At 72.2% G+C, this 461,373-nt stretch carries 343 protein-coding genes, 3 tRNA genes and 6 pseudogenes (2 of these 352 cut by a window edge); 171 read left to right on the top strand and 181 right to left on the bottom strand.

Features of this window, described 5'->3' with window-relative positions; all coding sequences use genetic code 11:
• Together WME89_RS28430 and WME89_RS28425 are read right to left on the bottom strand one after the other, a co-directional pair.
• On the bottom strand, nt 1-211 hold the start of the coding sequence (locus tag WME89_RS28430) for a hypothetical protein (RefSeq protein WP_438002830.1). The gene continues 887 nt to the left of window position 1, outside the view; only the first 211 of its 1,098 coding nucleotides appear in the window; it begins with the start codon at nt 209-211; the stop codon falls past the left edge of the window.
• Between the two features lie 199 nt (nt 212-410).
• Complete coding sequence (locus WME89_RS28425; RefSeq protein WP_438002829.1) at nt 411-1,535, bottom strand: type I restriction endonuclease; 1,125 nt, start codon at nt 1,533-1,535, stop codon at nt 411-413.
• Nucleotides 1,536-2,144: 609 nt separating this feature from the next.
• Here WME89_RS28425 and WME89_RS28420 point away from each other — a divergent pair.
• Nucleotides 2,145-3,050 carry a hypothetical protein gene (locus WME89_RS28420; RefSeq protein ID WP_438002828.1) on the top strand — a complete coding sequence of 302 codons (906 nt, stop codon included), beginning with the start codon at nt 2,145-2,147 and terminating at the stop codon, nt 3,048-3,050.
• Between the two features lie 82 nt (nt 3,051-3,132).
• On the opposite strand, the gene WME89_RS28415 is transcribed toward WME89_RS28420, so the two are convergent.
• Nucleotides 3,133-3,414: a helix-turn-helix domain-containing protein gene (locus WME89_RS28415; protein ID WP_438002827.1), complete on the bottom strand. Its 282-nt coding sequence runs from the start codon at nt 3,412-3,414 to the stop codon at nt 3,133-3,135.
• A gap of 165 nt (nt 3,415-3,579) precedes the next feature.
• On the opposite strand from WME89_RS28415, the gene WME89_RS28410 reads away from it, so the two are divergent.
• Nucleotides 3,580-4,230: an RNA polymerase sigma factor gene (locus WME89_RS28410; RefSeq protein ID WP_438002826.1), complete on the top strand. Its 651-nt coding sequence runs from the start codon at nt 3,580-3,582 to the stop codon at nt 4,228-4,230.
• Complete coding sequence (locus WME89_RS28405; RefSeq protein ID WP_438002825.1) at nt 4,227-4,853, top strand: JAB domain-containing protein; 627 nt, start codon at nt 4,227-4,229, stop codon at nt 4,851-4,853. The genes WME89_RS28410 and WME89_RS28405 overlap by 4 nt, the downstream gene beginning before the upstream one ends.
• A 57-nt stretch (nt 4,854-4,910) precedes the next feature.
• Here the strand turns inward: WME89_RS28405 and WME89_RS28400 are convergent, their stop codons facing one another.
• Nucleotides 4,911-5,114: a hypothetical protein gene (locus WME89_RS28400; RefSeq protein ID WP_438002824.1), complete on the bottom strand. Its 204-nt coding sequence runs from the start codon at nt 5,112-5,114 to the stop codon at nt 4,911-4,913.
• Nucleotides 5,115-5,308: 194 nt separating this feature from the next.
• Here WME89_RS28400 and WME89_RS28395 point away from each other — a divergent pair, with 194 nt between their 5' ends.
• Complete coding sequence (locus WME89_RS28395) at nt 5,309-5,896, top strand: Uma2 family endonuclease (protein WP_438002823.1); 588 nt, start codon at nt 5,309-5,311, stop codon at nt 5,894-5,896.
• Nucleotides 5,897-6,088: 192 nt separating this feature from the next.
• Here the strand turns inward: WME89_RS28395 and WME89_RS28390 are convergent, their stop codons facing one another.
• A complete protein-coding gene (locus WME89_RS28390) occupies nt 6,089-7,657 on the bottom strand; it encodes an aldehyde dehydrogenase family protein (protein ID WP_438002822.1) in 1,569 nt (522 codons plus the stop codon).
• Between the two features lie 350 nt (nt 7,658-8,007).
• On the opposite strand from WME89_RS28390, the gene glgB reads away from it, so the two are divergent.
• Both glgB and WME89_RS28380 read left to right on the top strand, forming a co-directional pair.
• A complete protein-coding gene (gene glgB, locus WME89_RS28385) occupies nt 8,008-10,248 on the top strand; it encodes a 1,4-alpha-glucan branching protein GlgB (protein WP_438002821.1) in 2,241 nt (746 codons plus the stop codon).
• Between the two features lie 723 nt (nt 10,249-10,971).
• Complete coding sequence (locus WME89_RS28380) at nt 10,972-11,586, top strand: response regulator (RefSeq protein ID WP_438002820.1); 615 nt, start codon at nt 10,972-10,974, stop codon at nt 11,584-11,586.
• Between the two features lie 301 nt (nt 11,587-11,887).
• On the opposite strand, the gene WME89_RS28375 is transcribed toward WME89_RS28380, so the two are convergent.
• From WME89_RS28375 to WME89_RS28350, 6 genes are all read right to left on the bottom strand, one after another.
• A complete protein-coding gene (locus tag WME89_RS28375; protein WP_438002819.1) occupies nt 11,888-12,511 on the bottom strand; it encodes a hypothetical protein in 624 nt (207 codons plus the stop codon).
• Nucleotides 12,508-13,071, bottom strand: coding sequence for an FMN-binding protein (locus WME89_RS28370; RefSeq protein WP_438002818.1), 564 nt, complete (start codon nt 13,069-13,071; stop codon nt 12,508-12,510). The genes WME89_RS28375 and WME89_RS28370 overlap by 4 nt, the downstream gene beginning before the upstream one ends.
• 103 nt (nt 13,072-13,174) lie before the next feature.
• Nucleotides 13,175-14,548 (bottom strand): protoporphyrinogen/coproporphyrinogen oxidase, encoded by a 1,374-nt coding sequence (locus tag WME89_RS28365; RefSeq protein WP_438002817.1) that lies wholly within the window; start codon nt 14,546-14,548, stop codon nt 13,175-13,177.
• Nucleotides 14,549-14,570: 22 nt separating this feature from the next.
• The gene (locus WME89_RS28360) at nt 14,571-16,142 is read right to left on the bottom strand and encodes a hypothetical protein (protein WP_438002816.1); all 1,572 of its coding nucleotides are present in this window, start codon (nt 16,140-16,142) and stop codon (nt 14,571-14,573) included.
• Between the two features lie 142 nt (nt 16,143-16,284).
• Nucleotides 16,285-17,895, bottom strand: a complete 1,611-nt coding sequence (locus tag WME89_RS28355; protein ID WP_438002815.1) for a hypothetical protein — start codon at nt 17,893-17,895, stop codon at nt 16,285-16,287.
• Nucleotides 17,892-18,152 carry a hypothetical protein gene (locus WME89_RS28350; RefSeq protein ID WP_437617739.1) on the bottom strand — a complete coding sequence of 87 codons (261 nt, stop codon included), beginning with the start codon at nt 18,150-18,152 and terminating at the stop codon, nt 17,892-17,894. The genes WME89_RS28355 and WME89_RS28350 overlap by 4 nt, the downstream gene beginning before the upstream one ends.
• A 126-nt stretch (nt 18,153-18,278) precedes the next feature.
• On the opposite strand from WME89_RS28350, the gene WME89_RS28345 reads away from it, so the two are divergent.
• Together WME89_RS28345 and WME89_RS28340 are read left to right on the top strand one after the other, a co-directional pair.
• On the top strand, nt 18,279-18,965 hold the full coding sequence (locus tag WME89_RS28345) for an SMI1/KNR4 family protein (protein WP_438002814.1): 687 nt from the start codon (nt 18,279-18,281) through the stop codon (nt 18,963-18,965).
• Between the two features lie 183 nt (nt 18,966-19,148).
• Entirely contained in the window at nt 19,149-20,771 is a 1,623-nt protein-coding gene (locus tag WME89_RS28340; RefSeq protein WP_438002813.1) for a serine/threonine protein kinase, read from the top strand.
• A gap of 103 nt (nt 20,772-20,874) precedes the next feature.
• On the opposite strand, the gene infC is transcribed toward WME89_RS28340, so the two are convergent.
• The 3 genes from infC to WME89_RS28325 all read right to left on the bottom strand — a co-directional run bounded on the left by infC (nt 20,875) and on the right by WME89_RS28325 (nt 24,016).
• The gene (gene infC / locus WME89_RS28335) at nt 20,875-21,603 is read right to left on the bottom strand and encodes a translation initiation factor IF-3 (protein ID WP_437617735.1); all 729 of its coding nucleotides are present in this window, start codon (nt 21,601-21,603) and stop codon (nt 20,875-20,877) included.
• 241 nt (nt 21,604-21,844) lie between these two features.
• Nucleotides 21,845-23,911 (bottom strand): threonine--tRNA ligase, encoded by a 2,067-nt coding sequence (gene thrS / locus WME89_RS28330; RefSeq protein WP_437662808.1) that lies wholly within the window; start codon nt 23,909-23,911, stop codon nt 21,845-21,847.
• A 33-nt stretch (nt 23,912-23,944) separates the two neighbouring features.
• Nucleotides 23,945-24,016 (bottom strand) — tRNA-Val (locus WME89_RS28325).
• 421 nt (nt 24,017-24,437) lie between these two features.
• On the opposite strand from WME89_RS28325, the gene WME89_RS28320 reads away from it, so the two are divergent.
• The 9 genes from WME89_RS28320 to WME89_RS28280 all read left to right on the top strand — a co-directional run bounded on the left by WME89_RS28320 (nt 24,438) and on the right by WME89_RS28280 (nt 35,351).
• On the top strand, nt 24,438-25,580 hold the full coding sequence (locus tag WME89_RS28320; RefSeq protein WP_438002812.1) for a transketolase: 1,143 nt from the start codon (nt 24,438-24,440) through the stop codon (nt 25,578-25,580).
• 218 nt (nt 25,581-25,798) lie between these two features.
• Complete coding sequence (gene yajC / locus WME89_RS28315; RefSeq protein WP_437617732.1) at nt 25,799-26,221, top strand: preprotein translocase subunit YajC; 423 nt, start codon at nt 25,799-25,801, stop codon at nt 26,219-26,221.
• Nucleotides 26,222-26,276: 55 nt separating this feature from the next.
• Nucleotides 26,277-28,430: a protein translocase subunit SecD gene (gene secD / locus WME89_RS28310; protein WP_438002811.1), complete on the top strand. Its 2,154-nt coding sequence runs from the start codon at nt 26,277-26,279 to the stop codon at nt 28,428-28,430.
• 108 nt (nt 28,431-28,538) lie between these two features.
• Complete coding sequence (secF, locus tag WME89_RS28305; protein ID WP_438002810.1) at nt 28,539-29,780, top strand: protein translocase subunit SecF; 1,242 nt, start codon at nt 28,539-28,541, stop codon at nt 29,778-29,780.
• Nucleotides 29,781-29,890: 110 nt separating this feature from the next.
• Nucleotides 29,891-31,672, top strand: a complete 1,782-nt coding sequence (recJ, locus tag WME89_RS28300; protein ID WP_438002809.1) for a single-stranded-DNA-specific exonuclease RecJ — start codon at nt 29,891-29,893, stop codon at nt 31,670-31,672.
• A gap of 40 nt (nt 31,673-31,712) precedes the next feature.
• A complete protein-coding gene (locus tag WME89_RS28295; protein ID WP_437662820.1) occupies nt 31,713-32,492 on the top strand; it encodes an ABC transporter ATP-binding protein in 780 nt (259 codons plus the stop codon).
• Nucleotides 32,493-32,527: 35 nt separating this feature from the next.
• A complete protein-coding gene (locus WME89_RS28290) occupies nt 32,528-33,643 on the top strand; it encodes an MlaD family protein (protein WP_437617727.1) in 1,116 nt (371 codons plus the stop codon).
• Between the two features lie 213 nt (nt 33,644-33,856).
• On the top strand, nt 33,857-34,999 hold the full coding sequence (locus tag WME89_RS28285) for a pyridoxal phosphate-dependent aminotransferase (protein ID WP_438002808.1): 1,143 nt from the start codon (nt 33,857-33,859) through the stop codon (nt 34,997-34,999).
• Between the two features lie 280 nt (nt 35,000-35,279).
• Nucleotides 35,280-35,351: transfer RNA gene (locus tag WME89_RS28280), tRNA-Val, on the top strand.
• Nucleotides 35,352-35,601: 250 nt separating this feature from the next.
• Here the strand turns inward: WME89_RS28280 and WME89_RS28275 are convergent.
• Together WME89_RS28275 and WME89_RS28270 are read right to left on the bottom strand one after the other, a co-directional pair.
• The gene (locus WME89_RS28275) at nt 35,602-36,549 is read right to left on the bottom strand and encodes a hypothetical protein (RefSeq protein ID WP_438002807.1); all 948 of its coding nucleotides are present in this window, start codon (nt 36,547-36,549) and stop codon (nt 35,602-35,604) included.
• Nucleotides 36,550-36,588: 39 nt separating this feature from the next.
• Nucleotides 36,589-38,181 carry a TIGR02266 family protein gene (locus WME89_RS28270; protein ID WP_438002806.1) on the bottom strand — a complete coding sequence of 531 codons (1,593 nt, stop codon included), beginning with the start codon at nt 38,179-38,181 and terminating at the stop codon, nt 36,589-36,591.
• Between the two features lie 119 nt (nt 38,182-38,300).
• Here WME89_RS28270 and WME89_RS28265 point away from each other — a divergent pair, with 119 nt between their 5' ends.
• On the top strand, nt 38,301-38,825 hold the full coding sequence (locus tag WME89_RS28265; protein WP_438011982.1) for a PilZ domain-containing protein: 525 nt from the start codon (nt 38,301-38,303) through the stop codon (nt 38,823-38,825).
• Nucleotides 38,826-39,083: 258 nt separating this feature from the next.
• On the opposite strand, the gene WME89_RS28260 is transcribed toward WME89_RS28265, so the two are convergent.
• The 6 genes from WME89_RS28260 to pilB form a co-directional block, all read right to left on the bottom strand.
• Entirely contained in the window at nt 39,084-40,727 is a 1,644-nt protein-coding gene (locus WME89_RS28260) for a tetratricopeptide repeat protein (protein WP_438002805.1), read from the bottom strand.
• 244 nt (nt 40,728-40,971) lie between these two features.
• Nucleotides 40,972-42,033, bottom strand: coding sequence for an OmpA family protein (locus WME89_RS28255; RefSeq protein WP_438002804.1), 1,062 nt, complete (start codon nt 42,031-42,033; stop codon nt 40,972-40,974).
• 98 nt (nt 42,034-42,131) lie between these two features.
• Nucleotides 42,132-42,410: a DUF4398 domain-containing protein gene (locus WME89_RS28250; RefSeq protein WP_020737372.1), complete on the bottom strand. Its 279-nt coding sequence runs from the start codon at nt 42,408-42,410 to the stop codon at nt 42,132-42,134.
• 155 nt (nt 42,411-42,565) lie between these two features.
• Complete coding sequence (lexA, locus tag WME89_RS28245) at nt 42,566-43,255, bottom strand: transcriptional repressor LexA (RefSeq protein WP_437922821.1); 690 nt, start codon at nt 43,253-43,255, stop codon at nt 42,566-42,568.
• A gap of 182 nt (nt 43,256-43,437) precedes the next feature.
• Entirely contained in the window at nt 43,438-44,577 is a 1,140-nt protein-coding gene (locus WME89_RS28240; protein WP_438002803.1) for a type IV pilus twitching motility protein PilT, read from the bottom strand.
• Nucleotides 44,578-44,581: 4 nt separating this feature from the next.
• Nucleotides 44,582-46,282 carry a type IV-A pilus assembly ATPase PilB gene (gene pilB, locus WME89_RS28235; protein WP_438002802.1) on the bottom strand — a complete coding sequence of 567 codons (1,701 nt, stop codon included), beginning with the start codon at nt 46,280-46,282 and terminating at the stop codon, nt 44,582-44,584.
• Between the two features lie 102 nt (nt 46,283-46,384).
• Between pilB and WME89_RS28230 the strand changes: the two genes are divergently transcribed.
• Together WME89_RS28230 and WME89_RS28225 are read left to right on the top strand one after the other, a co-directional pair.
• Nucleotides 46,385-47,611: an FHA domain-containing protein gene (locus WME89_RS28230; RefSeq protein ID WP_438002801.1), complete on the top strand. Its 1,227-nt coding sequence runs from the start codon at nt 46,385-46,387 to the stop codon at nt 47,609-47,611.
• On the top strand, nt 47,608-48,939 hold the full coding sequence (locus WME89_RS28225) for a serine/threonine-protein kinase (RefSeq protein ID WP_438002800.1): 1,332 nt from the start codon (nt 47,608-47,610) through the stop codon (nt 48,937-48,939). Before WME89_RS28230 ends, WME89_RS28225 begins: the two co-directional genes overlap by 4 nt.
• A 13-nt stretch (nt 48,940-48,952) precedes the next feature.
• Here the strand turns inward: WME89_RS28225 and WME89_RS28220 are convergent, their stop codons facing one another.
• Nucleotides 48,953-49,249 carry a hypothetical protein gene (locus WME89_RS28220; RefSeq protein WP_438002799.1) on the bottom strand — a complete coding sequence of 99 codons (297 nt, stop codon included), beginning with the start codon at nt 49,247-49,249 and terminating at the stop codon, nt 48,953-48,955.
• Between the two features lie 146 nt (nt 49,250-49,395).
• Here WME89_RS28220 and WME89_RS28215 point away from each other — a divergent pair, with 146 nt between their 5' ends.
• Complete coding sequence (locus WME89_RS28215) at nt 49,396-52,194, top strand: tetratricopeptide repeat protein (RefSeq protein ID WP_438002798.1); 2,799 nt, start codon at nt 49,396-49,398, stop codon at nt 52,192-52,194.
• A gap of 54 nt (nt 52,195-52,248) precedes the next feature.
• Here WME89_RS28215 and WME89_RS28210 read toward each other — a convergent pair whose 3' ends face one another.
• Nucleotides 52,249-54,384: a M3 family metallopeptidase gene (locus WME89_RS28210; protein ID WP_438002797.1), complete on the bottom strand. Its 2,136-nt coding sequence runs from the start codon at nt 54,382-54,384 to the stop codon at nt 52,249-52,251.
• A 210-nt stretch (nt 54,385-54,594) separates the two neighbouring features.
• On the opposite strand from WME89_RS28210, the gene WME89_RS28205 reads away from it, so the two are divergent.
• Nucleotides 54,595-54,873, top strand: a complete 279-nt coding sequence (locus WME89_RS28205; RefSeq protein WP_438002796.1) for a hypothetical protein — start codon at nt 54,595-54,597, stop codon at nt 54,871-54,873.
• 39 nt (nt 54,874-54,912) lie between these two features.
• Here the strand turns inward: WME89_RS28205 and pruA are convergent, their stop codons facing one another.
• On the bottom strand, nt 54,913-56,553 hold the full coding sequence (gene pruA, locus WME89_RS28200) for an L-glutamate gamma-semialdehyde dehydrogenase (RefSeq protein ID WP_438002795.1): 1,641 nt from the start codon (nt 56,551-56,553) through the stop codon (nt 54,913-54,915).
• 181 nt (nt 56,554-56,734) lie between these two features.
• On the opposite strand from pruA, the gene WME89_RS28195 reads away from it, so the two are divergent.
• A complete protein-coding gene (locus tag WME89_RS28195; protein WP_437662851.1) occupies nt 56,735-57,739 on the top strand; it encodes a DUF2804 domain-containing protein in 1,005 nt (334 codons plus the stop codon).
• A 28-nt stretch (nt 57,740-57,767) separates the two neighbouring features.
• Here WME89_RS28195 and ligA read toward each other — a convergent pair whose 3' ends face one another.
• Together ligA and WME89_RS28185 are read right to left on the bottom strand one after the other, a co-directional pair.
• A complete protein-coding gene (ligA, locus tag WME89_RS28190; RefSeq protein ID WP_438002794.1) occupies nt 57,768-59,789 on the bottom strand; it encodes an NAD-dependent DNA ligase LigA in 2,022 nt (673 codons plus the stop codon).
• Nucleotides 59,790-59,802: 13 nt separating this feature from the next.
• Complete coding sequence (locus tag WME89_RS28185; RefSeq protein ID WP_438002793.1) at nt 59,803-60,288, bottom strand: NUDIX hydrolase; 486 nt, start codon at nt 60,286-60,288, stop codon at nt 59,803-59,805.
• Nucleotides 60,289-60,440: 152 nt separating this feature from the next.
• On the opposite strand from WME89_RS28185, the gene WME89_RS28180 reads away from it, so the two are divergent.
• Nucleotides 60,441-61,184, top strand: coding sequence for a hypothetical protein (locus WME89_RS28180; RefSeq protein ID WP_438002792.1), 744 nt, complete (start codon nt 60,441-60,443; stop codon nt 61,182-61,184).
• A gap of 59 nt (nt 61,185-61,243) precedes the next feature.
• The gene (locus WME89_RS28175) at nt 61,244-62,062 is read left to right on the top strand and encodes a carbon-nitrogen hydrolase family protein (protein ID WP_438002791.1); all 819 of its coding nucleotides are present in this window, start codon (nt 61,244-61,246) and stop codon (nt 62,060-62,062) included.
• 90 nt (nt 62,063-62,152) lie between these two features.
• Here the strand turns inward: WME89_RS28175 and WME89_RS28170 are convergent, their stop codons facing one another.
• The 3 genes from WME89_RS28170 to WME89_RS28160 all read right to left on the bottom strand — a co-directional run bounded on the left by WME89_RS28170 (nt 62,153) and on the right by WME89_RS28160 (nt 67,481).
• Nucleotides 62,153-62,695, bottom strand: a complete 543-nt coding sequence (locus tag WME89_RS28170; protein WP_438002790.1) for a helix-turn-helix domain-containing protein — start codon at nt 62,693-62,695, stop codon at nt 62,153-62,155.
• Nucleotides 62,696-63,142: 447 nt separating this feature from the next.
• Complete coding sequence (locus WME89_RS28165) at nt 63,143-65,080, bottom strand: DNA gyrase/topoisomerase IV subunit B (RefSeq protein WP_438002789.1); 1,938 nt, start codon at nt 65,078-65,080, stop codon at nt 63,143-63,145.
• 1 nt (nt 65,081) lies between these two features.
• Complete coding sequence (locus WME89_RS28160; RefSeq protein WP_438002788.1) at nt 65,082-67,481, bottom strand: DNA gyrase/topoisomerase IV subunit A; 2,400 nt, start codon at nt 67,479-67,481, stop codon at nt 65,082-65,084.
• A gap of 544 nt (nt 67,482-68,025) precedes the next feature.
• Here WME89_RS28160 and bamA point away from each other — a divergent pair.
• Both bamA and WME89_RS28150 read left to right on the top strand, forming a co-directional pair.
• A complete protein-coding gene (gene bamA, locus WME89_RS28155) occupies nt 68,026-70,440 on the top strand; it encodes an outer membrane protein assembly factor BamA (protein WP_438002787.1) in 2,415 nt (804 codons plus the stop codon).
• Between the two features lie 221 nt (nt 70,441-70,661).
• Nucleotides 70,662-71,444 carry a rhomboid family intramembrane serine protease gene (locus tag WME89_RS28150; RefSeq protein ID WP_438002786.1) on the top strand — a complete coding sequence of 261 codons (783 nt, stop codon included), beginning with the start codon at nt 70,662-70,664 and terminating at the stop codon, nt 71,442-71,444.
• A gap of 48 nt (nt 71,445-71,492) precedes the next feature.
• Here WME89_RS28150 and WME89_RS28145 read toward each other — a convergent pair whose 3' ends face one another.
• The 9 genes from WME89_RS28145 to WME89_RS28105 form a co-directional block, all read right to left on the bottom strand.
• Nucleotides 71,493-71,810: a hypothetical protein gene (locus tag WME89_RS28145; protein WP_438002785.1), complete on the bottom strand. Its 318-nt coding sequence runs from the start codon at nt 71,808-71,810 to the stop codon at nt 71,493-71,495.
• A gap of 117 nt (nt 71,811-71,927) precedes the next feature.
• Entirely contained in the window at nt 71,928-73,847 is a 1,920-nt protein-coding gene (gene rpoD / locus WME89_RS28140; protein ID WP_438002784.1) for an RNA polymerase sigma factor RpoD, read from the bottom strand.
• Between the two features lie 118 nt (nt 73,848-73,965).
• Nucleotides 73,966-75,915 (bottom strand): DNA primase, encoded by a 1,950-nt coding sequence (gene dnaG / locus WME89_RS28135; RefSeq protein ID WP_438002783.1) that lies wholly within the window; start codon nt 75,913-75,915, stop codon nt 73,966-73,968.
• A 199-nt stretch (nt 75,916-76,114) separates the two neighbouring features.
• Nucleotides 76,115-76,672 (bottom strand): ATP synthase F1 subunit epsilon, encoded by a 558-nt coding sequence (gene atpC, locus WME89_RS28130; protein WP_437617691.1) that lies wholly within the window; start codon nt 76,670-76,672, stop codon nt 76,115-76,117.
• A 7-nt stretch (nt 76,673-76,679) separates the two neighbouring features.
• Complete coding sequence (atpD, locus tag WME89_RS28125; protein ID WP_437617689.1) at nt 76,680-78,104, bottom strand: F0F1 ATP synthase subunit beta; 1,425 nt, start codon at nt 78,102-78,104, stop codon at nt 76,680-76,682.
• A gap of 123 nt (nt 78,105-78,227) precedes the next feature.
• Nucleotides 78,228-79,058 (bottom strand): 16S rRNA (adenine(1518)-N(6)/adenine(1519)-N(6))-dimethyltransferase RsmA, encoded by an 831-nt coding sequence (gene rsmA, locus WME89_RS28120; RefSeq protein ID WP_437662872.1) that lies wholly within the window; start codon nt 79,056-79,058, stop codon nt 78,228-78,230.
• Between the two features lie 9 nt (nt 79,059-79,067).
• Entirely contained in the window at nt 79,068-80,747 is a 1,680-nt protein-coding gene (locus WME89_RS28115) for a DUF58 domain-containing protein (protein ID WP_437662874.1), read from the bottom strand.
• Nucleotides 80,748-80,754: 7 nt separating this feature from the next.
• The gene (locus tag WME89_RS28110; protein ID WP_437617685.1) at nt 80,755-81,732 is read right to left on the bottom strand and encodes an AAA family ATPase; all 978 of its coding nucleotides are present in this window, start codon (nt 81,730-81,732) and stop codon (nt 80,755-80,757) included.
• Complete coding sequence (locus WME89_RS28105) at nt 81,729-83,135, bottom strand: DUF4350 domain-containing protein (protein WP_438002782.1); 1,407 nt, start codon at nt 83,133-83,135, stop codon at nt 81,729-81,731. Before WME89_RS28105 ends, WME89_RS28110 begins: the two co-directional genes overlap by 4 nt.
• Before the next feature lie 249 nt (nt 83,136-83,384).
• Here WME89_RS28105 and WME89_RS28100 point away from each other — a divergent pair, with 249 nt between their 5' ends.
• The 10 genes from WME89_RS28100 to WME89_RS28055 all read left to right on the top strand — a co-directional run bounded on the left by WME89_RS28100 (nt 83,385) and on the right by WME89_RS28055 (nt 90,760).
• A complete protein-coding gene (locus WME89_RS28100; RefSeq protein WP_080682315.1) occupies nt 83,385-83,567 on the top strand; it encodes a hypothetical protein in 183 nt (60 codons plus the stop codon).
• Between the two features lie 432 nt (nt 83,568-83,999).
• Nucleotides 84,000-84,266, top strand: coding sequence for a 30S ribosomal protein S16 (gene rpsP, locus WME89_RS28095; RefSeq protein WP_012237071.1), 267 nt, complete (start codon nt 84,000-84,002; stop codon nt 84,264-84,266).
• A gap of 1 nt (nt 84,267) precedes the next feature.
• Nucleotides 84,268-84,519 carry a KH domain-containing protein gene (locus WME89_RS28090; protein ID WP_438002781.1) on the top strand — a complete coding sequence of 84 codons (252 nt, stop codon included), beginning with the start codon at nt 84,268-84,270 and terminating at the stop codon, nt 84,517-84,519.
• Between the two features lie 12 nt (nt 84,520-84,531).
• Nucleotides 84,532-85,044, top strand: coding sequence for a ribosome maturation factor RimM (rimM, locus tag WME89_RS28085; protein WP_438002780.1), 513 nt, complete (start codon nt 84,532-84,534; stop codon nt 85,042-85,044).
• 40 nt (nt 85,045-85,084) lie between these two features.
• Nucleotides 85,085-86,014 (top strand): tRNA (guanosine(37)-N1)-methyltransferase TrmD, encoded by a 930-nt coding sequence (gene trmD / locus WME89_RS28080; protein ID WP_438002779.1) that lies wholly within the window; start codon nt 85,085-85,087, stop codon nt 86,012-86,014.
• The gene (locus WME89_RS28075) at nt 86,011-86,586 is read left to right on the top strand and encodes an RNA methyltransferase (protein WP_437617679.1); all 576 of its coding nucleotides are present in this window, start codon (nt 86,011-86,013) and stop codon (nt 86,584-86,586) included. Before trmD ends, WME89_RS28075 begins: the two co-directional genes overlap by 4 nt.
• A gap of 111 nt (nt 86,587-86,697) precedes the next feature.
• Complete coding sequence (queG, locus tag WME89_RS28070; protein WP_438002778.1) at nt 86,698-87,879, top strand: tRNA epoxyqueuosine(34) reductase QueG; 1,182 nt, start codon at nt 86,698-86,700, stop codon at nt 87,877-87,879.
• Between the two features lie 72 nt (nt 87,880-87,951).
• Entirely contained in the window at nt 87,952-88,899 is a 948-nt protein-coding gene (locus WME89_RS28065; RefSeq protein WP_438002777.1) for a lysophospholipid acyltransferase family protein, read from the top strand.
• 89 nt (nt 88,900-88,988) lie between these two features.
• Nucleotides 88,989-89,714, top strand: coding sequence for a DUF72 domain-containing protein (locus tag WME89_RS28060; RefSeq protein WP_438002776.1), 726 nt, complete (start codon nt 88,989-88,991; stop codon nt 89,712-89,714).
• Entirely contained in the window at nt 89,711-90,760 is a 1,050-nt protein-coding gene (locus WME89_RS28055) for a hypothetical protein (protein WP_438002775.1), read from the top strand. The genes WME89_RS28060 and WME89_RS28055 overlap by 4 nt, the downstream gene beginning before the upstream one ends.
• A 425-nt stretch (nt 90,761-91,185) precedes the next feature.
• On the opposite strand, the gene rpmB is transcribed toward WME89_RS28055, so the two are convergent.
• From rpmB to WME89_RS28040, 3 genes are all read right to left on the bottom strand, one after another.
• Nucleotides 91,186-91,410 carry a 50S ribosomal protein L28 gene (gene rpmB / locus WME89_RS28050; RefSeq protein WP_061608570.1) on the bottom strand — a complete coding sequence of 75 codons (225 nt, stop codon included), beginning with the start codon at nt 91,408-91,410 and terminating at the stop codon, nt 91,186-91,188.
• 363 nt (nt 91,411-91,773) lie between these two features.
• Nucleotides 91,774-92,667, bottom strand: coding sequence for a hypothetical protein (locus WME89_RS28045; RefSeq protein WP_438002774.1), 894 nt, complete (start codon nt 92,665-92,667; stop codon nt 91,774-91,776).
• Between the two features lie 202 nt (nt 92,668-92,869).
• Nucleotides 92,870-93,937: an N-formylglutamate amidohydrolase gene (locus tag WME89_RS28040; protein ID WP_438002773.1), complete on the bottom strand. Its 1,068-nt coding sequence runs from the start codon at nt 93,935-93,937 to the stop codon at nt 92,870-92,872.
• Here WME89_RS28040 and xerD point away from each other — a divergent pair.
• Nucleotides 93,899-94,789 (top strand): site-specific tyrosine recombinase XerD, encoded by an 891-nt coding sequence (gene xerD / locus WME89_RS28035; RefSeq protein WP_438002772.1) that lies wholly within the window; start codon nt 93,899-93,901, stop codon nt 94,787-94,789. The two genes, WME89_RS28040 and xerD, sit on opposite strands and share 39 nt — an antisense overlap.
• 24 nt (nt 94,790-94,813) lie before the next feature.
• On the opposite strand, the gene WME89_RS28030 is transcribed toward xerD, so the two are convergent.
• The 8 genes from WME89_RS28030 to WME89_RS27995 all read right to left on the bottom strand — a co-directional run bounded on the left by WME89_RS28030 (nt 94,814) and on the right by WME89_RS27995 (nt 103,994).
• The gene (locus WME89_RS28030) at nt 94,814-96,577 is read right to left on the bottom strand and encodes a serine/threonine protein kinase (protein WP_438002771.1); all 1,764 of its coding nucleotides are present in this window, start codon (nt 96,575-96,577) and stop codon (nt 94,814-94,816) included.
• A 4-nt stretch (nt 96,578-96,581) separates the two neighbouring features.
• Nucleotides 96,582-97,226, bottom strand: a complete 645-nt coding sequence (locus WME89_RS28025) for a hypothetical protein (RefSeq protein WP_438002770.1) — start codon at nt 97,224-97,226, stop codon at nt 96,582-96,584.
• 145 nt (nt 97,227-97,371) lie between these two features.
• A complete protein-coding gene (locus tag WME89_RS28020) occupies nt 97,372-98,418 on the bottom strand; it encodes a DUF4340 domain-containing protein (protein ID WP_438002769.1) in 1,047 nt (348 codons plus the stop codon).
• A complete protein-coding gene (locus WME89_RS28015; RefSeq protein WP_438002768.1) occupies nt 98,415-100,418 on the bottom strand; it encodes a Gldg family protein in 2,004 nt (667 codons plus the stop codon). Before WME89_RS28015 ends, WME89_RS28020 begins: the two co-directional genes overlap by 4 nt.
• The gene (locus tag WME89_RS28010; RefSeq protein WP_437617657.1) at nt 100,409-101,134 is read right to left on the bottom strand and encodes an ABC transporter permease; all 726 of its coding nucleotides are present in this window, start codon (nt 101,132-101,134) and stop codon (nt 100,409-100,411) included. Before WME89_RS28010 ends, WME89_RS28015 begins: the two co-directional genes overlap by 10 nt.
• Nucleotides 101,131-102,213, bottom strand: a complete 1,083-nt coding sequence (locus WME89_RS28005; protein WP_438002767.1) for an ABC transporter ATP-binding protein — start codon at nt 102,211-102,213, stop codon at nt 101,131-101,133. Before WME89_RS28005 ends, WME89_RS28010 begins: the two co-directional genes overlap by 4 nt.
• 289 nt (nt 102,214-102,502) lie before the next feature.
• Nucleotides 102,503-103,393 (bottom strand): hypothetical protein, encoded by an 891-nt coding sequence (locus WME89_RS28000; protein ID WP_437662905.1) that lies wholly within the window; start codon nt 103,391-103,393, stop codon nt 102,503-102,505.
• A 259-nt stretch (nt 103,394-103,652) separates the two neighbouring features.
• Complete coding sequence (locus WME89_RS27995; protein ID WP_438002766.1) at nt 103,653-103,994, bottom strand: cupin domain-containing protein; 342 nt, start codon at nt 103,992-103,994, stop codon at nt 103,653-103,655.
• Nucleotides 103,995-104,143: 149 nt separating this feature from the next.
• Here WME89_RS27995 and WME89_RS27990 point away from each other — a divergent pair, with 149 nt between their 5' ends.
• Nucleotides 104,144-105,331: a BMP family ABC transporter substrate-binding protein gene (locus WME89_RS27990; protein ID WP_438002765.1), complete on the top strand. Its 1,188-nt coding sequence runs from the start codon at nt 104,144-104,146 to the stop codon at nt 105,329-105,331.
• Between the two features lie 143 nt (nt 105,332-105,474).
• Here the strand turns inward: WME89_RS27990 and WME89_RS27985 are convergent, their stop codons facing one another.
• From WME89_RS27985 to WME89_RS27965, 5 genes are all read right to left on the bottom strand, one after another.
• On the bottom strand, nt 105,475-106,149 hold the full coding sequence (locus tag WME89_RS27985) for a cysteine hydrolase family protein (RefSeq protein WP_438002764.1): 675 nt from the start codon (nt 106,147-106,149) through the stop codon (nt 105,475-105,477).
• Nucleotides 106,146-107,750, bottom strand: a complete 1,605-nt coding sequence (locus WME89_RS27980) for an ABC transporter ATP-binding protein (RefSeq protein WP_438011981.1) — start codon at nt 107,748-107,750, stop codon at nt 106,146-106,148. Before WME89_RS27980 ends, WME89_RS27985 begins: the two co-directional genes overlap by 4 nt.
• Nucleotides 107,750-108,448, bottom strand: coding sequence for a biuret amidohydrolase (biuH, locus tag WME89_RS27975; RefSeq protein WP_438002763.1), 699 nt, complete (start codon nt 108,446-108,448; stop codon nt 107,750-107,752). The genes WME89_RS27980 and biuH overlap by 1 nt, the downstream gene beginning before the upstream one ends.
• Before the next feature lie 63 nt (nt 108,449-108,511).
• The gene (locus WME89_RS27970) at nt 108,512-109,441 is read right to left on the bottom strand and encodes an ABC transporter permease (protein WP_438002762.1); all 930 of its coding nucleotides are present in this window, start codon (nt 109,439-109,441) and stop codon (nt 108,512-108,514) included.
• Nucleotides 109,441-110,541 carry an ABC transporter permease gene (locus WME89_RS27965; RefSeq protein ID WP_438002761.1) on the bottom strand — a complete coding sequence of 367 codons (1,101 nt, stop codon included), beginning with the start codon at nt 110,539-110,541 and terminating at the stop codon, nt 109,441-109,443. The genes WME89_RS27970 and WME89_RS27965 overlap by 1 nt, the downstream gene beginning before the upstream one ends.
• Before the next feature lie 211 nt (nt 110,542-110,752).
• On the opposite strand from WME89_RS27965, the gene WME89_RS27960 reads away from it, so the two are divergent.
• The 3 genes from WME89_RS27960 (at nt 110,753) to pbpC (ending at nt 120,252) form a co-directional block, all read left to right on the top strand.
• A complete protein-coding gene (locus WME89_RS27960) occupies nt 110,753-111,742 on the top strand; it encodes a hypothetical protein (protein ID WP_438002760.1) in 990 nt (329 codons plus the stop codon).
• A gap of 146 nt (nt 111,743-111,888) precedes the next feature.
• Nucleotides 111,889-117,663, top strand: coding sequence for an MG2 domain-containing protein (locus WME89_RS27955; RefSeq protein ID WP_438002759.1), 5,775 nt, complete (start codon nt 111,889-111,891; stop codon nt 117,661-117,663).
• Nucleotides 117,664-117,666: 3 nt separating this feature from the next.
• Nucleotides 117,667-120,252, top strand: coding sequence for a penicillin-binding protein 1C (pbpC, locus tag WME89_RS27950; protein WP_438002758.1), 2,586 nt, complete (start codon nt 117,667-117,669; stop codon nt 120,250-120,252).
• Between the two features lie 125 nt (nt 120,253-120,377).
• On the opposite strand, the gene WME89_RS27945 is transcribed toward pbpC, so the two are convergent.
• Nucleotides 120,378-121,649, bottom strand: coding sequence for a DUF1501 domain-containing protein (locus WME89_RS27945; protein WP_438002757.1), 1,272 nt, complete (start codon nt 121,647-121,649; stop codon nt 120,378-120,380).
• 8 nt (nt 121,650-121,657) lie between these two features.
• Nucleotides 121,658-124,003: a DUF1588 domain-containing protein gene (locus WME89_RS27940; protein WP_438002756.1), complete on the bottom strand. Its 2,346-nt coding sequence runs from the start codon at nt 124,001-124,003 to the stop codon at nt 121,658-121,660.
• Nucleotides 124,004-124,391: 388 nt separating this feature from the next.
• On the opposite strand from WME89_RS27940, the gene WME89_RS27935 reads away from it, so the two are divergent.
• The gene (locus tag WME89_RS27935) at nt 124,392-125,693 is read left to right on the top strand and encodes a sigma 54-interacting transcriptional regulator (RefSeq protein ID WP_438002755.1); all 1,302 of its coding nucleotides are present in this window, start codon (nt 124,392-124,394) and stop codon (nt 125,691-125,693) included.
• A gap of 189 nt (nt 125,694-125,882) precedes the next feature.
• Here WME89_RS27935 and WME89_RS27930 read toward each other — a convergent pair whose 3' ends face one another.
• From WME89_RS27930 to WME89_RS27920, 3 genes are all read right to left on the bottom strand, one after another.
• Nucleotides 125,883-126,578, bottom strand: coding sequence for a hypothetical protein (locus WME89_RS27930; protein WP_438002754.1), 696 nt, complete (start codon nt 126,576-126,578; stop codon nt 125,883-125,885).
• Nucleotides 126,579-126,665: 87 nt separating this feature from the next.
• Nucleotides 126,666-127,826 (bottom strand): GNAT family N-acetyltransferase, encoded by a 1,161-nt coding sequence (locus WME89_RS27925; RefSeq protein ID WP_438002753.1) that lies wholly within the window; start codon nt 127,824-127,826, stop codon nt 126,666-126,668.
• Nucleotides 127,816-128,952, bottom strand: a complete 1,137-nt coding sequence (locus WME89_RS27920) for a quinone-dependent dihydroorotate dehydrogenase (protein ID WP_437496846.1) — start codon at nt 128,950-128,952, stop codon at nt 127,816-127,818. The genes WME89_RS27925 and WME89_RS27920 overlap by 11 nt, the downstream gene beginning before the upstream one ends.
• 226 nt (nt 128,953-129,178) lie before the next feature.
• Here WME89_RS27920 and WME89_RS27915 point away from each other — a divergent pair, with 226 nt between their 5' ends.
• Nucleotides 129,179-130,474, top strand: coding sequence for a M18 family aminopeptidase (locus WME89_RS27915; protein WP_438011980.1), 1,296 nt, complete (start codon nt 129,179-129,181; stop codon nt 130,472-130,474).
• On the opposite strand, the gene WME89_RS27910 is transcribed toward WME89_RS27915, so the two are convergent.
• Nucleotides 130,471-131,517 (bottom strand): agmatinase family protein, encoded by a 1,047-nt coding sequence (locus WME89_RS27910; protein ID WP_438002752.1) that lies wholly within the window; start codon nt 131,515-131,517, stop codon nt 130,471-130,473. The genes WME89_RS27915 and WME89_RS27910 overlap by 4 nt on opposite strands.
• 551 nt (nt 131,518-132,068) lie before the next feature.
• Here WME89_RS27910 and WME89_RS27905 point away from each other — a divergent pair.
• On the top strand, nt 132,069-133,013 hold the full coding sequence (locus WME89_RS27905) for a fatty acid desaturase family protein (protein WP_438002751.1): 945 nt from the start codon (nt 132,069-132,071) through the stop codon (nt 133,011-133,013).
• 105 nt (nt 133,014-133,118) lie between these two features.
• Here the strand turns inward: WME89_RS27905 and WME89_RS27900 are convergent, their stop codons facing one another.
• Together WME89_RS27900 and serC are read right to left on the bottom strand one after the other, a co-directional pair.
• Nucleotides 133,119-133,556: a KGG domain-containing protein gene (locus WME89_RS27900; RefSeq protein WP_437301973.1), complete on the bottom strand. Its 438-nt coding sequence runs from the start codon at nt 133,554-133,556 to the stop codon at nt 133,119-133,121.
• Between the two features lie 392 nt (nt 133,557-133,948).
• Nucleotides 133,949-135,034 carry a 3-phosphoserine/phosphohydroxythreonine transaminase gene (gene serC / locus WME89_RS27895; RefSeq protein ID WP_438002750.1) on the bottom strand — a complete coding sequence of 362 codons (1,086 nt, stop codon included), beginning with the start codon at nt 135,032-135,034 and terminating at the stop codon, nt 133,949-133,951.
• Between the two features lie 195 nt (nt 135,035-135,229).
• On the opposite strand from serC, the gene WME89_RS27890 reads away from it, so the two are divergent.
• Both WME89_RS27890 and WME89_RS27885 read left to right on the top strand, forming a co-directional pair.
• The gene (locus WME89_RS27890) at nt 135,230-136,195 is read left to right on the top strand and encodes a ferritin-like domain-containing protein (RefSeq protein ID WP_438002749.1); all 966 of its coding nucleotides are present in this window, start codon (nt 135,230-135,232) and stop codon (nt 136,193-136,195) included.
• Entirely contained in the window at nt 136,188-137,342 is a 1,155-nt protein-coding gene (locus tag WME89_RS27885) for a 1-aminocyclopropane-1-carboxylate deaminase/D-cysteine desulfhydrase (protein ID WP_438002748.1), read from the top strand. Before WME89_RS27890 ends, WME89_RS27885 begins: the two co-directional genes overlap by 8 nt.
• Before the next feature lie 21 nt (nt 137,343-137,363).
• Here the strand turns inward: WME89_RS27885 and WME89_RS27880 are convergent, their stop codons facing one another.
• Entirely contained in the window at nt 137,364-138,002 is a 639-nt protein-coding gene (locus WME89_RS27880) for a hypothetical protein (RefSeq protein ID WP_438002747.1), read from the bottom strand.
• Between the two features lie 153 nt (nt 138,003-138,155).
• Between WME89_RS27880 and WME89_RS27875 the strand changes: the two genes are divergently transcribed.
• Nucleotides 138,156-139,367, top strand: a complete 1,212-nt coding sequence (locus tag WME89_RS27875) for a hypothetical protein (RefSeq protein ID WP_438002746.1) — start codon at nt 138,156-138,158, stop codon at nt 139,365-139,367.
• 10 nt (nt 139,368-139,377) lie between these two features.
• On the opposite strand, the gene WME89_RS27870 is transcribed toward WME89_RS27875, so the two are convergent.
• A complete protein-coding gene (locus tag WME89_RS27870; RefSeq protein ID WP_438002745.1) occupies nt 139,378-140,421 on the bottom strand; it encodes a rhomboid family intramembrane serine protease in 1,044 nt (347 codons plus the stop codon).
• Between the two features lie 180 nt (nt 140,422-140,601).
• Here WME89_RS27870 and apaG point away from each other — a divergent pair, with 180 nt between their 5' ends.
• Nucleotides 140,602-140,985 (top strand): Co2+/Mg2+ efflux protein ApaG, encoded by a 384-nt coding sequence (gene apaG / locus WME89_RS27865; protein WP_044965505.1) that lies wholly within the window; start codon nt 140,602-140,604, stop codon nt 140,983-140,985.
• Nucleotides 140,986-141,255: 270 nt separating this feature from the next.
• Here the strand turns inward: apaG and clpA are convergent, their stop codons facing one another.
• From clpA to WME89_RS27850, 3 genes are all read right to left on the bottom strand, one after another.
• Nucleotides 141,256-143,583 carry an ATP-dependent Clp protease ATP-binding subunit ClpA gene (gene clpA / locus WME89_RS27860; protein WP_438002744.1) on the bottom strand — a complete coding sequence of 776 codons (2,328 nt, stop codon included), beginning with the start codon at nt 143,581-143,583 and terminating at the stop codon, nt 141,256-141,258.
• Entirely contained in the window at nt 143,580-143,903 is a 324-nt protein-coding gene (gene clpS, locus WME89_RS27855) for an ATP-dependent Clp protease adapter ClpS (RefSeq protein WP_436619475.1), read from the bottom strand. Before clpS ends, clpA begins: the two co-directional genes overlap by 4 nt.
• A 287-nt stretch (nt 143,904-144,190) precedes the next feature.
• Nucleotides 144,191-146,764 (bottom strand): glycogen/starch/alpha-glucan phosphorylase, encoded by a 2,574-nt coding sequence (locus tag WME89_RS27850; RefSeq protein WP_438002743.1) that lies wholly within the window; start codon nt 146,762-146,764, stop codon nt 144,191-144,193.
• Nucleotides 146,765-147,006: 242 nt separating this feature from the next.
• On the opposite strand from WME89_RS27850, the gene WME89_RS27845 reads away from it, so the two are divergent.
• Nucleotides 147,007-147,618, top strand: a complete 612-nt coding sequence (locus WME89_RS27845; RefSeq protein ID WP_438002742.1) for a hypothetical protein — start codon at nt 147,007-147,009, stop codon at nt 147,616-147,618.
• A gap of 45 nt (nt 147,619-147,663) precedes the next feature.
• On the opposite strand, the gene WME89_RS27840 is transcribed toward WME89_RS27845, so the two are convergent.
• Nucleotides 147,664-148,482 (bottom strand): hypothetical protein, encoded by an 819-nt coding sequence (locus WME89_RS27840; protein WP_438002741.1) that lies wholly within the window; start codon nt 148,480-148,482, stop codon nt 147,664-147,666.
• A gap of 534 nt (nt 148,483-149,016) precedes the next feature.
• Between WME89_RS27840 and WME89_RS27835 the strand changes: the two genes are divergently transcribed.
• From WME89_RS27835 to WME89_RS27805, 7 genes are all read left to right on the top strand, one after another.
• Entirely contained in the window at nt 149,017-149,571 is a 555-nt protein-coding gene (locus tag WME89_RS27835) for a SpvB/TcaC N-terminal domain-containing protein (protein ID WP_438011979.1), read from the top strand.
• Nucleotides 149,568-149,897 carry a hypothetical protein gene (locus WME89_RS27830; RefSeq protein WP_438002740.1) on the top strand — a complete coding sequence of 110 codons (330 nt, stop codon included), beginning with the start codon at nt 149,568-149,570 and terminating at the stop codon, nt 149,895-149,897. The genes WME89_RS27835 and WME89_RS27830 overlap by 4 nt, the downstream gene beginning before the upstream one ends.
• Nucleotides 149,897-155,326 carry an RHS repeat domain-containing protein gene (locus WME89_RS27825; protein WP_438002739.1) on the top strand — a complete coding sequence of 1,810 codons (5,430 nt, stop codon included), beginning with the start codon at nt 149,897-149,899 and terminating at the stop codon, nt 155,324-155,326. The genes WME89_RS27830 and WME89_RS27825 overlap by 1 nt, the downstream gene beginning before the upstream one ends.
• A gap of 5 nt (nt 155,327-155,331) precedes the next feature.
• Nucleotides 155,332-155,772, top strand: coding sequence for a hypothetical protein (locus WME89_RS27820; protein ID WP_438002738.1), 441 nt, complete (start codon nt 155,332-155,334; stop codon nt 155,770-155,772).
• A 614-nt stretch (nt 155,773-156,386) separates the two neighbouring features.
• The gene (locus tag WME89_RS27815; protein WP_438002737.1) at nt 156,387-156,710 is read left to right on the top strand and encodes a hypothetical protein; all 324 of its coding nucleotides are present in this window, start codon (nt 156,387-156,389) and stop codon (nt 156,708-156,710) included.
• Nucleotides 156,711-157,094: 384 nt separating this feature from the next.
• Nucleotides 157,095-158,591, top strand: a complete 1,497-nt coding sequence (locus tag WME89_RS27810; RefSeq protein ID WP_438002736.1) for a tetratricopeptide repeat protein — start codon at nt 157,095-157,097, stop codon at nt 158,589-158,591.
• Nucleotides 158,592-159,153: 562 nt separating this feature from the next.
• Nucleotides 159,154-160,203 (top strand): hypothetical protein, encoded by a 1,050-nt coding sequence (locus WME89_RS27805; RefSeq protein WP_438002735.1) that lies wholly within the window; start codon nt 159,154-159,156, stop codon nt 160,201-160,203.
• A gap of 121 nt (nt 160,204-160,324) precedes the next feature.
• Here the strand turns inward: WME89_RS27805 and WME89_RS27800 are convergent, their stop codons facing one another.
• Nucleotides 160,325-160,663: a hypothetical protein gene (locus WME89_RS27800; RefSeq protein ID WP_438002734.1), complete on the bottom strand. Its 339-nt coding sequence runs from the start codon at nt 160,661-160,663 to the stop codon at nt 160,325-160,327.
• A gap of 392 nt (nt 160,664-161,055) precedes the next feature.
• Between WME89_RS27800 and WME89_RS27795 the strand changes: the two genes are divergently transcribed.
• The 3 genes from WME89_RS27795 to WME89_RS27785 all read left to right on the top strand — a co-directional run bounded on the left by WME89_RS27795 (nt 161,056) and on the right by WME89_RS27785 (nt 165,441).
• The gene (locus WME89_RS27795; RefSeq protein WP_438002733.1) at nt 161,056-162,999 is read left to right on the top strand and encodes a hypothetical protein; all 1,944 of its coding nucleotides are present in this window, start codon (nt 161,056-161,058) and stop codon (nt 162,997-162,999) included.
• Between the two features lie 164 nt (nt 163,000-163,163).
• Nucleotides 163,164-163,826, top strand: coding sequence for a TetR/AcrR family transcriptional regulator (locus tag WME89_RS27790; RefSeq protein ID WP_437662973.1), 663 nt, complete (start codon nt 163,164-163,166; stop codon nt 163,824-163,826).
• 79 nt (nt 163,827-163,905) lie between these two features.
• On the top strand, nt 163,906-165,441 hold the full coding sequence (locus tag WME89_RS27785; RefSeq protein WP_438002732.1) for an FAD-dependent monooxygenase: 1,536 nt from the start codon (nt 163,906-163,908) through the stop codon (nt 165,439-165,441).
• Here the strand turns inward: WME89_RS27785 and WME89_RS27780 are convergent.
• The 3 genes from WME89_RS27780 to WME89_RS27770 form a co-directional block, all read right to left on the bottom strand.
• The gene (locus tag WME89_RS27780; protein WP_438002731.1) at nt 165,407-166,798 is read right to left on the bottom strand and encodes a WD40/YVTN/BNR-like repeat-containing protein; all 1,392 of its coding nucleotides are present in this window, start codon (nt 166,796-166,798) and stop codon (nt 165,407-165,409) included. The genes WME89_RS27785 and WME89_RS27780 overlap by 35 nt on opposite strands.
• A 176-nt stretch (nt 166,799-166,974) precedes the next feature.
• A complete protein-coding gene (locus WME89_RS27775; RefSeq protein WP_438002730.1) occupies nt 166,975-168,744 on the bottom strand; it encodes an RICIN domain-containing protein in 1,770 nt (589 codons plus the stop codon).
• 680 nt (nt 168,745-169,424) lie between these two features.
• A complete protein-coding gene (locus tag WME89_RS27770) occupies nt 169,425-170,324 on the bottom strand; it encodes an MOSC domain-containing protein (RefSeq protein WP_438002729.1) in 900 nt (299 codons plus the stop codon).
• A 194-nt stretch (nt 170,325-170,518) separates the two neighbouring features.
• On the opposite strand from WME89_RS27770, the gene WME89_RS27765 reads away from it, so the two are divergent.
• The 4 genes from WME89_RS27765 (at nt 170,519) to WME89_RS27750 (ending at nt 174,139) form a co-directional block, all read left to right on the top strand.
• Entirely contained in the window at nt 170,519-171,616 is a 1,098-nt protein-coding gene (locus tag WME89_RS27765) for a Nif3-like dinuclear metal center hexameric protein (RefSeq protein ID WP_438002728.1), read from the top strand.
• 64 nt (nt 171,617-171,680) lie between these two features.
• The gene (locus WME89_RS27760; RefSeq protein WP_438002727.1) at nt 171,681-172,052 is read left to right on the top strand and encodes a hypothetical protein; all 372 of its coding nucleotides are present in this window, start codon (nt 171,681-171,683) and stop codon (nt 172,050-172,052) included.
• Nucleotides 172,052-172,522, top strand: a complete 471-nt coding sequence (locus tag WME89_RS27755) for a hypothetical protein (protein ID WP_438002726.1) — start codon at nt 172,052-172,054, stop codon at nt 172,520-172,522. Before WME89_RS27760 ends, WME89_RS27755 begins: the two co-directional genes overlap by 1 nt.
• Before the next feature lie 147 nt (nt 172,523-172,669).
• Nucleotides 172,670-174,139 (top strand): MATE family efflux transporter, encoded by a 1,470-nt coding sequence (locus WME89_RS27750; RefSeq protein WP_438002725.1) that lies wholly within the window; start codon nt 172,670-172,672, stop codon nt 174,137-174,139.
• Between the two features lie 29 nt (nt 174,140-174,168).
• Here the strand turns inward: WME89_RS27750 and nudC are convergent, their stop codons facing one another.
• From nudC to WME89_RS27730, 4 genes are all read right to left on the bottom strand, one after another.
• Nucleotides 174,169-175,002 carry an NAD(+) diphosphatase gene (gene nudC, locus WME89_RS27745; RefSeq protein WP_438002724.1) on the bottom strand — a complete coding sequence of 278 codons (834 nt, stop codon included), beginning with the start codon at nt 175,000-175,002 and terminating at the stop codon, nt 174,169-174,171.
• Between the two features lie 231 nt (nt 175,003-175,233).
• Entirely contained in the window at nt 175,234-176,073 is an 840-nt protein-coding gene (locus tag WME89_RS27740) for a LytR/AlgR family response regulator transcription factor (protein ID WP_438002723.1), read from the bottom strand.
• Nucleotides 176,066-177,277, bottom strand: coding sequence for a sensor histidine kinase (locus WME89_RS27735; RefSeq protein ID WP_438002722.1), 1,212 nt, complete (start codon nt 177,275-177,277; stop codon nt 176,066-176,068). The genes WME89_RS27740 and WME89_RS27735 overlap by 8 nt, the downstream gene beginning before the upstream one ends.
• A gap of 282 nt (nt 177,278-177,559) precedes the next feature.
• Complete coding sequence (locus WME89_RS27730; protein WP_438002721.1) at nt 177,560-180,163, bottom strand: helicase HerA-like domain-containing protein; 2,604 nt, start codon at nt 180,161-180,163, stop codon at nt 177,560-177,562.
• A gap of 202 nt (nt 180,164-180,365) precedes the next feature.
• Between WME89_RS27730 and WME89_RS27725 the strand changes: the two genes are divergently transcribed.
• From WME89_RS27725 to WME89_RS27705, 5 genes are all read left to right on the top strand, one after another.
• Complete coding sequence (locus WME89_RS27725; protein ID WP_438002720.1) at nt 180,366-180,584, top strand: hypothetical protein; 219 nt, start codon at nt 180,366-180,368, stop codon at nt 180,582-180,584.
• Nucleotides 180,584-181,435, top strand: a complete 852-nt coding sequence (locus tag WME89_RS27720) for a DUF6036 family nucleotidyltransferase (protein ID WP_438002719.1) — start codon at nt 180,584-180,586, stop codon at nt 181,433-181,435. The genes WME89_RS27725 and WME89_RS27720 overlap by 1 nt, the downstream gene beginning before the upstream one ends.
• Nucleotides 181,436-181,673: 238 nt before the next feature.
• Nucleotides 181,674-182,174, top strand: a complete 501-nt coding sequence (locus WME89_RS27715; RefSeq protein ID WP_438002718.1) for a hypothetical protein — start codon at nt 181,674-181,676, stop codon at nt 182,172-182,174.
• Nucleotides 182,175-182,412: 238 nt separating this feature from the next.
• Nucleotides 182,413-184,404 (top strand): serine/threonine-protein kinase, encoded by a 1,992-nt coding sequence (locus tag WME89_RS27710; RefSeq protein WP_438002717.1) that lies wholly within the window; start codon nt 182,413-182,415, stop codon nt 184,402-184,404.
• A gap of 12 nt (nt 184,405-184,416) precedes the next feature.
• Nucleotides 184,417-184,740, top strand: coding sequence for a hypothetical protein (locus WME89_RS27705; protein WP_437301938.1), 324 nt, complete (start codon nt 184,417-184,419; stop codon nt 184,738-184,740).
• A gap of 19 nt (nt 184,741-184,759) precedes the next feature.
• Here WME89_RS27705 and WME89_RS27700 read toward each other — a convergent pair whose 3' ends face one another.
• The 3 genes from WME89_RS27700 to WME89_RS27690 form a co-directional block, all read right to left on the bottom strand.
• Nucleotides 184,760-185,086 carry a rhodanese-like domain-containing protein gene (locus WME89_RS27700; protein WP_436619448.1) on the bottom strand — a complete coding sequence of 109 codons (327 nt, stop codon included), beginning with the start codon at nt 185,084-185,086 and terminating at the stop codon, nt 184,760-184,762.
• A gap of 91 nt (nt 185,087-185,177) precedes the next feature.
• Nucleotides 185,178-187,625 (bottom strand): PAS domain S-box protein, encoded by a 2,448-nt coding sequence (locus WME89_RS27695; protein WP_438002716.1) that lies wholly within the window; start codon nt 187,623-187,625, stop codon nt 185,178-185,180.
• 197 nt (nt 187,626-187,822) lie between these two features.
• Complete coding sequence (locus tag WME89_RS27690; protein WP_438002715.1) at nt 187,823-190,675, bottom strand: PAS domain S-box protein; 2,853 nt, start codon at nt 190,673-190,675, stop codon at nt 187,823-187,825.
• Nucleotides 190,676-191,010: 335 nt separating this feature from the next.
• Here WME89_RS27690 and WME89_RS27685 point away from each other — a divergent pair, with 335 nt between their 5' ends.
• The 4 genes from WME89_RS27685 to WME89_RS27670 all read left to right on the top strand — a co-directional run bounded on the left by WME89_RS27685 (nt 191,011) and on the right by WME89_RS27670 (nt 198,553).
• Nucleotides 191,011-193,560 (top strand): DEAD/DEAH box helicase, encoded by a 2,550-nt coding sequence (locus tag WME89_RS27685; protein ID WP_438002714.1) that lies wholly within the window; start codon nt 191,011-191,013, stop codon nt 193,558-193,560.
• A 261-nt stretch (nt 193,561-193,821) separates the two neighbouring features.
• A complete protein-coding gene (locus tag WME89_RS27680; RefSeq protein ID WP_438002713.1) occupies nt 193,822-195,408 on the top strand; it encodes an SNF2-related protein in 1,587 nt (528 codons plus the stop codon).
• 75 nt (nt 195,409-195,483) lie between these two features.
• Entirely contained in the window at nt 195,484-197,829 is a 2,346-nt protein-coding gene (locus tag WME89_RS27675; protein ID WP_438002712.1) for an alpha/beta fold hydrolase, read from the top strand.
• Between the two features lie 175 nt (nt 197,830-198,004).
• Nucleotides 198,005-198,553, top strand: coding sequence for a ferritin-like domain-containing protein (locus WME89_RS27670; protein WP_438002711.1), 549 nt, complete (start codon nt 198,005-198,007; stop codon nt 198,551-198,553).
• A gap of 330 nt (nt 198,554-198,883) precedes the next feature.
• On the opposite strand, the pseudogene WME89_RS27665 reads toward WME89_RS27670, so the two are convergent.
• Nucleotides 198,884-199,534 (bottom strand): annotated as a pseudogene (locus WME89_RS27665) (DNA alkylation repair protein); the annotation flags it as partial.
• 351 nt (nt 199,535-199,885) lie between these two features.
• Here WME89_RS27665 and WME89_RS27660 point away from each other — a divergent pair.
• Nucleotides 199,886-200,728: a Uma2 family endonuclease gene (locus WME89_RS27660; protein ID WP_438002710.1), complete on the top strand. Its 843-nt coding sequence runs from the start codon at nt 199,886-199,888 to the stop codon at nt 200,726-200,728.
• Nucleotides 200,729-200,765: 37 nt separating this feature from the next.
• On the opposite strand, the gene WME89_RS27655 is transcribed toward WME89_RS27660, so the two are convergent.
• From WME89_RS27655 to WME89_RS27640, 4 genes are all read right to left on the bottom strand, one after another.
• The gene (locus WME89_RS27655) at nt 200,766-201,752 is read right to left on the bottom strand and encodes a chemotaxis protein CheB (RefSeq protein WP_438002709.1); all 987 of its coding nucleotides are present in this window, start codon (nt 201,750-201,752) and stop codon (nt 200,766-200,768) included.
• A 68-nt stretch (nt 201,753-201,820) separates the two neighbouring features.
• On the bottom strand, nt 201,821-202,195 hold the full coding sequence (locus WME89_RS27650; RefSeq protein WP_438002708.1) for a response regulator: 375 nt from the start codon (nt 202,193-202,195) through the stop codon (nt 201,821-201,823).
• A 50-nt stretch (nt 202,196-202,245) separates the two neighbouring features.
• Complete coding sequence (locus WME89_RS27645) at nt 202,246-205,665, bottom strand: CheR family methyltransferase (RefSeq protein WP_438002707.1); 3,420 nt, start codon at nt 205,663-205,665, stop codon at nt 202,246-202,248.
• A 645-nt stretch (nt 205,666-206,310) separates the two neighbouring features.
• On the bottom strand, nt 206,311-206,742 hold the full coding sequence (locus WME89_RS27640; RefSeq protein WP_438002706.1) for a hypothetical protein: 432 nt from the start codon (nt 206,740-206,742) through the stop codon (nt 206,311-206,313).
• A gap of 803 nt (nt 206,743-207,545) precedes the next feature.
• Here WME89_RS27640 and WME89_RS27635 point away from each other — a divergent pair.
• Genes WME89_RS27635 through WME89_RS27625 form a run of 3 tightly spaced genes read left to right on the top strand, consistent with a single transcriptional unit; the run spans nt 207,546 to nt 209,928 of the window.
• The gene (locus WME89_RS27635) at nt 207,546-208,112 is read left to right on the top strand and encodes a hypothetical protein (RefSeq protein WP_438002705.1); all 567 of its coding nucleotides are present in this window, start codon (nt 207,546-207,548) and stop codon (nt 208,110-208,112) included.
• On the top strand, nt 208,109-208,828 hold the full coding sequence (locus WME89_RS27630; RefSeq protein ID WP_438002704.1) for a hypothetical protein: 720 nt from the start codon (nt 208,109-208,111) through the stop codon (nt 208,826-208,828). The genes WME89_RS27635 and WME89_RS27630 overlap by 4 nt, the downstream gene beginning before the upstream one ends.
• Entirely contained in the window at nt 208,825-209,928 is a 1,104-nt protein-coding gene (locus WME89_RS27625) for a hypothetical protein (protein ID WP_438002703.1), read from the top strand. The genes WME89_RS27630 and WME89_RS27625 overlap by 4 nt, the downstream gene beginning before the upstream one ends.
• A gap of 43 nt (nt 209,929-209,971) precedes the next feature.
• On the opposite strand, the gene WME89_RS27620 is transcribed toward WME89_RS27625, so the two are convergent.
• The 4 genes from WME89_RS27620 to WME89_RS27605 all read right to left on the bottom strand — a co-directional run bounded on the left by WME89_RS27620 (nt 209,972) and on the right by WME89_RS27605 (nt 215,370).
• Nucleotides 209,972-211,498, bottom strand: a complete 1,527-nt coding sequence (locus WME89_RS27620) for a hypothetical protein (RefSeq protein WP_438002702.1) — start codon at nt 211,496-211,498, stop codon at nt 209,972-209,974.
• A 37-nt stretch (nt 211,499-211,535) separates the two neighbouring features.
• The gene (locus tag WME89_RS27615) at nt 211,536-213,170 is read right to left on the bottom strand and encodes a DUF1565 domain-containing protein (protein WP_438002701.1); all 1,635 of its coding nucleotides are present in this window, start codon (nt 213,168-213,170) and stop codon (nt 211,536-211,538) included.
• Nucleotides 213,171-213,563: 393 nt separating this feature from the next.
• Nucleotides 213,564-214,244: an acetoacetate decarboxylase family protein gene (locus tag WME89_RS27610; protein ID WP_438002700.1), complete on the bottom strand. Its 681-nt coding sequence runs from the start codon at nt 214,242-214,244 to the stop codon at nt 213,564-213,566.
• 292 nt (nt 214,245-214,536) lie between these two features.
• On the bottom strand, nt 214,537-215,370 hold the full coding sequence (locus WME89_RS27605) for a lysophospholipid acyltransferase family protein (RefSeq protein ID WP_438002699.1): 834 nt from the start codon (nt 215,368-215,370) through the stop codon (nt 214,537-214,539).
• Nucleotides 215,371-215,458: 88 nt separating this feature from the next.
• Between WME89_RS27605 and WME89_RS27600 the strand changes: the two genes are divergently transcribed.
• Nucleotides 215,459-216,136, top strand: coding sequence for a 2-hydroxychromene-2-carboxylate isomerase (locus WME89_RS27600; RefSeq protein WP_438002698.1), 678 nt, complete (start codon nt 215,459-215,461; stop codon nt 216,134-216,136).
• Between the two features lie 29 nt (nt 216,137-216,165).
• Here WME89_RS27600 and WME89_RS27595 read toward each other — a convergent pair whose 3' ends face one another.
• The 3 genes from WME89_RS27595 to WME89_RS27585 all read right to left on the bottom strand — a co-directional run bounded on the left by WME89_RS27595 (nt 216,166) and on the right by WME89_RS27585 (nt 222,339).
• The gene (locus tag WME89_RS27595) at nt 216,166-219,942 is read right to left on the bottom strand and encodes a serine/threonine-protein kinase (RefSeq protein WP_438002697.1); all 3,777 of its coding nucleotides are present in this window, start codon (nt 219,940-219,942) and stop codon (nt 216,166-216,168) included.
• Between the two features lie 518 nt (nt 219,943-220,460).
• Nucleotides 220,461-221,759: a hypothetical protein gene (locus tag WME89_RS27590; protein WP_438002696.1), complete on the bottom strand. Its 1,299-nt coding sequence runs from the start codon at nt 221,757-221,759 to the stop codon at nt 220,461-220,463.
• Between the two features lie 247 nt (nt 221,760-222,006).
• Complete coding sequence (locus WME89_RS27585; RefSeq protein ID WP_437663042.1) at nt 222,007-222,339, bottom strand: DUF433 domain-containing protein; 333 nt, start codon at nt 222,337-222,339, stop codon at nt 222,007-222,009.
• 237 nt (nt 222,340-222,576) lie between these two features.
• On the opposite strand from WME89_RS27585, the gene zwf reads away from it, so the two are divergent.
• From zwf to WME89_RS27560, 5 genes are all read left to right on the top strand, one after another.
• Nucleotides 222,577-224,154 (top strand): glucose-6-phosphate dehydrogenase, encoded by a 1,578-nt coding sequence (gene zwf, locus WME89_RS27580; RefSeq protein ID WP_438002695.1) that lies wholly within the window; start codon nt 222,577-222,579, stop codon nt 224,152-224,154.
• A complete protein-coding gene (locus WME89_RS27575; protein ID WP_438002694.1) occupies nt 224,151-225,233 on the top strand; it encodes a glucose-6-phosphate dehydrogenase assembly protein OpcA in 1,083 nt (360 codons plus the stop codon). Before zwf ends, WME89_RS27575 begins: the two co-directional genes overlap by 4 nt.
• 23 nt (nt 225,234-225,256) lie before the next feature.
• Complete coding sequence (pgl, locus tag WME89_RS27570; protein WP_438002693.1) at nt 225,257-225,982, top strand: 6-phosphogluconolactonase; 726 nt, start codon at nt 225,257-225,259, stop codon at nt 225,980-225,982.
• Nucleotides 225,983-226,220: 238 nt separating this feature from the next.
• On the top strand, nt 226,221-226,880 hold the full coding sequence (locus tag WME89_RS27565) for a cobalamin B12-binding domain-containing protein (protein WP_438002692.1): 660 nt from the start codon (nt 226,221-226,223) through the stop codon (nt 226,878-226,880).
• A complete protein-coding gene (locus WME89_RS27560; RefSeq protein ID WP_438002691.1) occupies nt 226,871-228,034 on the top strand; it encodes a sensor histidine kinase in 1,164 nt (387 codons plus the stop codon). The genes WME89_RS27565 and WME89_RS27560 overlap by 10 nt, the downstream gene beginning before the upstream one ends.
• Before the next feature lie 34 nt (nt 228,035-228,068).
• On the opposite strand, the gene WME89_RS27555 is transcribed toward WME89_RS27560, so the two are convergent.
• On the bottom strand, nt 228,069-229,163 hold the full coding sequence (locus WME89_RS27555; RefSeq protein ID WP_438002690.1) for a glucokinase: 1,095 nt from the start codon (nt 229,161-229,163) through the stop codon (nt 228,069-228,071).
• Nucleotides 229,164-229,318: 155 nt separating this feature from the next.
• Here WME89_RS27555 and WME89_RS27550 point away from each other — a divergent pair, with 155 nt between their 5' ends.
• Genes WME89_RS27550 through WME89_RS27540 form a run of 3 tightly spaced genes read left to right on the top strand, consistent with a single transcriptional unit; the run spans nt 229,319 to nt 234,149 of the window.
• A complete protein-coding gene (locus WME89_RS27550) occupies nt 229,319-231,409 on the top strand; it encodes a mechanosensitive ion channel family protein (RefSeq protein ID WP_438002689.1) in 2,091 nt (696 codons plus the stop codon).
• Complete coding sequence (locus tag WME89_RS27545; protein WP_438002688.1) at nt 231,406-232,716, top strand: cation:proton antiporter; 1,311 nt, start codon at nt 231,406-231,408, stop codon at nt 232,714-232,716. The genes WME89_RS27550 and WME89_RS27545 overlap by 4 nt, the downstream gene beginning before the upstream one ends.
• Nucleotides 232,713-234,149: a cation:proton antiporter gene (locus tag WME89_RS27540; RefSeq protein ID WP_438002687.1), complete on the top strand. Its 1,437-nt coding sequence runs from the start codon at nt 232,713-232,715 to the stop codon at nt 234,147-234,149. Before WME89_RS27545 ends, WME89_RS27540 begins: the two co-directional genes overlap by 4 nt.
• 205 nt (nt 234,150-234,354) lie before the next feature.
• Here the strand turns inward: WME89_RS27540 and WME89_RS27535 are convergent, their stop codons facing one another.
• Together WME89_RS27535 and WME89_RS27530 are read right to left on the bottom strand one after the other, a co-directional pair.
• Nucleotides 234,355-235,032: a Uma2 family endonuclease gene (locus WME89_RS27535; RefSeq protein ID WP_438002686.1), complete on the bottom strand. Its 678-nt coding sequence runs from the start codon at nt 235,030-235,032 to the stop codon at nt 234,355-234,357.
• 240 nt (nt 235,033-235,272) lie between these two features.
• Nucleotides 235,273-235,917, bottom strand: coding sequence for a hypothetical protein (locus WME89_RS27530; protein WP_438002685.1), 645 nt, complete (start codon nt 235,915-235,917; stop codon nt 235,273-235,275).
• Between the two features lie 583 nt (nt 235,918-236,500).
• Here WME89_RS27530 and WME89_RS27525 point away from each other — a divergent pair.
• Genes WME89_RS27525 through WME89_RS27515 form a run of 3 tightly spaced genes read left to right on the top strand, consistent with a single transcriptional unit; the run spans nt 236,501 to nt 237,983 of the window.
• Complete coding sequence (locus tag WME89_RS27525) at nt 236,501-236,680, top strand: hypothetical protein (protein ID WP_438002684.1); 180 nt, start codon at nt 236,501-236,503, stop codon at nt 236,678-236,680.
• Nucleotides 236,677-237,228, top strand: a complete 552-nt coding sequence (locus WME89_RS27520) for an RNA polymerase sigma factor (protein ID WP_438002683.1) — start codon at nt 236,677-236,679, stop codon at nt 237,226-237,228. Before WME89_RS27525 ends, WME89_RS27520 begins: the two co-directional genes overlap by 4 nt.
• On the top strand, nt 237,225-237,983 hold the full coding sequence (locus WME89_RS27515) for a hypothetical protein (protein ID WP_438002682.1): 759 nt from the start codon (nt 237,225-237,227) through the stop codon (nt 237,981-237,983). The genes WME89_RS27520 and WME89_RS27515 overlap by 4 nt, the downstream gene beginning before the upstream one ends.
• 664 nt (nt 237,984-238,647) lie before the next feature.
• Here WME89_RS27515 and WME89_RS27510 read toward each other — a convergent pair.
• Nucleotides 238,648-239,799, bottom strand: coding sequence for an OB-fold protein (locus WME89_RS27510; RefSeq protein ID WP_438002681.1), 1,152 nt, complete (start codon nt 239,797-239,799; stop codon nt 238,648-238,650).
• Nucleotides 239,800-239,853: 54 nt separating this feature from the next.
• Between WME89_RS27510 and WME89_RS27505 the strand changes: the two genes are divergently transcribed.
• Both WME89_RS27505 and WME89_RS27500 read left to right on the top strand, forming a co-directional pair.
• Nucleotides 239,854-240,099 (top strand): helix-turn-helix domain-containing protein, encoded by a 246-nt coding sequence (locus WME89_RS27505; protein ID WP_438002680.1) that lies wholly within the window; start codon nt 239,854-239,856, stop codon nt 240,097-240,099.
• Nucleotides 240,100-240,403: 304 nt separating this feature from the next.
• Nucleotides 240,404-241,573, top strand: coding sequence for an IS1 family transposase (locus tag WME89_RS27500; RefSeq protein ID WP_438002679.1), 1,170 nt, complete (start codon nt 240,404-240,406; stop codon nt 241,571-241,573).
• A gap of 31 nt (nt 241,574-241,604) precedes the next feature.
• Here the strand turns inward: WME89_RS27500 and WME89_RS27495 are convergent, their stop codons facing one another.
• The 8 genes from WME89_RS27495 to WME89_RS27460 form a co-directional block, all read right to left on the bottom strand.
• Nucleotides 241,605-241,994 (bottom strand): hypothetical protein, encoded by a 390-nt coding sequence (locus WME89_RS27495; protein WP_438002678.1) that lies wholly within the window; start codon nt 241,992-241,994, stop codon nt 241,605-241,607.
• A 535-nt stretch (nt 241,995-242,529) separates the two neighbouring features.
• Nucleotides 242,530-242,661 carry a hypothetical protein gene (locus WME89_RS27490; protein ID WP_438002677.1) on the bottom strand — a complete coding sequence of 44 codons (132 nt, stop codon included), beginning with the start codon at nt 242,659-242,661 and terminating at the stop codon, nt 242,530-242,532.
• 72 nt (nt 242,662-242,733) lie between these two features.
• Entirely contained in the window at nt 242,734-244,005 is a 1,272-nt protein-coding gene (gene mltG, locus WME89_RS27485; RefSeq protein WP_438002676.1) for an endolytic transglycosylase MltG, read from the bottom strand.
• 134 nt (nt 244,006-244,139) lie between these two features.
• A complete protein-coding gene (locus WME89_RS27480; protein WP_438002675.1) occupies nt 244,140-245,702 on the bottom strand; it encodes a vWA domain-containing protein in 1,563 nt (520 codons plus the stop codon).
• A 58-nt stretch (nt 245,703-245,760) separates the two neighbouring features.
• Nucleotides 245,761-248,214 (bottom strand): NAD(P)-binding domain-containing protein, encoded by a 2,454-nt coding sequence (locus tag WME89_RS27475; protein WP_438002674.1) that lies wholly within the window; start codon nt 248,212-248,214, stop codon nt 245,761-245,763.
• Nucleotides 248,198-249,916: a DUF4215 domain-containing protein gene (locus WME89_RS27470; RefSeq protein ID WP_438002673.1), complete on the bottom strand. Its 1,719-nt coding sequence runs from the start codon at nt 249,914-249,916 to the stop codon at nt 248,198-248,200. The genes WME89_RS27475 and WME89_RS27470 overlap by 17 nt, the downstream gene beginning before the upstream one ends.
• On the bottom strand, nt 249,913-252,858 hold the full coding sequence (locus WME89_RS27465; protein ID WP_438002672.1) for a vWA domain-containing protein: 2,946 nt from the start codon (nt 252,856-252,858) through the stop codon (nt 249,913-249,915). Before WME89_RS27465 ends, WME89_RS27470 begins: the two co-directional genes overlap by 4 nt.
• A 277-nt stretch (nt 252,859-253,135) precedes the next feature.
• Nucleotides 253,136-255,514: a cyclic nucleotide-binding domain-containing protein gene (locus WME89_RS27460; protein WP_438002671.1), complete on the bottom strand. Its 2,379-nt coding sequence runs from the start codon at nt 255,512-255,514 to the stop codon at nt 253,136-253,138.
• Between the two features lie 409 nt (nt 255,515-255,923).
• Here WME89_RS27460 and WME89_RS27455 point away from each other — a divergent pair, with 409 nt between their 5' ends.
• Complete coding sequence (locus WME89_RS27455; RefSeq protein ID WP_438002670.1) at nt 255,924-256,736, top strand: hypothetical protein; 813 nt, start codon at nt 255,924-255,926, stop codon at nt 256,734-256,736.
• A gap of 162 nt (nt 256,737-256,898) precedes the next feature.
• Here the strand turns inward: WME89_RS27455 and WME89_RS27450 are convergent, their stop codons facing one another.
• The gene (locus WME89_RS27450; RefSeq protein WP_438002669.1) at nt 256,899-260,183 is read right to left on the bottom strand and encodes a hypothetical protein; all 3,285 of its coding nucleotides are present in this window, start codon (nt 260,181-260,183) and stop codon (nt 256,899-256,901) included.
• A complete protein-coding gene (locus WME89_RS27445; RefSeq protein ID WP_438002668.1) occupies nt 260,180-261,421 on the bottom strand; it encodes a serine/threonine protein kinase in 1,242 nt (413 codons plus the stop codon). The genes WME89_RS27450 and WME89_RS27445 overlap by 4 nt, the downstream gene beginning before the upstream one ends.
• Nucleotides 261,422-261,737: 316 nt before the next feature.
• Between WME89_RS27445 and WME89_RS27440 the strand changes: the two genes are divergently transcribed.
• From WME89_RS27440 to WME89_RS27420, 5 genes are all read left to right on the top strand, one after another.
• Nucleotides 261,738-262,346, top strand: a complete 609-nt coding sequence (locus tag WME89_RS27440) for a hypothetical protein (RefSeq protein WP_438002667.1) — start codon at nt 261,738-261,740, stop codon at nt 262,344-262,346.
• A 133-nt stretch (nt 262,347-262,479) separates the two neighbouring features.
• The gene (locus tag WME89_RS27435; protein WP_437496631.1) at nt 262,480-262,713 is read left to right on the top strand and encodes a hypothetical protein; all 234 of its coding nucleotides are present in this window, start codon (nt 262,480-262,482) and stop codon (nt 262,711-262,713) included.
• A 453-nt stretch (nt 262,714-263,166) separates the two neighbouring features.
• A complete protein-coding gene (locus WME89_RS27430; RefSeq protein ID WP_437617570.1) occupies nt 263,167-263,361 on the top strand; it encodes a hypothetical protein in 195 nt (64 codons plus the stop codon).
• Nucleotides 263,362-263,550: 189 nt separating this feature from the next.
• The gene (locus tag WME89_RS27425) at nt 263,551-264,258 is read left to right on the top strand and encodes a DUF2914 domain-containing protein (protein ID WP_438002666.1); all 708 of its coding nucleotides are present in this window, start codon (nt 263,551-263,553) and stop codon (nt 264,256-264,258) included.
• Nucleotides 264,259-264,277: 19 nt separating this feature from the next.
• Nucleotides 264,278-265,057, top strand: a complete 780-nt coding sequence (locus WME89_RS27420) for a hypothetical protein (RefSeq protein ID WP_438011978.1) — start codon at nt 264,278-264,280, stop codon at nt 265,055-265,057.
• Between the two features lie 45 nt (nt 265,058-265,102).
• Here the strand turns inward: WME89_RS27420 and WME89_RS27415 are convergent, their stop codons facing one another.
• The 6 genes from WME89_RS27415 to WME89_RS27390 all read right to left on the bottom strand — a co-directional run bounded on the left by WME89_RS27415 (nt 265,103) and on the right by WME89_RS27390 (nt 272,728).
• Nucleotides 265,103-266,107, bottom strand: coding sequence for a hypothetical protein (locus WME89_RS27415; protein ID WP_438002665.1), 1,005 nt, complete (start codon nt 266,105-266,107; stop codon nt 265,103-265,105).
• Between the two features lie 23 nt (nt 266,108-266,130).
• A complete protein-coding gene (locus WME89_RS27410) occupies nt 266,131-267,165 on the bottom strand; it encodes a hypothetical protein (RefSeq protein ID WP_438002664.1) in 1,035 nt (344 codons plus the stop codon).
• On the bottom strand, nt 267,162-268,589 hold the full coding sequence (locus tag WME89_RS27405) for a serine/threonine-protein kinase (RefSeq protein WP_438002663.1): 1,428 nt from the start codon (nt 268,587-268,589) through the stop codon (nt 267,162-267,164). The genes WME89_RS27410 and WME89_RS27405 overlap by 4 nt, the downstream gene beginning before the upstream one ends.
• Before the next feature lie 216 nt (nt 268,590-268,805).
• Entirely contained in the window at nt 268,806-269,723 is a 918-nt protein-coding gene (locus WME89_RS27400; RefSeq protein WP_438002662.1) for a 1-acyl-sn-glycerol-3-phosphate acyltransferase, read from the bottom strand.
• Nucleotides 269,724-269,894: 171 nt separating this feature from the next.
• Nucleotides 269,895-270,776, bottom strand: coding sequence for a formylglycine-generating enzyme family protein (locus WME89_RS27395; protein ID WP_438002661.1), 882 nt, complete (start codon nt 270,774-270,776; stop codon nt 269,895-269,897).
• A gap of 380 nt (nt 270,777-271,156) precedes the next feature.
• Nucleotides 271,157-272,728: a hypothetical protein gene (locus tag WME89_RS27390; RefSeq protein WP_438002660.1), complete on the bottom strand. Its 1,572-nt coding sequence runs from the start codon at nt 272,726-272,728 to the stop codon at nt 271,157-271,159.
• 127 nt (nt 272,729-272,855) lie between these two features.
• On the opposite strand from WME89_RS27390, the gene WME89_RS27385 reads away from it, so the two are divergent.
• Nucleotides 272,856-273,728 (top strand): MBL fold metallo-hydrolase, encoded by an 873-nt coding sequence (locus WME89_RS27385; RefSeq protein ID WP_438002659.1) that lies wholly within the window; start codon nt 272,856-272,858, stop codon nt 273,726-273,728.
• A 66-nt stretch (nt 273,729-273,794) separates the two neighbouring features.
• Here the strand turns inward: WME89_RS27385 and WME89_RS27380 are convergent, their stop codons facing one another.
• Nucleotides 273,795-274,472 (bottom strand): DUF192 domain-containing protein, encoded by a 678-nt coding sequence (locus WME89_RS27380; protein ID WP_438002658.1) that lies wholly within the window; start codon nt 274,470-274,472, stop codon nt 273,795-273,797.
• Between the two features lie 66 nt (nt 274,473-274,538).
• Here WME89_RS27380 and WME89_RS27375 point away from each other — a divergent pair, with 66 nt between their 5' ends.
• A complete protein-coding gene (locus WME89_RS27375; protein WP_438002657.1) occupies nt 274,539-275,348 on the top strand; it encodes a peptidylprolyl isomerase in 810 nt (269 codons plus the stop codon).
• 106 nt (nt 275,349-275,454) lie between these two features.
• On the opposite strand, the gene WME89_RS27370 is transcribed toward WME89_RS27375, so the two are convergent.
• The gene (locus tag WME89_RS27370; protein ID WP_438002656.1) at nt 275,455-276,369 is read right to left on the bottom strand and encodes a lamin tail domain-containing protein; all 915 of its coding nucleotides are present in this window, start codon (nt 276,367-276,369) and stop codon (nt 275,455-275,457) included.
• 301 nt (nt 276,370-276,670) lie between these two features.
• On the opposite strand from WME89_RS27370, the gene WME89_RS27365 reads away from it, so the two are divergent.
• A complete protein-coding gene (locus WME89_RS27365) occupies nt 276,671-277,123 on the top strand; it encodes a hypothetical protein (RefSeq protein ID WP_438002655.1) in 453 nt (150 codons plus the stop codon).
• A gap of 11 nt (nt 277,124-277,134) precedes the next feature.
• Nucleotides 277,135-278,799: a MopE-related protein gene (locus WME89_RS27360; RefSeq protein ID WP_438002654.1), complete on the top strand. Its 1,665-nt coding sequence runs from the start codon at nt 277,135-277,137 to the stop codon at nt 278,797-278,799.
• A 29-nt stretch (nt 278,800-278,828) separates the two neighbouring features.
• Here the strand turns inward: WME89_RS27360 and WME89_RS27355 are convergent, their stop codons facing one another.
• The 4 genes from WME89_RS27355 to WME89_RS27340 form a co-directional block, all read right to left on the bottom strand.
• The gene (locus tag WME89_RS27355; RefSeq protein WP_438002653.1) at nt 278,829-279,812 is read right to left on the bottom strand and encodes a hydroxymethylglutaryl-CoA lyase; all 984 of its coding nucleotides are present in this window, start codon (nt 279,810-279,812) and stop codon (nt 278,829-278,831) included.
• Between the two features lie 32 nt (nt 279,813-279,844).
• The gene (gene purF / locus WME89_RS27350) at nt 279,845-281,284 is read right to left on the bottom strand and encodes an amidophosphoribosyltransferase (protein ID WP_438002652.1); all 1,440 of its coding nucleotides are present in this window, start codon (nt 281,282-281,284) and stop codon (nt 279,845-279,847) included.
• Nucleotides 281,285-281,546: 262 nt separating this feature from the next.
• Entirely contained in the window at nt 281,547-282,248 is a 702-nt protein-coding gene (locus WME89_RS27345) for a hypothetical protein (RefSeq protein WP_438002651.1), read from the bottom strand.
• A 120-nt stretch (nt 282,249-282,368) separates the two neighbouring features.
• Entirely contained in the window at nt 282,369-282,842 is a 474-nt protein-coding gene (locus WME89_RS27340; RefSeq protein ID WP_437617550.1) for a cyclic nucleotide-binding domain-containing protein, read from the bottom strand.
• On the opposite strand from WME89_RS27340, the pseudogene WME89_RS27335 reads away from it, so the two are divergent.
• Nucleotides 282,735-282,953, top strand: a pseudogene (locus tag WME89_RS27335) (hypothetical protein); the annotation flags it as partial. The gene WME89_RS27340 and the pseudogene WME89_RS27335 overlap by 108 nt on opposite strands.
• Here the strand turns inward: WME89_RS27335 and WME89_RS27330 are convergent.
• From WME89_RS27330 to truD, 4 genes are read right to left on the bottom strand one after another with little or no spacing between them, the layout of a single operon-like run.
• Nucleotides 282,911-283,927 carry an energy transducer TonB gene (locus WME89_RS27330; RefSeq protein WP_438002650.1) on the bottom strand — a complete coding sequence of 339 codons (1,017 nt, stop codon included), beginning with the start codon at nt 283,925-283,927 and terminating at the stop codon, nt 282,911-282,913. The pseudogene WME89_RS27335 and the gene WME89_RS27330 sit on opposite strands and share 43 nt — an antisense overlap.
• 19 nt (nt 283,928-283,946) lie before the next feature.
• A complete protein-coding gene (locus tag WME89_RS27325; RefSeq protein WP_437617548.1) occupies nt 283,947-284,450 on the bottom strand; it encodes an ExbD/TolR family protein in 504 nt (167 codons plus the stop codon).
• Entirely contained in the window at nt 284,450-285,214 is a 765-nt protein-coding gene (locus WME89_RS27320) for a MotA/TolQ/ExbB proton channel family protein (protein ID WP_437617547.1), read from the bottom strand. Before WME89_RS27320 ends, WME89_RS27325 begins: the two co-directional genes overlap by 1 nt.
• 59 nt (nt 285,215-285,273) lie before the next feature.
• Nucleotides 285,274-286,509 carry a tRNA pseudouridine(13) synthase TruD gene (truD, locus tag WME89_RS27315; RefSeq protein ID WP_438002649.1) on the bottom strand — a complete coding sequence of 412 codons (1,236 nt, stop codon included), beginning with the start codon at nt 286,507-286,509 and terminating at the stop codon, nt 285,274-285,276.
• A gap of 191 nt (nt 286,510-286,700) precedes the next feature.
• On the opposite strand from truD, the gene WME89_RS27310 reads away from it, so the two are divergent.
• Entirely contained in the window at nt 286,701-287,429 is a 729-nt protein-coding gene (locus tag WME89_RS27310; protein ID WP_437663117.1) for an SUMF1/EgtB/PvdO family nonheme iron enzyme, read from the top strand.
• Nucleotides 287,430-287,483: 54 nt separating this feature from the next.
• Here WME89_RS27310 and WME89_RS27305 read toward each other — a convergent pair whose 3' ends face one another.
• Nucleotides 287,484-287,822 carry a hypothetical protein gene (locus WME89_RS27305; RefSeq protein WP_438002648.1) on the bottom strand — a complete coding sequence of 113 codons (339 nt, stop codon included), beginning with the start codon at nt 287,820-287,822 and terminating at the stop codon, nt 287,484-287,486.
• Between the two features lie 54 nt (nt 287,823-287,876).
• Nucleotides 287,877-289,436: an HAD-IG family 5'-nucleotidase gene (locus tag WME89_RS27300; RefSeq protein ID WP_437617542.1), complete on the bottom strand. Its 1,560-nt coding sequence runs from the start codon at nt 289,434-289,436 to the stop codon at nt 287,877-287,879.
• A gap of 464 nt (nt 289,437-289,900) precedes the next feature.
• Between WME89_RS27300 and WME89_RS27295 the strand changes: the two genes are divergently transcribed.
• Nucleotides 289,901-292,084 carry a response regulator gene (locus tag WME89_RS27295; RefSeq protein ID WP_438002647.1) on the top strand — a complete coding sequence of 728 codons (2,184 nt, stop codon included), beginning with the start codon at nt 289,901-289,903 and terminating at the stop codon, nt 292,082-292,084.
• A 118-nt stretch (nt 292,085-292,202) separates the two neighbouring features.
• Here WME89_RS27295 and WME89_RS27290 read toward each other — a convergent pair whose 3' ends face one another.
• Nucleotides 292,203-293,024 (bottom strand): SDR family NAD(P)-dependent oxidoreductase, encoded by an 822-nt coding sequence (locus WME89_RS27290; protein ID WP_438002646.1) that lies wholly within the window; start codon nt 293,022-293,024, stop codon nt 292,203-292,205.
• 362 nt (nt 293,025-293,386) lie between these two features.
• On the bottom strand, nt 293,387-293,701 hold the full coding sequence (locus tag WME89_RS27285) for an Mpo1-like protein (protein WP_438002645.1): 315 nt from the start codon (nt 293,699-293,701) through the stop codon (nt 293,387-293,389).
• A 230-nt stretch (nt 293,702-293,931) separates the two neighbouring features.
• On the opposite strand from WME89_RS27285, the gene WME89_RS27280 reads away from it, so the two are divergent.
• Nucleotides 293,932-295,890: a sigma 54-interacting transcriptional regulator gene (locus tag WME89_RS27280; RefSeq protein ID WP_438002644.1), complete on the top strand. Its 1,959-nt coding sequence runs from the start codon at nt 293,932-293,934 to the stop codon at nt 295,888-295,890.
• 30 nt (nt 295,891-295,920) lie between these two features.
• Here the strand turns inward: WME89_RS27280 and WME89_RS27275 are convergent, their stop codons facing one another.
• Both WME89_RS27275 and WME89_RS27270 read right to left on the bottom strand, forming a co-directional pair.
• Nucleotides 295,921-297,462 carry a Glu/Leu/Phe/Val family dehydrogenase gene (locus WME89_RS27275; protein ID WP_438002643.1) on the bottom strand — a complete coding sequence of 514 codons (1,542 nt, stop codon included), beginning with the start codon at nt 297,460-297,462 and terminating at the stop codon, nt 295,921-295,923.
• 353 nt (nt 297,463-297,815) lie between these two features.
• Complete coding sequence (locus tag WME89_RS27270) at nt 297,816-298,583, bottom strand: hypothetical protein (protein WP_438002642.1); 768 nt, start codon at nt 298,581-298,583, stop codon at nt 297,816-297,818.
• Between the two features lie 954 nt (nt 298,584-299,537).
• Between WME89_RS27270 and WME89_RS27265 the strand changes: the two genes are divergently transcribed.
• The 7 genes from WME89_RS27265 (at nt 299,538) to WME89_RS27235 (ending at nt 309,712) form a co-directional block, all read left to right on the top strand.
• A complete protein-coding gene (locus WME89_RS27265) occupies nt 299,538-301,868 on the top strand; it encodes a right-handed parallel beta-helix repeat-containing protein (RefSeq protein WP_438002641.1) in 2,331 nt (776 codons plus the stop codon).
• 713 nt (nt 301,869-302,581) lie between these two features.
• Nucleotides 302,582-304,303 (top strand): ABC transporter substrate-binding protein, encoded by a 1,722-nt coding sequence (locus WME89_RS27260; protein WP_438002640.1) that lies wholly within the window; start codon nt 302,582-302,584, stop codon nt 304,301-304,303.
• Nucleotides 304,304-304,351: 48 nt separating this feature from the next.
• Nucleotides 304,352-305,329, top strand: a complete 978-nt coding sequence (locus tag WME89_RS27255) for an ABC transporter permease (RefSeq protein WP_437617532.1) — start codon at nt 304,352-304,354, stop codon at nt 305,327-305,329.
• Between the two features lie 21 nt (nt 305,330-305,350).
• Nucleotides 305,351-306,307, top strand: coding sequence for an ABC transporter permease (locus WME89_RS27250; RefSeq protein ID WP_438002639.1), 957 nt, complete (start codon nt 305,351-305,353; stop codon nt 306,305-306,307).
• Nucleotides 306,308-306,344: 37 nt separating this feature from the next.
• Nucleotides 306,345-307,256 carry an ABC transporter ATP-binding protein gene (locus WME89_RS27245; RefSeq protein ID WP_437663141.1) on the top strand — a complete coding sequence of 304 codons (912 nt, stop codon included), beginning with the start codon at nt 306,345-306,347 and terminating at the stop codon, nt 307,254-307,256.
• A gap of 2 nt (nt 307,257-307,258) precedes the next feature.
• Entirely contained in the window at nt 307,259-308,302 is a 1,044-nt protein-coding gene (locus tag WME89_RS27240) for an ABC transporter ATP-binding protein (protein WP_438002638.1), read from the top strand.
• An 18-nt stretch (nt 308,303-308,320) separates the two neighbouring features.
• Nucleotides 308,321-309,712 (top strand): GH1 family beta-glucosidase, encoded by a 1,392-nt coding sequence (locus tag WME89_RS27235; RefSeq protein WP_438002637.1) that lies wholly within the window; start codon nt 308,321-308,323, stop codon nt 309,710-309,712.
• A 40-nt stretch (nt 309,713-309,752) separates the two neighbouring features.
• Here WME89_RS27235 and WME89_RS27230 read toward each other — a convergent pair whose 3' ends face one another.
• Entirely contained in the window at nt 309,753-310,937 is a 1,185-nt protein-coding gene (locus WME89_RS27230; protein ID WP_438002636.1) for a GspE/PulE family protein, read from the bottom strand.
• A complete protein-coding gene (locus tag WME89_RS27225) occupies nt 310,934-312,004 on the bottom strand; it encodes a CAP domain-containing protein (RefSeq protein ID WP_438002635.1) in 1,071 nt (356 codons plus the stop codon). The genes WME89_RS27230 and WME89_RS27225 overlap by 4 nt, the downstream gene beginning before the upstream one ends.
• A gap of 147 nt (nt 312,005-312,151) precedes the next feature.
• On the opposite strand from WME89_RS27225, the gene WME89_RS27220 reads away from it, so the two are divergent.
• From WME89_RS27220 to WME89_RS27200, 5 genes are all read left to right on the top strand, one after another.
• Nucleotides 312,152-313,135, top strand: a complete 984-nt coding sequence (locus tag WME89_RS27220; protein WP_438002634.1) for a DMT family transporter — start codon at nt 312,152-312,154, stop codon at nt 313,133-313,135.
• Nucleotides 313,136-313,185: 50 nt separating this feature from the next.
• Nucleotides 313,186-314,196, top strand: a complete 1,011-nt coding sequence (locus WME89_RS27215; protein WP_438002633.1) for a zinc-dependent alcohol dehydrogenase family protein — start codon at nt 313,186-313,188, stop codon at nt 314,194-314,196.
• A 142-nt stretch (nt 314,197-314,338) separates the two neighbouring features.
• A complete protein-coding gene (gene nagZ, locus WME89_RS27210; RefSeq protein ID WP_438002632.1) occupies nt 314,339-315,454 on the top strand; it encodes a beta-N-acetylhexosaminidase in 1,116 nt (371 codons plus the stop codon).
• Nucleotides 315,451-316,725, top strand: coding sequence for an imidazolonepropionase (gene hutI / locus WME89_RS27205; protein ID WP_438002631.1), 1,275 nt, complete (start codon nt 315,451-315,453; stop codon nt 316,723-316,725). Before nagZ ends, hutI begins: the two co-directional genes overlap by 4 nt.
• Before the next feature lie 55 nt (nt 316,726-316,780).
• Nucleotides 316,781-319,168 (top strand): Tex family protein, encoded by a 2,388-nt coding sequence (locus WME89_RS27200; protein WP_438002630.1) that lies wholly within the window; start codon nt 316,781-316,783, stop codon nt 319,166-319,168.
• Between the two features lie 121 nt (nt 319,169-319,289).
• Here WME89_RS27200 and WME89_RS27195 read toward each other — a convergent pair whose 3' ends face one another.
• The gene (locus tag WME89_RS27195) at nt 319,290-320,165 is read right to left on the bottom strand and encodes an alpha/beta fold hydrolase (RefSeq protein ID WP_438002629.1); all 876 of its coding nucleotides are present in this window, start codon (nt 320,163-320,165) and stop codon (nt 319,290-319,292) included.
• A gap of 834 nt (nt 320,166-320,999) precedes the next feature.
• Between WME89_RS27195 and WME89_RS27190 the strand changes: the two genes are divergently transcribed.
• Nucleotides 321,000-322,016 carry a formin gene (locus WME89_RS27190; protein ID WP_438002628.1) on the top strand — a complete coding sequence of 339 codons (1,017 nt, stop codon included), beginning with the start codon at nt 321,000-321,002 and terminating at the stop codon, nt 322,014-322,016.
• Between the two features lie 316 nt (nt 322,017-322,332).
• Here WME89_RS27190 and WME89_RS27185 read toward each other — a convergent pair whose 3' ends face one another.
• The 7 genes from WME89_RS27185 to gatC all read right to left on the bottom strand — a co-directional run bounded on the left by WME89_RS27185 (nt 322,333) and on the right by gatC (nt 330,000).
• Nucleotides 322,333-323,787, bottom strand: a complete 1,455-nt coding sequence (locus WME89_RS27185) for a hemolysin family protein (RefSeq protein ID WP_438002627.1) — start codon at nt 323,785-323,787, stop codon at nt 322,333-322,335.
• A gap of 53 nt (nt 323,788-323,840) precedes the next feature.
• A complete protein-coding gene (locus WME89_RS27180) occupies nt 323,841-324,959 on the bottom strand; it encodes a tRNA pseudouridine synthase B (protein WP_438002626.1) in 1,119 nt (372 codons plus the stop codon).
• Between the two features lie 29 nt (nt 324,960-324,988).
• Nucleotides 324,989-326,239, bottom strand: a complete 1,251-nt coding sequence (locus WME89_RS27175; protein WP_438002625.1) for a 1-acyl-sn-glycerol-3-phosphate acyltransferase — start codon at nt 326,237-326,239, stop codon at nt 324,989-324,991.
• Between the two features lie 23 nt (nt 326,240-326,262).
• A complete protein-coding gene (locus WME89_RS27170; protein ID WP_438002624.1) occupies nt 326,263-327,435 on the bottom strand; it encodes an NAD-dependent epimerase/dehydratase family protein in 1,173 nt (390 codons plus the stop codon).
• Nucleotides 327,436-327,497: 62 nt separating this feature from the next.
• A complete protein-coding gene (locus WME89_RS27165) occupies nt 327,498-328,094 on the bottom strand; it encodes a GNAT family N-acetyltransferase (protein WP_438002623.1) in 597 nt (198 codons plus the stop codon).
• Between the two features lie 32 nt (nt 328,095-328,126).
• Nucleotides 328,127-329,683, bottom strand: coding sequence for an Asp-tRNA(Asn)/Glu-tRNA(Gln) amidotransferase subunit GatA (gene gatA, locus WME89_RS27160; protein WP_438002622.1), 1,557 nt, complete (start codon nt 329,681-329,683; stop codon nt 328,127-328,129).
• Between the two features lie 5 nt (nt 329,684-329,688).
• Nucleotides 329,689-330,000 (bottom strand): Asp-tRNA(Asn)/Glu-tRNA(Gln) amidotransferase subunit GatC, encoded by a 312-nt coding sequence (gatC, locus tag WME89_RS27155; protein ID WP_437617510.1) that lies wholly within the window; start codon nt 329,998-330,000, stop codon nt 329,689-329,691.
• 176 nt (nt 330,001-330,176) lie between these two features.
• On the opposite strand from gatC, the gene WME89_RS27150 reads away from it, so the two are divergent.
• Both WME89_RS27150 and WME89_RS27145 read left to right on the top strand, forming a co-directional pair.
• A complete protein-coding gene (locus WME89_RS27150; protein ID WP_438002621.1) occupies nt 330,177-332,978 on the top strand; it encodes a hypothetical protein in 2,802 nt (933 codons plus the stop codon).
• A 515-nt stretch (nt 332,979-333,493) separates the two neighbouring features.
• Entirely contained in the window at nt 333,494-335,563 is a 2,070-nt protein-coding gene (locus WME89_RS27145) for a PEGA domain-containing protein (RefSeq protein WP_438002620.1), read from the top strand.
• Between the two features lie 285 nt (nt 335,564-335,848).
• Here the strand turns inward: WME89_RS27145 and WME89_RS27140 are convergent, their stop codons facing one another.
• The 9 genes from WME89_RS27140 to WME89_RS27100 form a co-directional block, all read right to left on the bottom strand.
• Nucleotides 335,849-336,838: a hypothetical protein gene (locus WME89_RS27140; RefSeq protein WP_438002619.1), complete on the bottom strand. Its 990-nt coding sequence runs from the start codon at nt 336,836-336,838 to the stop codon at nt 335,849-335,851.
• Nucleotides 336,835-337,332, bottom strand: a complete 498-nt coding sequence (locus WME89_RS27135) for a hypothetical protein (protein WP_437496470.1) — start codon at nt 337,330-337,332, stop codon at nt 336,835-336,837. The genes WME89_RS27140 and WME89_RS27135 overlap by 4 nt, the downstream gene beginning before the upstream one ends.
• A 60-nt stretch (nt 337,333-337,392) precedes the next feature.
• The gene (locus tag WME89_RS27130) at nt 337,393-338,007 is read right to left on the bottom strand and encodes a type IV pilin protein (protein WP_438002618.1); all 615 of its coding nucleotides are present in this window, start codon (nt 338,005-338,007) and stop codon (nt 337,393-337,395) included.
• A gap of 137 nt (nt 338,008-338,144) precedes the next feature.
• Complete coding sequence (locus WME89_RS27125) at nt 338,145-338,759, bottom strand: type IV pilin protein (protein ID WP_438002617.1); 615 nt, start codon at nt 338,757-338,759, stop codon at nt 338,145-338,147.
• Between the two features lie 154 nt (nt 338,760-338,913).
• A complete protein-coding gene (locus WME89_RS27120; RefSeq protein ID WP_438002616.1) occupies nt 338,914-339,495 on the bottom strand; it encodes a type IV pilin protein in 582 nt (193 codons plus the stop codon).
• Nucleotides 339,496-339,690: 195 nt separating this feature from the next.
• Nucleotides 339,691-341,136: a sigma-54-dependent transcriptional regulator gene (locus tag WME89_RS27115; RefSeq protein ID WP_438011977.1), complete on the bottom strand. Its 1,446-nt coding sequence runs from the start codon at nt 341,134-341,136 to the stop codon at nt 339,691-339,693.
• Between the two features lie 138 nt (nt 341,137-341,274).
• The gene (locus WME89_RS27110; protein ID WP_438002615.1) at nt 341,275-341,670 is read right to left on the bottom strand and encodes a hypothetical protein; all 396 of its coding nucleotides are present in this window, start codon (nt 341,668-341,670) and stop codon (nt 341,275-341,277) included.
• A gap of 109 nt (nt 341,671-341,779) precedes the next feature.
• Nucleotides 341,780-343,249 (bottom strand): 30S ribosomal protein S12 methylthiotransferase RimO, encoded by a 1,470-nt coding sequence (rimO, locus tag WME89_RS27105; RefSeq protein ID WP_438002614.1) that lies wholly within the window; start codon nt 343,247-343,249, stop codon nt 341,780-341,782.
• Nucleotides 343,246-344,583: a dihydroorotase gene (locus tag WME89_RS27100; RefSeq protein WP_438002613.1), complete on the bottom strand. Its 1,338-nt coding sequence runs from the start codon at nt 344,581-344,583 to the stop codon at nt 343,246-343,248. The genes rimO and WME89_RS27100 overlap by 4 nt, the downstream gene beginning before the upstream one ends.
• Before the next feature lie 378 nt (nt 344,584-344,961).
• On the opposite strand from WME89_RS27100, the gene WME89_RS27095 reads away from it, so the two are divergent.
• The 9 genes from WME89_RS27095 (at nt 344,962) to WME89_RS27055 (ending at nt 358,442) form a co-directional block, all read left to right on the top strand.
• Nucleotides 344,962-345,048, top strand: a tRNA-Leu gene (locus WME89_RS27095).
• Between the two features lie 32 nt (nt 345,049-345,080).
• The gene (locus tag WME89_RS27090; protein WP_438002612.1) at nt 345,081-346,406 is read left to right on the top strand and encodes a hypothetical protein; all 1,326 of its coding nucleotides are present in this window, start codon (nt 345,081-345,083) and stop codon (nt 346,404-346,406) included.
• Between the two features lie 67 nt (nt 346,407-346,473).
• Nucleotides 346,474-347,541, top strand: a complete 1,068-nt coding sequence (locus WME89_RS27085) for a DUF4190 domain-containing protein (RefSeq protein WP_438002611.1) — start codon at nt 346,474-346,476, stop codon at nt 347,539-347,541.
• Nucleotides 347,542-347,597: 56 nt separating this feature from the next.
• On the top strand, nt 347,598-347,906 hold the full coding sequence (locus WME89_RS27080) for a hypothetical protein (protein ID WP_438002610.1): 309 nt from the start codon (nt 347,598-347,600) through the stop codon (nt 347,904-347,906).
• A gap of 90 nt (nt 347,907-347,996) precedes the next feature.
• Complete coding sequence (locus WME89_RS27075; RefSeq protein WP_438002609.1) at nt 347,997-349,061, top strand: tetratricopeptide repeat protein; 1,065 nt, start codon at nt 347,997-347,999, stop codon at nt 349,059-349,061.
• Complete coding sequence (locus WME89_RS27070; RefSeq protein ID WP_438002608.1) at nt 349,061-350,083, top strand: hypothetical protein; 1,023 nt, start codon at nt 349,061-349,063, stop codon at nt 350,081-350,083. The genes WME89_RS27075 and WME89_RS27070 overlap by 1 nt, the downstream gene beginning before the upstream one ends.
• A gap of 162 nt (nt 350,084-350,245) precedes the next feature.
• Nucleotides 350,246-351,763, top strand: a complete 1,518-nt coding sequence (locus WME89_RS27065) for a serine/threonine-protein kinase (RefSeq protein WP_438002607.1) — start codon at nt 350,246-350,248, stop codon at nt 351,761-351,763.
• A 199-nt stretch (nt 351,764-351,962) separates the two neighbouring features.
• Nucleotides 351,963-357,380, top strand: coding sequence for a hypothetical protein (locus WME89_RS27060; protein ID WP_438002606.1), 5,418 nt, complete (start codon nt 351,963-351,965; stop codon nt 357,378-357,380).
• 84 nt (nt 357,381-357,464) lie between these two features.
• Nucleotides 357,465-358,442, top strand: a complete 978-nt coding sequence (locus WME89_RS27055; protein WP_438002605.1) for a S66 peptidase family protein — start codon at nt 357,465-357,467, stop codon at nt 358,440-358,442.
• 67 nt (nt 358,443-358,509) lie between these two features.
• Here the strand turns inward: WME89_RS27055 and WME89_RS27050 are convergent, their stop codons facing one another.
• Complete coding sequence (locus WME89_RS27050) at nt 358,510-359,436, bottom strand: lysophospholipid acyltransferase family protein (RefSeq protein WP_438002604.1); 927 nt, start codon at nt 359,434-359,436, stop codon at nt 358,510-358,512.
• A gap of 118 nt (nt 359,437-359,554) precedes the next feature.
• On the opposite strand from WME89_RS27050, the gene WME89_RS27045 reads away from it, so the two are divergent.
• The 3 genes from WME89_RS27045 to WME89_RS27035 all read left to right on the top strand — a co-directional run bounded on the left by WME89_RS27045 (nt 359,555) and on the right by WME89_RS27035 (nt 362,563).
• On the top strand, nt 359,555-360,520 hold the full coding sequence (locus tag WME89_RS27045; RefSeq protein ID WP_438002603.1) for an NAD-dependent epimerase/dehydratase family protein: 966 nt from the start codon (nt 359,555-359,557) through the stop codon (nt 360,518-360,520).
• An 8-nt stretch (nt 360,521-360,528) separates the two neighbouring features.
• Nucleotides 360,529-361,194, top strand: coding sequence for a class I SAM-dependent DNA methyltransferase (locus WME89_RS27040; protein ID WP_437617488.1), 666 nt, complete (start codon nt 360,529-360,531; stop codon nt 361,192-361,194).
• Nucleotides 361,195-361,261: 67 nt separating this feature from the next.
• Nucleotides 361,262-362,563: a hypothetical protein gene (locus WME89_RS27035; RefSeq protein ID WP_438002602.1), complete on the top strand. Its 1,302-nt coding sequence runs from the start codon at nt 361,262-361,264 to the stop codon at nt 362,561-362,563.
• Between the two features lie 274 nt (nt 362,564-362,837).
• Here WME89_RS27035 and WME89_RS27030 read toward each other — a convergent pair whose 3' ends face one another.
• Together WME89_RS27030 and WME89_RS27025 are read right to left on the bottom strand one after the other, a co-directional pair.
• Complete coding sequence (locus WME89_RS27030; protein ID WP_438002601.1) at nt 362,838-363,920, bottom strand: hypothetical protein; 1,083 nt, start codon at nt 363,918-363,920, stop codon at nt 362,838-362,840.
• A gap of 30 nt (nt 363,921-363,950) precedes the next feature.
• Complete coding sequence (locus WME89_RS27025) at nt 363,951-367,193, bottom strand: TonB-dependent receptor (RefSeq protein ID WP_438002600.1); 3,243 nt, start codon at nt 367,191-367,193, stop codon at nt 363,951-363,953.
• 268 nt (nt 367,194-367,461) lie between these two features.
• Here WME89_RS27025 and WME89_RS27020 point away from each other — a divergent pair, with 268 nt between their 5' ends.
• The 8 genes from WME89_RS27020 (at nt 367,462) to bioB (ending at nt 375,094) form a co-directional block, all read left to right on the top strand.
• A complete protein-coding gene (locus WME89_RS27020) occupies nt 367,462-368,241 on the top strand; it encodes an energy transducer TonB (protein ID WP_438002599.1) in 780 nt (259 codons plus the stop codon).
• Nucleotides 368,242-368,409: 168 nt separating this feature from the next.
• The gene (locus tag WME89_RS27015) at nt 368,410-369,126 is read left to right on the top strand and encodes a MotA/TolQ/ExbB proton channel family protein (RefSeq protein WP_438002598.1); all 717 of its coding nucleotides are present in this window, start codon (nt 368,410-368,412) and stop codon (nt 369,124-369,126) included.
• 133 nt (nt 369,127-369,259) lie between these two features.
• Nucleotides 369,260-369,676 (top strand): ExbD/TolR family protein, encoded by a 417-nt coding sequence (locus tag WME89_RS27010; protein ID WP_437617479.1) that lies wholly within the window; start codon nt 369,260-369,262, stop codon nt 369,674-369,676.
• A gap of 5 nt (nt 369,677-369,681) precedes the next feature.
• Nucleotides 369,682-370,134: an ExbD/TolR family protein gene (locus WME89_RS27005; RefSeq protein WP_438002597.1), complete on the top strand. Its 453-nt coding sequence runs from the start codon at nt 369,682-369,684 to the stop codon at nt 370,132-370,134.
• 156 nt (nt 370,135-370,290) lie between these two features.
• On the top strand, nt 370,291-371,679 hold the full coding sequence (gene thiC, locus WME89_RS27000; RefSeq protein WP_438002596.1) for a phosphomethylpyrimidine synthase ThiC: 1,389 nt from the start codon (nt 370,291-370,293) through the stop codon (nt 371,677-371,679).
• Nucleotides 371,680-371,692: 13 nt separating this feature from the next.
• Complete coding sequence (locus WME89_RS26995) at nt 371,693-372,400, top strand: thiamine biosynthesis protein (protein WP_438002595.1); 708 nt, start codon at nt 371,693-371,695, stop codon at nt 372,398-372,400.
• Between the two features lie 112 nt (nt 372,401-372,512).
• Nucleotides 372,513-373,565, top strand: coding sequence for a type IV pilus twitching motility protein PilT (locus WME89_RS26990; RefSeq protein WP_438002594.1), 1,053 nt, complete (start codon nt 372,513-372,515; stop codon nt 373,563-373,565).
• 479 nt (nt 373,566-374,044) lie between these two features.
• Nucleotides 374,045-375,094: a biotin synthase BioB gene (bioB, locus tag WME89_RS26985; protein WP_438002593.1), complete on the top strand. Its 1,050-nt coding sequence runs from the start codon at nt 374,045-374,047 to the stop codon at nt 375,092-375,094.
• On the opposite strand, the gene WME89_RS26980 is transcribed toward bioB, so the two are convergent.
• From WME89_RS26980 to WME89_RS26965, 4 genes are all read right to left on the bottom strand, one after another.
• Complete coding sequence (locus WME89_RS26980; RefSeq protein WP_438002592.1) at nt 375,036-376,796, bottom strand: mechanosensitive ion channel family protein; 1,761 nt, start codon at nt 376,794-376,796, stop codon at nt 375,036-375,038. The two genes, bioB and WME89_RS26980, sit on opposite strands and share 59 nt — an antisense overlap.
• Nucleotides 376,797-376,900: 104 nt before the next feature.
• Nucleotides 376,901-378,112, bottom strand: coding sequence for an HRDC domain-containing protein (locus WME89_RS26975; RefSeq protein ID WP_438011976.1), 1,212 nt, complete (start codon nt 378,110-378,112; stop codon nt 376,901-376,903).
• Nucleotides 378,109-379,086: a matrixin family metalloprotease gene (locus WME89_RS26970; protein WP_438002591.1), complete on the bottom strand. Its 978-nt coding sequence runs from the start codon at nt 379,084-379,086 to the stop codon at nt 378,109-378,111. The genes WME89_RS26975 and WME89_RS26970 overlap by 4 nt, the downstream gene beginning before the upstream one ends.
• Nucleotides 379,073-379,741 (bottom strand): hypothetical protein, encoded by a 669-nt coding sequence (locus tag WME89_RS26965; protein ID WP_438002590.1) that lies wholly within the window; start codon nt 379,739-379,741, stop codon nt 379,073-379,075. Before WME89_RS26965 ends, WME89_RS26970 begins: the two co-directional genes overlap by 14 nt.
• A 123-nt stretch (nt 379,742-379,864) precedes the next feature.
• Here WME89_RS26965 and WME89_RS26960 point away from each other — a divergent pair, with 123 nt between their 5' ends.
• From WME89_RS26960 to WME89_RS26940, 5 genes are all read left to right on the top strand, one after another.
• Complete coding sequence (locus WME89_RS26960; RefSeq protein ID WP_437663230.1) at nt 379,865-380,647, top strand: thiazole synthase; 783 nt, start codon at nt 379,865-379,867, stop codon at nt 380,645-380,647.
• Nucleotides 380,648-380,955: 308 nt separating this feature from the next.
• The gene (locus WME89_RS26955; protein WP_438002589.1) at nt 380,956-382,248 is read left to right on the top strand and encodes a glycosyltransferase; all 1,293 of its coding nucleotides are present in this window, start codon (nt 380,956-380,958) and stop codon (nt 382,246-382,248) included.
• A gap of 124 nt (nt 382,249-382,372) precedes the next feature.
• Nucleotides 382,373-383,647, top strand: coding sequence for a glycosyltransferase family 4 protein (locus WME89_RS26950; RefSeq protein ID WP_438002588.1), 1,275 nt, complete (start codon nt 382,373-382,375; stop codon nt 383,645-383,647).
• 100 nt (nt 383,648-383,747) lie between these two features.
• Nucleotides 383,748-384,041 (top strand): tetratricopeptide repeat protein, encoded by a 294-nt coding sequence (locus WME89_RS26945; protein ID WP_438002587.1) that lies wholly within the window; start codon nt 383,748-383,750, stop codon nt 384,039-384,041.
• A gap of 99 nt (nt 384,042-384,140) precedes the next feature.
• Nucleotides 384,141-384,758: a thiamine phosphate synthase gene (locus WME89_RS26940; RefSeq protein ID WP_438002586.1), complete on the top strand. Its 618-nt coding sequence runs from the start codon at nt 384,141-384,143 to the stop codon at nt 384,756-384,758.
• A 59-nt stretch (nt 384,759-384,817) separates the two neighbouring features.
• On the opposite strand, the gene WME89_RS26935 is transcribed toward WME89_RS26940, so the two are convergent.
• The gene (locus tag WME89_RS26935) at nt 384,818-385,408 is read right to left on the bottom strand and encodes a Uma2 family endonuclease (protein ID WP_438002585.1); all 591 of its coding nucleotides are present in this window, start codon (nt 385,406-385,408) and stop codon (nt 384,818-384,820) included.
• Between the two features lie 85 nt (nt 385,409-385,493).
• Between WME89_RS26935 and ileS the strand changes: the two genes are divergently transcribed.
• The 4 genes from ileS (at nt 385,494) to WME89_RS26915 (ending at nt 393,050) form a co-directional block, all read left to right on the top strand.
• Nucleotides 385,494-389,369: an isoleucine--tRNA ligase gene (gene ileS, locus WME89_RS26930; protein ID WP_438002584.1), complete on the top strand. Its 3,876-nt coding sequence runs from the start codon at nt 385,494-385,496 to the stop codon at nt 389,367-389,369.
• 28 nt (nt 389,370-389,397) lie between these two features.
• Nucleotides 389,398-390,663 carry an AAA family ATPase gene (locus WME89_RS26925; RefSeq protein WP_438002583.1) on the top strand — a complete coding sequence of 422 codons (1,266 nt, stop codon included), beginning with the start codon at nt 389,398-389,400 and terminating at the stop codon, nt 390,661-390,663.
• Complete coding sequence (locus WME89_RS26920; protein WP_438002582.1) at nt 390,656-391,282, top strand: DUF4276 family protein; 627 nt, start codon at nt 390,656-390,658, stop codon at nt 391,280-391,282. Before WME89_RS26925 ends, WME89_RS26920 begins: the two co-directional genes overlap by 8 nt.
• Nucleotides 391,283-391,832: 550 nt before the next feature.
• Nucleotides 391,833-393,050: an AAA family ATPase gene (locus WME89_RS26915; protein ID WP_438002581.1), complete on the top strand. Its 1,218-nt coding sequence runs from the start codon at nt 391,833-391,835 to the stop codon at nt 393,048-393,050.
• A 52-nt stretch (nt 393,051-393,102) separates the two neighbouring features.
• Here the strand turns inward: WME89_RS26915 and WME89_RS26910 are convergent, their stop codons facing one another.
• Nucleotides 393,103-393,795 (bottom strand): HAD family hydrolase, encoded by a 693-nt coding sequence (locus WME89_RS26910; protein WP_438002580.1) that lies wholly within the window; start codon nt 393,793-393,795, stop codon nt 393,103-393,105.
• A 158-nt stretch (nt 393,796-393,953) separates the two neighbouring features.
• Between WME89_RS26910 and WME89_RS26905 the strand changes: the two genes are divergently transcribed.
• Both WME89_RS26905 and WME89_RS26900 read left to right on the top strand, forming a co-directional pair.
• The gene (locus WME89_RS26905; RefSeq protein ID WP_438002579.1) at nt 393,954-395,963 is read left to right on the top strand and encodes a hypothetical protein; all 2,010 of its coding nucleotides are present in this window, start codon (nt 393,954-393,956) and stop codon (nt 395,961-395,963) included.
• A 33-nt stretch (nt 395,964-395,996) separates the two neighbouring features.
• Complete coding sequence (locus WME89_RS26900; RefSeq protein WP_438002578.1) at nt 395,997-398,459, top strand: hypothetical protein; 2,463 nt, start codon at nt 395,997-395,999, stop codon at nt 398,457-398,459.
• 39 nt (nt 398,460-398,498) lie between these two features.
• On the opposite strand, the gene WME89_RS26895 is transcribed toward WME89_RS26900, so the two are convergent.
• A complete protein-coding gene (locus WME89_RS26895; protein WP_438002577.1) occupies nt 398,499-399,053 on the bottom strand; it encodes an exonuclease domain-containing protein in 555 nt (184 codons plus the stop codon).
• Nucleotides 399,054-399,310: 257 nt separating this feature from the next.
• Here WME89_RS26895 and WME89_RS26890 point away from each other — a divergent pair, with 257 nt between their 5' ends.
• Together WME89_RS26890 and WME89_RS26885 are read left to right on the top strand one after the other, a co-directional pair.
• Nucleotides 399,311-400,426, top strand: coding sequence for a serine/threonine-protein kinase (locus tag WME89_RS26890; protein WP_438002576.1), 1,116 nt, complete (start codon nt 399,311-399,313; stop codon nt 400,424-400,426).
• 236 nt (nt 400,427-400,662) lie between these two features.
• The gene (locus WME89_RS26885) at nt 400,663-401,229 is read left to right on the top strand and encodes a hemerythrin domain-containing protein (RefSeq protein ID WP_438002575.1); all 567 of its coding nucleotides are present in this window, start codon (nt 400,663-400,665) and stop codon (nt 401,227-401,229) included.
• A 238-nt stretch (nt 401,230-401,467) separates the two neighbouring features.
• Here WME89_RS26885 and WME89_RS26880 read toward each other — a convergent pair.
• From WME89_RS26880 to WME89_RS26865, 4 genes and pseudogenes are all read right to left on the bottom strand, one after another.
• A pseudogene (locus WME89_RS26880) lies at nt 401,468-401,584 on the bottom strand (hypothetical protein); the annotation flags it as partial.
• Complete coding sequence (locus tag WME89_RS26875) at nt 401,585-402,034, bottom strand: DUF2752 domain-containing protein (protein WP_438002574.1); 450 nt, start codon at nt 402,032-402,034, stop codon at nt 401,585-401,587.
• 22 nt (nt 402,035-402,056) lie between these two features.
• The gene (locus WME89_RS26870) at nt 402,057-403,427 is read right to left on the bottom strand and encodes a hypothetical protein (protein WP_438012087.1); all 1,371 of its coding nucleotides are present in this window, start codon (nt 403,425-403,427) and stop codon (nt 402,057-402,059) included.
• Nucleotides 403,428-403,466: 39 nt separating this feature from the next.
• Nucleotides 403,467-403,532, bottom strand: a pseudogene (locus WME89_RS26865) (zinc-ribbon domain-containing protein); the annotation flags it as partial.
• Between the two features lie 712 nt (nt 403,533-404,244).
• Here WME89_RS26865 and nuoE point away from each other — a divergent pair.
• The 8 genes from nuoE (at nt 404,245) to WME89_RS26825 (ending at nt 414,412) form a co-directional block, all read left to right on the top strand.
• Nucleotides 404,245-404,727 (top strand): NADH-quinone oxidoreductase subunit NuoE, encoded by a 483-nt coding sequence (gene nuoE, locus WME89_RS26860; protein WP_436619306.1) that lies wholly within the window; start codon nt 404,245-404,247, stop codon nt 404,725-404,727.
• A 4-nt stretch (nt 404,728-404,731) separates the two neighbouring features.
• Nucleotides 404,732-406,084 carry an NADH-quinone oxidoreductase subunit NuoF gene (nuoF, locus tag WME89_RS26855; protein ID WP_438002573.1) on the top strand — a complete coding sequence of 451 codons (1,353 nt, stop codon included), beginning with the start codon at nt 404,732-404,734 and terminating at the stop codon, nt 406,082-406,084.
• Nucleotides 406,081-406,743: an NADH-quinone oxidoreductase subunit J family protein gene (locus tag WME89_RS26850; RefSeq protein WP_437617446.1), complete on the top strand. Its 663-nt coding sequence runs from the start codon at nt 406,081-406,083 to the stop codon at nt 406,741-406,743. The genes nuoF and WME89_RS26850 overlap by 4 nt, the downstream gene beginning before the upstream one ends.
• Nucleotides 406,740-407,051 carry an NADH-quinone oxidoreductase subunit NuoK gene (nuoK, locus tag WME89_RS26845; protein WP_129576749.1) on the top strand — a complete coding sequence of 104 codons (312 nt, stop codon included), beginning with the start codon at nt 406,740-406,742 and terminating at the stop codon, nt 407,049-407,051. Before WME89_RS26850 ends, nuoK begins: the two co-directional genes overlap by 4 nt.
• Before the next feature lies 1 nt (nt 407,052).
• On the top strand, nt 407,053-409,617 hold the full coding sequence (gene nuoL / locus WME89_RS26840; protein WP_438002572.1) for an NADH-quinone oxidoreductase subunit L: 2,565 nt from the start codon (nt 407,053-407,055) through the stop codon (nt 409,615-409,617).
• The gene (locus WME89_RS26835) at nt 409,614-411,653 is read left to right on the top strand and encodes a complex I subunit 4 family protein (protein ID WP_438002571.1); all 2,040 of its coding nucleotides are present in this window, start codon (nt 409,614-409,616) and stop codon (nt 411,651-411,653) included. Before nuoL ends, WME89_RS26835 begins: the two co-directional genes overlap by 4 nt.
• On the top strand, nt 411,650-413,179 hold the full coding sequence (locus WME89_RS26830) for an NADH-quinone oxidoreductase subunit N (protein ID WP_438002570.1): 1,530 nt from the start codon (nt 411,650-411,652) through the stop codon (nt 413,177-413,179). The genes WME89_RS26835 and WME89_RS26830 overlap by 4 nt, the downstream gene beginning before the upstream one ends.
• Before the next feature lie 291 nt (nt 413,180-413,470).
• Nucleotides 413,471-414,412 (top strand): hypothetical protein, encoded by a 942-nt coding sequence (locus WME89_RS26825; protein WP_438002569.1) that lies wholly within the window; start codon nt 413,471-413,473, stop codon nt 414,410-414,412.
• A 21-nt stretch (nt 414,413-414,433) separates the two neighbouring features.
• On the opposite strand, the gene WME89_RS26820 is transcribed toward WME89_RS26825, so the two are convergent.
• The 8 genes from WME89_RS26820 to WME89_RS26785 all read right to left on the bottom strand — a co-directional run bounded on the left by WME89_RS26820 (nt 414,434) and on the right by WME89_RS26785 (nt 423,467).
• The gene (locus tag WME89_RS26820) at nt 414,434-415,621 is read right to left on the bottom strand and encodes a tetratricopeptide repeat protein (RefSeq protein ID WP_438002568.1); all 1,188 of its coding nucleotides are present in this window, start codon (nt 415,619-415,621) and stop codon (nt 414,434-414,436) included.
• 23 nt (nt 415,622-415,644) lie between these two features.
• A complete protein-coding gene (gene hisC, locus WME89_RS26815) occupies nt 415,645-416,736 on the bottom strand; it encodes a histidinol-phosphate transaminase (RefSeq protein ID WP_438002567.1) in 1,092 nt (363 codons plus the stop codon).
• A 383-nt stretch (nt 416,737-417,119) separates the two neighbouring features.
• The gene (locus WME89_RS26810) at nt 417,120-417,587 is read right to left on the bottom strand and encodes a four helix bundle protein (RefSeq protein WP_438002566.1); all 468 of its coding nucleotides are present in this window, start codon (nt 417,585-417,587) and stop codon (nt 417,120-417,122) included.
• A gap of 268 nt (nt 417,588-417,855) precedes the next feature.
• Nucleotides 417,856-418,776, bottom strand: a complete 921-nt coding sequence (locus WME89_RS26805; RefSeq protein WP_438011975.1) for a hypothetical protein — start codon at nt 418,774-418,776, stop codon at nt 417,856-417,858.
• A gap of 509 nt (nt 418,777-419,285) precedes the next feature.
• Entirely contained in the window at nt 419,286-420,314 is a 1,029-nt protein-coding gene (locus tag WME89_RS26800) for a hypothetical protein (protein ID WP_438002565.1), read from the bottom strand.
• Nucleotides 420,311-421,330, bottom strand: a complete 1,020-nt coding sequence (gene mvaD, locus WME89_RS26795) for a diphosphomevalonate decarboxylase (protein WP_438002564.1) — start codon at nt 421,328-421,330, stop codon at nt 420,311-420,313. Before mvaD ends, WME89_RS26800 begins: the two co-directional genes overlap by 4 nt.
• Nucleotides 421,327-422,358 carry a mevalonate kinase gene (gene mvk, locus WME89_RS26790; protein WP_438002563.1) on the bottom strand — a complete coding sequence of 344 codons (1,032 nt, stop codon included), beginning with the start codon at nt 422,356-422,358 and terminating at the stop codon, nt 421,327-421,329. Before mvk ends, mvaD begins: the two co-directional genes overlap by 4 nt.
• Nucleotides 422,355-423,467, bottom strand: a complete 1,113-nt coding sequence (locus WME89_RS26785; RefSeq protein ID WP_438002562.1) for a polyprenyl synthetase family protein — start codon at nt 423,465-423,467, stop codon at nt 422,355-422,357. Before WME89_RS26785 ends, mvk begins: the two co-directional genes overlap by 4 nt.
• An 867-nt stretch (nt 423,468-424,334) precedes the next feature.
• Here WME89_RS26785 and WME89_RS26780 point away from each other — a divergent pair.
• Nucleotides 424,335-426,272, top strand: coding sequence for a DUF6345 domain-containing protein (locus WME89_RS26780; protein ID WP_438002561.1), 1,938 nt, complete (start codon nt 424,335-424,337; stop codon nt 426,270-426,272).
• Between the two features lie 184 nt (nt 426,273-426,456).
• Here WME89_RS26780 and WME89_RS26775 read toward each other — a convergent pair whose 3' ends face one another.
• A complete protein-coding gene (locus WME89_RS26775) occupies nt 426,457-429,165 on the bottom strand; it encodes a protein kinase domain-containing protein (protein ID WP_438002560.1) in 2,709 nt (902 codons plus the stop codon).
• A 618-nt stretch (nt 429,166-429,783) separates the two neighbouring features.
• A complete protein-coding gene (locus WME89_RS26770) occupies nt 429,784-431,544 on the bottom strand; it encodes a nitroreductase (RefSeq protein WP_438002559.1) in 1,761 nt (586 codons plus the stop codon).
• Nucleotides 431,545-431,696: 152 nt separating this feature from the next.
• On the opposite strand from WME89_RS26770, the gene WME89_RS26765 reads away from it, so the two are divergent.
• From WME89_RS26765 to WME89_RS26745, 5 genes are all read left to right on the top strand, one after another.
• Nucleotides 431,697-433,331 carry an aspartate:alanine exchanger family transporter gene (locus WME89_RS26765; protein ID WP_438002558.1) on the top strand — a complete coding sequence of 545 codons (1,635 nt, stop codon included), beginning with the start codon at nt 431,697-431,699 and terminating at the stop codon, nt 433,329-433,331.
• A 462-nt stretch (nt 433,332-433,793) separates the two neighbouring features.
• Entirely contained in the window at nt 433,794-435,440 is a 1,647-nt protein-coding gene (locus WME89_RS26760; RefSeq protein WP_438002557.1) for a SulP family inorganic anion transporter, read from the top strand.
• 86 nt (nt 435,441-435,526) lie between these two features.
• Entirely contained in the window at nt 435,527-438,631 is a 3,105-nt protein-coding gene (locus WME89_RS26755) for a YbcC family protein (RefSeq protein WP_438002556.1), read from the top strand.
• On the top strand, nt 438,621-440,027 hold the full coding sequence (locus tag WME89_RS26750; protein WP_438002555.1) for a proton-conducting transporter transmembrane domain-containing protein: 1,407 nt from the start codon (nt 438,621-438,623) through the stop codon (nt 440,025-440,027). Before WME89_RS26755 ends, WME89_RS26750 begins: the two co-directional genes overlap by 11 nt.
• Nucleotides 440,024-441,547, top strand: coding sequence for a complex I subunit 4 family protein (locus WME89_RS26745; protein WP_438002554.1), 1,524 nt, complete (start codon nt 440,024-440,026; stop codon nt 441,545-441,547). The genes WME89_RS26750 and WME89_RS26745 overlap by 4 nt, the downstream gene beginning before the upstream one ends.
• Here the strand turns inward: WME89_RS26745 and WME89_RS26740 are convergent.
• The 5 genes from WME89_RS26740 to WME89_RS26720 form a co-directional block, all read right to left on the bottom strand.
• Nucleotides 441,490-443,469, bottom strand: a complete 1,980-nt coding sequence (locus WME89_RS26740) for a protein kinase domain-containing protein (protein ID WP_438002553.1) — start codon at nt 443,467-443,469, stop codon at nt 441,490-441,492. The genes WME89_RS26745 and WME89_RS26740 overlap by 58 nt on opposite strands.
• A 142-nt stretch (nt 443,470-443,611) precedes the next feature.
• Nucleotides 443,612-448,969, bottom strand: coding sequence for a trifunctional serine/threonine-protein kinase/ATP-binding protein/sensor histidine kinase (locus tag WME89_RS26735; protein WP_438002552.1), 5,358 nt, complete (start codon nt 448,967-448,969; stop codon nt 443,612-443,614).
• Nucleotides 448,970-449,015: 46 nt separating this feature from the next.
• Complete coding sequence (locus WME89_RS26730) at nt 449,016-449,348, bottom strand: hypothetical protein (RefSeq protein ID WP_437663286.1); 333 nt, start codon at nt 449,346-449,348, stop codon at nt 449,016-449,018.
• Between the two features lie 15 nt (nt 449,349-449,363).
• Nucleotides 449,364-450,470: a tetratricopeptide repeat protein gene (locus tag WME89_RS26725; protein ID WP_438002551.1), complete on the bottom strand. Its 1,107-nt coding sequence runs from the start codon at nt 450,468-450,470 to the stop codon at nt 449,364-449,366.
• Between the two features lie 12 nt (nt 450,471-450,482).
• A complete protein-coding gene (locus tag WME89_RS26720; protein ID WP_438002550.1) occupies nt 450,483-451,304 on the bottom strand; it encodes an SAM-dependent methyltransferase in 822 nt (273 codons plus the stop codon).
• Nucleotides 451,305-451,829: 525 nt separating this feature from the next.
• Between WME89_RS26720 and WME89_RS26715 the strand changes: the two genes are divergently transcribed.
• The gene (locus WME89_RS26715) at nt 451,830-453,773 is read left to right on the top strand and encodes a phosphoenolpyruvate carboxykinase (GTP) (protein ID WP_438002549.1); all 1,944 of its coding nucleotides are present in this window, start codon (nt 451,830-451,832) and stop codon (nt 453,771-453,773) included.
• 228 nt (nt 453,774-454,001) lie between these two features.
• Here the strand turns inward: WME89_RS26715 and WME89_RS26710 are convergent, their stop codons facing one another.
• Nucleotides 454,002-454,403, bottom strand: a complete 402-nt coding sequence (locus WME89_RS26710) for a response regulator (protein WP_438002548.1) — start codon at nt 454,401-454,403, stop codon at nt 454,002-454,004.
• A 32-nt stretch (nt 454,404-454,435) separates the two neighbouring features.
• The gene (locus WME89_RS26705) at nt 454,436-456,076 is read right to left on the bottom strand and encodes an MEDS domain-containing protein (protein WP_438002547.1); all 1,641 of its coding nucleotides are present in this window, start codon (nt 456,074-456,076) and stop codon (nt 454,436-454,438) included.
• Nucleotides 456,077-456,120: 44 nt separating this feature from the next.
• Here WME89_RS26705 and WME89_RS26700 point away from each other — a divergent pair.
• Both WME89_RS26700 and WME89_RS26695 read left to right on the top strand, forming a co-directional pair.
• A pseudogene (locus WME89_RS26700) lies at nt 456,121-456,576 on the top strand (hypothetical protein); the annotation flags it as partial.
• A 110-nt stretch (nt 456,577-456,686) separates the two neighbouring features.
• Nucleotides 456,687-456,839 (top strand): annotated as a pseudogene (locus tag WME89_RS26695) (ATP-binding protein); the annotation flags it as partial.
• A 27-nt stretch (nt 456,840-456,866) separates the two neighbouring features.
• Here WME89_RS26695 and WME89_RS26690 read toward each other — a convergent pair.
• From WME89_RS26690 to WME89_RS26680, 3 genes are all read right to left on the bottom strand, one after another.
• Nucleotides 456,867-457,865 carry a cation diffusion facilitator family transporter gene (locus WME89_RS26690; protein WP_438002546.1) on the bottom strand — a complete coding sequence of 333 codons (999 nt, stop codon included), beginning with the start codon at nt 457,863-457,865 and terminating at the stop codon, nt 456,867-456,869.
• Between the two features lie 58 nt (nt 457,866-457,923).
• Nucleotides 457,924-458,532 carry a GNAT family N-acetyltransferase gene (locus WME89_RS26685; protein ID WP_437922568.1) on the bottom strand — a complete coding sequence of 203 codons (609 nt, stop codon included), beginning with the start codon at nt 458,530-458,532 and terminating at the stop codon, nt 457,924-457,926.
• Between the two features lie 161 nt (nt 458,533-458,693).
• Nucleotides 458,694-459,944 carry a zinc-dependent alcohol dehydrogenase gene (locus WME89_RS26680; RefSeq protein ID WP_438002545.1) on the bottom strand — a complete coding sequence of 417 codons (1,251 nt, stop codon included), beginning with the start codon at nt 459,942-459,944 and terminating at the stop codon, nt 458,694-458,696.
• Between the two features lie 338 nt (nt 459,945-460,282).
• Between WME89_RS26680 and WME89_RS26675 the strand changes: the two genes are divergently transcribed.
• Nucleotides 460,283-461,373, top strand: the 5' portion of a protein-coding gene (locus tag WME89_RS26675) for a cytochrome P450 (RefSeq protein ID WP_438002544.1). Its footprint extends 229 nt past the window's final position; only the first 1,091 of its 1,320 coding nucleotides appear in the window; it begins with the start codon at nt 460,283-460,285; the stop codon falls past the right edge of the window.

Genomic DNA, 461,373 nt, shown 5'->3' with positions numbered 1-461,373 from the left:
CGCGCACGATCGCGGCGGCGGGCTCGTCCGGGGCGGTGTCGCGCAGCGCGACCGGCCCGCCGAGCAGCGCCGACAGCTCCCTCCACGCGAGGTCCAGCGTCGCGCACCAGACCAGATCCCTGCCAGGCTCGTGCGCGACCTCGAGCGTCGGGACGATGGGCGTGCGCTCGGCGGCGAAGGGCACGGCGGGTGCTTCCTCTCGGGTCTCCATCCCAGGCAATTCTAGACCCTCGCCGGCAGCATGTAGTGGATCTCCGGCTTGCAAGGCCCAGCGATGTTGAACCAGCGCGCCACGCCGCGACTGTAGCAGCACGGCCGGGCGCAGCGCTCGCGCCTCACAGCAGCGAACGGCCGGGAGGGCGCGGCCTGAAGCTGGTGGAGGCCGAGGCCGAAGGAGCGCGAGCGTGGGTCTAGACGGCTGTCCCGCCGCCGTCGCCGGGCTCGGCAGCCTTGCCTCTCAGCGCACCTCTCACGTGCTCGTGAGAGGTGCGCAGCAGCTCGCCCAGCTTGTCGATGTCTTCGATCGACTCCATCGTCACGCACGACCAGCCGAGCTGGGGGATGGTGACCGGAAGCGACGCAGCAAGGGGGACCACCCTTTCGCTCGGCAGAGGTACCCAGATGCACGGCTTCTTGCGGCCGGCCAGCAGCCTGCAGAACACCGCCGTCCGCCTCTCCTGAAGATGTATCTTCAGATAGGATACGGTGTCTTCGTAAGCGATCGGCCGTTCGGGCCCGAGCAGGCGCTGAGCCTTCGCGAAGGCATTGAGCTCTTCCTGCGTCGTTTCCACCTTGGGGGCCTGCGGCTCCTCGGGAGGAGCGCTGATGCGAGCCTGGGCCTCCAGAACCGATGCCAGCGCGCGCTGCTTGGCCCATTCACTGATGGCATTGGCCACGATCGGCTTCCAGCTCTCGACCACCGCAGCGGTCAGGTTCCTCGTCTCGATCCTTGCGATGGCGAGCTTCGTGAACTCCGGCGCCGGCTCGAGGAGCCTGGCCAGCTCCTGAACAAGAAGGTTCTGCTGGCGGGTCCGCTGGGCGAACGCCCGGAGGAGGCCAGCGTTGTACTCGGACTTCTGGAGCACTGTGAGGAAGTCGATCGGCGGCTGGTCGTCGGCCAGAACGTCCCACTGCACGAACGGCTCTCTGTCCATCACATTTTCGTTCACGATATCGGTGAAGAAGCGCCACTGGATGCCGTTCGTCAGGATTCCGAGCTTCGCCTCAGGGGCTTTCGCGAAATAATCCGCCAGCTGCTCGTCGAAGCCGGCGAGCTTCCGTCCCGCTTCTTTGGCTTCTACGAAGAAGATGGGGCGTCCGTTCTGCAGGAATGCCCAGTCAATCGGCTTGACCGAGCGGTCCTTACCGAAGTCGACGCGATACTCGGGAAGGCACTGGCGAGGGTCGGTCAGATCGTAACCAAGAAGAGTGAATAACGGCCCGATCAAGCTCTGCTTCGTGGCCTGTTCATTGCCCTTGACGTGCTCTGCCAACTCACGGACGCGATGGACATGTGATGCGAGCGCCTCCCTCATGGACTGCCCCTTTCGTACTGAAGAGGCTACAGGACCTCCGCGCTGTGTGTCGAGCGCGCGGCACCTGGTTTCGAGGAGCACGCGGCGCCTCGGTGCCCCGACCAGCGCTCACCGTCGGAGCGCGTCGACGAGGGCCAGCTCAGGCTGCTGAGGCCGTGATGGCGCCGCCTTCGCACCCCCTCCGGCTCCGAACAGGGCCTCCGGCCGGCGCACCCGCCCCTCGCCGCAGGTCGTGGACGCTCGCCAGCACGTCCGGAGCCGTTGTCAGCACCCGCCGGTGCAGCTCCCCCGCGCTGCTGGCCGCGCTCCCCGCGCTGCTGGTACCGCTCCTCCAACCTGCTGGTGTAGCTGCCCCGCCGTGCTGGTATGGCTCCTTCGCGCTGCTGGCGCAGCTGCCCCGCCGCGCTGGCCGCGCTCCCCGACCCGCTGATCCCGCTCCCCAGCTCCGCCGGGCCGCGTCCCCGAAGCGCTGGCCCAGCTCCCCGGCGACGCAACCATGCTTTCCAGGGATCCAGGGCCCGCTGGGCCGCGCCGAGCTCTGCTGTCGTGCTACGACCGCCCGCTGGCCACCACGTCCACACTGGCCACCACCCCACCAGGAGGTAGGTTATGGGAATCGAACTCTCACAAGAGCAGCACGCAGTCCTGAAGGAGACCCGCGCGGTCGGCACCCCCGCGGAGTTTCAGGCGCTCCTCGAGCAGGCGCGCCCCGAGCTGGACCGCATCGTCCGCGAGGTCATGGAGCCGAGCCAGCCCATCTCGACCACCCTCACGGAGCTGCGGGATCTCTACCTGTCGGTCGTCCAGTACGAGGCGTCGCTCGCGAGCAAGGCGTACGGCCCCGAGCGCCGCGCGCTGCTCCGCGGCGCCATCCAGCTCCTCGACACCGCGAACCTCTGGTTCGGCGAGGGCAAGCGCACCGGCGCCTACCAGGTGCGGTCGATCGAGCAGGTGCTCAAGGCGAGCCGGCCCTGGCGCGCGCGGCTCAAGGCGTTCGCCGATCAGGCGTTCGTCTTCGAACCGGACGTCGCGGAGCAGTTCGCCGACGTGAACACGAGCGGCACCCTCGACGAGGAGGTCAGCGACCTCGGCATGCTCCTCCGGCTCGCCAAACAGCACCAGGCCCGCCTGGCTCCGGTCGGCCTTACCGACGACTTCCTGCGCGAAGGCAGCGTCCTGCTCGACGAGGTGAGCGGCCGCGACCTGCTCGGCATCCTCGGCCTGCGGAACCGCGAAGAGGCGATGGCGCTCCGCAACTCCATCGTCACCTACGCGACGCTGCTCGGGTACGAGGCGCGCGCCGCCGGCGTCAACGCCTGCTGGGATATGCCGGAGGCGAAGCGCCGCTTCAGTGCCGCCTCGTTCCGCAACGCCCTGCGGAGGCTCCGCCCGAAGCGCCGCGGCAGCGCCGCCGCGCCGGAGGAGACGGCGCCGGTCGAGCCCAAACCGACCGAGCCCGCGCCCATCGAGACCAAGCCGGCCGAGCCCAAAGCGATCGAGCCCGCGCCGGTCTAAAGCGACTCGTCTCAGTGCACGCGGGGCGCTGGATACCGGCGCTGCGTGGGGCGGCTTTGAGGCGCTTGCCCCAGGTGCGGGATCACGGCTCGCGGGGTCGCGCCTTGCGTGGCCGGCCCCGCTTCACCGGCGGTAGCTCCCGCTGGCGGAACAACGCCCCAGGCCGGACGCCGAGCACGTCGGCCAGCCTCACAAGGACGCCCACCCCGACGTTGGATTTGGCGCGCTCGACCTTCTGCAGAAAGCCGAGGGCGATTCCGGCTGCGCTGGCGAGCTCTTGCTGCGTCATGCCGCGCTTCAGACGGATCCGGCGGATGTTGGCCCCGATGAAGCCGAGCACCTCCTCCAGCCGAGCATCAGGCATGGCGAAGGCGTCGACTCTCGCGCGAACTGGAATAGTATCTCATATGTCTCATTTGGGTTGCCGCACCCGCGCTCCGGCACCTAAGCTCCCCACAAGCAAGTGCTGCCCGCGACGGCGCCAACCGTCCGGGCAGCGTGGCCGAACCCCGCACGAACGAGGTCCGACATGGAAACGGTACGTCCACGCCCCGAACAGGGCCAAGAGATCGATCCGCCCTCACGCCGCCGCCTGCGTCCCTCTGCTCGCAGCCGGCTCGCCCGCCCGCCCGAGCCCGATCACCAGCCAGCTCACCCCGCCGTCTACCTCGAAGCCGCCGCGCTCCTCGAACAGCGCCCGCTCATCCGCAGCACGTTGCGCGCCCGCGGCGTTCGCGCCGCGGATCTCGACGACGTCACGCAGGAGACCGTGCTCGGCGCCTGGTGCAGCATGCGCGCCGGCCGCTTCCGGCCGTCCCCCGATCAGCCGCCGGGCGACGCCTTGCGCGCGTGGCTGGTCGCGGTCGCCTTGCGGCAGGCTTCGCACCACCGCGACAAGGCGCACCGCCGGCGTGAGGTGGCCGCGGTCGAGCCTCACCGTCTCGCGGCGTTCGCTGCGCACTCTCCGGAGCCGCGCCTCATGGCGCGCGGGCTGCTCCGTGCCTTCCACCGTCTCCGCCCGGAGCTCCGCGAGGTCCTGGCGCTCACCGCCACCGGCCTGACGATGCGCGAGATCGCCGCAGCGCTCGCGATCCCGAGGCCGACGGTGGCCACGCGGCTCCGCCTCGCGCGGCGTCTCTTCGCCCGGGCCCTCACGCGCAGGCGGAGGTGGCCCCGATGAGCAGCGCCCCCGTCGACGCCCCCGCCGAGACGGCGGCCGAGATCCCGACCGCGACCGAGGCCGGCCTGATCGAGATGGTGCTCGGCATCCCGGCTGTCGGGCCGCGCATCCTCGGCACGGCCGCCCTCCCGTCCCTCGGTCGCCTCTCTCCCGCGGCGCTCGCCGAGCGAACCCAGATCGCGCTCCTCGACGCGACCCGGCTCGCCGCGGCCTTCGAGCTCGGCCGCCGCGCCCACGCCGCGCGCGCTCGCCGGGGCGCGCTCCTCACCGACGCCGCTCGCGTGGCGCGTTACTTCGGCCCGAGGCTCGCTCCCCTCGTCCACGAGGAGCTCTGGATCGCGGCGCTCGACAGCCACGGCCGCGTGCGCGAGATGCGCATGCTCGCCCGAGGCGTCGACGACGCCCTCTACGCAGGCCGCTCAACCATCCTGCGCGCGGCGCTGGACATGGCAGCCATCCGCTTCGTCCTGGCCCACAACCACCCGAGCGGCGATCCGACGCCGACCGGGGAGGACCATGAGATGACCCAGGAGCTGCGCCACCTCTCCCATGAGCTGCACGTCCCGCTCCAGGCCCACGTCATCGTCACGCCCAGCGGGCGGTACCACGCCGTCCTCGAGTAGGCCGCGGCAGGCTGTAGAACGTCACCGGGGCGGGGAAGTTCCAGACGACGCGGAAGCTCATCCGTCCTGCTCGCGGGCCAGCTCCTCCAGGGCCTGCGGCAGATCCTCGTGAGCGACGAGGCGCGCTCGGCCCGCCGCGATGTCGGCGAGGTCGTGCTCGAGCTCGGCGCGCTGCTCCGGCGTGAGCCTCTGCACACGCGGCGCGCGGTCGATGGCCGCGAGGATGGGGTTGCTCGGCGAGGCATCGGGGCGGGTAGCCACGGATGCAGCGTGGATCGGAAGGGGCGAGGGGAGCAAGGGGCGCGTCTGGCACGAGCTCAAGGGCTGCCGTCGCCACCCCTCGACGCCGCCGACCGAGGGCGAATGAACCTGGGCTGGTTTCACGACGCGCGGCGGTGTCGGTGGTCCAGAGGGTCCCTTGGTACCCTCTGGACCACTCGGCTACGCTGTTGGCCATGGGGCAGCCCGCTGAGAAGCGCCGCCGCGCGACCTACGCCGACCTCGAAGCGGTCCCGCCGACCAAGGTCGCGGAGCTCATCGGCGGCGAGCTGTACGTCTTCCCGCGCCCTGCGCCGAGGCACGCGAACGCGAGCTCGGTTCTGGGGATCGAGATCGGCGGCCCCTTCCAGCGAGGCCGCGGCGGCCCCGGTGGCCGGTGGATCCTCGACGAGCCCGAGCTCCACTTTCCGGACCCGGCGTCACCTGGCGACGACGACATCGTGGTGCCGGACCTCGCGGGCTGGCGGCGGGAGCGCATGCCCGAGCTGCCGGACACCTCCTACTTCCCGCTCGCGCCGGACTGGGTCTGCGAGGTCCTGAGCCCGTCGACCGAGGAGCACGACCGCACGGTGAAGATCCCCGTCTACGGGCGCGAGGGCGTGCGGCACGTGTGGCTCGTCGATCCCATCAAGCGGACGCTCGAGGTCTACGCGCTCTCCCGGCGTGCCTGCGTCCCGGTGGGGACACACCGGGAGGCCGCCCGGGTGCGCATCGAGCCGTTCGAGGCCATCGAGCTGGACCGCTCCGCGCTCTGGGCGACGTAGCAAGCGGCCCACCACGCGAAGGCCACGTTCCAGAGCGGTGCCCGGCCGCGTCTGGTACATGCGACACAGAGCGGCGGTCACCCGCACAGGAGACGGGCCCAGATCGGCGTTTTCGGCGCGCAAGCGCACTCCTGTGCGCTGAGCACCGAAAACGTCGAGATGGGCCCGTATCCGAAGCGGGTGCCCGCCGCTCTAGAACAGCTCGCCGATGCGCCGGAGGAAGCTCCCGCTCGAGTAGAGCGCGCGCATGCCCTTCTTGAACCAGCCGTACGACGCCTCGGTGTAGGGGAACCACGTCGGGTCCTTCGACCCGAGCGCGACGCGGTCCGCGTTGATGTGCTTCACGTCGCACATCTGCCGGATCCCGTCCTCGCCCATCACCCGGCCGAAGCCGCTCTGCTTGATGCCGCCGAACGGCGCGTCGGGGAGGGCGCCGTTCAGGAGCACGTCGTTGACCAGCACGCTGCCGACCTGCAGGCGCTCGGCCAGCCGCCGGGCGTGATCCGTGTCCTCCGAGAAGACGTACGCGTTCAGCCCGAGGTGCGACTCGTTCGCGAGGCGGATCGCCTCCTCCTCGGTGGCGACCTGCATGAACGGCACGACCGGCCCGAAGATCTCCTCGTTCATCACCGTCATCGCGTGATCGCAGCCGGCGAGGATCGTCGGCTCGAAGAACTGGCCCGGCCCGGGCACGCGCTTGCCGCCCGCCTTCACGCTCGCGCCCTTCTCGACCGCGTCCTTGATGTGCCGCTCGGCCACGTCGATCTGCGGCGGGAAGATGATCGCCCCGACGTCGACGAACTCCTTGCCCGGATCGCCCTGGTTCAGCCCCTTCGTGATCTCGATCGTGCGCTCGAGCAGGCGGTCGTGGATCTCGCGGTGCGCGTAGACCCGCTCCACCGCGACGCAGACCTGCCCCGCGTTCGCGAAGCCGCCGAACACGATCGCCTGCGCCGTGCGCTCGATGTCCGCGTCCGCGCACGCGATGAGCGGCGCCTTGCCGCCGAGCTCCATCACGCACGGGATGAGGCGCTCCCCGCACGCGGCGGCGACCCGCTTGCCCGTGCTGACGCTGCCCGTGAACAGGAGCATCTGGATGCCGCTGTCGATGAGCGCCGCGCCGGTCGGCCCGTAGCCGGTGACGACCTGGAAGAGATCCTCCGGCATGCCCGCGCCGTCCCAGACCTCCTTCTGCTTGAGGGCGATGAGCGGCGTCACCTCGCTCGGCTTGAGCACGGCGGCGTTGCCGGCGATGATCGCCGCGAGCACGTCGCGCAGCGCCAGCTGGAACGGGAAGTTCCACGGCGAGATCACGCCGACGACGCCGCGCGGGGCGTAGTGGATCCAGCTGCGCCGGTGCTTGAAGAGGTGGAGCTTGATCTCGCGCGGATCGAGCGCCTTCGGCGCGATGTCCGCGAAGTACGTCGCCATGTCGGCCGCCACCAGGACCTCGTGGAGGAGCGCCTCGTGCCGCGGCTTGCCGCACTCGCGCGACAGCAGATCGACGATCTCGTCGGCCCGATCGACGATGGCGTCACGGAAGCGGAGGAGCCGCTGGCTGCGCTCCTCGACGGGCAGCGCGCCCCAGGCCTCCTGCGCGCGCCGCGCCCGGGCGACCGCGGCCCGCACCTCCTCGGCGCTCGTGTTCGGGACCTCCCCGAGCAGCTCCCCGGTCGCAGGCGCGTAGCTCCGGATCGTGTCGCCCCCGTGCCCGTTCACGCCAGGACCGCTGCCGTTGCCCCCGATCGAGCGTTCGCTCACCACCTGACCCATGTTCGATCCCTCCGCTGCCGAGCCCCGCGTCGTGGCCGGACGGCCCCGCGGTTCGCTGCTCGGCGCCGGGACCCTACCCCTCCCGCGCAGGTACAGCAAATGAGCATTTGCCCTGTTTCCCGGCAAATGCGCGCGGAATCGGCCCCAGACGTCCGCTGTTGCGCTGCGGACAAATGGTGAGCACATCGCGGCAGCGCCAGGGGGGCCTGCGCTCGCGGCGGCGCCAGGGCGATCCGCGGCGAGGGCTGCGCCGGTAGGTCGGGGTGAGCCTGGTCGGCGTCTCGGGCGGACTCTCGACATGACGTCCGCCAGAGGAGCCGGTATAGGCAGACCCCGACATGTTGGAACAACGAGAAGTCGATCTCATCACGGCCGTCGAGCATCCGGATCCGCACCATGTGCTCGGCCCCCACGAAGAGGAAGACGACCTGGTGGTCCGCGTCTTTCGTCCGGACGCCACCGAGATCACGGTGCTCCCGGGTGACCGGTCGCTTCCGAAGCTGCCGATGGAGCGCGTGGACCCCGCGGGCCTCTTCGAGGCGCGCTTCCCCGGCGTGTCCTACCCGAAGGAAGGCCGCTTCAAGTACCAGCTCGACGTGCGCTTTCCGGACGGGAACGCCTCGGTCGAGCTGGATCCGTACAGCATGCCGCCCACGCTCGGCGACATCGACCTTCACCTCCTCGCCGAGGGGAGGCACTGGGAGCTCTACCGCGTCCTCGGCGCGCACGTGCGCGAGGTGGACGGCGTCGCCGGCACGGCGTTCGCGGTCTGGGCCCCGAACGCGCGGCGCGTGAGCGTCGTCGGCGACTTCAACCACTGGGACGGCCGCCGCCACGCCATGCGCCGGATGGGCGAGGGCTTCTGGGAGCTCTTCCTCCCCGGCGTCGGCGAGGGCGCGCTCTACAAGTACGAGATCAAGACCCCGGCGGGTCACATCACGGTGAAGAGCGATCCGCTCGGCAAGGCGATGGAGCTCAGGCCGGCCACCGCGTCGCGGGTCACCACGAGCCGCTACACGTTCCAGGACGGCGCGTGGATGCGGGAGCGCGGCCAGGTCGACTCCCGCAAGAAGCCGATGGCGATCTACGAGGTCCACCCCGGCTCCTGGCGCCGCGTGCAGGGCGAGGGCCCGCCGTACGAGCACGGGACGCGCTGGATGACCTACCGCGAGCTCGCCGATCACCTCGTCGAGTACGTGGCCGAGCTCGGCTTCACGCACATCGAGCTGATGCCGGTCATGGAGCACCCGTTCGACGGCTCGTGGGGCTACCAGGTGGCGGGCTACTACGCCCCGACCAGCCGCTACGGCGATCCCGACGACTTCCGCTACTTCGTCGACCGGTGTCACCAGAAGGGGATCGGCGTGCTCCTCGACTGGACCCCGGCGCACTTCCCGAAGGACGCGTGGGCGCTCGGTCGGTTCGACGGCACGGCGCTCTACGAGCACCTCGATCCGCGGCTCGGCGAGCACCGCGAGTGGAACACCTACATCTTCAACTACGGCCGGCACGAGGTGCGAAACTTCCTCGTCGCCAACGCCCTCTACTGGCTCGACGAGTTCCACATCGACGGCCTGCGCGTCGACGCTGTCGCCTCGATGCTCTACCTCGACTACGCCGCGCAGGGCGGCGACTGGGTGCCGAACCGGTACGGCGGCCGCGAGAACATCGAGGCCATCGAGTTCATCCGCGAGCTGTCGAACCGGGTGCACGAGCGCTTCCCGGGCGCGATGCTGTGCGCGGAGGAGTCGACCGCGTGGCCGTCGGTGACCCACGCGACGTACGTCGGCGGGCTCGGCTTCGACTTCAAGTGGAACATGGGGTGGATGCACGACACGCTCGACTTCTTCAAGCACGAGCCCATCCACCGCGCCTTCCACTACCACCAGCTCACGTTCGGGCTCATCTACGCCTTCTCCGAGAAGTTCCTGCTGCCGCTGAGCCACGACGAGGTCGTCCACCTCAAGCGAGCGCTGCTCTCGAAGATGCCCGGCGACTACTGGCAGATGCTGGCGAACCTGCGCGTGCTCTACGGCTTCATGTGGGCGCACCCGGGCAAGAAGCTGCTCTTCATGGGCGGCGAGATCGGCCAGTTCGCCGAGTGGAGCGAGAAGACGGAGCTCGACTGGGGCCTGCTCTCGGTCCCTGCCCACGCCGGGCTGAAGCGGCTGCTCACGGACATCAACGCGCTCTACAAGAAGTACCCGGCGATGTACGAGCTCGACGACGAGCACCACGGCTTCCGGTGGATCGACTGCACCGACACGATGCAGACCGTGATCTCGTTCATCCGCTACGGGGACGGCGCCGGAGACCAGATGGCGCCCTCGGGCGTGCACGTCGTGTTCGTCGGCAACTTCACGCCGGTCCCGCGCCACCAGTACCGCATCGGCGTCCCGCCGGCCGGCGCCTACCTGGAGGTGCTCAACACCGACGCGGCCGAGTACGGCGGCAGCGGCGTGGGCAACATGGGCCGTGTCCAGGTCGAGGACGTCCCCTGCCACGGCTTCCCGCAATCCATCGTGCTGACGCTCCCGCCGCTCGCGGTGCTCTGGCTCGTCCCCGAGCGCCACGCGTAGCCCGGAGGCCCCCCTGCGACGCGGCGAGGCGCGGCCCGAGCACCTCGCCGCGCCGCGCCCCCCGCCGGCGGCCCGCGCCTGGGCGCGCCGGCTCATCTCACCCTCTCTGACGTGCTCGCCCCTGGCGCGATGAGGTGCGTTCTCTCCGTTCGGGTCGGAACGCTCCTGTCACGATCCCTGTAGGTGGCGCGTGGCGCGGCGTGACCGAGGGCCGAGCCTCGCCGGGTCGTTCAACAGGGCATCACGGCAGGCCACTGTGGTAAGCGAGCGGCCCTGTGTCGTGTTCGAAACGGACTTGCTTCAAAATAAAAACTTCTTTACTAACGAAATTCCGCACAGCGGCAGCGACGCCATTGCTTGTCGGAGCGACTGCGTGGAGGTGGGGGTGAGGCTTGTCAGGCGGCGCCGTTTCTCTGTCCGTGGCTGGGGCACGCGCGATCCGGTCGAGCGGATCGCGGCGGGCGGCCTCTGCCCGGCCGCGCGGGCCGTCGTTGCGCGGGCGCGCGAGGCCTCGTGTCCATGGGGCAGTCGTAGGGAGTCAACGACGACGAGGGCGAAGAGCACGAGCGCGACGCTGCTCCCATCCGGCGAGCGCGCTGCCGCGCCGTGACATGCGGCTGTTCTGGAAGAGCTCCGCCGTCTCGCCGGGATCCATGCTCTTCTTCACGGTCAGACGTTCGCTTGGATTGACATGCTTGCATCGAGCAAAGGCGGGGTTCTCGAATGGTGAACAGCAACGACAAGCTCCTCGGTCAGACGAAGGCGACGGCCACCCAGGGGGGGCCGTCGCGCTTCCTGTCGCAGCCGCCCGCCGCCTCGTGGACGGTACCTGAAGGCGCGCGAGGGGGTGAGGTCCGCAGGGTCCTCGTCATCGACGACAACCCCGGCATCCACCGCGACTTCCAGAAGCTCCTCTGTCCGGACTCCGGGGCAGCGTCGGACCTCGACGCGCTCGACGCGGCGATCTTCGGGGCGCCCGCGGCGACCGCGAGGACCACGTTCCAGGTGGACGGCGCCTGCCAGGGCCAGGAGGGCTTCGACAAGGTCCGGCGGATGCAGCGGAGCGGCCGCCCCTATGCCCTGATGTTCGTGGACATGCGGATGCCGTCGGGCTGGGACGGCATCGAGACGATCGAGCGGATCTGGTGCGAGTGTCCGGACATCGAGGCCGTGATCTGCAGCGCCTACTCGGACTACTCGTGGCACGACGTGATCCGGCGGCTGAAGCGGCCCGAGCTGCGGCTCCTGAGCAAGCCGTTCGAGAGCAAGGACGTGCTCGAGCTCGCCTGGTCGCTCACGTCCCGCTGGCTCAGGCGGAGCGCGAACGCGAAGCGGTGACGAGGCCGCGCCGCGCGGGCGTTGACACGCGAAGCGCGGTGTTTACTCCTTCCAGTGGGTTTCGGCAGGGGCCCTGAGCCACGCGCCCCGACCTCCACCGGTCCGCTGGTACAGAGGTGGTGAGCTCCCCGTTCTAGCGCGGAGCTCCTCTGTCCGCCGGTAACTCCCGATCTGGCGTCCTCTGGCTCAGGGCCCCTCCGAACCCGCTCATGAGGAGCACAAGGAGGAAACCTCGTGAGACGCACGAAGGAGGTAACCCTGCTGGCGCCGCGCCGGCGTCCTGCCGCCGTGTGGCGGCGTCCTAGTCCGTCTCCGCGGGCGGCGCCGCCTCGCCCCGCCGCGACCGCCTCGGCAGCCACATGTCCACGGTCGAGACGACCGCCATCGCGCCGAGCGACAGCAGCATGGCCACGCCGGAGATCGGCATCAGCGCCGCGGCGCCGGGCGCGCCCCGGATGAGCCACGGCGCCGCGATGTGCAGCCCGCTCGCGGCGACCGCCGCCACGACGCCCGCGGTGTGCAGCCACGACGGCAGCCGCGCCAGCAGCCAGAGGTGCGCGAGGATCAGCACGTAGACCGGCACCGAGAAGAGGTGGAAGTGCGTCACCTCGAGCAGCTTCCGCTCGGAGATCTGCTCGACGAGGACCCGCGGCGCCTCCTGCGTCGCGGGGAGCTCGAGCTCCGGGCCGAGGTCGAGCGCCGGCCCGCCGGCCGCCGCGGGCGCCTCCGTCGGGGCAGGCGGCGGCGCGATCGCCGGCGCGCCCGCGTAATACCCGGCGGCCCCCGCGTCCTGGACCATCGCCCCGTAGAGGCGCCACGACACGAGCAGCCCGATGAGCGACGCGACGGTGAACGCCGAGTACAGCAGCTTCGCGCCCAGCGAGAGCGACCGCAGCCGCCCCGCCGCCGCGGAGAAGTCCCTCACAGCCCGCCGCGCTTCAGCGCCAGCTGGAGGACGAGCGCGTCGCGCTTCACGCCGAGCGCCACGGAGCGGGACGAGATGGACGCGCCCGACACGATGTCGATGTCCTTGCCCGCGGTGATCGGGTCGCTCGCCGTCTTGCCCTGGAACTGGGCGCGGAAGCGATCGCCGCGGACCTCGTCGCCGTACGCCTCGCGGTACTCCAGGATCTCGATCCGCTCCACCGCGCCGGCCGTCGAGAACTTCACGGCGAAGTCGATCGGCTCGTGCATCCCCTTCTCTTCATCCTTGATCGCGTAGCCGTCGGCCTTGCCGTCGGACTCCGCGACGTACACCACCCACTCGCGCTTGACCGGCGCGCCGATGCGCTTGCCGATGTCCTGCGCCTCCGCGTCGCTCAGGACGACCTTGCGGTACCCGACCTTCTTCGAGCTCGCGAAGAAGCTCTTCAGGACGGCCGGGACCGTCCAGTACGTCGCGCCGTGGGCAGGGAGCGCCGCGAGCAGGAGCGCGAGCGCCCCGGCGGCGGTGAAGTGGACAGTGCGGAAACAGGAAGAACGCATCGAAGCTCCGACGAAACTGTCACTCATGAAAGTCAAAGTCAACGCGGTTCGGGCCGCGGATCCGCGGCGTCAGTGTCCGTGGCGCGTCCGTGGCGCGCGCGCCTCAGTCGCGCACCTGCACGTCGAGGTAGCGCTCGGCGTCCAGCACCCACGCCTCCGGGCTGCGGCCGGCCTCGACGTGCGCCACCGCGTCGGCCGCGATCGCGGCGCAGTGGTCCAGGTTGCAGTGCAGGAAGAGCGCCTGGCGCCCGAAGGGGAGCACGCCGAGCGCGGCGGCGCGGCGCATGGCCGCGCGCCAGTCGCGCAGCCAGCCGCGCCGGTAGAGCGGGTACACGCCTGGCACGAAGCGCTGCCGGGCCTCGATCGGCGCGACGCCGGGCGGGGCGATGCCCGCGCGCACGAGCTGATCGAGCAGCGCCTCCAGCGGCTGGCCCACGGCGAAGTCGCGCCCGCGGCCCCAGGCGCCCTCGGGGATCTCGACGCAGAGCACCGTCTCGCCCGGGCGGCGGAGATCGGGCGCGTAGTTCTGCAGCTCGGAGACGCGGCCGAACCAGAAGCGCGGGTCGGGACAGTAGTACGTCTCCGGCGCGCCGAGCCGCGCGCGCGGGTAGGCGAGGTAGACGAGGTAGAGACCGCGGTGCTCGAGCCGCGCGTCGGGCACGAGGTCGACGAGATCGCCCGCGAACAGGGCGGGCGCCGCGCCGGCGCGCGCGCCCGCCGCGGCGAGGTCGAAGGCGGCCCCGCACTCGGCCCTGACGCCGGACTCGGCGAGCCGCGCCTCGAGGTACGCGATGATCGACGAGATGCCGCCCGGCGGGTAGACGAACCGCGCGAGATCCGCGGCCGCGCCGCCGCGCGCGCGGGCGAGCCCCCTGAAGAGCGCGAGCGGCCTTGTCGTGCTGATCCGCTTCTTCGCCACGGTCTGGGACAGCTCGGACGGCGGGATGCCCCAGACCTTCTCGGCGTACGGCCTGTAGAACGCCGCGTACGCCGCCGCCCCGACGCGATCGCGCACGAACCGCTCGAAGCCGACGTCCTCGCCCGCGATCGCGCGGTCGTGCTCCCAGCGGGCGAAGGCCGCGCGGCGGCCGCGCTGCGCCGCGAAGCCGAGGCTCATCGCGGCGCCGGCGCGGAGGCCGAGCGCGCGCAGCAGCGAGGGCGCGCTCGGAGGGTAGGGGACGTGGCGCCCGCCGAGCACGAGCACCCCGCGCCGCGGGCGCGTGAGGAACGGGGAGCGCGCGTGCACCTCGCGGAAGAGCGGCTGCTCGAGGGCGGCCGGGTGGAGCCGGTGCGACCCGAGATCGCACGGCAGCCCGCGGAACACCTCGGCGCCCGCGAGCCCGCCGGGGCGCGCCGCGCGCTCCAGGAGGCGCACGCGCCGGCCGGCCCGCGCGAGCAGCAGGGCGGCGTACAGGCCGGAGATGCCGGCGCCGACGACGAGGCGCTCGGGCCCCGCGGCGTCTGGGCGGAGTGACATGGTGAGCCCTCGATCGGCGCGCTCAGTACATGAACCCGAGCCCGAGGTTGAGCTGCGTCTGGTCGAAGCCGAGCGCGCGATCGCGCAGCTGGTAGTCGGCCTTCACCACGACGCCCTGGGTCGGGCGGTACGAGGCCCCGAGCGTGAGCTCGCGGACGTCGTACGAGGCGTTCGCCGCGTAGCCCTCGGGCACCGCGGACTGCGTGTCGTACGCCTCGAGGCGCGCGAAAGGCAGGAGCTCGTGGCCGAGGCCGAGCGGGCGGAGCACGTCGTAGGCGGCCTCGACGTAGCCGCCGCGGATCCGGGCGGCGACGGGGCTCGTGGGGTCGATGAAGTTGGGCGCGCCGCTCTCGTTGAACGAGACCATGAGGGCGCGCGCCTCGGGGAGGTGCCACTCGGCAAAGAGCGCCCGCGCCTCGAGGCCGCTCCGGCGCCAGCGCGCGTCGAGCGACCAGCCGATCACCGGGATCGTGAGGTGCACCGGGGTGCCGTCGCGGAGGAAGAACTCGCCGTCGCCGTTCGGGCCTGCGTCGCTCGCGTACACCGAGGCGCCGGCGATGACGCCGAGCAGCGGCTCCGCCTCGACGCGCGCGACGAGAGCCCACGCGTTGGCGCGGGCGAGCCCGCCGTTCTGGCGCCCGCCGGCGAGGCCGCCCGCGCGGAAGCCGAGCGGATCGAGGCCGGTCATCGCGTAGGCCTCGAAGCGCAGCCAGTCGAGCGGCTGGCCGAAGGCGCCGATCGCGATCTCGCGCCACGTGGAGGGGATGACGACGGTGTCCACCTTGGGCCGGACGACGCCCTGGAACACCGGCGGCTCGTGCCACTGGTTGATGATCCCCATGGGGACGAGCACGAGGCCCGCGCGCAGGCCGAGCGAGCGGCCCGAGACGTTCCACTCGAGGTAGGCCTGCTCGAGCTCCGCGGCGCCGGGGCAGCTCGCGCAGGAGAGCGAGTGCTCCACCTCGAGCTCGACGTAGGAGCGGATGTCGCTCGTGAACTCGTGCGCCACGAAGAGCACGAGCCGGGGGATGTCGGCGACCCACGCGCGCTCGCCCTCGCGGCCCGTGGTGGTGCCGCGGACCTGCACCTCGCCGTAGCCGCCGATGGAGGTGTTGCTGGCGCTCGCCCCGGCGCTCCGGAACCGCTGCTCGGTCAGGCCGCGCGCGAGCTCGTGCTCCGGGGCCTCGCCGGCGCCCAGGCTGACGGCGGGCTCCTGCGCCTCGCGCGGCGGCTCGGCGTGCTCGGGGGGGAGATCGAGGACCGGGCCGTCGGCGGCGGGCGGAGGGGCCGGCGTGGGCTGCGCGGCCGGCGCTGGCGGGGGCGGCGTCGCGGGCTGAGGGGCCGCCGCTGGCGGGGGCGGCGTCGCGGGCTGAGGGGCCGCCGCTGGCGGGGGCGGCACCGCAGGCTGAGGAGCCGGCGCTGGCGGAGGCGGCGGCGCGGGCTGAGGGGCGGCCGCGGGCTGCGGCGCCGCCGCTGGCGGAGGCGGCACCGCGGGCTGCGCGGCCGCTGGGGTGGCGGCGGCGAGGGACAGCAGCAGCGACGCGCTGAGGGCGGCGCCCGCAGGGCGAGGCCACGGGGACGAGATCGCTTTCATCGAGGGGGACCGAGCGCCCGGCGAGGCGCTCGGCAGGGCGGGAGTCTTCGCGCCCTTGAAAAGGGAGGTCAACATCGTTTTCAGCGGGAGGGCGCGCCGCCCGGCGAGCGGGCGCGCCGCTTCAGCGAGCGGGCGCGCCGCTTCAGCGAGCGGGCGCGCCGCCCGGCGAGCGCGACGGCGCAGGGCCGGCCGGCGGCGCAGCGGGCACCGCTTCGAGCAGGGCGAGGTCGCTCCAGAGCGCGTCGACGTAGCGGGAGCGAGGGCGCGCGAAGCGGATCGAGATCGCGTAGCCGCGGCCGACGAGCGCGTCGCGCGCCTCCCGCGAGAGCGCCTCGCTGGTGAGGAGCGCGCCGCCGGGGCCGGCCTGCTCGACGGCGCGGACGAGGCCTTCGTCGCTGCGGACGCGCACCGGCCGGCGGCCCGGCGCGCCCTCCTGGATCATCCGGTCGAGGTCGCGCGTGAGCACCGGGCGCTGCTCGGCGCCGTCGTCCCGGAGGAAGCCCACGATCGCGGCCGCCGGCGAGGGCGCCCGGTGCTGGCGCGCGAGGGAGAGCGCGTCCGCCAGCCACTCCGCCGCGAGCGCCGCGACGAGGACGGCGGGCGCCGCGGCCCGGAGCGCGCGCAGGCGCGGCGCGCGCGCCGCCGCCGGGACCGCAGGCGAGAGCGACGCGGCGCCGGCGGCGAGGGCGACGACGAGGAGCGGGACGAGCGGGAGCCAGTGCCGCGGCTTGTAGGCGATGTTCTGCCCGAGGAGCGCCCAGAGGAAATAGGCGAGCGCGGAGGCCCAGAGCTCGGGCTGCTCGCGCGCGGCGCGCGCCGCGCGCTGGAGGGGCACGGCGAGGAGCGCCGCGGCGCCGAGGAGCGCAAGCAAGGGCGGCGCGCCGAGCCACCGCACCGCCGGCGCGTCCGGCCAGGCCCCCCCGAGGCCGTTGGCCCAGAGGCCCCAGACGACGCCGTGGAGGCGATCGAGCGGCGACGAGACGGTGATCGCCGTCCCTCCCCAGCGGGTGAAGTGCCCGAGCCCCTGGACCCACGTCGTCGCGACGAGATCGCGCGGCGTCGCGATCAGCACGAGCGGCACGAGCCACGCGAGCACGCCGGTCGCGAGGTCGCGGCCGCGCGCGAGCCACGCGAGGCGGCCGCCCTCGCCGCGGGCGATGACCGCGAGGCAGGCGAGCGCGAACGGGAAGTACGAGAGCCGGACGCCGAGCCCGACGCCGAGCAGCACGAGCGCGCACGTGCGCATGCGCGCGACGCGCGACGCCGCTCCGGGTGGCGCCGGGGAGCCGGCTCGCGCTGCGGGGTGGAGGCGCCGAGCGCGCGCGCAGAGCCAGAGCGCCGCGGTGGTCACGGCGGCGCCGGCCATGTCGCTGAGGAGCTTCTCGGACGACAGCCACAGGAACGGCGACGCGAGCGCGAGGGCCCCGGCGAACACAGCGGCGCGTCGCCCGGCGACGGCGTGCGCGAGCAGGGCGGTGAAGGCGACGGTGGCCGCGCCCGACGCGGCGCTGACGAGGGCGAGCGCCTCGCGCGGCGCCGCGCCGAGCTGCGCGAGCGCCTTCGCCGCGGCGATGAACACGGGGTAGTAGGGCGCGTGCGGGCGGAGCTCGCCCACGTCGAAGCGCTCGACGCCGAGCGCGAACCGGAGCGCGTCGATGTCCTCGTCGTGGTCGACGCGGAAGAGCAGGCGGGAGGCGAGCGCGGCGGCGGCCAGCGCGGCGAGCGCGACGACGTCGCGCCGCTCCCCCCTCACGACCCCGAGCCGGATCCCGATCCGGGCGCGTGCGTCGGCGCGCCGCAGTCCGGCTGCTCCGCGCCGGTGCCTGCGTCGACGACCGCGCCCGAGCCGGATCCAGAGCCGGGCAGCGGCGCCGCGGGCGTGTCGCACTGATCGAACAGCTCCTCGCCCGCGTAGTCGAGGCACGCGGTCGCGAGCGACACGAACACGAACGTGATGCCCGTCACCACGAAGGTGGTGCGGAGCGATGCCCAGGAGCGCAAGCCGGCCACGCAAGCACCGTGCCGCTGACGCAAATGACTGTCAAGCGCGCGTGTCGCGCGCGCCGCGCCGGCGTCGCGGCGCGCGCGACACGCGTTTTTTGCTTTTCCTGGCGCGCCGCGCGTAGGGTCGCGCGCATGGAGTGGCTCGAGTCGATGCACCGCATCCGCGCGCTCAAGCTGGAGCTCGCGCGGATGGATCCGCGGCGGGGGATGCCGATCGCGCCCCCGGCGGGAGCGTCCGAGGCAGCGATCGCCGGCGTCGAGCGTCGCCTCGGGATGCCGCTGCCGCCGAGCTACCGGGAGCTGCTCTCGCGGCACGACGGCTGGCCGCAGCTGTTCGAGGGCGCGAGCCTGCTCGGGGTGCGCGCGCTCGCGCGCGGCTCGTACATGGACGTCGGGCGGATGGTGCTCGAGCACTGCGAGGGCGAGGGGACGCGCGGCGCTGGCGAGCGCGACCTCGCGCCGGCGACGGTGCGCCGCCGCCACGGCGCGCGGAGCGCGCTCGTGCCGTTCGGCATCGACGCGGCGGCCGAGACCGTCTTCGCCTGGGATCCGGAGGCGAGGGGGCCTGACGGCGAGCTCGAGGTCATCCTCTGGACGAACGACATCGGGCTGCGCCTCTCGGGCTTGCCCGAGCTGCTCGACATGGTGAAGGACATGCTCGCCGCGGAGCTCGACGACCGCCGCCAGCGGGCCGCCGCGCAGCTCGATCTGACGCCGCGCCTGCGCGCCGCGGTCGCGCCGAGGAGCCGCCCGCGCGCGGTGGCGGTGCCGCTCACGCCTGCGCCTCGCGCGTTCGCGAGGAGCGCGCTCACGGGATGATCAGGCGCCGTCTCCCGGGCGTGGCCGCGGCGCTGCCCGCGCGATCCCGCGCCCGGGCGAGCGTCCGGCGGGCTTGAACGCGCTCGTGACAAAGCAAACGGCCGCGCGCGGCGCGCGCGAGGCCCCCGGGGACGAGCCGGTTGTTTCCGCGCATGGCGTGGGACGTGATGTACTAGGCGGAGCATGACGGAAGCCCACCAGCAGCAGCGCTACCGGGTCGTCGAGCGGCTCGCTTCGGGCGGCATGGCCGAGGTCTTCCTCGCGGAGAGCGCGGGGATCGAGGGGTTCAAGAAGCAGGTCGCGATCAAGCGCGTGCTCCCGCACCTCAGCGAGAAGAAGCGCTTCATCGCCATGTTCCTCGACGAGGCGCGGCTGTCTGCGCACCTCTCCCACTCCAACGTCGCGCAGGTGTTCGACATCGGCGTCGGCGACAACGCGTACTTCATCGTGATGGAGTACGTGGACGGCGCCGACCTGAAGGCCGTCCTCGAGTCGATGCGCAAGGCGGGCCGGACCCTCCCTGTCGAGTCCGCCGTGTTCATCACGGCGAAGCTCTGCGAGGGGCTCACGTACGCCCACGAGCTCAAGGCGAGCGACGGGCACCCGCTCAAGATCGTGCACCGGGACATGTCGCCTCCGAACGTGCTCATCACCAAGTACGGTGAGGTGAAGATCGTCGACTTCGGCCTCGCCAAGGCGACGAGCCAGCTCGAGAAGAGCGAGGCGGGAATCATCAAGGGCAAGTTCAGCTACCTCTCGCCCGAGGCCGCCCAGGGCCTGGAGGTCGATCACCGCACCGACATCTTCGCTGTCGGCGCCATCCTCTGGGAGATGCTCGCCGGGAAGCGGCTCTTCCTCGGCGACACCGACTACCAGACCGTCAAGCTCGTGCAGCAGGCGCAGATCCCGCCGCTCTCCGAGAGCAACAAGGCGGTCCCCCCCGAGCTCGATCGCCTCATCGCCCGCTCGCTGGCCCGCGAGCCTGGCGATCGCTACAGCTCCGCGCGCGAGTTCGGCCGCGATCTCACGACCTTTCTGTACAGGTTCGGCCGGCCGGTCAGCGCCTACGACATCGCCGAGCACGTCCGGAGCGCCATGGCGCTCCGCAGGCGCGCCCCCGCGTCGGAGAAGGCGTCGTTCATCGACAGGCTCATCGAGGAGACCCTGCTCGAGTTCACGTCGCTCCCGGACGACAAGGCGGCGCCGAGCACCGCTCGGCTGAACGAGCCGCTCAAGATCTCCGCCTTCGAGGACATCGGCAAGTGGGCCGACGAGATCAAGGTCTCGGCGCCTGGGGAGGACCTCATGCGGCGGTCCCTCGCCGCGGTGTCGGTCGAGGCGGGCAACCTGGCGGCGCTCGAGGAGCCGGAGCTGATCGCTCCCCCCGCGACGTTGCCGGCCGTTCCGCCGCGCGCGCCGTCCACGGCTGCAGAGCCGCCGCGCGCGCCGGTCGCGCCCGCCGTGCCGCCGCGCGCGCCGTTCCAGCCCGCGGAGCCGCCGCGCGCGCCGTTCCAGCCTGCGGAGCCGCCGCGCGCGCCGTTCCAGCCTGCGGAGCCGCCGCTCGGGCCGGTCGAGAGGAGGGCCGAGCCGACCCTGGCTTCCCCGCAGCTCGCGCCCGCGCCGCAGCGCCCTGCGCCGCCCCCGCCCGTGGCGGCACCGCTCGCCGTGGCCCCGCCGCGCGACCTGGACCTGGAGCCGGTGCCTGCGTTCAGGTCAGGCGGCGGCGCCGTGAAGGCGGTGCTGCTCGTCGTCGCGCTGGCGGTCCTCGCCGCGGGCGCGTGGCTCGGCGGCCTGATCCCGCACTGATCCCGACGGACCCGGCAACAGCCGGGCGGCCTCCGAGGCGCCCGCTCGACGGCCGCGCTGCACGCATTGCAGGCGCGGCCGGCGTCGTCGTGCGCCCGGCGCCCTAGGCGTTCCCCTCCGCCTCGTCGTCGTCGTCGTCGTCGTCCTGCTCCTCGAGCTGCCGCTCGAGCTTCTCGATCTCCTCGTCCTCCTCGTCGGCCGTGGAAGGAGCGGCGCGCCCTTCCTGGAGCGCCTTCTGGCGGGCCTTCTCGGCGGCGGCGCGAGCCTGGGCGACCTTCTGCAGGATGGCGGGCTTGGGCGCCATCATCAGCGTCATCGTGCGCTGCTCCATCATCGGGCGCACCTCGACGTTCGCGATCTCCTCGCAGTGCTGGACGATCCAGTCGAGCTGCTCCTGCGCCTTCTCGGGGTGCGTGATCTCGCGGCCGCGGAAGCGCACGGTGAACTTCACCTTGTGACCTGCGCCGAGGAACCGGTGCGCAGCCCTGGTCTTGAACTCGAGATCATGGTCATCCGTCTTCGGACGGAGCTTGATCTCCTTGATCTCCACCACACTCTGCTTGCGCTTCGCCTCGCGGGCCTTCTTCTTCTCGTCGTACTTGTACTTGCCGAAGTCGAGGATCTTGCAGACCGGAGGATCCGCCTTCGGGTTGACCTCGACGAGGTCGAGCCCCTTCTCCTGTGCCCGGCGCAGCGCCTCGTGGGTCTGCATGATGCCGAGCATCTCGCCATCATCGCCGATGACGCGGATCTCCGGGACGCGGATGCGCTGGTTGATGCGGATCTGCGGCCCCCGCTGGGCCTGCCGAGGGTCGAAGCGTCTCATCGCCATGTGATATTTCGCTGCCTCCTTGTGTTCTGTGATTCTGAAAGCGACGGACCGCCGCTGCGCGACCGATCCCGGTCGCGGCGACCATCACGGTGCCAATGTCGCCCGACTCCGCGCCGCAGGCAACGGCAGCAAGCACGACAGCCGCTGCGTCGAACGGGTGCGCCGGAGCCCGGGACCACCGGGCTCGACAGGGGAGCGGGGAAGGGGCCTGCCGGCGAGAGGATCCGGCCGGAACGGCAGATCACGAAGTCGATTCGCGCACAGCGAGGCGGGGGGGCCTCGACTCCGCGGCGAGCCGGTCTGCGAACTCCTCGAGCGGCATCGCCCCGAGGTCCTTGTTCAGGTCGCGCGACCGGGGGGCGACCTTGCGGCCCTCGGCCTCCTTGTCGCCGACCACCACCACGTACGGGACGCGCGTCAGCCGCGCCGCCCGGATCTTGGCGCCGAGCTTGTCGGAGCTGAGGTCGGCCCTCGCCCGGAGCCCGCGGCTCCGGAGGTGGGCGACGACCTCCTGCGCGTAGACGGCCTGCTTCTCGCTGACCGTGACGACGACCGCCTGCTCCGGGGCGAGCCAGGACGGGAAGGCGCCCCCGATGTGCTCGAGGTACACCGAGAAGAACCGCTCGAGCGAGCCGAGGATCGCCCGGTGCAGCATCACGGGGCGGTGGGCGCCGCCGTCGGCGCCGGTGTACTCGAGCTCGAAGCGATCGGGCAGCGCGTAGTCCACCTGGATGGTGCCGAGCTGCCAGCTCCGGCGCAGCGCGTCCTCGACGTGGAACTCGAGCTTCGGGCCGTAGAACGCGCCCTCCTCGGGCGCGATCTCGAAGGGGAGGCCGGCCTGCTTCAGCGCGTCCGCGAGCGCCCCCTCCGCGGCGTCCCACTGCGCGTCGGTGCCGATGCGCTTCTTGGGCCGGGTCGCGAGCTTGATGTCGATCTTGGCGAAACGGAACGCCGCGTACACCTCCAGCAGGAGTCGCAGGAACGCCTGGATCTCGCCCTGCATCTGCTCCGGGGCGCAGAAGATGTGGGCGTCGTCCTGGCAGAAGCTCCGCACCCGGGCGAGCCCGTGGACGACGCCGCCGCGCTCGTACCGGTGGAGCCGCCCGAAATCGGCGAGCCGCCACGGCAGCTCGCGGTAGCTGCGCCGCCGCTGCCCGAAGATGAGGCAATGGCTCGGGCAGTTCATCGGCTTCTGCGCGAGCCGCTCGAGCTCCGCGAGCTGCTCCAGGACCGCGGCGTCGCGCTTCTTGTCCGCTTCCTTGTAGACCGCCGCGTCCGCCTCGCCGGGGGAGACGCCGAGCCGGAGCGCGAGCCGCGCCGCGTCGAGGTGCTCCGCCGTGACGGGCAGGTACATGTTCTCGCGGTAGTTCGGCAGGTGACCGCTCGTGTCGAACAGCCGCTTGTCGAAGATCTGCGGGGTGATGACCTCCTCGTAGCCGTAGTCGACGTAGAGGTCGCGCATGTACTGGACGAGCGCGTTGTAGACCTGAGCGCCGCGCGGCAAGAGGAACGGCATCGCCGGCGCGTACTCGTGGAACATGAAGAGCTCGAGCTCTTTCCCGAGCTTCCGGTGGTCGCGCTCCTTGGCCTCAGCGAGGAGCTTCAGGTGCTCGTCGAGCGCCGCCTGGCTCGGGAACGCCGTGCCGTAGATGCGCTGGAGCATCGGGTTGCGCTCGTCGCCGCGCCAGTAGGCGCCCGCCACGCTGACCAGCTTGACGGCCTGGAGCACCGAGGCGTCCGGCACGTGCGGGCCCTCGCAGAGGTCGACCCACTCGCGCTCGCCGTCGCTGTGGCGGTATAGCGAGACGTCCTCGCCCGGCGGGATCGCGTCGATGAGCTCGCGCTTGTACGTCTCGCCCATCTGCGCGAAGAGCTCGTGCGCCGCCTCGCGGTTCACCACGTCGCGCCGGAAAGGGCGGCCCGCGGCGATGATCTCGCGCATCTTCGCCTCGATCTTGGCGAGATCCTCGTCCGTGAAGGGGCCGGTCGGCTTGTCGAAGTCGTAATAGAACCCCGCGTCGATGGCGGGGCCGATCGTGACCTTCGTGCCCGGGAAGAGCCGCTGCACGGCGTCGGCCATGATGTGCGCCGTCGAGTGCCGGATGATGCGAAGACCGTCCGGATCGCTCGTCCGCACCGGCTCGATGCGGGTCGAGCCGTCGCGCTCGAAGGGCGTGTGAAGATCGAGGAGGCGCCCGTTGACGCGAGCGCCGATGAGAGTGCGGTCCTTGGCGATGTCGTCGGCGAGAGCCTCGCGCACCGTGGTGCGGGCCGCCGAGGCGGCCTGGGCTGTCTGATCGAGGGCCATGAAACCTCGCAGGCTAGGTCTCCTGCTGATTTGTAGGCGCGGCCGGTTTCGAACCGGCGACCCCTACCGTGTCAAGGTAGTGCTCTACCACTGAGCTACGCGCCTATGTCCCGCCCGCTCGGCGCGGGGGCCGACGAAACGGAGAGCGCCTCCTAGCAAGGGGGTAAGAGTCCGTCAAGCAATTCATTTTTCGCGGTCGCTCTTCTCCGTGAGTTTCCGCGAGATCAGGCGCCGGTGGCCGGATCTCGCGATCTCGCCGGTGGGGCCGGAGGCGACGCCAGGCGGCGCGCGCGGCGCAGGGGCGCTCCCCGACCCACGTCGCGCGCCGCGTATTGCACACCACGCCAGGCGAACGCGCGCCCCGCCGGGCGAACGCGCTGCGCCGCGCCGCCGCGGCGGTCCACTTCTCGGACTTACGTCCAGAGACGGGCGTCGCGATCGCTGCGTCACTTCAGGCCGGTCGCTGCGCGGGATCCGATCGCGCTCGCGCTTGACCTCGCGTGCGGCTCGGGCGACGAACGGCTGGATGGCAGGGCCTGACGGTCTAGGCTCGCCGCCGGATCCGGCGGCGGTGATCGCGTATGTCGAGGTGGCCGCGGGGAGCGCGCTCTTCGCGGCCCACGCGGCGGTGCCGGGCGATCTGCCGATCGAGCGCGCCGCGAGCGCCGTCGACGCCATCCGCGGGGCCGCGGCGCGCACGCGCGCCGGGCGACGGGCGAGCGTCGTGCTGGGCGCCCACGAGCTCGTCGGGGCCCTCGCCGCGCTGGGCGAGGCGGCCGCGGTGCGGACGCCGGTCACCGTGCACATCATCGAGCGGCGCGGCGGGCTCGCCGTGGGGCGCGACGAGCTCGCGCCGGCCCTCGACGTCGGCGCGGGGGTGCTCGTCACCTGGAGCAACCAGGAGGCGGCCGACATGGCGCTCGTGGCGCGGCGCGCCGCCGAGGACAGCGAGACGCCGTTCCTGCACCTCGTCGACGCGCTGCCGTCGGACGTGACCGCCCTCGGCGGGGCGCGCGATCTCGCCGCGCGCTTCCTCGGCCCGGAGCGGACCCCGCCGACCTTCATCGACGTGTCGCCCGGCGAGAGCGACGGCGACGGGGGCCCGCGCCCGCAGGGCCGCGGCGTGGTCCGCAAGCGGGCCGAGCGGAGCTTCTGCGCGCGCGTGCCGTTCGCGCTCACCAGCGCGATGCGGGAGCTCTGCGAGCTGACCGGGCGGTCGCTCGGCGCGATCGAGCGCGTCGACACCGCCGACGCGGAGGAGATCATGGTCGTCATGGGCTGCGCCTTCCCTGCGGCCCGCGAGGTCGTGCGCAGCCTGCGCGCGCAGGGCCGGCGCATCGGCCTCGTGGGCGTGCGCGCGCTCCGCCCCTTCTTCGGCGCGGAGGTGGTGAAGACGCTCGGGCGGGCCAAGGCCGTCGTGGTGCTCGAGCCCCTCGACGTTCCCCTCGCCCCGTACGGGCCCCTCGCCGCCGGGGTGAAGGCCGCGTTTGCGGACGCGCTCACGTGGGCCCCCGGCTTCCCTGGGGTCGGGCGCATCCCGCCGATCATCTCGGCGACGTTCGCGACCATCGACGGCACCATCACCGAGCGCGACGTGCGCCTGTCGCTCGCGGAGATCGCGAGCGGCGAGCGGGCCCGCCGGCACATGGTGTTCGGCAGCGACGGCTGACGCCGCGCCGGGCGGGCGCCGCGCAGGCGCCGCGCGGCAGGGCGGGGCAGGAGCGGAAAAGCCAGCAAGGCTGGAGTTCGGAGGGGGCCAGGGTGAGGCTGCCCGCCTAGCTCCTTGCGCGACCCTTGGATCCTGGGTATGGAGGCGGGCCCCGGGGGGTTGGGAGAGGCCCGCAATTTGCGGGCGAGCCCCGTCGGGGCCCGGAGACACGCGTCACCTTGGCAAGCTCAAACTGGTACCAGCCGAACGCCGCCCCCGGGCGCGCGGGCACCGCGCCCGCGGCGCCTGTCGAAGGTCAATCATCGCCGCCGCCTTCGGGGCAGGAGGCGCAGCCCGCGCCGTTCGGCGGGATGGGCTTCTCGTTCCTCATCCTGGCGCTGCCGTTGCTGCTCATCTTCGTGATGACGCGGAGCCAGAGCAAGAAGCAGAAGCAGCTCGAGTCGAACCTCAAGGTGGGCGACCGGGTCTTCACCCAGGCCGGGATCCTCGGCAGGATCATCGACATCAACCCGAACTCACCCAGGGTCAAGCTGGAGATCGCCCCTGGCGTGAACGTGCAGATCCTGAAGAGCGCGATCCAGGGCCCCGATCCGGGCGAGGTCGCAGCGGCAGACGACAAGGCGAAGGACAAGAAGTCGTAGGCCGGCGCTCGGCCCCACAGGAAGCTTTTTACCGCCCCCCGCGGCGCCACACCCCATGCTCCTAAACATCTTTCAGTACGGGTTCGCCGGCGTCGCCGGCCTGTGCCTCCTCGGCGCGTGGCTCAGCCGCTCGCGGCGCAGCGTCTTCGCCTGGGCCGCGCTCTCGGCGGGCGCCGCCGCGATCGCGGCCCACTACCACGTGTTCTGGGCCCTCGCGACGTTCGGGCTGATGGTGCCGTGGGCGCTGCTCTGCGCCGGGCCGTGGATCGACTTCGCGTGGCGGGCGAAGACGGGCTTCGTGCTGTTCCTGGCGCTCGGCTCGGCGCTCTGCATCTACCCGACGTACCACGACGAGCGGTACGGCCGCTCCGACCAGTCGGGCCTGTCGTCCGAGGAGCTGTCGGAGCAGGAGACCCAGGCGCGGCGGGGCGAGCTCGGGCTCAGCCGCTTTCTCACCTCGAACATCCAGTTCCGCCTGGTGCGCGGGCTCGACCTCAAGGGCGGCCTCCGCCTGGTCTACACGGTCGACGTCGACGAGGCGATCAGCGACAAGCGCGACCGGTACTACGACGACCTGCGCGCGGCGCTCGCGACGTCGTTCGGGTTCCACGAGGGCGACAAGCCGCCGACGATCGACGAGATGCAGAAGCTCCAGACGAAGCTCCGCATCGAGAAGTCGCGCGAGCAGACCGACACGATCGTGGTCACCTTCAACGACCCGGCGGACTCCGAGAAGATCAACGACCAGTTCCTCGCGAAGTTCCTGCAGGAGCTGCAGCTCCAGCGCTCGGCGGACCGCAGCGTCGCGCGGTTCCGGATCCGCGACGAGGTCTCGAGCGGCATCCGCGAGCGGGCGGTGTCGCAGGCCAAGGAGACGGTGCTCCGCCGCGTCGACGGCCTCGGCCTCAAGGAGGCGAGCGTCTCGACGCGCGACGAGGACGTCATCATCGAGGTCCCTGGCGACGACGACCGCGCCTTCAACACGATCCGCGAGATCATCAGCCAGACGGCGCGGCTCGAGTTCAAGATGGTCGACGACGACCACGACTTCTTCGAGCCGATCGCCAAGAGCGCCAAGGAGGCGGACCTCCCGAAGGGGCTGACGTTCTCGATCGAGAACGCGCCGGTCGGCCCCGGGAAGACCAAGCCGGTCCACTTCGCCCGGATGGTGCGCGCGGAGCACGAGGAGACGCGCGACACCCTGAAGCGGCTGCGCGAGTGGGTCGGGACGCTCCAGGTCCCGCCCGACAACGAGGTCGGCTACGGCAAGCTGTACGAGTACAACGAGGAGAAGGACGCCATCGAGGAGATCGGCTGGCGGACGTACTTCCTCTTCAGCAAGGCCGAGATCACGGGCGACATGGTGCGCGACGCGCAGGCGCTCCCCGATCAGAGCGAGGGCGGCCTCGGCGGCTGGTACGTGTCGATGGAGTTCACCCCGACCGGCGCCGACCGGTTCGAGGACATCACCGGCAGGAACATCAAGCGGCGGTTCGCGATCATCCTCGACGAGAAGGTCGAGAGCGCGCCGGTCATCCAGACGAAGATCGGCGGCGGCCGCGCGCAGATCACGATGGGCTCGCAGAACCCTGACCAGCAGCTCCAGGACGCGCGCAAGCTCGAGCTGGTGCTCCGCTCGGGCGCCCTGCCGGCCCCGATCTCCCCGTCGAACGAGCAGCGCATCGGCCCGTCGCTGGGCAAGGACGCCATCCAGCAGAGCATGAAGGGCGCGATCGCGAGCGGGGTGCTCGTGGTCGTGTTCATGGTGGTGATCTACAGCCGCGCCGGGCTCATCGCGGACGTCGCCGTCATCTTCAACCTCATCCTGCAGATCGCCGTGCTCGCGATGTTCGGCGCGTCGATGACGCTGCCCGGAATCGCCGGCCTCGTGCTCACCATGGGCATCGCGGTCGACGCCAACGTGCTGATCAACGAGCGCATCCGGGAGGAGCTCCGGAACGGCAAGAGCCCGCGCGCAGCTGTCGACGTGGGCTACGACAAGGCGTTCAGCGCCATCCTCGACGGCCACGTGACGACGCTGATCTCGGGGCTCATCCTCGCGCAGTACGGCACGGGCCCCATCAAGGGCTTCGCGATCACGCTGATCGTCGGGATCGCCATCAGCCTGTTCACAGGGGTCGTGTGTACCCGCCTGATGTTCGACTGGGCGGTCCGCGGCCGGAAGATCAAGACGCTCTCGCTCGGCTGAGGTAGACGCGGACGCGGGGCTCCGCGTTCTGAGGGAGGCCGCGAGCGCGGATCTCCGGCTTTCTGAAGGAGACCGCGGGCGCGGAGCTCCGAGAGTTGGGACACGACGATGGAACTCATCAAACCTGGCCGCCAGTTCGACTTCATGAGCAAGCGCTGGCTCTTCATCGGGCTCAGCGGGGTGCTGCTCATCCTGTCGATCATCTCGTTCATCGTGCCGGGGCCGAAGCTCGGGACGGATTTCAAAGGAGGCACCGAGATCGAGGTGGCCTTCAAGAGCGCGGTCTCGAGCGCCGAGGTCCGCGAGGCCGTCACCAAGGCGGGCTTCGACTCCCCGGACGTCGTGTCCGTCGCGGACCAGACCAACCCGAACCGCTACCTCATCCGGGTGCACGAGGTCTCTGCGCTGTCGGAGCAGCAGAAGGCGACGGTGCGCGATCATCTGTGCCTGCCGCCCGAGAACGTCCCCGTCCCCGAGGATCGCTGCCCGCCGGCGGTGCGCGCGACCGAGGTCAAGTTCAGCCCCGGCGGCGACAAGATCTCCACCCGCTACGACGCCCCGCCTGACCTGGAGGGGATCAAGAAGCAGCTCGATGGCATCGAGGGCGTCGACCTCCGGCCCGGCGCGAACAACCCGGTGGTCGTCAGCGAGCGCGACCACAAGGTCGAGCTCCACCTGAAGTCCAAGGGCGACCAGCTGATGGACGGCCTCCGGCAGCACCTCGGCGCGGACAGGGTGCCGGAGCAGGCGCTGCGGGTCGAGTGGATCGGGCCCAAGGCCGGCGCGCAGCTGCGCGACGCCGCCATCAAGAGCATCCTCATCACGATCTTCTTCATCATGGCGTACATCGCGTTCCGGTTCGACATCCGGTTCGCGCCGGGCGGCATCGTCGCGCTCGTCCACGACGTCGGCATCGCGCTCGGCGCCATGGTGATCACGCAGCGCGAGATCACCCTCTCCACCGTCGCCGCGCTGCTCACGATCGTCGGCTACTCGATCACGGACACGGTCGTCGTCTACGACCGCATCCGCGAGAACCTGTCGAAGCACCGCGACATGAGCTTCGCCGCGGTCATCAACTTCTCGCTCTCCGAGATGCTCGGACGAACGATCCTCGTGTCCGCGACGACGCTGCTGTCGCTCATCATGTTCCTCTTCTACGGGACGGGCGTCCTCCGGGACTTCGCGTTCACGCTCGTCGTCGGCATCGTCGTCGGCACGTACTCCTCCATCTACGTCGCGGCGCCGCTCACCGAGTGGATCGACCGCCGGTTCTTCGGCGCGAACTCCGGCAAGCGCAAGAAGGTCAGCCGCGTCCGCGCGCAGAAGCGCGCCGACGCGGTCGTCTGATCGACACGCCGCGGCCGCGGTCGCTCGAGTGATCGACGCGCCGAGGCCGCTCGTGCGGCCCGAGCCCATCCCGTAGACACCCCCGCCGCGCCGGTGTACCCGCTCCTGTGATGACGAGCACGGCCACCGAGGCCTGGAAGGAGCTCGCCGAGCGCGAGGCGCCGCCCGCCGCCTCGCACCCGGGGCGAGGCGGCGCGGGCGCGCCCTGCGCCGAGCGCATCGCGGATCCAGGCGAGGCGTCGCCCGACGCGCTCGCGATGGCCCGCGAGCTGGGGCTGTCGATCACGGTAGCGGACATCCTGCACCGGGCCGGCCGGGCTCCGGACGAGGCGACCCGGCGCTTCCTCGACCCGCGGCTCTCGCACCTCACGTCGCCCGACGACATGGCCGACCGCGAGGCGAGCGCCGAGCGGATCGCGCGCGCCGTGCGCGCCGGCGAGCGGATCGCCGTCTTCGGCGACTACGACTGCGACGGGATCACCGCGACCGCGATCATGACCGGCGCGCTGCGCGCCCTCTCCGGCCAGGTGGTGCCGCTCCTCGCGACGCGCGCCGAGGGCAGCTACGGCCTCTCGGCGCCCGCGCTCGAGCGCGTGCTGCGCGCCTGCCCGACGCTGCTCATCACGTGCGACTGCGGCTCCAGCGACCACGAGCGGCTCGCCGCCGCGCGCGCGGCCGGCATCGACTGCGTCGTCATCGACCACCACCTCGTGCCGGCGGATCCGCTCCCGGCCATCGCGTTCCTGAACCCGCACCGCGCCGACTGCGGCTTCCCGTACAAGGGGCTCGCTTCCTGCGGGCTCGCCCTCTCGCTCCTGGCCGCCGTGCGCAAGAAGCTCGGCTCGTCGCTCGACCTGCGCCCCTACCTCGACCTCGTGGCCATCGGCACCGTCGCCGACGTCGCGCCGCTCACCGGCGACAACCGCGCGCTCGTCCGCGCCGGCCTCGGCGTGCTCCAGACCGGGCCCCGGCCAGGGCTGCGCGCGCTCGCGGCGCTGGCGAACCTCGACCTCGGGCGCGGCGCGTCCGCCGAGGACGTGGCCTTCCGGATCGCGCCGCGCCTCAACGCGCCGGGCCGGCTCGGGGATCCAGACGTCTCGCTGGAGCTCCTGCTCGCGCAGGACGGCGTGACCGCCTCCGCGCTCGCCGCGACGGTCGAGCAGGCGCAGATGAAGCGGCGCGCCATCCAGGACGAGATGCTCGCTTCCGCGCTCGCCGAGATCGAGCGCGCCGGCTTCGACCGGGATCCGGCGATCGTCATCGCGCGGCAGGGCTTTCACCCCGGCGTGGTCGGCATCGTCGCGGGCCGGATCACGTCGCGCTACGGCAAGCCGACGATCGTCATCGCCCTCGAGGGCGCCAAGGGGCGCGGCTCGGTGCGCGGCCCGGCTGGCGCGCGGCTCCACGACGCGCTCTCCCTCTGCCGCGCCGAGCTCGTCGGCTTCGGCGGCCACCAGGCGGCCGCCGGCGTCGAGGTGCGCGCCGACCGCGTCGAGGCGCTCCGGGCGGCGTGGTGCGACGTCTTCCGCGAGCAGGACCTCCCGGCCGCCGCGGGGCTCGCGGTCGCGCACGTCCGGCTCGACGATCGCGACGACCCGGCGGCCGTGGCGCGCGACCTCGAGCGCCTCGAGCCGTGCGGCGAGGGAAACCGCGCGGCCCACGTCCTCTTGCCGGGCGCGGCCGTTCGCTCGGCGAGGAACCTGAAGGGCCACCTCAAGCTGGAGCTCACCCTGGCCCGGCGGGAGATCTCGTGCTTCGGGTTCGAGCTGGGCGAGCTCGCGCCCCGGTTCGCGGGCGGGCGCGTCGACGTGGTGGGCCGCCTCCGGCGCGACGCGTGGCGCGGCGGGGACGCGGTCGAGATCCGGATCGAGCACATCGCGGCGACCGACTGAGCGTTCGCGGCGGGCCCGCGCGGCGTGCTAGCGTTCGCGCGTGGCTGAGCCGCTGATCCGGTTCTCGCATGTGCGCAAGGCCTTCGGGCCGAAGGTCATCTACCGCGACCTGAACCTCGACGTGTACCCGGGCGAGACGCTCACGGTCATGGGCGGCTCGGGCGTCGGCAAGAGCGTCATGCTCAAGCTGCTCATCCGCCTGCTCGACGCTGACAGTGGAACTATCCAGTTTCACGGCGAGGAGATCACGCACCTGAGCGAGGCGCGCATCGCCGGGGTGCGCCAGCGCATCGCCATGCTCTTCCAGGGCGGCGCCCTGTTCGACTCGACCTCGGTCGGCGAGAACGTCGCCTACGGCCTGCACGAGCACTACCGCAAGGAGATGACCGAGGCGCAGATCGCCGAGCGGGTGAACTGGGCGCTTTCGCTCGTCGGCCTGCCCGGGATCGAGCTGATGCGCCCGGGAGACCTCTCCGGCGGCATGAAGAAGCGCGTCGGCCTCGCGCGTGCCATCGCGGTGCAGCCCGAGGTAATTCTCTATGACGAGCCGACGACCGGCCTGGATCCGATCAACACCGAGCGGATCAACCACCTCATCAAGGGGCTCAAGCAGGCCCTCAACGTGACGAGCATCGTGGTGACGCACGACATGAAGAGCGCGTTCTCGATCTCGGATCGGATGGCGATGATCTACCGCGGCGAGGTCATCGCCTGGGGCACGCCGGACGAGTTCCGGGCCTCGCGAGATCCTCGTGTCGCCGATTTCATTACCGGGACCGCCCCGGTGAACGAAGACGTCCAGACGCTTCTCGGCGCGTGACGATCCCCCCGAGATAGCGCAAGATGCCCTTCCGCATGGGCAGAGCGCGCGATCTGAAGGTCGGACTCTTTGTGCTGGCGGGGCTTGTACTTTCCGCCGTAGTCATTTTCCTGATAGGAGACGAGCGGCGACTCTTTGACTCCTCCGTCGAGTTCGCGACGAACTTCGCCGACGTGCAGGGGCTCAAGCCGGGCGCGCCCATCCGCATGGGGGGCATCGACATCGGTCATGTCGCCGAGGTCGGCTACGGCCCTGACCCGAAGGACACGAAGATCTACGTGAAGCTCGAGGTCGTCGAGAGCGAGGCGAGCCGGATCCGGACCGACAGCAAGGCCCAGATCGCGAACAAGGGCCTGCTGGGCGACAAGATGCTGGAGATCACGAAGGGGGAGAGCGCGGAGTCGGTCCCGCCGGGGGGGCACATCCCGGGCGAGGTGCCGACCGACGTGATGGGGAAGGTCACCGGCATGGCCGAGAAGGCCGAGGCGACGCTCGACAACATCCAGAAGGTCACGGAGAGCATCGCCGACGAGAAGCTGCACAAGGATCTCCGCGAGACGGTCGCCTCGACGAACACGCTGATGAAGCAGGTGACGGAGGGGGAGGGCTATCCGCACCGCTTCCTGACGGACCCGGAGGAGGCCGAGCGCATCTCGCGCACCCTGGCGAGCCTCGACCGCGTGAGCACGGAGCTCGCGGGCACGCTGCGCGAGGTGAGGGGGGTCGTCTCGCGCGTCAAGGAGGGGCCGGGGTTCGCGCACGACGTCATCTACGGCGACGGCCCGCAGAAGCAGATCCAGCAGTTCGGGAACGCCGCGGATGAGGTCGCCATGACGCTGCGCGGGATCCGCGAGAGCGACAGCCTCGCGCACGACGCGCTCTACGGCGGCGACGGCGACGGCGCCGAGGCGCTCGCCAACGTGACGGCGATGACCGGCGACCTGCGGGCCATCGTGCACGACATGAGGGCGGGCAAGGGGACGCTCGGCGGGCTCCTCGTCGATCCGTCGATCTACGAGGACATGAAGAGCGTCCTCGGCAACGTGCAGCGCAACGACGTGCTCCGCGCGCTCGTGCGCTACTCGATCAAGCAGGACGAGCAGAAGCCCGCGGTCCAGGTCGGCGGCACCACGCCGTCCACGTCTCCCTAGAGCACAGCGGGCCGCGCCGGCCCGGAGCCGCCCGACGACGGAAGCGCAGCGGCAGCGAGCCTGGCGCGGCACAACGCACATCCGCGCCGTGCGCGCAACTGCGGCGCGAGAGCGCCTTGCGTTATCCCGGGCCCCCCTTTATTCCTCATTGTCTCGATGCCGAGGAAGCTCGCTGACCGTCTGTCGGCCGTCGCGCCCAGTGCAACGCTCGCCATGGCGGCGAGGGCTGCGCGTCTGCGCGCCGAGGGGCACAGGGTCTACTCCTTCAGCGTGGGCGAGCCCGACTTCGACACGCCCGAGCATATCCGCAGCGCGGCGAAGGCGGCGCTCGACGCCGGCGCCACCCATTACACGGCCGTGTCCGGGACTCCCGAGCTGAAGTCGGCGATCTGCGCCGCCACGGAGCAGCACCGCGGCTGGCGGCCGCTTCCGAGCCAGGTGACCGTGAGCTGCGGCGCGAAGCACGCGCTGTTCAACCTCGCCGCCGCGCTCTTCGAGCCGGGGGACGAGGTCCTCATTCCGGCGCCCTACTGGGTGAGCTACCCGGAGCAGGTGCGCCTGGTCGGCGCCACGCCCGTCATCGTCGGGACCACCGAGGAGGCGGGGTTCCGCCTCACGGCGGAGGCGCTCCAGGCCGCGCTGTCGCCCCGGGTGAAGGCGATCATCCTGTGCACGCCCTCGAACCCGACCGGCTCGGCGTACGCGGAGGAGCACCTGCTCGCGCTGGTCGGCGCGCTGCGGCGCCACGACTGCTGGATCATCGTGGATGAGATCTATGCCGATCTCACCTACGACGGGTTCCGGCACGCGTCGCTCCCCGCGCTCGCGGAGGACCTCGCGCCGCGCGTCATCGTGGTCGACGGGGTCAGCAAGACGTTCGCGATGACGGGCTGGCGCGTCGGCTGGAGCATCGCGCCCACCGAGGTCGCGCGGGCGCTCGACGTGATCCAGGGCCAGAGCACGACGAACGCGGCGGCCGTCTCCCAGGCCGCCGCCGTCGCCGCCCTGAACGGGCCGCGCGATGCGGTCTTCGCGATGCGCGCCGCCTTCGCCCGGCGGCGCTCGCTGATGGTCGAGGGCCTCAACGCGATCCCGGGGGTGCGTTGCCGGATGCCGGAGGGCGCCTTCTACGCCTTCGCCGACGTGCGCGGGCTCTGCGGGCGCTCGTTCCAGGGCAAGGAGCTCGCCGGCGACGAGGACGTGGCGACGTGGATGCTGGAGCAGGCGCACGTGGCCTCGGTGGCCGGCACCCCCTTCGGAGCGCCGGGTTACCTCCGGTTCTCGTATGCCTGCGACGAGGACCACATCGAGGCAGGCCTCGCCGCGCTCCGGCGCGCCGTCGCGACGCTGGACTGACGGAGCGCCGCCAGCGCCCGCCCTGCTCGGCCGCGTGCTCGCGAGTCGCCAGGAAGGGGCTGCTTGCCCCGGGCCATGGCCCTCGGGGCTGGCGCAGAGGATCCGGGGCGCGCCGCGGCCGGCGCCGCGCCGGACCCGTCTCCGGGAGCGCGAAGGCCTGGATTGCCCGGGCATTTCGAAGAAGTTCGGCTCGGCAGCGAGTTGTTCTTGTCGAACGCCGATGTCTGGGTTAAAAGCGCCACGTCTTTCCGAAACGGCCGGGTGACAACCGGCTCGAATCGGGCGCATAACTCAGCGGTAGAGTGCGTCCTTCACACGGACGAAGTCGCAGGTTCAAGTCCTGCTGCGCCCACCCCGATTCGCCCCCCTGACGAGCTGATCCGATGCGTCGAGTCGCCTGCGCGACCGTGCCGGTGCCGCCAGGTGACTGCGAGTCGAGCCGCTGCATCGAGTCGCCCGTGCGACCGTGCCGGTGCCGCTGGGGAGCTGGCCCGGCGTGGCGCGTCTGGCCGGGCAGTTCGTCTGGCCCGGCAGCTCGGCCTCCGCGCCACGCGAGGCGCGTCAGCGGTGATGTGTTGGGGCTCGCGCCGCGGCGAGGCGCGTCAGGGCGCGGCGCTCGACGCAGGCGGGGCTGCTGCCGGCTTCTCGTTCTTGCGCTTCTCGATCACGCTGGCCGCCGCGCGCAGCTCCTTGGTGACGGGACCGCACTTGAGGCAGCGACGGAACCGCCCGCAGCGCTGCGGGGTGAGCAGGGACTTGATGTAGTGCAGCGAGCGGACATCTCCCTCGTCGCGCGCCCTGGCGATCAGCGCCTTCGTGGGGCACTCCGTGGTCCGGCGCAGGTCGTCGGCGATCAGCAGCGCGGGCGTCGCGAGCTGCCGCACGCTGCTCTCGAGCAGCAGCCTGCTCGCGTTGTCCCTGATCCAGTCGCCGAACTTCGGCGCGGTCACCACCTCGTAGAGCAGATCGGGACCGCGGCTTCCCATGTGCTTGGCCATCAGATCGAGCGCCGTGAGGGCGACGTCCGGGACGCCGTTGGCGGTCCTCAGAAGGAACTGCCTGAGCTCGTCGTTCCCGGCCTCCTCGGGAGCGAGCTCGAACAGCCGCTTCGTCGTGAGCAGCGCGGCCGCCACCGCCTTCTCGCGCCCCTGCGCGAGCGCGAGCGCCTTGAGGACCGCGGGGTCCTCCGGATACCGCTGCGCGAGCGCGCCGAGCGCAGCGCTGCCCGCGGCCTGGGCGCTCTCGACCTCCGCGGGCTGAGCCCGGGCCGGCTCCGCCTTGGCAGGGACCTCGGGCTCCGCGGGCGCGGTCGTGGGCTCGGGGTCCGGCGCCCTGGCGCGATCGCCGCTGCTCATCGCCGCCGCGGGCGCTGCGGGCCTCCGCGTCACGCCGGCGCCCCGCTCGAGCGCGGTCACCGCGGCGGGGTTGCGGAGCGCGACGGCGCCGCAGACGAGGCCCGTCGCGGCCAGCAGGCCCAGGACGGCCAGGGACGCAGCCGCCTTCGGGCGGTTCAGCCCTGACTCATCGACCTGACTTCCCGAGCCGCTCATGGCAGCTGCCTCTCCCGCGGGGGACCCACGGCCTGGTCATCAACCGTAGGGATCGTCCGACTTGGGCGGCTTGGGGGCCGCCGGCCTCGGCCTCGGCTTGGGCGCCGCCGGTGCCGCCGTGGTCTTCGGCGCTGCCGGCTCCGCCGTGGCCGTGGGCGCTGCCGGCTCCGCCGTGGCCGTGGGCGCTGCCGGCTCCGCCGTGGCCGTGGGCGCTGCCGGCTCCACCGTGGTCGTGGGCGCCGCGACGGGCGCGGTGGCGCTGGCCGTGGGCGCCGCGGGGGCCCCCGTCGCCGTGGGCGCCGCCGTCGCGGGCGGCGTGGTCGTATCCGTCGCCGCGGGCGCCGTCGGCGTCGGCTCAGGCTTCTCCTGCGGAACCGCAGGCGCCGCCGCGGGCTGCTCCGGCGTGGTCGGCGCGACCGGCGCGGGCGCGGGCGGCTTGGGGTCGCTCTGCCCGAAGACGAGCCAGAGCGCGCCGCAAAGCGCCGCCGCGACCAGCAGGATGGTGAGCAGCCGTCCAGTGCCGCTGCTCTCCTCTTCCTGTGCGAGCGGCGCCTTGCCGGCGGTCGCAGCCTTGGCGGCGACCGCCTTCTCTTCCTTCGGCTTGGCGGCTGCAGCCGGCTTCGCCTTGGGCTGCTCCTCGACCGCCTTCGCTTCCTGGCGCGCAGGCCTGGCGGGCACCTCCTCGGCCGGCGTCCTGTCCGTTGCCTCCGCCGGCCGCCTGGCCGCGGCGACCCTGGCCGGCCTCGCCTCGGCGGCGGGCGCATCGTCCCGCGCTTCCCGCTCGTTCGCGAGCTGCGCGACCGCCACGACCGGCATGGCCGCCGGCTCGGCCAACGGCTTCACCCGCTCCTCCACCGGCACCGGCGTGGGCTCGGGCTCGGCCCGCTTCGGCGGGGTGGCGATGAGCGGCTCCTTGGACGCGCCGATCTCCTCCAGCGACCCGCCGGCCTCCGCGAGCGCCTGCTTCAGCAGCTCGGCCGCCTGCTTCATCATCGTCCGCTCGTCGGGCGGCGGCATCTCCTTTTCGGGGTTCGTCTGCGGGAAGAAGCTGCCTGCCTCCACGAGGTCGGCCTTCTTCATCCCCTCGCTCTTGCCCGCGTCGCCCTTCGCCCCGATCGCGCCGAGCCCGAGCATCGTCGACGCCCGTTTCACCTGCGCGGCCTTGGAGCCCGCGGGCTCGGCCTGCGGCGCGTTCGCGGCCGCGGGGGCGGGGGCGAGCGCGGCTTCGTGAACTTCGTCGCCCAGATCGCTGCGGTCGGTGATGCCGGCCTCGAACGCCGACCCGGCGCCCTGCTGCGCGTCGACCAGCCGGGTGATCACGGCCTTGGACTTCTCATCGATCTTGATGAACTTCACGCCCATGCCGGACGGATGCGCGTCGCTCGCCTGCGCGGGCTCGCGCTTCCACACGACGCGGCCGACGCCGGCGATGACGGCCTGCTCGTCCTGCAGCCGGATCTCGAACTTGAGCAGCGTGCCAGCGGGGAAGGGCGACGGCGTCTTGATGAAGATGCCGCCACGGCTCACGTCATGCGAGTGGTGCTCGATGAACTCGTCGACCGTGGCGCTCTTGTAGCGCACGGTCATTTGCAGCACTCTCGCTCGCGGATCTTTGCGTGTGTCCTGGGCCATCAGGGTAGAACTCCGGTCTACTTCGCGACTCGCTCCTGCGGATGTGGTCCGCATGTTACCCAAGGTTCGCCGCGAAGCCCAAAGGCTAACACGTGACGGTCGCTTTACCGAACGCAGCCATGGGCTTCACCGGGCGAGCACGCTGCTCGTGTTCGTGCGTCCGCGCGTCGCGCGGCGCGCGTGCTCGCGCCCGCGCCCCTGCGCAGCGGGGCTCGGTGATACGAGCTTCCGCGCGCGCCTCTCGTGATATGTTCGCGCCGACTGGAGAATGCGCCGGGATGGCTGTCCGGGACCACTTTCGCGTTCACGCGAGGCGACGCGTCGATCTTGGGGCGACGCTGCGCGATCGGCAGTCGACCGAGGAGCACGGGGTGCGTATCCGCGACTTGGGCCTCGGCGGCGCCGGCATCGAGCTGTCCGAGGCTCAGCTCGCGTCGGAGCTGCTGGATCCCGAGGCGCCCGTGACGCTCGAGGTCGCCACCCCGAACCTGTGGGATCCGCTGAGCCTCCGCGGCCGGATCGCCTGGATCCGCCGCGGGGCGGCGGGGAGGCCGGCGCGCGCGGGCGTCCGGTTCGAGCATCACGACGCTGGCGCGCTCTACGCCCTCTACCAGCTGCTCACCACCGAACGCTTCGAGCTCTAGCGCGAGAAGCGCCCGCTTCGGATACGGGCCCATCTCGACGTTTTCGGTGCTCGGCGTACTGGAGTACGCCTGCGCGCCGAAAACGCCGAGCTGGGCCCGTCTCCTGTGCGGGCGCGCCTCGCGCTGCGGCCGGAGCGGGCAAGAGGGGGTGGAATGCGCCTGCGCGCCGAAAACGCCGAGCTGGGCCCGTCTCCTGTGCGGGCGCGCCTCGCGCTGCGGCCGTAGCGGGGCTGGCGGGAGCGTGCGGGCAGGGGAACGCTAGAGAGCGAACACCGGGCCGATGGTGGGGGCGAAGACGAGGCCGAGCGTCGGCCACATCAGCATCACCTTCAACTCGGCAGATACACCCAGGTTCGGGGTGATGCCGTAGACCACACCCGCGCCAAACCCCGAGAAGTTCCGCCCGGTGATCTGGAAAGCGTCGAGGTTCTCGACGAAGCGCGAGTTCGATGGGCACCGGTTGCTGCCGATGCCGTTCTGCAGCGACCCGTCCTCCTGGCGACGATCGCACACGTCCACCGGCACCGAGGCGTTCACCTGGGCGAGGCCGATGGGCGACAGGAACGCGTACGGGCGGAAGCCGCCCTTCTCGACAATCCGATCTCCGAGGAAGAAGTACGTGGCGCGGATCTCCCCGTGGAACGGCAGAAAGCTGAGCGCCTGGAGGTGAGGGTTCTGCTTCTCGTCACCCGTCCACGCCGGTGGGGTGTCCTCGGACGTAGGCGAGCCGCCGAAGGCGAACCCGAGCCGCGCTCCCAGGAGCAACGGTAGATCCGAGAAGATCTGGCGGTCGTACGACAGCATCACGCGACCGCCCGCGGGGCTCAGTCCGCCCTTGACCCCGTTCGTTCCCGGGAGATCCGCCGGCTCACCGTAGAACTGATGGCCCTCGCCGCCCGAATAGAAGCAGGCGTAGGCAGCGTCGCTGCCCGAGCAGACGTAATCCGTGCCGCGCACGAGGAGCAGGTCGAGCTCCCCCCAGAGGCCGATCACATTGCGGTTGCCCTTACGCCCCGCAGCCCCGCCACCCCCGCCCTCGTCGGCCCCCTGCTCGCAGGTCCCGTTCAGGCAGACGAGCCCCGACTGGCACTCCACGGTCTCCTCGCAGGTCGAGCCCCAGGCCTTGTCCCCGCGCTTGCCTTCGGCGTCGGGGCAGCCCGGCAGGCCAGGCGGGCAGTCCTCCTTCGCGGCGCACCGCTTCGGCGGCTCCTGGCCGGGCAGCGAGGGCTCCTGCTCGATCTCGTTCTTGATGGGCACCCGGTGCGGCGCCTGCATCGAGCCAGCGGTCCCCACCGGGTCGCCCGCCTCGTCCCTCACGATCACGAAATACCGGATGTCGCCGGTCGTCGTGACATCCTCGCACGGGATCTCGGCGCCGAAGCCGTCCCCCATGCGCGTCATCTCCAGCGACTTCCACTTCGGCGAGCCGAACGGCTTGTAACGCAGGGTCGCCTTGGCCGCGTCGATCTCCTCCGGGATCTCGATATAGACGGGCACCGGCGTGTTCACCGCCTGCTCGGCCACCGGCGTGTGCGGGACGTCGCCCGCGGCCGCCTTCTTGCCGCCAGCCTCGCCCGACGTCTCGTCGGCGCCAGGCTTGCCGGCGGCCTGCGCTTCCTTCTGGGCCTCCTTGAACGCCTGGGCCAGCTCCGGCGTCGTCAGCGCGTCGATGAGCGCCGCCTTGGGGTCGGCCTGGAGCGCCAGCACGAACTCCGCCCGGGCCTGATCGAGCTTGTTGCCGCCGCCGTAGACCGTGCCGAGCGCGATGTGCAGCTTGCCGACGACCGGCTTCGTGCACGCGTTCTTCTCGCACCGCTTCAGGGCGTCTCGGAGCTTCTTCTCGGCCTTGTCGAACTCGACAGAGAGATAGTCGTCGTCCATCGCCTGGTTGTGCAGCTTCATCGCCTCCGCGTCCTTTTCACCGGCGGCGCCGGCCGCCGCCGGCGCGCCGAGGACGAACAGCGAAGTCAGAGCGAAGGCGAGACGAACGCGGCGTGAACGGCGAAAAAACACGGGTTCAAACCTCCAGGAAGTGCTGGGGACGGGCGCTTGCTTTCAGGAGAGGAGCCGCATCCGGCTCCGGGGTTGCGCGGCCGACGTCGCGCGTAGCCAGGACACGCGGGGCGGAGCCCTCGCGACGGCCTGACTACTGCTGCGGCGCCGCGGCCTCGGTGCGGACGAACTGCACGCGCCGGTTCAGGGCGCGGTTCTGATCGGACGTGTTCGGCACGATCGGTTGCTCCATCCCGTACCCCTTCGACGTCAGGCGGGTCTCGTCGATCCCCTTGGACACCAGGTACTTCTTCACGGAGGCAGCGCGCCGGTCCGACAGCTTCTTGTTGTACGCCGCGGCGCCCTTGTTGTCCGTATGGCCCTGGATCTCGATCTTGATCTTCGGGTTCTGCTGGAGGACCTCCACCACGGCGTCGAGGATCGGGAAGCTCTCGGGCCGGATCTTGTCCTTGTCGAACTCGAAGTGGATCTGCTGGGTTATCTTGATCTCCTTCTCGGTGACGATGACAAGGCTCGGCTTCTTCGGGCAGCCCGGCTTGTCCCCGCCGACCACGCCCGGCTCGTTCGGGCACTGGTCCTCGAGATCGACCACCGTGTCCTGATCGTTGTCCGGCTCGGGGCAGCCGTCGGCGTCCTCGTAGCCGTCCGGATCCTCCGGGTCGTTCGCGCAGTTCTTCCCGGCGCTGTCCTTGTCGTTCGTGTCGAGGACCGTGTCGAGATCGTTGTCGAGCTCGGGGCAGCCGTCCTCGTCGAGGTAGCCGTCCTTGTCCTCGGGCAGGAGCACGCAGCTGTCCTTGCCGTCGGTGAGCCCGTCGCCGTCCGTGTCCGGATCGTCCGGGCAGCCGTCGTCGTCCTGGAAGCCGTTCCAGGTCTCGGCGTCGCAGGGGCACTTCTTGTCCTGCGGGTCGAGCAGCCCGTCGCCGTCGCAGTCGCCGGGCTTGGGCGGCGGCGCCTCCTCGATGAACCCGCGCTCGGCGCACTTCTGCGGCGGCGAGAGATCGTAGGCGGCGTGCGTGTTCGCCTTCGCGATGTCGAGGTGCTCCTTCGCGCGGGCGAAGAAGCCCTGATCGAGCTCGACCGTGGCGAACGAGAGGTGCGACTTCGCCATCGCGAGCTCGCGCGGCGCGCAGCGGAGCGCGCCGTTGCGCTCCGCCTGCTTCGCGATCGTGCTCAGCGCCTCGATGTCGCCACGCATCACCGGCACCTGCGCGCACGACAGGGCGGACCCTGCGAACGCCACGACAGCGACCATGCCTGCGCGGCGTCGCGAGGGGCGGCGCGTTCTTCGAATGCTCATCGACCAGCGCCCTCGTGCGCCTGCTTCGCCAGGGTGATCGCCTTCTCCGCGTACTCCTCCGCGACGTCGGCGAAGTCGATCGCGTCGCCGTAGTCGGCGGCCGCGGCCTCTTCCCGAGCCTTCCAGAGGTGCTCTCTCGCGGTGTAGTACTCGTACGGCGCGTACTTCGCCGCGCCGAGCGCCTCGGCTGTCTCGAGCTTGCTCGAGGCCGAGTTCGCGGTGAACGCGTAGATGGCACCGCCGCAGCCGCTGGTGAGAGCGGCCGCGAGCACCATGCCCGCGCCTGAAATCCAAGTCCCGAATCGCCGCCCGTGCGTCGTCACGATCGCGTTCTTTCTGGAGCGGGCCCCTTGGACCGTCCGTCCGGTCGTCGCGACGCTATCAAGGGCGCTCGGCGCGCGTCAACCGGCTCGGGGAAGGGAGAGGAAGGTTAGAGCTTCCGGTAGACGCCCACGACCACGCCGAGGAGCATCGCGGGCTTGAAGTCGCTCGCCCGGACCAGGATGGGCGCCATCGCGGCGTTCGCCGGCTGGAAGCGGACGTAGTCCTTCTCCGGGAAGAAGTACTTCACGGTGGCCTCGTCGCCGATCAGCGCCACCACGATGTCGCCGCGCTGCGCGGTGAGCTGCCGGCGCACGAAGATGTAGTCGCCGCTGAAGATGCCGGCCTCGATCATCGAGTCGCCCGTGACGCGCAGGCCGAACACCTCGCGCCCGCCGCGCACGAGCGTCCGCTCGATCCGGACCGTATCGAGCACGTGCTCCTCGGCGAGGATGGGCAGGCCCGCGGCGATCCGGCCGACGACAGCGATCTCGACGAGGTCGTCCTCCTGGTCGTTCGCAGGGGCGTCGTTGGCGCCGCCCACGAGCGCGCCGCGCAGCTCGGCGCCGCCGCTCGCGCCGCCGTCGAGGTCCCGCGGGCGGAGGGCGCGCGACTTCATGTCCTCGCGCGTGAGGTACCCCTTGCGCTCGAGCGCCCGGAGGTGATCGTTCACCCCGTTCGTCGACCGGATCCCCATGTGCGCGCCGATCTCGCGCAGCGTCGGCGGGTACCCGCGCTCGCTGATCGACTGCCGGATATAATGAAGCACCTGCTGTTGTCGCTCGGTGAGCCCCTGCATCGGGCGGAACCTACTGAACGGTTGGGTAGATGTCAAAAAAGTGTGGAGCGCTCTCTCCACAGGGCGGAATTTGCGGCGATTTTCGCGCCCTCGACGGATGAGCGCCGGCGCCCCGCCGGCGGCGCGGTGAGCTGACGGGCGCGTCGAGCGTGCAGGGTGAACCGAAGGGCAGGGGAGCCCGATCAGGGCTGCTTCGCGTGGTTGCTCCGCGAGCTCATGGCCTGGCGGGGCTCGAGCATCGCCCGGATCTCGTCGGGGTCGGCGGCGGCGGCGAACGCCTCCTCCAGCGTGATCATCCGGCGCTGGTAGAGCGAGACGAGCGACTGGGCCATCGTCTGCATCCCGCTGCCGGCCTGGCCCATCTGCATCTGCGAGTAGATCTGGTGCAGCTTGTCCTCGCGGATGAGGTTCCGGATCGCCGCGTTGGGGATCATCACCTCCATCGACATCACGCGCCCCGGCCCGTTCGCGCGCGGCAGGAGCAGCTGCGTCATCACGGCGACGAGCGTGAACGAGAGCTGCTGGCGCACCTGCGACTGCTGGTGCGGCGGGAAGACGTCGATGATGCGGTTGATCGTCGAGATCGCCGAGTTCGTGTGGAGCGTGGCGAAGACGAGGTGGCCCGTCTCGGCGATCGTCAGCGCCGACTCGACGGTCTCCAGGTCGCGCATCTCGCCGACGAGGACCACGTCCGGATCCTGGCGCAGGGCGTAACGCAGGGCGTCCTTGAACGACGCGGTGTCGGAGCCGATCTCGCGCTGGTTCACGAGCGAGAGCTTGTGCGGGTGCAGGTACTCGATCGGGTCCTCGATGGTGAGGATGTGCAGCCGCTGCTCGGCGTTGATCTTGTCGATGATGCTCGCGAGCGTGGTCGTCTTGCCCGAGCCGGTCGGGCCGGTCACGAGCACGAGGCCGCGGGGCTTGGCGGTGATGTCGAGCACGACCGGCGGCAGGCCGAGCTCGTCGAAGTTCATGATCCGGAAGGGGATCTGCCGGAAGGCCGCCGCGACGGCGCCGCGCTGCATGTAGATGTTCGCGCGGAAGCGGGCGAGCCCCTTCATGCCGAACGACAGATCGAGCTCGTTGCGCTGCTCGAACGTCGCCACCTGCTCCTCGCTCAGCACCGAGTAGCAGAGCTGCTTCGTGTCGCTCGGCATGAGCGGCGGGAGCTTGAGCGGCACCACCGTGCCGTCGATGCGCAGGAGCGGCGGCGTGCCGCTCGTGATGTGCATGTCGCTCGCGCCCTTCTCCACCATCGCGCGGAGGAGCTGCTGGAGCGTGTACCGGAGGCCCTCCTGCTGTCCGACGATCTCGGTGGTCATGCGCTCAGTCCCCCATCGTCACGCGGCCGACCTCCTCGGTCGTGGTGACGCCCGCGAGCACCTTCTCGATCCCGCTCATCCGGAGGGTCAGCATCCCGCCCTTGATGGCCGCGGCCTTGAGCTCGGCCGTGGACGCGCCCTGGAGGACCATCTCCTTCAGCGAGTCGGTGAAGCGCATGACCTCGTAGAGCGCGACGCGGCCCTTGTAGCCCGAGCCGTTGCACGTCTTGCAGCCCGCGCCCTTCACGAGCTCCGCGCGCGCCGCCTGCTGCTCGGTGAAGCCGAAGTCGAGGAGCACCCGCGGCTCGACGCGCATCGGGACGCGGCAGTCGGAGCAGACCTTGCGCGCGAGGCGCTGGGCGAGCACGAGGTTCACGCTGGCGGTGATGAGGAACGGCTCGACGCCCATGTTGAGGAGGCGCGAGATCGTCGCCGGCGCGTCGTTCGTGTGCAGCGTCGAGAGCACGAGGTGGCCGGTGAGCGCCGCCTTCACGGCGATCTCGGCCGTCTCGAAGTCGCGGACCTCGCCGACCATGATGATGTCCGGGTCCTGCCTGAGGAAGGAGCGCAGCGACATCGCGAAGTTCAGCCCGATCTCGTCGTGCATCTGCACCTGGTTGATGCCGTGCAGGTTGTACTCGACCGGATCCTCGGCGGTGCTGATGTTCGCGCCGATCTGGTTGAGATCCGAGAGCGCCGAGTAGAGCGTCGTCGTCTTGCCGGAGCCGGTCGGGCCGGTGACGAGGACCATGCCCCACGGCTGGCCGATCGCCCACTTGAAGTCGGCGAGCGGCTTCGGGTCGAAGCCGAGCTTCGCCATGTCGAGCTGGAGGTTCGACTTGTCGAGCAGGCGGAGGACGATCTTCTCGCCCCAGATCGTCGGGAGCACCGAGACGCGGAAGTCCATCTCCCGGCCCCTGCCCATCTTCAGCTTGATGCGGCCGTCCTGCGGGAGCCGGCGCTCGGCGATGTCGAGCGAGCTCATGATCTTGAGGCGGCTCGCGATCGCGTTCTTCAGCTTGATCGGCGGCTGCATCTCCTCCATCAGCACGCCGTCGACGCGGTAGCGCACGCGGAGCTTCTTCTCGTACGGCTCGACGTGGATGTCGCTCGCGCCCTTCTTGATGGCGTTCAGGAGGATCGCGTTGACGAGCCGGACCACGGGCGCGCCCTCGGCGGCCTTCTCCAGCTCGAGGACGTTCACGTCGTCGGCCTCGACCTGGAAGCCGACCTCCTCCTCGCCGAACTCGCTCAGCACCTCGTCGTAGGAGGGGCCGACGTTGTAGGCGCGCTCGATCGCCTCCGTGATGCCCGTCTCGGACGCGACCACGGGCTCGACGTTGAAGCCCGTCAGGAACTTGATGTCGTCGATCGCGTGGAGGTTCGTCGGGTCGGCCATCGCGACGACCAGCGCCGTCCCCGAGCGGGAGATCGGGATGATCTTGTGCTTCTCGCAGACCTCCCGCGACACGAGCCGCGAGACCTCCGCGTCGATCTCGTACTCGTCGAGGGCGACGGCCGGGACGCGGTACTGCGTGGAGAGGAAGCTCGTGATCTCCCCGTCGGAGATGTACCCGAGCTTGGCGAGCGCGTAGCCGAGGTTCTGGCCTGTCTTGCGCTGCTCCTCCTGGGCTTGCCTGAGCTGCTGGAGGCTGATGAGCTTTTCGCGGACGAGCAGTTCGCCGAGGCGGTTGGTGGTCGACATCGAGGCCGCAAATCCTGCGGGCGGCGAGGAAGGGAGTCAACGCTGGCGGTTGGGGCGGGCGCGCATCAAGGGTAGGATGTCGGATGGTGAGGATGGCGCTGCGTGAGTCTCTTTGAGTGGTTCGGGCTCAAGCGGGGGGACAGCCGACGCAGGGCGGCAGAGGCCAGGGAGCTCGCCGGCGATCTCGCGGGGGCGGTCGAGCTCTATATCGAGGCCGGGATGCCGGACGACGCGGCCCGGGTCCTCCTGCTCCGCGCGGACGCCGAGCGGAGCGTCGAGAAGCGGATCGCCTTCTGCGCCACGGCGTCCCGCACGGCCGAGAGCCCCGAGCTCAAGCGGGCGGCGCTCGGGCGCAAGGCGCTGCTCGCGTTCGATCTGGTCCGAGCGCGGGGCGCGAGCGCGATGCGGAGCGAGGTGCTGGCGGTCGCGCGCGACCTCGAGGCGGCGGGCGAGCTCGAGCGTGCGGCGGACGCCTTTGCCCTGGTCGGCGACACCGAGGCGGAGACGCGCGTCCTCGCCGCGGCGGGCGCGATCGACCGGCTCGAGGAGCGCCTCCGCGCCTCGATGACCGCCGAGCGGGACCAGCGTGAGCTCGCCGCGGCGCTGCGGAAGATCGCGGACCTGGACCGGGTGGCCGAGCGGCGCGAGGCGATCGCGGTGGCCGAGGCGTGGCTCGGGGGGAGCCGCGACGGCGAGCGCGTGGCGGACGCGCTGCGCGCGATCCGCGCGCGGCTCCTCACGGGGCCGCTCCTCACGCTGGATCTCGGCGGCGCCGTCCTGCGCTGCGCGCTCGGCGACGAGGTCACGATCGGCCGCGGCGAGGCGACCCTCGTCGTCGCGAACCGCGCCGTGAGCAGGACGCACGTGCGGATCCGGCGCGGCCCGTCCGGCATCGAGGTGGAGGATCTCGGGACGCGCAACGGCACGACCCTGGCCGGCGCGCGGCTCACGGCGCCGCTGCCGGTGGGCCGCGGCGTGCAGCTGCTGCTCGGCGGGGAGGTGCCGTGCGCGATCGCGCCCGGGACCGGGCAGGGCTGCGTGGTGGAGCTCGCGGGCGAGCGCTTCGTGGCGCCGCTCGGCGACCTGCCGGTCGGGCCGTGGCGGATCCGCCTCGAGCGGGCGGGCGCGGCGGCGTTCGTCGTGCTGAAGACGCCGCCGGGGGCGCCGCCACCGTTCCTGGGCGACTACCAGCTCGCGCCGTCTGTCGAGCTCTGCGCCGGCGACGCGATCGCCGCGGCGCGCGGGGGGACGGCGGTCTTCCGGCTGTCCGCCGCTGGCCAGGCGCCTCCGGCGCGGCACGACGGCGGCGGGGAGGGCGGGCCGGCGTGAGCCTGTGGCAGCGGCTCAAGGAGCGGCTCGGCGGCGCGGCGCCCGGCGCGCCGGCAGGCGCGGGCGGCGGCGCTGCGCCGGACGCGGACCCGAGCGCGCACGCGGCGCGCTCGCCCGCGGATCCGAACGCGCGCGGCCGCCCGACGCGCGAGGAAGGCGGCGACGACATCGCGCGCCTGCGGAGCGCCGGCACCCGGCAAGGGCCGTCGACGGAAGAGGTGATCGCGGTCCTCCGGCGCGCGCGCGGCACGCTGCAGGAGGCCGAGGCCGTGGCGCACCTCGTGGCGGCGATGGAGGAGCGGGTGCTCCCGGATCCGGTCCGCGTGGCGTGCGCGGATCTCCTCGCGGCGCGGGGCGACGAGCAGGGCGCGCTCTCGGTGCTCGAGGGCGCCGCGGCGTCGCGTGAGCGCGGAAGCGCGGCGCGCGCGCAGCCGGTGTCCTCGACCGAGGGGCTCGTCCTCGCGGCCGACCTCTACGCCTCGCTGGGGCAGCTCCCGCGCGCGGTCGGCGCGATCGAGCGGGTGCTCGTCCGGGAGATCGGCGCGCCCGGCGCGCGCGAGCGCCACCAGCGCTGGCGCGCCGCGCTCGGGGCGGAGCGGCCGGCCGCGGCCCGCGTGGAGGACGTCACGTTCCTCGCGCCCTCGGCGGGCAAGACCCCGTTCCGCCTGCTCCGCGAGGTGGCGCGCGGCGGCGCCGGCGCTGTCTACGAGGCCGAGGACGAGGTGCTCGGCCGGCGCGTCGGGTTCAAGGTCTACCACGGGCGCGGCGGCGACCGGGCGCACGTCACCCGCGAGGTGCGGCTCGCCGCGGCGCTCGCCGGCCCCGGCGTCGTGCGGGTGTTCGACGCGGACCCCGACGAGGGGTGGATCGCGCTCGAGTGGATCGCGCGCGGCTCGGTCCGGGACGTGCTCCGCGCCGGCGACGCGGCGGCGCTCGCGCCGGTCGCGCGGTGGGCGCGCCCGCTCGCGCGCGCGCTCGCCCGCATCCACGAGCGCGGCTATGTCCACGCCGACGTCAAGCCGGCCAACGTGCTGCTGCGCAACCTCGGCGAGCCCGTGCTCAGCGACTTCGGGCTGGCCAGGCCGCGCGGCGCGCCGTCGGCCGGCGGCAGCCCGGGGTACGTCTCCCCGGAGCGGCTCGCCGGCCGCCCGAGCGACCCGCGCGACGATGTCTACGGCTACGGCCGCGTGCTCGAGGACGTCATCGTGCGCCTCGAGCCGCTCGGGTGCGAGGGGCTGGCTGCCTGGAAGGAGCTGTCGCTGCTGTGCCTCGGCCCGGACGACGAGCGGCCGCCGGACGGCGCGGCGCTCGTCCGGGCCGTCTGCTGATCTCCGCGCCGGCTCAGCACGCGTCGAGGCAGCTCATGTACCGCTCGAACGCGGCCGCGTCCGTCCCGTCGAACGCGCCGCAGGGCGCCCCCGCGGCGCACTCCGAGGCGCAGCGGACGTCGCCCTCGCACGACGCCTCCTCGGCGGCGTCGCTGCCCTCGTAACCGCACTCTTCCGTGTGCTCCGCTGCCTCGTCGCACACGCTGCCGCAGCCGGGCGCGAGGGCGACCGCGAGCGCGAGCGCCGCGGCGCGAGCTCTTCCGGAGCTGCCGGGCGCTTCCGTCCACCAACGACTCCTGCCTTTGCTCATGGGTATCCTCTCCCGGAGTGATGTCTCGTCCCAGGGACCTTACTGCGGCGGAGTTGCGCGCAGGATGCAACTCGCTTCGCTTCGGGCGCAGCCCTGGGTAGATTGCTCGCCTAGATGCGGGCACGCACCGAGGAGAGGGCGATCTGATGCGCCTGGCGATCGTCGCCACGCCGAGCTTGCACCGCGATCAGCGGCCGGCCCCCGGCTCGCTCGACGGTGATCTCATCCGGGCCCGCCTCTCGCTGGACGACGCCGGCTTCCGGGTGGTCGACGTCGATCCTGCCCGGGATCTCGCCGAGCAGCTGGACACGATGTTCGACGAGCTCGTGGCGACGAGGAAGACGCTGGTCGACGCGGACGAAGCTGCGCGCGACGAGGCCTCCACCCTGCTCCTCTTCTACGCGTCCACCGCGGTCGCGCTGTCGCCGGACGGGGAGCTCTTCCTCTGCCTCGACCCCGAGAACCCCGGCATGGGCGACGCGCTGAGCGACATCGCCGCGGTGTTCCGCGATCGCGCGCGCGGGGAGGTGCTCTTCGTCCTGGAGTGCCACCACGCCCCCGGGGCGGCCTCCCGCGACGTCGTCGCCGCCGCGGAGCAGGCGGTCGCGTCCACGGCGACGGGGATCGAGCTGCTCGTCGCGGCCCACCCGATCGGGTCGCTCGACGCCGATCTGCCGTCCGTGCTCACCCGCGCCTTCGTCGAGCACCTCGACGAGGCGGAGCCGGAGCGCGGGCTCACCGCGGGGGCGATCGCCCGCCGCGTGCAGGAGAGCCACGACCTCGTCGGCGCCATCCCGTGCTTCGTGCGCGCGCGCGGGCGGGGCTCCTTCTATGTGCTCGTCCCGCGCGACGGCGTCCCGGGAGGGGGCTCGGCGGAGGAGCCCGCGGGCCCGCGGCTCGATGCCGTGGGGGGAGGCGACATCGCCACCACGCCCGCGCCGGCGCCGGACGACCCGGCCGCGCAGTACCTCGCGGCCGGCGACACGCTCGCCGCCGCGTGGGACCTGGAGGGGGCGCTCACCGCGTACAAGAAGGCGCTCGTGCTCGTCGGGGCCGCGCGCGACGCGCGGGCGGAGGTGTACCTGCGCATCGCGCACGCCAGGTGGCGCCAGGAGAAGCACCGCGAGGCGATCCAGGGCTTCGAGAAGGCGCTCGCGCTCGCGCCCGAGCACCGCCCCGCGCTCGAGGCGCTGGCCGAGCTCCACCTCGCCGAGCGCGATTTCGACGCGCTGCGCACCGCGGAGGAGCGGCTCCTCTCGCGCGTCGAGGGCGACGCCGACCGCTTCGGGCTCCTCGTCCAGTTCGCCGAGCGCTGGGAGATCATCGCCGGGGACCCGGACCGGGCGCGGGAGCTCCTGGAGCGGGCGCGGGAGCTCCGCGCCGACGACGCCGCTGTCCTGCGCAGCCTGGGCCGGCTCTACGAGGAGGCTGGCGACCTCGAGGCCTCGCTCGACGCGCGCCGCCGCCTGATCGAGCTCGTGGAGGACCCGCGGCAGCGCGCGGCCTCGCTCCTGGAGCTCGCGCGCACGGCGATCCAGGGCGAGGCCCGCGCGACCTTGACGGAGGTGACGCGCGAGCAGGCCGGCATCGAGCTGCTCGAGCGCGCGCTGGACGCCGACCCCACGCTGCTCGATCCGCTCGCGCTCCTCGCGGTCCTCCTGTCGGCGCGCCAGGAGTGGGGCGAGCTGGAGCTCGCGTACAGGCGCATGCTCGACCGGGCGCAGCGCATCGTCGATCCGCGCGTCCGGAGCGACGTCACCTGGGAGCTGTGCCGCCGCCTCGGCCTGCTCTTCCGCGACCATCTCGAGGATCCCGGCTCGGCGCTGGATGCGTTCGAGGGGGCGGTGGCCGAGCGGCCCGATGACGTCGCGGGGCGGCTCAGCGCGGCGTCGCTCGCGCGCAGCGCGGGCCGGTTCGAGCGCGCGGCCGCGCACCTCCAGGCCGCGGCGGTGCTCGAGCCTGGCAACGTCCAGGTGTTCCACGACCTGTTCGACACGTTCCAGAAGCTGCGGCGCACCGACCAGGCCTGGTCCGCCGCGAGCGTGGCCGTGTACCTCGGCGCCGCCGAGGCGCGGGAGCGCTTCCTCTTCGAGGAGCACCGGCCGGCGGGCCTCGTCCAGCCGGAGCGCGGTCTGAGCCTCTCGGCGTGGGAGCTCCTGCGCGCGGCCGATCGCGATCGCGCGCTCGAGGAGGTGCTCGCGTCGGTCGCCGACGCGGCGATCCGCGCGCGGCTCGCGCAGCGAACGCGGGAGAAGAAGCTCCCCAGGCTCGATCCGGCCGCGCGCGCGGACGCCGAGCGGAACGCGGCGGGCGTGGTGCGCCTGTTCGCGTGGGCGAGCCGGTGCCTCGGGCTCACCACGCCGGCGGTCTACCTCCGGAAGGACGCGCCGATCGCGGTCGCCGCGGTGCCGGTCGAGGAGCCGAGCGTCCTCGTCGGCGGCGAGGCGCTCCGCGGGCGGACGGCCGCCGAGCTCGCGTTCCTGGTGGGCAGCCACGTCGCGTACCACGTCGGCCCGCACCGGCTGCTCCTCCATTTCCCCTCGCTCGAGGAGCTCGGCATCTGCCTGGCCGCGGCGGTCAGGCTGGCGCGCCCCTCGGAGCCTGTCCCAGCCGAGCTCGAGGGCGCGGTGCTGGGGCTGATGCCCCTGCTCGACGAGCAGCTGTCGGAGGCCGAGCGCGACGCGCTGGAGGCCGCGGTGTTCGAGCTGTACGAGATCCGCGCGCCGCTCGATCTCGCCCACTGGGCGGGCTCGGTCGAGCGCTGCGCTGCCCGGGTCGGCTATCTCCTCACCGGCGAGCTCGCGATCGCGGCGTCGTCGCTGTCGCGCGCGGACGCGCCGGGCGTGCTGACGGCCGAGGAGAAGATCGGCGATCTCCTCTCGTTCAGCGTCTCGGACGCCTACCACGCCCTGCGCGACGAGCTCGGCGTGGCGATCCAGCCCTAGAGCGCTGGTGGCGCGCCGCGATCAGCGCCGGCGCGCCGGCTCGTCCTCGCGCGCTCAGTCCTTGCCCTGGAGGTAGGCGAGGTACGCGTCGTGGCTCGGCGGGCGGCCGAGGAAGCGGGCGACGAGCTCTCCTGCGTCGACCCCACCGCCCTTCGCGAGCACCTCGTCGCGGAAGGCGCGCGCGACAGCGGGGTTCATCAGGCCTTCCCGCTTGAAGCGGGTGAGCACGTCGCGCGAGAGCGACAGGGCCCACTGGTAGCCGTAGTAGCCCGCGTCGTAGGTGATGAGGTGCCCGAAGCTCGACTGGAGGTGCGTCCCCTTCACGAAGGCGAACGACTCGTTCGCGCGCTGCGCCTGCTCCACGACCAGGGTCGTGTCGAGGCCCGGGTCGCGGGTGTGGAGCTCCAGATCGATCGACGCGAGGGTGAGCTGCCGCTGCGTCGCGAGCGCCCGCCCGAAGCCGCGCGCGCGGGTCATCGCCTGGAAGAGATCTTCCGGGATCCTCTCGCCGGTCGCGTGGTGCTTCGCGAACCGATCGAGCACCTCGCGCGACCACGCCCACTCCTCGAACATCTGGCTCGGCGCCTCGACGAAGTCGCGCACCGTCGCGGTCCCCGAGTAGGAGGCGAGCTCCGAGCGCGTCAGGAGGTGGTGGAGCACGTGCCCGAACTCGTGGAAGAACGTCACCACGTCCTCGTGGGACATGAGCGCCGGCTGCGCTCCCGGCTTCGGGAAGTTGCACTCGAGCGCCGCGATCGGGGTCTGCCACGACCCGTCGTCGAGCAGCTTCGCCGTGCGCACGGCGAACATCGCCGCGTGCTTGTACTTGTCGGGCCTGCTGTAGAGGTCGAGGTAGAACTTTCCGACCACCTTGCCCTCGGAGCGCACCTCGTACGCGGTCACGTCCGGGTGCCAGGCCTTCGCGGGGACCTCCTTGTACTCGACGCCGTACATCTGCGCGGTGATGTCCATGAGCCCCTGCTTCACCGCGCCGATCTCGAGGTAGTCCGAGAGCGCCTGCGAGCTGAACTGGTACCTGGACGCGCGGACCCGGTCTTCGAGGAAGTAGCGCTCCGAGGGCGGGAGCTTGTCGGTCGGCTTGCCTCCGAGCCGCACGTGCTCCTTCATCAGCTCGGCGAACTCGGCCTTGGCGGGCGCCTTCAGCGCGGTCCGGACCTGGTCGAGGAAGGCGCGCACCGCGCCGCTCGTCTTGGCCATCCGCGGCTCGATGGCGTACTCGGCCCAGCTCTTGTAGCCGAGCATCTTCGCCTTCTCCGAGCGGAGCGCGAGGAGCCGCTCGAGCAGCTTCACGTTCCTGTCGCCGCCGCGGTTGGTGAAGAGCACGTAGAGATCGAGCGCGGCCTTGCGGTCCTTCGCGTAGGTGACGAACGGGAAGAAGTCGGGGTAGTCGGTGCTGATCTCGACCTTGCCGTTCGCCTTGGGCGGGTGCTTCGCCACGTACTCCTTGGGCAACCCATCGAGGGAGGCCGGCGCGATCTCGATCGATCCGATCGACGCGGACAGGTTCGACATGAACTCCTGGCCGATGCGGGTGATCTGCTCGTTCACGTCGCGGAGGCGCTGCTGCCGGTCTGGCGGCAGCGACAGCCCGTTGCGGCGGAGGTCGCGGAGGACGTCGGCGAGGAGCCGCGCTCGCTCTCCTTTCGGTGGCTCGCCCTTCTCGGCGTACGCCTTGATGACGGCGGCGAGATCGGCGTCCAGCCACATCGCGGTCGTGAACCTGTCGACCTTCGGCTCGCACAGCCTGGCGGCCTCTCGCACCGCCGCGTCCGGGTGCGCGACCCCCATGAGGTACGGGAAGTCGCCCGCGCTGTTGACCTCGAGCACCGCGTCGTCGAACCGCCCGAGGGTCGCGGCGTAGGTGAGCTTCTCCGGCGGCGCCTCCTTGAGCGCCCTGATCGCGTCGAGGTGCACCTCCGCAGCGCGCAGGTGGTCGTCGCAGAGCTGCTTCACCCCGTCCGCGGTGATCCCCTGCGCCACGGGGTCGAAGTCGGCGCGCGCGGGGGCCTCGGGCGGCGTAGCCGTCGCCGTGGGTGAGGTCGTCCCCGAGGCGGCGCTGGCGAGCCCCGGCGGCGACGCGAGCGCGCCGCGCTGGGGGCCAGCGCTGCAGGCGACGAGCAGGAGGAGCGAGAGGAGCCCACCCCGTGCGGGCGAGTTGCGGACCTTCATGGAGGTTCGGCTATATCACGGGCCGTCCGGAGGGCCCCGGCGGGGAGCTGCCGGCGGGGAGCCCGGGGAACCGCCCGCGGGGAGCCGCCGGCGGAAGAGAACGAGCCGCGGCGTGCGGTCGTCGCCCTTCTCGCCTTCCGTGGTCGTCGCCCTGCTCGCCTCTCGCCGCCGGCCCCGCCGCGTGTTCCGATGGTCGCTGGAGCCTCCGCCATGCCCCGTCCCGCGCTCACCTTCGCCCTCCTCCTCGCTCTCGCGTCGTTCGCGCTCGGTTGTTCGGGCAGCGAACCCTGCGAGGTCGTCTGCGCCAAGAACGCCGAGTGCCAGCCCGACGGATCCGGAAAGGGCACCTGCGTCACCCTGTGCCTCGACCTGTCCGATCGCGCTTCCTATGCCGACGCGATCGAACACCAGGCCGAATGCTACGAGGAGGAGGACTGGTCCTGCGACCAGCTCGCGAGCGGCGCGTGCGACTACTCGCCGGAGGATTGAACGAGGGGGCCCTCCGCCTCGTCGACGTGCGCAGCGCGACTATTCCGCCGCCATGAACGGGTAGGGGACCGCGCGCGGCGGGGCGAACGTCTCCTTCACGACCCGCGGTGAGACCCACCGCAGCAGGTTGAACAGGCTGCCCGCCTTGTCGTTCGTGCCGGACGCGCGCGCGCCGCCGAACGGCTGCTGCCCGACGACGGCGCCCGTCGGCTTGTCGTTGATGTAGAAGTTGCCCGCGGCGAAGCGGAGCGCGTCGCTCGCCGTCTCGATGAATGCCCGGTCCCGCGCGAACACCGCGCCCGTGAGGCCGTAGGGCGACGTCTCGTCGCAGAGCGCGAGCGCCCTCGCCTCCTCGCCGTCGGGATAGACCCAGACCGTGAGCGCCGGCCCGAACAGCTCCTCCGTCATCAAGCGGTGGCGCGGGTCCGTTGTCTCGATGAGCGTCGGCTCGACGAACCAGCCCTCGCTCCCGTCGTGCGCGCGCCCGCCGCCGCCGCACACGAGCGAGCACGCCGGATCCTTCTTCGCCGCGGCGATCCGCTCCGTGAGTCGGGCGTGCGCCCGCCCGTCGATCACCGCGCCCATGAAGTTGCGGAAGTCGGCGACGTCCCCCATGCGGATCGCCTGGATGTGGCCGACGAGCCGGTCCTTGAGGGCCGGCCACAGCGAGCGGGGGATGTACGCGCGCGACGCGGCCGAGCACTTCTGTCCCTGGTACTCGTACGCTCCGCGGACGAGCGCCACCGCGAGCGCGTCGACGTCGGCGCTCGCGTGCGCGAAGACGAAGTCCTTGCCGCCGGTCTCGCCCACGATGCGCGGGTAGCTGCGGTAGCGCCCGATGTTCTCCCCGATGCGTCGCCAGATCGACTGGAAGACCGCGGTCGACCCGGTGAAGTGGATGCCGGCGAAGTCCTGGTGATCGAGGCAGGCGTTCGACACGAGCTCGGGCGGGCCCATCACGAGGTTGATGACGCCGGGCGGGAGGCCCGCCTCGATCAGGAGCTCCATCACGAAGTGCGCGGAGTACAGCGCGTTCGCCGACGGCTTCCAGACCACCGTGTTGCCCATCAGCGCCGGGGCCGCGGACAGGTTGCCCGCGATGGCGGTGAAGTTGAACGGCGTCGCCGCGAAGACGAAGCCCTCCAGCGGGCGAGGCTCGGCGAAGTTCCAGATGCCGGGCGCGCTCGCCGGCTGCTCCGCCGCGATCCGGTGGGCGAAGTGGACGTTGTAGCGAAAGAAATCGATGAGCTCGCATGCGGAGTCGATCTCCGCCTGGAACGCCGTCTTGCTCTGCCCGAGCATCGTCGCCGCGTTGAGCACGGGGCGGTACCGGGTCGCGAGCAGCTCGGCCGCCTTGAGGAACACGGCGGCGCGTGCCGTCCACGGCGTCCTCGACCAGGCGGGGTGCGCCCGCCGGGCGGCCTCGATCGCGCGCGCCACGTGCTCGGCGCCGCCCTGGTGAGCGCGGGCGAGCAGGAGGTCGCGCCGGTGCGGCGCGCGGACCTCGTCGATCTCGCCGGTCCGGACCGCCTCGCCGTCGATGACCATCGGGATGTCGATCGTCTCCCGCGCCCGGCGCTCGAGCTCCGCCTTGAGTGCCGCGCGCTCCGGGCTGCCAGGGGCGTACGCGAGGACGGGCTCGTTCTGGGGGCTCGGTGGCGTGGCGATGGCGTCGATCATGAAGCGAGTCTAGCGGCGGATCCGAGGGCGCGCAGCGCTCCGGCGCCGCCGCGCGTCGCCTCTTGCGGTGGCGGCGTGAGCCAGACGGCCGCGCCGGGCAGCGCGCGTCGCATTTCATGGATGCCAGGTTTCAGGAGTCGCCCACCTTGGGCGTCGCCCGCGCCGCCGCTACGCTCGCTGGATGCGCGAGCTCACCACGCCGCCCGATGCGATCTTCGATCCGATCACGGGAGCGGCGCGCGTCGGCTCCTACCGCGGCGAGCTCCCTCGGGTGGATCTCGCGCAGCTCGCGCCGCGGATGCTCGACCGGGTGCTCAGGCACAAGCGGTGGACCTACGTGGCGATCGCGTCGGACGAGGTCTTCATCGCCGCCGCGGTCGTACACCTCGGCTACGTCGCGAACACGTTCGGCGTCGTCTTCGACAAGGCGGGCCGGCGGCTGCTCGTGGACCGCTCGACGTTCGGACCTCCCTTCGCGGCGAGCGTGGGCGACGTGGGCGGCGAGGGCAGCTCCGCGCGCGCCTGGCTACCCCGCGGGCGCGTGCGGATCGAGCGCCCGCGCGGGCAGGCGAGCGTCACGGTCGCCGCAGCGTTCCGCGGCCTCGACCTCCGCGCGCGGCTGGACAGCCGCGTCGCCCCGCCGGCGATCTCGGTGATCTCGGAGGCGCCAGGCGGCGTCCTGATCGCGACCGAGAAGCGGCAGCTCCTCGGCGTCGAGGGGGAGGCATTGGTGCTCGGCCGCCGGATCACGCTCGACGGAGCGCTCGCCAGCTACGACTACACGAGCGGCCTCATGCCGCGGCGCACGACCTGGCGCTGGGCCATCGCGATGGGGCGCGCGCAGAGCGGCGAGCGCGTCGGCCTGAACGTGGGCGAAGGGTTCGTCGGCGACGCCGAGTGTGCGCTCTGGGTCGACGGCGATCTCTTCCCGCTCGCCGAGGGCCGGTTCACCTTCGATGCCGCGCGGCCGCTCGACCCATGGCACGTGCGGACCGCGGACGGCTCCGTCGATCTCCGGTTCATCCCCGGCGCGGCGCACTCGAACCACACGAACCTCGGCGTGCTCGCGTCCGAGTTCCTGCAGCCGATCGGCCTCAGCTCGGGCACGGTCCGCGTCCCCGACGGGCGGGTCCTCGAGCTCCGGGACGTCCTCGGCGTGGCGGAGGACCAGGTCATCACCTGGTAGCGCTGGACGATCGCGCCAGTCGCGCCGTTCAGCCGCCGCGGCGCTCGGCGACGAGCTTGTCGAGGTCGTCCTCGGTGATGAGCTTCGTGCCGTACTTGCGCGCCTTCACCGCCTTGCTCGACGCGGACGCCACGTCGGCGAGGACGAGGTAGTTGAGCTCCTTCGTGACGCTGTTCAGCACCCGGCCGCCGTTCGACTCGACGAGCTGGGTGAGCTCGCCGCGCGGGCGGCCCGCCGCGCCGGTGAAGCAGAACGTGAGGCCTGCGAGCGGCCCCTCCGCCTCGGGCGCGACCGGCACGATGCCGCCGGCGAGCAGCCGCGCGATCTCCTCGCTGCGGGCGCGCAGCCCGCGGACGATGCTCGCGGCCTTGATCGCGCCGAGCCCCGGGATGCCGGCGAGCTCGTCTTCGCCGGCGGCGAGCAGCTTCTCGATCGTCGTGTACCCGGCCGACACGAGCAGCCGCGCGGTCTGGATCGCGAACCCCTCGATGCCGAGCGCCGCGAGGAAGACCGGCAGCGTGAGCGGGAGCCGGCTCTTCAGCTGCTCGAGGCACTTCGTGGCGCTCTTCTCGCCGCGCCGATCGAGCTCGGCGATGTCCTTCACCGTGAGCTTGTAGAGATCGAGCGGCTCTCGCGCGAGGCCCGCGGCCACCACCTGCTCGATCAGCTTGTCGCCCCACTCGAGCGCGCCGATGGCGTCGATCCAGTTGTGGATGCGCCCCTCGATGAGGGCGCGGCACGCGGCGTTCCGGCAGAGGAGGTACTCCCCCTCGACGACGAGCGGCGCGCTGCAGACCGGGCAGAGCGATGGCGGGACCGCCACGGGGCCGCGCTTCTCGACGACCTCCTCGACGTACGGGATCACGTCGTTGCGCCGCGAGACGAGCACCTCGTCGCCCACGCCGATGCCGAGGCTCCGCACGTTCGCCGCGTTGTGCAGCGAGGCGCGCCGCACGTTGGCGCCGGCGAGCTCCACCGGCTCGACGATCGCCACCGGGGTGACGCGGCCGCTCGGCCCCGTGTCCCACTGGATGGCCACGACCGTCGTCACCTTGGCGGGCGACGCGAACTTGAAGGCGACCGCGCCGCGCGGCCGGCGGTTGACGTCGCCGAGCAGGCCCTGCACGTGGAGCGAGTCCACGTACACGACGAGCCCGTCGATCTCGTAATCCAGGCCCGCGCGGAGCTCGCTCGAGTAGCGGCGGTAGAGCTTCACGACGTCCTCGACGCTGCCGTGGGCGGTCTGCGGCGTCGCGAAGCCGAGCTCGCGCAGCCAGGCGAAGCGCGCGCGGCACGTCGGGATGTCGAGGTGCTCGGCGACGTCGTAGAAGAGCACGGTGCAGTGCTCCGCCCCTTGCCCGTCGAACCGCTTGGACGCGCCCGCGGCCATGTTGCGCGGGCTCGTGACGCCGGGGAAGTAGCGCTTCATGTCCGAGAGGCGGAGGATGATCTCGCCGCGCACGGACAGCCGGCCCCGCTCCCGGATCCTCGCGGGGACCCCCTTCATCCTCGCGACGTTCGCGGTGATCCGCTCGCCCCACTCGCCGTCGCCTCGGGTGATGGCGTCGACGAGCTTGCCGCCCTTGTAGATGACCTCGATGGAGATGCCGTCGAGCTTCTCCGCCACGAAGAGATCCTCCGCGACGCTCGCGCCGGCGGGGTCCGACGGCTGCGCGTCGCCCTCGCCGGCCGCGTCCTTCGCGAGGATCTCGTCGCAGCGCGCGACCCAGGCCCGGAGCTCGTCCTCGGAGACGACCTTGTTGAGCGAGCCCATCGGGATCTCGTGCCGCGCCTTCTCCCACTCCGTGATCAGGGAGGCCGAGCCGACCCGCGCGAGCACCGGGTGCGCGGGATCGAGGGCGCGGAGCTCGTCCTCGAGCGCGTCGAACGCCGCGTCCGAGATCTCGGGGTGCCCTGCGTAGTAGCTCGCCCTGTACTTCTCGATGCGATCGGCGAGCTCATCGATCCTCGCCTTGTGCTTCGGATCCGTCGCCAGCCCGCCCTGCAGCGCGCTGCGCGCCCCGGCCTCGTCGTGGTGTCCCTGCGTCATTGCTTGCCTCGGCTCACTCCAGCTCCGTGTCGCCGTCGCGCCGGGCGGCGGCGAGGAGGTCCCCCATGCCCATCGCGAGCTCGGCCGGGAGCTCGTCCTCCCGGAAGAGCCTCGCCTCCCGGATCTCGAGCGGGTTCTGGGGAGGGCGCGTCGGCGCGCCGATCCGGGCTGCGACGACGACGGTCACGGCGTGGAAGCGGATGTCGCGATCGGGGCGCGAGTACACGCCCACGACCCGCCCTACCTCGACCTCGGTGACGCCCGCCTCCTCGGCGAGCTCCCGGACCACTGTGTCGCGGAGCGTCTCGCCCCACTCCAGGGTCCCTCCCGGGAGCGCCCACGTCCCTGTGTCGCTGCGTCGGATCAGCAGCCACCGGCCGTCTGCCGTCTGCGCGGCGGCGGCGATCCCGACGACGGGCCGCCGGAGCAACGCGCGCGCGACCTCCTTGGCCAGGGCGAGCACGGAGCGCGGCAACATCGAGAGGGGAGCGATTTCCATGAGAATTTTCGTGATCTGTCTGTAAAGCATAGAAGCGATCGGGGACCGCCGGGAGAGGGTTCCGCGTGAGCTTGGCCGTTCCTGCCGGCGGCGGGGAGCTTCGCGGCTCGGCGCTCGGCCCCGGGTGATGGGCAGGCTACGCTCGTCCCATCATGTCATTCGTCTGGCGGGCGATGCGCGCGGCTGTCGGTTCGTACGGCCGCGCCGCCTTCTGCGGCGCGGCGGTGTGGGGCGCGGCGCTCGCGGTCGCGTCGCTCCCGAGCTGCACCGAGGAGCGGCTCCCGCCGCCGCGCCCTCAGGCTGGCACGTCGACTGGCGCGGGCGGTTCGGCGGGCGCGCCGTCGGACGGGGGCATCGACGACGCGCCTGGACCGGCGAACCTCTGCGAGTGCGTCGCGGCGTACGGCGGCGAGGCCGGGCGATGCGGCGATTGCTTCAACGAGCACGCGTCCCGCGGTGGGCGCTGCGAGGCGCAGCTCTCGGCGTGCGACGGGGAGCCCGGGTGCAGGCAGATCAGCCTGTGCCTGAAGGACTGCGGCCGCCACAAGGGTTGCCAGACGGCGTGCGTGTTCCCCGAGGATGCGGGCGCCGCGCAGCGGGCCTTCCTGCAGGTGCTCGCCTGCGCGTGCGACGCGTGCGGCGCGCGGTGCGCCTACCACGGCGGGCCGCTCGAGTGCGCCGAGCCCGCCGTCGGGGGGGATGGCGGTGAGGGGACCGCGGGGGGCGGCGGTGCTGCGGGCGGCGGTGCCGCGGGCGCAGGCGGCGGCGCGGGCGCAGGCGGTGCCGCGGGCGCAGGCGGTGCCGCGGGAGCAGGCGGCGGCGCGGGAGCAGGCGGCGCCGCGGGAGCTGGCGGCGCTGCGAGCGCGTCCGGAGCCGGAGGTCGAGGAATCCGGTGAGCTCCGCGCGTTACTCGGCGCGCGGCCCACTCCGGTGCGGCGTGCGGTAGGCTTGCCGCATGCAGAAACCGGTCATCTGGGCGGCCCTCCAGCTTTCCAGCCAGGAGGACGTGAGCGCGAACCTGGCACGGGTGGAGGCGCGCATCGCGGAGGCGGCGAGCCGCGGGGCAACCACGGTCGTGCTGCCCGAGAACTTCGCCTATATGGGCAGCGAGGAGGGGAAGCGCAACGTCGCCGAGGATCTCGATGCCGGCGGCGGTCCGATCGCGCACCGCCTCGCCGACGCGGCGCGCTCTTCCCGCGTGACGATCGTGGCCGGCGGCTTCCCCGAGCGCGCGCACGACCCGGCGCGGCCGTACAACACCTGCGCGGTCTTCGGCCCCGACGGCCGGCTCACCGACCGCTACCGGAAGATCCACCTGTTCGACGTCGAGATCGCCGACGGAACGAAGTACCGCGAGTCCGCGTCGACGACCGCCGGCGAGCGCCCCGTGGTCACCGAGATCGACGGCGTGAAGCTCGGGTTGTCCATCTGCTACGACGTCCGGTTCCCGGAGCTCTACCGCGCGCTCTCCTCGGCAGGCGCGGAGGCCATCGTCGTCCCCGCGGCATTCACGCTGCTCACCGGCAAGGACCACTGGCTGGTCCTGCTCCGCGCGCGCGCCATCGAGGCCCAGGCGTACGTGGTGGCCGCCGCGCAGTGGGGCAAGCACCCCGGCGGGCGAGCGACGTTCGGGAAATCGTGTGTAATCGACCCGTGGGGCGAGGTGATCGCCCAGGCCTCGGAGGGGGAGGGGATCGCGATGGCGACGCTCGACCCTGCCTATCTGGATCGGGTCAGGGCGAATCTACCCTCGCTCAAACACAGGCGACTCTGATCTCGATGTCATGGTGGTAGGGAATTTGTCCCACATCCTGTGGGGTGCTTGCGGCGTCGGCCACTGGCGTGACCGGGCTCTGCCGTCAGCTCACTCGGCCGAGGCGTCGCTCACCTCGGCCTCGCCATCCGGGGGCAGCGCGCCCCCGCGCTTGGACAGGAGCGCCCGTAGCTCCGCGGGCCTGCGGAAGCCGATACGGCGGGCGACCTCCCCCTCGCTCAGCCCTTCACGCAGGAGCGCGCGGGCACGCTCCGCGCGCACCTCATCGTAGTAGACGTGCGGCGATAAGCCGAAGGCGGCACGGAAGAGCCGAGCGAAGTGAAACTCGGACAGATCGAGGTCCAGCGCGACCTCGTACGAGCGGATCCTCTGGCCTGCTTCCGCGGCGCTGCGGATGCGGTCGCGGCCGAGCAGGAGCCGCTCCGAGGTGCTGCGCGGCAGCGGAACTGCCGGACGCGGCGGGAGCGTGGAGCGCGAGACAGCCGTCGTGGTGGGGCGCTCGCGCGGCAGCTGCGCGCCGTAGCTCGGCGCTGCGGCGCGAGGCGCCGCGAGCGACGTGGCTCGCGCGGCCGCAGCGCCGCTCGGGGCTGCGGTCGGAGTAGCCGGGACCGACAGGGAGCGCGCGGCCGGCATGCTGTGAGACGAGGAGGGTGCGATCGGAGTCGAGATGGGAAGCGCAGTCGTCACGAGTACCTCTCCAGGTGAAAGGGCGGTGTGCCGCGGTCATCGCGGCCACCGGTGTGGCGTATTGCAACCGGTAGGCCGCAAGCGGACGCAGCGCTCGTGGCTCAGCCGAGTCGGCGTCCCGCAGCGCAAAACGCAGGGATTTCTCGTCAACCTGCTCGCGATGTCATGGGGGGTGTGGCCTGCCGTTCACGTGACACAGGCGCCCGGGATCACTTGTGCCTGGCACAGCGTGCCTTCGCGGCGCGCACGCCGTCATGAAGGCGTGGCACGCGACATCATCGCGCGGCCGTTTTTGTGGCTGTCAGGTGATGAATATTCGCGGGCGTCTCGGCATCGAACGAACACCGCGCGCGGCGCGGAGTCGCCGCGATCTCGAGATCGCGGCGTCGAGGATCAGACGTCGATCTCGGCGTTCGGCGCGCGCTCCATGATGAAGCGGAATCGCGCCTGGGCGTCCTTGCCCATCAGCTCGTTGAGGATGCGATCGGTCTCGATCTCTCCCTCGATCACGATGCGCAGCGCGCGCCGTCGGCGGATGTCGAGCGTCGTCGCCTTGAGGTCCTCCGCGGGCATCTCGCCGAGCCCCTTGAACCGCGAGATGTCCGCCTTCGCCGTCTTGGGGAGCTTCGCGAGGATCCGGTCGCGCTCTGCATCGTCGAGCGCCCAGTACGTCTCCTTGGCGACGTCGATCCGGTAGAGCGGCGGCTGCGCCAGGAACACGTGCCCGCCGCGGAGCAGGCCGGGCAAATGCCGGTAGAAGAAGGTCAGCAGCAGCGTCGCGATGTGCTGACCGTCGCTGTCGGCGTCCATCAGCAGAAAAATCCTGCCGTAGCGCAACTTGGAGGCGTCGAAGTCCTTTCCGAAGCCGCAGCCGAGCGCGCTCACGATGTCCTGGAGCTCCTTGTTGCCGAGCACCTTCGAGGTCGAGGCCTGCTCCGCGTTGAGCACCTTGCCGCGCAGCGGGAGGATCGCCTGGGTACGGCGGTCCCGACCCTGCTTGGCGGAGCCTCCGGCGCTGTCTCCCTCGACGATGAAGAGCTCGCTCTCGCTCGGATCGGTCGAGGCGCAGTCCGCGAGCTTGCCCGGCAGGTTGAGCCGGTGGGAAATGGGCGTCTTGCGCAGGACCTGCTGCGTCGCCTCGCGCCGCGCCTCCCGGGCGCGCGCCGCCAGGATGGCGCGCGCCACGATCGACTCGCCGGCCGTGCCGTTGTGCAGCAGCCACTGCTCGAGCGCCGGCCGGACCATGCCCTCGACCGCCGGTCCTGCCTCTGGATTGTTGAGCCGATCCTTCGTCTGCCCCTGGAACTGGGGTTCCTGGATGTAGATGGACAGCAGACCCACGATCCCCTCGCGGATGTCGTCGGCCGTCAGCGTCACCCCCTTCGGCTGGATCTTCTTCGCTTCCATGAAGGCCCGGACCGCCTTCACGATCGCGCCGCCGAAGCCGGACTCGTGCGCGCCGCCCGCGTGCGTGGGGATGCCGTTGACGTACGACTTCACGTACTCGTCGGTCGACTCCGTCCACTGGAGCGCGGTCTCCAGCCGGATCTCGCCCTCGCGCGCGACGTAGAAGATGGTCGGGTGGGTCACCGCCTTGCCGCGCTGGGCGACCAGCTTCGGCAGGAAGTCCGCGATGCCGTTCGGGTGGAGGAGCTCGATCGACTCCCCGGACGAGAGATCGCGGAACGCGATCTCCAGCCCTCCGTGAAGGTAGGCCTTGGCCTCCAGGCGCTCGCGGATGGTCTCGGCGTCGAAGCGCCGGCCCTGCCCGAAGATCTCCGGGTCCGGCCGGAAATGGATGCTCGTGCCGTGCTTGCGGGTGGGCGCGCCCTTCCTGAGCTTGCTGGTCGGCGCGCCGCGCGAGAACGTCTGCTGGTGCTCGAACCCGTCGCGCAGCACCCGGACGTCGACGAGCTCGGAGAGCGCGTTGACGACGCTCGAGCCGACGCCGTGGAGCCCGCCTGAGACCTTGTAGTTGTCGCTCCCGAACTTCCCGCCCGCGTGCAGCGTGCAGAGGATGAGCTCGAGCGCGGGGCGCTTGTACCGGGGGTGGATGTCCACGGGGAAGCCGCGCCCGTCGTCGGTCACGGTCACGCCCTGGAGATCGGCGTCGAGCGTCACCTCGATCCGCTTCGCGTGCCCGTTGATCGCCTCGTCGACGGCGTTGTCGACGATCTCCCAGAGCAGGTGGTGGTAGCCCCTCGCGTCGGTGCCGCCGATGTACATGGCGGGGCGCTTGCGGACGGGCTCCAGCCCCTCGAGCACCTCGATGTCAGCAGCCGTGTAACGTGCGCCGGACGCGGCGCGGACCGGGGGATTCGTGGCGGCCATGTCAGCTCACCTCCAGCGTCGGTACGACGACGGCCGGCGGCACCACGCGGGCGAAGCGGTCGCGTCGTGCGACCGGCTCGCCCTGCGTGCCGCGCGGACCGGCGATCTTGCTCGCGGCGATCTCGAGCGTCTTGCCCTTCTCCGTCTCGACCGTGATCGCGTCGCTCGGGCGGAGGGCGAGCGCGGCGCCGACGAGGCGCTCGCCCTCGGCGACCCGCATCACGACCGAGCCCTTGCCCGGGCCGGAGAGCAGCGCGAGCTCCTCCACGGCCACGCTCAGCGCCCAGGCGTCGCTCGAGGCGCAGAGCACCCGGTCGGCGCCGTCCACGGCATGGACGAAGAGCACCTCGTCGCCCTCGTTCAGCTTGGCGAAGCGGCGCCCGGAGCGCGTCGAGGGGTCGCGGTGCGGGCGCAGCGAGAACCGGAAGCCCAGCCCCCCGCGCGTGATCGCGAGCGCGAAGGGGGGCTCCGGCTCGGCGGCGTCCGGGGTCGGCGCCGGCACGTCGAGCGCCCGCGGGTCGAACGAGAGCATCGCGATCAGCCGCTCGCCGTCGGCCAGCTTGAACAGCTTCTGCACGGGATCGCCGTAGCCGGTCGACTGCGGCACCTCGTGGATGCGGGACACGTAGCACCCGCCGAGGTTCGAGAAGAACGCGACCGTCGACCGCGTCGAGCCCGCGACGACCGCGAGCACGCTGTCGCCCTCGCGGACGCGCGTCGAGGAGAGATCCCTGACCTCGCGCACGCGCTTCACCCAGCCCTGCGCCGAGAGGATCACGTTCGCGTCCTCGGCCACGATGAAGTCCTCGGCCTGGTACTCGGGCTCGTCGATCGAGCCGAGCACCTTGGTGCGGCGCTTGTCGCCGTAGGAGCCCTTGATCTCGACGAGCTCGTCGCGGACGATCCCCCAGCGCTTCGCGTCGCTCTTGAGCAGCCCCTCGATCCGCTTCGCCTCGGCGCGCTTCTCGCCGAGGTCCTTCTGCACGAGCAGGATCTCGAGCCGCGCCAGGCGGTAGAGCTTGAGCTCCAGGATCGCGTCCGTCTGCTCCTCGTTCAGGGCGAAGCGCTTTATCAGCTTCTCGGCCGCGTCCGCCTTGCCCTCGCTCTTGCGGATGATCCGGATCACCTCGTCGAGCGCGTCGAAGATCTTCTCGAAGCCCTCGAGGATCGTGATCCGCCGCCTCAGCTCGCCGAGCGCGAACTCGAGCCGCCGCGTCACCGTCGCGTAGCGGAAGTCGAGGAACTTCGTCAGGATCTCGTGCAGGCCGAGCCGCCGCGGCGCGGCGACGTCCACGTTGTCGGTCGGCACGAGGCAGGTGAGGTTCACCTGCACGTTGGTCGCGAGCGGCGTCTGTTTGTAGAGGTACGCCATCACGAGCTGCGCGTCGGCGCCGCGCTTGAGCTCCATCACGATGCGCACCTCGGCGGTCGACTCGTCGCGCACGTCGATGAGCGTCGGCAGCTTCTTCGAGAGGATCACCTCGGCGATCTTCTCGACGATCGCCTTCCGCTCGATCCCGTACGGGATGGAGGTGATCACGATCTGGGGCGCGACGCGCTTGCCGTCGCCCTCCTCCAGCCGCCACTCGCCGCGGAGCTTCAGCGAGCCCTGGCCGGACGTGTAGATGGCCTCGAGCTCCTTCTTCGTCGCGTGCAGCTGGCCGCCGGTCGGGAAGTCGGGCCCCTTCACGTACGACAAGAGCCGCTGCGTGGTGATCTCGCGGTTCTCGATCAGCGCGACGCACGCGTCGATCACCTCGCCGAGGTTGTGCGGGGGGATGCTCGTCGCCATCCCGACCGCGATCCCCTGCGAGCCGTTCACGAGCAGGTTGGGGAAGCGCGCGGGGAGGACGATCGGCTCGAAGCGCGTCCCGTCGTAGTTGGGACGAAAATCCACGGTGCGCTGGCCGAGCTCGCTCAGCAGCTCCAGCGCGAGGGGGCGGAGCTTCGCCTCCGTGTAGCGCATCGCCGCCGGCGCATCGCCGTCCACGGAGCCGAAGTTCCCGTGGCCGGCGATGAGCGGCGCCCGCATCACGAAGTCCTGCGCGAGCCGGACCATCGCGTCGTAGATCGCGACGTCGCCGTGCGGGTGGTACTTGCCCATCACGTCACCGACGACCGCGGCGCTCTTCCGGTACTTCGCGTCCGGCCCGAGGTGCAGGTCGTGCAGCATCGCGTAGAGGATGCGGCGCTGCACCGGCTTCAGCCCGTCGCGCACGTCGGGGAGCGCGCGCGACGTGATGACGCTGAGCGCGTAGTTCAGGTACCGGCGCTGCGCCTCGTCGGCGAGCGAGGTGTCGGGCGCCGGGGGCGGCGGCGGCTCGCTGTCACCGGGCCGGCCACCACGGCGGCCCCTGCGAGGCGCCTCACCGTCGGGCGGAAGGGAGGGGGTTCGAGACACGCGTTACTCCAGGCAGTGCGCGGGGCACCGGTCGAACAGGTGCTCCGATGTTCAGGTGAGCGCTGGCGAGCCTCGGCAATTACCCAGGGCCTCGCGCTCGGTCAAGGCTACCGCGCGGGAATTTCTGGCGGCGGGGGCTCGCCGGCGCTCGTTCGGGCCCTGGCATAGCGTCAGTTGGCTCCGGGATCGACCCGAACGCCGGGATCGCAGCGCGACCTGTCGGTGACGCCCCGTTTTCGGCGTCCGCCCTTGAGACTCACGGCGCGCTGGGCTACGGGGTGGCGCCTTGTACGCGACAGGCACCCGTTCAATGCTTCGCCTCCCCGGCCGCTGGCTGCGGCTCGTCTGGCTCGGCCTCTTCCTGGTGTTCGTTGCGGCAGTGGCTCGGCCCCGGCTCGCTGCAGCGCAGGTGCCCGGAGGTGCTCCGGACACCCAGCAGCCCGGGGGTGGCGCCACGCCGCCTCCCGCTCCGGCCGGTGCCGCTGCGCCAGCCCCCCCTGCCGCTGCGGCCCGGGGAGCGCAGCCCGGCGCCGGCGGTACACCTGTGCAGGGCGCCGCCGACGCGGCCGAGCCGACGCTCGACCTTGCGCCCACGGAGGCCGAGCTCGCCCGCGGCCAGCCGGTCGCCCAGGTCGTCGTCGCCGGCAACCGGCGGGTCTCGACCGAGGACGTGCTCGTCTACCTGGGGCAGACGCGGGTCGGTCGGCCGTTCACCCCCGAGGGGCTCGCGCGCGACGTGCGGGAGCTCTGGGAGTCCGGCCTGTTCGACGACGTCGAGGTCGACCTCACGCGCCGCGACGACGGCGTGAGCCTGCGGGTGCTCGTCCGCGAGCGCCCGAGCATCAAGGGCATCGAGTTCTCCGGCAACAACGAGATCAACAGCGAGGACCTCACCGAGGCGCTCTCGGTCGAGATCAAGACCGGCACGATCCTGAGCTACGCGGCGATCCGGCGCGGCGTGCAGAAGCTCCGCGACAAGTACGCCGAGGAGGGCTACTTCCTCGCCGAGGTCAGCTACGAGATCGTCCCGGAGCGGGAGAACCAGGTCACCCTCAAGTTCACGATCAAGGAGCACGCGCCGGTCACCGTCCGGCGCATCACCTTCATCGGCAACCACAACATCCCGGACGAGGAGCTCCGGGAGGTGATGATCACGGGGCAGGGGGGCTTCTTCGCCTTCGGCACGGGCGGCCCCTTCCGTCAGGACGCGTTCGAGCGCGACGTGCTCGTGATCAACGCGCTCTACTACGACCGAGGCTTCCTCGCGGTGCAGGTCGCGACCCCGAGGGTGATGCTCACGCCCGATCGCACGGGCATCGAGGTCACGCTGACGATCAACGAGGGGCCGCGGTTCCGGATCCGCTCGCTCCGCGTCTACGAGCGGGACGCTGACGGCCGCGAGGTCGAGCCGATCGGCGGGCGCCGGGCGCTGCGCGAGATGGTCCGGGCCAAGCCGGGCGACTGGTTCAACCGCGCCGAGCTGGCGAAGGATCTCAGCGCCATCCAGACGCTGTACCGGGACGCCGGCTACGCCAACGTCGAGGCCTCGCCCGACACCCAGCTCGACCCGGACCGGCGCGAGGTCGACATCACCGTCGGCATCCGCAGAAACCAGCTCGTCTACTTCGGGCGCATCGAGATCCGCGGCAACACGAAGACGCGGGACAAGGTGATCCGCCGCGAGATGGAGGTCGAGGAGCGGAAGCTCTTCAGCGAGACGAAGCTGGAGCGGTCGAAGCAGCGGATCACCGCGCTCGGCTATTTCGAGCGCGTCGACATCTCCACCGAGCAGGGCGAGGACGCCCAGCACATCAACGTCAACGTCGACATCGGCGAGAAGCCGACGGGCACCTTCCAGATCGGCGCCGGCTTCTCGAGCGTCGAGAGCTTCATCGCGACGGCGCAGGTCCAGCAGGCGAACCTGCTCGGAAGCGGCCAGTCTCTCTCGCTCCAGGCGCAGATCTCGGGGCTGCGCCGCCTCATCGACCTGCGGTTCTTCGAGCCCTACCTGTTCGACAGCCCGTTCTCCGCGGCGGTGAGCGTCTACAACCAGCTGCGGGCTTACAAGGAGTTCTCGCAGACCTCCACGGGCGGCTCGCTCACGATCGGCTACCCGCTCATCGAGCCGGAGCTCCGGGCCCAGCTGACCTACACGCTCGAGAACGACGAGATCTCGTCCTCGACGACGACCGGCCTCGGCACGGCGGAGGGCCGATCCACGTTCCAGCGGCTCCCGCTCTACAACCTCTTCAACGACGGCATCACGTCCAGCATCCGCCCTGCGCTCACCTTCGACACGCGCAACAACCAGCTCTTCCCGACGTCCGGCATCTACCTGCAAGGCTCGGTGGAGCTCGCCCACAGCGCGTTCGGCAGCCAGAACGAGTTCCTGCGGTATCGCGCCACGGGGCGGTTCTACTACCCGATCACGGACAGCCTGGTCCTCAAGCTGAACACCGAGGCCGGCATGGTGACGAGCCCCAACCCGGAAGGGGTGCCGATCTTCGCCCGCTTCTTCCTGGGCGGCATCCTCGACGTGCGCGGCTTCGAGATCCGGGACATCGGCCCGCGCCTGCCGCTCCGCGACTCGCTCGACCCGAACTCACCGCCCATCGCGAACGGCGCGAACATCGGCGGCAACCTGATGTACTACCAGAACCTCGAGCTGGAGTTCCCGCTCATCGAGGCGGTGCAGATCAAGGGCGTCGTGTTCACCGATCTGGGCAACGCCTGGAACCTCGAGAAGCTCTACTGCAACGCCGCCCCCGCCTCGCCGCACGACGTCACGAACCCGTGCTTTTCGCTCGAGCGTCTCCTCGACGTCCGCACCTCATGGGGGTTCGGGCTCCGGTGGTTCTCCCCGCTCGGTCCGCTGCGCTTCGAGTGGGGCTTCCCCTTCAAGCGACTGCCCTACGAAGAGACGTACAAGTTCGAGTTCAACATCGGAAACTTCTTCTGAGCCGCCGGCTCGGGCGACGGCGGGGACGAGGGAGCTCCCCGGGCGCGCGGCCCAGCGGCTCGCGCGCCGCCGGGCGAACCCTGCCGAGGAGCGTCCTGGCTGACATAGCTGACGTAGGGCGCGCGTAGCGCGGAGCGCGCTGGTGCTGGCTGGGCGCCGAATCGCAGTGAACTGCGGGGGCGGCGGTTGCCGGGTGAGGGCGCGGCTGTTAGGTGGAAAGCATGCGCCCGGAGCACGGCTCAATGGGGTTCCCCAGGCCAGGCAAGGCCCTGCTGGGGATGATGATCGCGATCGGCTGTATCTGGGTGATGTTCACCCTGGGGCTGAACTGGGGAGGCGCCGGTGAGGGCGTGCTCCAGCCGTTCCTCGGCAGCAGCGAGCGGGTGCTCCATGGCCAGCTGTGGCGGCTGCTCACCGCGCCGCTCATCCACAGCCCGAGCGACCCGTGGCACTTCGTCACGACGCTGCTCGGGCTGTACTTCCTCGGCACCTCCCTCGAGGAGCGCTGGGGCGCCGGCCGCATGGTGGCGTTCCTCTTCGGCTCTGCGGCCTTCGCTTTCGCGCTCCAGGTGGCGGTCGGCGCGCTCTTCCCGAAGGTGGCGCAGCCCGTGTTCTACGGCGGCCTCGGCATGATCGAGGCGGTCGCCGTGGCGTGGGCGCTCGCGCACCGCCACGCCACGGTCCGCCTGTTCTTCGTCGTCCCCGTGACGGGCACCATGCTGCTCGTCTTCATCTTCGGCCTGTCGGTGCTCAACGTCATCGCCATGCGCGCGCCCCCCGAGGGGCTGATCACGCCGTTCGGCGGCATGCTCGCCGGCTATCTCTTCGGCGACTTCTCCCCGCTCCGCCGCTTCTACCTGCGGGTGCGCTTCCGCCAGCTGCAGGCGCAGTCCGCCGCGCTCCGCCGCGTCCCCGCGGCGCGCGGCCGCTCCGGCGGCGCCCCGCTCCGGGTCATCCCCGGCGGCCAGAAAGACCCGCCGAAGGACAAGCGCTACCTGAACTGAGGTCGCCAGAGAGCGCCTCTCGCGTGCCTCAGGAGCGCTCGCGGGCGCTCACGGCGCGGCGCAGCGGCGGAGCTCTTCGAGCGTCTTCGCGCGGGTCAGGCACTCGATCTCGCCCGGGCTCATCTCCCGCCCAGCGAGCTCCCGCTTGCAGTCGGACGTCCACTCGGACGAGAGCCGCTCGCCCTCGCTCTCGAGGACCACCGAGGCCTTCCCCGAGCCCCGTGGAGCCGCCGGCCCGATCCGCTTCACCTCTGCCGCCCACGCGGCGCGCATGGCCTCGCCGACCCGGCGACAGTCCTCCTCGGACATCGTCTTCTTGCCGCACCCGGCGACGAGCAGCGCGCCCGCGACCGCGAGGAGGGTCACGGCGCGCTGCTCGGCGAGCGCGCTCCATCCGCGAGCGCGGGGCTCGCCGGGGAGGAGCTGGCAGCCCGGCCTGCGCGCGGGGGCTGCCTTCGGTTCCCGACCAGGCCAGCGCACGGGCTAGCTGTCGATGAAGCTCTTGAGCTGCTTCGACCGGCTGGGGTGCCGGAGCTTGCGGAGCGCCTTCGCCTCGATCTGGCGGATGCGCTCGCGGGTGACCTCGAAGTCCTGTCCGACCTCTTCGAGGGTGTGGTCGCTCTTCTCGCCGATGCCGAAGCGCATCCGGAGCACCTTCTCCTCGCGCGGCGTCAGCGTCTTCAGGACCTTCCGGGTCTGCTCGGCGAGGTTCATGTTGATCACGGCCTCTGCGGGCGAGATCACGCTCTTGTCCTCGATGAAGTCGCCGAGGTGCGAGTCTTCCTCCTCGCCGATGGGGGTCTCGAGCGAGATCGGCTCCTTCGCGATCTTCAGGACCTTCCGCACCTTGTCGAGCGGGAGCTCCATCTTCTCGGCGATCTCCTCGGGGGTCGGCTCGCGGCCGTACTCCTGCACGAGGTAGCGCGAGGTGCGGATCAGCTTGTTGATCGTCTCGATCATGTGGACCGGGATGCGGATCGTCCGCGCCTGGTCCGCGATCGCGCGGGTGATCGCCTGCCGGATCCACCACGTCGCGTACGTCGAGAACTTGTAGCCGCGCTTGTACTCGAACTTGTCGACGGCCTTCATGAGGCCGATGTTCCCCTCCTGGATGAGGTCGAGGAACTGGAGTCCGCGGTTCGTGTATTTCTTCGCGATCGAGACGACGAGGCGGAGGTTCGCCTCGACCAGCTCGGCCTTGGCGCGCTCCGCCATCCGCTCGCCTTCACGGATGTTCTCGTAGGTCTCGCGGATCGCCAAGACGTCGATGTTGAGCTCTTCCTCGACCTTCTTCAGGCCCTTCTGGGCGTTCTTGATGGTCGACTCGAAGTCGTTGAGCTCCTCGCGTTGGACGTTGAGCTTCTTGGCGAGCCGCCCCTCGAGGGCGCGGTTGCCCTTGACCTTGATGAGCTCGCGCTTGAGCTCGCCCTTCGAGAGCCCTGTGCGCCGCTCCAGCTCCGTCGCGCCGGCTTCGGCCTTCTCGACCTTCGAGATGAGGCTCTTCAGCTTCTGGACGATCTTGTCGATCGTCCGCTTGTTCAGGCGCATCTCCTCGAGCGTCGTCACGAGCTCGGCCGTCGCCTGCGTCACCTCGACGTCGATCTGCTTGCGGCGGACCTCGGTCTTCACGTCCTTGCGCTCTTCGAGGAGCTCCGCCTTCTTCTTGTCGACGCGCTTCACCTTGTCGATGAGGCGGATGATGCGCCGGTCGGCCTCCTCCTCATCGAACTCCTGGTCGTCGTTCTCGGCGTCCTTGATGAGCTCCTTCACCCGGATCTTGTGCTTCCGGAGCTTCTCGCCGAGATCGATGATCTCGCGGACCGCGATGGGGGAGTCGAGGATGGCGGCGTTGACCTTTTGCTCGCCGACCTCGATCCGCTTCGCGATCTCGACCTCTCCCTCGCGGGTGAGCAGCGAGACGCTGCCCATCTTGCGGAGGTACATGCGGACGGGATCGTTCGACTTGGAGTAGTAGTCGACGTCCTCTTCCTCGCGGTCGGGCGTGACGACGAGCTTCTTCTCGCCCGCCTCCTCGTCCGCGATGCGCTTCGGCGCGATCTTCACCTGGGTCGCGCCGTCGACGATCTCGATGTCCTCGTCGCCGAGGGCGCCCACCACGTCGTCGAGCTGATCGGGCGCGACGTCCGCGGGGAGCGCGTCGTTCACCTCGTCATAGGTGAGAAAGCCCTTGCTCTTGCCGGTCTCGACGAGTTTTTCCAGCGTCTTCCGGTCCTTCTCGGACCGCTCGGCTCGGATGCCCGCGTCTCCTTTGTTGCTTGGGCGTGCCCCTGCCTCGGCGTGCCCGCGTGTCGAAGCGTGCCGCGCGCCGTTCAGCGCGCCGCCCCCCGCCGCCCTCGCGACCCCGCCTGCCCGACCGGAAGATTGCTTGGCCTTGCTCGCCATTACCTCATGCTCCACTTACGGCGATCAGCTCGCCGCGACCGACAAGACACCAAATGATTCCGACAAACTTTAGGGATCACGCACGTCGGGGCGCCACGTCGGGGCGACCCGGAACGCATCAAGGAAGACCGAGCCCCCCCGCTCTTCGCTGGAATAGCTCACGCAGCAAAGCGTTCTCAGCATCGGCGTCGACCGCGCTCTTCTGAAGCTGGCTCATCACGGCGGCCTTCTGTCGCGCCAGGGCTTGCCTGCTCAACTTTTTTGAATTCTCCAAGAGCGTCGCCTTGGCCGTTGAGGCCGCTTCGAAGACAGGCGAGACCAGCCGTCCAGCCGCGAATGAATGGATCGGAGCCGGGACTTGCGCAAGAAATTCGCCGGCGGCAAGACCCATTTCAAAACTGAAATTTTGACGCGCTGCGACAATTGCAAGAGCGACGTCACCTTCGAGGCATTCCAGCGCCCCCTGCACCTCGTCGTCGGCCAGGAGCTCCGGGAAATCGAGGAGAGAGCCCAGGATCTCCAGGCTGATCTCGTGAACTTGCGCGCGCGAGCGGGCGTGCTCCCAGGTGTCGGTGCTCTGACCGGAGGGGGTCACCTCGCGGGTGGTCTGGCCTCGTGGTCTGGAGAGGGACTCCTCGACGACGCGCTCGAGCTGCCGCAGGTCATCGGGCGAGCGGCCGCCGATCACGAGCTTCGAGGAGACGCGATCGGCATAGAGCTTCGCCATCATCCGGAGGTTGGGGTCGTCCTCGTCGGCGAGCAGCGCGGCCACGGCGCGCACGCGGGCGAGCTGCTCGGGCAGCGACGAGCCGCCGAAGCTGTCGCCGTCGAGCGCCTCGTCGATGAGGTGCTCGAGCAGGCCGCGCGCGCCCTTGACGATGCGGGCTACCGCGTCCGGGCCCTGCTTGCGCGCGAGATCGTCGGGATCGAGGCCGGCGGGCAGCACGGCGACACGCGCGCTGAGCCCCGCCTCGCGGCACGGGGCGCGCGCCGCCCGCGTGGCCTTCTTGCCGGCCGCGTCGCCGTCGAAGAGCAGGACGACCGCGGGCGCGAAGCGCTTGATGAGCTTCGCTTGCCCCGGCGTGAACGCGGTCCCGAGCGGGGCGATCGCGTGTCCGATGCCGCGCGCGTGCAGGGCGACGACGTCGAAGTTGCCCTCCACGAGGACCGCCTCGCCGCGCTGCCGGACCGCCTGGCGCGCCTGGTACAGCCCGAAGAGGTGCTCGCCCTTCGTGTAGATCGGCGACTCGGGGCTGTTGATGTACTTCGCCGGCGCGCTGTCGGCCTGCGGCGCAGGGCCGGTGAGGCCGAGCGACGAGAGCTCTGCAGGGCTCGGATCGGGTAGCGCGCGCCCGCTGAACGCGATCACGCGGCCCATCACGTCGGTCACGGCGAACATGAGCCGGTGCCGGAAGCGGTCGTAGTGGCCGCTCCCCGACGAGCGCGGGACGAGGAGCCCGACGCGCTCCCCGAGCACCGGGGAGATCCCTTGTTGACGCAGGTACGTGGCGAGCCCGTCCCAGCCGAACGGGGCGTAGCCAATCCGGAACGCCTGCAGGGCGTCGGCGATGGGGTCTACGGCTCCATCGCCGTCGCGGAGGGGCAGGCCGCGGCGCTCGAGCTCCTCGTGCGCGTAGCGCGCGAGCGGGTGGGGGCTGCTGCCCGGGCCCCCGCGGAGGCTGTGCTCGAAGAACGTCGCGGCGAGGTGGTTGACGGCGTAGAGGTCGTCCTTCGACCGGCGCGCGGCCTGCGCTTCGCGCCGCTCGACGTCGGTCAGCGCCTCCGCCACCTCGATGCCGGCGCGCTCGGCGAGCTCGCGCACCGCCTCGGCGAACGTCCGGCCTTCGAGCTTCATCACGAAGTCGATCGCGCTGCCGGTCTCCTTGCAACCGAAGCAGTGATAGAACCCGCGGTTCGGGTTCACGTGGAAGCTCGGCGTCTTTTCCTTGTGAAAGGGGCAGAGCCCGGTGAAGGAATGCCCGCGGCGTGTGAGGCGCACGCTTTCGCCGATGAGCGCTACGAGATCCGTGCGCTCTTTCACGAGCGCGATCGTCTCCGGAGAGATCATGGGCTGCCTTGAGGGCCCCGTGCGCGTGGGGCCCGCAGATCGTCACGGGTGAACCCGAACGGCGTGGCGGCGTTCGCGCCAGCGCCCGGGCGGTGCGGGCAGCTCGCGAAGCGGGAGATCCCCCAGCCCCTCGCGGCCTGTGTGGAGAACAGTGTCCTGTGCGGCGGCCGCACGCGCAAGGCGGTAGCCGCCTGGTACGTCACTTCGGATCGGGGAACGGAGACCCGGGCCTCTTGTGATCTGTGAGGCTCTCGTCGGGCTGGGAGGCCTCGACCATCTCTTCGACCGACGGCGCCTCGGCGTGCTCGGCGAGGAACCGCGTGTCCTCGCGGACCATCGGCGGAGGCGGATCGCCAATGAGCTCGAGCTCGGTGGCGAGCCACTGCTCCTCTTCGATGAGCTCGCGGCGGCGCGGATCAGTCAGGTCGCCCTGCCAGTGGTCGAGCTCAGCATCGACCTCCTTGAGCCGGAGGCGCACCCTCACGACGTCGACGTCATCCTTCTTCGCGAAGCGCTCGGTGAGCAGCAACGCGGTGTCGTTGGCGACCTCGACGAAGCCGTGGTGAACGGCCAGGCGGTGCTCCTGGCCGTTCTGGTGGTAGGTCACGAGGCCGGTCCGGAGCGCGGCGAGCAGGGGGAGGTGCCCCGGAAGCACGCCGAACTCGCCGGCGACGCTCGGCGCGGTCACGTCCGTGACCTGCTCGCGCAGCGCGACGCCGGTCGGCGTCACGATCTCGAGGAGGATTGTGTCGGCCATGGCTGCGTCAGGCCGCCTTCTGCGAAGCTCGAGCCTTCACCTCGTCGATGCCGCCCACCATGTAGAAGTCCTGCTCTGCGATGTGGTCGAGCTTGCCGTCGAGGATCTCCTCGAAGCCCGCGATCGTGTCCTTGAGCGCCACGAGCTTGCCCTCGAGCCCGGTGAACTGGGCCGCGACGAAGAACGGCTGCGACAGGAACTTCTGCATCTTGCGGGCGCGCGACACGACGAGCTTGTCGTCCTCGCTGAGCTCGTCCATGCCGAGGATGGCGATGATGTCCTGGAGGTCCTTGTAGCGCTGCAGCGTCTGCTGCACGCGCCGCGCGACGTTGTAGTGCTTCTCGCCGACGATCTGGGGATCGAGCATCGTCGAGTTCGAGTCGAGCGGATCGACGGCCGGGTAGATGCCGAGCTCCGAGATCGCGCGCGACAGCACGGTCGTGGCGTCGAGGTGCGCGAAGGCCGTGGCCGGGGCGGGATCGGTCAGGTCGTCGGCAGGGACGTAGATCGCCTGGACGCTGGTGACGGAGCCCTTCGTGGTCGAGGTGATGCGCTCCTGGAAGGCGCCCATCTCCGTCGAGAGCGTCGGCTGGTAACCGACGGCGCTCGGGATGCGCCCGAGGAGCGCGCTCACCTCGGAGCCCGCCTGGGTGAACCGGAAGATGTTGTCGACGAACAGGAGCACGTCCTGGCCCTCCTCGTCGCGGAAGTGCTCAGCCACGGCGAGGGCCGAGAGCGCGACGCGGGCGCGGGCCCCCGGGGGCTCGTTCATCTGGCCGTAGATCAGCGCGGCCTTCGAGATGACGGGGCTGCCGTCCGCGAGCTTCGACTCGCTCATCTCGAGGAAGAGATCGTTGCCCTCGCGCGTCCGCTCGCCGACGCCGGCGAAGACAGACACGCCGCCGTGCGCCTTCGCGACGTTGTTGATGAGCTCCAGGATGAGCACCGTCTTGCCGACGCCAGCGCCGCCGAAGAGGCCGATCTTGCCGCCCTTGCGGTAGGGGGCGATCAGGTCGATGACCTTGATGCCCGTCTCGAAGACCTCGACCTTGGTCGACTGCTCGATGAACGGGGGCGGCTCCCTGTGGATCGGCGCCAGCTTCTTGGCGTTCACGGGGCCGGCTTCGTCGATCGGCACGCCGACGACGTTCAGGATGCGGCCGAGGCACTCGTTGCCGACCGGCACCATGATGGGCTTGCCGGTGTCGCGGACTTCCATCCCGCGCACGAGGCCGTCGGTGGAGTCCATCGCGATGGTGCGCACCGTCGACTCGCCCAGGTGCTGGGCGACCTCGAGCACGAGGTTGTCAGGCTCGGCCGAGATGCTCGGGTTGCTCAACTTGAGCGCGTTCAGAATCTTGGGCAGCTGGCCCGACGGGAAATCGACGTCGACGACCGGTCCGATGACCTGGGTGATCTTTCCAACAACCATGGAGCGGGAGCCCTCCTCGTACGAGCTTTGACGAGTCGCGCGGCCCACTAGCACGGACCTGCGCGTCCGACTAGGGGTTCCGTGGCGCTCTCCGGTGATGAAGACGCCGGCGCGCGACAGCGATCAGCGGCCCCTCGACGCGGCGATCCGCGCGAACGCCTCCACGCTGAGCGTCTCGCCGCGCGCGTCGAGCGAGATCCCGGCGTCCTTCGCGCGGCGGTCGAGCTCCTCGGGCGACCAGCCGTAGAGGTTCTTCCAGGCGTTCCGGAGCGTCTTGCGGCGGGCAGAGAAGGCGGCGCGCACGGCCGCGCGGAAGGCGTCCGTCTCCTCGGCGCGGCGCGGGCGCCACGGCGTCAGGACGACGACGGCGGAGTCGACCTCCGGCCTCGGATAGAAGGCGCCCGCCCGCGCGGTCAGGAGGCGGCGCACGTCGAACGCGGCCTGCACGAAGACGGAGAGCGCGCCGTAGTCACCGGTGCCGGGGGCGGCGGTCAGGCGCTCCGCGACCTCGAGCTGAACCATGAACACCGCGCGATCGATCTCGTGCGCGATCGTGGTCGCCTGCTCGAGGAGCCGGCCCGTGAGCTGGTACGGGAGGTTGCCGGCCACCGCGCGCGGGGGCGGCTTGCCGGCGAGCGAGGCGACCCAGTCGACCTGCGCGGCGTCGGCCTCCATCAGCGTCAGCCGGCCTCCCTCGATCGGGCCAGCGAGCTGCTCGCGGAGGATCGGGACGAGGTCGCGGTCGCGCTCGATCGCGACGACGTGCGCGGCGCGATCGAGGAGCGGCCGCGTGAGCGCGCCGAGCCCCGCCCCGATCTCGAGCACCGCGCCGCCCGCCGGCGTGGTGGCCGCCTCGGCGATCCGGCGCGCCGCCTCGACGTCGACGAGGAAGTTCTGACCGAACCCTTTTTTGGGAGAGAGCCCGCGCGCGCGCAGGAGCTCGGAGATGGACATCGCTCGTCCTCAGGACTGAGGTGGGTGCGCCCCGTCATGGGGGGGCGCGGGCGCGGCTGCGCTCGGCGCGGCCGAGGTCGTCGTGCGGAGCCGTACCACGCGCACGCCGACCTTGCGCAGCACGGCTTCACGGCGGGTCTGCGCCACCCGCGCGCGGATGAGCACGGCCTCGGCCGCGATCGGCGCGAGCTCCTGGAAGGCCTTGTTGGGCGGCGCGAGGCTCTTCTGCTCTTCATCCACGTCGCCCTCCGGCAGCCGCGGGGCTTCCCAGGGCGGACCGAGGCCTGGCTCGAGATCGGGGAGCGTCCACATCACCTGCACGGCCTTGCGCGAGAGCCGTCGCACCGCCTCCGAGAGCCGGCTCAGCTGCGCGTCGGCGGGCGGCGGCGCGAGGACATAGACCATGCTCCCGCGCGGCTTGGTGCGCGCGACGTGCGTGAGCGACTCCGCGATGGTCACGGCCGGATCGCGCCGATCCGGCTCGGTCCGCGCGGGCGATTCGATGCCGTAGCTGGCGAGGTAGCGGCGCAGCGTGCGTTCGCGCTGCGAGCGCCCGAGCGGCGCCGGCGCCGAGAACGGCGCGCGCGCGCGCATCGACTCGGCGCGGGCGGCGAGCCGGTCGAGGTCGCCGCGGCGCAGGTCTTCGAGGCCCCGCGCGTCGAGCGGCCTGAGGTGCTCGAGGACGCGCGCCGCGACGTCGGCCTCGTCGAGCTCGCTCCGATCCGCGTCGTACGTGCCGCACCCGACGGTGAGCGCGTGCGCGATCTTCTGGCCGTGCCCGGGGCCATGGTCGGGCGCGATCGTCACGCGCGGGCCGGGGGCGAGGATGATGAGCCCGACGCGGTCGCCGCGCCCGAGGTGCCTCGTGGCGATCGCCGAGGCCTCGTCGATCATGAGATCGAGCGGAGCGCGGCCGAGCGGGCCGGCCCAGAGCTCCACGGCCGCGTCGACCAGGATCCAGACCACGTCCCGCTCCTCGCGCTCGAACTCCCGCACGAGCAGCGTGCCCCGGCGCGCGCTCGCCTTCCACGCGATCTTCCGGAACGGGTCCCCCGGCTGGTGCTCTCGCAGCTCGCGCAGGTCGTCTCCCTCGCCGCGCACGCGCCCGGGCCTGCCGGAGGCCGCGAGGAGATGACTGCGTCCTCCGCGCGGCTGCGTCAGGTACGCCATGAAGGGCCGCGGGAGGACCTCGATCCCGTAAGGGTTCGCGAAGGTCAGCGGCACCTCGAAGAGGCCGGGGGCGCCGTGCACCTCGAGCGCGAGACCATGGAGCCCGTGCTGGCCGACGCGCGGCGTCCGGACGACGACCTTCACCTTGAGCCGCCCCGAGGCGGAGACCTCCCCGCGGTTCGGCTCGATGCGGACGTCGAGCTGCGACGAGGCGATCGCGCGCAGCTTCACGTAGCGAGCCGCGAGCGTGTCGCGGTTGCGCACCTCGGCCTCGATCTCCACGGTGCCGCCGCGCGCGGACCGGAGGACCCGCTTCGAGCCGCCCCAGAGCATCTCGAACCCGGCCGCGCGGATGCGCGCGACCGACACCAGCGTCACGCCGCGGGCGAGCGCGATCGCGACCAGGATCGCCCCGCCCCAGCCGACGATCGCCGGCTCTCGCGCGATGAGCCCGGCGCCCATGACCGCGACGCCGGCGATGGCCAGGTGGGCTGCGGTGCGCGTGGGGTAGAGCTGCATGGGCGATCTACGCCGGCCGCGCCGCGCGCCGGTAGCCCACGCGCTGGACCGCTTCCTCGATGATCGTGTCGCGCGCCTTCATGTCCACGTCGGCCTCGGGCACGAGCACCAGGCGGTGCGCGAGCGTCGCGGGCGCCATGCCGCGCACGTCGTCCGGCGTCACGAACGGGCGCCCGCCGATCACCGCCGCCGCCTTCGCCGCCTGGATGAGGGCGAGCGTGGCCCGCGGCGACGCGCCGAGCAGCACGCGAGGGTGCGTCCGCGTGAACGCCGTGAGGTTCACCGCGTACTCGTACAGATCCTCCTCCACGTGGATCCGCCGCGCGACGCCCTGCAGCATGAGGAGGTCCTGGACGGCGAGCGTCGCGCGCGCCCGCGGCGGCTCGACGTTGTGCGCGCGGAGCATCGCCACCTCGTCCTTGTGCAGCGGGTAGCCGAGGTTCACCCGGATGAGGAACCTGTCGATCTGCGCCTCGGGCAGCGGGTAGGTCCCCTCGAGATCGATCGGGTTCTGCGTCGCGAGCACCATGAAGGGCGACGGCAGCTCGAAGCGATCGCCCTCGATCGTCACCTGCCGCTCCTGCATCGCCTCGAGGAGGGCAGACTGGGTCTTCGCCGGCGCGCGGTTGATCTCGTCCGCGAGCACGAGGTTCGCGAAGATCGGCCCGGGGCGCAGCGTGAAGGTCCCCTCCTTGGGCGACAGGACGTAGGTCCCCGTGATGTCGGCGGGCAGGAGGTCGGGCGTGAACTGGATCCGCCGCACGGACGCGCCCAGCGCGGCCGCGAACGCCTTGACCAGCGTGGTCTTCGCGACGCCAGGCACACCTTCCAGCAGCACGTGTCCCTGCGCGAGCAGGGCGGTGAGCATCAGATCGATCGCGCGCGGCGATCCGATGTAAACGCGCGTGATCTCCCGCCGGACCGCCTCGATCCGCTCCTTGGCAGCGGAGATTTCGTCGACGGCGACGGCTTGAACCTGGTTCATCGAGCGCCTTTGTCAGAGGGTGGTGTTGCGAGCTTCGCGTCGGTCTGCGAGGGAGGCGCGGTCGGGCGACCTTCGGGCGCGCCGGGGTGAGGTCCCCGAGGCGGCTTCCGGCCGTCGGCGCCGCAGGCGGCGAGGACCTTCCGCACGACGTCGGCGGCGTGCAAGAGCGCGGTCCTGGACACGTTCGCCGGCTTGCCGGCGACGACGGACGCTTCGACTCGGTACATGGTGCCCAGAACCTCCTTGAAAGCCGAGAGGGCTCGCTCGTCAAGAGCTCCCTCTCGGGCCACGAGCCGCGCGATCGCTTCCTGCCCCGGGTTGGGCTCGAGGCCGAACCGCACGGACAGCGCCTCGAACAGCGCGTTCTTCAGCTCGAGGAAAGCGAGCCCACGCGGGGACGAGGGGGCCGCGAGGACGGCGAAGCGCCCGGCGGCGCCTCCCTGCGCGACGAGCGGCGTCGGGCGCGCGTACCGAGGGAGCGGGCTCCTGTAGGGCTTCGCCGAGGCGCGCGCGGTCCAGATCGCGAGGCCCAGGCCGGCGAGCGCCGCGAGGGCGAGGAGGGCGCCGCCGGGGAGCCCGTCGCGGCGGGCGTCCTCGACCGCGCTCGCGAGCGCCTTGAGCTGCTCATCGAAGTCCTTGCGGAGCGACGTCTCGCCGCCGAACGAGCTCTCCTCGTCGAACCGGTTCGCGACGACGTAGAGCCGCCCCCGGCGCGGCTGCGCTCCGTCCTCGTCGACCAGGTAGCGGGCCAGGCCCGAGGCGAAGGCGCGGTTGCCCGGGTACCTGAGCATCATGTTCATCAGCGCGGACGGGTCGCCCATCGCGAAGAGCCGGCCCTTGCCGACCTGCCCGGCGACGGCGACGATCACGTCCGGCTCGCTGACGGCGCGGATCCGCAGCACGGGTGAGAGGTTCGGGTGCCGGAGGCCGGTCGCGTGGTTCGTGACGAGCCGCTGCACGTGGCTGACGACGGGGTGCGGACCGATGGCGTGGCCCCCGACGATGTCGACGACCGGCTCCGCGATGGCGAGGGAGGGACGGTTCCGGAGCGCGGCGACCGGCCGGGCTGGCGTCGGGATGCGCTCGATCTGGAACCGCCGGAGCGTGTCGTCGCCGCGGCCGAAATCATCGACGATCGCGAGCCGCCCGCCGGCCTTCATGAACGAGGTGGTGTCGTCCCCGTCGAGCGCCTGCAGCGGATGGAGCACGAGGATGCCGTCCTCGGGGCCGACCTCGCTCCAGTCGAGCACAGCGACGGCGTGGACCCTGGCGACGCCGAGCTCCGCGCGCGCGATCTCGAGAAACTCCGAGCAACCTTCCCAGCTCGGGTCGTTGACGTCGAAGGCCGCGCTCGCTGTTCGGGCGGGCGCGAGCAGCGCCATCAGCGCGACCAGCGCTGCCAAGAGGGAGCGGCATGTCACCCGCCGGCGCACATGCAGGTGCCGATCATCCCAGTGAAATTCGAAGGATGCGTGCGCAAGCCACGCGCCGTACCGCGTCATGAGCGCCGCGAACATACCACTGTCGGCCCGAGCGATAACCTTGACCCGCCATCCCACATTGCTAGATTCGCTTCTAAGAGCGGGGTGCTTTCTCCCAGACCTCGTTCCACCAATTCAGCCGAGCACTCTACGAGGTGGAGGGGTTAGTCGATGCTTCCTCCGTTCATCATCGAGCAAATACGGCAGCGCGAAGAAGAGAAGGATCGGTCCCGAAGAGAAGAAATTCGACCGCGCCTCGAGCTGCCGATCGAACGCTACCCCGCACCTCGTCGTCTTCCGGACACGGAAGAGGACGATCCCAACCGTGGCGTCATCATCCTCGACCTGGGTTGACGCCACGATGTAGCACGCCCCCTTCCGCGATTCCGGCAGGAACGCCAGCTGAGCGGCGACGCCTGCAAGACGTCCCCCGAGACGCTCTCCGCCTTTCCCCCCAGATTTCGAAGTTTCGAAGTAACCAGCGCCACGCATCCCCCCGATGCGCCGACGAGTAGCTCGGTCTTCCGCGTGAACCGATTCCCGCGTGAACCGAGGTCTGGCGAGGCGCGTCCGGCGCGAACGGACGAGGGTGGGCCAGGCGGCCGCCCGGAAAGTTGCACTTTGCGGGGATCGCCGTGCCATGCGGGGTTGACCACGAGCGGGATCTTCGCCTAGGTTGCGCCCCCACTTCTGGCGCCGAGCACTGAACGAGCTACGCTCCGGCGCCTCAGAGCAGGCCGTGCACAACGTGCGCACGGGCTCTTCCATTCGATCGAGGTTCTACAGATGGCCGTTCATATTCGCCTCGCCCGCGCGGGCACCAAGAAGACGCCCTTCTACCGCATCGTCGTCGCCGACCAGCGCAGCCCGCGCGGCGGCAGGTTCATCGAGCGGCTGGGCACGTACGACCCGCGCAGAACCGAGATCCGCCTGGATGTGCCCCGCGTGAGGCACTGGATCTCGAACGGCGCCCAGCCGACGCACACGGTGGCGCTGCTCCTGAAGCATCCTGGGCTCGCCCAGGCGGCCGCCCCGGCGGACGCCGCGAAGTAGCATGGTCTCCTCGACGTCTCCGCTGGTCGATCTCGTCGCGCTCGTCGCCCGGGCGCTCGTCGACCACCCGGACCGGGTCGTCGTGCGCGAGGTCGCAGGCGACCGCTTTCCGCGGATCGAGCTGACGGTAGCGCGCGAGGACATCGGCAAGGTGATCGGCAAGGACGGCCGCACCGCGCAGTCGCTCAGGACGCTGCTGAGCGCCGCCGCGAGCAAGTCGGGGCGGCGCGCGCACCTCGACATCCTCGACTGAGACGGAGCCGACGTGGAGCGACGCTACGTTCCCGTCGCGGAGGTCGCCCGCCCGCACGGCGTGCAGGGGGAGCTTCGGCTGCGTCTCTACAACGAGGCCTCCGACCTGCTCGTCGCGCGGCTCGCGGTCAAGCTGCGCCTTCCGGATGGCGCTGAGCGGGACGCGAAGATCGTCGCGACGCGGCCTGCCGACAAGGCGTTGCTCGCGCGGTTCGCAGGGGTCGACGATCGGGACGCGGCGGAGGCGCTGCGCGGCGCGCAAGTGTGCGTGCCGCGGGACGCGTTCGCGCCGCTCGACGAGGGCGAGTTTTACGCGTGCGACATCGAGGGGGCTCGCGTGATGACCCCCGAGGGCAAGGTGCTCGGGCACGTCAAGTCGCTCCAGTCGTACCCGACCTGCGACGTCCTCGTCGTGGAGAGGGACGGCGCGGACTCGATCGAGATCCCGCTGACCGAGGGCTTCGTCGGCAGCGTGGATGTGGAGCAGCACATCATCCAGCTGGTCACGCTGGAAGGCCTCGTCTGAACCGCCGGTCGGCGCGAGGTAGCCCGCGGCTGCAAGCTCCATGCGCATCGCTGTAGTTACGCTGTTTCCAGAGCTATTCCATGGGTTTCTGGCGATCGGCATGGTCGGGCGCGCGCTCGCTTCGGGCGCGGTCTCCGTGCAGATGCGCAGCCCGCGCGAGTTCGGCCTCGGCCGCCATCGAAGCGTGGACGACACGCCCTACGGCGGCGGCTCGGGCATGGTGATGCGCGTCGACTGCATCGTCCGCTGCATGGAAGCGCTCGATGAGGCCGCCGCCGCAGGTGAGCCGGGGAACGCGCCTCCGGGGGCTGCGTCGGCGGAGGCACCTGGCGCGGCGGAGGCACCTGGCCCGGCCGCGGCCGGGGCATCTGGCCCGGCCGCGGCGGAGGCATCTGGCCCGGCCGCGGCGGAGGCACCTGGCCCGGCCGCGGCCGGGGCATCTGGCCCGGCGGCGGAGCCTCCTGGCCACGCGCAGCGAGCGCACCGGGTCCTGCTCACGCCGCAGGGACAGCCGTTCCGGCAAGCGAAGGCGATCGAGCTCGCGGCGCGCCCGGCCGTCGCGCTCGTGTGCGGCCGGTACGAGGGGTTCGACGAGCGGGTCCGCGCCTTCGTCGACGAGGAGATCTCGCTCGGCGACTTCGTGATGACCGGCGGCGAGGTGGCGGCGATGGCGGTGATCGACGCGTGCGTGCGCCTGCTGCCAGGGGTGCTTGGCAACGCCAGCTCGGCGGAGCACGAGTCGCACAGCCCCGCGCTGGCCGGGCTCCTGGAGTACCCGCAGTACACGCGCCCCGTGGAGTTCCGCGGGCACAAGGTGCCCGACGTCCTGCAGCAGGGGAACCACGCCGCCATCGCGCGCTGGCGACAGGCGCAAGCGGAGGTGCGCACGGCCGAGCGCAGGCCCGACCTCTGGCGCAAGGCGCGAGGCGGAGACGCTGCGCCGGACGACGGCGGCGAGGCGCGACGATGAGGCTCGCGCTCGCGCTCGTCCACTACCCGGTGCTCGACCGCTCCGGCGAGACGGTGACCACCGCGATCACGAACCTCGACCTGCACGACATGGCGCGGAGCGCGCGTACGTACGGGGCCGAGCGCCTCTTCGTCGTGCACCCGGTCGCGGCCCAGCGCGCGCTGGCGGAGCGGATCAGGGAGCACTGGGTGATCGGATCCGGCAAACGCCGGATCCCGGATCGTGCCGTCGCCCTGGATGTGCTGACCGTGGTCGCCAGCCTGGAGGAAGCGTATGGCGCGATGAGCAGCGCGGGGCGGGAGGGGGTCGAGATCTGGACGACCGCGGCGGCCTCGCGAGGGCTCCCGGTGACGAGCTACGCGGCGAGCCGCGCGCGCCTCGCGCAGGCGAGCCGCCCGGTGCTGATCATGTTCGGCACGGGCTGGGGTCTCGCGCCGGAGCTCATCGCCGACGCCGACGTCAGGATCGAGCCGATCCGGGCTGCCGCGAGCACCGGCTACAATCACCTCAGCGTGCGCGCGGCGTGCGCGATCACGCTCGATCGGCTGCTGGGCGAGCAGAGCGCCGGGTGAGGCCGCGCGTCCGCTGAGCGCGAGACCAGCGCCGCCTTCCGTACTACCGTCACGACCGTCCCATCACCGTCCGTCTCCATCAGTCTCCATCAGTTTCCATCAGTCTCCATCATGAGCAAGCGCGAGGCCCATCGTCCCGCAGGGGAGACGAGCACGGAGCGACCGACGCATGACCGGCTGGTGCGCGAGCAGGCGTTCGCGCTCGGGTTCGACGTCGTCGGGGTCGCGCGCGCGGACGAGCCGCTCGGGGTCGAGCACGCGCGATACCTCGAGTTCATCGAGCGCGGCATGCACGGGGAGATGGGCTACCTCGCGGAGTACGCGGAGCAGCGGCGGCGGCTGGACACCAGCGCGATCCTCGAGGGGGCCCGCTCGGTCGTGTGCGTCGGCCGCAGGTACGCCCGACCCAGGGAGAGCGAGGGGCGCGACCCGTCGCTCGCGCAGAGCGTCGCGCGGTACGCGCGCGGGCAGGACTACCACAACCACGTGAAGCGCCGGCTGCGGCGGCTCGCGTCGTTCATCCGGTCGATCGCGCCGTCCGTCCTCGCGCGGCCGCTCTGCGACGTCGAGCCGGTGATGGAGCGCGTCTGGGCGGCGCGCGCTGGCATCGGCTTCGTCGGCAAGAACGGGCTGCTCATCACGCCGGGGCAGGGGAGCTACCAGCTGCTCGGCGAGGTGGTGACCACGCTGCCGCTCGTCCCCGACGTGCCCATCGCGGAGCGCTGCGGATCGTGCACGCGCTGCCTCGACGCGTGCCCCACGCAGGCGTTCGACGCGCCCTTCGTGCTCGATCCTCGTCGCTGCGTCGCGTACCTGACGATCGAGCAGCGAAGCGCGCCCTCCGAGGAGCTGAGGCCCAGCATGGGAGAGCACCTCTTCGGCTGCGACGTGTGCCAGGAGGTCTGCCCGTTCAACAGGACCGCGCCGCCGCCCCTCGAGCGCACCGCGCCGTTTCATCCGCTGGCGCGGTGGGAAGCGAGGGACGTCGACGACCTCGCGTCGCTGGACGAGCAAGAGTTCGACGCGCTGACCGTAGGGACGCCGCTCCGCCGCGCGCGGCGCGGCGGGCTCGCCAGAAACGCGACCATCGTCGCTGCGAACCGGCTCGCGCGCGGCGCAGAGGGCGCGGCCGCGGCGAGCGCGAAGCGCGCGCTGGCCGCCGCGCTCACCCACGACGACCCGTCGGTGCGCGCCGTCGCCGCATGGGGGATGAGCCGCTCAGGGGTCGGCGAACCGGCGAGCCCGGCCGCACCTCCGCCCGCCGGGCCGCCCGAGGATCCCGATGCGCGCTGATGCGCGTAGCACGCCACGACGGGCCCAGGCGCCGCGGCGCGGCGGTGCTCGGGCGCCCTTCGCGGGCGCCCGATGATCCGCTACGGTGTCCGCCGGCAAGACGCCGCGCGCACGAGCAAGAACGTGGATCTCCCCTCCAGGCTCCGAGCGCTCCTCGACGATCTGCGACACCACGACTCCGTGCTCTGGCGGCGCGCGGTCGACGCTGGGGTGACCTACGGCCCAGACCTCCTCGTCCGACACAGCCCCGCGCTGTTCGGTCTCCTCTTCGGGGCGGTGTTGCCGGAGCAGCGGCGGGCCGTGCTCCGGAACCTGCGGCTGGCGCTCGGCGAGCGAGGCGCCCTGGACGAGTACCGCGACGTCGCCCGCGTGTTCATCAACTTCGCCAGCTGCCTCACCGATGCGTTCATCGCGGGCAGCAGCCGACCCGAGCGGCTCACCGGCCTGTGCGTGAACGACGAGCATTTCACGAGCGCCTTCCGGCGCGGCCTCGGGGTGATCGTCGTAACGGCGCACACCGGCGGCTGGCAGGCCGCCGCGCCCCTGCTGCGCTCGGTGCACGCGGCCGACGTGCTCATCGTCATGCAGCGCGAGCGCGACAGCCGCGCGCAGGCCATCCAGGACGGCACGCGCGATCGGGTCGGCGTGCGGATGCAGCACGTCGACGACGATCCGCTCGCGGTGCTCCCGCTGCTCGCTCATCTGCGGCGGCAGGGGGTCGTGGCCATCCAGATCGATCGGCTCCCGTCCGGGATGCGCGGCCGCGAGGTCGAGCTCTTCGGCATGCCGTGGCGCGTCCCGGAGGGCCCGCTCCAGCTCGCCGCCGTGAGCGGAGCGCCGATCGTCCCGGTGTTCACCCGGCGGACCGGCTTCATGGAGTACGAGATCTGCATCGCGCCGCCCATCTCGCTGCCCCGCAGGCCCGGACCGTCCGAGCTCGACATCGCGGCGCGGCAGATCACGGCGGAGATGGAACGGTTTCTCCGGGAGAACCTGACGCAGTGGTTCCACTTCGAATAAATCAAGGATTTTGAGCCTCAAATGAGAAATCGCGCCTCGGTCGGCCATGCGCTGCATCGGCGCGCAAGCTGGGTTAAGAGTCCGCGTTGATGGCCCGCCTCCTCGTCGGACTGCCCTCGCTCAAGGGGGATATCCAGAAGTACAAAGAGCGCTTCGATCTGGTCGAGCTCCGTCCGGTCGACTCGTCGCTGCCTCGCGTGACCACGCTGCGCAAATGGCGCAAGGCGGTGCCGCCAGGCTTCGTCTTCAGCGTGGTGCTGCCGCGCGTGGTCGGTGAGCTCGCGGCCGGGAGCGAGCTCGACGAGGCGCTCTCGACCTCGCTCGAGGTGGCGGCCGTGCTGGAGGCCAGGTGCGTCGTGCTCCAGACGCCGCCGTCGCTGCGACCGACGGCGAGCAACCGCAAGAAGCTCGCGGCGCTCTTCGAGCGCCTGCCCGCGGAAGGGGTCGTGCGCTGCTGGGAGCCGTCCGGGATCTGGGAGCGCGACGACATCGTCGCGACGGCGCGCGCCGCGAAGGTGATCCCGGTGCTCGACGTCGCCCGGGACGCGCCTCCGCCCGGGCCGATCGTCTACTCACGGCTGCGCGCGCTCGGGAAGTCCTCGTCGCTGGGAGCGGCCGCGCTCGAGCGCGTCGCCGATCGCCTGCGCGGACGGCGTGAGGTGTTCCTGGTCGTGGAGGGCGACCGCGCGCACCAGATCAAGTCGCAGCTCACGGCGTCGCTCGCGCGCAAGCCCGATCGCTCGACGTCTTCGGCCGTGGTAAGGCCTAGCATGCCCATGCCGAACACCCTCGTCGCCGAGGACGAGGAGCAGTGATCCGCGGCGCGGCGGCCACGGCGAGCGACGCCTCTGCGGCCTCGGCTGCCCGGGCTGCGCTCGAGTCGTCGGGCAGCGCGATCGACGCGATCGTCGCTGGCTTCTTTGCCGCGGCTGGCGCGCAGCCTGACGTGCTGCTGGCGCCCACCATCGCGCTCGCGGCCGGCGTCGGCGTGGGCGCGAGGGCCTTCGATGGCCGGGCGATCCAGCCTGGGCGCGGCGCGCCGCGGCCGCGCGGGTTCGTCGAGGGGCAGAGCGTGCCGGAGGCCGCGCACGTCGCCGTCCCGCGCTCGCTCGGCATGCTGGTCCTGCTGCACGGCTACCTCGGGCGCGCGCGGCTCCGCGAGCTGGTGCGCGCCGGCGTCGCCGCGGCCGAGCGCGCCGGCGCGAGCGGGCGCGCGGCGCTGCTCCGCGAGGTCGGCTCCCTCGGCGCGGTGGCGCTCCGGGCGCGCGACGTGGAGCGGGCGCTGCTCGCCGTGGGAGGGCCGGTCGCCGGTGGGACGCTGACCGCCGAGGACATCGCCGAGGCGGTCCCGGCCGAGGTGGAGGCCGCGTCCACGATCATCGCGGAGGGCGCGACGGCGCTCCAGGCGCCGTGGCCGGCCGGGGAGCAGGTGCGGCACGCGGACGCGATCGTCGCTTGCGATGGCTGGGGGACCGTCGCCGCGCTGGCCTACGCGCGCACCGACGACGGGATCGTCGTGCCCGAGCTCGACATCGTGCTCGGGCGCGACGCCGTCCCGGTGCGCCGCGGCATCACGCGCCTCGCGCCCGGCACGCCCCTGCCCGCGGCAGCGCCGATCGCGATCCTCCAGCGCAGCACCTTCGCGGCGGCGATCGCGCTGACAGGCAGGCCCAAGCTCGAGGTGAACGCCCTCGGAGCGCTCCTCCACGGGACCGCGCTCGAGGCCGCCCTGCACGAGGTCCGCACGCAGATGAGCGCCGACGGCGTCCTCGCCGTCGTGCGCGACGACCGGGACGCGCGCGCGGTCAACCTCGCGCCGGGCTTCATGGCGGGCGCAGGGACGCGGTCAACAGGCGATTGAGGCGAAGCCGGCGCGCGGGCCACCGGAGCCGGCGCTGGCTCGTCGAGCGACTCGGCCGGAGCCGGGGCGGGCCACCGGAGCCGGCGCGCGCTCGTCGAGCGGCTCGTGATCCAAGCCAGCGCGCGCTCGTCGAATGGACCGGCGTGGCGCAACCTGCCGCAGGTTGATCGAGCGGCGCTGCCCGGCGCCGGGATGTGGGGCCCTCAAGGGAGCCGCAGGGGACCGCTGCCTGGCGCAGCGCTCCGTCCGTCAGGGGTGTGCGCAGGCCGGAAGCCGGCGGGTCGCATCGCTGATAGCGAGCGCCTTGCCGCCGGGCCTCGGGCTACATTGGAAGTGGAGCGAAGCTCCGGGAGCGTGCAGGGAGAGCGTCCTGCGCGTTCAGCTGCGAAGCGGCTGCCAGACATCCGTCTGGCGGGCGCGAGGCGCTAGAGCGCGACGCCGTGGCGCTTCGCGTACGCGACGACGCCAATCTTGTCGATCGTGCGGATGTCGCGCGTCGTGAGGTTGAGCTTCACGAAGCGGTTGAGCTCGGGGACCCAGACGCGCCGGGTCTGGATGTTCACGAGCTGCCAGCGCTTCGTCTTGATGTTGGAGTGGGAGACATTCTGCGCCAGAAGCTTCCGCTTCCCAGTGATGTCGCTCTTCGCCATGACGTCCTCGGTTGGAAGGGGACCGCGGTCGGTACCCCGATCCTGATCGATAAAACCGGCGAGCGCACGCCCTGCGCGGGGGAGCAGGGGGGCTCGGGAGCGCGGGAAAGTGAAGGAAGCCGGGGGACATGTCAAGCGTCCACCGGGGGATCTTTGCCGCTGCGCCCGACGCGCACCGGCAGATCGCTCGCGGAGGGAGGCCGACGGGCGGGCCGCGCGCCCTGCTACGTGCCTCCAGCGCCAAGCCCAAGCGGCAGCCTGGCGGGCGCCGGACACCCTCCGCGAAGGTGACCACTGGCCACGCGCCTCATCTTCCGCCGCAAAAGGCGGCCCCAACCCGGCAAGCGCCCTGGTGTGCGGGCGCTACGTCAGCCACTCGCCGCCCGAGGGCGGCCGCCGGTCCGGCCCATCCTTGTCGGTGGGGGGCGAGTGCAGGTCGATGCGCCGGGCGTCGGCGGCGAGGCGCCAGGCCAGGATCTGGAACAGGCCGAGGCTCGTGATGGCGGACGTCGCGGCGAACGCCAGGCCCGCGGAGAGCACGCTGACGAGCTCCCGAGGCGAGAAGGCGCTGAGCTGGGCGAGCCTGCCGACGATCAGGTCGGCCGTGAAGGAGAGCACCACGGCGACGGCAAGGAACGTCCCGGCGCCCGTCGTCTCCGCCCCCATGAAGCCGGTGAGGCTGGACAGCACCGCCAGGATCACCATCGCGGCGCCCAGCTGGGCCAGGTGAGGATCGAGCAAGGCGAGCTGCGCGACGGCCTGCCCGAACGAGGGGAGCGCGACGAGGAACGCGGCGACGAGCAGCCAGCGCGCGCCGCTGTACGCCCTGTAACGAGACCGGAAGACGAGCGCCGCCGGGAGCGCGATCGCGGCCACGGCCCGGGCGGCTCCCCAGCCGAACGCAGTCCCGGAGCTCTGCAGGCCGATGACCGTCGCGATCGCCCCGAGCACCACCATCGCGACGGCGCGCTGCCGGTAGCTCACCGAGGTGAGCGCGGTGAACAGCGCGACGATGCCCAAGACGAACGCGGGCGGCCCCGCGACCACACCATCGGGGCGGAGGCCCGCGAGCGACAGGCCGCCGAGGAGGAGAAAGCCCACGCCCACGGCGGCGCACCAGGTCCGCGCCGCGTCCTGCGCCGGACGCATCGGCGCGAGGTCCTCCATGAGCGCTTCGGACGCGAGCAGCGGCTTGGTGACGTTCTCGCGCACGCTCGGCGGCGGCGCCTCCTCGATCGTGATGACCGGGCTCGACACGAACTGACGCTCGACCGACGCCGCGGCGTTCGGCGCCGCAGGGTCCGCCTCCTCCGCGGGGCGCGCGGTCGGACCGTCGCCCGCTAGGGCGCCCTCCGGCTGGGCTGACGCTGCCTTTTCCCGTTCGGCCGTCGCGCGACGGCTCGATGGCGGGCGGTCGCGGCTCGCCTCTCCGTAAGGCTTTTCCATCGATGGAGCTGGATCAGATCTCACGGGCGTCGAGGGGGTTGCTGCGGAGCTGCCCGAGCAGCTCGGCGGAGGTGAGCCGCGCGACCAGGGTGCGCCCGAAGTCTCGCACGGCAGTGAATCCTTGCCCATCCATGGCGAGGGATTGCTCGTCCATGTACAGCCGGCGTGCAATCTCGATCTGCACGGCGTGGACGGCACGGTGCGGTTGGCCGTAGTGCGCGGTGCTGAAACCACCCTTGTAGGGGTCATCATGGCGCACGGAGAACCCGCAGGCGCGCGCGTGCTGATCGACCACGTCGATCACCGCGCTCGCGGCGGTCGTCCGCCCGCGCGTCCCGGGGACGATGTCGGCCCGGCCGACGGCGCCCTCCGCATGGCCACGGCGGCTCTGGCTCGGCATCGAGTGCGCGCAGAGGAGGATCGCGAAGCCAAAGCGCTCACGCTTGCGGGCGAGGATGGCGCTGAGGCTGCGGTGGTAGGGGCGATAGAAGCGGTCGAGCCGGCGCTCCACCTCGCGCCGCGGTAGGCGAGAAATAAGGATGGGCTCGCCATCTGTGGTCACACGCCAGATGAGCCCCCTCGGGTAGGGCGCCCGGCCGCCCCCCTCGACCGCCTCGCCGTCGCAGTCGGCCTCGCTCCGGTTGAGATCGATCACCAGGCGGCTCATCCGGGAAAACAGGAGCGTCGCTCCCTCGGCCGGAGCGTCCTGGAAGAGCGCGTCAACGTACAGATCGGCGTCGCGCCCGATGCTGCGCGCAGGCGCGATGGTCCAGGACAGCGACTCGGGATCCATGTGGACACCCGCGTGCGGTACCTCGACGAGGACCGGGCTTTCCGCTCCGCGGGGCTCGACGACCTCGAAGGGTGACAGCACGACCCCACTGTGACGCATTCCGCGCCCGGCTGGAACCGGGACGGCAGGCGCACGGCAGGTGCCAGGCCGGAAGAGGTGCTGCCGTCCGGGGCGTCCGGGGCGTCCGGGGTGCATCTGCTCCAGCCCGGCTTTCTGGCGCACTTTGCCGCTTTCGCAGTAGCGTTGGGTGTGGATCTCGCGACCTGGGTGGACGCGTACCTGGATCACCTCCGCGTCGAGCGGGCTCTGGCGGCTCTGACGCTGGAAGCGTACGGCCACGATCTCGCCAAGCTCGTCGCCCACGCGGAGGCGAGCGGGGTCACGAGCGTCGACGGCCTCGACCAGGCGCTGATCGGCACTTACCTGGTCGCGCTCGGCCAGGCGGGCATCAGCGCCAGCTCGGCCGCTCGCCACCTCTCGGCGGTCCGCGGGTTCATCCGCTTCCTGCTGCGCGAGCGCCGCATCGAGCGGGATCCGTGCGCGCTGGTCGAGCGGCCGCGCGTCGGGCGACGGCTGCCCAAGGTGCTCTCGTTCGACGAGATCGCGCTCCTCATCGAGGCGCCCGAGCAGGGGACCATCAGGGGGCTGCGCGATCGCGCGATGCTCCACGTGATGTACGCAGCCGGCCTGCGCGTGAGCGAGGTGGTGCGCCTCAAGGTCGCCGACATCGAGCGGCGCAAGGGGATCGTGATGGCGCTCGGCAAGGGCGGGAAGCGGCGGCTCGTGCCGCTCGGCGAGCCGGCGCTCGCCGCCATCGACGCCTACCTGGAGGTGCGCGCCACGCACCCGCGCAGCGCGGCGACGCAGGTGCTGTTCCTCTCCCCACGCGGCGGGCCGCTCACCCGGCAGGCGGTATGGAAGCTCCTCGGGGGATACGCCCGCGCCGTGGGCATCGACAAGCCGAGCTCGCCGCACAAGCTCCGCCACTCGTTCGCGACGCACTTGCTCGAGGGGGGCGCCGATCTGCGGAGCGTCCAGGCGCTCCTCGGCCACGCGAACGTCGTGACGACCGAGATCTACACGCACCTGGCCGATGACCACGTGCGCGCCGCGTACCGGCGGGCGCACCCGCGGGCATGAGCGCGCGGTCCGCGGCCACCTCGGCTACTTGCAGCGCTTGAGGAACTTGCCGCAGGGCTTGCTCGCGCCCTGCCCCGCGGGCTGGGCCGGCGCCGGGGGGATCTCGGTCAGCTGGAACTCCTGCACGAGCGGCGTGCCGGCCTTGGCGATGACCTTCAGGCTCCGCGGGAAATAGCCGGCGCGCTTCACGCTCACCTGGTGGACCCCCGGTGGCAGATCGAGCTCGAGCTCCGGGGCCTGGGTCGCCTTGCCGTCGACCGTGATCTCCTCGCAGGTGACGGGCTTGCAGGAGATCTTCGCCTGCACCAGCGTGGCCGTCGCGGCGCCCGCGTCGGTCGCGGCGCCCGCGTCGATCGGGGGCTCGACGACCGACGCGCCGGCGTCGGGCGGCTGCGCGCCGGCGGTCGGCTTCGCGAGCGCGGGCTCGGCGGACGGCAACGCGGCCACGGTGGACGCGGCGGTCGAGGCGCTGGGGCTCGGCTGCGGCGTGTCCCTGCGGTCGAGGACGTACCACGCGGCGGCCGTGCCCCCGACGAGCAGCACCGCGGCGATGCCCACCGCCAGGGAAGCGGCCTTGCTCCAGGGCGACCGCCCCGGGGTGCTGACCGCGGTCAGCGCCGTGCCAGCGACCCGCGGGGACGGCGCGGGGCCCTGCGCCTCAGGCGACGGCGCCTGCGCGGCGCGCGCGTCGGCGGGGAGCTGCGGCTGCGCGGACGCGGACATCTGTGGCGAGGCCCCGAGGGGAGGCGACGGCGCGAGCGGCGGTGACGCGGAGAACGGCGCGAAGGGCGACGGCGCGAGCTGCGTGGCGTCGCCCGGCGGCAGCGGCGCGGGCGCGCTCGCCGCGTGGACGGCGGGGGCCGGCGGCGCAGGCACGACCGCCTCGTTCGCCGAAGGGGAGAGGGCGAGCGTCGAGCCCACCTCGATCGCGGCCGCGGAGAAGCCGCTGAGCATCGCCGCGAGCTCGCTCGCGGAGCGAAAGCGCTCGCGCGGGTCGTGCGCCAGCGCGCGCGCGAAGGCGGCGTCGAGCACGGGGCTCAGCGGGACGCCAAGCTCCGCGGCGCGCGCGGACGCGGAGGTGCGCGGCCCCATGATCTCGCGCTGCCAGGCGGGTACGTCCATCTGACCCTGGCAGGAGCGCCAGTACGAGCGGCCCGTGAGCGCGAAGAACGCGACCAGCGCCGCCGAGAAGATGTCGGCGGCGGCTCCGGCGGGGACGCCCGGCTGCAGCTGCTCGGGCGCGAGCCACGGCGCGGAGAGGACGTAGCCCTCCGGCGTCGGCAGCAAGGTCCGCGCGACCGACGGCCCGAAATCGGTGATCTTCACGCTGCCGGGAGCGCTCGGGTCGACGAACAGGTTCGTCGGCTTGAGGCCGTGGTGAGGGACCTCGCGGGCGTGCGCCGCGTCGAGCACCGCCGCGAGCGAGCGGAGCATCGCCCCGACCTCCTCGAAGCCCATCGGCCGGCGCACGGCGAGCTCCGCGAGCGACGGGACGTGGATCATGTCCGTCACCGTGAAGGGGGCGGCGGTCGCCGGATCGTAGCCGGCCTCGAGGATGTGCGCGGCGAGCTCGGGCGGCAGCCTGTTCGTCTCGGCCACGTACCGCTGCAGGTGCTGCATCGCGTCCGGGCGCTGGCCGATCACGGGCGAGTACAGCTTGAGGGCGACGTCGCGCGCCTGCGCCGTCGCCGCGCGGAAGGTGGCCGTCACGCCCCCGTAACCGAGGAGCGCGCGGACGGAGAACCTCCCCGCCACGACGCTCCCCGGCGCGACGTTCGGTGCCGTCACGAGATCACTCCCCCGCGACCGAGATCGACTCGATCGATTGCAGGATGGTCGCGTCGGCGCCGGAGCTGTCGTCGTCCGGCACGAAGCCGAGCCCGAGCAGGACCTCGCCCTCCTTGCCGGTGTCGGCGAAGATCAGCAGCGGGCCCTTCTTGGTCCCGCGCGCCGCGCCCTCGGCCTGCCACAGGCCGATCTTCCTTCCGGCGATCTCCTTGGTCTCGAGGGGCTTCTTCCAGTTCACCTTCTTCTTGGGCAGCGTCACGTTGATCTCGCGCGCGAGCGCGTCGAGCGCGGCGTCGCGCTTCTCGGCCGCCTGCTTGCCCTCGCCCACGTCGACCTGCGCCGTCGCGAGGGCCGGGCCCTCGGCCGCTGCCTGCGCGACCGTCGCGCTCTCTGCCTGGGCGTAGGTCCAGCCCTTCACGGGCGTGAGGACGAACGAGCTCCGGGCGATCTTCGCCCGGGTGGACTCGTCGGCCTGGCACTGCTCGTCGAGCGCCTTGCAAGGCTTCGGCGCCGGAGGGGGCGGAGGTTCGGGCGCCGCGGTCGCGGGGGGCTCGGGCGCCACAGGTTGGGGTGGAGGCGGCGAGCTGCACGCCGCGGCGAGCGCCGCCGCAGCGCTCAGCGCCAGGGTGGGCCATCGTCGGAAGAACATTGCGCCCGAGCGTTGCAGGACCGGACCCGGTACGGCAAGTAAAGAGCGATCGGGGGGCGGCTCACGCCGTGGAAAGCGGCGTAGGCCGCGTGAAACGCCGAGCGCGCCGGGGGGGATGCTCCGGCGCGCTCGCCAGGCGCAGGGGCTACTTGACGAGGGCGCTGACGTCCTGCTCGACCTGCTCCGCGAGGCTCTGGGGCACCTTTCCGAAGAGGCGGGTGCGCTCCGTGACGAGGAAGTAGTCGGGCTTGCCGCTCGCCCCGGGAGGCCCCTTCACGAGCTCGAGGAAGCCGATGTCGCCCGAGCGGCCGGTGTACTCGACCCGCACCACGACCTCCTTCGGCTCTGGGGTGGCGACCATGTACTCGGAGGGGCGAAGCCGATCGAGCTTGCTCATCCAGTTGCCGACGGTCTCGTCGTTCTGCTCGGGGTTCGCCGGGTCGGCCCAGAACTTCTTGCCCTCGTCGCCGCTGCGCGTGAGCTCGCGGCGCTTGTCCCCGGCGATCACCCGCGCCCGGGTGAGATCGACGTCCTTCCACTCGTGCAGGTCCCGCTCGAAGAGGCGCGACTCCGCGGTGTCGAGGTCGCGGTAGATGTCGCCCTTGATGGCGTACACCTCGCCCGTGGCCTCGTCGCGCGCGTAGCGATCCGCGCCGCCCGGCGTCGCGCCGCCAATGACCAGCTTGCGCTCGGCGCCTCGCAGCTTGACCGTGAGCGTGCCCTCCGGCTCGGAGAGCCCGAACTCGCTGGCGCGATCGTCCGCGATGCGGCCGATCGAGCGCAGCGCCTTGAGCGGGGCGATCGCCTCGGCGAGCTTGTTGCCGGCGCTCACCGAGATGAACGTCTTCGTCATGACCGTCGGCTCCGGCTCCGCGGGCGGATCGTCGTGCTCGGCGTCGCCCTCGTCGCCGTGCGGGTTGTCCTTCGGCTTGTCGGCCGGGGGCGTCGGCCTGCGCTCCGTCGTGCCGACGAAGTAACGCCCCTCCTTGTCCTTCTTCGCCTCCATGACGACCGTCTTCGACTTGCCCTCGAAGGCGATGCGCTCGACGTCCTCGGCGCGGCCGGCCCAGACGGTCACGTCCGCGGTCGACAGCGCGGCCGCCGTCTTGTCGCGGGTCCAGACGAGGACCGCGAACAAGGCCGCGACCACAAGAAGGCCGAGGTGCACGAAAAAGCTGCGATCCAACCTCATGCGCGCCTCCCGCTCGCGCGCCGCCCGCGGCGCGTGATGAAGAGCCCGAGCCCCAGCACCATGGCCGGCGCCACGAGGATCGTGGCCCAGAACCAGACCTGGTCCTTCTCCTTCGTGTGCTCGATCCGGACGTCCTCGTTCGAGGTGATCTCGCCGGCGAAGCTCTCCTCGCCGCCGAGCCACCGGAGCGCGTCGAGCGCGAGCACGATGTTGGGTTCGTTCCTGAACGCCGCGTCGCTGAACGCGTCGGCGTCGGCGACCACGAACGCGCGGAGCTCCTTCTTGTCCTTGCCGTCCCCGCCGCCGGGCGCGAGCTCCTTCGAGACCGCCGCGGCGAGGTTGTAGGCGCTCCGCTTCTCGCTCCCCTCGTCGAACTTGAAGTTGCCGTTCGCGTCGGCGTACGTCTCGCCCAGCGCACGGACGACGAAGTCGACCTTCAGGTCGCCGCCCTCGGGCTTCTCGAGCGACGACGCGCCCGGGAAGATCGTCGGCGCCTGCTGCGCGTGGCGGCTCAGCGTCGAGACCGAGGCGTGCGAGGAGTAACGCGTCGTGACCAGCATCGCCTGATCGGAGTCGTTGAAGCGCCGCCGCACGTAGACCCGATCGTTCGCGAGGACCTCGGGCTTCCACGCGAGGCCCACGGCGCCCGCGAGCGGAGCGAGGTCGACCTTGGCCTCCGGATCGAGCGCGAGCAGGAGGTGCCCGCCGTCGTCGGCGTACCGCTTGAGGGTCGCGACCTCCTCCGGCAGGAACTCCTTCTGCGGGCCGAGCACGATGATCACGCTCGCGTCCTTCGGGATCTCGCTGCCGAGCCCCTGGGCGAGCCCGAGGTCCTTGACGACGTAGTTCTGGGACTCGAGCAGCTTGCGGAGGTTCTTGGTCGTCCGCCCCTCGGCCGCGCCGGCCGCCTCGTTCATCTCGCCGTGGCCGACCGTCAGGTACGCGGTGCGCTGCGAGCGGATCACCTTCAGCAGCGCCTTCTGGAAGTCCGCGTCGAGGCTCTTCAGCTTCGCGCCCGCGGCCTTCATGTCGGACCCGATGGTCAGCGTCTCGCGCGAGGTGCCGCGCGAGAGCACGACGACGCCGTCCTGCGTGACCTTCGCCTCCTTGGCGAGCGCGGGGACGAGCAGGCGATCCTGCATCTCCACGGTGACCTGCGGCGACGCCGCCCTCACCTCGCGCAGGTAGCCCTCGACCTCGGCGCCGACCTCGTTGAGCTGCGGGAAGAAGGCCGTGATCTTGAGCGGCTCGGTCAGGCTCTCGGCGACGCGCTTCGTGGAGTCGCCCGGGCGAGCCGTGCGGTAGTACGAGAAGTCCGCCTTGAGCTCGAGCTGGCTCGCGCCGTACACGAAGAGCGCGGAGTAGACCGCCGCGAACGCGAGCGTCACGCCCGAGAGCGTCGCGGCGCGCACCCGCCGGCCCTCGATGCGCTCGGCGCGCCGCATCGGCGCGAGCGCCGCCTCGCCGAACAGCAGCGGCACCGTCGCGATGACGAGCAGCGCGATCCACCCGACCGTCGTGGCCGACTCGATGCGCGCTCGCACGTCGGGCGCGGCCTGGGACACGCCGAGCAGGGACCGCCCCGCGTCGGTCGTCGTGAAGTAAGCCGCCACCGCGATGAGCCCGAGCGCCGACAGGATCGCGAGCGCGCGCTCGACCGTGCGGCGCTCGCCCGTCTGGCGCACCGCGGCCGCGAAGCGCAGCGCGGTGACGAGGACTAGGGTCAGGAACCCGAGCCCCGACAGCGCGTAGCGGAGCCACTCGATCGTCGGGACCACCCGCTCGCCCAGGAAGATGGCGAGGAGCGCGCCCGCGTACGCCGGCGCCATCCAGCCGCCGGCGCGGAGCCCCGGCGGCGTGGTGGACGCCGGCGTGGTGGACGCCGGCGCGGGCTGCGGCTCCACGCCCGGCGCAGGATCGGCCGCGCGCTGCGCGGCGCCCGCTTCCTTGCCGCCCACCTCGGCCTCGTCGGCATGAGCGTTCTCGTCGTTCACCGCCATCGCCGTGCCCTCAGGGTGTGGGTCGCGGCGAGCAGGAAGAAGTACGCTACCGCGACGTAGTACAGGACGTTCTCCAGCCGGAGCACGCCGTTCAAGAACGGCTTCTGGTTGAGCGGGTAGAGGTTCAGCGCGCTCACGAAGTCGTTGAGCGGCGGCTCCGTCACGCGGGCGACGAGGAACAGGAAGCCGAGCGTCCCGATGATCGCCGCCCCGAGGATGACCGCGATGACCTGGCTCGCCGCGAGCGTCGAGGCGAAGAGCCCGATCGCCAGCGACGCGGCGCCGAGCAGCAGCACCCCGGAGTAGCCGACCAGGATGTGCCCGACGGAGACCTTGCCGTTCACGAAGATGAGCAGCGGCATGTAGATCGTGATCGCCGTCATCAGGGTGACCAGCGCCAGCGCGGCGAGGAACTTGCCGACGATGATCTCGCCGTCGCGCACGGGCGCCGTCCTGAGCAGGATGAGCGTCCCGCTCTCGCGCTCGCCGGCGATGAGGCGCATCGACAGGATGAGCGCCGCGACCATCGTGATGAACGCCGTGCCGTCCAGGAACTTGAGCAGCACCTCGGCCGACAGCCGCGCGCCCGAGCCGAGCGCCGCGACCTGGAAGTAGATGCCATCGATGAGCAACGCCGCGGCGGCGACGACGTACCCGAGCGGTGACCTCAGGTACGCGGACAGCTCCCGCCGCGCGACGAGCAATGTCCCTCTCATGTTTCGCCCTCGCCTTCCTCCGCCTGCTCTCCCGCAGGGGCCTTTTTCGCCTCGCCGCCGGCCCTCGCCTTGTCGGCCGCGGCGGGCCTGTCCTTCGTCGCGTGCGTCGCGCGCGTCGCGAGCCGCAGGAACACCGACTCGAGCTCGCGCTCGCTCCGCTTCACCTCGAGGATGCCGATCCCCGCCTGCACGAGCTCGGTGCACAGCGCCGCGCGCACATCGCGATCGGCCTCGACCGCGAAGCTCACGACGTCGCTCCCCGGCTCGGTCGTGGCGATCGGCTCGACCGACGTGACGCCCTCGACCTCGCGCGCGATCTCGAGCGCGCGCGCCGCCTCGCCGCGCGTCACGCGGTAGCCGGCGCCCTCCGCCGCAGGGCCGCGCACGGTGAGCTCGACCCGGACGCCGTGCAGGAGCTTCGCCGAGAGCTCCTGCTCGGTGCCCTGCGCCCCGATCTCGCCGTCCCGGATCACCAGGATGCGATCGCACGTCTCGCTGATCTCGGAGAGGATGTGGCTCGAGAGCAGGATGGTGTGCTCGCCGCGCAGGCTGCGGAGCAGGGCGCGCATCTCGACGATCTGAACCGGGTCGAGGCCGCTGATCGGCTCGTCGAGGACGAGCAGCCGCGGCTTGTGGACGATCGCCTGGGCGATGCCGACGCGCTGCTTGTAGCCGTGCGACAGCGCGCTGATCGGGTCGGCGGCGACGTCCTCGAGCTGCGTCACCGCGAGCGCCTCGGCGACGCGCTTGTCGGCCGCGCCAGCGTCGACGCCGCGCAGGCGCGCGGCGAAGTGGAGGAAGGCGCGCACGCTCATCTCGTCGTAGAGCGGCGGCCTGTCCGGGAGGTACCCGATGCGGGACCGCACCTCGTGCGGGTGGTCTACGACATCCAGCCCGTCCACGAGGACCCGACCCGCGGACGGGAGGAGATCGCAGGCGAGGATCCGGAGCGTCGTCGTCTTGCCCGCGCCGTTCAGGCCGAGCAGGCCGACGATCTCCCCCGCTTCGATCGAGAACGACAGGGGCCCGATGGCCTTCCGGTCACCGTAGTACTTGTATAGGTCGCTGATTTCGATCACGGCCGTGCACCCCTCCGCGAAGGGAAGAAGCTCTCGCGCCGGCGAAGCGGACGCCGCGCAGGGCGGCGATCCAGGCGCCAGCGGCCCCTTACAACAGCGGCTGACGGAAATCATTCCCGACCCGGCGCGCGCAGACGGGGTCCGGACGGAGAACCCCCTCTCCGAACGCGATCGACAGGACGCGCGGTGAGCAAAGCGACCAGGACGTGAAGGATCTCAGCGTGAGACGCGGGCGGGTGGGGGAGGACGAGGGGAGGGGCGGTGGTCGGGGGGAACGCTCGCCCGGCTGTCAGCAATGCTCGGCGATGATCGCCCAGCAGGCGTCCGCGAACTCCCTGTAGGTGGAGCGGTCGAGCGTCGTCTGCGTCACCGGCATGACGTCCTGGTGCTCCGCGAGCATCGGGCGCAGCGCGCCCTCGATGTCCGCGATCGTCTCGATCCACAGGAACTCCTCGATCCCGTCGGTGATCTGGCCGCGGATGAGCCTCGGCACTTCGCTAAGCCGCACCTTCTTCGGGCTCCGCCGGGCGATCGAGGAAGCGATCTGCTCGGCGTGCGCCGGCCACCGCTTGAGCGCACGGTGGAACGTCGAGCCGACGAGCCGCAGGATCTGCTGCGCGAGCTTCGCCACGCGCGGGCGCTGAACCCGCTCCTCGTTCTCCGCCACCATCGCGAGGTAGTCGTCGGTCATGAGCCTGCGCAGGTCGCTCGTCAGGATCTGCTGCGACTCCGGCGTCATCCGCAGCTCCGCGATGTGCGCGAGGAAGATGTCCCGCAGCATGGTGAGCCGCGCCGTGACCGAGCCGGCCGGGGTCGTGTCGAGGATCTCGGCGAGCGGGTCGATCAGGCGACGCCCGAAGGTGGTGAGGATATGATCGAGGATCCGCTTCTGGTGCTGCTCGTGGCCGAGCACGGACAGCGCGCGCGCGATGTGCGCCTTGCTCGGCGCGTCGACGAGGATCTCCAGCGGCTGGTCGTGCTGCTTCCCCTCGTACATCCGGAGCGACGCGAACATCTCGCGGAACGCGTCTGCCGCGGCCGCCCCCTCGCCCGACTCGCCGTAGACCCGGATGACGAGCCCAGAGTCGGGGCCGGCGTCGAACAGCCGCCGGAGCTCTTCCCGGATGTCCTCGTCCGTGACGAGCGGCCCCGGGGGGAGCGACTTCCCGCGTGGATCCATGAATGTCCAGCCTACGGCAAAGTGCGGCTTACCTGAACCTCTGCGCCCGAGAAAGCGACCGAGGCCGGGATACACGCCGGACGCAATGGAGGTGATGTCCCACATGGATCGGCAGCCCAGGCGCGTCGCGCTGGCCGTGTGACGGTGTGACGCGAGCGCAGGAGAGCTGAGCTCCCACCTCGATGAAGCGGGAGACCATGGCCGTGGGGGACACCCACGAATCAGAGGTGGGGGAGAGGAACGCGGTCTCTTCGCCGACTCAGATGAAGACGACGGGCTGCTCCCAGATCGCGAGGACGATGCAGCCCTCTGCGCTCGAGACGCTGTGCCGGGTGCCCGGCGCGTTCACGACGAGCGTCCCGGCCCGGTGGTGACCGCGCTCGTCCGACTGAGAGCCCGCGAGCACGAAGATGTGCTCGTGGCCGCGATGGACGTGCTGCGGCACCCACGCGCCCGGCGCATAGCGCAGGAGCGCCGCCGAGGCGCCCGCGTCGCCGCTCCCGTAAAGCCGGTGGATCTCGACGCCTTCCCGGAATCGCCGCCATGGGACCGACTCCGGATGTGCGGTGAACTCCGCCACATTCGCAATGATGAAAGGCAACTGCACAGGTGCGGACTCCCGCGTCGTTGCTGGATTGATGGACGTCATCGCGAATCTCCCGTGTTGATCGACCATGCCACGGCGAGCGGCGAGCGCTCAATGACTATTCAGCAGCACGCGAAAATTCATGTACGGGAAAAGTTCCAGAAATGAAGAGGGGCGTACAGATCCAGGGTGTGAAGAGCACCCTGAAAACTCCTCTGCTCCCCGGGGCGGGCGCGCCGCGTCGACCGTCTTTCCTCAATTTTTTCCGGCCGCTGCTCGTCTCGCTCTCGCTGCTGCCGGCGGCCGGATGCAGCAAGGAGGCGTCCAGCGATCAGCCGCTCACGGTGGGCTTCATCTATGTCGGCGCCCGGGACGATTACGGCTACAACCAGGCGCACGCGGAGGGCGCCGCCGCGGTCGCCAGGCTGGCGGGCGTGAAGACCCGCGAGGAGGAGAACGTCCCCGAGACGGTCGCCGTGCAGAAGACGATCGAGAGCATGATCAGCCTCGACGGCGCGGCGGTGATCTTCCCGACGTCATTCGGCTACTTCGACCCGCACATCCTCAAGGTGGCAGAGAAGTTTCCGGACAAGACGTTCCTGCACTGCGGTGGTCTTTACGATGGGTCGAAGCATCCGGGCAACGTCGGCAGCTACTTCGGCTACATCGACGAGGCGGAGTACGTGGCCGGCATCGTCGCCGGGATGACGACGAAGAGCGGCAAGCTCGGGTTCATCGCGGCCAAGCCGATCCCCCAGGTGCTGCGCAACATCAACGCCTTCACGCTGGGCGTCCGGAGCGTGAACCCGAAGGCGACGACTTCCGTGATCTTCACCGGCGACTGGTCGATGCCGGTCAAGGAGGCCGAGGCGGCGAACAGCCTCATCGACCAGGGCGTCGACGTCCTGACCGCCCACGTCGACTCGCCCAGGGTGATCATCGAGCTCGCGGAGCGCCGCGGCGCCTTCAGCACCGGCTACCACACCAACCAGGCAACGCTCGCACCGAAGGGGTACCTGACCGGAGCCGAGTGGAACTGGTCCAAGGTGTACACGGACTACATGGCGTCGATCCGGGAGGGAAAGCCTTATCCGCACCTCCTGCGCGGCGGCTTCAAGGAAGGGTTCGTCAAGATCTCGCCCTACGGGCCCGCCGTCTCCGAGGAGGCGAAGCAGAAGGCCGAGGAGGCGAAGGAGGGGCTCACGGAGGGCACGCTCACCATCTTCAAGGGGCCCATCAAGGACAACGAGGGCAAGGTGGTGGTCTCCGAGGCCGTCGAGCAGAAGCAGACCGACATCGTGCTCGAGAACATGAGCTACCTCGTGGACGGCGTGCTCGGCTCCCTTCAGTGAGCGGTGCTCTCCCGCTTCGGAGACGGGCCCACCTCGGCGTTTTCAGTGCTCGGCGCACCGGAGTGCGCCTGCGCGCCGAAAACGCCGATCTGGGCCCGTCTCCTGTGCGGGTGAACACCGCTCTGGGACGGCGCTGCTGTTGATCAAAGCGCGGCGAGGACCGCGCTCGCGGGGGCGGTCCAGCCGACGATCGCCCCCTGGGCGCGGACCATCTCCAGGGTCGCCTCCTTGAACTCCGGGAAATAGCTCTCGGTGGCGTCCTCGATCAGCAGGCACTCGTAACCGCGATCGTTCGCCTCGCGCATCGTCGTCTGCACGCAGACCTCGGTCGTCACGCCGGCGATGAGCAGCTGGGTGACGCCGAGCGCCGCGAGCCTGGCGTCGAGCCCCGTCCGGTAGAAAGCGCCCTTCCCCGGCTTCGGCACGATGATCTCCCCGCGCGCCGGCGCGAGCTCCGGCACGAAGTCGTTGCCCGGCTCGCCCAGGACGAGGATGCGCCCCATCGGCCCGCGATCGCCGATGCGCAGGCCCGGCGCGCCTCGGTCCCGCTTCGCGGCCGGGCAGTCGGAGAGATCCGGCCTGTGGCCCTCCTTCGTGTGGATGACCGTCAGGCCGCGCTCGCGGAAGGCGTCGAGCAGGCGGCGGACCGTCGGCACGACGCGCTGGAGGCGCCGGACGTCGTTGCCAAGCGCCGCGCCGAAGCCGCCCGGCTCCAGGAAGTCGCGCTGCATGTCGATGACGAGCAACGCCACCGACTCGCGCCCGGCGAGGCGGAACGGGTACGGCCTCGCCGCGATCTCGGTGCCCCGCGCCGTCATTGGTGCCCCGCCATCGCGCGGCCGATCTCGGCGACATCGGCCGACGAGATCGGCGACTCGTGGACGATGCGCCCCTCGCTCATCACGAGGACACGGTCGGCCATGGCGAAGATCTCGTCGAGATCCGCGCTCACGAGGAGGACGGCGGTGCCTCGGTTGCGCGCCTCGAGGATGCGGGCGCGGATCTCGGCCACGGCCGCGAAATCGAGGCCGAAGCACGGGTTCGCGGCGACGAGGAGCTCGATGCGCTCGCCCTGCCCGAGGCCGAGCTCGCGCGCGAGGACCGCGCGCTGTACGTTGCCGCCGGAGAGCTTGCCGATCGGCGCGTCGACCGAGGGCGCCTTGACGGCGTACTCGGAGGCGAGGCGCTCGGCCGACCGCCGCAGCGCGGCGCGGCTCACGCCCCAGCGGAGCGTGGTGAAAGGCGGCCTGTCGAAGACGCGGAACCCGATGTTCTCCGCGACGCTCATCGCCGGGACGCAGGCGTTGCGCAGCGGCTCCTCGGGCAGGCACCGCACCCGGTGCGCCCGCGTCTGCTCGCGGCCGGCGCCGTACGGCTCGCCGTGGACGAGCACGCTGCCCGCGCGCGCGGGCCGCTGGCCTGCGAGCACCTCGACGAGCTCCTCCTGCCCGTTGCCCGAGACGCCCGCGATCCCGACGATCTCCCCGCGACGGACCGTGAGCGTCACGCCGTCGAGCGCCCGGCGGCCGCGATCGTCGCTCGCGGCGAGCCCCTCGATGCGCAGCACCGGCTCGCCGGCGGGCGCGTCGCTGCGGGCCGCAGAGGCGCGCGCCGGCTGCGCGCCGACCATCATCTCGGCCATGGCCGCGGGCGTGAGATCCTCGACCCTCCCGCGGCCCGCGACCCGGCCGCGCCGCAGCACGGTGACCTCGTCGGCGAAGGCCATCACCTCGCGGAACTTGTGCGAGATCATGAGCACGCTGACCCGCCGCTCCTCCGCCATGCGCCGGAGCATCCCGAGCACCTCGTCGGCCTCCGCGGGCGTGAGCACCGAGGTCGGCTCGTCGAGGATGATGATCCGGCTGCCGAGGTAGAGCTGCTTCAGGATCTCGAGCTTCTGCTTCTCGCCGGCGGCCAGGGAGCGCACGGTCCGCTCCGGATCGATGCGGAACGGCATGCGCGCCATGAACGCGCGGATCTGTTCGCGCTCCTCGCGCCAGTCGATCACGAAGGGGAGCGACGGGCGCGCGAGCACGAGGTTCTCGGCGACCGTCATGTTCATCACCAGGGTGAAGTGCTGGTAGACCATGCCGATCCCCAGCGACTGCGCCTCGCGCGGGCTCCTGATCGACAGGGCGGCGTCGCCGACCCTGATCTCGCCAGCGTCGGCCTGGTGATAGCCCATGACGCACTTGACCAGCGTGCTCTTGCCGGCGCCGTTCTCGCCGAGGAGCGCGTGGAAGCTCCCGGGGGCGAGGCGCAGCGAGACATCGTCGAGCGCGAGCAGTGGCCCGAACCGCTTCGTGATCCCGGCGGCGGAGAGCGCGGGCGGCGGCGCGGGCTGCGCGGGCTGCGTTGGCTGGCAGCCGGCGGCGCGGGCCGGCCTCACCGCCGGGCTCGAGAGGACGCGCGGGTCCATCACGAAGCGAGCGCCTCCAGGAGCGCCGCGGAGCTCGAGACCGCGCCGAACACGCCGTTCTGCATCGTGATCATCTTCAGCGCGGCGGCGTGGTTGCCAGCGTCGGTGGCCGCGCAGCAGTCGGAGAGCAGCAGGCACTCGTAGCCGCGGTCGTTCGCCTCGCGCATGGTCGTGTGCACGCAGACGTCCGTCGTGATCCCCGTGAGGATCAGGTTCTGGATGCGGCGCTGGCGGAGGATGAGATCGAGGTCGGTCGCGCAGAAGGAGCCCTTGCCCGGCTTGTCGATGATCGGCTCGCCGGGCAGGGGCGCGAGCTCCGGGATGATCTCCCAGCCCGGCTCCCCGCGGACGAGCACCCGCCCGCGCGGCCCCGGGTCACCGATGCCGATGCCGGTGCCGCGCCCGCCGTCGGTCCGGCGCGAGCGCCACCGCTTGTTCGCCGGGAGATCCGAGAGGTCCGGCCGGTGCCCCTCGCGCGTGTGCAGGACGTGGTGGCCGCGGCGGCGCGCCGCCGCGAGCACGCGCTGGATCGGCGCGATGCAGGCTCGCGTCAGCGAGATGTCGTACCCGAGCAGATCGATGTACCCGCCCTTGCCGCAGAAGTCGGTCTGCATGTCGATGACGAGGAGGGCCGTCGTCTCGGGGCGGAAATCGCCGTCGTACGGCCAGGCATAGGGGTCAGCGGCCACGTGGGTCATGCGTCGATTCCTCCTGTCGTTCAACGTGTCGGCAACGTGTCGGCAGCGTGTCGGCTCGCGCGCTCATCGCGCGAGCGTGAGCTCGGCGGGCTGATCGGGAAGGGTCCGGGTCGCGGAGCTCGTGGCGACCATGAGGGCCAGCGTGACGATGTACGGCGCGGCGTTGAAGAGGTGGTACCCCCAGGTGACGCCGACGGACTGGAGCGCCGGGCCGAGCGCGCTCGCGCCGCCGAAGAGGAGCGAGGCCCAGAGGCAGCGCACCGGGTTCCAGCGCGCGAAGATGACGAGGGCGACCGCCATGAGCCCCTGTCCGCTCGAGAGGCCCTCGTTCCAACTGCCAGGGTAGAAGAGCGAGAGGAACGAGCCGCCGACGCCGGCGAGGAAGCCGCCGGCCATCGTCGCGCGCCGCCGGACCAGGTTCACGTCGACCCCCATCGCGCGGGCGCTGTCGGCGCTCTCGCCGACCGTGCGCAGCACGAGCCCGATCCGCGTGCGGTCGAGCATCCAGAGCAGGAGCGGGGCGAGCGCGGCCCCGATGAGGAAGAGCGCGTTCACCTGGAGCGCGGAGCGGACCTGCGGGAGATCGCTGAAGAAGCCGAGCGGGATCGCCGGCAGGCGGGGCGCCGTCGGCCTGATGAGCGGCTTGCCGAGGAAGAAGGCGAGGCCGACGCCGAAGAGCATGAGCGCGATGCCGACCGCGATGTCGTTGACGCGCGGCTTCGAGCACAGCCAGGCGTGCAGCGCGCCGAGCGCCGCGCCGAGGCCGCCGGCGGCGAGGACGCCGAGCCAGGCGGAGCCGGTGAGGTACGAGACGCCGTAGCCGCCCATCGCGCCCATCACGAGCGTGCCCTCCAGGCCGAGGTTCACGCGGCCGCTCTTCTCCGTGAGGCACTCGCCGAGGCTCACGAAAAGGAACGGCGTGCTGATGCGGATCGCCCCGGCGGCGACCGCGAGGGGGATGCCCCAGAGCCCCAGCGCCGATGCGTCGCTCATCACGCCACCGCCGACGCGGGCTCGCCCTGCGGGACCGTGGGCGCGCGGGTGAGGCGGATGCGGCCGTAGAGCGCCTCGCTGGCGAGGATCGCGAGGAACAGGACCCCCTGGAGCACGCTCACCGTCGCGTCGGGGAGCTGCGCCGCCCGCTGCACGAGGCCGCCGCTCGCGCCGATGCCCCCGAGCAGGAGGGCGACCGGCATGATCGCGAGCGGGTTGTGGCGCGCGATGAACGCGACGAGGATCCCGGTGTAGCCGTAGCCGCTGACCAGCGACGCGTTGGCGCGGCCGTGGACGGCGGCGACCTCGACCATGCCGGCGAGCCCCGCGCACGCCCCGGCGAGCATGCAGGTGATCACGAGCAGGCGCCTGACCGGCAAGCCTGCGAGCAGCGCCGCGCGGACGTTGCCGCCGCTCATCGCCGCGGCGAAGCCGAAGGTCGTGCGGTGCATGAGCACGTAGCAGAGCGCGCAGGCGAGCACGCCGTAGGCGAGGCCCCAGTGGACCTCGACGCCGGGCAGGTTCCCGAGCGCGTTCTCGGCGCCGATCGGCGCCGTCGACGGCTTGTTCAGGCTCGCGGGGTCGCGCAGCGCGCCCTCGACGAGGTGGTTCAGGATCGCGATGGCGACGTAGTTGAGGAGCAGGCTGCTGATCGTCTCGCTCACGCCGCGGTACGCGCGCAGCGCGCCGGCGAGGCCGACCCAGAGCGCCCCGGCCAGGAGCCCCGAGACGAGCATGGCGGTGAGCGTCGCGAGCGGCGGCGCGCGCCACGCCTGCGCGGCGAGCGCCGCCGAGGCGGCCGCGAGCCCGCCCATGACGACAGCGCCCTCGCCGCCGATGACGATCAGGCCGAGGCGCGCCGGCAGCGCGGTGCAGAGCGCGGTCAGCATGAGCGGCGCGGCGCGCAGCAGGGTGTTCTGGAACGAGAACCACGTGCCGAAGGCGCCGCGGTACATCTCGTAATAGACGTTCAAGGGGTTCGCCCCCTGGGTGGCCACGAAGGCGCCGAACACGAGGAGCGAGGCCGTGACGGCCCCGACGGGGATGGCGATCGCCTCGGCTGCGTCGCGTCCGAGCAGCCCGCGCTGGATGAGCTTCACGGCGACGAGGATAAGGCCTTCAATATTTCCACGTTTTTTCGGGGATCTTGCGGGGCGTCACCAGGTCGCCGATCGGGCCGGGCGATGCTGCGATGTGGTGGCCGCGGCGACCGCGAACAATCCGCACAGATCGCCCTGCTCTTTCCCCGGTCCCGGGCTTGCACCCGGCGCAGCGCAGTCCTGTGAGCCCCGGTCCGGAGGTGTCGTTGGTATGCGGTTCGGCCGATCGTCTCTGCTCCTCGTGGGCGCCAGCGTCCTCATGGCGCCTCGCGCGACGGGCGCCGCCGAGCTCACCTGTCCATCGAGCGCGACCCTCGAGGCGCTCGTCGCGTGCATCCGCGACCAGATGCCCGGCAGGAGCTCGGGGGTGTTCGTCGCCCCGGCCTTCCTGGAGATGAGCGCCTGGCGGAGCGTCGTCAGCGCGATGATGTACGGCGCGTGCGGCTTCCCGCTGCCGTCCACCCTGTCACCGTTCGTGCAGCTGCGGCCGTTCCGCGACGCGGACAACGGCCGCAGCTACTGCCTGCTCATGGAGACCGCCGACCGGAACGGGGACGGCGTCGTCGATCGGGGGTTCGGCGCGTTCATCGTGGACGCGTTCGCGGAGCGGGAGCTCAGCCATCAGGTGTCGCATCCGATCGCGGACGAGGGGACGGAGACGCAGGCCGTCACCGTCTTCAAGCGGTCGAGATCCCGCACCTTCCTGCTGGCCGGCGCGCACCGCGACGCGCGCCCGGACGAGCGCGCATTCCAGACCTTCTCGATGAGCTCGGACGTCGCCCACAACGCGGCGACCATGTTCCACGCCTCTCACGTCGAGATCGCGGCCTATTACGGGTGGAGGCCGTGGTGGGCCATCCAGTGGCACGGCATGGCGGAGGACACCTGCGAGAGGGTGGATGTGCACCTCTCTCACGGCGTCGACACAGCCCCCGGGGCGGGCGACAAGATCCTGGAGCTCAGGAACAACATGCTCGCCCTCGATCCCACATGGCGGATCGGCGTCCCCGGAAGCCGCGTGTGCTCGTTGAACGCGACGAGCAACGTCCAGGGGTTGTTCCTCAACGGCGCGCCGACGACCTTCAGCTTTGGCATGGCTGCTGCGGCGCCCGCTCCGCGGCGGTTCGTGCACATCGAGCAGCATCCGGGGGTGCGCGATCCGGAAAGGTGGATCGCCGCCGTGCTGGCCACCTGGCCCTGAGCCCGAGCGCGCCGCCAGCTCCCGAGGGCGCCGGGACGCGTCCAGTGGATCCCGGGGTGTGTCCCGCCTGCCACATCGCGCGCCCGGCTCCCGCGAAGGACAGGCCTCTTGCGGCCGCGGCACCCCCATTGCTGAGTCGCGGCCCCATGTCCGTCGCTCCGCGCCTCCGGTCCGCGCCCGCTGCCCTGGCCGCCATCGCCCTCAGCCTCGCGTGCGTGCAGGGGGCGCGCGCGCCCAACGTGCCGCCCCGCGGCACGCTCGCCCCCGGCGCGCTCGACGCGGGCGGCAAGGCCGCGGAGGGGCCTTTCGCGGTGGTGTTCGGCGCGCCCCGCGGGCAGACCACGAGCCCCGCCGAGATCAGCCTCGTGTTCAACCGGCCGATGCGGCCGCTCGACCTCGCCGGCGGCGAGGCCGCCGCCCCCGCGGTCCTGAAGCCGCCGGCGCCCGGGCGCTGGCGCTGGGTCGGCACCAGCGGCCTCACGTTCGTCCCCGAGGGCCACCTGCCGCGCGGCACCCCATTCACCGTCGAGGTCCCGGCGGGCACCCGCGCGCTCGACGGCAGCGCGCTCGCCGCGCCCTACGTGCTCACCTTCCGCACCGAGCTGCCCAGGGTCGCGCGCGTCGAGCCCTGGTCGGGCAAGGACGATCTCGAGCCGGAAACGCGGTTCGCGCTCCGGTTCAACCAGCCCGTCGACGCCGCCGAGATCTCCCGGAGCGTGTCCCTCAGGGCCGGCGGCCGCGCGGCCAAGGTCGCGTTCGAGGTCCGCCGCCCCGACCCGAAGAACGAGATGCTCGTCGAGCTCGTCCCGCGCGCCCCGCTGCCGCGCGACAGCGAGATCGAGCTCGTCGTGGCCCAGGGCCTCCGTGGCCGCGAGGGGCCGCTGCCGGCCGGCGAGGAGCAGCGGTTCTCGTACCGCACGTACGGGCCGCTCCGGCTCCTGAACGCCCAGTGCGATCGCGACACGCCGCAGGGGCGCTGCGCGGCCGAGGGCGGGTTCACGCTGGCCTTCTCGAACCCCGTCCGGCTCGCGGACGCGAAGCGGGCGATCTCGGTGGAGCCCGCCGTGAAGCTGAGGTGGCCGTCGTGGCTCCAGGACGACGAGCTCACGAGCCACATCCCCCTCGGCGGCCCGTTCGCCCCGGGGCGCAGCTACCAGGTGCGCGTGGCCGCCGGCCTGCGCGACGCGCACGGGCAGGCGCTCGCGGGCGCCGCCACCGAGCAGATCGCGTTCGGCGACCGCTGGCCCGAGGCGCAGATCGGGCTCACCGGGAGCGTCTTCGAGCCAGCCCAGCGGCGCGAGATCCCGGTCGTGTCCATGAACGTGCGCGAGCTGTCGCTCGCCGTCGGCGCGATGACCGAGGAGGCGGTGCTCGCCCTGGAGGCCGACCCGAACAGCCCGGGGCGGAGCCCGAAGATGAGCGAGATCGCGGCGCTGCCCTCCGGCAAGCAGTCGGTCCTGCGCCCGGCCGCCGCGACGAACGCGCCGGCGACGCACCTCGTGCGCGCCAGCGAGGTGCTGGGCGGCGAGGGCAAGCGCGGGCCGCTGGCGATCGGGATCAGCTACACAGCGCGGCCCGGGACGCGGCACGCGCGCACCGCCTCCGAGGCGGTGATCGCGCAGGTGACCGACCTCGGGATCAGCGCGAAGGTGTCGCCGCACGGCTCGCTCGTGTGGGTGACGCGCCTGTCGACGGGCGCGCCGGTGCCCGGCGCGAGCGTGTGGATCCGGACCCCGGACATGCGCGCGCCCTCGGCGGTGCTCACCGACGCCGAGGGGTTCGCGACCATCGCCCCGGAGGCGTACCGGCCGCAGACATCGTCCGGGCCGGAGCGCGGCGTGATCTTCGCGCGCGCGGGCGACGACTGGACGTACCGCCGCGTGGCCGACTCGCTGAGCGGGTGGCGCTTCGGCGCGCCGTCCGACTTCAGCGAGGCGCGCCCGTTCGGGATGGTGTTCTCCGATCGCGGCATCTACCGGCCGGGCGACGCCGTGCGCGTGAAGGGGATCCTCCGCGAGGAGGCGGCGCGCGGGACGAAGACGCCGGTCGGCAAGAGCGTCGCGTTCAAGGTCGAGGGGCCCGACGGCGAGGCGATCGTCACCCAGTCGCTGTCGCTCGGCGCCTTCGGGACGTTCTCGGCCGACGTGAAGATCCCGGAGACGGCGCGCCTCGGCACGTACAACCTCTCCGCCACGGTCCAGGGCGGCGACGCGGGGTGGCCGCACGTGGCGGGCAGCGTCGAGGTGGCCGAGTACCGGCCCGCCGAGTTCAAGGTCGGCGTCGAGAGCGACAGGCCGAGCTACGTCCGCGGCGACAAGGCGCGCTGGGTCGCGCGCGGCGACTACCTGTTCGGGGCGCCGATGACGAACGCCGAGGCCAGGCTCTCGGTGACGCGCGGGCCGGCGGCGTTCTCTCCGCCCGGGATCGAGGGCTTCACCGTCAGCGAGGACGAGCTCACGGACGCGCTGCCGGACCGGGCCCCGCGCGAGCACGAGGTGCAGAGCGCGCGCGACAAGCTCGACGCGACAGGGCAGGCGGTGATCGGCGCGACGCTCGCCATGCCCGGGCAGCGCGGCACCGAGCTCGTGACGTGCGAGGCGGAGATCACGGACGTGTCGCGGCAGGCGATCGCCGGGAGCTCGACGGCGCTCGTGCACCCCGCCGAGTTCTACGTCGCCCTCAAGGAGCCCGAGCGCTTCGCGAAGGCGGGCGACGTGCTCCGGCCGGAGATCCTCGCTGTCGATCCGAAGGGGGCGCGGGTCGCGCAGGTCGCCGTCGGGGTGGAGCTCGTCCAGCGGACGTGGACGCTCGCGCGCGAGGGGAGCGGCAGCGCGTACCGCAGCGTGAGCGTGCCGGTCGACAAGGTCGTCGCGCGCTGCGGCGTCACGACGGCGGCGGCGCCGCGGAGCTGCGGGCTCACGATCCCGTCCGGGGGCTATTACCTCCTGCACGCGACGGCGAAGGATCGCCGCGGCAACCCCGTCGGCGCCGCGGCCGGCGTCTACGCGCTCGGCGAGGGCGGCGGCGGCTTCGGCGACAGCGACGAGCTCAAGGTCGAGCTCGTGCCCGACCGCGACAGCTACGAGGTCGGGCAGACCGCGCGCGTGATCGTGAAATCGCCGTTCGCCGCCGCCGACGCGCTGGTCACGGTCGAGCGCGCGGGGATCTCCTCGCGCCGGAGGGTGAAGCTCGCGGGCGCGATGCCGGTGATAGACGTCCCGATCACGGACGACCTCCGGCCGAACGCGTTCGTGTCCGTGCTGCTCCTGCGCGGGCGAACCAGGCCGCCGCCCGCGCCGGGCAAGGGCGGGGTGGCGGGCCCCGACGTCGGCGCGCCGGCGTTCCGCCTCGGCTACGCGCCGCTCCGCGTGAACCCCGAGGCGCAGCGGCTCGCGGTGCGCGTCCGCCCGGACAAGGCGGACGCCCGCCCCGGCGACCCGATCCGCGTGGACGTCGACGTCCGCGACCGCGGCGGCCGGCCCGCCCGCGCGGAGGTCACGCTCTACGCCGTGGACGAGGGCGTGCTGTCGCTGACCAGCTACGAGACGCCGGATCCGATCCCGGTGTTCGGCGCGCCGCGCAGCTTGAAGGTGGCGACGATCGAGACGCGCGAGGCGCTCGCCCGCGTGCGCAACCCGTTCGCGGACCTCGGCGCCGACAAGGGGCGCGCGGGCGGCGGCGGCGCCGGCGGCAGCACGGGCGTGCGCCGCGACTTCCGCCAGAGCGCGTACTACCACCCCGCGCTCGTCACCGACGCCTCCGGGCAGGTGCACGCGAGCTTCAAGCTGCCCGACTCGCTCACGACCTACCGGATCATGGCGGTCGTCGCCGCGGAGGACGATCGGTTCGGCTACGGCGAGTCCCGCGTCACGGCGAGCCGCCCGCTCATGGCCCGGCCGGCGTTGCCGCGCTTCCTCCGCGCCGGCGACGCGATCGACGCGGGCGTCGTCGTGACGTCGAAGGGGCTCGCGAAGCCGACGACGGTCGAGGTGGAGGTCACCGCGTCGGGGCTCACGCTCGCGGGCGGCGCGAAGCGCGCCGTCGAGCTCGCCCCGGGCGGGTCGGCCGAGGTCCGCTTCGCGCTCTCGGCGCCGCGGGCCGGCCCGGCGACGCTGCGCTTCCGCGCTTCCGGCGGCGGCGCGGAGGACGTCGTCGAGGTGACCCGCGAGATCAAGACGCCCATCTCGCCGGAAGCCGTCGCGCTCTACGGCGACACGACCACCGCGAGCGCGGAGCGGCTCGGCGACCTGTCGGCCATCCGCGACGACACCGGGGGGCTGACGGTGAGCCTCTCGTCGACCGCGCTCGTCGGCCTCGGCGGCGGCGTGGAGCAGCTCCTCGAGTACCCGTACGGGTGCACCGAGCAGCTGACGAGCCGCATGGTGCCGCTCCTGTCGCTGCGCGACCTCGCCAAGGCCTACGGCATCGCCTTGCCGCAGAACCTCGCGGCGGTGATCGGCAAGACGGTCCGGGAGATCCTCTCGCACCAGCGCGGGGAAGGGAGCTTCGGCTTCTTCGCCGAGTCGGACCGCGCGGATCTCTGGACCACCGCGTACGCGCTGTGGGGCCTCGGCGAGGCCAGGCGCTACGGCGTCGCGGTGCCCGCCGACGCGATCGAGCGCGCGATCTCCTTCCTGCGCGGCAAGCTCAACGAGGCCGGCGACGATCCGCTCCTGCGGGCGACGGCGCCGTTCATCCTCGACGTGCTCGCGGCGAACGGCGCGCCGGACCCCGGGCGCGCGAGCCGGCTGTTCGACGAGCGCGAGAAGCTGCCGCTCTTCTCGAAGGCGCTCCTCGCGCACGCGATGGTGATCGGCAAGAGCGACAGGGCGGCCGTGGATGAGCTGGTGCGCGAGCTCGAGGGCGCGCTGCGGCTCGACGGCCCGGTCGCGCGCGCCGTCCACAACCACGGCGACGCGTACGCGGTCCTCATGGACTCCGAGGCCCGCACCTCGGCGCTCGTGCTGCGCGCGCTGCTCGCCGCGCGGCCGTCTCACCCGCTCGGGCCGCGGCTCGCGGCGGGGCTGCTCGCGGATCGCCGCGGGGGCACGTGGCGCAGCACGCAGGAGACGGCGTGGGCGCTGCTCGCGCTCGATCAGTACCGGAAGGCGCAGGAGAAGACGCCCCCCGACTTCGACGCGCGCGTGTTCCTCGGGCAGGCGGAGCTGTTCACCGCCCCGTTCCACGGCGCGACGACCGAGCAAGCCAGGACGTCGATCCCCGCGGCGAGGCTCGCGAGCGCCGCGGGCGCGCCGCTCTCGTTCGCGGTCGACGGGCGCGGCCGCCTGTTCTACGAGGCGCGGCTCCGCTACGCGCGCAAGCAGCTCCCGACGGCGGCGCTCGACCGCGGGTTCTACATCGAGAAGTCGCTGCGCGCGCTCGCGCCCGAGGACCTCGCCGCCGCGCTCGGCGGCGCGGCGCCGTCCGGCGGCGCTGCAGGCGCGGCGCCCTCGTCGCTCAGCTTCGCCGGCGGCGACCTCGTGCTCGGCGAGATCGTCGTGGTGACGCCCTCGCCGCGCGACTTCGTGGTCATCGACGATCCGCTCCCGGCCGGCCTCGAGGCGGTCGACGCGCGGCTCGCGACGTCGGCGCGCTCGCTCGACGTCGACGCCGCGGAGGCCGCGGCGGACGACGCCGACGCGGACGTCGACCAGGACGACCTCCGCGCGACCGGCCGCGCGTACGAGCCGAGCCGCTTCGTCCGCGAGATCCGCGACGACAGGGTCCTGTTCTTCGTCGATCACATGGCCGCCGGCATGTACCGGTACCGGTACCTCGCGCGCGCCACCACGCTCGGCTCGTTCGTCGTCCCGCCCGCGCGCGCGGAGGAGATGTACACCCCCGAGGTCTTCGGCCGGACGGGCGCCATCACGGTGAAGGTCTCGAGCCGGGGGGCGGACGCGGCCCCGCGTCCGCGCTGACCCGTGCGCGCGCCCTCTCCGCCGTGGACCGGCCGCGCCGGGCGGTGGCTCGCCCGCCTCCGCCCGCGCTCGCCGCGCTCCCTGCGGCGCGCGGCGCGGCTCGCGCTCGCGGCCGCCGTCGCCCCGTGGCTCCTGCTCGCCGTCGTCGCGGCCCTCACGCCGCTCCCGCCGGAGCTCCGGGCGACCGAGGATCACGCCGTCTCCACGGTGCTGTACGACCGCCACGGCACGGTGCTGCGCGAGCTCCGCGCCGGGGACGGCGCGCGCGCGCGCTGGCTGCCGCTCGCCGAGGCAGGCGATCGCATCCAGCGCGCGCTCCTGGCCGCGGAGGACCGGCGGTTTTCGCTCCATCCCGGCGTCGATCCGGTCGCGATCGCGCGCGCCGTCGGCCAGCTCGCGGCGGAGCGGCGCGTCGTCTCGGGCGCCTCGACGATCACGCAGCAGCTCGCGCGCACGCTCGTGCCGCGCCCCCGCACCGCGCGCGGCAAGCTCGGCGAGATGGCGCTCGCGCTGCGCATCGAGGCGTCGCTCTCGAAGCGCGAGATCCTCGAGCAGTACCTGAACCGCGTCGCGTTCGGCCCGGGCCTGCGCGGCGTCGAGGCGGCGAGCCGCTTCTACTTCGACAAGCCCACCGCGGACCTCTCGCTCGCCGAGGCCGCCGCGCTCGCCAGCATGCCGCGCGGCCCCGCGCTGTACGACCCGCGCCGCGGCACGGGGCCACTCGAGCGCCGCAGGAACCGCGTCCTCGATCGCATGCTCGCGGCCGGCCTCGCCGGCGAGGCCGAGGTGGCCCGCGCCCGCGCGGAGCCCATCGCGCTCGCCCCGAGGGGGAGCGGCCTCGGCGCGCCGCACCTCGTCCGCGCCGTGCTCGGTGGGGCGCTGGACGGCGGCGCTGATCCAGGCGCCGAGCGCCCCGGCGCGGAGCCGTCGCGCGGCCGGGCGAGCGCGATCACCCTGACGATCGATCGCGGCCTCCAGCGCGAGATCGAGGTCCTCGCGCAGCAGACCGTCCGCGGCCTCTCGGACCGCGACGTCGGCGCCGCGGCGGTGGTGGTGCTCGAGAACGCGACCGGCGAGATCCTCGCGTATGTCGGCTCGCACGACATCGACGACGCCGCCGGGCTCGGCCACAACGACGGCGTCCTCGCGTTGCGCCAGCCCGGCTCCGCCCTGAAGCCGTTCGTCTACGAGCTCGCCATGGAGCGCCTCGGGTTCACCGCCGCGACCGTCCTGCCCGACGTCGAGCTCTCGTTCCCGACCCCGGACGGCAGCTACGCGCCCCGGAACTACGACGGGCGCTTCCACGGCCCGGTTCGCCTCCGGGACGCGCTCGCCAGCTCGTACAACGTCCCGGCCGTCTGGACGGCGGCCGCGCTCGGCCCGGAGCGCGTCCTCGATCGCCTCCGGGAGCTCGGCCTCCGCTCGCTCGACGGCGCGCCGTCGCGCTACGGCGTCGCGATCGCGCTCGGCGACGGCGAGGTCCGCCTCCTCGATCTCGCGAACGCCTACGCCACGCTCGCGCGCGGCGGGCTCTACCTGCCGGTCCGCGCGGTGCGCGCGTGGACCGACGCGCCGCCCGCCGCGCGCGGCGTCGAGGAAGCGCCGGCCGCGCCGCGCGAGGTCAGCGCCCCGGTCGAGCCGCCCGCGGCGCGCGCGTCCTCGACGCCGCCCGCCGCGCGCGTCCTCGACGCCGCGCGCGCCCGGGTGGTCGTCGACATCCTCGCCGACGACAAGGCGCGGCTCGCGTCGTTCGGCGAGGGCAGCGCGCTCGACCTACCGTTCCCTGTGGCCGCGAAGACGGGCACGTCCAAGGGGTTCCGCGACAACATCGCGGTCGGCTTCACGCCCGACGTCACCGTCGCCGTCTGGGTCGGCAACTTCGACGGCTCGCCGATGGGCGGCATCAGCGGCATCACCGGCGCGGGCCCGCTGTTCCGCGACGCCATGCTCGCCGCCGCGCGCGTCCGGCCGCCGCGCCCGTTCGACCCGCCCGACCCCGATCAGCTCGCCGAGGTCGAGGTCTGCAGCCTCTCCGGCATGCGGCCCACGGCGGCGTGCCCGCACCGCCGCCGGGAGCTCCTCCCGCGCGGCGACGCCGCGGCGATCGCGCCGTGCGACATGCACGAGGCCGTGCGCGTCGATCGCCGCAACGGCCTGCGCGCCGGCGCGTGCCCCGAAGCGGCCGTCGAGGAGCGCGTCTTCGAGCGTTACGACGCCGAGCTCACCGCCTGGGCGCGCGCCGCCGGCCGCCCTGTCGCGCCCGACGAGGCGTCGCCCCTCTGCGGCGCGCTCCCCGGGCGCGACGGCGCGTCCGGCGCGGCGGCGCCCGGCGCGCCCGTCCGCGTCGCGTACCCGCCCGACGGCGCCCGGTTCGTCCTCGACCCCTCGGTCAACTCGCTGCAGGCCATCCGGCTCCGCGCCGACGTCCCCCCGGGCGTGCGCCGCGCGCGCTTCGTCCTCGACGGCCGCCCGATCGAGGTAGGCCCGCCGTTCGCGCTCGACTGGCCGCTCGTCGCCGGCGCGCACCGGCTCCGCGTCGAGGCGGACGGCGCTTCGGCCGGCGAGGAGATCGCTTTCTCGGTGGAGTGAGCGGAGGGAAGGCAGCGACGAGGAGGAAAGCGGCGTGGAAGGGAGCGGCGCGGAGACCAGCGCCCCGCCCCCCCGCCGCTCGTTCCGTCAGGCCACGCCGCGCGCGTCTCGCGGCGCGCGCTCCCTCACCCGAAGATCGGCAGATCTTCTTCCTCGGAGAGCGGGAATCGCTGCACGAGCGGGTCTTCCGCGATCCCGGCGAGCTTGCGCAGCGCCTTGTGGATGTGCCCCGGCTTGATCCGGACGCCGCCCTGCTTCGGCTCGAGCGTGACCGGATCGACATCGAGCGGGTTGTGCCGCTCGTCGGTCGCGCCGATCACCCGGTTCCCCTGAATGCCGGCGCCGGCCAGCATCATGCTGGTGATGTTCCAGTGGTCCTTGCCGTTGCCCTCGTTGTAGCCCGGCGTCCGCCCGAAGTCCGAGCCCACGACGATGACGATCCGGTCGGCGATGCCCTGCTCCTCGGCGGCGGTCAGGAGGAAGTCGACGCCGTCGCAGATGTCGCCGAGCCGCGGGATGTGGTTGTCGTCGTGGTTGCCGTGGGTGTCGAACCCGCCCACCGTCAGGTTCGCGCTGACGCAGATGCCGGCGCGGTAGGCCGCGAGCGCCACCTGCGCCTGCCGCCGCAGCGAGGCCTTCTCGAACTCCGCGGGCAGGAACTGGATCAGCTGCTTCAGCTCGTTCTGCCCGACGCGCGAGGTGAAGAGCGTGCTCATCGCCTGCTTCACGTGGGGCAGGCGCTGCTGCTCGAGCCTCGCCGCGTGCCGCGCCTGCCGGGCCTCCATGATCCGCGTCATCGTGGCTTCGGTGTGGTAGGGCTCGCGGTTCTCATTCGCGGGGTCGATCACGTTCGGGTACGCGAGCCGCTGGAGCAGGCCTGTGTCGGGCACGCGGGTGACGGGCACGACGTTCGCCGTCGTGTCGTAGCCGCCGTTGCTGATGAACCCCATCGGCAGCGAGCCGCCGTGGACGCCCGCCACGAGCGCGGCGAAGCCGGGCTTGCCCTCGCGGAGCGTCCCGCACCACGTGTTGCGGACACCAGCGTCGTGGCTGTTCGTCCCTGTGTCGACGCCGTTGATGATGAGCAGCTTGCTGTAGTGCTTCTTGAAGAACTCGGCGTTGCCGCCGACGGGCGCGTACCGGAGGTTCCCGGCGGTCCCGATCTCCTCGTTCAGGTAGCTGCGGTTCATCGCTTCCCGCGTCTGCTGCTCCTCGGCGCTCATCGCGCCCTTCGGGTCGCAGAGGCTCGTCGGGTCCCAGCCGCCGCTCGCGTGGATATGGACCCAGAGGGGGCCCGAGTAGGGGCCAGCCGCCGCCGCGTCCCTCGACAGCGCGCCCGCTGCGACGACGCCGAGGCCCGCCATCGATGCCAGTTTGAGGAAATCTCGACGTTCCATGGCTGCTCCTACTGGTAAAGAAACCTGAAGTCCGAAAGGAGATAGGTCACGACGCTCATCCACGCGCGGACCGTGTAGTTGTCGTCCCGCGTGAGCTTCTGCTCCTCGGGCAGCCCCTCTCGGGTCCAGTAGTCGTTGTGCACCTGGCAGGCGCCCGGCAGCCACTGCGAGAGCCGGCCCTCCTCGCCCTCCGCCTTCTCCATGCCCGCCTTGCCCTCCTCCCACGTCTCGAGGAAGAGCTTGTACGTCCGATCGAGCTCGGGGTCGCCGAGCTCCAGGGACTCGCCCAGCACCCGCTTGTGCAGGTACTGGATGTTCTTCTTGATCGCCTCGACGGCCGGCAGCACATCGAAGTCGTTCGTATCCCGCGGCTCGAACGTCGTCTCGACGAACGGGAAGAGCAGCCGCTCCTCCTGGGGGAGGTGCAGGTCGCGCGGCACCGAGATGCACGACATCTCGTTCGCCATCCGGTCGGCGACGTTGGCCATGATCCCGTTCGGCTCCGTGATCCGCTGGATCACCTCCTCCGAGTCGATGCCGCCGTAGAGCAGCCGGTAGGCGTCGCGCCGGAGCAGGAAGTCGTAGCGGTTGCCGTCGTCCTCGAACGCCCTCGGGCGCCACGGATACCCGGTCACCGCCCAGATCTTCCGGTGCAGCTGCTCGGGCCCGAGGAAGCGCGTGCCGCCGAGCTGCGTCAGCGCGTCGCCCCGCGACGACGGCTGCGCGACGTTGCGCGCGCGGAAGTAAGGACTCTTGACGATGGCCTTGACTACCGTCTTCAGGTTGTAGTCGCTCTCGGCGAAGTCGTGCGCCATCGCGTTGAACGCGTGGTACTGCGCGAGGTACGCCCGGAACTTGGCGCTGAACTCCGGGTCGTCGTTCGCCGGCGCGGTGAGCGGCTTTTGCCCGGTGAGGCCGGTGTACATCGTGTACACCGCCGAGAGGGCGAAGCGGGGGTCGTCCGCGACGCGCTTCGCGACCCACGAGAGCGCGCCCGGGAACTCGCCGAAAGGCACCGACTCGGCCCCGAAGCCCGGCGGCCGCATGTCCTCGTACCAGGTGTCGTCCGCCTTGTACCGGCCCATCGAGTCGAAGCTGTGGAATCCGCCGGACAGCGGGTCCAGCGCGGCGTGGCAGACGGTGCACGCCGCGTTGTTCATCGTCGGGTTGAAGTCGGTGATCTTCGTCTGATCGAGCGGCTGCTCGGCCGTCTTCAGGATGTCGGTGCCGAGGAAGAACTGATAGACCATCCTCGCCCGGTGCCGGTTCCTGTTGGTGCTCGTCGTCGGGTGTCTGTTCAGGAAGACCGGCGAGGTGAGCACGCCCGCGAGCGGGATCGGGTCGCGCTTCGCCGGGACGAACTCCTCCGGATCCGCGTCGTTCTGGAACTCGGCCGTCACGCCGTAGGCCTTGGCGGAGAACGGGCTCACGACCGTGTAGTCGGCGGTGAGGACCTCCTTGAAGGACCTGTCGTTCCGCACGATGTACGCGATGAGCTCGAGCGGCTCCCTGCCGATGGCGCGGTTCGTCCAGCTCTTCAGCTTGTTGGCCACGTCCTCCAGGTCCCGCGCGCCGTATTTCTCGACGAGCGCGGGGTCCTGCGGGAGGCTGTTGTACCACTTCGGGTCGTATGCGTCGCTCCTCAGCAGATCGACGGCCTGCTCGCCGTTCAGGTAGCGGTCGGTGAGGAAGAGATCGTTGTAGATCTCCATCAGCCGCACGTAGAACGCGTCCTCCGTGAGCAGCTGGTCGAGGATCGGGTCCAGCGCGTCCATGCCGCTCTGGGCCACGGCCTGCTCCTCGGCCTCGGTGGGCAGCCGCCCGGCGAGCTCCAGGCTCGCCGTGCGGAGCGTCTCCTCCGGCCCGCTCATCAGGACGTCGGCGAAGGACGCGTTGACGTCCGTCTCGCACGACGACGGCTCCTTCGTGCGGTCCACCATCTCCTTCAGCGACTCGTACTCGGGGCCGTCGACGTCGATGACGTGGCCGCCGCCGTGGTCGATGCTCTTCGTCGGCTTGAGGAGGACGTACGACTCGCCGCTGAGCTCGAGCCCCGCGAGCGACTTGAAGGTCGCGAGGTTCTTGTCGATGAAGCCCGCCTCGCTGCTCCCGGCGAGGACCAGCTTGGACTCCGCGGCCTGCCCCTGCGGGTTATGGCAACCGATGCACTTCGTCGAGAGGATGGGGACCCACACCTTCTCGGCGAAGAACTGCTCGTCGGAGATGCACGGGCCGTCGGCCTCGCTGCTGCAACCGGTGGACACGGAGGCGAGCGCGCTCGCCCCCGCGGACAGCCCCAGGATTCCCAGGGCCGTCACGGCGCGCTTCCGGAGTAACCATCCTGTTCTCGGCATAAGCATCCTCGTCGGGAGCGCCCGCGCGCGCCCCCGCGTTGAGGGGACCGGGAGAGCGGAGCCCCGAATCGCGTTGAAGGAACCACAAACCGTCAACCCATCGTGGGCTGTCGGTCAACGACGCCCGATGAAGCGAGCTCTACATCGCCCTGCTCCATCTCCTGCGTAGCCTCGTAGTCTAACCTCTCGAGGGCCGTCTCCGCTACGCGCTCTTCACATCGGTTGATCTGAATTTGTCCCCGATACCTCTCGTGATTGTGAAGTTTTTCGACGAGAGGCCGCGGTTCATCGGGAAGCCGCCTACCCGGTGCGCCGAGGTGGGGCCTCTCGCCATGAGGGGGCGTGCGTGGATGTGGTCAAGGCCGGAGAAATCGAATAACCGTTGGATATGAGCTCGACCAGGGATGCGACCCGCGCTCGCGCGGTCCAGTGGTTCGTTCGCGGGGGTACGCTGCGGGCGGCCGGCCGGGATCCCGTCAAGATCGGCATCGCGCCGGTCGTGGTGGGGCGGGATCCGAGCTGCGGTGTGGTCGTCGACGACCCCGAGGTCAGCTCGACGCATTGCGAGCTGCGCGCCGAGGGGCCGGGCGTGCTCGTGCGCGATCTCGGCAGCAAGAATGGCACGTTCGTCTCGACGGTCCGCATCCGCGACGCGATCCTCACGGCCGCGTGCGCCATCCAGGTCGGCGGGACGGTGCTGAGCTTCGAGCCGCTCGAGAAGGAGCGCGTCGACGTCGGCTTCGACGAGAGCTTCGGCCCGCTGATCGGCGGCTCGCCGCGGATGCGCCACCTGTTCCGCCTGCTGCGCGAGGTGGCGGCGACGGAGCTGTCGCTGCTCATCACGGGGGAGACCGGCACGGGCAAGGAGCTCACGGCGCAGGCGATCCACGACAGCTCGAGCCGGCGCGGCGGGCCGTTCATCGTCGTCGACTGCGCGTCGCTGCCCGGCGCGCTCGCCGAGAGCTTCCTGTTCGGGCACGAGCGGGGCGCCTTCCCCGGCGCGAACGACCGCAAGGGCGGCGCCTTCCACGAGGCGAACCGCGGGACCATCTTCCTCGACGAGATCGGCGAGCTGCCGCCCGATCTCCAGCCGAAGCTCCTGCGCGTGCTCTCCGAGCACAAGCTGAAGCGGGTCGGGTCGCGGGTCTACGAGCCGGTCGACGTGCGGATCATCGCCGCGACGCGCCGCGACCTCGGCCGCAGCATGAACACCGGGCGGTTCCGGAGCGATCTGTTCTTCCGGATTGCCCAGATGCGCATCGAGCTGCCGCCGCTGCGCGAGCGGCGCGAGGACATTCCGGTGCTCGTCGCGAGCGTCTGCGAGCGGATGGGGTGCCCGGAGCGCGCGGTGGAGATGGTCAATCTCATCACCACGACGCTCGGTCAGCACGATTTCCCGGGCAACATCCGCGAGCTCATCAACGTGACCAGCGTGGCCACGAGCCTGCCGCCCGGGGCCGAGGCGATCGCGGCGATCCTCCCGCTCGAGGGCGGCGGCGACGTCGTCGCCCCGACGTCGGCCTTCGGCGAGGCGAAGCGCAGCGCCGTCGCGGCGTTCGAGCAGCGCTACTTCAGCGAGCTCATCCGCGCGACGGGCGGCAACATCAGCGAGATGGCGCGCCGGGCCGGCATGGAGCGCCACCACGTGCGCATGTTCCTGCGAAAGCACGGGCTGACCGCGAAGCAGTGAGGCGGCGGGCGCGACGCGGGCTCTGGTGCTCCTCGCTCGTGAAGCGCCCGGAGAGAGATTGGAACCACAGAGGCACAGAGGCACAGAGGGGGGAGAAAACAGAGAGAAGCGATAGCTTCTTCTTCTCTCTCCTCTGTGCCCTCTGTGCCTCTGTGGTTTATATTTCTTTCTTCCAGGATTGACGGCCTGCTAGGCGCCGCCTGCTCCACCGCCCGCGCCGCCCGCGCCCCCTTCGCCGCCGCCCGTCGTGGCCGCGGAGGTGGTCGTCGCGGCGGAGGTGGTCGTGGCAGCTGAGGTCGTCGTGGCCGCGGAGGTGGTCGTCGCGGCGGAGGTGGTCGTGGCAGCTGAGGTCGTCGTGGCCGGGTTGCCGCCGCAGCGCTCGACGCCGCGGCAGTCGGCGCAGGAGCAGCCCTCGAAGTACTCCGCGCACGAGCCGTTGTCGGTGCAATGGTCCGTGCACCGCGGGGTGTCCGTGCAATCGGGGCAGGTGCAATCCTCGTTGACGCCGCACGCCATGTCGTTGTTGCACCCGCGCGCCGGGCTGCAGGCGGCGACGTTGCCGGCGCAGTCCTGGCAGGTGCAGTCCTCGCTGTCGGCCGCGTCCGGCCGCAGGTCGCAGGCGCCGTCGTCCTTGCAGTGGCCGAGACAGCTCGCCGAATCCGCGCAATCGGGGCAGCCGCAGCTCTCGGGCACCTGGGCGAGGATCGTGCACCGCCCGTCCGGGCTGCCGCCGAAGCAGCCGAAGCCGAGCGAGCCGCCTGCTCCGGCGACGGTCGCCGCCGTCGTCGTCGTTGTCGCGTCGGCCGCCGGGTCGCTCGAGCAGCCGCCGCTGATCGCGATACCGATGGTGATGGAGGAGGCGAGGAGGGCAAGAAAGGCGCGCATGCCCGACAGCATCCCTCTCACGAGCGCGTCACGTCAACACCGCGTGGACGCGCGCGTGTCGACGCGCGCGCGCGTCGGGCGCAGCGCTCAGCGGAATGCCACGCTCCTGTCCGCGGTCCTCGCGCGGACCACGGAGCGCTCGCGGACCAGGAACTCGCGCACTGCGGCGTCGAGGCGCGGATGAGCGAGGTGGTGGGCGCTGTGGGTGACGCTCGGAGCAAAGCCCCGTACGAGCTTGTGCGACCCGCCCGCGCCCGGCTCGAAGCGGCTCAGTCCCCGCGCGATGCAGTCCTCGACCGGGTGGTAGTAGCAGACGTTGAAGTGCAGGAACGGGCGCTCCTCCGAGGCGCCCCAGTAGCGGCCGTAGAGCGTCGTCGGCCCCGCGATGTTGAACGCGCCCGCGATGGGCCGCTTGCCCTCGCGCGCGAGGACGATCTCGACGCCCCCCCGGGACCCGGCGCGCTCCCCGTCGCTGCGGAGGCGGGCCACGATCTCCTCGAAGAAGGCGCGGTTCAGGTACTGCCGGCCCCACGCGAACTTCTCCACGGTGGAGACGTAGAAGCCGAACATGACGTCCACGATCTCCGGCGTGATCTCGGCGCCGCGGAGCGTGTCGATGGAGATGCCCTGCTTCGAGCTCTCGCGCATCTCGCGCCGGATCTGGTGCCGCCGCTTCGCGTTGAAGCGCGCGAGGAAGTCGTCGAGCCCCTGATACCCCTCGTTCTCGAACTGGAACTGGATGCCGCAGCGGTGCGCCATCTCCGCCCCGGCGAGCGCCGTGGCCTCGTCCTCGGTCGGGAACAGGACGTGGGCGCTCGAGATGCGGCTCCGCGCGACGAGCTTGCGGAGCGTCTCGGCCAGGACCGGCAGGAGCGCGGGCCGGTCCTCCGGCCGCCGCACGAACAGGCGCGGCGACGTGGCGGGCGTGAACGGCACCGCGACGACGAGCTTCGGGTAGTACGGCGCGCCGATCTGGTGCGACGCCGAGGCCCAGCCGTGATCGAAGACGAACTCGCCCTCGCTGTTGTCCTTGAGGTACGCGGGCGCCGCGGCGAGCAGCGCGCCCTCGGCCCGGAACGTGATGTGGTGGGGCAGCCAGCCCGCCGCCTCGCCCACGCACCCCGTCCGCTCCAGCGCGTCGAACCACGCCCAGGAGAGGAACGGCGCCTCGCTGACGCCGTGGAGCGCGTCCCACTCGCTCTCCGGGATCTCGCGGATGGTGCCGTGGACGTGCGCTTCAAGCTCCATGGCCGATCATAGCAGCGCGCGCCGCGCTGCCCGGCGGGCGCGCGATGTCCTGGATCGACCGCGCGCCCGAGCGCGCCACGAGCTCCGACAGCCCGCGCGCGATCGCGGCGGGCAGGAGGGGGCCCCCGTAGATGAAGCCCGTGTAGAGCTGCACGAGGTCGGCGCCCGCCTCCAGCTGGTCCATGGCGTGCTCCGCCGACTCGATCCCCCCGGCGCCGATCACCGTGACGCCGCCCCCCAGGCGCGCGCGGATCCGCCGCACCATCGCCAGCGAGCGCTGCCGGAGCGGCGGACCGCTCAGCCCGCCGGCGCCCATCGCCTCGACGGCCGCCGGGCTCGTCGCGAGCCCGTCGCGCCGCACGGTCGTGTTCGTCGCGATGACGCCGGCGAGGCCAACCTCCTCGACGACGGCGAGCAGCGCCTCGAGCTCCTCGTCGCCGAGGTCCGGGGCGACCTTGATGAGCAGCGGCACCGGCCTGCCGCCGCCGCGGTTCTCCCGCGCGACCGCCGAGAGGAGCGCCCGCGCGATCGCCGGCCCCTGCATCGCCCGGAGGTCCTTCGTGTTCGGCGACGACACGTTGATCACCACGAAGTCGGCCGCGCGCCGGACCTCGCGGAAGCTCGCCAGGTAGTCCTCGATCGCGGGCTCGATGGGATCGAGCGGCGCGACCCGGGACTTGCCGATCGAGATGCCCACGGGCACGCCGACCGACGCCGCGCCGCCGCGGCCGAGGAGCCGCTCGGTGACGCGCGCGGCGCCCTGGTTCGGGAACCCGAGCCGGTTGATGAGCGCCCTGTCGGCTGGCAGCCGGAAGAGGTTCGGCGGCGGGTTCTCGGCCTGGGCCTGCGCCGTGACGGTCCCCAGCTCGACGAAGCCGAAGCCGAGCGCGGCGAGCGCGCGGGCCCGGCGGGCGTCCTTGTCGAAGCCGCCCGCCACGCCGAGCGGGGAGGGGAAGTCGAGCCCCATGGCGCGCACCGCGATGCGCCCGTCCCGCGGCGCGAGGCGGGCGCGCACGAGGGCGCGGAGCGGCGCGGCGTGCTCGAGCGGGGCGAGCGCGAGCATGCCGAGCTCGTGCGCCAGGCGGGGTGGAAGCGCGAAGAGGAGCGGTCGGACGAGGCGGTACATCGAGGCGCGTCTCCCTGGCGCGCGGCGCCGGAGGAGGTCCGGCGCGCGGCGCGGCGGTGGGCGATACCATGACGGGCTTCGCGTGTCGCGGCCCCGGCGCGCGAGGCGCGCGCCCGCTCTGCTAGACTCGGCGCCCCCCATGACTTCCCCCGAGATCCCCGATCGCGCAGGCGATCCCAGGCTGTCGACCGACCTTGGCGAGCGCTTCGCGCGGAGCGCGGACGAGATGATGACGCTGCGCGAGCGCGGCGTCGCGGCGGCCCGCGACCTCTGCGCCTTCATCGATCGCGCGCCGACGCCGTTCCACGCCGTCCGCGAGGTCGCCTCGCGGCTCGCGGCCGCCGGCTTCTCCGAGCTCGGCGAGCGCGACGCGTGGACGCTCGCGCCGGGCGACCGCCGCTTCGTCATCCGGGGCGGCTCGACGATCGTCGCGTTCGTCGCCGGCGCCGAGCACCCGGCGCGCGGCGGCTTCCGCGTCCTCGGCGCCCACACCGACTCGCCGAACCTCCGGGTGAAGCCGAACGCCGAGCTCTCGCGGAGCGGCTACCAGCAGCTCGGGGTCGAGGTCTACGGCGGCGTGCTGTACTCGACCTGGCTCGACCGCGACCTCAGCGTCGCCGGCCGGGTCCATGTCCGCAGGGAGGGCCGGGTCGAGCGCCACCTCGTCGACCTCGGCCGCCCCGTCGCGCGCGTGCCGAACCTCGCGATCCACCTGAACCGCGGGGTCAACTCCGAGGGGGTCGTGCTCAACGCGCAGAAGCACCTCGTCCCCGTGATCGGCCTCGGCAGGGAGGCGGACCTCCAGGCGCTGCTCGCGTGCGCCGTCGACGCCCCCCGCGACGCCGTCCTCGGCTTCGATCTCTGCCTCTACGACACCCTGAAGGCGTCGCTCGGCGGGCTCTCGGACGAGTTCATCTTTGCATCCCGCCTGGACAACCTCGCGAGCTGCCACGCCGCGACGGCGGCGCTGATCGGCGCGGGCGATCCCGGCGCGGCGACGCGGGTCATCGCCCTCTACGACCACGAGGAGTGCGGCAGCCGGAGCGCCGTGGGGGCGGCGGGCAGCGTGCTCCGCGACGTGCTCGCGCGGATCGTCGACACGTACCCGGCGCGCGAGCCGCAGGCGTTCGCCCGGGCGATGGCGGGCTCGCTGCTCATCTCCGCGGACATGGCGCACGCGGTGCACCCGAACTACGCCGACCAGCACGAGCCGCGGCATGCCCCGCAGATCAACCGCGGGCTCGTGATCAAGTCGAACGTGAACCAGTCCTACGCGACGGACGGCGCGACCTCCGCCGCGCTCGAGGCGCTCTGCCACGACGTCGGCTACGCGCCCCAGCGCTTCGTCGTGCGCAGCGACCTCCCGTGCGGCAGCACGATCGGCCCCATCACCGCGGCCGCGCTCGGGATCGCGACGGTCGACGTCGGCGCGCCGATGCTGAGCATGCACTCCTGCCGCGAGATGGCCGGCACGCTCGACGTGCACTTGGCGATCGAGACCTACCGCCGCGCGCTGGCCTAACGCTTGTCCTGCGAGAGGAGGGCGAAGCCGATCAGCTTGTAGAGCATGCGCGCGCCGACGTTGCCGTCCCAGTCGTCGTGGTCGTCCCTGGGCGCGACCTCGTTCAGGTCGAAGCCCACGATGCGGCGGCCGCTCTTCTGGATGCGGCCGATGAGCGCGACGGCCTGCTGGAACGAGAGCCCTCCAGGCACGGGCGTGCCGGTGCTCGGGCACAGCGTCGGATCGAGCCCGTCGATATCGAAGGTCACGTAGACGTCGTCGGGGAGCTCCTCGACGATCGAGTCGGCGATCAGGTGGAACGGCTCGCCCTCGAAGAGGCGATCGGCGATCGCGGCGTCGACGTGGGCGACGATGCGCCCGTTCGACGCGCGGATGAAGCGCAGCTCGTCCTCGCTCATGTCGCGCAGCCCCACCTGGACGATCCGCGAGATCTGCGGGTGGCGGGTCGCGACGTTGTGCATGATCGAGGCGTGGGAGTCGGTGAACCCCTCGTACGCGTCGCGGAGATCGGCGTGCGCGTCGACATGGAGGATGCCCATCCCCGGGTAACGCTCGGCGTGCGCCGCGATCGTGCCGTAGGGCGCGGAGTGGTCGCCGCCGACGACCCCGACGAGCTTGCCGCGCTCCATCCACCGCGCGGCGAGCTCGCCGACGCGCTCGTTCAGCTGGCGCGACAGCGCGTTCACCGCCGCGAGGCGCGCCTCGAGGTCCGGGTCGCCGGCGACCTCGCCCAGCGCCGCGATCACCGGCTCGGCCGCCGCGCACGCCTCGGCGTTCCAGCGGACGATGTCGGGATCGACGTCGAGCATCGCGATGCCCTGCTCGTACGGCCTGCCCGTGTGCAGGTCGAAGAGGTCGACCTGGCGGCTGGCCCGCAGGATCGCCGCCGGGCCCTTGGCCGCGCCGCGCCGGTAGGACACCGTCGGCTCCCAGGGAACCGGGATGAGGACCACCCGAGCGTCCTCGGGGGTGTGCGGCAGACCGTAGACCCCGTGGCCGAGCGAAGGACCGTTCGGATCGAAGCCGAGAGGCGATGAGCTCACGCGGCCACGTTGGCGGTTCGCGACCAGGTCGTCAAGCGCGAGCCGCTCCCGCCGGAAGCGCGCCGAAGCGCGGCGAAGCGCGGCGAAGCGCGGCGAAGCGCGGCGGAGCGCTGCCGCGCAGCAGAGCGCGGCGGAGCGCGGCGGAGCGCGGCGGCGCGCAGCAGAGCGCTCCGCCGTGAGCGCCGCAGAGCACCCGAGCAGCGACCACCACGCCCGGCATGCGCGCGCGACCACCACGCCCGGCATGCGCGCGCGACCACCACGCCCGGCATGCGCGCGCGACCACCACGCCCGGCATGCGCGCGCGTGCCGGCGTGGTGCGTAGAGGCGATCGCACCGAGTGCGCGCGACATCGGCGTGAAACACCGGCGTGAGACGCGCTCGTGTGGAGCGCGCGTCGGGATGCAACTTGGCGCTTCCCGCTGTGTCGAAATGCGGTACGAAGGGTGCCGAGACGACGACGGGCCGCCGCGCCCGTCCGGACCAGCCAGCGCGGCGGCGCGCGGTCGTCCGTCCGGCGCGCGGGGCCCTCTCCACGGTGAAGAACAGCCATGCTCCGGTACCGCGCCGATATCAAGACGCTCCTCTTCGTCGCGACGTATTTCGCCCTTGTCGCTGTGCAGTGGGCATTCGCGCCGCGCGCGCTCTGGCTCGCGATTCCGCTCCTCGTCACGACCTGCGCGTTCTCGTTCCTCGGCGCTGTCGCGACCCACAACTCGGTCCATTGCCCCGTGTTCCGGCGGCGATGGATGAACCGCGCCTTCCAGATCGCGCTCACGCTCACGTACGGGCACCCGGTCAGCGCGTACGTGCCGGGTCATAACCTCAGCCATCACAAGTACACGCAGTCGCGGCGCGACGTCATGCGGACGACGAAGGTGCGCTACCGGTGGAACCTGCTGAACGGGCTCTTCTTCATGAGCCGCGTCGTGCGGGACATCCTGCCCGCCGACATGCGCTACTTCAAGGCGATGTACCGGCGGAACCCGCCCTGGTTCCGCCAGATGCTCATCGAGTCGGCGGTGTTCCTCGGCGCGATGGGCGTCCTGCTCGCCCTCGACTGGAAGAAGTTCATCCTCTACGTGCTGATCCCGCACCAGTACGCCGCGTGGGGGATCGTGACCATGAACTACCTCCAGCACGACGGCTGCGACGAGGACAGCGAGTACAACCACTCGCGCAACTTCGTCGGCCGCTGGGTCAACTGGTGGACGTACAACAACGGCTTCCACTCCATCCATCACGTGGAGCCTGGCCTGCACTGGAGCCTCTTGCCGGCCGAGCACGCGCGGCGCGTGGCCCCGTTCATCCACCCGAACCTGGACCAGCCGTCGCTCCTCGCCTACCTGTTCCGCAGCTTCGGCTGGCCCGGACAGCGCCTGCGCTACGACGGCGCCCCGGTCGTGCTCCCGAAGGAGGAGCCCGACGAGGAGTGGATCCCCGGCCCGAAGGAGACGCCGGGCGACGTCTCGCTGGGCGCGATCGCGCCCAGCTGACGAAAAGGCACCTTGCGGCCACGACCGGGAGCCCCGGGCCGTGGATCTCGCAAGCATGCAGGGGGCTGGCCCGGCGCCTCGGCACCGGGCCGTCGCCTCCCCCGGTCAGCGCGTCGGGTTCTCCCGCGGCTGATCCCCCCGCGACTCGCCGCCACGGCGGCCGATCTCGGCCATGTGCTGGCGATCGCCGCTCACGGCCTCGCCGCCCTTGCGGCCGATCTCGGCCATGTGGGCCCGGTCCTGGCTGACGCGCTCGCCTCCCCGCCTGCCGATCTCGGCCATGTGCTTGCGGTTCTGGCTGACGACCTCGCCGCCCTTCTTGCCGGCGGCGCGGGCCTCATCGCGCGTGAACTCGTGGGCCGTGCCCTTCTCGTGGGCTGCCTTCCCACCCTTGCTGGCGATCTTGCGCTGGCGCTCCTCGTCCATGGCGGCGAAGCCACGCTGCTGCCGCTCGTTGGCTGCCCTCTGCGCCGCTGACGACGGCGGGGGCTCGCTCGGCGAGGCCCCTCGCTCCTCCTGGTCCTCCTCACTCCTCGAAATCATCCCACGATCATCCATGCTCGCCATCATCCTCTCCTTACGGTTGGCTCGCTCGATTCAGGTCTCCGACCGGGGGCCTGCGAGCCGGTCGGGGACAGCGACGGCCGCCCCCTCCCGGGCCGGAAAGGAACGGCGACGGCCGCCCCTTCCCGGTATCGGTCAGGGATCAGCGTTTGCCATCCCCTCCCGGTGCTGGTCGGGGGCGGCGTTCACCGACCCCTTCCAAGCTGCGGAAAGGCCGACAGACCCTTTCCGCGGGGGCCTGTTGTGCCGGGCGGAACAACGTCAAGCGGGCTGAAGGTTGGGACGCGACGAATTAGGGGGAGGCTCACCGAAGGTGGTTTTGGAAACCGAGGCGAGCCTGGAATACAGAGAACGTCGTGCTTCCCGAGCGGTCAAGCCCTCTTGGCGAAGTCCCGCATGAACGCCGTGAGGCGCTCCACCGACTCCACGGGTACTGCGTTGTAGATCGAGACCCGGATTCCTCCGGTCGACCTGTGTCCGGCGAGCCCCACCATACCCTCCTTTGCAGCCTCGGCGACGAAGCGTTTTTCCATCTCCTCGCTGGCCAGCCGGAACACCACGTTCATGTACGAGCGGCTCTCCTTCTCGACCGGAGCCAGGAAAAACTCCGGATTTGCGTCCAGGGTTTCGTAGAGCAGCTCACCCTTCTTGCGATTGCGTCGTTCGACCTCCTCGAGCCCACCGATCTCGAGCGTATACGCGAGCACGTTGCGCATGAGGTAGATTGCGAATGTCGGAGGTGTGTTGTAGAGCGAGTTGTTGGCAGCGTAAGTGGCATAACGGAAAATGACGGGAATGTCCTTTCGCGCGCTGTCAACGAGGTTCTTGCGGGCGAGCACGACCGTGATCCCGCTCGGCCCGATGTTCTTCTGGGCACCTGCGTAAATCAGGGCAAACCTGGAGATATCCATCTTCCGCCACAGGATGTCCGACGACATGTCCGCGACGAGCGGCACGTCGCCCGTATCGGGCAGCCAGTGCCACTGCGTGCCGAACAGCGTGTTGTTCGTTGTCATGTGGACATAGGCGGCCTCCGGGTCGAGCGAGAGCTCGCTCTGGCGCGGGATGCGGGTGTACCGCTTGTCGACCGCGGTGCTCGCGGCGACGCGGACGGTCCCGACGCGCTTCGCCTCCTCGAGTGCCTTCTCCGACCAGCCGCCGGTCAGGAGGTAGTCGGCGCTCCTGCCGGGCGGCAGGAGGTTCATCGGCGCGAGGGCGAACTGCATGGCCGCGCCGCCCTGCATGAACAGCACGTGGTAGTCGTCGGACACGCCGAGCAGCTGCCGCAAGAGCGAGATCGCCTCGTTGTGCACCGCCTCGAACGCCTTGCCGCGGTGGCTGTGCTCCATGATGGACATGCCCGTGCCCTCGAAGTCGAGGAGCTCGCGCTGCGCGCGCTCCAGGGCGGGGAGGGGGAGCCCGGCAGGGCCGGCGTTGAAGTTGTGGACGCGCGCCATGGTGCTTCTCCTGAAGTTCGAGTCGGCGGCTCCTGATGCCGCCGCCGCGGCCGTATACCACGAGGGGCGCCGGCTCCGCCCGGGCGAGCCGAGCCACGCCCGCGGCCGGGCGCGGGCCGCCGCGTCGGGCTCATCACCTCGGGCCTGCCCGGGGCTGCGACCTGGGCTAGATTCATCGCTACCGGAGGGCGAGCGATGCTGGTGACCCGCGAAGAGATGGCGTTCGATTTCCAGGGCGCCAGGCTCGATCCCGTCAAGGACAAGGACGTCATCGTCTGGGCCGTCCAGCAGTTCCTCTACGGCGAGATCACCGGCGTCCAGATCGGGCACTGGCTCTACAACGCCCCCGACCTGGAGTCCGCGCGCTTCCTCGCGCGCCAGGCCGTCGAGGAGTTCCAGCACGTCGGCAACTTCCTCCGCATCCTCGAGATCCTCGGCGCGCCGCCGGACAAGGCGACCTGGAGCGTGCGCTTCCTCGCGACCGGGCTGATGGGCGGGGACTGGGCCGAGCACGTCGCGCTCGAGATGGCGCTCGGCGAGGGCCTCGTCCTCCAGGCCTTCTACGCGATGATCGACACCGTGGAAGAGCCCGAGATCGTCGCGATCCTGAAGCGCGGGGTGCGGCAGGAGGAGCGTCACGTCGACTTCGGCGAGCAGCAGACGCGCAAGGCCATCGCGGGCAGGCCCGCGCTCCGGCGCCGGCTGCTCGGGCTCGCGCTCGTGTCGCTCTGGGGCGTGTCGCGGCTCGAGGCGTTCATGAAGAAGCGCCTGCCGATGGACCACCCGGCGCTGAAGCGCCTGCCCGCGCTGGTCCGCCACGCGGTGCGGGTCGCGGAGCTCCGCCTCATGCGGATCGGCCTGACCGAGGTGCCGATCTCGTCGATGTCCGCCGGCCGCAAGCTCGCGCTCGTCGCCGAGGCGTACGCGGGCAAGCTCGCGCTCGGCCTCGCGTCGTGGGTGCTCGCGGTGCTCCTCTTCCCGCTCCGGCTGGTCGGCCTCGCCGGGCCGAAGCGGCTGACGGACACGTACCTCAGCGACCCGCTCATCGCGCGCGGCGGCCAGCTCGGCGCCGGGACGGAGGACGACCCCGGCGACGCCGGCGAGCAGGCTGGCCCCGGCGGCTCCCCGCCGGGGCACGGGGCGGCGGCGGCGCGTGCCTGAAGGCGGCGAGGAGCGAGGGGCCCGCGCCGGGGCGTCCGGCGCGGCGGGCTCCTCCGGCGCGGCGGCTGGCTTCTTGCCCGCCTCCAGGGAGCTGCCGCTCTTCGCCGAGCTGCCCGAGCTCGCGGGGCAGGTCCCGTGGCGACCCCTGGCGCACGCGCCGACGCCGGTCGTCCCCTGCGCCGCGATCGAGGGCTACCTCGGCCGCGGCGGCGTCTGGGTCAAGCGCGACGATCTGATCTCGCCGCTCTACGGCGGCAACAAGGTGCGGCGCTTCGAGTTCCTGCTCGCGGACGCGGAGCGGCGCGGGGCGAGGACGCTCGTCACGGTCGGCGGCCTCGCGTCGACGCAGGTCACCGCCACGGCCCTCTTCGGCCGGGCGCTCGGCTTCGCGGTCACCGCGGTGCTCTTCGACCAGCCGCTCACCCGCTTCGGCCAGCGGGCGCTGCTCGCTGGCGCGGCCAGCGGCGCGGAGCTCGTCCACGGGGGCGGCTACGCGACCACCGCGGTGCGGGCGCTCCGGGCGCTGCGCCGGGCCGAGCGGCCCTACTTCATCCTGCCCGGCGCGTCGGCCGCGCTCCCGTGCCTCGGCTATGTCGACGCGATGCTGGAGCTCGCCGAGCAGGTCCGGCGGGGCGAGGCGCCGCGGCCCGATCGCATCGTCGTCGCGTCAGGGACGGGCGGGACGCTGGCGGGGCTCGCGCTCGGCGCGGCGATGCTCGGCTGGCCGACGACGGTCGTCGGCGTGCGCATCACCGAGCGCATCGCCTCGAACCGCGCTGTGGTCCGGTACGAGATCGCGAGCATGAAGCGCCTGCTCGCCCGGCGCGCGCCCCGCTTCACCCGGCGTCGGCTCCCGGCGCCCCGCTTCGCGATCGATCACCGCGCGATCGGCCCCGGCTACGGCGCCCCGACCCCGGCGTCGGTCGAGGCGATCCCCGAGGTCGAGCGGCTGATCGGCGTGCCCGGGGAGGTCACGTACAGCGCCAAGGCGCTCGCCGCGCTGCGCGAGATCGGGCGGGAGCACCCGGGGGAGACGATCCTCCTCTGGCAGACGCTCTCGAGCGCGCGCCCTCCGCTCGCGCCGGGCGGCGCCGCGGCGCTCCCGGCCGCCTTCGCGCGGTGCTTCGAGGGGGAGGTCGCGTGCTGAGGGGCGCGCCTCGCGGCCGGGTCACTTCACGCGCAGGCTGTTCAGGAGCTTGTCGAAGTCGGCGCGCGCCCCGGTCACCGTCTTCTCGGGGCCGGTCATCTTGAAGAACCAGAGCTCGCCGGAGGGCGTCTCCGCGATCGCGCCGAGCAGCGCCTGGTTCGGCTTCGGAGACGAGGCGGGCATCCCCGGCATCCCGGAGCCGGCGAACGTCCCCTTCACCTCGACGACGGTGACCTTGATGTCGTTCACCTTGAGCTCGCTGCGCTTGGGCGCGTCGTCGCTCTTGTCGGAGAACTGGCCGACCCAGCGCGTGATGTTCGCGTCGACGCTGCCGCCGGCCTGGCTCACGCTGAGCTCGGCGTCCTCGGTGTCGCCCGCGGCGCGCTTGATCTTGTACGTGGCCTTGCGCATCGCGTTGGGGTTCGGCGCGCTCTCGAAGCTCGCGGGCGCGTCCCAGGCGAGCTCGGCCCCGGCCGCCTGCTGGCCGGCGGCGGGCGCCTTCGGGGCGGTGGGCGCCGTCTGGGCGGGCGCGGCGGGCTTGCTCGTCGCCGGCGGCTCCGGCGCCGACGTGGCCGTCGGCTCGGGGGTCTTCGAGCACGCCGCGGCGAGCGCGGCGACGAGCGGCAGTACCATGGCGGAGCGGAGCTTGATCATCGTCATCGTGGCAGGCCTCGGCGGGGGTTCGCGGCGACTTTAGCCTCCGCGCCCGGCGCCTCAAGCCGGATCGGACCTGCGCTGGCGCTTCCCTCGCTCCGGGCGGTCGCGTGGTCGGGTCGTGCAGCCGCGCCCGTCGCCGTGATACCACCAAAATTCATGGAACCCACCTTCCGGCGCGCCTTCAACGCTGCCTTCGGGCCGTCGACCTACGCGGATTATCTGGGCCGCCTCGAGCGGCGGCTCGGGTGCTCGATCCCGTTCCGCGTCGCCGAGACGCCGCTGTTCCTGCCGGCCGCGCTGCGCGCGGGCCTCGAGCGCTCCGCGACGGAGATCGTGCGGCAGATCTCGAGCCCCGCGCTGATCGAGCAGATGAAGCGCGCGATCCCGGCGCACCTCGACGTCCCCGGGATGGACGCGCTGCCCAACTGCGCGCAGGTGGACTTCGCGATCGTGCGCGGCCCGGACGGCGCGCTCGAGGGCAAGGTCGTCGAGCTGCAGGCGTTCCCGTCGCTCTACGCGCTCATGCTCGTGCAGACGGAGATCGTGGCCGAGGTGCTGGCCGGGATGCCGGGGCTCGACCGGCGCTGGACGTGCTGCTTCGGCGGGCGGAGCCGCGACGACGTCGTCGCGCACCTGCGCCGCGCCATCGTCGCGGGCGAGCCCGAGGAGTCGGTGGTGCTGCTCGACCTCCACCCCGAGCAGCAGAAGACCTACCCGGACTTCATGGCGACGAAGCTCCTCGTCGGCGTCGACGCCGTCTGCCCGACGGCGCTCGTCCGCGAGAAGGACCGGCTGTTCCGCCGCGTGGGCGGGCGGCTCGTCCAGGTCCGCCGGCTGTACAACCGCGTCGTGTTCGACGAGCTCGAGTCGAAGCGGGTCGAGCTTCCGTTCCGGTACAACGAGCCGCTCGACGTCACGTGGTGCTCGCACCCGAACTGGTACTGGACCTGGTCGAAGTACACGCTGCCCTACATCGATCACCCCGCTGTCCCGCGCGCGCGGACCCTGGACGCGATCGAGCGCGTGCCCGCGGATCTCGAGCGTTACGTGCTGAAGCCGCTGTTCTCCTTCGCGGGCTCCGGGGTGAAGGTCGACGTCACGCCCGAGCACATCGCCGCGATCCCGGAGGCCGAGCGCTCGCGGTGGCTGCTCCAGGAGAAGATCGCGTACGAGCCGGCGCTCCTGATGCCTGACGGGAGCGGGGTGAAGGCCGAGGTCCGGATGATGTTCCTGCGCGCGCCGGGCGAGCCCGAGCTCTCGCTCGTGCTCAACCTGGCCCGGCTCTCGCGCGGGAGGATGCTCGGGGTCGATCAGAACCGGGATCTGACGTGGGTGGGCGGCACGGTGGGGATCTGGCCGGCCGGCTGAGAGGGCGCGGTCAGGCGCGGAGCGCGAGCTGCCACGCGCCGAGGACGAGCCCTGTCGCGGTGGCGCCGAGCGCGACCTGGACGAGGGGGCGGCTCGGGCGGCTCGTCGTAGCGTGATTGCGCAGCGACAGGCCGGCGACGACGCCGATCGCGGCGCCGCTGATCAGGCCGAAGACGTGCGCGCCGAGGTCGGCGCGCGGGCTCGCGCCGAGGGCGCCGAGCAGGGAGAGGCCTCCCACGAGCGGCGCGACGAGCTGGAGGAGGTGGCGCTTCTCGCCGCTGTCCTTGTCGTGCGCGCGGTCGAGCATGAGCTGCGTGGCGGCGAGCAGGCCGATCGCGCCGAACACCGCGGTGGAGGCGCCGATCGACGCGTGGTGGTGGCCCAGGCTGTGGTGCCAGAGCGCGTTCGCGAAGTTGCCGATCGCGCCCGAGGCGACGACGGCGAGCGCCGCGCCGCCCGGCCCGAGGCGGCGCTGCACGGCGGACGCGAACACCGTCCCGGAGATCACGTTGCCGAGCACGTGGGCCGAGTCGGCGTGCAGCGTGAGCGCGGTGATGGCGCGCCACGGCTCGGGCCCGATGACGAGGTCGGCGACGGAGGCGCCGCGCTGGAACAGGCGCCCGCCGCCGCTCGCGGGTCCGGTGACGAGGAAGAAGAAGAGGGCGAGCGCGGCGAACGCGACGCCTGCGACCATGGACGGCGGGTGGCGCGGGCGCTCGCGCGGGCGGCGCGGGGGCCAGTCGCGGTTCTCCGCCTCGTACCGATCGATCGAGCTTGCGGCGAAGGCGTAGTCCTCGTCGCGCACGAGGAGCACCCAGCCTGCCTGGGTGTACCGCACGGCGTGCCAAAGCTCGCTCGATTGCAGGACGAGGGCCCACTCCCGGACCTTGCGTTCCGGCATGACGGGCCCGATTGCCGTGATCCCGAGCCCGTGACCTTCTCCCTCTCCGCCGGGGGCATCGCCGTTCTGGACCATCGCCGCCCTCTCGCCGCGCGCCGGCGGCAGGATCGCGATCGGGACGAACCGCTCGCCTTCAGCACCTCGAACACCCATACTGTCTTGTTCGCCCACGGCGGGTTCCTCCACGGTTCGTTGACCCAAGGTTCCTCGAAACCTGCGGATGAGCCCGGAGGCTGTCAACGCCGGCTCTCCGCCGACCCGGCCGCCTCTTCTCGGCGTCCCCGTTGCGGCCGGGCCCTTGTGCGCGCGGCGCAGCGGTGGCAGTGCGTGTTTGTGTCGACGGCCATCACGCAGGGCATCCGGGTCACCGTCTCGACGGTGTACGTCCCCACGCAGTCTTCCCCGACGGAGCATCGCTACGTCTTCGCCTACACGGTGCGGATTGCGAACGAGGGCACCGAGCCCGCGCAGCTGCGGACCCGCCACTGGATCATCACGCACGGGAGCGGGAAGGTGGAGGAGGTGCGAGGTCCTGGGGTGGTCGGCCAGCAGCCTTCGCTGAAGCCTGGCGAGCACTTCGAGTACACGAGCGGCTGTGTCCTCGAGACCCCTCGCGGCACGATGCGCGGCACCTACCAGATGCACCGCCCTGACGGCCGCGTCTTCGACGCTGAGATCGCGTCCTTCACCCTCGCGATGCCCCATTCGCTGAACTGACGACCGCCCCGCGCCCCTCACCGCCCTTCGGCCTAGAGAGAGCCAGGGTGGAGGGGGTGCCCGTGCGCGCGGGCGGCGGGGTAGGGCCCCACGAACCCGAGCGCCGGCCCGCATCGCAGCGGCGCCTCCCGGACCGACTCACCCGTACGTGCGGCAATAGCCTTCTACGAGGCGCGAGTTCGTGGGAGGGGGCCCTGCCGCCCGCGCGCACGGGCACCTCCTCCACCCTGGCTCCGTCGCTCCCGAGAGGAGCTAGCTCCCCGAGAGGACCTAGCCGGCGGGCGCCGGCTCCACCGCCGCCCCGTTGGTCTTCGGCTTCTCCGCGTCCCCTCCGCTCGCCGCCGAGGCCGCCGCCGAGAACTTGAACGTGAAGTCGTCCCCCTCGAAGTCGATGGCGACGTTCCCTCCGTTCTCGAGGGCCCCGAAGAGCAGCTCATCCCCGAGCCGGCGCTTGATGTCGTTCTCGATCACGCGCCCGAGCGGCCGCGCGCCGTTCGCCGGATCGTACCCGCGCGTCGCGAGCTCGGCCCGCGCCCGATCGGTCACCTCCACCGTGACCGCCCGGTCCGCGAGCATCGCCGCGAGCTCGCCGATGAACTTGTCGACGATGCTCCCCATCACCGACGGATCGAGCGGCTTGAACATGATGCGCGCGTCCAGCCGGTTCCTGAACTCCGGGCTGAACGTGTTCTTGTAGGCCTTGTCGTCGTCGCCCGCCGTGCCCCGCTCGCCGAAGCCGACCCGCGTCTGCGCGAGCTCCCGCGCGCCCACGTTGCTCGTCATGATCAGCACCATGTGGCGGAAGTCGCTCTTCTTGCCGTTGTTGTCGGTCAGCGTGCCGTGGTCCATCACCTGGAGCAGCACCTGGAACACGTCCGGGTGCGCCTTCTCGATCTCGTCGAGCAGGAGCACCGCGTGCGGCGTCTTCGCCGCCGCCTCCGTGAGCAGGCCGCCGCGGTCGAACCCGACGTAGCCGGGCGGCGCGCCGATGAGCCGGGAGACGGTGTGCCGCTCCTGGTACTCGCTCATGTCGAACCGCAGGAAGCCGATGCCGAGCGCCTTCGCGAGCTGCTTGGCGAGCTCGGTCTTGCCGACGCCGGTCGGGCCCGAGAACAGGAACGAGCCGATCGGCTTCTCCGGCGCCCTGAGCCCCGCGCGCGACAGCTTGATCGCGGACCCCAGCTGCTTCACCGCCTCGTCCTGCCCGAAGATCACCGAGCGCAGCGACTGCTCGAGATCCTTGAGCTGCGCCTTGTCCGACGTCGACACCTGGCGCGGCGGGATCTGCGCCATCTTCGCGATGACGAGCTCGATGTCCGCGGTCTCGACCGTGTACCCGTCGCCGTGGCGCAGGCGCGCCGCCGCGCCCGCCTCGTCGAGCAGGTCGATCGCCTTGTCGGGCAGCCGGCGATCCTGGAGGTAGCGCGCGGACAGCTTGGACGCGGCCTCGACCGCGTCGGCCGTGTACGTGACCTTGTGGAACTCCTCGTAGCGCTTCTGCAGGCCCCGCAGGATCTGCGTCGTCTCGTCGACCGAGGGCTCCGTCACCTCGATGCGCTGGAAGCGCCGCGCGAGCGCGCTGTCGCGCTCGAGGTGGCCGCGGTACTCCTGGAACGTCGTCGCGCCGATGCAGCGCAGGCGGCCCGACGCGAGCGCGGGCTTGAGCAGGTTCGAGGCGTCCATCGTCCCGCCGCTCGCGGCGCCCGCGCCGATGATCGTGTGGATCTCGTCGATGAACAGCACCGAGCCCGGCTGCTTCTCGAGCGCGCGCAGCACGGCCTTGAGCCGGTTCTCGAAGTCGCCGCGGTACTTCGTGCCGGCGAGGAGCGCGCCCATGTCGAGCGCGTAGACGGTCGCGTCCTTGAGCGGCGCGGGCACGTCCTTCTTCTCGATCCGCTGCGCGAGCCCCTCCACGATCGCCGTCTTGCCCACGCCGGCGTCGCCGATGAGCAGCGGGTTGTTCTTCCGCCGCCGCGCGAGCACCTGGATCGTGCGGGCGACCTCGTTCTCGCGGCCGACCAGCGGATCGATGCGGCCCTCGGCCGCCTCCTTGTTGAGGTTCATCGTGAACGCGGCGAGCGGATCCTTGATCGACTGCGCGTTGCCGGGCTCGCCGCCCTCGTCCGACGACTCCTCGCGGAGGCTGTCGTCCTGGCCCGTCTTCGAGATGCCGTGCGAGATGTAGTTCACGACGTCGAAGCGGCTGACGCCCTGCTCGCCGAGGATCGTCACGGCCGGGCAGTCGCGCTCGGCGAACAGCGCGACGAGCACGTTCGCCCCCTTGAGCTCCTTCTTGCCCGAGGACTGCACGTGCATGGCGGCGCGGCCGACCACGCGCTGGAACCCGAGCGAGAGCGTCGGGCTCGTGTCCGCGTCCTCCGGCAGGACCTCGATCTCCTCGTCGAGGAAGCGCTCCAGCTTCTTCTTCAAGAGCGGGGTGTCGCCCCCCGCGTGCCGCAGGACCTCGGCCGTCTCCTCGTCGAAGAGCAGCGCGTAGAGCAGGTGCTCGATGGTGACGAACTCGTGCCGGCGGCGCGAGGCCTCCCGGGTGGCGAGCGAAAAGGCGATCTCAACTTCGGGGCTGATGCGCATGGTCATTCCGGCTCGGCGGTCAACCGAAGGGGCATTCCGTGCTCCTTGGCGAAGTCCTGGACTTGGGCGACCTTGGTCTCCGCGACATCCTTGGTGTACACGCCCGCGACCCCGTGGCCGCGGTGGTGCACGCTCAGCATGATGTGCGTGGCCTCCGTCTCGGTGCGGTGGAAGAACTTCATGAGGACGAGCACGACGAACTCCATCGTCGTGTAGTCGTCGTTGTGGAACACGACCTTGTAGCGGCGGGGCTTCTCGACCTTCCGCTCACGCTCGGTCGCGAGGTCGCCCTGCTTGTCTTCTCTTTCCTCAGGATCGTTCGGCATAAATCCGTCGGGAAGGATAGCAAGAGCCCCGCCCCGGCGAGCGGCCGACGAGAAACTCTCCCACCCCGGAAGCATGCTCCGCCCGCGGGGGTTCTGCACGCGCGGGGGGCGGGATTTTCCGTCCGCGTTTTGACGCTCAGGTCGGGGTCCAGATCAGGGGAACACGCGGCGGCAAGACGTGGCCGCCCGGGTGCGCCGGTCGGGTCCGCCCGGCAGACGGCGCCCTCCTCGGGCGGGCGCGGCCGTCCCCCGGCGAACAGGCCGCCGGGGGGACGGCGCGGTCGCTGTCACACCAGCGACATGGCGCCGCCGACGTCGATCTCGACGGGCGTGAGGCCCCAGATGTCGCGCGCGTACTCGCGCACCGTGCGGTCGGAGGAGAACTCGCCGACGCGGGCGATGTTGAGCGTCGACTTGCGCAGCCAGCTCTTCCGGTCGGCGTAGGCCGCCTCGACCTCGCGCTGGCAGGCCGCGTAGGCCTTGAAGTCCGCGAGCATCATGTACTCGTCCCGGCCGAGCAGCCGGTCGAGCAGGGGCTGGAAGAGCTCCCGGTACTCCGGGGAGAAGAAGCCCGACGAGATGAGATCGATCACCTCGCGGAGCTCCGGATCGGCCGCGACGGCGTCGCGCCCCTCGAAGTGCTGGTGGCGGCGGGCGATCACCTCGTCGGCGGTCAGGCCGAACAGGAAGAAGTTCTCCGGGCCCACCGCGTCGCGGATCTCGATGTTCGCGCCGTCGAGCGTGCCGACGGTGAGGGCGCCGTTCAGCGCGAGCTTCATGTTGCCGGTGCCCGACGCCTCCATGCCCGCGGTCGAGATCTGCTCGGAGACGTCCGCCGCCGGGATGATGCGCTCGGCCAGCGAGACGCGGTAGTTCGGCATGAACACGACCCGCAGCCCGGTGTGGCGCCGGTCGCCGTTCACCACGTACGCGACGGCGTGGATGAACTTGATGATGAGCTTCGCCTGCCGGTAGCCGGGGGCCGCCTTGGCGCCGAAGATGAAGGTCCGCGGCGCGACGTGCTCGCCGCGCTTCTGGCGCAGGTAGAGCGCGACGATGTGGAGCGCGTTGAGGAGCTGGCGCTTGTACTCGTGGAGGCGCTTGATCTGCACGTCGAAGATCGAGGCGGGGTCGACGTTGATGTCGAGCTCCTGCCCGATGATCTTCGCGAGCGCCGTCTTGTTCTCGCGCTTGACCCGGGCGACCCGCTCGATGAACTCCGGGTCGTCGATGTGGCGCTCGAGCTCGCGCAGCCGCTCGAACTCCGTCACCCAGCTCGGCCCGACCTTCTCGGTGACGAGCGCGGCGAGCGCGGGGTTGCAGGCGAGCAGCCACCGCCGGAACGTCACGCCGTTCGTCTTGTTGTTGAACCGCTCGGGCCAGAGGTCGTGGAAGTCGCGGAGCAGGTCGCGCTTCACGAGCTCGGAGTGGAGCTTGGCCACGCCGTTCACCGAGTGCGAGCCGACGACCGCGAGGTGGGCCATGCGCACGTGGCGCTCGTGGCCCTCCTCGATGAGCGACATCCGCGCCACGCGGTCGTGGTCCTGCGGGTGGGCGTCCATGACCTCGCGCAGGAACCGCCGGTTGATCTCGTAGATGATCTCGAGGTGGCGCGGCAGGAGCCGCTCGAAGAGCGCGACGGGCCAGCGCTCGAGCGCCTCGGGCAGCAGCGTGTGGTTCGTGTACCCGAAGGCCGCGACCGTCTGCTTCCACGCGTCCTCCCAGGTGAGGAGGTGCTCGTCGATGAGGACGCGCATCAGCTCGGCGATGGCGATGGCGGGGTGCGTGTCGTTCAGCTGGATCGCGTTCTTCTCGGCGAAGCGCGAGAAGTCCGGGTGGACCCGGTTGTAGCGGTTCACGATGTCGGCGATGGAGCAGGCGACGAAGAAGTACTCCTGCCGGAGGCGCAGCTCCTTGCCCTTGTCGAAGTTGTCGTTGGGGTAGAGGACCTTCGAGATGACCTCCGACTGGTTCTTCTCGTGGACGGCGTGCACGTAGTCGCCGGCGTTGAAGAGCTCGAAGTCGAACTCCTCGCCCGCGCGGGCGGACCACAGCCGGAGGGTGTTCACGGTGTTCGACTGGTAGCCCGCGATGGGCGTGTCGAAGGGGACGCCGACGACCTGCTCGGAGGGGCGCCAGATGACGCGGAAGCCGCCGCGCTTGTCGGGGATGCGCTCGGTGTAGCCGCCGAACGAGACAGGGACGGCGTGCTCGGGGCGCTCGATCTCCCAGGGGTTGCCGAAGCGGAGCCACTCGTCCGCGCGCTCGACCTGGTAGCCGTCGCGGATGACCTGCTCGAAGATGCCGAACTCGTACCGGATGCCGTAGCCGTAGGTGGGCAGGCCGATGGTGGCCATGGAGTCGAGGAAGCACGCGGCGAGCCGCCCGAGGCCGCCGTTGCCGAGCCCGGCGTCGGGCTCCTGCTCGACGAGGTCGTCGAGGTCGAGGCCGAGCTCGCCGAGCACGGCCTTGTAGCTGTCGTAGATGTCGAGCGCCTGCAGGTTGGCGACGAGGGCCCGGCCGAGGAGGAACTCCGCCGACAGGTAGTAGCCGCGCTTGACGTCTTTTTCGTAGTACGTGTGCTGCGTCTTGGTCCACCGGTCGACGAGGCGGTCGCGCACCGAGAGGGCGAGGGCGACGTACCTGTCGAACGGCGTGGCGGTCAGCGACTCCCGGGCGCGCGAGTAGTGGAGGTGGTCGGCGAAGGCGCGGCGCAGGGCGACCGGGTGCATGCCGGTGCGGGCGTCGGGCGCCGGATTGCCGCGGAAGAACGCGGCGGGGGCTTCTCGCTGGGCGGACGTTTCTCGCGGCGCGGGGGTTTCTCTCTGACGGGTAGGATCGACGTCGATCGGGTTGGCCATGGCGGCGCACTTTAAACGGATCCGGCCCTCGACGGTGCGCTGCGCGACGTGTCGTAGAGGTTTCCGAGAGGTCGGGGTACTCCGCCGATGCCGGTTGCGCGCCTCGCGCCCGGCCCCGGCTGTGCTACGAGCGGCGCTGGCGGTGCGGCTTCGGAGGGCGCGGCGGGAGGGGCGTCGCTGGCGCGAGAGCGCGGCGGCGTCGCTGAGCGAGAGCGCGGCCTGCGGCGCGCGGAGCTGGGAGAGTGGCGTCGATGGTCGAGGGCGAGCGGGCGGCGAGGCGGGACGGCGTGCACGGCGGGGCCTTCGCGATCGCGCTCGCGGGGGCGCTGGGGTTGCTCGGCGCCGCGGCGGGCTGCGACGACCCTTCGAGGGGTGGCCGGGCAGCGACGAAGGCGTTCGGCGAGGCGTGCGCGCGGGATGAGGAGTGCGCGTCGGCGGTGTGCGCCGCGATCGGGGGCGTCTGCTCGAAGACATGCCAGGCCGACAGGGAATGTGGGACGGGCTACGTATGTCGTGCTCGCCAGGATCGACCGGGCAGCGAGTGCAGCAAGCCGATGGGGCTGGCCCTCGGCGCGGAGTGCATGACGGCGGCCCAGTGCCAGCATGGCCGGTGCCTGCACCGGGCCGGGCAGACGGACAGGCCGGGGTTCTGCTCGGTCCGCTGCGAGAGCGCGGCGGACTGCCCGGCGAGCCTGTCCGCGTGCGAGCAGGTCGCGGACAGCGAGGGGATGGCGATGTGCCTCCCCGGCGGGGCGGGGCCGGGCGCGGCGGCCATACCCGGCCCGGAGGTCAAGGCCTCCGAGCGATCGGGCGGGAAGGCGGATGGCGGGGGGGCTGCTGGTACGGGGCGGTGAGGTGGTACGGGGCGGTGAGGCGGGGGCGCGCCGGGTAGCGCCCCGTCAGGAGGCGGCGGTGAGCTCCGGCCCGGCGAGCGGGGCGAGCCCGGCGCTGTCCGGCTTCGTCGTCCCCGTCGGCTGCGCGGCCGAGGGCGGGATGCGGGCGCCGATCGGCGGCACGTGGGCGTCGAGCTGGCGCAAGCCGAACACGGCGACGCCTGCTTCCCGCAGGTGATCGTGGCGCTGGTGGATGACGGTCCAGAACTGGTCGCGGACGACGGCCTCGGGCGACCGCTCGGAGGGCCTTTGCTGGGCGCCGCGGGGCCTGAGCTGGACGAGGAGCCAGCTCGCGTGCTCGGCCATGACGGAGAGGTAGTCTGGCGAGAACGGGTGTTTGCCGTCGAGGGGCTCCGCGAATTCGTGGAACATGCCAGCGATGTCCACGCCGTCGCGGGCGCTGTCGACCGGCCCCGAGCCGCGGCGGATGGCGGCCACACGCTGTCTGGGCACGAGCTTGAGCTCCGCGAAGATCTCGAGTTGTCGCAGCGTGAGATCGCGCATCGGGCGGAACTTCTCCAGGCGCGCCTCGATCTCGCGCTCGCTCGCCGCCGTCACGATGCGCCCCGTGGCCGCGACGAGCCCGAGCGCGAGGCTCGGGAGCTCGAGCACGTCGTCGATCGGGCATAGCGGCAGCTTCTCGCGGACGAGGTCGAGCCGGGGGAGGATCGCCCTCACGCCGCGATCGACGTTGGCGCGGACGATATCGACCGAGAGCCGGCAGATCTCGGCGCGATCGGCCGGGACCTCCGCCTGCACCAGCGGCAGGAAGTGTCGGTAAGCCTCGTTCGCGTCAGAGGTGGTGAAGATCTGGCGTGCAGACACAGACGGCTGGGTATTCTTCCGTTTCGATGTGGTCTTGGTCTTGGCCATTCTCGCAAGCTATGCGCTGCGAGCGCGCGTGTCATCGGGGATTCGAATGCCGAGAGGGAGAAGGCAAGTTCTCGACGGCGGAAGGGGAGGACAGGTGAAGGGAGGGGGCTATAAGGAGGGGCTCGAAGGCAGGGTAGGGTCTCGCGGGGAGACGGGAGATGGTCGCGGGGGGAGAGGGTACCCTTCGTCACGAGGCCGGAGGTGGTCTCGGAGGGAGGGTGGGGTCTCGCCGGGAGATGGGAGATGGTCGCGGGGGGAGAGGGTACCCTTCGCCACGAGACCGGAGGTGGTCTCGGAGGGAGGGTGAGGTCTCGCCGGGAGACGGGGAGCGATCTCGACGGAGAGTCGATCGCGAGAAGTATATTGACTCGCAACAATGGTCATGGTCTTTGCCACGCTCCCCGGTGAGCTGCTCTTCATGGCAGCTGATTGTGTCTGATACGGCGGGACTGCTTCGGGGGAAGCACCGCTCCATGGGTGGACGATATGAAGATCAAAAAACGGCGCGAGGCCGCCCGGACGGCCTCGCAGCATCCTCGACGATTGGCGATGCATGCATTGGCGCCGGCGCCCTCGTGGGCGTCGTCTCTGCGCTGGTTTCTGGCCATGCTCGTGCTGGTCCTGGTCGCCTGCGGCACGCACGAGCGACCGGAGGCCGGGGGGCGCGGCCTCGCCATCTCCGCGGCGACGATCGATGAGCCGCCTGTCCTCCAAGAGCCTCTGGATATCCCTCAGTCATCGATCGTCCGCGGTGATGACGTGGGCTACCTGCCCGGCGGGGGGCAGGTCACCGCGGATGGCGCCTTCACGTACACGATTCCGCTCGACGTTCCTGCGGGGCTGGGGGTGACGCCGAGCCTCGCGCTTCACTATTCGAGCCGCGGGGGCAACGGTCCGGTGGGCCGCGGGTGGAGCGTCGCCGGCAGCTCGTCGGCGATCGCGCGCTGCGATGCGACGATCGCCACGGAGGGCGCGCCGATGGTCCCGATCACGATGCGTCGGACAGCTATTGCCTCGACGGCAAGAAGCTCGTCTCCGTGAAGGGATTCGGGGGGCGCAGCGAGTACCGCACCGAGGACGACGAGATGTCGATGATCCTCGCGCTCGACGGGGCCAGCGGGGGCGGCCCGGGGGCCTTCGAGGTGCGCACCAGGGACGGCCGGATCCGCATCTACGAGGAGACGTACGCGACGCGGGTCGTGGCCACCGGCGATGCCGAGCAGCCGGCCGGCATCGTGACGCCGCTCTGCTTGGCTACGAGAGGGGTAGACTCGGCCGGAGCCTGCTCTCCTCCGTCCAGAAGTGCGGGTACCGGGGGACTTGCCTCTGGCCGAAGCGGCTGCACTGGGTGCACGAAGACCCTTTGATGTTCGCCGGCGGTCCCGTGCTCCCCACCTCCGAAGCGGTCACCTCGCTGCGCGTCTTCGACGCCAATGGGGACGGGCGGGACGACATCCTCCGCGCCATCGACGTGCCGAGGCCGCCGATCCCGCCCCGTGAGGAGCCGCTGCCGCCTGGGCCGGTACACATCCCGCCGGAGCCGCCGGATGAGCTCTTCCTGAGCCTCTCCGAGCCCGGCAGCGAGGTCGCGTTCCGGACCCTGCGCGTCGATGCCAAGCGCTCTCCGCTGGAGAACACCAACCTGAAGCACAGCCGCCCGGTGGACGCCAACGGTGACGGCAAGGTGGATCTGCTCGCCTACGACACCACGACGTGCAGCTATCGGCTGGTTGAATGGAGCGACGAGGACCAGGCGTTCGTCGCCACCGGTGTGACGCTGGCGGGCAGCCTCCGCTTCTCGTGCTCGGGCGAGTTCTCCGGGACGCCGCCCGGGCTCGAGCTGGTCGACCTGAACGGCGATGCGTTGCTCGATGTCTTCATCGACGTCGAGCGGGGAATCCACGATTCCTTCTGGCACATCCAGATGAACAAGGGCGGCACGTTCGACAAGCGCCGCAACACCGGCGTGCGCGCCGCGCCCGCCCGGTGTCCGGAGGCGGTCGGCGGTGATCTCGACGGCGACGGCCGCGGCGAGCTCGTCGTCGGCGAGGACTTCGACTGCGCGACGGGGGTGGCGATCGGGCTCGACGACGCCGGAGCGGTGACGAAGGCGCCCGCGTTTCCGCTGAAGCGAGGGGGCTCGCGGGTGAAGCTCGCCGATGTGAACGGCGACGGGCTGAGCGACGCGCTCTGGGTCCGCCGGAGCTCGGTGGAGCTCAGCGTGAACACGGGCAACGGGCTCGGCCCTGCCGTGACGCTCTCGGATCCGGGGCTCGCGGAGGTGCTGGGTCTGGACACGGCCGAGTCGGGGAGGAAGGTGATCGAGCCGTTCGACCTCGACCGCGACGGCCGCGATGACCTCGTCGTGTCGATCTCCGACTGGCTCCACCCCGGGCCGCCGGAGCCCCACACAACGGACAGGGTGATCGCCCTCCTCTCGGCGGGCGACGGCACGTTCCTGCGCGAGGAGATCAGCTGGGAGGAGCCGGAGACAGGGACGCATTACTCGCCGATCCCTGCGGGGGACGCGATGTGGCGCGGCGACTTCGACGGCGACGGCCGCGCCGACGTGCTCACGCTGAAGGGGACATCGCTCCAGGTCACGCTCGCGACAGGAAATGACGTGGAGCTCCTGAGCGGCGTATCCGACGGCGATGAGCCGCGATCGAGCCGCGTGCAGGTCCGGTATGGCCGGACGGATCCGGCCTCGTCGCCTGCTGCCTCGTGCACGTATCCGCAGCGGTGCGTGCGCCGCGGGGTGCCGGTGGTGGCGCGGGTGGGCGGGCTCGAGTGGCCCGGCGGGACGCACTATCGGTTCGAGGACCTGCGGACGGACCTGCTCGGGCGTGGCTCGCTCGGGTTCGGGCGGATGATGGAATGGAGCAGCGCGTGGCCCGTGGAGCGGGTCACGACCTTCGATCATGCGACGCGGGTGGGGACGAGCTATCCGTACGCGGGCCGCCCTCGGTCGATGCAGGAGGTCACGCCGATCCTGCCCCACGGCGCGCTGGGCGCCCGCGATTGCTACGCGGAAACTGACGGATCGTGCACGCTCGAGGAGGGCCCCGCGAGGGCAAGAGCGCGGGTGGTCTATCAGGAGCTCGATTACCGGATCAGCAAGCTGAACGGCGACCGCAGCTACTTCGTTTCCGCGCGCTCGATGGAGCGGCGCGAGTACGAGGATCCCGACGTGGGCATCGACTGGGCCGAGGGGGCGCGCACGCACTGCATGGACGTGGACGACCCCGGCGATACAGCGCCGATCCGGCAGAGCGCGACGTACGAGGTGGACGACCATGGCAACCTGCGGAAAGAGACGGTCGAGACCGAGGGGGGCATGCGTCGCGAGGTGACGAGGACGTTCGATGTGCGGCCCGACGAATGGCTCGTCGGGCTGACCGACACGCAGGCGGAGCGCACGTACGAGGCTGGCTCGGCCCCGCCGGCGAAGCTGCACACCGACTACCACCATGACGAGCGCGGGCTGCTCGACGAGGTGAAGATCGAGCCGGACAGCACGGACGCCGACGTCCGGGAGACGATCTCGCTCATCCACGACGAGGCAGGGCGGCTGCGGCAGGAGAAGCGGGAGGCGGCCGGGGAGTCGCCGCGGATCTGGAATTACGAGTACGACGATGTGTTGGGCGAAGGGATCTTCGTCAGCCAGGTGTGGAACGGGCTGGGGGTGTCGCAATGGATGTACACGCACCCGGGCTACGGGGTGCTCATGGGGGAGATCGACGCGAACGGCGCGCGGTCGACGCGAATCCATGACGACCTCGGCCGCCTGAAGAAGGCGAGCTCCGGCACGGGCGCGGTGAGCGAGACGGCGATGGCGGCGCGGATGGATGCGGGGAAGGCGGCCGGGTTGATCGTGGAAACGACGCTGGCGAGCGGAGGCCGCGCGACGGCGACGCTGGACGAGCGCGGGCTCGTGGTGGAGCAGGCGGAGCGGGCATTCGACGGGCGGATGAGGGTGCGCAAGCAGTCGTACGACGAGTTTGGCCGGCCGCTGTCGGTGAGCCGGGCCGGGTTCGAGGTGGCAGCCGAGGAGAAGAGCGAGTGGAAGTACGACAGCCTGGGTCGGGTGCTCTCGGAGACGGGGCCGGACGGCGCGCGGCAGCGGTACGAGCACGAGCTCTTCCAGACGATCACGATCGATCCTGAAGACCGGCGCAGCCGGCTGGTCGTGGATGTGGAGGGGCGGCCGAGCGAGACGGCGGTGGAGGTGGACGGCGAGTGGCGGTCGACGAAGCTCGCCTATGGACCGAACGGCAAGCCGTGGAAGGTGACCGACCCGAAGGACAACGTGACGGAGATGGCTCACGACGTACGCGGGCGGCGCACGAGCGTGCGCGACCCGGACGCGGGGACGCGGGTCACGAGGTACAACGGGTACGGGGAGATCCGTGGTGAGGTGAACGCGCTGGGGCAGACGACGGTGGTGGAGCGGGACGCGATGGGACGCAGGCATCGTGTGACGAACGCCGACGGGGTGACGACGTTCACGTGGGACACGGCGCCGCACGGGATGGGTCAGCTCGCCGCGGCGGTGAGCCCGGATGGGACGGCCGTGTCGTATGCGTATGACGACAGGGGTCGGGTCTCCGAGGTGCGGACCACGGTCGAGGACGAGGCGTTCGCGGTGGGGGTGACGTACACGCCCGACGGGCTGCGCGACGAGCTGCTGTACCCGAAGGTGCCGGGGCGGGACCGGTTCCGCGTGAAGCACGTGTACGAGGACGGGTCGCTGTCGGAGCTGCGCGCGAGCCGGGAGGACGGGACGCTGCGGTCGCTGTGGAAGGTGAACGCGAGGAACGCGGACGGGGCGCTGCTGAAGGCGACGCTGGGCAACGAGGTGATCGCGGAGCGGACGTACGAGCCGGTGACGGGGCGGCTGGAGACGGTGCAGGCGAAGAAGGGCGGGCCGCTGCAGGCGCTGACGTACGGGTACCACGATGACGGCCGGGTGCGCGAGCGGCGCGACGGCGTCGCCTTGCGGGTGGAGACGTTCCATTACGACGAGGTGGGGCGGCTGGAGAGGTGGGAGCTGGCCGCGCCGGGCGGTGCGCGGGGGACGAAGTATGGATATGACGAGCTCGGCAACCTGGGCACGATCAAGGTGGACGGCGTCCTGTCGGAGGAGAACAGGTACGAGCCGACGGGGAGGCCGCACGCGGTCACCGCGCGCGATGGGGTGACGTTTGGCTACGATGCGGCCGGGCGGCTGGAGACGTCGAGCGCGGGGCTCGGGGTGCATTACACGGCGTTCGACCTGCCGAGGTGGGTGGAGAAGGAGGGAAAGGGCTGGGAGTTTCTGTACGACGCGTTCGGAACGCGGGTGAAGAAGACCCAGGACGGGGAGGAGGCGATCTACGTCGGTGGGGTGTACGAGCGGCGCGATGACGCGGGCGGGACACGGCACGTGTTCCGGGTGGCGTCGCCCGAGGGAGAGGTGGCGCAGGTGGTGTTCGCCGGCCCCGGAGACGAGCGGACGCTGTACGTGCACAGCGACCCGCTGGGGAGCGTCGGGCTGGTGACGGACGATGCGGGTGAGGAGGTGGAGCGGCTGCACTACGAGCCGTTCGGGAGGCGGATCGACGCCGACGGCGAGGCGCTGGGGGTGGCGAAGGCCGAGAAGCGCGAGGTGAGGCACGGGTTCACGGGGCACCGGCACGACGAGGAGCTCGGGCTCATCGACATGCACGGGCGGCTGTACGACCCGAGCCTGCGGCGGTTTCTGACGCCGGATCCATTCGTGACCGACCCGCTGTGGGGGGAGAGCTATAACCGGTACAGCTATGTGATGAATGACCCGGTGAACCTCGTGGATCCGACGGGGTGGGTCTGGAAGCGGGTCAAGTTCGACAACGGCGGCGAGGGGTGGGTGGAGTTCGACGACTCCACCGGGAAGCCCATCACCATGGGGGAGACGATCAATGTCGGCGCGCCGCCCGACGGGCCGCCATCCGGTGGGGATAAGCCGCCTGTCGATGAGCCAGGGCGCCCGGAGTTCGAGAGCGACTGGGCGGCGTTCGTGCATGCCGGAGACGAGTACTTCGAGCAGGGCGGGGGCTCGTCGGTGGGCGACGACTACTCGGGGACCGGGGGCACGCTGGCGGCGGTGCTCGAGCGCGGCGTGAGGCTGTCGGACGTCACCGGGGAGAGACCAACGGCCGGCGTCGTGAGCGGGTCGGTGATGGGGGATCCGGTCATCGTGCCGAGGTTCAACTGGTCGGCGTCCGTGGCGAGGGACCTGCACGAGGCGCTCGAGCTCGGGGGGCTGGCGTGGCACGCGGGCAATGACGGCGAGGCGTTTGCCCAGGACCTCCGGGCGGCGATGGATGTGCTGGCGCTGGGCGCCGCGGTCGCCGTCGAGAGCGGGATCGGGGCCGCGATGGTCCTCGGCGCCGTGCTGCCAAAGCTGGGGGGAGGAGCGGCGTCGGAGGGCGCAACGGGTGTGGCTCGCAGCCTTCACGGAGAGGCGGTTGCTGCGCGGGATGCGCTCGCGGCAAAGTTGGCCCAGACACGGCATCCGCCTGCAACCGTGGTCGGTGCATACTCGCCATCGTCTGGGCGAGTGATAGCTGGAGCCAATCGGGGTGGCGGACTTGGCTGTGCCGAGGGCGTTTGCTCCGAAGCTCTCGGGCATCCGTCTGACATCCGTTTCACGCAGGCTGTGAGGCCCCGAACGGGGCAACCCGTTGATGTTTGTTCGATCTGCGAATCGACGTATGGTCGCGGTGCATTTCCGGATCCAGCTACGCGTTTTCGAACCGACCGAGGAGGGCAGTAATGTCTATGATAGCAGCAAAGTCCGCCAACGAAATTCTCGGCATGGAGTTCGACTGGTTAGCCAGCGACGCTGATGGGTACGTCGCCCTGTTCAGTACCGCGGGCGGCGGCTACGCCCCGGATGAGTTCCTACGAGATACGGATGCACATGATGCGGCGATCGACGTTGTCCTTGCTTCACCCGCGTCGACCGTGGCGAGGTTCGCGCCAGAGCTAGCCCCGGGATTGAAGAACACGTGGCGTATGGTGGCGGAGCGCGGGCTCTTCGCATTTGACTCAGACCCCCATGGCGGGCCCTACCGCATGGTCGCAGCGCCAGTTGATCCCATTCGAATCGCCGACCTGCCCAGGCGCGTGAATGACATCGTCGAACGTCTGAAGCTCCGCCAAGTGCGATTTGCAGACCAGTCGGTCGTCCCGACGGAGCTCCTTCAGGAGAGGGGGTAGTCCTCGTCGAGCCGACGGGGTGGGGCTGTACGCGGATCACGTACGATAATGGCGGTGAGGCGAGGGTGGACGAGTGCTTCGAGCAAGGCTGATTGGACAGGTGCCAACAACTGTCTTCCAAGCTCCACCAGTCGTTTGGGTGGAAATTGGGGAGGCTGACGGGGGAGTCCAGCTATATCGATACAGTTCGGAAGGAGTGTGCGTGGCAGACACCTGGCACCTGACCGTCGATGAAGCCAAAGCACAAGCCGAGTTCGAGTTCGGGATACATGCCCCCGACTGGTCTGACGTTGGCGAAGTCTGATGCCCGTGGGAGATCGCCCGGCTCTGCCGAGAAGGCTCCCGAGGTTTGGCATCGTCGAGATTGGTTCCCGCGCGGCTTCAGTCACACGGAAGCCGCGCAATCCCCTTCGATTTTTTTTGACCGGTATGAGCCGCGAATATGCAAGACGTCGACGTGCATCATGAGCCGACATTCACCTTGCCGGAGCGGATGCGCCGTATCGTGAGGCAACTCACCTCCAGGTCGGAGTGGGCCTAGCTTCGCGCTTAGAGCAGAGCGGCGGCTCTTCGGTCGGCGATGGCCGTTCGGGAACTGGGGCACGCTGGCCGCGGTGCTCGAGCGCGACGTCCGGCTTTCGGATCTCATTATGGAGCGCGTGGGGCTGCTGACGGATGATGCGGGCGAGGAGGTGGAGCGGCTACACTGCGAGCCGTTCGGGAGGCGGATCGAGGCGGACGGCAAGGCGTTGGTGGTGACGAAGGGCGAGAAGAGCGAGGTGAGGACCGGGTTCACGGGGCACCGGCACGACGATGAACTCGGGCTCATCGCCATGCGCCGCGGAGGACGCGGCGCGTGTCCACGTGCACGGGTAGAATTGTGGGAACTGTTCTGGAGATTGGTCGACGAGTTTCGCGCCACCGTCGATGCGCGGTAGCGGTCCACATCACAGACGCGAAATTCACGTTCCATATTGATGATGCGCCCAGGCGTGCGATCTTGATGTGACGTGGCAATCGGTCAGAGCTCACCGGAATGCGCGCACGCATTCCGGTGAGCTCTGACGACAGGCAAGCCGGTGGTCGATGACGCCTTGACGCAAGCGCGATGATGGCATACCGCTCGCCGCGGCTCGCGCATCCATGGCGATGGGCATCCAGGAAATCGCATGTCGGCTTCGATTCTAATGCGGTCCCTCAGCGCCGCCGCGCTCGTGACCTGCGTCGCAAGCGGTCTCGGCTGCACTCAGTTCAAACCACCTCTCACCTGTGCGTCTCAGGGCGGTGCCCCGTGGGTAGAGCTCTCCTCACAGCACTTCGTGATGTGGACGGATCTCGACCGCTCCGAAGCACGCGAAGCTCTCGCGGAGTTCGAGAGGTCGTACAACGCTCTCGAAGACGTCTGCTTCCCGAGCGACGACCCCGACCCGTTCCGCATGCAGATCATCCTGTTCGCGCGCGAGCGGGATTTCCGTCAGTTCCGCCCCAGGCCCACCGGCGGCTTCTTCATGCATTCGCTGCCGAACGATCTCGAGCCCGCGCCGACCATGGTGATGTACGGCTCGCTGGGTGAGCAGACGCGCCTCACGTTCCAGCACGAACTCGCGCACCACTTCATCGCGCAGAGCATCGGGCCCACGCCAGCGTGGCTCAGCGAAGGCCTCTCCCAGTTCTACTCGACGTTCCGCTTGCAGGATGGCTATGCATACATCGGCTCACCGCTGCCCGATCGCGACTTCCTGAAGGGGTCCTTCTGGCGCACCGCGAGCAATGGTCCGTTCTCGCGCGTGCTGATCCCTGTCGGCCAGGCGAGGTCCGCCACGGAGCTTCTACACATTGATAGCGGTGACTTCTACGGCCATTCCGGAGATGCCTCGGCGGTCGAGCGGCGCCGGGTGACGATCAACTATCTGAGCTCATGGGCGCTCGTTCACATGCTGATCAACGGCCCCGAACAGTACGTGCAACGCTTCGCCAGCTTCCTCGAGGCAGCCTCGCGCGGCGCGCCTGTGCGGCAGGCCTTTCAGCAAGCAATCAGCGACATCCCGCCAGAGCAGCTCGATCGGGACTACCGGAGCTACCTTGTGGGCCAGCGGTTGATCAAGAAGGTCGGCCCCTACTCGGGCCCGCCGCCCTCGCCGCCGCAGGTCGAGCGGGCGATGAGCGACGCCGAGGTGCACGTGCTCTGGGCTCGTCTCAAGATGTGGGAGGGCAATGAGAGGGCCTGGGCGGCGGCGCATCTCGAGGAGGCGCTCACTCACGAACCGAACAACCCGGAGGTTCGCTTCTGGCGCGGCCGCTTGCGCATCGCCGAGGCTCGTTTCGAGGAGGCGGAGCAGGAGCTCACGGCGGCGCTCGCGGTGAGGCCGGCGGATCCTCGGTATCTCCTGGCGATGGTGAGGTTTCTCTACACGCTGGCGAGTCATCGCGTCATCACGACACTTGATGCGATGAGACGCGCCGCCCCGCTCGTCGATCGTCTGGGCCGCACTGCATCCACCGCGGCACAGCTCAATCTGATGGCCAGATACCGCCTCGAGCACCGCGAGTTCGACGAAGCACAGACGTACGTGAAGCGCGCCCTTCAAACGGACCCGAGCTGCGCGTCCTGCTATGACACCTACGGCATGCTGCTCCTTGTGCAAGGCCGAGTCATGGACGCCATCAGCGCAGGGTCGCACGCGCTCGACCTGCTGCCAGAGGGGATTGAAAACCCGCTCATCGAAGCTCGCCTCCGCTGCTTCTACGCGCACGAGAAAGCGGCGCGGGACGGCGCGCCGACGCGCCCGGAGAAGTGCTTCAACCCGCCCAGACAGTGAAGGTGGTCAGGCTCTCGCTCTGCGAGAGCCAGAGGGGCCAGATGCGAGGAGAGCTCGCCCGCGGTTCGCCGAGAGAGCCGGTCAGCCGATCGGCGATCGGGAAGCTGGTCGCGCCGAAGCCGAAGTTGAAGGTGACAGCAGCGACGCTGAGAGAGGGCGGGCGTGGCCTCGACGGAGCCACCCTCACGGGGAGATGATCCTGCAGGCTACCGCGTCAGGCGCACGGCGCGGCGCAGCAACGCGCATCAGCTTGCGCCGTTCGTTGCGTGATCCTGCAAAACGGCGGCGCAACCCGTTGCTCCCGGGATCACGCCGCAGCGAGATCCGGCCTGGATCGCGGAGCGGACGTGCTGGCACGGCCGTTGCTGTTCTTCCCGGACGTCGAAGCGCGACGCACACGCGCCTCGGCAACACAGGTGGAATCCCGCGCGTGACGACGGGCCCTGGTCGATGCACGCAGATCCGAGAGCGACGGTGCCCACGGCACCTCGCCCTCGGCGCGATCGAGGTCGACGTCAGGTCGGATCCACCGCGCCCGACAGGCAGAAGGATGGAGTCATTGATGAAGCTCAGGGGTTTTCATCTCGGATTGGCGCTGCTGTTCTCCGCTGGATCGCTGACCACGATCGCCTGCACGTCGCCTGTGGACCCGCAGAGCGAGCAGGGGGCCGGAACGGTCAGCCTGCCGCTCGTGACGTCGACGGGCGGCAACTTCCGTCTCCACAACGCCACGTTCTCCATCGACTCGATGAACGGAGCCCACGTCGCCACCCTCGACTCCGAGAGCGATCCGGACGCGGAGGCGCTGACGGCGACCCTTTTCCAGGGGCCCTACCGGGTGCGGCTGCTGGACGGCTGGCAGCTCGACAGGATCGAGGGGGACGGCACGGAGTCTCCCGTCGCGGCGGCCCTCGTCTCGCAGAACCCTCAGATCATCGACGTGGACGCCGCGGCGACGACCGACGTCTCGTTCACGTTCACCACGGGGCAAGGCACGATCGTCCTCGGCGACGGCGTGGTCGACATCCAGTTCGACGTCACGCCGAACGACGGGCTCGCGCAGTGCAACCTGCTCTATAGCTACTACTGTCCGTCGGGGCAGACCTGCCTCCTCGCCGACGCGAGCGGCAGGACGTTCTGTGCGTCACCAGGAACGCTGCCGGTGGGCTCTCCGTGCACCTCGGACCAGTGCGTCGCGGGGTCGCAGTGTCTCAAGGTGGATCCGGACAACCCGGAGCAGGGCACTTGCACCCAGTTCTGCAACGTGAACGACACGACGTTCGGCGTGAACTGCCTGAGCCTCGGCCTCGACGACAGGAACGTCGGCTTCGTGGGGCCGGCGCCAGAGGGGACCTGTGACCTGCTGGCCCAGACGGGGTGCGCCGAGGGGGAAGCGTGCCAGTACTCCGGCGGCAGCTTCCCGAGCTGCGGCGTCCCCGGCACGACGCCTCCGGGCGGCGCCTGCTCCGGGGAGACCTGCGGAGCGGGATACCAGTGCTACTACGGCACGTGCACGGAGATCTGCGACGCGCGCGTGACCTACCCCGGCACGCCGGGCTGCTACTACTGCTACGACGTGGGGACCGGCATCGCCGGACGCTGTTACAACTGACGTAGCCCTCGGGCGCGTCGGCCACGGCAGCCCGGATTGAACGAGCCGCCAGGACGCCAGGGACGCCTGGAGAATCCAGCGTCTCCCTGGCGTCCCCGTCGGTCGAAGCGCTCGCCCCGGCTCAGCGAGGGCAGCCGACGAGCGCGGGGGCCCCGAGCAGGTCGAGCTGCTCGACCGCGCGCGGCGGCCGGCGCGCGCGCGGGCCCGCCTCCGCCTGCGGGGCGGGGCTCCGGGATGTCGCTCGCCGCAGGAGCTCCTCGCGGATCGCCAGCAGCTCGCGCGCGGGCAGGGTGCTCGTGTCCGTCACGAGCCGCGCCCCGTCACGGTAACCGGTCCACACCGTGTAGCCGTCGCGTGTGACCTCGATCCCGAACCTCGGGCCATAATCCGTGATCTCGTACGTGCGGCCCAGGGCCAGGAAGCTCCACTTCTTCATCACGACCGTCTCGCCAGTGTCCATCGCGGCAGCCAGGGCGGCCAACAAACCGGGGGCCTGTGGCGGGCGCTCACGGGCAGCCGCCTCGCGAACACGGAGTTTACGTGGCGCCGCCCCCGCTGGCTCACACGATGGCGCCCGCGCTCACGCTCGGGCGATCGCGCGAAGGCCCCGCGTCGATCCGACTCTGGCAAGGCGATGTCGCCGTACAAGACGGGCGCACGCCGCCCGCGGGCGACAGCGGGGCTCACCCGGGCGCCGGCTCAGCGACGCGAGCTCAGCTCTCGTGTCGTCTGTGTGCCTGGTTCGAGCGGCGCGCGACGCCCTGAGGGGCATGGGGGCGCAGCGCTCTCCGGTGGCCCGATCGTGCAGGCCGCTTGCCAGCGGCGCTGTTCAGGCGCGACGATCGCCGCGCCATGAAGCGCGCCGTCCTCCTCCCGCTCATCCTCACGGCCGCGTGCGCTGGCGCGTCGGCCTCTCCGCCCGGCGGCGCCGCGCTGCTAGCTCCGGCGGCGCGCCCTGCGGACGCCGAGCCCGCCCGCGCGGCGCAGCCAGCGGAAGCGCGTCCCCCGGCCGCGCCGAAAGAGCTCTCCTCGGTGCTGCGGATCGCCGACGTGCGCCGGACCTGGGGCAACGTCGCGCAGCTCCTGGCGGGCACGCCGTTCGGGATGATGCTGCTCGGCCCGGGCCAGATGGCGCCCGAGATGCTGCTCGAGGAGGCGCTCGGCCCGGCGCTCGCCGAGGTGGTCGATCTGGGAAAGCCGATCGACGCCGCCGTGCTCGGCACCGAGCGCCCGCGCTTGGTGGCCTCCCTGTCGATCCCGGAGCGCGAGATGCCGCGGCTGCAGGAGCGCTTCGTGCTCAAGGAGCTGAAGGAGCAGAAGGGGCTCCGGGGCATGTTGCGCGTCGAGGGAGTACGCGAGACAGAGCCCGAGGATCGGGCGCTACCCCGCGTATGCGCCCTCGATCCCGGTGAGCGCAGCGGCAGCGCGCGCCTGATCTGCGCCGATGACGTCCAGGATCTCGAGGCCGCCGCGCCCTACCTCGTCCAGGTCGTGGGCCGGGAGCCGCTCGAGGCGGACGCGCGGGTCGAGGTCCCGGGGCGGATCATCGTCGAGGGCGTGGAGAGCACGCCCGACGAGGACGACGACAGCCACGCCGGGAACGTGGGCGTGGAGCTCGTCGACGCGTTCGCCCGCGAGATCGAGGGCGTCAGCGTCGACCTCACGTGGGTTCGCCCGGATATCGAGGTCGGCTTCGGCATGCGCTTCGCGAGCCGGCGCTCGCCCCTCGCGCTGGCGGTCACGCCGGCCGCGCCGCGGGACGCCGCCACCCCGCCGGCCTTCTTCCGGCTCCCGCGCGACACGGCGATCGCCTTCTACAGTCAGGGCGCGTCGCGCGCGGAGCTCACGCCGCTGCGCGAGGCGTTCTTCCGGGGGATCCGCGACGACATGGTCGACGAGGGCTACGACGCGCCGGGGCTCGATCGGTTCATGGATCGCCTCGGCGCCCTGGCCTTCACGGGCGGCCCGTTCGTCATCGGCTCGGGCGGCGATCGCGCGGCGGCGGACAAGGCCCTCGCCGCCTACCAGGGCGGCAAGGGCGCGCCGCGCACGCGCACGCGCAAGGCGGCGCGCGGCGCCCTGCAGAGCTGGTTCCTCGTCGCGGTCGAGGAGCCGGCGCAGGCCTGGATCTCGGGTGTGAAGGAGCTCATCCAGCTCGGCGAGGAGCTGGACAAGAAGACGGCGAGCGCGCCCGCCGCGGGCAGCGCGGCGCCGGCCGCGGGCGCGACCGGCGGGGCGCCAAAGGGCCAGGCGGCCAAGGCCGGTGAGGAAGAGAAGGAGATCACCGATCCCGTGATCGTCCGCGCGCCGGCCGCGCTGCCCGCCGGGACGCTGCACGTCGAGCTGCGCTCCAGGCCGCTCACGAAGGACGCGCCGCCCGCGCACACGAGCCATCTCTACGTCGTCCCCGCCGGCCAGCGGACGTGGATCGGGTTCGGCGAGGACGCCGCCGCCGTGGTGGAGCGGCTGCGCGTGGCGGCGGACCCGGGGCGCGACGAGCGCACGCTCGGCGCGGCGCCAGGCGTGGAGGCGCTGCGGCAGCCAGGGACGCTGGCCGGCGGGCTGTTCTCGCTGGCCGGCTGGACGATGCTCGCGGCGAGCGGGGACACGCCGGAAGCGCTCGACGACGCCGCCAACGCGCTCGCCGGGCTCGCCAGGCTGCCCTCGCGCGGCGAGATCTCGATGCCGTTCGCGATGACCTCCGAGGTGCCCGGCTCGGGCGCGGCGCGCCTCAGCGCCCGCGTGCGCGTGCCCAGCGCGGGCATCCACGACGTGCTCGCGCTGCTGATGCGCTGACGCCGCGGTCGACCGTCGAGCGACGGACAGGCCGGCGTCCTCCCGGCGTATCGCCCTCGGGCAGAGGGGGAGACGCACCGGCCAGATCACACCCAGGCCGCCGCTCGGCCATGAGTAAATGATCATTTACCGGAGATCCTTGACCGGCGCCCGAACATGAGTAAATGATCGTTTACCAGATGGCGGACGAGGCGAAGAAGGAGACGCGGCGAGCCCTGCTCGACGCGGCGGCCGAGGAGTTCGCGCGGCACGGGCCGCAGGGCGCCCGCGTGCAGGCCATCGTCGGGCGCGCCGGGGTCAACGAGCGCATGATCTACCATCACTTCGGGAGCAAGGATGGGCTCTACCGCGCGGTGCTCGAGGAGCAGTGGTCCGGCCTCATGGCGGCGTGGCGGCCGACCCTGGAGGAATCGGCGACGCTCGAGCCGCGCGAGGGGCTCTGGCGCTCGTTCACCGCGTTCTTCCGGCTGCTCCTGGCGAACCCTCGGATCATGCCGCTCGCCCTGCACGAGGCGATGAGCGGCTGGCGGTCCGCGCCCCCGGCGACCCTCGCCAGGCTCCCGTCGCAGCTGCGCGATCTCTACGAGCGAGGGCAGCGCGGCGGGGTATTCCGGAGCGACTGCGATTTCGAGCTTCTTTACTGCACCGTCCTCGGCGCGCTGACCGCGATAGGCATCTTCGGGCCGCGGTTCCTGGACGTCAGGGAACGGCTGGAGCGAGACCCCGAGCTCGCCGCGCGCCTCGGCGAGCAGACCGTGAGCCTGGTGCTGGACGGCGTGACCGCGCCTGGAGGAGGCGGGCGCGTGGACACCGGCAAGACCGCGTGAAGTAAGCCTCGTTCACCCTCCGTCGTCGTTCCTAACCATCCATCGTTGTCGTCGAGCAGTCGAACAAAGGAGAGCGCGTATGAGCGTCGATGTCGTCATCGTGGGCGGCGGTCCGACAGGCGTGATGCTGGCTTGCGAGCTGCGCCTGGCCGGCGTGCGCCCCGTCGTGCTGGAGCGCCTGCCCGAGCCCACGGGGCTATCCAAGGCGCTCGGCCTCGGCGGGCGCGCGGTGGAGATCCTCGATCACAGGGGCCTGCTCGAGCGCTTTCGCGCGGAGCAGGGCGCCCTGGACATGTCGATCTTCAGGCACTTCGGCGGGATTCCGCTGGACCTCCGCGGGCTCGACGACGACCGCGGGAGCGCTCCCAGGCGCTTCCTGGCCATCCACCAGGCGCGCATCGAGGCGCTGCTGGAGGAGCGGGCGCGCGAGCTCCGCGTGGAGATCCGCCGAGGGCACGAGCTCACCGGGCTGGAGCAGGACGGGGAGGGCGCGACGGTCGTGGCGCGAGGGCCGGACGGCGAAACAGGGCTTCGCGCGCGCTTCGTCGTGGGATGTGACGGCGGACGCAGCGCCGTGCGCAAGCTGGCCGGGATCGGCTTTCCTGGTCTGCCTCCCTCTCGGCTCCTGCGCCTCGCCGATGTCGTGCTGCCCGAGGAGGCGACGGAGCAGGGACACCTCGTGCTCTCCGGCGGTCGCCGCGTCCGCTTCGGGCTCGGCGGGATCGCGATCGTCCCGCTCGGCGCGGGCGTCTTTCGCGTTGTCACGTCGGAGCCTTATCCGCCGGACTTCGACCGCAGCGCGCCAATGACGCTCGACGAGCTGCAGGCCAGCGTTCGCCAGGCGCTCGGCGAGGACCTTCCGGTCCGGGAGGTGCGGTGGCTGTCCCGGTTCACCGACGCCAGCCGGCAGGCCGACAGGTACCGCGCTGGCCGCGTGCTGCTCGCGGGCGACGCGGCGCACATCCATCTTCCGGCGGGCGGGCCAGGCCTCAACACCGGCTTGCAGGATGCGGTCAACCTCGGCTGGAAGCTGGCCGCGGAGATCCACGGCTCGGCGCCGCCGGGGCTCCTGGACACCTACCATGCAGAGCGGCACCCCGAGGGACGGCGCGTGATCATGCACACCCGGGCGCAAGGCGCGCTGATGGCGCGAGACGAGCGCGTCGCCGCGCTGCGGGAGCTGCTCGGGGAGCTGCTCAAGCACGAGCAGAGCTTGCGGTACGTCGTCGACATGCTGGACGCGGTCGACGTCCGCTACGACATGCGCGGCGAGGCCGGGGCGTCGCATCCGCTGCTCGGGCGGTGGGCGCCGGATCTCCGGCTGATCACCGGGGAAGGCGAGACCCGGGTCGCGGAGCTCATGCGCAGGGCCAGGGGCGTGCTGCTCGACCTGACCGGCGGCGCCGCGCTCGGCGACGTGGCCGCGCCCTGGGACGACCGCGTGGACACCGTCGTCGCGCGCAGCGCAGAGCCGGCGCGCCCCGCGGAGGCGATGCTGATCCGCCCGGACGGCTACGTGGCCTGGGTGGCGGGCGAGGGCGAGCCCGACGGGGGCGCCCACCGCCGGCTGCGCCGCGCGCTCACCACGTGGTTCGGCGCGCCCCGCGGCGGCTGAGCCGGATCTGCCGGCGCCGCCGCGCCCGCAGGAGCGCGCCGCCGGCGGCGACCATGCCGAGCAGGAGCGCGCCGGAGCGCCCTCCGGCCGAGGCCCCGCAGGAGCTGCCGCCGCCGTCGCTCGCCCCGGTCCCGCCCGCGGCCGCCTCGCCCCCGCCGTCGCTCGCCCCGGCCCCGCTCGAGGCCGCGCTCGAGCCGGAGCCGGCGCCGCAAGAGCCCTTCGCGCCGATGAAGCTCGCGGTCGACGGCCAGAGCGGAGGGCAGGTCTGGCCCGTCGAGCTCTCGCTCCCGCAGGCAGGCGGCGAGCCGCAGAGGCGGTCGAGCGTCATGAGCGGCGAGAACGTCTTGCCCCCGTCCGTGGAGACGCCCGCGGTGAAGCCGTCCACGAGCTCGTCGGCGCAGGCGAAGAGGCCCTGCGCGGTCCAGGTCAGGCATCGGACGCCGAGCTGCCCTACCCGGGTGAACTCCAGCGTCGCCGTCGGCGCGATCCACAGGCCGTCCTCGTCGCTGCCGGCCGCGATCATCGTCCCGTCGGGCGAGAGGGCGAGGCCGAGGAGGCTCGTCGCCTGGAACACCTCCCGCCACGTGGCGCCCCCGTCGTTCGAGACAAGGAGGGCGTCCGCGCCATCGCCGTCGCGGCGCACATAAACGATGTCGGGGTCGACCGGATCCACGGCGCCGAGGTACGGCAGGTTGCGATCGTCGCTGCCGGGCACCTCGAAGTCCTCCCAGGTCGCCCCGCGATCGCTGGAGCGCTTCACGATCCCCTGGAACGTGGGGCCGTTCCAGCGTCCGCTCACGTAGATGCGCCGGGGATCGCTCGGCGCGCTGTCCAGGGTCACGCCGAGGAACGTGCTCGGGAGGTCGGCGCCGGCCTGCGTCCAGGTCCTCCCGTCGTCCTTCGACTCCCAGACCTGGGTCACGATCGCGTCGCTGGCCAGGACGCTCGAGCCGAGCAGGATGGCGCTCGCGGGGTCCGCGCGGTCGATCGACAGGTCGACGATGTTGCGCTGCGCGAGCTCGCCCTCCGCCATCTCCCACTGGCAGCCGCCGTCGTGCGTCGCGCTCAGCCCGTCGAAGAGCCCGGCGAGGATCGAGCCGCCGCCGGTGATGACCATCATGGGGTCCTCGAAGCCGCTGTAGCCGATGGCCCCTTCACAGATCCACGACCAGCGCTCGCCGCCGTCGCGCGTGACGAGGAGGCCATACGTCGCGCGCAGGGCGATGTGGTCCGGATCGGAGGGATCGACGAGGATCTGCCCGGCGGCGGGATAACGGCCATTGGCGGAGGCGGGCGTCGAGGCGGAGAGGGCGAGACAGGCCGCGGCGGCCCCGAGCCCCAGAGCGATGCGGTTCATCGAACGGAGGTACATCCATCCTCCTGCGCGGCGCAACGCCTCGACAGGAGGAGCGCGGCGCGGTCAAGGCAGGGAGAGCCCCTGTTCGGATCTGGCCACGACCCGCGACGGCGCCGCGCGCGGGCCGGGAGCGACGCCCCCGGCCGCGCGCTGGGTCCGCGCGCCAGGTCCGCGCGCTATTGCCGGCGGAACTGCTGGTTCGTGCCGGTGTGGCAGGTGTACTGGATGAACCTGCCGTCGTCGGCGGTGCTGGCCCCGGAGACATCCACGCACTTCCCGCTGCCGACCGAGCGCAGCGAGACGACGCCGCTGCCGCGATCGACGAGATCCCACTTCTGGCTGTTCTTGTCGGCGCAGTCCGACTGGATGATGTTCGCCATGTTGGCGGTGCTCGACCCCTGCACGTCGAGGCACTTCCCGCTGTTCACGTTCTTCACGACCGCCGTGGTGCCGCTGATGACCTCGACCTGCCACTGCTGGTCGCTCGCGCCGGTGCACGGCCGCTGGACGAGCGTGGCGCCGCTGGCGGTGCTCGCCCCGCTGACGGCGACGCACTTGCCGGAATGGAGGGCCGTCAGGCTCTGGCCGGTGCCGGTGCCGGTGCCGGTGCCGGTGCCGGTGCCGGTGCCGGTGCCAGTGCCGGTGCCGGTGCCGGTGCCGCCCAGGCCGGTGATCTGGACCTGGGCGCCCGTGGCCGACACCGAGAGGACGGTCAGCGTCGCGTTCGTCCCGAAGAGCTGATGCGAGGCGCCGACGACGAGCGGAGCGTCCCTGAAATTGCCGCCCGGGATCATGTCGAGGAGGTGCGCCCGGCCGCTCTCACGCGACTGCGTGAAGAACGCGTGGACGAGGACGCCTTTCCCGGAGAGATTGCGGGAATCGATGACGTTCGTCGCCGCCGGCTGGCGGAACTCGACCTGGTACATGATGTCGTTCGGCCCCTTGATGCGGAGGAGCTGAGTCCCGGTGCTCGCCTCGGTCATGGGGGCGAGCGTGTAGGTCCCATCGGCGCTGATCGTCACGGCCTGCGCCGACGGGATCCACCCCAGGTTCACCTTGTAGTTGGCGTTGAAGTGCTGCTTCCCGCCGTTGCCCATCGGGTCGAACACGTCGCCGTACTCGTCGAAGGTGCAGTCGTTGCTCATGGTCACCGTCGCCCCTGCGTTGCGACAGGTGCGCGAGGAGGCGTGCCAGAGGCCGAAGTTGTGGCCGAGCTCGTGCACGACGACCTCGGGCCAGAGGCCGGCGATCCAGGTGGCGTTGCCGGGCTGCGCGCCCATGCCGGCATACCCGCAATCCATCTTCCCCATGATCATGAAGTGCTGGTACGCGTTGAGGTCGAACCCAGCGTTCTTCGCCGCGGTCTTCGCCTCGTTCTGCCACCTGTTGTAGTCGTCGCACTTCCCGAAGCTGATGTTGAACGGGCCGGCGACGTCGTACTCGAGCTTCATCTTTCCAAAGGAAGAGCCCGCCAGGTGGGTGGCCGCGCCGTCGAGGGTGTTGCGGATGTCCTGCTCGGTGCCGAGCGTCTGGCCGCCGTCGAACTGCACGCGCAGCGCCAGGACGCGCTTGGTCCCGGTCGTGACGACCGCGCTCGTCAGCGAGCCGATGCCCTCGGCCGGGCGCATCATCTCGACGTCGATGCTGTCGTCGTCGCCCTCGACGCCGAACACGTCCACCGGCGAGCCGCTGGCCGTGCGCCAGTCGGTCGACGGCTCGCCGCCCGGCGACGTCGCCTCCATGGCGTCGAGGTTCAGGCGCACGAACGTCCCGTCCTCCCGCTCCAGCATGTACCGCGCCTCGCCGTTGGCGACGGCGACGGTCAGCGTCCCCGAGGCGGTGGGGGTCGCCCCCGCTTCCACGTCACCGGTGGGGCTCAAGCAGCCGGACGCGAGAGCGCACGCTGTGAGGACAACCGCGGACAGGTGTGACTTGAAGCGCTGCATGGTGTCTTCCTTTCCAAGCTCGGTCTGATCTGCCCGTCCCCCGCGTGGGAGAGCGCCGCGCCTTCCCCCCTCAGGAGCGTGGGCGCGGCGCGACGGGGCGCTGCCAAGGAGAGGCCGCAAGCGCGGCCAGCCTCTCCGCTGCTGATACAACTTGACGGTCCGACTGCTCGTCGACCGCGTGACCGTCGCTCGCGACCGTCACGCTCCGGCACCGTTCAAGCACGCTCGCGAGCGAGCCTCTCCCGTCAAAGCAAGAGCGCTGCCACTGCCGTGCAGCGCGATCCTCGCCTCTGTGACTGCAACAATCGCCCTGGGGCGGCCAGATATCCAGTGATGCGTTATGTTTGCGTGCTCTGGATGGATCGTGAGAGATCCTGAATGGACATGAAAACACCACCCCTCCTCCGAGATGCGGTGATGGCGAGAGTGCTTGTGATCGTCCGCTGGAGCTGTCGCCGCTCAGGCGATCTCGACCGGCGCTGCGCGCTCGATCCGGCCGAAATGGTGGCGATCGGTGGTCGAGGGCGACGACGTGAGACCCGGAGTGAGGACTGAGGAGCTCATGTGGGTCTACTGGAGATGATCGTCGTGCCCTGTCGGTCATTGCCTCCTCCGGTGCTCCTGCGGCGCATGTCCTGAGCAAGGGGGGGCGGAGCTCGCAGGAGCCGGCGCAGGGCCGTTCAGCGGGGCGGGGACAGGGGCGCTGCCTCCAGCCGAACGGCTGCGCCGCGACGGATCGCGCCCTCGCGGCGCACGGTCGCGTAGGCCCCGGCCACCGCGGGGAGCATGACGCCGGGCGCGAGGGTCGCGCTCGCGACCGCGTTGTGCTGCGCGAGGGCGCGCAGGAGGCCGGGATCGCGCGGGAGAGCGCCCTGAGCCAGCGTGGGGACGACGCAGCGCGGGCAAGGATCGATGATGTCGAGCCGGACCTCCGGGGCGATCGTCAGCGCATGGCCGAGCCACCCGTTCTCGACGAAGCGGCGCTCGCCCGGAGCGGTCGCGACGACGAGGTTCGGGCGGAACCTCGCGGCCTCGATGCGCCCGGAGGGGTGGAGCTCGCGCAGCCGATCGAGCGTGGCTGTCGTCAGCACGTGCAGGGCCGCCACATCGAAGAAGGTGCCGGCCGGCGCGGCGAGGGCCATCGGCTCCTCGACGATCGTGGTCGGGGCCGCGGCGCCATCCACGGGCGAGCGATCTGCCTCGCGCCTGGGGGACTCGGGCGCTCGGCTCACGAGCGCCACGTCGCGGCCGAGCGCGCGCGAGAGCGCCCGGTCCACGTCCGGCTGCGCGCTGCTGATCACGGCGCCGTCCGGCAGCGTGATCCAGAGGGGCGGGGGCGGGGCCGAGGGGCGCGGCGGCTCGGCGAAGGCCGCGCGACACGCGAGCAGCGCGCCCCATTTGCCAGGGTGCTTCGCGCTCGCGATGTGCCCTGTCTCGCGGTCCAGGAGGGCATAGGCCCGGTCGCCGAGCACGCCGCGCTCGGTGATCGCCGCGCCGTCGATCTCCTCTCCTTGCATGGACTTGACGGGGTAGCGCCATATCGACACGACCGTACCGGCCGGCTGTTCTCTCGGGGGCACGGCCCCTCTTTTACTCGATCTTCGCCGGGGACGGCGCCCGGATCGCGTCGGCAGGCTGCGTATCAGGAGATGCCCTGTCGGTCAGATCGAGGTCGCCAGACGGCCGCCCGACGGCCGGGCCGCCCAGAGCGCGCGGCGCGGCGACTCCGGCTGCGCTCCGCTCCTCCATCGGTCCTGATGGTATAGAGGCGCGCATGACCCTCCTCCGAGACGTCCTCGCCGCGCTGGAGTCGATCGCCCCGCTCCGGTTCGCCGAGCCGTGGGACAACGTGGGCTTGCTCGCGGGCGACCCGGCGCGGCCCTCGTCCGCGGCGCTCCTCGCGATCGACTACACCCCCGAGGTCGCCCGGGAAGCGCGCGATCTCGGCTGCGATCTCGTCGTCGCCTACCATCCGCCCCTCTTCGAGGCCGTGAAGCGCGTCGTGGCGCCGAGCCCGGTCTTCGCGGCGATCCGCGACGGCATCGCGCTCTACTCGCCCCACACGGCGCTCGACGTCGCCGAGGGCGGCACCAACGACGTCCTCGCCGACGCGCTCGGGATGTCCGGGGAGCGCGCGCCGCTCAGGCGGGCGACGCCGAAGGCGTGGCAGGACAAGCTCGTCGTCTTCGTGCCGGAGGATCGAGCCGACGCGGTGGCCGACGCCCTCGCCGAGGCGGGCGCGGGCCAGATCGGCCGGTACTCGCGCTGCAGCTTCCGCACGGTCGGGACGGGCACGTTCTTCGGCGAGGAGGGCACGAGCCCCGCCGTGGGCGAGAAGGGCCGGCTCGAGCGCGTGACCGAGGTGCGCCTGGAGATGGTGTTCCCCCGCGATCGGACCGAGGCCGTCCTGCAGGCCATGCGCGCCGCGCACCCCTACGAGGAGGTGGCGTTCGATCTCGTCCCGCTCGCCGCCGAGCCGCTGCGGGCCGGCATCGGCCGGATCGGGCCGCTCGGCGGCGCCACGCCGTTCGGCGAGCTGCTCGGCCGCATCAAGGAGCACCTCGGCGTCGGCGCCTTGCTCGTGGCCGGCCCCGAGCCGCGCGCCATCTCCCGCGCGGCGACGTGCGCCGGCGCGGGCGGCGCGCTGCTCGAGGAGGCCATCGCGCAGGGGGCGGAGCTCTACCTGACCGGCGAGCTGCGCCACCACGACGCCCTGCGCGCGGCGAGCGCGGGCGTCACCGTGGTGTGCGCGCTGCACTCGAACAGCGAGCGCGCCGCGCTGAAGCGCCTCGCCGAGCGCCTCCGGGCCGCGCTGCCGTCGCTCCGGGTCGACATCAGCGCGCGCGACCGGGATCCGTTCTCGATCCGCTGACGGAGCGGCGTTCGACCTCGGGGAGAGCCGGCCGAGGGCGGCGGCGAAGTGCTACGATGGATGCGTGCGCGCCGCGAATGAGCTCCTCCCTCCGCCGATCCCTCCAGCCGAGCACGTCCGAAGGCTGGTGGAGGCCAACCGGGTGGAGGAAGCACGCCGTTATGTTCAGGAGTTGCTCGCCCAGGGCGATACGAGCGTGGAAGGCTGGGCGAAGGTCCTCCGCCCGCCCCGGATCGTGGCCTCCTCCGACCGCGCCCGCAGCAGCTTCGCAGCAGACTACGCCTGGTTGCGAGAGAACCGGCAGGCGTACCTCGATCGCTGGGTGGCGCTCCAGGATGGCAAGCTGCTCGACTCCGACGTCGCGCTGCGTGCTCTGGTCGAGCGGCTGACGGCGAGTGGACAGATCGAAGGGGCGTTCGTGGTGCAGGTCGACTGATGACCACGGGCACCATGCGCCTCGACGGTGCCGCGCAGCCGTGGGCCGATTCGTCTGCGCGCTATCGGGTCGCCACAGAGCATGAAGGGACATTGCTGACGGTCGCGGTCCGCTGCCGGATCGCCGGTCTCCCGTTCGAGAGCCAGGCGCTCCTGGACACCGGCGCCGCGTGGTCGATCATCGGGGGCGAGCTCGCTGATGTGCTGCAAGCGCAGCTCGGTGCGTCAGGGCAGACGATGATCCTGTCGACGCGACTCGGTCGCATCCGCGGCGTCCTTCACGACCTCGACGTCGTGCTCGTCGCCGAGCGCGGCGAGAGCCTCACGGTCTCGGGCAGCATCCTCGTCGCTCCAGGATGGATAGGGCCGATCGTCCTCGGGTACCGTGGGTTCCTCGAGCGCCTCCGCTTCGCCCTCGATCCAGGCTGCGGCCCGGACGAAGCTTGGTTCTTCTTCTCGAGCGCAGGCTGAACGAGGAGCGCCGGGGCGCGAGGGGCTCAGCGTGCCCGACCCGCGCGCAGACCGCGCCGAGCGCTCAAGCTGCGCGCCCGCGCCGTCTGCAAAGGTGTGCGAAGGCGCTGGACGAAATGGCCAGCCGCGATCAGCTTGCTGGCCCCCATGCGCGACCACGCCACGCCACCTGCCCGCGAGCTGCGCGCCGACGCTCTTGCGCCAGCGCCGCCCCCGTCCGGCCCGCGCCGCGGCGCCGGCGTCTGGTCGACGCTCCGCGAAGCGATCCGCGGCGGCGAGCACGACTTCACCACGGGATCCATCGACCGGGCGATCACCCTGCTCGCGATCCCGATGGTCATGGAAATGCTCATGGAGTCGCTCTTCGTCGTGGTCGACGTCTTCTGGGTGTCGCGCCTCGGCGCCGACGCGGTCGCGGCCGTCGGGCTCACGGAGTCGCTCCTCGCGCTCGTGTACGCCATGGGCCTGGGCCTCTCCGTCGCCGCGTCCGCGACGGTCGCGCGGCGGATCGGCGAGGGGCGGCCCGAGGAGGCGGCCGCCATGGCGGGGCAGGCGATCGTGCTCGGGCTGCTCGTCTCGCTGCCCATCTCGGCGGTCGGCGCGCTGCTCGCGTCGCGGCTGCTCGCGGCCATGGGGGCCACCCCCGGCGTGATCGCGACCGGGACGCCGTTCGCCGCGATCATGCTGATCGGCAACGCCACGATCCTGATGCTGTTCGTCATCAACGCGGTCTTCCGCGGGGCGGGCGACGCGGCGCTGTCGATGCGGGTGCTCTGGCTCTCGAACGCGCTGAACATGGCGCTCGGCCCGTGCTTCATCTTCGGCCTCGGGCCGTTCCCGGAGCTCGGCGTGACCGGCGCGGCGGTGGGGACGACGCTCGGCCGCGGGAGCGGCGTCGCGCTGCAGGTGTTCCTGCTCGCGCGCGGCGGCGGCCGGGTGAAGGTGCAGGCGCGGCACCTCGTCCCGGACCCGAGGGCGCTCGCGGCGCTGCTCCGCCTCTTCGCGAACGGCGCCTTCCAGGCGGTCGTCGGCACGGCGAGCTGGATCGGCATGGTGCGCATCCTCGCCCCCTTCGGGAGCGCGGCGCTCGCCGGCTACACGATCGGGATGCGGGTCATCACGTTCGCGATCCTGCCGGCGTGGGGGCTCGCGAACGCCGCCGCGACGATGGTGGGGCAGAACCTCGGGGCCGGGCGCCCCGAGCGGGCGGAGGCCGCCGTCTACCGCGCGGGCATCTGGACCACGGTCATGCTCGGCGTGATCGGCGTTGTCTTCGCGGTGGGGGCCGGCGCGATCGTGGGCGCGTTCACGGGCGACGCCGAGGTGCTCCATCACGGCACGCAGGCGCTGCGGGTCGTGTCGTGCGGGTTCCTTTTCTACGGCTTCGGCATCGTGTTCACGCAGGCGTTCAACGGCGCCGGCGACACGAGGACGCCCACGATGCTGAACATCGCCTGCTTCTGGCTGTGGGAGATCCCGCTCGGCTGGGGCCTTTCGCGCGTCGCGGGGCTCGGTCCGCTGGGCGTGTTCCTCGCGATCGCGGTGGCGTTCTCGACGCTCGCTGTCGCGGGCGGGCTCATGTTCCGACGCGGCACCTGGAAGCAGCGCCGCGTCTGAGGGGGCACAGCGCTGCCGTGCCGGAGCCGCTACCGCGCCGGCCGCGCCAGCCAGGCGTCGATGAGCTTCCGGGCGATGCTGAGCGGCGGCGGCAGCGTCGGCAGCGCGTCGCGGTGGAACCAGCGCGCGTCCTCGAGCTCGCGCGTGTCGACGCGGAGCTCGCCGCCCGCGTAGCGCGCGGTGAAGCCGACCATGATCTGGTGCGGGAAGGGCCACGGCTGGCTGCCGAAATAGACGATGTCGGCGATCTCCACGCCCGTCTCCTCGTGGACCTCGCGCGCGACGCACCCCTCCAGCGCCTCGCCCGGCTCGACGAAGCCGGCGACGAGGCCGTACATGCCCGCGGGGAACCGCGCTTGCCGCGTCATGAGGATGCGCGGGCCGTCCTCGACCAGCACGATGGTCGCGGGCGTGATCCGGGGGAAATAGCTGCTCGCGCAGCGCGCGCAGCGCTTCACGCGCTCGTCCAGCCCTGTCTCGAGCTCGGCGCCGCACGCCGCGCAGTACTGGTGAGCCCTGTCCCAGTGCTGCACCTGGTACGCCGTGCCCGCGAGGTCGAACAGCTCCGGATCGATGCGCCCGTGCAGGCGCCGCAGCGAGACGTACGCGTGCCCCTCGGGCGCCGGAGAGCCCGGCGCGAGCTCGGCGGAGCGGCACGGGCGCTCGTCGAGCTCGCCGAGCGGCTGCGCGCGCACGACGCGGAGGCCGAGGTCGGCGAGATCGGCCGCGACCGGGACATCGAAGCGGTCGCCGCCATCGACAGCGCGGACGAGGAGCTCGTCGCCGTGGAACGCGAACCAGGCGACCTCGCCAGGCGGCGCGTTCGGCCGGCTGAGGCCAGGGCGGAAGCGGCTCGGAGGCATGGACTTACCCGCCCCCAGGGAGCCGCGAGGGCTCCACGTCGAGGGGGCGATCCAGGGAGTCGAACGGCTGCATGCGGGAGAGCTTAGCGCCTCGGGCGGGCGAGCGAGTCGCCCGAGCGCTGGCGCCGCTTCAGCGCGGCGCCGAGAGCTCCTCCCGGCGGCGCCGCTTCAGCGCGGCGCCGAGAGCTCCTCCCGGCGGCGCCGCTTCCGCCAGGTCCCGGCGGAGCCGGTTCAGCGCAGCGCCGACAGCTTCTCCCGGTGGCTCCGCGCCACCTTGAGCTCCGCGCCCCCGGCCAGGACGACGACCGTGTCCCGGCGCCCCTGCGTGCGGAGCTCCTTGATCCGGTCGCGGTTGACGATCGCCGAGCGGTGGATCCGCACGAAGCGCGCCGGATCGAGCTTGCCCTCGACGCTGTTCATCGTCTCGCGGTGGAGGTAGCTCTTCCCGCCGGCGTGGACCTGGACGTAGTAGTCGGCCGCCTCGATCCAGTCGATCTCGTCGACGCCGAGGAACACGACGCGGCACCCGTCCTTGATCGCGAGCCGCCGCAGGTACCCCGCGCCCGCGGGGGGCGGCTCCGAGCCGGCGCCACCCCGCGGCGGTGGCGGCGACCCCGCGGCCGCCGCCGCCGCGGGGTCGCCGTAGCTCTGCAGCAGCGACAGGAGGCGCTGGCTCAGGTCGCTCATCCGCGAGAGCCGGACGTGGGCCTTCGCGCGGCGGAGGGCGTCGTAGAAGCGGTCGTCATCGAACGGCTTCAGCAGGTAGTCGAGCGCGTGGACCTCGAACGCGCGCAGCGCGTAGCGGTCGAACGCCGTCACGAAGATCACGGCGGGGAGCTCGTCGGGCGGGAGCGACGCCATCACCTCGAAGCCGTTCATCTCGGGCATCTGCACGTCCAGGAACACGAGATCGGGCCGCAGCCGCCGGATGACCTCGAGCGCGTCCGGCCCGTCGCCCGACTCGGCGGCGACCGCGACCTCGGGGTCGCCCGCGAGCAGCAGGCGGATGCCGTCCCGGGCGAGCGGCTCGTCGTCCACGATGACAGCGCGGAGCGCGCCGGGGCTATCCATGCGCGCGCCGCTGCTCCTGGTGGGCGTGCGCGTGCGCGGGCCGGAACGGGACCGCGACCGTGACGAGGACGCCGCCCTCCGGGCGCCGCGCGATGGTGAGCCGGTGGTCGCCCGGGTACAGCTGCCGGAGCCGCGCGCGCACGTTGCCGAGCCCCGTCCCCTCGCTCGCCTCGCCTGCCCAGCCCTCCTCGAGCCCGCGGCCGTCGTCGGTCACCTCCACGACGAGGCGGTGATCCTCCCGCCGGGCCGCGATCGCCACGCTCCCCGACGACGCCCGCGGCGCGATGCCGTGGCGGATCGCGTTCTCGACGATCGGCTGCAGGATGAGGTTCGGGATCTCGGCGTCGAGCGCCTCGGAGGCCACGTCCGTGCGCACGGTCAGGCGGTCCTGGAAGCGGGTCTTCTCGATCTCGAGGTAGCGATCGAGGAAGTCGAGCTCCTGCTTGAGCGGCACGATCTGCTTGCCCGCGCTCTCGAGCGCCATCCGGAGCAGCTCGCTCAGGCCCGTGATCATCCGCACGGAGGCCTGCGTCTCCTGCTTTCGCACGAGCACGGCGATCGTGTGGAGCGTGTTGAAGAGGAAGTGCGGGTGGAGCTGCATCTTGAGCGCCTGGAGCTCCGCCTGCACGAGCTTGGTCTCGAGCTGCGCCGCCGCGACCGCGCGCTCCCGGTACTTGCGGTGGTAGTCGGCCGCGTGGACCATCGCGAGGAGCCCCCAGTAGATGAGCAGCTCGATGTCGAGGTACATGCCGAGGATCTTGTGGAAGACCTCGAAGAACGGCGCCTTCACGTAGGATTCCTGGCCGATGAGCCGCCCCGTGAGCGCGTTGAGCGCGACGTGGCCCGGGGCCATGGCGAGGTTCGCGATCAGGTGCACCGCGACGTTCCTCGGGAAGCGCTTGCGCTCCAGCGGGTACCTGCGGCCGAGCCAGACGATCGCGGGCGTCATGAGCGCCCAGAAGAGCCAGGGCAGCCCCTGCCACACGAAGGCGGCGAGGAACGACAGGTGACGCTCCTGCTTGTGCTGGAGGAAGAGGTAGGTCTGCGTGCTCGAGATGAGCACCGGGATCAGCCACAGCCCGGCTGCGAGCCAGAAGGCCGCCCACCTCGGACCGGCGAGCGCGCCCGGGGACGCCGGGGCCCGCGCCGACGAGGCGGCGGGGGGCGAGAGCGCGACGCGCGTCGCTCCGGCGCTGCCGTTCACGGTTCACCCGAGGGGTTGAGCTGCCGCGAGGTCTGCATGGCTCGGCTCGTGGCGCGCGCTGGCGCGCTGGCGCGCCGGCCAGCAGGAGGCGGGCCGCGGGCGCTCTCCCTGGATCAGAGCACAGGCGCCGGCGGCGTGGGGGCGCTTTGCAGCCGGCTGCGCCCGCGCTGCAGCGAGCTGGCCTCGGGGCGGCTCGCGCCAGGCTGGCCTCGGGGCGGCTCGCGCCAGGCTGGCCTCGGGGCGGCTCGCGCCGCGCGCGCTCGCCGTCGCGCCGCCAGGCGGTCACGCGGGGCTGGCGAGCGTCGCGGCCCAGGCGAGCGCGACGAAGGCGACCTCGACGTCGGTCTTCCTGGGCACGAGGCGCTTCGCCTCGACGCCCTCGCCGGCGCGGAGGGGGAGCTGCTCCAGCGCGGCGAGCTCGGCGGCCTGCGCGGCCTGGAGGTCCCGGAGGGCGGCGTCCGCCTCCGTCCATTCCTGGCGCGCGCGCTCGAGCTTCGCGGTGGCCCTGTCGCGCTGGGTCCCGGCGCGCCGGGCGGTGTCCCGGCCGGTGACGAGCCCGAGGAGCGCGGCGCCCACCGCGCCGGGGAGCGCGGCCACCTCGGCCTCGGCCTGGTCGTTCCGCGCCTTCGCGGCCGCGATGCGCTCGCCGAGGCGCGCGATCCGCGGCGCGAAGCGGCCGATCACCTGCTGCCGCTCGGCGGCGGCGAGCCGGGCCGCCGCGGCGCGGCAGCGGGCGGCGAACGCCTCGAGCGGCTCGCCCTCGGCCTGCGCGAGCCCGAGCTCCTTGTGGACGGCCACGGTGGCCTCGGCCGTGCGGTAGGCGTGCTCCCGCAGCGCGCGCGCCGCGGCCTGCGCCGCCGTGCGCTTCGCGAGCGGGGCGGGCAGCTCGGCGAAGCGGGCGCCCGGCGCAGGGGACGCCGAGAGCAGCGACGGGTCGAGCCGGGCGACGCGCGACAGATCCGGCCTGCCGTCGGGCAGGAGCGGGGCGGCGAGGAGCTGGCTCTGGTTGAGCGTGACGCCGAGCTTCGCGTCGCGCAGGTGAGCGACGACCGAGACGGCCACCCAGGGGATGTAGCGGAAGCCCTCCGGGGCGGCCGCGGGGGCGTGCGCGTAGAGGCTCCGCCACCCCTCCGGCGGCGGCGGGGCCGTCGGCTCGCCGCCGCCGTCGCGAGCGGCCTCGCTGCGGCGCGCGGCGGCCTCGCTGCGGCGCGTGGCCTGTGGGGCGTGTGCGGCAGGAGCAGGGGGCGCGCGGCGCGGGTCCAGAACGACCGTGCCGCCGGGGCCCACGGCGGCGTGCGGGGCCGGCGCCGGGGGGGACGATGAAGCGGGCGCGCGGCCAGGCGGGGTCGCGGGCGTCGAGGAGCTCGCCGCCGACGGGCTCGGGGCCGCCGCCGCCGGGCCCGGGGCGGCCGCCGCTCCTGCCGCTTTCGGGGGCGCCGCCGGGCTCGGCGGCGCGGCCGGGGCGGGCGGGGGAGGGGACATGCCCCGGACGAGCCGGCCGAGCTCGCGCCGGGTGACCGGGCCGCGCAGCCACGACAGGCTGAACCGCGTCTCGGCCAGGAACGACGGCGGCTGCATGTGGACGTTGCGCACGAAGAACGTGCGCGGGGGCAGCGCCTTCAGGGCGGCCGAGAGCGCCGCTGCCTCGACGCCGCCGGCGCCCCCGTCCGCGCCCGAGAGCCCCTCGACCACGCGCTCGCGGTCGGCGTCGGTCTGCAGCCGGCCAACGAACCACGCGCCGGCGTTGGAGAGCGCCTTGTAGTCGAGATCCATCGGGTTCTGCGTGGCGAGGACGACGCCGACCCCGAAGGCGCGCGCCTGCTTCAGGAGCGCGAGCAGCGGCCGCTTCGTGGGCGGGTTCGCGGGGTGCGGGGGCAGGAAGCCGAAGACCTCGTCGAAGACGACGAGGGCGCGCAGGTCGCTCGTGCCGGAGAGGCCGCGCACCCACGAGAGCAGCTGCTCGAACAGGAGCCCGAGGACGAGGAGCCGCTCGTCGTCCTCGAGGTGCGCGACGCTGACGATGACCGCGGGGGTCTTGCCGCCTTGCGGCGCGAGCCACCCCGCGACGTCGAGCGGCGCGCCCTTGCGCCAGGTGGCGAACGTGGGGGAGGCGAGCAGGGTGTTGAGCTCGCGCGCGAGCGCCTGCCGCTCCTTCGGGGCGAAGAACTCGTCGACGTCGAGGGCGCCCACGGTGGCGATCGGCGGCTCGGCGAGGTCGGCGAGCAGCTCCTCGAGCCCCGCCGCCCCGCCGCCGCGCAGCCGCCGCTCGGCGAGGTGCGCGAGCAGCACGTGCTCGCGGCTCCGCGCCGGATCCGGGTCGCGCCCGACGAGCCGGAGCAGGAGCGACAGCGAGGCCGAGAGCGCCTCGCGCGCGGCCTCCTCGTCCTCGTCCCAGAGCGACGAGGGCGCCTCGAGCGCCGACAGCACGTGGATCGGCTCGCCCGCCGTGGTGCCCGGCGTGAGCAGGCGCGGCGCCATGCGGGCGCGGAGCGCGGCGACGTCGGCCGGCCCGAGGCCCGACGAGGCGAGCCCCGCGCGCCACCGCGCCGCGAGCTCGCCGGCGACGTCGGCGGTCGAGCGGCCGTCGCGCGCGGCCGCGGAGGGGTCGACCCACGGCTCGAACTCGGCCGGGGAGAGCTCCGGGAACGTGAAGAGCAGGTTGGGCAGGTCGCCCTTCACGTCGACCATGAGCACCGGGACGCCCGAGCGCAGCGCCTCCTCGACGAGGACCATGACGAGCCCTGTCTTGCCGCTGCCGGTCATGCCGACGACGACGCCGTGGGTCACGAGGTGGTGCGCCGGGAGCTCGAACGGGCGCGCGGCGGCGGCGCCTGGGTCGCCCTGGAGCGGTCGGGAGCGGCCCAGCGTGAAGGGGCGGGTCGGCATGGCGGCGGCTCGTGACATGGCGGGCGCGACGTCGCAATGGTCGGAGGGTGAGGCGGGCGCGGGCCGTCGCCGGGTCGCGTCCGCGCGCAGGGCCGCGGCGGCCGGCGGGCGGCGCCGCGGGCGCAGCCTGCGCGCGGCGAGCGAATCTGGGGAGAATTCGACGATCTGACGTCGAGCGTGTCTCAGGTGGTAGGATCTACCAATGAACGCGGACGACATCCGGGCCTACAAGAAGCGCTGGGAGATGGTCGTGGAGGTCGAGCAGGCAGAGCTCGCGGCGATGTCTCCGGCCGAGAAGTTCCGCGACCTCGCCACGCTCATGGGCGTGGCCCGGGGACTGGGTAGCTCGACCGACGTGGACAAAGAGGTGGAGCAGGTGCGCCGGCGTTGGAACCTGCTCGCGGAGCGCCTGGGCGTTTGATGCGCCGCTCGCTGGCGGAGCTCGAGGACGCGGTGCGTGCGCTCCTCGCGTGGTCGGAGGCGTCCCGCGTCCCCGTGCTGATCATCGGCGGAGTCGCGGTGTCGATCCTGAGCAAGCCCCGCACGACGAGAGACGTGGATGTCGTCGCGTGGCTTCCGAACCAGGACGAGTGGCCTGCCTTCCTGGCCGATGGGGAGCGGCATTCAATCGTTCCCCGCATCCCGGATGCGCTGGAGTTCGCCCTCAGCTCCCGCGTCCTTCTCCTTCGACACGACCGCTCCGGCGTTCCGATCGACCTCTCGATGGGGGCCCTGCCGTTCGAGGAGAACGCGGTTCGTCGCGCGGTTCCTACGGATATAGGCGGCTTGCGCGTTCCGCTTCCTGTGCCCGAGGATCTCCTCGTCATGAAGGCCGTAGCCCATCGCTCGCGGGACATGGTGGACATCGAATCCATCCTCAGCGCGCATGCCGACGTGGACGAGACGTCCGGCAGTGCGCCTCGCTCGTTGCGCCCGCGGTCCTGGCGGCGACGATCGGGATCGAGCTCACGTTCCACCATTACCGCCTCGCGGTCGCGGAGCTCGCGGCGCTGGCGCTGGTGCTGCTCTACGCCGCGCGCATGCCGGAGCCCGCGTCTCAGCGACAGGCGGCACTGGAACTTCCGAGCAGGCCCGCGCCGTCCGCAGGCCCAAGCGGGGGTGGCCTCGCAGGCGACGCAGCACCCGATGCCTCCGCACTGGGTTCCGGCGCGCCCGGCCAGCCGCTCACGCCGGGAACGACTCCACCGCGCCTCAAGGGCACCGGCGCCCTGGCCGGCGCCGCGGACGCGGGGGCCACGGTCGATCCCGTGAAGTTCGCGACCTCCGGGTTGGCGACCTGCAATGGCCAACGCTGCACGCTGGACATCGGGAATAGCCGTCTCCCACAGGGCACCACCCGCGCGTGCCTGTCGCCCGCAAGCCCGCAGCCCGAGCTCGCGGGCTTGCGGGCGACGTGCCGTATCGACGGGGCGGGCCCCGTCTGCGTCCGCGATGACCGCGTGGCGACCGTGGCGCTGAAGACTCCCATCCACTGGTCGAGCTGCCCCCGATGAACTCGCGCATACGACAGGTATCGCGCCTGCGCATCGGGCTCATCCAGGTCGTCTCGCCAAGCGACAGCACGGTGACGTGGTACTGCCGCCCCGGGAGCCCTGTCGACAAGGCGCTCGCCGGAGAGGGCCTGCCGGTCGCGGATTTCAAGCCCGACACGCGGCTCCGCGCGGGCAAGTGCTGGGGCGGCTACGACGCGCCAGGGAGCGCGGCCCAGGCAGGCACGGCCGTGGACCTTTCGCTCAACCTGGGACCGGGCGACGGCGTGCGCCCCCACGACCTCTACGAGGTGCTCGGCGAGGCGGTCGTCGACCGCGACGGCCGCGCCGTCGTCGGGTTCGAGCCGCTCGGGAACTGCACGGTGCTGCCGTTCGAGGGCACGACGCTCACCTCGCTGTGCCGCATCGACCGCGCGGTCTCGCCGAAATTCGACGCGAAGGCGATGGCGCGCTCCGGCTTCGTGCGACTCCTCCAGGAGGCGCCGCACGAGACCCCCTGAGCGGGCCGAGAGCGGGAGACCCGCGCGCCGTGTTTGTGCTGCACCTCCTCCGCGACCTGGATCGAAGCGCCCTCAGCAGCGCGTCCCGCGCCGAGGCGCAGAAGGTGCGCCCCTCGCCGCCGCAGCTACGTTCCGCTACCCCGGCAATCCGCGCATCCGTCGCGGGGCGCCGACGCCCGCATCTTGGCATCAAAATTGATGCGGTTGAGGCTATAGTGCGGCGGATGGAGGTCGGGCCATGAAGCCGGATGCGCCCGCATCGGCCGCGGGCATCCCGGGAATAGGCGAGGTCTTCGCGCAGAGGTACCGCCTCGAGCGCAGCCTGGGTCGCGGCTCCATGGGCGCCGTCTTCGCCGCGCAGCACGTCTCGCTGCGGCAGCGCGTCGCGGTCAAGTTCCTCCTCCCCAGGGCCAAGGACTTCCCGGGCGCGAGCGCCCGCTTCCTGCGCGAGGCGCGCGCCGCCGCGGCGATCCGGAGCGAGCACGTCGCCCGCGTCATCGACGTGGGCACCGCCGAGCTGGGCCTCCCGTACCTCGTCATGGAATACCTGCGCGGCCGCGACCTCCAGCAGGTGCTCGACGCGCGGGGCCCCCTGCCCGTCTCCGAGGCCGTCGACTACGTGCTCCAGAGCTGCGAGGCGGTCGCCGAGGCGCACGCGCGCGGCATCGTCCACCGCGACCTGAAGCCGGGGAACCTCTTCCTCACGACCGGGGCGAGCGGCGTCCCCCTCGTCAAGGTGCTCGACTTCGGCCTCTCCAAGGCGGCCGACGACTCCGTCGAGGAGACCGGCAAGCTCACCGCGTCCGAGATGATGCTCGGCTCCCCCTGCTACATGTCGCCCGAGCAGGTGCGCAGCACGAAGGACGTCGACGCCCGCACCGACGTCTGGTCGCTCGGGATCATCCTCTACCAGCTCCTCACCGCGCGCTTCCCCTTCGACGCGCCCTCCATCTCGGCGCTCTTCGTGGCCATCGTCACCGAGCCGGCCACGCCCCCGCGGGTGCACCGGTGGGAGCTGCCCGTCCACCTGGAGGAGGTCATCCTGAGCTGCCTGGAGAAGGACGTGCAGCGGCGTATCCAGAGCGTCGTGGAGCTGTCGCGCGCGCTCGCCCCGTACGGCACGGAGCACTCCGCGCGCGCCCTCGACCAGATCGAGGCGATCGCCGCGGGCAAGGCTTTCCCGTCGCTGCCGCCCCCTTCGTCGCCCGCGACGCCCCCGTACGATCCCGCCGCGGTCACCGTCCCGGCCGACAGGGTGGCCCGGAACGGCGCCTCGTCGACCTGGCCGCACCCGGAGGCCGACGATGAGCACGGGGGAAGGCAGAGCCGCCGCGCCACCGTGGCCGCCCCCCACGGCGGCGATTTCGCGATGACCCTGCCCAGCCCGGGCACGGTGGTCGAGCCCCTCCACGGCCCCGACGCCGCGCCGGTCGCGCGCAGCTCGGTCCCGGCCTTCGCGCGCAGCTCGGCCCCGGCCTTCGCGCGCAGCTCGGTCCCGGTCTCCAGCGACGAGGGCCCGACGCTGACGATGGCGCGCGAGCGCGACGAGGGCCCGACGCTGACGATGGCGCGCGAACGCGACGAGGGCCCGACGCTGACGATGGCGCGCGAACGCGACGAGGGCCCGACGCTGACGATGGCGCGCGAAGACCGCCCCACGCTGCCGCTGGCATACCGGATGTTGCAACGGCGCTCCGAGGTCGAGGAGACCGCCGGGAGCATGCCGGTCGTCACCGAGCGCGGCCTCGGCCAGCAGAGCTCCATCATGCTGCGCAAGCGCCGCCGCGCGGCCGCGCGGATCGCGGCGGGCGCCGTCCTGACCGCCGCGGTCGCGGTCGGGGCGACGCTCTGGTCCCGGAGCGCCGCGAGGTCCCCGGAGGTCGTCCTGCCGTCAGGCCAGCCCCCGCAGGCCTCCGGCCAGGCCTCGTCGCTCGCCCCCGCCGCGCCGCCGGGCTCCCCGGCGCCCGGCGGCGCGGCGGGCCCGGAGGCGCCGGCGCCGCCACCCGAGCCCGCCCCCACCGGCCCGGTGACCGCGGGGCCGAGCGGCGAGCCCGCGGCGCCCGCGGCGCCCCATGGCCACCGGCCGGGCGTGCCGGCGCGCAAGGCGCCGCAGCCCGCGCCGGTCACCTCCGGGCATCCGGCCGCCGCGCCGCCGCACAGCGCTGCCCGCCCGCCCAGGGCACCGGCGCCCCCCGCCGATCCCATGCCCCCGCTCCGCGACGACAGGTAGACAGACCGGCGCATGGCGAAGAAGAAGCTCTCGGCCCGCGCCGCCCGGCGCGCAGGCGATCGCGACGCGGAGAAGCTCACCCGCGACCTCGAGCGGCTCGCGCTCCTCGAGCCGGGCCACACCCCGGGGCGCGCCATCGCGCTCGACTCCCCGTCGCAGGTCGAGGTGGCCGCGCGATCGGTCCCGTGCCCGCGCTGCCGCGGCGCCCTCCGCGTGCAGGACCACACGGCCGAGACGCTCGAAGGGGCGCGGCTCCGCGTCGCGCAGGTCGTCTGCGTCGCGTGCGGCGCGGGCCGGCGGCTCTACTTCCGGCTCGGCGGAGCCGTCCTCAACTGAGGCGCGCCCCCGTCACACCTCAGTACCGCGGGACGCTCTCGTCGATGTGGATCGACCACGCGTCGATGCCGCCCTGGAGCGAGGCGACGCGCTCGTGGCCGAGCTTCTCGAGGATCGCGGCCGCCGACAGGCTCCGGACGCCGTGATGGCAGTACGCGACGATCAGCGCCCCCTCCCCGGGCGCGACCTCGTCCGCGCGCTCCGTGAGCTCGTTCAACGGGATCAGCGTGCTGCCAGGCAGCGCCGCGGTCTCGTGCTCGGCGGGCGTGCGCACGTCGAGGAGGTACACGGGCTCACCCGCCTTCAGCTTCAGGAAGAGCTCTTTCACGGAAATCTGCTGGACCATGGACTGCTCGCGATCTCGCCCGGAACTGCGCTGTCGGCGATGATGTAAAGGCCTTTACCTATCCAAAGATCTTCCCCGGAACAACCGCCTCTCATCCCCCCGTACGCCCCCTGACGAGCGCCGCGATCACCCCGACGAGCACCGCCGGGTCCAGCGGCTTGGCGACGTGCGCCTGGTACCCTGCGCCGAGCGCCCGCGCCTTGTCCTCGGCCCGCGCCAGCGCGCTGAGCGCGACGGCCGGCGTCGCCCCGCCGCGCGCCGGGTCGAGGCCCCGCACCCTACGGATGAGCTGGAAGCCGTCCTCGCACGGCATCCCGAGGTCGCTCACGAGGACGTCGGGCCGCTCCCGCTCCAGCGCGGCCAGCGCCTCGGCCGCCGACTCCGCCGTCGTGACGCTCGCCCCGCACTCCTCGAGTACGCGCTGCGCCACCTCGCGCGCATCGGGCTGGTCGTCGACGACCAGCACCCGCACGCCGGTGAGCTCGGCGGCCGGGCAGTCGGCCAGCGCCTCGGCGCGCGCCGCGCCGGGCCGCTGGGCCGCGTCGGGCTCCTGCTGCGACACGCCCGCGAGCGGCAGCCTCACCGTGAACGCCGTGCCCTGGCCCTCGCCCGGGCTCGCGACCTCCACCGTGCCGCCGTGCAGCTCGACCAGGTGCTTCACAATGGATAACCCGATGCCGAGCCCGCCGTACTTCCTCGTCGAGGACGCGTCGGCTTGCCGGAAGCGCTCGAACACGTAGGGGAGGAACTGCGGGGCGATGCCGGCGCCTGTGTCGGTCACCGACACCTCGGCGAAGGCGCCGTCGCGCCGCAGCGCGATGTCGATGCGCCCGCCTGAGGGCGTGAACTTCGCGGCGTTCGACAGCAGGTTCCACACGACCTGCTGGAGGCGGGCAGGGTCGCCCTTGAGCGAGATCGCCTCGGGGTCGACGCTCGAGGCCACGGTGAGCCCCTTGACCTCGGCCGCGAGCTTGATCGACTCGATGGCGCTCTGGATGACCACGGGCAGGTCGACCCGCTGGACGTCGAGCCGCATCTTTCCCGAGATGATGCGGCTCATGTCGAGCAGCTCCGAGACCATGTCGGCCTGGAGCCGCGCGTTGCGCTCTATGACCTCGAGCCCGCGGGCGAGGGCCTGGGCGTCGGGGGCCCGGCTGCGCAGGATGCGCGCCCAGCCCAGGATGGCGTTGATGGGCGCGCGCAGCTCGTGAGAGAGCGTGGCGACGAAGTCGTCCTTGACCCGGCTGACGCGCTCCGCCTCGTCGCGGGCCGCGCGCTCGCTCTCGAGCAGCTTCTGCCGCTCCTCCTCGGCCAGCCGCTCCGTGGTGACGTCCTCGCAGATCCCCAGGAACGACTCCACCGCGCCGTCAGGCCCGAGCTCGGGGATGATGCGGGCGCGGTATCTCCGCTCGCCGACGCTGAACTCCATCCGCTGCGGCTTGCCGGTCGCGACCGCCTCGCGGCACGCGGCCTCACCCGCCTCGGACACGTCGGGTGGGAACCCGTTCTCGCGGGGCGTCTTGCCGACGCAGTGCTCCGGCGGGAGCCCGATGACCGTCGTCGAGGTGGCCGACATGAACATGCAGCGCAGGTCGAGGTCCAGGCGGTAGATCGCGTCGGGCGAGTTCGCTATCAGCGACGCGAGCTGCCGCTCGCTCCGGCGGAGCTCGGCCTCCAGGCGCTCGCGCTCCGCGAGGGCCTGCCGCGCCTCGCCGAGCGCGGCGCGGAGCTGGCGCTCGCTCTCGCGCAGCGCCTCCTCCGCCCGCCGGAGCTCCGTGATGTCGAGCGCGAGCGCGACGCCGCCGTCCTCGCTCCGCCCTCCCGGCAGCAGGCAGCCGCTGAGCAGCACCGGCACCCGCGTGCCGTCGCGCCGCACGTACTCCTTCTTGTACGGGGTACACCTCCGCTGGCCGGATGCGAGCTCCGCCATCGCCCGGTCATCGCCGCCGCGCTCCTCGGGCAGCGTGAGGTCGTCCCAGCGGACCAGCCCGGCCCTGAGCTCCTCCTGCGTGTAACCGACGAGCTGGAGATAAGCGTCGTTCGCCTCGGTGATGCGGCCGTCGGGCTTCCAGTACGACATCGGCGCGATGTCACTATAGAAGACGGTCTTCGCCCTGGTCTCGCTCTCCGCCAGCGCCCGCTCCGCCGCGAGCGCTCGCCTTTCCGCGCGGTCCAGCTCGGTGACGTCCTCGACGAACACCGCCACACGATAGGGCTGCTCCCGGGCTTCGCGGACGGAGGTGCCTGTTATTCGGACCAGGCGGGCGCTGCCGTCCTTGTGGGCACACCGCATCTCCAAGGTGATCTCGTCCGTGTCGCCCTCGAACAGGGAGCGCCACGTGGCCCGCGCGCTGGTCCGGTCTTCCGGGAGCGCGAGGTCCGGCAGCCTCCTTTGCAGCAACTCGCTCTCCGAGTAGCCCAGCAGCCGGCAGAGCGAGCTGCTGACGCGCAGGAGCCGCCCGCTCGACGCGTCGAGCTGCGCGCTTCCCGGCCCGTATGATCGCGTCGCCCAGGCTGGCTGTCCGGTGGACTCACCCATCGCTCTCCCCCCGGTCTTCCGGCCGCCAGCCCGCTCATGTGCGCCTGGACGCGTGGGCGCGGCGTCCCCTGTGTCGTCCAGTCACGTTATCACGATCATGGAAGGTGCGGGTGGCATGACAGCCCGGGCGGGGTCCTTGATCTGTTCGCCAGGGCTGTCCCTGGAGAACGTTGACTCCTCCCCGGAACAACCGCCTCTCATCCCCCCGTACGCCCCCTGACGAGCGCCGCGATCACCCCGACGAGCACCGCCGGGTCCAGCGGCTTGGCGACGTGCGCCTGGTACCCTGCGCCGAGCGCCCGCGCCTTGTCCTCGGCCCGCGCCAGCGCGCTGAGCGCGACGGCCGGCTTCGCCCCGCCGCGCTCGGCGCCGAGGCCCCGCACCTTGCGGATGAGCTGGAACCCGTCCTCGCCCGGCATCCCGAGGTCGCTCACGAGGACGTCGGGCCGCTCCCGCGCCAGCGCGGCCAGCGCCTCGGCCGCCGACTCCGCCGTCGTGACGCTCGCCCCGCACTCCTCGAGCACGCGCTGCGCCACCTCGCGCGCGTCGGGCTGGTCGTCGACCACGAGCACCCGCACGCCCGTGAGATCCGCGCCCGGGTAGTCGGACAGCGCCTCGGCGCGCGCCTCGCCGGGCGGCTCCGTCGCGCTGCGCGCCTCCGGCGAGACGCCGGCGAGCGGCAGCCGCACCGTGAACGTGGCCCCCTGGCCCTCGCCCCCGCTCGCGACCTCCACCGTGCCGCCGTGCAGCTCGACCAGGTGCTTCACGATCGAGAGCCCGATGCCGAGCCCGCCGTACATCCTCGTCGAGGACGCGTCCGCCTGCCGGAAGCGCTCGAACAGGTGCGGGAGGAACTGCGAGGCGATGCCGGCGCCCGTGTCGGTCACCGACACCTCGGCGAACGCGCCCGCGCGCCGCAGCGCGATGTCGATCCGCCCGCCCGCCGGCGTGAACTTCACGGCGTTCGACAGGAGGTTCCAGACGACCTGCTGGATCCGGGCGGGATCGCCCCGCAGCGCGCTCGCCTCGGGGTCGACGCTCGAGGCGAGCGCGATCCCCTTGGCCTCGGCCGCGAGCTTGATCGACTCGATCGCGCTCTGGATGACCACCGGCAGGTCGACCGGCAGGACGTCGAGCCGCAGCTTCCCCGAGACGATCCGGCTCATGTCGAGCAGCTCGGAGACCATGTCGGACTGGAGCCGCGCGTTGCGCTCGATGACCTCGAGCCCCCGCGCGAGCGTCTGTGGCTCCTGCGTCCGGCTCCGCAGGATGCGCGCCCAGCCCAGGATGGCGTTGATCGGCGAGCGCAGCTCGTGCGAGAGCGTCGCGACGAAGTCGTCCTTGACCCGGCTCACGCGCTCCGCCTCGTCGCGGGCGGCGCGCTCGCTCTCGAGCAGCTTCTGGCGCTCCTCCTCGGCCTCGCGCTCCGCGGTGACGTCCTCGCAGATCCCCAGGAACGACTCGACCGAGCCGTCCGGCTCGAGCTCGGGGATGTAGCGCGTCCGGTACCGCCGCTCGCCCATGGCGAACTCGATCCGCTGCTGCTTCCCCGTCGCGCTCGCCTCGCGGCACGCGGCCTCGCTGGCGTCGCACATGTCCTTCGGGAGCCCGGTCTCGGCGCCCGTCCTGCCGAGGTAGTGCTCGGGCCGCATCCCCGTCATCGCCTCGACGGAGGCGGTCACGAACAGGCACCGCATCTCCCTGTCGAGCCGGAAGATCACGTCGGGCAAGTTCGCCATCAGCGACGCGAGCTGCCGCTCGCGCCGGCGGAGCTCGTCCTCGAGGCGCTCGCGCTCGGCGAGCACCCGCTGGGCGTCCTTGAGCGCGGCGCTGAGCTGGCGCTCGCTCTCGCGCAGCGCCTCCTCCGTGCGCTTCTGGCGGCTGATGTCCAGGCAGAGGCCGATCCAGGAGGTGATCTCGCCCCGCGCGTCGCGGACCGGCACACACCGGTTGAGGGTGGGGTGGGCGGCGCCATCGGCGCCGAGGTAGCGGAGCTCTTCCTCGAACGGCTCACCCGTCCGCCAGCGCCGATCGAGGCTCGCCACCTTGTGCCGGTCGTCGGGGTGGAGCGTGTCGATCCACCCGTACCCCGAGCACTGCTCCTGGGTCATCCCCGCCATCCGGAGGAACGCCTGGCTTGCATAGAGGTTCCGGCCCTCGGGGTCGGCGATCCAGACGCCATAATCGATGGATTCCCCGATGGTATGGAAGATCCGCTCGCTCCGGCGGAATGCCTCCTCGGTCCGCCGGAGCGGCGTCATGTCGAGCGCCAGCACGAAGCCGCCGTCCTCGAACCGCCCCCCGGGCAGCAGACAGCCGCTCACCAGCATCTTGATCCGGGTGCCGTCGGGCAGCGCATACGTCCTCTCGAAGGGCGTGAACGTCCACCCGCTCAATAGCAGCTCCGCCCGGGCGCGGTCGTCTTCGGGTTGCTCCTCCGGCAACACCTCGGAATCCCAGCGGACCAGGCCGGCCGTGAGCTCCTCCCGCGTCCGGCCCACGAGCCGCAGATAGGCGTCGTTCGCCTCGATGATGCGGCCGTCAGGCATCCAGAACGCCATCGGGGCCAGGTTGCTGTAGAAGACGCTCCGCAGCCTGGCCTCGCTCGCCGGCAACGCCCGCTCCGCCTCCGGCAATGCCCGCTCCGCCGCGAGCGCCTGCCCCGTCTGCCCATCGCCGCGCCCAGGGACGGTGATGTCCTCGACGAACACCACCGCCCGACAAGGCCGCTCGGAAGCGTCGCGGACGAAGACGCCCGTCAGCCGGAGCCGGCGGACGCCGCCCTGCTTGCAGCGACAGCGCATCTCGAGCGTGAGCTCCTCCGCGCCGTCCTCGAGCTGCGCGCGCCATGCGGCCATCGCGGAAGGCCGGTCCTCCGGCAGCGCCAGGTCCGGTAGCCTCCTTTGCAGCAGCTCGCCCTCGGCGTAGCCCAGCAGCCGGCAGAGGGCGCCGCTGGCGCGCACGAGCCGCCCGCTAGACGCGTCGATCTGCGCGCTCCCCCTGCCCGGTGCGCGCGCCGCCCAGGTTGGATCTCCCGCGATCTCCGCCATCCCCGCCCGTCCCGAGTTTCCGGCCGCCAGCCGCCCACGTGCCCCCCACGGACGTGTGCGCGCGGTGCCCCCCGTGTTTCGTCCGGTCACGCTATCACGATCGCGCGAGGGTGCGGATCGCATGGCGGCCGGATCAGGCCCTCGCTCCGCCCGCCGCTCGGCTCTCCGTCTCCGTCTCCGTCGTCGTCTCCGCGTTGGTTGTCCCTGGAGTCGGTTCCGTCCGGAGCCGCGCCGGGTCGCGGGCATCCGGCCGGGACATCGAGGAGTTTGCTTGCATTTTTCCCCGGAACCAGGCTTCTGCAAGGGGCGCCCCCGGAGGGCGTCCGCCAGCCACCATGGACCTCGCCGCCGCACCGCTCTTCGCTCGCCTCCCGCCGTCGCCCCACGACTTCACCGCCGACGACCTCCTGAACGGCTTCCTCGACTACGTCGCCGAGCGGGGACTCGAGCTCTACCCGGCGCAGGAGGAGGCGATCCTCGAGATCTTCGGCGGCAAGAACGTGATCCTCAACACCCCGACCGGCTCGGGCAAGTCGCTCGTCGCGGCGGCCATGCACTTCAAGGCGATGGCCGAGGGGATGAAGTCCTACTACACGTGCCCGATCAAGGCGCTCGTCAGCGAGAAGTTCTTCTCGCTGTGCAACGACTTCGGCCCCGAGAACGTGGGCATGTTGACGGGCGACGCGTCGGTGAACCGCGACGCGCCGATCATCTGCTGCACCGCGGAGATCCTCTCGAACATCGCGCTCCGCGAGGGCGACAAGGCGCTCTGCGACTACGTGATCATGGACGAGTTCCACTACTACTCGGACCGCGATCGCGGGGCGGCGTGGCAGATCCCGCTGCTCACGCTGCCGCAGGCGAGGTTCCTGCTCATGAGCGCCACGCTCGGAGGGACCGAGTTCTTCCAGGAGGAGATCACGCGGCTCACCGGCGAGCAGACCGCCGTGATCAAGTCGACCGTGCGCCCGGTGCCGCTCGACTACGAGTACCGCGAGACGCCGCTCCACGAGACCGTGGCGACCCTCGTGAAGACCGGCAAGGCGCCGATCTACATCGTGAGCTTCACGCAGCGGGCCTGCGCCGAGGAGGCGCAGAACCTGATGAGCCAGGACTACTGCACCAAGGAGGAGAAGCGCGCGATCACCGCCGCCCTCGCCGGGGTGAAGTTCTCGAGCCCCTACGGCCGCGAGGTGCAGCGCTTCGTCAAGCACGGCATCGGGCTCCACCACGCGGGGCTCCTGCCGAAGTACCGGCTGCTGGTCGAGAAGCTGGCGCAGCAGGGGCACCTCAAGATCATCTGCGGCACGGACACGCTGGGCGTCGGGGTCAACATCCCGATCCGCACCGTGCTGTTCACGAAGCTCTGCAAGTTCGACGGCGAGAAGACGGCGATCCTGAGCGTGCGCGACTTCCAGCAGATCAGCGGCCGCGCGGGCAGGAAGGGCTTCGACACGCAGGGGAGCGTGGTGGCGCAGGCGCCGGAGCACGTCATCGAGAACATGCGGCTCGAGGCGAAGGCGGGGAACGACCCGGCCAAGAAGCGGAAGATCGTCAGGAAGAAGCCGCCGGAGAAGGGGTATGTGGCGTGGGACCGGCAGACGTTCGAGCGGCTGATCCAGTCGCCGCCCGAGCCGCTCGTGTCGCGGTTCCAGGTCACGCACGGGATGCTGGTCAACGTGCTCGGGCGCGAGGAGGGCGGGTGTCTGGCGCTGAAGCGGCTCATCCGCAGCACCCATGACCGGCCCGCGGTCCGGCGCCAGCACGGCAGGACAGCGATGCTCCTGTTCCGCTCCCTCGTGGAGGCGCGCATCATCGAGTTCGTCCCGAAGGAAGACGGGCCGGGCAAGCGCATCCGCATCAACGCGGACCTCCAGGAGGATTTCTCGCTGAACCACGCGCTCTCGCTCTACGTGCTCGAGACGGTGGGCAAGCTGGATCCCGAGAGCGGCACGTATCCGCTGGATCTCCTGACGCTGGTGGAGTCCATCCTCGAGAACCCCGATCTCATCCTGCAGAAGCAGCTCGATCGCCTGAAGACCGAGAAGCTCGGGGAGCTCAAGGCGGCAGGCGTGGAGTACGAGCAGCGGATGGAGGAGCTCGAGAAGCTCGAGTATCCGAAGCCGAACGCGGAGTTCATCTACGGCACGTTCAACGACTACGCGCGGCGGCACCCGTGGGTCGGGCAGGAGAACATCCGGCCGAAGGGCGTCGCGCGCGAGATGTACGAGCAGTACCTGTCGTTCGGCGAGTTCATCCGCGAGTACAACCTGGAGCGGGCGGAGGGGCTGCTGCTCAGGTACGTCTCCGAGGTGTACAAGGCGCTCGTCCAGACGGTCCCCGACTACGCGAAGGACAGCGACACGAACGACATGATCGCCTATTTCCGGGCGCTCATCCGCGGCGTGGACTCGAGCCTGCTCGACGAGTGGGAGAAGCTGCGCGACCCGTCGTACCAGCCGCGCGCCGGGGCCCCGGGCGGGGCCGTGGAGCCGGGCGCGTTCGACATCACGCGCAACGCGAAGGACTTCACGGTGCTCGTCCGGAACGAGCTGTTCTTCTTCCTGCGCGCGCTGTCCCGCCGCGACTACGAGGTGGCCGCCGAGATGGTCGAGGGCGAGGAGGCCCCCTGGACGGCGGAGAAGCTGGACGAGGTGCTCCGCGGCTTCTACGCGGAGCACAGCGCGATCCGCACCGACCCGGCGGCGCGGAGCCCGAGCAACACGGTCATCCACCCGGCCGAGGACGGCGGCTCGTGGGTGGTGGAGCAGATCATCGCCGATCCGGAGGACGACAACGACTGGATGCTCGACTGCAAGGTGGATCTGGAGCGCTCCCGCGAGGCGGGCCGGCCGGTCATCGTGCTGCGGCGGATCGCGAGCTGAGCTTCGCCAGAGCGGGAGACGCCGCGGGGCGCGGCGGATCGCGATCGCCGTGAAGCGCACCGGGGCGACGCGCCTCGAGGCGCGCGAGCACGGCGCCACCCTCGCCAGGCGACGATTCCTGCGCGAGCGCGCGGCAGCGCTGGTATCAGGGCCGTCATGACGATGATGCGCGCCAAGCGAACCGTCTCGGCCCCTCGCAGAGCCCCCAGCGCGGCCGCTCCCGCGGTCCCTGCTCCGCGCGCGGCGCCGGAGCGAGCCCACGTGCTCGACGTCCCGTTCGCGTTGCGCGCGGTCGCGTCCGCGAGCGGCGCGCGCTGGGACGCGGCGCACGGCGTGTTCGTGGTTCGCGCAGAGGCGCTCCCGCCGGCCCTCGCGCCGTTCCGCGCCGCGCCGTACTCGTGGGAGCGACGCGTCGAGCACGAGCTCAACGACGACCCCGCGCCCGCGCCGGCCGCCCCCGCCGGGGCGATCGTCCTCCGCCCGCACCAGCGGGACGGCGTGCGGGCCATCGCCGCCGCGAAGGCCGAGAGGCGCGCCGGGTTCCTCCTCGCCGACGACGTCGGGCTCGGCAAGACGATCACCGCCTGGGCAGCGGTCCTCGGGATGCCGGACGCCACGACGGTGCTGATCGTCTGCCCGCTCGCCGTCGTCGCTCACTGGCGCCGCACGGTTCAGGCGATGGGCGACGCCGGCAAAGAGATCGTGATCATCAATTATGATCGGCTCGGCAAGCTCTTCGAGGTGACCCCGGAGGCGCGGCGAAAGATCCGGTCGAAGAAGGGCCTCGCGCGCGCGGGCAGCGCCGCGGAGTTCGACGTGGTCATCTGGGACGAGAGCCACCGCTGCAAGAACCCGGCGGCGGCGCGCTCCAAGCTCGCGGTCAAGCTCAACGCGCGCGCTGGGTTCGTGCTGTGGCTCTCGGCCACCGCGGGGCAGAACCCGCTGGAGCTGTCGTATCTGGCGCCGCTCCTGGCGAGCGCGACCGGGAGCCGCTCCGCGGATCTGAAGGACTTCGAGCAGTGGTGCGTCGACCAGGGGCTCGGCGTCGCGCGCGGCGCGTTCGGCAAGTGGGACTGGCGCGGCGATCCGGCGGACTGCGAGAAGGTGCGTGCCCTCCTGTTCGACGGCCGTCCCGCGGCGGGGATGCGGCGCCGCCCGGAGGACGTGGCCGGCTGGCCCGAGATCAACCGCATCCTCACCCCCCTCGAGCTCGACGCCTCCGCGCGCGAGCTCTACGCGCAGGCGTGGACCGCGTTCCGCCGGGAGATGGAGCTCGTGCCGAAGGGCGCGAACCCGAGGTCGGCGCTCGCCGCGACGCTGCGCCTGCGGCAGAAGAGCTCGCTCATCCGCGTGGCGGGCACCGTGGAGCTCGTGCGCGAGCTGCTCGACAACGGGCATCAGGTCGCGGTCTCGGTCGCCTTCATGGAGACGCTCGAGGCCGTGCAGGCCGCGCTGGCCAGCGAGCGCGTCCCTTGCGCGCTGATCCACGGCGCGATGCCGGCCGGCGAGAAGGAGGCCGAGCGCCTCCGCTTCCAGCGCGGCGAGCCGCGCGTCGTGCTCTTCACCGTGGAAGAAGGGATCTCGCTCCACCAAGGCGAGCACAACGAGGTGCCGCGCTCGGAGGTGATCCACGATCTGCGGTGGTCGGCGATCCAGATGGCGCAGATCGAGGGCCGCTGTCACCGCGATGGACGGTTTGCGCAGGTCTACTGGGCGTACGCCGACGATACCGTCGAAGAGAAGATCGCCGCGATCGTGTGCCGCAGGATCCAGTCGATGAAGGCGATGGTCGGCGATGACGTCGAGACGATGCACGAGATCGAGCGGTTGCTCGCCGGAGCCGGTTGAGGCGCGTCACGCACCGCGGGCGCGCGGCGCGCGGCGCGGTTTGACATTGCCGCGGCGACAGGCGAGATCGCGGCCATGCGAAGCCCGCTCACCGCAACGTCGTTGTCGCGCGCCGCGACGTGGTTGTCGCTCGCGTCGCTGGCCCTCGCCGCGGCCAGCTGCGCCCCGCCGGCCGGCTCGCCGCCGGTGCGGGCGGGCGCGCCGGCCGCGCGCGCCGGCGACCAGCCGGGCGGGGGCGGCGCCGCGCCGAAGGCGGGCGGCGCGCCGGGCAAGACGGCGATCGCCGGGCCGGAGGCGAGCCGGATCACGTACGCGCACCTCGGCCGGCAGCCGCCGCTCGGCGCGAAGCTCCCCAGGGCGATCCAGCACTCGCCGGACGGCAAGCTGGTCACCTACCTCCAGCGGCAGCCGGACGGGCCGGAGCAGGCGCTGTTCGCCTTCGACGTCGCGTCGCGCGGCGTGCGGCAGCTCGTCGCGTCGGGCGACCTGCTGAAGGAGTCGAGGCCGCTCTCGCGGGAGGAGGAGCTCCGCCGCGAGCGACAGCGCATGTTCTCGAGGGGGATCACGGCCTACGCGTGGGCCAAGCGGGCGGGGGTCATGCTCATCCCGTTCGGCGGTGACCTCTTCCTGCGCGACAAGGCGGGCGCGATCGCGCGGCTCACCGACACGCCAGAGCCGGAGATCGACCCGAAGGTGTGCGACGGCGGCGAGCGCGTCGTGTTCGTCCGCGGGCGCGAGCTGTTCATGATCGACGTCGCCTCGCGCCGCGAGACGGCGCTGACCCGGGGGGCGCCCGAAGGGGTGTCGCGCGGCCAGAGCGACTTCAACGGCCAGGAGGAGTTCGACGAGCCGAGCGGCTTCTGGATCTCGCCCACCTGCGACAGGGTGGCCTACCTCGAGGTCGACGAGCGCGACGTCGCGAAGGTGCCTGTCCTCGGCGTCCGCGGCGGCCAGGAAGACCTGATGATGCTGCGCTACCCGCGCGTCGGCGGGAAGAACCCCCGCGTCAGGGCGGGGATCCTCGACCTCGCGACGAGGAAGACGACCTGGGTGCAGTGGAAGGGCGGTGAGGAGGAGCGGTACCTCGGCCGGTTCGCGTGGGCCGAGGGCGGCAAGGCGCTCTGGTTCCAGACGCTGTCGCGCGACCAGAAGCGCCTCGCGCTGCTCCGCGCGAGCCCGCGCACGGGCGCGGCCGCCGAGATCGTGACCGAGACGTCGCCTACCTGGGTGGACTTCGCGAAGATGCGGCTGCTCGAGCGCTCGCCGCGGTTCCTCTGGGCGACCGCCGAAAGCGGGCACACGCACATCGCGCTGCGCGACGCGGACTCGGGCGCGGAGCTCGCGAAGCTGACCGCGGGCGACTGGGACGTCACCGACCTCGCGCCGCCGGACGAGGAGCGCGGCGAGGCGCGCTTCGTGGCCACGAAGGACGGCCCGACCGAGCGGCACCTCTACACGGTGCCCCTCGCGGGCGGCGAGGTGAAGCGGCTCACGTCGGAGCCCGGGGTGCACTTCGTCACGGTGGACCCGAGGGGGCCGGGCTACGTGGACATCCACTCGGCGCTGGGCGTCCCGTGGAAGGGCGCGGTGCGGGGCGCCGGCAACGCCGAGCTCGGCGCGCTGCCGGCGCCCGTGGATCCGGAGCTCGCCGGCCTCGGGCTGCGCGCCCCCGAGATCGTGAAGGTGCGCGCCGAGAGCGGCGACACGCTCTACGGCGCGCTGCTCGCGCCGCGGACGATCGAGCCCGGCCGCCGCTACCCGGTCCTGGTGAGCGTGTACGGCGGGCCCGGCGTCCAGACGGTCTTCAACTCGTGGTCGCCGCTCCTGCTCTGGAATCACCTGGCGGATCGCGGGGTGGTCGTCTTCCAGCTCGACAACCGCGGCTCGGCGAACCGCGGGCGCGCGTTCGAGGCGCCCATCTACGGGCGCCTCGGCGAGGTCGAGCTCGCCGACCAGATCGCGGGGCTCGATTTCCTGAAGACGCTGCCGTTCGTCGACCCGGGCCGCGTCGGCATCTACGGCCACAGCTACGGCGGGAGGATGGCGCTGACGGCGCTCCTCAAGGCGCCGGACCGCTTCCACGTGGGCGTCGCGGGCTCGCCGGCGACCGACGATCGGCTCTACGACACGGGCTACACGGAGCGGTACATGGGGCTCCTCGACAGGGAGGCGTCGCGGTACGAGGCGACCGATCTCTCGAAGCACGCGGGCAACCTGCGCGGCAAGCTGCTCCTCCTGCACGGGCTCATGGATGAGAACGTGCACTTCGCGCACACAGCGAAGATGATCGAGGCGCTCATGGCCGCGGACAAGCGGTTCGACATGATCGTGTTCCCGGGGGAGCGGCACGGCTACCGGTCGCCTGTCGCGAGCCAGTACTCGAGCCGCGCCGTCGTGGAGTACCTCGCCGAGCACCTCTGACCGCCGCGCCCGGCGCCTCTATCTCTTGCTCCGAGCCGCGCCCGGCGCCCTGTCTGGGGCGCGCCCGCGGCGCTCTCCAGGCGCGGCGGCATGGTGCGCTCCAGGCCGTCCGCGCGCGGCTCCCGCGCGTGCGCGGCGGCCTGTGAATCGCATCTGCCCCGGCCGGAGGGCATCCATGCAGAAGCTTGCACAGGGGAACAAGGACAAGGCCATCGACCTGCTCAACGAGCGGCTGACGTACGAGCGCGCGAGCGTCCGGCTCTACGACTCCATCGTGGAGAAGGTCGGCCGCGCGGCCGATCCCGGGCTGACGAACCTGCTCGGCCAGCTCAGGGAGTACCGGGACCAGGAGAAGGAGCACGAGGAGTGGCTCGAGGCGCAGATCCGCGCGCTCGGCGGGGACGCGCACGCCGAGACCGAGCGGTCGCGGCTGATCACGATCGAGTCGCAGGGCATCGGGCAGGTGGTGCTCGACGGCGACCAGAACCCGACCCACCTCTTCCACGCGCTGCTCACCGCGGAGCTCGTGGACAACGCCGGCTGGCAGCTCCTGCTCGAGCTCGCCGATGAGGCGGACGACGACGAGGCGAGGGAGGCGTTCCGGAAGCGCCTGCACGAGGAGGAGGACCACCTGAGCCTGACGCGCCAGGTCGTCGAGCGGCTCACGCGCACGGAGCTCCTCGGCTCGCCGGACGAGGCCGTCGCGATGGCGAACCCGACGTGAGCCGGCGCCGGCGGGCGGGGCGCGCGCCGCCGGTCAGCCGCGGCGCGCGGCCTTGGCGGGCTTCGCGGCGGGCGCCTCATCGGGCTTCGCGGCGGGCGCCTTGTCGGGCTTCGCGGCGGGCGCCTTGTCGGGCTTCGCGGCGGCCTTGTCGGGCTTCGCGGCGGGCGCCTTGTCGGGCTTCGCGGCGGCCTTGTCGGGCTTCGCGGCGGGCGCCTTGCCGGGCTTCGCAGCGGCCTTGGCGGGCTTCGCAGCGGCCTTGCCGGACCTCGCGGCGGTCGCCCTGGCGGTTCTCGCCGCGGGCATGACGGCCGGCCTCCGGGTGACCCATGTCTTGTGGATCTGGTCGAGCGCGTCGGGCGTCTTGCAGCTCGTGTCGCCGTGGTCGACATCGACCCTGCCGATGCGCCGCGCGGCCGTGAGCGCCTTTCCGCGGAGCGGCTCGTTCCGCAGGCCGATGCTGATCAGCGCGCCGTTCATCGCCTCGCGGGTGCGGTTCCTGGCCCTGTGGATCGACGCCTCGATCACCGAGAGCCGCTCCTCGAACAGGCTGTCGGGCAGCGACGGGTCCTCGATCGCGAGCGCGCCGAGCAGGGTCCAGCCCGCGCGGCCGATCCACTCGTCGGCCGAGGCGGTCCAGCGCTCCATCGCGTCGCGGGCGAACGGCGTTTTCACCGCGATGTGCTTCACGAAGAGGTCGACGAGGAGCGGAGAGCGCAGGCCGTCGAGCCACGCCTCGAGGCGTTCCCGGGTGAAGCGCGCCGGATCGGCGATCGCCGCCGCCAGCGTCCTCGCGTCGGAGTTGCCCGTCACCCAGAGCGCCTCGGCGAGCTCGTGATCGCGCTTGATCCGCTTCGTGAGCGCGTTCATGTGGGCGAAGCTCACGCCGAAGAGCGGGTCGGTCGCGCCGTGGCGCCGGTACACCCTCCGGTTCTGCTCGGTGCCGAGCCGCTCGAGCTCGCTCATCACCTCGGCAAGATCCATGGCCCTCACCTAACCATCCTTGGCATTACGCGCTCGCCACGGATTTTTTCGCGGCGCGTTCTTCGGGGCCGGGTCTGCTGACGCGGGCGTCGAGCCTGCGGCCCGCGGCGTTGACCCTCTGCGTCGAGCGCCTGGCCAGGGCTGCCCCGCCTTCGATGCCCGCCGGGCGGCCTCGGGGGAGATGGCCAGGGAAGCCACGAGGAGCCGGGACGGCCGGCCGCCTTGCGGGAGGGGGCTGCAGGCGTCGAGGCGTCGCGCCGTCGCGACCGGCGTCGCGCCGTGCTACCCGTGCCCTCCCCGACGCGTTGGACCGCAATGACGGGAGCAGTACGGTCCCCGGAGGAGCGATGCATGACCCTTGAGAGCGACACCTCGTTCGTCCCGATCCCGCCACCGGGTGAGGACGAGCTACCGCATGACGATGGCGCGATGCAGTCCGAGCGGCACCGCAAGCAGATGTACCTCCTCATCGAGGTGCTGGAGCTGCTCTGGAACGACCGCGACGACGTGTACGTCGGCGGCAACATGGCCATCTACTTCAGCGAGCTCCAGGCGAAGAAGAACGACTTCCGCGGGCCGGACGTCTTCGTGGTGCTCGACACGGTGAGGCGCGAGCGCAAGTCGTGGGTCGTCTGGCAGGAGGACGGCAGGACGCCCGACGTGGTGATCGAGCTGCTCTCCGAGAGCACCGAGAAGGTCGACCGCACCGACAAGATGCGGATCTACGCCAAGCTCCTCCACGTACCCGAGTACTACCTCTTCGATCCGTTCACCGGTGTCCTCGAGGCCCACGCGCTCGATCTCGCCACGATGTCCTACGTGCGCGTGGCGCCCGGCGCGAACGGCGACGTGACGAGCCCGCGGCTGCACCTCGGGCTCGGCGTTCGCCGCGGCACGTACAACGGCCTCGAGGCCGACTGGCTGCGCTGGCTCGACGCAGAAGGTCGCGCGCTGCCCACGGGCGACGAGCTGGCCCGCGCGGCGCAGGAGCAGGTCCGCGCGGCGGCGGAGCAGGCCCGCGCGGCGGGGGAGCAGGCCCGCGCGGCGGGGGAGCACGCCCGCGCGGCGGAGGAGCAGGCCCGCGCGGCGGAGGAGCAGGCCCGCGCCGCGCAGGACGAGGCGAAGCTGCTCGCGGCGCGCCTCGCCTCGTACGAGCAGCGGTTCGGCAAGCTGCCCGGCGGCGAGTCGTCCTAGCCGCGCCGCGCCGGCCCGCCCCGGTCCCTGCCTCCGCTCACCCCTTCAGCCGGGGCGAGAAGCGCCGCGAGCGCGAGGCCAGGGTCATCCCGTCCCCATCGCCGGCGCCGAGCAGCGCGCGGCGAACCAGGGCGCCCCGCTCCTCGGCCGCCCGGACCTTCTCCTCGAAGTGGGCCATCACGTGCGCCTGATTCCGCTCCCCCGCGCGCGTCGCCATCCGGCGCGCCAGGGCCGCGGTGTCCTCGATGGTGCGGAGCGCGACCCAGAGCGCCGCCTCGAGCGCCTCGTCCTGCTCGTTCTCCAGCCCCTCCGGGGTGTACCGGTGGCCCACCTTGCACCGGAAGCTGAGGATCGCGCCGTCGCCGTTGCGGACCAGGTTGCCCCCGCAATCCGGACACGTGAACTCGACCTCGGGGGCCTCGATCTTCTCCCCCACGAGTCCATGAGGCGACTCCGCCTCCGCGGGCGCCGCTCGTGCGCCCTGCTGCACCAGGTCGGCGAGCAGCGACGGGAGGCGCGCCAGGGGGACGCAGTGATCCACGGGCACGTTGTCGAGCGCGCTCTGCGGCATCTCCGGGAACAGCGCGTCTTTCGGATCCTGGACCACGGCGATGCCACCACGGCGCCTGATCTCCAGCAGGCCGGCAGTACCGCAATCCCGCATGCCGGAGAGCACCACGCCGATCACCCGCGGGCCGTACGCCTCGGCCGCGCTCCGGAACAGCGGATCCACCGCCGGCCTGTGGCCGTTCTCCTTCGCGGTGCGCTCCACGCGCACGAAGCCCTCGTCGAGCATCAGGTGGTTGTCCACCGGCGCGATGTAGATACGCCCCCGCTCGATCGGCTCGCCGTCGACCGCGGTCGCGACGTGCATCCGGGTCGTCCGATCGAGGATCTGCGGCAGCATGCTCCGGGCCGTCGGCGGCAGGTGCAGGACCACGAACAACGACGCTTGCAGATCCGAAGGCAGGCCTCCGACGAGCGCGATCAGCACCTCCACGCCGCCCGCGGACGCCCCGATCACAATGATGTCGTGTCCTGGCAAAGTAGACCTCGTGGAAGAGGAGAGGGAAGAGGGAAGACGCGCGCCGCTCACGCCGCCGGGCGAACCGCGCGCTCTATCATGGCGAGCAGCATGTCCATGCTCGCCGGCTTCCGGAGGACCGCCGCCGCCGAGAGCTGCTCCGCCACCTTCCGGAGATCGTCCGGCATGCGCGCCGAGAAGATCACGATGGGCGGCCGCTCCGACACCTTCAGCAGCCGCGCGACCAGCTCCGTCGTGGTCGCCCCCTTCACCGTCAGATCGAGCAAGGCCGCCGCGTAGCGACGCTCCGTCAGCGCGGCGATCGCCTGGTCCGCCGTGCGGGCAGACTCCACCTCATAGTCGGCCATCTGCAGCATCTCGAGGAGCATATCGCTCGAGTCACGATCATCCTCGATCACGAGGATCTTCGCCCTTGTCGTCATGACGCCTCCCTCCGAAGCCGCTCGCAGCAGAGCAGCATGCGCCCTGTACATCAATCGTGCGTGTCGCGTTTCGAGGTCAGGGGCAGCCTGAGGGTGAAGGTAGCGCCCTTGCCCTCCGAGCTTCGCACGGAGATCCGTCCTCCATGCGCCTTGACGATCTCCTTGCATATGAAGAGCCCGAGGCCCATGCCGCCGGACGACGAAGCGCTGGCGCGCTCCACCTGGTAGAAGCTCGAGAAGACGTGCGGCAGATCGGCCGCGGGGATCCCCGGGCCGTAGTCGACCACGTCGAGCTCGGCGCCTCCGTCGGTCCGTCGCAGGCGCACGTCGATCTTCGGTGAGCCATCCGCGTGCCGGAAGGCGTTGCCGAGCAGGTTCATGAGGACCTGCTCGAGGCGCGCGGGGTCGCCCTTCATCACCATCGGCGCCGCCGCGTCGGGGGGCAGGTCGAGGTGGATCTTCGGGGTCGGCGCGAGCGTCTGGGCGCTCTCCACGACGTGCGCGACCAGCGGGAGGAGCTCCACCTCCGAGAGCTTGAGCTCGAACTTCCCCGTCTGGATGCGGGTCGCGCTCACGAGATCGTCGACCAGCCGCTCGAGCCGCTCGCTCTGGGTGCGGACGAGCGACGCGAAGCGGCGCAGGCGCGGGTCGCCGTCCCCGGGGAGGAGGCTGATCAGCATGTCGAGGTAGCCGCGCAGGGGCACCAGCGGCGTGCGGAGCTCGTGGCTCGCCATGGCCATGAAGCGGTCCTGCAGCTTGCGGATGCTCCGCTCCGTGATGTCGCGGATGACGATCACGCCCCGCGCCACCGCGTCCCTGGCGGGCGCGCCGCTCCCGCCGATGGGCTGGCCGGTGGCCTCGAAGTGCCGGATCGCGCCGCCGGGGCCAGGGACGGTGAACTCCATCTGGAAGCGCTCGCCGCGCGCGGCCCGCTGCTCCGGCGTGTCCTGGTGGAGCACCGGCCGGCCCTTCTCATCGTTCACCGTGAGCAGGTCTGCGTCGAACATCGCCTGGTAGGCGTCGTTCGTGAGCAGCGGCTTCCCCGTGCCGTCGACCACGAGGAGCGCGTCGGCCATGCTGCGCAGGATCGCGGAGAGCCGCGCCCGCTCTGCGTCGCCCGACGCGGCGAGCTCCTGGATCTCGCGGCTCCGCGCCTCCAGATCGGCGTTCGTCGTGTTGAGCTCCTCGATCGTCGCCTGGAGCTCCTCGTTGACTGTCTCGAGCTCCTCGTTGGTCGCCTGGAACTCCTCGTTCAGCGTCTCGACCTCCTCCATGGCGGCCTGCGCCTCCTCGGTGGAGACCATCAGCTCCTCGTTCACGCCGCGGAGCTGCTCGTACGCCGCCGTGAGCTCCTCGTTGGCCCGGAGCAGCCGCCGGGCGTGCTCGGCCATCTGCTGCATCGTCGCCTGGTCCTGCGCGCGGCTGGCCTCCAGGCGCGAGACGACGCTGGTCGCGGCCTCGCTCTCGCGGCGCAGCTGCTCGCGCTCCGCGGCGAAGCGCTCCTCGGCGCGCTCGCGCGCGGCCTTGGCCTCGGTGAGCTCGGCGTGGAGGTGCGTCTCCCGGCCGATGCCCTCCTGGCTCGCCTTCCGGCGCTGCATGGTCTCGGTGACGTCCTCGACCACGACCAGCACGGCCTCGGCCTTGTCCGGCTCGACCTCGGGACGAGGCCCGTGGCAGGTGATCTGGAGGTACGACGGCTCGCCCACGAGCGTCGCGTCGACGGAGACGTCGAGCGGCTCCGGCGGCTCGCCCCGGAAGGCGGCGTCGATCGCGTCGAGCAGCTTGCGGTTGGGGATGGCCTGCGCGAGGTGCACGAGATCCTGCCCGAGCGCCGTGCCGTGGATGCCGAGCAGGCGCCGCGCCGCGACGTTGATCTCCAGGATGTCGTAGCGGCTGTCGACCAGCACGATCCCCACGCGGAAGCTCGAGAGCAGCATTTCGATGGACATGCGTGCGCGCGGGAGCTCCTTTGGGCCGCGCAGGGACGGCGTGAGCGGGGCCCTGCCGCGGGGCGCGCGCCGGGGCGCCAACGGGGCGGTGATGGCCGCGGGGGGCACGAGGATGCGCTCCCCGCGGCGCAGGTAGGTCTTGCAGTGGAGGTCGTGAGGGACGAAATACTCGCTCAGCGGGCTCGTGGTCTCGGCCTTGCCGAGCACGAGGTAGCCGCCTTCCCGCAGCGAGAAGGCGAAGAGGTGGAGGGTGCGGCGCTGGAGCTCGGCCGTGAAGTAGATGAGCACGTTGCGGCACAGCACGAGATCGAGGTTCGGGAACGGGGCGCGCTGGCCGAGGTCGTGCTCGCCGAAGACGGTGAGGTTGCGGATGCGCTTCGTCACCTGGTAATGGCCGTCGATCGTGACGAAATAGCGCTCCGTGAGCTCTGGCGGCAGGTCCTCGACGGCCGTCGCCCCGTAGACCCCGCGGCGGGCGAAGGCGACGGCCTCGGGATCGAGGTCGGTCGAGAAGATGCGGACGTGAAAGCTGTCGAGCTCGTCGCCCAGCAGCTCGCTGACGAGGATGGCGAGGGAGTACGCCTCTTCTCCGGTGGCGCACCCGGCCGACCAGATCCGCAGCGATTTGCTGTCGGTCCGGGCGTGCGCGATGAGCGCGGGCAGGACCGTGTCCCGGAGGTGCACGAAGAGCTCCGGGTCGCGCATGAACTCGGTGACCTTGATGAGGAAGCTGTTGATCAGCCGCTGGTGCTCCTCGGGGTGCGCGGCGATGTAGCGCACGTACTCGTCGATGGAGGCGGTGTTCGTGGCCGCCATCCTGCGCCGGAGTCTGCGCAGGATGGTCGCTTGCTTGTAATTCTTGAAGTCGATCCCGCTCCGCTCGCGCACGAGATCGAGGAGCGTATGGAGCTCCGTGTCCTCGCTCGAGCCCGAGGGGGGCTCGACGTACGACCCTGACAGGAGATCGCTGATGATGCTCCCGATGCGCTCGAGGTCGGCCACGATGTCGACCGTGGTCGGGGCCAGCGACTCGGGCATGCTCCGGAACTTCGCTGTATCGGGGTTCTCGATGATGACGGTGCCGCCGCACTTCTTGACCTGGCGGGCGCCGGCGCTGCCGTCGGAGCCGTTCCCTGTCATGACGACGGCGATGAGGTTCTCGCCGAAGGCCTCGGCCGCGGTGCGGAAGAGCGTGTCGACGGACGGCTTGGGCCGCGCGGCGTTCTCCGGCAGGAGCCGGAGCTCGTGGTCGGTGATCTCGACGTCGCGGCCGGGGGGCACGACGTAGACGACGCCGTTCTCGAGCGGGGAGACGGCGGCGACGGCGCGGACGGGCAGCTCGCTGCGGCGGCCCAGGACCTCGCCGAGGTGGCTCGGCCGCCTGGGATCGAGGTGCTGCGCGATCACGATGGGGGCGGGGAACGGGGCCCGCAGCGTCGAGACGAGCGTGCAGAGGGCCTCGATGCCGCCGGCTGAGCAGCCGACCACGACGAGCTGAGATCTGGGGGGGGCTTCGGTCATGAAGATTCTCGCACGTTATACATGCCATGCCGGGCGCGGCGCTGGGCATGTGCGATAAAAGAAATCCGTTCAAGAGAGAGCCGAGCCCCGGTGTTGCGAGCGGCAGGCGAAGCTGTGCGGCCGGCGTCTTGCGGTCGGCAGCTCCCGGGCGGGGGTAGCGGCGAGCTCCTACAGAGGCGACGAATGGTCGAAAGCGCCGTGTTCGCCGGGCCCCTGGCGGACATCACCACGCCTGGCGAGAAGTCGGCGGAATTCCAGGTGAAATTCCCGGCGGACTCTTCGAAGGGAAGAAAGAAGGTGCTTTTCTTCGGAATTGCGGGGACTTATCAAGATCCGTTTTCGAAACGGAGCGCCCGTTGCACGGGACGGAGGGGCACCGAGACTGCTGAGCTTGCCTTGGAGGGACCGGGAACGGTGGTGCGGGCAGCTGAGCCGCTAGCCCGAGATCACGGCGCCCGGCGGCCCCTCGTCACGACGTGCGAGATCCGTTGACGCACCCGCGATCATCGGGCCGACGTCGAGCGCGACCTTCCACGGGAGCGGCTCTCAGCCTGCCCGCGTGCGGCCCGTTCAGCGTCCGCCGGCGTGGCGGGCGGCATTCGGTCGCGCCGCGGCCCTCGGCCGCGCGGCGATGGTTCAGCGCGCTCATCGCTCGTCCTCGTCCTCGTCCTGGCTCGGAGCGACGTCTTCCGGCGCCTCGTCTTCCTGATCGCCCTCGTCCGGCGCGCCGCCCTCCGTTTCGCCCTCGTCCGGCGCGAAGTCGTCCTCCGCGCCGGCCTCGCCTTCGTCTTCTCCGGTGGACGCGGCGCCGCGGGAGACCGGGAAAGGCGCGTAGTCTTTCATCTTGTCGGTGCCGGCGTACCAGTACTCCGCGGCCGCGCGCAGCCTTCGCTCGGCGTTCACGACGAGCGTGTACGCGGCGTCGCGGAGCTTGCGCGAGCGCAGCGCCTCGGGGGAGAGCGTCTTGTCGGCGAGCATGCGCGCGAGCAGCGGCGAGAGCTCGCGGAGGCGGGCCACGGCGGCGGCCTCGCCGCGAGGCGCCTTGTCGAGGGCCTCGGCGTGCTCGGAGCAGAGCAAGAGGAGGGGTCGGACGCTCGCGAGAGGCGGTGTGCCGCGCAGTCGAGGGGAGCGGCGTGCCCGGCGCCGCGCCGCGGACCAGCAAGCCAAGGGGTCTGGCGGGGGCGGGGGATGCGCAGGAGGGGGGAAGTGTTGCGCAGGACACAGAAAGGGGGGCGCAGGAGGGCGGCGGAGCTGCGCAGGAGGGCGGCGGAGCTGCGCAGGAGGGCGGCGGTGCTGCGCAGGAGGGGCGGCGGAGCTGCGCAGGAGGGCGGCGGGGGCGGTGCAGGCGTCGCGGCCTGGTTGCGCAGGACACAGAAAGGGGGGCGCAGGAGGGCGACGGGGCTGCGCAGGAGCCGAACGACTGTGGTGTAGTTCACCGAACGGGGCGCGCAGGAGGGGTGGCGAGGCTGCGCAGGAGGGGTGGCGAGGCTGCGCAGGAGGGGTGGCGAGGCTGCGCAGGAGGGCGGCGGAGCTGTGCAGGGGGGCGGCGAGGCCGCGCAGGGGGGCGGGCGCTCCTCGACCGCCTCGTCCACCGCGCTTAGGCGGGCCCCCATCGCCGCCCACGGAGGAGGTCGCAAACTGCATGGACTACGACCTCCCGCAGCGCCGTCTTATCCAGATTTGGCGTCCGCCCAAGGCGGCCCGGACAGGCAGCCGGTCCCAGAAGGTTTGGCAAGCGCTCGCGCGATCCACGCAGGTACCGCGCGTTGACGCACGCTCTGGACGGGACGACCCACGTCCGTCGTGGTGTTCTCGCGTGGATTCGGTTTGACGCCGAATCCTGCCATCAGAAGAATGGCCCTCGTCGCCACGATGCTCGCGTGTTGCGAAAGACGGGGAAGCAGGCGATGCGGACGACAGGCCGGCAGATCCCATCGGCGACAGCGCTCGCTCTCGTTCTCAGCGTCGCTTCGACGCAGGCAGACGCATCCGAGCTGAGCGCTGGAATTAGCCTCGGATGGATCCAGGCTGGCACCGCGGCGCGCCTCGCGGTGAGCCCGCATGCGGGGATCTCCTGGCACATCACGGGCAACATTCTATTTACTGTTCACGATCTGTTCAGCGTCGTTCCCCCAATCCAGATAGGTGGGGCCGGTGTCTACAACAGCACCGCCGCCGCCCTCGGGTATGGCTGGGATCATGGCGATTTCAGCGCGGGTCCATCCCTCGCGATCGACTTGATGCCAGCCTGCGGAAGCGCCTTGTGCGGGCGCGTTGCCGGGATGGCGGCAGGCGCGCATGCGCAAACCAACGCGTACGTTGCAGGACCGCTCGGGGTGTCGGTGAGCGCCAATGTGGACTGGGTCGGCGGGAGTAGCCTTGTGCTTCCAGGCTACGTGTCGGTGCTTGTTGTCGCCGGTCCCGTGCTTCGATGGAGTGTAAAATGAACACAAGAAGAATTCTGCTGGTGATTGTGGCTATCGCCGTCTGGGTGCTATCGGCGTGCAACTGGACGGTGGGGGACTGCTATCCCCGCGAGGAGTGGGAGAAGGGGGAGGGTGCAGGTGGACCAGTCGGGCCGCCCGTTCCCGTCTTCAGCTCGAGCGCATCGGGGGACTTCGGGGCGGAGCCGCCAGAAGGCCCGCAGGATGGCAAGAAGGAGAAGATCCAGTGCAACAAAACGGAGGACGAGGACGAAGACGAAGAGGAAAGCCCGAGCGATAGCTCGGAGACGCCGACAGCTAGCCCGACGAGCCCGCCAGATCCCTGCCAGCAGAGCGGCGCTCCGACCATGGGGTGCGCAGGTTCGCGATTTAAGCCGTCGGACTTCAATTTTGTGACGATCGTCGCCTACGACGGGACCATAGCGGGTGGCTGGCAGGAGGCAAGGACAGGGCTCACTTTCTACGAAGGTGACGGTGGGAAACAGGCGTGTTTTGTCCGCATTGGCATGCCTCTGAGGAGCGAATTTTTTGGAGACATATCTGCGGATGACGCGGCGACGATTAGTGCCAATGTGGCGAATGCGGTAACGACCAAATTGGAGAACTCGGGAGGGTTCGATCTTCCGTTTGGTATATTCTGCTCAAGAATAAAACGCGACATGGGAGAGGTTTTTGATAAGCATTACAAAGGGCTCGGCGCCAAGATGATGGACCCATGAAACACAGCATCAACGAGCTGTTGGATATCATCTATAGATACTATCCCCGTGGGGTTGGAATCACCGATGATGTCGATGTCCAGCTACGCAATGCGACCGAGGAGCACGCCCGGCTCGTGGACGCGCGAATCCGAGCATCAAAGGACGATCGCTGGCATGCCATGCTGCGTCGCGTCGAAGGGCGCTTCCCTGGCATGGTCATGAACGAGTCGCGCCATCTTCCCTCCGGTGGCTGCGACGGATGTTACTCCTTTACGCTCGACCTCGCAGCGTCTACCGGTCGAGCGCTGTGGTTCCAAGTGAGCTTTCTGGCTCCATACTACATCGTTCACGGTTCGCGAACAATCGAAATCGTGAAGCAGCTAAGAGACTTGTTCATAGTCGACTTTCGGGGTATGCACTTCCGCGTTCCGCGAAGTCCACTCGATCCGAGGCTCATCGCGAACCCGCACCATGACAGCCCAAGGACGGTCACCATCAAGCGGGACTACGTGTCGTTCGAGCTGTCGCCCGACGAGCAGCCATATGCGGACTGGATTGCCCACGAGATCGAAGCGATCTTCGGTTGCGAACGCATGCCGCCGGAGATCGGAACCGCGCTCGTGCCAGAGGTGGCGACGGGTCTGCGGATTCCTGGGGAGGTCAGGGTATATGATTGTCTGTTCTCAGAACACGAATGGGTGAAGCCCGCGCCGTCCGACGTGCCGGCGCCCGGCGTAAGAGTCGAGGTGACCAGCCTCACGGAGCGGTTCGTCGCGGTGCTTACCGTGCTCCGGGCGCATCACCAGATTGGATTGACCCTCACGTTGCCCGAAGCGGTTCTACAGTTGCCAGAGCCGTATCGACAGTCCGTGGGGGTTTTTGCTTCAATATCGACGGATGGCTACCTGCACAAGGACAAGATGCTAGAGGAACTTGCGCGCATGCGCCCGCACGACGAATCGCCGGACACTCTCCGCGCCATGGCTGCCAAGCGCGAGCTCGAAGCGCTGGTCTCTGCGTGGGATGGTGAGGGCGAGCCGCCAGCCTCCATGGTCGCTTGGGCCTCCAGCTTCCTGGCGAGTTGGCTCGTGGACTCGGACCCCAAAGCCTCCTCGTAGCCGTCGCCGAGATCCGCGCCGTCCTCCCGTGACGTGATTGCGACTATTCGGGAAAGCGGAGCGTCTCGTGGGCTTCGCCGCTCTCTCCCACCGTCGTGCTGCCATCGTGGTTCCAGCTCGTGCCGCCCTTGCCCGGCTGTCCGGTCTCGATGGTGACGCCGTCGAGCGTGAGCTGGTCCTCGTCGAGGTAGGCGATGCCGATCGAGTCGCCGCCGCGCCCCGGGCCGCCGTAGCCGCCGGGCGCTCCTTCGCCGCCCTTGCCGCCGGGACAGGCGGCGAGTTCATCTCTCAGCGTTCCGCCCGGTGCGCCTCGACCGCCTCGGCCGCCGTCCTGGGGTGGCCCGCCATCGCCGCCTCTGCCGCCAAAGTCCGCCGTGATCTTGGTGTCGCGCACGGTCACCCGGGCGTGAAGCGCGAGGACGCCGATGGACGGCAGTCCATTCGCTCCTCCGCGGCCCCCTCGGCCCCCGCAACCGCCGGCCCCGCCCGAGCCTCCTCCTGGGCCACCCTTCGAGGCCGCGCCGCACCGGGCGAGCCCGCCCCGGCGACCACCGCCGCCGCCGCCGCCCTGGCCCGGCGTGCCCCAGGTGCCCTCGCCCCCCGTGTCGCCCTCCCATCCTGTCTCGGTGAGGCGCCCGATGCCCTTGCCCGGTGCGCCCTGTGTTCCCGGAGCCCCCGGGTCCCCGGCGAATCCGTTGGAGCAACTGACGTTGTCCTGCTCAGCGAGACCGCCGCTCGAGGGCGAAGCGTAGGCGGGCTCCCCGTCGCCACCATCCTCGGCGCTGTCGGGCAGCCCGTCCCCTCCCTTGCCGCCGACGCTCGTGAGCCCGCTCTCGCACCGGTTCACGGCCGCAGGCCCGCCGGCGACGACGGCCGACGAGCACGCGTCCCCACCGAACATGCCATCCGGTCCGTCCGGTTGTTTGGTCGGCCACCTCGCGCCACCGCTGCCTCCACCTCCTCCGTTGGCGGAGATCTCGCTCCGCAGGATCTCCACCGCCGTGCTCGACTGAGCGAGCACGCCGACAGGGCCCCAGCTCGGGATGTCGAGATCGGCGAGCGTCGACACCCCGTCCGCGGCCCCGCTGTCCTCGGGGCCCGCGGGCTCGACGATGATCAGGGGGCCGAAGACCGGTCCATGAGAAAACTGGGTCCGCGGGAGCAGGGCGTCGCGCACCCACTTCCGGCAGTGGAAGCCCCCGCGGAGATCCACGCCGGAGGGCACCCTGATCTGATCCACGATGAATCCGTCGTTGCAGAGGAACACGCGCCCTCGTCCAGCGCGCGCGATCTCGACGGCGCGCGCGACGGTGTACACGGGCTTCGCCTTGGTGCCGGGGTTCCTGTCGTCGCCAAAACCGTAGTTTCCGGCGAGGAACACGCCGCAGCCGTCGTCGAGGATATCGGCGGCGATATGCTCGATGCACACCGACTCCGGCGGCGGCTCGTCCTCGCACGAGGTGCCTTCACAAGGCGTGACGCCAGGGTCGTTCACGTCGGGAACAGCTCCGCAGCCGGTGGCCCACGGCGACAAAAGGAGGACGAACGTAGCAGCGGTGGTCGTTCTCATGGACGTCTCCTGACGTGCGCCGCCAGCACAGGGTGGTTCATCGAGGCGGTTCCGGTTCTGGCGTATCGAACCGGTACCAGAACTGCTTAATCCCGCCTTGCCCCTGGCCGAGCCCGCTTTCCGGGGCTGCATTGGCGCCGATCCCCCCGTTGCCAGCTTGTCCGGGCGAGACCGTCGCATCCTCCAAGATGGCCACGGAGGCGCCCACGGAGCCGATGCCGAGCGAGTGGCCCCCGAGACCGCCGCCGGCATCGCCCCCGCGACCGCCGTCGCCGCCAAAGCCGCCGCGGCACCCTCGCGACCCCTCGATCAGAGAAGCGCGTCCACCATTGCCGCCGGCATCTCCGAAGCCTCCCCACTGGCCCGTCCCACCGACCCCGCCATCGCCGCCCTTGGCCCCGAGGACCGTGCTGGCCTTGACCGTGAGGTCGCTCCCCTGCAGTGCCACGATCGCGATGCTCGCGCCGCCGTAGCCGCCCCCCTGGCCCCCCTTGCCCCCGCAGCCGCCACTTCCCCCCGATCCCCCGGCCGCACCGGCCTGGGGCCGACCTGTCGGGCACGCGTTCCTGGTGGGCTCGCGCCCTTTGCCGCCGCCGCCTCCGCCACCGCCCTGGCCGACGCCGCCCTTGTCCCCATCTTTACCGCGGACGCCGACCCATCCGTCGAGGCCCAGGAGGCCAGCGCCAACCGCCCCGGCAGCGCGCTCTGCATCGGCGCCGACTGCTCCCCTCTCGCCATCCTTGCAGTCCATGCCGACCGCGCCGGAGCCGCCCAGGCCGAGGTTGGGCGGATTCCCGGCCGGTTCCGGCAGCCCTGAAGCTCCACCGCGGCCTGCCTCGAGGCCTCCATCGCCCCCCTGGCCACCCGTCGACTCGATGCCGTCGCCGCACACCGTCACGACCGGAACGGCGCCCGGCGCCATGTCCGCAGTGCAGGCGTCCGCGCCGTTGTTCCCAACCACGCCGGCATTCGCGCGGAAGCTCGGCGCGTCCTCGCCCGGCTCTCCATCCTTGCCGTCGCCTGCGAGGATCACGCTCGACTGCACGATCGCTCTGGCCCCATGCTCCAGGATCATCGCGATCGACGACTTGCCATCCGCGGAGGCGTCGGCCGCCACGGCGCGCACGCCGAAGATCATCGACGTCGCGTCGTTTCCCTCGAGGGCCGCGTCGCCCGCCCCGAGGACCCGCACCGGGACCCCCACGGGCGGCGCGATGACGGTCGACGCGCTCTGCCCGTCGAGCGGCCCTCCGTAGGACCAATCGCCCGCACACAGACGGCCGCCCCAGAGGTCGACTCCCGGGGGGAGCGAGATCGCCTCCTCGAACGCCTCGCCGCACGCGTACACGCGCCGGGTCGGCGCCTCGCCGTTGCTTCGCCCGCTCGCGGCGAGCCCGATGGCGCGCTGCAAGGTCCTCACCGGCGCGCCCTTCGTGCCAGGGCTGTTGTCGTTGCCCTGCTCGCTGACGAACACCCCGCACTCGTCGAGCGCCGGCGCCGTGCCGGGCTCTCCCGCGCACGGACCCGGCGGCGGCTCCGGATCGGGGGCGCACGCCGCCACCTCCCAGCAAGTGTCGGCGTACGGGCACCCTGTCAGTGTGCTCGCGCCGCACGTCCAGATCGCGACGGCGACGACGTACCTCGCCGCGCGCCGGCCTTCCTTCGAACGCATCTGCTCGGCCCCCGATATCCTCACCACAGCCCCTCGATCATCACGCCGATCTCTCTTTCACTGTCGAAACGTCGCTTCGTCGCGGCGTCCCGGCGATGCTCTGGGCGACAGCCGGGCTCACAAGGCCGGTCGCGGCACCAAGCATCTACAGATCCACAGTGAACGTGGAGCGCAACGCAGGTGAGGGAAGGTACCTGCGCCACCCTCGCGGCGTCAACCCTCAGGGGGTTTCCGTCACATGACATGTGGCTGAGAAAAAGTAGGCCAATCCCGGAATGGGTAGATCCATTCCGCCGCGACGGATCTGAGGCGCGCCGCCGAGGCCAAGCCTGCGCTTACCTCCACCAGCTTCGATCCCTTCCGGCGCCTGGCGATCCGTCGCGGTGTGCCGGCTCAGCCCGCGCCCGGAGGCTCGACGTCGGCCACGGGGAACTCGGCCCGGAACCCGGAGAGCCGGGCGGCGAACACGACCCGGCGCTCGTCGAGGGGCGGCATGCGCGCCGGGTCGACGCGCGCTTCGAGCAGCCGCGCGAGGCGGACGCTCCCGCGCGCGGTCGGCCAGCAGCAGAGGTCGCGCCCCTCGCGGTGGTGCACCAGCCCGCGCCAGCGCGCGGGCAGGAGCGGGGTCCCGGCGGGCAGGCTCGGCCCCGCGGGCGCGAAGCGCACGTCGGCGAACACCTCGCCCCCCTGCGAGGCCCGCAGGCGCTCGCTGCCGTCGGCCTCGCGCACGAGCTCGAAGTCGGCGTGCTCCTTGGGGATACCCCAGTTGCGCTGCCCGTTGACCACGCTGTCCCACGAATTGACGTAGATCTTGCTGATGGACCAGAGCAGGCCGCGGCGCGTCTTGAAGCGCCCGGGGATGAACAGGAGCTCGCGGTACGGCCCGACGTTCGAGGACGTGTAGTCGATCGCCATCAGCAAGCTGTAGCGGCCCTCGAAGCGCGGGCGGAGCGCCTCCGGGATGAAGCTCTGATCGCGGAGCACCCGCTCCGGGAGCTCGAGCATCGCGATGTAGGCGTCGCCGGTCAGCGTCCACGGCGCTGGCGCGCTCTTCACGTCAGGAGGATGGCTCACGGCGCTCTGGCTCACAGGGACACCTCCGTACAGGCCCAGGGGCAATGCCGCACCCTATCATGGCGCTACAGCCGCAGGGACGCGGGCGCGCTGGCCAGCTCGCCAGCTCACCCGGCGCGGTGACCCTCTCTCCCCATCACCTGCCGGGCAGCGCAAGCCATGGCGCGATACGAGATGATCGCTGCAATGCTCGTGTCGAGAGACAGGAGATGAACCACCAGGACGCCAGGAGAAGAAGAGCTCGAGATAGACAAGCTGTCGCGAGCCGCTCCCCGTCAAGCCCTCGCCGGCTTCAGCCTGGCCCCCGCCGCGCCCCCTCGGCCGGCCCCGCCGCCTCGCGCAGCGCCTCCGGCAGCGCCGACGCCACGGCGGCCCTGCACGCCTCCATCGTGGCGCGGAGCTCCTCGAGCGACGCCCCGGGCGGGTCGAGCGGCGGGTGCACCACCACCCGCACCACGCCGGGCGCGGCGGCATAGCGGCCCTTCGGCTGGAGCGCGCCCGTGCCGTCGATGGTCACCGGCAGGACGCGCGCGCCCGCGGCCGAGCCGGTCCGGAAGGCGCCCAGCCGGAAGGGCAGCAGCGCCCCCGTCGCGCTCCGCGTCCCCTCGGGGAAGAACACCGTCGACCACCGCTGCATCACGTTCCGCCGCGCCTCGCCCAGATCCGCGAGCGCGCCGCGGGCCCGCCGCCGGTCGACCGGCGTGTGGCCGTACAGGCGCATGCCCCAGCCGAGCACCGGCACGCGGAACAGCGCGCGCTTCGCCAGGAAGCGGAGCGGCGTGCGCCCCTGCAGCACCACCAGGAGCGCGAGGACGTCGAGCGTGCTCTGGTGGTTCGCCGCGATCACGTAGCGCTCGCCCGGCCGCACGTGCAGGACGCCCTCGGCCTCTACGCGCACCCCGACGAGCCAGAGCGCCCCGCGCGCCCACACGACCGAGAGCCGATCGTGCATCCGCTGCCGGGGATCGAAGGGGAAGCAGAGCAGGCCGACCGGGAGCAGCACGACAAGGAACAGCATCGCCCAGACATGGGCGAGCGCCGTGCGCGCGACCTCGACCGGGCCGGCCGGCGCCGTGGCGCGCGCGCCACGTTCACCGCGCGCGCCGCGCTGAACGAGGGATAGCACCGATCACCATGGTACGATCCCGGGCGCCGCGCCAGCGGCCCTCCAGGGCGCCGCGGCGCAGCGCAACGAGCACCCCACGGAGCCCGCGATGCCCGGCCGCGTCGATTTCTACTTCGATTACATCTCTGGCTACGCCTACTTCGCCTGGCTGCGGATCCAGGAGATCTGCGACCGCCGCGGCGCGGAGCTCGGCGTGCACCCGGTGCTCTTCGCCGGTCTGCTCGACCACTGGGGTCAGCTCGGGCCCGCCGAGATCCCGCCGAAGCGCGAGTGGGCCTACAAGGACGCGTTTCGCGTCGCGCGCCTCCACGGCATCGAGCTCGCCTGTCCGAAATATCACCCGTTCAACCCGCTGCTCGCCCTGCGGCTGTCGCTGCCCGAGGTCGGCGGCGCGGAGCAGCGCAGGGTCGTCGCGGCCATCTTCCGGGCCGGCTGGGGGCGGGGCATCGACCTCGGCTCGCGCGACGAGCTCGCGGGCGCGCTCGATCGCGAGGGGCTCGACAGCCGCGCGCTCATCGAGCAGGCGTCGGCGCCGGCCGCCAAGGAGGCGCTCCGGCAGGGCACCGAGCGCGCGGTCGGCCGGGGCGTGTTCGGGGTGCCGACGACCTTCGTGGGCGACGAGCTGTTCTGGGGGAGCGACCGCATGGACCACGTCGAGCTCGCCCTCGACGGCCGCGACCCGCTCGACCACGCCCGCGTGCGCGAGGCGCTCGCGCGTCCCAGGGCCGCCGACCGGCGCAAGGCGCGCCCCGCCGGCGACGGCTGAGCGCAGCCCGCGCGGCGCTCCCGCCGCCGTCACTTCGCGATCGGCGGGGCCTCCGGATCGAAGCGCGGGATGAAGCCCTCCACCGAGGCGAGCGTCTCCAGCAGCGTCACGTGGCGGAGGCGCGGGATCGCCACGATCGTCGGCGCGCCGATCTCCTCCTCCGGCACGGCGAGCGTCGCCGCCTCCGCGAGCCCCGCCATGGTCGCGGCCACGATCTGCGTCGTGCCCAGGCTGCTCGGCGCATAGGAAGCCCGGAGCTCGCGGGGCAGCCCGGTCCAGTACTCCCGCGGTGGGCCCTGGAACCCCGCCTCGGCCGGGGGACGCGGCCAGAACGTCGGCTCCTTCAGGCCGAGCTCCTCGACGAGCACCGTGCGCTCGGCCCGCACGTCGCGCGCCTCCTCCTCGTCGCCGAGCACATCGAACGCCTCGGCGTACCGCTCCAGCGCCGTGACGAGCTGCGTCCGGTTGCCCGAGGCGCGGATGAGCTCGAGCGTCTCCCGCGCGTACGCCCTGAGCTCGCCGGCGTCGCGGCCCTGCAGCGCCGACGTGTGCAGCCAGCCGACCCGGCCGAGGCCCACCGCGTAGGCGTCGCCCGTCCCGGCGGAGCCGATCTCGATCGCCCGCTCGTAGGCCGCGAGCGCCTCCGGGAGGAGGCCCTGCACGAAGAACACGTCGCCGAGGTACCCCTCGGCCCAGCCGCGCCCCATGCCGATGCCCAGCACGCCGCTGAGGTTGCACGCGTTCGAGACCAGCACGCGGGCCCGCGCCAGGTGGCCCACGTGGAACTGGTGCCGGCCCGCGTACATCGTGCCGACGTACAGGTAGAGCCCGCTCAGGCCGTGCTCCTCGGCGTACGAGAGCAGCTGCGCGGTCGACCGGACGCCGAGGTCCCAGTCGAACCGGCCCTCGGCGAGCACCGCGTAGTAGAACCACGTGCCGAGCAGCCGCACCGGGTCGCGCAGGCGCTCGGCGAGGCGCGCGGCGTCCGCGGCGCTCTGCTCGGCCTCGGCGTAGTGGCCCGACTGGCTCAGCGCGACGCACAGGATGCCGCGCGAGTGGCACAGCTCGATGTACTCGCCCGCCGCCTCGGCCAGCTCGCAGCCGCGGCGGAGCGGCTCGGTCGCGGGGCCGACCTTGCCGGCCGCGCACAGCGCGCGCCCGAGGATGTTCGCGGGCAGGCACTGGTACGGGCGGAGCTCGGGGCTCGCGCCGATCGCCTGGAGCGCCTTGCGGCTGTGCGCCACCGCGTCCGCGAACTCGCCCCGCACGTAGTGCACGCGCGACAGCGCGCTGGAGAGCGCCGCCGTCACGAGCGGGGTCTCCGGCAGCGCGCCCTGCGTGCGGCGGAGCAGATCGAGCGGCTCCGCCGTGCTGCCGAGCAGGCACGCCACGCGCGCGAGCTCGTGGGCGCAGCGGGCCCGGAGCTCGATGCGCGCGGGGTCGAGCGGCAGCCGCTCGAGCAGCGCGAGCGCCTGCTTGAGCCGCCGGCTCGCGCCGTGCGGGTCCTGGAGGCGATCGGCCTCGCTCGCCGCGAGCAGGTACGTCGAGGCGGCGCGGTCGAGCTCGCCGGCGCGCTCGACGTGGTGCGCGAGCGTCCCCGGATCGCCGCCGCGCAGCTCGATGCGCCGCGCGATGCGCCGGTGGACCTCGCCGCGATCCTCGGGCGGCACGCGGGCGGCGAGCTGCTCGCGCGCCGCGTCGTGGGAGAACGACGTGAGGCGCCCGTCCTCGCTCAGGCAGACGTGGTGCGCGGCCGCGTCGCGCAGGGCGCGGTCGACGTCCTCCGCGTCGAACAGGCCGAGCGCGACGAGGTCGTCGCGCTGGAACTGGCGGCCGATGAGCGCCGCGACCTCGAGGACCTGGACCACCGCGGGATCGAGCGCCTCGATGCTGCGGGCGAGGACGTCGGAGACCGAGGCGGGCGCGCGGTAGTGCGCGTCGGTGCGCGAGAGCTCGAGCGCGCCGCCCCGGCCACGCTGCAGGAAGCCCTCGGTCTCCATGTTGCGGACGACCTGGATGTTGAAGAGCGGGTTGCCGGCGCCGAGCAGCGGGACGCGGCGCACGAGCTCCTGCACGAGCTCGTCCCCCGCGCCGCGGCTCAGCGCGGAGAGGAGCGACCGGTTCGCGTCGGGCGGGAGCGGGCCGAGGTCGAGGCGCTCGACGTCCTTCCACGCGAGCCACCCCACCGAGCGGGGCGTCATCGGCGACGAGCCGGGCGAGCCAGGCGTGGCGCGCAGCCCGGACGAGCCCGGCGGGGGCAGCGACGAGCCGCGCGCGCCAGGGAACGGCGGCCGGGCCGTGCCGAGCAGCAGGACCGGCATCTCGCCGAGCTGGTCCGAGAGCCGCAGGAGCACCTCCTGCGTCGCCTCGTCGGCCCAGTGCACGTCCTCGATGGCGAAGACGATGGGGATCTCCTCGGAGATCGCGCCGAGCAGGCGCAGGATCAGCTCGGCGATCCAGCGCGTGCCGCCCGGGCCGATGGCGCCGCCCTCGTCGGCGAGCCCGACCGCGCGGAGGAGCTCGGGGACGAGCCCCTGGAGCAGGCCGGTGTCCTCGGCGACCACGAGGCTGACCAGCCGCCGGATGCGCGCGGCGCGGTTGTCGCCGTGCCGCTCCAGCCAGAGCGCGATCTGCGTCAGCGCCTCGCGGAGCGCCGAGTAGGGGACGAGCCCCGAGAGCTCCCTGCACCGGCCGTAGGCGACGATCGCCGTGCCCGTCTGCTCGACGCTCCGGAGCAGCTCGGCGACGAGGCGGCTCTTGCCGACGCCCGTGTCGCCGACCACCACGGCCGGCCGCGGCTGGCCCCACACGGCGGCCTGGAGGAGCTCCGTGAGCCGCCCGAGCTCCTGCTCGCGGCCGATGAACGGCGCGTCGTCGAGCGCCTCGGGCGAGGCGGCGTCGCGCTCGGGCGCGGGCTCGTCCGCCGCGAGCTGCGAGGGCGAGGCGCCGTGGAGCGTGACGTAATAGAGCTCCTTGAGCCGCGCGCAGAGCCGCGCCGCGCTCGAGAAGCGCCGCGCGGGGTCGCGCTCCATGAGCTCGTCCACGAGCGCGATGACCGGCGCCGGCGTCTCCGGGGCCACCTGCGAGAGCGGCACGAGGTTGCCGTAGACCTTCTGGCTGATGACGCTGTTGACCGTGCCGTCCTTGAACGGGAGCCGGCCGGAGAGCAGCTCGTAGAGCACGACGCCGACCGCGTAGAGGTCCATCCGCGGGCTCGGCCGCGCGAGCGCGCCCCGCTTCAGGCACTCGGGCGCCAGGTAGGCGATGGTGCCGGCGTTGACCCGGACGTGCTCGGGCTGGAAGCTCACCGTCAGCGTCGCCAGGCCGAAATCGAGGATCTTGAGCCGCGGCTCGTACGGGTCCGTGAGGACGATGTTGCTCGGCTTGAGGTCGAGGTGGAGCACGTTGAGCGCGTGGCAATGGGCGAGCGCCTCGGCCACGCGGCGCGCGATGCGCAGGGCCTCGATCGTGTCGAGCGAGCCCATCCGTGCGAGGTACCTGTCGAGCGTCTCGCCCCGCACGAGCTCCATCGCCAGGTAAAGGCCGACACCGTCGAGGACGCCGTACGAGCAGAGCTTCACGAGCGACGGGTGGCGCAGCCGGAGCAGCGCCTCGATCTCGTTCTGCTGGGCGAAGAGCTGCCCGACGTTCTGGGCGCTCACGTCCTTGAAGATCTTGATGGCGGCCTCGTTCCCGGCCTCGTCGTGGCCGCGGAACACGGCGCCGAAGCCGCCCTCGCCGAGCGGCCCGTCGACCGTGTACTCGCCGATCCTGGCGCCGCGCTCGATCAAGGGACCGCCGACCATCGCTCCTGCCCTTCCGAGTTCCCCGTCATCGCTCGAAGAAGCACCATGATACCCCGGACGCGGCGCCGTGCCGGGCGCAATGGCCCCGCAATGCGCGACGCGGAACGCGCGCTGCCGGCGCGCGCAGGGCGGGCGCGCGGGCGAGCGCCGCGGGCTCGGGCTGTGTCGGACACCCGGGCGGTATCTTTCGCCGTGCGCACCGCCGCGGCGTGCGCGGAGCCCTTCAACGACCCTCGCCGCACCCGGCCTGCCGGGACACGAAACGTGGCTGTCACATCGGGGGCGAGCCCGGCGCGCGTTCGACCCGTGCACCGTCGCGCTGCGACGCCGCGAGGGAAACGTGAGCTCGCATCCAGAATCGCGCTTCACCGCGGGACGGCGGCGTCAGAGAGGCTCCACGCCGGGACGGCGGCGTCAGAGAGGCTCCACGCCGGGACGGCCGCTCCACAAAAGACAACGGCGGCAGCCCCCTCCGGGAGGGGACCGCCGCCGCGTCCGGGCTCAAGCCGCTGCGGGGATCAGGTCCCGCCGCTGGCCGCGCCGCTCGCCGAGCCGCTGACGCTCGCGCTCGCCTTGATGTTCACGTCGATCGAGGCGGTCGCGCTCGCCGACGCGTCGACGGCGGCCGCGACGCAGGCGACCGCCTTGCCGCCGGCCTTGAGCGCCGCGTCCTTGACCTCGGCGCCCGCCTTGCCGACGCCGGACACCGCCGCCGCCAGCTTCTTGCCGGTCCCGAGCTGGACCTTCGCGATCGCCGGGAGCGACGTCCGGAGCGCGGCGACGAGCTTCTGCGCGTCGGCGTTCACCTTGCCGTTCGCCACGATGCGGACGTTCGGCGGATCGCAGGTCGCCGAGGCGGCGGTCTTCGCGGCGCACTGCGCGCGGCACGTCACGTCGACCTGGGGCGGCTGGATCTCGCCCGAGCACTTCGGCTCCTTGATCTGGGCGCTGCAGCCGCCGGAGCAGGAGCCCGAGCACTTCGCGCCGGCCTTGAGCTCGCAGGAGCCCGAGCAGGAGCCGTCACAGGTGCCCGAGCACGACCCCTCGGCCTTGGCGTCGCACTTGCCGTCGCAGGTGCCCGCGCACGCCGCGCCCTTCGACTCCTTGCCGTCGCACTTGCCGTCGCACTTGCCGCCGCAGGTGCCCTTGAAGCCGGCGTCGCACTTGCCCGAGCAGCTCGCGTTGCAGGTGCCGGAGCACGCCGCGCCCGCCTCGACGCTGCACTTGCCCTTGCACTCGGCGTCGCACTTGCCGCTGATCTCGCCGCCCTCGCAGCTCGCCTCGAGCTTGCCCGGCTCGAACGCGGGGCCGCACGTGCCGAGACACTCCGACATCGCGTTGATGTCGGCGTAGCACTTGGGGGGATCGATCTGGACCGCGATCTTCGCCTCGGCGTTCGCCTTGACGGCCGCGTTCACCTTGGCCGAGACCGCGTTGCAGACCTTCTCGGCGCCCTTGCCGCCGCCCGGCTCGGCCTTGAGGTCCGCGTCGCTCATGCCGAGGTCCTTGCCGAGCTTGCCGCACGAGGCGATGAGGCTCGCCTCCATGTCCACCGTGAGCTTGTCGAGCGAGGCCGCGGCCTCGAGGAAGCCCTTGATCTTGCCCTCGACATCGGCGCCGCCCTCGAACTTGAGGTTGGCGATCCCGCCGTTCTTCAGCTCCTCGCAGCCGCCCGCGGCGGACGCCAGGTCACCGGCGGGGCCGGGCAGGCTGTCCGCGCCCGGGATCCCCTTGCCGCCACAGTTCACGAGGAGAGGCGAAGCCAGCCCGAGCAAGGCCACCGGCATCGCGAACAACTTCCATCGATTGACGCTCATCTCAGAAACCCTCCGGCACCTCGATGGGTACCCCATGGGGCGCGGACCTTACACCGGTCGCCGCGACCTTGAAAGCTGAGACAGCCGCGAACCCGCGCGGCTGTCGCTCGCGATGCCGAGCAGCCCCGCACTCCGGGCCCCAGCGATAGAGCGCCCTATTGCCTTAAGTCACGATGGCTGTAAAGAAACAAGCTGAGCCAACGGAGACCGGGATGCCGCGCGGCGCCGCGCGCCGAGGCCGCGTCGCTCACTCGTCGTCTTCGTCGAACGGCAGGTTGAGCTGCGCGAGCGGGCGCGCGCCGATTGAGGGCCCGCCCTTCTTCTCGAAGAGCGCCTGCTCGCGCGCGATGTCGGCCTCGATGAGGTCCTGGTTGTCGTAGGCGAACGCGAGCGCGTCGAGCACGCGCGCCGGCCCGAGGTTCGGGTAGCGCTTGAGCAGCGTCTCCACCGACGCGCCGCCGCGGTGCCACGCCCAGAGCCGCCGCACCGGGACGCGCGACCCGAGGACGTGCGGGCTGCCGGCGAGCACCTGGATGTCGCACCGCACGTGAGGGTGGGGGACACGGATTCGCGGGAGCACCGGCGCGGCCATCGCGCGGCGGAGCCTAGTACCTGTCGCGATCGGATGGAAGGGCGCCGCGAGCCGGCGGGCACGCGCGACGTGCGCGGGAAGGCGAGCGCGCTCGACGCGCGGGCTCGGGCCGCACGCCCGCGCTCCCCCGTTGCTCCGCATTGCGTCGGCGCGATCCGGGCTACCCTACGCCGCGGAGGCGCGCGAGCATCACGCCCGACGTTGTCACCGACCGGAGCCCATCCAATGACCCAAGCCGAGAAGAACCCGCTTCGCGAAGGAATGCCCGAGGAGCGCACCGCCTCGCCGGCAGCGCTCGTCATCTTTGGCGCCTCGGGCGACCTGACCCGGCGCAAGCTGCTGCCCGCGGTCTACAACCTCGCGCTCAGCCGACTCCTGACCGGCGGCTTCGCCGTGGTCGGCGTGGCGCGGCGCCCGAAGCCGGACTTCGCCCAGGAGATGCGCGAGGCCGTCGGGAAGCACTCGCGGCGCCCGCTCGAGGAGTCGTCCTGGAGCGAGCTCGAGAAGGGCATCAGCTATGTCCAGGGGTCGTTCGACGAGGCCGAGACGTACACGCGCCTCGGCGCGGAGCTCGAGCGGCTCGACGCCGAGCGCGGCACCCGCAAGAACCGGGTCTTCTACCTGGCCGTCGGGCCCGACCAGTTCGCGCCCATCGTGCGCGGCCTGCGCGCGGCGAACCTCGTCGCGCCGCCGTCGCACGCGAAGGACGCGCCGTTCCAGCACGTGGTCGTCGAGAAGCCGTTCGGCGAGGACCTCGAGAGCGCCCGCACCCTCAACCGGGACCTGCTCGCCCACCTGGCCGAGTCGCAGATCTACCGGATCGACCACTACCTCGGGAAGGAGACGGTCCAGAACCTCCTCGTCCTCCGCTTCGGCAACACGATCTTCGAGCCGCTCTGGTCGCGCCAGCACGTCGATCACGTGCAGATCACGGTGGCCGAGGACATCGGCGTCGAGGGGCGCGGCAAGTTCTACGAGAAGGTCGGCATCACCCGCGACATCGTGCAGAACCACGCGCTCCAGCTCCTCACGCTGGTCGCGATGGAGCCGCCGTCGTCGTGGGGCGCCGACGCGGTGCGCGACGAGAAGGTGAAGGTGCTCCGGACCCTCCGGCCGATCACGGGCCCGGACGTGCTGAAGTCGACGGTGCGCGGGCAGTACGCGCCCGGCATCGTGCGCGGCGAGAAGGTGCCCGGCTACACCGAGGAGCCCGACGTGGCGAAGGACTCGCACACCGAGACCTACGTCGCGATGCGGCTCCACGTGGACAGCTGGCGCTGGGGCGGCGTGCCGTTCTACCTGCGCGCCGGCAAGCGGCTGGCGAAGCGGGTGGCCGAGGTGGTGCTGCACTTCAAGCCGCTCCCGCACGGCCTGTTCAAGGGCGCCCCCGGCGCCACCGAGGAGCCGAACGCGCTCGTGATGCGCCTCCAGCCCGACGAGGGGATCTCGCTCCGGTTCGCGGCGAAGATCCCGGGCAGCGGCATCGCCATCCGCGGCGTGACGATGGACTTCCGGTACGGCGCCGCGTTCGGCTCGAGCACGCCCGAGGCGTACGAGCGGCTCCTGCTCGACGCGCTGCGCGGCGACGCGACGCTGTTCACGCGCGCCGACGAGGTCGAGGCGCAGTGGGGCTTCGTCGACCCGATCTTCGAGGGGTGGCGGACGCAGGGCGCCCCGATCGCGCGCTACGCCGCGGGCAGCTGGGGCCCCTCGGAGGCGGATGACCTGATCGAGCCGTCGACGGACGCGCGCAACGCGTGCGCCGAGGGCAAGGCCCCGGAGCGGGCCTGGAGGCGGCCGTGAGCGCGGGCGGCATCGCCGAGGTGATCAAGCGGGTCGAGTCGGAGCTCGCCGAGTTCTGGTCGTCGCCCGACGAGTCGCGGGCCGAGCCGGCGCCGAAGACGCGCGCGTCGACGATGAACTTCGTCGCGGTGGGGAGCCGCGCCGAGGTCGAGCGCCTGAGGGAGCAGGCCGAGGAGCTCGCGGAGACGCACGCGGGCCGGACGCTGCTCATCACGCTCGACGACCGGCTCGACCCGCGGAGCGTCCAGGGCGACTGGTCGGCCACGTGCCGCCGCGCCGGGGAGGTGCCGATCTGCTACGACCGCGTGGAGCTCACGTTCGGCGTGGCCGCGGCCGAGCGCGTGGCGTCGGTCGTGAGCGCGCTGACGATCTCCGACGTGGCCGTGATCGTCGAGCTCGCGCCGGGCGCGCCGAACGTGCTCGGCGACGCGCTCGCGCCGATCTGCGATCGGCTGGTGTTCGACTCGGCCGAGACGTGCATCGAGCGCATCGCGGAGGTCGCGCGCGAGACCAGGGCGCCGCTCGCGGACCGCGCGTTCGTGCGGACGTTCTCGTTCCGCGAGCTCGTGGCCCGGTTCTTCGACGACATGCCGGAGGCGTGCCGCGCGATCCGGCGGGTGGAGATCGCGCGCAGCGCGGGGTCGAAGCCGGATCCGGCGGCGCTGTTCCTCGGCTGGATGGGCTCGCGGCTCGGCTGGAAGTTCGAGTCGCGGGGGCCCGGGCAGGGCGGCGCCGCGGGCGTCGTCGGCCGCGCGCGGGGCGCGGACGGCGCGCCGATCGAGATCGCGCTGGTCGACGGGCCGCCGGCGCCGTCCGAAGAGCAGGCGTGGCGGCGGCTCGACGGCGTGCGCCTCTGGACGTCGCTCCGCGGCGAGCCGCTCGCGCTCGGGTGCGTGCGGCTCGACAAGGCGCCGGCCACGGTGCGGTGGACGATGGAGGGGGCGCGGTCGGCCGAGCACCTCCACCCGCTCGGCTACCGGGACGAGACGTGGGTGCTGACCAAGACGATCGACTCGCTGGAGGGCGATCGGCTGCTGCGCGACGCGGTGCTCGCCGCGGCGGACTGGAGCGCCCTCTGAGGAGGGCCGAGAGGAGGACCGAGATGAACGGTGGAGAGGAGACGTGCGTCGCGAAGGACGCGGCGGAGCTCGCGCGCCTCGGCGCGGAGCTCATGGCGCGCGCCATCGCGGCGGCGATCGAGGCGCGCGGCGTCGCGCGGATCGCGCTCTCGGGCGGGGGAACGCCGTCGGAGGCGTACCAGCGGCTCGCGGCGCTCGCGCTCCCGTGGGAGCAGACGGAGTGGTTCTGGGTGGACGAGCGCGCGGTCGCGCCCGACCACCCCCGCTCGAACTACGGCGCCGCGCGCCGCGATCTCGCGGCGGCCCGCATCCCGGAGGGGCACTTCTTCCGCATGGAGGGGGAGTCGCCCGACCTCGCCGAGGCCGCGGCGCGTTACGAGCGGCTCCTGCGCGCCCGCTTCGGGGTCGCGGCGCCGGTGGCGTTCGACCTCATGACGCTGGGGATCGGCGACGACGCGCACACGGCGTCGCTCTTCCCCGGGACGGGGGCGGTGGGCATCGAGGACCGCCTGGTCGCCGCGATCCCGGCGCAGCCGGACAAGGGTCTCGAGGCGCGGCTCACGCTGACGGCCCCGGTGATCCGCGAGGCGCGCATGAAGCTGCTCCTCGCGCGCGGCGCGGGGAAGCGCGGGGTCCTGGAGCAGGCGAAGCGGACCGGCCCGGCCGACGAGGTGCCGGCGCGCGTCGTGCGCGGCGGCGCGGGACGGCTCGTCTGGCTGCTCGACAGCGCGGCGGCGGCGGCCGGATGATCGGGGCGGGGCGAACTCCTCAGGGCGAGCGCCCGGGCTCGTGCGGCGATGGGCGCGCCCCTCCCGCGTCGTTGACGTGCGCGGGCCGACAGCGCGGCGGAGATCCGCGCCGGGCACGGATTGACGCCGCCGTTCCTGGCCCGACATGGCACGGCAGGCACCCATGCCTGCCGGCGAGGGAGAAGCTGAAACCCACCGCGATCTGTACTTCTCCGGACTCCATGTGCAGGTAGCGCTCATGGGGTCGGACCAGGCGCTGCCAGAGGCCGTCGAGGGGGAAGGCGCCGCCGCGCGCCTGTTCACGGACGCGCTCCTGACGGGCAACTACCTCGCCGCGCGGAGCGTGCTCCACGCCGCGCTCGGGGACGGGCTCGGCCATATCTACGAGCGCATCGTCGTGCCCGCCCTCGAGGAGGTCGGGACCCTCTGGTACGAGAACCGGATCACGGTGGCGGACGAGCACCTCGCCTCCGCCGTCGCGCAGACCGCCGTCGCGTCCCTGTACCCGCTGATCCGGTGGCCGGCGGGAGACCCGAGGGCTGTGGTCGGCTGCGCCGACCCCGAGCTCCACACGTTCGGCGCGCGAATGCTCGCCGATCTCCTCGCCCTCGACGGCTGGCAGACGACGTACATGGGCGGGCGGATCTCGATGCTAAGCGGGCTCGCCGACCTCGATCTGCGCCAGGTGAGGCTCGTCGCCGTGTCGATCACCCTCGAGGTGCACATGCCCTCGGCGCGGGCGCAGATCCAGCGCGTGCGCGAGCAAGTGCCCGGGGCGAAGATCCTCGCGGGCGGCCGCGCCGTCGCGGCGCTGCCCGACGCGGCGCTGCTGCTCGGGGCCGATGCGGTCGTGGCGTCGCTCTCGACGGCCGTGAGGCTCGCGCGGACATGGCGGTGACGCAGCCCGACGCGGCGTCGCTCTTCGGCGCCCTCCTCGCGACCCAGGACGATCTCCTGCTCGTGGTGCAGCGCGGCGAGATCACCCACGCCAGCGCCGCGGCGGGCCGGCTGTTCGGAGGCGCCGCGGCGCCGGGCAGGGGCGTCGCGGCGCTGTTCCACGAGACGAGCCGCGAGAAGGTCTCGGCGGCCCTGGCCCACGCGGCGGCCGCCACGTGGGAGCTCCAGGTGCGCCGCGAGGACGGGCGCCAGGAGCCGGTGAAGTTCCTCGTGGTCCCCACCGCCGGCGGGGCGCGCATCCTCCTCGGGCGGGCCTCCGCGCGGGACGAGGCGCGGCGGAGGGAGGAGGCCGCCATCGCGCTGGCGAACGAGCTCGCGGACATCACCCGCGAACTCGCGACGAAGGGGGCCGAGCTCGAGGCGGCGCGCGTCCGGCTCGAGGAGCTCGGGCGGCAGCGCGAGGAGTTCATGTCGATCGTGTCGCACGACCTCAAGTCCTCGCTGCAAGCCATCCGGCTCCAGGGGTCGCTCATCGAGCACGCGCCGAGCCCCCTGACGACCGCGCAGTGCGCGAAGGTCGCGGGGCTGCTCCTGCGCAACGTCGACAGGATGACGTCGCTCATCTCGGACATCCTGGACGCGGCGCTCGTCGACGCGGGGGAGCTGCAGATCGCGTCGCGGCGCTTCTTCCTCGACGACGTGGTCGCCGAGGTGGTCGACACAGTGGCCCCGATCGCGGCCGAGGCGGGCGTGCAGATCCGCAGCGAGGCCGCGGGCACAGGGATCGTGATCGGCGACGCGCGGCGGCTCTACCAGGTCGTCCTGAACCTCGTGGAGAACGCGATCAGGCACTCGCCGCGGGGGACCGAGGTGCTCATCGAGCTCGCCGCGCGCGACGCCTGCGCGCGCTGCGCCGTCGAGGACGCGGGGGCCGGCATCGCGCCCGAGGAGCGCGCGGCGGTGTTCGATCGCTTCCGGCGGCAAGGCGCGCACGCGGGCCGCGCCGGCCTCGGGCTTTACATCGCGCAGCGGATCGTCGCGCTGCACGGGGGCTCGATCTGGGTCGAGGCCGGCGCGCGCGGCGGCGCGCGGTTCGTCTTCGAGATCCCCACGCCCGACGGCGCGGGCGTGGCCGGGGACGCGGGCGCGCGTTGAGCGGGCTCCGGCGCGGGGCGCGCCGCGCCTGCGCTCAGGACCTCCGGGAGGCCGGGCGGGCCGAGGGCTCCTCCGCGGCGGCGAGCTCCCTCGCGAAGGCGAGCGCGCCCCGCACGCCGACGAGGGGATCGGTGACGACCGCGACGGGCACGTCCTGGAGGAGCGGCGCGAGGCGCCCCTTCTTCAGGAACGACTTCATGAACAGCTCGCGCCGGGCGGTGACGAGGTGCCGGGCGATGTTGCCGAGGACGAAGACGCCGCCGAGCGCGAGCTCGCGCAGCGCGAGGTTGCCGGCCTCGGCGCCGTAGATCTCGACGAAGAGGTCGACCGCGCGCGCGGCGGGCCGGAACTCACGGGCGAGCCCGAGCTCGGCGATCGCCGCGTTGCGGTCCCCCTCGGCGAGGCGGCGCTCGATCGCGCGCGGCACGCGGGCGGCGCGACCGGCGAAGAAGTCGAAGACGGCGCCGAGCCCGTCGCCCGAGAGGACGCGCTCGTAGCTCACGTGATCCGGGTGGCGCTCGGCGAGGAACTGCCACAGCTCTGCCTCGATGGCCGAGCGCGGGGCGAAGTCGGCGTGGCCTCCCTCGGTCGGGAGCGTGAGGTGGCGGGCGCCGTCCCAGATGAGCCGGGCCTCGCCGAGCCCGGTGCCGGCGGCGATGACGGCCACGTTGCTCCCTTTCGGCCGCGGCCTGCGCTCGGTGAGCGGCGTGATCGACCCGCGCGCGATGTGCAGGCAGCCCCGGGCGCCGACGACGAGGTCGTTCGCGAGCAGGATGCGCGCGATCTTGAGGCGGCGCGACAGCTCGCGCTCGGCGAGGCGCCAGGGCAGGTTCGTCACCGTGGCGACGTGGTCCTGGATGGGGCCGGCGACGCCGAGCACGGCGACGGCGGGGTGGGGAGCCTCGCTGCGCACGAGGAAGGGGAGGGCGATCTCCTCGAAGCTCGCGTGCTCGCGGCTGCGGAAGACGGCCTCGGAGAGCGGCCGGTCGCCGGAGGCGTCGTAGAGCGCGAGCCGGGTGTTCGTGCCTCCGATGTCGCCGACGAGCAGCGACCGCGCCGCGGATCTCTTGGTCCTTGCCACGCGGCCGCCCTGCCAGCGCCCCGCCTCGGCGGCAAGGCGATCCGTCATCGAGCGAGCGCGGCAGACGTGAACGTTCCGAGGAACCCTCGGGCAGCGCCTCGATCGCGCCGAGGCCAACCGTCGCGCGGCTCGGGCGCTCTCTGGCCGGCGATCTGGCTCCCCATCGCTTGACCGGCGCCCTGCGTCCGGTCGACAGTGCCGGCGTGCAGCGGCTATTCCCCGCGCTTCTGGTCGCGCTCGCCGGCGTCATGTCGCCCGGCGGGCCTGCGATCGCCGAGCCGGCGCAGGGCGCGCCCGCGGGATCGCCGCGCGCTTCCGCGCCGCCGCTCGTCGCGCCGCCCCCCGCGCGCGGCGCTCCCGCGCAGCCGCCTGCCGCGCAGGTCGTCCCGCGCTCCGCGCAGGCCGCGCCCGCCGCGTCGTCCGCGCCCGCCGCGTCGTCCACGCAGGCAGCGCCCGCCAGGCCGTCCACACAAGCCGCGCCCGCGCCGCTGTCGTCCACGGCCGCGCAGGCCGCGCCGCTGTCGTCCACGGCCGCGCAGGCCGCCCCTGCGCCGCTGTCGTCCACGGCCGCGGAGGCCGCCCCTGCGCAGGCAGCGCCCGCGCCGCCGTCTGCGCACGTCGCGGAGCCGCCCGTGCAGCCCGCGGCCGAGGCACCTCCGCCCGTGGGGCCTCCGCTCGTGCAGGTCGCGCCGTCGCCCACGCCGGTCGCGTCGGCGCCGGCGCGGGTCGTCCTCGCGCCCGCGCAGGCCGAGCCTGCGCCCGCTCCGCCGGCCCCGGCTGCTGACCAGGGCGAGCCGCGCGCTCCCGATGCTCAGCCGCCGCCTCCGCTGGCCGAGCAGCCCGAGGCGCGCGTCGAGCTGCTCGGCCGGACGGTCTTCGCCGTCCGCGTGCACCGGGGCAACCTCTCCCCCCCGGAGCGCGCCCGCGAGGCCGCGAAGGTGCTGGAGCGCGCCGCCCAGGAGAAGAAGATCCCCGAGGTCCGCATCGACGAGCAGGCCGGCGTGGCGGTCATCTACGTCGGCGAGAGCCCGCTCATCCACCTCGGTCCCGAGGACGCCGCCGCGGCGGGCGCCGCGACCGTCACGGTCCACGCCGCCGCGATCGCCGCCACGGTGCGCGACGTCCTCGCCAAGGAGCAGAGCCGGAGCCGCATCGCGACGAGCGTCTTCTCGTTCTCGCTGCTCGTCTTCTCGGGGCTCATCGCGCTGCTCCTGCTCCGCAAGGTCGGCGAGCTCGTCGCGCGCGCGCGCGGCTGGGTCACCGAGCATCCGGAGCGGCTCCCGGCCCTCCGCGTCCGCGGCATCGAGATGCTCCGGCCCGCCGCTTCCCAGGGCGCGCTCTCGGTCGCGCTCGGCGCCGCCGGCGTCCTCGTCCGGGTGGGCATCGCCTATATCTGGATCCTCTTCGCGCTCTCCCTGTTCGCCTCCACGCGCGACTACAGCGAGAAGCTCACCGGCATCGTGCTCGCGCCGATGTCGGAGCTCATGGGGCGCATCGCGCGGAGCGTCCCGGTGCTCCTGCTCGCGATCGTCGCCACGCTCGCGGTCCTCGTCCTCATCCGCTTCGTGGGGCTGTTCTTCGGGAGCGTCAGCCGGGGCGAGACGTCGCTCGGGTGGCTCCCTTCCGACCTCGCGGTCGTCACCGGGGTCCTCGTCCGGTTTGGCATCCTCGTGGCCGCGCTGCTGCTCGCGGCGCCGCTCATCACCGGCACCGACGAGGGGGCGCTCACGCGGGTCGGCTTCGTGGTGCTCACGGCGGCCGGGCTCGCCAGCACGCCGCTCGTCGCCTCGGCGGCCGTCGGCCTCTCGGTCATCTACGGCCGGCGCCTGCGCATCGGCGACATCGCCGACGTGGGGGGCCGGTCCGGGCGCGTCCGCGAGCTGACGCTGATCGAGGCGCGCCTCGAGGACGAGGACGGGTGCGTCGTGCGCGTGCCGCACCTGCTCAGCCTGTTCCACCCGACGCGCATCCGCGGCCGGCCCCCGCTCGTGGCGGTCGAGATCAGCGTCGACCCCGCCGCCGACCTCGAGCGGGTGCGGGAGCTCCTGCTCAGGACGGGCTCGGGCCTCGGCAGCCGCGCGCGCGCCGCGCTCGTCGCGATCGACGAGGGGGGCGCGCACTTCCGCGCCACGATGGCCTGCGACGGCGACGACGTGCGCAGCCGCTGGCTCACCGCCGTGGCGCAGGCGCTCGTCGCCGCCGGCATCCCGCTCGGGCGCGCGCCGGCGTCGCCGCCGACCGAGCGCGCGCGGCGCGGCGCGGCGACGCCTGTGGATCGGGGCGCCGCCTCGTGAACGCCGTCTGGCTTTTGATGGGGCTGCTCGTGCTGTCGTACCTCGGCAGCTCGCTCGTCAGCGGCCGCGTGTTCCGGGGCATCGGCCTCCCCTCCGGCGCCGAGTACGTGGTGCTCGGCTTCGTGCTCGGGCCCTCGGCGCTCGGGCTGCTCGAGCCCTCCTCGCTCGCCGCGTTCGAGCCCATCGCGGGGGTCGCGCTCGGCTGGCTCGCGCTGGTCGTCGGCCTCGACTTCGGCTTCGTCGGCAACCGCCGCGTCCGCCCGTCCCGCATGGCGCTCAGCGTGCTGATGAGCGTCGCGACCGGCTGCGCCGTGGCGGCCGCGGTCTGGCTCGCGGCGGAGCGCGCCGTGCCGTCGCTCGACCGGGGCGAGCGGGCGCTGCTCGCGGCGGGCATGGGCGCCGTGTCCGCCGAGACGACGCGGCACGCCGTGCTCTGGGTCACGCAGCGCTACGGCGCGAGCGGCAAGCTCTCGGACCTCGTCGCCGACATCGCCGACTGCGACGACCTCGGCCCGCTGCTCATGATGGGCGCCGCCTTCGCGCTCGCCCCGCAGGCGACGGCCCACTGGCCGATCCCGTTCTGGGGCTGGACGATCGTGACGGCGCTCATCGGCGTGGTGCTCGGGCTCATCGCGGTCGTGCTCCTCGGCAGCGATTTCCGCCTGATCCAGAGCTGGGGCGTGCTCCTCGGCACCTCGCTGCTGACGATCGGCACGAGCGCCCGGGTCGGCCTGTCGCCGCTCCTCGCGACGTTCGCGATGGGCGTGACCATCGCCGCCGTGTCGAGGCACCGCGAGGAGATCGTCGCCATGGTCGCGCCGACCGAGCGGCCGGTGATCCTGCCGGCGCTGCTGCTCGCCGGCGCGCACGTGAGCCCGAAGGCGGCGCCGTTCCTGCCGTGGATCGTGGCGATCGCGCTCGTGGCGCGCGTGGCCGGCAAGCTCGCGACCGGCCTCGTCCTCCGCGTCGCGTCGCCCGACGCGCGCGAGACCTCGCCCTGGCTCGGCGCGGGGCTGCTCTCGTCCGGCGCGGTGGCCATGAGCGTCGGCCTCGCCTTCGCGCTGCGCTTCCCGGGCCCGGTCGGGCACACCGTCCTCTTCACCGCGGCCGCGGCGGCGGTGTTCGGCGAGTTCGTCGGGCCGCAGGCGCTGCGCGCCACGCTCCGCAAGGCCGGCGAGCTCGCCGCGCCCGAGCGCGAGTCGCTCTTCTTCGGCCGCGCGCTGGCCCGCGCCTCGCGCGACGCCACGCCGATCGAGGGCGACAGCCCGCCCTCGCCCGCGGCAGGGCGGGGGGAGGTGCCGCCGTGAGCACCGCCGCGCTCCCCGAAGCCGCGCCCGCTGCGCCCGCCGCCTCCGCCGCGCCGGACGGCGCGCCCGCTGTCCGCCACCACGGGTCTGCGCCCAAGGGGCCGCTGAACCACCTCACGCACGCGGTCGCGCTGGTGATCCTGTTCGGGGTGCTCTACGCGACGACGCGCTCGGTCCCGAACGATCACGGGCCCGCGGGCACCATCGCCTCGATCGGCTTCCTCCTGCTCGCGGGGACGCTCGCGAGCGAGCTGGTCGAGCCGCTCCGCCTGCCGCACCTCTCGGGCTACATCCTCGCGGGCATCATCGCCGGGCCGCACGTCCTCGAGCTCGTCGATCACCACGCCGTCGAGGAGATCTCGCGGGTCAACGCGCTGGCGCTGGCGCTCATCGCGCTCGCCGGCGGCGCCGAGCTCCGGATCGACATCGTGAAGAAGAGCCTGAAGAGCCTCCTCTTGCACAACCTCATCCAGACGGTGCTCGTCTTCGTGGTGATGACAAGCGTCTTCTACGCGGCGCGCTCGCTCGTCCCGTTCGCGGCCGACCTCTCGACCACCGCGGCGTTCGGCGTGGCCATCCTCTGGGGAGTCATCGCGGTCACCCGCAGCCCCTCGGCGGTGCTGGGCATCCTCTCCCAGACGCGCGCGACCGGGCCCGTCGCGCTGAACACGCTCGCGTTCGTGATGACGTCGGACATCATCGTCATCGTCGTGACGGCGATCGCGCTCTCCACGGTGCGGCCGCTCATCGAGCCGGGCACGACGATGTCGATGCACGAGATCGAGCTCCTCGGCCGCGAGATCCTCGGGAGCATCTCGATCGGCACGACGCTCGGCCTCGCCCTCGCGGCCTACATGCGGCTCATCGGTCGGCAGCTCATCCTCGTGTTCGTGGCGCTCGGCTTCGGCGCCACCGAGGTGCTGCGCTACCTCCGCTTCGACGCTTTGCTCGTCTTCGTGGTCGCCGGGTTCGTCGTGGCGAACCTCTCGAAGCAGGGCGAGAAGCTGGTGCACGCCGTCGAGGACGCCGCGAGCGTGGTGTTCGTGCTCTTCTTCGCGACCGCCGGCGCGCACCTCGACCTGCCGCTGCTCCGGATGATGTGGCCGGTCGCGCTGCTCTTCGGCGCGTCGCGGGCCCTCGTGACCTGGGTCGCGAGCCGCATCGGCAATCGCCTCGCCGACGACCCGCCGGTGCTGCGGAAGTATGCCTGGTGCGGCCTCATCTCGCAGGCGGGCCTCACCCTCGGCATCAGCCTGACCATCGAGCGCGCGTTCCCGACCCTCGGCGCCGGCTTCCGCGCGCTCGTCGTCGGCTGCGTCGCGCTGAACGAGGTGTTCGGCCCGATCCTCTTCAAGTACGCGCTCGACCGCTCCGGCGAGACCGCGGTCGAGGCCTCGCGCGGCTCGCTGCCGAACATCGGCCACCACGGGTGAGCTGCGGCCTGCTCACGGCGAGCGCCGAGGTTTACGGCCCGGCGGCTACGCTGTGGGTGTCGACGCCGCCGCGCCTGGCGCGACGGCGCCTGCAGCGAGGACGACGGCCGGCCGGCGGCGGCGCGGGGGGAAGGGTGAGCCGGCGCCCGCGCGGCGATCGCCTGGAGGCGCGCGTATAGCGCGGCGAGGCAGCGGGGCGTGGCCGTCAGGCGTCGTCCTTCTCCGCCTCGCCCGCCTCGCCCGCCTCGCCCGCCTCGCCCGCCTCGCCCGCCTCGCCCGCCTCGCCCGCCTCGCCCGCCTCGTTTTCGTCCCCGAACAGCTCGCTGACGTCGAGCTCGATCGCCTCGAACGGCTCGGCGCGCATGCGGTCGCCGCGCCCGGCGGCGGCCGCGAGGAGGTAGCCGCCCTCGGTCCAGCGCAGGACCGTCAGCGTCTCGTGAAGCGGGTCGAGGATCCAGTAGTGTGGCACCTGACAGCGGTGGTAGGTGCGGAGCTTCTTCACGGTGTCGTTGCTCGCGTTACTCGGCGAGAGGACCTCGCAGACCCAGTCCGGGCGCGCGCGGACCGGGAACTCCGTGGGCGGCGATGCGAGGCGCTCGCGCCGCCAGCCGGTGATGTCCGGGCGGTAGACCTGATCCGGCTCCAGCTCGATCTCGACCTCGGTCACGAACCACCATCCGCCCGGCCCGCGTCGCCCCGGGGGTCGGTCGTAGGGGTCGCTGACGCGCGTGGTCATTCGCGCTTGAGTGCGTCCATGAGACCAGCTCGGCATCGCCTTTGGGACGAGCTCGCCGTCGATGACCTCATGGAACCGCTCGGCTTCCGGGATCGCGAGGAGATCGGCCGCGGTAGCGTGCCGCCGCGGGCGTGCCGGGAGGGTCATACAGGCGATGGTGCGCCGCCCGCAGGGCGCGCGCAACGCCGCGTGACGAGCCCGCGTCCGGGCCCCCGAGCTATCGCGACGGGCACCTTGGTTTCCTGTTCGGCCCGATCCTCTCCAATACGCGCGCCCGCTCCGGCGAGACGGCCTTCGAGAATACGCGCGCCCGCTCCGGCGAGACGGCCTTCGAGGCCTCTCGGCTTGCTGCCGAACATCGGCCACCACGGATGAGCTGCGGCCTGCTCACGGGGTGAACCGGAGCGAGTAGCTCACCACGGTGGGACCTCGCCGTGGCTTCTGGAAGTCGATCTGCTCGAAGACGCCGACCACGCACTTCGTGAACGCCTCGCCCTTGAGCGCCGTCCGGGGCTTGCGCACCTCGGCCTTGCCGCCGTCCTTCTCGATCCGCAGGTCGATCCCGAAGTCGCCGCCCTTCGTCGGGTCCTCTGCGAGCGCGAAGCAGCGTCGGAACTCGTCGAAGTGGGGCGCGACCGATCGCTTGATCGGCTCCTTCGTGTAGTCGTCGTGCGGGCCGCCGCCGATGTGCATGCCGATGTTCGCGACCTTCACCTTGGGCAGCGGTCCGGCGTCGGCCGGGGCCGCGCTGGGCACCGTCGGCTCGGCCGCGGCGCTCGCCGTGGGAGCAGCGCTCGCGGCGGGCGCGGCGGAGGCCGTAGGAGAGGGGCTGGCGGCGCTCGCGGAAGCGGCGGCCGTGGGCGCATCGGGCGCTGGCGGCGCGGCGCTCGCGGGCGCGCTCGGGATCGCCTCCGCTTGCGGCGCGGCGCTGCGCTCCGTCGGGGGGGTGGCACGGGACGAGCAACCTGCCGCCGCGGCGGCGAAGGCGAGGGGAGCAGAGAGCGCGAGGAGGAGCGGAGCGGGGCGGCGCATGATGGCGCGCGAATCTACTGCGCCTCGCGTCGATGCAGGAAGCGCGGACGGCGCGACCAGGGCACGCGGGCAGGAGCAAGCTGAGCGCGAGCGCGTCCGCGGCTGCGCGGAGCTTCCACCTCCGCCGCGTCCTGATCGGGTGTTGGGGGTTGGGCGACGGACTCGGTGGCGTGCAGGAGGGCTTCTCTCCGGCACAGGGGGGCCGCTGCGGCTTGCGGGTCCGCCTCTGTGGCGCGCATGAAGGCTTCCGTCGCCGGCACGAAGGCTTCGGTGGTGCGGTCATCTGACCGAAACTGCGGTCATTTGACCCGGAATCTCCGGTGAGCGGTTAGGTTTCGGCCGAAGTAGTGCAGCCCGCGGCGTGTGCAAGACGCCCGGGCTGCGTGGCCGAACCCCGACCGAACCGGAGCCCGACATGCTGACCGTAGTCCCGCCCCCGTCCGGGGGACAAGGCGGAGGTGCGCCCAAGCGCCGCCGCTGGTCGCCCGCCCTTTCTCTTTCGACCGAAGAACACCGTGCTCTCGCGGCCACGCTTCGATCCCTGCGCTCGGCGCTGGGCTCGTGGAAAGCCGTCTCCGCCGCCATGGGCGGCATCTCAATCGACACGCTCTCCGGGGTGGCGAGCGACCGATTCCCCGGCTCCGCGGCGCTGATCCTGCGCGCCGCGCGGGCGGCCAGGACCACCGTCGAGGCCATCCTGGCGCCCGGCCCTCGCTCCGCCGAGAGGTGCCCGCACTGCGGCGCGCGCCGGGGTAGCCCATGAGCCGGCGGGGCCGGTTCGTTGGCCCCGCTCGCGTCCTGACCATCGCCGAGCTGACCGCGCAGACGCCCTACCTCCGCGGCGTGCTGCAGGGCCTCGGTGTGCGTGCCGTCGATCTCGACGACGTGGTCCAGGACGTCATGCTCGGGGCGTGGACGAGCTCGCAGGCGGGGCGCTACTGCCCGGACCCATCGCGCGACCCTGATCTTGCGCTGAAGCGCTGGCTGTTCGGCGTCGCGTTCAACACCGCGAGCCACTACCGCGAGCGCGCCTTCCGGCGCTACGAGGTGCCGGTCGCCGATCCGTGGCCCGCCGGGAGCGAGGAGCGCGTGGACGCCGGGCAACTCGGCGAACGCATCGACGCGGCCGAGGCGCTCATGGTGATCGCCGCGATGCCGCTCTGGGCCCGCGAAGTGCTCGTCCTCGCAGCGCTGGGCCACGGGCAGACCAAGCTCGCCGAGCTGCTCAACATCCCGCTCGGCACGGCAGGCAGTCGGCTCAGGATCGCGCGGAAGCGCTTCGCGGCGAAGCTCAAGCGAGGTGGCCGATGATGACGGACGGACGCAACACGAGCGGGCGCTCGGTGCTCGTCATCGACCTCGAGACGGTGGTTGATCCCTCGCTTCCACCACCGCCGAAGACGCAGAAGGGCGACGGCGATGTCTTCCCGCCGATCCCCTGCCATCAGGTGGTCGTGATGGGTGCCGCGCTGCTCGACATGCACTACCGGCTCCGCCGCATCTGGATCGTCGGCGAGGGGAAGGGCGAGCGCGACATGCTCCTCGCGCTCATCAACTTCCTGAACGAGCGACTCACGAAGCGGGATGCCCTGACGATCGTGGGCTTCAACTCGCGGGGCTTCGACATGCCGGTGATCGTCGCGCGGTGCCTGCGCCACGGCATCGCGTTCCCCTGGTACTACGCGCGGCGAGAGGTCCGGTACCGCTACAGCACCGAGGGGCACTTCGACGTGATGGACTTCCTGACGGACTTCGGCGCGTCCCGGGCCTACTCGCTCGACCTCGCGGCGAAGCTCATCGGTATGCCGGGGAAGGCTGGCTGCGACGGCGCAGACGTCGCGACGATGGTCGCCGCCGGGCAGATCGAGCAGGTGCGCGCCTACTGCTTGGGCGACGTCGCCCAGACCGCGGGGCTCTACCTGCGGACCCAGCTCCTTCGCGGGGAGCTCGCTCCGGCTGCGTACGTCGCGGCCATGGAGGTGCTGCTCGCTGCGCTGGAGCGCGAACCGCGCCTCGCGCCGCTGCTCCCTCGGATCGACCGGAAGCAGTTGCTGCTCGCATCGTAGTCAAGCGGCGCCTGACGAGGCTGCGTAGCAACCACCTAAAGACGCCTTTACATCCATGCTACGATAGGGCATCATGCCCCACGCGGCTGCCATTGCGTGGCGGATGGGGGTTGTGGTACTCCTCTCACCGAGCCCAATAGTGGACTCAACGGAGAACCGCATGACGTAACCCGCAGCCGCCGAGTGACGGCATGCAGAAAGAAACGCCCGGGGGTGAGAGCCCGGGCGTTTCCTCTGCTGCATTGCTGGTCGCTTGGTTTCTAAGCCCTGGGAGACCGCGAACCCTTCGCGACATGTATCGGCACGCTTGGAACCTTATCAGTTCTGAGGATCGTGTCAAGGGGGTGTTTTGTTCTCTTCGGGCAAGGTTCTTGGGTGACCGCTTGCGGCCTCAACGGAGGCCTCATGCCCAGTGAAGACGAAAATGAAAACCAGAACCCAATCCCTAAGAAGCAGACTCCTAAACCGCACCCGCTCCTGAAGCTGACAGGCGGGAACCCGCCGGTTCACCGTTCGGAGGACGGTCCGACCCAGCCGTGGGAGCAGCTTCTTCTGCCCGGGTTATTCACATGGGGTTTCGGACCGCCTGCGGACCCTGCCATGCGCCCCGTCTGGCGGCCCAAGCGTTATCGTCGGCGCTAGCCGTCTGCCTCTATGCTCGGAGCTACGGCACGATCTCTGCATTCCGGCAGATGACGTTCCCGAGCGTCAGGCCATCAACGCGGCCGCGGATCGTGACCTTGCTGCCCTTCGAAAGCGCGGACGCCGCCTTGGCGCTCTGGTCGCCGATGTAGAACCAAGCCGTGGTCATATCGAGCGCTCTGCCACTCCCCACCCGCACGATGATGTGGTCGAGAAAGTCCTTCTCGATCCCCACCGCAACGCCGGTCGTTTGGATGACCTTGCCCTTGAACTGCTCGTCGGCGCGCACCTCGTTGTCCTTGTACTCAGCGAGCAGCTTCTGGATCGGCACACGGACGATCTTCGCCTCGGCGCGCAGCGCTTCCAGTCGTGCTTGCTCGGCCGGCTGAAGCGTGTCGAGCCGTGCGAGCCATTCAAGCGCCGCGGCTTCATCCGAGAGGTAGGGCCGGTCGAGGACCTCCGGGCGCGACCACGACACGGGCCCGCCCTTTCGCGCTGCCAGTAGCTCACGGATGTAGGCCGGCTGATCGCGATGCACCCAGGCCGCGAGCGCCGCGTAGTCGTGCGGGACCTGCCCTTTCGAGTAGGGGTTCCAGACGCCGAGCCGGGGCTCCCCCTTCACTGCATCCAGGTGAGCCTTCAGCTGCGTGGAAAAGTCGTCGGGGTATCTGCCGATGCGGACGTGGATCAAGAAGAGCTGGACGGCCGCGTCTTCGATCTCCTTCTTCGTCTTGAGCGCGGTCATCACGAGGCCGTAGAAGCCTCCGGCTGACAGGGTCTGCGACACGGCAGAGAGCAGGAGCGTGCGCTCAGCGCTGCGAGCCGGATCCCAGACCGTCACGTAGACCCTGTTCGCTGCGAGCTTCGCCTCGAGCGCGGGGACCTCCGAGGCCAGCCGCGCCTCGCTCGGTGCGGGCTCCGGCGGCAGCTCGGGCGCGCGTGGCCGGGGCGGCTCGGCCTTCACGGTGGGATTGACCGGAGCCGAAGCTGGCGGCAGCGCAGCAGGGGGGAGCGCGGAGGACGCCGCCCGGCGGTCCTTTCCTCGAAGTAGGCCGGAAAGAACGGCGATCACGAGGAATCCGCCGACGATGTAGAGCCAGATGGGTCGCTTGCGATGAGGTGCGCGGCCGTGGCCGTGCGGATGCGGCCCGGCGCCCTGGTCCTGGGTGCTCATGATCCGCACCCTACTCCGCTATAGCGGACTCCGCGATAGCGGAGCGCTCGTAGCGTGCTCGCCGCGTGGGCGGCCGTGGACGAGCCTGACGAGCTTCACCAGCGGGTTACGGGCCGCATCCGCGAGATCGCCGCCGAGCGGAAGATCCCCGTCACGCACCTGCCGGACCGGGCCGCGGTGTCGCGCGCCCACTTCTGGGACGTCCTTGCCGGAAAGAAGTCGCCGACCCTGCAGTGGCTCGGCCGCATCGCCGAGGCGCTCGGCGTCGACGCCGCGGAGTTCTTCGTCAGGAAACAGTAACGCGGCCGGGCTCAGCCGATGCCGTCAGGCACCGGGATGACCACCGCGGGCACGCTCGTGCTCGCCAGATGTCAAGCGGCTCGGGCCCGAAAAGCACCACGGTGGCTGTGACAAGGCATGTCATAGCTACAGCGGTCCCAGCCTCGAAATCAGGAGAGTGAGACTTAATCTGGAGCCACTCAGCAAAGCGCCCTGTCGTCGACTGGTCCTCGACGACAGGGCTGCGAAACGCCAGGTGGTGGCCCACCAAGCGCCCATCGCAGAGCGCACTATGGGTCCGCGCCTGGAGAAAGGCAAGTGGTCCGTGGCGAACATGCTCCCCCGCGAGCGGCAGCTTGCCGTGCTCGCGGCCCTGATCGATGGCAACAGCGAACGTGCCACCGAGCGCATGACCGGTGTTCAACAGAAGACGATTGGCCGATTCGCGCTGCGCATCGGCAAGGCTGCACAGAGTCTACACAACACCATGGCTCACGACCTATCGTGTTCACTCATAGAGAGCGACGAGGTCTGGAGCTTCATAAAAAAGAAGCAAGCGCGCGTCACGCCCGAGGAGAATGCGGCCGGTCTCGGCGAAGCGTACACCTTCACCGCGCTGGCGATGCCGAGCCGATACGTTGTGACGTGGTACGTCGGAAAGCGCGATGAAGTGAGCGCCAACGCGTTCATCGCTGACCTGCGCTCACGGCTCGTCGTCATGCCGTCGCTCACCTCCGACGGCTTCACCGCCTACCCAGGGTCCATCGGCAGCAGCTTCGGCCCGGGTGTCGACTTCGCGCAGGTGATAAAACACTTCACGCGGAACGGCCATCGCGACGACGATCATCGCTATGAGCCCCCTCGCAACCCATTTCTCACCAAGCGCGTGGTGTTCGGTGCTCCGAACATCGACGCCGCGACGACCGCTCACGTCGAGCGCAACAACGGCACGATGCGGCATCACATCGGGCGGATGCGCCGACTCTGTTACGCCTTCTCCAAGGACGTCGACCGTCACAAGGCAGCTGTCGCGCTCGGATACGTGCACTACAACTTATGCCACGTGTTGAAGACGACGCGCGTCACACCCGCGATGGGGGCTGGCGTGACGAACCACATCTGGGAGCTGGCGGAGCTGCTCGAAGCGCTGCTCTCCGTGCCTGAGATGTCGGCGCCGAGCGCGAAGCCGCTCGCGCCGCGGAAGCCCGAGGGCACCGCCCGCGAGTTGCCACGCGGACGCGGATGGCTTCGCGTCGTGGGCGGTGCTGGTGGGCCCGCGGCACCTTCGCCCGCGACCCCACCCGCTGCCCCTCCGGCGGCTGTCATGGCCCCAGCGGCGCCGGCACTGGCAAGATCACCAGTGCCTGCCGCCGTCGTACCGCCACCCGAGCCTGCCGCCGAAATGGCGGGACAGCTGGACCTGTTCGCCTGGAAGCCGCGGCATCAGAGGCCGGTGCAGCTTAGCCTTTTCGGTGACGACTGCCCCCGCGAGTGATGTTTACTAACATCGCGCTGACGCGCTTGTGCTAGCTGGAATTCGCGGCCTGGGTTCCGGACTCTTGGGATGCACCGAACGCCTCTTCGATCTCCTCCTCGACAACCTCCTTGCCTGCAGAGGATCGATCGGCAACGAGCGGAAGCAGATCGTTGAAGTCTTCGACGCGGAAAAGGTGCAAGCGTTTTATGTACTTGTTAGAGTCCGTAAGAGCTCGTAATTCCTGGCAAGCTTTGAAAGCATTCGTTAGCGTATTATCCGCAGCGCTCGTATAGAGGCTGAATTGCTTAAAAAGTTCGAATTGGTTTTGTTTCAGGCATGTACGTACTTTCTGATAAAACATGACAACCTGACCCCTGGTCATGCCGTCCCGCTTCATTCTCTTTACGTCCAGATCGTATGCGATTGCCCACTGCGCCATGTTGCACCTCGTTGAAGGGGCGGCCTTGTAGCACGAGAAGCGACGAGGGCAAGAGCGCTGCGCACGACTGCCTTCGCTGCGAGGCGCATAAAGGAATTCCATGAGATCGCGTGAGTCCGCTCACGCCTGCTCTGTTCTGCTACGCGCCTGCCCTGGTTAGGGCATCACCCAGGGGTGTCCGATCTGCCGTGAGACGAAGGCAGTCGAGCTCGAGGCACAAACTGCGGTCCGTTGCAAGCGGGTGCGGTAAGTACCGCACCACCAAGGCTTCCGATACCGGAAGGAAAGCTTCCGTCGCCCGGCGGAAGGCTTCCGACGCGCGCCCGGAGCTTCCGTTGCGGGACGGAGCGCGAACTTGCCGGGGAATTCGTCCTCGGGTGCGCGCCGGACGACGCTGGGATGGGAACGGCGCCGCTAAGTACGCGAAATTTCGTGCTCCGGAGCACGCCGGAGGGCTTCGTTTCCGCGACGGAAGCTTCCGGCGCGCGTCGGAAGGTCTCGGCCACGCGCCGGAGGCCGCAACTGGTGTGCTGGGCTACTCCAGAGCGGTCGCGCTGGTCTGATCGACCGGCCCGGCGGATGCGGCGGGCGCGGCGGGCGTGGCGGCGGCCTTACGCCGGGGCACCTTGCGGTTCGCGAGGCCGAGGCGGATCAGGTAGCCCTCCATGACGAGGAGAGCGTCTCGCGCTGGGCGCGCCCGGCGTGGCGCTGAGCTCGATGCGAGCGCACCGCGCCTCGCCTACGGCGCTGTCGCGTCCCGCCGCTTCCGCACCGCATCGTTGTGATCGTCCAGGCTCTCGCTGAACCGGTGGCGACCGCCACCTGCCGCCACGAAATAGAGGTACTTCGTCGCCGCGGGCGCGAGCACGGCCGCGATCGACGGCGCCCCCGGGTTCGCGATCGGCCCCGGCGGCAGCCCGGGGTGCGCATAGGTGCTGTAGCGGTTGCTCGGATCCCGCACCACGGCCGGCGTCGGCTTGCCGCCCCACTCGGCGCACGACGGCGCCTCCTCGGGCCAGGCGACGCAGCCGTAGAGCGCCGTCGCGTCGGACTGCAGCCGCCGCGAGCGGAACGTCGGATCGAGCAGCCGGTTCAGGAAGACGCTCGCGATGAGCGGCCGCTCCTCCTCGACGACCGCCTCCTTTTCCACGATGGAGGCGAGCGTGAGCACCTCGCGGCGCCCCCACCCGAGCGTCGCCTGGAGCGCGGCGAGCCCGTCCTTGCCCTGCGCCGCGAGGGTGCTCCAGCGCCGGTCGGCCTCGGCGACGAGGCGCTTCGCGACGTCGCGCGCGTCCGAGTCCAGCGGGAAGTCGTACGTCGCCGGGAAGAGGTACCCCTCGGCGCTCTCCGCGCCCACGGCGCCGCCGCGCTCGATGCCGACCGCGTCGAGGAACGCGCCGTCGGCGGTCGCGGCCAGGAACGTCTTCCTGCCGGCGACGCGCAGCTTCTCCAGCCGGGTCGCGATGTCGAAGCGGCTGAAGCCCTCGGGGATCGTGATCCGCGCGGTCGGCCGCCCCTCCGCGCGCGTGAGCAGCTGCCGCAGCTCCCGCGGCGTCGCGCCCTCGAAGAGCAGGTGCGGGCCCGGCACGAACGCCTCGGTGCCGCCCGTCGCGCGCAGGTAGAGCGCCATGGCGCGCTCGCTCTCCACGAGCCCCTCGGCCGCGAGCAGCGCCGCCGCGTCGTCCGTGTCGAGCCCGTCCGGCCAGTTGATCTCCACCACGCGCCCGCGGTCCGGGGTCCTCATGCGCCCGTAGCCGACCACCAGCGCGACGAGCGCCGCGGCCGCCGCCGCGAGCGCGCCCGCGAGCCCGAGGAGGAGCGCCCGCCCGCGCTTCAGGCGGGCCTGGGCGGGGCGCCGCGACGTCGGCGCGCGCTGCCCGCCGCCGCGGGCGCGCCGCGCCGGGGTCGTCTTCCGGGTCGACGACGGGGGCTCGCGCGGGGGCGATCCCTGCCCGCCGTCGCCACCCGTCCGGCGGTTTCCCGGCCGGCTCGCCCTCGGTCGAACGCCCACCGCCGGGAGTCAAAACCCGAAAGCCCTACCCGTGTCAACGCCCCGCGCTCGCCCTGCGCCGCGCGCCGCGGCCAGCGCCGTGCGCGCCGCGGCCCCTGCCGTGCCTGCCGTGCGCGCCGCGGCCCGCGCGCGTGTCAGCGGGCCAGATCGAACGCGTCCACCTCGTTGCGGCGGACCGCGGCCTTGCCCTCGCGGGACTGCGCCGGAGCCGCCGGCCGCGGCGGCGCCTGCGCGAAGCCGCCCGGCTTCGCGGGGCCGGCGGACGTCGGCGGCGTGGCGAACGCCGGCGGCGCGGCGAACTCCGAGTCGGCCCGCTCCAGCGCGGCGAGCTGGCTCTCGAAGTCGAACGCCACGTCCTTCGCGCGGCTCGCCGGGGCGGCGCGCTTCGCCTTGTCGGCGGCGCTCCGCAGCGACCGCTGCTGCGCGTCGAGCTTGCTGCGCGCCTCGTCGAGGCGCCCCTGCTCGAACAGGAAGTTCGCCTGCTTCAGCGTCGCCGCCGTCTCGCTGCGCTGCAAGCGGCCCGCGACGAGCACGTCGAGCTCGCTCGCGTCGGCGTCCCTCTCCGCGAGCGCGACGCCGAGCTTGCCCTGGCAGCGGGCGTCGGTCCCCGCGACGAGGTCGCGGTACGCGAGGCCAACGTCGGCGACCGGGGAGGCGCCGTCCCGGCCGGCGCCGAGGCCGTCGAGCCGCACCTTGAGCAGCACCGTCTTCACCTCCCCCGGCGCGAATGCGCCGAGCGGCACGACGACCTGCCCGCCGGCCCGCCGGAACGCGCGATCGAAGACCCGATCGAGCTCCACGCCCGGCGCGAGGTCGATCGCGAGCTCCGCGCCGCTCGCCACGGACGCGGTGAGCTGCTCCGCCTCCGCCTCGAAGATGCGCGCGAGCGCGGCGTCGTTCTCGACGAAGTAGTGCCGGCCGTTCGAGTCGAGCGCGATCGCCGACAGGATCTTCTCGTTGTAGTCGACGTCGACCCCGATGGTCGTGATGCTCACCCCGCGATCGCGCGCCCGCTGCGCCATCGCGCGGAAGCCCGGGACGTCGCGGACCCCGTGGTTGGCGTCGCCGTCGCTGAGGACGACCATCCGGCTCACCCCGCCGTTCGCCTGGCCGAGCTGCACGAGGCCCTCCTCGATGCCGCAGGAGATGCATGTGTCGCCGCCGAGCGAGATGCCGCGGATGCCCTCGAGGATGAGGCCGCGCGTGCGGGGCGCGACGGTCGTGGGCGGCACGACCACGCTCGTCCTCGTGTCGAAGGTGACCACCGACACGACGTCGCCGTCGTTGAGGCGGCTCACCGCGGTCGTCGCCGCCTGGACGGCGTTGGCGAGGCGGGTGCCCTTCATCGAGCCGGAGCGATCGATGACCAGCGAGAGGTTCGCCTGCGCCCGCGCCTTTGCGGGCGCCCCGTCGCCGCGGACCTCGAACATCAGGAACGTCTCGCGCGCCGCGCGCGTGAGGCGGGCGTGACCGACGCGCCCCTCCAGCATCAGCCTGGAGCCGGTGGTGAAGCGGCTCGGGTCGACCGCCGCCACGGCGCCGCCCGCCACCTCCGGGACGACGCGGGGCGGCTCGGCGACCACCTCGCTGACCGGCTCCGCGGAGCCCCGGCTCCCGGACGGCGTCAGCGAGTACACGGAGATGCTCGTGAGCATCATGCCGAGGGCGGAGAACAGGGCGACATGGGTCGGCTTCATGGCTCCTCCAGAGAACGGCCTGGGCCCCTCGATCTTACGCGCGCGCCTCGCGACGAGCTCACGCCGCGGGGCCCGCGGGCGTGGTCCCTTGTACGTCGTCGGGCCTCGATCGATCTGACGGCTCCGCGATCGGCCGCACGCCGGCGGCGCGGAGGGCGCCCCAGGGCGGGATGCTCCCGATCAGGACGAGCACGGCGTCGCAGGGGTGCGCCTGCGTCCCCGGCGGCGAGGCGAGGGTCGCCACGAGCGCGCCGCCAGGCTCGCTGGCGAGGGCGGCCACGTCGGTCTCGAACCGGAGCGAGAGGCGAGACGCGGCTGCAAGCCTGCGCATCTCCTCGATATTTCGCGTCTTGCCGCGGCGGAACCCGCTGCCCCGGTAGACGACGGTGACCGCGGTGGCCGGCTGGCGGGACAGCGCGATGGCCGCCTCCATGGCGACGTCGCCCATCCCGACGATCAGCACCCGGCTGCCGGCGAGGCTCCTGGCGTCGGCGAGGTGGTAGTACACGCGGCCCTCCACCTCGGCGGACAGGTCGAACGGAAGCCGGCGCGGCGAGCCGCGCTGGCCGAGGGCGAGCAGCACGCGCCGCGCCCGGCGCTCGGCGCGCGGCCCGCCCTCGCGCGGCTCGGTGACGACCACGAAGCCGGCCGCGGCCTCCGCGGCGGCGCTCGCGCCGGCGCCGGTCGGAGCCTGCCTGCCTGCGCGCGCGGCCGTGTCGCCCGCGCGCGCGATGGATACCATCCGGGTATCCTGCAGGATGGGGAGCCGCTCCTTGCGCACGATGCGGAGCCAGTGGGAGAGGAGCTCTTCCTTGGTCGACTCCTTCAGCCACAGCTTCCCGGTCACGGGCAGGTCGAGCGGCTGATCGAAGACCAGCTTGCCGCGCGGGAAGCTCTGGATGCTCTGCGCCACGCTGCCCTGCTCGATCACCTCGAACGAGAGGCCGAGCTCCTTGGCGCGGAGCGCGGCGCTGATCCCGGCGGGGCCTGCCCCCACGATGATCAGGTCGAGCTGCTCGCCTCCCGCGGCGCTCGCGCCGGCCTGCCGCAGCTCCTCCGCGATGCGCGTCGCCGCGTGGGCGCCCTGGTGGATGGCGTTCTTGATGAGCGGGAGCCCGGTGATGTCGCCGGCCAGGTACAGGCCCGGCACGTCGAGGCTCCCGAGGTCGTCGTCGAGGCGCGGCCGATCGGCGATCGGCGCGCCGCCCTCGATGGTGAGCGACCCGTTGGGGCAGCGCTGCTCGCACAGCGTGAGGCCGCAGCACGCCTCGGGGCGGGCCACGACGGCGACGTACCGCTCGACGGCGAGCACGTCGTAGGGGCACGCGTCGACGCACGCGTAGCAGCCGAGGCAGGTGGTCGTGTCGATCCGGGGCAGGCGCACGCGCGCCGCGGGGCGCAGCATCGCCTCGGCCGGCTCCAGATCGCGCGCCGAGCGCCGCGCGCGCCGCTCGCGCAGGGCGTGGCCGCCGCGGGCGACGGCGAACGCCGCCGCGGCGGCGGCGAGGCCCGCGCCCATCCAGAGCAGCGCGCGCGCTGCGTGCGCGTTCCCGCCCGCGGCGCCGGCCGCGCCCGTCACGACCGGCAGCGCCGCGGCGGCGTCGCGCGCCGCGTCCCACGCGAGCGCGCGGTCCTCGGTGTGCTGGCCGCTGCAGACGTCGCCGCGCGCGCCGCCGAGGCCCGCTGCGGCGGCCTCGGGGAGGGCAGGGCGGTGCTCGTCGAAGCATGTCACCGGGCGCGCATCGCCGAGCGACGCCTGCGCCGCGACGAGGCAGCGCGCGATCGGATCGCGCGGCGCGCCGAGGTCGTGGCACGGCTTGCAGCTCCCGGCGGCGACGATCGCGACCGTGGCCGGCTGGCTCGGGCGGAAGGCCGTCCTCGGGAGCTCCACCTCGACGCCCGGCGCGAACCGCACCGGCGGCCCCGCGGGGTCGAAGACGACGCCCTGGTCGGCGCCATGGATGGGGTGGCACGTGGCGCAGCGCAGCGCGCCGCTCGCGAGCAGCTCCCCGTGGCTCCTGCGGGTCGAGCCGTGGCCGCCGTGGCACCCCGTGCAGGCCTGGTCTACCGAGCGCGCGGCCGTCCGGTCCTCCCGCGCCGCGGCGGGCTGCGGTGCTGCCGAGAGCCCGCGCGCCGCGGCGGGCGCCTGCTCCGCGTGGCACGACGCGCACGCGAGCCCCGCGCGCGCGTGGGGCAGCGACAGCGGCCCCGGCGACGCGTGTCCGCCCGGCGGCGGGGCGAGCAGCGCCGCCGCGCCGGTCGCGACGGCGCCCGCCAGCGTCGCCGGCAGCACGCCGCGGAAGCGGGTCACGTCGGACGTCGACTCGGCGCGGCGCGCGGCGCGCCCCCGGACGACCTCCCGCGGCTGGGCGGCGCGCTGGCGCGGATCGGAGAGATCGGCGCGGTAGAGCGTCCTCGATGTGTCGGGAGAGCGCGCCTCTTCCCCCGCGGCGCCGCCGGCCGGCGCCTTCGTACGGCTCCTCCCGCCGGTCGGGCTAGAGGAGCGTGACATTCAGTCGATAGAAGAAGGTCGCGTTGGGAACGATGTCTGCGGCCCTGACCCTCACGTGATAGGTGCCCTCGGCCAGGTCGGTGGCCGACGCGGAGGAGCAGTAGCCCGCGCCCGAGTCGTCGTCCGACGCGAGCACGGTGGCCCCGTCGTCGCCCAGGATCTCGACATAGCTGTCGAGCCGCCCGTTCATGCACGCCTCGGTGCCGTTGTCGCTGACGGTCGCGATCAGGGTCGAGCTCGGCCCGGGCACGCTCACGGTGACCACGTCGACGTCGCCCGCCGGAGAGATCTCCGCGAGCCACGGGGCGGCATGGGCTTCGGCCTGCGCCGGCGTGCCGTTGGGCTCCGTCTCGTCGAGCTCGAAGCGGCAGGCAGCGCTGCACCCGTCGCCGGACGTCGTGTTGCCATCATCGCACTGCTCGCCGTCGGTCGCGACCCCGTCTCCGCAGACCTCCGGGACGAGCGTCACGTCGAGCCGGTAGGGCGCCCGCTGCTCGGGGCCGACGTTCGCCGCGACGCGGACGTAGTAGTCGCCCGCGGCGAGCGCCGGCGCGACGGCGCGGGCGCAGTCGCCGACCCCTCCGAAGTCGCGCTGCACGAGCACTGCGCCGCTCTCGTCCAGGATGTCGATCATGGTGTCGAGCCGGCCATTGAGGCAATCGGAGCTCGTGACGTCGGCGGTCTCCGCGATGAGCGCCGTGGGGCCGCTCGGCACCGAGACGCGCACGACGTCCACGTCGTCCCACGGATCGATCGAGGCGAAGAACGGCGCCGCGTGGGTGTTGGCCGAGGCGATGTCGTCGTTCGGCTCGACCTCGGTCGCCTGGAGCCGGCAGTCGTCGCTGCACCCGTCGTCCGGCTGACCGAGCAGGTTGTCGCACTCCTCGGCCGGATCCTGGATGCGGTCGCCGCAGACGGTCTCGCGGCTCCTCACGGCGAGCTCGAACGCGCCCGTCTGACCCTCGTTCGCGCCCGTGACGACCACGTAGAACGCGTCGCCCTCGCGGACGGGGACGGTGAGCCGGCTCTCGATGCCGGCGCCGGCGCTGACGCCGCCGCACCCGCGCTCCGTCGCGGCGTCGTCGCAGGCGCCGCGAAGCACGGCCACGAGCCCGGCGTCGGTCGCCGGGGTCAGCACCACGTCGAGGAACCCGGTGGTGGTCGCGGTGAACGTGTAGGCGACGCCTGGGGCCCCCGCCGTGCACCCGCCCTCGACGGCGGCGTGACCGCTGATGTCGCCGGTGACGGTCGCGGGATCCGGCAGGGCCACCGGCGCGGCGCACATGTCCGCGCACGCCGCCTCGCACTCCGGATCGCCGCAGTCGGCGCTGCCGTCGCCGTCGTTGTCGCGGCCGTCCTGGCACGCTTCGACGCCCGTGCAGCCCGACGTATCGGCGGCGCAGTCGGGGCTGCACCGGAGCTCGCCGCTGTCGAAGCCGAAGCTCTGGCACGTGGCGTTCCGGAGATCGGGGCCGTCACACGCCTCGTCCAGCTCGACGACGCCGTTCCCGCAGGCACCGGGCGCAGCGCCGCCGCCGCCCTCGTCGCCGCCCCCGCCGCCCCCACCGTCGCCGCCCCCGCCGCCGGCGGCCCCCGTCCCGCCGGAGGCGGTTTGAGGCCTCCGCCGGTCGTCGTCTCCGCCGCACGCCGCGGCGATCGCGGCGGCCGAGAGCAGGGCAATCGCCGTGATACCGCGGCTCACTCGGAATCCGGACATGAGTACGTGATCTCCCAGTCGTGCACCTGAACACCGCCTCCGCCCGTGCTCGTCGGATTGAGCCTCATCCGGACTTCGAGGTACTCGGTCCGAGCTTCCGGGAGCTCTTCGAGCACGTCGAACAGATCGATCGCGCACGGCGGCGTCGAGGTCTCATCGCAGATCCGCGTGTCGGTCGGCGCCGCTTGCGCGGTGGCGGCGAGCCGCACCGTCGCCGTGCCGAGATCAGCGGGGTCGTCGGCCGCTCGCACGAAGAACTCGACGCTCGAGTCGCCGGGCGTCGCCGTCCTGTACCTGAGATACCCCCACTGGGTCTTGGCCCCCGGCGGGCAGACGCCCTGGTAGCGCTCCCAGCTCGTCGTCATGGGCGTGAGGCTCGTCGTCACGCACGGGACGGTCGCCCGTACCTTCCCCCCCGGGTTCTCGCGGAGGTCGGAGCACGTCTGCGGGCAGAGCTTGACGCTGGTGTGCGTCGCGTCGGCGAAGTACCAGCCCTGGCCGCAGCTGGCCAGCGCGGCCCGAGGCGTGAGGACGGTCTCGGCGCCGGCGTTGTTCACGTGGACGACGGACACCGACGAGGGATCCGCGACGCCGGCGAGGGGGACCGTCACGTCGCAGGGGAGCGCCTCTCCGCGGATCGAGACGAGCGCGTCGAGGAGGCTGCCTTGCAACGTCGCGCCCGCGGTGAGGTTGTAGGCCTGTCCGCCGCCTCGATCGGCGATGAGGTTGATGATCTCTGCGTTCGAGCTGCCGAAGCCCACCGCGTGCACGCGGACGCCGTGGTTCTCGAAGGCGTTGCGCGCCAGGTTCGCGATGTGGTTCGGGACCGTGTCGCAGTGCGATGGGATGCCGTCGGTCACGAACACGACGGCGACCTCCTCCTCGGGGTGGGCGTTCTTGTAGTTGATCGCCCAGGTCGTGGCGCCGTCCAGCGCCGGGTACATCGGCGTATCACCGAAGGGCTGCGCGACGCTGTTGATCGCGTTGACGAGCGCGTTCTCTTGCTGATCGAACGGCGCGGGGTCTTCAGTCAGCCTCCGGGCCGGGGTGCCGTCGAACGGGACGATCGGCAGGGCGCAGCCGCCACCGCCGGCGGGCGGGCAGCTGGGGTTGTCGTTGCACGGGCCGGGGTTGTCGTGCGGCCAGAACCGGAACGCGATGCCGAGCCCTGCCGACGCCGGATCGGCGAAGAATGTCTTGAGGGCTTCGGTGGCCGGGTCCCATCGAGCGGCGCGCACGGAGACGCCCGTCGAGGTCTCCCACATCGAGGTGGACCGATCGAGCGCGACGAACAGGGTGACCGGCCTGACCATCGAGACGCTGGCCGTGGCGATGCAGCCCGGCGACTCGCACATGGCCGACTGATCGTAGATGCTCCCGTTGTTGGCGCACGCGTTAGGGCACTCGGCGACCTGCCCCGGGCCCGGTGGGTTGACGATGAGCTCCATGCCGTCGGCGAGGCCCGTGCAGCCGGCCACGCTGATGCACTCGCCCGGCGCGATCGGCTGCGTGGTCGTGCAGGCGAGGGTGCCGCCGCTCGGGCTGCAGGAGTCCAGGACCTTGCTCGGGGCCGAGGAGGGGAGCTGGCCCGCGCCCGCGGGATAGCGGTGGATGGCGATGCCCGCGGGCGCCGGCGTGTTGCCGCGGTTGCAGACCGGGATCGTCCCGCCGCAAGCCACGCCGACGGTGAGATCCACGCCGCTGCACTCCGGGTTCGTCTGGTTCGGCAGGTACGCCTTGCAGAGGCCCCGCTGCTCGTCTGGATCGGTGCTGCAGGTGGCGCCGCACAGCTCCTCGACCAGATCGACGCACGTCGCGTCCCACATCTGGCTCGGTGGGGCGCACGACTTGCCAAGGCACCGGGTCCCGACGAGGTTGACGCAGGTTGAGCTCCAGGTTCCCGTGCACCTGCTGTTCAGAAGGACAGAGTCCGGGGGGCATACGCCGCCGGGCGGGGTGCAACGCCGCGGGGTGCCGGGCGGCACGATAGGGCAGCTGCTGCCCGTCCCGAAGATGGTCGCGCACTGCGCACCCGACGTGCACGTGACGTCGCAGCAGCGCGGGTTGGTGGCGCAGATGTTGGCGATACACGCGTCGCCGCAGGTCGCGGTCATGTGGGTCGCGGCGCCGGGGGCGGCCTCGCAGGCGTCATGCCCGCAGTCGGCCGGTATGGTCGTCTGGGTGCAGCAGCTCGGCCGAGCGTCGCAGACCTTCGCGACGCAGCCGCTGCAACTCGACAAGAGCGAGAGGCCGGTCGTGCACGGCTCGTGGGCGCACGCGCCCCGCGCGGGGTGCTCGCAGTACTGGTCGAACTGGCAATCCTCACTGGTCGTGCAGGGCTGGTGCGTGCCCTGCCGCGCGACGGGCTCGGGCAGCTCGTTGATATCGCCGACCGACCACGTGTACGTGATGCCGGTGCCCGAGAGGTCGATGGGGCCCCCGTCCGGCGTCTCCTCGAACGACTGGCACGTCGGGTCGCACGGGTTGGTCTCGCACAGGCCCCCGTCGGAAGCCTCGGAGTTGGCGAGCGGGCGATACCCGCTCTCGCCGCTCCCCCGCGGCGCCGCCCCGAACGGAGAGCGCCGCATCGTCATCGACCCTTCGCAGCTCCCGTAACGCCCGTCCTCGCAGCGCCGGACGCCGTCCAGGCACGTCAGCACGCCTTCGTGCTCACCGACGGTGACGTGACACTCCACCTCTTCGCCGTCGACGCACGGGTCGCCCGGGCCGGGGCCCGTCCCCGCGTCGGGCCTGCTCGTCCCGTCGTCCTGCGGGCCTTGAAGGCCGTTGTCGTCTCCGCTGCACGCTCCGGCGATCACCGCCGACGCCGTGAGCAGCGTGACGAGCAGCAGCGCTCTCGGCGCCCACGCCTCGGCGGAGCCTGATCGGGAGAGCGCTCCCATCCACTTGGTCGAGGGACCAGCCATCGGCTTCTCTACCTTCCACTGGGGTGCTGATGAGAAAATTGTACCCGGGCGCAGAAGGCAAAGTCCAGGCCTCTCGCCGGCGCGCCCACGGTTGTGAGAAACGCGGTCGCAGCGCACGTGTGCGGTCCTCCCACGCGCGCGGCGCCGCGCGCCGCGCGGCGTGCGAGGCACAAAGAAATGCCGTGCCTCGCAACGATTTCATAGCAAGTCCGGCGCGCCGCCGGCGTTCCATGGCGCACTGCGGCTGCGGTCGTGTGGGGCGGCGTACGCGTGGCCATCAAGGCAAGCTCACCGCCGTGATGGCGTGAAGCGCGAGCAGCGCGGCGGCGATACCGAAAGTGATGATGTGCGCCGGCAGCCCTCCGCGGAGCGCGAGGAGGAGCGCGCGCTGGGCGGGGAGCGCGCGCACCTCCACGGCGAGGCGGATGAGCTCGGCCAGGCCGGCGAGGCGCTCCGCGCCGCGCCCGTCGAGGACGGCGTCGATGCGGGCGCGGAGCGCGCGCTCCTCCTCGCGCAGGCCGCGCCCCGACGCGAGGAGCGCGAGCGGGCCGAGGGGACTCTGGACATAGGGCACAAGGATCTTCTCGACGATCTTCTTCACCAGGTCGCTGCGCCCGCTCACCCCGCGGTAGAAGCGGTCGAGGAGCTCGCGGCGGGCGGCGGCGAAGTCCTCGGGCAGCGCCGCGGTGCGCTCGATCCGGGCGAGCCGCCGCGGCGCGAGCCGGTAGGCGACCGCCGTGAACGCGCCGGCCGCCGCGGTCGCCCAGAAGACCAGGTGCAGCGCCGCGCCGAGCGTCGGGCGGCCGGACCGCGGCCACGGCGCGTGCGCGAGCGCGAGTCCGGCCGTGACGAGGCCGATCGCGAGGTGCCCGGACAGGTGCGGCCGCAGCCGGCTCCTCACGGGCGCGCCCTCGCCGCGCTCCTCGGCCGCGGCGTCGCCGCGCTCTTTCGCCGCGGCGCCACGCCGCCTGGGCCGCATCCACACCCATCGCCCGGCGCGCTTCGGGACCGCGTAAAGCAGGAGCAGCGCGACGCCCACAGCGGCGGCGACGCCCGCCGACCAGGCGGCGCCCTCGCCGGGCCGCGCGTCGCCGCGCGCGTGCGCCGCGAGCCCCGCCGCCGCGAGCCCCGCCGCCGCGAGCGCGCTCCCGGCGAGCAGCGCCGCGTCGCTCCGCGCCGCGCCGGCGCGCTCCTGCTCGCGCCGCGCTCCGCCGAGCAGATCGCGCACGTCGGCGATCTCCTCCGCCGGGTTGACGCGGAAGATCGAGCCCGTGGGGCACGCCTTCACGCACGCCGGCCCGTCGTGATCGCGGCAGAGATCGCACTTCACGGCGACGTCCGGGAACTCCGCGCCGACCGGGCGCGGCGCGCCGGCGGGCCGCGGCGCCATGGCGATGTTCTCCCAGGGGCACGCCTTGGCGCAGGCGCCGCAGCCCGTGCAGAGCGCGTCCCGGATGAACACCTCGCCTCCGGTGTCCTTGCCGATGGCGCCGGTGGGACACTCGATCATGCACGCGGGGCTCTCGCAGTGCTGACACGAGTTCGGCAGGAGCAGGCTCCGCGGCGCCTCCTGCTGCGCGGCCTGCGGCGCGTCGTCGACCCGCGCGTGCACCTTGTCTCCGCGGCGCACGAGCCGCGAGACCCCGTGCACATCGGCGCACGACCACGCGCAGTGCCCGCAACGGGCGCACGTCTCCAGGTCGATGACCAGGAGCGACCGCGCGACCTGCAGGCGATAGAGGTCCCTGAAGACGTGCGCTGTGTGATTGCGCGCCTGGCCGGCGACGATCGCCTCCTGGACGGCGCGCTGCTCGCCGGTGATGCGCCGGAGTCGGGGGATCAGATCAGGGTGCTTCCGCGCCAGGGCGGCGAACGTCTTCGCGGGCACGGACAGGAGCGCCGCGGCGCCGCTCGCCACCGCGCTCGCCGTCCGACACCGTGCCTCGCCCAGCTCGACGTCTCCGAAGAAATCACCTCGGGTGAGGTACGCGCGCACATGAATTCGATCTCCATCCTCGGTCTGGATCTGCACCATCCCTTCGGCGATGAGCCACAGCTCCGCCGCCGGATCGCCAGCGCGATAGACGGCCTGACCGCGCTCGAAGCGCCGATGACCCACTGCGTCAAGGAGGATCTCGATGTCTTCCGGGTCGAGATCGCGCGTGAAGGCGAGGGTGCCGAGGAGGTCGCGCGTCGCGCTCCTCCGCAGCGCGCGCTCGAGCTTCTCGGCGATCTCGGCCTTTCCGGAGCGCCCGGCGGCGCGGCGGAACAGGTGGACGGGGATCTCGGCGAGCACGCACTCGGCGAGCGCGACTGCGGTGGTCCTGCGCGACATCCCCACGACCGCCTCCTCGCCGAGGACATCGCCTACAGCGGCGGTGCGCACCTCGGTTTCCCGATCATCACCGCGGCGTGTCGCGCGCAGGGCGACGCGGCCGGACGCCACGACGAAGAAGGCGTCGCCGGCGTCGCCGGCGCGGTAGGCGACCTCGTCCGGCGCCAGCGCGCGGAGCCTCCCCGCCTCGGCGATCTCGCGCCGTGCACGCTCGTCGAGCCCTCGCAGCAGCGGCGCGTCGAACACCCCCGGCGGCCATGCGCGGGGGCGGTCCGATCCCGCGACACGCGCGTCGCCGCGCGTGTGGTCCGATGAGGGCATCAGCGCGGCTCCCCGCCGCCGAGCGCGGAGGACCGCGCCGACAGCTCCCGTCCCACGCCGCGGTCGAGGCGCGATCCGCGCCGCGGGCCGAGGTCAGCAGGAGCGGCAGGAGGAGGCCGTGTCATGGCGCCGGACACCGTCGCTTCATACCATCGCGCATCAGATATCTTGTGGGACGACATGGTCTTACGTCATGTTCGACGCTGAATGAAGAAGCGTGGAAAAATGGACGAACGTCCCGAAAAAGCCTTGACACCCAAGCCGATTATAGGGAATATCCATCCTGCTAGACTCGGCATCTTCGGCGCCAGGGTTCGTTTGGTGGTTCGACATGAAATGACTAGCATCTGTTCCAGAGTGCACATGCAATGTCATTCGAAATCAACGAGGTAGATGTATGAGTAGGCGCATGACGAGTTTGGCTGTTGTGTCCCTGGCTGCCGCGTCCTTGATCACGCTTGGTTCGGCGTCCGCGAGCGCAAAGGACCACACGGACTGGGCCCTCGAGTTCATCAACAACGCGGTCAGCAACTCGGTGACCGATGAGGGCGAGGATTGCTTCATGAACTGGGGTGACGGCACTCCGGCGGCCTGGTCCGCCAAGACCAAGGGCGCGTGCTTCTTCACGCTGTCGCTCCAGAAGGCGATGGGGTACGCGAAGAAGGATATCGGGAACCTCTGGTTCGCGAACAGCCCCGTGTCCGATGTCTACTTCGACTACATCAACATGAGCCCGGCGCTCGGCGCGCCCCCGCTGTCGGAGGACGATGAGACGCATTTCCGCCGCGTCAGCAGGGCCATCGACATCCAGAGGGGTGATATCCTCGTCGTCGGCGCCACTGGCACCTACCCCGGCCACACGGTAATCATCACGGGCGCGCCGACGGAGATCCTGCCGCAGATCAACCCGCGTTACGCGGGGACGAAGCAGTACGCGGTGCCGATCGTGGACTCGACGACCATGTCGCACGGGTGCAACACGGCGTACCCGGACAGCCGGTGGAGCGGACCGTGCGTCGGCGGGTCCATGGCCGACGGCGCAGGGACGGGTTACATGCGCGTCTACACCGACTCGATCACGAACATCCTGCTCGGCTACACGTGGAGCGTCACCTCCTCGACGACGACCTACTACTCCCCGTCGACGCGGCCGTTCCGCGTCGGCAGGCTGTTCAAGCTGCCCCCGCCGGCTGGGGATGACCTGCCCCCGCCCCCTCCCTGATCGCAGGGCACGCTCTTCTCGATCACGGTGAGCTGAGCTCTTCAGCTCCTGACCAGCGAAGCCCTTACCCCGCGGGCCGGGGTAGGGGCTCGCCCCTTTTTGTCCGCGGCCGCGTCGAGCGGCCTGTTGTCTACCCGAGTGCTCCATCGCGGTGACCTCGACTCAGCGGATCTCGGCCTCTGCCCGGGCGAGCTCGACGATCTCGAGCCGCTCGAGCATCGACTCGGTGACCAGCGGGCCGCTCGGCCTGAGGCCGCGCCGCGCCTGCTCCCGCTCGTAGGCCGCGAAGGCGCGGATCAGGAACGGGGGAAACGCCCGGAAGAGCAGCCTCGCCTCGGCCCGGAGCGGGCCGCGCCGATTGCCGGCCGCGAGCTCGTACGTGTACCGGATCGGCACGCCGGGCGGCACGGAGCGCGTGTCGATGATCGCGTCCGGCCCCCTGACGCCTCCGCGGCTCGCGTCCAGCGCGCCGACAGGGAAATAGATCTCCAGAAAGGCGTTCTGCCCCGTGAGGTTCGAGCCGCATGCCCCGGTGTCAGCGTCGTAGTCGCCGTCCGCGAACCGGTCGGCGTGGTGCAGCCCCTGGCCGGGCCCGGGCTGGCAGACGCCGGCCGCGTCCACCACGCCGATGCAGCGGACACAGCGTAAAAATCCGTTCTGGAAGTTGATGAGCCCTCGCCCCCGGAACGACGTGCCGCCGAGCCGTGGCGGTGGATTCCAGAGAGGGACATCCGGGCCGTCGCGCACGTCGGCGCCGAACAACCCCCCTGATGCGCCCTCCGCCCTGAAGGGGTGATTGGCGTCCGGGTTGGTGTTCACCCGGGCGAACACCTTGTCTTTGAGGTCCTCCTCGGCGCGGTCGACGCGGCCAACCTCGTAGATCACCCGCCCATCTCCGTCCCTCACCACGAGGTGGACCCAGAACTCGCGCTCCTGGCTGAAGCCAGCCGGCACCTTGTGCCCGGCGCCGGTGTTCTCGATCTCGATCGGGATCTCGATGCGGTCCCCGCCCGCGCGCCGCGCGGCGCCGAGCTCGAAGCGGAACGTGTGGCGGAGGAGCAGGTCGCGGCGGCGGCGCGCGCCCGCGGGGATGCCGTGCACGTCGAGCGAGGGCTCGTCGATGAGCGCCTCGGGGAACTCGTCCGACAGCGGCACATCCACGCCGGAGAAGTAGTGGGTCACGACGTCGGCCGGAGCGGTGGAGTGGTCGGCGACCCGGCCCCGCGGCAGCGTGCCGGGCGGGCGGGGGGCGAAGTGCGTTCCGGGCGGGCACTCCGGATCTCCCGCCGACGCCTGCGCGGCGCCCGTCGCCGGCGCCGCCTCGCACACGCCAGGGTAGGTGCTCATGTGGCAGTCCTGGCAGCTGGCCGCGCGGCGGCCCGCGCGCTCCTCGGATCGCGCCCAGTCCGACCACTCGGTGTAGGCGTTGCGCAGGCGCTTGAAGTGCTCGCCCCGCGCGCCAGCGAGGCTGTCGGTGCCGAAGAGGCGCACGTCGTGGCAGGCCCCGCAGAACTCGCTCGAGCGCAGGTAGGCCTTCGCGGCCGCCGACGGTCGGCCGTGCACGACGGGGTCGTCGGCGCTCGCCGGCCGGTCCGCCGAAGTCACGAAGCGCCGGTCCCCGCGCTGGCCTGCGGCGAGCAGGAGCTCCTCGGGGCGAAGGTCGTAACCGCTGTTCGCGATCCCGAAGAGACCCCGCGCGTCCTCGGGGCGCGCCGCGAAGACGGCGCCGGTCGTGAAGGACGTCCACGTCGGGTTGCCCTGGTAGCCAGCGCGCCCGCGCGGGCCGACCGGACCGTGCACCTGGTGGCAGAAGGCACAGGAGATCCCCTCCATCCCGCGGCGGGTGAGCAGGTCGCGCACGGGCAGGCGCGTGCGGGGATCGCCGCCGGGGCGGCCGTCCCACGCCGGCATGGCCGCGTCGAGGTTCTCCGCCGGGCTGTGGCAGTTGACGCACCAGTGCTCGCCGCCCGAGCCGGTCACGGCGACGCCGCTGCGCCCGTCGCGGCACGCGCGCGCGGGGTCGGCCTTGCGGAGGATGCCCGCGCCGTTCGGGCAATCGGCGGTGCGCCCGGCCTGCTCCTGGATGAGGCTCTCCAGCGCGTTGAAGAGCGGGCTCTTCACCGAGTGCGCCATCACGGAGCGGCGCCACTCCGACGCCTGGCGGCCGTGGCACGCGGCGCAGTCCTCCGCCGCCGTCTGCGGCCCTGCGAGCGGCGCGACCGGCGCCACGGCGACCGCCCGCGGCGCCGCCCGCTCGGGCGCGGCCCGCGGCAGCGCGAGCGCGGCCAGCGCGGCCGACGCGACGAGCGCGCCGGCGCCGAGCGGCGCGAGCTGCCACAGCCGCGATGCCGTGCCGGCGCGCTCGTCCCGCCGGCGCGGCGGCCGCCCGGCTTGCGCGCGGTCTCCGGGCTCGCGCCCGCGCGTCGCCGCGGCGGTCGTGGCCTCTGCCGCCGCGGCGCTGGTCCTGGCTGCCGTCGCGGCGCTGGCCTCTTTCGACGCGTCGGCGCGCCGGGACGCCGGGGCGACGTGCGCCGGCCGCGCCGCCGGGGGCTCGTCGAGGAACCCGCTCAGCGCGTCCGCGATCGCCTCGGCGCGCGGCGGCCGCCGCGCGGGGTCCGGATGGAGCAGCCGCAGGGCGTAGCCCTGGAGGCCGGCGGGGAGCGAGGTCGCCACGCCCTCGATGAACGGCGGCGGCTCGCTGTGTGCGGCCTCGCCGAGCGCGTGCCGCAGGCCGGCGCCCGCGAACGGGTGCTCTCCCGCGAGCAGGCGGTAGAGCACGAGGCCGAGCGCGTAGCGGTTCGCGGCGCTGTCCCAGAGCGCGCCGTCGGCCTGCGCGGGGGGCGTCCAGAGCGGCGGGACCGCCGAGGACGCGCGCGCCCCCTCGGCGCGCGGCTCCGAGGCAGCCCCGCGGCCCGCCTGTGCCCCGACGAGCGCCGCCACGAGCCCGCTCGCGGGCAGCGTCACCCCGCCAGCGTCGTCCACGAGCACCGCGTCGGGCGAGAGCGGACCAGGGAACAGGCTGGCCTGCTCGCACGCGGCGAGCGCGCGGGCGAGCGGGACGGCGAGCCGGAGCGCCTCCTCGAACGGAAAGGGCCCGCGCCGAGCGCGCATCCGGTCCGACAGGGAAGCGCCCGCGAGCCTCCGCACGAGCCAGACGCGCGCCGACCGAGGGCGCGGCGCGTCGCCGCGCTCGCCGTCGGCCGGCGCGTCGCCGTCGGCCGGCGCGGCGATGGCGCCGTCGATGAAGCCGCCGACGCCCGCGCTTCCGAGCGACAGGAGGCGCGTCGCGACGGCCTCGTGCTCCGGCCCTGCCGGGCCGCCCTGGTCGGGCTCGCCGAGCCGCCACAGCTCTTCCGCAGCGCCGCAGCGCGACCGCGCGGCGCACCCCATGGCCGGCAGGGGCGCGCCTTCCGTGTAGCCAGCCTGCTCTGGCGACGCTCGCCTCACCGCGCCCTCACCGGCGGCGCCGGCGTCGCGGCGCTGGCGGGCGGCTCCGGCGCGCCGTCCGAAGAGCGCAGCGCGCAGGTCCCGAGCCCGGCGAGCGCCGACAGCGTCACGATGATCGCGATCGCGAGCCGGCCCGGCACGTCGCGTGTCCGGTCGATCTGCTCGACGAGCGCGATCGTGTCGGTGCGCGGCGCGCCCGACGCGCCGGTGATGCGCGCCCCTCCCGGCCCGCTCGGCCGTTCCTGGTCGCCGGCGCGATGCGGCCTGCTCACCCGTTCCTGGTCGCCGGCGCGGTGCGGCGCGCTCACCCGTTCCTGGTCGCCGGCGCGGTGCGGCGCGCTCACCCGCTCCTGATCGCGCGCGCGGTGCGGGGCGCTCGCCGTCGCCGCGCGCTCCCCGCCGGCGGTTCGCTGCGGCGTGCTCCCTGCTGTCTGGAACGGCTCCAGGCGGTCCACGATGTCCTGCGCGAGGTACGGTCGATCCTCGGGGGCCTTCTCGAGCAGCTGGAAGAGGAGCTGCTCGACGCCGCGGGGCAGCCCGCTCCGCACGTCGTCATCGAGCGGCGGCGGCTCCGCCGTGCACTGCAGGTTGAGCAGCTCGCGCGGCGAGGCCGACTGGAACGGCGGGCGCCCCGTGAGGGCCTCGTAGAGGATGAGCCCGAGGCAGTAGAGGTCCGACCGGTGATCGATGGAGCGCGCGTCGATCTGCTCCGGGCTCATGTACTGCAGGGTGCCGACGCTCTGCGTGTTGGTCTGGTTCATCGCCTCGACGACCTTGGCGATGCCGAAGTCCATCACCTTCACGCCGCCGTCCTTCTGCACCATGATGTTCTCGGGCTTGAGATCGCGGTGGATCACGGGCGGCGCTTGCCCGTGGGCCGCCGCGAGCGCGCTCGCCACGCCGGCCGTGATCCGCACCGCTTCCGGCCAGGGGAGGCGGCCGGCGGCGCCGAGGACGGAGCGCAGCGTCTGGCCGTCCAGGTACTCGAGCACCATCACGAGCTCGCCGGAGGCCTCGATGCTGGCGAGGCTCCGGACGATGTTCGGGTGCTCCAGGTGCGCGAGGATCTGCATCTCGTTCAGGAAGAGGCGCCGTCCCTGCTCGCTCCGGGCGAGCTCCGGGCGCAGCACCTTCAGCGCGACGCGCCGGCGCGACAGGCGCTCCTCGCCCTCGTAGACCTTGCCCATCCCCCCCTCGCCGACGAGGCGTCGAACGAGGTACTCGCCGATCTGATCCATGCGCCGTCTCCTCTCCCTGGCCGGGGCGTCTCTTCTACGTGCGAGCAGGGCCGAGGGCTTACACCCGATTCCGCGTCCGGCTCGCCGCCGGTCCCCTCCGGCGCCCCTCCGCACCGCCGCGGCGCCGCATCGCATCGAGCGCGGAGGCGCAGAGGACACGGCTCCTCTTTGCCCCTTCGCCCTCTGCCCCTCCGCGCTGCTTCAGGATCGCGGCCCCCGCGGAGATCGTGGCTCGACGAGAGGATCGCGGTTTCTCGCCCGGCGGGGTATCGAATTCCAGCGCCTCGGTGGAGGACGTGGTGGTAGATCTGGCCTCATGCTCCTACGTCAGGCGCCGCTCGCTCGAGCAGCGCTCGTGGCGCTCGTGGCGCTCGTGGTCCCGGCCTGCTCGCGGAGCGCGCCGGAGCCCGAGCCGTCGCCGCCGCCGGCCGCCTCCGGCGCGCCCGCCGCCGCGCCGCTCGCGTGGGATGTCCCGGGGAGCTGGGCGGCGCTCGACGTGCCGCGCGCCGGCCCGCGCAAGGCCCTCTACAAGGTGCCCAGGGCAGGGAACGACAAGGAGGACGTCGAGGTGCAGGTCCTCTCGTTCGGCCTGGGGAACAGGGGAGACGTCGAGGCGAACTTCCAGGAGTGGTTCGCGCAGTTCGATGGCGACGTCGGGGCGAAGGCCAGGCGCGAGTCGTTCGAGGTTCGCGGCATGCGGGTCGAGACGGTCGAGGTGGCGGGCACCTACACGATCGCGCTCGGGCCGAAGGCGGGCGCCCGCAAGCGAGCCTCCGTCGAGATGGTGAAGGAAGGCTACCGGCTCCTCGGCGCGGCGGTGAGGACGCCCGATCGCGGAAACTGGTTCTTCAGGATGGTCGGCCCGGACGAGACGGTGCAGTCGGCGCGCTCGGCGTTCCGGGGCCTGATCGAGTCGGTGCGGTGAGCTCGATGCGGTGAGCTCAGCTTGATAGGGCGAGCGCTGCGTGGTTGCGCACGTCCTTGTTCGCCGCGAGCACCGGCGCGCCGGGTGGCGTGGCGCTCGTGGCCGGCTTGGCGCCCGTGGTAGCTTGCGCGCCATGGATGACCGAAAGCGCGACGCCCGCACGCCGGCCGAGATCTTCCGCACCGAGGCGGAGGCCGAGGCGGAGACGAACCGACTCTGCGAGGAGAGCAAGCACCAGCTCGCCAACCGCTGTCCCGAGTGCGGCAGCCTGGGCAGCATGGAGCTGGTCGACGGGGTCCTGCGCTGCGTCGATTGCGACGAGGTGGTGGCCGCCGCCCGCCAGCTGGCTGGCTTCGGCCGCCGCTGAAGCGCTCCCGGCGAGCGCCGCCTCCCCGGCTTCGGGAGCGCCGCTCAGCCGCCCTGCCCGGAGCCGATGAATAAAGCACGGAACCTGCGTTCAGTGTTCAGGGCGTCCCGTTGAAACTCCGGCCATCACGCTTTACGCTGCGCCGCGCTTCACGTCGCCACGGGCACTCGCCACAGCGCCTGGGCCAGGGAGCGAGAAGGCGAGAAGCGTCCTCGCGCCCAGCGGGACCTGAAAAAGCGGACTCGAAAAAGCGGACTGGAGCAGCACCGGACAGAAATCGTCGAGAAAGACCTCTTTCATGATGATTTTCAGTCGAAGCCGTGACTATTCTGCGAGCATTGGCGTTTTCGCGCCCAGGCCAGTTTCCAGCCCCGGACACCGTGCACGGAAGTGCAGGACGGCTCAGCCAGCCGGGGCGTGACAGCCAGACTGAAGTGTTGCAAGGAGTTGGAGATGAAGCAGATCGCAGCGGACAGCTCGTACCACGCGCCACGGGAGACAACGCAGGGGTCCCGGGCGACGACGGCACGAGGCGCGAGCGGAGGGCTGCTCATCCTGATGATCGAAGACAGCGCCATCACGAACTTCGGTCCCTCGCAAGATAGTGAGTTGACCAACATTCCGCGCCGCTCCCGTCCGAAGCGTTGACCAGGGCCGCCGCGACCTGGCGGCGCCGCTCCCGAGCTTCTTTCTTGCTGCACGACGCCGGCTCCATGCCCTGCGATGGGCAGGGGCGACGGGTCTCCTGGCTGCTGCCGGGGTTGTAGTTTTTTCGCCCCCTCCGCTGAATCGTGGCACCTCGTCGGTGTGAACACCCGGGGAACGAAGCGGAAAACCATGGTCCTGGCGCTCGCAGCCGCTGCTCTCGGCGGGGCGCCCGCGTGGCTCGGTTGCAGTGACCCGAGCGATGCCGTCGCCCGGATCGCCCGCGAGGAGCCTCCGGCGCTGAGCCGCGCGGCCCAGGGGAGGCCAGGCGGCGGCGCCGAGGGGGAGGCGAGCGCGGCTGCGCCCAGGGACGAAGGCGACGCGCCGGCGCTCGTCGGCGGCGCCGCCGCGGACGAGGGCCGCAGCGACGCAGACCGCCGCGACGGGGCGACCGCGTCGACCCGCGGCGCGGGGCGAGAGCGGCGTCGCAGGTCGGGATCGGTCGCGGACGGCTCGGGGCGCGCGGCGCCGGGCGGTGTCGCTGAAGAGCGCGCCGTCGCGGCGCCCGAGCTCCAGGTGGTGCGGCTCGTCGTCTCGCGGGGCATCGCCGGTCGCGAGCCGCTCGAGCCGGCGACCTCGTTCGCGAGCGCGGAGATCGACCGCATCTATGCCTTCGTCGAGCTCGCCAACAAGGACCGGGCCGCCTCGGAGATCACCGTCGCCTTCACGCCGCCTGACGGGAGCGCGCCGCTGCGCATCCCCCTCGCGGTCGGCGCGCAGCGGCGGTTTCGTACGTGGGCGGCCACGCGGAAGGCGCGCGCGGCGGGGCTCTGGTCGGTGGTGGTCAGCGACGCGGCGGGCAGGGAGCTCGCGCGCGCCTCGTTCACGATCACGAAGTAGGAGGCGCCCCGTGGATCGCATGTTGCGCTCGCGCCCGTCTCTCCTCCCGCGCGCCCGCCGCGCCGCCGTCCTCGTCCTCGCTCTCGCCGCGGGAGGTTGCGTCTCCCGCGCCGCGGCAGCGCCCGAGCTCCCCGCGCGCTCGCCGCTGGTCTCCCGCGCTCCCATCGAGCAGGTGGGGCTCAACTTCTGGGTCCCCGATGGCCCCGCGGCCAGGGTGCTCTCGCTGCAGGTCCCGGAGATCGACGAGGACGAGCCGCCCGGGGCCGTCCCGCCGGCGCTCGCGCCGCTGCGGCGCGCGGCGTCGGCGGATCCGGACGAGGAGCGCCGTTATGTGCTCCTGCCCGGCATCGCCCTCGCGCCCGCGGTGGAAGAGAAGGTCGCGGAGATCGCCAGCGCCTACTTCCGCCGGACCGGAAAGGAGCTCGTCATCACGAGCGGCACGCGGGACCCGGCGCGGCAGGCCGAGGCAATGCACGAGCTGTTCCGACATGGCGCCGACGTCCTCGGCCTCTACAAGGACAAGGCGGCGGCGCGCGAGATCATGAGCGCCTACGAGGAGGGGCTCTCGACCGAGCAGCCCCCGGAGGCGCTGATCGCGGCCCTCGAGCAGGTGATCCGCGCCCAGATCGACCGCGGCGTGTTCATCTCGGCGCACCTCCGGGAGGGCGCGGTCGACATCCGGAACCGGGACATGACGCCGGCGGAGAAGCGCGCCTTTCTCGATGGCGTCGAGGAGGTCGGCGGCGTGCTCGCGCTCGAGGAGTCGCGGCCGCCCCACTATCACCTGCAGATCGATTGAGCCCGGGACGCCGAGCGCCCCGGCCGCCTGACCGGCGGCTGCGCGTCACTCGTCGGTGAACCGGACGATCTCTCCCGAGTCGCTGTTCGTCCAGTACGCGCCCGTCCTGTCCGCGGCGATGCCCGTCGGGCCCCCCTGGCGCGACGCGATCTCCTCCGGCTCGGCGGTGCCGTCCTTGCGGATCCGGTGGACGCTCCCCGCCGCCCTGACGGTGACATAGAGGTAGTCTCCGTGGGCGGCGAGCCCCGTCGGTGGGCTCGACAGCCCTGCGAGGAGGGGCACCGGGACGTCTCCTCCGCTCCGCGGATACCGCATGACGCCGCTCTGGGTGAGCCAGTAGAGGTTGGCTTCGTCCAGCGCGAGCAGGCTCGGCGCTTCCTCGAGGTCGGTGACCAGCGGCTCTCCGGGGGCGCTGTCGCTCGTGTCGTCGAAGAAGATCTCGTTGCGCCCGTGGTCGGTCCAGTAGACGCGGGCGCCGTCGGCCGCGACGCCGAAGGGCTCGCCGCCTTCCGTGAGATCCTTCCGGTTGCCGCCTGCCTTGGGGATCCAGGTGATGCGCTCCGCGCTGGGCCGAGCGCTGTAGATGTTGTCGGCGTTCAGCGCGAGCTCCTCGACGGCGCCGCAGCTACCCCACAGCAATTCCCCGCCGGCAGCCGGAAACCGCCCTTCCTTCGGCAGCCTCCACAGCTTGTCGCGCTCCCCTGAGCCGCCCTCGCACTCGCCCTCGAACCCCGTGTCGGTGCTCGACCAGTAGATGTGCGTCGCGTCCAGCGCGATGACCGCGGGCGCCTCGCTCGAAGGAGCGAGCAGGTCGATGACCGCCGGGTCATCCTTGATCTGCATCCGGAGCGCTCCGCCCGTCGCGCTCCCCTGGGCCCCGCCGCTCCTCCCGTTGGTCCAGTAGATCACCTCCTCGTCGAGCGCGATGCCGCGCGGCTCCGCCTGGTTGCTCGCGATCGTGAGGACCGGGATCACCTCGCGATCCTCGAGCCCCGCGATCTGCGCGCAGCCGTGGAGGGCGGGCGCGAGCGCGGCGAGCGCGAGCGTCACGGCAGAACTCTTCGAGCTTCGCATCACCACTGGCCTCCGAGCACCACGCGCCCCCCGTCCGAAGCGACGCTCGGCGCGACCCAGACCCGCTCGCCCGCGACAGCCCTCTCTGGCGACGGGGACAACAGCACCATCGCGACGCCGGCCCCGAGGCACAAGAGCCCGGCCCCGACCGCGATGTTCGAGACCATCGCGGTCGTCCGAGCGCTCTCGTTCGCCTCGACGTCCGCCCGGCTGCAGCGGAAGTTGCCGCTGCAGCCCTCCTCGACGTCGCTGGCCTTCTGCACCGTCAGGACGCCGAACACCGCGCCCACGCCGATCCCGGCGAGCCCGACGCCGCCGGCGACGAAGCCGAGCGCGCGCATCGGGCTGCCCGTCCCCTCGGGGCCCCGCGCCTCGGGCCGAGCCGGCGGCGCCGGGCGCGGCGGGGCAGGGGGAGCAGCCCTGGGCGGCTCCGGCGCGGCGACGCCCGCGAGCGGCGGGATGGTCACCCGCGCCGTGCTCGGCCCGGGATCGAGCGTCACCTGCTGCGACCAGGGCTGCTTGCCCGGCGCCCTGGCCTCGACCGTCGCCGTGCCCGGATCGACGGGGATACCCGAGCCGGTGGCCGCTGTCGCGCTGAGCTCCTTGCCGTTCAGCGTGATCGCCATGCCCGGCGCCGGCTGCGCGACCTCCAGGACGAGGCGCGTCAGCCGGGCTTCCAGCTCGGACCCGCGCTTGGCCGCGAACTGGGCGCGATCCTGCTGCCCGGCGCTCGCCGCGAGCGCGGACGCCTCCTTGAACTCGGCCCACGCGCTCGCTGTCTTGCCCTCCTTCTCGTGGCAGACCGCGAGGTTGAGCAGCGTCCCGACGGTGGGATCCACGCGCTGGCTCTCGGCCAGCTTGGGGCACGCCTCGGGGAGCTTGCCCTCGTCCATGAGCTTCTTGCCGTCCTGGAACAGCCCCTCCGCGAGGGCCTTGTCGGACGGGGTCGGCTGGGCTCGCAGCGGCGAGGTCATGCACATCCCGGAGAGCAGCGCGAGCCATGCGCCCGCGTGTCGCGCTCGTGACGGTCTCAATGGCGGCTCCTCAACATATCGTCCTCGCTGGTCGAAATCGTCGGCTTCGGCTGGGCGCCTGGCCTGAGCGGCGCTCCGGACGCGGTCGCCCGCGGCCGCGCGCTGGGCGCGGTGTTGCCCGCGTGCGCCGCGCTCGGCGCAGGGGCCAGCGGCGCCGCCGGGCTCGCCGCGGCCGTGGCGGCGGTGAGCACGGGCGCCGCGCTCGGCGCGAACGGCGCGGGGGCGAGCGCGTCGCCGCCGGCGCTGCCCGCGCGATCGGGCTCGCGCGCCGCCGCTGAGCTCGGCGCTGGCGGCGCCACGCGACCGCCCCCGACGAGCCACGCGCCCGCGCCGGCCGCGCCGGCGAGCAGCGCGGCCACGCCGGCGGCCACGAGCAGCCGGCGCCGCGACCTGCGGCGATAGCTCGTGTGCGACCACGACGCGCCGGACAGCCGGTCGCTGTCCTCGGCGGCCTTCGAGTTGAGCAGCGTCTGCCCGGCCGGCGACGCCGCGCCGATCGCGCTCTGGATGCGCGAGGTCGAGAGCTTCGCGAAGCTCGACCCGAGCGGATCGAGGGCCTGCGCCAGCTTGGCGACGTTGGCGTAGCGCGCGCTCACGTCGCGCTCCAGGCAGCGCGCGACGATGCGCTCCAGCATGGCGGGCGCGTCGCTCCGCCTGTCGCGCAGCCGCGGCACGGGCTGGTGCAGGATGTTCGCCATCACCGCGGCGACCGTCTCGCCCTGGAACGGCGGCTCGCCCGTGACGAGCGTGTACAGCAGCACACCGAACGACCACACGTCGGCGCGCCCGTCGACGGTCCTCGGCGCCATCATCTGCTCGGGCGACATGTACCCGGGCGACCCCATCACCTGCTTCGTCGACGTGAGGCCCGGCTCCGCGGGCGAGTCGAGGCCTTGGCCCTTCGAGATGCCGAAATCGAGCACCTTGATGTGCCGTGTCCCGTCCGCGTGCTCGGCCAGGAACAGATTCGAAGGCTTGATGTCCCGGTGCACGACGCCGGCCGCGTGCGCCTCGGCCACCGCCTCGAGCGCCTGCAACACGTAGTCGACCGCATCCTGGATGGGCAGCGGGCCGTGGGTGTCGATGACCTGCTGGAGATCGAGCCCGCTCAGGAACTCCATCACCATGAACGGCACGCCGCTCTCCGTCGTGCCGACGTCGAACACGCGCGCGACGTGCTCGCCCTGCAGGCGCGCCGCCGTCCGGGCCTCCCGCAGGAAGCGCGCCACGGCCTCCTGGTTCGCGAGGGCGTCCTGGCGCAGGATCTTGATGGCGACCTTCTGGTCGAGATCCTCGTTGCGCGCGGCGAGCACGACCCCCATTCCGCCGATCGCCACGACCCGCTCGACGCGGTACTTGGCCGCGATGAGCTCTCCGGGCTGGGCCACCGGTGCGAGCAGCTGCGCGGTGCGGTCGGGGTTCACGGCTGGCGCCCAAGCCTACATGAATGGACTCGGTTTTCCGAGAGCCGCGCGAGGGCCAGCGCCCTTTATCGTCCGCCGGCGGATTCCGGCGCGGCGTGACCGCGTGTCAGCGCTGGAGCGCGAGCCAGCCGCGTGAAACCAGGCGTCATCACCGCCTCCGGCGCCACGCGCGCTCTCGGGACGCCATCACGTTGCTATCCTTCCGTGGTTTTCCCGTCAACCTGTGGCTCGCTGGCAGCCGCGCGGGAAGAGGCCGTGCCTGCCCGCCGCCCGGAGCTCGTCCAGCCCGGCCTGCATGCGCGCGACGATCCGCGCGAACGCGCGCTCGACCACGTCCGGGTCGCTGGCAGCTTCCCTCGGGAGCCCGAGGTGCACCGGGCGGAGCATCCGCGTATGGATCTTCACCGGGAGGGGCACATGGGGGATCGGGACGCCGACGATGAGGCCCCACGGAAGCGCGAGGCCGAGCGGCGCGACGTTCGAGCGCGCGAGCTGGGGGAGGCGGAGCCACTCGGCGAGCCTGCGCCCGTCCGTGGCGATGTAGAGCGACTGGTGCGCGCCCACGCTCACGATCGGCACGATCGGCACGCCCTCGCGGATGGCGAGCCGGACGAAGCCGCGGCGCCGGCCGAAGCGGATCGTGTACTGCTCCGACGTGGGCTTGCACGCGTCGAGATCGCCGCCGGGGAAGACCAGCACCGCCGCGCCCCGGGCGAGCGCCCGCCGCGCGTTCTCCGGGCTCGCGGCGATGGCGCCGCAGGCGTTGAGCCAGGGGCCGGCCTTCGGGACGTTGAACGGCAGGTCGTGCATGAGCCCGTAGGCCGGGCGCGAGGGCCCATAGCGGCGCCAGAACGCCGTCATGTGGCAGTACATGTCCGGCATTCCCGTCATCGCGTTGTGGTTGCTGACGGCGAGGAAGGGGCCGTCGGGCAGGTCCGCTTCGAACTCGGTCTCGCACCGGAAGTAGTCGTCGTAGAGGAGGCCGAGCAGCGGGAGCACGCGGGCGATGAACGCCGGGTCGCGCGCGTCGAGGTCGTCCGGGCGGGCGCGCTCGCGCCCCTTGGCGCCGAACGCGGCGATCGCGTCCTTCAAGAGGTCGAGGCCGGGGCGTGGCTCTCTTGCTAGGGTCAGCACCGTATCCCGGTGCCCTAGCCCGCGGCGCGACCGAGGGGAAGCGGATCGTGGGGCTCGCCCGCCGCGCGTCCACGAGCGGCGCGCGCGGGCTGGCTCTCGCCCGTCACCCCCGGCGCGCCGCCGCTTCGATGAACCGCCCCGGCGCGGGCCGGCACGGGGCTGCAGCGCCGATCACTGGACGTCGCGGCAGCACCGGAAGCTCGTCTCGTAGTAGCGGAACCCGTCCGCGTGCGCCGGGTTCGTCGAGCCGCACCGCGGCTTCGCGCCGCCAAAGCACCCGGACCAGTAACAGCCCTTGAGGACGTGGGGATACTCGTTGACGTGGTACTTGGTGCGCACCACCCACTCCTCGACGCTCCCCGTCATGTCGTGGACGCCGAAGGCGCTCACGCACCCGGGGCGCGCGCCGCTCGGCTCGGCCTGGTAGAGCGCCTCGACCTCCGCCGCCGCCTCCTCGGAAGGCCATGTGTTGAGCGCGCCCTCGTCGGGGGCTCTCCATGTCTTGCCGTCGTTGCAGCGGTCCGCTTCGTGGGTGTTCCCGTACGGATAGATGAACCCCTCGGGTCCCTCGCACGCCGTGTCCCACTCGTCCTCGGTGCAGAGGCGTTTGCCGCGCTCCTCGCACCAGGCGTGCGCCGAGACAGCGCTCTCCATCACGAGCGGCAGGGCGCCTTCCACGTTGGGCGCCTCGAAGCGATCGATGCAGTATCCCTCGACCTCCACCATGTCGGGCGGGCACGGCCCCTCGGGGTGCGTATCGAGCGGGAAGTCCTCTTCGCTGATCGCGCCGCCCTCTCCGGCCCCGGCGGCCCCGGCGGCCCCGGCGGCCCCGGCGGCCCCGGCGGCCCCGCCGCCCGCGCCGCCCGCGCCGCCGCTTCCAGCCGACGTCGTGGAGGAGACCGAGGTCGAGGACGTCGCGGCTGCCCCTCCGCCGCCCGAGGCGTCGTCCATCATGCCGGAGCCGAGACCTCCGTTGCAGGCAGCGCTGAAGAGCGACATGACCCCGAGAAGCGACGTGATCCGGACGGCGAGCGCGAGAGCTCCAGGGCGCATTGCGGGCTCCTCATCGATCAGGGTGCCAGAGCGGCGCTCTCTCGTCGAGCGAGCGCGCTGCGCTCGACGCGCGTCGCGTCGTTGTTCATCGCGTCAATTCGTCACCAACATCGACCTTCGTCCTCCGCCCTGATCCTCCGCACTTCTTCCTTCATTGGCCCTCGCTGTGCTCGGGCGGAGCCACGCGCCGGGCCGTGAAACGAGGTCGATCTCCGTCGCGCTCGTCGGTGGCGGGCGCGACAAGAGCGGTGCGCGGAGGAGAAGAAGTGGAGCTGCCAGGGACGCCAAGGGAAGAAATTTCTGCTCCTTTTGACGTCCCTGGCGTCTCGAGGGGTGTTCATCCGGTTCGCTGTCCCGGTCGCGGCCGAGCTCCGGCCACGTCAGAAGCGGAGCTTGCAGCGGAGGATCGCGCTCGGGGTGACGCGCGCGGCGGTCAGCCGGCTCGCGCGCGCGTCGACGCGCGCTCGCACCGCCACCGAGCCCGCCAGCGTGCGGCTCATCAGGTCGCGCGCGAGCAGGCCCACGGCGCCGGTCAGGTGCGACATCGCGGCGGAGCCGGCCAGGAGCGAGCACGGGATGGATCCGGAGAGATCCATGCCGATCGAGGCGTCCGCGCCGTCGCGCTGGATCGTGCCCGTGCCGGTGAGCTTCAGCGCGCCGGCGGCGACCTCGACGCCGCCGAGCGCGACGCGCTGGCGGTCCCCCGAGATGCGCGCGTCCGCCTTGAGGGTCGTGGTGTCGCCGAAGAGGAGCCCGTCGAGCTCCTTCGGGTGGGGCAGGGTGAAGCCCTTCACCGTGAGCGCGATCGGGCCCTCGAGCGGCGCCTCGGACAGGGCGGTCCGATCCGCGCCCTCCGCGAGCCGCAGATCGAGCGTGCCGGACACGATCATCTTCGCGGCGCCGACGTCGACGCCGAGGAGCGCGCCGACGGCGGTGAGAGGAACCGGCGCGAGCGCGATCGAGGCGCTCGGGGAGGGCCGCGGCCGGAGCTCGGCCCGGAGCGGCGCCGCGGCGACGTCCTCGCCGCCGAAGCCGAGGGAGATGGAGGTCGCGCCGATCGACCACGCGACGTCGGTGCGCGCGATCTCCTTGCCGGCGACGAGCACGCGCGCCTGCTTGAGGACACCGGCCTCGGGCTGCGGCGCGCCGGGCTGCGGCGCGGCGGCGCCCTGGCCGGAGGCGGCCGCGCGCCGCTGGAGGGAGCCGTCGGCCAGCGCGAGGACCTCGGGCCCGCCGTCGCGATCCCGGAGGCCGAGGCGCACGCGGCTCGTCGTGAGCGGCAGCGCCGCCGCGCGCGGGCCATGCTGGGCGACCCACGCTGGCAGGCCCTCCAGGGCGTCGGTCCCCACGAGGGTGATGTCGACGCCATCGGCCGCGATCCGGGCCGGCGAGAGCCCGCGCAGCTCGATCGTGGCGCGCGCCACAGTGCCCGAGAGCCCGCGCACCCCGAGCAGCGAGAAGCGCGCGTCGCGCAGCCGGACGGCGCCGAGGCCGAGGTCGATGACGCCCGGCTCCAGCGCGACGCCGCGCGCGCGCGCTTCGGCGATGATGCGCCGGCGGATCGCGGGCGGACCGAGCACGAGGAGCGCAGCGACGGCGGCGCCGAGGACGGCGAGGAGGATGACGAGCGCCGCGATCACCGCGCGCCGCCGCTTGCCGCGCCGCGCGCCACTGTCGCCGCTGCTGCCGTTGCCGCTGCCACCGTCGCCGCTGCTGCCGCTGCCACCGTCGCCGCTGCTGCCGCTGCCACCGTCGCCGCTGCTGCCACTGCTACCGCTGCCGCCGTCGCGGCTGCCGCCGTCGCGGCTGCCGCCGCTGCCGCTGCTACCGTCGCCGCCGTCGCTGCCGCTGCCGCCGTCGCTGCGGAGGCTGCCGTCGCCGGGGACACCGCCGCGCGGGGCCTCCGGGGCGGGGTCAGGGGAGGGGCGGGAGGAGGGGCGGGACGAGGGCACGACGGAGTGGAATTCCTGTAGCGTCGTTCGAGCGCCCTCGCGAGCGCTTCGCGCGGCTCAGCGCGCTTGCAGCCAGGCCCTCGCCTGCGCTACGGCTCACAGGAGCACCCGTTCCGCGGAGCCCGGCATGCAGATCACCATCATCGCGAGCGGGAGCGGAGGCAACGCCACGCTGTTCGCCTCCCGCGGCACGCGCGTCCTCGTGGACGCGGGCGTCGGGCCCCGGGTGCTCGCGCAGTGCCTCGCGGCAGCCGCCACGGCCGGCGCGCGCGGTTCCACGTCGGATTGCACGTCGGGTTCGACGTCCCGTCCGACGTCGGAGTGGACGCCCGACGCGATCGTCATCACGCACGCGCACGCCGACCACGTCGGCGTGGCGGCCAGGTACAACAAGAAGCACAAGATCCCGATCTACGCCTCGGAGGCGACCGCGCGCGCCGCGCACCTCGGCGATCCGGAGCGCGTCCGGCTCTTCTCGCCGCGCGAGCCGTTCGCGATCGGCGCGCTCACCTTCTCGCCGAGGCCGCTGCCGCACGACGCGGCGCAGGTCGCGCTCGTCGTCGACGACGGCGCGCGCCGGGCCGCGCTCGTGACCGATCTCGGGGAGGTCCCGCCGGGGCTCCTCGAGCACGTCGCCGGCTGCGACGTCCTGATGCTCGAGTCGAACTACGACGAGGACATGCTCGACGCCGGCCCGTACCCGCAGCACCTCAAGCGCAGGATCCTCTCGGCGCGGGGCCACCTGTCGAACGCGCAGGCCTGCGCGCTGCTCGCGGCGCTGCCGGGCGGCACGCACACGGTCGCGCTGATGCACCTCTCGGAGAACAACAACCGCCCGGATCTGGCGCTCGCAGCCGCCCGCGACGCGCTCCTCGGCAAGCGCGCGCGCCTGCTCGCGGCGCCGCCGCGCGGGCCGCTCGTTCTCGACACAGCGCCCCCGCCCGGCGCGGCGCGCGCTCCGCTCGCCGCGCGGCAGCTCGGCCTGTTCCCGGGGATGTAGCGCCGCCCCGCCGCGCCGTGGGCCGCCCTGGCCGAGGAGCGCATCGGATCGCGCGCCACGCGCGCGTCAGATCCCCTCGAGCCGGACCTTCTGGCCCGCGACGACGCCGTGGCGCCGCGCCCAGCCGGCGTTCAGCTCGAGGACGTACGTCGAGGGGCAGCCGACCTCGAAGCTCGAGTCGTTGAGCGTCGGAGTGTTCTCCTCGATACCGACGATCGTTCCATCGCTGTCGATGAACAGCATGTCGAGCTGGATGCACGTGTTGTGCATCCAGAACGAGTGGTTGCTCCGCTGCTCGAAGACGAAGATCATCCCGCGGTTCTCCGGCATGCTCTTTCTGTACATGAGGCCGCGGGCGCGCTCCTTCTCCCTCCGCGCGATCTCGACCACGACGTCGGGCGCCTTCGCCTCGAGGAAGATCACCTTGCCGGTCGCGAGCTGGAACGGGCTGGCCGGGTCCTCCGGGCACGCCGGGTCCGGGCCGGCGCGCGTCGGGAGCGGCCGCTCCGGCGTCGCCGGGGTCGCGTGGATGCAGCGGCCTTGGTCCGGCGTCCCGGTCGACACCGGCGGCGCGACGTCAGGGGCGGGGACGCCGACGACGGCGCTGCGGGGGGTGACCGGCACCGGCTCATCGACCCGGCGCTCGCAGGCCCCGAGGGCGCTCGCGAGCAGCAGCGCGCCCAGGGCGGGGGCGAGCGGGGCGAGCGAGGACAGACGGGTCGCGAGGGCGCGGCGCGAGCTCATGCCGCTTCCTACCACGGCGAGGCTCGTCCTTGACCGCCGGACCGCGACGCGCGAAATCGTTGCCCGATGATTGTCCGAGCCTTCTCCACCCAGTCCATCGCCACCCTCGCCGCGCTGGCGGTCCTCGCAGGATGCTCGAAGACCCCGGAGCCCACGGCCGAAGAGACGCCCAAGCCGAAGACGACGCCCGCGTCGACGGGCGCGCCCGCGTCGAAGCCGGCCGGGGGCAACGCGGAGGCGGAAAAGGAGCGCCCTCAGCCGCAGCGACGCAAGGTCACCGCGCGGCCCGTCGCCGAGGTCAAGCCCAGCGAGGACGACCCGGTGAAGGGCAAGTGGACGCTCGAGGACGCCACCAAGGGGCTCCCGCCGGGCAAGACGCTGACCGCCTCGATCGAGACCGATCTCGGCGCGCTGTCCTGCAAGCTGTTCGACGACAAGGCGCCGATCACGGTCGCCAACTTCGTCGGCCTCGCGCGCGGCATCCGGCCCTGGAAGACGCCGGAGGGGGCGTGGGAGAAGAAGCCCGCCTACGACGGGACGATCTTCCACCGGATCATCAAGGGATTCATGATCCAGGGCGGCGACGCGAAGAAGAACGGCACCGGGGAGGCCGGCTACGTGATCCCCGACGAGGTCTGGGAGGAAGGCAGCCACGACCGCGCGGGCCTTCTGTGCATGGCGAACCGCGGCAAGAACACGAACTCCGCCCAGTTCTTCATCACCGACGCGGCCGCGTTCCACCTCGACAACGGCTACACCATCTTCGGCGAGTGCGGGCCCGAGGAGCTCGTCCACAAGCTGGCCAGCGTCGATGTCAAGGGCGAGCGCCCGGTCACCCCGCCCGTCATCAAGAAGGTGACGATCACCCGGCAGTAAGTGCGTCCCGGCGCTTGACGTCAGATGACGTCGAGCGCCGCCGCCGAGCCCGGCCGCGCGGCGACGCGCGGCCAGGGCCCGAGCTCGGTGCGCCGACGGAGGCCGGCTACTCGCAGTCGCTCGCCTCACCGGGCGACGGCGCGTCCGACACCTTGAAGCTGACGTCGAGCCACTCGCTGGTCTCGTCATGCCCGGTGATGCCGTTGCCCTCGGTCAACAGCTCGCCGTACTCGAGATTGCCACAGCGCGCGATGCTCTGCCTGTCGCCGGCGACCGCGGCCGCCCGCTGGCTGGCGCGCGAGGTGTCATCGGCATAGCCGGTCTTCCCTGTCTTGTACGCCATCTCGGAGTTCCCGAGCTCCGCGCCCCAGATGACGTAGTCGACGTCCCTGACCGGGCTCTCCTCCGTCCCGTCCCACTCGAAGAGGATCACCATCTCTCCATCGCCCGTGAGGAGCCCGCCGGACTGCGCGCCGAGCGCGCCGTTCGCGGGCGCGAGCATGGGAGGAATGTCCTCCCCCCCGCAGGGGATGGGCGTCTCGTCAAGCGCGAAGTCGGCGCACCGTTCGTACTCGAGCTCGAAGCCGTCGTGGCTCGCGAGCACGAGGTGCGCCCCCGCCGGAATCACGGTGCCGGCAGGGAACTGGACGAGGAAGTCCGTCCCTGCGCTGGCGTTCGGGTTCCAGGGTTCACCCGCTGCGATGAGATAATAAACGGTGTTGTCCGAAAGGTAGTAGTTGGTCAGGTCGATCTCGGCATCGGTCGGGTTCCAGATCTCGATGAACTCGGCCGCTCCAGGCGACACGACGACCTCCGAGATCAGCAGGTGGTCGGCGGCCTCACCGCTGACCTCGCCACCGCCGCCGCCATCGCCGCCGCCCGCGCCGCCATCACCGCCCGCGCCGCCGCCGCCGGTCTCACCGCCGCCGCCGCCGCCGCCGCCTTCGCCGGTGGTGCTCGACGTGGTGCTGGAAGAGCTCGCCCCGCCTCCTCCGGTCGCGTTGTCACCGCCGCAAGCCATGAGGTGGGCGAGCGCCAAGGGGGAAGCAGCGAGGAGTGCGATACTGAGCAGGTTGCGCTTGTGCATTGTTGAGAGATACATCAGAGAGCCGGCCAACAGGCAAGTGGGATTGCAGCCTGGGGGAAAGGATCCACCTCTCGCGGTCGCGTCAGGACGCTGCCCTCGCCGCCAAATGCATGGCGGGCGCGCGAGGAATCGATAGCATGGCGCCATGCGACGGCGTTTCTCGCTCTTCCTGACACTTCTCTGCGCACCGCTCCCTGGGCTGGGTCTGGCGGTCGGTTGCGGCCATACAGTCATCGTGGACGAACCGTCTGCAGGTGGCGGGGGCGGCGAGGCCGGCGCGCCTCCCGTCCCGAACGGCGAGGGAGGCGCTGACGCGGGAAAGGACACGCTCGACGAGTACGTCGATCCCGGTTGCCCCGACGTGGAGCCGATCACCGACTTCCAGTGCGATCCCTACGATCAGTCCAGCGGCTTTTGCGGGCCCGGCGAGGGGTGCTTCATCTTCGTGCAGTATCCGAGTGAGCCGTGCGGGCAGGAGATCTACGGCGCCTTCTGCGCGCCGGCCGGCCCCGGGGGGCAGGGCGATCCGTGCAGCGGCGGCGGCGAGTGCGGCGCCGGGTTCGCCTGCGTCGTGACCGGGTCGGGCACGCAGTGCGTCGAGCTCTGCGAGCTCAGCGGAGACGACCATTGCAGTCCGGGGCTCGTGTGCGAGCCGATCGACGTGGCGGGGATCGGCGGATGCTTGTGACGAGACGCTCGGTGGATCGGCGCGCTCGGCGCGCGCATCGGAAGACGGCCCTGACCCTGGTCCTGGTCGGGATCCCCCTCGGCGGCGCCGCGCTCTCGGGGGGGTGTGGCGCGCGGACCGGGCTGAACATCCCGCCGCCGGCGCCGGAGTGCATGGTCGACGCCGACTGCCCCGGCGCCGACGACCTCTGCAAGCCGGTGTTCTGCCAGCTCTTCGCGGCGGAGGCGCCCGACGGCGGCGCGGCGCCTCCCGAGGGCGCGGCGGGCGGCGGGCCGCAGCGGCGCGGCGGGACGTGCGTCGAGCTCGTGCCCGTCGATTGCGACGACGGCGACCCCTGCACCCGCGACACCTGCGAGAGCGCGACAGGGACGTGCACCTACGGGCCGTCGACGCTCGACACCGACGGCGATGGCTTCCGCGCGTCGCTGCCCGGCACGGTCCCCGGCGAGCCGCTCGCGTGCGGCGACGACTGCGACGACGCGAGCGCCGCCGCCTTCCCCGGCGGGCGCGAGATCTGCGACGGCGTCGACAACGACTGCGACGGCACGGTCGACAACGGCGCGCGCTTCGTGCCGCTCGACGCGGACGCGACCCGCATCTCGGGCGACATCGCGCCGGCCGGCGCCGGCGGGCTCGCCTGGAGCGGGACCTCCTACGCGGCGCTCTACACGGGGACCACGCAGGGCTTCAACCTGTACCGATCGATGATCAGCGTGGAAGGCGAGCCGCTCGCGCCCGGCGAGGAGATCATCACGCCGAAGAACGGCGACGCCTCCGGCGGGCCCATCGTGTGGGTTGGCGACCGGTACGGCGCCGCGTGGCAGGACCGGCGCGACGGCGACTACGAGGTGTACTTCTCGCTGCTCGACGAGAACGGCCAGAAGGTGGAGGGCGGCGATCGGCGGCTCTCCGAGGCGTTCGGCTTCTCGGTCAACGTGGCGCTCACGTGGAACGGCTCGGAGTTCATCCCCGTCTGGCAGGACGAGCGCAACGGCCTCTTCGATCTGTTCGCCCAGCGCATCGACATCGACGGCAACCTGATCGGCGAGAACGTCCAGCTCACCGACTCGTCGAGCGGCTTCGGCAACGAGGCGCCCGCCGCGGCCGCGGGCCAGAGCGGCATCGGCGTGGCCTGGTCGACGGGCGACGCGGTCACGCACGTCATCCAGTTCCAGACGTTCTCCGCCGAGCTCGACCCGATCTCGCAGATCGTGCGGCTGACGGACGGCGAGACCGACGCTGTCTATCCGACGGTGGTCTGGAACCGCGATCGCTACGTGGTCGCATGGTTCGACAAGTCGGCGAGCCCCAAGGCCATCTATGCGGCCGCGATCTCGGAGGACGGCGAGCTCCTCACGCCGCCCACGGCCATCTCGAACCCTGGCCCGTTCCGCTCGCGGTATCCCTACCTGCGCGCGCTCGGCGACCGGGTGCTCGCGATCTACTCGGACGATCGCGATCAGAACGACGGCTACGAGCTCTACGCGGTCACCGTGACCGCGGACCTCGTGCCGCTCAGCGACGAGCAGCGGCTCACCTTCGCGCCCCGCGATAGCATCAGCCCGATCGCGACGTTCGGGCCGGAGGGCGACGTCGGCATCCTCTTCCGCGACGATCGCGAGGGCGGCGAGCACCACGTCTTCTTCACCCGGCTCGGCTGCGTCGCGGGCAACTGACAGCCCCGCGGCAGTGGCGCGGGGACGGCTCAGCTCCGGGTCGGCTGGCGGCGCAGCCGGAAGGGGCCGGCGCGGTGGACCTTGCCCGGGAGCGGGCGGCCGATGACCTGCTCGGCGATGTTGCCCGCCTCGATGAGCTTGTCGAGATCGATGCCGGTCCGGACCCCCATCCCGTGGAGCATGAACACGAGGTCCTCGGTCGCCATGTTGCCCGCCGCGCCGGGCGCGTAGGGACAGCCGCCCACGCCGGCCACGGACGCGTCGAAGTCGCGCACGCCGAGCTCCAGGCCGATCAGGATGTTGGCGAGCGCCGTGCCCCGCGTGTCGTGCAGGTGCAGCGCGAACCGCTCGGGCGGCATCGCGTCGAGGAAGCGGCGCACGATGTCGTGCGTCTGCCGCGGGGTGCCGATGCCGATCGTGTCGCCGAGCGAGACCTGGTAGCACCCGAGCTCGATGAGCCGCTCCGCGATGCGCACGACGCGGGCGGGATCGACGTCGCCCTCGTAGGGGCAGCCCCACACCGTCGACACGTAGGCGCGCACGGCGAGGCCCGCCTCGCGGGCCGGAGGGACGATCTCCGAGAACACGGAGAGCGTGTCGTCGATCGACTTGTTGATGTTGGCGCGGTTGTGCGCCTCGCTCGCGCTCAGGAACACGGCGATCTCGCGCAGGCCCACCGCGAGCGCGCGCTCGAGGCCGCGCGCGTTGGGGCACAGGGCGCTGAAGGTCACGCCGTCTTCGGGGACGAGCGTCCTCGCGAGCTCCTCGGCGTCGGAGAGCTGCGGGACCCACTTCGGCGAGACGAAGCTCGTGATCTCGATCCGCCGGAGGCCGGCGGCGACGAGCGCCGCGACGAGCCGCCGCTTGCCCTCGAGCGAGATCATCGCCGACTCGTTCTGGAGCCCGTCCCGGGGGCTCACCTCGTAGATCGAGACCTCGTCGGCGACGCGCGCGAAGAGCGGCGCGGCGGCGGCGCGGTCCGCGCTGGCGTGCTTGGCGGTGCCTTCGCTCATCGGCAGACCCTCGGCGTCAGAGCGAGGCAGCGTCAACCGCTCACCATCCGGAGCTGCCTGTTCGGCGCGGCCGGCGTGAAGGGGATCGGGTAGCTCCCGGAGAAGCAGGCGTGGCAGTAGCTGTCCGCCGTCGGCCGCGGGATCGAGGCGTTGCCCTCGCGCACCTCGACCGACCGCACGCTCTCGACCAGGCCCTCCAGCGACAGGTAGCCGACGCTGTCGGCCGTCAGGTAGCTCGTGATCTCTTCCACGGAGTGGCTCGAGGCGATGAGCTCCGAGCGCGTCGGCGTGTCGACGCCGTAGTAGCAGGGCCAGCGCGTCGGCGGGCTGGAGATGCGGACGTGCACCTCGCGGGCGCCGGCGTCGCGGATCATCTTCACGATCTTCCGGCTCGTCGTGCCGCGGACGATCGAGTCGTCGACGACGACCACCCGCTTGCCCTCGATCACCGCCCGGTTCGGGTTGAGCTTGAGCCGGACGCCGAAGTGCCGGATCGACTGCTGCGGCTCGATGAACGTGCGGCCGACGTAGTGGCTGCGGATGAGCCCCATCTCGAACGGCGCGCGGGCGCGGTCGGCGAAGCCGATCGCCGCCGGCAAGCCCGAGTCGGGCACGGGGATCACGACGAGGTCGTCGCCGGGCTCGACGGGCTGCTCGACGGCGAGGCGCCGGCCGAACGCCTTGCGGACCTCGTAGACGCTCACGCCCTGGAGCGTCGAGTCGGGGCGGGCGAAGTAGACGTGCTCGAAGATGCAGAGCTTGCGCTGCTCCGGCGCGAAGGGGAACTCGGAGCGGACCCCGTCCGCGCTGATGATCAGCATCTCGCCCGGGGCGACGTCGCGCACCTTGCGCGCGCCGATGAGGTCGAACGCCGTCGACTCGCTCGCGACCACGTGGGCGACGCCGGTCCCGCTCGCCATCTCGCCGAGGCAGAGCGGCCGGATCGCGCGCGGATCGCGCACGGCGATGATCTCGCGCTCCGTCAAGAACAGCAGCGAGTAGGCGCCCTCCACCTGCTTCAGCGCCTCGGCGATGCGATCGCGGAGCTCTTCCTTCCTGCTCATCGCGATGAGGTGGACGATCGACTCGGTGTCGCTCGCGGTCTGGTAGATCGAGCCGCGCGCCTCGAGCTGATCGCGCAGGGCCTCGTGGTTCGTGAGGTTGCCGTTGTGCGCGACCGCGAGCGAGCCGCGCGCGTAGTCGACGCCGAGCGGCTGCGCGTTCTTCAGGTGCGAGCCGCCCGCCGTGGAGTAGCGGACGTGGCCGATCGCGCGATCGCCGGGCAGCGTCGCGAGATCGGACGGCGAGAAGCCGGACTGCACCCGCCCCATGGCGCGGTGGCCGAAGAGGCGCTCCCCGTCGCTGCTGACGATACCGGCAGATTCCTGCCCTCGATGCTGGAGCGCGTGCAACCCGAGGTAGGCCATGTTGGCCGCCTCGGGGTGGCCAAAGATTCCGAACACACCGCACATGCCGCCTATCTAGTACGAAAACGGGGCATGACCCACCGTCATGGCGATCTCTCGTCAAGGATGAGGCGGCCGAGCGCCGGCGCGGGCGGGAGGTGGACGCCGGTGCGACGTCGGAGCGCGGGGCAGACCTCCAGGGCAGCTCCGCCAATAGTGTAAGATAATTAACGAATAACAGGCAGGCGAGGCGCTCCGAGCTCGCCGGAGCCCGGGAGTTCGCGCTATCGGATGAGGAGCGCGAGCGAGGCGGCCGGGGATAGTCCCGTTATTCCGGGATATTCCAGAGCTTCTCGATGATCTTGGTTTCCATGGCGTCGCCGTGGCACGTGCCGCACTCCATGTCCTCCTTGTTCGCCCGCGCGAGCTTGTTTTGGTACTCCTCCTCCATGAACGCCTGCAGGGCCTTCTTGTCCTTGCGGTTCAGGACGTGCTCGTTCCCTGAGTGACAGCTGTCGCAGAAGAGCGTGCCGCCGCTCTCGCTGCGGAGCGGCACCACGAAGTGACGCCACATCTCGCGCGCGACCTTCATGTCGCGCGTCTCTTTCTTGAAGTCGCCTTCGGCGTGGCAGCCCTGGCAGGTGTCGTAGCCGAGCGCCTTCTGGAGCAGCGGCATCACCTTCTTCTTCTGCGCCGACGGGAGCTTCTCGAGCTCGGGGATCTTCTTGAGGTTGATCCCGATCTTCTTCAGATCGGCCTCAAACTTGGTCGCCTGGAGCGGCGTCGACTTGGCGGGCGCCTCGTCCTCGTCACCCTTGTCCGCTTCCGCGTCCTTGTCCTTGCCCGCGGTCTTGTCCGACTTCGCCGGCTTCGCGCTCTCGGATCCGGCGGTCGCGCTGTCGTCGCCCGGGCTCGACTCCCCGTCGAAGTCGTCCTTGTCGGCCGCCGTCTCGGGCGGCGGCGTGGCGGAGCCACATGCTCCTGCGAAGGCGCCCATCAAGAGCGCGAGGGCGAGCGCTGCGTGCTTCATCCTGGCTGCCATAGTCCTCCAAGGGATCGTCAATGCGTGAGCGGACCGTCGCGCCCCTGTACACAGGGCCGCGCCGCCTGGGACGCGCCCCCACGGTCGCCGGGCGATCGGGCCCGCACTTTACTCGAATTTGCCTGAGACAGAGAGGAACGTGAGCTTGTTGTTCGTCTCGCGGAGCCGCTGGACGAGCATCCGGACGACGTTCCAGAGGACCTCGTACGCGAGCTCCTTGTGCAGGAAGAGCAGGTCCTCGAACGCGTCCTTCGACACGGTGAGCAGCCGGCACCGCTCGTGGACGCGCGCGTCGGCGGAGCGGGGGGCCTCGTCGAGCAGCGCCATCTCGCCGAACACCGCGCCGGGGCCGAGCACCGCGAGCGCCTCCTCGCCCATGCCGGCGATCTCGCGGCTGATCCGGACCCTGCCTTCGAGCAGGATGTAGAGCTTGTCGCCCGGATCCCCGTGCTGGAAGATCTTGGTGCCGAGGGCGTGCGTCTCCTCGCTGGCGACGCGCGAGATGAGCTCGAGCGCGGCCGGGGTGAGGCCCTTGAACAGGGGGACCTTCGAGAGCTGCTCGATCCGTTCGGGGACGATCACAAGCTGCCGCGGAGAATAGCCGAGGCGCCGGCCGTGAAGCGAATTTTAAGGGAGCTCGCGGCGCGAACCTACCGCGTGAAGCTCACCGTGATGGGCGGCGTCGTGGCGGCGATCGGGGAGCCCGCGCGATCCTTGCCGGCCGTGTACCGCCGGCTGAGCGCGCACATGCGCGCGGCGCGACCGAAACCGTGTCCGGGATCACTGACGACCTTGACCGACAGCGGGCTGCCGTCGGGCCGCACGGTGACCATGAGGACGACCTTCGCCTGGTCGATCTGGTCGACATCGGCTTCCGGCGGGAAAGGACAGTTCCAGTTGCTGCTGCCGACGAGGCCAGGGGGAGCCGAGCGGTCCGGCCCCGCGGGGACCGGCGGCGGGACCGGGTCGCCCGTGCCCTTGCCCCCGACGACGCCCCCGACCTTCGCGTTCGGGTTGAACGTGGGGGCCTTCGCCGTGCCCGCGCCGGCGACCTGGCCGTAGCCGACGCCCTGACCCTCGCCGCTCGCGATGCCGCGATCGGTCATGTCGAGGACCTCCTCGGGATCCGGCTCGCGCGTGAGGACCTTCGCCGCCTCGGCGGCGGCGGGGGGCGGCTCGTACGGGTCGTCCTTGGGCGGCGGCGTGTTCGCCTGGGGAGGCGGCGCGACCTTGGGGACGGGCTCGGGCTCGGGCGCCGGCGGCTCGGGCTCCGGCGGCTTGGGCTCCTCGACCTTCGGCGGCGTGACGTCGACCTCGTACATCGCCCAGAGGTAGTCGTGGATGCCGACGCGCATCTCCGTGACCATCTGCCGCATGTCGTGCAGCGAGCCCGAGACGATGGCCCGGGCCGAGGCCGCGCTGTGGCTGGTGAGCGCCAGCGTCACCCCGAGGAAGGCGCCGACCCGCGAGGCGCGGTCGCCGAGCGTCAGCACCGCGGCGAGCGGATCCGCGGCGCGACGCCGGTCCCCGGCGCGGCCCGCGGCCGGGGCGGCGAGCGATGTCGGGGGCTCCGGGGCTCCCCCAGGGTCAGCGCCGCCGCGCCTGTCTCGGCGGCGGCGCCCGTCGTGGATCGCCCCCGCGGCGCGATCGCTCGTGGCCTGGCTCATAAGCTCTCGCTCGGCGCGCTCAGGGCGCGGGGCTCGGTGTTGCCGGCGCGGGCGCGACCGGGGGAGGCGCGGCCGGGGCGCCCGGCGCGGCACCCGGCGCCGCGCCGGGCTCGGGCGCGATCGGCGTCACGCCGAACGCGATCTTGGAGACGCCCGCCTGCTTCAGCAGATCGAGCGCGCGGATCACCCGCCCGTGCGGGACCGTCGTGTCGGCGCGGATCACGGCGCGGAGCTCCGGGTTCTTCGCCTGGGCCTCGCGCGCGATCGGCAGGATCGCGTCCTCGCCCGCGAGCTTCTTGCCGTCGGCGAACGTGTCGCCGTTCGCGTGCAGCTCGAGCCCGAAGACGAGCTGCACCTCTTGCCCCTGCGCCGCCTTCGGCAGGTCGAGGGGGAGCGACTGCGAGACGATGATCTTCGCGGTCACCATGAAGATGATGAGGAGCACGAGGGTGATGTCGACGAGCGGCGTCACGTTGATGCCGCTGATCATCTCGTCGTCGTCGTTGCGGCTCGTGGCGGCCATCAGCGCTCCTCCTCGCCCGCGCCGCCCTTCTTGAGCTCCTCCTGCCGCGCCGCCCTCGCGACCTTGGCGCGCGGCTCGGCGGCGACGGCGGGCGCGGCCCCGGCGAACGCCGGGTCGATCTTGAGGTGCGCGAGCAGGACCCGCGTCAGCGCCTCGGTGTTGGCCAGCGTCGACTTGATCTTGCGCAGGAAGAAGTTGTTCGCAGCGACCGCGGGGATGGCGACCGCGAGGCCGACGGCCGTCGCGACGAGCGCCTCGGCGATGCTCGACATGACCGCCTGCGGCGCCATGGCCTGCGACGCGGCCTGCGCGACCGGCGTCTTCGCCGCCTGGCCGAGCGCGTCGAAGGCGCCGACGACGCCGATGACGGTGCCGAACAGCCCGATGAACGGCGCGTTGTTGCCCAGCGTGCCCAGGTAGGCGAGGCGCCGCTCCAGCTTCATGCGCTGGAGCGCCGCGGCGCCGGCCATGGCCTCCTCGGCCGCCTCGGGCCCCTGGTGCGCCACCGCGAGCCCGGCCGAGACGACCGCGGCCTCGGCGGAGGGCGAGGCCTCCATCCGCCTCCGCGCCGCCTCGATCGAGTCGTCGAGCGACGTCCGGAGGTCCCGCGCGAGCACGGAGAGATCGTCGCGGAGGGACCAGAAGAACCAGGCGCGCTCCAGGATGATGGCGACCGAGATGACGCTGAGGCCGATCATCAGCCACATGACCCAGGCGGCCCCGAATCCGACCATGATGCGCTGCAGCCACTCGACGAGGTTCATCTTGTTCCTTGGTGCCTTTCCCGATGGTGTGGTGGGTGGGAGCCGCGCTTCGAGAGGTCCTACGGTCCGGCGCCGGGCTGCCCTTCCTCGACTGCGTCGTCCTCCTCCGGAGCGGGGGCGCCAGCCGCCCCCGGCCTGCTGATGGAGGGCTGGGGAGCGGAGGCGTCGACGAGCCGAAAGACTCGCCCAAGGACGGTCGTCGCGTAGCCGCCCTTCGGTAGCACAAACGAGACGACGATTCCTTGCCCTGCGCCCGGATCGACCGCCGCGGGCGGCGCTCCCGAGACCGCCGTGGCCTCCCCGGCGCCCGGCCCCGCGGCCGACACCTCGAGGTCGTCGACCTCCAGCCGGAGCGGGCGCCGCGTGCCCTCGCCGGCGTGGGCGAACGCGTCGAGCCTGCGGGGGTCGCCGATCGCCGCCGTGAGCACCTCGCGCTCCAGCGCGAAAGGGGCGCCCTCGGGCCAGCGCATCTTCCGGCCGAACATCGGGCCTGTGGCCGAGATCGCAAGCGCGGCGGCGCGCGCCTCGGCGTCCGCGAGCTCCGGGCCCTCGAGCGGCACGAGGAACAGCCCGCCGCTGTCGCGCTTCTTGGCGAGGTCGCCGGGGAGCACGGCGCTCCAGCTGCCGTCTGCCTCGCGGCGCGCGAGCACCTCGTTGAACCAGAGCGACTGCAGCGCCGAGAAGAGCAGGCGCTGCTCGCGCTTGTCGCGCGGCCCGCGCTCCCGCCCCGTGATCCACGCGAGCGCGCGGTCGGGGTTGTCGCCGTTGCGACCGAACCGTTGCGGCCCGAAGGCGTTCGGCACGCCGGCGCGGCCGATCTCGGCGAGGCGGCGCTCGGCGAGCGGCAGCGCGGCGGGGTCGATGCCCCGGAGCGTGATCCGGAACCGGTTGCCGACGAGGTGCCCGGGCTTGAGCTTGTTGTCGTGGCGAGAGACGGCGAGGATCTCGATCCCCGGCAGCTCGGCCTGCGCCAGCAGGGGCGCGGGATCCCGCGCGAGCGGGAGCTGGATCGAGGCGGTCTGCGTGGTGATCGCGTGCCGGTCCTTCATGCCGGCGAAGCCGGTGCTGTTCGGGTCGGCCCCGAGCGCGAGCGCGAGGGCGCGCACCGCGTCGGGCGTCGTGCGCCCCGTCTTGCGGAAGGTCACGAACACGTGCTCGCCGCGGCCGCTCGGCGCGTAGGCGGGGAGCTCCTCGACGACGAAGTCCGCGGGCGAGCTCCGGAGCACGGCCGCGGGGAGGTCGCCGGGCGAGCCCGCGGCCGCGGGGGCCGCGACGAGCGGGGCAGTGGTTGTCATGGGAGCGGGAGGGTGACCGAAATCGCCGCGGCGTCCAGCGGCGAACGCGCGCGCGCAGCCTGCGGAGATTTGCCCGCATCGGCGCAGATCGGCTATGGGACACGGCCCGCCCGGGCCTCGGCCTCCCCGCGATGCGACCGCCCCACCCGCCTCACCCCCGCGCGCACCGGCCCCTGTCGCTCGCGCGATCGATGGCCGTCGCCGCGGGCGTCGCGGCGCTCGGCCTCGCGGTCCTCGGGCTGCCGAGCCCCCGGCCGGCTGCCGCCGCGCGCAAGGGGTGCCCCGCGGGCATGGCCTCGGTCCGCGGGGAGTTCTGCATCGATCGCTTCGAGGCGAGCACCGTCGAGCTGCTCCCCGGCGGCGGCAAGCGCCGGCACTCGCCGTTCGAGCCGGTCGGCAAGCTGAAGGTGAAGGCGCTGAGCCGGCGCGGCGTGAAGCCGCAGGCCTACATCAGCCGGAACCAGGCCGAGGCGGCCTGCCAGAACGCCGGCAAGCGGCTCTGCACGGACGAGGAGTGGGTCACCGCCTGCAAGGGCAAGCGCGCCACGGTGTTCCCCTACGGGCGCGAGCGGGAGCGCGGGGCCTGCAACGACGGCGGCGTCTCGTCGTTCAACCGCTACTTCGGCCAAGGGGGCGAGGCCCCGCTGTCGGCCTTCACGTGGGCCAACATGAACGACGCCCGCCTGAACCAGCTGGAGGGCACGCTGGCGTCGACGGGATCGTTCCGCCGCTGCAAGAGCAGCTTCGGCGTCCACGACATGGTCGGCAACCTGCACGAGTGGACGAGCGCGGCGCGCGGGACCTTCCGCGGCGGCTACTACCTCGACAGCGCCCGGCACGGCGACGGCTGCGACTACAAGACCACCGCGCACTCGACCGGGTACCACGACTACTCGACCGGCTTCCGCTGCTGCAAGTGACGCGGCCGCGCCTCGCGTGGGCCGCGCCCGGCGCCGGGGCGCGCGGCGCGGCGGCTACCTGGCGCCGGAGAACCCGCCGACGCCGACGCCGCCGGGCACGGGCCTGGGCGGCTTCGGCTTCGACGGCGGCGCGGTCCCGCAGTCCTCGTCGCTGGTGTCGACCGTGGTGACGTCGTAGCAGCAGAGCTCGCCGTCGAAGTCCCCTTGGCTGTCGATGGACTCGATCGCGCTCAGGCAGCCAGGGTTCTCGAAGAACACGCGCGCCTCCTCGCTGGAGGGGCACGCGCCTTCGAGCTCGGTCCAGTGAAAGCAGGCCCGCTTGCCGCAGCCCGAGGAGAGGAGGGCCGGGGCGGCGAGCGCGAGGACCAGCGGGCGGAGGTGGGCGATGCTCATGTCGATCTCCTGAAGCGGCGCCCGCGCGCTGGCGCGGGGCAGGGGCCCTGGCGATCAGAGCTCGTGCGGCATCAGGTCGCGCGGGCTCCGGAAGTACTGCAGCGGAGAGTAGGCGAGCAGGTTGGAGACGCGCGACGTGTAGATGCAGGCGTACTCCTCGACCTGATCGCCGAAGCTGGAGGTCTCGTTCGCCTCCTTGAGCAGCGAGCCCCAGTAAGGGTGGAAGCGGCGTGCGATCTCGCGCTCCAGCTTGCCGACCTCGGCGTCGACGGCCCGGAGCTGGCCGCGGATGCGCTCCACCGCGCGCTTCGTCCGGCCCCGCTCGGCCTCGTAGAACGACGTCGCATAGTCGATCTGGACCGGGCCGCCGTTCGCCTCCGCGAGCAGCGGGGCGCCGCCCCCGTTGGCGGCGCCGTTCTTCCTGTGCTGCTCCTCCTCGATCTTGCGGGTGAGGTCCTTGTAGCGCTGCTGGTAGAAGCGGAGCTGGTCCTCGAGCTCCTCGCGGCGCCCCTCGAGCATCGCGCTCTCCATGTGCTCGCGGCGGCACGACTCGTGGGCGGCGACCTCCGCCTCCATCTCCTGGATGATCATCGCCGTGCGCCACGCGCTCTCCTTCTTCGAGCGGAGGATGTCGCCGTAGATGTGATCGCCCACGTAGAGGACCCGGTCCCCGGAGATGTTCAGGAACTTCTCGAAGTCGAGCAGGTTGCCCCCCTCGTAGATGGCGCCGCGCTCGAGCGGCGGCGTGGCGGGGCGGGTCTCGGCGCCGTCGCGGATGAGGAGCGGCCGGCGCTCCTGGAAGAACGCCGGCTTCTGCGCGGCGACGACGATGACGTCGAAGTAGTGCCGGAAGCTCGGGTACTCGGGCATCGCGTCCCCGAGCAGGTACGTCATCATCTTCTCGGTGAACGGCCAGCGCGAGTTCGTGAGCAGGAACAGCTTCTTGCCCGCGGAGCGGAACTTGTGGAGCGTCTGCGCCAGGTTCGGGTCGCGCTGCACGAAGCGCGGCAGGTCCGAGAGGACGACGTCGAGGATGGTGCCGTCCCGGTGGGCCTCGTCGATGCACTCGCGGATGTCGGTGAACAGCCGCGCGTAGTCGAGGGGGACGCCGCGCTCCTCGAGGGCGTCGACGATGCCGGCGTAGAGCGTGGCCTCGCTCAGCGCGTAGAGCGTGTCGATCCAGTGGTAACGGGCGGTGTTCGGCCGGATCTTGCGGTGCTGGTAGAGCGACCTGAGCTCTTCCTTCGTGAGCTCCCGGAGGCCGTGGTACCCGCGCTGGACCACCTTGAACCGGTCCATCTTGAGCACGTGGCCGAAGCGCTTGTCGATCAGCAAGCCACGGATGGGGAAGTGGATCGGGTAGCGGAGGCGCCGCAGGAGCTCCTCGGGGTAGCCGCGGGCGGCGAGCTTCGTGACGGTCCCCTGGATCGAGAGGTTGTCCATCTCGGTCTGGTTGTAGATCGCCAGGGTGTAATCCATGTCGAAGCCCACCCAGTCGACCCCCGCGAGCTTGAGGTTGCGGTTGACGAAGACGCGTCGGGTCCGCGGGATGCGCGTGGGCTCGGTCTGGGGATAGAGCCCTCCGAGAGGGAGCTCGAGCTGCTCGAAGAACACGGTGGGTCGACTATGGTATCCCAGCCGGGGGGGCGTACAAAGGGCGCCACCTCGACGAACGCGCGTCACGCGCATGCCGCGGGCGGGTGCGGCGACGTGCTCCTGCGTGCGCGGCGCGATGGAACTGCGCTCCCGTGCCGTCTCGAGCGGTCGAGGATCCGCATCCGTCAACGACGGGCACCCTCGTTCGATGCTCTTCGCAGCGCCCCAGCCGGTCTCCCGTAAACCCCCCGCCCAGCGCCCCACCTCGTGGTGGCTCAGCACGCTGCGCCGCCGCGCCGCGCGGATGTACGACGAAGCGCTCGACCTCTCCCGGCCGATCCCGTGGGAGGCGGCGAGATGGCGCCGAGCCGTCGTTCGAGCGCCCACGCTAAACTTTTCTCCTGCACATTGTAATGAGTACACTTGAAGCTCCGGCGTCGCGGGCTCGAGCGGGGCGGGCGCCAGATCGTGTCGGGGCGTGGATGGCAGGCAAGGAGCAGCGCCGGAGCAGCCCAGAGAGCGGCCCCGGGACGAGGAGCAGTGAATCGGCGGAGCGCGCGCTCACGCCCGAGGAGCGCGCTGCGCGCCCGGGGACGCGCGCCGAGGACGAGGGCGACGCCGGCGTCCTCGCGCAGATGCGGCACGAGATCCGGACGCTGCTCAGCGGGATCATCGGCGTCAGCGGCCTGCTGCTCGACTCCGAGCTCGATCCAGAGCAGCGCGCCTGGGCCCGGCGCGCCCGGACCAGCGGCGACACGGCGCTCTCGATGATCGACGACCTCATCGATCTCGTGCAGCCGGGCGGCCGCGCGCTCCCCGTCGCCCGCGTCGATTTCGACCTTCGCCGGGCCGTGGAGGACGCGGCGGAGGTGCTCGGCGAGCGCGCGCACGACGACAGGACCGAGCTCGTGCTCGACATCGAGTCCGACGTGCCAGGCGCAGTGCGCGGCGACGCGGCGCGGCTGCAGCAGCTCCTGCTGAGCGTCGGGACCTTCGCGATCCGCGCGGCGCCCCGCGGCGAGGTGCTGGTGCGCGCCACGCTCGACGATGACGGCGAGGGCGGCGAGGGGCCGCGCGCGCCCGGGGGAGCGGGCGTGCGGGTGCGCTTCGACGTGCGCTTCGCGGGCGGGACAGGGCTCGACGCGGGCGTGAAGGAGCCGGGGGCAGGGGACGCGCCGGGCGGGGGACCGAGGCCCGCGCCCGAGCTGGACGCGAGCACGGCGCCCGGGCTCGCTGTCGCGCGGCGCCTCGTCGGCGCGATGGGGGGCGAGCTCCGCGCCCCCGAGGAGCCCGGCGCGCGTCGCCGCCGGATCGCGGTCGTGCTGCCGTTCGAGCGGCGCGGGCGCGGCTCGGAGCGCGCGCTCATCCCGCGCATCGACCTGCCCGGCAAGCGGGTGCTCGTGGTCGACGACAGCGGCTCGGTGCGCCGGGTCGTGCGGCGGCTGGTCGAGGAGCTCGGCCTCGCGTGCAGCACCTCGGCCGACGGCGCCGAGGCCCTCGCCGCGCTGCGCCAGGCGGCGGACGCCGGGTCGCCCTACGACATGGTGCTGATCGACCTCGAGCTCGCCGATCTCGACGGCCTGAGGCTGCTCCAGCGCATCAAGGCGGACGCCGCGATCGCGCCCGTGCGCAGCGTCCTCATGACGTACCCCGGCAGGGAAGCGCCGAGCCGCGCCGAGATCGACTCGGTCCTCATCAAGCCGATCCGGCGCGCGCAGCTGCAATCGAGCCTGCGGCTGCTCGCGGGGCTCCCGCCGGAGCACGTGGCCGCGGGGGTGCGCGCGCACGCGCCGAGGTCGCGCCGGGGGCCGCCGTCGGCCGACGCGCGGAGCTCATCGCGCCCCAGGGTCCTCGTGGTCGACGACGACGCGGTGAGCCAGAAGGTCGCGGCCTTCATGGTCGAGAAGCGCGGCTACCGCGTCGAGGTGGCGGGCAGCGGCCGCGCCGCCGCCGAGGCGGCGCGCCGCGCGGGCTACGCCGCGGTGCTGGTGGCCTGCCGCTCGCCGGGCCACGACGTCCACACGGCGGTCGCGGAGCTCCGCCGCGCCGATCGCCCCGACCGGCGGACGCCGATCATCGCCATGACGGAGGGCGCCGGGCGCGACGCGCGCGAGCGGTGCCTCGCGGCGGGGATGGACGACGCCCTGGCGAAGCCGCTGAAGCAGGACGAGGTCGACCGCGTCCTCCGGACCTTCGGCGCGTCGTCGCGATCCGGGTCGTACGAGGCCGTGCCGCACGACGCCGCCCCGCCGAGCGTGGAGCTCGCCCCGCCGACCCTGGTCACGCCCTCGCCCCCGCCGGTCCAGCGGCGCGAGCAGCCCGCCGCTCCCGCGAGGCCGCGGGGCGGGCTGCGCGCGATCGAGCCCGACGTCGTCGCCGAGATGATCGAGCTCTTCCTGACGGAGGCCCCGACCCGGGTGGCCGCGATGCGCGAGGCCGCGGCGCGGGGCGCGCTCGGCGAGCTCGAGCGGCTCGCGTGGGCGCTCTACGAGAGCGCCGACAAGCTCGCTGCGCTCAACCTGAAGGAGCTCTGCGCGCGGCTCGACCGGGAGGCGCGCGCCGGGACGATCGAGAGCGCGACCGCGGCGGTGCAGGCGATCGCGCGCGAGGTGGAGCGCGTCCAGTCCTCGCTCGCCGCGGACCCCAAGCGGCGGGGACCCCGGTAGCGGGGCGCGGAGGCGCCCGCCTGAACGTCACCGACGCGCGGACCGCCGGCCGCGGCGCTGCTCGCCGCGGGCTCCGTGCGGGTCACCGCGCGCGGCGGGCGTCCAGGGGAGCGCGCGATCAGCAGGGGAGGCCGACGAGCCTCGTGCTCATGTCCCAGAGCCGCGTGGCCGCCTCCCCGTCGGTGGCCATGCCCTTGAGGGGCCTCACCTTGGTGCGCTCGAAGAAGGCGGGGCTCTCGGCTGGCGCGCTGTCGGCCAGGATCGCGAGGAGGTTCGCCGCGGCCTGCGCCGGGGTCGCGCCCACGACGTCGATCAGCGTCTTGAGGACGCGCGAGGTCCCCTCGAACAGCCCGGATCGAACGAGCCCGGGGTAGTAGCAGAGCACCTGGGCCTCCGTGCCCGAGAGCCGCTCCGAGAGGCGGCGCGCGGCGAGCACGAGCGCGAGCTTCGACCGCGCGGAGGCGGAGAGGAACGAATAGGAGCGCTTCGACATGAGGTCGTCGAAGTCGAGCCGGATGCTGTCCACCGGCGCGACCATGTTGACCACGCGCGCGCCGCCCGCGGCCTCGAGCCGGTCGAGCAGCAGGTTCGACAGCAGGAAATGCGACAGGTAGTTCACCTGGAACGTCATCTCGAGGCCGTCAGCCGACTCGGCGCGCTCGCGCAGGAACACCCCCGCGTTGTTCACGAGCAGGTGAACGGCCCGGTGCCGGTCAGCCACCTGCCTGGCGGCCGCGCGCACCGACGCGAGCCGGCCGAGGTCGCACTCGACGAGATCGATCTCGCCGAGCGCCTTCAGGGCGGCGAGCTTCCTCGCGCCCTCGGAGCTGGTCCTGCGGCAGAGCACGGCGACCCGGGCGCCCTGCCGCACCAGCGCGGATGCCGTCGCGAGCCCGATCCCCGAGGTGCCCCCGGTGATCACCGCGACTTTCCCCCTCATGCTTTGCGCACACCCCATCTCCCGTCTCCTCATCTGGCCGTCCTCGACCATCTCGTCGCCTGCGGCGGCGGGCCGGTCACAACGCTCCGGGAGCCTGTCGTCGACGGGAGCAGGCGGCGGGCACACGCCGAAGCGCCGAATGACGCGGTGCCCGCCGGGAACCCCCAGAAAGAAGAAGAGTCGTCGCCCCCCGCCCACGACACAGGTACGACCGTGCGCGCATCACGTCAAGCAAGCTTTGCGCATCGCAGCACAACGGTCGCAAATACAAAATTCCAGTTTTCCCGGATCTGGTAGTCGGCGCCTCCGCAGAACCGTCGTGGGCATTGGCGGCAGCGGTGAGCGGGCCCTGCTGCGGCGCGTCAGGCCTCGGGCGTCTCCTCGAAGACGCGCAGGCCGTATTTGTCGAGACACCAGAGCACGCCGACGATCAAGCTCCGTTTGTCGTCGACGAACGACGGTTTCTTGCCCTCGAAAACGTGGCCTGCGAACTGGAAGCCCCAGCCCGTCGCGAACATCGCAGCCGCGAGCGGGAGGCCGATGAGCGTCGCGCCCACGGGGAAGCTCGCCACGATCAGCGGTATGCCGATCTGGTGACACGCCTGGTTGCGTGGGTCCTGGTGGTCTTCCTTGTACCGGCGGAGCACCTGTGTCCATTCGGCGTTGAGGCGGAGCATGCGGCCACCTTACCATGCTGCCGCGGGGCGCGGGGCGCGGGGCGCGGGGCGCGGGGCGCGGGGCGCGAGGCGGCGGCGCGCGCGGGGCGTGGGCACGCGTCCACGTCCGCAGACCGCCCGCCCGCAGGCCGCATGCGCGCAGACCGCGAGGTCCGCGACGCTGCTTCCTGATTGCCGTTGGAAGGAATGAGGCGTAGTTGGGCAGTGTGAGCGGTCACAGCACCGGCCCCATGGCGACGACGGCACCGCTGTCATTCAAGACAGGGGAGCTCATCCAGGGAGCGCGCTCGGAGAAGCGGCGTGTGCTCCTGCTCGTCTATCATCATGATGGCGTCGAGATGGCCCCGATGAGCCCCGGCGTCGGCGTGGTCGTCGGCAGGGAGCCGCCGGCCGACGTGGTGATCCGGGACAGGAGCATCTCGCGCAGGCACGCGCGCTTCACGCTGATCGGCGGCGAGGTCGTGGTCGAGGACCTCAACTCGCGCAACGGCACGCGCATCTCCGGGCAGCGGGTCGAGACCGGCGTGGTCAAGGCCGGCGACGAGGTGCTGCTCGGCGGCATCGTCGCCTCGGTGCACGTGCTCGCCGGCAGCGAGCTGCCGCCGTTCGGCCTGGAGGGGTCCGACGCGATCCGCGTCGCCCTGCAGGCCGAGATCGTGCGGTCCAGGTTCTTCAGCCGCAAGTTCGCGCTCGTCGTGGTCCGCTCGCTCGGCGTGCAGGCGAGCCACCTCCGCCACTGGGGCCTGCGCGTGCGCGAGGCGCTGAGGCCCGTCGATCGCGTCGCCTTCTACAGCGCCGACACCCTCGAGATCCTGCTCCCCGAGGTCACGCCCGAGCTCGCGGAGGAGCTCGCGCGGGCGATCGTCGCGCGCCGCGAGGGCGAGCCCGTGCTCGTCGCGGGGGTCGCCGTGTTCCCCGACGCCGCGACCACCATCGACAAGCTGATCGAGGTCAGCCACGAGGCCTCGCGGAGCGCGAGCCCGGCGGAGCCCGTGCACCTCGCGGCGCCGGAGGGGGCGCTGCTCTTCGTCGCGCCGAAGGTCGAAGGCGCCCGGCCGCCCGAGGAGGAGGGCTCCCCGGGCGCGTCGCCGGAGGGCGAGTGGGAGGCCGACGGCCACGTCCTCGCGACCAAGAGCCCGCTCATGCGCTCGCTCGTCGAGGTGGCGCTGCGGGCCGCGCGCTCCTCGATCCCCGTGCTCCTGCGCGGCGAGACCGGGACCGGCAAGGAGGTGCTCGCGCGGTTCATCCACGACCGCAGCCCGCGCCGCGGCGAGCCGCTCATCTGCGTGAACTGCGGGGCGATCCCCGCGCTGCTCATCGAGAGCACCCTCTTCGGCCACGAGCGCGGCGCCTTCACCGGGGCGAGCCAGCAGCAGAAGGGCGTCTTCGAGGCGGCCGCCGGCGGCACGGTGCTGCTCGACGAGATCGGCGAGCTGCCCGCGGCCGCGCAGGCCGCGCTCCTGCGCGTGCTCGAGACGAAGCGGGTGACGCGCGTCGGCGCGACCAGGGAGATCGAGGTCGACGTCCGCGTGATCGCGGCGACGCACCGCGACCTCGACGCGATGTGCGACGCGGGCACGTTCCGGCTCGATCTGCTCTACCGGCTGAACGCGATGACGCTGAACATCCCGCCGCTCCGCGCGCGCCGCGACGACATCGCGGCGCTCGCGGCGGGCTTCCTGAAGCAGGCGAACGCGGCGCACCCGAGCCGGGTCCAGTCGATCGCGTCCGAGGCGCTGGTCCTGCTGAAGAGCTACTCGTGGCCCGGCAACGTGCGCGAGCTCCGCAACGCGATCGAGCGGGCGGTGGTGATCGCGGAGGGCGAGACGATCATGGCGCGCGATCTCCCGGAGCGCGTCCGCGCGGCGGTGACCGCCTCCAGCGTGCTGCCCGCGCCCGCCCGCGCCGCCGACGTCTCGCGCGCGTCCGATCCCGGCGTGCCGGCCGCGTCCCAGCGCCCGTCGGAGCCCCTGCGCGGGCTGGAGCCGGCGTCGTCGGCGACCCCGATGGCGGGCGGCCTGAAGACGCGCCTGGAGCAGATCGAGGCCGACCTCCTGCTCGAGGCGCTGCGCGCGTCCGACTGGAACCAGACGGAGGCGGCGCGGCGCCTGGAGCTGCCGCTCCGCACGCTGCAGCACAAGATCAAGGTCTACGGCATCAAGAAGCTCGGCTACGGCGTCGCGCGGTAGGCGCCGCGCGACGCCCGGCCGGAGGCGCCGCTACTGGGAGAACCCTTCCAGCATGTAGTGCGCCTCGATCCGCTTGAGCGCGAGCACCATCGCGGCGAGCCGCATCGGCAGGCGCTTGCCGACGACGAGCCTTGTCGAGTCGTGGTCCTCCGTGCGGCGCGGCCGGTTCTCCGCGATATCGCAGATCAGGCGGTAGTTGCTCTTGATGGCGCGCTCGAGCCGCGTGTTCACCTCGCCCTCGGTCCAGTGCTCCATGCGCTTGTTCTGGATCCACTCGTAATAGGAGACGGTCACGCCGCCCGCGTTGCCGATGATGTCGGGGATGACGCTGATGCCGCGCTCCGCGAGCACCTTGTCCGCCTCGGTCGTCGTCGGGCGGTTGGCGCCCTCGGCCACGAGCTTCGCCTTGAGCCGCTCGGCCACCTTGCCGGTGATCGCGTCGCCGAGCGCGGCCGGGATACAGATGTCCGCGTCGACGCTCCAGAAATCGTCGCGCGGGATCGCCTGGGCCCCGCCGTAGCCGGCGACCGAGCGCCGGAGGTTGGCCGGGTTCTCGTTCACGTAGGTCATGAGCGCGCCGACCTCGATGCCGTTCGGGTCGTAGATGGCGCCGTCGGCGTCCTGCACCGCGACGCACCGCGCGCCCATGCGGCACAGGATCTCGGCAGCGGCGGAGCCGACGTTGCCGAAGCCCTGCACGATGAAGCGCGCTCCGGCGAGGGAGATGCCGCGCTGCGCGTACCACTCCTCGATGCAGTAGGCGAGCCCCTGCCCGGTCGCCTTGACGCGCCCCTCGGAGCCGCCGATGCGCACGTCCTTGCCCGTGACGACGCCGCGGTGGTTGTGCCGCTCGCGCTCGCCGTCGCTGTACTGGCGGAGGAGCCACGCCATCACCTCGGCGTTCGTGCCCACGTCCGGCGCGGGGATGTCCACGTTGGGCCCGATGAGCTGCTTGAGCCGGTACATGTACCGGAGCGAGATCGACTCGAGCTCTTCCTTGCTGTACTCGCGCGGATCGATGCGAATGCCGCCCTTGCCGCCGCCGAACGGGACGTCGGCGATCGCGGTCTTCCACGTCATCTCGGCGGCGAGCGCGTTGAACAGGTCGAGCGACACGGCCTTGTGGAAGCGCAGCCCGCCCTTGTAAGGCCCTCTCGCCTGGTTGTGCTGGACTCGATATGCCTTGAAGCGGGCGAACTCGCCGGGCTGGATCCGGTAAAGCCCCTGGTCGCCGAGGCGGATCACGCCGTCCTGCACGTGGATCGAGCCGCTGCGGAGCGCCTCGGGGCGGAGGATGAGATTGCCGTTGAAGAGCGGGGTGATGGCGGCGCGGTTCGGGATCACCGACGCAGGGAGCCGCTCGTAGGCCGCGGCCGCCTCCCCGCGGAAGGGGACGAGGCGGTCCTGGAGCTGCGTGGTGACATAGAAGATGTGCTCGTAGTCGGGCTGCTCGAGCTCCAGCCGGATGCGGGGAGCCAGGCCGATGAGATCGGCGGCCGTGTGGAACACCACCATGGATTCACCGAAGATGTTGGTCTCCGGCTCGCGCTCTAGGAGGGGGACGTCTTCCATCGCCGTATGCTGCCTCGACAGCGCGGCGGGGGTCCAACCTTTCCCGCGGGTATAGCGCCCCGCGCGCGCGCCGGCGCGAGCGCAGTCGGCGCGCAGCGCGGCCGCGCCCGAGGCCGCCCGCGGATGCGTGGGATGCGTGGATCGAGGTGAAACTGCGAGGAAACGAGGCGATCGCCGCGCGCGTGCGGCGCGAGCGCGCCGGCGGGGCTGCGCGTGTCTCGACGGGCAGGCCGCCGGACGGGCCGCCGGCCTCGAGGGGAGCTGGTGCGGCTCTCCGCAGGAGGATCCGGCGGCCCGTCGAGTCGGTCACCGCGGTGCTCGGCCGGCAGCGTGGCCGGCGTGTTCAGGGAGCGTCAGGGAAACGTCCCAGGGGCGAAGGAGCCGTACGGAGCGCCGCCCAGGCCGCCGAGGCCGCCGCCCAGGCCGCCGAGTCCGCCGCCGAGGCCGCCGAGGCCACCGAGCCCGCCGAGCCCGCCAAGCCCGCCGCCGAGCCCGCCGAGCCCGCCCAGGCCGCCGAGCCCGCCGCCGAGGCCGCCGGGGTAGCCGCCGAAGCCACCGCCGAGGCCGCCGGGGTAGCCGCCGAGGCCACCGAGGCCGCCGGGGTAGCCGCCGAGGCCGCCGCCGAGGCCGCCGCCGAGGCCGCCGTACGGGGACCACCCGAAGCCGCCCGGCGTCCCACCCGGGAAGCCGCCGAACGGACTACCGCCGCCGAACGGCCCGCCGGGGAAGCCCCCGCCGCCGGGGAAGCCCCCGGCCTGCCCCACGGGGAAGGGCTGCTGGCCGACCTGCGCGCCGGGGCCCTGGATCGGCCCGCCCTTGTCCACGGGGCCCTGGATCGGCCCGCCGATGCCCGGAAGGAGCGGCCCGCCCTTGCCGATGGGACCCTGGATCGGCCCGCCCTTGCCGATCGGAGCACCGATATCGGTCTTGCCCGGGATCACGCCGCCCCGCGTCTCGTCCTGCTCCCCCTCCTCCAGCGCCTGCTCGCTCGACGCCACGTCGACGTCGGCCTGCTCCAAGTCGGCCTCTTCCGGTGCCACCGCGCCCACCGCGCACCCGGTCATCAGCACGGAAAAGAGCATCGCCGCTTGCGCCATCTTCATATCGATCGAGCTAACCATCCGTCCTCCTTCCATGCCCCGCGATGGCCATCGGGCCCGCGGTGGCATGCTGGGCTGACTGAAGAGCAGGCTGCGTGCCTGACAGCGCGTGTGCAGAGCCTGCCGCTCGGGCCTTCTGTGTCTGCCGGACGGCGACGGCGAAAGTGCATTGTCTGAATCCGCGCCGGGTGAGCGTTCTGCCCCGTTTCATCGCGCCTGACCGCCGCCGCGCCGGCGCGTCTCGATACCGCCTCGCAGCGCCGATGTGGGATGCGCCGGAGCGCTGGAGAAAGGCAAATGTCGGCGCGCGCGCGCCGCGCGGCGCGCGGCCGGACGGCATGAAAGCGACCCGACTTGCAGCTTTATCGTGGCCTGCAGACCGCATTTCCGAAGAGCTGGTCGATCTCTGCAATCGAGGGCTGCGAAGACTCGACATCAACGCTCCTCCCGCGGCGACGTCCGCGAGCCCCGCGGCGCTCTGGTCACGCCCTGCGCAGCCCACTTCAGCCGATAAGGTCCCAGGGCGGCGCTCCTCGTGCGGCAGCCTCGGTATCGCGGCGCTCCCCGCCGCGCGCCGCGCCCCGTCGTCCAGAACGACGGCGCCGCTCTGTCAGTCGCGGACGGCGGCCCCGCGAGGCCGCTCCCGCGAGCTCCGCCGCGGGGCGCCCAGCGCGTCACAGCCGTCCGCGGCGTCGCACGGAAAGCCGGCGCGATCGCGACTCTGCTGCCTGGCAGGAGCCTGCCTCCTGTTGTAAGAATCATCACGCCGAAGGAGCTCGCGCGGCGCCGCTCAGGCGCTGATCTCATCTCCCTGCCGCGGGCTCGACGAGCACAGGTGCTTGAAGCGCCGGTTCACACAGGACACGCGCGGTCTCCGCGCCGTCGCGGGAGCGCTGGTGGGGTTGTCCGCCCGGGGGGCCGGGAGCCAACGCCACGCGCGGCTCGAGGCGGCGCGCTTTCTGAGGAGGGTATCGCATGCGCCTCGGCGCGACGCGTCCGGGTTCATCTTGGCTGGCCGTCTGCATCGCTCTCCTGTCGCTGCTCGCCGCGGCGTGCAGCGATCCCGTGCTCGGCGCCGACGCGACGCTCGAAGGCGAGCGCGTCCCGCTGCGCTGCCCGCGCGGGCACGCGCTCGGCCCCGGCGGCGCGTGCATGCCGGTGGGCATCCAGGGGTGCGCCGACCTGTTCGTGGAGGACGACGATCTCTGCCACCCCTCGATGGCCAGATGCCCTCCGGGGACGATCCCGAAGTTCGATGAGGGCTGCATCCCCGTCGGTATCCCGCGCTGCGCCAGGGAGCTCGCGGGCGACGACGGGCTGTGCAGGCCGGCCATGGCGAAGTGCCCGACTGGCACGTTCGCCACCCCCGAAGCGGGGTGCGTGCCCGTCGACGGCCCCGGCGGCTGCGGGGCGGGGCGCTGGGGGAACATCGCGCGCGCGCCCGGGAACCTCTATGTGGACCCGAGCTACTCCGGCGCGGACAGCGACGGCTCCGAGGAGCGGCCCGTCACGACGCTCGCGGCGGCGCTGGAGCTCGCCGTCGAGGGCGGGACGATCGCGCTCGCGGAGGGCACCTATGAAGAGCCGCTCGTCGTCACGAGGCCGCTCGCGATCGTCGGACGGTGCGCCTCGCGCGTGCGGATCCGCGGGGTGAGCCCGCTCAGCCGTCCCCCTGCGATCGTGGCCGTGCTCGACGCAGGGGAGGTGACGCTCCGGGGCGTCGAGATCGGCGGGGACGGCGCCGGCGTCGTGGCGATGGGCGCGAGCGCGGTGGCGCTCGAGCGCGTCCACCTCAAGGGCGCAACCCACGTCGGCGTCCTGGCGAGCGACGGCGCGCGGCTCTCCGTGGCGCAGAGCTGGATCGAGGGGACGCGCTCCGGCGAGGAGGGCGGCGGCATGGGCGCCCTCGCGCAGGCCGGCGGCGCGCTGACCGTGAAGGAGAGCGCCGTCACGGGCAACCACGCGGCGGGCGTGGCGGCGCACCAGGCGGGCGCCACGGCGGCCGTGGTGGGCAGCCTCGTCGAGGGGACGCTGCCGTCGGAGTACATCCGAGACGGTCAGGGGATCGTCGCTGTCGACGGCGCCGAGGCGTCGATCGAGGACACGGCCGTCGTCGGCAACCATCTGTCGGGGATCTTCGCGGTGACGGGCGCCTCGGCGACGCTCTCCGGCGTGCTCGTCGAGGGGACGCGCGCCGGGCTCCACGATCTGAGCTACGGCGTCGGCGTGTACGCGACGGCGCGATCGCGCGTCGCGATCGACGCGAGCGCGATCCTCGGCAACGCGGAGCTCGGCGTCGCCGTCATCGGCGAGGGCGCCGCGGCGACGATGGCGCGGAGCCTCGTGATGGGCACGGTGGCGGCCGAGCCGGAGTCCCGGCTCGGGGGCTTCGGCGTCGCCGTCGCCCGCGGCGCGGCGATGCGCCTCCACGACAGCGCGATCGTGCAGAACCGCGGGACCGGCGTGCACGTGGGCGACCTGCCCGCCGAGCTCGTCGCCGAGGGCAACCTCATCGAGGGCACCCTCGCCGAGGGCTGGGGGGACGGCGCCGGGGTCATCGTGATGGAGGGCCGCGCGACGCTCGCGTCGAACGCGATCCGCGACAACGAGGGGAGCGGCCTGTCGGTGGGGTATCTCGGGTCCGAGGCGACGGTGACTGGCAACCTCGTCGAGGGGCATGTCGCGCCGGACGGCCGCGCGCCGGCGGGGCAGGGGATCGTCATCCACCGGGGCGCCAGCGCGGTGCTCGCGGGCAACCTCGTCAGCGGCAACCGCTCCGTCGGCGTCCTCGCCGGCGCGGAGATCCCGGGCGGCAGGGTCGAGATGACAGGTGACCTCATCCAGGGCACCTCGGACGGCGCCGGCATCGGCGTCGCGGCCGCGCGCTACGAGCTCCGGCTCGCCTCGTCCCTCGTCCTGGCGAGCCGCACGGCCGGCGTGGCGCTGTTCGGCGCCGACGCGGACATCTCCTCGACGGTCATCGACGGGGTGACCGGCGACAGCGGGGCCGGGGCGGGCGCGCGGCGTGAGGCGCTCGTCGCCGATGGTGTCCTGGCGCTCGACGGGTCCACTGCCACCCTCGCGGAGGTGCGCGTGGCCGGCTGCGCGCGGGCGGGGATCCTCTACGACGGGAGCTCGGGTCGCCTCTCCAGGGTTCGCGCTTCGGACAACCTCTTCGGGCTGGTCGTGCAGGGCTCGTCGGCGCTCGCGCCGGACAAGGACAGCGTGTTCATCGACAACGGCGCGGCGGACGAGCTCTTCGACGCCGAGCTGCCTGTGTCCGTGGCCGCGCCCCCGCTCCAGTGACGCGCGCCTCCGGCCCGCCTGGCCGCTTCCGCCGCCGCGCGAAACGGCGAAGACATCAAATGGAAGCTCCCCCGGAACGTGGTACTCACCGCCGCCGGCGGCGGGGGCCACCGGCCAGGCGCCCAGTCGTCAGCCCGCGATTCGCGCCTGAGCCCTTCGCGCCGCGCCTTCCGGATGCGATCTCCGCCACCTGCACGGGGCATGTCCGGGCCACGCCCCTCGAGGGGGACGCATGCTCGAGAGCGGCCGGTGCGAAATGGAAATTTCTGGTCTTGTCACCGCTCGCGGGTCTCTGTTATAGACGTTCCCCGGCCGGACCTGAACGCCGCGTCATAGACACGCTCTCTTTCTTGCTGTGACCGAAGAAAATAACAGTGCGAGTGTCGGGGCTGATGGTCCCAACCATGACGCGCGATGACGAGATGAGATGGACTCGCTGTTGCGAGGCATGACGCGCCACGACATCTCCGCTGAAAACGCGCCTGAGTGAGCGGCGTGAGAACTTGGTATCGACCTCGAATCCCCGTTGACACTGATGTGAGAAGACGGCTACAGTGCCGACGTCTGGATGCCGGTATGGTGCGCTGCGTTGCGCGCGTCGAAACTCCGGCGGGCCGCTCTGCCGCGTGGCGGCTCCCAGGAAGATCAATGAAGTGGGAGAGGGACGGTGGGCGCGCAGGTGTGCCCATGGGGCCCCCGCGAGGAGCATTCTCATGAGGAACCGGTTCTTGCCGCGTCGAACGTTCGTTCTGTCGGCGTTGCTTCTTTCGGTCGGCGCGTCAGCGGGTTGCGGGAAATCCGAGGTCAAGCAGGAGCCGCCGAAGGGCCAGGGCGCCACCCCGATCGTTCCGGGCAAGAACCCCGCGGCTGATACGTTCCTCACCGTCTCGATCGAGCAGCAAGCGTCGTGGGTGCGCAACTTCAATCCTCTGCTGGCACCAGGCAACGTTCGCTGGCCAACCGTCGCTGGCATCTACGAGCCGCTCCTCGTCTACAACACGATGAAGGGCGAGTTCACCCCGTGGCTCGCGTCGAAGTACGAGTGGAGCAACGGGAACAAGACGCTCACCTTCACGACGCGTCCGGGCGTGAAGTGGTCCGACGGCCAGCCCTTCACGGCGAAGGACGTCGCCTTCACCTTCGGGCTCCTGAAGAAGCACGCCGCCCTCGACCTCCAGGGCGTCTGGAAGTGGCTGACCGCGGTTGAGGCCAAGAGCGACTCCGCGGTCGAGTTCACGCTGACGCGGCCGTACGTTCCTGGGCTCGTGTTCCTCGGGCACCAGCCCATCGTGCCGGAGCACAAGTGGAAGGACGTGTCGGATCCGGTCACGTTCACGAACGAGAACCCGGTCGCGACGGGGCCCTTCACCGAGGTGAAGACCTTCCAGAACCAGATCTACGAGCTCGGCCGGAACCCGAGCTACTGGCAGCAGGGCAAGCCCGCGATCAAGGGACTTCGTTTCCCCGCTTACCCTGGTAACGACCAGGCGAACCTGGCGCTCCTGAATGGTGAGGTCGACTGGGCAGGCAACTTCGTCCCGGAGATCGAGAAGGTCTACGTCGGCAAGGACCCCACGAATCACCACTACTGGTTCCCGCTCGTCGGCAGCACGGTGTTCGTCTACACGAACACGTCGAAGAAGCCGCTCGACGACGTGCGGGTGCGCAAGGCGATCAGCATGTCGCTCGACCGCGAGCAGATCGTCAAGGTCGCCATGAACAACTACACGCGGCCGTCGGACGCGACGGCGCTCAGCGACGCGCACGAGCGCTGGCGCAGCCAGAAGGTCGTCGAGGGCGGCGACTGGGTGAAGTTCGACGTGGCCAAGGCGAACCAGATCCTCGACGAGGCGGGCTACGCGAAGGGCGCGGACGGCATCCGCGCGAAGGACGGCAAGCCGCTGCGCTTCGACATCAACGTCGTCACGGGCTGGTCCGACTGGGTGCGCGCGGCGCAGATCGTCACGCAGCAGGTGAAGCAGATCGGCGTGGAGGCCACGCTGAAGACGTACGACTTCAGCGCGTTCTTCGAGGCGCTCCAGAAGGGCACCTTCGACCTGTCGATGGGCTGGTCGAACGAGGAGCCGACGCCGTACAACTTCTACCGCGACCTCCTCGGCACCGCGACCGTGAAGCCGGTCGGGGAGGCGTCGTCGCGCAACTGGCACCGCTTCGGTGCCAAGCAGGCGGACGCCCTGTTCGAGCAGTTCGAGGCCGCGACGGAGCAGGCTGAGCAGAAGAAGCTGCTCGAGCAGCTCCAGGAGATCTTCTCCGAGACGGCGCCCTCGGTCCCGCTGTTCCCTGGGCCGTCGTGGGGCGAGTACAGCACCCGCCGCTTCACCGGGTTCCCGAGCAAGGAGAACCCGTACGCGAAGCTGTCACCAAACAACCCGCCCGAGTACCTGCTCGTCCTCACCGAGCTCAAGCCGAAGTGAAGTTGGGCGTGACCTGATCCGGAGAGCAGGTTAGAAGAGAGAGCTTCTGTGCGTTACCTTCTGCGACAGCTGGGCTTGTACTTCATCGCGGCGTGGGCGTCGCTCACCCTGAACTTCCTCATTCCGCGAGCGATGCCGGGCGACCCCGCCTCGGCGATGTTCGCGCGCTTCCGCGGTCAGCTCCAGCCGGAGGCGATCGACGCGCTGCGAAAGGCGTTTGGGTTCACGGGTGAACCGCTCCCCAAGCAGTACATCACGTACCTGAGCCACACGTTGACGGGCGATCTCGGCACGTCGGTCGCTCACTTCCCTGCAAAGGTGACCGACGTCATCGCGACAGGGCTCGGCTGGACGCTGCTCCTGTCGGGCGGCGCGGTGATCGTCAGCTTCGGGCTGGGGACGCTGCTCGGGATCATCGCGACATGGAAGCGCGGCGGCTTGCTCGACTCGATCATGCCGCCCGTCCTCATGTTCATGGGCGCGTTCCCGTACTTCTGGCTCGCGATGGTGGCGCTCTACATCCTCGGGTTCGTCCTCGGGGCTTTCCCGCTGCGCCATGCCTACAGCGACACCCTCTCGCCCGAGTTGAGCATCGAGTTCATCGGGAGCGTGCTGTCGCACATGGTCTTGCCCGCCCTGTCGATCGTCATCGCCACCATCGGTGGCTGGATGCTCGGCATGCGCAGCGCGATGGTCACCGTGCTGTCCGAGGAGTACATCACGATGGCCCAGGCCAAGGGGCTCTCCCGGTGGCGGGTCATGTTCAGCTACGCCGCGCGGAACGCGCTCCTGCCCAACATCACCGGCTTCGGCATGGCGCTCGGGTTCGTGCTCGCCGGGTCGCTGCTCACCGAGATCGTCTTCTCGTACCCGGGTCAGGGCTACTTGCTCATCCAGGCTGTTCGTAACCAGGACTACCCGCTCATGCAGGGGATCTTCCTCACCATCACGCTGGCCGTGCTGGGCGCGAACTTCCTGGTCGACGTCATCTACGTGTTTCTTGATCCTCGCGCCCGCGGGCGCTGAGGGCCGGGTCCAGGAGAAGCGATGGCTGCGCAACAAAGCAATAGTGGGGGCAGTGCGCCCCGCGCCGCGGGGTGGATCCTCCGCCTCCTCTCGAACCGTAAGGCGGTGGTGGGCATGCTCATCGTGCTCTTCTTCCTCCTCCTCTCGGTGCTCGGCCCCACGTTCGTCGGTCAGGACCCGCACGCGTTCGTGGGGATGCCGCACGAGGCGCCCTCGGCCGAGCACCTCTTCGGCACGACGGGACAGGGGCAGGACGTGCTCGCGCAGACGATCGTCGGCGCGCGGACCTCGCTGGCCGTGGGCTTCGCCACGGGCTTCGCCGTGATGGCGATCGGCGCGGTGATCGGCATGGCCGGCGGTTACTTCGGCGGCTGGATCGACAGCGTGCTGTCGCTGCTCACGAACGTCTTCCTGATCATCCCGGGCCTGCCGATGGCCGTCGTCATCGCGGCCTACCTGCCCGCGGGGCCGATGACGATCCTGTTCGTCCTCGTGCTCACGGGGTGGGCGTGGAACGCGCGCGTGCTCCGGTCGCAGGTGCTCGCGCTGCGCGACAAGGACTTCGTGGCCGCGTCCCTCGTCAGCGGCGAGGGCAGCGCGCGCATCATCTTCCGCGAGATCCTGCCGAACATGACGTCGCTCCTCATGTCCGGCTTCATCGGCGCGACCATCTACGCGATCGGCGCGCAGGTCGGCCTCGAGTTCCTCGGGCTCGGCGACCTGAGCGCCGTGACCTGGGGGACGAACCTCTACTGGGCGAGCAACAACGCCGCGCTCCTCACGGGCGCCTGGTGGACGATCGTGCCCACCGGCGTGTGCGTCGCGCTCGTCGGGTTCGCGCTCACGCTGATCAACTATGCGATCGACGAGATCTCGAATCCGCGGCTCCGCTCGGAGGGGGCCTGGTTGCGTATGCTCAAGAGCCGCAACGTCGCGGTTGGTCAGTCAACGCCGGTAGTGAGGACTCATGGCGCCTAGTCCGCTTCTCTCAGTTCAGGATCTCCGGGTCGAGTTCATGACCCCGACCGGTCCGGTATGCGCGGTCGACAACGTCTCCTTCGACATCGCCCCGGGTGAGGTGCTCGGCCTCGCGGGCGAGTCGGGGAGCGGCAAGTCGACGGTGGCGATGGCCATCATGCGGCTGCTGCGCGCGCCTGCGGTCATCACGGGCGGGCACGTGTACTTCGCCGGGCAGGACATCCTGGCCATGAACGAGGAGCAGCTCCGCGCGTTCCGCTGGCGGAAGATGGCGCTGGTGTTCCAGAGCGCGATGACCGCGCTCAACCCGGTGCTGACGATCGGCGAGCAGATCGCCGACCCGATCATCGCGCACGACGGGGTGACGAACGCGCAGGCGATGGAGCGCGCGGCCGCGCTGCTCAAGCTCGTGAACATCGACTCGTCGCGCCTGAGCAGCTACCCGCACCAGCTGTCGGGCGGCATGCGCCAGCGCGTCGTGATCGCGATCGCCATGGCGCTCAAGCCGCCGTTCCTCATCATGGACGAGCCCACGACGGCGCTCGACGTCGTCGTGCAGCGGGAGATCCTGCAGCAGATCGCCGAGCTCAAGGAGCGGCTGGGCTTCTCGATCCTCTTCATCACGCACGATCTCTCGCTGATCGCCGAGTTCTCGACGCGCATCGCGATCCTCTACGCGGGCAAGCTCGCGGAGACCGCCCGCGCCAAGGACCTGTTCAGCGATCCGAAGCACCCGTACACGCAGGGGCTCCTCGGGTCGTTCCCCTCGGTCCGGGGGCCCCGCCGCAGGCTGCAGGGCATCCCGGGCTCGCCGCCCGACATGCGCAGCCCGCCGTCCGGCTGCCGCTTCCACCCCCGGTGCCCCCAGGCGTTCGCGACCTGCCAGCACGAGCTGCCGCTCCTCCGTGAAATCGCGCCCGAGCATCGCGGCGCCTGCCACCTCTACTGACCATGACGATGACGCAACCTCATGTCTCGCCTGTCCTCGACGTGGTGCGCCTCGCCAAGTTCTTCCCTGTGGGCGGCGGGCTCCGCGCGCAGCAGCTCCGGGCGCTGCACGACGCTTCGTTCTCGCTCGCCGAGCGCGAGGTCATCGCGCTGGTCGGGGAGTCGGGCAGCGGCAAGAGCACGATCGCGCGGCTGATGCCGCCGAGCAGCGGGCAGATCCTGTTCAAGGGTCGCGACGTGCTGAAGGAGGAGCCGAACCGCGCCTCGCTCGCGTACCGCGGGCAGGTGCAGATGATCTTCCAGGATCCGTTCGGCTCGCTGAACCCGGTGCACACGATCGGCTACCACCTGGAGCGGCCGCTGCTGCTCCACAACAAGGCGCCGAACGCCGCGATCCTCCGGGAGAAGGTGCACGAGCTGCTCAAGACGGTCGATCTCACCCCCCCGGCGGAGGTCGCGGCCAAGTTCCCGTACCAGCTCTCGGGCGGCCAGCGGCAGCGCGTGGCGATCGCGCGCGCGCTCGCGGTGGATCCCACCGTGATCCTCGCGGACGAGCCGATCTCGATGCTCGACGTCTCGATCCGCATGGGCGTCCTCAACCTGATGGAGCGCCTCAAGGAAGAGCGCGGCATCTCGTACCTCTACATCACGCACGACATCGCGAGCGCGCGCTACGTCGCCGATCGCACGATGGTGATGTACGCCGGCCACATCGTGGAGGGCGCGCCCAGCGAGGAGCTGATGCAGCAGCCGGCGCACCCGTACACGAAGCTCCTGCTCTCGGCGGTGCCGGATCCGAACGGCTCGATCCGCGGCGAGCTCCCGGCCCGCTCCGGTGCGCCGAAGCTCATCAACCCGCCGCCGGGCTGCCCGTTCGCCGATCGCTGCCCGAGCGTGATGAACACGTGCCGCGAGCAGATGCCCGGGGCCATCGACATCGGCTCGGGGCACTGGGTCCGCTGCCACCTCTACTCGCCCGGCTCGGTCGCGCCGTCCCCGCACTACGAGCGGCAGGTTCCTGCCCCCGTCGGGGCCGCGCCCATCTGAGGAGAACCACGAAGCAACATGCCGGCTCTGAGATTTCCCGACAAGTTCGTTTGGGGTGTGGCGACGTCCTCCTATCAGATCGAGGGCGCCACGAGCGAGGACGGCCGCAGCGAGTCGATCTGGGATCGCTTCGCGAAGACGCCCGGTCAGATCACCGACGGGACCAACGGCGACGTCGCGTGCGACCACTACCACCGGTGGCCTGAAGACATCGCGCTGATGAAGAGCCTGGGCATGATGGCCTACAGGTTCTCGCTCGCGTGGCCGCGCATCCTCCCGAACGGTCGGGGCGCGGTGAACCAGAAGGGGCTCGACTTCTACAGCCGGCTGGTGGACGGGCTGCTCGAGGCTGGGATCGAGCCGTACGCGACGCTCTTCCACTGGGATCTGCCGCAGGTGCTCCAGGACGAGGTCGGGGGCTGGCAGCATCGCTCCACGGCGGACGCGTTCGTGGAGTTCACCGACGTGGTGACCCGGAAGCTCGGCGATCGCGTGAAGAAGTGGATCACGCACAACGAGCCGTGGTGCACCGCGTTCCTCAGCTACGAGAAGGGGATCCACGCGCCGGGCATGCGCGACTTCAGCAAGGCGCTGGCGGTGAGCCACCACCTGCTGCTCTCGCACGGGCTCGCGGTGCCCGTGGTGCGCGGGAACAGCCCCGGCGCCGAGGTCGGCATCACGCTGAACTCGAACTACGCGATGCCCGCGTCGCCGAGCGCCGCGGACTACGACGCGGCCCGCCACTACGACGGGTATTTCACCCGGTGGTTCCTCGATCCGCTGTACGGCCGGCACTACCCGGCGGACATGATCGCGGACTACATCGCGCTGGGCTACCTCCCGCCGGAGGGGCTGACCGTCTGCAAGCCCGGCGATCTCGACATCATCGCCACGCAGTGCGACTTCCTCGGTCTCAACTACTACTCCCGGGCGGTCTTGCGGAGCAAGGCGGTGCCCGAGGAGCAGAACCTGCCGCGGACGGAGCACGTCGCGCCTGCATCCGAGCAGACCGAGATGGAGTGGGAGGTGTACCCGGAAGGCCTGCGTCGGCTGCTCATCCGCCTGCACGTGGAGTACGGGGTGCCGAAGCTCTACGTGACGGAGAACGGCGCGGCGTACTCGGAAGGGCCCGACAAGAGCGGGCGCATCCCGGATCAGCGGCGGCTCCAGTTCCTGCGCGACCACTTCATCGCGGCGCGGCGCGCGATGGATGCGGGCGCGCCGCTCGCCGGCTACTTCGTGTGGTCGCTGATGGACAACTACGAGTGGGACCGCGGCTACTCCCAGCGGTTCGGCATCGTCTGGGTGGACTACGAGACGCAGAAGCGCACGCCGAAGGACAGCGCGCTCTGGTACAAGGGCGTCATCGCCGCCAACGCGGTCGACGACGGCACCTCGCAGGCGACCTGACCGGCGCCGCGGCGTCCACGCCGCGGCGCACCACGGCGCATCACGTCACGCGGAGCACCTCGTCGAGGGACGTGACGCCCTCCTTCACCCGGGTGAGCCCGGCCTCGCGGAGCGGAACGAGCCCCACCTTGCGCGCGGCGTCCCGGTACGCGCGCTTCCCCGCCCGGGCCTTCACGAGATCCCGCAGGTCGTCGTCGAGCTCGAGCATCTCGAACAGCCCGATCCGGCCGCGGTAGCCCGTCAGGTGGCACGTCGGGCACCCGACGGCGCGCTTCAGCTCGGTGCCCTTCTCGATGAGGACCTTGTCCTCCTCGCCCGTCACGTCGCTCTCGACCTCGTACGTCTCGGCGCACTCGTCGCAGAGCTTCCGCACGAGCCGCTGCGCGATGACCGCGAGCAGGGCGTTCGCCACGATCCACGACTCGGCGCCGAGGTCCACGAGGCGCGCGACCGTGTCGACAGCATCCGAGGTGTGCAGCGTCGACAGCACGAGGTGCCCCGTGAGGCTCGCCTGCAGCGCGATCTGCGCCGTCTCGGGGTCGCGCATCTCGCCCACCATGATCACGTCCGGGTCCTGCCGCAGGATCGCGCGCAGGCCGGTCGCGAAGGTGAAGCCCTGCCTCGGGTTGGTCTGCCCCTGCGTGATGTCCGCGAACTCGACCTCGATGGGATCTTCCAGCGTCACGATGCTGAGCTCGCCGGTCTTCATGACCTTGAGCAGCGAGTAGAGCGTCGACGTCTTCCCCGACCCTGTCGGCCCGCACACGACGATGAGCCCCGACGGGCGGTCCGCGAGCCGCTCGACCCGCGGCACGTCTTCCTCGGGCAGCCCGAGCTTCTCGAGCGCGATCAGCTGGTGGCTGAGCAGCACGCGCAGCACGACCGTCTCGCCGTGGATCGCGGGGAACGTCGAGGCGCGCAGGTGGATGAGCGGATGGCCGTGCAGCTCCAGGCTGAACTGGCCGTCCTGCGGCAGCCGCCGCTCGGTCATGTCCATCCGCGCGAGCACCTTCACGCGCGAGGCGAGCGACGGCCCGATGTTGATCGGGATCTGCCCCTGCGCCACCATCACGCCGTCGACGCGGTACCGCACGCGGATGGTGTCGCGCTTCGGCTCGACGTGGATGTCGCTCGCGCCCATCGAGACAGCGCGGCGGACCAGGTGATCGAGCACCTTGACGGCGTCGAGATCCTCGGACGACGCAGGAGGGCGGCTGTGGCTCACCGCGCCCCTCCCTTGCCGCCCACGTCGACGACGCGGAGCGAGACCATCTTGAGCTCGTTCGAGGGGGGGAACGTCGCCCAGACGCTGACGCCGTAGCGGCCGGGCCGCTTGCCGTCGTCCAGCGGGACCTGGATGTCGAATCGATTGCCGCTCACCTCCAGAGGAATAGGCGTCTTGAAGCCCTTCGGGAAGAAGGTCGCGTAGGGGGGCGGGATCGGGTACCCGCCCATCTTGAGCAGCTTCTCCGGCGCGATCGGCCTGGCCGGGTCGACCCGCGAGATCCCGACGCCCGCGATCTTCGCCGGCGCCCTGAGCTCGCCGCTCACCCGGACCACCTCGCCGACCCGCGCCCGCCCGGGGAGCGGCTGGTACTTCCCGTAGTCGTCGACGAACTCCTGCGCCATGCACGCGATGTCGAGCCCCTTCGCCTTGGCCAGGCCGACCCCGAGCGAGGTGTGCGACGCTGTGAGCACGTTGCGCCGGTGCCCGTCGGCCGGGGGTTTCTCGTTCATGAACGCGTGGTGCACCCGCTCGAGGCTCTCCGCCGAGAAGCGCGGCTCCGGCTCGAGCTCGCGCGGGATCGCGTCGGCGAAGCAGCCGGCGTTCTCCATCGGGAACCCGTCGCCGCCCGCCGCCGTGTAGCGCTCCTCCGGGACCGAGCCGTCGCTGCCCCAGTGGCCCGTGAAGCCGACGCGCACCATGTCCTCGGTGTGCCGCCGCCCCGCGCGCGCCGCGGTCTCGTCCCACCGGACGGGCGGCAGCTTGTGCGCCGCCCTGTCGCGGTTCACGAGCGCGAGCACGTACCGCCCTGCCTCCGCGCGCGTCATCAGCTTGCCCGGCGCGGACGGCCCCGCGGCGGCCTGCGCCTCGCCGCCTCCGGGCTCCTCGTCTCTGGCCTCGCCCTCCGGGGCGCGCGCGCCATCGCGCTCCTCCGCCGCGCCCTCGGAGCCCAAGGCGCCCGGCGGCCCCTCCGCCGGCTCCTTTCCGGCGCTCGCGCCGCACCCTAGCGCGAGGACGCCCGCGGCGATGAGCCCGAGCCACGGCGCCCCGGGCCAGCGCCTCCGCACGTCGTTATTGGCTCCTGTCCTTCCCCGTGTGCCTCGTTGGATCGCGCGCATCGCCGCGACGGTAGCGCCTCGGTGTCGCGCGCGCACCCGGGAGCGCCGCCTCCTCGCCGGCGCGCTGCGGCGTGCGCGGCGCCGAGGTGGTAAGCGATGCGCCACGTGAGCACGTCATCGTCGTCACAGGGCGCGGTCGCCGCGCACCCGGCCGGGGCCTCCGCGATCGTCCTCGCCGCCGAGCACGAGGGCCGCGCGTCGCACCCGACCGCGGGCGTCCTGTGGATGATCCTGGCCCAGGCGCTCTTCGCCGTGATGAACGTCCTCGTGCGGGTCTCGTCGGAGCACGCCCCGTGGCCCGAGGTGGCGGCGTCGCGCACGCTGGTGGGCGCGGCCACCGCGCTCGGCGTCGCGTTCGTCCGCCGTGCGCCGCTCTCCATGGGCCGCAGCGACCGGCGCCTCACGTGGGCGCGCTCGCTCTGCGGCACCGGCGCGATGCTCTGCGGCTTCTACACGCTGGGCACGCCGCAGATCGCGCTCGGCGACGCGGTCACGCTCGGCGCGACGAGCCCGATCTTCGTCGCGATCCTCGCGCCGCGGATGCTCGGCGAGCGGAGCAGCCCGCGCCTCTGGCTCGCGACCGTGCTCGCCTTCGCGGGCGTCGCGCTGGTCGCCGCGCCGAAGCTCGCGATCGCGGGCGAGATCGCGCTCATCGCCACGCTCGGCGCCGTCTTCTCGGCGTTCGCCATGATCTGGCTGCGCCGGATCGGCGCCGGCGGGACGCGCGCGAGCCCCGAGTCGATCGCGCTGCACTTCTCGCTCGTGGCGAGCGCCGCGATGATCGCGCTGTCGATCCCGGTCTGGCGGACGCCCGACGCCGTCGGCTTCGTCCTGCTGATCGGGACGGGCCTCGCCGGCGGCCTCGCGCAGCTCGCGATGACGCGCGCTTACGCGCTCGACAGCGCGGCGCGCATCGGCGCGATCGGGTACGTCGGGGTCGTCCTGTCGCACGTGCTCGCCGCCGCCTGGCTGGGCGAGATCCCCTCGGCGCGCCAGCTGCTCGGGACCGCGCTCGTGATGGCGGCCGGCCTCTGGCTCGCCTCTCAGGCGCTGCGCGACGCACGGCGCGCGGCGCGTTGACCGGGTCCACCCCGCATGAGATAGCGCACGTCTGCTCAAGGAGGGTCTGCATGAAAGCGTTCGCTGTTCAGGGTTCGTTCGGCCTCGACGCGCTCCGCCCGATCGATCTCCCCGATCCGAAGCCGGGGCCCGGGCAGATCGTCCTCAGGATGAAGGCCGCGTCGCTGAACTTCCGCGATCTGCTCGTCGTGAAGGGCCTCTACAACCCGAAGTTCTCGCTGCCGCTCGTCCCGCTCTCGGACGGGGTCGGCGAGGTGATCGGCGTGGGGGAGGGGGTGACGCGGGTGAAGGTCGGCGATCGCGTGAGCCCGACCTTCCACCAGCGCTGGCTCGACGGGGAGCTGACCGCCGCCAAGACGAGGGCGGCGCTCGGCGGTGAGCTGCCGGGCGTGCTCTCCGAGCAGGTGCTCCTCAGCCAGGAGGGGGTCGTCGCGGTCCCGCCGCACCTCACCGACGAGGAGGCCGCGGCGCTGCCGTGCGCCGCGGTGACCGCCTGGAACGCGCTCTTCGCGGCGAGCCACCTCAAGGCGGGCGAGACGGTGCTCGTGCAGGGCACGGGCGGCGTCTCGATCTTCGCGCTGCAGTTCGCCCGGCTCGCGGGCGCCCGCGTCATCGTCACGTCGAGCAGCGACGAGAAGCTCGAGCGGGCGCGGTCGCTCGGGGCGTCGGAGACCATCAACTACCGCACGACGCCCGACTGGGACCGGCCCGCGCTCTCGTTCACCGGCGGCGCGGGGGTGGAGCACGTCATCGAGGTGGGCGGCGCGGGCACGATCGCCCGCTCGCTCCGCGCGGTGCGGCCCGGCGGGCGCGTGAGCCTCATCGGCGTGCTCTCGGGCGGCGCGACGGAGCTCAACCTGTTCCCCTTCCTGATGAAGCAGATCAGCGCGCAGGGCATCTTCGTGGGCTCGCGGGCGATGTTCGAGGACATGAACCGCGCGATCGCGGCGAGCGGGCTCCGCCCGGTGATCGACCGCGTGTTCCCCTTCGCCGAGATCCGCCAGGCGCTCGATCACATGGCGAGCGGCAGCCACTTCGGGAAGATCGCGATCCGGTTCTGATCGAGCCGGCGACGCAGCGCGGCGCTCCGGCGCTCCGGCGCGCTCCGAGAAGTGGCCTCGCCGGCCCAGGTCGTCTACGAGTCGCTCACGAACGGGTCCCGCGGCCGGCAGCTCGCCCGCGCCGCGCGAGAGGTGGTGGACGATGCAGCTCGATCTGGAGCTCGAGATCCTGTGTGGTCAGCTCATCGTGGGCGGCTTCGGCGGCGCGGAGCCGCCTGCCCGGTACCTCCGGGCGCTCGCCGAGGGGCGGCGGGGCGGCGCGATCCTCTTCCGGCGCAACGTCCCCGACGTGGCCTCCACGGCGCGGCTCTGCCAGGCGCTCGCCGCCGCGGGCGACCCCGAGCGGCCGCCCTTCATCGGCATCGACCAGGAAGGCGGCCGCGTGACGCGCCTGCCCGCGCCGTTCCTGACGCTGCCGCCGATGCGCTCGCTCGGCGAGCTCCGGGATCTCGCGCTGCTGCGCCGCGCGGCGCGCGCGGTCGCGTCCGAGCTGCGGGCCCTCGGCATCAACCTGAACTTCGCTCCGGTGCTCGACGTCGACTCGAACCCGGCGAACCCGATCATCGGCGACCGCGCGTTCGGCCGCGATCCCCGCACGGCCGCCGAGGGCGCCGTCGCGTTCCTGGAGGGGCTCCAGGAGGAGCGCGTGCTCGCCTGCGGCAAGCACTTCCCGGGGCACGGCGACACGGCGCTCGACAGCCACCTCGCGCTCCCGACCATCGCCCACGGCCGCGGACGCCTCGACGAGATCGAGCTGCCGCCGTTCCGCGCCGCCTCCCGCGCCGGCGTCGCGTCGCTGATGACGGCGCACATCGTCGTCGAGGCGCTCGATCCCGGCGTCCCGGCGACGCTCTCCCGCGCCATCTGCACCGGCCTCCTGCGCGACGAGATCGGCTTCGAGGGGGTGCTCTTCTCGGACGACCTCGAGATGGCCGCCATCGCGGCGCACCACCCCGTCGAGGAGGCCGCCGCCGCCGCGATCTCGGCGGGCTGCGACGCGCTGCTCATCTGCAAGGACGAGGAAGCGCAGGACCGCGCGCACGAGGCCCTCGTGCGCAAGGCCGAGCGCGAGCCGCGCTTCCGCGAGCGCTGCGTCGAGGCGGCCGCGCGCTGCCTCCGGGTGCGCCGCGCGTGCCCGCCGCGGCCGGTCTCCTCGCCGGCGGCGCTCGCCGAGGTCGTCGGCGGGCCCGCGTCGCGGGAGGTGCTCGCGGAGATCGAGCGGGCGCGCGCCGCGCTCGCGGCGGGGGCGGCGACGTGACCGCGCCGCCGGGGGCCGCGCTCGCGGAGGACCCCGACCGTCCCTTCGTCGTCGCCGCGCGCCGGCTCGTCACGTGCGACCCGTCCCGCGCCTCGGCCGCCGACCCGCTCGGGGTCGTCGAGGGAGCGGCGATCGTCGTGCGGGGCGGCGCGATCGAGGCGGTCGGGCGCAGGGAAGAGATCCTGCGGCCCGGCTCGGATCTCGAGGTCGCGATCGAGGCCGCGGGGGTCGTCACGCCGGGGCTCGTCGACTGCCACACGCACGCGCCCTGGGTGGGCTCGCGCGACGCCGAGTACGCGGTCCGCATGGCCGGGGGCGACTACGAGGCGATCGCAGCCGCCGGCGGCGGCATCGTCGCGAGCATGCGCGCGGTGCGCGCCGCGACGACCGACGAGCTCGCGGGCGCGCTCCGCGCCCGCCTCCGCCGCATGGCCGCGCTGGGCGTCACCGCCGTCGAGGCGAAGAGCGGCTACGGCCTCGACGAGGCCGCGGAGCGCAAGCAGCTCGAGGCGGTCGCGGAGGCGGGGAGGGACGCGCGCCTGCCCCGCGTCGTGCCGACGTACCTCGCGCTGCACGCGCTGCCCCCGGAGGCCGGCGGCGACCGCGCGGCGTACGCCGGGGCCGTCGCGCGCTCCTGGCTGCCCGCGATCGCCGCGGCCGGCCTCGCGCGCTACGTCGACGCGTACATCGACCGGGGCGCGTTCTCCGTGGACGAGGCGCGGCCGGTGCTCGAGCGGGCGCGCGCGCTCGGGCTCGGCGTGCGCGTGCACGTCGGGCAGTTCGCGGACGTGGGCGGCGCCGAGCTCGCGGCCGCGCTCGGCGCGGCGTCGGCCGACCACCTCGAGCACGTCGCGCCCGAGGGCATCGCGGCGCTCGCCCGGGCCGGCGTCGCCGCCGCGCTCCTGCCCGTGGCGAGCTTCACGCTCCGGCAGGAGCCGCCGCCCGTCGCCGCGCTCCGGGCCGCCGGCGTCCCGCTGATCGTGGGCAGCGACGCGAACCCCGGGACGGCGCCGACCGAGAGCCTGCCGCTCGCGCTCGCGCTCGCGGTGCGGCTCTACGGGCTCACGGTCGCCGAGGCGGTCCTGGGCGCGACGCGCGAGGCGGCGCGCGCGCTCGGCCTCGGCGGCGTGTGCGGCGCCGTGCGGCCGGGGCTCCGCGCCGATCTCGTCGTCTGGGACCTGCCGCACGAGAACGCGATCGTGCAGCCCTGGGGCGCGCCGCGCGCGCGGGCCGTGCTGCGCGACGGCGCCTTGATCGCGGCGTCAGGCTGAGGCTGCACGCAAGTCAAGCCTGGACGCGCGTGCACCCTGCGCGTATGCCGCGCGCATGAGTGAGACGCAGAGCCCTGTCGCTGTCCCCGGCCGCCCGGACAGCTCGTTTGATCCGGTCCCGCTCCTCGCCGAGGAGCTGAGCCTCCCGCGCCACGGGGTCTCGGCGGTGGCGAAGCTGCTCGCCGAGGGGGCGACGGTGCCGTTCATCGCCCGCTACCGCAAGGAGGCGACCGGCGGGCTCGACGAGGTGCAGATCCGCGCGATCGAGGAGCGCCGCGCCTACATCCTCGAGCTCGAGGAGCGCCGCGCCACGGTGCTCGGCGAGATCCAGAAGCAGGGCAAGCTCACCGACGCGCTCGCCTCGAAGATCCGCGCCTGCCGCACCAAGGCCGAGCTCGAGGACCTCTACCTCCCGTTCAAGCCGAAGCGCCGCACGCGGGCGATCATCGCGAAGGAGCGCGGCCTCGAGCCGCTCGCGGATCGCGTCTGGTCGCAGCCGGAGGACGGCAGCCCCGAGGAGGAGGCCCGCGCCTTCGTCAGCGCCGAGAAGGAGGTCCCCGACGCGGCGGCCGCCCTCGCCGGCGCGCGCGATATCTGCGCCGAGCGCATCGCCGAGCACGCCGACGTGCGCAAGCTCGTCCGCGAGGCCTACGCCAAGGAAGGCGTCATCAAGGTCCAGAAGAACGAGGAGCACGAGGGCAAGCAGACGAAGTTCGACATGTACGCGAGCTTCGAGGAGCCCGTCGCGAACATCCCGTCGCACCGCTACCTCGCGATCCGCCGCGGCGAGGCCGAGGGCGTGCTCCGCGCCGCGATCGAGCTCGCGTCCGAGCCGCTCGTCCCCCCGATCCACGCGGCGGTGGGGCTGAAGCCGAAGTCGCCGTGGGCCGGCGAGCTCACGAAGGCCGCGGAGGACGCCGTGAAGCGGCTCCTGCTCCCGGCGGTGCAGAGCGACGTGCGCGTCGACCTCAAGATGCAGGCCGATCGCGCCGCGGTCGAGGTCTTCGCCCAGAACCTCCGCGAGCTCCTGCTCGCCGCGCCGTTCGGCACGAAGGCGGTGCTGGGCATCGACCCGGGCCAGCGCACCGGCTGCAAGTGCGCCGTCGTCGACGAGACCGGCAAGCTCCTCGAGCACACGACGATCTACCTGGTCGGGAGCAGCGACGCCCTCGAGCGCGCGCGGCAGGACCTGCGCCGCATCTGCCGCAAGTACCCGCTGCGCGCGGTCGCGGTGGGCAACGGCACGCACGGCCGCGAGACCGAGGCGTTCGTGAAGGACGTGCTCGCGTCCGAGGGCCTGAAAGAGATGTACTGCGTCCCGGTGAGCGAGGCGGGCGCGAGCGTTTACTCGGCGAGCGACGTCGCGCGCGAGGAGTTCCCCGACCTCGACCTCACGGTGCGCGGCGCGATCAGCATCGCCCGCCGGCTGCAGGATCCGCTCGCGGAGCTCGTGAAGGTCGACCCGAAGAGCATCGGCGTCGGCCAGTACCAGCACGACGTCTACCAGGGCCTGCTCGCGCGGAAGCTCGACGAGGTGATCGAGAGCTGCGTGAACCTCGTCGGCGTCGAGCTCAACACGGCGAGCGCCCCGCTGCTCGCCCGCGTCGCCGGCGTCGGCCCGAGCCTCGCGAAGAAGATCGTCGCGCACCGCGACCTGAACGGCGCGTTCAAGAGCCGCAAGGGGCTGCTCGACGTGGCCGGCATCGGCCCGCGGACGTTCGAGCAGGCGGCGGGCTTCTTGCGCGTCCGCGGGGGCGAGCACCCGCTCGACGCGAGCGCCGTGCACCCGGAGCGCTACGGCCTCGTCGAGCGCATCGCGGCGGATCTCGGCGTGCCGGTCGGGTCGCTCATCGGCGACACGGCGGCGATCGCGCGGATCGATGCGAAGAAATACGAGGCTGGCGACGTCGGCTCGTTCACGCTGAACGACATCCTGAGCGAGCTGAAGAAGCCCGGCCGCGACCCGCGCGCCACCTTCGAGCCGCCGAAGTTCCGCGACGACGTGCGCACCATGGAGGATCTCAAGCCGGGCATGGAGCTCGAGGGCGTGGTGACGAACGTGACGGCGTTCGGCGCCTTCGTCGACATCGGCGTCCACCAGGACGGCCTCGTGCACGTCTCGCAGCTCGCGGACCGGTTCGTGAAGGATCCGAACGAGGTCGCGAAGGTCGGCGAGAAGATCAAGGTGCGCGTGCTGGAGGTCGACCTCGTGCGCAAGCGCATCTCGCTCACCGCGAAGAAGGGCGGCGCCCCCGCCGGCGCGCGTCCCCAGGCGGGCGGCCCCCCCGCGGGCGGCGACGGACGCCCCCGCAACGATCGCAACGACGGCCGCCGGCCGGGTCAGGGGCAGCAAGGGCAGGGGCAGCAAGGGAAGGGGCAGGGGCAGGGCAGCTCGGGCGGCGGCTTCCGCAACAACCCGTTCGCGGATCTGCTGCGGAAGTGAGCCCTCGCGCGCGGGCGGCCGGCTCCTGAAGCCCGCCGCCCGCGCGATCCCGCCGGGGAGCGGCGCGGAGGTCCGGCCACCGGTGGCAGGCGCACAGGCGCCGGGCCTCCGCCGGGCGGCGCTAGAAGCCGTGATCCGCGAAGAAGCGCTCGATCCGGAGCGAGACGAGCTCCGGGAACTCGACGGCGGTGGAGTGGGTCCCGCCGCGGACCACGAGGATCTCGGCCATCGCGATGCGGCGCGCCATCGACTGCGCCAGCGTTCGGGGGGCGAACGTGTCGCGGTCGCCGGTGATGAGCAGCGTCGGGACGTCGATCTGCTCGAGCACCGCCTCGACGTCGTGGGTGCTCAGCGCGCGCAGGTTCCTGAAGAGCGCGTCCATGTCGAGCTGGCCGGACGGCGGCGCGAGGTCGGCGAGCACCCCGGGGTCGAGCGCCTTGCCGAGCAGCCCCATGCGCTTCATCCAGAGCACGGCATCAGGCTTTCCGACGACGCGTTGCGTTATCCTTGGTGCCGCCGTGTGAGCGTGTGCCGCGAGCTCCACGAGCGGTGGGAATAGCCGTCCCAGGCCGGGCAGCGGCCCGATCGTCTCCAGCGGCCGCCGGCAGGTCCCGTTCAGCAGGACCAGGTTCGTGGCGAGCCCAGGGAGCCTGCGGAACGCTTCCAGCGCGACCTGGACGCCCATGCTCCAGGCCATGAGCGCGCCGTGGCGGACCCCTTCGGCCGCGAGGATCGCCTCCAGGTCGCGGACGTGGTTCGCGACCGCATAGGCGCCTGGGACGTCCGGCGACGGTCGTTTCGACCCGTACATCCCGCGGTAATCCCACGTGATGAATCGGTACTGGTCGGAGAGGTACTCGATCTGCGCCCGCCAGGCGAGGTACGGCCAGCCGAGGCCGTTGACCAGGACGACCGTCTTCGCCCCCGGAAACGGCGGCGGCGTCACGTGGTACGCGATGTCGGTCCCATCAAAGCTCGTCGCCCGACGGGTTTCCATCCGGAGCGATGGTCGCCGCGGGGGCGGCGCCTGCCGACCCCCGCCGGAAGCAGCGGGCGGCGCGCGCCGACCCCCGCCGGACGAAGCGGGCGGCGCCTGCCGACCCCCGTTGGCTTGCCTGGTGGATGAAGCGGAGGGCGGCGCCTGGCGGCCCCCGCCGGATGAACCGGATGAAGAAGGCGGCGGAGGTCGATCCCGACCTCCGCCGAACTTGAACCAGACCATGAGCCCCTGCTTCCTACCCGGTCCCTCCGCGGACGGCCATGCTGCCGGCGATGGCCTGCGCGAAGGCCGGGGGCGGGCTCACACCCCGACCATGACGCGACCGCGGGTCTCGCTGGCCGCACGGCGTCGCGATCCCCTGCCGAAACACATCCCGCGCTGCCATCGCCATCGCGTTGACATTCCAGGCGGCGCGCCGCTAACGTGCCCGGCGGGTCGTCCGCTCGCCCGACGCTCCCGTTGTGTTGCTGATCTTTTTCTGCCCGCCCCCGAATCGGTCCGCTGGACGCCGGCCCATGTCGTCTCCTGTCGCCGCTCGTGCAGGAGCAGCTCCGGATCGGGCCGTGGTGGGTCGATTCCCTTGGGCGGGCTGGGACTTTCTGGGCGGAGTGGTGCTGCGATCCCGTCCCCGAGGAGCCGATGGCTGAAGAAAAGAAGAAGAGCAAAATCGATCTGAAGGCTCGGCTGGGCAAAACGACGATAGGCGGGGCACCGGGAGCGGCCGTCCCCCTCCCCGTGCCCGGCCAGCAGCACGGATCGGGGCCGCCTCCCGACGGGAGCCCGATCCCGGGCGGTGGGCCCTCGCCCCATCATCCGAGCGCGCGTCCACCGATGCCTTCCGTGGGAGGCATTGCGCCCCCGCCCGGCATCTCTCCAGGCATCCCGCTGCCGCCGTTCGCGGCGCCCGCGCGTCCTGCGATCCAGACGCCGCCGCCCAAGCCGACGGCCGCCGCGCAGACCATCAAGGTCGAGGTAGGCGAGGAGGTCGAGCAAGAGCGCCGGAAGGCCTCGAAGAAGACGGCGCTCTACGCGGCCCTCGCTGCGCTCGTCGGCATCGGCGTCGGCTTCGCGGCAGGCGGCGCGAAGGAGCGCGGCGACCGCGGCAAGCTCGCCGTCGAGGGGGCTGCGGGGCTCGAGAAGGACGTGCGGGCTGCGAACGAGAAGATGCAGGAGCTGAACGAGAAGCTCGGCGCTGCGGCGGAGCAGCTCTCGCGGAAGAGCTTCCCCACGCAGCTCACGACGGATCTCGGTGCCATCAACGTCCCGTTCGACGCGACCAACCTGGAGGGCAAGCAGATCGGCAGCCTCCCCGGGCGGGTGATGCGCCAGCTGCTCGGCTTCACCACATCGGTCCAGGACCTCAACAAGACCAAGGACAGCCTCAAGAACCTGCTCGCCGCGGCGCAGGGCCCTGTCGAGAAGTCGTGGAAGGAGCAGGAGGAGCCGCTGGCGAACTTCTCGGTCGTCTTCCGCCGCGACGGCGACAAGACGCTGGCCGAGCTCGTCCCCAACAAGGCGCCGTTCCCGTTCGGCAAGGACTGGCCGGCCAAGTACACGGTGAGCCGCCTCGAGCGCACGCAGCAGGGCGTGAAGCCGGCCGACAAGGAGGCCACGCGCTGGACCAAGGGCGACATCGCCGGGGGCGATCTGCAAGCGCTCCCGGTCGACCCTCAGTCGGTGGCTGCCTTCACGAGCGAGCAGATCGTCTTCAAGCTGCGCAGCGCGCTGATCGACGTCCGCCAGCTGCTCGAGGGCAAAAAGGACGACCCCACCAGCGAGACGCCCGGCCTCATCAAAGAGGGCGACGATCTCGCGAACGAGCTCCACAAGATCTCCCTAGCCCGCTGAGCGGCGTTCACCCGCTTCGGATACGGGCCCACCTCGACGTTTTCGGTGCTCGACGCGCAGGAGTGTGCCTGCGCGCCGAAAACGCCGATCTGGGCCCGTCTCCTGTGCGGGAGAACGCCGCTCGGCCGCCGCCGATCAGAACGAGAGGGGCGACCCTCGCCGTGTCGCGCTCAACGGTAGAGGCGAGTTCTGCCCGTGCCTGCCCCGCGCGACGGACAGCCCCTCCTCGGGCCGAGCAGCTCGGCAAGGCCTCCGCGCGCGACCAGGACGAACCAGGGGCGACGCGCCCCCGCGCCGCCACCGTCGGCGCCGCAGCTCAGGCAGCGCCGCCGGCGCCCATGGCCCGGGGGCGGACGATCTCCACCTTGCCGATATGGCGCTCGTCGCTGTCCCGCACGATGAAGCGCAGGCCGAACTTGCTCACGGCCGTGCCCACCTCGGGGACCTTGCCCACATGCTGGGTGAGCATGCCGCCGAGCGAGTCGTACTTTCCCTCCCGGTCGAGCTCCGCGCCGAGGTAAGCCGAGAGGTCGCTCATCGACACGGCAGCGTCGGCGACCAGCCGCCCGTCGCCGAGGTCCTGGATCGCCGCCCCATCGTCCGTCTCGTCGTGCTCGTCCCGGATATCGCCGACGATCTCCTCGAGCACGTCCTCGAGGGTGACAATCCCCGACATCCCACCAAACTCGTCGACCACGATGGCGAGGTGCTGTCTCCGGCTCCTCATCTCCCGGAGCAGCGACGACAGCGGCTGCGACTCAGCGACGAAGTTGGCAGGGCTGCGCGTGATCTCCCGGAGCGTCGTGTTCTTGAGCCGGCGCTCCTCGAGGACCTTGAACATGTCCTTCGCGTAGAGGAGACCAGCGATGTTGTCGATCTGGTCCTTGTAGACCGGATACCGGGAGTGCCCGCTCTCCGTGACGATCTCCAGCACCTTCTCGAGGGGAGTGGAGATCTCGATCGCCTCGACCTTGGACCGCGGCACCATGACGTCGCGCGCCGTGAGGTCGGCGAACTCGAGCACATTCCGGATCATCTCCGCCGGTTCTCGCCCGAAGAGGCCAGAGCGCTCGACCTCATCGACAAGGATCTCGACCTCGGCCTCGGCGACGCGGGGATCCGACGGCTGCTCACCGTCCTTCGCCCCCAGCCTGGAGCCGATCCAGCCGAGCGGTACGGCGAGCGGCAGCATCGCGATCTCGAGGGGGCGCAGGAAGCGGACCGCCATCGACGCGGCGCGATCGGCGTGCTTGCGGCCCAGCGTGGAGCTGACCTCGTAGAGGGCGCCGCTCACGACGATGGTCGTCGCCAGCCCGAGATACAGGGCAGCGTCGGGGACGCTCCGCCGGAAGAAGAGGTCGAAGCAGGCGGCGGTCAGGCTGGTCGACACAACCCAGCCGAGCAGGTAACGGGAGCGAAGCTTGGCGTCTTCTTGACGAATCCGCTCGTAGGCGGCCTTCGTGGGGCCCGTCGACTGCTCAATCAGCGCGCCGAGCCGGGTGGCGCTCAAGGTCGTCAGTGCGGTGTCGGCACCGACGAACAGCGAGCCAAGTACAGCGGAGAGAACTGCAGCGGCGAGCGCTGGCAATGGAACGAGATCGGGACTCAAACCGAGGCTCCTAACGGACGAATCGTAACGGAACAGGCGAGGGGAGCGCAACCGGACCGGGGCGCGAAATCTCAGGAGATCATGGATCCGCGCGTTCTCGCCGAACTTTCCGCGGGCGGATTCCCAGGCTCGACCGGTGAAGCCAAGCTCGGTCAATGACATGCTCCGTGGATCTGCTGAAGTCCAGGGATTTGCCGTCTCGTGTGGTTTTTCCGTCACCCAGCAGGATTTTCACGGACATCGGCGGCCGCGGTAAAACCACGCAGGACGGAAAAGCGGGCCGCAGGCGGCATGGAAGCGCTCTCGGAGGCGGTGTCGTCGGCGACCTCGGGGGCGCCCAGCGCCACGACGCGCCCGTCCGGATCGAGCCATACAGCGGCGCCAGGCTGCGCAGGAGCTGCTGAAAAGTCGGCCTCGGTGAGCGGCTGTCCGAGCCGCGCGCGCCGCGCGCCGTGCTCGGTCAGGCGGGCGACGGGGAGGCTGGAGGCCGCCGCCTCGGCGAGCGGGCGCAGCGCGGCGCGCAGCGCCTCGGCGCCGGCGTCGAGGGGCACCGCCTGCTCCACCGTGAAGGCGCCGCTCGCGGTGCGGCGGAGCGCGGACAGGTGCGCGGGCACGTCGAGGTGAGCGCCGAGGTCGCGCGCCAGCGAGCGCACGTAGTAGCCCTTGCTGACGTCGAGCTCGAGCTCGAGGGTGGCGGGCGCCGCGCCCTCGGCCGGCGCGCCGGGGCCGCCGCGCGAGGCGCCCGCGAGCGCGAGCGACCGGACCTCGACGACCCGGTCCGACAGCTCCACGGCCTGGCCGGCGCGCGCCAGGGCGTAGCTGCGCTGCCCCGCGACCTTGATGGCCGAGTACGCCGGCGGCGTCTGGGCCCGGCGCGCCCGCTCCGCGTCGAGCGCCGCCGCGATGCGCGGCGCGAGGGCGGCGAGCGCCGCATCCCCGGGGGGCCCGCTGGCCGCGGCGAGCGCGGCGAGCTCCGCGTCGAGCCACGCCGGCAGGGGCTCGGCCGCCCTGACCTCCCCGTCCGCGTCGAGGGTGTCGGTGCCCACCCCGAGGGCCACGCGCGCCGTGTAGCGCTTGTCCTGCGCGGTGAGGTAGGGCGCGAGCTTGGTGGCCTCGCCGACGAGCACCACGAGGACGCCGGACGCCATCGGATCGAGCGTCCCGGCGTGCCCGATGCGCTTCACGCCGAGGGCGCGCCGCAGCCGGGCGACGACGTCGTGGCTCGTCGGGCCGCGCGGCTTGTCGATCACGAGCACGCCCTCGGGCCGCGCCCCGCCGCCTGCCGCCCGCTCAGGCCTCCGGGGCGGCGCGGATTCCGTCGTGTGCTCGGTCATGCGTGGAGGGTCCGCCGGCGCCGCCCGTTTCATCCGAACCAGACCGACTTCCGGGTGGCGAGGGTGTCGTCGATGAGCCCCTGGATCGTGGCGCGCACCCGCTCCGCCAGGCGCCGCACCAGGAGCTCGTCGTCCGCCGCCTCGGGGCCGTAGGCGTCGAACCGCACCGGCTCGGCCAGGCGGATCTTCCACTTCGTGGGCGCCGGCACGAGGCCCAGCGGCCCGAGCGCGGGGAACGTCGGCGTGATCGGCAGGTAGGGGATGCCGAGCACGCGCGTGAGGTGCTCGACCCGGTAGAGGAGCGGGTTCGTCTCCTCGGCGCCCACGATGGCGCAGGGGACGAGCGGCGTGCGCGTGCGCAGGCAGAGCCGGATGAACCCGCCGCGGCCGAACCGCTGGAGCTGGTAGCGGTCCTTGTAGAGCTTCCCGCTGCCCTTCGCGCCCTCCGGGAAGACCGCGATGAGCCGCTCGCTCGCGAGCAGCCGCTCGGCGTTCTCCTGGCAGGCCCGCACGGCCCCGAGCCGGTTCATCAGCGTGCCGGCGAACGGCAGGTAGTACACGAAGTCGTCCGCCAGCCAGCGGAGCTCGCGCTGCGCCGGGTGCTCCCGCCGCACCGCGGCCCGCAGCATGAGCCCGTCGTAGGGAATGGGCCCGCCCGAGTGGTTGGACACGACGACGCACCTGCCCTCGCCGGGGATGTGCTCGATGCCCTCGAGATCGATCCTGAAGTAGTGCCTGTACAGGAAGTCGAAGAGCGGCCTGTACCGGGCCTCGGACTTGGGGTCGAAGCCGAACTCGTCGACCTCCTCCGAGCGGCTGCGCAGGCCGGCGCGGCCCCACTGCCGCAGGTAGAAGTCGGTCGACAGGACGTCCTGCGCCGCCCCGGGCTCGGACGGCGGCGGCTCGCTGGCGGAGGCGGCCGGGGCGCCCTCCTCGCGGGCGCTCCGCTCCGTCTCGGGCCCGCCGGGCGCCGCGCTGCCCGCTTCCGGCGCTGGGCCCCCGGCGAGCATGCCCTTGAGCCGCGCCTCGAGCTCCCTGATCTGGCGCTGCAGCTCCTCGGTCGTCACCGGCATGGGCGCGTGCGGCTCCGAGGACTGCGTCCGCCCGTCCGAGGGCTCTGTCGGGCCGATCGGCGCCAGATAGCGCGTCTCCTCCTCGTCGATGTCGATGCTCGGCACGACCTGCGTGGACCCCGGCCGATCGGTCCTCCCCCGCGTCGACGCCGGCGGGCCGTTCACCGCGACTGCTCCCTTGCGCTCTCGATCGTGTTCCGTGCCCATGCCTCTATCCCCCCCCGGACCCCTCACGCGGGTGTCTCCTGCAGGAGCCGCACGTCCCGCAGCCGCTGCGCGCTGGTGTAGTCGAGCAACGCTTCGCGCGTGGTGTAGACCGGCCGGAACCCCATGACCCGCGCCGCCTTCTCGCCGTCCGCCACGCAGAGATAGCGCAGGTACCGGAGGAAGCTCGTCGGCGCGATGGCCGCGTGCGCCGCCCAGAGCGCGGAGACGAGGGGGCCGGCCGCGCTGTGCAGCACCGGCACGGGCGTGCGCCCCGCGAGGCGCACGATCGTGGAGAGCGGCAGCACGCCGTCGCCCACGATGTTGAAGGTCCCGGGGAAATCGCTGTCGATGGCGAGCTTGAAGGCCGCGATCGCGTCGACCTCGTGGATGAACTGCCACAGCGGGTCGAAGCCGAGCATCGTCATCACCAGCCGGCGCGCCAGGAACCGCGTGACGTAGTTCTGCACCGTCGGGCCGAGGATCGGCGCGGTCCGGAGGATGGTGACGGTCGTGCCCTTGGCCCGCGCGCCGAACGCGTTGAACTCGCGCTCGGCGGCCATCTTGTCCGCGAAGAAGCGCTCCTCGGGGTCGGCGCGGAGAGGGTGCTTCTCCGTGAGGAAGTTGGGGTTGGTCGGGTGCGCGCCGTAGAGGATCGTCTGGCTCCAGAGGATCAGCTTGCGCAGGCTCGCCTGGCGCGCGCCGTGGAGCAGGTGCATCGTGCCCACCGACTCGAGCTCGTGGGCCCAGGCGGTCGCCGGGGTCGGCGACGAGAGGAAGCAGAGGTGGACCAGCGTGTCGACCTGCTCGGCCGCGAGCACCTCGGCGACCCGCTCCTCGGACGCAGGCGCCGTCAGGTCGACCGTGTGGAGCCGCAGCTTGGCGCCGCCCGTGTCCGGCGTCTTGATGTCGATGGCCACCACGCGGGCGATGCGCGGGTCCTCCTCGAGGATCCCGATGAGGTTGCGCCCGAGGAACGAAGCGGCGCCGGTGAGCGCGACGACGCGGCCCCGCGGGGCGGAAGACGCCTGCCGGCTGGCCGGCGGGGCCCCTGCGGACGCGGGCGCCGCGGGCTCGCCCGGGCTGCTCGTCGCGGCGCCTGCCTTGGACGCAGGCGCGGCGGGGTCCTCGCCGGCGGCGGAGCGCTGCTCGGCAGCGTGGAGGGCCGGAGCGTCGGGGTGCTCGGACAGGGGAGCCATGCGCGCGGCCGCGACACTACCTGGTCGGCCGGCGCACGCAAGCGCAGCGCGCGCCGACGGCGTCACAGCACGCGGCGAAGGACCGGGTACGGCTCGAACGTGTGCACCTCGACGAATCCGTTCTTCGTGAACGCCGAGACCGGGCCGGTCCACAGCTCCTCGTCGCTCACCGGCTCCCTCGGGCGGCGGGGGAGGGCCTCCAGGGCGCGCGCGCCCCAGGCGGGCGCGAGCTCCACCGCGCCCGCGACGAGCGCCGTCACGACGCCGCGCCGGCGGTGGCCCGGGTGCACGACGGCGCAGCCGATCAGGAAGACGCCGGCGCGATCGCCCGCGAAGCACGGCAGGCCCCTGTAGAGCCGGCGCTCGTAGGCCTTCGCCACGGCCGCCGCGGGCGCGACCTTGAGCCAGCCGACGACGTGCGGCGCGTCCGGCGCGAGCGCCACGACGCCGCGCGCCTCGTCGCTGCCCGCGGCGAGCGCCTCGGCGAACTCCCGGCGGTTCTCCCCCTGGCCGTCCGAGCACCGCGCGAGCCACTCGTTGTTGGTGCCCCCGAAGTGGTAGTACCGGCAGTAGCAGGGCGTGCCGGCCGCCTCGAACAGCGCCTCCAGCCCGGCCAGGTGCTCGGCGCCCGCCGGCGCCACCTCGATCGCTGCGCTCACCGCCGCGCTCCTCCCGTCCCCTTCCGTCTCCGTCACCCGACCGGCGCGCGCAGCCCGCGCACCGGCGAGATCTGCTCCCACGCGTAAGCAGCCTGGCAGAGCCGCGCCTCCTCCAGCGCGGGGCCGATGAGCTGCAGGCCGACGGGCAGCGCCGGCCCGCCGTCCGGCGCCGGAGCGGTCGCGCACGGGACGCTGATCGCGGGCAGCCCCGCCATGCTGGCGGGCAGCGTGTAGACGTCGGCCAGGTACATCGAGAGCGGGTCGTCCACCCGCTCGCCCAGCCGGAACGCGACCGTCGGCGAGACCGGCGCCGCGATGAGGTCGACCTCGCGGAACGCCTCGTCGAAGTCGCGCCGGATCAGCGTCCTGACCTTCTGCGCGCGCAGGTAGTACGCGTCGTAGTAGCCCGCCGAGAGCACGTACGTGCCGAGCAGGATGCGCCGCTTCACCTCCCGGCCGAACCCCTCGCCGCGCGTGGCGCCGTAGAGGCCCTGGAGATCCGACTTCCCGCCGCGCTCTCCCTCGACGCGGAGCCCGAAGCGCACGCCGTCGAAGCGCGCCAGGTTGGACGACGCCTCCGCGGTCGCGACGATGTAGTAGGCCGCCACGGCGTACCGCGTGTGCGGCAGGTGCACGGGCCTGATCTCGCAGCCGAGCCCGCGCAGGCCCTCGATGGCCTCCCGCACCTTCGCCTCGACCTGCTTGTCGATGCCCTTCGCGAAGTACTCCTCGGGCACGCCGATGCGCAGGCCCGCGACGTCGCGGCCGCACGCGGCCTCCACCTCGCCCACCGGCGCGTCGAGGCTCGTGGCGTCGCGCGGATCGCGGCCCGAGATCACCTCGAGCAGGCGCGCCGCGCCCTTCACGTCCTGCGCGAAGGGCCCGATCTGGTCGAGGCTCGAGGCGAACGCGATGAGGCCATAGCGAGAGACCCGGCCGTACGTCGGCTTGATGCCGACGACGCCGGTGAGGCTCGCCGGCTGCCGGATGGAGCCCCCCGTGTCCGAGCCGAGCGAGCCGGGCGTCATGCCGGCCGCCACCGCGACAGCGCTGCCGCCGGACGATCCGCCGGGGATGCGCGTCAGGTCCCACGGGTTCTTCACCGGGCCGAACGCGCTGTTCTCGTTGGACGAGCCCATCGCGAACTCGTCCATGTTGCACTTGCCCGGCAGGAGCGCGCCGGCCGCGCGCAGGCGGGCGACGACCGTAGCGTCGTACTGCGGGCGGAACCCGCGCGACGGGTCGGGCGTCTTCGACGATCCGCACGATGCGCCCCCGCCCGCCGCCGCGCGCGTGAGGATCTTCGAGCCGGCGGTCGTCGGGGCGCCCTCGGTGCAGAGCGCGTCCTTGAGCCCGATCGGGACGCCGGCGAGCGGGCCGAGCGCCTCGCCGCGCGCGCGCCGCGCGTCGAGCGCGCGCGCGGTCTCCAGCGCCTGCTCGCCCTGCACCGTGAGGAAGGCGCCGAGCGCGCCGTCGCGCTGCTCGATGCGCGCGAGCGCGGCCCGGGCCACCTCCTCGGCGCTCACCTCGCCGCGCTGCACGAGCGCCGCGAGCTCCGGGATGGATCGATCGAGGATCGCGATGTCCATCGGCCTCACCCCTCGTCCACGAACGCCGGCACGGCGAACCCGTCGTCCTCGACCCGCGGCGCCTCCCGCAGCGCCACCTCCCGCGGCAGGCTCGGCGTCTCCTCGTCGGCGCGGAGCGGCAGCCGCTCGATCTGGACGTGCGCCGTCGGCGGCACCGCCGAGACGTCGAGCTCCTCCAGCTGCCGGACGTAGCTGAGGATGTTGCCGAGATCACCGGTGAGGCGCTCCATTTCCTCAGCGGAGAGGTCGAGGTGGGCGAGGCGCGCTATCGTCAGCGCCTCGTCGCGGCGGAGAGGGGGCGAGTCAGCGTTCGACATGGCGAGCGCCCGATGTAGCACCGCCGGTTCCGCGGACGCCAGAGCGCGGTGGGCCCGCCGCGCGCGCCCCCGAATCTGGCCGCGGTGCAAGAACGGTGGTAACGCCGGGCTCCCGCGCGCCCGGCCGTCCTCGGCCCGTCGGGCAGCAATCCCGACCCTTTGCGCGTTGCTGGCGAATGCAGTCCCCGAAACCGCCCTCCCTGCGCCGCGAGCGCACCGGCCTCATCGTTCTCTGCGCTTCCGCGGCCGTGGCGATGTCGCCCGGCGTGGGCGGCGGTGCTCGCGACCGATCGACCGCCCTCGCCGCGGAGCTCGCGGAGCGGGGCATCGCCGCGGCGCCCGGCGACGTGGTGTGGGTCGACCCGCCGCGCGGTGAGCTCAGCCCGTTCGGCGTGCGGTCGCGCGCTGTCGCGCGCGGCGCGGTCCGGGGCGAGCCCACCGACCTGTACCTCGTCGACACGCGGCTCTCGCCGGAGGGCGTCCTGCTCGACGTCTCGGGGGTCCACAACCTCACCGAGACGAGCGGCGCGGACGAGTCGAGGCCCGTGCTCCGCGGCGACGCGCTCGCGTACATCTCGCGCCCGCTGATCGAGGCCGCGTCGCCGACCGTGCACGTGCTCGACCTCGACGGGCAGCAGCTCCCGAGCGGCGCCGACTGGACCTTCACCGAGCGGCTCCAGCACGCCCTCACGAACTGGCAGGCGACGGGCCGGCGGCGCGGCATCGGCCGGCGGACGTTCGCGATCGACCCCGCCCGCAGCGAGGAGCCCGGCGCCGACGAGCACGGCCAGCCCGGCGACAGCGACCCCGGCGCCGAGGAGCTGGACGGGGGCGGCCGCCGCCCCTCAAACGCGGGCGACGTCGCGATCGCGCTGGAAGACGACAGCGCGGTCGTCGTGCGCGCGAGCGGCCGCGAGGCGCGCCTGCCCCTGCACGGCGTGGACGCGCCCCTGCCCCCGTGGATCCGCGCCGAGGCGTTCGAGGTCGCGCGGCCGGGGAACCTCGTCACGTGGGCGGTCGACCGGGTGCGGCTCGTGATCGGCGACGCCGCGATGCAGACGGTCAAGGCCGTGGCGTTCACGGCGCTCGACTTCGTCCTCCGCAACAAGGAGGCGGTGACCGGCGACACGGGCGCCGAGGACATCGCCGCGGATCTCGGCCAGAGCACGCTGGATCCGCCCGTCCGCCAGGCCCCGATCGATCCCGAGATCGGCTGGCCGCCGTCGCCGCTCGAGCCGTGGGTGACGCCGGCGCTGCCCGGGGAGGGGCAGTGGAACCCGCAGGGCGGCGACGCCTTCGTGCGCAAGCTCGAGGGGCTCCCGCCGGCGTTCATGACCACGTTCATCCGGGCGGATCGCTCGCGCAAGGCGACGCGCGTCTACATCGCGCTCTGGGACCCGCGCCAGGTGGAGCTCCACATGATGGCGGGCACGGTGGAGCCCAAGGGCGCGACGGGCGAGGCGGGGCCGGGGCTCATCCCGCGCACGCCCGAGGTGATGAAGCGCGTGGTCGCCGCGTCGAACGCGGGCTTCCAGGCGATGCACGGCGAGTTCGGCATGATGGCCGACGGCGTGGTGTACCTGCCGCCGAAGCCCTACGCCGCGACGGTGGCCGTCCGGCGCGACGGCAGCACCGTGTTCGGGACGTGGTCGGAGGACGAGACGATCCCCGACTGGATGCTCTCGTACCGCCAGAACATGACGGTCATGGTCCAGGACGAGAAGTGGAACCCGTTCGGGCGGACGTGGTGGGGGGGCACGCCGCCCGGGTGGGCCGACAAGACGCACACGGTCCGGACCGGCATCTGCCTGACAAGGGAGCGCTTCGTCGCGTATTTCTACGGGGCCGACGTCAGCCCCGAGGCCCTCGCCCAGGCGATGATCCAGGCCCGCTGCGCCTTCGGGATCGCGCTCGACATGAACGCGGGCCACAGCGGGCTCGAGTTCTACCACGTGGCGCCGGGCGGCGAGCTGCCGGCGCTGGGGCGGCCGCTCCAGGGGGAGTGGGAGGCCGAGGGCGAGGTCTCGGGGCTCTCGGGCTACCGCTTCCGCGGCCGCCGGCTCATCCGCGGCATGGGCCTGATGAACTTCCCCCGCTACATCCGGCGGGAGGCGCGCGACTTCTTCTACATGACGCTGCGGCACCTCTTGCCGGGGCCGGCGCTCGCCCCGCGCGCCGCGCCGCCCGAGGCGGGAGAGGGCATCTGGCGCACGCAGGGCCTGCCGCAGCACGGCTTCCCGTACGCGCTCGCGACGACCGAGATCCGCCCCGACCCGGCGCGGCCCGACGTGCGGCTGCGGGTGCTCAAGGTGGACCCGCGGACCGTCGCGGCAGCGCCGATGGGCGAGCCCGGGATGGCCCCGCCGGCCGGGACGGGCTCGACCGTGGCGGTGCTCGGCGACGGCGCCGCGGCGCCCGGCGCCGGCCAGGGCGAGGCCTCCAGCATCTGGCACTCGGCCGGGGCGTTCTCCGCCTCGCCGACCTCCCCGGTGCGCGGCGCGGTCCGGGTCGCGACCGGCCATGGCAGCAGCGCGCGGGCCGTGGCCGCGCTGGGCGTCAACGACGAGGACGGGATGCTGATCTACGTCGAGCGGGTCGCAGGCGGCGTCCACACGTCCAGCGCCCCGGACGCCGCGCTGGCGCCGGACGCCTCGGCGCCGCCCGCGACGCCCGTGGACCCGCGCGACGCGAGGCTGCTCCAGGACTTCCTCGCGGGGCTCGGCTGCTCCTCGCGGATCTACCTCCACCGGCCGCTCTCGGTGGCCCTCGGCGGCGATACCGACCTTTCCGGCGCCGCGGTCCACCCTCCCTCGGGCCCGCGCGCTGTCCGGCTCACGCGCGCCGAGGCGCCGGGCGCAGGCCGGATGTTCGAATCCACACCGATCGTCCCGCACAGCGTCTGGTATCCGCTGCAGCAGAAGCGCGTTCGCTACTTCAAAAAGCCGAAGAAAGAGGAAACGGTGGACGGCGATCACTGAGCGTGGCGGCGCCTCGATCCCCGCTTCGGGTGCAGTAGGCGCTTGTGCGCCGGCGGCCCGAGGGATTAGAAAAAGGTGGCCGGTGCACCGTTTGCAGTACTTCGGAGCTTGCGACATCTCGGCGCGGATCGGCCCGGGGGAGCGGGGCGCGCCCGACGCGCGATCCGGCCGCGTCGCCGTGAGCGCGTGTTTCCAGGAGATGACGGCGCGCGATCGCGTGTCCGCGGGCGCGCGCGACGCGGACGTCGCGCGGCGGACCGGCGCGGGCGGCGCGCTGGATCCGCGTGAGATCGCGGCGCGCGCGTCGCTGTGCCCTCGCCGCGCTCGCCCTGATGGCGCTCGCGAAATTACCGGACCAGCGGTACGCTGCTGCGGCTCAGGTTCACGCAGCGCACTCCGAGCTTGCCCGCGACGAGGGCCTGCTCGTCCACCTCACGCTCGTCGCGCGGAACATGCGCGATCGTTTCCCGGAAGCCGCGGCCAACGGCGCCGCATGTCCTGAGGAGTTCCCGAACATGGCCGATAACAAGGGCGGCAGCGATCTAGATGTCTTCGAGGGGCTCGCGAAAAAGTCGTCACGCACAACGAGCCCCGCCCTCGCGCCCCCCTCGCCGCCGACCCGGCAGCGCACCCTCGTCGGAGGGGTCGCCGCGGTGCCGCCTCCTCCCAACCATGCGACGACGCTCCCCAGCGGGATGACCTCTCCGCTGCCGCCGCCGGTGACGACGAAGGGGACCAGTCCCGGCTCGCTGCCGCCGCCCATGCCCCCTTCGGTCAAGCCGGGCTCGCTGCCGCCGCCGTCGGTGACGACGAAGGGGACCAGTCCTGGCTCGCTGCCGCCGCCCATGCCTCCTTCGGCCAAGCCGGGCTCGTTGCCGCCCGTTGTGCCGCCCCCCTCGCGACAGCAGCCGTCGCTCCCCGCGATCGCCGCCCCGCCGGTCCCCTCGGCGAGCCCGCTGCCGCCGGCGCCGACGAGCGGTGCCCCTGGCTCGCTGCCCCCGGTGGTCCCTCCGCCGATGCGGTTGCCGTCGATCAAGCCGCCGCAGAAGGCGGCTGACGAGGCGAAGCCCCGTCGGGCCAAGGGCGCTGCGGTCGACATGGACTGGGACGACGAGGAGGAGTCGACCCACGTCTACGACAGGGAAGGGAACCAAAGCATGCCGGGGCGGGCGAGCCCGCTGCCGACGGTGAGCTCGTCCACGATCCCGAAGGCCGCCGCGGCGCTGCTCGCGACCTCCGGCGGCGCGGCGCCGGCCGCGAGGACGCGCACGCCGATCCCGACGCCGCCGCCGATCCCGAGCGCCCCGCCCGCGCCGGCGATGCCGCCGGACATCGGGCACCGCCCGCTGTCGCGCAACGACGAGCCGACGGCGATCCGCCCGCGCCTCGTGGCGCAGCAGGGCGCTGGCAAGGCGGGCGTCGTCCTCGGCGGCCTCGCGCTCGTCGCCGTGCTGCTCCTGGCCGTGGTGATGCTGGTGCCGAAGAAGGGCGCGCTCACCATCGACCTGAAGACCGCGGGCGGCGCCTCTGTCGCGAGGGCCGAGATCTTCATCGACGGCCAGAAGCGCTGCGACACCGTGCCTTGCATCGTGCGCGAGCTCGATCCGGGCTCGAAGGCCGTCAAGATCCTCGCCCCCGACTTCCCGCCGCGCGACGCCGTCGAGGTCGTCGAGGGCGGCAAGGAGAAGGTCGTCGTGATCACGCTCGACGGCGCGAGCGCGGGCGCGGCGGGGTCTCCGGCCGCCGCGTCGACCACGACCGGCCTCAAGGCGTCGGGCGCGCAGCCTGGCGTGAAGGTCCTGGTCGACGGCGCGGAGAAGGGCACGCTGCCTGTCGAGTTCAGCCTCGCGCCGGGAGAGCACAAGATCCGGTTTGACGGCGGCGAGCGCTACGAGCCCGTGGAGCAGACGGTGGAGGTCGGTCAGGGCCAGACGAAGGACCTCGGCACCATCGCGCTCAAGGTGCTGAAGGGGCAGCTCACGCTCGATCTCTCCACCTCGGGGGCCTCGGTCAAGCTGGTGAACGCGAAGGGCACGGAGAAGAAGCTGCCCGATTCGGCCTGGAAGAAGCCGCCCGTGAAGGTGGATGTGAATCCGTCGGAGGGCTGGAAGGTCGTCGCGACGAAGAAGGGATACCAGGACTTCTCCCAGGCAGTCTCGTTCGAGGACGGGCAGGCCGAGAAGACGATCCGGATCGCGCTCGACGAGGTGAGCAAGCCCGAGCCGGTCGCCGCCGCCGCGCCGGCTGCGGACCCGGCGCCTGCGCCCGCTCCGGCGCCGGCCGCGCCGAGGGCGGATCCGGCGCCTGCCGCCCCGAAGGCGGATCCGGTGGCCGCCGCGCCGAAGGCGGACGCGCCGGCCGCGCCCGCGGCTGCGGCTGGCGCGGCGACGCTGAACATCAACTCGATCCCTGTCTCGAAGGTGGTGCTCGACGGCCGGCCGCTGGGGAGCACGCCCAAGGTCGGCGTCAGCGTCCCCGCGGGGTCGCACACGGTGACCTTCATCCATCCGGATCTCGGGAAGAAGTCGGTCACCGTCTCCGTGAAGGCCGGCGAGACCAAGACCGCGGCCGTCAAGTTCGAGTGACGCGACGCGGTCGCCCGCGGCGCTCAGCTCACCGGGCGAAGCTCCTCTTCACACCTCTGCAGGTCGACTCCGGCGCCGTCCTGGCGGGTCACATCCCGCCAGGACGGCCATGCTCGCGGAGCGATCAGGTCCTGGCGCTGGGGCCCTCGGCGGCATGTCGACGAACATCGTTCGCGAACAGCCTCCCGGGATCTGGTTGAACCATGTGAATCGAAGAAGACTGGTTCGTCTCGAGCACCGCTGTCCCGAGGGGAAGGTCCACGCTCCAGGCAGCGTCGGAGAGACTCACTTCTCGCCTTCGATCCGCTCGGCCCACGCGCGCCACGTCGTCGCGCAGCGCGGCTCGTCCGCGTGCGCGCCCCCCGCGCAGTACGCCGCGTCGCGCGGGGGGCCCAGCACGAGGACCGCCGTCTTGCTGACGAACGGCAGGTCGCGCCGCCAGATCTGGCTGAAGCCGTCGAGGCGCCGGCGGTACCCCTCGGCGGCGCGCTCACCGAGGAGCTTGTCGAGCTGCGCGCGGACCTGCTCCCTCAGCTCCTCGTCGTCCGTGACGGCGAGGGTGCGCTGGAGGAACCGGATCTGCGCCTCGCGCTCCCCGGCGCGCCCCAGGATGCCCGCGCCGCCGAGGGCCTGCCAGCTGATGCTCGCGTCGCCGCCGCCGAGCTCCGCGGCGCGCGCGAGCATCCTCGCCCCGTCGAGGCGCCACTGCGTCTTCTCGGCGGGGTCGGTGAGGTACGAGGCCGGCGCGATGAAGGCGACGAACTGGCCGAGCGCGAGCCAGAGCTCGCCGTCGAGGGGGCGGTGCTGCACCCCGCGCTCCATGATCTCGCGCGCCTTGATGACCTCGTCGCGCGGGGTGGTGCTCGTCTGGAACGTGATGAGCGCGTCCGCGAACAGGTAGGGCTCGCGAAAGGTCGGGTCGAGCGCGTTGATCGCGTCGAGCAGCAGCGTGAGGTTCTCGAACCGCCGGCGCTCGAAGGTGTGCAGCCCCTGGGAGACGAGCACGTGCGACCAGAGCAGATCCGCCAGCGCGGAGCGGTAGCCGAGCGACAGGGTGACCACCTCGTCCGGCGGCGGCAGGACGTACACGTCCGACGTCTCGGCCACGCGCTGCTCCAGGTCCGCGGCCGGCGCGCGCACGCTCCCGATCGCGACGGCGGCGACGGCCGAGAGCGCGATCGTGACGAGCGCGTCGCGCGCGCCCCCCGCGCGGGGAAGGGGAGGGCGGGCCGCCGGACCGACCGCCGTCCCGGGCGCCGGACGAGCCGCCATCATTCCACCTCGCGGTCCACGAACATGCCCGGGAGCACGCGGGCCGGCTCTCCGGGGACGCGCTCGCCGCGCACCTCGAACGTGGACACCGCGCCGTCGCCGTCGAGGTCGCCGTGCGCCGTCGCGACGAAGCGCATGGTCTTCGCCGCGTCGAGCTCGCTCGTGAACTGGAAGGCGAACGCGTGCGGCCCCTCGAACCGGAAGTCGAGCGACTTCCAGGTGAGGTGCTCCCAGGACTCCGGCGGATCGACGGCGCGAACGCCGCGCGGCACCTGCGCTGGGGTCAGCGGGGCCGACGGGGGAAAGCTGATCTCCTGCGGCCGCGCTTCGGCGTAGGCGACCGCGCTGGTCACCAGCCGGTCGAGCCCGTCGATCGGCTCGCTCAGCTTGGACGCGCTGAGGTTTCGGAAGAACGCCGGAACAGCGACGGCGAGGACGCTGCCGCCGACCGCGAAGGCCGCGCTGAGCTCCAGCGCGCTCCAGGAGCGCCAGGTCATGGGCTCTCTCTACCCACCCTTCGGCGGTGAAACAAGCGCGAGCGCGGCGCGCGGCCCGGGTCAGTCCGGATCGTTGTCGGTGAAGACCACGGTGCTGGTCACGATCTCGCCGTCGCGCACCTCGCCGGTGCGGACCAGCGTGCACGTCAGGCCGTCGCCGTCCAGGTCCCCGCGCGCGCCCGCCTCGAACGCCTCCGAGCCGCTCGGGATGGGGGCGCCGAGCAGGTTCTGGCTGACGTAGCCGCCGCCGACCCGGTACGAGTACTGGAAGTAGATGGGCGAGATGGTCGTGAAGCCGAGGCACTGCCAGCCCGCGAGCGTCGAGCCCGACATGAAGTCGGCGCCGGGCGCCGCGCTCGGCTGGTATTTCGTCCCCTGGACGTCGGCGAAGTTGAAGGGGACCGGCATGGCCGAGTCGCACAGGACGTGGGTGTTCGCGGCGGCGACGCCCGTCGCGGGCAGGAGCTGCGAGATGGCGCGGTCGCGCTCGTACTGGGTGATGGCGCTGCGGGTGATGGCGCCGACGAGCTGCTTGGCTTCAGCCGTCTTCGCCGTGGCGAGGTAGCTGCGCACCCCGACGACCGCCAGGGCGGCGAGCACGCCGATGATGGCGACCACGATCATGAGCTCGATGAGCGTGAATCCGCGACTGCGAGATACTTCCTTCTGCCGCACGGTACGCCCTCATGCTGGATGTGGTCTATGAAGCTTGCTCGCACGAACCGGCGTGAGCCGGGGATGCCCTCATGCTGGATGTGGTCGACGAAGGCTGGTCGCCCAGCCCATGGAGAGCCGGGCGACCAGAGAGCACGTCATTCGTACTCGTTCTCGATGTAGATCTGCGTGGCCAGGGTGAGCTGCCCCGTCGTGGCGTCCACGGCGCCGCCACGGATGAAGTAGCTGTTGAGCAGGTCGTTGTCGAGGTTGCCGACCGCGCCGGCCTCGAAGCCGGTGGCGCCGGGGTTGGGCCTCGTCCCCGTGGGGCCCGTGATCTGGGTGCCTTGGAGGTAGTGGTACTGGTAATAGATAGGCTGGGTCATCGAGAACCTCAGGCACTTCCAGCCACCCGTTGCGCTGCCCGTCTCGAAGTCCTGGCCCTCGGTCGAGTTGGGCTGGTACTTGACGCCACCCGGGGGATTGGCACCATTAGGCACCGGGGTGGCGCTGGTGCACAGGCTGTGGCTCGCGGTTCCCGAGCTGCCACCGGCCGTGAGGATCTCGGACGCAGCCGTCTCGCGCTCGAACGCGGCGGCGGCGCCGCGGGTGATCGCGCCCACGGAGTTCTTGGCCTCGGAGGTCTTCGCGCTCGCGAGGTACCGGCGGACGCCGAAGATCGCCAGCGCGGCGAGGACGCCGATGATGGCGACCACGATCATGAGCTCGACGAGGGTGAAGCCTCTTCTGTCGTATCGCTTCAGTGCACGCATGAGTGTCGATCCTCCGTGATGCTTTATTTAATCGGGATTCTTTGCCGAGAACTGACCGTCACGACGCCGTTTGCGGGGCCCGGCCGGCCCGCAGTGCGATAACCTCTCCCGCGGAAACAGGCGCTCTCGCGCCTGCGCCGGGGCGAACCATCCTCTACTCCGTGTCGTTCTCCCAGTAGATTCCGGACATCGTGGATGCCGTCAGGAGCAACGCGTAAGTCCCATCCACATCGCGATCGCCGGCCGCCTGGATGACATACCAGGGGCCCCTGGGCGCAAACTGCGGATCCGTCAGCGGGGCCTGCGGCACCCCGTGCCAGGTGAAGCCCGAGTGGGGTGTCGCCACGAAGCTGCTCCCGTTGCCGGCCACGGACGCGTACCCGAAGCGGACCGCGCCGTCCGTCGTCACGTTGAGCTGCCGCCAGTTGGCAGCGTCGGCGTGCGTCGTGTCATTCCACGCGCGCTTCCGATCATTGAGAGTCCCCGAGGGATACCAGGCGTCGAGCGCGCTCGAGACGTTGAGGTACACGAGCATCTCGGCCTTGTAGGACTCCTGCGCACCGCGGATGCCCTGCATGACCGCCTTCGGCTCGGCGATGCCCGCCGCGTTCATGTACCGGCGGTAGCCGACCAGCGCGAGCGCCGCGAGGATGCCCACCATCCCCACGACGACGAGGAGCTCGACGAGCGTGAACCCTCGTCGCGCTGCGCTCCGCTGTCGTCGCGTGCTCCGCATTCGCCAGGACCTCTCAGCAGGCGACGTGCCAGGGAGAGCGCGGCCCGACGTCATCTTCGACTTGCGCGAGAAGCTCATGAGTTGACTCGGTTTTCCTTGAGGGAGGAGGTCGGGCTGCTGGATGTGCGTGGTTGTGTTCGCTTCCGGCGGTGACGAAAACCGTCACTTCGGGGCGCCGGGCGGTGACGATTCTCGTCAGGATCCCTCCGGCTCGTCGTCGGTCTCCCCGTCGGCGGCGAGGGCGTGCTTGGCGAGGCGGTAGCGCAGCGACCGGAACGAGACGCCGAGGAGCTTCGCGGCCGCCTTGCGGACGCCGCCGGTGCGCTCGAGCGCCTGGAGGATGAGTCGGCGCTCGACCTCGCCGATCACCTCGTCGAGCATGCACCCGCCCGGCGGCAGCTCCGCCAGCAGCGGGGCCGGGCTGGCGCTGAGCCCGGCGACGGTGCTCGGGAGGTCCCCGAGGCCGATCGAGGGCCCTCCGGCGAGCGCCACCGCGCGCTCCATCATGTTCTCGAGCTCGCGCACGTTGCCCGGGAAGGCATAGGCGTCGAGCGCGCGCACGGCGTCCGTCGTCAGGCCTCGGACGTCCTTGCCGAGCTCGGCCGCGAAGCGGCGCAGGAAGCGGTCGGCGAGCCGCGAGATGTCCCCCGGGCGCTCGCGCAGCGGCGGCAGCTCGATGCGGATGACGTTGAGTCGATAGTAGAGGTCCTGCCGGAACCGGCCCTCGCGGACCTCGGTCTCCACGTTCCGGTTCGTCGCGGCGAGCAACCGGACGTCGACAGCGATCTCCGCGGCGGCGCCGACCGGGCGCACCTTCCGCTCCTGGAGCACGCGGAGGAGCTTCACCTGCAGCGCGGCCGGGAGCTCTCCGATCTCGTCGAGCAGCAGCGTCCCGCCGTCGGCCTCGCGGAACAGGCCCATCGAGCGCGCGCCGGCGCCCGTGAACGAGCCCTTCTCGTGGCCGAACAGCTCGCTCTCCATGAGCGCCTCGGGCAGCGCCCCGCAGTTGACGACCAGGAATGGCCGCGCGGCGCGATCGCTCCGATCGTGGATCGCGCGGGCGATGCGCTCCTTGCCGGTCCCGCTCTCGCCCGTGATCAGCACCGTCGTGCGCGTCGGCGCGATCTTGGCGATGAGCTCCGAGATCCGCTGCATCGCGGGGCTCGTCCCGAGCGGCTCGCGCGACGGCGCGTCGAGCCGCTCGAGCTGCGCGCGCAGCCGCTGGTTCTCGGCCACGATCGAGCTCTTCTCGAGGGCCTTTGCCGCGAGCGCGGTGAGCTCCGCCGGCGAGAACGGCTTGGTCACGAAATCGTAGGCGCCGTGGCGCATGGCGTCGAGCGCGCTCTCCACGGTGGAGTGCGCCGTCATCACGATCACCTCGGTCGCGCCGCTCCGCGCCTTCGCGGCGCTCAGCACCTCGATGCCCGAGCCGTCGGGCATCACGAGGTCGGTCAGGATCAGGGGGAACGGCTGCGGGTTCTGGCGAATGGCCTCGACGGCGGCGCGCGCGCCAGGCGCGATCGCGACCTCGTAGCCCTGGCGGCGGAACGCGATGGTGAGCACCTGACGGAGGCCCGGCTCGTCATCGACGACCAGCACCCGGGTGGCGTTCGGCGAGACGCTCGGCGGGATCGACGCCATCACGCCAGCACAGTATCACGACGCCCCACGCGCGCGTCGACGGCGGCCGCCGGGCGCGGCGCGCTGCGTCGTCGCGGCGCGCTCGGCGTTCGGCGCTGCGGCCCTCGGGCTTTCGAGGCGCGCCGCTCCCTCGGGCCCTCAGGGGCAGGTGTCGTTCACAACGCCGAGCGGCGTGCGCTCCTCGACGAGGAAGCGCTGCGCATCGCTGCCCCCTTCATCGCTGCTCTCGTCCTGCAGCTCCTGCCACACGAGCAGGGTATCGCAGAGCTCGGCCTCGATCTCGACGTGGTACCGGCCGTTGTTGTCGGTGTCGTCCTCGATCACCCCGCGCTGTGTCCGCTCGTTGAAGACGCTGACGCGCGCCCCGGGGGTGCAGTTGCCCGAAATCTGCCACATCCCCTCCACGCTCGACGGCCTGATCGTGTCAGCTGGCTCGGGCGGCGGGAGGGGTAACGTCGGGCTCAGGCACGCCGCACCGGCGAGCAGCGAGGTCGCGAGGGCGATGGCGAAGTGAAGCGAAGCGCGGCGGAGCATCGGCACGGGTCGACGTGGTAGCACGCGGTGTGCCGCGCTCCTGGAGCCGCGGATCGCAGCGAGAAGCGGGGATCTTCAGCCCTCTCGCCGCGGCCCGCCGGCCGGGCTGTCAATTCTGTTGGCGCTCGCGTCCATCGGTTTGCAGCACGCGCAGGGCGACGCGCCGCTTCGCCGTCGCCGCGCCGAGCTCCGCGACCAGGGGAGACGCCGCGGCGCCGCGCGCCTCCTCTCCTTCATCGAGCAGCTCGCCGACGAGATCGTAGTCGCTCGCCTGCGTGATCCTGACGCGACATATCTCGCCCGGACGGACCTCGCCGCCGGAGAGGTAGACCTGCCCGTCGATCTCGGGCGCCTGGCCGGCGTGGCGGCCCATGAGCACGTACTCGTGCTCGTCGCTCGTCCCCTCGACGAGCACCTCGAGCTCGCGGCCGATCATCGCGGCGCTCTTCCGGTGGGAGATGCGGCGCTGCAGCGCCATGAGGCGGCGGTAGCGGCTCGCGGCCGTGCGCGCGGGGACCTTGCCGTCGAGCGCGTGGCTGCGGCTCGTCTCCTCGTCGGAGTAGCGGAAGACCCCGACCCGCTCGAACTCGGCCCAGCGCACGAAGTCGCAGAGCTCCTCGAACTCGGCGTCGGTCTCGCCCGGGTGGCCGACGATGAACGCGGTGCGGAACGTGAGGTCGGGGACGCGCTCGCGCAGCGTGGAGACGACCCGGCGCAGCCGATCGCCGCCGTGGCCGCGCCGCATCCGGCGCAGCATCGCGTCGGCGGCGTGCTGGAGCGGCATGTCCACGTAGGGCACGACCCGCGGGTGGCTGGCGAGCAGCTCGACGAGGTCGTCGGTCATCGTCTCGGGGTAAAGATAGAAGAGCCGTACCCAGCGCACGCCGGGCACGTCGGCGACGCGCTCGACGAGCTCTGCGAGCGTCGCTCGCGCGTCGCCCGGCCCGCGCGCCGCGGCGTCGCGGCCGTAGGCGATCGTGTCCTGCGAGATGAGGTTGATCTCGCGGACGCCCGCCGCCGCGAGCTGCTCCACCTCGCGCACCACGTCCGGGATGGGCCGCGAGCGCTGCGCGCCGCGCAGGTCCGGGATCACGCAGAACGAGCAGGTGCGGTTGCAGCCCTCGGCGATCTTGACGTAGGCGCTGCCGCCGGGGGTCGAGAGCGTGCGCGGATCGGCCGCGCGGATCAGCCACTCCGCCGGGTTGCCGACGAGCATCCGCTCCGCGTCGCCCGCGAGCACCTGGCCGAGCTTGAGCATGTCGCTCGACCCGAGGAAGTGGTCGACCTCGGGCATCTCGCGGGCGAGCTCCTCCGGGTGGCGCTGCGAGAGGCAGCCGGCGACCACCAGCCGCTTGCAGCTGCCGCGCTCCTTGTGCTGCGCCATCTCGAAGATCGCGTCGATCGACTCCTTCTTCGCCTCGCCGATGAAGCCGCAGGTGTTGACGACGATCACCTCGGCGTCGGCGGCGTCGTCGACGTGCGCGTAGCCGGCCGAGCGCGCGACGCCGAGCATCACCTCGGAGTCGACGCGGTTCTTGGGGCACCCGAGGCTGACGAAGTGGACCTTGCGCGTGCTCATGTTGCTGCTCCCCCGCTCTCGCTGTCGACGAAGACGACGCGGCCCCCGGCGAGCGTCATCTTGACGCGGCCCGTGAGCTGCCGGCCGAGGAGCGGCGTGTTCTTGCTCTTCGAGCGCAGGCGCGCCGGATCGAGCACGAAGCTCAGGTTCGGATCCACGAGGCAGAGCTCGGCGCGGGCGCCGACCTTGATCGTGGGCGCCTCGAGCCGCGCGACGCGGGCCGGCGCGCGGGTGAGCGCGTCGACGAGCCTCCCGAGGGGGAGGGCGCCCTGGCGCACCAGATCGAGCAGGACCGGCACGACGAGCTCGAGGCCGATGAGGCCTGGCGACGCCTCGGCGAACTCGCAGTCCTTCTCGAGCGTCGAGTGGGGCGCGTGGTCGGTCGCGACGACGTCGATGGTGCCGTCCGCGAGCGCCTCGCGGAGCGCGTCGACGTCCGCCTGCTCGCGCAGGGGCGGGTTGACCTTGCACGCCGTGTCGTAGCCGAGCACCGCGGCGTCGGTGAGCGTCAGGTGGTGCGGCGTCACCTCGGCGGTCACGGCGATGCCGCGGGCCTTCGCCTCGCGGAGGATGCGGACCGCGCCGAGCGACGAGACGTGCGCCACGTGGTAACGCGCCCCGGTGGCCTCCGCGAGCAGCACGTCGCGCGCGACGATGATGTCCTCCGCCACGCGGGGCCAGCCCCGGAGGCCGAGCCGCGTCGCGATCGCGCCCTCGTGCATCTGCGCCCCCTCGGTGAGCGCGTGGTCCTCGGCGTGCTGGATGACCGGCATATCGAAGGTCTTCGCGTACTCGAGCGCGCGGCGCATCACCGCGCTCGACGTCACGCAGCGCCCGTCGTCCGAGACGGCGACGGCGCCGGCCTCCTTGAGGTCGGCCATCTCGGTGAGCTCCGTGCCCTTCTGGCCCATCGTGATCGCGCCGATGGGGTGGAGCGCGGGCCCCGAGAGCGCGCGGGCGCGCGCGATCATGGCCTCGGTGATGGACCGGGTGTCGTTGACGGGTCGCGTGTTTGGCATCGCGCACACGTGCGCGAACCCGCCCGCGGCCGCGGCGGCCAGCCCGGAGGCGATGTCTTCTTTGTATTCCTGCCCGGGCTCGCGCAGGTGGGCGTGGAGATCGACGAACGCGGGGAGGAGCAGGAGCCCCTCGCCCTGGATGATCTCGGCGCTGGCGGCGCGGCGCAGGTCGTCGGTCGCTGCGCCGCGACCCACGCGGCGGATGACGCCGTCCTCGATGACGACATCGACCACGTCGTCGAGCTGCTGGGCCGGGTCGACGGCGCGCACGCCGACAAGAAGAAGGAGAGGGGGAGGTGAGCCGATGGCCGCCATGGGAGCGCGCTCCCCTAGCACATACGCTCCACGCCGTGCACCGCTGCGGGCGAGCAGGGAGAACCATCGCCGCGCCGAGACCGCCGGGCGGGCGCGGGGATCACCAGCGCGGCGCCGCCGAGGAACCGAAGAAAAATTATTGAGGAGGACGAGCCACGAAGGGCAACCGACGCCACCGACGCCACCAACGTCAACCGACGACCACCCACGTCGAGCGACCTCGACCTATGACCACCCACGTCAAACGACCTCGGCCTACGTCAACCGAGGCAGGCCACCAACGGCAGCCGCCGATCGGGCGAGGGAAGAAAAACGCTCCGGGCGTGATGCAGGGCTTGACGAACGGCGAGGGGGTGAGGTAGTGATGCCGTCCCGCTCGCGAAGCTGGCGGAATTGGCAGACGCGCTGGATTCAGGTTCCAGTGGGGTAACTCCCGTGGAGGTTCAAGTCCTCTGCTTCGCACCAGGCGACTCCCTTATTCTTCTTTAGCCACCGTAGTGGCTCTTTCTCTGCTCGTCTTTTTCGGTATTTCCTGCGACCGCAGCGCCTCCCGCTCGGGGGGCGCTGCAACTGCGGCGCCCGGTTCGAGCGAGCCCAGGGCCCATACAGAGGTTCCCGCCGCGAGCGCCCCGGCCGAAGCCGCCGCGGCGACCGCGCCAGCGGAGCTCGAGCCCCCGCGGGGGACCGGTGTCCAGGAGTTCGTTCCCCTCTCGACCCTCGCCGCGTGCAAGGCGAAGTCGGGGGATATCGCGACCTACATCCTGCGCGAGGGGATGGGGATCGCCGGGCGCGCCGACGGCTCGTTCGGCGCCGTGTGGCTGGTGGATCTCAAGGGAGGGGACGCGCAGATCGCGTTCGCGGGCTTCGACAGCGACGCCCGGCAGATCGCCCGGGCGAGGGCGATCTCGATCACGCGCGAGGCCGGGCTCCGGATCTTCTCCACGGGGGACGCGTGGGCCGTCACGTGGTTCGACGCGGAGGGCCTCGCGTACGCCCGGCCCCGCTGGGAGACGAACCCGCCGGCGGAGATCTTGCGCGTCGGCGCCATCGGGAAGGACGTCAGCGAGCACGTCGCCCTCGCGCCCGCGCCGGGCGGCGCCCTGGTGGCAGCGGCGCCCTTCGGGGCGGAGCGCAATCAGCTGGGGGTGTTCCAGTTCGCGCCGGTGGATCCGGCGCAGCCGCAGCTCAAGGCGGTCGGGGTCACGCGCCATACAAAGAAGCCGCACTGGCCGGCGGTCGCCGCTGACGCGTCCGGCAGCTACCTCGTCGCGTGGCACGACGAGGACGATGGGAGCATCCGGGCCTCGCGCTTCGACGCGTCCGGCAGGGAAGGGAACGCCCACCTGGTGGCCAGGCCCCAGAGCGGCGACCGCTCGGCCGTCGCGACTCAGGAAGCGCCGGACAAGGATCGTCGGCTCGGGCTCGTGGCCACCGGCGGCGCCGGGGCGCTGCTGCTCTGGAACGAGGGGACCACGCTGATCGCCCGCGCGCTGGACGCCGAGGCGCGGCCGCGCGGGGCGCCCTGGGTGATCGGCAAGGGCAAGTGGCGCGCTGTCGCGCCGAGCGGAGACGGGGCGCTCGTCGCGTGGGTCGGCCACGATGGCAAGGCGGAGGGGCAGCCCTTGCTCGTCAAGCTGGCCGCCGACGGAGCGCCTTCTGCCCGAGGGCTCCGGGTGTCGGATGGGGTGAATCCCGTAAAGGATCCTCCCAGCCTGGCCGTCGCCGGCGAGCGCGTGGGCGTCGCATGGACGGAGGCGATGAGCCCCGGTGTGAGCACGAAGCGCGCAGTCCTGCGGGTGCTCGAGCGCGCCTGCATCCCCTGAGCCCAGGCGCGACAGGAGGGCCGCGTACGGCGGGCGTAGCGCTGGCTATGGCGCTAGGATGAGGGACGTGAGCCACGCATTCGGCCCGAGTCAGCCAACGCCGAACCGCGATGCGAACGAGCCGGCAGAGGCGCTCCGAGATGCGCGGGCAGGCATCCTGCCCTGCGAAGGCGAGCTGCCTGTCGGCGCGCCCCCCTGCGACCAGGCGGCGCGCGCTGCTGCCGCGCCAGCTGCGGCATCGTCCGGCGGCGCCTCCCCGCAGCTGCCCTTCATCCAGGATCCCTACCTCAACCCGCCGCTCCCGCCGGAGCGGCGGCAGCTGTCCACGCTGGCCGTCAGCTCGGTCGTGGCGGCGCTCTTCGGGCCGCTCGGGGCCATCGCCGCCATCGTCTTCGGCTGGACCGCGCGCCGCGAGATCGAGCGCGCCCCAGGGGAGCGCAGGGGATATGCGCTCGCGAGCGTGGGTCTCTCGCTCGGCGTGCTCCTCACGCTCTGCTGGAGCTCGGCGATCGGCTTCGGCGTGTGGATGTGGAGGACGCACAACGGCGGGGAGACCGCCTCCTCCATGGGGGAGGGGGAGCCCTCGCCGGAGCCGGCGAGCACCGCGACCCCGGCGGCGCCGCTGCCGGACGTGCCTCCTCCGGCGGCGCAGCCCGGCGGCAGCGTCCCTCAGCACACGACGCATCGGCGCATCGGCGGGCTGTCGATCGTCGACATCGGCGTCGACGTCTCCGCGCTCAGCGAGGAGCTCGCGAAGCAGCGCGCGGAGGCGTACGCCCATGGCGAGAAGGTCCTCGTGATGACGACGAGCGATCCCTGCGAGCCGTGCCGCGGCTTCGACCGCTCGCTCAGCGATCCGCTGATGCAGACCGCGCTCCGGAGCGTGCGGCTCCTGCGCGTGGACATCGACGTCTTCAAGGAGGACCTCGACCAGATCAAGATGCCGCGGCGGCTCTACCCCGGCTTCTTCCTGCTCTCGCCGGACCTCACGCCGCAGGACGGGATCAACGGCGGCGAGTGGGACGACGACATCGCGCGCAACATCGCGCCCGTGCTCGGGGCGTTCGTGCGAGGCCAGTACACGACCCGCCGCCAGCCGTGGCACCCGCTGCCCGGCTCGGGCATGCGGCTCTGATCGGCGCCTCGCGCGACGCCCAGCCTCCCGCGCGCCGAACAGGGTAAGCTCGGGCCGTGAAGCGCTTCGTCCAGCTCGCCATCTTCGTCCTCTGTGTCGCGTTCAGCGTATCGGCGGCCTACAACGTCTTCTCCGACAACGCCGACGTCGAGCGCAGGGCCGCCCTCGTGGCGTGCGGCGAGGAAGCTGCCCCGGGAGCGCCCGACGGGCGCCGCGCGAGCGAGGGCTGCAGAGCGCAGGTGACCCGGCTGGAGCGGACGCCGTTCGGTCAGACGTTCGCTTTCACCACGGCGAAGCGCACCGTGGACGTCCGGTGCGAGCGGGCGCTCGTGCTCGCCGGCGAGTACGGCTGCAAGCTGCGTTGAGCGGCGCGGCGGCGGTCGGGGCGCGGCGCGCCGGAACGCGCGGCGCGACGGGCCCTTGTCGGCGCGGAAGTTGCGCTATGGTGGGCGGCCGTGACGAACCGCGCCGCGCGCCTGGCTTCCTCGAGCGTTCCCGAGGCCCGGCGCGCCTTCGTGGGCTCCGCCTGCGTGCTCGCGGCGGCCGCGCTCTGGGCGTCGCCGGCGCTGGCAGGGCAGGCGCCCTCGGCGGAGCCGCTCGGCTCGCCGGGCGTCGCGCCCGCGTCGCCCGGCGCCGCGCCGCCATCGCAGGGCAAGGCGCCGGCTCCCCCCGCCCAGCCATCGCCGCCGGAGGCGTCGGAGAAGCGGCGCCGCATCGAGCGGGCCACCGCGCTGCACGATGAGGCGCAGGGGCTCTACCAGAACGGCGAGTACCGCGCCGCGATCGCGAAGCTGGAGGCCGCGGTGGACCTCGATCCCGAGGGGAAAGAGCTCGTCTACAACCTGGCGGTGATCCACGAGCGGCTCGGCGAGATCGACAGGGCCGAGCACTACTACCATCGCTACCTCGAGATGGAGGCGCTGCCGAAGGAGCGCGAGCAGGTCACGGCGGTCCTCAAGCGGCTGCAGGGCGCGAAGCGGGAGCTCGCCGACGCGAAGGTGCAGGCCGCGGCGCCCCCGCCCGCCGCGCCGCTGCCGCTGCCGGTCCTGCCGCGGGTGCGGCTCCTGCCGCGCCGCTCGGTCGTGTCGGGCAACCCGAGGCCGCCGACGCCCTGGCTCTTCGTCAGCGGGGGCATCGCCGCCGGGTCCCTCGCGGTCGGCGGCGTGTTCGCCGCGCTCGCCGTGGCGCGGGATCCCGGCCCCGGCGAGCGCACCGGCGGCGGCGTCACCATCGCCGATCTGCACGCCGACGCGCGCGCCGCCCACCGGTGCGCCGTCGTCGCGGATGTCGCCCTGGTGATCGCCGGGCTCTCCGGGGCAGCGGCGCTCTATCTCTACCTGTCGCCGCGCGCTCCCGCGAGCGCGGGGGCCGCTCGCGCGGTCTCGTCCCCGCGCGCGCTCGCGACGTCGCCGGGCCGCGACGGCGCTCTGACGCCGCGCGGCCTCGGGGCAGGGGAGGGGGCGTCGGCGGTCAGCCTGTCGCTGGGCGCCGAGGGCGCCCGGCTCCGGGTGCAGTTCTGATGGGCCTCGGCGCCGCGGGGCGGAGGCTCCTCCACGCCCTCGCGGCGCTCGCGGCGCTCGGCGCCGGGTGCGAGGTCCTCGTCGACGGCGAGCTGGGCCCGGTGCTCTGCGCCGCGGAGGGCGCGATCGGTCCCCCGGCGTGCCCCGAGGGCGCACTTTGCAGGGATGGCGCCTGCGTCGACATGCAGCTCCCGGAGCGCGCGCTGGGTGCGCCCTGCGTGGAGCACGCCGACTGCGGCGCGCTCGATTTCTGCCTCGACCCGACGCTGTTCGACGGCGAGGGGCCGAGCGTCTGCGCGCGCGCCTGCTGCAGCTCCAGCGACTGCGAGCCGGTCCGCGACGCCGTCTGCTGGATCCCCGACCGGGGTGGAGGCGGGCTCTGTCGCATCGGCCGGGACGTGGGCCGGCCCGAGGTGGGCACAGGGCTCTCCGGCGACCGCTGCGATGCGTCCCGCGACTGCCGTTCTGGCATCTGCAGCGAGGGCACCTGCGTGGACGCGTGCTGCTCCGACACCAACTGCGCGGCGGACAGGCCCGCGTGCCGGCTCACGACAGAGCTCGTCGCCTCGGGACCTGCCTGGGCGTGCCAGCCGGACCCTTCAGGCGGGCTCGGCTACTTCGATGAGTGCTCGGAGGACGCGGACTGCTCCTCCGGGCTCTGCGCCGAGATCAGCGGGGCCGACCGGTGCACGATCCCGTGCTGCGGATCCGAGATGTGTCCGCCCGCGCCCGGCGACGACGTGATGGGCAGCGTCGGCTGCGCCGAGGTCACCGCGGGCGGGCGCGCGACCGTCCGGGCCTGCGCGAAGCTGCTCCGCGAAACCAGCCTCGATGCCGTCGGCGTTCCGTGCGCCACGGACAGGTCGTGTCGGGGCGGCATGTGCGCCCAGTTCCCTGGACAAGAACAGGAACTCTGTAGCGATGTCTGCTGCGGCGACGCGTCGTGCGGCGACGCCTCGCGCTTCGGGTGTCGCCCTTACTCGACCGGTCCGTCGTGGGCCTTGCGGTGTGAGCCCAAGTGACCGACGATCACCCCCATCGCGGTGGTAGCTCCTACAATGGACGGCCAGTTCCCAGCCAGCGCACCCGGATCCACCGGCGAGCCCAGCCGGGCGTTGGCGCTGATTTGCCCGCGATGTCACCACGTTGCGACGATCGCCATGGACGCGAGGAGCGCGTCCAGCATGCCCCCGCCCCCCGCTGGCGAGCGCGGCGCCCAGGCCGGCGTGGGCGCGAAGCTGCCGCGCTGCCCCCAGGACGGGCTGGCGCTCGTGAGCCGCGAGGCGCTGGCCGAGGCCGAGGGGGATCCCTTCCTGGGGCTCACGATCGCGGATCGGTTCGTGATCGTCGGCAAGCTCGGCGCCGGCTCGATGGGCACGGTGTACCGCGCTCGCCAGGAGGCGATGGGCCGCGACGTTGCCATCAAGATCCTGCGCTCGGACCGCGCCTTCGATGCGCAGGCCAAGGCGCGGTTCACGCGCGAGGCGCGCGCGATGAGCCTGCTCCGCTCGCCGCACACGGTCACCGTCTTCGACTTCGGCGAGATCGTCGACGACTCGGCCGACCCGACCTTCGGCCGAGGCCGCTCCGCGGAGCAGAGCTCGCCCGGCGACGGGGCGCCGTGGGGCAGCGGCTCCCTGTACCTCGCGATGGAGCTCCTGGAGGGCGAGTCGCTCGGGCAGCGCCTCAAGCGAATGCGGCGGCTGCGCGTCGGCGACGCCGCCCTCTTCGCGCGCCACGCGCTCCTGTCGCTGGCCGAGGCGCACGACAAGGGGATCATCCACCGCGACCTCAAGCCGGACAACCTGTTCCTCGCGAAGCCCCCGGCGGGCGAGCACGAGGAGATCTGCAAGGTGCTCGATTTCGGCATCGCGAAGCTGATGACCGGCGCCGAACGGCCGGTCGACGCCCTCGAGACGCAGGCCGGCACCGTCTTCGGAACGCCGCGGTACATGTCGCCGGAGCAGGCGCAAGGCAGGGCCCTCGACGCGCGGAGCGACCTCTACTCGCTCGGCGTGCTGCTCTATCAGATGCTCGTCGGGCGGCCGCCATTCATCGATGACGATGCCGTCGTCGTGATGGCGAGGCACATCAAGTCGTCGCCGGTGCCGGCCATCGAGGCGGCGCCGGACGCCGGGATCCCGCCGTCGCTCTCGCAGCTCTTGCAGCGCGCGCTCGCCAAGCGGCCCGAGGAGCGGCCGCGGAGCGCGCAGGAGTTCATCGCGGAGCTCGACCGCGCGATGGTGGAGGCCAGGCCGAGCCTGACCCGCGAGCGCTTCAGCCAGCCTCCGCCCGCCGAGGTCGGCGCGACGAGCGAGCTCCTCGCCGTCGTGGGCGACGGCGTGGACGCCTCGCACGTGCCGAGCACGCTGCGCCCCGCGCCGCGGCGGCGCACCTCGCGCGTGGCCGTCGGGGCGGTCGCGGTGTCCATGATCGTGACGGCGCTCGCCGTGCGCGAGCTCCGTCGCCCCGCGGGCGACGGCGTGCGCAGGCTCGAGAAGGGCGTGGCGATCGAGGCGAGGACGCTCGCGGGGGCGGTCGCGATCGCGATCCCGTCGCGCGCCGCGGCGCCCACCGCGACCGCGGCGCCGCGCCCCGTCGACGCGGCCGCCGTTGTTCCCGAGCCCGCGGGCGTTCCATCGGCGTCGCCGCCGAGGCGGAGACACCCGCATTCGCGCAAGCCGTACGTCAAATTCGACTGATGGCGGCACGCGCGCAGCCTCGCTGCGCGCGGTAGACGCGGTCGCCTCGGGCCGACTCTCCGCGCCCAGCCCCGCATGGCCTGCGCAGACCACGCGGGTAGACAAGACAGCCGCGTCCGAACGCGAATTGCGCCGAGAGTCGCTGTACGAGGCGGAGGCTAACGTGTAACTTCGCCGCGCACCGATGGATCCCCGGGAGATGGAAACGCTCATCCAGCGCCTCGTCACGAATCCACATGACGCGGAAGCCCTGGCGTATGCGCACCGAGCCGGGGAGCAGGACCCGCGATCGTACGCGATGCTGCTCGAGCGCGTCGGCAGCTCCACCGCTGATCCGTCGTACGCCGCGCACTGGCTCAGCGAGGCCGCGAACGTGTGGTCCACCACGATCGGCGACGCGCACCACGCCGCGCGCACGCTCATGATCGCCATCGACAAGGACCCGACGCAGCGGACGGCGGCGGAGCGGCTCGCGCAGCTCTACCGCGACAAGGGCGATCAGAAGGCGCTCGTCGCGCTGCTGGAGCGGCTCGTCAAGGCGCTCACGCCGCTGCTCTTCGAGCGGCCCGAGGTGCGCGCGCAGCTGTCGACCCTGCACGAGGAGCTCGGGAGGCTGTGGAGCGAGCCGCCGCTCTCGCGGCCGGAGCGCGCCCTCGAGAACTGGCGCCGCCTGGCGGAGCTCGACCCGCATAACGTGTACGCCATCTACGCCGCGCGCGAGATGCTGAAGGCCCAGCAGCAGTACGCCGAGGCGATCCCCTACTTCGCGATGGAGCAGGCGCTCATCGACGATCCGGAGCGGCGGCTCGCCCTCCTGCGCGACGAGGCCGACATCCGGCGCCGCGCCGGCGATCTCGCGGGCTCCACGGTCGCGCTGCGGAACGCGCGCGCGTTCCTGCCGCACGACGCGGGGCTGATCCAGGCGATCGGCGTCGCCATCGTCGATCGCATCGAGGCCGGCGAGCCGGTGCCGCAGCCGGAGCGCGACGAGGCCGCGGAGCTCTTCGTCGCGCTCGCGGAGACGTACGATGAGGAGTACGGCTACTCGTACTCGGTGTACGCGCTCCGCGCGGCGCCGGGGCACGACCGCGCGATGCAGCTCGCCGATCACTACGCGAAGCAGCTCGGCCGCACCGCCGAGCTCCGCCCGCGCTACCTCGCCTACCTCCACGTGAACCCGGCCGGGTTCATGGCCGCCGAGGCGCGCAAGCGGGCGTCCGTGCCGCCGCCCCCGCCGCGGCTCCCGTCGGTGCCGCCGCCCGCGGGCGCGGCCGCCGCCTCCTCGCGCGCGCCGTCGGTCCCGCCGGGCTCGGGCGCCGCGCCTCCGCGCCAGCCGTCGGCGCCGCCCTCCGGCATCGCTGCGTCTCCGGCCGTCGCGGCGGAGCGGGGTGAGCCCGCGGTGGCCGCGTTCGCGCCGGCCTCCTCGCTCGCTGCCCCGCCCGACGCGCCTGCGCTCGGCGCGCCGGCGTCGCACGCGGCCGCCGCCTCGGCGCAGGCGGCGCCCAGCTCCGCGGCGCCGCCCGAGGCCCGCGGCGGCTCGGCCCTGCCGGAGGCGCCGCAGCCCTCGAGCGAGGAGCAGGCCGAGCTCCGCAGGCCGCAGCCGCTCGCCAGGCTCCGCGAGGTGCTCAAGGCCGATCCGGCCAACCCGGACGCGCTCGCGCAGGCCGAGGAGCAGCTCCGTCAGAAGCGGAGCTTCGCCGAGCTGCGGGACGTCCTGCTCGCGGCGGCGCGCGTCCCCACGGCGCCGGTCGAGCGCAGGAAGGCGCAGCTGCGCGACGTCGCGGGGCTCTGTGAGTCGCAGCTGCGCGACGTCGACACGGCGGTGCAGGCCTGGAAGCTGCTCTCCGAGCTCGATCCCGGCGACGCGCAGGCGCAGGCCGAGCTGCGGCGGCTGCTCGAGCGGAGCTCCCGCTGGGACGACCTCGCCGCGCTTCTGGAGCTGGAGGCCGCGGCGACGCCCGACGTCGCGCAGAAGATCGAGATCGAGAAGAAGCTGGTCTCGCTCCACGAGCAGAAGCGCCGCGACCCGATCGCGGCAGCTGAAGCGTGGGTGCGCGTCGCGGGCCTGTCGCCCGAGGACAGCACGGCGATCCAGGCCGCCGTCAAGCTCTTCGAGCGGGGCGAGCGGTTCGACCTCGCGGCGCGCGTCCTCACGGACGCGGCCTCCCGCTTCCAGGACAAGCTGACCCGAGCGCCGCTCCTCCAGAAGCTCGGCGAGCTCCGGATGCGGCTCGGCGAGCCGGGCGCCGCGGGCGACGCGTTCAGCCAGGCGGCCGAGCTCTTGCGGCAGCCGAAGCTGTGGGAGCTCGCGGAGAAGGCGTACGTCGCCGCGGGCCGGCTCGTCGAGGCGGCGAGGGCGCTCTGCGAGCGGGCGCTGCTCGCGGACCGCAAGGCGCGGCCGGTCCTCTTTGTACACGCCGCGGAGCTGCTCCTCAGCGCGGGCGACGTCGAGGGCGCGCTCGACCGGGTCGAGCGCGCGATCGAGATCGATCCGGTGAGCGACGCCGCCTCCCCTGCGATCGAGGACCTCTACCGGCGCATGAACCGGCTGCCCGAGCTCGTGCGGTTCTTGCTGAGCCGGGCCGAGCTGCTCGGCGACAGGGCGCAGCGCGTCGCTGCGCGGCGGGCCGCGGCGGCCGCGCAGCGCGAGCTCGGCGACCGCGACGGGGAGCGCGCGACGCTCGCGCTCCTGCTCACCGACGGTGACGACGCCGAGGCGCTCGCGCGGCTCGCCGAGGACGCCAGCGAGCGCGGCGATCACCAGCAGGGCGCGGAGCTCCTCCGCAGGCTCAGCGAGGTCACGGACAGCCACCCCGGCAAGATCTCGCTCGCCCTGCGCCAGGCGCGCATGCTCGCGGAGGGCTCGGGCGACGTGGAGGGGGCGATCGCGCGCTACGAGTCGATCGTGGCGACGCTCGATCCGGAGAACCGGATCGCGCTCCGGGCGATCGCCGAGCTGGAGGAGCAGCGCGGCAACCTGAGGGGCGTCGCTGGCGCGCTCGAGCGCGAGCTCGCGCTCGTGAACGGCCCCGAGCAGCTCGACCTCGCGCAGCGGCTCGCGGCGCTGTACGAGGGGCCGCTCGACGACCCGCACGGCGCCGTCAGGGCGCTCGAGATCGTCCACGCCGCCGAGCCGGACGATCTCGACGCTGTCGCGCGGCTGCAGCGGCTCGCCGAGCGGCTGAACGACTGGCCGAAGGTCGCGCGCCTCATGGCGACGCTGATCGAGGTGGAGGGGGACGAGGACGAGGCGTCGAAGATGACCCGTCGCCTCGCCGAGGTCCTCGATCAGGCGCTCGGCCGGAGCGACGAGGCGCTGTCCCTCCTGGAGCGGCTCGCCGACCAAGGCGACGAGCCGTGTCGCGAAGCGTACGTCGCGCTCGGCGACCGGCTCGGGTGGAAGGGGGTCGTCGCGACCAAGCTGGTCGCCTGGAACGAGTCGATCGCGCGCGCCGGGCGCGACGTCGCGCTGCGCGGCGCCTTCGAGCGCTTCGTGGAGGTCGGCCGCCCCCGCGACGCCGCGCGCGTGGGGATGGAGCTCGCGCGCTCGCGCACCGCCGACGCCGACCTCGCGGAGAAGCTCGAGGTGATCGCGGTCGAGCTCCAGGATCGCGAGGCCCTCACGGTCGCCCATGAGCTCCTCGCGCGGGATCTCGCGGGCCCGGCCCGCGCGGTCGAGCTCGTGCGGCAGGCCGAGGTCCGGGTGTCGGTGGGCTTCGACCCGCTGGAGGCCGTCCATCACGGCGAGGGCGCGCTGGCGAGCGTGCCGACCGCCGAGGTCGAGCCGCTGCTCGTGCGGCTGGCGGCGCTGGCCGGGGCGCCCGGCCTCATCATCGACCTGTTCGAGCGCCAGGTGAGCCGGTGCCGCACGCCGGCCGATCGCTTCGCGGCGCTCGCCCGCGCCGCCGAGATCGCCTGCGAGCATGGCGCCATCGATCGGGCGAGGAGCTTCTTCGAGCTGGCGCTCGGCGGCGGTGTCCAGGAGGAGGCGATCGCCTCCCTCGAGCGGGTGGCGCGAGACGGCGACGAGCGCTCCCGGTCGACCGCGCTGCGCACCATCCTCGCGGAGGCGCTCGCGGCCGGCGGCCAGGGCTCCCGCGACGGCGGCCGTACGCGGGCGGCGCTCCTGCGCCGCGCGGCCTCCATCGCCCACCAGGATCTCGGCGACGTCGACCGCGCCTTCGGCTGGGTCGGCGACGCCGTGCTCGCGCACGTCGACGACGCGTCGCTCGACGCGCTCGAGGCCCTCGGGCGCGAGGTGGGCGACCCGCACCGCGTGGGCGCGACGCTGAACCGCGCGCTCGACGAGGTGTTCGATGGCCCGCTCGTGCGCAAGCTCCTCCAGCGGCGGGCCAGGCTGCGGCGCGACGTGCTCGGCGACCGGCAGGGCGCCGCGACGGACCTGAAGAAGCTCCACGACCTGTCTCCCTCGGATCACGACGTGATGAACGAGCTCTCGGGCCTCCTGCAGGATCTCGGCGATCACCGGGGCATGATCCTGCTGTACGAGGACCAGATCCTCCGCGGCCGCGATCCGGCGCAGCGGGCGGAGCTCGCGCGCAAGGTGGCGCGCATCTGGGAGGAAGAGCTCGGCGAGGGGCGAGAGGCGGCGGACGCCTGGCGCCGCGTCCTCCGCATGAAGGCGGGAGATCCGGACGCGACCGCGGGCCTCGAGCGCGCGAAGTCCGGGAATCTCAAGCGCACCCCGCCGCCGCCCTCGCTGCCGACCAGGCCGCCGGGCCTACCGCTGACCGAGCCGCCGCTCGCGCCCCGGGTGCCGGCCTTCGAGGCGCTCGGCGCGGAGGCCGCGGCCGCGGCCGCGTTGGCCAATGGCCATGCAGGCGCGGGGGCGCACGCCGGCGCCGAAGCGCCGCAGGACGAGCTCGCCGGGCTCACCGACGCGCAGCCGCCGCAGGCCGACGCGGAGCCGCGGATCGAGGCAGGGCCGCCGCAGGTCGAGGCGGAGCTGCCGCAGGTCGAGGCGGAGCCGCCGCAGGTCGGGGCGGAGCCGCCGCAGGTCGAGGCGGAGCTGCCGCAGGTCGAGGCGCCGCCGCAGGTCGAGGCGGAGCTGCCGCAGGTCGAGGCGCCGCCGCAGGTCGAGGCGGAGCCGCCGCAGGTCGAGGCGTACGGCGACGCGTCGCGCGGCGACCTGATGGACGCGGGCAGCGACGCAGTCGACGTGGCGCTGGATGGCGGGCAGGAGCTCCATCCGGAGGACTCCGGCCACGTTGAACCGGCGGAGCCTGCAGGGGCGCAGGCCGCGCCGACGCAGCTGCCCGAGCTCGATGGCCTCGCGAAGCCGCCGGCGCGCGGCGGGCTCGATGAAGCTGAAGATGAAGGAGAGACCCATCCAACGGTGGCCGTGAATCCCCGGTATGCCGCCGCGCAGTCCGTCTCTTCCGGCGGGTATCCGCAGTCCGTGGCGCCGCCGCAGCCGCTCGCGACGCCTCCGCGTCCTCCCACCATCGCGCCGCCCCGTCCCGTGCCGCCGCCCGGGGGTTTCGCCCCCCGATCGGTCATCCCGCCTGCGCCGCCGCCCTTGCCTGCCTCCGACGAGGTCGACGTCGACGCCGATGAAGACGTGGAGTTCCTCGACGACGACTCCGGTGCTCCCTAGCCCCGCCCGCCAGCGACAGCGCATCGAACGCGCGGAGGCGCCGCGCACCAGCGAGAGCGTGAGCCGCGGAGGCGCAGCGGAGGCATGCCTCCTCGGGTGATCCTCCCCCCGGCGCTCCGGCCAGGCGACACAGTCGCCGTGATCGCCCCCTCCAGCCCGTTCGAGCGCGTCCTCGCGTGGGTCGGCATCGGCTGGCTCGCCCAGCGCTACCGCGTGCTCTTCGACACGGGCGGCGGTCCGCCGCTCGCCGGCGACAGCCGCGGAGGCGGGGCGCCATCGCTCTCGGCGCCTTCCAGCCGAGGGCTGTTCGCGCGGACCGGCTACCTCGCCGGCAGCGACGCGCGGAGGAGGGAAGAGCTCGTCCACGCGCTCTCGCACCCCGACGTGCGCGCGATCTTCGCGGCCCGCGGCGGCTACGGCGCGAACCGGTTCGTCCACCGGCTCGACTGGACCACCCTCGCGAAGCAACCTCGCTGGATCGTCGGCTTCTCCGACATCACCGCCCTCCACGTCGAGGCCGCGCGCGCCGGCGTCGCGTCGCTCCACGGCGCCCACGTCGCCGCCCTCGGGCGGGGCGACGCTCGCGCCCGCGCCGCGCTGCTCCGCGCCCTCGAGGACCCGGCGGGCGAGCGCCGCTACGGCGGCCTGACCGCGCTGCGCGCCGGCGCCGCCGAGGGGCCGCTCTTCGGCGGCAACCTGGCCCTGCTCCACGCCTGCGCCGCGGCCGGCCGCCTCCGGGTGCCGGAGGGGTGCGTCCTCCTGCTCGAGGACGTCACCGAGCGGCCCTACCGCATCGATCGCATGCTCGCGACGCTGGAGGTCGGCGGCCACCTCGCGCAGGCCGCGGCGGTGGTCCTCGGCGACTTCGAGCAATGCGACCCCGGTCCGGACGGCGTCACGGTGGGCGAGGTCCTGCGCGACCGCCTGCTCCCGCTGGGCGTCCCCGTCGTCGCCGGGCTGCCGATCGGCCACGGCCTCCGCAACGAGCCCGCCATCCTCGGCGGCCCCGCGCGCGTCCTCTCGCCCGGCCCCGAGGCCGTGGTCACGCTCGCGGGCGCCTGAGCACCCGGCGCGGCGCGGCCATCCCCCGGCCGCCCCGAGAGCTCACCGCGGCGCGCTCGTCACGCGCTCACCAGAAGACGCTCTTCCGCTCCTTCAGCCCACGGTTCAGCATCGACTGGATCCGCCCCTTCACGAGCGCCACCTTCTCCTGGATCACCGCGTCGTCGTCGTCGGGGTCGCCGCGGAACGTCATCGGCTCGCCGAAGTAGATCCGGTACTTGGTCGGCAGCGGCAGCTGCCCGCCGGGGAGCAGCAGCTGCGGGATGACCGGGAACGTCGGCATCCCGAGCGCCTTCGAGACCGACTCGAGGTTGCCGAGCGAGATGTACTGCTCCTCGCCCCCGATGACCGCGATCGGCACGATCGGCGTGTCTGTCTCGAGCGCGAGCCGCATGAACCCGAGCCCGAAGTCGAGCAGCTGGTAGCGGCTGGAGAACCCCTTCGAGATCCCGCGCGTCCCCTCCGGGAACACAAGGATCGCCGCGCCCATGTCGAGCAGCCGCCGCGCGTTCTCGGGCACGCCGACCACCTGGCCCACGCGCGAGAAGAACGTCGCCACGAACGGAAGGGTCTGCGTCCACTTCTCGACCATGCTCCGCATCACGCGCGGCGGCTCCGCGTCGAGGAACATCGAGGCCGCGATGAGCAGGCCGTCGAACGGGAGCTGGCCGGAGTGGTTGGCGACCAGCAGCACCCGGCCGGTCGGGACGCGATCGATGCCGAACACCTCGGTCCGGAAATAGAAGCGATGGAAGAACGCGGCGACGCCGATCGCGTACTTCGCCCACGCCCGGTCGAGCCCGAACGGGTCGACGCCGTCCGCGGCATGCGGCAGCGCGACCCGGCGCAGCCGGTCCTCGAAGTCCTGACCGAGCAGCCGGATCGTGGCGTCGTCGAGCGTGCCGCGCATGCTGTCGACCCCGAGGCGCGCGAGCGGCAGCGCGCTGCGCGTGGCGAAGTGGCTCAGCCTGGCGAGCGTCGTTCTGCCGCGCATGGGCGCAGGACCATACCAAAACTCCCGTGCGCCTGCACAGGCAGGAAGGGCCTGCACAGGCAGGAAGGGCTTGACCACCGGGCCCTCGAAAGCGACCGTCGAGCCGATGAGCGAACGAATGCTCGGTCGAGCCCGCCGCCCCGGCTCAGACTCCGATCCGTCCCTCCGGCCCGTCCTCATCACCGGCATCTGCGGTCGTCTCGGACGGCGTCTCGCGCGGCGCCTGCACCGCGACCAGCGCGTGATCGGCGTGGACAGGCGCAGCTTCGAGGGGCGCCCCAAGGACATCGAGCATCACCAGATCGACATCCGCCGCAAGAAGACCCAGGACATCTTCCGCCAGGAGCAGCTCGCCGCGGTCGTCCACCTCGGGGTCATGCACGATCCGCGCGTGAGCCAGATGGAGCACCACAGCTGGAACCTCGCGGGGTTCCAGCGGCTGCTCGAGTTCGTCGCGCAGTACGACGTGCCCAAGCTCATCGTGCTGTCGAGCGCGAACGCCTACGGCCCGCGCCCCGACAACCCGCAGTTCATCACCGAGGACGCCCCGCTGCTCGGCGGCGCGTCGTTCAGCGAGATCCGCGACCTCATCGAGGTCGACATGCTCGCGCAGTCGTTCTTCTGGAAGCACCCGCAGACCGAGACGGTCATCCTCAGGCCCGTCCACATCCTCGGCTCGGTGCGGAACGCGCCGTCGAACTACCTCCGGCTCAACGTGATCCCGACGCTCCTCGGCTTCGATCCGATGGTGCAGGTCATCCACCAGGACGACGTGGTCTCCGCGATCGTCGCGGCGCTCCGGCCCGGCGTGCGCGGGATCTTCAACCTCGCGGGGCCGGCGCCGCTGCCGCTCTCGCGCGTCATCGAGCTGACGGGGCGGACGCGCGCGGCGATCCCCCACTTCGTCATGCAGACGATCATCCCGCGGCTGTGGCGCTTCAGGGCGACCTCGTTCCCGGCCCCCGAGCTCGATCACATCCGCTACGTGTGCATGGTCGACGACCGGCGGGCGCGCGAGATCCTCGGCCACAAGCACCAGCACGACATCCAGGAGACCGTCCAGGCGGTCGACGACATCACCTGAAGGCGTCCATGAAGCGATCGACCCGGATCGAGCGGCTCGTCGACTACTACGAGGACTTCGCGCCCGACTACGTCTCCACGTGGAAGGACATCCAGCACTACGAGAAGCCCGTCCGCGCGTTCCTGCGCGAGACGGTCGCCGAGGGGGCCCGCGTGCTCGACGCGGGCTGCGGGCCGGGCCACCTCACCCGCGATCTCCCGCCGTCCATCGACGTCGTGGGCTTCGACATCGCCGAGGGCATGCTCGAGATCGCGCGCAAGAAGCGGCCCCAGGGCGCCTACCACCGGCACGATTACCACCTGCCGATCCCGCGCTCGTGGGGGCGGTTCGACGTCGCCCTCGCGCTCGGCACGCTCGAGTTCTGCGACGATCTCCCGCTCGTCCTGAAGAACCTCGCCGGCGCGCTGCGAGCCGGCGGCCGCATGCTGGTGAGCATCGTCGAGCGGAGGCCCCACCTCCGGATGCACGAGCGCGCCGCGCGCCCGCTCTCCGATGTCGAGCTGTCCGGCGTGAGCATGTATCTTTACACCTTCGCCGAGCAGACCGACGCCATCCTGCGCGCGGGCCTGCTCCCGCGCAGCTACCGGCTCCACCCGGGCTGGCGACACACCGAGTACGACGTCGACGTGCTCTACGCGCTCTGGGATCTCGAGGCCCCGCGCAGCAGCCGATGATGCGCCAGGGACGTCGCGCGAGTCTTTCCGCGCCCCGCCGTCCGGGGTAGAGGAGAGCGACGGTTCCATGGAAGTGAAGCTCGGGGGCACCTTCCTGACCTGCGCGATGGGGCCGTTGCACCACGCCGGCACGTGCATCCAGGCCAGCAGGGTGCCCGAGGGGCTCCGCGAGCTCGCCCCGGAGGGGCTCCTCGGCGGCTTCCGGCGCGGCGTCGATCAGGCGGCGAAGCTCGCCGGCGTCCGCAGGGAAGATGTCGAGCGCCTGCTCCCCATGGGCGAGGTGCGCGAGGCGGTCGAGCGGCTCGCGGAGACCCAGCCCGAGGCCCTGATCGCCTGGGACGTCTACGCGGGGCGCATCGGCGGGCTGCTCCAGGGGGTCGCCGAGGTGACGGACCACGGGCACGCCCCCGACGCGAGCCTCTGCCTCGAGCGGCTCGCGAACAAGGTCCGGCGCGATCCCCCGTTCTCGGAGCCGCTCCAGGCGCTCGCCGAGGACATCGCGTACTGGCAGAAGATGATCGGCCGCTGCCGCAAGCTGCTCGACGAGAGCGGCGGCGGCGCGCTGGCCAGGGCCTACCGCCGCCGCCAGATCCGCAAGCTGGCCACGATCGTGGCGTCGGCGCTCGTCATCGTCGCGGCGCTGTCGGTGATCGTGCGGGTCCGTACCGCCCGCGCGCGGGTCGACGCGGTCCTCGCGCGCGCGGAGGTGTGCGCCGTCCGCGACATCGCGCCCGACGACGTCGAGCGGGCGACGAGCGAGCAGCAGCGGCGCGTGGCCGCGCGGCTCGAGGAGTGCGCCGCGGCGCAGGCGCGCGAGGCGGCCGAGCGCGAGGAGCGGCTGCGCGCCGAGGAGAAGGCCCGCGAGGAGGAGCGGCGGCGCGCGGAGCGCGACGAGCGGTGCGCCGCGCTCGCCGTGCGGTTCAAGGCGGGAGCGTTCTCGGACGACGACGGCGCGCTTGCCGGCGTGCGCGGCGGTCTGATCCGGCGGATCGCGCAGCGGAGGCTCACCGCCGCCGACGTCGGGCCGACCGGCCCCGCCTTGCCGTGCGAGGGCGCGCGCGGCGGCGACGAGCTGCGCGCGGCGTTCGTGGACGCGCTCGTCGCCTCGGCGTGGACGTGGGCGCCGGCCGCCGATCCCGGCCCGCGGCTCGGCGAGCTGCTCTCCGCGCGCCGCGCAGAGCTGCCCGAGCGCGCGCGGACGATGCTCTCTGGCCGCGCCGTGCACGAGTCCAAGCGGGCCATCGTCTCGGGCGATCCGGCCGCGCTCGGGCGGGCCTCGCGCCTGTGCGCGCTCACGGCCGCGCTCGAGATCCCGAGCGGCTCTGCGTGCGCGGCCCTGGCCAGGCTGACCGTCAAGCCGTCGCCCTAGCCTCGCCCTGGGCCACAGCCGCCCAAGCCGTGCCCAGGTCGAGGCCACGGCCGCACGAGCGCGATCCCTGGGCGGGACTGCCGTCGCGCGGCGCTGGATGCGCGGCGACGGACGCCGCGCGCGGCGCACGCCGGGGAGCCCGGGTGGAACGAAGGATCTGGGGTGGGTCGGTTCGAGCGGGATCGGCCCGCGGCTCGGGCCGCGCGGCCCGAGCCGGAGAGAGCCTATCCAGGGCGCCGCGCGTCGCGCTGCGCCCTGGAGGCCGCGGGGCTGACTACTTGAGCGCGGGGACCGTCTGCGAGTCGAGCACGCACACGAGCATCTTGGGATCGCACTTCACCTTGAGATCCTCGGAGATGCCCGAGGCCGCGGGGATGAAGTAGGGCGACTCCGCGTCCGGCTCATTGTCGCAGAGCTTGTCCTCGGGCTCACCCGTCGGGACGATCTCCGTCACCACGTTTCCGTCCTCATCCACCATCGGCTGTTCGGTCTCGGGATCCAGCACCGGCTGCTCGACGAGCTTCTCGCAGCCAACCTGGGGCCAGAGCCCGACGACCCTGTACTTCGCGGTGCAGGTCCCCTCGGTGTACGTGAGGTCGGCCTGGAACGTATTCCCCAGGTTCGCGGCCGTCACATACACCTGCAGGTTGCTCCACTCGTACCTGAGAGAGCGCCCCTCAGCCGGCTCGCCACCGCCGGCTCCGCCGCCGCCGGCCTCGCCGCCGCCAGCGCCGCCGGCCTCGCCGCCAGCGCCGCCCTCGCCGCCGCCAGCTCCACCAGCGCCGCCGGCCTCGCCGCCAGCGCCGCCCTCGCCACCGGCGCCGCCAGCGCCGCCCTCGCCGCCGCCGGCTCCGCCAGCGCCGCCGGCCTCGCCGCCAGCGCCGCCCTCGCCGCCGCCGGCCCCGCCAGCGCCGCCTTGGCCGCCGCCGCCTTCGCCCTCGGGCGGGACGAGCAGCACCTCGGCGGGCGAGAGCGTCGAGGCCCTGCAGATATCGCCGTCGTCTGGCTCGAGCGACTCGAACGTTCCGATCGCGTATGTCTTTCGATCAGGGCTCTCCGCGATCGTCTCGCCGTCGGCCGTCCACACAGCGCGATCCACCTGGAGCCCGACGAGCTTCGTGCTCCTGTCGGGAGAGCCCCCCGCGTTCGGGTTGTACACCTGCAGCCCGACGGTCAACCCTTCCACCTGGCCGCAGGGGCTATCGGCGTCCCCCTCTTGCAGGAAGAACTTCGTGGCGAAGGGGTAAACGGCGGCGTTGCCGACGGTGCATTCGGGCTTGGGTTGCGAGCAGCCGGGAGACGTGGCTGCCGCGACCGCGGCGAGCCCCGCCAACCAACCAAGCAATCGGATCTTCATCGCTTGTTTCCTTTCGCGAGCGCGCCGCGCCTAGAACGTGACCCGCGCGCCGAAGCGGAACTGCCGGGGCGCCTGGTACCTCGTCGGCTTGCCGAAGTTCGGGTTCTTGTCGACGCTCCCGTCGAAGTTCTCGCCGTCCAGCGTCTTCAGGCAGGTCGCGCCGTCGGGCCCCTCCAGGTCGCTGAGCTCCTTGTTGCGGCACCCGCGCACGTCCACGTACTGCCGCGTGTAGCGCTGATCCACCTGCGTCACCGCCTGGAAGTTGAAGAGGTTGAAGATGTCCATCGTGACGGTCAGATAGCTCTCCTTCGAGAGCTTCACCGAGTAGCCGACGCGGCCGTCGACGTTGTGGACCCACGGCAGCCGCTCCCCGGAGCCGCGGGGCAGGATGAAGGCCTCGTCGGCGCCGTAGAGGGGGTGCGCGCCCCAGAAGTCCGTGGGGCCGCCGGAGCGGGACCGGTAGGTGAGGCCGGCGTCCACGACCATGTCGTTCCGGATCGGGAACGACTTCGCCCCGTAGACCTTGATCTCGTGCCGGCTGTCGCCCGGCAGGTAGCCCTCGCGGTTGTCGAGCAGCGAGGTCAGATCGAACTCCGAGGTGATGTTCGGGTCGAGCTGGTCGGTCTCCGGGCGGAAGAGGCCCGCGTAGTTGCCGCGCAGGAACGAGAGCGTGTAGCTCACCTGGGCGAGCCACAGATCGGCGAACGCCTTCTGGAAATAGAGCGTCACGGCGTCGTAGTTGCGCGTCGCCTCGGGGAAGTCCTTGGCGATGCCCTTGCCGGGGTTGCCGAGGAAGTACGTGCTCCCCTCGTCGCGGCTCATGTCCTCGATGACGTTGCTCATCCAGCGCTTCGTGTACATCGCCCCGACGCGCCCGTTCTCGATGAGCTCGTACTCGCCGCCGAGCACGAGCTCGTCCGAGGACTGCGGGCTGATGTCCGGATCCACCGGCGTCCTGCCGGTGCCGGTCGGCGTCCAGACCGTGTTCGGATCGTAGCTCGCAGGCCCCTGTCCTTCCTCCTGCGCGAGCTGGGTGCCCTCGATCCGGTTCTCGTCGTTCTGGCACTGGCCCGGCGCGTCTCCCATCGCGTCCTCCAGGTCGGTCGGGTCGCACCCCGTCGCGTCGCCGTTGAGCGCCGCCCTGTGGAACGCCCGGACCTGCCGCTCGTCGCCGAAGGCGCGATCGACGAGGTCGAGCGGCACGCTCTCGTAGTAGCGCGCGTAGTTCGCGAAGATCTTGGACTTGCCCTGCTGCGTGATGTCGTAGACGGCGCCCACGCGCGGCGACCACTGGTTCGGCAGCGCCATGCCGAGCTTGCCGTTGTCGTCGAACAGGTACTGGCCGTCGTAGCGGACGCCCACGTTCAGCGTCACCGTGTCGAGGATGCTCCAGCTATCCTGGACGAACGCGCCGAGCGTCGTCGACATCGACGACACCGACGTGCTGGGCTGGAGTACGTAGTCGCCGACCTCCGGGCCCGTCAGGAAGCCGAGCTGCCGGCCGTCCTCGAAGTACAGGCCGCTCGGGCTCTCCGTGTAGGAGACGAGCCCCGGGTACGCCTTCTCGTGTTCGTACATCATGACCTCGGCGTCGATCCCGCCCTTGACGACGTGGTGGCCGAGGCCCTCGAAGATGCTCGTCACCATCGCCTTGAGCTGCAGGCGATCCTGTAGCGAGTCCTCCGCGAAGTTGGGGCCGCCCTCGGTGTACGTGCGCACCTGGCACGGGACGCGGTGCACCATGATGGGGTTGCCGTCGGCGTCGAAGCGCGGCCTCCCGGAGGCGTCGAGGTCCTGCACGTCGCTCTGGCGGCACATCTCCATCGCCGCGGGCGAGATCGCCTCGAACTCCTCGATCGAGTGCCGCCGCGGCCTGGTCCTCGTCCAGATCACGTTGGGCACGCCCGCGAGGCCGCGGCTGGAGCCGATCTCCGAGTCGTCCGGCGGCAGCCGCGCGTTGCGCTGGTGGTGCCAGCCGAGCGTCGCGTCGAGCAGCAGGGTCTTGTTGTTGAACGCCGACGACCACTTCAGGGCGACGTCGGTCGACGACGACACGAACTTGAGCGCGAGCCCGTTGTACGTACCGACGAGGTTGGGGACATCCATGATGCCGACCTGCGGGTCGTACGAGTACGTGCCCTGGCCGCCCGAGCTGGAGGGCGCGCCGTAGACCGACAGCATGAGGTTGTGGTCCGGGCTGACCTGGTAGGTCAGCTTGCCCAGGTACTGGATCGTCCGCTCCTCGCCGCGGAAGAAGCGCGTCGAGCCCGGGAGGGGGTCGGCGATGTTGAACCCCGTCTCGGGGTCCACGACCGGACGCGGGTTGTCGCCCTCGTACCGCGTCGCGAACAGGGTGCGCTCCCGCTCCAGGCTCGAGAAAGCGAGATCGAGGCCGCCGTAGAACCAGAGCTTGTCCTTCAGGACCGGGCCGCCGACCTCGAAGCCGTAGTCGCGGATCGCGAGGATACGGTCGTCGGTCTGGACGGTCTCGCCCTGGCGCCGCACCTTCGTGCCCTCGGCCTCGAGGAAGCCGGGGACGACGTTGAAGAAGACCGAGCCGTGGAACTCGTTGCCGCCGCTCTTGGTCACGACGTCGAGCACGCCGCCGGTCGCGCGGCCGAACTCGGGCATGTACCCGCCGCTCACCACGTTCACCTCTTTGATGAACTCCATCGTGAGCGGCGTGCCCACGATCCCGTACGCGGGATCGTTCACGGATAGTCCGTCGATCACGTACTGATTCTCGGGCGAGGACGTACCCGCGATCGACGTGCCGAACTCATCGCTCTTCGCGCCGGGGGTGACCGCGGCGATCGACTCGAACGAGCGCGACGCCGTGCCCTTTCCGCCGGGCGGGGCCACGGCGATGCGCCGCGTGAAGTCCTGTGTGATGTTCTGCCCCACGGTGCTCGACCCGACGTCGACCGTCGGCGCGCGGCCGACGACGACGATCTCCTCCGCCTTGAGCGCCTCGGGGAGGAGATCGACGTTGACGCGGATGGTCGTCCCGCTGCGGATCGTGATCCCGCCTCGGCTGTACGGCCTATACGATTCCTTTTCCAGCCTCAGTGTGTAGTCGCCCGGCGGCAGGTTCGGGATACGGTACTGCCCGGTGCCGTCGGTGACGACGAGCTGCTCTCCTTGCAATGCCGGCGAGGTCGCCGTCACGACCACATCGCCCACCGGCGCCTTGCTCGCGGCGTCGGTCACCCGCCCGAGCAGAACGCTGTTGCCCGTCTGCGCGAGCGCTGGGCCCGCGGTCAACAAAGTCATGGCGAGCAGCAGCGCCGCCGCCCACAGCCTTAACGGCGCACGTAGTAAGCGCGCTCCGTGTTTCATCCTCTTTTCGAGAAACTTCACGGAATTCCCTCCAGGAGTGTAGGGCCCTCGAGTCCCTCCTCACCCTAGACAGGAATCGCGCGAGACAATAGACTTTTTTGTAGTACTCGCTCGCTTGTACACTCCGGGTAGGCGCGGCGCGCTTCCATACGTCGCGGCTCATGACGTTGATCAGCTCGAGGTCTAGGAGTTACGACCCCTTATGTTCGACTCGGTACTAGGTCGTGCCACCGCAACCCAGGGGCGTCTCGGGACGGGCGCAGTGCTCTCCTTCGTCGCGCACGCGGCGATCGCCGGCGCGCTCATCTGGCAGGCCACGCGCCCCCGGGACGAGAAGCCGAAGGACGTGGAGGTCACCTTCTTCGCCCAGCCGCCGCCCCCGCCTCCGCCGCCCCCGCCGCCCCCACCAGGCGGCGGCGCGAAGCGCCCGAAGGTGGAGCAGCGCATCGAGCAGCCGAAGCCTGTCAAGACGCCCGACACCATCTACGACATGCCGGAGAAGCCCAAGGCCAAGGCGCCTGAGCCCGAGCCGCCCCAGGAGGCGGAGGCGCCGGAGCAGCCGGGCGGCGTGGAGGGGGGAGTCGAGGGCGGCGTTCAAGGGGGGACCGTCGGCGGCACGGTCGGCGGGGAGATCGGCGGTAAGCTCGGCGGCCAGCTCGGCGGGCAGCTGGGCAGCACGGCGCCGCCGCAAAACGTGGTGCTGCCGTTCGGCGCCGGGATGAACCGGCCGACGATGCTCTCGGGGCGAGATCCGCAGTACACGCGCGAGGCGCTCGCGGCGCGCGTGGAGGGGCTCGCGATTGTCAAGTGCGTCATCAAGGTGGACGGCACGTTGACCAGCTGCCGGATGGTCAAGTCACTCCCCCACATGGATCGGGCGATCCTCGATGCGCTGTCGGGGCGCCGGTACACCCCGGTGATGTTCCAGGGGCGTCCGGTCTCGGTGGACTACGTGTTCAACATCCGGCTCAAGCTCCCTTGATCACCGGACGCGAGGGGTTGTTGAACGGGCGGGGCACGTAGTAGAGAAGGGTACGGGGTAGGTCCGCTCTGCGGTATTGTCGAGTTCGCTGCGGCGTCCAGAGGCGCTGTTCCAGCATAGCTAAAACCATCACGACACCATGGAGCGCCAGGAGGCGCGAGCGAGACGATGCAATTCACGTTGATTGAGCTCTGGGGCCACATGGGCCTCTTCGCGAAGCTGATTGTGTTCGCGCTGGCGATCATGTCGGTCTCGTCGTTGGTCGTCTTCGGCGAGCGCCTCGTCGTGTCGTTCAAGTCGCGCGCCGCCTCCCGCGAGTTCGCGCAGCGGGTGGGCCCGCTGCTCGCGCGGGGCGAGTTCGAGGGCGCCCGGACCGCGGCCAAGCCCAAGGAGGAGATCGGCTACCTCGGTCGCGTGATCGGCGCCGGGATCGCGGCCTACACGTCGAGCGCCCCCGCCCGGCTCCCGGCGCACGGACACGAGCGCGACGGCGTCTTCGAGTCGGTCTCGCGGGCGCTCGAGCGGCAGGCGCAGCGCGAGGTGCTCAGCCTGAAGCGCGGCTACGGACTCCTCGCCACCGTCGGCTCCACGGCGCCGTTCATCGGTCTGCTGGGGACGGTCATGGGTATCGTGACTGCATTCCAGCAGATGGCGGCCTCCGGCTCAGGCGGCCTCGGCACCGTCTCGGCGGGTATCGCGGAGGCGCTCATCACAACCGCCTTCGGCCTGCTCGTCGCGATCCCGGCCGTCATGGGGTACAACTATCTCCAGGGCTGGGTCGACGCCCGGGCGATCGACATCTCGGAGTCGTCGAACGAGTTCCTCGACATCGTGGCGAAGCGCCTCGACGGCCGCCTCGCGCCGGCCTCGGAAGAGGCCGCTTGATCTGGTCACGCCAGAGGCCGCCTGGCCCGGCCTCGAGAGGGGCCACCTGCCCTGATCCGGGCAGCGGTCGCCAGGCCCGGTCTCGGCAGAGGCCGCTTGAGCCCCGGCCCTCGGCCGGAAGCGAGCGTTCGTAATGGGGATGGCTGCCGGCCCGCAGAAGGGCCCCAAGAGCGAGATCAACGTCACGCCGCTCGTCGACGTCGTCCTCGTCCTGCTCATCATCTTCATGGTCGTCACGCCGATGCTCCAGCGCGGCAAGGACGTGAAGCTGCCGCAGGCCGCGAAGGTGGACGAGGAGAAGAAGGAAGTGGACCCGCTGATCCTCTCCGTGACGCTGGAGAAGACGGTGTGGGTCGAGAGCGACCAGTACGATGACGCCGGGCTCGCCGAGCGCCTCACGCGCGAGTTCGCCGCGCAGCCGGGGCGCAAGGTGCTGGTCAAGGGGGACCAGCGCCTCACGTTCGGCGACGTCCGCAAGGTGATGGAGACGGCGCGCAAGGCGGGAGCGAAGAGCGTCTCGCTGGCGGTCGAGGAGCTGAAGGGGAGATAGCGGCGATGAGCGCGCGAGCGAAGAAGAAGTTCGTCGTCAAGCCGGCGGTGCCGCTGAACTCCGACATCAACGTGACGCCGCTCGTCGACGTCGTGCTGGTGCTCCTCATCATCTTCATGGTCGTGACGCCGCTGCTCGAGAAGGACATCGGCGTGCGCGTCCCCGACACCGAGCAGGTCAAGGAGGACACCCCGCCGCCCCCCGACCAGCTCGTCGTCCGGGTGAGCGCCCAGGGCGAGCTGCAGGTGAACGACGAGAAGGTCGAGCGCGCCGAGCTCGTCGGTAAGCTCAGGCCGCTCCTCGAGCGCCAGAGCAGGCCGCAGGACCGGATCGTCTTCGTCGTCGCGGACGACGGCGCCGTCTACGGCACGGTCGTGGAGGTGCTCGACGGCGCGAAGGCGGCCGGCGCGCAGACGCTCGGCATGATGACGGAGCTCCCCGAAGCGCCGCCGCCCTGAGCGCGGGCCGAGCGCGGGCTGCGCGCGGAGATGCCCGCCGCGCGCGCCTCTCCGGCGGCCTCCGGCGTCTCGAAGGCGCGCCCGCCCGGCGCGACGCGAGGCTTGCGTCGCGCGCGGCCGCGACCTACATCGCCCACCTCGAAAGCGAGGTTGTCGATGTTGCGGACCGAATGGGTGAGCAAGCGCGCCGGGAGCCCGAACCAGAGCCAGATGCACTTCGCCAGGAAGGGCGTCATCACGGAGGAGATGGAGTACGTCGCCCGCCGTGAGAAGCTCGCGCCCGAGCTCATCCGCAGCGAGGTCGCGCGCGGCCGGATGATCATCCCTGCCAACAAGAACCACCTCAACCTCGAGCCGATGTGCATCGGCATCGCGTCGCTCTGCAAGGTGAACGCGAACATCGGCAACAGCCAGACGACGAGCGACGTGAGCGGCGAGCTCGAGAAGCTGCGCTACGCCGTCAAGTACGGCGCCGACACCGTGATGGACCTGTCGACCGGCGGCGACATCGACGGCATCCGCCGCGCGATCATCGCGGACTCCCCGGTGCCGATCGGGACGGTGCCGATCTACCAGGCGCTCGAGGCCTGCAAGGGCACGGAGAAGATGACGGCCGCGGACCTCATCGACATGCTCGAGCACCAGGCGAAGCAGGGCGTCGACTACTTCACGATCCACGCGGGCGTGCTGCTCGAGCACCTGCCGCTCGTGAAGGGCCGGCTCACGGGCATCGTCTCGCGCGGCGGCTCGATCATGGCGCAGTGGATGATCGAGCACCACAGGCAGAACCCGTTCTACACGCACTGGGACAAGGTGCTCGAGGTCTGCGCCAAGTACGACGTCACGATCTCGGCGGGCGACGGCCTCCGCCCCGGCTGCCTCCACGACGCCAGCGACGCGGCCCAGTTCGCGGAGCTGAAGACGCTCGGCGAGCTCACGAAGCGCGCGTGGGAGAAGGACGTGCAGGTCATGATCGAGGGCCCCGGCCACGTGCCGTTCGATCAGATCGCGATGAACGTGCAGAAGGAGATGGAGCTCTGCCACGAGGCGCCGTTCTACGTGCTCGGCCCGCTCGTCACCGACTTCGCGCCCGGGTACGACCACATCACGAGCTGCATCGGCGCGACGATGGCCGGCTTCGCGGGCGCCGCGATGCTCTGCTACGTGACGCCGAAGGAGCACCTCGGCCTGCCGAACTCCGAGGACGTCAAGCAGGGGCTCATCGCCTACAAGATCGCCGCCCACGCGGCGGACGTGGCGCGGAAGCGCCCGGGCGCGCGAGATCGCGACGACGCGCTGAGCCGCGCCCGCTACGCGTTCGACTGGAAGCAGCAGTTCGCGCTCTCGCTCGATCCGGAGACGGCCCAGGCGATGCACGACGAGACGCTCCCGCAGGAGTACTTCAAGACCTCGGAGTTCTGCTCGATGTGCGGGCCGAAGTTCTGCTCGATGCACATCAACCGCGTCGTCGACGAGTACAACGCGCGCCAGGAGGGCGAGAACGCGCCGACGAAGCGCTCGCTCTCGCTCATCGATCAGCCGTGAGCCGGAAACAGCCGTGAGCCGGGAGGTACGCGGCGGGGGCGTCCGCCGCGCGCGGCGCGGGGCGTCCGTCCCGGCGCGGCTCGCGCGGCTCCTCCGCCTCGTCCTGATTGCACCCCTCGTCCTCGCCGCTCCCCTCGCGTGCCGACGCGAGCGCGCCCCCGGCGCCTCGGCCGTGCCGCCCTCGTCGTCGGCCGCCGCGCCTGTGTCCGCGGCGCCGCGCCCCCCGAGCCCTCGCCTGACCGATCCGCGCTGGCGTCGCGCGGCCGGCGACGACCCGCTGGAGCAGGCCCGGCTCGCCGAGGCCGAGGGCGCTTCCGGCCTCCTGGCCGGCCTGGAGGACGGCGGCGACATCGCCGTCGCCGCCCTGCGCGCGCTGCCGTACGCCGACGACGCCGACCTGGCGCTCGGGCCGCTCGCCGCGCGCGCCCGCGCCGCGCCGCCCTCGTCGCTCCCGCCCCTGCTCGACGCGCTCCTCGGGATCGCCGGGCGTCCCCCGCGCCAGCGCGAGCCGCTCGACCCGGACGGGGCGCGCGCTGCGGCTGCGGTCCTGGTCGAACTGTCGGGCCGGCGCGACGTCCCCGCGGAGCAGCGCGCGGTCGCGATCTCGGCGGCGCGCGCGCTCGCGGACAAGGGGCTCGTCGATCCTCACATGATTCCCGGGGATCTGGATCCGGAGATCCCCGGCGCGGGCGCCGGCGGAGGTCAGGCGCCGCGGCCCTGACGTCCAGCGCCGCCGTCGCGGGCCGGCGGCCGTCCTGCGCGGCGCCCTGGGCTTCCGGTTCATCCCGTCGGGCTTTGGGCCCGTTGGGTTCCATTTTGGTACCTTGCCCCCCGTGACGACGCCGTACACCTCCGAGGCCTTCATCCATCAGCTCCTCGGCAAAGCGCTTGCCGCCCACGCCAGCGACATCCACCTCAAGGTCGGTCAGCCGCCGGGGGCGCGCGTGCGCGGCGACATGGTCTACTTCCGGGTCGACAGGATCCGGCCCGAGGACAGCGAGGCCGCGGCGCGCGTGCTCCTCGCCGGGCGTCCCTCGCGCGAGCTGCTCGCCACGCTGCAGGAGCTCGACACCTCTTACGTCGTCCCGGGACTCGGCCGGTTCCGGGTCAACATCTACCGCCAGCGCGGCTCGCTCGCGATCATCCTGCGCAGCATCCCGCTCAAGATCCCCACCTTCGAGGAGCTCGGCGTGCCCTCGGCGGTGCGGGCGATGGTGGAGCACGACCACGGCCTGATCGTCGTCGCCGGCACGGCCGGCAGCGGCAAGAGCACGACGCTCGCGGCGTTCATCGGTCAGATCAACGCGACCTTGCCGCGCCACATCGTCACGCTCGAGGACCCGATCGAGCACGTGCACGAGGACAGCCGCTCCAGCGTGAGCCAGCGCGAGATCGGCGTCGACACGGCGGATTTCCCGACCGCGCTGCGCTCGGCGCTGCGGCAGGACCCGGACGTCGTGCTGATCGGCGCGCTCCGCGACGGCGAGTCGCTCGATCTCGCCCTGCACGCCGCCGAGACGGGGCACCTCGTGCTCGCGGCCGTGCACACGCCGGACGTCACGCGCACGCTCGGGCGGCTCGTCGCGCTCGGCAGGAGCCCGACCGAGGCGCGCGACCGGCTGGCCGACTGCCTCCAGGGCGTCGTCGCGCAGCGCCTGCTCCCGCGCCGCGACGGCGCGGGGGAGGTCCTGGCGTCCGAGGTGCTCGTCGCGACGGCCGCGGTGCGCGAGGCGATCCGCCGCCCGGAGGGGAGCCCGTCGCTGCGCGAGCTGATGGAGAAGGGGGTCACGCCGTACGGGATGCAGACGTTCGAGGCCCACCTGCGGCAGCTCGTGAGCCAGGGCGCGATCGCGAAGGAGACAGCCAAGGCGGTGACGTCGCTGTAGCGGCTGTCGTGGATCGCGTCCGAGATGCTGGCGAGGAGTGCCAGCATGGCCGGGTTCGTCTTCCGTCTCCGGTCTTCCGTCCCCTCGTCTTCCGTCTTCCGTCTTCCGTCTTCCGTCTTCCGTCTTCCGTCTGGCGTGCGCGTGCGCGTGCGCGTGCGCGTGCGCGTGCGCGATGTCTGCACGGATTGAAGCGAGAACGCGCACGCGCACGCGCACGCGCACGGACGACGGAGACGAGGGGACGGGAGACCGGAGACGAGGGGACGGGAGACGGGAGACGGGAGACGGGAGACGGGAGACGGGAGACGACGAGACGGACGAGGGACGCGGGGGGGGACGACGGAGCCGCTCCTCGAACGGGGGAAGGGTGGCTTGACCCCCCGGGAACCCAGGCCAGAAGCCTCCTCGCGGGCGAGGGGCGGACCTGGCCGCGCGGGTCGCTTGCGGCGGCGGCCCAAGCCTGGGTATGGAGCGACCCCATGCTCGAAGGCATCGAAAGGGAAACGGCGGAGCACAAGGGTGGGCGCGGCGAGCCGAACGGCCGCGCGCCGGCGGCGGGCGCGGTCCGCCACGACTGGACCGTCGAGCAGGCGGTCGCCTTGCACGATCTGCCGCTCTTCGAGCTGATCGACCGGGCACGCTCGGTCCACCGCGCGTTCCACGGCGAGCACGAGGTGCAGCTCTGCACCCTGCTCAGCGTCAAGACGGGCGGGTGCCCGGAAGACTGCGCCTACTGCCCGCAGTCGAGCCACTACGAGACGGAGGTCGGGCCGGAGCGCATGCTCGACGTCGGCGCGGTCCTCGCGGCCGCCGAGCGCGCACGCGCCGGCGGGTCGACGCGGTTCTGCATGGGCGCCGCGTGGCGCGAGGTGAAGGAGGGCCCCGCGTTCGACCGCGTCCTCGACATGGTGCGCGGCGTGAAGGCGCTCGGCCTCGAGGCGTGCTGCACGCTCGGCATGCTCTCCGACGACCAGGCGCGCCGCCTGAAGGAGGCCGGCCTCGACGCGTACAACCACAACCTCGACACGTCGCGGAAGGCCTACAAGTCCATCATCTCGACGCGCACCTACGACGAGCGGCTCGTCACCCTGCGCAACGTCCGGCGGGCGGGCATCACGGTCTGCTCGGGCGGGATCATCGGCATGGGCGAGTCGATCGCCGACCGCTGCGAGATGCTCGTCGAGCTCGCGCGCCTCGACCCGCACCCGGAGAGCGTGCCGATCAACGCCCTCGTGCGCGCCGCGGGCACGCCGCTCGAGAGCCTGCCGCCGGTCGACCCGATCGAGTTCGTCCGGATGATCGCGGTCGCGCGGCTCATGATGCCCCGCGCGATGGTCCGCCTGTCCGCCGGCCGGACGGAGCTCTCGCGCGAGGCCCAGCTGCTCTGCATGTACGCCGGGGCGAACTCGATCTTCTACGGAGACAAGCTGCTCACCACGCCGAACCCGGGCCCGGACGAGGACCGCGCGCTCATCGAGAAGGCGGGGCTCCAGCCGATGGCGCCTGCCGCGGCTCCCGCCGCCCGTTAGCCGAGCTCCCGTCGGCGGTCGCGTCGAGCAGCGCGCGCTCCCCCCCGCGCGGCGCGACGTGCACCGTCCGCGTCGGGTACGCGAGCCTCGTCCCGGCCGCGCCGATGATCTCCAGGAAGGTGATCAGGATCTCCTGCCGGATCGTCCGGAACTCGCCGAAGTCGGCCGTCTGGAACCAGGCCATGATCTCGACGTCGAACGACGCGGGGCCGATGCCGATGAAGCGCACGACGACGTCGTCGGGCCAGATGAGCGGGTGCGCCCGCAGCGCGCGCTCGCACCCCTCGATCACCGCCCGGAGCTGCGCGGGCGTCGTCTCGTACACGAGGCTCAGCACGCACGAGAGGCGCATCCTGTCGCGCGCCGTGTACGACTCGATCTGGAGGTCGGCCAGCTTGCCGTTCGGGATCGTGACCAGCGTCCGGTCGAGCGTGCGGATCCGCGTCGAGCGGAGCCCGATGGTCTCGACCGTGCCGAGGAGCGCGTCGACCTTCACGAAGTCGCCGACCTGGAGCGCCCGGTCGACGCCGATCGAGACCGAGCCGAAGAGGTTCTCCACCGTCTTCTGCGCGGCGAGGGCGAGCGCGACGCCGCCGATGCCGAGGCCGGCGATGAGGCTCGCCACCGGGTAACCGAGCTCCGACAGCACGGCGATGACGCCGATGATCAGGATCGCGACCTTCGCGATCCGCCCCATGAGCGGCACGAGCGAGCGCGCCGCGGGGTTGTCGCGCGTCGCCGGGGCGGCGAGCAGGCGGTCGCTCACGGCGTCGATGGCGCGGAGGGCGAACCAGAACACGGCGATGAAGAGGCCGGCGCGCACCACCTTGTCGAGGAACTGCTCGGCCGGCGGGTAGAGCCCGAGCCACGAGAGCGCGACCTCGACGCCGACGAGCGCCAGCGCGAACGTGAGCGGGCCGCGCGCGCCCCCGAGGAGCACATCGTCGAGCGTGGAGTCCGTCCGGGCGACGAGGCGGCGGAGCGCGGCGCGGATGAAGTAGCTCAGCACCATGCCGATGAGCCAGCTGGCGAGCGCGACGACGGGTAGGGCGAGCCACTGCCACCAGAGCAGCTCGCGCGGGCCGGGGCGCAGCAGCGCCGGCGGCAGGTGATCGCGGATCCAGCGGTCTTCGAGCCGCGCGTACCACTCGTCGACGCGCTCCACGGTGGCGCGCGAGAAGATCCACCGCACCCCTTCGGGCGTCGTGCGCCGCACGAGGCGCACCGGCTGCAGCCCGGTCCGGGTCGGGATCTTGTCGGGCAGCTGCTCCACGCCGGTCCCCAGGTTGTCCTGCGTGTTGCCCTGCGGGTGCGGCGAGAGGGTCTCCAGGTCGAGCCACAGGTGCCGATCGAGCACCGCCTTGAGCCGCTGCGCGAGCTGCGCGCCGTCCGCCCTCGGCGGCAGGTCGAGGTAGCGCGCGGCCTCGGCGTAGTCGCCCGCGCGGCAGAGATCGAAGTACCGGCTCACGGAGGCGCGCGGCGAGTCGGGGGCGACCGGGATCGTCTCGGGGTCCACGCCGCCCTCGGCGCTCGCGAGGGGCGGCGCCGAAGGCGGCGGGGGAGGGGACAGCTCTCCTGCGTTCGCTCCCAGGAGCACGCACCCGGAGACGAGCGCGAAGGCGAATGCGGTGCGGAGCCACCACCTCACCGCCGGCCAGAGGCGGGGCCGCCTCGGCGTTTTTTGTTGATCTTTCCAGGGCATGGGCCCTGCTATTCCACCGCCCGGCGCCTCTGTCGACCGAGCGGCGCGCCGCGATCGAGGCCTGCGCGCGCGGCGCGAACGGAGGCGCGAACGATCGCGCGCGGCTACGTTGCTGCGGCGGGCGGCTCGCCCGGCGGCGCCGCGGTCACGAGCGCCGCGAGCGCGCCGCCGTAGCGCGCGAGCCGGCGCGCGCCGAGCCCCGGGATGCGCGCGATCGCGGCGGCCACCGCGGCCCCGTCGACGTGAGCCCCCGCGAGCGCGATCTCCACGAGATCCTGCGCGCAGTGCCCTGGCAGCACGACCTGCTCGTCCACCTTCCGCGCCTTCGCCTCGGCCCTGCGCCACGCGGTGATCCGGGTCTCCATCGCGCGCCGGACGGCGACCTCCTTGCGCGGTGGGCGGGCTTGCACGAAGAGCTCGCGCTCCTCTTCCGGCACGTCGCCATCGCGGCGCCCCTGCTCGATGGCGCCGAGCCACGCGGCGACCCAGCTCCCCGCCCGGCCCGCGGCGGCCCCGCGCACGGCGCGCACGCCGTCGGCGTGGGCCGGCCTCCGCTGCGCGAGCTCGAGCAGCACCTCGCTGCCGACGACCTTGAAGGCGGGCTGGTCCTCCGCCTCCGCGGCGGCATCGCGCGCCGCGGCGAGGCGCCGCAGGATCGCCCGGCCCTCTGGGTCGAGCGCCTGGGCCCCCTTGATGCGCGCGTAGGCGGGCCGCGGATCGCGCGGCGGCCCGAGGGCGGTCGCGAGCTTGTACGCGCACTCCTCCACGATCTCGTCCTCGATCCCGAGCGCGCGGCTGCGCTCCGCGAGCCGCGCGTCGAGCTGGAGCAGGTGGAGCACGTCGTCGGCCAGGTAGCGCACCTCGGCGCTCGCGAGCGGCCTGCGCGCCCAGTCGTGCTGCTGGAGCTGCTTGTCGACCTTCACGCCGAGCTCCGACTGGAGGAGCGCGGCGAGCCCGGTCGCGGCGCTCCCGAGCATGCGGGCGGCGACCGAGGTGTCGCGCGCCGCCGCGAGGGGCGCACCCGCCTCGGCGAGCATGCGCGCGTCGAACGTGAGGTCGTGCAGCACCTTGGGCGGCCCGGCGGCCCCGAGCAGCGGCGCGAGCGGCGCGACGGGCACGCGGAGCGCGTCCACGATCCCGACCGCGATGCCGTCCCCCTCGCGGAAGGCGAGCTGGACCGTGCAGAGCCGCGCGCGGTAGGCGAACAGCCCGTTGGCCTCGACGTCGACCGCGAGCGCGTCCGCGCGCGCGGCGCGCTCGATCAGCCGGGCGAGATCGTCGTCGCGCTCGACGAGGACGGGCGGGCTCTGGCTCAGCGGGGCCTCTGCCGGCCCGAGCCCGCCGTCGCGCCGCGCCGCGCCCGCGCGGCCGCGCCCACCACCGCGAGCGCCGCGAGGGCGAGCGCGCCGCCGCGCCCGCCGCGCCCGCCCCGCGCCGGGGCCGCCGCGCAGCCGCCCTCCTCCTCGCGGTCGGGCTGATCGACCGCGCACAGCTCGGAGAACCCGTGGCGCGGGGTCGTATCGCACTCCTCGACCGGCGCCCCCGGCGGGTACACCGCGCAGATCCCGTCGCGGTCGTCCTCGTCGAGGTCGCGGAGCATGGTGGTCTCCGGCCGGTAGTCGGCGAACATCGTCGCCGCGCTGTCGCTCGAGTGCGAGAGCCCGAGGAAGTGGCCGGCCTCGTGGGTGGCGATGCTCAGCAGGTCGAACGACACGTCGTCGTCGCCGAGCGAGAGCTCCACGTCCCACGAGTTGATCTCCATGTCGGCGTCGTAGATGTCGCCGGTGTTGAGGTTGTAGGTGACGGTCGTGAGCGCGAGGGTGTTCCCCCCGCCGGCGTAAGGCCACCCGTCGTCCCGGAACGTGATGATGTTCGCGTTCCCTTTGTGCTGGTTGTACTCGTGCGCGGCGCAGACGATCGGGCCCATGTAGGTGACCTCCATGCGCGGGGTCTCCCCGTCGCCGCAGTCGGCCTGGGTCCACGCGGCGAACGCCTTCTCGAAGATCGCCTCGGTCTCGGCGAGCGAGACCTGCTTCGAGGCGTCCTCCTGGATGGAGTAGCCGACGCACGGCGACGGCCAGGCGAGGGGGATGCCGCAGTCGTTCGGCTGGGCCGGCGTACAGACGGCCGCGGTCGCCTTGGTCTCGGGACAGACGCTGGTGCGGCAGTAGGCGAGGGCGGGCGAGGGGGCGGCGAGCGCCGCGGCGGCGAGCGCGGCGCAGGCCGCGGCGATGGCCAGGACGCCGCTCCGCGCCCTTCGTACGGAGCGCGCGGGGCTATTTCTGTGCATGGCTCGCCTTCCAGGCGCGGCTCACCGCGTCGACCGCCGCGTCGAGCGTCGCGCCCACGAGCTGCTCGCGCGCCGAGATCGCGGGGCCCGGCCGGGGCAGGACGGTCCCGCCGTCGGGGCTCGCGGCCAGCCGCCGCACGGCCACCCGCGGCGCGCCGGCCACCCGGCGCCCATCCTCGCCGTCGACGACGGGGTAGTGGCCCTGGGCCATCCCGGCCACGACCAGGGCGGAGCCCGCCCTGGAGAGGAAGACCATCGCCTGGCCGCCGATCTTGAGCTGCGCGTCGCCCGACACCTGCTGTCCGATGTCCCCGACCACGCCCCCGAGCGTCCTCACCCAGATCTCGCCGTCCGGCTGGCCGGCCACGGGGCGATCGACGGACAGGCGGGTATAGGTCACGATCCTCCTCGATCCGCCGAGCTCCTCCCACTGGCTGCGCTGCTCGGTCGCGGTCGCGACGACGACGTACGCGGCGCGGGACACGAGCTCTTCCAGCGAGAGCTGCACGGAGACGGCCGCCTGTGCCTCGCGCGGACCGGAAAGAAGCGCGCCGGGGCTCACCCCGGCCGCCGGGGCGGAGCCGCCGCCCGGGGTCAGGGCGAGCGCCGGAGGCAGCGCCAGCAGGAGGGCTATGCAAAAAGCTCTGGGAGACATGGGCCCGAAGATACCATGCTGCCGCGCGAGGCGCGCCCGAAGCGCAGGACGCTGTCGATGTCCTGGACCCTGTGTCCCGGTCCGACTAGCAGATCGTCTGGGTCGAGACCCGAGGAGCCAGCGATGACGAGCGATGCGTTGACGATCGGCAGACACACGTTCACTTCCCGCCTCTTCGTGGGGACGGGCAAGTACAAGGACCTGGACGAGACCCGTCGCGCGCTCGAGGCGTCCGGCGCGGAGGTGGTCACCGTGGCCCTCCGCCGGGTGAATCTGAAGGAGCGGGGCGAGGGGTCGATGCTGTCGCTGCTCCAGCAGGGGCGCTTCACGATCCTGCCGAACACGGCGGGTTGCTACACGGTCGAGGATGCGGTCCGCACCTGCCGGCTGGCGCGCGAGCTCGGGCTGTCCGACCTCGTGAAGCTCGAAGTCATCGGCGACGAACGGACGCTGTTCCCGGACAACGAGGCGACGCTGGAGGCGGCGCGGATCCTGGTCAAGGAGGGCTTCACCGTGCTCCCCTATTGCATGGATGACCCGATCGTGTGCCGTAAGCTGGAAGACATCGGGTGCGCCGCCGTGATGCCGCTGGCGGCGCCGATCGGCAGCGGGCTCGGGATCCGGAATCCCTACAACCTGATGATCATCCGCGAGACAGCGAAGGTCCCGGTGATCGTGGATGCCGGGGTCGGGACAGCGAGCGACGCCGCGGTGGCGATGGAGCTCGGGTGTGATGGGGTGTTGATGAACACGGCCATCGCGGGCGCGCGGGACCCGATCCTGATGGCGCGCGCGATGAGGGACGCTGTGAGCGCCGGGCGGATGGCGTATCTCGCGGGGCGAATGCCGAAGAAGCTCTATGCGACGGCGTCGTCGCCGGAGCAGGGCAAGATCTCGGCATTGTGAGGGCGCGCTCGCCGCGCTCGTCCGAAGCGAGCAGGGCCGCGCGGGCGAGCGGCGGGCGAGCGGCGGGCAGATGCCGGGCGAGATCGCACGTCCAGCACGCAGCGTGGCGCGCTGTGGGACATCGACATTCACCGTCCCGCGGCGAGCCGACGTGCGAAGTCAAACGAACAGCACGCCCATGCCATGATACGCTCACCTACCTGAGCCAAGATGACACGGAACGCTCATCGCACGGCCGACACCTCTGTCGTGGCGCGTATCGCGCGCTGGCAGCGACCGCGGCGACCTGACGGTCCGCTCAGGAGAACATGAGCAAGCCCAACGTCTGCATGGTCGTGAACAACCTCGAGGTCGGCGGGCTCGAGAAGGTCGTGCTGAGCCTCCTCGATCGGCTCGGCGACCAGGGGTTCGATCTCTCGCTGATCTGCCTGGACGGTGAGGGGCGGCTCTTCTCGGAGGTCAAGCTCCCGCGCTCGAAGTGCCTGGTGATCACCAAGGATCTCCGGCCGGTCTTGCCCGGCATCAAGAGCGATCCCGAGGCCCTCCTCTGGATCCGGCGCTTCTTTCACCAGCGCTCGGTGGATATCGTCCACGTCCACAACCGGGCTCCGCTCATCTTCGCCGGCATCGCGGCGCGTATGCTCCGGAATCGGCCGGCGGTCCTCTACTCGGAGCACAACCAGATCAACCGGGCGAAGGGCTTCGATCGGCGCAAATTCGGCTACTACGCTTACCTCGCCGACGAGATGGTCGCGGTCTCGCACGATCTCAGGCGCATCCTCGTCGAGGACGTGAAGGTCCGCGCGCCGGTCCGCGTCATCCACAACGGCATCGACGGGACGCGCTTCTCCCGCGCCCTGCAGAGCGGCGAGCAGGGGCGCATCCGCGCGGAGCTCGGCATCGGCGAGCGGGATTTCGTGTTCGGCTGCGCCGTGGTGCACATCGAGCAGAAGGGGCTCCGCTACCTGATCGAGGCGGCGCCCGAGGTGCTGCGGCGCACGCCGGAGGCGCGCTTCGTCGTCGCGGGCGACGGCCCGCTGCGGGGGGAGCTGGAGCAGCGCGCCCGGGCCGCGGGGCTCGGCGACCGGATGATCTTCCCCGGCTATCGCTCGGACGTCCCCGAGCTCGTCTCCTCGTTCGACGCCTACGTGCTCCCGTCGCTCTGGGAGGGGCTGCCGCTGGCGCTGCTCGAGGCGCTCGCGCTCGGCAAGCCGATCGTGGCGAGCCGCGTCGGCGGCGTCCCCGAGATCATCGAGCACGGCGTGGACGGCTTCCTCGTCCCGCCGAAGGACCCGGGCGCGCTCGTCGAGCACCTCTCGCGGGTGGCGCGCGACGGCGAGCTCCGCGAGCGCGCGCGCACGCGGAGCCCTGCGAAGTTCGCCGAGCAGTTCAGCCTGGAGGCGATGGTCGACGCGCACGTGCGCCTCTTCGACGAGCTCATCGCCCGGCGGCGCGGGGGGGTGGCCCAGCCCCGGTCGCGCGCGCAGGCGGCCTCCGCCAAGCCCGCCGAGCCCGCGCGCCCTCCAGCGAGCGCGCCGGCCGCCGTACGGGGCGGCGATCGCGACGGGCGGCTCGACGACCGGACCGGGCTGGGCGCCTAGCTGGTCGGGGCCGAGCGATGACCAGGCGAAGACCGAGCGAGAACCGGGGGAGAACGGAAGCCTCTGCCGAGGTGCTCGCCGCTTCGGATCCGGATCGAGCAGACAGGAGGAGCAATTGCGGCGGATGCGTGTTTTGCTTATCACGAAGATTTTCCCGAACGCGGTCCACCCGGACGAGGCGCCGTACAATCGCCGGCAGTTCGCCGCGCTGTCGCGTTACTGCGACGTCCGGGTGCTCGCGACGATCCCGTGGTTCCCTGGCATGGAGCGGCTCTCGAAGTGGCCCGTCGGCTCCAGCGCGCCGCGCGAGGAGGTCATCGACGGGCTCCCGGTCCGCCACCCGCGCTATCTCTATGTGCCGCGGGTCGCGCCGGTCCTGAACGGCCCGCTCTACGCGGCGTCGATGCTCCCGGAGTTCCTGCGCAACGGCCCGTCGCCCGACGTCATCGTCGGGGCGTTCGCGTACCCGGACGGCTTCGCGGCGGTCTGCCTCGGGCGGCTGCTCGGGGTGCCGTCGGTGATCAAGTGCCACGGCTCGGACATCGACGTGATCCCGCGCGACCGGCGGCTGCGGCGACCGCTGAGCTGGGGGCTCACCCGCGCGGCTCGGGTGGTCGCGGTGAGCCGCAAGCTCGCGGAGGGCGTCGAGGCGCTCGGCGTGCCGCGCGATCGCATCGACGTCGTCATGAACGGCGTCGACGCGAAGCTGTTCCAGCCGCGCGACCGCGCCCAGGCGCGCGCGGAGCTCGGCCGGTCCCCCAGATCGAGGCTGTTCGTGTTCGTCGGCCACCTGAACCGCGACAAGGGGGTGCTCGATCTCGTCCAGGCGTTCGAGCGGCTCGCGTGCGTGCACCCGGACATCGAGCTCACGCTGGTGGGCAGCGGCGCCGAGGAGCAGGCGTGCCGCGCGGCCGCGGCCCGGCTGGGCGGCAGGCTGACGGTGACCGGCTACCTGCCGCACGAGCAGGTGTCGCTGTGGCTCGGGGCGTGCGACGCGCTCGTGCTCCCGAGCCTGCACGAGGGGACGCCCAACGTCGTGCTGGAGGCGCTCGCCTCGGGGCGCCGCGTGGTGGCGACGAACGTGGGCGGCATCCCCGACATCCTGCACAGCCCCGAGCTCGGCGAGCTCGTCCCGCCGGGGAACAAGGACGCGCTGGCCGAGGCGCTGCTGCGCGCCGCGCGGCACGAGTACGATCCGGCGCGGATCGTCGAGCTCGCCGGCGGGCGGGACTGGGACGACAGCGCGCGCGCCCTCCACGACGCGCTCGTGAGCGCGGTCCGCGGCGCGGGCAAGGCGAGCGCGGACGTGCAGGAGGTCGGCAACGGCGTCGTCGGCACGCCGGCCCCGAAGACCGGGCTCGAGAACGGCGCTGCCCGGACGGGCCCTCCCCCGAGCTAGTCGCCCTGCCGGCGCGCCAGCGGGGCGCCGCGTCCTCCCGGGGCCCCGCGTCTCGCCGGGGCGCCGCGTCCTCTTGACGCTCGCGCCCGTTCATCGGCGAATGTCGCCCGTGCTCACCGGGTTCCGCGCGGCCTTGGGCCCGCTCGTGCTCCTCGCCGCCGTCGCGCGGGCTCCCTACCAGTGCGCGAGCGATGTCGACCCGGATCGTCGCATCTACGAGGATCCGAGCGAGGCGCTCTACGACCTCGCCGAGCGCTTCAAGGCGCGCGGCGATCGCGGCGCCCATGCCGATACGCTGCGCTTCCTGGTCGAGCGCTATCCATCCAGCCGGTTCGCCGAGATGGCCCGGAGGGACCTCGAGGCGCTCGGCGACGCCGGCGCCCCGGGCCGCTAGCCCGGTGCGCCGCGCGTCGAGCGCCGCGACCCGGATCGAGAAGCTCTCCTGCGCGGCGCTCCCGCCGCTTCGATGCCCCCAGCTGGCGAGAGGACGGCCATGCTCACCCCCAGGTTGACCCTGATCACCCAGACGGCGGACGTGCCGGAGCCGGTCCTGCTCGCGCGCCTGTCGGCCTTCGGCGCCCTGCCGCCCGAGGACCGCGCGCGCGTGGCGGTGCAGCTCCGCGACCCCGAGCTCTCCGGCGCGGCGCTGCACGCGCTCGGCCGGCGCCTGCGCGACGCGACGGCCGCGCTCGGCGCCTCGCTCGTCGTCAACGACCGCCTCGACCTCGCGCTCGTGCTGGGCGCGGACGGCGTGCACCTCGGCCGCCGCTCGGCCGGGGTGGCCGACGCGCGCGCCCTGCTGGGCGACGGCGTCTTCGTCTCGGTCGCGTGCCACAGCGTGGACGAGGTGCTCCGCGCGGCCGAGGCTGGGGCGGACGCCGCCGTGCTCTCGCCGATCTTCGCGACGCCCGGCAAGGGCCCGCCGCTCGGCCCGGAGGCGCTGCGCGAGGCGCGGGCTCGCCTCGCGGCCGCGCGGCGCGGCGTCGCGCTCCTCGCCCTCGGCGGCGTGGACGCGGCCTCGGCGCCGGCCTGCCTGGCGGCGGGCGCGGACGGGGTGGCCGCCATCCGCGCCGACTTCGGCGGCGCGCTGCCGGCGCCGCGCGCGGGGTGAGCCGCGCGGCCCTGCCTCGCCCGCTGCCGCCCAAGCGCCCGGCCGTGTGACAGGTGTCCCTACCGCGCCCAGAGGTCGGCGAGCGGCAGCTCGATGGCCTCGAACGGCTCGGCCCGCACGACCGCATCGCCTTCGTAGGTGTCGAGCAGGCAACACCGGCCGTCGTCCAGCCGGTACACCTCGAGCGTCTGCGCGACCGGGTTGATCAGCCAGGCGTGGCGGACCCCTTCGCGCCGGTAGATCCGCATCTTCTTGCCGCGATCGACGCGCTCGGTGCGCGGGGAGATCACCTCGCAGACCCAGTCGGGCGCGACGTCGTAGTGCGCGGGCGCGTCCTCGGACCCGAGCGCATCGGGCATGCGCTCGCGGCGCCAGCCGGCGAGATCGGGGACGATCTTGTCCGGCCTCGGCCCGAGGTGGAGCTCGGGCTCGTCGAGGATGACCCAGCCCCCAGGCTCGCCTGGATCATCGTCGAACGGCCCGAGCCTACGACCGAGCCGCGACGCCGTGCGCGTGTGCGGCCGACCTGGCCGCGGGAACGTGTGGAGCTCCCCGTCGAGGATCTCGGCGACCATCTCCTCCGGCGCCGCCTGGAACGCGGCCTCGACCTCGGGCGCATTGCCTGGAAACAGCGGGGGCTGCGCGCTCATCCCCGGATCCTACACCCGTCCCGCGCGCCGCGCGCCCGAGCGCCTCCCTCGACGCTAGCAATCCGCCTTGCTACTAGGCCGGGCCATGTCCGAAGCCTCCTCGAAGAAACCGACCGACGGCCCGCTCGAGCCCCTGTTCGACAAGGTGGCGGCCGAGCTGAACTTCCCCGCCGACGAGGCGAAGATCCTCGCCTTCTGGAAGCAGCGCCGCATCTTCGAGAAGACCCTCCGCGCCGAGACCCGCGCGACCGGCCCCTCCAGGGGCACGTTCGTCTTCTACGAGGGGCCGCCGACCGCCAACGGCATGCCGCACAACGGCCACGTGCTCACGCGCGCCGTGAAGGACGTCTTCCCCCGCTACAAGACGATGCGCGGCTATGACGTCCCGCGGAAGGCGGGCTGGGACACGCACGGGCTGCCGGTCGAGGTGGAGGTCGAGAAGGAGCTGCGCATCCACGGCAAGGCCGACATCGAGCGGTACGGCGTCGAGCCGTTCATCTCGCGCTGCGTCGACTCGGTCTTCCGGTACACCGAGGCGTGGGAGAGCCTGACCGACAAGATCGGCTTCTGGGTCGACCTCGACAGCGCGTACGTCACCTACCACAGGAGCTACGTCGAGAGCGTCTGGTGGGCGCTCTCGCAGCTGCACAAGAAGGGGCTGCTCTACCGCGGCCACCGCGTCTGCTGGTGGTGGCCTCAGGGCGGGACGGCGCTCAGCGCGGCCGAGGTCGGCTCGAACTACAAGACGGTCGACGACCCGAGCGTGTACGTGGCGTTCCCGCTCGTGGACGAGCCCGACACCGCCCTCTGCGCGTGGACGACGACCCCGTGGACCTTGCCCTCGAACGGCTACGCCGCGGTCCGGCCCGAGTTCGACTACGTCGTCGTGGACGCCGGGGCGTCGGCGGGCGCTGGCGTTGCCGGCGGCGGGGCGGCGCCGGCGGCCGGGAAGCTCATCGTCGCCGCGGCGCTGCGCGAGGAGCTCGCGAAGAAGTTCAAGCGCGACCTGCCCGTGCTCCGCGAGCTCAAGGGCCGCGAGCTCATCGGCAAGCGCTACCGCCCGCCGTTCGACGGCTACTCGAGGTCGCTCGAGGGCGCCGTCGCCCGCAGGAAGGACGGCAAGGAAGAGCCGCTCTACTGGCTGGTCCTCGGCGCGGACTTCGTCACGCTCGACTCCGGCACGGGCATCGTCCACATCGCGCCCGCGTTCGGCGAGGACGACTTCAACGCGCACAAGCGGCGCGTCGCGGAGCTCGAGCCGGGGGCCGGGGGCGACATCCCGATGCTCTGCGCGGTGCGGCCGGACGGCACGTTCGAGCCGGGGCTCACGCCGTTCTCGGGCCTCTGGGTGAAGGACGCCGACCCGCTGATCATCAAGGATCTCGCGGCCCGCGGGCTGCTCGTGCACGACGAGAAGTACCGCCACGACTACCCGTTCTGCTGGCGCGCGGACGACGACCCGCTGATCCAGCTCGCGCGCCCCGCCTGGTACATCAGGACGCGGGACAACATCGAGAAGGCGATCGCCAACAACCGCGCGATCCACTGGCTGCCGTCCCACATCCAGGAGGGCCGGTTCGGCGACTTCCTCGCCAACAACGTCGACTGGGCGCTCTCGCGCGAGCGGTACTGGGGGACGCCGCTCAACGTCTGGATCTGCAAGGACAACGAGGAGCACCAGCTCGCCCCGGCGTCGGTCGCCGAGATCGAGGCGCTGAACCCGCGCGCCTTCGACCACTTCCACGAGGCGAAGAAGGCCGACCCGAGCCTGAACGACCACCTCATCGTCCACAAGCCGTGGATCGACAAGGTCACCTTCCCCTGTCCGACGTGCGGCGGCGACATGCGGCGCGTGACCGAGGTCATCGACGCGTGGTTCGACAGCGGGAGCATGCCGTTCGCGCAGTGGGGCTACCCGCACGCGCCGGGCTCGAAGGAGCTCTTCGACCGCGCGTTCCCGGCGGACTTCATCAGCGAGGCGATCGATCAGACGCGCGGCTGGTTCTACTCGCTGCTGATGGTCTCGACGCTGGTCTTCGACGAGGCGACGCAGGAGAAGCTCGGGCTGTCGCGGGTCCGGAGCTACCCGCACCCGTACCAGACGTGCGTCGTGCTGGGGCACGTGTGCGACCGCGAGGGCAAGAAGGAGAGCAAGTCGAAGGGCAACTACACGCCGCCCGAGGTCATCCTGGAGCGCGTCCGGATGGAGTTCGCGGCGGCGCGGGCCACGGAGGTGAAGGGCGCCCAGCCGAAGGACGGGGTCGCGCTCATCGCGCGCGAGGACTACGAGGGGCTCGACCTGACCGGCGACGCCGCGAAGGTGCGGATGTACCGCGCCGATCGCGAGGCGCAGCCGCTCGCGATGGAGCTCCGGCCGCAGAAGGGGATGCCCCGGCGGATCGTCGCGCTGTCCGACGCGGATCTCGACCGCCTCGGCCTGTCGCCGGGCGACAAGGCGCTCTCCGTGATGCCGAACGACGTGCCCCGGCTCGCGCAGCCCGAGCGCGTCTTCATCGAGGACCCGGCGACCCCGGCGCCCGGGGCCGACGCGTTCCGCTGGTTCTTCTACGCGTCCTCCCCGCCGTGGACGAACACGCGCCACTCGCTCACGAACGTGCGCGCATACCAGAAGGAGTTCGCGGTCAAGCTCCGGAACGTCTACTCGTTCTTCACCATCTACGCGAACATCGACGGCTTCTCGCCCGCCGAGGGCAACCCGGGCGCGACGGACACGTCGCCCGCGGCGCTCGCGGCGAGCGCCGGCTACCGGCCGGCGAAGGAGCGCTCGCTCCTCGACCGGTGGATCCTCTCGGAGCTCGCGCTCTCGACGCGGGAGGTGACGGCGCAACTCGACGAGTACCACCTGTACGAGGCCGCGCAGCGCCTGGTCGACCTCGTGGACGCGCTCTCGAACTGGTACGTCCGCCGGAGCCGCGCGCGCTTCTGGGCCGCGTCTGCGACGGATCCGCTGGATATCTCGGCCGGCGCGGTGCGCGCGGCGCAGGACAAGCGCGACGCGTACTTCACGCTGTACGAGGTGCTCGTCGCGATCGCCAAGCTGAGCGCGCCTTTCACGCCGTTCCTCGCCGAGGCCATGTACCAGAACCTGGTGCGGCGGCCGTGGCCCGCGTCGCAGCCGGAGAGCGTGCACCTCGTGGCCTTCCCCGAGGCGGACGCCGCCGCGGTGGACGAGCCGCTCGCGGTCGAGATGCGCGCCGTGCGCGAGCTCGTCTCGCTGGGCCTGCAGGTGCGCACGCTGAACAAGCTCAAGGTGCGGCAGCCGCTCTCGCGCGCGGACATCGTGCTGTCGCAGCAGGGGCTCGCGGCGGCGCTCGCCGAGCACGTGCCGCTCATCGCCGAGGAGCTCAACGTCCACGAGGTGCGCTTCCTGAAGCCGGGAGAGGAGGGTAGCGCGGTCCGCTACGTGCTCAAGCCGAACTTCCGCGCGCTCGGGCCGAAGCTCGGCAAGAAGGTGCAGCTCGCGAAGCAGGTCCTCGCGAAGGCCGACGCGGCGTCGCTCCGCGCGTCGCTCGCGACCGAGGGCAAGATCGCGATCGCGCTGGACGGCGAGCAGGTCGAGCTCGGCCCCGAGGAGATCGACGTCGCTGTCGAGGCGGGCGAGGGGTTCGCTGCGGCCGGCGGCCGCGCGGGCGTGGTCGTGCTGCACACGGCGCTCACGGACGCGCTCCGCGACGAGGGGCTCGGCCGGGAGATCCTCTCGCGCGTGCAGGGCCTGCGCAAGGAGCTCGACCTCGGCTTCACCGAGCGGATCCGGCTCGCGCTCGACGGCGGCGAGCGGGCCCGCAAGGTCGCCGAAGCGACGCGCGAGATGCTCATGCAGGAGGCGCTCGCGGCCGAGCTCGTGCTCGGCGCCGCGCCCGCGGCGTGGGGGCAGGCCGAGCGGCGCGAGGTCAACGTCGACGGCGAGGCGCTCGCGATCGCGCTCGCGCGCACGGCGTGACGGCGCCGGGGGGGGAGGCTGAGCCGCGATGATCACCAGGATCTGCGCCCGTAACTTCCGCAGCATCGGGGAGCGGATCGAGCTCGAGCTCGGGGCGATGACCGTCCTCGTGGGGCCGAACGCTTCGGGCAAGAGCAACGTCGCGGATGTGCTGCGGTTCCTCGCCGAGTGCGCGAGCGGAGGGATCGACAGACCGGTTGCTGTTCGGCACGGGCTCGATGCGCTGCGCTACGGAAATGCCCGTGAGTCCACCGATGTGCTCCTTGAGGTGCACATCGAGCGCGAGCAGGGGGCCGGCATCTGGGGCTTCACGCTCACGTCGGCCGATGAGTACGGCGGGCTGTGCGTGAAGCGCGAGCGCGCGGTGTGGTTCCCAGGGAAGGCGCCCGATCCCAGGACCCGAACTCACATCTTTGAGCTCCTCGATAGGCCCGAGGACATGTGGACCGAGGAGGAACGAAGAACGCTCCTCGGCAACCACACGCACGGCACCACGCCGAACGAGGACGCCGAGTTTCCGGCGCCGCAGCTCTTCGTCACGCACAAAGGACATTGGTACCTGGAAGTTCCATCGTCCTTTCGCCACGATTCTTCGCAGATCCCTCTTCTCGCCCCGGCGGGCTCCTCTCATTTCGCTCCGCTCATGGAGGAGCTGCGCAGGGTCGCGATCTACTCGCTGTTCCCGGACGTATTGCGCGCTCCACAGCACCCGGATCCATCCAAGCCGATGAGCACGAAGGGCAGCAACTGGGCCTCGACCTTGAGGGCGCTCGATCGAACAACCTGGGAGGCCGAGCTCGTCGCTGCCCTCGGGCGCATCGCCTCGGACATCGACGAGTACCGCGTCACGGAGGCGGGAGGGTTCCTGATCCCGGAGTTCCGCCACGGCGTCGACGCGCAGGGGCGCGAGCGCTGGCACGGTGCTGCGCAGGAATCGGACGGTACCCTGCGCGTCGCGGCCCTTCTCACGGCGCTATTCCAGGAGCCCGCGCCGGCGCTCCTCGGCTTCGAGGAGCCGGAGCTCGGCGTGCACCCGGGCGCGATCCCACTCCTCTTCGACTTCTTGAAGGAAGCGTCGACGCGCAGCCAGATCCTGCTCACGACGCACAGCCCCGACCTCCTGGATCTGGTGCCCATCGATGACGTCCGCGTGGTGGAGCGGCGCAGCGGCGCGACCACGGTCGTGCGCGTCGAGGAGCGGCAGCGCGAGATCGTGCGCAAGCGCCTGATGTCGACGAGCGACCTTCTCCACGCCGAAGGCCTCCGCCCCGAGGGATCCGAGCGCGATGGGTAAGACCTACCTGGTCGTCGAGGGCCACGGTGAGGTCGAGGCGGCGAGGAACCTGGTCATCCGGCTCTGGGCCGACCTCGGGCTGCCGCATGCGGTTTGGGGAGCACCGAAGCGCGGCAAGGCGCTCAACACCCGCGCCGGCGTGCTGCAAGCCTGCGAGCTTCTGCGCAGCGAGCGCGACTGCACGTTCGCGTTGCTGCTCCGTGATGAGGACGACGGATGCCCGGCCACGGCGGGACCCGAAACCGCGGCGTGGGTCGCTGCTGCGAGCCTGCCCTTTCCTGCTGCTGTGGTGCTGGCGCACCGCGAGTTCGAGGCGTGGTTCCTGCCCTGCATCCACCTCATGGCGGGCCGGGAGATCCGGCCCGGCGTGCGCGTCGTAGAAGGCACGACGTGCCCGGAGGATCCCGAGAGCATCCGCGACGTGAAGGGGTGGCTCTCGAAGCGCTTCCCACCGGGCAAGGCCTACAAGCCCACGCTCGACCAGCTCAAGCTCACCCAGTGGATCGACTTCAACGCGCTGCGCGCGTCGCAGGCGAGGTCGTTCCGCACGATCGAGAACGCGCTGCGGTTCCTCGCCGCGCCCGGTGCTCTCAGGGTCTACCCGCCTCCGCGACCGTAGCGCGCGGTCCCCGGCGCGCCGCCGCGGTTCCGTACCGGGCCTTACCATCCTCCGAGCGCGGCCGCCTCGCGGCGTGGGGGTAGCGCTTCTTCTGCAAGGATCTTGTTGCGGTCATCTCCGACGAGGCGTTCGATGATCGTCGTCGGGTGGGGTGCATCGGAGATCTTCAGGACGGTACCGAAGGCCGCGTCGTGCCGCCCCGAGACGGGCGGCTCGCGGCCCTGACGCCGGCTCGTTCCCATGCTGGCGAGAGCGCTGCATCCACGGTGCCTCTCCCGGTCCGGCCGGATGTCCCCGGCGCGCGGCGCGGCGTCCCTGGCACGCAGCGCGACGCCTCCCGGGAGCGGCGCGCCATGTCCCGGAAGGGTGTTCGGCTGTCCCGGAAGGCGGCTCGGCTGTCCCGGAAGGCGGCTCGGCTGTCCCGGGACGTCGCTCCGGTGATCCTGGCGACCGTTCCGGCATCCCGTGAGCACGATCCAGCCGGCTCGGCCAGCGATCGCGCAGCGCGGAAAGGGGGATGGACGCCCTCGAGCCGAGGCTCCGTGCCGCAATGATCACCCACATCTACGTGAGCAACTACGGCACCGTCGGGGCCGGCCTCGAGCTGACGCTCGGGGCGCTCACCGCGCTGGTCGGCCCGCCCGGCGCCGGGAAGGGCTGCCTGATCGACGCCGTCCGGTTCCTCGCCGAGTGCGCCAACGGGGCGCTCGACCAGGCGGCGGCAAGCCGTCGCGGCGGCGCGCTCCAGCGGCCCCACCGCGACGGCGCCCTCACCACCCTCGGCGTCGCGGTCTCCAGGACCGAGGGCCACGGGTTCTGGCTCGTGCAGCTCGCGCCAGGGGACCGGGACGGCGAGACGCGCGTCAAGAGCGAGACGGCCGCGTGGTGGCAGCGCAGCGCGCTCACGCGGCTCGTCAAGCCGGGCGTGCGCGACGTCTTCGACGCCGGCAGCGGCCCGCCCGAGGTCTCCTTCGACCGGCTGAAGGGCAGCCCGAAGGGGTTCTCGCGCAAGGACAAGGGGCGCAGCGGCACGCTCGCCTACCGCGGGGTCGCGCCCATCGCCGTGAGCGGCGCCAGGCTCGTCTTGCCGCTGCTCTCCGATGGACCGCTCACCCCCATGCTCGACGAGCTGCGCCGGGCGGTCATCTACTCCCTCGCGCCGCGCCCCCTCCGCGCGCCCCAGAAGATCAGCGCCTCCCGGCGCCTGCGCGCGGGCGGCGAGAACTGGGGCTCCGTGCTCCGCGCGCTCGAGAAAGAGCGCTGGAAGGACAGCTTCCTCGCCGGGCTGTCCCAGGTGACCGGCGACGTCGACGGCACCCGCGCGGTCTCGTCCGGCGGGTTCCTCGTCCCGGAGCTGCGCCACGGCGTCGACGCCGACGGGCGCGAGCGCTGGCGGGCCGCCTCGGACGAGCCGGACGCGACGCTGCGGCTCGCCGCAATGGTCACGGCCCTCTCGCAGGAGCCCCCGCTCGTGCTCGCCGGCTTCGAGCACCCCGACGCGGGCGTCGACCGCGGCGCGCTGCCGGCGTTGCTCGACTACCTGCGCGGCGCCTCGGCCCAGCGCCACATCCTGCTCACGACGGCGAGCCCCGCGCTCCTCGACCTCCTGCCGCCCGATGCCGTCTACTCGGTGGAGCTCCGCGACGGCTCGACCACCGCGTCGCCCGTCGACGACCCGCAGCGACGAGCCCTCCGGGAGCAGCTCGCCGCGCCGGAGAGCCAGCGCGCCCCGGCGGCCCGCTCCGAGCGCGCCCCCGGTGCCTCCTGAGCTCCCGCCTCGCGCCCGCCCGCCCGCGCCGCCCCGCGCCCGGGCGGCGCCGCTACGACGCGAGCCGCTCCCGGGGCGGCGCGAGCGGCGACGCGCCGTACCGCGCGAGCAGGTCCTCCGGGTCGCGGTAGATCGCCGCGCACCCCGCCTCGAGGAGCTCCATCTCGGGGAAGCCCCCGCAGAGCAGCCCCACCGTCAAGAGGCCGAGCTTCGACGCGGCCTCGGCGTCGGACGGCGCGTCGCCGACGATCGCGACCTCGCGCGGATCGACGCTGCCCAGCCGGTCGAGCGCCGCCTCGAAGACGTCGCGGTGCAGCCTCGACCGGTCCGCGTCGTCGGCCGACACGGTCCACGAGACCAGATCGCCCACCCGCGCGCGCTCGATGCTCGCGTCGAGCGCGCCGCGCGGCGCCGAGGAGGCGAGGACGATCCGGCGCCCGTCGCGCGCGATGCGCTCGAACAGCTCGCGGACCTTCGGGAAGGCGCGCGCGCCCGGGAGGAGCTCGCGCGCGTAGATGCCGTCGTGCAGCGCCGTGACCCCGGCGCCGATCCAGCCGATCTCCTCGGGCGTGAGGACCACCGACAGCAGCTGGTCCGCGCCCTTGCCCACGTGGGCGCGCAGCCGCTCCCGGGGGACCTCCCGGCCGAACCGCCGGAAGGCCCGCTGCCAGGCGGCCGCGTGCAGATCGACCGAGTCGAGGATCGTCCCGTCGACGTCGAAGATGACCGCGCTGACGCTGACCATGACGCGCCACGTGGTGCGGGGCCGGACGCACCGCCATCGGAGGGCTCCCGACGGCTCGCGCCGTCCGCGCGGGCGCGAGCGGCGCTCGACCGAAGGCGCGATAGACTGCCGCAGAGGAGGCTGCCCGAGCGAGCGCGAGCGGGCAGGGAGAACAGATCATGAACCGCCGGCTGGCTGCACTCTCGGTCCTCCTCGGCGCGCTCGTCGTCCGCCCGAGCTCCGCCGCGGAGGCGGGGCCCGCGGTGCTGGTCGTCGACCTCGACGACGACGACGCCGACGGCGTGCCCGACGGCGAGCAGCCGCGCGTGCCGCCGTCGCCGGAGCTCCTCCCGCTGCGCGCGCCGCGCGGCGCGGGCGGCCCGGACCAGCGGCCCGCGTCGATCCCGGCCGGCGTGCGGCTCCTGGCCGACGGCAGCCCCGTCCCGCCCGGCGGCGCGATCCCCGCGGGCGCCCGCCGCGTCGAGCTCCAGGCGGTCCGGGCAGGGCGCAGCGAGGTCGCGCTCGGCGACAAGACGCTGTCCATCAGCGCGTTCGAGGTCCGCGCCATCGACGGCGCCGGGCGGCGCATCGACATGGCGCGCTCCCACGCCTCGCTGCAGCGCACGCCCCCGGACCGGCTCGGCGACGACCCGTTCGGGAACCTCGACGACCCCGACGCGATCCGCCTGCTCGTGATCGGCGCGGCGGACGACCTGCCGCTGACCCTCGACGTCCACTCCGCGGCGCCGTCCGGCAAGGTGATCGACCGCCTGTCCAGCGTGCCGCTCGGCCACGTCCCGTGCCCCCCGGACGTCGCGCCCGGGCTCGTGTGCGGCTCGACGCGGCCCATCCGCGCGGTCGCGGACGACATCGATCGCAACCACCCGATGATCGCCGATCGCTCCTTGAAGGGCGAGGTCGGCGGGGCGCTCGTCGCCGCCCTGCCCGGCGGGCCGAAGCTCCAGATGATCCGCATCGCCGGCCCGCGCAGCTCGCCGCTCGGCCCCCTCGGGCGCACGCGCGCGCGCCTCCGCATCCTCATGGTGCGCCCGCGCGCGGGCGGGCCGCCGCCGATGGGCGGGGACGACGCGGGCGCGATCGCCATCGCGCGCGCGGAGGTCGAGCGCGCGAACGCCCTCTGGGGCGCGTGCGGCGTGAGCTTCGGCCCGCTGGAGGAGCTCGACATCACCTTCGTCGACCCGCCGCGCCCGCACCTGCTCGCGATCGGCTGCGACCACGGGCTGCCGGCGAGCGGCGGCGCGATCCGGGTGCGCGTCGACGGCCACGAGGTGACCGCGGCGATCGCGCCCCGCACGCGCCCCGACGCCGCGGCCCGGGCCGTCGCCGCGGCGATCGGCGCCGCCGGGTTCTCGGTGCGCCTCTCCGACAACCCCGTCATCGGCGCGGGCGCCCACGGGACCACCGACGTGCTCGTGCGGCGCCCGGGCGGCGCGCTCGCGACGATCGAGCCGCCGGCGTCCGGCGCGGTGAGCACCGACGCCACGCTCACGGCGTGCATCGGCGGCGTCGAGCTCGAGGACGGCCTCCAGCACTTCAGCGACACGGACGCGATCGCCGGGACCGTGGAGGAGCGCGCGCTGCTCAAGGCGTTCGACGACGGCGACCCCGCGACCGTCGACGTCGTGATGGTCCCGAGCTTCGCCGGCGGCGGGCGCATCGGCGAGTCGTTCATCTTCGCCGACGGCGGGGCGATCCGGAACACGATCATCGAGGACCGCGCCGGCCTGCGCGCCGACCGCGCCTCGTTCGCGCTGTCGCACGAGCTCGGGCACGTGCTCCTCGACGAGCCGGGGCACCCGGACGACTTCGGGATCGACACCCCGACCCGGCTGATGGACGCCGACGCGGCCAACGCCTCGGCCTACGGCCCGCGCCGCCTCACGGTCGACGAGTGCGCGCGCGCGATCCGCCAGAGCGGCGCGGCCGAGCCGCGCCTGGGCCGCCAGAGCGGCGCGGCCGCGCCGCGCCTGGGCCGCCAGAGCGGCGCAGCCGCGCCGCGCCTGGGCCGCCAGAGCGGCGCCCCGCCGCACCGCCCGGCCGACCCCCCGCCGCGGGGCGCCGCGGAGGCCGCGACGCCGCGCCCGGGCGGCGCGCCCGGCTCCCGGCCGAGCGGCCCGGTGCCCCTGCTCGCGCCCTGGCCGCTCGCCCCGCTCGGTCGAGAGAGGTGAGCGACCGCTTCGCGCTGTGGTAGGAGCGGGCCCATGCGGGTCTCCCAGCGGAGCGGCCTCTTCAGCGGCGTCGCCGCCCTCGCGTGCGCCACGGTCCTGCTCGAGATCTCGCTCGCGCGGATCAACGCGGCGATGTTCGGCGAGCCCCACGCGTTCGTCACGCTCTCGCTGTCGCTCGTCGGCGCGGGCGTGGGCGGCGCGCTGCTCTACCTCGCCCCGTCGCTCGTCTGCCCGCCCGCGCTCTTCGCCCGCATGGCGGCGCTGTCCTCGCTCTCGTCGGGCGCCACGCTCGCCGCGATCATCCTGCTCGCGCAGCGCGGGCCCGCGCCGGGGTCGCTCCCGTGGCTCGCGCTCGTCTACGCCGCGTGCACCGTCCCGTTCGCGCTCGCGGGCCTCGCGCTCGCGGCCGCGATCCGCCACGCCGCCGCCGAGATGCCCCGCCTCTACCTGCTCGACCTCGTCGGCGGCGCCCTCGGCGGGCTCGCGGCGGCGGCCGCCCTCCGCGCCGGCGCGCCGCGCGCCGCGCTCGCGGCGGCGATCTTCTTCGCCGTGGCGGGCGTCTTCTTCTACCTCGCGTCGCGCGGCCGCGACGGCGAGCAGCGCGCCCAGGGCGGCCTCGTCGCCACGTTCGTGCTCGGCAGCTTCGTGCTCCTCGCCGGCGACGTCGGCGCCCCGTGGCTCAAGCTCCCCGGGCTCCGCCGGACGTCCCCCGACCGGACCGAGCACGAGGCCTGGAGCGAGCGTTCCCTGATCACCGTCGACCGCCCGCGGGCCGGCACGGCGATGATGCGGATCGACAGCGTCGCGGCGAGCCCCATCCTCGACGCGAAGACGACGCCGCCGCCGCAGCCCGAGGACATGGCCTACGCGCTCCACCGCGACCAGGGCCCCGCGCTCGTCGTCGGCGCCGGGGGCGGGCGCGACCTGCGCGCCGCGCTCAAGGCCGGGCAGAAGGACGTGTACGCCGTCGAGAGCGACCGCGGCGTCGTCGAGGTGATGCGCGGGCGGTACGCCGAGTTCAACGGCCACCTGCTCGACAAGCCCGAGGTCCACCTCGTGATGGGCGACGGGCGGAGCTTCGCCCGGCGCGCGCCGCTGCTCTTCAGGAACATCGTGATCCCGTCGGCCGACACCGCCGAGGCGTCATCGACCGGCGCGCTCGCGCTGTCGGAGAGCCGGCTCGCCACGGTCGAGGGGGTCGGCGACTTCCTGGCGCGCCTCCTGCCCGAGGGGACGCTGGTCGTGAGCCGCGCGGACGGCGACTTCGATCGCCTGCTCGCCCTCGCGGCCGCGGCGCTGCGCCGCGCCGGCGCGGCCGCGCCGAAGGACCACCTCTTCGCGTGCAGCGCCGCGCAGCGGACCGCGCTCCTCGTCCGGCGCACCCCGCTCTCGCGCGCGGACATCGAGGCGCTGCGCCGCCACTGCCGCCGGCACAAGTTCTCGGAGGCCTTCGCCCCCGACCGCCCGCAGACCCCGGTCCGCGACCGGCTCGTCGCGGTGGCCGACGCGCGCGCCGCCGCGCCCGACGCGCGGACCGACCTCACGCCGCCGACCGACGACAGGCCGTTCTTCTCCTACGCCGTCCCGGCGCGCCGCCTGCCCGCGCTGCTCGGCGACTGGAAGGCGCTCCGCGCCGAGAACACGGCCGTCTTCGCGCTCGCGGCGCTGCTCGCCGTCGCCTCGGGCCTCTTCGCGCTCGCGGCGCTGCTCCCGGCGGTCGCGGCGCGCGCCGGCCGCCTCCTCCGGCGCGGCGACGCGGCCGCCGCCGCGCCCCCGCCGCCGCGTGGTCGGGCCGGAGGCGGCGGCCGGCGCGCGCTCGCGTTCTTCGCCGCGATCGGCGCGGGGTTCGCGCTGGTCGAGCTCGCCGTCTTCCGGCACGCGCTCCTCCTGCTCGACCTGCCGTCGCACGAGCTCCCGGCCGCCCTCGTGGTCCTCCTCGTCTCGGCCGGCCTCGGCGGCCTGCTCACCGCCCGGGTGGCGCCGAGCGTCGCGGCCGGGGCCACCGCGCGGGTGACCGAGGCGCTCGTCGTGGCGGCGGCGCTCGCGGCGGTGGGGCTCGTCCCGCTCACGCGGTGGAGCCTCGGGCTCGGGTCCTTCCCGCGCGCGGTCCTCGCCCTCGCCCTCCTCGTGCCGTTCGGCCTGCTCGCGGGCTCGCTCGCGCCGCTCGGGGTCAAGCTCGTCTCGGCGGTCTCGCCGGCGCTGCTCCCCCTGTGCTGGGCGCTCGGCGCCCTCGCCGGCGCGGCGGCCATGGCCCTCGGCGCCCTCTGCGCGATGAACCTCGGCTACAGCGCCCTGCTGCTCGGCGCGGGCCTCGCGTACCTCCTCGCCGCCGCCACCGTGCCGCCCGCCGCGGCCATGGCGCCCGCCCTCGGCGACGCGGAGCGAGCGCCCCGGCGCGCCGGCGCCGCGGCAGCGGGCGATCCGCCCCCCGGCGAGGCCACCGGGCAGGCGGCAGGGGCGCATCCCGAGGTGCCCGAGGCCGCGCCGGTCGCCTGAGCGCGCCGCGCGCCCGGCCTCACCGCGGCGCGCCCGGCGTCACCGCCGCGCGGCCAGCAGGAGGTGCGCGAGCAGGCCCGCGATGTTGTAGGCGTCGTCGCCGCCCCGGTGGTGCGTGCCCGCGAGCGGCAGGCCCACGCGCTCGAGCGCCTCGGCCATCCCGATCTCGCGCGACAGCGCGTGCGTCACCGCGAACAGGCTCTTCACGTTGAGGTGGCTCGGCCCGAACGGGAACGGCACGCCCCGCGCCTGGCACTGCCGCTCGAACATGCGCCGGTCGTAGTCGCCGTAGCTCGCCCAGAGGCGGTCCTGCGCCCTGAGCTCCCCCCGCAGGATCGCGCACGCCTCCTTGAACGAGACCCCCGCGTCCACGTCCGCCTGCGTCAGCGTCGTGAGCGACGTGCAGAACGGGCTCACGCGCGAGCGCTCGGGGCGCACCAGGATCGACCGCCGGTCGCGCCGCCGGCCCGAGGCGACCTCCAGCGTGCACACGCCGATCTCGATGATCTCGTTCTCCTCGCCCCGCGGCGGGTCGCCGTCCCAGCAGGTCGATTCCACGTCGATCACGAGGATGAGATCAAGGCGCTTCGCCATGGATCACCGCCCCCACCCTGTGGTCATTGAGTACGCTGTCATGGTAACGGCGATCGGGACACAAATTCTTTCAGGATTTCCCCGACAGGCCCGAAACGCCTCGGGCGGTTCGCTTTGTCCGGGCAAAAACTGAGTAGAAACGGGACATAAGCGCGAGAGGCATTCGACCCGAGATGGTCGTTTCAGTCGCCAATCCGCTTGCCTGGAGGGCGTGGACCATGGACACTCGTCAGGTAATTTCTGACGAGGTTCTCTACGTGAATCCTGGCAGCCACCTCCATCGCTCACCCGGTACAGCCAGGGACCGGTCCGCGGTTGCTGAGGTACTTCCCGACCCGATCGCCGACGACCGCGAGCCCGCGTCGGAGCGGCCTCCCCGCTCCGGCATCGTCCGCCACGCGGGCCGCGACCGCGAGGCGGCGGCGGGGGCGCACCCGGCGGGGCGCGCCGCGGCGGCGGGGGGCGCTGCAGCAGGACTGCAGTCGTGTGGGACCGCTGCGGCCGATCCGCTCGTCGGCCGTACAGAGCAGGGACTGCACATCGAGCGGCTGATCGCCGAGGGGGGGATGGGCGCTGTGTACGCGGCCCGCCGGGTCGCGACCGGGGAGCCGGTCGCCCTCAAGGTGCTCCGGCGCGTGCACGCGGGGGACTCCGGCCTCGAGGGCCGGTTCGCCCGGGAGGTGCAGCTCGCCCGGCGCATCGATCACCCGAACGTCTGCCCTGTGCTCGGCGAGGGGCGCCTCGACGATGGGCGCCCGTTCTTCCTCATGCCGCTCTTCGAGGGCGTCACCCTGGCGGAGGAGGTGCGGCGCAACGGCCCCCTGCCGCTCGCCCGCGCGCTCGCCGTCGCCGACCAGATCCTCGCCGGCCTCGCGGCCATGCACGCGGCGAAGGTCGTCCACCGCGACCTCCAGCCGGGCAACATCCTGCTCGTCCCCCAGGCGCCGGGCGCCGGGGCAGGGGAGGGCGTGCCGGCGGTCAAGCTCATCGACCTGGGCTTCGCGCACGAGCCCGGCGTGGACACGGGCGACGGCGTGACGCCGGACAGCCCGGGGTCGCTCGTGGGCACCCTGCTGTTCATGTCGCCGGAGCAGGCGATGCGCAGCCGCGCCATCACCGAGCGGAGCGACCTGTTCGCCGCCGCGCTGCTCATCTACTACGCGCTCTCGGGCAAGCTCCCCTTCCGGGGGCGGGGCGACCTCGACGTGCTCGTCGCGATCGTGCGCTCCGCGCCCGTGCCCCTCCGGCGGGAGCGCCGGGATGTCCCGCGCGTGCTCGACGAGGTGCTCTCCCGCGCCCTGTCGAAGCACCCCGACAACCGCTTCCCCGGCGCCGCGGCGATGCGCGCCGCGCTCTCCGCCGCGCGGGCGTAGCTCCCTCGGGGCTCCGCCCCGCTCCGCACCCCGGCGTCCGCTTCGCGGCGCCCCGGCGCTCGGCGAGCGCGCAGCGCGTCCGGCACGCCGCGCGCGGCACGCTCGCCGAGCGCCGGCCCGCTCCTTGCCACGACGATGCCGCCTGCACCGCGCCGCGCAGCACCGCGATCCGGGCTGTGCAAGCGCTGCTCAAGGGCTGCGACGCGGCGCGGTGAGCTTCACGCGAGGGGAACCCCATGGACGCACTCGATCTCTTGGAGCAGCAGCATCTCGAACTCGGCGCCCTGATGGCGCGCATCGCCGCCGAGCCCAGCCCGGGCCTCCGGACCTCGATGGTCGCGCAGCTCTCCCGGATGATCGACGCGCACGTCCGCATCGAGCAGACGTACCTCTACCCGGTGTGTGCCGAGCGGATGGGCGACGACAAGAAGCCGCTCCACGAGGCATACGAGAAGCACGGCCTGGCGCGCTTCGCGGCGGACAACCTGCTGCGCACGCGCGCGACCGACGTGCGCTTCGAGGCGCGCCTCAAGCTGCTGCGGGACGTGTTCACCGATCACGCGGACGAGGAGGAGGGCTTCCTCTTCCCGAAGGCGAAGCGCGGCCTCACGGACGAGCAGCTCGACGTCATCGGCTGCGACCTCGAGCGCGCGTACGAGGTGCTGCTGCGCGTCGGCGTGTCCGGGGGCGTCCCGCTCCTGCGGCCCCCGCGCGGGTGGCCGAGGCGCGGCGCCCACGCCGGGCGCTTGCTCCGCCCGGCGCCGCGCCGCCGCGGCGAGGCGCTCCGCGTCCGCGGCGACTGAGCCGCGCGGGCGCCTGGGTGCGGAGCGGTACTAGAGCGGTTTTCGCTCGGGTTTCATGCAGACGTCCCTCGGTTCTCGTCTCTCGTCTCTCGTCTCTCGTCTCTCGTCCCCGTCCCCCGTCCCTCGTCTCTCGTCTCTCGTCCCCCGTCTTCCGTCTGCCTTTCCCGTGCGCGTGCGCGTGCGCGTGCGCGTGCTCGCTGACGCCGGGGAATCGCGCACGCGCACGCGCACGCGCACGAAGGACGAGCACGGAAGACGGAAGACGGAAGACGGAAGACGGAAGACGGAAGACGGAAGACGGAAGACGGAAGACGGAAGACGGAAGGCGGTGTACCGATTCCGGCTGAAAACCGCTCTAGACCGGGACGGGGCCGCCGAACGCGCCGAAGAAGCGCGCCACCCAGACGGTGACCATCAGGACCGCCAGCGCGACGCCGAGCCGCGTCACCCACGCGCCCTGCACCGACTCGGCCGCGGCGACGCGGCCGTCCTTCACGTAGATCGCCGCGTTGTACGCGAGCGCGGCGATCACGAGCGGCGCCATGATCGGGGAGAGCGGGTGGAAGTGCAGCGCCTCGGCCACGCGGCCGTGCGCGAGGGCGAGGGTCGCGCGCGTGAGGCCGCAGCCGGGGCAGGGGTGGCGGGTGACGATCGCGAACGGGCAGATCGGGACGCCGCACGCGACCAGCAGCCCGAGCAGCGCCGCCACCGCGCCGAGGCGCGCCGCGCGACCGCGCGGGGTCGCCGCGCTCCACCGGGATGGGGCCGGCGGAGCGGGCGAGGGGGCGGCGGTCGGGAGGGACAACGGCGGGGAACGGCGGAGCGCGCTACGCGGCGTTCGGGTCCCAGACCTCGTTGAGGTCCTTCGCGAGCGCGTAGAGCGGCAGGAAGATGTAGAGCACGATGCCCTCGGCCTGCGGGTTGCGCGAGCCGGCCATCTGCTTGGCCTTGGTCACCTGCTCCGGCACCTTCACCCAGAGGAAGTAGTAGTTGAGCAGCGGGATGAAGACGTACCAGGGCTTGAACTCGGGGTCCTTGGTCGTCGCCTGCAGCTCGTTCAGCATCGCCCAGAGCTGCCAGATGGCGTAGACGAAGCAAACCATGCCGATCACGCAGACCGTGATCGGGTTGCGCGTCTCGCCCCGCGCGCCGCCCGGCGCCAGCGAGCCGCTGCCGCCGTACACCCCCAGGTTGCTGCCCGCCTGGCCGAACTGACCGGGCGCCGCCAGCTGACCGCCGGCGGGCGACCCGCCGTAGGCGCCTGGATCGCTCGTCCCCTGGGCGGGGGCGCCGTAGCCGCCGCCCTGGGGGCTGCCGTAACCGCCGCCCTGGGGGCTGCCGTAGCCGCCGCCCTGGGGGCTGCCGTAGCCGCCGCCCTGGGGGCTGCCGTAACCGCCGCCCTGGGGGCTGCCGTAACCGCCGCCCTGGGGGCTGCCGTAGCCGCCGCCCTGGGGGCTGCCGTAACCGCCCTGCGGGTCCTGGCCCGGAGGCGGACCGTAGCCGCTGGCGCTGTGCTGCGGCGGCTGGCCGTAACCACCGGGCGGCTGACCGTAGCCGCCGGGCTGCTGGCCGTAACCACCACCGGGCGGCTGACCGTAACCGCCGGGCTGCTGGCCGTAACCACCACCGGGCGGCTGGCCGTAGCCGCCGGGCGGCTGGCCATAACCAGGAGACGCGCCGCCGGGGCCGCCCAGCGGGTCCTGCCCAGGGGGCGAGCCGAAGGGGTTCCCGCCCGCGCCACCCTGCGGAGGCTGGCCGTAGCTACCGCCGGGCGTCGGGAACGCGCCGGGCGGCGCGCCCTGCGGCTGCTGGCCGCCCGGACCGCTATACCCGGGCAGCTGGTCGATCGCCATCGTGCCGCCGAGCGGGTTCACGCCCTGGTTGGGCTGCTGGCCGAACGGCGCATAGCCGCCGGACGGGCTCGCGGCCGCGCCGCCGAAGGCCGGGCCGGACGGCTGCTGTGCCCCGGGGGAGGGCGAGCCGTAGCCCATCCCGGGAGGAGGCGGAGCAGGCGGCGGACCCGCCGAGGCGCCGAGCCCCGCCGGGGGGACGCCGACCACCGTTCCGGCGAGGCCCTGCGGCGGGGCCGGGATGCCGGCGGGCATGCCCGGCGGAGCGCCAGCGGGCGGCGCCGGAGGCGGAGGCGCCCCCGGGGCCCGCGGGCCCGCGCCCGCCCCGGAGGGCTGACTCATGAGCATGGTGCCCTTGAACTTCGGCGCGGCCGCTCCCTTCAGGTTGAAGCCGCACTTCGTGCACGTGGACGCCGTTTCCGAGTTTTGCGTCCCACAATTCGGACAGAACACGCACCACCTCCGGAGGGGGGTTCGCTGCACCGCATGTCCGCGCCCTGCGCGCGTGAATGGGCGCGGAGGGTAGTTGAAGCGCGCTCCCGTTCTCAAGTGAAAGACGAAGAACGCTGCGAACGTCCGCCGAGGCTACGCGTTCTCCGCCAGAAAACCAGGGCGTTGAGCTGCTCCTGACGACGTCGGCGATCACCGCTGGTCGCAGCCGGAAGAACACCCCCTCGTCATCAGCCGGCGACCACCTGCGCCCCGGCGACCACCTGCTCCTCGAAAGGTGAGCGTGGAACCCCCCGGATTCACTGGGAGGATTCGCCGCGCCACCCCGCCGCGCCGCGCCCTGGCCGCGGCAGCCCGGCCGGCTGGCTGTGTGCCCCAGGCACCACCTTTCTTGGGCACCCGGAGGCTTTCTGTTATCCGCTGTAGGTTTCCCCCCGGCGCGCCTTGACAGTGACCACCGTCGCTCACTAGCGTGCCCGCGCCTCGGGAACGGCTCCGTGCGACGGATAACCGAATGCCCGGCCGCCGGTGCGCGGGGCTGTCCGCCTCCGGCGGGCGCCTCTACACAGGGGGCGCACGAGGTAGCGCCCGGCCCCGCCGGGCGGACCCCTCGCTTGGAAGGACCCGCGTTCCGGGGTCCCCCACTGCATGTCGAAGCGGGCACGCCGCGAGCGCGGCGCGCCCAGGGAGCCAGCGGACCGTGCCAACAGCCGCCATGACCGAACAGTTTGCCCTCAGCGCCGAGCGGAAGATCGAGTTTGACAAGATCCTCGCGCGCTACCCGAACCGCCAGGCCGCGTGCATCCCGGTGCTCCACCTCTGCCAGAGCCAGGAGGGGTGGGTCTCCGAGCGGGTGCTCCGCTGGGTCGCCGAGCAGCTCGGCCTCCCGACGGCGCACGTGCAGGGCGTCGCGACCTTCTACACGCTCTTCAACAAGGAACCCGTTGGCAAGCACCAGGTCTGGGTCTGCCGGACGCTGAGCTGTGCGCTCAACGGCGCGGACGCGGTGCTGCACCACTGCGAGAAGCGGCTCGGGATCCGGGTGGGCGAGACGACCCAGGACGGCAAGGTCACGCTGCGCACCGCAGAGTGCCTCGCGTCGTGCGGCACCGCCCCGATGATGCAGGTCGATCGCGACTACCACGAGGGCCTCACGCTCGAGAAGGTGGACGCGATCCTCGATCGGTTGACGAGGTGACGAGATGCTCCGGCTGACGCGCTATCTGACCAAGAACTACGACACGCCCGACGGCCACAGGCTGTCGGTGTACGAGAGGGGCGGCGGCTACCAGCAGGCGAAGCGCGCCCTCGGGATGACGCGCGAGGCGCTCGTCGAGGAGATGAAGGCGGCCAACATCCGCGGCCGCGGCGGCGCCGGCTTCGCCATGGGCGTGAAGTGGAGCTTCATGCCGTGGCCCCCGAAGCCCGAGAAGCCGCACTACCTCGTCATCAACGCGGACGAGGGCGAGCCCGGCACCTTCAAGGACCGCACGCTGATGGAGAAGAACCCTCACGCGGTCGTCGAGGGGTGCATCATCGGCTGCTTCGGGATCGGCGCCCACGCCGCGTACATCTACGTGCGCGACGAGCTGCACCTCTCGAAGGCGCGGCTCTGGGAGGCCATCGAGGAGGCGCGCGCCAAGGGCTACCTCGGCAAGCGCCCGTTCGGGATCGACTACCCCGTCGAGGTCTACGTCCACACCGGCGCCGGCGCTTACATCTGCGGCGAGGAGACGTCGCTCCTCAACTCGCTCGAGGGCAAGCGCGGCGAGCCGCGGCTCAAGCCGCCGTTCCCCGCCCAGTTCGGCGCGTTCGGGATGCCGACCACCGTGAACAACCTGGAGACGATCGCCGCGGTGCCCACGGCGCTCGAGCTCGGGGGCGACAACTTCTCGAAGCTCTCCTCGCTGCACCACCTGAAGGACGGCGGCTGCCGGCTCTTCGGCGTGAGCGGCCACGTGAACAACCCGGGGATCTTCGAGGCGTGCGTCGGCGTCACGCTGCGCGATCTCATCTACGACTTCGGCGGCGGCGTGAAGCACGGCAAGCTGCTCGCGGTCATCCCGGGCGGCTCCTCGTGCCCGATCCTGCGCGCCGACGAGGTGGTCAACGCGCCGAACGAGAAGTCGCCGCTCCACCCCTGGCACGGCCAGAGCGTGCTCGACGTGCCGCTCGGCGTGGACACGTTCCGCTCGCTCGGGACGATGCTCGGGACCTGCTGCGCCATCGTCCTCAGCGACAAGGCGTGCCCGGTCCTCGCGATGCACAACCTGATGCGCTTCTACCGCCACGAGTCGTGCGGCCAGTGCACCCCGTGCCGCGAGGGCAGCGCCTGGATCCACCGGATCCTCGACCGCATCGTGCACGGGGAGGGGACGATCGAGGAGCTCGATCGGCTCCACGAGATCGCCGACAACATCATGGGCAACACCATCTGCGCCTTCGGCGAGGGCACGGCGATGCCCGCGCTCGGGTTCCTGCGGAAGTTCCGCAAGGAGTTCGAGGCGTACATACAGACCAAGGGCCGCTCGTCGACAGGGGTGCTCTCGCCGTGAAAATCTTCGAATTCGCCTTCTTCGGGCTGGCGTCGCTGCTGGTCCTCCTCGGGGGCCTGGCCACGGTCGCGGCCAGGAACCCGATCCGCGGCGCGATGGGCCTGCTCACGTCGATCGTCGGCATCGCGGGCCTCTACCTGATGCTGGCCGCGGAGTTCCTCGCCGCGATCCAGATCCTCGTGTACGCGGGCGCGGTCGTCATCCTGTTCCTCTTCGTGATCATGCTCCTCGGCCCGTCGGCGACGTCGCCGCGCGACGCCCGCACCGCGGTGCCGCGCTACATCGGCGCCGGCGTCTTCGCGGCGGGCAGCATCGGCGCGCTGCTCCTCGCCGCGAGCGCCGGCAAGCCCGGGGTGACCGCCCTGCCGCCCGCCCCCGAGTCGCTCGGGACCATCGACGCGCTCGGGCACGAGCTCTTCACGAAGGGGATCGTGCCGTTCGAGCTCTCGGGCGCGCTGCTCCTCGTCGCGGTGGTCGGCGCCGTCGCCGTCGCCCGCGGCAAGCAGGTCGACCCGACGCTGCTGCCGGCCACGCCGGCCGCGGCCGGCTCGCCGGACCCGCGCGATCAGGTCCCGGTGCGCGACGCCGCGACGCCGGACGCGCAGCCGGGCGCCCTCACGGGCCACTTCACCATGTCGACGAAGGAGTCGAAGTCATGATCTCCGTCCCCATCGAGTACTACCTCGTTGTCGCGGCGGTGCTGTTCGTGATCGGGTCGATGGGCTTCCTGCTGCGCAGGAACCTCCTGGTCCTCCTGATGAGCATCGAGCTGATGCTCAACGCCGTGAACCTCACGCTCGTCGCGTACAACCGGGTGCACCCGCAGGACCACGCCGGGCAGATCTTCACTTTCTTCGTCATCGCCATCGCGGCGGCTGAAGCCGCCGTGGGTCTCGCGATCGTGCTCGCGTTCTACCGCATCCGGAAGACGATGCGCTCGGACGACGCCGATCTCCTGAGGAGTTAGCGTGGAAGCCCTGAGAACGTTATTCCCCGCGTCCGAGTTCGCGCTGCTCGCGGTCGTGCTCGGCCTGCCGGCGCTCGGCGCGTTCGTGAACGGCCTCTTCGGCAAGCGGCTCGGCAAGGACGCGGTCCGGCTGATGGCGCTCGCCGCGCTCGGCGGCGCCTTCCTTGCGGCCGTCACCACGTTCCTGCTGCTGCCGCACGAGGGCGGCAAGCTCACCTGGACCGCCTGGCGCTGGTTCTCGATCACCGGCCGGATGGGCCAGTCGATCCCGATCGACGTCGCCTTCAGCGTCGACGGCCTGAGCGGGACGATGATCCTCGTCGTCACCGGCGTCGGCTTCCTCATCCACCTCTACTCGTCCGCGTACATGCGCGAGGACCCGGGCTACTACCGGTTCTTCGCGTACCTGAACCTGTTCTGCTTCTCGATGCTCGTGCTGATCATGGCCGACAACCTCGCCGTCCTCTTCGTGGGGTGGGAGGGCGTCGGCATGTGCAGCTACCTGCTCATCGGCTTCTGGTTCAAGGACGACAAGAACGCGAGCGCCGGCAAGAAGGCGTTCGTCGTGAACCGCATCGGCGACTTCGGCCTCCTCGTCGCGATGGCCATGCTCGCCTACTACTCGGGCACGCTGAACTTCGACGGCATCGCCGCGAACGCGGGCAACCTGCTCTCCGCGGTGAAGGTCTGGCCGATCGGCAACATGTCGGCCGCGACGGTGCCGGGCTTCCTGAGCTTCATCGTCCCGGCGCAGCCCGTGCTCATGTACGCGTCGACGCTGATCGGGCTCGCGCTGTTCCTCGGCTGCGCCGGCAAGAGCGCGCAGATCCCGCTCTACATCTGGCTGCCGGACGCGATGGCCGGCCCGACCCCGGTCTCGGCGCTCATCCACGCCGCGACGATGGTGACCGCGGGCGTGTACCTCGTGGCCCGGCTCTCGGCGGTGTTCGTGCTGTCGCCGTTCGCCATGGCGGTGGTCGCGGTGACCGGCGTGCTCACGGCGATCTTCGCGGCCTCGATCGGGCTCTTCCAGAACGACCTGAAGAAGGTGCTCGCCTACTCCACGGTGAGCCAGCTCGGCTTCATGTTCATCGGCGTGGGCGTCGGCGCGTTCGCCGCCGGCTTCTTCCACGTCCTCACGCACGCCTTCTTCAAGGCCTGCCTCTTCCTCGGCGCCGGCTCGGTGATCCACGCGATGCACGCGCGCATCCACGACACCGACCAGTCCCAGGACATGCGGAACATGGGCGGCCTCAGGGAGCACATGCCCCTGACGCGCTGGACCTTCCTCCTCGCGTGCCTCTCGATCGCGGGCTTCCCCGGGTTCGCCGGGTTCTGGTCGAAGGACGAGATCCTGTGGCGCGCCTTCTCCAGCCGGATCGAGTCGGTGTCGACGCGCGGGCAGCCGGTGTGGCAGTGGCCCGAGTGGCTCGGCCCGGCGATCTACGTCGTCGGCATCGTGGCCGCGACGATGACCGCCTTCTACATGTTCCGCGCCTACTTCCTGACGTTCCACGGCGAGTTCCGCGGCTGGACGATCGTGCGCGGCTGGAAGGATCCGCACCCGCACGGCCACCACGACGACCACCACGCGCACGCGCCCGGCGAGAAGCTCGAGGGCCCGGTGCCGCACGAGTCGCCGCTGCCGATGACGATCCCGCTCATCGTGCTCGGAGCGCTGTCGGTCTTCGCCGGCTTCCTGATGGCGGAGCCGCTCGTGCACCTCACGCACTCCCACGCGTTCGCGCCGCTCGCGCACCTGCTCGAGCCGGTGTTCTCGCTGACGGAGCGCGCGGTCACGGAGCGCGAGGCGGCGAAGGGGCTGATGTGGCCGATGATGCTGCCCGGCGTCGCCGCGTGCTTCACCGGCATCGGCCTGGCGATGCTCGTGTACTGGAACCGGCGCGGCGAGCCCGAGCGGCGCTTCGCCCAGCAGTTCCCGCGGCTCCACGGGCTCATCTACGACAAGTGGCGGATCGACGAGCTGTACAACGCCACGGTCGTGGGCATGGTCGACGCGCTGGCCGACATCTTCACGATGGCGGACAAGTGGATCATCGACGGGGTCATCGCGAAGCTCTCCGCGGCGGTGGTCGGGTTCTTCGGCACGGTGCTGCGCGCGCTCCAGACGGGCCGCGTGCAGGTCTACGCCGCGTCGATGGTCGTCGGCCTCGCCGGCGTCGGCTGGTTCATGGTCAAGCCGCACGCGGACGCGAACATCGACGACGCGGAGCTGCGCCGGTCGGGTGAGGTGAGGCTCTCGGCGGCGCCGGGGCTCGGCTACCGGTACCGCTGGGAGGCGCCCGGCCTGCCGCAGCGCGACTTCTCCGAGGCCACGGATGTCACCGTGAAGCTCGAGCCCGGCGAGAAGAAGGACGTCGTGCTCCGCGTGCGCAACGCCTTCGATCGCGAGGCGACCGAGACCTTCTCGTTCTCCCGGCCGCCCGGCCGCAAGACCCCGACGGACCCGACCACCATGAGGGTCCCGAACGTGCCCACGCTCCTCCCGGGGACGCCCCCGGCGGAGCAGATCCAGGACCAGATCAAGCCGGAAGGCCTGCAATGAGCGCGCTCGACCTCGTAACCCATCACTGGCCGGCGCTCGCCGCCGGCGTCGCCGGAGGGCTCCTCCCGCGGCGCGGGCGAGACGCGGACGGCGCTCATGCGAGCGACGACGACGATCACCACGGCGGCGGCGATCACGGCGACGACCACCACGGCGGAGGCGACCATCACGGGGGCGACCACGCGCACGGCGAGGCGCACGGCAGCGCCGGGTACACGACGTGGCAGCGGGTCGCCCTCGGGCTCGTCGCGGCGCTCATCACGCTCAGCGTGCAGTGGCTCTGGCCGTCCGACGCGACGACGGGGGCGGCCGCGGCCGATGCTTCGGCGTCCGGCGAGTGGTCGTCGCTCCTCAACGTGCTCATCGGCCTGCCGTTCGTCGGGGCCGCGGCGGTGCTGTTCATGCCGCGGCAGATGCTCTCGCTGCTCCGCGGCTTCACGCTGGCCGTGCTCGGCGCGGGCTTCGTGGCGTCGCTCTGGCTCCTCAGCGTGCCGATGACGGAGGGCTGGCACTTCCAGTCGATCAAGGAGTGGATCCCGGCGCTCGGCATCCGGTGGCACGTCGCGATCGACGGCATCAGCCTCTGGCTGGTCCTGCTCACGACGTTCATCGCGCCCATCGCGGCGTACGCGTCGTTCGGCTCGATCAAGAGCCGGATCAAGGAGCTCTGCTTCTGCTTCCTGCTCCTGCAGGGGGCGATGCTCGGCGCCTTCGTCGCGCTCGACCTGTTCCTGTTCTTCCTCTTCTGGGAGCTGATGCTGGTGCCGATGTTCGTGATGATCGGCATCTGGGGCGGCGTCGAGAAGATCAAGGCCGCGGTCAAGCTCTTCATCTACACGATGGCGGGCTCGATGCTGATGCTCGCGGGCATCGTGTACCTCGTGTGGGCGAACCAGAAGCTCACGGGGGCCTACACCTTCGACTACCTCGCGCTCTCGCGCGTGGTGCTGCCGCGCAGCACCCAGATGCTCTGCTTCTGGGCGTTCTCGATCGCGTTCTTCATCAAGGTGCCGATGTGGCCGGTGCACACGTGGCTGCCGGACGCGCACGTGCAGGCGCCGACCGGGGGCTCGGTCATCCTGGCCGCGGTCATGCTGAAGATCGGGACGTACGCGTACCTGCGCTTCTCGATGGGCCTCTTCCCCGGCCCGGCCTCCAGCCTGGCGGCCAACCTGGCCGGGATCGCGATCCTCGGCGGGGTGATCTACGGCGCGCTCGTCGCCTGGAAGCAGTCGGACGTGAAGCGCCTCGTGGCGTACTCGTCGGTCGCCCACCTCGGCTACGTGATGCTGGGGCTCTTCGGCGTCACGCCGAGCGGGATCCAGGGCGCGGTGCTCCAGATGGTGAACCACGGCGTCTCCACCGGCGCGCTCTTCCTCCTGGTCGGCGTGATCTACGACCGCCGCCACACCCGCCAGGTCGCCGAGTTCGGCGGCCTCGCCAAGGTGATGCCGGTCTACGCGACGCTCTTCCTGATCGTGACGTTCGCCTCGGTCGGCGTGCCCGGCACCAACGGGTTCATCGGCGAGTTCATGATCATCATGGGGACGTACGCCTCCGAGCGCCTCGGGGTGTTCAGCGGGATCCACACCGTGGGCGCCGCGGCGGGCGTCATCCTCGCCGCCGTCTACATGCTGAGCGTCGTGCAGAAGATGTTCTTCGGGCCGCTCACGAACCCGAAGAACAGGCACCTGCCCGACGTCACGCCCCGCGAGGCGCTCGCGCTCTCGCCCCTGATCCTGATGATCTTCGTGATCGGCCTGTTCCCTGCGATCTTCCTCGATCGGATGAAGGAGTCGGTCCTGTTTACTTACAACCAGTTCAAGGTCGTCTCCGGGCAGGCGATCCTCTTCGCGGACGAACACAACGCGAAGCTCCTGCCCGAGGACACGTTCTCCCCCGCGTTCCTCAAGGGGGCGCCCGTGCAGCGCTCCGGTGAGGGCGCGCCGGCGGGCGGGGACGAGCAGGCCCGGAGCGATCGGCAGGCGCCGGCGGGCGGCAAGCTCGCCGCGCGCGGCGAGGAGGCGGCGCGATGAGCTACGGGATCTTCCTCGCCGTCTCACCGCTGATCGTCGTCTCGCTCGGCGGGGCGCTGCTGATGATCGCGGAGGCGTTCTCGCATCGCCGCGAGGAGTCGCACGAGCGCCAGTCGGGCCCGTCGTCCGACATCGCGCTCGGGACGGCGATCACGCTCCTCGCCGGGGCGGTGTTCTCGGGCGCGGTCGGGTTCGTCGGCCCCGAGACGCTGGAGGGGGTCGAGGCGCTCGCCCCCTACCTGATCATCGACCGCTTCACGCTGTTCTTCTCGTTCGTGCTCTGCCTGGGCGGCGCGCTCGCGTCGCTGCTCGCGGGCGGGTACCTCCCGGAGCACCGGCTCGACCGCGGGGAGTTCTACCCGCTGCTGACCTTCTCGACCGTGGGCGCGATCATCCTCGCCGGCGCGGGGGATCTGCTGACGCTCTTCCTCGGGCTGGAGACGATGTCGCTCGGGGCCTACGCGCTGACCGGCTTCCGCCGGACCTCGCCGCGGAGCAGCGAGGCGGCGATCAAGTACTTCCTGCTCGGCTCGTTCGCGGCGGCGCTGCTGCTCTACGGCGGCGCGCTGATCTACGGGGCGACGGGGCACACGGACCTCGCCGGGATCCGCGACACGATCGCGAGCGCGACGGGGGACAGGGCGCCGAACCCGGCGCTGCTGCTCCTCGGGGCGGCGCTGGTGCTCGTCGGGCTGGCGTTCAAGGTGAGCGCGGTGCCGTTCCACATGTGGACGCCCGACGCGTACGAGGGCGCCCCGACGCCGGCCACCACGTTCATGGCGGTGGCGGTGAAGAGCGCGGCGTTCGCGACGCTGCTGCGCGTGCTGCTCGGCGCGTTCGGCGGCCCGGCGCTCTCGTCGTGGGCGGCCGGCTGGCCGCCGGCCGTGACGGCGATGGCGCTGCTCACGATGACGGTGGCGAACCTCATCGCGGGCCGGCAGGAGTCGGTGAAGCGGATGCTCGCCTACTCGAGCATCGCGCACGCCGGCTACCTGCTCGTCGGCGTGGCGGCGGCGGCGCGCGCGAGCGAGGACGCGCAGGCGAGCGTGATGTTCTACCTGCTCGCCTACACGGTCTCGACGGTCGGCGCCTTCGGCACGCTCATCCTCTGCGGCAGCCGCGGCGCCGAGGCGGTGAGCTACGAGGACCTCGCCGGCATCGGCAAGCGGCACCCCGTGGCGGCGCTCGCGTTCTCGCTGTTCCTGCTGTCGCTGGCCGGCGTGCCGCCGACGGCGGGCTTCTTCGGCAAGCTCTACATCGTCAAGGCGGCGATGGGCGCCGAGCTGTACACGCTGTCCGTGGCGCTGCTGCTGAACAGCGTGCTGTCGGCGTACTACTACCTGCGGGTGCTCGTGTTCATGTACATGCGCGAGCCGGCGCCGGGCGCGCCGATCGCCCGGCCGATGCGCTCGGGCTACGTCAACGCGGCGCTGGTCGTCTCCGCCGTGCTCGTCATGGTCCTCGGCATCTTCCCGACGACCTCCCTCGGGATCGCGGTCCGCGCGGTCCTCGCTTCCAGTCCGTAAGCCACGGCCCCATCGGCGGTTCCGCGGGGGAGCGCCTCGCCGAGCCGCCTGCCTCTTCCATCCTTCATGAGCCGCTCAGCGTTCGCCCGGGCGGCGGCGCGTCATGAGCGTGGCCGGGGAGGCGCCGCGATGCGGGGCTGCCAACTGATCTGGCAACGCGGGCAACCACGCTTGCGGCGGGGCGCGAGCGTTCGCGGAGATCAGGCGCTGCTGCGCAGGGCGCGCAAGTTGCTAAAGTCGGCGCCGATGCGAACCGGCGAGAAAATGCAGAGGACTGCGGGCAAGAGACGAATGCAGGCGGCAGGCGTCGCGCTGCTCGGGGCCCTCGGGTGCCAGGGCGGCAACACGACCGGAAGCTCGCCGGCAGGGAGCACGGCGCCAGCGGCGAGCACGGCACCAGCGGCGAGCGCGGCGCCAGCGGCGAGCGCGGCGCCGGCGGTCAGCGCGGCGGCGGCGGCGGGCGACGCGGGGGCGGCGAGCGCGGCGGCGGTGGCGGACATCTCGCTGACGTCGGAGAGCGTGCTGAAGGTGATGAACCCGAAGCGGCGCGAGGCGTACAGCGGGCCCACAGGGACGCTGCGAGGTCGGGTCACCATCAAGGGAGACCCGCCGCCCGATACAGGGCTCAGCTTCCCGGCCGGCAAGTGCGGTGAGGCCGCAGCCACGTACGGGAGGCTGTTCCGGGTGGGACAGCAGAACGCGCTCGCGGACGCGCTCGTCACCGTCGTCAACTACAGCGGCTACGTACCCGAACGCGAGGAGGCCGAGAAGGTCACCATCCACGGATGCGCCTTCTCGAGCCGGACCGTCGCCATGACCTTCGGACAACGGCTCGAGGTAGCCAACCTCGATCCGCTGGAGCCGTACATGCCGAACCTCGAGGGCGCCCCCTTCATGGCCGTCCTCGTCGCCATGCCGCAGGGCGACGCGGTGAAGTTCCACCCGCCGCAGCCAGGCTACTACGAGCTCGTGGACAAGATGCCGAAGCCGTTCCTCAAGTCACAGGTCTTCGTGCTCAAGTTCGCGACGCACGACGTGACCGGCCTCGACGGCCAGTTCGAGATCAAGAACATCCCCGTGGGCAAGGTGCTCACGGCCGCCCTCCTGCCAGCCATCGATCAGGACGTGAAGAAGGAGATCGAGATCAAGGAAGGCGACAACACGGCCGATTTCGAGCTCAATTTCGATCTCGAGAAGCACAACGAGAAGAAGGACGCGAAGCCCTCGCCCTGAAGCGCTGGGGCGCGGCGCCGATCAGGGCGCGGCGGGCGCGCCCCCCGCGAGCTCCCGCTCGACGCGCCGCTCGACCTCCTGAGAAAGCGGATCCCGGGCGCCGGGCGCACGCAGGGAGCGCGGGCCGAGCCAGGTGAGGGCGGCGTCACGGCCGACGCGACGGAAGAGCAGCTCGGCGAACAGGAGCCGGGCAAGCGGCGAGGGGGAGACCGCGGGGCCGCCGCCCGCCGCGGAGGCATGGAGCGCGTCGCAGGCGCGGGTGAGCGCCTCGACGTCGCCGCTCAGATCCGCCGCCACAGCGAGCGCGACGAGCGCCGAGGAGCTCGCCGGATCGGCCCCCGCGACGAGCTCGGCCTGCTCGCGGGCCTCGCCGACGCGGCCCAGGGCGGCCGCGCGCACCGCGACCTCGGCGGGCGGCAGGTCCGCGTCGCGCGCCAGGCGGCGGGCGCGGCGCAGCTGCCCCAGGACCAGCGCCTCGTCGAGCTCGGCCAGCGGCCCCCGGGACGACGGCGGCCGCCCGGCGGCGTCCCCCCGCGGGACGAGCTCGCGCAGGCGTCGCTCCGCCTGCTCGACCGATGCGCGATCGCCCACCGCCAGGGCGACCGCGTGGAGCGCACGCCACGCGTCCACCGACCAGGGGCGGCGCACGAGCAGCGCCCGCAAAGCGAGGCGCGCGTCGTCGGTCCGGCCGAGCCGCCGCAGGATCTCGGCCCGGAGCAGGATGCCTTCGTCGCGATCCGGATCGAGCAGGATCGCCCGCTCGACGCGCGCGAGCGCCGGCTCCAGCCGGCCCGCCGAGAGGTCGCAGCGCGCCTGCTCGCGGTGCGCCGGCGCGTAGTCGAGCTCGATGGCGCGGGCGCGCTCGAACGCGTCGTCCGCCGCCCCCCGCTGGCCGAGGCGGCAGCGGATGGAGCCGATGCGGGTCCAGATGTCCGCGCTGTCAGGGTCGCTGTCCTCCGCGAGCTCGTACGCCTGGAGCGCCGTCGCGAGATCGCCGCGCGCCTCGGCCTCGGCGGCGATGGCGTAGAGCGCGTACGCGCGCGCCTCGATGTAGCGGCCCTCGATGACCTGGCCGTCCACCGAGCGCGCGACCCGGGGCGCCGCGCAGCCGGCAGAGGCCGCGAGCAGCGCGAGCCACGAAAGCCGCGCGGCGGAGCGGCGCAGGGCCGCGCGCTCGGGGCGGGCCCGGCGAGGGAGGACGACACGCACGGGGCGAGCTCGGCGAGGGAGGGCTACGCGCACGTGGCGATCTCGGCGAGGAGGCGGTCGTTTTCCTCGCGGAGGCCGATGGTGATCCGGAGCCGGTGCGCGAGGCGCCCGCCCGCCGCGTGGAAGCTGCGCACGAGGACGCCGCGCGCCGCGAGCGCGTCGAAGACCTCGCCGGCAGGGCGGCGCGTGCCGACCCAGAGGAAGTTCGCGTGGCTCGGCGCGACCGAGAGGCCGAGCTCGGTCAGCCCGCGCGCGACCCGCTCGCGCTCGCCGGTCACCGTCGCGGCCACGCGGCGGAGCTCGCCGTCGAGCTCCCGCAGGGCGAAGGTGGCCGCGCGCTGCGACGGGACGGGGAGGTTGTAGGGCTGGCGGACCTTGTCGAGCTCGGCCACGAGCTCCGGCGCGCCGATGAGCCAGCCGACGCGCAGCGACGCGAGGCCGATCTTCGAGAGCGTCCGCAGCACGGCGACGTTCGGGTGCCGGCGCCGCAGCGCGAGCTGGTCGCGCGGCGAGAAGTCGATGTACGCCTCGTCGACGATCACCAGGGCGTCCTTCGCCGCGGCGATGACCGCCTCGAGCCGGTCCTCCGACATGAGCGCGCCGGTCGGGTTGTTCGGCGAGGCGATGAAGACGACGTTGGGGCGCGCGAACTCGACGGCGCGCAAGAGGGCGGCGACGTCGAGGTCCCAGCCCGCGTCGAGCGGGACCTCGACGGCGCGCATGCCTCGCGCGCGCGCGCTCAGCTTGTACATGACGAAGGTGGGGCTGACCGTGACGATGCTCGCCGCGTGCGCGCCCTGGCGCGGGCGGCTGAGCGCGGTGAGCACGATCGAGATCACCTCGTCGGAGCCGACGCCGGCCAGGATCTCGCCGGGCTCGGCGCCGCAGCGGGCGGCGATCGCCTCGCGGAGCTCGACCAGGCGCGCGTCGGGGTAGCGGCCCCAGTCCTCGGGCGCCGCGGCGCGCTCGAGGGCGGCCCGCGCCTCGGCCGAGAGGAGCGGAGGGCTCTCGTTCGCGTCGAGGCGCACAGGGAAGTCGCCCGCGACCGGGGTGTAGGCGTGGAGCTCGGCGAGCTCCGGACGGAGTAGCGCGGGGAGGAAGTCGGGCGGCGGCATGTCTCGGTCCACGGTCGTCGTGGTCGCGGGGCTGAGGGGGACGAGAGCGGTATACTACCCGTCCCTGAACGGGGACACCTCGACGTGCGGTACCGGGCGGCGGAATGCCCACGATGAGCCGTGCGACCGTGCTCGTGCCGTCGCTGTCGTCCCGCATCGCTCCAACCGGAAGCACTGCGACCATGGACGCCGGTGCGCGTCGGCGACGCGGAGGGTGGCTTGTGTAAGAGCACCTGCGGACGAACCAGGCCTCCGAGCGGGCAGCATCCTCCTCTGCTGTCTCGCGTCTCGCGTCTCGCGCCCCCGTCGCGCGTCTCCCGTCTCCCGTCTTCCCTCTCCCGTCTTTCGTGCGCGTGCGCGTGCGCGCTTATGCCGCCACGCGCTCACCCGCGACACATTCTCGTGAGCATCGCAACGATTCGACCCAGCAAGAGCTTCGCGTCTTCCGCATCAGCAGACGTCAGGAAGCCCGCCACACGGCAGACATCCACCAAGGCGCCGCATTCCATCGCGGAGCCACGGGCGATCGCGTAGAAGCGTGCTCGATTTGCGGTCGCCGGTTTCCCCGAGCCTTCTGCAATGTTGAGTGGCACCGACATGGCTGCGCGTTTGAGTTGATCGCGGAGCTCCCGCTCTCCCCGAGGTAAATCCGCGACGAGACGAAGCGCGAGCGTCAGGAACTCGATGGAGCAGTGATAGACGTCCAGGTTTTCGTGATCGAGGAGAGCCATGCTCTTGAGGTCGTCGCAGAGCGGGCTCAGTTGCGAGGAGAGGGAGGACTCCGGGTTGAATGGGGATCGGACCGGAGCGCGCACGCGCACGCGCACGCGCACGCGCACGCGCACGCGCACGAAAGACGGGAGAGGGAAGACGGGGGAGGGGAGAGGGGAGAGGGGAGAGGGGAGGGGCGCGCAGACAACCATCCTGACCTCGATCGCTCGTACATCCCCGCCAGCCGCTGAGAGATTGTCTTCAGCGCGCGAACGACTTCAGCTTCGGCGATCCGCTTCCTGTCTCGATGAACTCTCCGTCTCCCGCGAGCGTCACCCGAACCAACGAGCCACGTGAGTCGCTCCAGTGACTCGTCGAGCCGCCGCGCGGAGCTCGCGCCCGCGCCCCTCAGCGCGCGACCAGGCGCATCGCAGGCCGGCTGTGCTGGCTGTGCTCGGCCTCGAGCTCCTCGAGCTCGAACGCCCTGTCCATGTCCATGTCGAGCTCCTCGAGCTCGCGCTGCGTGCTCTCGCCGTTGTCGAGGTCGTCGAGCTCGCGCATGAACCGGTCGATCTCCGCGCAGGTGGACGGCGAGTCGACCGGCGTCATCGACTGCTCGTGCATGAGCTGGATGAGCTCCAGGATCGCGGCGAGCTTCTGCGAGACGACCTCCAGCCCCTCGCGGGTCTGGCTCCAGCACTCGGCCCGCCGGTACGCGATCGAGAGCCGCCGCTCCGACAGGCCGCGCGTGCGCCCCGCGGACGTGCTCCGGACCGCCTCGAGCGAGCGGATCGTCTCCATGAGCTCGCTGTGGTTCGTCATCGCGAGCGACTCCTGGCCGGCCTTGTGCGCGATCGCGAGGCGGATGTAGCTCATGATGAGGCGGCTCAGGCCGAAGCCGTCGTCGAGCAGGAGCGGGACAGCGCCGCCGCGCCGCCGGATGTTCTCGCGGGTGCGATCGATCAGCCGGTCGAGCCGCGCGAGCTCCTGCTGGTGACGGATGTCCATCTGCCGGATCAACGACTCGCGCGCCCTCGACCACGACGCCCGATCGGCCTCGTCGAGCTGCGCGTCGATGCCGCGGCGGACGTAGCCGCGCCAGGGGACGAGGCACAGGATGAGCAGCTCGGCCCCGAGGCCGATCAGCAGGAGCAGCGGGCTCCAGCCGATGAAGCTCAGGAGGAGCGCGCTTCCCACGACGAGGAGGTTGTACGGGTGGACCAGCACCCGGCCCAGGTACGTGCGCGCGGTGCGACGCCGCAGCGGTGCGACCTGGACGCCGAACGCCGCCAGCGTCGCCCTCGACTCGGCCATGCTCGCGCCAAGCACATCCTCCAATCGGCAAAGCTCTCGATCGCACGTCGTCATGGACTCCCCCTTCTCACCTGGTCCGCTGGTCCTCGTGCCACCTCGCCCCGTCCACCACCCCCCGCGGCCGCAACTGCCGGCCGGCCGAGCGTCGCGCCGGCGCGCGCGCCCCCGCGCCGGTCCGCCGGCGCGCTGTGAACACAGGTCACGCTCGCGGAGCTCGCGCCGGCGGCGGCCAGCCCGCGGAGCCCGCCTCGGAGGACCCGGAGCCCGCCGCGCTCATCGGCCGCCCCGGCGGTAACTCCACGAAAAGTGGAGCTTTTCTGGCGGCGCTGAGGCCTCGCGAGCTCCACGAAGTTCATGCTTTTTCTGCTCTTCGCATCTCGAACGTCCCGTGGAGGCCGGCGGTGCGCCGCCGAAGCGCAGCGCCGCGGTGGATCCCGGAGCGAGCAGAGCGGGGTCCATGCCAAGCGCCGCGGCACCTCGCGGCGCACGGTCGGCGAGGGGGCGCGTCCAGGCGCGAGGCGCGCTCAGGCGTGGGGCGGACGGGCTGCGTCCAGCACGTGGACGCCGGGCGCGCCGAGCGACATCGGCACGCGCTCGAGGCCGGACGCGCGCGCCGCCTCGAGGAATGCCGCCGAGGGCGGCGCGGCGCCGACGAAGATCGAGACGTCGCCGCCGCCAGCGCCGCTCGGCGCGAGCGATGCGCCCTCGGCGGCCGCGGCGGGGCGCAGGCGCCTGAGCGCGGGGGTGACGATCGGCGCGCCGGCGCGATCGCCGAGCTCGGCGAGCGCGTCGACCTGGCGATCCAGCGCAGCCACGAGCGCGCGGACGTCCGCGGCCGCAACAGCAGCGCGCGCCCCCTCGGCGGCCGCGCCGAGCAGCGCGCGGTGCGCATCCGGCGCGCTGGCGGCGAGCGCGCGCACGCGCTCGAGCATGTCGCTCGTGCGCGCCGAGGCGTCGCTGGCGAAGACCTCGACCGCGAGCCTGCCCGGCAGCGCGTGCGGCGTCACCGCGAGCTCGCCGCCCGGCCCGAGCTTACAGCAGAGGACGCCGCCGTAGACGCTGGCCGCGACGTCGACGCCGCTGCCCCCGCCCTGCGCCCGCCGGTGCGCCGCGAGCGCGTCGAGGAAGAGCGCGCGGGTGTCCCACGCGGGCATCGGCTGGCCCACCGCGGCCGCCGCGGCCGCCGCCATGGCCATCGTCGACGCGCGAGCGGCCGCGCGCGCCGCGAGGGTCGCGACGAGGATGGCCGCGCTCGATCCGAGGCCGAGCTTGCGGCTCGCCTCGAGCGGCGGCGCGGCGGGCGCGGACGGCCCGGCCGCCGGAGCAGCCGGCGCCGACGCCGCCGCCGATCGGAGCGCGGCGGCGTCGAACCACACCGCCCGGTCGAGCGCGCCCGCGTCGATCGCCGCCTGGACCTCCTCCGTGACGAGGTCGGCAGGGCGCGCCGGGTCGGCGATGACGTACCGATCGACGGCGGCCACGAGCGCGGGCGCGCCCTCGAGGACGGCGTACGCGCCCGAGAGGACCAGCTTGCCAGGCGCCCGGACGATCACGAGCGCGCGCTCCCGGGCGCGGGCGAGGGCGCGAGGTGCGCGCCGCCGCCGGGCGAGGCCGAGATGGTGCGGAGGACGCCGGGGACGGCGAGCAGCGCCTCCTCCACGACGCCGCGCGCCTCGGGCGTCGTGAAGACCTTCACGTGCGGGCCGGCGTCGATGGTGAAGAACGCCGGCGCGCCCTGGCCGCGGAGCCGCCGGACCGCGGCGATCACCTCGACGGTGGCGCCGGTCCAGTAGAGCAGGCCCGGCGAGGCGGCGATGCTCGAGGCGTGCATGCGCAGGGCGCTCGCCTCGGCCGCCACGCCGAGGGCCTCGAAGTCGCGGGCGAGGACCGCCGCGCGGACCGCCTCGAAGAGCGGCGGCGCGGCGTCGACCCAGGCGGGGAAGTACGGGCTCGTCGTCGCCGTGTGCCGCATGCCGTCGCTGGAGCCCACGTCCTTCGGCCCCTCGCGCGTCACCGCGATCACGACCGCGAGCGGCCAGTGGCCCTCCGGCGCGAGCGGCGTCGCCGCGAGCGCCTCGTCGCCGGGGCGCCCGGCGCGGAGCTCGACGAAGCCGCCGAACGCCGAGCGCGCGGCGGAGACCGAGGTCTTCCTCGCGAGGTCGCTCACCAGCGCAGGCGCGGTGGGCAGGCCCGCGGCGGCGCTCGCCGCGAGCGCGAGCGCGGCGAACGCCGACGCGCTCGACGCGAGCCCCGCCGCGGTGGGGAAGTCGTTGCGGCTGACGACGCGGGCGCGCTCGCGCCGGCCCGAGGCGGCGCGGACCCGGTCGAGGAGCCCGGCGACCCGGCGCGTCGCCTCCGCGTCGGGCGGGAGCGCCGCGCCGCCGAGGTGGAGCTCGTCGCGCTCGAGCGACGCGTCGAACGCGACCTCCGTCGTCGTGGCCATGCCGGCGAGCGTCACCGACAGGCTCGGGACCGCGGGCAGGTTGTGCCCGTCGGCGCGCTTGCCCCAGTACTTCGCGAGGGCGATGTTCGGATGGGCGATCGCGGTCGCCCGGCTCACGGCGCTCATGCTTGCTCCTCTGGCTCCGTCCTCGTCACGCCCGCCTTCACCCTTGTCACGAAGCCGCTGTACCCCGCGTCGCGCCAGGCGGCGAGCACGCGGCCTGCGACCTCGGGCGCCTCGGGCGCCGCACCGCCGTCGCCCGGCGGGGGGGGCGGGAGCAGCGCGATGACCGAGCCGCCGCCGCCGGCGCCGGTGAGCTTGGCGCCGAGCGCGCCGGCCTCGCGCGCGAGCTTGCAGAGCGCCTCGATCGCCTCGGTCGAGACGAACATGCCGGCGAGGAGCATCTGGTTCAGGTCCATGAGCCGGCCGAGCCCGACCGCGTCCCCCGCCTCGATCGCGAGCGCCGCGTTGTCGACGAGCGCGGCGATGCCGGCGATGGAGCTCTCGGCCAGCGTGGGCTTGCGCTCGAAGAGCCGCGCCACGAGGTCGACCATGCTGCGCGTGGACGACGGCACCCCCGTCGAGCCGACGCAGAGCCAGAGATCGTCGCGCGGGGCGAGGGAGGTCGCGCCGTGCGCCCTGGTGAACCGGAAGCACCCGCCGCGCGCCGCCGCCGTCGTGTCGATGCCCGACGGGTTGCCGTGGAACACCCGCTCCCAGGCGGCCGCCGCGGCGACCGTGGCCTCCGCGGCGAGCGCCGCCTCCGCGGCCTCGGTCTCCACGCGCGGCTCGACCGGCCCGCGCGCGAGCGCGGCGACCGCCCTGGCGATCGCGACCCCGAGCGCCGCCGAGCTGCCGAGGCCCCCGCCGGGGGGCAGGTCGCTCTCCGCCGCGACGCGCACCGGTCCGGCGCCGGGGAGCGCCGCGAGCAGGGCCGCGAACGCCTGCGCGACGTCGCCAGGAGCCCCGCCCTCGGCCGGCGGCGCGCCGTGCTCGCGCCCGCCCAGCCAGAGCGCGCTCGCGCCGGAGGAGCGCGCCGCGCGCGCCCGGGCGCCGCGCTCGATGCCGGCGGCGAGCGCCGGCGCGCCGTACACGACGGCGTGCTCGCCGAGCAGGATCACCTTGCCGGAGGCGTGGCCGAGCGCCTCGGTCATGCGCCCGTCCACCGGAGCGCGCTCGCCGCTCCGCACAGGATCTGCCGGGCGGACGCGCTGACCGGCAGCGAGCCGCCGAGGGCCTGGGCCTCGTCGCACAGGGCGGAGAGGCGCTCCTCGACCGCGCGCCGCGCGCCGCACGCCTCGAGCGCCCGGGTCGCGGCGGCCACCGCCTCGTCGCTCGCGTCCTTGCGGCCGAGCGCGCGCTCGACGGCGCCGCGCCCCGCGGCGTCGAGGCGCCCCTCGGCCGCCGCGAGCACCGCGGTGCGTTTGCCCGCGCGCAGGTCGTTGCCGACCGGCTTGCCTGTCGCGGCGGCGCTCCCGAAGGTGCCGAGCAGGTCGTCGCGCAGCTGGAAGGCGACGCCCACCGGCGCCGCGAACCGCTCGAGCGCCGCCACCGTCTCGGCGGGCGCGCCGGCCAGCGTGGCGCCGAGCGCGAGCGGGCCGCGCACCGTGTAGCTGCCGGTCTTGAGCGCGTGCATCTGCTCGACGTCCTCGGCCCGCCCGACGACGTCGAGGTGCTGCCCGATCACGACGTCCTCGTGCATCTTGCAGAACAGCCGCACGGCCGCGAGCGTCGTGGCCGGGGGCGCCTCGGCGCCCGCGAGCGCGCTCAGCGCGAAGCCCCACGTGAGATCGCCCGCGAGGATCGCCGACGAGGCGCCGAGGTGCGGATCGCCCAGCACCTCGGTCAGCCCGACGTGCGCGGTGCGGTCTCCGCGCCGGACCGTGTCGCCGTCGATCCAGTCATCCTGGATGAGCAGGTACGTCTGGAGCAGCTCGAGCGCGACGCCGGCGTCGATCGCGGGCCCGAGCGGCGCGTCCGGCGCGACGCCCTGGTAGGCGGCGACGAGCAGCCCTGCGCGGAACCGCTTGCCGCCGCGCAGGGTGAGGCTCTTTGCCTCCATGGCCATCGCCGCGACCTCGCGGCCGTAGCGCTCCACGTCGCTCACCTTGTCGCGCCAGCGCCGCTCGAGCGAGGCCTCGATGTGGGGGCGGATCGAGGAGAGGAAGTCGAGGAACAGCCGCGCGCCGGGATCCGCCGTCCCTTCGAGGGTCTGATCGCCGGCCCGAGGCGCGCGCTCGCCGTCCTTCGTGGTTGCTGTCATGGAGTGCGCGGCAGCCTAGGAGCGCGGTGCGAGCCGGTCAATCCGCGCCGCCCGCGCGCGCCGCGCCGCGCGCTCGCTGGCGGCGTGGCGCGGTCCGGCGAGGACCCTCGCCGCGGGCCTCCACGACGCCGCCAGCGAGCGCGCGGCGCGCGCTGCCGAGCCGGGCGCGCGAGCCGTCGACTCGGCGCCAGGAGACCGACTCCGGCCGAGCCGCGGGACGGTCGGCGCGCGGGCGAGCGCTCCGCGGCTGGGCGCCGGAGCGCGAGACAGGGAGTCCGCGGGAGGAAGGGAGCGAGACGAGCGATCTGCGAGGGGGCCAGGAGCTGAGGAATTCCCTCATTTGCAGCCATTTTTCAGCGAGAAAATTGAACAGGGAGGCGGGGAGACAGGGAGTATTTGAAGATTCCTCTCCCCGTCTCCCCGCCTCCCTGTGAATTTTCCGAAGAATTCGAGGGGATGCCTCAGGTCTAGAGCACCGATCAGCTTGAAACGTCCGGGAACGAAGAGATTTGAACCACAGAGGCACAGAGGACACAGAGGAACAACTCAAAAACTCTGTGCCCTCTGTGGTTCATTTACTCGGGGTTTCAACCTGCTCGGTGTCCTAGGAGCGCTGTACGAGCGGTCTACGAGCGGTCTACGAGCGGTCTACGACCGATTCCCCTCCTCTCCGCTTCGCTGTGAAATTCCGGCTGTTCACGCGGTTTCATCCAGATCGGCGCTCTTCCCCGGCCGAGGTGGCTTGGGTCCTGCAACGCGTGGGCGCGCGCCGCGGGCCGGGAGCGCCGCGCTCAGGCTTCCCGCGAGATCGCTCCTCCGGAGTTGCGCGCGGGGCCACGCCGCGACCGGAGGAAAAGAGGGACTTTCATGAAGAGACCACTGGAAGGGATGTTGCGTATCTTTCTCCTCATGACCGCCGGCGTCGCCGCGTGCAGCGGCCACGACGCCCGCGAGGATCTCCCGGAGAGCGCTGGTCGCGGTGCGCCCGGCACGGCGCCTGGCCCAGCGCCCTCTCCGAGGAGGGCGATCTTCCTGCCCGCCTACCGCGTGATCGGCCCGAGCGCCGACAGGGAGCGCGCGGCCGCGCTCGCCGGCGCGCTCGGGCTCGCGGAGGAGGGGTTCAGGGGCGGCGCCTACCTCGCGGACGACGGCGCGATCCGCTACCTCGATCGCGCGCGCTTCCAGCGCTTGCCCACGAGGAAGGCGGACCCGCCGGCGCCCGGGTTCCGCGACGAGCGCGGCTTCGCCACCGCGAGCGGCGACGACGCCCTGGATTTCGAGGCCCTCGCGGCGCTCCGCGTCCTCCCGGAGCCGGACGCGGCGGCGCGCGCCCGGGCCGCGCTGGACCTCGCGCGCCTCCCGGTCGGCCGCGACGTCGCCGTGGGGCACTCGCTCTTCGAGTCGATCGACACCGAGGGGCGCCATGTGGCGCGGGCCGAGCTCGACACGCAGGTGAGCTTCCGCGACGCCCTGGAGGGGCTCCGGCTGATCGGCCCCGGGGCCAAGGTGAGGGTGACGTTCGACGCCGAGGGCGCCGTGACCCACCTGCTCTACGCGCGGCGCGAGCTCGAGCGCGGCGAGGACGTCGCGATCATCCCGGCCTCCGAGGCCCTCGCGCTGTGCGCCGGCGCGCTGGGCAGCGGCGCGGCGCTCGCGGCCGAGCCGGAGCTCGTCTACTACGCGCCGCCGCTCTCCCGCGAGGTGCAGCGGATCCTGCCTCATTATGTGTGCCGCGGGAGGCGCGTCGTCGGCGACCAGGAGGTGGACGTCCGCAAGGCGATCGTGCCGGCCGTCGTGGACGCGCCGAGGGCCGAGATCTCCCTGCGCGCCGACGGCGCGGGTGTCCTGGCGGAGGCGCGCGTCACCGGGGGGGCTGCGCCAGCCGCGTACAGGTGGGTATCGTCGGCGCGCTCGCTCGAGCCCGCGGGCGCCGGCGGCTCGACGGTGCGGCTCTCGCCGGGCGTCCCGGGCCTTCGCGGGCAGACGGAGACGCTCTCGCTCTACGTCACGGACGCCGACGGCCTCGTCGCGACCGCGGCGCGGCGCGTCCCGCTGGCTCGCGCGGAGCCTGCGGGCGAGGCGCCGAGCGCGCCGGTCGCGTCGCCAGGGAGCGAGGGCCGCCCCGCGGTCGGCGCCGAGTGGGTCGGCCTGTGCGGCGGCCTGGATCACTCGGCCGCGAACGTCGACGGGCTGCTGAAGAGCTTCGAGGCGGGGGGCGTCGAGCAGCGCTTCAACTGGGGCGACCAGCGCGCGTGGGAGATCGATTTCAAGGATCCGACGCTGGGCGGCCAGGACGCGTCGTTCGCGGACTCGGTCGATCTCACGTTCTACACGGGGCACGCGAACGGCGTCGGGTTCGTGTTCTGCAGCGCCATGAGCGATCGGTTCCTCCACTTCAGCGACGCTCACTGGGGCAACTCCAACCTGGAGTGGATGGTCGTGGCGGCCTGCGGCCCGCTCCAGGACGACGCGGGCGCGTGGCGCTTCCGGTGGTCGGGCGCGTTCGACGGCCTGCACCTCCTGCTCGGCTATGCGACCGAGTCGTTCGACGACACGACCGAGGGATCCATGTTCGCGGGCTACCTGCTCGACGACGCGAGCCCGACGTCGGTGCGGCAGGCGTGGTCGACTACGGCGATAGAGGTCCAGCCGGATGACGAGGTGATCTACGCGGTGATGGGGGCGTACGGCCAGGGGTGGACGCTCCCCAACTACGACGATCACTTCTGGGGCAAGGGCCCAGTCGGCCCGGACCTGTGGGGCGCCCAGCGGCTCGGGTTCTGGCGGATCTCCGGACCTACGTAGCGCGGCGCTCTGCGGCGCTGCACAGGGGCGGGAGCGAGCGGGAGAAAGACCGCCGAGATGCCAGGAACGCCAAGAGAGAAGGAGACAGATAGTTCACTGCCTTTACTTTCTCTCTCTCTTGGCGCTCTCGACGTCCTGGCGGCTCATCTCCTTCTCCGCTCCGCCCGCGAGCCCGCCGCTCAGGTCAGTAGCCGAGCCACCTGGGATCGAGCTCGATCGAATACTGATCGACGAACCTGAACGCGACGCCGCCCGCGTCCGCGCTCGCGCTGATCTTGTAGACGGACTCGTTCGCCTGGGGCCGGTGATCGGTCGGGCTGAACGAGATGGGCCCGGCCGTCATCCCGTCGAGCACCACGTTCTGGAACGTCTCGAGGGCCGCCTTGAGATCCTCGCCGTCCGGGCTCGCGTGGCCGGCGTCGATGGCGCGCTCGACGGCCTCGCGCCACATGAGCGCCGTCGCGTGGCCCTGGACATAGAACTGGTCCTGATACCGGTCGAGCGGGTGGCCGTCCTTCTCCCGGTACGCCCGGTGGATCCGCAGCATCTCCGCCATGCCGCTCGAATGCTGGGTGTCGCCGTACACGGGCACAGGGAACAGGCCATAGAAGATCCCGGCGCAGTCGGCCCCGCAGAGCGTCAGCGTCCCCTCGCCGATGCCCCAGTTGTTCGCCATCACGCGCAGCTGCCAGCGATCCTTCTCCGGGAACGCCTGTTGAATGAGCTTCTGCGCGGCGGCGGCGCCCTTGCCGACGAAGGCCGACGAGACGACGCTGTTGCCGGCCCAGATCCAGTTCGTGGGGACGTAGGACGGGTCCGCCTTCTTCTTCTCGATCTCCCGCTTCACGTAGCCGATCACCGTGTCGACGATGACCCGCTCGTCCTCGAGGGACGACGTCTGGGGGACGATGAGATCCGCGCCGAGCAGCATGCCGGGCAGCTGCTCCACATACGATTTGCCCGCCGCGAGCGGATCGATGCAGTAAAGGCACTGGTCGATGGTGTCATGCGCCATCGCGATGCGCCCCGGCGCGATCTTCCACGCAGCCTTGAGCCCGATGCGGATCCCCGTCGAGTAGTCCGTCGCCGGGAAGAAGATGTAAGGGTAACCCGGGCTCGTCTTGTGCTCGGTCGCGGCGACGCTCTGGCCGAGGGCGTTGAACTCGTCGTAGTGGACGTCCGCCGAGATCGGCACCGGCGTGGCCAGCGAGCCGGCATACGAGCCGGGGATGATGAGCTTCTTCTCCTGCGTGAGCTTCGGCGCCACCCGCGTGGTCGGCCCGGTGCCGAAGATGAACAGCGTCGAGACCTCGCCCCACGCGGGCCCCCGCCGCCACGCCTCGATGACCGCTTCCGTCCTGGCCGGGTCATACTCCCCGTCCTTGATCTCGACGTCGATGGGACAGCCCCGGATCCCTCCGTGGCTGTCGTTGAGGTGACGCAGGTAGTCGTAGATTCCGTAGCTGTAGGGCGGCGCGATATCGGTGGTCGTCCCCGTGTCGTCGGTCGTGATCCGCACGCGGAGCACCCCTGTGCAGCGAGAGCCCACCGCCGCGGCAGACCCGGCGAGCACGGCCGCCGCGGAGCCGGCCGCGGGCGCGCTACCTTCCGGGCGGCGCGCCGAGATCGCCACCGCCGCGACGAGGGCGGCCACGCCGATCCCCCCGATCAGGTAGCTGCGCTGCTGGGGCGTGCCCGCCGTGCGCAGCGTCGACTTCAGGCCCGTGGACTCGGACGCCCGGCGCCCGGCGCCCGGGGTCTTCTGCCCGAGATCCTCGTCGACGGTGCTCACGGTCTGCACGCGCCGGACGTCGATGCCCTCGATCTGGCTCACGCGGGAGAGGCGTTGCTCCAGGAGGGCGCCCGGAGCGACCGAGCCCTGATCGATGTACGCCCTGACCTGCCGCTGCATGCTGGCCCGGCGCTCCGCGAACACGCTCCGCACCCTGGCGCCGACCTCGTCCGCCCGGACGTCCTCGTCCGCCTCGCGCAGGTAGTCCTCGAGCGCCGCGCGCATTTCCTGCGCGGTCGCGAAGCGCTTCGCCGGGTCGCGCTCGAGCGCCCTGCCCACGATGGCGTCGAGGGCCGGCGGGATGTCCGGGTGCACGAACGAGGGCCGCTGGATCTCGTCCACGGCCGCCAGCTTCCAGAGCGCGCTCACGGCGTCGCCCCCGAAGAGCCGCTCGCGCGTGAGGAGCTCCCAGAGCACGATCCCCGCCACGAAGATGTCGGCGCGCCGATCGATCGACGCGCTGTCGACCGCCTGCTCGGGCGCCATGTAGGACGTCTTGCCCTTCAGCTTCCCTGTCTCGGTGAGGTTCGTGTTGATCGACGCCTTGGCGATCCCGAAGTCGAGGAGCTTCACCGCGCCGTCGTAGGTGACGAAGATGTTGTGAGGAGAGACGTCGCGGTGGACGATGCCGAGCGGCGAACCGTCGTAATCGCAGAGCTCATGTGCGTGGTGGAGGCCGCTCAGCATGTCGGCCACGATCCTGATCCAGAAGCCGCGCGTGAAGCCCTCTGAGCCCGCGTCCCCCTGGGCCACCGCCCGCATCATCGCGTTGAGCGGCTGGCCCTCCAGATACTCCATCACGGTGAAGTAGCCGGCCTCGTCCGCGCTGACCTCGTAGGTCTGGACGATGTTGGGATGGTTGAGGCGGGCCGACAGCTTCGCCTCGTCCAGGAACATGGTGACGACCTTATCGCCGTCTGCGGCCATGTCGCGGTGGCGCTTGACAACCACCAGCTTGTTGAAGGACCCGGGCCCCCGCGCGATCGCCAGGAACACGTCGCCCATCCCGCCGCGGCCGAGCTTGGCGACCAGGCGGTATTTGCCCATGATCGCCGTCTGGGTCGGCTCCGCGTCCGCGATGTCTTGACCCGTGCCCACCATGTTCCCGGCCGCCCTCAGAGGCGCGCGCCGCTCCGAGTGGATTGGCTATAAGAACAAAGGCGTCTATTGCTGTCAACGCCCGCGACCCCCGCGGCGCGCCCGACGGCTTCATGTGGGCGCGTTGGTCGCGTTGGTCGCGTTGGTCGTTTTGGTCGCGTGGGTCCCGTCATCGCGGCGCGCTGCGCCCGGCGCGTGCGCTCGCGGTCGCATGGCCGAGGTCGTGGCATCGATGGGTTCATGTGGTGATGCGACCGAGTTGGCATCACGGATCTGGAGCCGTTTCGAAATTTTGTCGCGGGACTGTCATTTTGTGGCGGCACGGCCGATGAGCGGAGCCTCGGTGGGCCGTTGACGTCCTTTAAGCCGAGATCGCGCTGCGATCCTTCGCCACCAGCACGAAGAGGGGCGATGAACCAACGGGACGGAATTTTCTGTTGATGACGCATTGGGGACGCATTGTGGTGTCCAGGTCGGAGCGCTACGCCTTGTCTACGCAGCTCAGGGGGATGCTGTTCCCCGGAGCAGGGCAGGGGCACCGCGCCGGCCAGGTGTTCCCCGCGTCGCTGCGCGGGGCGGCTTTCTGCCGGGGGGATCTCGGGGCGGAGGGAGCGGTCCGCTTCAGCTCCCGGGTGACCGCCCCCGCGTCGGCTCCGCGCTCGGAGGAGGGGACGACGGGCGCCGCGCCCGGTCGAGGTGCTCGTAGGGCGCGAGCGTCATCAGGCGCGTATCCTCGACAGGGCCCCCGACGGTGAAGTGATAGAGGCTCTGGAGCTCGTCGCCGGTGATGCCGCACAGCTCGTGAAAAGCATCATCGAAGTAGCAGCCGATGCCGGTCGCGCGCACGCGTCCGCCGCTGTCCCGCGCGGCCTCCGCCTCGAGGTACAGCGTGTGGCCGAGGACGCCGGCCTCCCAGAAGAGCCGGCGATACCAGGGGGCGCCGCGCTCCCGGAGCGTCGAGCCGAGCTCGGCGACCATCCCGAGGCTGAACGCGCCGTCGGAGGCGATCTCCTGATGACAGCTCACGATCTGCGCGGGGCTCAGGAGGTCGGCCTCGGAGAGGCAATAGAGCCGCAGGTGATCGGGGCACCCCGCTGGCTTCTCCCAGGCGAAGGGGTGAGCGAGCGCCGCCTCCAGCCGCGCGTGCGCCGCCTCGGAGCGCTCGAGCACGTAGAGCCCCTGCGGGAGGCCGCGGACGCGGTGCACGAAGACGACGGCGTGCACCAGCGGCGACCACGGGAGCGCGTCCCACGGGGGCACGCCGGGGCGGGGGAGGAGGTGGTCGAGCATCGAATAGAACGTCTCCGCGCCGATCGAGGTGCGGCCGTCGTACGCGGTCGCGCTCCGCCGCGCGCGGATGATCTCGGACGCCAGGGCGCCTCCGCCGCCCGAGCCGCCCCCCGCGAGCGGCGGCAGCTCGCCCTGCGGGACCGCGGCGGGCTCCTCCGTGTGGGACTTCCAGGTGGCCTGGGCGGCGTCCTCGATGACGTCCCAGTCGACGTGGCTCGAGCTCAGCGGGTTCGCCCGCCCGGCCCAGGCGCCCCCGCCGACGAAGCGGAGCGCCTCGGCCGCGCTCGAGCCGACCGCGCGCGCGGCGGCGAGCGCCTCGTCCCGGCCGAGCGGCGCGGCGGGCACCACGAGGAGCGCGGCGTCCGGGTGCTCGCGATCGGCCGCGGCGACCCCGGCGAAGTCCGCGTCGCGATCGAGGCCGAGCAGCGCGGAAAGCTCGGCGTCGCCGAGGTCGTCGAGCAGCAGGGCAGACCAGCCGAGCGCTGCCGCGGCATAGCGGACCGCGGCGATGGCGTGCCCGACGTCGTGCTGGCAATAGCGGAACGCCCGCTCCCCGTACTTCCACGCCTCGCGCCAGTGGACGGAGCTCAACCCCACGATGAAGGCGCCCGCGGGGAGGAGGCCCGCGAGCCCGCCGGCGGCGCCGGCGTCCAGCGTGGACCGGCGCTCGAGCGCGTGGTCGCGGCTCACGTAGTGATAGAGGCCGGCAGGCACCCCGGGCGCGCCCGCCGAGAGCAGGTATCCCTCGGTCGGGTGGAGGTTCCCGCTCGAGGGGTTGCACCGGAGCGCCCAGCGCGAGCCGCGGTATTCCTTCCAGGCGGACAGGCCGAGGGAGAGCTCGAAGAGGGCCGCGAGCGACCCGAGCTCGACCCCGGCGGGCGGCACCGCGCCAGGGCGGTAGAGCTCCCGGTACGCCGCGGTCAGCTCGCCGGCGCGGAGCGGCAAGAGGACCCGCGGGGCGCCCTCGAACGTGCGGAAGGGATCGGGCTGGGTGCTCCAGTCGAGGTAGCCCAGGGCGCGGGCGTAGCGCTGCAGGTGGTGCTTCGTGCGCGTGTGATAGGACAGCGCACGCTCGACGGGGCTTCTCGACATGGGGCCGCTCAGCGCGCGCAGCGTAGCAGCGGGCCTCCGGGCGCGCAGCGCTCCTTTTTGTCGCCCCTCGCGGCGCGCTCCGTGGTTGAAGAGCTCTCCCTCCTCACCGCTCCGAGCCGCCCGCGCGCTACCTCCGTCTCGAGCCCGAGCCCATGATTCGCCTCCTCGCGGACAGCCCGCTCCTCCTCCTGTTCATCGTCTCCGCCGTCGGCTTCCTCGTGGGGCGCGTCCGGATCGGCGGCTTCCACCTCGGCGTCGCGGCGGTGCTCTTCGTCGGGCTCGGCGCCGGCGCCGTCGATCCTGCGCTGCAGCTGCCCGAGTTCGTGACCGTCTTCGGCCTCGCCCTCTTCGTCTACACGGTGGGGCTCACCAGCGGTCCGGGGTTCTTCGCCTCGCTCCGCCGCCGCGGCCTCCGGGACGCGGCCCTCGCCGCCGGCGCGCTCCTCGTGGCCGCCGCGCTCGCCGCGCTGGCCGCGCGCCTCGCCGGCCTGCGCGGCGCCGCCGCGGCCGGGATCTTCGCGGGCGCCACCACCAGCACCCCGGCCCTCGCCAGCGCGATCGAGGTGATCAAGTCGGCGCCCGAGGCCGCGCGCGAGGCGCTCTCGAGCGGCGCCGTGGTCGGCTACTCGGTGACCTACCCGGCGGGGGTGCTCGGCACGCTCGCGGCGATCGGCCTCATGCAGCGGCTCTTCCGGGTCGACCACGACGCCGAGCTGCGGAGCCGCCGCGACGCCGGGGCGCTCGGGCAGCGCCTCACCAACGTCACCGTGCGCGTCACCCGCGACGAGGCGCTCGGCGCGCCGGCCGGCGAGCTCCGGCAGCGGCACGGGCTGCACGTGCTCTTCGGCCGAATGCGCCGCGGCCAGCAGCTCGCCATCGCCACCGACGCGACGGTGTTCGAGCGCGGCGATCTCGTGGGCGTGATCGGGGGCGAGGACGACGTGAGCGCCGCCGCGCTCGTGCTCGGCGAGGCCACGACCGAGCACCTGGAGTTCGACAGGTCGCTCATCGATTACCGCCGGATGTTCGTCTCCCGCCCCGGGGTCACCGAGCGGCCGCTCCGCGCGCTCGGGCTGCCGGAGCGCTTCGGGGCCATCATCACGCGCGTGCGCCGCGGCGACGTCGACCTCCTGCCCGACGCCACGACCGAGCTCGAGCTCGGCGATCGCGTGCGCGTCGTCGCGCCCCGCGAGCGCATGGAGGCGGTCGCGCGCTACCTCGGCGACTCGTTCAAGGCGATCTCGGAGATCGACGTCATCACGTTCAGCGTCGGGATCGCCCTCGGGCTGCTCCTCGGCAGCGCGCCGATCCCGCTGCCGGGCGGGGCCCCGATCAAGCTCGGGTTCGCCGGCGGGCCGCTCCTCGCGGGCCTCGTCCTCGGCCGGGTGGGGCGCACGGGGCCGCTCGTGTGGACCTTGCCTTACAGCGCCAACCTCACGCTCCGGCAGCTCGGCGTGGTGATGTTCCTGGCCGGCGTCGGCACCCGCTCGGGCTACTCATTCGCGCGCACGCTGCAGCAGGGCGGCGCCGCGGCGCTGATCGGGAGCGGCGTGGTCATCACCGCGGTCGTCGCCTTCGGGACGCTCCTCGTCGGCCACCGGCTGCTCCGGATCCCGATGGGGACCCTCACCGGCATGCTCGCCGGCATCCAGACGCAGCCGGCGGTGCTCGCGTTCAGCCTGGAGCAGGCCCGCAGCGACGCGCCGAACGCGGGGTACGCGTCGGTCTACCCGGTGGCGACGCTCGTGAAGATCGTCGCCGCGCAGCTGCTCGTGCGGCTGCTCTGAGGGCGCCCGCTCCCCGTCGCCCGCCGCCGCGCGGCGCGGCGCGCGCTCGGGCAGCCCGCCGAGCACGCGCTCGACGAGCGCCTCGGAGGGACGGAGCCGGCGCAACGACCGCAAGCGCTCCGCGAGCTTCCGTGGAAGCGGGGGCAAGCTGTGGTCGTCTCCGCTCACGTCGATTCCTCCCGCCATGGCGCCGCCAGGCGCACGTAGCCGCCGCGCAGGCGCGCTCGGGCGGGCGCGCGGCGCTCCACCGTTCCGCTCGGAACAACGAGGACCGCCGCCTCGAAGGCCCGGAGCCACGCCTACCTGAAACAGGACGGAATCATCGCGCGCGGAGGTTCCCGCCCGATGGCAGAAATTCTTCATCAGGTCTGGGAACCCACAAAGGATTCGTCCCGTCTTCCTCGCGTCTTGACGGAGCAGCGGGCCCACAGCGCGCCCGCCCACGCGAGGGTCCCCATCACCATGTCCAAGCCGAAGATCTCCGGCCAACCGGCAGCGACGCCGGCGCCGTCCACGTGGAAAGACGACCTCGTCTCGGGGTTCCTCGTCTTCCTGATCGCGCTCCCGCTCTGCCTCGGCATCGCCATGGCGAGCGGGTTCCCCCCCATCGCGGGCGTGCTCACCGCGGTCGTGGGCGGCGTGATCGCCACGTGGCTGGGGAGCGCGCCGCTCACGATCAAGGGCCCCGCCGCGGGGCTCATCGTCATCGCGCTCGGCGCCGTCCAGGAGCTCGGCGGCGGGGACAACGCGACAGGCTACCGCCGCGCGCTCGCCTGCATCGTCGTGGCCGCGGTGACGCAGATCGCCTTCGCGCTGGCGCGCGCCGGCACCCTCGGCGACTTCTTCCCCTCCGCGGTGGTGCACGGGATGCTCGCCGCGATCGGCATCATCATCTGCTCGAAGCAGGTCCACACGCTCCTCGGCGTCACCCCGGCGGCCAAGGAGCCGCTCCACCTGCTCCTCGAGATCCCGCAGAGCATCCTGCGGCTGAACCCCGAGATCGCCGTGATCGGCGTCCTGTCGCTCGTCATCCTGTTCGGGTATCCGGCGGTCGCGAAGCGGGCGCGCTGGGCGCAGAAGATCCCGGCGCCGCTGCTCGTGCTCGCGGCCTCGATCCCGCTCGCCCACCTCTTCGACCTCGAGCACGAGCACACGTACAGCCTGTCGCTGACCCACGCGTCGTACGCGATCGGCCCGAAGTTCCTCGTGAACCTGCCGGGCAACCTGGCGCAGGCGATCGCCTTCCCGGACTTCAGCCACGTCGCCTCGGCCGCGTCCATCAAGTACATCGTGATGTTCTCCCTGGTGGGGAGCATCGAGTCGCTGCTGTCGACCAAGGCCGTGGACTCGCTGGACCCGGCGAAGCGCCGCTCGGACCTCGACAAGGACCTGCTCGCCACCGGCGTGGGCAACCTGATCGCGGGCCTGCTCGGCGGCCTGCCGATGATCTCGGAGATCGTCCGCAGCTCCGCCAACATCGGTTACGGCGCGAAGAGCCGGCTGTCGAACTTCTTCCACGGCACCTTCCTCCTGCTCTTCGTCGCCTTTGCGCCGGGGCTCATCCACCGGATCCCCCTCGCCGCGCTCGCCGCGATGCTCACCTTCACGGGGACCCGCCTCGCGTCGCCCAAGGAGTTCGTGAAGACGTTCCGGATCGGCAAGGAGCAGCTCGTGGTGTTCGTCGCCACGACCCTGGTCACCATCGCGACCGACCTGCTCGTGGGGGTCGCGGCCGGCATCGCGGTGGAGATGGTGATTCACCTGCTCCACGGCGCGCCGATCCGCGGGCTCTTCCGCCCCGAGATCGAGGAGCGCGTCGAGGACGAGCGGCTCGTCCTGCGCGTCAAGCACGCGGCGGTGTTCAGCAACTACCTCTCCCTCAAAGGGAGAATCGCGCGTTATGTGAGTATTCCAACGATCGAGATCGACTTCGCCGACGCCATGCTGGTGGATCATACGGTGATGGCCAACCTGCAAGATCTCAAGGGCATCCTGGAGCGCGAGGGACGGACGTTGACGGTCGCCGGGCTCGATAACCACGGTCAGATGTCGTCGCACCCGCTCTCCGCACGGAAAAAGGTCATCCTGGCGCCCGTCGCCGACCGCTGAGTCAGCCCGCGCGCGCGCCGGACACACCGACGCGCGCCTTGGGCTCGCGAGCCATCATGTCTATTCTGCGAGCGACCATGAGCAGCGTGCCAGATTCGAGTCACGGCGCGGGCGAGACCGCGGAGGAGCGCCTGCGCGACATCGTCCAGCACGCCGGTCACCTCCTGCCAGCGCAGGGGCCCATCGGCGTGTTCGTCCACCACAACACCCTGCACGCGTTCCAGCACCGTTCGTTTCACGAGGCGCTCGACGAGGCGAGCGCCGTCTTCGCGGCGGAGCCGTACCTCTCCGAGGCGGAGTACCGCGCGCAGATCGCGTCAGGCCGGATCCGCGGCGAGGACATCGAGGCGGCGCTCGTCGAGCGCTTCGGCGAGCGCACCGGCGAGCGCGCCGGCGACCCCGCGCGCCCCCACGAGCGCCAGGGACCGCTGTCGCGGCGCGAGATCGAGCGCCTCGCGCTGCGCTTCGCCATCGACGCCGTGACCGAGGCGGGGCTCCAGTGGCGCATCGCCGAGGTGGGGGAGACGCGCAGGCTGCGGCCCGACCTGCCCGCGGAGCAGCGGCGTCGCATCATCGACAGCACCGAGCGCTGGCTCGCGGGCCGCCGGCTCGCGGGCGCCTCGGCGGAGGCCGCCGAGCGCCTCCGCGAGCTGGGCAGCCTCGACCCGGAGCCCCGCGCCGCGCTCGCCCTGTGGGACGCGTGCCGCAGCGTGCCGCTGCCGCCCCCGAGGCCGCCGGAGACGCCGCCCGCCGGTCGCGCGGGCGCCGAGCGGACGCACCGCGAGCTGCTGCTCGCGCTCACCGGCGAGGACCCGGCCGAGGTCATCAACCCGCTCCTGATCCGGCTCCTCAGCGCGTACCTCGACGAGGGCGTCTCCCACTGGGCGATGCCGGATCGCGGGCGCGGGCTCTGGCGCGCTTTCTCGAGCCTCGTGCTGGAGGGGTCCAGCCCGGCCGACGCGCCCTTCGCCGGGCTCGCCGAGGAGCTGCGCCGCCTGGAGGCGCGGGGGACGCCCGCGGCGGCGGTCGTCGCCGGCGCCCTGAGGGAGCTCGGGGTCGCGGAGGACCGGTGGGAGCGGTACGTGACGCGCGTGCTGCTCGAGCTGCCTGGCTGGGCCGGCATGGTCCACCGCCTCGAGCACACCCCGGGCGACAGGCCGTCGGGCGCGCCGCCCGCGTCGCTGATCGAGTACCTCGCCGTGCGCCTGACCCTCTCCCGGTATGCGCTGCGCGAGGTCGCGCGCCGGAGGCTCGGGTTCGAGGGGCCCCTGTCCGGGCTCGCCGAGCACGCCCGGCGCGCCGCGAGGCCCGCCGAGCCGCCGCGGCGCTCGCCCGATCACGAGCGGCCTTTCCGGCTGTACCAGCTCGCGCAGCTCGCCGGGCTCTCGGTCGCCGAGGTCGAGCCGCTCGAGCTGGCGGACCGCGTCGCCGCGCTCGAGGTGCTCGAGGCGTTCGATGAGGTGGCCCGCCGGCGGGTGCTGCACGAGGCCTACGAGCACGGCCACCGGGTCGAGGTGCTGCACGCCGTCGCCGCGAACCTGCGCCGCCCGGCGGACGAGCGCGCCGCCCGGGATCCCCGCTTCCAGCTCGTGTTCTGCATCGACGACCGCTGCGAGGGGCTCCGGCGGCACTTCGAGGAGCTCTCGCCGCGGCACGAGACCTTCGGGGTCGCCGGGTTCTTCGGCGTGCCGATCCGGTACCGCGGGCTCGACGACGCCGACCACGTGAGCCTCTGCCCCGTCGGCGTCGAGCCGGCGCACGAGATCGTCGAGCGGGCGCACGAAGACGAAGAGGAGGCCTGGCTCCGCCGCCAGGCGCGCCGCAAGCGCTGGGCGCGGGTCCTCCACGCGATCGGGCACGGGACCCGGAGCCTCTCGCGCGGCCTCTTGCTCACGCCGACCCTCGGCCTGCTCGCCACCATCCCGCTCGTCGGGCGCGTCCTCTTCCCGCGGGCCTCCGCGCGGCTGCGCCGCGCGCTCGAGCGCCGCCTCTTGCCGGCCGTGCCGACCCACCTCCACAGCCCGCACCCGCAGGAGGGCGCCCCGGCCGGCGGCGGAGGGCGCCCCTTCACGGCGGCGGAGCGGGCGGCCAGGGTGGCCACGACGCTCGAGAACATGGGCCTCACCCGGCGGTTCGCGCCGCTCGTGGTGGTGCTCGGGCACGGCTCGACCAGCGCCAACAACCCGCACCAGTCGGCGTACGACTGCGGCGCGTGCGGCGGCCGGCACGGCGGGCCGAACGCGCGGCTGTTCGCCTCCATGGCCAACGACCCGGAGGTGCGCGCGCTGCTCCGCGGCCGCGGCATCGACATCCCGGAAGGGACGTTTTTCCTCGGCGGGATGAACAACACGACGACCGAGGAGATCGTCTTCTACGACGAGCACCTCGTGCCGGCGTCGCACCGGGGCGAGCTCGCGGCGCTGTCGTCAGCCCTGGTCGAGGCGCGCCGGCGGCACGCGCACGAGCGCTGCCGCCGCTTCGCGTCGGCCCCGAAGGGCCTCGACGAGGGACAGGCGCTCGCGCACGTCGAGGCGCGCGCCGCGGACATCAGCCAGGCGCGCCCCGAGCTCGGTCACGTGACCAACGCCGTCTGCGTCGTCGGCCGCCGCGAGCTCACGCGCGGGCTGTTCCTCGACCGCCGCGCCTTCCTCGTTTCGTACGACCCGAACCAGGACCCCGCGGGCGCGATCCTCGAGCGCATCCTCCTCGCCGTCGGCCCGGTCGGGGCGGGGATCAACCTCGAGTACTACTTCTCCCGCGTCGACAACCTCCGCTACGGCGCCGGGACGAAGCTGCCGCACAACCTCGTGTCGCTGCTCGGGGTCATGGACGGCTCGCTGAGCGACCTGCGCACCGGCCTGCCGAAGCAGATGATCGAGATCCACGAGCCGGTGCGCCTGCTCGTCATCGTGGAGGCGAGCACGGAGACCGCCGCGGCGATCTGCGCGCGGCAGCCGTCGATCCGCGAGCTCGTCTTCAACGGCTGGATCCAGTTCGCGTGCGTGGATCCGGCGACGGGCGAGATCGCGCACCTCGCCCGGGGCGGCTTCGCCCCGTTCACGCCCCCGGACGAGCCGCTGCCCGCGGTCCAGCGCTCCGCCGACTGGTACGCGGGCAAGTCCGGCTTCGTCCCGCCTGCCATCATCCGCGCCGCGTCCACGCGGTCGTCCGAGGTCACCCATGCTGCCTGACGTCCTGCTCGGCAAGCTCGCCGCGCTCGCCGTGCTCTCGCCGGCCGTCGCGTTCGCCGCGCTCGGGGCCTACCTGCTCCTCTTGCGGACGCCGAGCGAGCGCGTCGTCTCCGGCGTCGTGCTGTCGTCGCTGTCGCTCTCGCTCGTCGCCTCGGCCGTCGTCTGGGGCTCCTCCGTGGTGGCGCCCTACGCCTTCATCCCGGTGGAGCTCGGCCCCTGGTTCGAGGTCTCGGGCTACGCGTTCGACGTGGTCCTGCTCGTCGATCGGCTGTCGTCGACGATGATGGTGCTCGTGTCGCTCATCGCGATCATGGCCGGCAGGTTCTCGGTCGCGTACCTGCACCGCGAGGCGGGGTTCGCGCGGTTCTTCCTGCTCCTCGCGCTGTTCTCGACCGGCATGCTGGCGCTCGTGTCCGCGGGGAGCATCGACCTGCTCTTCGCCGGCTGGGAGCTCGTCGGCGCGACGAGCGTGCTCCTCGTGGCCTTCTTCCACGAGCGCGCGGCGCCGGCGCGGGCCGCGCTGCGGGTCTACGTCACCTACCGGCTCTGCGACGTGGGGCTGCTCGTCGGCGCGGTGCTGATGCACGAGCTCGCCGGGTCCGCCCACTTCAGCGAGGCGTTCGGCGGCGCCGCCTGGCCCGGGCACGCCGCCGCGCTCGGCTCGTCGGGCGCGACGGCGATCGCGCTGTGCCTGTTCCTCGCCGCGATGGGCAAGAGCGCGCAGTTCCCCGTGGGCAGCTGGCTGCCCCGGGCGATGGAGGGGCCGACGCCCTCGAGCGCGCTCTTCTACGGCGCGATCTCGATCCACGCGGGCGTGTACCTGATGCTGCGCGCGGCCCCGCTGCTCGAGCGCTCGCCCGTCGCGAGCGCGGTGGTGGCCTGCGTCGGGGGGCTCACGGCCCTCTACGGGACGATGGTGGGCCGGGCGCAGGCGGACGTGAAGAGCGCGCTCGCGCACGCGACGATGTCGCAGGTCGGCCTCATGTTCATCGAGATCGGGCTCGGGTGCTACCGGCTCGCGCTCGTGCACCTCTGCGCGCACGCGTGCCTGCGGTGCCTGCAGATGCTGCGCGCCCCCTCGGCGCTCCGCGACGCGCAGGAGATCCGGGCCGCGCACGCCGGCGCCCCGCTGCCGCCCCTCGGGATCGCCGCCCGCGTGCTGCCGGCGCGGCTCGTGCGGCGCGCGTACTGGCTCGCCCTCGAGCGCTTCCACCTGGAGGCGCTGCAGCAGCGGCTCGTCGCCGCGCCGCTCATGCGCCTCGGGCAGCTCGTCGACGGCTTCGAGCGCCGCTGGGTGGCGGCGCTGAGCGGCCTGCCCGAGCGCGCCAGCGACGAGCGCGCCGCGCCGAGGATCTCGGATCTCCCCCCGCCCGACACGAAGAGGGTGCGATCGTGACGCTGTTCCTGCTCCTCTCGGCCATCATCCTCACGCCGGCGCTCGCCGCGCTGATCGCCGCCCGGTCGCGGAGCGACGAGGCCGCGCGCCGCGTGGCGCTCGCGGGCGCGGCGCTGACCGCGCTGCTCTCGCTCGCGCCGCTCGCGCTGCTCGGCGGCGCCGGCGTCGCCGCCGACGCGATCGGGCCCGCGGTGCCGCTGCTCGGCGTGCGCCTCCGCCTCGGCCTCGACGGCTACAGCGTCGCCCTGCTCCCGCTGCTCGGGTTCATGCTCGTCGCCCTGCTCGGCGCGGGCCCGCGCACGGCGCTCGATCGCGGCACGGTCGCGGCGCTGCTCGCGACGTGCAGCGCCATCCTCGGCGTCTACTGCGCCGCCGACCTCGCGGTCCTCGCCGTCGCGTGGACCGCCGCGCTCCTGCCGGGCCAGCGCCTGATCGCCCGGAAGAGCCCGGGCGACCAGCTCCTCCGGCGCACCTACCGCATCTTCCTGATCGGCGGCACGGCGCCGCTCGTCCTCGCGATCGGCGTCATGGCCTGGCTCGGCGCGCGGGCGAACGGCGGGCGCGCGGCGATGCCGTTCGACATCCAGGAGCTCGCCCGCGTCGGCGTGCCCGAGGCGTGGCAGTCGCCGCTCTTCGCGCTCGTCGGCATCGCCGTGCTGATGCGCATGGCCGCCGTGCCGTTCCACGGCTGGCTGCCCGTGCTGCTCGAGCGGGGGCCGCTCGGGGTGACCGTGCTGCTCGCCGAGATGCAGGTGGGCGTCTGCGTGCTCGTGCACGTGGCGGTGCCGCTCCTGCCCGCGGCGTGCGCGGAGCAGATGCCGATCCTCGCGGCGCTGGGGCTCTTCAGCGCCCTGCACGGCTCGATCCTCGCGCTCACGCAGACGGACCTCCGCCGGATGATCGGCTACCTCGTGGCGAGCCAGAAGGGGCTCGTGCTCCTGGGGGTCGCCTCGATGAACGCCCAGAGCCTGAGCGGCGCGCTGCTCCAGAGCTTCGCCTCGTCGATCGCGATCACGGGGGTCGCGATGGTCGTCTGGGCGATCGAGGCGCGCACGGGGACGGCGGACATGCGGGAGCTCGGCGGGCTCGTGGCGAGGACGCCGCGCATGGCGGCCTTCTTCTTCCTGCTCGTGTGCGCGGCGATCGGCTTCCCGGGAGCGCTCTCCTTCGTGAGCGAGGACCTGCTCCTGCACGGGATCCTGCACGTCCACCCCGTGCTGTCGATCCTGATGCTGGGGGCGACGGCGCTCAACGGGATCACGATGTTCCGCGCGTTCCAGCGCACCTTCCTGGGGCCGATCCCGCCTGGCGCGCGGAGCGCCGGCAAGATGGAGGCGCTCCTGTTCCGCGAGCGAGCGGCCCTGCTCTCGCTGCTGGCGCTGACCGTGGCCCTGGGCATCGCGCCCTCGCGGCTGCTCGCGCTGCACCAGCCGGTGGTCCAGCGGGTCCTCGGGCCCCGCGCTCAGGAGGGCGAGGTCGCCCGGCTGGAGCGAACCTCGAGCGTGGCGACATCGCCCTGAGCGCCCGCGACGGCCCCCGGCGCCGCGGACGCACGGCCGAGGACCTCGAAGACCTGCACGGGCCCCTTGGTGCCCACGAAGGTGCGTTGCCCGTGCGGCGCGCACTGGAAGCCGGCGGCCTTGGTGTGGACGTCTCCGCTCACGAGGATCTCGTTCCGCTCGGCCGCGGCCTCCAGCTGGGCGGCGACGCTCACGACCTCGCCGAGCACCGTGCAGTCGAGCCGGCGGCAGGACCTCGAGCCGACCTCGGCGATGATGAGCTCGCCTGTCGCCACGCCGATGGAGATGCCGGGGACGAAGGCCGATGTCTCCCCGGCGCGGCGCGCCAGCGTCTCGAGCTGCGCGCGCACGGCCAGGCAGGCGTCGAGCGCGCTCGCGACGTGGCCCGGGCCGCGGAAGACGGCCACGACGCAGTCGCCGAGGAACCTGTCGATCATCCCGCCGCGCATCGAGAGCTCGAGCGCGATGACATCGAGGTTCGCGTTCAGCATCCGCACCGTCTCGTCCGAGCGCTTGCCCCGGGCCGCGTCGTGGAAGCCGGCCAGATCGAGGAAGGCGACGGTGCCCTCCGCCGCCTCGCACCCTCCGAAGCCGTCGGGGCAGCGGAGCCGCTCGAGGGCGAGCGGGCTCGAGAACGTGCGCAGGAGGTCGTTCTCCCGGCTCGAGCGGCTGTTGTCGCGCAGCTCGCGCACCTGCTTCAGCGTCTTCTCGATCGTGAGCTCGAGATCCTTGAAATCGATGGGCTTCACCAGGAAGTCGAACGCACCCCGGTTCATCGCGGTACGGATGTTCTGCATGTCGCCATAGGCGGACACGACCACGGCCCGCGCGTGCGGGGTCACGTCGCCGATGTGGGGGAGCAACGTGAGACCGTCCATGCGGGGCATGTTGATGTCGGTGAGGACAACATCGATATCGGGGTGGTTGCGGAGCTCGGCGAGGGCGCTCTCGCCGTCCGCGGCGAAGACGAAGTTGTAGATGCCTTCGCGGATCTGGCGGCGGAAGCACTGCTTGATGAGGGCGGAGACGTCGGGCTCGTCGTCGGCGATCAGGATCTTGGCCGGGCGCCGCTCGTTGCCGGCGGCGAGCGCGGCGAACGCGGCGGCCATCTCGCGCGCCGACCGGAAGCGCTGGGTCGGGTCCTTGGCCAGCGCGCGCTCGAAGAACCGGTCGAGCTCGGGCGACAGCTCGGGGACGAGGCTCGACGGGGGAGGGAAGGGCTCCGTGCAGATACCCACGACCAGCCCGCCGAGCGTCTTCGCGGCGAACGGCAGCTCGCCGGTGAGCGCGCAGTAGGCGAGGACGCCCAGCGACCAGAGGTCGCTCCGGTGATCCACGACCGCGCCGCGCATCTGCTCCGGGCTCATGTACGTCGGCGTGCCGATGAGGCCGCCGCCGCCGGTGAGGCGCAGATCGTCGCTCTTCGACAGCATGGTGACCACGCCGAAGTCGAGGAGCTTCACGACCTCCTCGGCCTCGGTCCGGGCGAGGAACACGTTCCCGGGCTTCAGGTCGCGGTGCACGATGCCCGCGGCGTGCGCGGCCGCGAGGCCCCGCGCCGCCTGCGTCACGATCGACGCGACCGCCGGGAGCGGGAGCCGCCTCACGCGATCGAGGCGGCGCTGGAGATCCTCGCCCTCGAGCAGCTCCATCGCGATGTAGGGCCGCTCCTCGTCGAGCCCGCGGTCGATCCCGTAATCGTAGATGTGCACGACGTGCTGATTGCGGAGCTGCGCAATCGACTTGGCCTCGCGATCGAAGCGCGCGCACGACTCCGGCGACTCCACCTGTTCGGCGCTCATCAGCTTGAGCGCGACACGCCGCTGAAGGCGCAAGTCCTGCGACTCCCAGATCTGCCCCATACCGCCACCGCCAATATGCCGTATCAGCACGTACTTCCCGGCGATGATAGGTTCTGCCATGGCCTCCCCATGCTACAGCGGTGGAATACGGGAGTCAATGGAGCAGCGTGCGCTCCTCCCCGCGTTCTGCCCTACATCGATCATCCACCCTCCGCGCGGAGGATGATCGATGTAGGGGCCGCGCGGCGGCCCGACCAGGGCCCTACGCGGCGCCGAGCTCCGGGCCTGGCGCGCGCTTCGGGAGCGTCACGATGAACTCGGTGAACTCCCCATCTTCCGTCTCGAAGGTCAGCGAGCCCCCGTTGCCCTCGACGACGATGTTATGACAGATCGAGAGCCCGAGCCCCGTGCCCTCGCCCGGCGGCTTCGTCGTGAAGAAGGGGTTCATGATCTTGTCCCGGATCCCCGCCGGGATACCGACGCCGTTGTCATGTACACGGAGCTCGACATGCTCTCCGAGATCGCGTGTCATGACCCGGATACGCGGTGAGGGCGCCTGTCCGCGCGCCGCGCCTCTCCGGCGCACGGCATAGCAAGCGTTGTCGACGAGGTTGATCACAACGCGGCTGATCTCCTGCGGGACGAGGCTCACCTGGCCGATGGAAGGAGAGAGGTCCAGGTCGATCGCGATCTCGTCCGACGAGGCGCGCGCGCGGGCGCCGTGATAACCGATGCTGACGTAGGTCGCCACGAGCGTGTTGAAGTCGACCTCCTGGCGCTCCCCGCGCTCTCCGCGCGAGTGGTCGAGCATCGAGCGGATGATGCCCTCCATGCGCCGCCCGTGCTCGCCGATCTTCTTCACGTTGCTCGTCAGGTCGCCGAGCGCGTCGGTGAGGTACTCTTCGCGGCCGTCGTCGAGCCCCCGCGCGAGGTTCGATATGTCACCGCCGATGTCGTCGATGAGGCGGGCCGAGAGCTCGGCGAAGTTGTTGACGAAGTTGAGCGGATTCCGGAGCTCGTGGGCGATGCCGGCCGTGAGCGAGCCGAGCGAGGCGAGCCGGTCTTGCACGATCATGCGGTCCTGGGCCTCACGCAGGCGCTTCAAGGTGGCCGCGAGCTCCTCGTTCTTCACCTGCAGCTCCTGGGTGCGCGCCTGGACCCGCTGCTCCAGGGTGTTGTAGAGCGCGGCGTTCTCGAGCGAGATGACCGCCTGCGTCGAGAGCATCTGCAGGATGCGCATGCGGGCCGGGGTGAAGGCGCCTTTGACCAGGCTGTTCTCGAGGTAGACGATGCCGCGCCGGCCTCCCGGACGGCCGAGCGGGAAGCAGAGCACCGAGCCGACCCCGTGCGCGGCGATGTGGGGGTCGCGCCCGAAGCGGGGGTTCGCGGCGGCGTCGTCGAGCACGACGCTCTCCTGCGTGCGGGCGACGTAATAGACGATCGAGGTGGGCAGACCCCGGCGCCCCCGGGGCGCGAGATCGGCGATCGGGATCGACCGGAGGACCTTGGCTTCCTCATCGACGGCCTTCTCGCCCTCCACCACCCACTGGCCGCCCTGCTCGAGGAGCAGGTACCCGACCTCGGCGCCGCTCGTCTCCAGGAGGATCTGCATCAGCCGGGCGAGGAGGCGGTCGAGCTCGATCTCGCGCGAGAGGTCCTGCGAGGCGTTGAGGACGCTGATCAGGTCGAGGACGCTGAAATCGAGCTCGCGGCCGGCCGTCTCCGAGAACTTGGACGCCGCGAGGATGCCCGAGGCGACGTGCGGCACGAGCCCGGGGTGCTGCTTCTCCAGCGCCTTGGCCTTGGCGACCGCGCCCCAGCGCAGGTAGGCCTCGTGCGCGTCGCGCAGGTGCTGCCGCGCGAGCTTCTGGTCGCCCCGCGCGAGGTAGAACCGCCCGGCGAGCTCGTGGGCGATGGCGGCCTCGTGCTGGTAACCGCTCTTCTCCGCGAGCTCCGCGCCGCGCTCGAACGCGTCGCGGGCCGCGTCGTCCTGGCCGAGCACGCGCGCGCGCTCGGCGCGGATGAGGAGCAGCTTGTGCTCGTAGGTGGCCGGGCAGTGCTCGCGCCACTTCTCGAGCTTGGCGATGTTCCGCTCCACGAGCGCGCCGATCCGCTCGCTCGCGCCCGCGTCCGCGTGGTCGTATACCGCGAGGTGCGCGAGCGACTCGAGGAGCGCCCACGGGGCGGCCATCGCGCACGTCTCCGCGACGACGAAATAGGGGGAAGCGGCCTCGGCGATCGAGGCCGCCTGCTCATGCTCGCCGAACAGGTAGCAGAGGAGCGTCTTGCAGAAGTGGTGGTTGAACAGAGCGCCGATGTCGCCGGCCGCGCGCTGCGCGGGGAGCCGCTCGGCCTCCACGTACACAGGGCCGGCGAGCACGACCTGATCGGAGGTCTTGCCGCGCAGGTTGAGCACCGTCTGGAGGTAGATCTGGTGCCAGCCGAGGACCATCGCCTGGCGGAGCTTCTCGATGACGTGCGCGTACTGCTCCATGTCGGAGGCGAGCATCGCGAGGTCGTCCCCGGCGAGGAACCGGGTCACGCAGAACGTCTCGGCGGCCCCGGCGGCGTGAAACGGGGTGCCCGCCTCCAGCGCGGAGCCGTAGGCCTCCAGGAACATCGGGGCGAGCTCCCGGAGCGGCACCTTCACGTGGAGCGCGTGGAAGCCGCCGTAGAGATAGGTCTGCGAGCGGAACTCCTTGTTCGCCATCCGGTCGGCGAGGCGCAGCGCGAGGCGCGCGACGCGGTAAGCCGCCTCGATCTCGTCCCGGCGGAGGACGGTCAGCGCGTAATAGGCGAACCCGAAGGAGGACTGGGGCACGAGCCCCGAGCTCAGCGACATGCGCACCAGGCGGCCAATCGCGACGGGGCACAGGGGCGTCCCGGCGATCGCGGAGATGTTGATCACCTGGTTCAGGATCACCATCCGCGCGCGATCGATCGGATCGCCGCACTCCGGCAAATCCACGAGGTCCTCGATCGGCCGGTCTCCCAGCGCCGCCGCGGTCTCGCCGAGCTCTCGCTCCACGTCCTCTGGCGCGGGGCTCTCCGGCAGCTCGACGTCGAGCCGCCGCAGCGCCTCGAGGTGCGTGCGGATCGCATCGGCGAGCCGGTGCTGCGAGTAGTGGGACTGCCCCTCGAGCCGGAGGAGCTCGACCTCGTCGAGCACGCCGCGCATCCTCGGCCGGACGGCATCGCACAGCCCCTGCATCGCCTCGAAGTCGCCGTGCGAGAAGGCCGCCTCCGCCGCGACCAGGTGGAGGTCGCGCGCGAGCTCGTAGGCGTCGCTCCAGTCGCGCTCGCCGAGGAGCCCGATGCCCGCGAGACCATAGACCAGCGCCTGCCGCCCGGCGCCCGCCTCGAGCGCCCTCCGCGCCGCCTGCAAGTTGAGCCGCTCGAGCTCGGCGACCTCCCCGGGCTCCTCGATCGCCGCGCGCCCCTGGTTGAGCAGCCCCACGACGTCGAAGAGACGGTGGGTAAGCTCCTCCGCGGTCGCGCTGCGCAGCAGCCGTCCACCGACGTCGCGGTAGAGGCGTGGCCCCACCTCGTCGTCCACCATCGAGATCACGGCCTGCTGGATGCGGTCGTGCGCGAACCGGCAGCGGATGCCTGGTCCCCCGGCCGCCATCTCCACCGCGGAGCTCACCGGATCGATCGGGATCAGGAGCCCCTCGGCCGCCGCGCTCCACAGGTCGCGGCCGACCTCCTCCACCGGGCGCTCGGCCACGATCGCGAGCGTGCCGAGATCGAACACGCCGCCGAGGCAGCCGGCCACCTTGAGCAGCCCCTGCGTCGCCGGCGGGAGCTGGCGTACGCGGCCCACCATCAGCTCGACCACGTTGTCCGTGATCCCGCGCTGGCGGATGCGATCGAGGTCCCACCGGAAGCCGTCGTCGCTCCGCTCGATCAGCCCATCGGCGTAGAGGGACGTCAGGAACGCGCGCACGAAGAACGGGTTGCCCGCGGTGCGCGAGAGCAGCAGCTCGGCGAGCGGGGCCGCGTCCCCCGGCGCAGCGTCGAGCGCGTCGGCGACCATCGCCGTGACGTCCCCCGGGCTCAGGGGCGCGAGCGAGAGCCGCTCCACGCGCGTCCCCTGCGCCTCGATCGCCCGGACCGCCAGCGCGACGGGGTGCGCGTCCGTGACCTCGTTGTCCCGGTACGAACCGATCACGAAGAGCGGCAGATCCTGGGCCGTGGAGAGGAGCTCTTCGAGCAGCTTCAGCGCGTCGAGGTTGGCCCACTGGAGGTCGTCGAAGAAGATGCAGAGCGGGTGGTCCGGCGTGGCGACGGCCGCGATGAAGTCGCGCACCGCCTGGCTGAAGCGCTGTCTCGCCTCGGTCGGGGGCAGCGCCGCCACGTCGGGCTGCCGCCCGAGCACGAGCTCGAGGCTGGGGCACACGTCGATGAGGACCCGCGCCCGCTCGCCGAGCGCCTGCAGCGCCCGCGCGCGGAAGGCGGCGAGGCGCTCCTCGCTCTCGGTGAGGATCTGCTCGACCAGCGCGTGGAGGGCCTGCGCCAGCGCCGCGTAGGGGGCGTCGCTGTGGTACTGGTCGAGCTTGCCGGCGATGAAGCGCCCCCGGCGCGCCGTGAGCGGGCGATACACCTCGTGGATGAGCGCGGATTTCCCGACGCCCGCGTAGCCGGACACGACCATGAGCACCGCGCCCTGGTTCGCCCGCTCGAAGGCGGCCATCAGCTGCCCGACCTCGGCGTCACGCCCGTACAGCTTCTGCGGGAGGTGGAAGCGCTCGGAGCGGTCGTGGCGCGCGAGCGGGAAGGCGGCGATCGCGCCGCGCTGACGGAGCTGCTCGAGGCAGCCGGTGAGATCGGCGCGGATGCCGCGCGCGGACTGGTAGCGATCGTCGGCGCTCTTCGCCATCAGCCTGAGCACGATGTCCGCGACGACCTCCGGGACCGCCGGGTTCAGCGCGCGCGGCGAGGGCGCCTGCCGCGCGATGTGCGCGTGGACCAGCTCGAGCACGTCGTCCGCCGCGAAGGGGAGGCGGCCGGTGAGCAGCTCGTAGAGGCTCACCCCGAAGGAGTAGTAGTCGGTCCGGTAGTCGATCGGCCGGTTCATCCGGCCGGTCTGCTCCGGGGACATGTACGCCAGCGTGCCCTTGAGCCCGCCGGGGCTCGTGAACGCGGTCGCCTCCTGCGGGAGCGCCGAGGCGAGGCCGAAATCGATGACCTTCACCCGGCCGTCGGCCGGGTTCATCACGATGTTGGACGGGTTGAGATCGCGATGGACGATGCGCCGCTGGTGGATCGCCTCGAGGACGCTCGTCACCTCGATGGCGAGCGTGAGGATCCGCTCCAGCGAGAGGTGCCCCGCGACGTTCAGGGCCCTGAGCGAGGAGCCCCCGAAATCCTCTAGCAAGAGGGCGTGGCGGCCGGCGTCCTCCGCGACGCCGTGGCTGCGGATGATGCCGTCCACGTCCTTGAGCTCGTCGAGGATCGCGTGCTCGTGGCGCAGCGAGGCGATCTGCGCCTGCGAAGGGTGCTGCACGTTCAGCAGCTTGAGCACCAGCGGGAGCCCGTCCGACCGTCGCCTCGCACGATAAGCGGTCGATCGGGCGCCGTCCCGGAGCCGCTCTAGTATCTCGCAGCCGCAGATCTCCATCGTTCCTCTCCCTCTCGTCTCGCGCAAACCCGCGCGCGCGTGGCGCTCAAACCCGTGCGCGTGTACCGAGCCCGCAGGCGTGGCGGCCGGATCCCGGCGCCGCGTGGTGCCCGTCTGCTCGATCGCCGACGTGGGGGCTGCGGCGCCGGAGGTCGGGCGGGTCGGGGTCCTCGTCCGGGTCGGGCCCGGGATCTGCGATGAGCGCGCAGCGGGCCCACCCCCCGCCGGCGATCGCGGCTTGCGCCTCGGGCGGCCCCGGCCGCCTCAACGCGGCCCGCTCCTCGTCGGTGAGCAGCTCATCCTGCCGATCAGCCACGAACGCTGCATGCTTGAAGGGGTCGATGCTCAGCTCCGTGAGCAGGTCGAAGAGACGATCCATGATTCCTCCTGTGGTTCAGCCGTTCTTGGGTCGAGGCGCGCGCTGATCGCCCTGCGGGAGCGGCCTCTCGCGGATCTCGCTCCACGTGGGATCGAAGGCGACGAGCGCGATCGCCTCGACGGACAGTCTTTTTCGCATGCTCGCGATCGAGCTGTCGCCCGCCCGGCCCTCGAGCTCGTCGAGGCCCAGGAGCATCGTGTCGATCTCGGTCCTGGCGGCCTCGAGAATGGTCCGGGTCTGCGCGATGACCACCGGCGCGAGGGGGTCATTCATGTGCTTCAGCCCGACGGCGACGAAGTAGCGCGAGACGACATCCGACGGATCCTTCTCCACGCCGCTGATCCCTGCCGCGACGGACTCGGGGAAAGTCCTCGCGCAGCTCAGCAGCTTCGCGATGGCTCGGTCGACCAGCAGCCGCTTGTTGACGTCGAGCAAGAACGCGTTGAGCAGGCAGTCGCGCGCCGCGAGGAGCCCGGGCTTCATGTCGGGCTGCTCGCGCGCGATGAGGGCCAGGAGGCAGGCCTTGAACGCGTGGGCCCACGCGTATCTCGGGTTGAGCTCGCAGGCCTTTTCGAGGTCCTTCAGCGCTTGCGACGCGGCGTCGCTCCCCTCCGTGCTCAGCGTGCCGGGCACCTGCGGGGAGCCACGGTCGAAAGCGAAGACCGGCAAGATCCTTTCCATCACCTCGAGCCAGTACTTGTACGTGTACGCCGCGCCCCGGTGGGCGAAGGTCCAGGCGCTCCCCGGCGACAGCTCGACGGCTCTCTTGAAGTAGTCGATCCCCTTGTCGATGACGGCGTGCTGATCGCGCCACTCGGCGGGCGTGTCGGCCTTGCCCAGCGTGAAGATCGCGTGACTCCGGTGAGCGTCCGCCCAGTGCGCGTAGGCCCATCCGTAGTTGGGATTCAGCGAGAGCGCCTTCTCGAAATCCGTGCAACAGGGCTCCCAGTCGTCGAGCGCCGCGCGGGCGGCGCCGCGGTGGGCGTAGGCCCACGCGTACTCATCATCGATCTCGATCGCCTCGGTGAAGAACCGGATCGCGTCGGTGTACTGGCCGTTCTTGCGGCGCACCTCGCCCTGCTGGGCGAGGCTCTTGAGCTTCGTGCGGTTATTGTCCGTCATGAGATCACCTCGTCAGTGCACAAGCGGTGAATCCACCCCGGCTCCGGCGCCGCCGTCCCAGCCGATGCGCTCCAGCACCTCGGGGTCGACCCGCGCCCGCGCGACAGGCGGCACGTACAGCGTCGAGATGTCGTCCACCGGCGCCGCCGAGAGCGCCGAGAGCGCCACCCGGTCCAGGCGAGGTGAGGCCAGCGGGTGCGCGGCCGCCTCGTAGATCACCGCCTCGTGCGCGGCCGGGTAGGCCCGGTACAGGCGCTCGCCCAAGGCCTCGAGCCCGCGGCGGATGCGCGCGGCGTCCGAGGGGTCGAACACGCCGGCGCAGCCGACCCCGCCGATCTGGCAGAGCACGAGCGGCGTGCGGGCGTCGACCTCCCGCCCCCGGATGAGGAAATCGGTCGCCTCGAAGAGCTGGAGCCCGTCGCGGCCAGGATCCAGCCCGAGATCGGCGAAGAGGCAGTCGATGGACGAGACGCCGGGCAGCATCCGGGCCGAGAACCCCTCGTCGCGCGCTTGCCGGACCGCCTCGTGCGCCGCGCTCGCGAGCACGCCCGGGTGCCCGTAGAACACCGCGCAGACCTTGAGCCCTTTGCGCACCTCTCCCAGGATGCGCTTGACCATCTCCGCGTAGATCGACCGCCGCGGCGTCTTGCCCTGCCCGTAGGGCAGCGACTCGGCCGCCGGGTTCAGGCTGCGCACCCAGCGCGCGGCCCACGCGTCGGCCACCGCGAAGAGCACGCGATCCGCGAGCTGGATGGCGCGCTGGGCTGCCAGGGTCGTCTGGCCGGCCCACTGGATGCCGATGCCCACGACGACGAGAGATCCATTGGTTGACATGCGCTCTGCCCCGTGCCGGCGTCCACGCGTCGGCCGCAGGGGCGATCCATCGCCGTTCCCCCGGACCCCATGGCTTCACATTTCCTTAACGTGACGTCGGCCCCGGATCAATCGAACGTGCGTTGGTCCCGCTGGCGCAGGGGCGCGCTCGGACCGGCCTGCGCGCGCCGCTGTCGTCGGGCGCGCTCGCTCCGAGCTTGCCCGCGCCGCGACCAGCATCGTCCACGCGGTACGGCCGCGACGGTGGTGGGCGTCACGCGGGCGCATCACCGGCGCGTCGTCGTCGGCGCGTCGTCGGCGCGTCGTGGGCGCGTCGTGGGCGCGTCGTGGGCGCGTCGTGGGCGCGTCGTCGGCGCACGGATTGCTCCGGGGCGCACCTGGTGCGCGCGACGATGGCGTGGCGGCCGGGCTCAGGGAGAATCGGTGCAGCCAACCGGGCGCAGTTCGGCCAGAATTACCGCCAGGGCGGGCAGGGCCTGCGCCTTGCAATGCGCACTTGCCCCAGAGAACGAGGAGGGTACGCCAGTGTCCGTAGCAGCCAGCCATAGCAGCCAGAACTCGGTCCATTCGGAGCCGCCTCCGCCGGTCTCGATCCCCGGTCTCCGGTCGACGATCGCCAACGAGAAGCTCAGGCAGTGGATCGCGGAGGTCGTCGCGCTGTGCCAGCCGGACAACGTGCACGTGTGCGACGGCTCGAAGGAGGAGTACGACGCGCTCTGCGAGCAGATGGTCAAGGCGGGCACGCTGATCCGCCTGAACCCGGAGAAGCGCCCGGACAGCTACCTCGCGCGCTCCGACCCGAGCGACGTGGCCCGCGTCGAGGACCGCACGTTCATCTGTAGCCGGCGCAAGCAGGACGCCGGCCCCACGAACAACTGGGCCGACCCGCAGGAGATGAAGGCGACGCTGCGCCGGCTCTTCTCCGGGTCGATGCGGGGCCGGACGCTCTACGTCATCCCGTTCAGCATGGGCCCGGTCGGCTCGCCCTACGCGCACATCGGCGTGGAGCTCAGCGACTCGCCGTACGTCGCGGCGAGCATGCGCATCATGACGCGCATGGGGAGCAAGGTGCTCGAGGTGCTCGGGGACGGCGACTTCGTCCCGTGCCTGCACTCGGTCGGCATGCCCCTCGCCGCCGGGCAGAGCGACGTGCCGTGGCCGTGCAACGCGGAGCATAAATACATCGTCCACTTCCCAGGAGAACGGGCGATCTGGTCGTTCGGGAGCGGCTATGGCGGCAACGCGCTGCTCGGCAAGAAGTGCTTCGCGCTGCGCATCGCCTCGGTGCTCGGGCGCGAGCAGGGGTGGCTCGCCGAGCACATGCTGATCCTGGGCGTCGAGTCGCCGAAGGGCGAGAAGACGTACGTCGCCGCGGCGTTCCCGAGCGCGTGCGGCAAGACGAACTTCGCCATGCTCATCCCGCCGAAGGCCTTCGCGGGCTGGAAGGTCACGACGGTGGGCGACGACATCGCCTGGATGAAGCCCGGGCGCGACGGGCAGCTCTACGCGATCAACCCGGAGGCGGGCTATTTCGGCGTGGCCCCCGGGACGTCGGACAAGTCGAACGCGAACGCGATGGCGGCCATCCGGAAGGGGACGATCTTCACGAACGTGGGGCTCACGCCGGACGGCGACGTCTGGTGGGAGGGGATGACCGACGAGCCGCCGCCGGAGCTCATCGACTGGCAGGGGAAGCCGTGGACCCCGGACTGCGGGCGCAAGGCCGCCCACCCGAACGCGCGCTTCACGGCGCCTGCGTCGCAGTGTCCGTCGCTCGATCCACGCTGGGACGACCCGAACGGGGTGCCGATCGGCGCCATCGTCTTCGGCGGGCGGCGGGCGACGACGGTGCCGCTCGTGGTCCAGTCCTTCAACTGGAGCTTCGGCGTCTACACGGCGGCGACGATCGGCTCGGAGATGACGGCGGCCGCCGCCGGCACCATCGGCCAGGTCCGCCGCGACCCGATGGCGATGCTGCCCTTCTGCGGCTACCACATGGGTGATTACTTCAACCACTGGCTGCAGATGGGGCGCCAGATCGTCAATCCGCCCCGCATCTTCTCGGTGAACTGGTTCCGCAAGGACGACCAGGGCAACTTCCTCTGGCCGGGCTTCGGCGAGAACATGCGCGTGCTGAAGTGGATCGTCGATCGCGTGCACGGCCGCGGCTTCGCCGAGGAGAGCCCGCTCGGCTGGATGCCGCGCTACGAGGACATCGAGTGGCGCGGGATGGATCGCTTCTCGAAGGAGAAGTTCTATCAGCTCATGGCCGTCGATCGGGAGGCGTGGAAGGTCGAGTTCGGCTCGCACGGGGAGCTCTTCGAGCGGCTGTATGACCGGCTGCCCAAGGAGTTCTTGCTGATGCGCGAGCTGCTCCTGTCGCAGCTGTGGCGCTCGCCGGAGCGGTGGGAGCTCGCGCCCGAGCGCTACCTCGACGAGCACAACGACGAAGGCGAGGCCGGGGCGTAGGCATAGCGAACGCCGGGTGCAGCACCCGCGCCGCGCGTGGCGCGGGTGCTGGCGACATGGCGAAGCTGTCCTCTGTGCCTATGCCAGGCGCAGCTCGCGGATCCTGCGTTGTAGAGCTCGCTTCGATACCTTACGTTCCTCGTCGAGCTGCCGTGCGCCGGGCCGCCGCGCCTCGGCGAGCCGAGCGCGCCGCCGGGCTGAGCGGCGCTGCCAGCGGTCGCGGCCAGATCAGCAATGCTCCTCCAGCAACGCGAGCAGCGCGTCGATGTCGATCGGCTTGCTCAGAAGGGCGATCGGGCCCATCTCGCCGATCCGAGCGCCCTTCGCTCCTGCCGTCATGACGACGACCGGGATCAGCGAGAGCACGGGATGCCGGCGTTGTTCCATGCGGAACGCGTAGCCGTCCATGACGGGCATCATCATGTCGAGCAAGATGATGCTGGGCGCCTCGTGCTGGGCGAGGTACGCGAGCGCCGCGCCCCCGTGGGGGGCAGTCGCCACGCGATACCCCTCGTCCGAGAGCAGCGTCTCGAGGGCATCGACCACCCCTGGATCGTCATCGACGATGAGGACCGTGCCGGGACGAGGCCGTCCCGGCGCTCCGCGGGCGTCCTGCTGCTCGTCGCTCACGCGATCCCCTCGACGGCTGGCGGTCGCGCGGGTCAGCGCGACTGCGCCGGAGCACGCGGCAGCGCCACGCGAAACGTCGAGCCTTCCCCCGGCGCGCTCTCGAGGTCGAGCGTTCCGCGGAGCGCTTCCACGATCTTGCGCACCAGCCAGAGCCCGAGGCCGAACCCGCCGCGGTGGTGCGCGGTCGGCGAGAGCTGGACGAATTGCTCGAAGATCCGGCCCTGATCCGCGGGCGCGATGCCGGGCCCATGATCGCGGACCGAGAGTACGGCCTGCCCGTCCCGTTCGGCCACGCTGACCTCGATCGGCGCCCCGGGCGCGTGCTTGACCGCATTGGCGAGGAGGTTCACGAGCACCTGTTCGACCCGCATCGGGTCCCAGGTGCCGACGATCGGCGCGTCCGCGCGCAGCGACAGCGTGCAGCCTGCCTGGCGCAAGCTCTCGGTGAAGCGCTTGGCGGTCGCCCGCGCGAGCTCAGAGAGGTCCATTTCCTCGCAGGAGAACGCGAGCTGGCCGGACGAGGCGCGGGAGAAGTCGAGCAGGTAGTCCACGAGCCTCTCCAGCCTGTCGCACTCCATCTTGGCCTTCGCCAGCCGCTCGGCGAGCTGCCCGGCGGCCGAGGACCCTCTCGCGCTGGCCCGCAGCAGGCCCTCGACGTAGAGCTTGAGCGAGGTGAGCGGCGTCTTCAGCTCGTGGGACGCGATCGAGATGAAGTCTTCGCGGATCCGCAGCGCCTCCTCGAGCTCCGCCGTGCGCTGGCGGACGCGCTCCTCGAGCTCCTCGTTGAGCTTGCGGAGCTCCTGTTTGGCGGCCTTGAGCGACGAGCTCTCGATGAGCTCCCACTTCCGGTCGCGCCGGATGATCGCGAATTGATGGCTCCGCACGGCGTCGAGGACGCTCTCGGGGCGGCACTGGCCGAGGCAGTAGGCGCAGAGGCCGACGATCCGGCGCCCCTCGAACGCCCCGTTCAGCCTCGCCTCGTAATTGGCGAAGCTCTTCCAGTCGCACACCTCGACAAAGGACGTGTTCCCGCTCGCCCGCAGCCCCGAATAGCCGCGCTCGAGCGCGAGATCTTGCCGCTCGATCCACATCCGGTGAAGGGTCTCGGTGGTGAGCCCGCCCGTCTTCAGGTACCAGTCGCGATAATCGATGATCTCGAGCTGCCCGCTTCGCTCGAGCGCGTCGACGTCGAGCATGGCCGCCCTGAGCAGGTCGCGCGCCTGAGCCGCGTGGAGCGGCGCTGCCGTGACCCACGTGCACTGCGCATTTCCGCGGATCCCCGCGAGGAAATACGGGACGAGCGTGTCGGCGAGATCCTGCCGCGACGCGTAGAACTGGCAAATGTGCGAACCCCATGGGAGAAAGCCGACTCCCGGGATGCCGCTGTCGACGCTCGCTGGTTCCATTATCCCGTTGGCACCCCCACGCGGCGCGCTATGGAGCCGGCACGGGGCGCGCGCAAGCCGAGCGACGGGCAATTCCGTTTCCGGTCGAGGCGGCGTGATCGGGGCACCCCGACGCCGCGCTGGCGCCTTGTCGTGCGGCACCTGGCCGCGCTCGTCAGCGACGCGCTTCGCTGCCGCGGCGAGGACGCCGCGGCGCTCTCGAACCTCGTCTACGAGAAGACGGCCGGCAACCCGTTCTTCGCGATCCAGTTCCTCCCCGCGCTGCACGAAGAGCGGCTGATCGAGTTCGACGAGCGTGCCGAGGCCTTCCGGTGGGATGTGGCGAAGATCCGCGAGAAGGGGTTCACCGACAACGTGGTCGACCTGATGCTCGGCAAGCTCGCACGAGGGCCCGGTTCGAGCGGCGCCTCGAGGGCGATCCGCGCCTCTCGATCGCCGCGGGCTGGTACTGGCTCCACAAGCTGCAAGCGCGTTGCTACGCGGGTGATTACGCCTCTGCCCTCGAGGCCGGGGCGAAGGCGCAGCGGCTCCTCCGGACGTCGCCGGTGTTCCTCGCACTCACCGAATACCATTTCTACAGTGCGCTCGCGCTGGCGGCGCGCCACGACGCGGCACCTCCATTCGCCGACGAGCGGTCGCAGCACCTCACGGCGCTCGTCACCCATCACCGGCAGATCGAGGCCTGGGCTTCGAGCTGCCCGGAAAACTTCCGCAATCGCGCGGCGCTGGTCGGCGCCGAGATCGCGCGCATCGGCGGCGAATGGGACAAAGCGCAGCATCTGTACGAGCAGGCCATCAGCTCCGCGCGCGAAAGCGGATTTGTCCACGGAGGATTGCTCGCGGCGCGTCCCCATGTCGCTCGTCCGCTACGTGAACGGGGCTCGGCCTCTACATCAGCCGCAGGATCGTGGACGCGCACGGCGGCTCGATCCGCGTCCAGAGCGCGCTCGGCGCCGGCGCCACGTTCCTCGTCGAGCTGCCGTGCGCCGGGCCGCCGCGCCTCGGCGAGTCGAGCGCGCCGCCCGCCTGAGCGGCCGCGCGCGGCGCGGGCGCCCCCTCACGCCGGCTCGTCGCGCTCGACGTCGATGTGCACGAGCACCTCGGCTTCGGGCTCGACGGCGAGGATCGCGTCGCGCGCCCGGTCGCCCGTGGCGTGCGCGCGGGCGAGGCGCATGTCGCCCGGGAGCTCGATGTGCACGTCGACGAACAGCGTGCGCCCGGCGAGCCGCGTGCGCAGCGCGTGGTGGCCGAGGATCTCGCCGCGCCCGCGCAGGGCGCCGAGCGCGGCCTCGATCGCGCCGACGCGCTCCTCGGGGGCGCTCGTGTCGATGAGGTCGCGCACGCCGAGGCGGAGGAGGGAGCCCGCCGAGGCGAGGACGTAGATGGCGACCGCGATCGACAGGACGCCGTCGACCCGGGCGATGCCGGTCGCGTAGGTGAGGGCGACGCCGGCGAAGATCGCGAGGTTCGCGGCGATGTCGGTGCGGTAGTGGACGGCGTCGGCCTGGATGGCGCTCGACCCGGTGCGCGCGGCGACGCGGCCGAGGTAGGCCACGAGCGTCGCGGTGATCAGCGCGGACGCGGCCATGGCGCCGAGCGTGACGGCGGCGAGGCGGAGCGGCTCGGGCGAGAGCAGCCGCCGGACGCCCTCGACGAGCAGGTAGACGCCGGAGCCGCCGATGAGCAGGCCCTGACCGGCGGTCGCGAGCGTCTCGATCTTCGCGTGGCCGAACGGGTGCGAGCGGTCGGGCGCGGCGTGGGCGAGCTGGATGGCGAGCACGTTCGCCGACGAGGCGAAGAGATCCGTGAGCGAGTCGACGGCGCTCGCGGTGACGGCCATGGAATGGCCGAGCTGGCCGGCGACGAGCTTGCCCAGGGCGAGGCCAGCGGCGGTCAGGGCGGCGATGCGCCCGGCGCGCAGCGCGGCGCGGGCGCGGTCTTCCGGGGAGGGGCGGCTTCCGGGGTCCCGGCGGCCGGCGTGGGGATCGAGGCGGGCGCCTGGATCGGGGAGGGCGCCAGGGTCGGCGGCGCGGGCGGCGGGGAGCGATCCGCTCATCGCGGGAGGCTACCCGCGGCGCCCGCGCGCGTCATGCCCGCCGCCGCGGGGGCGCGCCTCACCGGCGGAGGGCGGGGGCCTCGTCGGCCGGCGCCAGCGACAGGCCCATGACCAGGTCGTCCACGAACGCGCCGTCGTCACCGCGCACGAAGCCGCGGCGCGTGCCCTCGTGCGCGAACCCGACCGACCGGTAGAGCGCGATCGCCCGGGCGTTGTCGGCCCGCACGTAGAGCTCCACCCGGAGCACCCGCCCCCCGTCCGCGTCGCGGTGCGCGCGCGCCCACTCGAGCAGCCGCGAGAGCAGCGCCCGGCCCACCCCGAGCCCCTGCGCCTCCGGGTGAACGCCGAGCCCGAGGATGCCCACGTGGCGCACCATCCGGAGCTTGAGCCGGAGGAGCGTCGCCTCGCCGACGAGGCCGCCCCCCTCCAGCTCGGCGGCCAGGCACATCGCCGAGCCGTCCGTCGCCGTGAGCCCCGCGCGATCCCGCTGCTCGGCGTAGGCCGCCGCGTCCGCGGGCAGCTCGTCCTCGTGCTTCACGATGCCGTGCCGCGCGCGCACGATCGCCCGCTCGAGGTCGAGCTGGGCGGCCGCGTCCTCGCGCGAGATCTGCCGGATGATGCAGTGACGGCCGCCCCGGAGCGGGGCTCGACGCGGTTCGAGGTGCATGGTGAGCTCCGAGGCTAGCGGCCGCTGCGCGCCCGGTTCGAGCGGGAAATCCCCGTTTCAAACGGGAACGGTCCCCGCCTCGCGATGACGCCGACGGACGAGCCGGCGCCGGCCGGGTCATCCGGGCCATGCCCTCGACAGATCCAGATGCGATCGGCGGGCTACGCGACGGCGCGGTTCAGCTGGGCAGGTGTCCCCGCCGCCGACGGGCGGAGCTCGACCTTGACCCACCCGGCCTCTCGCCGGTCGAAGGCCTTGTAGGCGTCGATCGCCGACTCGAGGGGCGCCTGCTTGGTGATGATCGTGGTGGGATCGACCTGGCCGGTCTGCACGAGGTCCACGAGCTTCGGGATGTACTTCCTGTGGTTGCAGTTGCCCATCTGGAGGGTGAGGTTCTTGTTCATGGCCTCTCCGATGGGGAACGTGCGCGACGTCTGCGGGTAGACGCCGATCACCGCGATCGTCCCCGCCTTGGCCACGCACCGGACCGCCCACTGCAGCACCTGGGACGGCCCGTCGCCGGCGCGGAAGGTGTCGCCCTTGGTCCGCGCGTCGGGGGAGATCTGCTTGACCTCGAGGTCGAACGCCTTGGCGTCCTGCTTCGCCTGCTTGTGGGCGGGGCCGTCGTGCGGGCGCTCGGCGTCGACGCCCACCGCGTCGATCGCCCGGTCCACGCCGATGCCGCCGGTGAGGCGCATGATCGCCGCCAGCGGATCCTCGGCGGAGAAGTCGACCGTCTCGGCGCCCTGCTCGCGCGCCATCGCGAGGCGGTCGGGCACCTGATCGATGGCGATGATGCGCCCTGCGCCCATGAGCTTGGCGCTCGCGATCGTGAACAGGCCGACGGGGCCGCACCCGAAGACGGCGACCGTGTCGCCGGGCTTGATCTCGGCGAGCTCGGCGCCGAAGTACGCGGTGGGGAAGATGTCGGAGAGCAGGATGGCCTGATCATCGCTGACGCCGTTCGGCAGCTTGACGAGGCCGACGTTGGCGAAGGGGATGCGCGCGAACTCCGCCTGCAGACCGTCGAAGGGGCCTGACATCTTGGGGCCGCCGAAGAACGCCGTGCCCGCGTGCTTGCCGTTCGGGTTCGCGTTGTCGCACTGGGCGTAGTACGCCGCGCGACAGTACGAGCAATAGCCGCACGCGATCGTCGAAGGCACGACGACCCTGTCGCCCTTCTTCAGGTTCCGGACGTCGTCGCCGAGCTCCTCGATGACGCCGACCGCCTCGTGGCCGAGCACCGTGCCCGGCTCCATGCCGGGCATCGTGCCGCGGATGAAGTGGAGGTCGGTGCCGCAGATGGCGCTCGCCGTGATCCGGATGATCGCGTCGGTCGACTCCTTGATCTTCGGCTCCTTGATGTCGTCCATCCGGATGTCGCCGATGCCGTGAAAGACTACCGCCTTCATGAGTTCTCGCTTTCTCCCTTCGGGGTTCTACCGGTGCGCCGGGCTGCTCGCCGAGGGCGCGGCGCGAGGCGCGGTGCACGGAGGTCTGGGCGTCTGGACGCCGCTGTCTGTGCTGATCCCGTGCCAGCGCGCGAGGGGCGCGCGGAGAGCGGCGGACTGAAGAGCGCTCGAGACGCCAGGCGGTGGAGCGCGCGGGGGGACGCGGCAGCGGCGTTCTGCCGAGCCTGGCGGCGTGGGCTGCCCTTCCGCGGGGGGCGTTTGTGGCGAATTGTCCCGGTTGTGGCCACGTGGCGCTGCTTCGGTGAAGGTGTCTGGTCGCTCGCCTGGTAGTCTCGGCCATGCCCAACCTCCCGCCGGGGCCGAGCAGCAAGCTCTGGACTCTGATCCGGTATCTCCGGGATCCCATCGGCTGCATGGTGCCGCTCGCGCAGAGGTACGGCGATCCCTTCTCGTTTCCTGGCGATCCCCCGCTGGTGTGCACCGGCGACCCTGCTGGCATCAAGGCCATCTACACGGCAGATCCCGACACGTTTGCGCCTCTGTCGGGGGACCTGTCCGTGTTCCTGGGCCAGCGCTCGCTGATCCTGCTCGGCGGCGCCGAGCACCGCCGGCTGCGCCGGCTCACGATGCCGCCGTTCAATGGGGCGCGCATGCGCGCGTACGGGGAGGCGATGTGCCGCCTGGCCGAGCAGCGCGCGGCGGACTTCCGGCGTGACCAGCAGGTGACCGTCCACGAGGTCGCGCAGCAGATCTCGCTCGACATGATCTTGCAAGCCGCCTTCGGCGTGAGCGAGCCGGCGCGCATGGCAGAGCTGGCCAGGCTGCTCCTGGATCTCATCGACGGGATCTCACCGCTCATCGCGCTGTTCCCGTCGCTGCGGCGCGAGCTCGGCGGGGTAGGTCCCTTCGCCGCGTTCTTGCGGCGGCAGCGCCGCTTGCATGAGCACCTCGACGCGCTGATCGAGGCGGCGCGCGCGGCCGGGCCGCGCGACGACATCCTGAGCCTCCTGGTCCATGCCCGCGACGAGGAAGGCCACCCCATGACCGACGAGGAGATCCGGGACCAGCTGATCTTGCTGGTCGTCGCCGGGCACGAGACCACGGCCATCTCGATCGCGTGGGCGTTTTACGCGCTGCACCGGCCCGAGAACGCCGCGGCGCTCGAGCGGCTGCGCGCCGAGCTGGCAGCGCTGGGGCGCGATCCGGAGGTCGATGCGCTGGACAGGCAGCCGTACCTCGAGGCCGTCTGCCAGGAGACCCTGCGCCGCTACCCGCTCGCGCCGGCGCCCGGCCCGCGCAAGCTGCTGCGCCCGCTGGAGCTGATGGGCTATACCCTGCCGGCCGGCGTCGGCGTGGCGGCGGCGATCGGGGTCGCCCACTTCCGTGAGGACCTCTATCCCGAGCCGCTGCGCTTCCGGCCCGAGCGCTT

Origin of the sequence: Sorangium sp. So ce321 (assembly GCF_051530195.1) — a bacterium.
Taxonomy (GTDB): domain Bacteria; phylum Myxococcota_A; class Polyangia; order Polyangiales; family Polyangiaceae; genus Sorangium.
This window is presented reverse-complemented; position numbering and strand designations above follow the sequence as displayed.

What these genes read in the sequence shown, in the direction of transcription:
- WME89_RS28425 (WP_438002829.1), bottom strand. Translation starts at nt 1,535, where the DNA reads ATGAGGGAGGCGCTCGCATCACATGTCCATCGCGTCCGTGAGTTGGCA.
- WME89_RS28420 (WP_438002828.1), top strand. Translation starts at nt 2,145, where the DNA reads ATGGGAATCGAACTCTCACAAGAGCAGCACGCAGTCCTGAAGGAGACC.
- WME89_RS28415 (WP_438002827.1), bottom strand. Translation starts at nt 3,414, where the DNA reads ATGCCTGATGCTCGGCTGGAGGAGGTGCTCGGCTTCATCGGGGCCAAC.
- WME89_RS28410 (WP_438002826.1), top strand. Translation starts at nt 3,580, where the DNA reads ATGGAAACGGTACGTCCACGCCCCGAACAGGGCCAAGAGATCGATCCG.
- WME89_RS28405 (WP_438002825.1), top strand. Translation starts at nt 4,227, where the DNA reads ATGAGCAGCGCCCCCGTCGACGCCCCCGCCGAGACGGCGGCCGAGATC.
- WME89_RS28395 (WP_438002823.1), top strand. Translation starts at nt 5,309, where the DNA reads ATGGGGCAGCCCGCTGAGAAGCGCCGCCGCGCGACCTACGCCGACCTC.
- glgB (WP_438002821.1), top strand. Translation starts at nt 8,008, where the DNA reads ATGTTGGAACAACGAGAAGTCGATCTCATCACGGCCGTCGAGCATCCG.
- WME89_RS28380 (WP_438002820.1), top strand. Translation starts at nt 10,972, where the DNA reads ATGGTGAACAGCAACGACAAGCTCCTCGGTCAGACGAAGGCGACGGCC.
- WME89_RS28370 (WP_438002818.1), bottom strand. Translation starts at nt 13,071, where the DNA reads ATGCGTTCTTCCTGTTTCCGCACTGTCCACTTCACCGCCGCCGGGGCG.
- WME89_RS28365 (WP_438002817.1), bottom strand. Translation starts at nt 14,548, where the DNA reads ATGTCACTCCGCCCAGACGCCGCGGGGCCCGAGCGCCTCGTCGTCGGC.
- WME89_RS28360 (WP_438002816.1), bottom strand. Translation starts at nt 16,142, where the DNA reads ATGAAAGCGATCTCGTCCCCGTGGCCTCGCCCTGCGGGCGCCGCCCTC.
- WME89_RS28345 (WP_438002814.1), top strand. Translation starts at nt 18,279, where the DNA reads ATGGAGTGGCTCGAGTCGATGCACCGCATCCGCGCGCTCAAGCTGGAG.
- WME89_RS28340 (WP_438002813.1), top strand. Translation starts at nt 19,149, where the DNA reads ATGACGGAAGCCCACCAGCAGCAGCGCTACCGGGTCGTCGAGCGGCTC.
- infC (WP_437617735.1), bottom strand. Translation starts at nt 21,603, where the DNA reads ATGGCGATGAGACGCTTCGACCCTCGGCAGGCCCAGCGGGGGCCGCAG.
- thrS (WP_437662808.1), bottom strand. Translation starts at nt 23,911, where the DNA reads ATGGCCCTCGATCAGACAGCCCAGGCCGCCTCGGCGGCCCGCACCACG.
- WME89_RS28320 (WP_438002812.1), top strand. Translation starts at nt 24,438, where the DNA reads ATGGCAGGGCCTGACGGTCTAGGCTCGCCGCCGGATCCGGCGGCGGTG.
- secD (WP_438002811.1), top strand. Translation starts at nt 26,277, where the DNA reads ATGCTCCTAAACATCTTTCAGTACGGGTTCGCCGGCGTCGCCGGCCTG.
- secF (WP_438002810.1), top strand. Translation starts at nt 28,539, where the DNA reads ATGGAACTCATCAAACCTGGCCGCCAGTTCGACTTCATGAGCAAGCGC.
- recJ (WP_438002809.1), top strand. Translation starts at nt 29,891, where the DNA reads ATGACGAGCACGGCCACCGAGGCCTGGAAGGAGCTCGCCGAGCGCGAG.
- WME89_RS28290 (WP_437617727.1), top strand. Translation starts at nt 32,528, where the DNA reads ATGGGCAGAGCGCGCGATCTGAAGGTCGGACTCTTTGTGCTGGCGGGG.
- WME89_RS28285 (WP_438002808.1), top strand. Translation starts at nt 33,857, where the DNA reads ATGGCGGCGAGGGCTGCGCGTCTGCGCGCCGAGGGGCACAGGGTCTAC.
- WME89_RS28275 (WP_438002807.1), bottom strand. Translation starts at nt 36,549, where the DNA reads ATGAGCGGCTCGGGAAGTCAGGTCGATGAGTCAGGGCTGAACCGCCCG.
- WME89_RS28270 (WP_438002806.1), bottom strand. Translation starts at nt 38,181, where the DNA reads ATGGCCCAGGACACACGCAAAGATCCGCGAGCGAGAGTGCTGCAAATG.
- WME89_RS28265 (WP_438011982.1), top strand. Translation starts at nt 38,301, where the DNA reads ATGGGCTTCACCGGGCGAGCACGCTGCTCGTGTTCGTGCGTCCGCGCG.
- WME89_RS28260 (WP_438002805.1), bottom strand. Translation starts at nt 40,727, where the DNA reads ATGAAGCTGCACAACCAGGCGATGGACGACGACTATCTCTCTGTCGAG.
- WME89_RS28255 (WP_438002804.1), bottom strand. Translation starts at nt 42,033, where the DNA reads ATGCGTGGCGACATCGAGGCGCTGAGCACGATCGCGAAGCAGGCGGAG.
- WME89_RS28250 (WP_020737372.1), bottom strand. Translation starts at nt 42,410, where the DNA reads ATGGTGCTCGCGGCCGCTCTCACCAGCGGCTGCGGCGGTGCCATCTAC.
- lexA (WP_437922821.1), bottom strand. Translation starts at nt 43,255, where the DNA reads ATGCAGGGGCTCACCGAGCGACAACAGCAGGTGCTTCATTATATCCGG.
- WME89_RS28240 (WP_438002803.1), bottom strand. Translation starts at nt 44,577, where the DNA reads ATGACCACCGAGATCGTCGGACAGCAGGAGGGCCTCCGGTACACGCTC.
- pilB (WP_438002802.1), bottom strand. Translation starts at nt 46,282, where the DNA reads ATGTCGACCACCAACCGCCTCGGCGAACTGCTCGTCCGCGAAAAGCTC.
- WME89_RS28220 (WP_438002799.1), bottom strand. Translation starts at nt 49,249, where the DNA reads ATGAGCAAAGGCAGGAGTCGTTGGTGGACGGAAGCGCCCGGCAGCTCC.
- WME89_RS28215 (WP_438002798.1), top strand. Translation starts at nt 49,396, where the DNA reads ATGCGCCTGGCGATCGTCGCCACGCCGAGCTTGCACCGCGATCAGCGG.
- WME89_RS28210 (WP_438002797.1), bottom strand. Translation starts at nt 54,384, where the DNA reads ATGAAGGTCCGCAACTCGCCCGCACGGGGTGGGCTCCTCTCGCTCCTC.
- WME89_RS28205 (WP_438002796.1), top strand. Translation starts at nt 54,595, where the DNA reads ATGCCCCGTCCCGCGCTCACCTTCGCCCTCCTCCTCGCTCTCGCGTCG.
- pruA (WP_438002795.1), bottom strand. Translation starts at nt 56,553, where the DNA reads ATGATCGACGCCATCGCCACGCCACCGAGCCCCCAGAACGAGCCCGTC.
- WME89_RS28195 (WP_437662851.1), top strand. Translation starts at nt 56,735, where the DNA reads ATGCGCGAGCTCACCACGCCGCCCGATGCGATCTTCGATCCGATCACG.
- ligA (WP_438002794.1), bottom strand. Translation starts at nt 59,789, where the DNA reads ATGACGCAGGGACACCACGACGAGGCCGGGGCGCGCAGCGCGCTGCAG.
- WME89_RS28185 (WP_438002793.1), bottom strand. Translation starts at nt 60,288, where the DNA reads ATGGAAATCGCTCCCCTCTCGATGTTGCCGCGCTCCGTGCTCGCCCTG.
- WME89_RS28180 (WP_438002792.1), top strand. Translation starts at nt 60,441, where the DNA reads ATGTCATTCGTCTGGCGGGCGATGCGCGCGGCTGTCGGTTCGTACGGC.
- WME89_RS28175 (WP_438002791.1), top strand. Translation starts at nt 61,244, where the DNA reads ATGCAGAAACCGGTCATCTGGGCGGCCCTCCAGCTTTCCAGCCAGGAG.
- WME89_RS28170 (WP_438002790.1), bottom strand. Translation starts at nt 62,695, where the DNA reads ATGCCGGCCGCGCGCTCCCTGTCGGTCCCGGCTACTCCGACCGCAGCC.
- WME89_RS28165 (WP_438002789.1), bottom strand. Translation starts at nt 65,080, where the DNA reads ATGGCCGCCACGAATCCCCCGGTCCGCGCCGCGTCCGGCGCACGTTAC.
- WME89_RS28150 (WP_438002786.1), top strand. Translation starts at nt 70,662, where the DNA reads ATGCGCCCGGAGCACGGCTCAATGGGGTTCCCCAGGCCAGGCAAGGCC.
- rpoD (WP_438002784.1), bottom strand. Translation starts at nt 73,847, where the DNA reads ATGGCGAGCAAGGCCAAGCAATCTTCCGGTCGGGCAGGCGGGGTCGCG.
- dnaG (WP_438002783.1), bottom strand. Translation starts at nt 75,915, where the DNA reads ATGATCTCTCCGGAGACGATCGCGCTCGTGAAAGAGCGCACGGATCTC.
- atpC (WP_437617691.1), bottom strand. Translation starts at nt 76,672, where the DNA reads ATGGCCGACACAATCCTCCTCGAGATCGTGACGCCGACCGGCGTCGCG.
- atpD (WP_437617689.1), bottom strand. Translation starts at nt 78,104, where the DNA reads ATGGTTGTTGGAAAGATCACCCAGGTCATCGGACCGGTCGTCGACGTC.
- rsmA (WP_437662872.1), bottom strand. Translation starts at nt 79,058, where the DNA reads ATGTCCATCTCCGAGCTCCTGCGCGCGCGCGGGCTCTCTCCCAAAAAA.
- WME89_RS28115 (WP_437662874.1), bottom strand. Translation starts at nt 80,747, where the DNA reads ATGCAGCTCTACCCCACGCGCACCGCAGCCCACCTGGCCATCGCCGGC.
- WME89_RS28110 (WP_437617685.1), bottom strand. Translation starts at nt 81,732, where the DNA reads ATGAACCAGGTTCAAGCCGTCGCCGTCGACGAAATCTCCGCTGCCAAG.
- WME89_RS28100 (WP_080682315.1), top strand. Translation starts at nt 83,385, where the DNA reads ATGCTTCCTCCGTTCATCATCGAGCAAATACGGCAGCGCGAAGAAGAG.
- rpsP (WP_012237071.1), top strand. Translation starts at nt 84,000, where the DNA reads ATGGCCGTTCATATTCGCCTCGCCCGCGCGGGCACCAAGAAGACGCCC.
- WME89_RS28090 (WP_438002781.1), top strand. Translation starts at nt 84,268, where the DNA reads ATGGTCTCCTCGACGTCTCCGCTGGTCGATCTCGTCGCGCTCGTCGCC.
- trmD (WP_438002779.1), top strand. Translation starts at nt 85,085, where the DNA reads ATGCGCATCGCTGTAGTTACGCTGTTTCCAGAGCTATTCCATGGGTTT.
- WME89_RS28075 (WP_437617679.1), top strand. Translation starts at nt 86,011, where the DNA reads ATGAGGCTCGCGCTCGCGCTCGTCCACTACCCGGTGCTCGACCGCTCC.
- queG (WP_438002778.1), top strand. Translation starts at nt 86,698, where the DNA reads ATGAGCAAGCGCGAGGCCCATCGTCCCGCAGGGGAGACGAGCACGGAG.
- WME89_RS28065 (WP_438002777.1), top strand. Translation starts at nt 87,952, where the DNA reads ATGATCCGCTACGGTGTCCGCCGGCAAGACGCCGCGCGCACGAGCAAG.
- WME89_RS28060 (WP_438002776.1), top strand. Translation starts at nt 88,989, where the DNA reads ATGGCCCGCCTCCTCGTCGGACTGCCCTCGCTCAAGGGGGATATCCAG.
- rpmB (WP_061608570.1), bottom strand. Translation starts at nt 91,410, where the DNA reads ATGGCGAAGAGCGACATCACTGGGAAGCGGAAGCTTCTGGCGCAGAAT.
- WME89_RS28025 (WP_438002770.1), bottom strand. Translation starts at nt 97,226, where the DNA reads ATGTTCTTCCGACGATGGCCCACCCTGGCGCTGAGCGCTGCGGCGGCG.
- WME89_RS28020 (WP_438002769.1), bottom strand. Translation starts at nt 98,418, where the DNA reads ATGAGGTTGGATCGCAGCTTTTTCGTGCACCTCGGCCTTCTTGTGGTC.
- WME89_RS28015 (WP_438002768.1), bottom strand. Translation starts at nt 100,418, where the DNA reads ATGGCGGTGAACGACGAGAACGCTCATGCCGACGAGGCCGAGGTGGGC.
- WME89_RS28010 (WP_437617657.1), bottom strand. Translation starts at nt 101,134, where the DNA reads ATGAGAGGGACATTGCTCGTCGCGCGGCGGGAGCTGTCCGCGTACCTG.
- WME89_RS28000 (WP_437662905.1), bottom strand. Translation starts at nt 103,393, where the DNA reads ATGGATCCACGCGGGAAGTCGCTCCCCCCGGGGCCGCTCGTCACGGAC.
- WME89_RS27990 (WP_438002765.1), top strand. Translation starts at nt 104,144, where the DNA reads ATGAAGAGGGGCGTACAGATCCAGGGTGTGAAGAGCACCCTGAAAACT.
- WME89_RS27985 (WP_438002764.1), bottom strand. Translation starts at nt 106,149, where the DNA reads ATGACGGCGCGGGGCACCGAGATCGCGGCGAGGCCGTACCCGTTCCGC.
- WME89_RS27980 (WP_438011981.1), bottom strand. Translation starts at nt 107,750, where the DNA reads ATGGACCCGCGCGTCCTCTCGAGCCCGGCGGTGAGGCCGGCCCGCGCC.
- biuH (WP_438002763.1), bottom strand. Translation starts at nt 108,448, where the DNA reads ATGACCCACGTGGCCGCTGACCCCTATGCCTGGCCGTACGACGGCGAT.
- WME89_RS27970 (WP_438002762.1), bottom strand. Translation starts at nt 109,441, where the DNA reads ATGAGCGACGCATCGGCGCTGGGGCTCTGGGGCATCCCCCTCGCGGTC.
- WME89_RS27960 (WP_438002760.1), top strand. Translation starts at nt 110,753, where the DNA reads ATGCGGTTCGGCCGATCGTCTCTGCTCCTCGTGGGCGCCAGCGTCCTC.
- WME89_RS27955 (WP_438002759.1), top strand. Translation starts at nt 111,889, where the DNA reads ATGTCCGTCGCTCCGCGCCTCCGGTCCGCGCCCGCTGCCCTGGCCGCC.
- WME89_RS27945 (WP_438002757.1), bottom strand. Translation starts at nt 121,649, where the DNA reads ATGGAACGTCGAGATTTCCTCAAACTGGCATCGATGGCGGGCCTCGGC.
- WME89_RS27940 (WP_438002756.1), bottom strand. Translation starts at nt 124,003, where the DNA reads ATGCCGAGAACAGGATGGTTACTCCGGAAGCGCGCCGTGACGGCCCTG.
- WME89_RS27935 (WP_438002755.1), top strand. Translation starts at nt 124,392, where the DNA reads ATGAGCTCGACCAGGGATGCGACCCGCGCTCGCGCGGTCCAGTGGTTC.
- WME89_RS27930 (WP_438002754.1), bottom strand. Translation starts at nt 126,578, where the DNA reads ATGCGCGCCTTTCTTGCCCTCCTCGCCTCCTCCATCACCATCGGTATC.
- WME89_RS27925 (WP_438002753.1), bottom strand. Translation starts at nt 127,826, where the DNA reads ATGGAGCTTGAAGCGCACGTCCACGGCACCATCCGCGAGATCCCGGAG.
- WME89_RS27920 (WP_437496846.1), bottom strand. Translation starts at nt 128,952, where the DNA reads ATGTACCGCCTCGTCCGACCGCTCCTCTTCGCGCTTCCACCCCGCCTG.
- WME89_RS27915 (WP_438011980.1), top strand. Translation starts at nt 129,179, where the DNA reads ATGATGACGCTGCGCGAGCGCGGCGTCGCGGCGGCCCGCGACCTCTGC.
- WME89_RS27905 (WP_438002751.1), top strand. Translation starts at nt 132,069, where the DNA reads ATGCTCCGGTACCGCGCCGATATCAAGACGCTCCTCTTCGTCGCGACG.
- WME89_RS27900 (WP_437301973.1), bottom strand. Translation starts at nt 133,556, where the DNA reads ATGATTTCGAGGAGTGAGGAGGACCAGGAGGAGCGAGGGGCCTCGCCG.
- serC (WP_438002750.1), bottom strand. Translation starts at nt 135,034, where the DNA reads ATGGCGCGCGTCCACAACTTCAACGCCGGCCCTGCCGGGCTCCCCCTC.
- WME89_RS27890 (WP_438002749.1), top strand. Translation starts at nt 135,230, where the DNA reads ATGCTGGTGACCCGCGAAGAGATGGCGTTCGATTTCCAGGGCGCCAGG.
- WME89_RS27880 (WP_438002747.1), bottom strand. Translation starts at nt 138,002, where the DNA reads ATGACGATGATCAAGCTCCGCTCCGCCATGGTACTGCCGCTCGTCGCC.
- WME89_RS27875 (WP_438002746.1), top strand. Translation starts at nt 138,156, where the DNA reads ATGGAACCCACCTTCCGGCGCGCCTTCAACGCTGCCTTCGGGCCGTCG.
- WME89_RS27870 (WP_438002745.1), bottom strand. Translation starts at nt 140,421, where the DNA reads ATGGGTGTTCGAGGTGCTGAAGGCGAGCGGTTCGTCCCGATCGCGATC.
- clpA (WP_438002744.1), bottom strand. Translation starts at nt 143,583, where the DNA reads ATGACCATGCGCATCAGCCCCGAAGTTGAGATCGCCTTTTCGCTCGCC.
- clpS (WP_436619475.1), bottom strand. Translation starts at nt 143,903, where the DNA reads ATGCCGAACGATCCTGAGGAAAGAGAAGACAAGCAGGGCGACCTCGCG.
- WME89_RS27850 (WP_438002743.1), bottom strand. Translation starts at nt 146,764, where the DNA reads ATGGCCAACCCGATCGACGTCGATCCTACCCGTCAGAGAGAAACCCCC.
- WME89_RS27835 (WP_438011979.1), top strand. Translation starts at nt 149,017, where the DNA reads ATGAAGATCAAAAAACGGCGCGAGGCCGCCCGGACGGCCTCGCAGCAT.
- WME89_RS27825 (WP_438002739.1), top strand. Translation starts at nt 149,897, where the DNA reads ATGTTCGCCGGCGGTCCCGTGCTCCCCACCTCCGAAGCGGTCACCTCG.
- WME89_RS27820 (WP_438002738.1), top strand. Translation starts at nt 155,332, where the DNA reads ATGATAGCAGCAAAGTCCGCCAACGAAATTCTCGGCATGGAGTTCGAC.
- WME89_RS27810 (WP_438002736.1), top strand. Translation starts at nt 157,095, where the DNA reads ATGTGGACGGATCTCGACCGCTCCGAAGCACGCGAAGCTCTCGCGGAG.
- WME89_RS27805 (WP_438002735.1), top strand. Translation starts at nt 159,154, where the DNA reads ATGAAGCTCAGGGGTTTTCATCTCGGATTGGCGCTGCTGTTCTCCGCT.
- WME89_RS27800 (WP_438002734.1), bottom strand. Translation starts at nt 160,663, where the DNA reads ATGGACACTGGCGAGACGGTCGTGATGAAGAAGTGGAGCTTCCTGGCC.
- WME89_RS27795 (WP_438002733.1), top strand. Translation starts at nt 161,056, where the DNA reads ATGAAGCGCGCCGTCCTCCTCCCGCTCATCCTCACGGCCGCGTGCGCT.
- WME89_RS27790 (WP_437662973.1), top strand. Translation starts at nt 163,164, where the DNA reads ATGATCGTTTACCAGATGGCGGACGAGGCGAAGAAGGAGACGCGGCGA.
- WME89_RS27785 (WP_438002732.1), top strand. Translation starts at nt 163,906, where the DNA reads ATGAGCGTCGATGTCGTCATCGTGGGCGGCGGTCCGACAGGCGTGATG.
- WME89_RS27780 (WP_438002731.1), bottom strand. Translation starts at nt 166,798, where the DNA reads ATGAACCGCATCGCTCTGGGGCTCGGGGCCGCCGCGGCCTGTCTCGCC.
- WME89_RS27775 (WP_438002730.1), bottom strand. Translation starts at nt 168,744, where the DNA reads ATGCAGCGCTTCAAGTCACACCTGTCCGCGGTTGTCCTCACAGCGTGC.
- WME89_RS27765 (WP_438002728.1), top strand. Translation starts at nt 170,519, where the DNA reads ATGACCCTCCTCCGAGACGTCCTCGCCGCGCTGGAGTCGATCGCCCCG.
- WME89_RS27755 (WP_438002726.1), top strand. Translation starts at nt 172,052, where the DNA reads ATGACCACGGGCACCATGCGCCTCGACGGTGCCGCGCAGCCGTGGGCC.
- WME89_RS27750 (WP_438002725.1), top strand. Translation starts at nt 172,670, where the DNA reads ATGCGCGACCACGCCACGCCACCTGCCCGCGAGCTGCGCGCCGACGCT.
- nudC (WP_438002724.1), bottom strand. Translation starts at nt 175,002, where the DNA reads ATGCCTCCGAGCCGCTTCCGCCCTGGCCTCAGCCGGCCGAACGCGCCG.
- WME89_RS27740 (WP_438002723.1), bottom strand. Translation starts at nt 176,073, where the DNA reads ATGGATAGCCCCGGCGCGCTCCGCGCTGTCATCGTGGACGACGAGCCG.
- WME89_RS27730 (WP_438002721.1), bottom strand. Translation starts at nt 180,163, where the DNA reads ATGCCGACCCGCCCCTTCACGCTGGGCCGCTCCCGACCGCTCCAGGGC.
- WME89_RS27725 (WP_438002720.1), top strand. Translation starts at nt 180,366, where the DNA reads ATGAACGCGGACGACATCCGGGCCTACAAGAAGCGCTGGGAGATGGTC.
- WME89_RS27720 (WP_438002719.1), top strand. Translation starts at nt 180,584, where the DNA reads ATGCGCCGCTCGCTGGCGGAGCTCGAGGACGCGGTGCGTGCGCTCCTC.
- WME89_RS27715 (WP_438002718.1), top strand. Translation starts at nt 181,674, where the DNA reads ATGAACTCGCGCATACGACAGGTATCGCGCCTGCGCATCGGGCTCATC.
- WME89_RS27710 (WP_438002717.1), top strand. Translation starts at nt 182,413, where the DNA reads ATGAAGCCGGATGCGCCCGCATCGGCCGCGGGCATCCCGGGAATAGGC.
- WME89_RS27705 (WP_437301938.1), top strand. Translation starts at nt 184,417, where the DNA reads ATGGCGAAGAAGAAGCTCTCGGCCCGCGCCGCCCGGCGCGCAGGCGAT.
- WME89_RS27700 (WP_436619448.1), bottom strand. Translation starts at nt 185,086, where the DNA reads ATGGTCCAGCAGATTTCCGTGAAAGAGCTCTTCCTGAAGCTGAAGGCG.
- WME89_RS27695 (WP_438002716.1), bottom strand. Translation starts at nt 187,625, where the DNA reads ATGGGTGAGTCCACCGGACAGCCAGCCTGGGCGACGCGATCATACGGG.
- WME89_RS27690 (WP_438002715.1), bottom strand. Translation starts at nt 190,675, where the DNA reads ATGGCGGAGATCGCGGGAGATCCAACCTGGGCGGCGCGCGCACCGGGC.
- WME89_RS27685 (WP_438002714.1), top strand. Translation starts at nt 191,011, where the DNA reads ATGGACCTCGCCGCCGCACCGCTCTTCGCTCGCCTCCCGCCGTCGCCC.
- WME89_RS27675 (WP_438002712.1), top strand. Translation starts at nt 195,484, where the DNA reads ATGCGAAGCCCGCTCACCGCAACGTCGTTGTCGCGCGCCGCGACGTGG.
- WME89_RS27670 (WP_438002711.1), top strand. Translation starts at nt 198,005, where the DNA reads ATGCAGAAGCTTGCACAGGGGAACAAGGACAAGGCCATCGACCTGCTC.
- WME89_RS27660 (WP_438002710.1), top strand. Translation starts at nt 199,886, where the DNA reads ATGACCCTTGAGAGCGACACCTCGTTCGTCCCGATCCCGCCACCGGGT.
- WME89_RS27650 (WP_438002708.1), bottom strand. Translation starts at nt 202,195, where the DNA reads ATGACGACAAGGGCGAAGATCCTCGTGATCGAGGATGATCGTGACTCG.
- WME89_RS27645 (WP_438002707.1), bottom strand. Translation starts at nt 205,665, where the DNA reads ATGACCGAAGCCCCCCCCAGATCTCAGCTCGTCGTGGTCGGCTGCTCA.
- WME89_RS27630 (WP_438002704.1), top strand. Translation starts at nt 208,109, where the DNA reads ATGAACACAAGAAGAATTCTGCTGGTGATTGTGGCTATCGCCGTCTGG.
- WME89_RS27625 (WP_438002703.1), top strand. Translation starts at nt 208,825, where the DNA reads ATGAAACACAGCATCAACGAGCTGTTGGATATCATCTATAGATACTAT.
- WME89_RS27620 (WP_438002702.1), bottom strand. Translation starts at nt 211,498, where the DNA reads ATGAGAACGACCACCGCTGCTACGTTCGTCCTCCTTTTGTCGCCGTGG.
- WME89_RS27615 (WP_438002701.1), bottom strand. Translation starts at nt 213,170, where the DNA reads ATGCGTTCGAAGGAAGGCCGGCGCGCGGCGAGGTACGTCGTCGCCGTC.
- WME89_RS27600 (WP_438002698.1), top strand. Translation starts at nt 215,459, where the DNA reads ATGCCCGGCCGCGTCGATTTCTACTTCGATTACATCTCTGGCTACGCC.
- WME89_RS27595 (WP_438002697.1), bottom strand. Translation starts at nt 219,942, where the DNA reads ATGGTCGGCGGTCCCTTGATCGAGCGCGGCGCCAGGATCGGCGAGTAC.
- WME89_RS27590 (WP_438002696.1), bottom strand. Translation starts at nt 221,759, where the DNA reads ATGAGCGTCAATCGATGGAAGTTGTTCGCGATGCCGGTGGCCTTGCTC.
- zwf (WP_438002695.1), top strand. Translation starts at nt 222,577, where the DNA reads ATGACCCAAGCCGAGAAGAACCCGCTTCGCGAAGGAATGCCCGAGGAG.
- pgl (WP_438002693.1), top strand. Translation starts at nt 225,257, where the DNA reads ATGAACGGTGGAGAGGAGACGTGCGTCGCGAAGGACGCGGCGGAGCTC.
- WME89_RS27565 (WP_438002692.1), top strand. Translation starts at nt 226,221, where the DNA reads ATGGGGTCGGACCAGGCGCTGCCAGAGGCCGTCGAGGGGGAAGGCGCC.
- WME89_RS27560 (WP_438002691.1), top strand. Translation starts at nt 226,871, where the DNA reads ATGGCGGTGACGCAGCCCGACGCGGCGTCGCTCTTCGGCGCCCTCCTC.
- WME89_RS27555 (WP_438002690.1), bottom strand. Translation starts at nt 229,163, where the DNA reads ATGACGGATCGCCTTGCCGCCGAGGCGGGGCGCTGGCAGGGCGGCCGC.
- WME89_RS27535 (WP_438002686.1), bottom strand. Translation starts at nt 235,032, where the DNA reads ATGACCCTCCCGGCACGCCCGCGGCGGCACGCTACCGCGGCCGATCTC.
- WME89_RS27530 (WP_438002685.1), bottom strand. Translation starts at nt 235,917, where the DNA reads ATGCGCCGCCCCGCTCCGCTCCTCCTCGCGCTCTCTGCTCCCCTCGCC.
- WME89_RS27525 (WP_438002684.1), top strand. Translation starts at nt 236,501, where the DNA reads ATGGGCGGCATCTCAATCGACACGCTCTCCGGGGTGGCGAGCGACCGA.
- WME89_RS27520 (WP_438002683.1), top strand. Translation starts at nt 236,677, where the DNA reads ATGAGCCGGCGGGGCCGGTTCGTTGGCCCCGCTCGCGTCCTGACCATC.
- WME89_RS27515 (WP_438002682.1), top strand. Translation starts at nt 237,225, where the DNA reads ATGATGACGGACGGACGCAACACGAGCGGGCGCTCGGTGCTCGTCATC.
- WME89_RS27510 (WP_438002681.1), bottom strand. Translation starts at nt 239,799, where the DNA reads ATGAGCACCCAGGACCAGGGCGCCGGGCCGCATCCGCACGGCCACGGC.
- WME89_RS27495 (WP_438002678.1), bottom strand. Translation starts at nt 241,994, where the DNA reads ATGGCGCAGTGGGCAATCGCATACGATCTGGACGTAAAGAGAATGAAG.
- WME89_RS27490 (WP_438002677.1), bottom strand. Translation starts at nt 242,661, where the DNA reads ATGGAGGGCTACCTGATCCGCCTCGGCCTCGCGAACCGCAAGGTGCCC.
- WME89_RS27480 (WP_438002675.1), bottom strand. Translation starts at nt 245,702, where the DNA reads ATGAAGCCGACCCATGTCGCCCTGTTCTCCGCCCTCGGCATGATGCTC.
- WME89_RS27475 (WP_438002674.1), bottom strand. Translation starts at nt 248,214, where the DNA reads ATGTCACGCTCCTCTAGCCCGACCGGCGGGAGGAGCCGTACGAAGGCG.
- WME89_RS27465 (WP_438002672.1), bottom strand. Translation starts at nt 252,858, where the DNA reads ATGGCTGGTCCCTCGACCAAGTGGATGGGAGCGCTCTCCCGATCAGGC.
- WME89_RS27460 (WP_438002671.1), bottom strand. Translation starts at nt 255,514, where the DNA reads ATGCCCTCATCGGACCACACGCGCGGCGACGCGCGTGTCGCGGGATCG.
- WME89_RS27455 (WP_438002670.1), top strand. Translation starts at nt 255,924, where the DNA reads ATGACGAGTTTGGCTGTTGTGTCCCTGGCTGCCGCGTCCTTGATCACG.
- WME89_RS27445 (WP_438002668.1), bottom strand. Translation starts at nt 261,421, where the DNA reads ATGGATCAGATCGGCGAGTACCTCGTTCGACGCCTCGTCGGCGAGGGG.
- WME89_RS27440 (WP_438002667.1), top strand. Translation starts at nt 261,738, where the DNA reads ATGCTCCTACGTCAGGCGCCGCTCGCTCGAGCAGCGCTCGTGGCGCTC.
- WME89_RS27435 (WP_437496631.1), top strand. Translation starts at nt 262,480, where the DNA reads ATGGATGACCGAAAGCGCGACGCCCGCACGCCGGCCGAGATCTTCCGC.
- WME89_RS27430 (WP_437617570.1), top strand. Translation starts at nt 263,167, where the DNA reads ATGAAGCAGATCGCAGCGGACAGCTCGTACCACGCGCCACGGGAGACA.
- WME89_RS27425 (WP_438002666.1), top strand. Translation starts at nt 263,551, where the DNA reads ATGGTCCTGGCGCTCGCAGCCGCTGCTCTCGGCGGGGCGCCCGCGTGG.
- WME89_RS27420 (WP_438011978.1), top strand. Translation starts at nt 264,278, where the DNA reads ATGTTGCGCTCGCGCCCGTCTCTCCTCCCGCGCGCCCGCCGCGCCGCC.
- WME89_RS27395 (WP_438002661.1), bottom strand. Translation starts at nt 270,776, where the DNA reads ATGCGCCCTGGAGCTCTCGCGCTCGCCGTCCGGATCACGTCGCTTCTC.
- WME89_RS27385 (WP_438002659.1), top strand. Translation starts at nt 272,856, where the DNA reads ATGCAGATCACCATCATCGCGAGCGGGAGCGGAGGCAACGCCACGCTG.
- WME89_RS27380 (WP_438002658.1), bottom strand. Translation starts at nt 274,472, where the DNA reads ATGAGCTCGCGCCGCGCCCTCGCGACCCGTCTGTCCTCGCTCGCCCCG.
- WME89_RS27375 (WP_438002657.1), top strand. Translation starts at nt 274,539, where the DNA reads ATGATTGTCCGAGCCTTCTCCACCCAGTCCATCGCCACCCTCGCCGCG.
- WME89_RS27370 (WP_438002656.1), bottom strand. Translation starts at nt 276,369, where the DNA reads ATGGCTTGCGGCGGTGACAACGCGACCGGAGGAGGCGGGGCGAGCTCT.
- WME89_RS27355 (WP_438002653.1), bottom strand. Translation starts at nt 279,812, where the DNA reads ATGAGCGAAGGCACCGCCAAGCACGCCAGCGCGGACCGCGCCGCCGCC.
- purF (WP_438002652.1), bottom strand. Translation starts at nt 281,284, where the DNA reads ATGTGCGGTGTGTTCGGAATCTTTGGCCACCCCGAGGCGGCCAACATG.
- WME89_RS27345 (WP_438002651.1), bottom strand. Translation starts at nt 282,248, where the DNA reads ATGAAGCACGCAGCGCTCGCCCTCGCGCTCTTGATGGGCGCCTTCGCA.
- WME89_RS27330 (WP_438002650.1), bottom strand. Translation starts at nt 283,927, where the DNA reads ATGAGCCAGGCCACGAGCGATCGCGCCGCGGGGGCGATCCACGACGGG.
- WME89_RS27325 (WP_437617548.1), bottom strand. Translation starts at nt 284,450, where the DNA reads ATGGCCGCCACGAGCCGCAACGACGACGACGAGATGATCAGCGGCATC.
- WME89_RS27320 (WP_437617547.1), bottom strand. Translation starts at nt 285,214, where the DNA reads ATGAACCTCGTCGAGTGGCTGCAGCGCATCATGGTCGGATTCGGGGCC.
- truD (WP_438002649.1), bottom strand. Translation starts at nt 286,509, where the DNA reads ATGACAACCACTGCCCCGCTCGTCGCGGCCCCCGCGGCCGCGGGCTCG.
- WME89_RS27310 (WP_437663117.1), top strand. Translation starts at nt 286,701, where the DNA reads ATGGCCGTCGCCGCGGGCGTCGCGGCGCTCGGCCTCGCGGTCCTCGGG.
- WME89_RS27305 (WP_438002648.1), bottom strand. Translation starts at nt 287,822, where the DNA reads ATGAGCATCGCCCACCTCCGCCCGCTGGTCCTCGCGCTCGCCGCCCCG.
- WME89_RS27295 (WP_438002647.1), top strand. Translation starts at nt 289,901, where the DNA reads ATGGCAGGCAAGGAGCAGCGCCGGAGCAGCCCAGAGAGCGGCCCCGGG.
- WME89_RS27290 (WP_438002646.1), bottom strand. Translation starts at nt 293,024, where the DNA reads ATGAGGGGGAAAGTCGCGGTGATCACCGGGGGCACCTCGGGGATCGGG.
- WME89_RS27285 (WP_438002645.1), bottom strand. Translation starts at nt 293,701, where the DNA reads ATGCTCCGCCTCAACGCCGAATGGACACAGGTGCTCCGCCGGTACAAG.
- WME89_RS27280 (WP_438002644.1), top strand. Translation starts at nt 293,932, where the DNA reads ATGGCGACGACGGCACCGCTGTCATTCAAGACAGGGGAGCTCATCCAG.
- WME89_RS27275 (WP_438002643.1), bottom strand. Translation starts at nt 297,462, where the DNA reads ATGGAAGACGTCCCCCTCCTAGAGCGCGAGCCGGAGACCAACATCTTC.
- WME89_RS27270 (WP_438002642.1), bottom strand. Translation starts at nt 298,583, where the DNA reads ATGGTTAGCTCGATCGATATGAAGATGGCGCAAGCGGCGATGCTCTTT.
- WME89_RS27265 (WP_438002641.1), top strand. Translation starts at nt 299,538, where the DNA reads ATGCGCCTCGGCGCGACGCGTCCGGGTTCATCTTGGCTGGCCGTCTGC.
- WME89_RS27260 (WP_438002640.1), top strand. Translation starts at nt 302,582, where the DNA reads ATGAGGAACCGGTTCTTGCCGCGTCGAACGTTCGTTCTGTCGGCGTTG.
- WME89_RS27250 (WP_438002639.1), top strand. Translation starts at nt 305,351, where the DNA reads ATGGCTGCGCAACAAAGCAATAGTGGGGGCAGTGCGCCCCGCGCCGCG.
- WME89_RS27245 (WP_437663141.1), top strand. Translation starts at nt 306,345, where the DNA reads ATGACCCCGACCGGTCCGGTATGCGCGGTCGACAACGTCTCCTTCGAC.
- WME89_RS27240 (WP_438002638.1), top strand. Translation starts at nt 307,259, where the DNA reads ATGACGATGACGCAACCTCATGTCTCGCCTGTCCTCGACGTGGTGCGC.
- WME89_RS27235 (WP_438002637.1), top strand. Translation starts at nt 308,321, where the DNA reads ATGCCGGCTCTGAGATTTCCCGACAAGTTCGTTTGGGGTGTGGCGACG.
- WME89_RS27220 (WP_438002634.1), top strand. Translation starts at nt 312,152, where the DNA reads ATGCGCCACGTGAGCACGTCATCGTCGTCACAGGGCGCGGTCGCCGCG.
- WME89_RS27215 (WP_438002633.1), top strand. Translation starts at nt 313,186, where the DNA reads ATGAAAGCGTTCGCTGTTCAGGGTTCGTTCGGCCTCGACGCGCTCCGC.
- nagZ (WP_438002632.1), top strand. Translation starts at nt 314,339, where the DNA reads ATGCAGCTCGATCTGGAGCTCGAGATCCTGTGTGGTCAGCTCATCGTG.
- WME89_RS27200 (WP_438002630.1), top strand. Translation starts at nt 316,781, where the DNA reads ATGAGTGAGACGCAGAGCCCTGTCGCTGTCCCCGGCCGCCCGGACAGC.
- WME89_RS27195 (WP_438002629.1), bottom strand. Translation starts at nt 320,165, where the DNA reads ATGGAAACCCGTCGGGCGACGAGCTTTGATGGGACCGACATCGCGTAC.
- WME89_RS27190 (WP_438002628.1), top strand. Translation starts at nt 321,000, where the DNA reads ATGCCTTCCGTGGGAGGCATTGCGCCCCCGCCCGGCATCTCTCCAGGC.
- WME89_RS27185 (WP_438002627.1), bottom strand. Translation starts at nt 323,787, where the DNA reads ATGTCATTGACCGAGCTTGGCTTCACCGGTCGAGCCTGGGAATCCGCC.
- WME89_RS27180 (WP_438002626.1), bottom strand. Translation starts at nt 324,959, where the DNA reads ATGACCGAGCACACGACGGAATCCGCGCCGCCCCGGAGGCCTGAGCGG.
- WME89_RS27175 (WP_438002625.1), bottom strand. Translation starts at nt 326,239, where the DNA reads ATGGGCACGGAACACGATCGAGAGCGCAAGGGAGCAGTCGCGGTGAAC.
- WME89_RS27170 (WP_438002624.1), bottom strand. Translation starts at nt 327,435, where the DNA reads ATGGCTCCCCTGTCCGAGCACCCCGACGCTCCGGCCCTCCACGCTGCC.
- gatA (WP_438002622.1), bottom strand. Translation starts at nt 329,683, where the DNA reads ATGGACATCGCGATCCTCGATCGATCCATCCCGGAGCTCGCGGCGCTC.
- gatC (WP_437617510.1), bottom strand. Translation starts at nt 330,000, where the DNA reads ATGTCGAACGCTGACTCGCCCCCTCTCCGCCGCGACGAGGCGCTGACG.
- WME89_RS27150 (WP_438002621.1), top strand. Translation starts at nt 330,177, where the DNA reads ATGCAGTCCCCGAAACCGCCCTCCCTGCGCCGCGAGCGCACCGGCCTC.
- WME89_RS27145 (WP_438002620.1), top strand. Translation starts at nt 333,494, where the DNA reads ATGGCCGATAACAAGGGCGGCAGCGATCTAGATGTCTTCGAGGGGCTC.
- WME89_RS27140 (WP_438002619.1), bottom strand. Translation starts at nt 336,838, where the DNA reads ATGATGGCGGCTCGTCCGGCGCCCGGGACGGCGGTCGGTCCGGCGGCC.
- WME89_RS27135 (WP_437496470.1), bottom strand. Translation starts at nt 337,332, where the DNA reads ATGACCTGGCGCTCCTGGAGCGCGCTGGAGCTCAGCGCGGCCTTCGCG.
- WME89_RS27125 (WP_438002617.1), bottom strand. Translation starts at nt 338,759, where the DNA reads ATGCGTGCACTGAAGCGATACGACAGAAGAGGCTTCACCCTCGTCGAG.
- WME89_RS27120 (WP_438002616.1), bottom strand. Translation starts at nt 339,495, where the DNA reads ATGCGGAGCACGCGACGACAGCGGAGCGCAGCGCGACGAGGGTTCACG.
- WME89_RS27115 (WP_438011977.1), bottom strand. Translation starts at nt 341,136, where the DNA reads ATGGCGTCGATCCCGCCGAGCGTCTCGCCGAACGCCACCCGGGTGCTG.
- WME89_RS27110 (WP_438002615.1), bottom strand. Translation starts at nt 341,670, where the DNA reads ATGCTCCGCCGCGCTTCGCTTCACTTCGCCATCGCCCTCGCGACCTCG.
- rimO (WP_438002614.1), bottom strand. Translation starts at nt 343,249, where the DNA reads ATGAGCACGCGCAAGGTCCACTTCGTCAGCCTCGGGTGCCCCAAGAAC.
- WME89_RS27100 (WP_438002613.1), bottom strand. Translation starts at nt 344,583, where the DNA reads ATGGCGGCCATCGGCTCACCTCCCCCTCTCCTTCTTCTTGTCGGCGTG.
- WME89_RS27070 (WP_438002608.1), top strand. Translation starts at nt 349,061, where the DNA reads ATGGGCCTCGGCGCCGCGGGGCGGAGGCTCCTCCACGCCCTCGCGGCG.
- WME89_RS27065 (WP_438002607.1), top strand. Translation starts at nt 350,246, where the DNA reads ATGCCCCCGCCCCCCGCTGGCGAGCGCGGCGCCCAGGCCGGCGTGGGC.
- WME89_RS27060 (WP_438002606.1), top strand. Translation starts at nt 351,963, where the DNA reads ATGGAAACGCTCATCCAGCGCCTCGTCACGAATCCACATGACGCGGAA.
- WME89_RS27055 (WP_438002605.1), top strand. Translation starts at nt 357,465, where the DNA reads ATGCCTCCTCGGGTGATCCTCCCCCCGGCGCTCCGGCCAGGCGACACA.
- WME89_RS27050 (WP_438002604.1), bottom strand. Translation starts at nt 359,436, where the DNA reads ATGCGCGGCAGAACGACGCTCGCCAGGCTGAGCCACTTCGCCACGCGC.
- WME89_RS27045 (WP_438002603.1), top strand. Translation starts at nt 359,555, where the DNA reads ATGCTCGGTCGAGCCCGCCGCCCCGGCTCAGACTCCGATCCGTCCCTC.
- WME89_RS27040 (WP_437617488.1), top strand. Translation starts at nt 360,529, where the DNA reads ATGAAGCGATCGACCCGGATCGAGCGGCTCGTCGACTACTACGAGGAC.
- WME89_RS27035 (WP_438002602.1), top strand. Translation starts at nt 361,262, where the DNA reads ATGGAAGTGAAGCTCGGGGGCACCTTCCTGACCTGCGCGATGGGGCCG.
- WME89_RS27030 (WP_438002601.1), bottom strand. Translation starts at nt 363,920, where the DNA reads ATGAAGATCCGATTGCTTGGTTGGTTGGCGGGGCTCGCCGCGGTCGCG.
- WME89_RS27025 (WP_438002600.1), bottom strand. Translation starts at nt 367,193, where the DNA reads ATGACTTTGTTGACCGCGGGCCCAGCGCTCGCGCAGACGGGCAACAGC.
- WME89_RS27020 (WP_438002599.1), top strand. Translation starts at nt 367,462, where the DNA reads ATGTTCGACTCGGTACTAGGTCGTGCCACCGCAACCCAGGGGCGTCTC.
- WME89_RS27015 (WP_438002598.1), top strand. Translation starts at nt 368,410, where the DNA reads ATGCAATTCACGTTGATTGAGCTCTGGGGCCACATGGGCCTCTTCGCG.
- WME89_RS27010 (WP_437617479.1), top strand. Translation starts at nt 369,260, where the DNA reads ATGGGGATGGCTGCCGGCCCGCAGAAGGGCCCCAAGAGCGAGATCAAC.
- WME89_RS27005 (WP_438002597.1), top strand. Translation starts at nt 369,682, where the DNA reads ATGAGCGCGCGAGCGAAGAAGAAGTTCGTCGTCAAGCCGGCGGTGCCG.
- thiC (WP_438002596.1), top strand. Translation starts at nt 370,291, where the DNA reads ATGTTGCGGACCGAATGGGTGAGCAAGCGCGCCGGGAGCCCGAACCAG.
- bioB (WP_438002593.1), top strand. Translation starts at nt 374,045, where the DNA reads ATGCTCGAAGGCATCGAAAGGGAAACGGCGGAGCACAAGGGTGGGCGC.
- WME89_RS26980 (WP_438002592.1), bottom strand. Translation starts at nt 376,796, where the DNA reads ATGCCCTGGAAAGATCAACAAAAAACGCCGAGGCGGCCCCGCCTCTGG.
- WME89_RS26970 (WP_438002591.1), bottom strand. Translation starts at nt 379,086, where the DNA reads ATGCACAGAAATAGCCCCGCGCGCTCCGTACGAAGGGCGCGGAGCGGC.
- WME89_RS26965 (WP_438002590.1), bottom strand. Translation starts at nt 379,741, where the DNA reads ATGTCTCCCAGAGCTTTTTGCATAGCCCTCCTGCTGGCGCTGCCTCCG.
- WME89_RS26960 (WP_437663230.1), top strand. Translation starts at nt 379,865, where the DNA reads ATGACGAGCGATGCGTTGACGATCGGCAGACACACGTTCACTTCCCGC.
- WME89_RS26955 (WP_438002589.1), top strand. Translation starts at nt 380,956, where the DNA reads ATGAGCAAGCCCAACGTCTGCATGGTCGTGAACAACCTCGAGGTCGGC.
- WME89_RS26950 (WP_438002588.1), top strand. Translation starts at nt 382,373, where the DNA reads ATGCGTGTTTTGCTTATCACGAAGATTTTCCCGAACGCGGTCCACCCG.
- WME89_RS26945 (WP_438002587.1), top strand. Translation starts at nt 383,748, where the DNA reads ATGTCGCCCGTGCTCACCGGGTTCCGCGCGGCCTTGGGCCCGCTCGTG.
- WME89_RS26940 (WP_438002586.1), top strand. Translation starts at nt 384,141, where the DNA reads ATGCTCACCCCCAGGTTGACCCTGATCACCCAGACGGCGGACGTGCCG.
- WME89_RS26935 (WP_438002585.1), bottom strand. Translation starts at nt 385,408, where the DNA reads ATGAGCGCGCAGCCCCCGCTGTTTCCAGGCAATGCGCCCGAGGTCGAG.
- ileS (WP_438002584.1), top strand. Translation starts at nt 385,494, where the DNA reads ATGTCCGAAGCCTCCTCGAAGAAACCGACCGACGGCCCGCTCGAGCCC.
- WME89_RS26925 (WP_438002583.1), top strand. Translation starts at nt 389,398, where the DNA reads ATGATCACCAGGATCTGCGCCCGTAACTTCCGCAGCATCGGGGAGCGG.
- WME89_RS26920 (WP_438002582.1), top strand. Translation starts at nt 390,656, where the DNA reads ATGGGTAAGACCTACCTGGTCGTCGAGGGCCACGGTGAGGTCGAGGCG.
- WME89_RS26915 (WP_438002581.1), top strand. Translation starts at nt 391,833, where the DNA reads ATGATCACCCACATCTACGTGAGCAACTACGGCACCGTCGGGGCCGGC.
- WME89_RS26910 (WP_438002580.1), bottom strand. Translation starts at nt 393,795, where the DNA reads ATGGTCAGCGTCAGCGCGGTCATCTTCGACGTCGACGGGACGATCCTC.
- WME89_RS26905 (WP_438002579.1), top strand. Translation starts at nt 393,954, where the DNA reads ATGAACCGCCGGCTGGCTGCACTCTCGGTCCTCCTCGGCGCGCTCGTC.
- WME89_RS26900 (WP_438002578.1), top strand. Translation starts at nt 395,997, where the DNA reads ATGCGGGTCTCCCAGCGGAGCGGCCTCTTCAGCGGCGTCGCCGCCCTC.
- WME89_RS26895 (WP_438002577.1), bottom strand. Translation starts at nt 399,053, where the DNA reads ATGGCGAAGCGCCTTGATCTCATCCTCGTGATCGACGTGGAATCGACC.
- WME89_RS26885 (WP_438002575.1), top strand. Translation starts at nt 400,663, where the DNA reads ATGGACGCACTCGATCTCTTGGAGCAGCAGCATCTCGAACTCGGCGCC.
- WME89_RS26870 (WP_438012087.1), bottom strand. Translation starts at nt 403,427, where the DNA reads ATGCTCATGAGTCAGCCCTCCGGGGCGGGCGCGGGCCCGCGGGCCCCG.
- nuoE (WP_436619306.1), top strand. Translation starts at nt 404,245, where the DNA reads ATGACCGAACAGTTTGCCCTCAGCGCCGAGCGGAAGATCGAGTTTGAC.
- nuoF (WP_438002573.1), top strand. Translation starts at nt 404,732, where the DNA reads ATGCTCCGGCTGACGCGCTATCTGACCAAGAACTACGACACGCCCGAC.
- nuoK (WP_129576749.1), top strand. Translation starts at nt 406,740, where the DNA reads ATGATCTCCGTCCCCATCGAGTACTACCTCGTTGTCGCGGCGGTGCTG.
- WME89_RS26835 (WP_438002571.1), top strand. Translation starts at nt 409,614, where the DNA reads ATGAGCGCGCTCGACCTCGTAACCCATCACTGGCCGGCGCTCGCCGCC.
- WME89_RS26830 (WP_438002570.1), top strand. Translation starts at nt 411,650, where the DNA reads ATGAGCTACGGGATCTTCCTCGCCGTCTCACCGCTGATCGTCGTCTCG.
- WME89_RS26825 (WP_438002569.1), top strand. Translation starts at nt 413,471, where the DNA reads ATGCAGGCGGCAGGCGTCGCGCTGCTCGGGGCCCTCGGGTGCCAGGGC.
- hisC (WP_438002567.1), bottom strand. Translation starts at nt 416,736, where the DNA reads ATGCCGCCGCCCGACTTCCTCCCCGCGCTACTCCGTCCGGAGCTCGCC.
- mvaD (WP_438002564.1), bottom strand. Translation starts at nt 421,330, where the DNA reads ATGAGCGCCGTGAGCCGGGCGACCGCGATCGCCCATCCGAACATCGCC.
- mvk (WP_438002563.1), bottom strand. Translation starts at nt 422,358, where the DNA reads ATGACCGAGGCGCTCGGCCACGCCTCCGGCAAGGTGATCCTGCTCGGC.
- WME89_RS26785 (WP_438002562.1), bottom strand. Translation starts at nt 423,467, where the DNA reads ATGACAGCAACCACGAAGGACGGCGAGCGCGCGCCTCGGGCCGGCGAT.
- WME89_RS26780 (WP_438002561.1), top strand. Translation starts at nt 424,335, where the DNA reads ATGAAGAGACCACTGGAAGGGATGTTGCGTATCTTTCTCCTCATGACC.
- WME89_RS26775 (WP_438002560.1), bottom strand. Translation starts at nt 429,165, where the DNA reads ATGGTGGGCACGGGTCAAGACATCGCGGACGCGGAGCCGACCCAGACG.
- WME89_RS26770 (WP_438002559.1), bottom strand. Translation starts at nt 431,544, where the DNA reads ATGTCGAGAAGCCCCGTCGAGCGTGCGCTGTCCTATCACACGCGCACG.
- WME89_RS26765 (WP_438002558.1), top strand. Translation starts at nt 431,697, where the DNA reads ATGATTCGCCTCCTCGCGGACAGCCCGCTCCTCCTCCTGTTCATCGTC.
- WME89_RS26760 (WP_438002557.1), top strand. Translation starts at nt 433,794, where the DNA reads ATGTCCAAGCCGAAGATCTCCGGCCAACCGGCAGCGACGCCGGCGCCG.
- WME89_RS26750 (WP_438002555.1), top strand. Translation starts at nt 438,621, where the DNA reads ATGCTGCCTGACGTCCTGCTCGGCAAGCTCGCCGCGCTCGCCGTGCTC.
- WME89_RS26740 (WP_438002553.1), bottom strand. Translation starts at nt 443,469, where the DNA reads ATGGCAGAACCTATCATCGCCGGGAAGTACGTGCTGATACGGCATATT.
- WME89_RS26735 (WP_438002552.1), bottom strand. Translation starts at nt 448,969, where the DNA reads ATGGAGATCTGCGGCTGCGAGATACTAGAGCGGCTCCGGGACGGCGCC.
- WME89_RS26730 (WP_437663286.1), bottom strand. Translation starts at nt 449,348, where the DNA reads ATGGATCGTCTCTTCGACCTGCTCACGGAGCTGAGCATCGACCCCTTC.
- WME89_RS26725 (WP_438002551.1), bottom strand. Translation starts at nt 450,470, where the DNA reads ATGACGGACAATAACCGCACGAAGCTCAAGAGCCTCGCCCAGCAGGGC.
- WME89_RS26720 (WP_438002550.1), bottom strand. Translation starts at nt 451,304, where the DNA reads ATGTCAACCAATGGATCTCTCGTCGTCGTGGGCATCGGCATCCAGTGG.
- WME89_RS26690 (WP_438002546.1), bottom strand. Translation starts at nt 457,865, where the DNA reads ATGAGCGGATCGCTCCCCGCCGCCCGCGCCGCCGACCCTGGCGCCCTC.
- WME89_RS26685 (WP_437922568.1), bottom strand. Translation starts at nt 458,532, where the DNA reads ATGCACCTCGAACCGCGTCGAGCCCCGCTCCGGGGCGGCCGTCACTGC.
- WME89_RS26680 (WP_438002545.1), bottom strand. Translation starts at nt 459,944, where the DNA reads ATGAAGGCGGTAGTCTTTCACGGCATCGGCGACATCCGGATGGACGAC.